This is a genomic window from Gordonia sp. X0973, assembly GCF_013348785.1.
GTDB lineage: Bacteria > Actinomycetota > Actinomycetes > Mycobacteriales > Mycobacteriaceae > Gordonia.
Genome location: NZ_CP054691.1, coordinates 509425 through 964065 on the forward strand (window position 1 = coordinate 509425; position 454641 = coordinate 964065).

Annotated in this window: 435 protein-coding genes, 8 tRNA genes, 6 pseudogenes and 1 riboswitch (2 of these 450 cut by a window edge); of the genes and pseudogenes, 263 read left to right on the top strand and 186 right to left on the bottom strand. The window is 68.7% G+C overall.

The genetic code is table 11. The features are described from left to right. The 6 genes from HUN08_RS02505 to HUN08_RS02530 all read left to right on the top strand — a co-directional run. Positions 1-536: the 3' end of a DUF445 domain-containing protein gene (locus HUN08_RS02505; protein ID WP_124245712.1), read on the top strand. 799 nt of this gene lie to the left of the window's left edge; 536 of the gene's 1335 nt are visible here — the last part of the coding sequence; its start codon lies off the left edge, out of view; it ends in the stop codon at positions 534-536. Between the two features lie 153 nt (positions 537-689). Continuing rightward, positions 690-1121, top strand: a complete 432-nt coding sequence (locus HUN08_RS02510; RefSeq protein WP_124245711.1) for a helix-turn-helix domain-containing protein — start codon at positions 690-692, stop codon at positions 1119-1121. Between the two features lie 47 nt (positions 1122-1168). Beyond that, positions 1169-1846 carry a heparin-binding hemagglutinin gene (locus tag HUN08_RS02515; RefSeq protein WP_124245710.1) on the top strand — a complete coding sequence of 226 codons (678 nt, stop codon included), beginning with the start codon at positions 1169-1171 and terminating at the stop codon, positions 1844-1846. A 60-nt stretch (positions 1847-1906) separates the two neighbouring features. Next, entirely contained in the window at positions 1907-2254 is a 348-nt protein-coding gene (locus HUN08_RS02520; RefSeq protein ID WP_124245709.1) for a DUF2516 family protein, read from the top strand. Positions 2255-2256: 2 nt separating this feature from the next. Next, positions 2257-3015: a MerR family transcriptional regulator gene (locus HUN08_RS02525; protein ID WP_124245708.1), complete on the top strand. Its 759-nt coding sequence runs from the start codon at positions 2257-2259 to the stop codon at positions 3013-3015. A gap of 4 nt (positions 3016-3019) precedes the next feature. Beyond that, a complete protein-coding gene (locus HUN08_RS02530) occupies positions 3020-4285 on the top strand; it encodes an alpha/beta fold hydrolase (RefSeq protein ID WP_124245707.1) in 1266 nt (421 codons plus the stop codon). Here HUN08_RS02530 and HUN08_RS02535 read toward each other — a convergent pair. Next, positions 4269-5324, bottom strand: coding sequence for a UDP-N-acetylmuramate dehydrogenase (locus HUN08_RS02535; RefSeq protein WP_124245706.1), 1056 nt, complete (start codon positions 5322-5324; stop codon positions 4269-4271). The genes HUN08_RS02530 and HUN08_RS02535 overlap by 17 nt on opposite strands. 89 nt (positions 5325-5413) lie before the next feature. Between HUN08_RS02535 and HUN08_RS02540 the strand changes: the two genes are divergently transcribed. Genes HUN08_RS02540 through HUN08_RS02555 form a run of 4 tightly spaced genes read left to right on the top strand, consistent with a single transcriptional unit; the run spans position 5414 to position 8259 of the window. Next, on the top strand, positions 5414-5908 hold the full coding sequence (locus HUN08_RS02540; RefSeq protein ID WP_124245705.1) for a DUF2505 domain-containing protein: 495 nt from the start codon (positions 5414-5416) through the stop codon (positions 5906-5908). Positions 5909-5924: 16 nt separating this feature from the next. Continuing rightward, complete coding sequence (locus tag HUN08_RS02545; protein WP_124245704.1) at positions 5925-6440, top strand: DUF2505 domain-containing protein; 516 nt, start codon at positions 5925-5927, stop codon at positions 6438-6440. Between the two features lie 27 nt (positions 6441-6467). After that, positions 6468-7319 carry a carbon-nitrogen hydrolase family protein gene (locus HUN08_RS02550; RefSeq protein WP_124245703.1) on the top strand — a complete coding sequence of 284 codons (852 nt, stop codon included), beginning with the start codon at positions 6468-6470 and terminating at the stop codon, positions 7317-7319. A 13-nt stretch (positions 7320-7332) separates the two neighbouring features. Beyond that, positions 7333-8259 carry a DUF2993 domain-containing protein gene (locus HUN08_RS02555; RefSeq protein WP_165353348.1) on the top strand — a complete coding sequence of 309 codons (927 nt, stop codon included), beginning with the start codon at positions 7333-7335 and terminating at the stop codon, positions 8257-8259. Positions 8260-8342: 83 nt separating this feature from the next. Here the strand turns inward: HUN08_RS02555 and purU are convergent, their stop codons facing one another. Continuing rightward, positions 8343-9233 carry a formyltetrahydrofolate deformylase gene (gene purU, locus HUN08_RS02560; RefSeq protein ID WP_124245701.1) on the bottom strand — a complete coding sequence of 297 codons (891 nt, stop codon included), beginning with the start codon at positions 9231-9233 and terminating at the stop codon, positions 8343-8345. Between the two features lie 26 nt (positions 9234-9259). Here purU and deoC point away from each other — a divergent pair, with 26 nt between their 5' ends. The 3 genes from deoC (at position 9260) to HUN08_RS02575 (ending at position 11816) form a co-directional block, all read left to right on the top strand. Further along, entirely contained in the window at positions 9260-9952 is a 693-nt protein-coding gene (deoC, locus tag HUN08_RS02565) for a deoxyribose-phosphate aldolase (RefSeq protein WP_124245700.1), read from the top strand. A 50-nt stretch (positions 9953-10002) separates the two neighbouring features. Then, positions 10003-11277, top strand: a complete 1275-nt coding sequence (locus HUN08_RS02570) for an Ig-like domain-containing protein (RefSeq protein ID WP_124245699.1) — start codon at positions 10003-10005, stop codon at positions 11275-11277. A gap of 62 nt (positions 11278-11339) precedes the next feature. Continuing rightward, complete coding sequence (locus HUN08_RS02575; protein ID WP_124245698.1) at positions 11340-11816, top strand: SRPBCC domain-containing protein; 477 nt, start codon at positions 11340-11342, stop codon at positions 11814-11816. On the opposite strand, the gene HUN08_RS02580 is transcribed toward HUN08_RS02575, so the two are convergent. After that, positions 11813-12574: an SDR family NAD(P)-dependent oxidoreductase gene (locus HUN08_RS02580; protein ID WP_124245697.1), complete on the bottom strand. Its 762-nt coding sequence runs from the start codon at positions 12572-12574 to the stop codon at positions 11813-11815. The genes HUN08_RS02575 and HUN08_RS02580 overlap by 4 nt on opposite strands. A gap of 127 nt (positions 12575-12701) precedes the next feature. Here HUN08_RS02580 and HUN08_RS02585 point away from each other — a divergent pair, with 127 nt between their 5' ends. Then, complete coding sequence (locus tag HUN08_RS02585; RefSeq protein WP_174900860.1) at positions 12702-13904, top strand: ROK family transcriptional regulator; 1203 nt, start codon at positions 12702-12704, stop codon at positions 13902-13904. On the opposite strand, the gene otsB is transcribed toward HUN08_RS02585, so the two are convergent. The 4 genes from otsB to HUN08_RS02605 all read right to left on the bottom strand — a co-directional run bounded on the left by otsB (position 13823) and on the right by HUN08_RS02605 (position 16420). Beyond that, positions 13823-14617, bottom strand: a complete 795-nt coding sequence (gene otsB, locus HUN08_RS02590) for a trehalose-phosphatase (protein ID WP_124245696.1) — start codon at positions 14615-14617, stop codon at positions 13823-13825. The genes HUN08_RS02585 and otsB overlap by 82 nt on opposite strands. Then, entirely contained in the window at positions 14617-16044 is a 1428-nt protein-coding gene (locus HUN08_RS02595; RefSeq protein ID WP_124245695.1) for a trehalose-6-phosphate synthase, read from the bottom strand. Before HUN08_RS02595 ends, otsB begins: the two co-directional genes overlap by 1 nt. Before the next feature lie 7 nt (positions 16045-16051). Beyond that, complete coding sequence (locus HUN08_RS02600; protein ID WP_165353347.1) at positions 16052-16213, bottom strand: hypothetical protein; 162 nt, start codon at positions 16211-16213, stop codon at positions 16052-16054. Positions 16214-16346: 133 nt separating this feature from the next. Further along, positions 16347-16420: transfer RNA gene (locus HUN08_RS02605), tRNA-Thr, on the bottom strand. A gap of 138 nt (positions 16421-16558) precedes the next feature. On the opposite strand from HUN08_RS02605, the gene HUN08_RS02610 reads away from it, so the two are divergent. Further along, entirely contained in the window at positions 16559-17446 is an 888-nt protein-coding gene (locus HUN08_RS02610) for a formylglycine-generating enzyme family protein (RefSeq protein ID WP_124245694.1), read from the top strand. Positions 17447-17530: 84 nt separating this feature from the next. Further along, complete coding sequence (locus HUN08_RS02615) at positions 17531-19192, top strand: SulP family inorganic anion transporter (RefSeq protein ID WP_124245693.1); 1662 nt, start codon at positions 17531-17533, stop codon at positions 19190-19192. A 3-nt stretch (positions 19193-19195) separates the two neighbouring features. Here the strand turns inward: HUN08_RS02615 and HUN08_RS02620 are convergent, their stop codons facing one another. Both HUN08_RS02620 and HUN08_RS02625 read right to left on the bottom strand, forming a co-directional pair. Beyond that, positions 19196-21793 (bottom strand): LuxR C-terminal-related transcriptional regulator, encoded by a 2598-nt coding sequence (locus HUN08_RS02620; protein ID WP_124245692.1) that lies wholly within the window; start codon positions 21791-21793, stop codon positions 19196-19198. A 61-nt stretch (positions 21794-21854) separates the two neighbouring features. Next, positions 21855-24179 (bottom strand): arylsulfatase, encoded by a 2325-nt coding sequence (locus HUN08_RS02625; RefSeq protein WP_124245691.1) that lies wholly within the window; start codon positions 24177-24179, stop codon positions 21855-21857. A gap of 144 nt (positions 24180-24323) precedes the next feature. Here HUN08_RS02625 and HUN08_RS02630 point away from each other — a divergent pair, with 144 nt between their 5' ends. The 7 genes from HUN08_RS02630 to HUN08_RS02660 all read left to right on the top strand — a co-directional run bounded on the left by HUN08_RS02630 (position 24324) and on the right by HUN08_RS02660 (position 31842). Next, positions 24324-24722: a RidA family protein gene (locus HUN08_RS02630; RefSeq protein ID WP_124245690.1), complete on the top strand. Its 399-nt coding sequence runs from the start codon at positions 24324-24326 to the stop codon at positions 24720-24722. A gap of 173 nt (positions 24723-24895) precedes the next feature. After that, the gene (locus HUN08_RS02635; protein WP_124245689.1) at positions 24896-26140 is read left to right on the top strand and encodes a hypothetical protein; all 1245 of its coding nucleotides are present in this window, start codon (positions 24896-24898) and stop codon (positions 26138-26140) included. A 5-nt stretch (positions 26141-26145) separates the two neighbouring features. Then, the gene (locus tag HUN08_RS02640; RefSeq protein ID WP_301546849.1) at positions 26146-27477 is read left to right on the top strand and encodes a lipase family protein; all 1332 of its coding nucleotides are present in this window, start codon (positions 26146-26148) and stop codon (positions 27475-27477) included. Positions 27478-27550: 73 nt separating this feature from the next. Then, positions 27551-28753 (top strand): winged helix DNA-binding domain-containing protein, encoded by a 1203-nt coding sequence (locus HUN08_RS02645; protein WP_124245687.1) that lies wholly within the window; start codon positions 27551-27553, stop codon positions 28751-28753. Between the two features lie 59 nt (positions 28754-28812). Then, the gene (locus HUN08_RS02650) at positions 28813-29637 is read left to right on the top strand and encodes an alpha/beta fold hydrolase (protein ID WP_124245686.1); all 825 of its coding nucleotides are present in this window, start codon (positions 28813-28815) and stop codon (positions 29635-29637) included. A 47-nt stretch (positions 29638-29684) separates the two neighbouring features. Next, positions 29685-30389: a response regulator transcription factor gene (locus HUN08_RS02655; RefSeq protein ID WP_124245685.1), complete on the top strand. Its 705-nt coding sequence runs from the start codon at positions 29685-29687 to the stop codon at positions 30387-30389. 7 nt (positions 30390-30396) lie between these two features. Continuing rightward, a complete protein-coding gene (locus HUN08_RS02660; protein WP_124245684.1) occupies positions 30397-31842 on the top strand; it encodes a cell wall metabolism sensor histidine kinase WalK in 1446 nt (481 codons plus the stop codon). Here HUN08_RS02660 and HUN08_RS02665 read toward each other — a convergent pair. Beyond that, on the bottom strand, positions 31821-32945 hold the full coding sequence (locus HUN08_RS02665) for an NDMA-dependent alcohol dehydrogenase (protein WP_124245683.1): 1125 nt from the start codon (positions 32943-32945) through the stop codon (positions 31821-31823). The genes HUN08_RS02660 and HUN08_RS02665 overlap by 22 nt on opposite strands. A 117-nt stretch (positions 32946-33062) precedes the next feature. Here HUN08_RS02665 and HUN08_RS02670 point away from each other — a divergent pair, with 117 nt between their 5' ends. Then, entirely contained in the window at positions 33063-33488 is a 426-nt protein-coding gene (locus HUN08_RS02670; protein ID WP_124245682.1) for an HIT family protein, read from the top strand. 85 nt (positions 33489-33573) lie between these two features. On the opposite strand, the gene HUN08_RS02675 is transcribed toward HUN08_RS02670, so the two are convergent. Next, positions 33574-35715: an ATP-dependent DNA helicase RecQ gene (locus HUN08_RS02675; protein WP_124245681.1), complete on the bottom strand. Its 2142-nt coding sequence runs from the start codon at positions 35713-35715 to the stop codon at positions 33574-33576. Between the two features lie 110 nt (positions 35716-35825). Here HUN08_RS02675 and HUN08_RS02680 point away from each other — a divergent pair, with 110 nt between their 5' ends. After that, on the top strand, positions 35826-37019 hold the full coding sequence (locus HUN08_RS02680; protein ID WP_301546850.1) for a low temperature requirement protein A: 1194 nt from the start codon (positions 35826-35828) through the stop codon (positions 37017-37019). 9 nt (positions 37020-37028) lie between these two features. Continuing rightward, on the top strand, positions 37029-38282 hold the full coding sequence (gene purD / locus HUN08_RS02685) for a phosphoribosylamine--glycine ligase (protein WP_174900861.1): 1254 nt from the start codon (positions 37029-37031) through the stop codon (positions 38280-38282). 17 nt (positions 38283-38299) lie between these two features. Here the strand turns inward: purD and HUN08_RS02690 are convergent, their stop codons facing one another. Beyond that, positions 38300-40150: an HNH endonuclease signature motif containing protein gene (locus tag HUN08_RS02690; protein WP_129624286.1), complete on the bottom strand. Its 1851-nt coding sequence runs from the start codon at positions 40148-40150 to the stop codon at positions 38300-38302. Between the two features lie 348 nt (positions 40151-40498). Between HUN08_RS02690 and HUN08_RS02695 the strand changes: the two genes are divergently transcribed. Then, positions 40499-41284, top strand: a complete 786-nt coding sequence (locus tag HUN08_RS02695; RefSeq protein ID WP_124248264.1) for a hypothetical protein — start codon at positions 40499-40501, stop codon at positions 41282-41284. Next, the gene (locus HUN08_RS02700) at positions 41281-41685 is read left to right on the top strand and encodes a GntR family transcriptional regulator (RefSeq protein WP_124248265.1); all 405 of its coding nucleotides are present in this window, start codon (positions 41281-41283) and stop codon (positions 41683-41685) included. Before HUN08_RS02695 ends, HUN08_RS02700 begins: the two co-directional genes overlap by 4 nt. Positions 41686-41743: 58 nt before the next feature. On the opposite strand, the gene HUN08_RS02705 is transcribed toward HUN08_RS02700, so the two are convergent. Further along, positions 41744-42715 (bottom strand): esterase family protein, encoded by a 972-nt coding sequence (locus tag HUN08_RS02705; protein WP_124248266.1) that lies wholly within the window; start codon positions 42713-42715, stop codon positions 41744-41746. Positions 42716-42849: 134 nt separating this feature from the next. Here HUN08_RS02705 and HUN08_RS02710 point away from each other — a divergent pair, with 134 nt between their 5' ends. From HUN08_RS02710 to purB, 4 genes are all read left to right on the top strand, one after another. Then, positions 42850-44481 (top strand): acyl-CoA dehydrogenase family protein, encoded by a 1632-nt coding sequence (locus HUN08_RS02710; RefSeq protein ID WP_124248267.1) that lies wholly within the window; start codon positions 42850-42852, stop codon positions 44479-44481. Positions 44482-44534: 53 nt separating this feature from the next. After that, positions 44535-44945, top strand: coding sequence for a hypothetical protein (locus HUN08_RS02715; protein ID WP_301546851.1), 411 nt, complete (start codon positions 44535-44537; stop codon positions 44943-44945). Positions 44946-45059: 114 nt separating this feature from the next. After that, on the top strand, positions 45060-45698 hold the full coding sequence (locus tag HUN08_RS02720) for a TetR/AcrR family transcriptional regulator (RefSeq protein WP_301546852.1): 639 nt from the start codon (positions 45060-45062) through the stop codon (positions 45696-45698). 10 nt (positions 45699-45708) lie between these two features. After that, the gene (purB, locus tag HUN08_RS02725) at positions 45709-47136 is read left to right on the top strand and encodes an adenylosuccinate lyase (RefSeq protein ID WP_124248269.1); all 1428 of its coding nucleotides are present in this window, start codon (positions 45709-45711) and stop codon (positions 47134-47136) included. Positions 47137-47151: 15 nt separating this feature from the next. On the opposite strand, the gene HUN08_RS02730 is transcribed toward purB, so the two are convergent. After that, entirely contained in the window at positions 47152-48012 is an 861-nt protein-coding gene (locus tag HUN08_RS02730; protein ID WP_165353346.1) for a CHAD domain-containing protein, read from the bottom strand. A 73-nt stretch (positions 48013-48085) separates the two neighbouring features. On the opposite strand from HUN08_RS02730, the gene HUN08_RS02735 reads away from it, so the two are divergent. Genes HUN08_RS02735 through HUN08_RS02745 form a run of 3 tightly spaced genes read left to right on the top strand, consistent with a single transcriptional unit; the run spans position 48086 to position 52148 of the window. Next, on the top strand, positions 48086-48988 hold the full coding sequence (locus HUN08_RS02735; protein WP_124248271.1) for a phosphoribosylaminoimidazolesuccinocarboxamide synthase: 903 nt from the start codon (positions 48086-48088) through the stop codon (positions 48986-48988). Beyond that, positions 48985-51153, top strand: coding sequence for a S9 family peptidase (locus tag HUN08_RS02740; protein ID WP_174900862.1), 2169 nt, complete (start codon positions 48985-48987; stop codon positions 51151-51153). Before HUN08_RS02735 ends, HUN08_RS02740 begins: the two co-directional genes overlap by 4 nt. A 17-nt stretch (positions 51154-51170) precedes the next feature. Continuing rightward, positions 51171-52148 carry a nitronate monooxygenase family protein gene (locus HUN08_RS02745; protein WP_124248272.1) on the top strand — a complete coding sequence of 326 codons (978 nt, stop codon included), beginning with the start codon at positions 51171-51173 and terminating at the stop codon, positions 52146-52148. A 3-nt stretch (positions 52149-52151) separates the two neighbouring features. Here the strand turns inward: HUN08_RS02745 and HUN08_RS02750 are convergent, their stop codons facing one another. Further along, positions 52152-53015, bottom strand: a complete 864-nt coding sequence (locus HUN08_RS02750; protein WP_124248273.1) for an alpha/beta fold hydrolase — start codon at positions 53013-53015, stop codon at positions 52152-52154. 73 nt (positions 53016-53088) lie between these two features. On the opposite strand from HUN08_RS02750, the gene HUN08_RS02755 reads away from it, so the two are divergent. Then, positions 53089-53661: a TetR/AcrR family transcriptional regulator gene (locus HUN08_RS02755; protein WP_124248274.1), complete on the top strand. Its 573-nt coding sequence runs from the start codon at positions 53089-53091 to the stop codon at positions 53659-53661. A 4-nt stretch (positions 53662-53665) separates the two neighbouring features. Here the strand turns inward: HUN08_RS02755 and HUN08_RS02760 are convergent, their stop codons facing one another. From HUN08_RS02760 to HUN08_RS02770, 3 genes are read right to left on the bottom strand one after another with little or no spacing between them, the layout of a single operon-like run. Beyond that, entirely contained in the window at positions 53666-54700 is a 1035-nt protein-coding gene (locus HUN08_RS02760; protein WP_124248275.1) for a fused (3R)-hydroxyacyl-ACP dehydratase subunits HadA/HadB, read from the bottom strand. A 40-nt stretch (positions 54701-54740) separates the two neighbouring features. Continuing rightward, positions 54741-56276: a DHA2 family efflux MFS transporter permease subunit gene (locus HUN08_RS02765; protein WP_124248276.1), complete on the bottom strand. Its 1536-nt coding sequence runs from the start codon at positions 56274-56276 to the stop codon at positions 54741-54743. 4 nt (positions 56277-56280) lie between these two features. Beyond that, the gene (locus HUN08_RS02770) at positions 56281-56775 is read right to left on the bottom strand and encodes a MarR family winged helix-turn-helix transcriptional regulator (protein ID WP_301546853.1); all 495 of its coding nucleotides are present in this window, start codon (positions 56773-56775) and stop codon (positions 56281-56283) included. Between the two features lie 82 nt (positions 56776-56857). Between HUN08_RS02770 and HUN08_RS02775 the strand changes: the two genes are divergently transcribed. The 4 genes from HUN08_RS02775 (at position 56858) to HUN08_RS02790 (ending at position 59668) form a co-directional block, all read left to right on the top strand. Beyond that, positions 56858-57340, top strand: a complete 483-nt coding sequence (locus HUN08_RS02775; protein ID WP_124248277.1) for a glutathione peroxidase — start codon at positions 56858-56860, stop codon at positions 57338-57340. Between the two features lie 63 nt (positions 57341-57403). Then, complete coding sequence (purS, locus tag HUN08_RS02780; RefSeq protein ID WP_124248278.1) at positions 57404-57649, top strand: phosphoribosylformylglycinamidine synthase subunit PurS; 246 nt, start codon at positions 57404-57406, stop codon at positions 57647-57649. Then, on the top strand, positions 57649-58344 hold the full coding sequence (gene purQ, locus HUN08_RS02785; RefSeq protein WP_124248279.1) for a phosphoribosylformylglycinamidine synthase subunit PurQ: 696 nt from the start codon (positions 57649-57651) through the stop codon (positions 58342-58344). Before purS ends, purQ begins: the two co-directional genes overlap by 1 nt. A gap of 1 nt (position 58345) precedes the next feature. After that, entirely contained in the window at positions 58346-59668 is a 1323-nt protein-coding gene (locus HUN08_RS02790; RefSeq protein WP_124248280.1) for a M18 family aminopeptidase, read from the top strand. Positions 59669-59678: 10 nt separating this feature from the next. On the opposite strand, the gene HUN08_RS02795 is transcribed toward HUN08_RS02790, so the two are convergent. Next, a complete protein-coding gene (locus HUN08_RS02795; RefSeq protein WP_124248281.1) occupies positions 59679-60617 on the bottom strand; it encodes an AraC family transcriptional regulator in 939 nt (312 codons plus the stop codon). A gap of 169 nt (positions 60618-60786) precedes the next feature. Between HUN08_RS02795 and HUN08_RS02800 the strand changes: the two genes are divergently transcribed. Further along, a complete protein-coding gene (locus tag HUN08_RS02800) occupies positions 60787-61263 on the top strand; it encodes a DUF1772 domain-containing protein (protein ID WP_165353345.1) in 477 nt (158 codons plus the stop codon). A gap of 14 nt (positions 61264-61277) precedes the next feature. Here the strand turns inward: HUN08_RS02800 and HUN08_RS02805 are convergent, their stop codons facing one another. After that, positions 61278-62576, bottom strand: coding sequence for a hypothetical protein (locus tag HUN08_RS02805; RefSeq protein ID WP_124248282.1), 1299 nt, complete (start codon positions 62574-62576; stop codon positions 61278-61280). A 109-nt stretch (positions 62577-62685) separates the two neighbouring features. On the opposite strand from HUN08_RS02805, the gene HUN08_RS02810 reads away from it, so the two are divergent. Continuing rightward, on the top strand, positions 62686-63279 hold the full coding sequence (locus HUN08_RS02810; protein ID WP_124248283.1) for a hypothetical protein: 594 nt from the start codon (positions 62686-62688) through the stop codon (positions 63277-63279). Here the strand turns inward: HUN08_RS02810 and HUN08_RS02815 are convergent, their stop codons facing one another. Continuing rightward, on the bottom strand, positions 63280-64185 hold the full coding sequence (locus tag HUN08_RS02815) for a DUF1266 domain-containing protein (RefSeq protein WP_124248284.1): 906 nt from the start codon (positions 64183-64185) through the stop codon (positions 63280-63282). Positions 64186-64444: 259 nt separating this feature from the next. On the opposite strand from HUN08_RS02815, the gene HUN08_RS02820 reads away from it, so the two are divergent. Continuing rightward, complete coding sequence (locus tag HUN08_RS02820) at positions 64445-66991, top strand: ATP-dependent Clp protease ATP-binding subunit (RefSeq protein WP_124248285.1); 2547 nt, start codon at positions 64445-64447, stop codon at positions 66989-66991. A gap of 166 nt (positions 66992-67157) precedes the next feature. After that, positions 67158-68213 (top strand): alpha/beta hydrolase family protein, encoded by a 1056-nt coding sequence (locus HUN08_RS02825; protein WP_124248286.1) that lies wholly within the window; start codon positions 67158-67160, stop codon positions 68211-68213. Positions 68214-68277: 64 nt separating this feature from the next. Here HUN08_RS02825 and kstR read toward each other — a convergent pair whose 3' ends face one another. Beyond that, entirely contained in the window at positions 68278-68943 is a 666-nt protein-coding gene (gene kstR, locus HUN08_RS02830; protein WP_124248287.1) for a cholesterol catabolism transcriptional regulator KstR, read from the bottom strand. 105 nt (positions 68944-69048) lie between these two features. Between kstR and HUN08_RS02835 the strand changes: the two genes are divergently transcribed. Continuing rightward, complete coding sequence (locus tag HUN08_RS02835; RefSeq protein ID WP_165353344.1) at positions 69049-71256, top strand: acyl-CoA dehydrogenase; 2208 nt, start codon at positions 69049-69051, stop codon at positions 71254-71256. Positions 71257-71358: 102 nt separating this feature from the next. On the opposite strand, the gene HUN08_RS02840 is transcribed toward HUN08_RS02835, so the two are convergent. Then, complete coding sequence (locus HUN08_RS02840; protein WP_124248289.1) at positions 71359-72246, bottom strand: alpha/beta fold hydrolase; 888 nt, start codon at positions 72244-72246, stop codon at positions 71359-71361. Between the two features lie 179 nt (positions 72247-72425). Here HUN08_RS02840 and HUN08_RS18500 point away from each other — a divergent pair. The 7 genes and pseudogenes from HUN08_RS18500 to HUN08_RS02870 form a co-directional block, all read left to right on the top strand. Further along, positions 72426-73364 (top strand): annotated as a pseudogene (locus HUN08_RS18500) (acyl-CoA dehydrogenase family protein); the annotation flags it as partial. A gap of 120 nt (positions 73365-73484) precedes the next feature. Continuing rightward, complete coding sequence (locus tag HUN08_RS18295; protein WP_301546958.1) at positions 73485-74651, top strand: acyl-CoA dehydrogenase family protein; 1167 nt, start codon at positions 73485-73487, stop codon at positions 74649-74651. Between the two features lie 35 nt (positions 74652-74686). After that, a pseudogene (locus tag HUN08_RS18300) lies at positions 74687-75610 on the top strand (bifunctional MaoC family dehydratase N-terminal/OB-fold nucleic acid binding domain-containing protein); the annotation flags it as partial. A gap of 581 nt (positions 75611-76191) precedes the next feature. Further along, complete coding sequence (locus tag HUN08_RS02855) at positions 76192-77364, top strand: lipid-transfer protein (protein ID WP_124248291.1); 1173 nt, start codon at positions 76192-76194, stop codon at positions 77362-77364. A 51-nt stretch (positions 77365-77415) separates the two neighbouring features. Then, a complete protein-coding gene (locus HUN08_RS02860) occupies positions 77416-79038 on the top strand; it encodes an AMP-binding protein (protein ID WP_124248292.1) in 1623 nt (540 codons plus the stop codon). A 4-nt stretch (positions 79039-79042) separates the two neighbouring features. Continuing rightward, entirely contained in the window at positions 79043-79435 is a 393-nt protein-coding gene (locus HUN08_RS02865; protein ID WP_124248293.1) for a hypothetical protein, read from the top strand. Between the two features lie 134 nt (positions 79436-79569). Then, positions 79570-79893 (top strand): hypothetical protein, encoded by a 324-nt coding sequence (locus tag HUN08_RS02870; RefSeq protein ID WP_301546854.1) that lies wholly within the window; start codon positions 79570-79572, stop codon positions 79891-79893. Positions 79894-79978: 85 nt separating this feature from the next. Here the strand turns inward: HUN08_RS02870 and HUN08_RS02875 are convergent, their stop codons facing one another. Continuing rightward, positions 79979-81550, bottom strand: a complete 1572-nt coding sequence (locus HUN08_RS02875) for an MFS transporter (RefSeq protein WP_301546960.1) — start codon at positions 81548-81550, stop codon at positions 79979-79981. A 281-nt stretch (positions 81551-81831) separates the two neighbouring features. Between HUN08_RS02875 and HUN08_RS18310 the strand changes: the two are divergent. Together HUN08_RS18310 and HUN08_RS18315 are read left to right on the top strand one after the other, a co-directional pair. After that, a pseudogene (locus HUN08_RS18310) lies at positions 81832-81966 on the top strand (TetR/AcrR family transcriptional regulator); the annotation flags it as partial. 580 nt (positions 81967-82546) lie between these two features. Further along, positions 82547-82672: a hypothetical protein gene (locus tag HUN08_RS18315; RefSeq protein WP_301546855.1), complete on the top strand. Its 126-nt coding sequence runs from the start codon at positions 82547-82549 to the stop codon at positions 82670-82672. Between the two features lie 9 nt (positions 82673-82681). Here HUN08_RS18315 and HUN08_RS02885 read toward each other — a convergent pair whose 3' ends face one another. From HUN08_RS02885 to kstD, 3 genes are all read right to left on the bottom strand, one after another. Beyond that, positions 82682-83110, bottom strand: a complete 429-nt coding sequence (locus HUN08_RS02885; protein ID WP_124248297.1) for a hypothetical protein — start codon at positions 83108-83110, stop codon at positions 82682-82684. A 90-nt stretch (positions 83111-83200) separates the two neighbouring features. Further along, the gene (locus HUN08_RS02890; RefSeq protein ID WP_124248298.1) at positions 83201-84061 is read right to left on the bottom strand and encodes a MaoC/PaaZ C-terminal domain-containing protein; all 861 of its coding nucleotides are present in this window, start codon (positions 84059-84061) and stop codon (positions 83201-83203) included. An 11-nt stretch (positions 84062-84072) separates the two neighbouring features. Then, on the bottom strand, positions 84073-85821 hold the full coding sequence (gene kstD / locus HUN08_RS02895; protein ID WP_124248299.1) for a 3-oxosteroid 1-dehydrogenase: 1749 nt from the start codon (positions 85819-85821) through the stop codon (positions 84073-84075). Positions 85822-86002: 181 nt separating this feature from the next. Between kstD and HUN08_RS02900 the strand changes: the two genes are divergently transcribed. From HUN08_RS02900 to HUN08_RS02960, 13 genes are all read left to right on the top strand, one after another. Then, positions 86003-86791, top strand: a complete 789-nt coding sequence (locus HUN08_RS02900) for a 2-keto-4-pentenoate hydratase (protein ID WP_124248300.1) — start codon at positions 86003-86005, stop codon at positions 86789-86791. Between the two features lie 60 nt (positions 86792-86851). Then, positions 86852-87769, top strand: coding sequence for an acetaldehyde dehydrogenase (acetylating) (locus HUN08_RS02905; protein ID WP_124248301.1), 918 nt, complete (start codon positions 86852-86854; stop codon positions 87767-87769). A gap of 8 nt (positions 87770-87777) precedes the next feature. Beyond that, the gene (dmpG, locus tag HUN08_RS02910) at positions 87778-88842 is read left to right on the top strand and encodes a 4-hydroxy-2-oxovalerate aldolase (protein ID WP_124248302.1); all 1065 of its coding nucleotides are present in this window, start codon (positions 87778-87780) and stop codon (positions 88840-88842) included. A gap of 85 nt (positions 88843-88927) precedes the next feature. Further along, positions 88928-89236, top strand: coding sequence for a type VII secretion target (locus HUN08_RS02915; protein ID WP_165353343.1), 309 nt, complete (start codon positions 88928-88930; stop codon positions 89234-89236). 24 nt (positions 89237-89260) lie between these two features. Then, complete coding sequence (locus HUN08_RS02920; RefSeq protein ID WP_124248304.1) at positions 89261-91552, top strand: WXG100 family type VII secretion target; 2292 nt, start codon at positions 89261-89263, stop codon at positions 91550-91552. Positions 91553-93049: 1497 nt separating this feature from the next. Further along, complete coding sequence (locus tag HUN08_RS02925) at positions 93050-93334, top strand: hypothetical protein (RefSeq protein WP_124248305.1); 285 nt, start codon at positions 93050-93052, stop codon at positions 93332-93334. A gap of 114 nt (positions 93335-93448) precedes the next feature. Further along, positions 93449-93814, top strand: coding sequence for a DUF6188 family protein (locus HUN08_RS02930; RefSeq protein ID WP_124248306.1), 366 nt, complete (start codon positions 93449-93451; stop codon positions 93812-93814). Positions 93815-94094: 280 nt separating this feature from the next. Then, positions 94095-94457, top strand: a complete 363-nt coding sequence (locus tag HUN08_RS02935) for a DUF6188 family protein (RefSeq protein WP_124248307.1) — start codon at positions 94095-94097, stop codon at positions 94455-94457. Between the two features lie 210 nt (positions 94458-94667). Next, positions 94668-95111: a DUF6188 family protein gene (locus tag HUN08_RS02940; protein ID WP_165353341.1), complete on the top strand. Its 444-nt coding sequence runs from the start codon at positions 94668-94670 to the stop codon at positions 95109-95111. A 20-nt stretch (positions 95112-95131) separates the two neighbouring features. Further along, complete coding sequence (locus HUN08_RS02945; RefSeq protein WP_124248309.1) at positions 95132-95419, top strand: hypothetical protein; 288 nt, start codon at positions 95132-95134, stop codon at positions 95417-95419. A 136-nt stretch (positions 95420-95555) separates the two neighbouring features. Continuing rightward, positions 95556-96590, top strand: coding sequence for a hypothetical protein (locus HUN08_RS02950; protein ID WP_124248310.1), 1035 nt, complete (start codon positions 95556-95558; stop codon positions 96588-96590). A gap of 6 nt (positions 96591-96596) precedes the next feature. Further along, a complete protein-coding gene (locus tag HUN08_RS02955) occupies positions 96597-96959 on the top strand; it encodes a DUF6188 family protein (RefSeq protein WP_124248311.1) in 363 nt (120 codons plus the stop codon). 9 nt (positions 96960-96968) lie between these two features. Continuing rightward, positions 96969-97220 (top strand): hypothetical protein, encoded by a 252-nt coding sequence (locus tag HUN08_RS02960; RefSeq protein ID WP_124248312.1) that lies wholly within the window; start codon positions 96969-96971, stop codon positions 97218-97220. A 26-nt stretch (positions 97221-97246) separates the two neighbouring features. Here the strand turns inward: HUN08_RS02960 and HUN08_RS02965 are convergent, their stop codons facing one another. Next, positions 97247-98152, bottom strand: coding sequence for a cytochrome c oxidase assembly protein (locus HUN08_RS02965; RefSeq protein WP_129624282.1), 906 nt, complete (start codon positions 98150-98152; stop codon positions 97247-97249). A gap of 183 nt (positions 98153-98335) precedes the next feature. Here HUN08_RS02965 and HUN08_RS02970 point away from each other — a divergent pair, with 183 nt between their 5' ends. Beyond that, a complete protein-coding gene (locus HUN08_RS02970; protein ID WP_124248314.1) occupies positions 98336-98896 on the top strand; it encodes a C40 family peptidase in 561 nt (186 codons plus the stop codon). Here the strand turns inward: HUN08_RS02970 and HUN08_RS02975 are convergent. The 4 genes from HUN08_RS02975 to HUN08_RS02990 all read right to left on the bottom strand — a co-directional run bounded on the left by HUN08_RS02975 (position 98893) and on the right by HUN08_RS02990 (position 102217). Further along, complete coding sequence (locus tag HUN08_RS02975) at positions 98893-99441, bottom strand: hypothetical protein (protein WP_124248315.1); 549 nt, start codon at positions 99439-99441, stop codon at positions 98893-98895. The two genes, HUN08_RS02970 and HUN08_RS02975, sit on opposite strands and share 4 nt — an antisense overlap. Positions 99442-99451: 10 nt before the next feature. Continuing rightward, a complete protein-coding gene (locus HUN08_RS02980; RefSeq protein WP_129624280.1) occupies positions 99452-100324 on the bottom strand; it encodes a DNA/RNA non-specific endonuclease in 873 nt (290 codons plus the stop codon). 336 nt (positions 100325-100660) lie between these two features. Further along, a complete protein-coding gene (locus HUN08_RS02985) occupies positions 100661-101047 on the bottom strand; it encodes a hypothetical protein (protein ID WP_124248317.1) in 387 nt (128 codons plus the stop codon). Then, on the bottom strand, positions 101048-102217 hold the full coding sequence (locus HUN08_RS02990) for a Rieske 2Fe-2S domain-containing protein (RefSeq protein WP_124248318.1): 1170 nt from the start codon (positions 102215-102217) through the stop codon (positions 101048-101050). A 225-nt stretch (positions 102218-102442) separates the two neighbouring features. Here HUN08_RS02990 and hsaA point away from each other — a divergent pair, with 225 nt between their 5' ends. The 6 genes from hsaA (at position 102443) to HUN08_RS03020 (ending at position 108433) form a co-directional block, all read left to right on the top strand. Continuing rightward, the gene (gene hsaA / locus HUN08_RS02995) at positions 102443-103636 is read left to right on the top strand and encodes a 3-hydroxy-9,10-secoandrosta-1,3,5(10)-triene-9,17-dione monooxygenase oxygenase subunit (protein WP_124248319.1); all 1194 of its coding nucleotides are present in this window, start codon (positions 102443-102445) and stop codon (positions 103634-103636) included. Between the two features lie 53 nt (positions 103637-103689). Continuing rightward, a complete protein-coding gene (gene hsaC / locus HUN08_RS03000; RefSeq protein WP_124248320.1) occupies positions 103690-104607 on the top strand; it encodes an iron-dependent extradiol dioxygenase HsaC in 918 nt (305 codons plus the stop codon). Positions 104608-104614: 7 nt separating this feature from the next. After that, on the top strand, positions 104615-105184 hold the full coding sequence (gene hsaB, locus HUN08_RS03005; RefSeq protein WP_124248321.1) for a 3-hydroxy-9,10-secoandrosta-1,3,5(10)-triene-9,17-dione monooxygenase reductase subunit: 570 nt from the start codon (positions 104615-104617) through the stop codon (positions 105182-105184). Continuing rightward, entirely contained in the window at positions 105175-106422 is a 1248-nt protein-coding gene (locus HUN08_RS03010) for a hypothetical protein (RefSeq protein ID WP_124248322.1), read from the top strand. Before hsaB ends, HUN08_RS03010 begins: the two co-directional genes overlap by 10 nt. After that, positions 106419-107222 carry an SDR family oxidoreductase gene (locus HUN08_RS03015; RefSeq protein WP_124248323.1) on the top strand — a complete coding sequence of 268 codons (804 nt, stop codon included), beginning with the start codon at positions 106419-106421 and terminating at the stop codon, positions 107220-107222. The genes HUN08_RS03010 and HUN08_RS03015 overlap by 4 nt, the downstream gene beginning before the upstream one ends. A 65-nt stretch (positions 107223-107287) precedes the next feature. Next, on the top strand, positions 107288-108433 hold the full coding sequence (locus HUN08_RS03020) for a sulfotransferase (protein WP_124248324.1): 1146 nt from the start codon (positions 107288-107290) through the stop codon (positions 108431-108433). Between the two features lie 188 nt (positions 108434-108621). Here HUN08_RS03020 and HUN08_RS03025 read toward each other — a convergent pair whose 3' ends face one another. From HUN08_RS03025 to HUN08_RS03040, 4 genes are read right to left on the bottom strand one after another with little or no spacing between them, the layout of a single operon-like run. Continuing rightward, entirely contained in the window at positions 108622-109701 is a 1080-nt protein-coding gene (locus tag HUN08_RS03025) for an acyl-CoA dehydrogenase family protein (protein ID WP_124248325.1), read from the bottom strand. Further along, positions 109698-110669, bottom strand: a complete 972-nt coding sequence (locus HUN08_RS03030; protein WP_124248326.1) for an acyl-CoA dehydrogenase — start codon at positions 110667-110669, stop codon at positions 109698-109700. The genes HUN08_RS03025 and HUN08_RS03030 overlap by 4 nt, the downstream gene beginning before the upstream one ends. 1 nt (position 110670) lies before the next feature. Further along, a complete protein-coding gene (locus HUN08_RS03035; RefSeq protein WP_124248327.1) occupies positions 110671-111837 on the bottom strand; it encodes an acyl-CoA dehydrogenase family protein in 1167 nt (388 codons plus the stop codon). 4 nt (positions 111838-111841) lie between these two features. After that, a complete protein-coding gene (locus tag HUN08_RS03040) occupies positions 111842-112765 on the bottom strand; it encodes an enoyl-CoA hydratase (RefSeq protein WP_124248328.1) in 924 nt (307 codons plus the stop codon). A 102-nt stretch (positions 112766-112867) separates the two neighbouring features. Here HUN08_RS03040 and HUN08_RS03045 point away from each other — a divergent pair, with 102 nt between their 5' ends. Both HUN08_RS03045 and HUN08_RS03050 read left to right on the top strand, forming a co-directional pair. Next, positions 112868-113020, top strand: coding sequence for a hypothetical protein (locus HUN08_RS03045; RefSeq protein WP_165353340.1), 153 nt, complete (start codon positions 112868-112870; stop codon positions 113018-113020). A 10-nt stretch (positions 113021-113030) separates the two neighbouring features. Further along, positions 113031-113624 carry a hypothetical protein gene (locus HUN08_RS03050; RefSeq protein ID WP_124248329.1) on the top strand — a complete coding sequence of 198 codons (594 nt, stop codon included), beginning with the start codon at positions 113031-113033 and terminating at the stop codon, positions 113622-113624. Positions 113625-113631: 7 nt separating this feature from the next. Here HUN08_RS03050 and fdxA read toward each other — a convergent pair whose 3' ends face one another. The 3 genes from fdxA to HUN08_RS03065 all read right to left on the bottom strand — a co-directional run bounded on the left by fdxA (position 113632) and on the right by HUN08_RS03065 (position 115639). Next, positions 113632-113985, bottom strand: coding sequence for a ferredoxin (gene fdxA / locus HUN08_RS03055; protein WP_124248330.1), 354 nt, complete (start codon positions 113983-113985; stop codon positions 113632-113634). Further along, the gene (locus tag HUN08_RS03060; protein WP_124248331.1) at positions 113982-114602 is read right to left on the bottom strand and encodes a DUF2249 domain-containing protein; all 621 of its coding nucleotides are present in this window, start codon (positions 114600-114602) and stop codon (positions 113982-113984) included. Before HUN08_RS03060 ends, fdxA begins: the two co-directional genes overlap by 4 nt. Before the next feature lie 128 nt (positions 114603-114730). Continuing rightward, positions 114731-115639, bottom strand: coding sequence for an IclR family transcriptional regulator (locus HUN08_RS03065; RefSeq protein ID WP_124248332.1), 909 nt, complete (start codon positions 115637-115639; stop codon positions 114731-114733). A gap of 30 nt (positions 115640-115669) precedes the next feature. On the opposite strand from HUN08_RS03065, the gene cysD reads away from it, so the two are divergent. From cysD to HUN08_RS03080, 3 genes are read left to right on the top strand one after another with little or no spacing between them, the layout of a single operon-like run. Continuing rightward, positions 115670-116605: a sulfate adenylyltransferase subunit CysD gene (gene cysD / locus HUN08_RS03070; protein WP_124248333.1), complete on the top strand. Its 936-nt coding sequence runs from the start codon at positions 115670-115672 to the stop codon at positions 116603-116605. Then, positions 116605-118482 carry an adenylyl-sulfate kinase gene (gene cysC / locus HUN08_RS03075; protein WP_124248334.1) on the top strand — a complete coding sequence of 626 codons (1878 nt, stop codon included), beginning with the start codon at positions 116605-116607 and terminating at the stop codon, positions 118480-118482. The genes cysD and cysC overlap by 1 nt, the downstream gene beginning before the upstream one ends. A 31-nt stretch (positions 118483-118513) precedes the next feature. Then, complete coding sequence (locus HUN08_RS03080; protein ID WP_124248346.1) at positions 118514-119290, top strand: 3'(2'),5'-bisphosphate nucleotidase CysQ; 777 nt, start codon at positions 118514-118516, stop codon at positions 119288-119290. 80 nt (positions 119291-119370) lie between these two features. Here the strand turns inward: HUN08_RS03080 and HUN08_RS03085 are convergent, their stop codons facing one another. The 6 genes from HUN08_RS03085 to HUN08_RS03110 all read right to left on the bottom strand — a co-directional run bounded on the left by HUN08_RS03085 (position 119371) and on the right by HUN08_RS03110 (position 124802). Next, positions 119371-119934, bottom strand: coding sequence for a hypothetical protein (locus HUN08_RS03085; protein ID WP_124248335.1), 564 nt, complete (start codon positions 119932-119934; stop codon positions 119371-119373). Continuing rightward, positions 119931-120716 carry a hypothetical protein gene (locus tag HUN08_RS03090; RefSeq protein ID WP_129624278.1) on the bottom strand — a complete coding sequence of 262 codons (786 nt, stop codon included), beginning with the start codon at positions 120714-120716 and terminating at the stop codon, positions 119931-119933. The genes HUN08_RS03085 and HUN08_RS03090 overlap by 4 nt, the downstream gene beginning before the upstream one ends. A gap of 7 nt (positions 120717-120723) precedes the next feature. Further along, on the bottom strand, positions 120724-121488 hold the full coding sequence (locus tag HUN08_RS03095) for a hypothetical protein (protein ID WP_124248337.1): 765 nt from the start codon (positions 121486-121488) through the stop codon (positions 120724-120726). 58 nt (positions 121489-121546) lie between these two features. Next, positions 121547-123148 carry a hypothetical protein gene (locus HUN08_RS03100; protein ID WP_165353339.1) on the bottom strand — a complete coding sequence of 534 codons (1602 nt, stop codon included), beginning with the start codon at positions 123146-123148 and terminating at the stop codon, positions 121547-121549. 707 nt (positions 123149-123855) lie between these two features. Continuing rightward, positions 123856-124137, bottom strand: a complete 282-nt coding sequence (locus HUN08_RS03105) for a hypothetical protein (RefSeq protein WP_124248340.1) — start codon at positions 124135-124137, stop codon at positions 123856-123858. Positions 124138-124187: 50 nt separating this feature from the next. Then, positions 124188-124802, bottom strand: coding sequence for an MspA family porin (locus HUN08_RS03110; protein ID WP_301546856.1), 615 nt, complete (start codon positions 124800-124802; stop codon positions 124188-124190). A gap of 293 nt (positions 124803-125095) precedes the next feature. Here HUN08_RS03110 and HUN08_RS03115 point away from each other — a divergent pair. After that, positions 125096-125347: pseudogene (locus tag HUN08_RS03115) on the top strand (inositol monophosphatase family protein); the annotation flags it as partial. Positions 125348-125687: 340 nt separating this feature from the next. Here HUN08_RS03115 and HUN08_RS03120 read toward each other — a convergent pair. From HUN08_RS03120 to HUN08_RS03145, 6 genes are read right to left on the bottom strand one after another with little or no spacing between them, the layout of a single operon-like run. Further along, the gene (locus tag HUN08_RS03120; protein ID WP_124249039.1) at positions 125688-128414 is read right to left on the bottom strand and encodes a fumarate reductase/succinate dehydrogenase flavoprotein subunit; all 2727 of its coding nucleotides are present in this window, start codon (positions 128412-128414) and stop codon (positions 125688-125690) included. Continuing rightward, positions 128411-129145, bottom strand: coding sequence for an ABC transporter ATP-binding protein (locus HUN08_RS03125; protein WP_124249038.1), 735 nt, complete (start codon positions 129143-129145; stop codon positions 128411-128413). Before HUN08_RS03125 ends, HUN08_RS03120 begins: the two co-directional genes overlap by 4 nt. Next, the gene (locus tag HUN08_RS03130; protein WP_124249037.1) at positions 129142-130011 is read right to left on the bottom strand and encodes an ABC transporter permease; all 870 of its coding nucleotides are present in this window, start codon (positions 130009-130011) and stop codon (positions 129142-129144) included. Before HUN08_RS03130 ends, HUN08_RS03125 begins: the two co-directional genes overlap by 4 nt. Next, on the bottom strand, positions 130008-131378 hold the full coding sequence (locus HUN08_RS03135; RefSeq protein ID WP_124249036.1) for an ABC transporter substrate-binding protein: 1371 nt from the start codon (positions 131376-131378) through the stop codon (positions 130008-130010). The genes HUN08_RS03130 and HUN08_RS03135 overlap by 4 nt, the downstream gene beginning before the upstream one ends. A gap of 48 nt (positions 131379-131426) precedes the next feature. Next, complete coding sequence (locus tag HUN08_RS03140) at positions 131427-131654, bottom strand: ferredoxin family protein (RefSeq protein WP_124249035.1); 228 nt, start codon at positions 131652-131654, stop codon at positions 131427-131429. After that, entirely contained in the window at positions 131651-132427 is a 777-nt protein-coding gene (locus HUN08_RS03145) for a GntR family transcriptional regulator (protein WP_124249034.1), read from the bottom strand. The genes HUN08_RS03140 and HUN08_RS03145 overlap by 4 nt, the downstream gene beginning before the upstream one ends. Positions 132428-132715: 288 nt before the next feature. On the opposite strand from HUN08_RS03145, the gene purL reads away from it, so the two are divergent. From purL to purM, 10 genes are all read left to right on the top strand, one after another. Beyond that, positions 132716-135019, top strand: a complete 2304-nt coding sequence (gene purL, locus HUN08_RS03150; protein ID WP_124249033.1) for a phosphoribosylformylglycinamidine synthase subunit PurL — start codon at positions 132716-132718, stop codon at positions 135017-135019. 205 nt (positions 135020-135224) lie between these two features. Beyond that, on the top strand, positions 135225-135551 hold the full coding sequence (locus tag HUN08_RS03155) for a CD225/dispanin family protein (RefSeq protein ID WP_124249042.1): 327 nt from the start codon (positions 135225-135227) through the stop codon (positions 135549-135551). A gap of 81 nt (positions 135552-135632) precedes the next feature. Further along, positions 135633-136046 carry a CD225/dispanin family protein gene (locus HUN08_RS03160; RefSeq protein ID WP_124249032.1) on the top strand — a complete coding sequence of 138 codons (414 nt, stop codon included), beginning with the start codon at positions 135633-135635 and terminating at the stop codon, positions 136044-136046. After that, complete coding sequence (locus HUN08_RS03165) at positions 136043-136567, top strand: DUF2752 domain-containing protein (protein ID WP_367649935.1); 525 nt, start codon at positions 136043-136045, stop codon at positions 136565-136567. Before HUN08_RS03160 ends, HUN08_RS03165 begins: the two co-directional genes overlap by 4 nt. A gap of 37 nt (positions 136568-136604) precedes the next feature. Next, positions 136605-137225: a hypothetical protein gene (locus HUN08_RS03170; RefSeq protein ID WP_124249031.1), complete on the top strand. Its 621-nt coding sequence runs from the start codon at positions 136605-136607 to the stop codon at positions 137223-137225. 122 nt (positions 137226-137347) lie between these two features. Then, the gene (locus tag HUN08_RS03175; protein WP_124249030.1) at positions 137348-138439 is read left to right on the top strand and encodes a diacylglycerol kinase; all 1092 of its coding nucleotides are present in this window, start codon (positions 137348-137350) and stop codon (positions 138437-138439) included. 144 nt (positions 138440-138583) lie between these two features. Then, the gene (locus HUN08_RS03180; protein ID WP_124249029.1) at positions 138584-139153 is read left to right on the top strand and encodes a hypothetical protein; all 570 of its coding nucleotides are present in this window, start codon (positions 138584-138586) and stop codon (positions 139151-139153) included. Next, entirely contained in the window at positions 139150-139539 is a 390-nt protein-coding gene (locus tag HUN08_RS03185; RefSeq protein WP_124249028.1) for a sterol carrier family protein, read from the top strand. The genes HUN08_RS03180 and HUN08_RS03185 overlap by 4 nt, the downstream gene beginning before the upstream one ends. Before the next feature lie 29 nt (positions 139540-139568). After that, the gene (gene purF / locus HUN08_RS03190) at positions 139569-141092 is read left to right on the top strand and encodes an amidophosphoribosyltransferase (RefSeq protein WP_124249027.1); all 1524 of its coding nucleotides are present in this window, start codon (positions 139569-139571) and stop codon (positions 141090-141092) included. Between the two features lie 55 nt (positions 141093-141147). Beyond that, positions 141148-142245 (top strand): phosphoribosylformylglycinamidine cyclo-ligase, encoded by a 1098-nt coding sequence (purM, locus tag HUN08_RS03195; RefSeq protein ID WP_124249026.1) that lies wholly within the window; start codon positions 141148-141150, stop codon positions 142243-142245. 433 nt (positions 142246-142678) lie between these two features. Here the strand turns inward: purM and HUN08_RS03200 are convergent, their stop codons facing one another. The 3 genes from HUN08_RS03200 to HUN08_RS03210 form a co-directional block, all read right to left on the bottom strand. Then, positions 142679-142852 carry a DUF3073 domain-containing protein gene (locus HUN08_RS03200; protein ID WP_124249025.1) on the bottom strand — a complete coding sequence of 58 codons (174 nt, stop codon included), beginning with the start codon at positions 142850-142852 and terminating at the stop codon, positions 142679-142681. A gap of 140 nt (positions 142853-142992) precedes the next feature. Beyond that, entirely contained in the window at positions 142993-144192 is a 1200-nt protein-coding gene (locus HUN08_RS03205) for a folate-binding protein YgfZ (RefSeq protein ID WP_124249024.1), read from the bottom strand. A 10-nt stretch (positions 144193-144202) separates the two neighbouring features. Next, positions 144203-145429, bottom strand: a complete 1227-nt coding sequence (locus HUN08_RS03210) for a lipase family protein (protein ID WP_124249023.1) — start codon at positions 145427-145429, stop codon at positions 144203-144205. A gap of 57 nt (positions 145430-145486) precedes the next feature. On the opposite strand from HUN08_RS03210, the gene HUN08_RS03215 reads away from it, so the two are divergent. The 5 genes from HUN08_RS03215 to cydC all read left to right on the top strand — a co-directional run bounded on the left by HUN08_RS03215 (position 145487) and on the right by cydC (position 152601). Continuing rightward, positions 145487-146380 (top strand): aminodeoxychorismate lyase, encoded by an 894-nt coding sequence (locus tag HUN08_RS03215; protein WP_124249022.1) that lies wholly within the window; start codon positions 145487-145489, stop codon positions 146378-146380. A 203-nt stretch (positions 146381-146583) separates the two neighbouring features. Further along, positions 146584-148146: a cytochrome ubiquinol oxidase subunit I gene (locus HUN08_RS03220; RefSeq protein WP_124249021.1), complete on the top strand. Its 1563-nt coding sequence runs from the start codon at positions 146584-146586 to the stop codon at positions 148144-148146. Positions 148147-148169: 23 nt separating this feature from the next. After that, positions 148170-149195 carry a cytochrome d ubiquinol oxidase subunit II gene (gene cydB, locus HUN08_RS03225; protein ID WP_124249020.1) on the top strand — a complete coding sequence of 342 codons (1026 nt, stop codon included), beginning with the start codon at positions 148170-148172 and terminating at the stop codon, positions 149193-149195. Between the two features lie 11 nt (positions 149196-149206). Continuing rightward, the gene (gene cydD / locus HUN08_RS03230; RefSeq protein ID WP_124249019.1) at positions 149207-150910 is read left to right on the top strand and encodes a thiol reductant ABC exporter subunit CydD; all 1704 of its coding nucleotides are present in this window, start codon (positions 149207-149209) and stop codon (positions 150908-150910) included. Next, positions 150907-152601 (top strand): thiol reductant ABC exporter subunit CydC, encoded by a 1695-nt coding sequence (cydC, locus tag HUN08_RS03235; RefSeq protein WP_301546857.1) that lies wholly within the window; start codon positions 150907-150909, stop codon positions 152599-152601. Before cydD ends, cydC begins: the two co-directional genes overlap by 4 nt. Before the next feature lie 63 nt (positions 152602-152664). Here the strand turns inward: cydC and HUN08_RS03240 are convergent, their stop codons facing one another. From HUN08_RS03240 to zapE, 3 genes are all read right to left on the bottom strand, one after another. After that, positions 152665-153243 carry an endonuclease domain-containing protein gene (locus HUN08_RS03240; RefSeq protein ID WP_301546858.1) on the bottom strand — a complete coding sequence of 193 codons (579 nt, stop codon included), beginning with the start codon at positions 153241-153243 and terminating at the stop codon, positions 152665-152667. A 463-nt stretch (positions 153244-153706) separates the two neighbouring features. Then, a complete protein-coding gene (locus tag HUN08_RS03245; protein ID WP_124249017.1) occupies positions 153707-154324 on the bottom strand; it encodes an FABP family protein in 618 nt (205 codons plus the stop codon). 105 nt (positions 154325-154429) lie between these two features. Then, entirely contained in the window at positions 154430-155404 is a 975-nt protein-coding gene (gene zapE, locus HUN08_RS03250) for a cell division protein ZapE (RefSeq protein ID WP_124249016.1), read from the bottom strand. A 44-nt stretch (positions 155405-155448) separates the two neighbouring features. Between zapE and HUN08_RS03255 the strand changes: the two genes are divergently transcribed. Next, positions 155449-155991, top strand: a complete 543-nt coding sequence (locus HUN08_RS03255; protein ID WP_124249015.1) for a TetR/AcrR family transcriptional regulator — start codon at positions 155449-155451, stop codon at positions 155989-155991. A 24-nt stretch (positions 155992-156015) separates the two neighbouring features. On the opposite strand, the gene HUN08_RS03260 is transcribed toward HUN08_RS03255, so the two are convergent. From HUN08_RS03260 to HUN08_RS03280, 5 genes are all read right to left on the bottom strand, one after another. Further along, positions 156016-156528: a hypothetical protein gene (locus HUN08_RS03260; protein ID WP_124249014.1), complete on the bottom strand. Its 513-nt coding sequence runs from the start codon at positions 156526-156528 to the stop codon at positions 156016-156018. Positions 156529-156572: 44 nt separating this feature from the next. Then, positions 156573-157340 (bottom strand): crotonase/enoyl-CoA hydratase family protein, encoded by a 768-nt coding sequence (locus tag HUN08_RS03265; protein WP_124249013.1) that lies wholly within the window; start codon positions 157338-157340, stop codon positions 156573-156575. A 315-nt stretch (positions 157341-157655) separates the two neighbouring features. Further along, positions 157656-157961, bottom strand: coding sequence for a DUF1416 domain-containing protein (locus tag HUN08_RS03270; RefSeq protein WP_124249012.1), 306 nt, complete (start codon positions 157959-157961; stop codon positions 157656-157658). A gap of 2 nt (positions 157962-157963) precedes the next feature. Next, positions 157964-158803 (bottom strand): sulfurtransferase, encoded by an 840-nt coding sequence (locus HUN08_RS03275; RefSeq protein ID WP_124249011.1) that lies wholly within the window; start codon positions 158801-158803, stop codon positions 157964-157966. Between the two features lie 287 nt (positions 158804-159090). Continuing rightward, positions 159091-160011 carry a DUF2993 domain-containing protein gene (locus HUN08_RS03280; protein ID WP_124249010.1) on the bottom strand — a complete coding sequence of 307 codons (921 nt, stop codon included), beginning with the start codon at positions 160009-160011 and terminating at the stop codon, positions 159091-159093. A gap of 117 nt (positions 160012-160128) precedes the next feature. Between HUN08_RS03280 and HUN08_RS03285 the strand changes: the two genes are divergently transcribed. The 3 genes from HUN08_RS03285 (at position 160129) to HUN08_RS03295 (ending at position 163421) form a co-directional block, all read left to right on the top strand. After that, positions 160129-160839, top strand: coding sequence for a response regulator transcription factor (locus HUN08_RS03285; RefSeq protein ID WP_124249009.1), 711 nt, complete (start codon positions 160129-160131; stop codon positions 160837-160839). After that, positions 160836-161732 carry a mycothiol synthase gene (mshD, locus tag HUN08_RS03290; protein WP_124249008.1) on the top strand — a complete coding sequence of 299 codons (897 nt, stop codon included), beginning with the start codon at positions 160836-160838 and terminating at the stop codon, positions 161730-161732. Before HUN08_RS03285 ends, mshD begins: the two co-directional genes overlap by 4 nt. Before the next feature lie 111 nt (positions 161733-161843). Then, the gene (locus HUN08_RS03295) at positions 161844-163421 is read left to right on the top strand and encodes an HNH endonuclease signature motif containing protein (protein ID WP_174900864.1); all 1578 of its coding nucleotides are present in this window, start codon (positions 161844-161846) and stop codon (positions 163419-163421) included. Here the strand turns inward: HUN08_RS03295 and phoU are convergent. From phoU to HUN08_RS03320, 5 genes are all read right to left on the bottom strand, one after another. Beyond that, a complete protein-coding gene (gene phoU, locus HUN08_RS03300) occupies positions 163405-164085 on the bottom strand; it encodes a phosphate signaling complex protein PhoU (RefSeq protein WP_124248629.1) in 681 nt (226 codons plus the stop codon). The genes HUN08_RS03295 and phoU overlap by 17 nt on opposite strands. 66 nt (positions 164086-164151) lie before the next feature. After that, positions 164152-166104, bottom strand: a complete 1953-nt coding sequence (locus HUN08_RS03305; protein ID WP_174900964.1) for an LCP family protein — start codon at positions 166102-166104, stop codon at positions 164152-164154. A gap of 169 nt (positions 166105-166273) precedes the next feature. Continuing rightward, positions 166274-167422 (bottom strand): tRNA dihydrouridine synthase DusB, encoded by a 1149-nt coding sequence (gene dusB / locus HUN08_RS03310; RefSeq protein ID WP_124248628.1) that lies wholly within the window; start codon positions 167420-167422, stop codon positions 166274-166276. Continuing rightward, positions 167419-168420, bottom strand: a complete 1002-nt coding sequence (locus HUN08_RS03315) for an acyl-ACP desaturase (protein WP_124248627.1) — start codon at positions 168418-168420, stop codon at positions 167419-167421. Before HUN08_RS03315 ends, dusB begins: the two co-directional genes overlap by 4 nt. Before the next feature lie 135 nt (positions 168421-168555). Beyond that, complete coding sequence (locus tag HUN08_RS03320; RefSeq protein WP_124248626.1) at positions 168556-169086, bottom strand: nuclear transport factor 2 family protein; 531 nt, start codon at positions 169084-169086, stop codon at positions 168556-168558. A 68-nt stretch (positions 169087-169154) separates the two neighbouring features. Between HUN08_RS03320 and HUN08_RS03325 the strand changes: the two genes are divergently transcribed. Then, positions 169155-170906, top strand: a complete 1752-nt coding sequence (locus tag HUN08_RS03325) for a serine/threonine-protein kinase (RefSeq protein ID WP_124248625.1) — start codon at positions 169155-169157, stop codon at positions 170904-170906. Further along, positions 170903-171691 carry a hypothetical protein gene (locus tag HUN08_RS03330; RefSeq protein WP_124248624.1) on the top strand — a complete coding sequence of 263 codons (789 nt, stop codon included), beginning with the start codon at positions 170903-170905 and terminating at the stop codon, positions 171689-171691. The genes HUN08_RS03325 and HUN08_RS03330 overlap by 4 nt, the downstream gene beginning before the upstream one ends. On the opposite strand, the gene HUN08_RS03335 is transcribed toward HUN08_RS03330, so the two are convergent. Then, on the bottom strand, positions 171692-173689 hold the full coding sequence (locus HUN08_RS03335; protein WP_124248623.1) for an NAD(+) synthase: 1998 nt from the start codon (positions 173687-173689) through the stop codon (positions 171692-171694). Positions 173690-173739: 50 nt separating this feature from the next. Between HUN08_RS03335 and HUN08_RS03340 the strand changes: the two genes are divergently transcribed. From HUN08_RS03340 to HUN08_RS03355, 4 genes are all read left to right on the top strand, one after another. Next, on the top strand, positions 173740-174273 hold the full coding sequence (locus HUN08_RS03340) for a hypothetical protein (RefSeq protein WP_124248622.1): 534 nt from the start codon (positions 173740-173742) through the stop codon (positions 174271-174273). An 86-nt stretch (positions 174274-174359) separates the two neighbouring features. Then, positions 174360-174995, top strand: a complete 636-nt coding sequence (locus HUN08_RS03345) for a DUF1775 domain-containing protein (protein ID WP_124248621.1) — start codon at positions 174360-174362, stop codon at positions 174993-174995. Further along, positions 174988-175503: a copper resistance CopC family protein gene (locus tag HUN08_RS03350; RefSeq protein ID WP_124248620.1), complete on the top strand. Its 516-nt coding sequence runs from the start codon at positions 174988-174990 to the stop codon at positions 175501-175503. Before HUN08_RS03345 ends, HUN08_RS03350 begins: the two co-directional genes overlap by 8 nt. Continuing rightward, entirely contained in the window at positions 175481-176425 is a 945-nt protein-coding gene (locus HUN08_RS03355; protein ID WP_124248619.1) for a CopD family protein, read from the top strand. Before HUN08_RS03350 ends, HUN08_RS03355 begins: the two co-directional genes overlap by 23 nt. Before the next feature lies 1 nt (position 176426). On the opposite strand, the gene HUN08_RS03360 is transcribed toward HUN08_RS03355, so the two are convergent. After that, positions 176427-177332: an alpha/beta fold hydrolase gene (locus HUN08_RS03360; RefSeq protein WP_124248618.1), complete on the bottom strand. Its 906-nt coding sequence runs from the start codon at positions 177330-177332 to the stop codon at positions 176427-176429. A 387-nt stretch (positions 177333-177719) separates the two neighbouring features. Here HUN08_RS03360 and HUN08_RS18505 point away from each other — a divergent pair. After that, positions 177720-178001: pseudogene (locus tag HUN08_RS18505) on the top strand (hypothetical protein); the annotation flags it as partial. Between the two features lie 59 nt (positions 178002-178060). On the opposite strand, the gene HUN08_RS18320 reads toward HUN08_RS18505, so the two are convergent. The 3 genes from HUN08_RS18320 to HUN08_RS03375 all read right to left on the bottom strand — a co-directional run bounded on the left by HUN08_RS18320 (position 178061) and on the right by HUN08_RS03375 (position 179629). Then, positions 178061-178690 carry a hypothetical protein gene (locus HUN08_RS18320; RefSeq protein ID WP_301546859.1) on the bottom strand — a complete coding sequence of 210 codons (630 nt, stop codon included), beginning with the start codon at positions 178688-178690 and terminating at the stop codon, positions 178061-178063. A 14-nt stretch (positions 178691-178704) separates the two neighbouring features. Further along, a complete protein-coding gene (locus HUN08_RS03370) occupies positions 178705-179433 on the bottom strand; it encodes a DUF4145 domain-containing protein (protein WP_301546860.1) in 729 nt (242 codons plus the stop codon). Positions 179434-179556: 123 nt separating this feature from the next. Further along, a tRNA-Lys gene (locus HUN08_RS03375) sits at positions 179557-179629 on the bottom strand. Positions 179630-179761: 132 nt separating this feature from the next. Between HUN08_RS03375 and HUN08_RS03380 the strand changes: the two genes are divergently transcribed. The 3 genes from HUN08_RS03380 to HUN08_RS03390 all read left to right on the top strand — a co-directional run bounded on the left by HUN08_RS03380 (position 179762) and on the right by HUN08_RS03390 (position 181240). Beyond that, entirely contained in the window at positions 179762-180337 is a 576-nt protein-coding gene (locus HUN08_RS03380) for a hypothetical protein (RefSeq protein WP_301546861.1), read from the top strand. A 32-nt stretch (positions 180338-180369) separates the two neighbouring features. After that, on the top strand, positions 180370-180642 hold the full coding sequence (locus tag HUN08_RS03385; RefSeq protein ID WP_301546862.1) for a hypothetical protein: 273 nt from the start codon (positions 180370-180372) through the stop codon (positions 180640-180642). A 79-nt stretch (positions 180643-180721) separates the two neighbouring features. Next, entirely contained in the window at positions 180722-181240 is a 519-nt protein-coding gene (locus HUN08_RS03390) for a hypothetical protein (protein WP_124248615.1), read from the top strand. 18 nt (positions 181241-181258) lie between these two features. Here HUN08_RS03390 and HUN08_RS03395 read toward each other — a convergent pair whose 3' ends face one another. Continuing rightward, the gene (locus tag HUN08_RS03395; RefSeq protein WP_124248614.1) at positions 181259-182422 is read right to left on the bottom strand and encodes a pyridoxal phosphate-dependent aminotransferase; all 1164 of its coding nucleotides are present in this window, start codon (positions 182420-182422) and stop codon (positions 181259-181261) included. A gap of 106 nt (positions 182423-182528) precedes the next feature. On the opposite strand from HUN08_RS03395, the gene HUN08_RS03400 reads away from it, so the two are divergent. From HUN08_RS03400 to HUN08_RS03410, 3 genes are all read left to right on the top strand, one after another. Continuing rightward, positions 182529-182601 (top strand) — tRNA-Glu (locus HUN08_RS03400). Between the two features lie 27 nt (positions 182602-182628). Then, positions 182629-182702, top strand: a tRNA-Asp gene (locus HUN08_RS03405). Between the two features lie 31 nt (positions 182703-182733). Continuing rightward, positions 182734-182807, top strand: a tRNA-Phe gene (locus HUN08_RS03410). A 78-nt stretch (positions 182808-182885) separates the two neighbouring features. Here the strand turns inward: HUN08_RS03410 and HUN08_RS03415 are convergent. Then, complete coding sequence (locus HUN08_RS03415; RefSeq protein ID WP_124248613.1) at positions 182886-184022, bottom strand: YeiH family protein; 1137 nt, start codon at positions 184020-184022, stop codon at positions 182886-182888. Between the two features lie 290 nt (positions 184023-184312). Here HUN08_RS03415 and HUN08_RS03420 point away from each other — a divergent pair, with 290 nt between their 5' ends. Then, positions 184313-185083, top strand: coding sequence for a 3-oxoacyl-ACP reductase (locus tag HUN08_RS03420; protein WP_124248612.1), 771 nt, complete (start codon positions 184313-184315; stop codon positions 185081-185083). Here the strand turns inward: HUN08_RS03420 and HUN08_RS03425 are convergent. The 3 genes from HUN08_RS03425 to HUN08_RS03435 form a co-directional block, all read right to left on the bottom strand. Next, a complete protein-coding gene (locus tag HUN08_RS03425) occupies positions 185073-186812 on the bottom strand; it encodes a DUF3556 domain-containing protein (RefSeq protein ID WP_124248611.1) in 1740 nt (579 codons plus the stop codon). The two genes, HUN08_RS03420 and HUN08_RS03425, sit on opposite strands and share 11 nt — an antisense overlap. 71 nt (positions 186813-186883) lie before the next feature. Beyond that, positions 186884-187510, bottom strand: a complete 627-nt coding sequence (locus HUN08_RS03430; protein WP_124248610.1) for an MBL fold metallo-hydrolase — start codon at positions 187508-187510, stop codon at positions 186884-186886. Beyond that, on the bottom strand, positions 187510-188598 hold the full coding sequence (locus HUN08_RS03435) for an S-(hydroxymethyl)mycothiol dehydrogenase (protein ID WP_124248609.1): 1089 nt from the start codon (positions 188596-188598) through the stop codon (positions 187510-187512). Before HUN08_RS03435 ends, HUN08_RS03430 begins: the two co-directional genes overlap by 1 nt. Positions 188599-188640: 42 nt before the next feature. Between HUN08_RS03435 and HUN08_RS03440 the strand changes: the two genes are divergently transcribed. The 4 genes from HUN08_RS03440 to HUN08_RS03455 all read left to right on the top strand — a co-directional run bounded on the left by HUN08_RS03440 (position 188641) and on the right by HUN08_RS03455 (position 192074). Beyond that, complete coding sequence (locus HUN08_RS03440; RefSeq protein WP_124248608.1) at positions 188641-189246, top strand: CoA pyrophosphatase; 606 nt, start codon at positions 188641-188643, stop codon at positions 189244-189246. Between the two features lie 88 nt (positions 189247-189334). After that, the gene (locus HUN08_RS03445; RefSeq protein ID WP_124248607.1) at positions 189335-189886 is read left to right on the top strand and encodes a YceI family protein; all 552 of its coding nucleotides are present in this window, start codon (positions 189335-189337) and stop codon (positions 189884-189886) included. A gap of 114 nt (positions 189887-190000) precedes the next feature. Continuing rightward, positions 190001-191728 carry an adenylate/guanylate cyclase domain-containing protein gene (locus tag HUN08_RS03450; RefSeq protein ID WP_301546863.1) on the top strand — a complete coding sequence of 576 codons (1728 nt, stop codon included), beginning with the start codon at positions 190001-190003 and terminating at the stop codon, positions 191726-191728. A 4-nt stretch (positions 191729-191732) separates the two neighbouring features. Continuing rightward, complete coding sequence (locus HUN08_RS03455; RefSeq protein WP_124248606.1) at positions 191733-192074, top strand: TfoX/Sxy family protein; 342 nt, start codon at positions 191733-191735, stop codon at positions 192072-192074. A gap of 34 nt (positions 192075-192108) precedes the next feature. Here HUN08_RS03455 and HUN08_RS03460 read toward each other — a convergent pair whose 3' ends face one another. Then, entirely contained in the window at positions 192109-192480 is a 372-nt protein-coding gene (locus tag HUN08_RS03460; protein WP_124248605.1) for a hypothetical protein, read from the bottom strand. A 514-nt stretch (positions 192481-192994) separates the two neighbouring features. Here HUN08_RS03460 and HUN08_RS18325 point away from each other — a divergent pair. Beyond that, positions 192995-194584 carry an HNH endonuclease signature motif containing protein gene (locus HUN08_RS18325; RefSeq protein ID WP_301546864.1) on the top strand — a complete coding sequence of 530 codons (1590 nt, stop codon included), beginning with the start codon at positions 192995-192997 and terminating at the stop codon, positions 194582-194584. A 271-nt stretch (positions 194585-194855) separates the two neighbouring features. On the opposite strand, the gene HUN08_RS03475 is transcribed toward HUN08_RS18325, so the two are convergent. After that, entirely contained in the window at positions 194856-195785 is a 930-nt protein-coding gene (locus tag HUN08_RS03475; protein ID WP_124248604.1) for a patatin-like phospholipase family protein, read from the bottom strand. Between the two features lie 232 nt (positions 195786-196017). On the opposite strand from HUN08_RS03475, the gene HUN08_RS03480 reads away from it, so the two are divergent. Next, positions 196018-196872, top strand: coding sequence for an oxidoreductase (locus tag HUN08_RS03480; protein WP_124248603.1), 855 nt, complete (start codon positions 196018-196020; stop codon positions 196870-196872). Between the two features lie 4 nt (positions 196873-196876). Here HUN08_RS03480 and HUN08_RS03485 read toward each other — a convergent pair whose 3' ends face one another. The 4 genes from HUN08_RS03485 to HUN08_RS03500 all read right to left on the bottom strand — a co-directional run bounded on the left by HUN08_RS03485 (position 196877) and on the right by HUN08_RS03500 (position 201800). Next, positions 196877-197356 carry a hypothetical protein gene (locus HUN08_RS03485; protein ID WP_124248602.1) on the bottom strand — a complete coding sequence of 160 codons (480 nt, stop codon included), beginning with the start codon at positions 197354-197356 and terminating at the stop codon, positions 196877-196879. Between the two features lie 102 nt (positions 197357-197458). After that, a complete protein-coding gene (locus tag HUN08_RS03490; RefSeq protein ID WP_124248601.1) occupies positions 197459-197812 on the bottom strand; it encodes a DUF2200 domain-containing protein in 354 nt (117 codons plus the stop codon). After that, positions 197809-199482, bottom strand: coding sequence for a DNA repair helicase XPB (locus tag HUN08_RS03495; protein ID WP_124248600.1), 1674 nt, complete (start codon positions 199480-199482; stop codon positions 197809-197811). Before HUN08_RS03495 ends, HUN08_RS03490 begins: the two co-directional genes overlap by 4 nt. 17 nt (positions 199483-199499) lie before the next feature. Then, positions 199500-201800: a helicase-associated domain-containing protein gene (locus HUN08_RS03500; protein ID WP_124248599.1), complete on the bottom strand. Its 2301-nt coding sequence runs from the start codon at positions 201798-201800 to the stop codon at positions 199500-199502. 72 nt (positions 201801-201872) lie between these two features. Between HUN08_RS03500 and HUN08_RS03505 the strand changes: the two genes are divergently transcribed. Further along, a complete protein-coding gene (locus HUN08_RS03505; protein WP_301546865.1) occupies positions 201873-202091 on the top strand; it encodes a hypothetical protein in 219 nt (72 codons plus the stop codon). A 74-nt stretch (positions 202092-202165) separates the two neighbouring features. Here the strand turns inward: HUN08_RS03505 and HUN08_RS03510 are convergent, their stop codons facing one another. From HUN08_RS03510 to HUN08_RS03520, 3 genes are all read right to left on the bottom strand, one after another. After that, a complete protein-coding gene (locus HUN08_RS03510; RefSeq protein ID WP_124248597.1) occupies positions 202166-202804 on the bottom strand; it encodes a transglycosylase family protein in 639 nt (212 codons plus the stop codon). A 6-nt stretch (positions 202805-202810) separates the two neighbouring features. Beyond that, positions 202811-203000, bottom strand: a riboswitch (cyclic di-AMP (ydaO/yuaA leader). Between the two features lie 250 nt (positions 203001-203250). Continuing rightward, entirely contained in the window at positions 203251-203763 is a 513-nt protein-coding gene (locus HUN08_RS03515; protein WP_124248637.1) for a flavin reductase family protein, read from the bottom strand. An 11-nt stretch (positions 203764-203774) separates the two neighbouring features. Next, complete coding sequence (locus tag HUN08_RS03520; protein ID WP_124248596.1) at positions 203775-203993, bottom strand: hypothetical protein; 219 nt, start codon at positions 203991-203993, stop codon at positions 203775-203777. A 108-nt stretch (positions 203994-204101) separates the two neighbouring features. On the opposite strand from HUN08_RS03520, the gene HUN08_RS03525 reads away from it, so the two are divergent. After that, positions 204102-204524, top strand: coding sequence for a cold-shock protein (locus tag HUN08_RS03525; protein ID WP_124248636.1), 423 nt, complete (start codon positions 204102-204104; stop codon positions 204522-204524). A 16-nt stretch (positions 204525-204540) separates the two neighbouring features. Here HUN08_RS03525 and HUN08_RS03530 read toward each other — a convergent pair whose 3' ends face one another. Together HUN08_RS03530 and HUN08_RS03535 are read right to left on the bottom strand one after the other, a co-directional pair. Then, positions 204541-205170: a DUF2771 family protein gene (locus HUN08_RS03530; RefSeq protein WP_124248595.1), complete on the bottom strand. Its 630-nt coding sequence runs from the start codon at positions 205168-205170 to the stop codon at positions 204541-204543. Further along, the gene (locus tag HUN08_RS03535) at positions 205167-206942 is read right to left on the bottom strand and encodes an MFS transporter (RefSeq protein WP_124248594.1); all 1776 of its coding nucleotides are present in this window, start codon (positions 206940-206942) and stop codon (positions 205167-205169) included. Before HUN08_RS03535 ends, HUN08_RS03530 begins: the two co-directional genes overlap by 4 nt. Positions 206943-207017: 75 nt before the next feature. Between HUN08_RS03535 and HUN08_RS03540 the strand changes: the two genes are divergently transcribed. From HUN08_RS03540 to HUN08_RS03555, 4 genes are read left to right on the top strand one after another with little or no spacing between them, the layout of a single operon-like run. Further along, positions 207018-207755, top strand: coding sequence for a DUF3027 domain-containing protein (locus tag HUN08_RS03540; protein WP_124248593.1), 738 nt, complete (start codon positions 207018-207020; stop codon positions 207753-207755). Continuing rightward, the gene (locus tag HUN08_RS03545) at positions 207755-210454 is read left to right on the top strand and encodes a hypothetical protein (RefSeq protein ID WP_124248592.1); all 2700 of its coding nucleotides are present in this window, start codon (positions 207755-207757) and stop codon (positions 210452-210454) included. The genes HUN08_RS03540 and HUN08_RS03545 overlap by 1 nt, the downstream gene beginning before the upstream one ends. Before the next feature lie 15 nt (positions 210455-210469). Continuing rightward, positions 210470-211036 (top strand): phosphatase PAP2 family protein, encoded by a 567-nt coding sequence (locus tag HUN08_RS03550; protein WP_301546866.1) that lies wholly within the window; start codon positions 210470-210472, stop codon positions 211034-211036. Positions 211037-211060: 24 nt separating this feature from the next. Continuing rightward, positions 211061-211978 carry a triacylglycerol lipase gene (locus HUN08_RS03555; RefSeq protein ID WP_124248591.1) on the top strand — a complete coding sequence of 306 codons (918 nt, stop codon included), beginning with the start codon at positions 211061-211063 and terminating at the stop codon, positions 211976-211978. Between the two features lie 3 nt (positions 211979-211981). Here HUN08_RS03555 and HUN08_RS03560 read toward each other — a convergent pair whose 3' ends face one another. Then, a complete protein-coding gene (locus tag HUN08_RS03560) occupies positions 211982-212233 on the bottom strand; it encodes a DUF2530 domain-containing protein (RefSeq protein ID WP_124248590.1) in 252 nt (83 codons plus the stop codon). A 101-nt stretch (positions 212234-212334) separates the two neighbouring features. On the opposite strand from HUN08_RS03560, the gene HUN08_RS03565 reads away from it, so the two are divergent. Beyond that, positions 212335-213711, top strand: a complete 1377-nt coding sequence (locus tag HUN08_RS03565; RefSeq protein ID WP_301546962.1) for an NCS2 family permease — start codon at positions 212335-212337, stop codon at positions 213709-213711. Position 213712: 1 nt separating this feature from the next. Here HUN08_RS03565 and HUN08_RS03570 read toward each other — a convergent pair whose 3' ends face one another. After that, positions 213713-214954 carry a GNAT family N-acetyltransferase gene (locus HUN08_RS03570; RefSeq protein WP_124248588.1) on the bottom strand — a complete coding sequence of 414 codons (1242 nt, stop codon included), beginning with the start codon at positions 214952-214954 and terminating at the stop codon, positions 213713-213715. Positions 214955-214996: 42 nt separating this feature from the next. On the opposite strand from HUN08_RS03570, the gene HUN08_RS03575 reads away from it, so the two are divergent. Next, positions 214997-215857 carry an RNA methyltransferase gene (locus HUN08_RS03575; RefSeq protein ID WP_124248634.1) on the top strand — a complete coding sequence of 287 codons (861 nt, stop codon included), beginning with the start codon at positions 214997-214999 and terminating at the stop codon, positions 215855-215857. On the opposite strand, the gene HUN08_RS03580 is transcribed toward HUN08_RS03575, so the two are convergent. Next, a complete protein-coding gene (locus tag HUN08_RS03580) occupies positions 215835-216035 on the bottom strand; it encodes a hypothetical protein (protein ID WP_124248587.1) in 201 nt (66 codons plus the stop codon). The two genes, HUN08_RS03575 and HUN08_RS03580, sit on opposite strands and share 23 nt — an antisense overlap. Beyond that, complete coding sequence (locus tag HUN08_RS03585) at positions 216032-217240, bottom strand: PspC domain-containing protein (RefSeq protein ID WP_124248586.1); 1209 nt, start codon at positions 217238-217240, stop codon at positions 216032-216034. Before HUN08_RS03585 ends, HUN08_RS03580 begins: the two co-directional genes overlap by 4 nt. A 99-nt stretch (positions 217241-217339) precedes the next feature. Here HUN08_RS03585 and HUN08_RS03590 point away from each other — a divergent pair, with 99 nt between their 5' ends. From HUN08_RS03590 to HUN08_RS03600, 3 genes are all read left to right on the top strand, one after another. Then, positions 217340-218593, top strand: a complete 1254-nt coding sequence (locus HUN08_RS03590) for an ATP-binding protein (RefSeq protein WP_301546867.1) — start codon at positions 217340-217342, stop codon at positions 218591-218593. Then, positions 218590-219246 (top strand): response regulator transcription factor, encoded by a 657-nt coding sequence (locus HUN08_RS03595; protein ID WP_124248585.1) that lies wholly within the window; start codon positions 218590-218592, stop codon positions 219244-219246. Before HUN08_RS03590 ends, HUN08_RS03595 begins: the two co-directional genes overlap by 4 nt. 197 nt (positions 219247-219443) lie before the next feature. Continuing rightward, the gene (locus tag HUN08_RS03600; RefSeq protein WP_301546868.1) at positions 219444-220772 is read left to right on the top strand and encodes a lipase family protein; all 1329 of its coding nucleotides are present in this window, start codon (positions 219444-219446) and stop codon (positions 220770-220772) included. Positions 220773-220783: 11 nt separating this feature from the next. Here HUN08_RS03600 and HUN08_RS18330 read toward each other — a convergent pair whose 3' ends face one another. The 3 genes from HUN08_RS18330 to serC form a co-directional block, all read right to left on the bottom strand. Beyond that, positions 220784-221395, bottom strand: a complete 612-nt coding sequence (locus HUN08_RS18330) for a hypothetical protein (RefSeq protein ID WP_301546869.1) — start codon at positions 221393-221395, stop codon at positions 220784-220786. Positions 221396-221449: 54 nt separating this feature from the next. Next, entirely contained in the window at positions 221450-222307 is an 858-nt protein-coding gene (gene sepH / locus HUN08_RS03610; protein WP_124248584.1) for a septation protein SepH, read from the bottom strand. A gap of 83 nt (positions 222308-222390) precedes the next feature. Next, entirely contained in the window at positions 222391-223527 is a 1137-nt protein-coding gene (gene serC, locus HUN08_RS03615) for a phosphoserine transaminase (RefSeq protein WP_124248583.1), read from the bottom strand. Between the two features lie 85 nt (positions 223528-223612). Here serC and HUN08_RS03620 point away from each other — a divergent pair, with 85 nt between their 5' ends. Genes HUN08_RS03620 through HUN08_RS03630 form a run of 3 tightly spaced genes read left to right on the top strand, consistent with a single transcriptional unit; the run spans position 223613 to position 226859 of the window. Next, on the top strand, positions 223613-224284 hold the full coding sequence (locus HUN08_RS03620) for a TetR/AcrR family transcriptional regulator (RefSeq protein WP_124248582.1): 672 nt from the start codon (positions 223613-223615) through the stop codon (positions 224282-224284). Then, positions 224284-225216, top strand: a complete 933-nt coding sequence (locus HUN08_RS03625) for an ABC transporter ATP-binding protein (RefSeq protein ID WP_124248581.1) — start codon at positions 224284-224286, stop codon at positions 225214-225216. The genes HUN08_RS03620 and HUN08_RS03625 overlap by 1 nt, the downstream gene beginning before the upstream one ends. Beyond that, the gene (locus tag HUN08_RS03630; protein WP_301546870.1) at positions 225213-226859 is read left to right on the top strand and encodes an ABC transporter permease; all 1647 of its coding nucleotides are present in this window, start codon (positions 225213-225215) and stop codon (positions 226857-226859) included. The genes HUN08_RS03625 and HUN08_RS03630 overlap by 4 nt, the downstream gene beginning before the upstream one ends. A gap of 4 nt (positions 226860-226863) precedes the next feature. On the opposite strand, the gene nhaA is transcribed toward HUN08_RS03630, so the two are convergent. From nhaA to HUN08_RS03645, 3 genes are all read right to left on the bottom strand, one after another. Further along, positions 226864-228117 carry a Na+/H+ antiporter NhaA gene (gene nhaA, locus HUN08_RS03635; protein ID WP_124248580.1) on the bottom strand — a complete coding sequence of 418 codons (1254 nt, stop codon included), beginning with the start codon at positions 228115-228117 and terminating at the stop codon, positions 226864-226866. Between the two features lie 96 nt (positions 228118-228213). Next, complete coding sequence (locus tag HUN08_RS03640) at positions 228214-228675, bottom strand: hypothetical protein (RefSeq protein ID WP_124248579.1); 462 nt, start codon at positions 228673-228675, stop codon at positions 228214-228216. A 3-nt stretch (positions 228676-228678) separates the two neighbouring features. After that, entirely contained in the window at positions 228679-229815 is a 1137-nt protein-coding gene (locus tag HUN08_RS03645) for a citrate synthase 2 (RefSeq protein ID WP_124248578.1), read from the bottom strand. A gap of 107 nt (positions 229816-229922) precedes the next feature. Here HUN08_RS03645 and pdxH point away from each other — a divergent pair, with 107 nt between their 5' ends. Genes pdxH through HUN08_RS03660 form a run of 3 tightly spaced genes read left to right on the top strand, consistent with a single transcriptional unit; the run spans position 229923 to position 232319 of the window. Next, positions 229923-230654: a pyridoxamine 5'-phosphate oxidase gene (gene pdxH, locus HUN08_RS03650; protein ID WP_124248577.1), complete on the top strand. Its 732-nt coding sequence runs from the start codon at positions 229923-229925 to the stop codon at positions 230652-230654. 8 nt (positions 230655-230662) lie between these two features. Further along, on the top strand, positions 230663-231958 hold the full coding sequence (locus HUN08_RS03655) for an MFS transporter (RefSeq protein WP_124248576.1): 1296 nt from the start codon (positions 230663-230665) through the stop codon (positions 231956-231958). 31 nt (positions 231959-231989) lie between these two features. After that, positions 231990-232319, top strand: coding sequence for a hypothetical protein (locus HUN08_RS03660; RefSeq protein WP_124248575.1), 330 nt, complete (start codon positions 231990-231992; stop codon positions 232317-232319). A 14-nt stretch (positions 232320-232333) separates the two neighbouring features. On the opposite strand, the gene HUN08_RS03665 is transcribed toward HUN08_RS03660, so the two are convergent. The 4 genes from HUN08_RS03665 to HUN08_RS03680 all read right to left on the bottom strand — a co-directional run bounded on the left by HUN08_RS03665 (position 232334) and on the right by HUN08_RS03680 (position 237011). Further along, on the bottom strand, positions 232334-234046 hold the full coding sequence (locus HUN08_RS03665; RefSeq protein WP_174900865.1) for a DUF222 domain-containing protein: 1713 nt from the start codon (positions 234044-234046) through the stop codon (positions 232334-232336). A 280-nt stretch (positions 234047-234326) separates the two neighbouring features. Further along, complete coding sequence (locus HUN08_RS03670) at positions 234327-235361, bottom strand: oxygenase MpaB family protein (protein WP_124249130.1); 1035 nt, start codon at positions 235359-235361, stop codon at positions 234327-234329. 67 nt (positions 235362-235428) lie between these two features. Beyond that, a complete protein-coding gene (locus tag HUN08_RS03675; RefSeq protein WP_367649937.1) occupies positions 235429-236349 on the bottom strand; it encodes a biotin-dependent carboxyltransferase family protein in 921 nt (306 codons plus the stop codon). Further along, on the bottom strand, positions 236346-237011 hold the full coding sequence (locus HUN08_RS03680; RefSeq protein WP_124249129.1) for an allophanate hydrolase subunit 1: 666 nt from the start codon (positions 237009-237011) through the stop codon (positions 236346-236348). Before HUN08_RS03680 ends, HUN08_RS03675 begins: the two co-directional genes overlap by 4 nt. A 119-nt stretch (positions 237012-237130) precedes the next feature. On the opposite strand from HUN08_RS03680, the gene HUN08_RS03685 reads away from it, so the two are divergent. Further along, on the top strand, positions 237131-238444 hold the full coding sequence (locus tag HUN08_RS03685; RefSeq protein ID WP_124249128.1) for a citrate synthase: 1314 nt from the start codon (positions 237131-237133) through the stop codon (positions 238442-238444). Positions 238445-238446: 2 nt separating this feature from the next. Then, a complete protein-coding gene (locus tag HUN08_RS03690; protein ID WP_124249127.1) occupies positions 238447-238815 on the top strand; it encodes an FKBP-type peptidyl-prolyl cis-trans isomerase in 369 nt (122 codons plus the stop codon). Between the two features lie 89 nt (positions 238816-238904). Here HUN08_RS03690 and HUN08_RS03695 read toward each other — a convergent pair whose 3' ends face one another. Beyond that, positions 238905-239348 carry a hypothetical protein gene (locus HUN08_RS03695; RefSeq protein WP_124249126.1) on the bottom strand — a complete coding sequence of 148 codons (444 nt, stop codon included), beginning with the start codon at positions 239346-239348 and terminating at the stop codon, positions 238905-238907. 58 nt (positions 239349-239406) lie between these two features. On the opposite strand from HUN08_RS03695, the gene HUN08_RS03700 reads away from it, so the two are divergent. Then, positions 239407-240138: an enoyl-CoA hydratase gene (locus HUN08_RS03700; protein ID WP_124249125.1), complete on the top strand. Its 732-nt coding sequence runs from the start codon at positions 239407-239409 to the stop codon at positions 240136-240138. 36 nt (positions 240139-240174) lie between these two features. Here the strand turns inward: HUN08_RS03700 and HUN08_RS03705 are convergent, their stop codons facing one another. Both HUN08_RS03705 and HUN08_RS03710 read right to left on the bottom strand, forming a co-directional pair. Further along, a complete protein-coding gene (locus tag HUN08_RS03705) occupies positions 240175-241413 on the bottom strand; it encodes an alanine racemase (RefSeq protein WP_124249124.1) in 1239 nt (412 codons plus the stop codon). Beyond that, positions 241410-242045: a TetR/AcrR family transcriptional regulator gene (locus HUN08_RS03710; RefSeq protein ID WP_124249123.1), complete on the bottom strand. Its 636-nt coding sequence runs from the start codon at positions 242043-242045 to the stop codon at positions 241410-241412. The genes HUN08_RS03705 and HUN08_RS03710 overlap by 4 nt, the downstream gene beginning before the upstream one ends. A gap of 90 nt (positions 242046-242135) precedes the next feature. On the opposite strand from HUN08_RS03710, the gene HUN08_RS03715 reads away from it, so the two are divergent. Together HUN08_RS03715 and HUN08_RS03720 are read left to right on the top strand one after the other, a co-directional pair. Beyond that, on the top strand, positions 242136-243302 hold the full coding sequence (locus HUN08_RS03715) for an MBL fold metallo-hydrolase (RefSeq protein WP_124249122.1): 1167 nt from the start codon (positions 242136-242138) through the stop codon (positions 243300-243302). After that, positions 243299-245869, top strand: coding sequence for an HAD-IC family P-type ATPase (locus tag HUN08_RS03720; RefSeq protein WP_124249121.1), 2571 nt, complete (start codon positions 243299-243301; stop codon positions 245867-245869). Before HUN08_RS03715 ends, HUN08_RS03720 begins: the two co-directional genes overlap by 4 nt. Here HUN08_RS03720 and HUN08_RS03725 read toward each other — a convergent pair. Further along, positions 245866-246471: a DNA-3-methyladenine glycosylase gene (locus HUN08_RS03725; RefSeq protein ID WP_124249120.1), complete on the bottom strand. Its 606-nt coding sequence runs from the start codon at positions 246469-246471 to the stop codon at positions 245866-245868. The two genes, HUN08_RS03720 and HUN08_RS03725, sit on opposite strands and share 4 nt — an antisense overlap. On the opposite strand from HUN08_RS03725, the gene HUN08_RS03730 reads away from it, so the two are divergent. The 4 genes from HUN08_RS03730 (at position 246437) to cobF (ending at position 249762) form a co-directional block, all read left to right on the top strand. Further along, positions 246437-246874 (top strand): SRPBCC family protein, encoded by a 438-nt coding sequence (locus HUN08_RS03730; RefSeq protein WP_124249119.1) that lies wholly within the window; start codon positions 246437-246439, stop codon positions 246872-246874. The two genes, HUN08_RS03725 and HUN08_RS03730, sit on opposite strands and share 35 nt — an antisense overlap. 13 nt (positions 246875-246887) lie before the next feature. Further along, a tRNA-Arg gene (locus HUN08_RS03735) sits at positions 246888-246963 on the top strand. A gap of 395 nt (positions 246964-247358) precedes the next feature. After that, positions 247359-248864, top strand: a complete 1506-nt coding sequence (locus tag HUN08_RS03740; protein ID WP_124249118.1) for an LGFP repeat-containing protein — start codon at positions 247359-247361, stop codon at positions 248862-248864. A 103-nt stretch (positions 248865-248967) separates the two neighbouring features. Beyond that, complete coding sequence (cobF, locus tag HUN08_RS03745; protein WP_301546871.1) at positions 248968-249762, top strand: precorrin-6A synthase (deacetylating); 795 nt, start codon at positions 248968-248970, stop codon at positions 249760-249762. 20 nt (positions 249763-249782) lie between these two features. Here cobF and HUN08_RS03750 read toward each other — a convergent pair whose 3' ends face one another. Continuing rightward, complete coding sequence (locus HUN08_RS03750; protein WP_124249117.1) at positions 249783-250541, bottom strand: 3'(2'),5'-bisphosphate nucleotidase CysQ; 759 nt, start codon at positions 250539-250541, stop codon at positions 249783-249785. Positions 250542-250588: 47 nt separating this feature from the next. On the opposite strand from HUN08_RS03750, the gene HUN08_RS03755 reads away from it, so the two are divergent. Further along, positions 250589-251476 carry an Fpg/Nei family DNA glycosylase gene (locus tag HUN08_RS03755; protein WP_124249116.1) on the top strand — a complete coding sequence of 296 codons (888 nt, stop codon included), beginning with the start codon at positions 250589-250591 and terminating at the stop codon, positions 251474-251476. Between the two features lie 9 nt (positions 251477-251485). Then, on the top strand, positions 251486-252229 hold the full coding sequence (locus HUN08_RS03760) for an SDR family oxidoreductase (RefSeq protein WP_124249115.1): 744 nt from the start codon (positions 251486-251488) through the stop codon (positions 252227-252229). Positions 252230-252257: 28 nt separating this feature from the next. Here the strand turns inward: HUN08_RS03760 and HUN08_RS03765 are convergent, their stop codons facing one another. The 3 genes from HUN08_RS03765 to HUN08_RS03775 all read right to left on the bottom strand — a co-directional run bounded on the left by HUN08_RS03765 (position 252258) and on the right by HUN08_RS03775 (position 254866). Continuing rightward, the gene (locus HUN08_RS03765) at positions 252258-252896 is read right to left on the bottom strand and encodes a hypothetical protein (RefSeq protein WP_301546872.1); all 639 of its coding nucleotides are present in this window, start codon (positions 252894-252896) and stop codon (positions 252258-252260) included. Beyond that, positions 252893-254542 carry a glucose-6-phosphate isomerase gene (pgi, locus tag HUN08_RS03770; protein WP_124249114.1) on the bottom strand — a complete coding sequence of 550 codons (1650 nt, stop codon included), beginning with the start codon at positions 254540-254542 and terminating at the stop codon, positions 252893-252895. Before pgi ends, HUN08_RS03765 begins: the two co-directional genes overlap by 4 nt. Before the next feature lie 69 nt (positions 254543-254611). Continuing rightward, positions 254612-254866, bottom strand: coding sequence for a chorismate mutase (locus tag HUN08_RS03775; RefSeq protein ID WP_301546963.1), 255 nt, complete (start codon positions 254864-254866; stop codon positions 254612-254614). 382 nt (positions 254867-255248) lie between these two features. Here HUN08_RS03775 and HUN08_RS03780 point away from each other — a divergent pair, with 382 nt between their 5' ends. Genes HUN08_RS03780 through HUN08_RS03805 form a run of 6 tightly spaced genes read left to right on the top strand, consistent with a single transcriptional unit; the run spans position 255249 to position 263256 of the window. Next, the gene (locus HUN08_RS03780; protein WP_174900867.1) at positions 255249-256985 is read left to right on the top strand and encodes an HNH endonuclease signature motif containing protein; all 1737 of its coding nucleotides are present in this window, start codon (positions 255249-255251) and stop codon (positions 256983-256985) included. Then, positions 256975-257421: a MerR family transcriptional regulator gene (locus tag HUN08_RS03785; RefSeq protein WP_124248770.1), complete on the top strand. Its 447-nt coding sequence runs from the start codon at positions 256975-256977 to the stop codon at positions 257419-257421. Before HUN08_RS03780 ends, HUN08_RS03785 begins: the two co-directional genes overlap by 11 nt. Before the next feature lie 26 nt (positions 257422-257447). After that, positions 257448-258488 carry an aldo/keto reductase gene (locus HUN08_RS03790; protein WP_124248769.1) on the top strand — a complete coding sequence of 347 codons (1041 nt, stop codon included), beginning with the start codon at positions 257448-257450 and terminating at the stop codon, positions 258486-258488. Positions 258489-258517: 29 nt separating this feature from the next. Continuing rightward, entirely contained in the window at positions 258518-258907 is a 390-nt protein-coding gene (locus HUN08_RS03795) for a PPOX class F420-dependent oxidoreductase (RefSeq protein WP_124248768.1), read from the top strand. 41 nt (positions 258908-258948) lie between these two features. Then, complete coding sequence (locus HUN08_RS03800) at positions 258949-260787, top strand: hypothetical protein (protein ID WP_165353461.1); 1839 nt, start codon at positions 258949-258951, stop codon at positions 260785-260787. 36 nt (positions 260788-260823) lie between these two features. Continuing rightward, a complete protein-coding gene (locus HUN08_RS03805; RefSeq protein ID WP_124248767.1) occupies positions 260824-263256 on the top strand; it encodes a UvrD-helicase domain-containing protein in 2433 nt (810 codons plus the stop codon). Positions 263257-263343: 87 nt separating this feature from the next. Here HUN08_RS03805 and HUN08_RS03810 read toward each other — a convergent pair whose 3' ends face one another. Further along, positions 263344-264405, bottom strand: coding sequence for a M23 family metallopeptidase (locus HUN08_RS03810; RefSeq protein ID WP_301546873.1), 1062 nt, complete (start codon positions 264403-264405; stop codon positions 263344-263346). Between the two features lie 332 nt (positions 264406-264737). On the opposite strand from HUN08_RS03810, the gene sucC reads away from it, so the two are divergent. The 10 genes from sucC to HUN08_RS03860 all read left to right on the top strand — a co-directional run bounded on the left by sucC (position 264738) and on the right by HUN08_RS03860 (position 274543). Beyond that, positions 264738-265901 carry an ADP-forming succinate--CoA ligase subunit beta gene (gene sucC, locus HUN08_RS03815; RefSeq protein WP_124248765.1) on the top strand — a complete coding sequence of 388 codons (1164 nt, stop codon included), beginning with the start codon at positions 264738-264740 and terminating at the stop codon, positions 265899-265901. Positions 265902-265913: 12 nt separating this feature from the next. Beyond that, positions 265914-266816 (top strand): succinate--CoA ligase subunit alpha, encoded by a 903-nt coding sequence (gene sucD / locus HUN08_RS03820; protein WP_124248764.1) that lies wholly within the window; start codon positions 265914-265916, stop codon positions 266814-266816. A 111-nt stretch (positions 266817-266927) separates the two neighbouring features. Beyond that, the gene (locus HUN08_RS03825; RefSeq protein WP_301546874.1) at positions 266928-267440 is read left to right on the top strand and encodes a hypothetical protein; all 513 of its coding nucleotides are present in this window, start codon (positions 266928-266930) and stop codon (positions 267438-267440) included. Further along, a complete protein-coding gene (locus tag HUN08_RS03830; RefSeq protein WP_124248763.1) occupies positions 267437-267880 on the top strand; it encodes an RDD family protein in 444 nt (147 codons plus the stop codon). The genes HUN08_RS03825 and HUN08_RS03830 overlap by 4 nt, the downstream gene beginning before the upstream one ends. A 14-nt stretch (positions 267881-267894) precedes the next feature. Continuing rightward, positions 267895-268524, top strand: a complete 630-nt coding sequence (locus HUN08_RS03835) for a nitroreductase family protein (RefSeq protein WP_124248762.1) — start codon at positions 267895-267897, stop codon at positions 268522-268524. 41 nt (positions 268525-268565) lie between these two features. Further along, a complete protein-coding gene (locus tag HUN08_RS03840; RefSeq protein ID WP_301546875.1) occupies positions 268566-269189 on the top strand; it encodes a TetR/AcrR family transcriptional regulator in 624 nt (207 codons plus the stop codon). Positions 269190-269275: 86 nt separating this feature from the next. Further along, positions 269276-270844, top strand: a complete 1569-nt coding sequence (locus HUN08_RS03845; RefSeq protein ID WP_124248760.1) for a carboxyl transferase domain-containing protein — start codon at positions 269276-269278, stop codon at positions 270842-270844. A gap of 17 nt (positions 270845-270861) precedes the next feature. Further along, positions 270862-272892, top strand: coding sequence for a biotin carboxylase N-terminal domain-containing protein (locus HUN08_RS03850; RefSeq protein WP_124248759.1), 2031 nt, complete (start codon positions 270862-270864; stop codon positions 272890-272892). Continuing rightward, a complete protein-coding gene (locus HUN08_RS03855; RefSeq protein ID WP_124248758.1) occupies positions 272892-274040 on the top strand; it encodes an acyl-CoA dehydrogenase family protein in 1149 nt (382 codons plus the stop codon). Before HUN08_RS03850 ends, HUN08_RS03855 begins: the two co-directional genes overlap by 1 nt. After that, positions 274037-274543, top strand: coding sequence for a MaoC family dehydratase (locus HUN08_RS03860; RefSeq protein WP_124248757.1), 507 nt, complete (start codon positions 274037-274039; stop codon positions 274541-274543). Before HUN08_RS03855 ends, HUN08_RS03860 begins: the two co-directional genes overlap by 4 nt. A 15-nt stretch (positions 274544-274558) precedes the next feature. Here the strand turns inward: HUN08_RS03860 and HUN08_RS03865 are convergent, their stop codons facing one another. Then, positions 274559-274957 carry a RidA family protein gene (locus tag HUN08_RS03865; RefSeq protein WP_124248756.1) on the bottom strand — a complete coding sequence of 133 codons (399 nt, stop codon included), beginning with the start codon at positions 274955-274957 and terminating at the stop codon, positions 274559-274561. Next, a complete protein-coding gene (locus tag HUN08_RS03870; protein ID WP_124248755.1) occupies positions 274954-275538 on the bottom strand; it encodes an ABATE domain-containing protein in 585 nt (194 codons plus the stop codon). The genes HUN08_RS03865 and HUN08_RS03870 overlap by 4 nt, the downstream gene beginning before the upstream one ends. A gap of 21 nt (positions 275539-275559) precedes the next feature. Here HUN08_RS03870 and HUN08_RS03875 point away from each other — a divergent pair, with 21 nt between their 5' ends. Next, positions 275560-275967: an SRPBCC domain-containing protein gene (locus tag HUN08_RS03875; RefSeq protein WP_124248754.1), complete on the top strand. Its 408-nt coding sequence runs from the start codon at positions 275560-275562 to the stop codon at positions 275965-275967. On the opposite strand, the gene HUN08_RS03880 is transcribed toward HUN08_RS03875, so the two are convergent. The 6 genes from HUN08_RS03880 to HUN08_RS03910 are packed head-to-tail and all read right to left on the bottom strand — an operon-like array spanning position 275968 to position 284604. Beyond that, entirely contained in the window at positions 275968-277608 is a 1641-nt protein-coding gene (locus HUN08_RS03880) for an AMP-binding protein (protein ID WP_124248753.1), read from the bottom strand. 60 nt (positions 277609-277668) lie between these two features. Beyond that, a complete protein-coding gene (locus HUN08_RS03890; RefSeq protein ID WP_301546876.1) occupies positions 277669-279465 on the bottom strand; it encodes an allophanate hydrolase in 1797 nt (598 codons plus the stop codon). Then, entirely contained in the window at positions 279462-281462 is a 2001-nt protein-coding gene (locus HUN08_RS03895) for a 5-oxoprolinase/urea amidolyase family protein (protein WP_124248752.1), read from the bottom strand. The genes HUN08_RS03890 and HUN08_RS03895 overlap by 4 nt, the downstream gene beginning before the upstream one ends. Next, positions 281459-282151: an urea amidolyase associated protein UAAP2 gene (locus HUN08_RS03900; protein ID WP_124248751.1), complete on the bottom strand. Its 693-nt coding sequence runs from the start codon at positions 282149-282151 to the stop codon at positions 281459-281461. Before HUN08_RS03900 ends, HUN08_RS03895 begins: the two co-directional genes overlap by 4 nt. 43 nt (positions 282152-282194) lie before the next feature. After that, positions 282195-283040: an urea amidolyase associated protein UAAP1 gene (locus tag HUN08_RS03905; RefSeq protein WP_124248750.1), complete on the bottom strand. Its 846-nt coding sequence runs from the start codon at positions 283038-283040 to the stop codon at positions 282195-282197. A 31-nt stretch (positions 283041-283071) separates the two neighbouring features. Next, positions 283072-284604: an amino acid permease gene (locus HUN08_RS03910; RefSeq protein WP_124248749.1), complete on the bottom strand. Its 1533-nt coding sequence runs from the start codon at positions 284602-284604 to the stop codon at positions 283072-283074. Positions 284605-284785: 181 nt separating this feature from the next. On the opposite strand from HUN08_RS03910, the gene HUN08_RS03915 reads away from it, so the two are divergent. The 8 genes from HUN08_RS03915 (at position 284786) to HUN08_RS03950 (ending at position 294683) form a co-directional block, all read left to right on the top strand. Then, complete coding sequence (locus HUN08_RS03915; protein ID WP_124248748.1) at positions 284786-285442, top strand: TetR/AcrR family transcriptional regulator; 657 nt, start codon at positions 284786-284788, stop codon at positions 285440-285442. A 12-nt stretch (positions 285443-285454) separates the two neighbouring features. Beyond that, complete coding sequence (locus tag HUN08_RS03920; protein ID WP_124248747.1) at positions 285455-286297, top strand: CoA ester lyase; 843 nt, start codon at positions 285455-285457, stop codon at positions 286295-286297. Between the two features lie 149 nt (positions 286298-286446). Then, positions 286447-287397 (top strand): hypothetical protein, encoded by a 951-nt coding sequence (locus HUN08_RS03925; protein ID WP_174900868.1) that lies wholly within the window; start codon positions 286447-286449, stop codon positions 287395-287397. A gap of 125 nt (positions 287398-287522) precedes the next feature. Then, positions 287523-288974 carry a DUF6350 family protein gene (locus HUN08_RS03930; RefSeq protein ID WP_124248746.1) on the top strand — a complete coding sequence of 484 codons (1452 nt, stop codon included), beginning with the start codon at positions 287523-287525 and terminating at the stop codon, positions 288972-288974. A gap of 43 nt (positions 288975-289017) precedes the next feature. Beyond that, complete coding sequence (gene purN / locus HUN08_RS03935; RefSeq protein ID WP_301546877.1) at positions 289018-289620, top strand: phosphoribosylglycinamide formyltransferase; 603 nt, start codon at positions 289018-289020, stop codon at positions 289618-289620. Further along, a complete protein-coding gene (gene purH / locus HUN08_RS03940) occupies positions 289617-291176 on the top strand; it encodes a bifunctional phosphoribosylaminoimidazolecarboxamide formyltransferase/IMP cyclohydrolase (RefSeq protein WP_124248744.1) in 1560 nt (519 codons plus the stop codon). Before purN ends, purH begins: the two co-directional genes overlap by 4 nt. A 55-nt stretch (positions 291177-291231) precedes the next feature. After that, positions 291232-292671, top strand: coding sequence for a sigma 54-interacting transcriptional regulator (locus tag HUN08_RS03945; protein WP_301546878.1), 1440 nt, complete (start codon positions 291232-291234; stop codon positions 292669-292671). Between the two features lie 11 nt (positions 292672-292682). Beyond that, on the top strand, positions 292683-294683 hold the full coding sequence (locus HUN08_RS03950) for a VWA domain-containing protein (protein WP_124248742.1): 2001 nt from the start codon (positions 292683-292685) through the stop codon (positions 294681-294683). A gap of 179 nt (positions 294684-294862) precedes the next feature. On the opposite strand, the gene HUN08_RS03955 is transcribed toward HUN08_RS03950, so the two are convergent. Then, on the bottom strand, positions 294863-295819 hold the full coding sequence (locus HUN08_RS03955; RefSeq protein WP_124248741.1) for an AEC family transporter: 957 nt from the start codon (positions 295817-295819) through the stop codon (positions 294863-294865). A gap of 102 nt (positions 295820-295921) precedes the next feature. Between HUN08_RS03955 and HUN08_RS03960 the strand changes: the two genes are divergently transcribed. Together HUN08_RS03960 and rpmF are read left to right on the top strand one after the other, a co-directional pair. Further along, complete coding sequence (locus HUN08_RS03960; RefSeq protein WP_124248740.1) at positions 295922-296485, top strand: DUF4190 domain-containing protein; 564 nt, start codon at positions 295922-295924, stop codon at positions 296483-296485. Between the two features lie 137 nt (positions 296486-296622). Further along, on the top strand, positions 296623-296796 hold the full coding sequence (gene rpmF, locus HUN08_RS03965) for a 50S ribosomal protein L32 (protein WP_124248739.1): 174 nt from the start codon (positions 296623-296625) through the stop codon (positions 296794-296796). A 77-nt stretch (positions 296797-296873) separates the two neighbouring features. On the opposite strand, the gene HUN08_RS03970 is transcribed toward rpmF, so the two are convergent. Further along, complete coding sequence (locus tag HUN08_RS03970; protein ID WP_124248738.1) at positions 296874-297647, bottom strand: SDR family oxidoreductase; 774 nt, start codon at positions 297645-297647, stop codon at positions 296874-296876. 175 nt (positions 297648-297822) lie between these two features. On the opposite strand from HUN08_RS03970, the gene HUN08_RS03975 reads away from it, so the two are divergent. The 9 genes from HUN08_RS03975 (at position 297823) to HUN08_RS04015 (ending at position 306979) form a co-directional block, all read left to right on the top strand. Beyond that, positions 297823-298671, top strand: a complete 849-nt coding sequence (locus HUN08_RS03975) for a hypothetical protein (protein WP_124248737.1) — start codon at positions 297823-297825, stop codon at positions 298669-298671. A gap of 296 nt (positions 298672-298967) precedes the next feature. Beyond that, a complete protein-coding gene (locus tag HUN08_RS03980; RefSeq protein WP_124248736.1) occupies positions 298968-299651 on the top strand; it encodes a response regulator transcription factor in 684 nt (227 codons plus the stop codon). A 62-nt stretch (positions 299652-299713) separates the two neighbouring features. Next, positions 299714-301132 carry a HAMP domain-containing sensor histidine kinase gene (locus tag HUN08_RS03985; RefSeq protein WP_124248735.1) on the top strand — a complete coding sequence of 473 codons (1419 nt, stop codon included), beginning with the start codon at positions 299714-299716 and terminating at the stop codon, positions 301130-301132. A gap of 49 nt (positions 301133-301181) precedes the next feature. Continuing rightward, positions 301182-302675, top strand: coding sequence for a trypsin-like peptidase domain-containing protein (locus tag HUN08_RS03990; protein WP_301546879.1), 1494 nt, complete (start codon positions 301182-301184; stop codon positions 302673-302675). A 41-nt stretch (positions 302676-302716) separates the two neighbouring features. Then, positions 302717-303277, top strand: a complete 561-nt coding sequence (locus tag HUN08_RS03995; protein WP_124248733.1) for a molybdenum cofactor biosynthesis protein B — start codon at positions 302717-302719, stop codon at positions 303275-303277. 13 nt (positions 303278-303290) lie between these two features. After that, positions 303291-303461, top strand: coding sequence for a hypothetical protein (locus HUN08_RS04000; RefSeq protein ID WP_165353460.1), 171 nt, complete (start codon positions 303291-303293; stop codon positions 303459-303461). Between the two features lie 131 nt (positions 303462-303592). Next, a complete protein-coding gene (locus tag HUN08_RS04005) occupies positions 303593-304273 on the top strand; it encodes an MspA family porin (RefSeq protein ID WP_301546880.1) in 681 nt (226 codons plus the stop codon). A 28-nt stretch (positions 304274-304301) separates the two neighbouring features. Continuing rightward, positions 304302-304961 (top strand): MspA family porin, encoded by a 660-nt coding sequence (locus tag HUN08_RS04010; protein WP_124248772.1) that lies wholly within the window; start codon positions 304302-304304, stop codon positions 304959-304961. A gap of 167 nt (positions 304962-305128) precedes the next feature. Further along, positions 305129-306979: an ABC transporter ATP-binding protein gene (locus HUN08_RS04015; RefSeq protein ID WP_124248732.1), complete on the top strand. Its 1851-nt coding sequence runs from the start codon at positions 305129-305131 to the stop codon at positions 306977-306979. A 70-nt stretch (positions 306980-307049) separates the two neighbouring features. Here the strand turns inward: HUN08_RS04015 and mscL are convergent, their stop codons facing one another. Both mscL and HUN08_RS04025 read right to left on the bottom strand, forming a co-directional pair. Further along, complete coding sequence (gene mscL, locus HUN08_RS04020; protein WP_124248771.1) at positions 307050-307784, bottom strand: large conductance mechanosensitive channel protein MscL; 735 nt, start codon at positions 307782-307784, stop codon at positions 307050-307052. A 141-nt stretch (positions 307785-307925) separates the two neighbouring features. After that, positions 307926-308594: an SAF domain-containing protein gene (locus HUN08_RS04025; RefSeq protein ID WP_174900869.1), complete on the bottom strand. Its 669-nt coding sequence runs from the start codon at positions 308592-308594 to the stop codon at positions 307926-307928. A 183-nt stretch (positions 308595-308777) separates the two neighbouring features. Between HUN08_RS04025 and HUN08_RS04030 the strand changes: the two genes are divergently transcribed. Beyond that, positions 308778-309101 (top strand): FmdB family zinc ribbon protein, encoded by a 324-nt coding sequence (locus tag HUN08_RS04030; RefSeq protein ID WP_174900870.1) that lies wholly within the window; start codon positions 308778-308780, stop codon positions 309099-309101. 39 nt (positions 309102-309140) lie between these two features. Here the strand turns inward: HUN08_RS04030 and HUN08_RS04035 are convergent, their stop codons facing one another. Further along, positions 309141-309716: a 5-formyltetrahydrofolate cyclo-ligase gene (locus HUN08_RS04035; protein WP_124248729.1), complete on the bottom strand. Its 576-nt coding sequence runs from the start codon at positions 309714-309716 to the stop codon at positions 309141-309143. Between the two features lie 18 nt (positions 309717-309734). Here HUN08_RS04035 and HUN08_RS04040 point away from each other — a divergent pair, with 18 nt between their 5' ends. The 4 genes from HUN08_RS04040 to HUN08_RS04055 all read left to right on the top strand — a co-directional run bounded on the left by HUN08_RS04040 (position 309735) and on the right by HUN08_RS04055 (position 313477). Next, the gene (locus HUN08_RS04040) at positions 309735-310667 is read left to right on the top strand and encodes a UTP--glucose-1-phosphate uridylyltransferase (RefSeq protein ID WP_124248728.1); all 933 of its coding nucleotides are present in this window, start codon (positions 309735-309737) and stop codon (positions 310665-310667) included. Between the two features lie 122 nt (positions 310668-310789). After that, the gene (glp, locus tag HUN08_RS04045; protein ID WP_124248727.1) at positions 310790-312094 is read left to right on the top strand and encodes a gephyrin-like molybdotransferase Glp; all 1305 of its coding nucleotides are present in this window, start codon (positions 310790-310792) and stop codon (positions 312092-312094) included. Between the two features lie 52 nt (positions 312095-312146). Beyond that, positions 312147-312803 carry a GNAT family N-acetyltransferase gene (locus HUN08_RS04050; RefSeq protein ID WP_124248726.1) on the top strand — a complete coding sequence of 219 codons (657 nt, stop codon included), beginning with the start codon at positions 312147-312149 and terminating at the stop codon, positions 312801-312803. Beyond that, positions 312800-313477 (top strand): SIMPL domain-containing protein, encoded by a 678-nt coding sequence (locus HUN08_RS04055; protein ID WP_165353459.1) that lies wholly within the window; start codon positions 312800-312802, stop codon positions 313475-313477. Before HUN08_RS04050 ends, HUN08_RS04055 begins: the two co-directional genes overlap by 4 nt. Positions 313478-313496: 19 nt before the next feature. Here the strand turns inward: HUN08_RS04055 and HUN08_RS04060 are convergent, their stop codons facing one another. Both HUN08_RS04060 and HUN08_RS04065 read right to left on the bottom strand, forming a co-directional pair. After that, entirely contained in the window at positions 313497-314252 is a 756-nt protein-coding gene (locus HUN08_RS04060) for an ABC transporter permease (protein WP_124248724.1), read from the bottom strand. Beyond that, positions 314249-314968 (bottom strand): ABC transporter ATP-binding protein, encoded by a 720-nt coding sequence (locus HUN08_RS04065; protein ID WP_124248723.1) that lies wholly within the window; start codon positions 314966-314968, stop codon positions 314249-314251. The genes HUN08_RS04060 and HUN08_RS04065 overlap by 4 nt, the downstream gene beginning before the upstream one ends. A 629-nt stretch (positions 314969-315597) precedes the next feature. Here HUN08_RS04065 and glpR point away from each other — a divergent pair. Beyond that, positions 315598-316929: a gephyrin-like molybdotransferase receptor GlpR gene (glpR, locus tag HUN08_RS04070; RefSeq protein WP_367649947.1), complete on the top strand. Its 1332-nt coding sequence runs from the start codon at positions 315598-315600 to the stop codon at positions 316927-316929. Positions 316930-316941: 12 nt separating this feature from the next. Here the strand turns inward: glpR and HUN08_RS04075 are convergent, their stop codons facing one another. Further along, the gene (locus HUN08_RS04075; RefSeq protein WP_124248721.1) at positions 316942-317724 is read right to left on the bottom strand and encodes a hypothetical protein; all 783 of its coding nucleotides are present in this window, start codon (positions 317722-317724) and stop codon (positions 316942-316944) included. An 84-nt stretch (positions 317725-317808) separates the two neighbouring features. Here HUN08_RS04075 and HUN08_RS04080 point away from each other — a divergent pair. Both HUN08_RS04080 and HUN08_RS04085 read left to right on the top strand, forming a co-directional pair. Continuing rightward, positions 317809-317884: transfer RNA gene (locus tag HUN08_RS04080), tRNA-Ala, on the top strand. A 152-nt stretch (positions 317885-318036) separates the two neighbouring features. Beyond that, positions 318037-318181 (top strand): annotated as a pseudogene (locus tag HUN08_RS04085) (site-specific integrase); the annotation flags it as partial. Positions 318182-318324: 143 nt separating this feature from the next. On the opposite strand, the gene HUN08_RS04090 reads toward HUN08_RS04085, so the two are convergent. Genes HUN08_RS04090 through HUN08_RS04105 form a run of 4 tightly spaced genes read right to left on the bottom strand, consistent with a single transcriptional unit; the run spans position 318325 to position 320377 of the window. Continuing rightward, positions 318325-318780: a hypothetical protein gene (locus HUN08_RS04090; protein WP_124248720.1), complete on the bottom strand. Its 456-nt coding sequence runs from the start codon at positions 318778-318780 to the stop codon at positions 318325-318327. Continuing rightward, the gene (locus HUN08_RS04095; RefSeq protein WP_124248719.1) at positions 318764-319231 is read right to left on the bottom strand and encodes a helix-turn-helix domain-containing protein; all 468 of its coding nucleotides are present in this window, start codon (positions 319229-319231) and stop codon (positions 318764-318766) included. Before HUN08_RS04095 ends, HUN08_RS04090 begins: the two co-directional genes overlap by 17 nt. Before the next feature lie 16 nt (positions 319232-319247). Next, positions 319248-319814: a hypothetical protein gene (locus HUN08_RS04100; RefSeq protein WP_124248718.1), complete on the bottom strand. Its 567-nt coding sequence runs from the start codon at positions 319812-319814 to the stop codon at positions 319248-319250. Further along, entirely contained in the window at positions 319811-320377 is a 567-nt protein-coding gene (locus HUN08_RS04105) for a hypothetical protein (protein WP_124248717.1), read from the bottom strand. Before HUN08_RS04105 ends, HUN08_RS04100 begins: the two co-directional genes overlap by 4 nt. A gap of 201 nt (positions 320378-320578) precedes the next feature. Here HUN08_RS04105 and HUN08_RS04110 point away from each other — a divergent pair, with 201 nt between their 5' ends. Next, positions 320579-321436 (top strand): HNH endonuclease signature motif containing protein, encoded by an 858-nt coding sequence (locus HUN08_RS04110; protein WP_129624341.1) that lies wholly within the window; start codon positions 320579-320581, stop codon positions 321434-321436. Between the two features lie 503 nt (positions 321437-321939). Here HUN08_RS04110 and HUN08_RS04115 read toward each other — a convergent pair. Together HUN08_RS04115 and HUN08_RS04120 are read right to left on the bottom strand one after the other, a co-directional pair. Then, positions 321940-324051 (bottom strand): glycosyltransferase family 39 protein, encoded by a 2112-nt coding sequence (locus tag HUN08_RS04115; protein WP_124249141.1) that lies wholly within the window; start codon positions 324049-324051, stop codon positions 321940-321942. Beyond that, positions 324048-325403 carry a bifunctional glycosyltransferase family 2/GtrA family protein gene (locus tag HUN08_RS04120; RefSeq protein WP_174900871.1) on the bottom strand — a complete coding sequence of 452 codons (1356 nt, stop codon included), beginning with the start codon at positions 325401-325403 and terminating at the stop codon, positions 324048-324050. Before HUN08_RS04120 ends, HUN08_RS04115 begins: the two co-directional genes overlap by 4 nt. A 143-nt stretch (positions 325404-325546) precedes the next feature. Between HUN08_RS04120 and HUN08_RS04125 the strand changes: the two genes are divergently transcribed. Both HUN08_RS04125 and lysX read left to right on the top strand, forming a co-directional pair. After that, the gene (locus tag HUN08_RS04125; RefSeq protein ID WP_124249139.1) at positions 325547-326899 is read left to right on the top strand and encodes an alpha/beta hydrolase family protein; all 1353 of its coding nucleotides are present in this window, start codon (positions 325547-325549) and stop codon (positions 326897-326899) included. Next, a complete protein-coding gene (lysX, locus tag HUN08_RS04130; RefSeq protein WP_124249138.1) occupies positions 326899-330207 on the top strand; it encodes a bifunctional lysylphosphatidylglycerol synthetase/lysine--tRNA ligase LysX in 3309 nt (1102 codons plus the stop codon). The genes HUN08_RS04125 and lysX overlap by 1 nt, the downstream gene beginning before the upstream one ends. A gap of 24 nt (positions 330208-330231) precedes the next feature. Here the strand turns inward: lysX and HUN08_RS04135 are convergent, their stop codons facing one another. Both HUN08_RS04135 and HUN08_RS04140 read right to left on the bottom strand, forming a co-directional pair. After that, a complete protein-coding gene (locus tag HUN08_RS04135) occupies positions 330232-331755 on the bottom strand; it encodes a HAMP domain-containing sensor histidine kinase (RefSeq protein ID WP_124249137.1) in 1524 nt (507 codons plus the stop codon). A gap of 12 nt (positions 331756-331767) precedes the next feature. After that, positions 331768-332472 carry a response regulator transcription factor gene (locus tag HUN08_RS04140; protein ID WP_124249142.1) on the bottom strand — a complete coding sequence of 235 codons (705 nt, stop codon included), beginning with the start codon at positions 332470-332472 and terminating at the stop codon, positions 331768-331770. A gap of 389 nt (positions 332473-332861) precedes the next feature. Between HUN08_RS04140 and HUN08_RS04145 the strand changes: the two genes are divergently transcribed. Both HUN08_RS04145 and HUN08_RS04150 read left to right on the top strand, forming a co-directional pair. After that, positions 332862-334304, top strand: a complete 1443-nt coding sequence (locus HUN08_RS04145) for a DEAD/DEAH box helicase (RefSeq protein WP_129624339.1) — start codon at positions 332862-332864, stop codon at positions 334302-334304. A gap of 100 nt (positions 334305-334404) precedes the next feature. Further along, complete coding sequence (locus HUN08_RS04150) at positions 334405-335835, top strand: carboxylesterase/lipase family protein (protein ID WP_124248957.1); 1431 nt, start codon at positions 334405-334407, stop codon at positions 335833-335835. Between the two features lie 10 nt (positions 335836-335845). Here HUN08_RS04150 and HUN08_RS04155 read toward each other — a convergent pair whose 3' ends face one another. The 3 genes from HUN08_RS04155 to HUN08_RS04165 form a co-directional block, all read right to left on the bottom strand. After that, complete coding sequence (locus tag HUN08_RS04155) at positions 335846-337354, bottom strand: FAD-dependent oxidoreductase (RefSeq protein ID WP_124248956.1); 1509 nt, start codon at positions 337352-337354, stop codon at positions 335846-335848. Positions 337355-337422: 68 nt separating this feature from the next. After that, complete coding sequence (locus HUN08_RS04160) at positions 337423-338430, bottom strand: diiron oxygenase (protein WP_124248955.1); 1008 nt, start codon at positions 338428-338430, stop codon at positions 337423-337425. A gap of 189 nt (positions 338431-338619) precedes the next feature. Further along, positions 338620-338919: a hypothetical protein gene (locus HUN08_RS04165; RefSeq protein ID WP_124248954.1), complete on the bottom strand. Its 300-nt coding sequence runs from the start codon at positions 338917-338919 to the stop codon at positions 338620-338622. A 194-nt stretch (positions 338920-339113) separates the two neighbouring features. Between HUN08_RS04165 and HUN08_RS04170 the strand changes: the two genes are divergently transcribed. Both HUN08_RS04170 and HUN08_RS04175 read left to right on the top strand, forming a co-directional pair. Next, positions 339114-339977 (top strand): universal stress protein, encoded by an 864-nt coding sequence (locus tag HUN08_RS04170; RefSeq protein ID WP_124248953.1) that lies wholly within the window; start codon positions 339114-339116, stop codon positions 339975-339977. Between the two features lie 76 nt (positions 339978-340053). Then, positions 340054-341649: a BCCT family transporter gene (locus HUN08_RS04175; protein WP_301546964.1), complete on the top strand. Its 1596-nt coding sequence runs from the start codon at positions 340054-340056 to the stop codon at positions 341647-341649. Positions 341650-341686: 37 nt separating this feature from the next. On the opposite strand, the gene HUN08_RS04180 is transcribed toward HUN08_RS04175, so the two are convergent. Continuing rightward, entirely contained in the window at positions 341687-343291 is a 1605-nt protein-coding gene (locus tag HUN08_RS04180) for a dolichyl-phosphate-mannose--protein mannosyltransferase (RefSeq protein ID WP_301546881.1), read from the bottom strand. A gap of 34 nt (positions 343292-343325) precedes the next feature. Here HUN08_RS04180 and rsmI point away from each other — a divergent pair, with 34 nt between their 5' ends. Further along, positions 343326-344162, top strand: a complete 837-nt coding sequence (gene rsmI / locus HUN08_RS04185) for a 16S rRNA (cytidine(1402)-2'-O)-methyltransferase (protein WP_124248950.1) — start codon at positions 343326-343328, stop codon at positions 344160-344162. On the opposite strand, the gene HUN08_RS04190 is transcribed toward rsmI, so the two are convergent. The 5 genes from HUN08_RS04190 to HUN08_RS04210 form a co-directional block, all read right to left on the bottom strand. Then, positions 344159-345133 (bottom strand): hypothetical protein, encoded by a 975-nt coding sequence (locus HUN08_RS04190; protein WP_124248949.1) that lies wholly within the window; start codon positions 345131-345133, stop codon positions 344159-344161. The genes rsmI and HUN08_RS04190 overlap by 4 nt on opposite strands. A gap of 72 nt (positions 345134-345205) precedes the next feature. After that, positions 345206-346540, bottom strand: coding sequence for an aminodeoxychorismate synthase component I (locus HUN08_RS04195; RefSeq protein WP_124248948.1), 1335 nt, complete (start codon positions 346538-346540; stop codon positions 345206-345208). A gap of 7 nt (positions 346541-346547) precedes the next feature. Next, positions 346548-348113, bottom strand: coding sequence for a methionine--tRNA ligase (gene metG / locus HUN08_RS04200; RefSeq protein WP_124248947.1), 1566 nt, complete (start codon positions 348111-348113; stop codon positions 346548-346550). A 26-nt stretch (positions 348114-348139) separates the two neighbouring features. Further along, positions 348140-350512 (bottom strand): glycoside hydrolase family 65 protein, encoded by a 2373-nt coding sequence (locus HUN08_RS04205; protein ID WP_301546882.1) that lies wholly within the window; start codon positions 350510-350512, stop codon positions 348140-348142. Next, positions 350509-351294: a beta-phosphoglucomutase family hydrolase gene (locus HUN08_RS04210; RefSeq protein ID WP_124248946.1), complete on the bottom strand. Its 786-nt coding sequence runs from the start codon at positions 351292-351294 to the stop codon at positions 350509-350511. Before HUN08_RS04210 ends, HUN08_RS04205 begins: the two co-directional genes overlap by 4 nt. Positions 351295-351420: 126 nt before the next feature. On the opposite strand from HUN08_RS04210, the gene HUN08_RS04215 reads away from it, so the two are divergent. From HUN08_RS04215 to HUN08_RS04260, 10 genes are all read left to right on the top strand, one after another. Continuing rightward, positions 351421-351894, top strand: a complete 474-nt coding sequence (locus tag HUN08_RS04215) for a hypothetical protein (RefSeq protein ID WP_124248945.1) — start codon at positions 351421-351423, stop codon at positions 351892-351894. Continuing rightward, positions 351891-352625, top strand: a complete 735-nt coding sequence (locus HUN08_RS04220; RefSeq protein WP_124248944.1) for an ABC transporter ATP-binding protein — start codon at positions 351891-351893, stop codon at positions 352623-352625. Before HUN08_RS04215 ends, HUN08_RS04220 begins: the two co-directional genes overlap by 4 nt. After that, on the top strand, positions 352622-353404 hold the full coding sequence (locus HUN08_RS04225; RefSeq protein ID WP_124248943.1) for an ABC transporter permease: 783 nt from the start codon (positions 352622-352624) through the stop codon (positions 353402-353404). The genes HUN08_RS04220 and HUN08_RS04225 overlap by 4 nt, the downstream gene beginning before the upstream one ends. A gap of 26 nt (positions 353405-353430) precedes the next feature. Then, a complete protein-coding gene (locus tag HUN08_RS04230; protein WP_124248942.1) occupies positions 353431-354267 on the top strand; it encodes a PhzF family phenazine biosynthesis protein in 837 nt (278 codons plus the stop codon). Then, on the top strand, positions 354216-355100 hold the full coding sequence (locus tag HUN08_RS04235) for a TatD family hydrolase (RefSeq protein ID WP_124248962.1): 885 nt from the start codon (positions 354216-354218) through the stop codon (positions 355098-355100). Before HUN08_RS04230 ends, HUN08_RS04235 begins: the two co-directional genes overlap by 52 nt. Positions 355101-355211: 111 nt before the next feature. Continuing rightward, positions 355212-356366: a resuscitation-promoting factor gene (locus HUN08_RS04240; RefSeq protein WP_124248941.1), complete on the top strand. Its 1155-nt coding sequence runs from the start codon at positions 355212-355214 to the stop codon at positions 356364-356366. Beyond that, positions 356330-357223, top strand: a complete 894-nt coding sequence (gene rsmA / locus HUN08_RS04245) for a 16S rRNA (adenine(1518)-N(6)/adenine(1519)-N(6))-dimethyltransferase RsmA (protein WP_124248961.1) — start codon at positions 356330-356332, stop codon at positions 357221-357223. Before HUN08_RS04240 ends, rsmA begins: the two co-directional genes overlap by 37 nt. A 6-nt stretch (positions 357224-357229) precedes the next feature. After that, a complete protein-coding gene (locus HUN08_RS04250; protein ID WP_124248940.1) occupies positions 357230-358141 on the top strand; it encodes a 4-(cytidine 5'-diphospho)-2-C-methyl-D-erythritol kinase in 912 nt (303 codons plus the stop codon). 65 nt (positions 358142-358206) lie between these two features. Beyond that, entirely contained in the window at positions 358207-359349 is a 1143-nt protein-coding gene (locus HUN08_RS04255) for a lipase family protein (RefSeq protein ID WP_124248939.1), read from the top strand. Positions 359350-359391: 42 nt separating this feature from the next. Next, positions 359392-361218, top strand: a complete 1827-nt coding sequence (locus HUN08_RS04260) for an ABC-F family ATP-binding cassette domain-containing protein (protein ID WP_124248938.1) — start codon at positions 359392-359394, stop codon at positions 361216-361218. 232 nt (positions 361219-361450) lie between these two features. Here HUN08_RS04260 and HUN08_RS04265 read toward each other — a convergent pair whose 3' ends face one another. Further along, positions 361451-362683 (bottom strand): zinc-binding dehydrogenase, encoded by a 1233-nt coding sequence (locus HUN08_RS04265; RefSeq protein WP_124248937.1) that lies wholly within the window; start codon positions 362681-362683, stop codon positions 361451-361453. Between the two features lie 82 nt (positions 362684-362765). On the opposite strand from HUN08_RS04265, the gene HUN08_RS04270 reads away from it, so the two are divergent. Further along, the gene (locus HUN08_RS04270; RefSeq protein WP_124248936.1) at positions 362766-363422 is read left to right on the top strand and encodes a TetR/AcrR family transcriptional regulator; all 657 of its coding nucleotides are present in this window, start codon (positions 362766-362768) and stop codon (positions 363420-363422) included. Here the strand turns inward: HUN08_RS04270 and HUN08_RS04275 are convergent. Both HUN08_RS04275 and HUN08_RS04280 read right to left on the bottom strand, forming a co-directional pair. Next, a complete protein-coding gene (locus tag HUN08_RS04275) occupies positions 363419-364258 on the bottom strand; it encodes an aldo/keto reductase (RefSeq protein ID WP_124248935.1) in 840 nt (279 codons plus the stop codon). The two genes, HUN08_RS04270 and HUN08_RS04275, sit on opposite strands and share 4 nt — an antisense overlap. Before the next feature lie 52 nt (positions 364259-364310). Beyond that, positions 364311-365876 carry an ATP-binding cassette domain-containing protein gene (locus HUN08_RS04280; RefSeq protein WP_124248934.1) on the bottom strand — a complete coding sequence of 522 codons (1566 nt, stop codon included), beginning with the start codon at positions 365874-365876 and terminating at the stop codon, positions 364311-364313. A gap of 72 nt (positions 365877-365948) precedes the next feature. Here HUN08_RS04280 and HUN08_RS04285 point away from each other — a divergent pair, with 72 nt between their 5' ends. Next, a complete protein-coding gene (locus tag HUN08_RS04285) occupies positions 365949-367205 on the top strand; it encodes a triacylglycerol lipase (protein ID WP_124248933.1) in 1257 nt (418 codons plus the stop codon). Here HUN08_RS04285 and HUN08_RS04290 read toward each other — a convergent pair. The 3 genes from HUN08_RS04290 to HUN08_RS04300 are packed head-to-tail and all read right to left on the bottom strand — an operon-like array spanning position 367166 to position 370508. Beyond that, positions 367166-368431: a hypothetical protein gene (locus tag HUN08_RS04290; protein ID WP_124248960.1), complete on the bottom strand. Its 1266-nt coding sequence runs from the start codon at positions 368429-368431 to the stop codon at positions 367166-367168. The genes HUN08_RS04285 and HUN08_RS04290 overlap by 40 nt on opposite strands. 11 nt (positions 368432-368442) lie before the next feature. Beyond that, the gene (locus tag HUN08_RS04295) at positions 368443-368622 is read right to left on the bottom strand and encodes a hypothetical protein (protein WP_124248932.1); all 180 of its coding nucleotides are present in this window, start codon (positions 368620-368622) and stop codon (positions 368443-368445) included. Further along, the gene (locus HUN08_RS04300; RefSeq protein WP_301546965.1) at positions 368619-370508 is read right to left on the bottom strand and encodes a hypothetical protein; all 1890 of its coding nucleotides are present in this window, start codon (positions 370506-370508) and stop codon (positions 368619-368621) included. The genes HUN08_RS04295 and HUN08_RS04300 overlap by 4 nt, the downstream gene beginning before the upstream one ends. Positions 370509-370687: 179 nt before the next feature. On the opposite strand from HUN08_RS04300, the gene HUN08_RS04305 reads away from it, so the two are divergent. Beyond that, the gene (locus HUN08_RS04305) at positions 370688-371689 is read left to right on the top strand and encodes an enoyl-CoA hydratase/isomerase family protein (protein WP_124248931.1); all 1002 of its coding nucleotides are present in this window, start codon (positions 370688-370690) and stop codon (positions 371687-371689) included. 30 nt (positions 371690-371719) lie between these two features. Here HUN08_RS04305 and HUN08_RS04310 read toward each other — a convergent pair whose 3' ends face one another. Genes HUN08_RS04310 through HUN08_RS04320 form a run of 3 tightly spaced genes read right to left on the bottom strand, consistent with a single transcriptional unit; the run spans position 371720 to position 375445 of the window. After that, positions 371720-372766, bottom strand: coding sequence for a hypothetical protein (locus tag HUN08_RS04310; RefSeq protein WP_174900845.1), 1047 nt, complete (start codon positions 372764-372766; stop codon positions 371720-371722). Beyond that, a complete protein-coding gene (locus HUN08_RS04315; RefSeq protein ID WP_174900874.1) occupies positions 372766-374397 on the bottom strand; it encodes a peptide chain release factor 3 in 1632 nt (543 codons plus the stop codon). The genes HUN08_RS04310 and HUN08_RS04315 overlap by 1 nt, the downstream gene beginning before the upstream one ends. Before the next feature lie 28 nt (positions 374398-374425). Next, positions 374426-375445 (bottom strand): beta-ketoacyl-ACP synthase III, encoded by a 1020-nt coding sequence (locus tag HUN08_RS04320; protein WP_124248930.1) that lies wholly within the window; start codon positions 375443-375445, stop codon positions 374426-374428. Positions 375446-375668: 223 nt separating this feature from the next. On the opposite strand from HUN08_RS04320, the gene HUN08_RS04325 reads away from it, so the two are divergent. Genes HUN08_RS04325 through HUN08_RS04340 form a run of 4 tightly spaced genes read left to right on the top strand, consistent with a single transcriptional unit; the run spans position 375669 to position 377901 of the window. Next, positions 375669-376007, top strand: a complete 339-nt coding sequence (locus tag HUN08_RS04325; protein WP_124248929.1) for a PadR family transcriptional regulator — start codon at positions 375669-375671, stop codon at positions 376005-376007. Next, positions 376000-376374 carry a DUF1048 domain-containing protein gene (locus HUN08_RS04330; protein ID WP_124248928.1) on the top strand — a complete coding sequence of 125 codons (375 nt, stop codon included), beginning with the start codon at positions 376000-376002 and terminating at the stop codon, positions 376372-376374. The genes HUN08_RS04325 and HUN08_RS04330 overlap by 8 nt, the downstream gene beginning before the upstream one ends. Then, a complete protein-coding gene (locus HUN08_RS04335) occupies positions 376371-377141 on the top strand; it encodes an ABC transporter ATP-binding protein (RefSeq protein ID WP_124248927.1) in 771 nt (256 codons plus the stop codon). Before HUN08_RS04330 ends, HUN08_RS04335 begins: the two co-directional genes overlap by 4 nt. After that, positions 377134-377901 (top strand): ABC transporter permease, encoded by a 768-nt coding sequence (locus HUN08_RS04340; RefSeq protein ID WP_124248926.1) that lies wholly within the window; start codon positions 377134-377136, stop codon positions 377899-377901. The genes HUN08_RS04335 and HUN08_RS04340 overlap by 8 nt, the downstream gene beginning before the upstream one ends. Before the next feature lie 9 nt (positions 377902-377910). Here HUN08_RS04340 and HUN08_RS04345 read toward each other — a convergent pair whose 3' ends face one another. From HUN08_RS04345 to HUN08_RS04355, 3 genes are read right to left on the bottom strand one after another with little or no spacing between them, the layout of a single operon-like run. Continuing rightward, positions 377911-378657 carry an SDR family NAD(P)-dependent oxidoreductase gene (locus HUN08_RS04345; RefSeq protein WP_124248925.1) on the bottom strand — a complete coding sequence of 249 codons (747 nt, stop codon included), beginning with the start codon at positions 378655-378657 and terminating at the stop codon, positions 377911-377913. After that, positions 378657-380591, bottom strand: coding sequence for an NAD(P)/FAD-dependent oxidoreductase (locus tag HUN08_RS04350; RefSeq protein WP_301546883.1), 1935 nt, complete (start codon positions 380589-380591; stop codon positions 378657-378659). The genes HUN08_RS04345 and HUN08_RS04350 overlap by 1 nt, the downstream gene beginning before the upstream one ends. Before the next feature lie 8 nt (positions 380592-380599). Beyond that, the gene (locus HUN08_RS04355; protein ID WP_165353457.1) at positions 380600-382177 is read right to left on the bottom strand and encodes a class I adenylate-forming enzyme family protein; all 1578 of its coding nucleotides are present in this window, start codon (positions 382175-382177) and stop codon (positions 380600-380602) included. Between the two features lie 196 nt (positions 382178-382373). On the opposite strand from HUN08_RS04355, the gene HUN08_RS04360 reads away from it, so the two are divergent. From HUN08_RS04360 to HUN08_RS04375, 4 genes are all read left to right on the top strand, one after another. Further along, on the top strand, positions 382374-383042 hold the full coding sequence (locus HUN08_RS04360) for a GntR family transcriptional regulator (protein ID WP_165353456.1): 669 nt from the start codon (positions 382374-382376) through the stop codon (positions 383040-383042). Positions 383043-383189: 147 nt separating this feature from the next. Then, positions 383190-383981 (top strand): SDR family NAD(P)-dependent oxidoreductase, encoded by a 792-nt coding sequence (locus HUN08_RS04365; protein ID WP_124248922.1) that lies wholly within the window; start codon positions 383190-383192, stop codon positions 383979-383981. An 8-nt stretch (positions 383982-383989) separates the two neighbouring features. Continuing rightward, positions 383990-384532 carry a nuclear transport factor 2 family protein gene (locus tag HUN08_RS04370; protein WP_124248921.1) on the top strand — a complete coding sequence of 181 codons (543 nt, stop codon included), beginning with the start codon at positions 383990-383992 and terminating at the stop codon, positions 384530-384532. Between the two features lie 15 nt (positions 384533-384547). After that, the gene (locus tag HUN08_RS04375) at positions 384548-385657 is read left to right on the top strand and encodes a zinc-binding dehydrogenase (protein ID WP_124248920.1); all 1110 of its coding nucleotides are present in this window, start codon (positions 384548-384550) and stop codon (positions 385655-385657) included. 11 nt (positions 385658-385668) lie between these two features. Here HUN08_RS04375 and HUN08_RS04380 read toward each other — a convergent pair whose 3' ends face one another. The 3 genes from HUN08_RS04380 to HUN08_RS04390 all read right to left on the bottom strand — a co-directional run bounded on the left by HUN08_RS04380 (position 385669) and on the right by HUN08_RS04390 (position 388098). Continuing rightward, positions 385669-386739, bottom strand: coding sequence for a beta-ketoacyl-ACP synthase 3 (locus HUN08_RS04380; RefSeq protein ID WP_124248919.1), 1071 nt, complete (start codon positions 386737-386739; stop codon positions 385669-385671). 110 nt (positions 386740-386849) lie between these two features. Further along, positions 386850-387416: an aminoacyl-tRNA hydrolase gene (pth, locus tag HUN08_RS04385; protein ID WP_124248918.1), complete on the bottom strand. Its 567-nt coding sequence runs from the start codon at positions 387414-387416 to the stop codon at positions 386850-386852. A gap of 34 nt (positions 387417-387450) precedes the next feature. Continuing rightward, positions 387451-388098 (bottom strand): 50S ribosomal protein L25/general stress protein Ctc, encoded by a 648-nt coding sequence (locus tag HUN08_RS04390; RefSeq protein ID WP_124248917.1) that lies wholly within the window; start codon positions 388096-388098, stop codon positions 387451-387453. Positions 388099-388375: 277 nt separating this feature from the next. Between HUN08_RS04390 and HUN08_RS04395 the strand changes: the two genes are divergently transcribed. Genes HUN08_RS04395 through HUN08_RS04435 form a run of 9 tightly spaced genes read left to right on the top strand, consistent with a single transcriptional unit; the run spans position 388376 to position 394735 of the window. Then, positions 388376-389164, top strand: coding sequence for a hypothetical protein (locus HUN08_RS04395; RefSeq protein WP_174900875.1), 789 nt, complete (start codon positions 388376-388378; stop codon positions 389162-389164). Then, positions 389161-389490, top strand: coding sequence for a hypothetical protein (locus HUN08_RS04400; RefSeq protein WP_174900876.1), 330 nt, complete (start codon positions 389161-389163; stop codon positions 389488-389490). The genes HUN08_RS04395 and HUN08_RS04400 overlap by 4 nt, the downstream gene beginning before the upstream one ends. Further along, positions 389483-390505: a hypothetical protein gene (locus HUN08_RS04405; protein ID WP_124248495.1), complete on the top strand. Its 1023-nt coding sequence runs from the start codon at positions 389483-389485 to the stop codon at positions 390503-390505. Before HUN08_RS04400 ends, HUN08_RS04405 begins: the two co-directional genes overlap by 8 nt. Then, positions 390502-391320: a hypothetical protein gene (locus tag HUN08_RS04410; RefSeq protein ID WP_124248494.1), complete on the top strand. Its 819-nt coding sequence runs from the start codon at positions 390502-390504 to the stop codon at positions 391318-391320. The genes HUN08_RS04405 and HUN08_RS04410 overlap by 4 nt, the downstream gene beginning before the upstream one ends. Further along, positions 391317-392195, top strand: a complete 879-nt coding sequence (locus HUN08_RS04415; protein WP_124248493.1) for a hypothetical protein — start codon at positions 391317-391319, stop codon at positions 392193-392195. Before HUN08_RS04410 ends, HUN08_RS04415 begins: the two co-directional genes overlap by 4 nt. Then, positions 392185-392982 (top strand): ABC transporter ATP-binding protein, encoded by a 798-nt coding sequence (locus HUN08_RS04420; RefSeq protein ID WP_301546884.1) that lies wholly within the window; start codon positions 392185-392187, stop codon positions 392980-392982. Before HUN08_RS04415 ends, HUN08_RS04420 begins: the two co-directional genes overlap by 11 nt. Then, entirely contained in the window at positions 392976-393713 is a 738-nt protein-coding gene (locus tag HUN08_RS04425) for a hypothetical protein (protein ID WP_165353455.1), read from the top strand. The genes HUN08_RS04420 and HUN08_RS04425 overlap by 7 nt, the downstream gene beginning before the upstream one ends. Positions 393714-393772: 59 nt before the next feature. Next, positions 393773-394243, top strand: a complete 471-nt coding sequence (locus HUN08_RS04430; protein WP_124248491.1) for a limonene-1,2-epoxide hydrolase family protein — start codon at positions 393773-393775, stop codon at positions 394241-394243. 24 nt (positions 394244-394267) lie between these two features. After that, the gene (locus tag HUN08_RS04435; protein WP_124248490.1) at positions 394268-394735 is read left to right on the top strand and encodes an SRPBCC family protein; all 468 of its coding nucleotides are present in this window, start codon (positions 394268-394270) and stop codon (positions 394733-394735) included. Between the two features lie 10 nt (positions 394736-394745). On the opposite strand, the gene arsC is transcribed toward HUN08_RS04435, so the two are convergent. From arsC to glmU, 3 genes are read right to left on the bottom strand one after another with little or no spacing between them, the layout of a single operon-like run. Then, positions 394746-395096: an arsenate reductase (glutaredoxin) gene (gene arsC, locus HUN08_RS04440; protein WP_124248489.1), complete on the bottom strand. Its 351-nt coding sequence runs from the start codon at positions 395094-395096 to the stop codon at positions 394746-394748. 11 nt (positions 395097-395107) lie between these two features. Then, positions 395108-396085 carry a ribose-phosphate diphosphokinase gene (locus HUN08_RS04445; protein ID WP_124248488.1) on the bottom strand — a complete coding sequence of 326 codons (978 nt, stop codon included), beginning with the start codon at positions 396083-396085 and terminating at the stop codon, positions 395108-395110. Between the two features lie 52 nt (positions 396086-396137). Further along, positions 396138-397616: a bifunctional UDP-N-acetylglucosamine diphosphorylase/glucosamine-1-phosphate N-acetyltransferase GlmU gene (gene glmU / locus HUN08_RS04450; RefSeq protein ID WP_124248487.1), complete on the bottom strand. Its 1479-nt coding sequence runs from the start codon at positions 397614-397616 to the stop codon at positions 396138-396140. A gap of 125 nt (positions 397617-397741) precedes the next feature. Between glmU and HUN08_RS04455 the strand changes: the two genes are divergently transcribed. The 8 genes from HUN08_RS04455 (at position 397742) to HUN08_RS04490 (ending at position 403980) form a co-directional block, all read left to right on the top strand. Further along, positions 397742-398497 carry an SDR family oxidoreductase gene (locus HUN08_RS04455; protein WP_124248486.1) on the top strand — a complete coding sequence of 252 codons (756 nt, stop codon included), beginning with the start codon at positions 397742-397744 and terminating at the stop codon, positions 398495-398497. Positions 398498-398565: 68 nt separating this feature from the next. After that, positions 398566-398637 (top strand) — tRNA-Gln (locus HUN08_RS04460). Positions 398638-398660: 23 nt separating this feature from the next. Beyond that, entirely contained in the window at positions 398661-398993 is a 333-nt protein-coding gene (locus tag HUN08_RS04465) for a WXG100 family type VII secretion target (RefSeq protein WP_124248485.1), read from the top strand. A 2-nt stretch (positions 398994-398995) separates the two neighbouring features. Further along, positions 398996-400105, top strand: coding sequence for a hypothetical protein (locus tag HUN08_RS04470; protein WP_124248484.1), 1110 nt, complete (start codon positions 398996-398998; stop codon positions 400103-400105). Positions 400106-400250: 145 nt separating this feature from the next. Beyond that, complete coding sequence (locus tag HUN08_RS04475) at positions 400251-400829, top strand: hypothetical protein (protein ID WP_124248483.1); 579 nt, start codon at positions 400251-400253, stop codon at positions 400827-400829. 2 nt (positions 400830-400831) lie between these two features. Continuing rightward, positions 400832-401671 carry a hypothetical protein gene (locus tag HUN08_RS04480; protein ID WP_124248482.1) on the top strand — a complete coding sequence of 280 codons (840 nt, stop codon included), beginning with the start codon at positions 400832-400834 and terminating at the stop codon, positions 401669-401671. A 96-nt stretch (positions 401672-401767) separates the two neighbouring features. Beyond that, positions 401768-402439 carry a TetR/AcrR family transcriptional regulator gene (locus HUN08_RS04485; protein ID WP_124248481.1) on the top strand — a complete coding sequence of 224 codons (672 nt, stop codon included), beginning with the start codon at positions 401768-401770 and terminating at the stop codon, positions 402437-402439. Then, positions 402436-403980 (top strand): acetyl-CoA acetyltransferase, encoded by a 1545-nt coding sequence (locus HUN08_RS04490; RefSeq protein WP_124248480.1) that lies wholly within the window; start codon positions 402436-402438, stop codon positions 403978-403980. The genes HUN08_RS04485 and HUN08_RS04490 overlap by 4 nt, the downstream gene beginning before the upstream one ends. A 16-nt stretch (positions 403981-403996) precedes the next feature. Here HUN08_RS04490 and HUN08_RS04495 read toward each other — a convergent pair whose 3' ends face one another. From HUN08_RS04495 to HUN08_RS04505, 3 genes are read right to left on the bottom strand one after another with little or no spacing between them, the layout of a single operon-like run. Next, positions 403997-404560, bottom strand: coding sequence for a TIGR03086 family metal-binding protein (locus HUN08_RS04495; RefSeq protein ID WP_124248479.1), 564 nt, complete (start codon positions 404558-404560; stop codon positions 403997-403999). Further along, a complete protein-coding gene (locus tag HUN08_RS04500) occupies positions 404560-405060 on the bottom strand; it encodes an SRPBCC family protein (protein WP_124248478.1) in 501 nt (166 codons plus the stop codon). Before HUN08_RS04500 ends, HUN08_RS04495 begins: the two co-directional genes overlap by 1 nt. Continuing rightward, on the bottom strand, positions 405057-405410 hold the full coding sequence (locus HUN08_RS04505; protein WP_124248477.1) for a helix-turn-helix transcriptional regulator: 354 nt from the start codon (positions 405408-405410) through the stop codon (positions 405057-405059). Before HUN08_RS04505 ends, HUN08_RS04500 begins: the two co-directional genes overlap by 4 nt. 86 nt (positions 405411-405496) lie before the next feature. Between HUN08_RS04505 and HUN08_RS04510 the strand changes: the two genes are divergently transcribed. The 4 genes from HUN08_RS04510 to HUN08_RS18335 all read left to right on the top strand — a co-directional run bounded on the left by HUN08_RS04510 (position 405497) and on the right by HUN08_RS18335 (position 411950). Beyond that, positions 405497-406060 (top strand): GNAT family N-acetyltransferase, encoded by a 564-nt coding sequence (locus HUN08_RS04510; RefSeq protein ID WP_301546885.1) that lies wholly within the window; start codon positions 405497-405499, stop codon positions 406058-406060. A gap of 113 nt (positions 406061-406173) precedes the next feature. Beyond that, the gene (locus HUN08_RS04515; RefSeq protein ID WP_124248476.1) at positions 406174-406623 is read left to right on the top strand and encodes a hypothetical protein; all 450 of its coding nucleotides are present in this window, start codon (positions 406174-406176) and stop codon (positions 406621-406623) included. A 77-nt stretch (positions 406624-406700) separates the two neighbouring features. Further along, a complete protein-coding gene (gene mfd / locus HUN08_RS04520) occupies positions 406701-410285 on the top strand; it encodes a transcription-repair coupling factor (RefSeq protein ID WP_124248475.1) in 3585 nt (1194 codons plus the stop codon). Between the two features lie 66 nt (positions 410286-410351). Continuing rightward, positions 410352-411950 (top strand): MazG family protein, encoded by a 1599-nt coding sequence (locus tag HUN08_RS18335; RefSeq protein WP_301546886.1) that lies wholly within the window; start codon positions 410352-410354, stop codon positions 411948-411950. A 24-nt stretch (positions 411951-411974) separates the two neighbouring features. Here HUN08_RS18335 and efeB read toward each other — a convergent pair whose 3' ends face one another. The 3 genes from efeB to efeU form a co-directional block, all read right to left on the bottom strand. Next, on the bottom strand, positions 411975-413252 hold the full coding sequence (gene efeB / locus HUN08_RS04530; RefSeq protein ID WP_124248474.1) for an iron uptake transporter deferrochelatase/peroxidase subunit: 1278 nt from the start codon (positions 413250-413252) through the stop codon (positions 411975-411977). 100 nt (positions 413253-413352) lie between these two features. Further along, positions 413353-414573, bottom strand: coding sequence for an iron uptake system protein EfeO (gene efeO, locus HUN08_RS04535; RefSeq protein ID WP_124248473.1), 1221 nt, complete (start codon positions 414571-414573; stop codon positions 413353-413355). Then, entirely contained in the window at positions 414566-415495 is a 930-nt protein-coding gene (gene efeU, locus HUN08_RS04540; RefSeq protein WP_124248472.1) for an iron uptake transporter permease EfeU, read from the bottom strand. Before efeU ends, efeO begins: the two co-directional genes overlap by 8 nt. Positions 415496-415660: 165 nt before the next feature. On the opposite strand from efeU, the gene HUN08_RS04545 reads away from it, so the two are divergent. The 5 genes from HUN08_RS04545 (at position 415661) to HUN08_RS04565 (ending at position 420131) form a co-directional block, all read left to right on the top strand. Further along, positions 415661-416416, top strand: coding sequence for a lytic transglycosylase domain-containing protein (locus HUN08_RS04545; protein WP_124248471.1), 756 nt, complete (start codon positions 415661-415663; stop codon positions 416414-416416). Between the two features lie 99 nt (positions 416417-416515). After that, entirely contained in the window at positions 416516-417802 is a 1287-nt protein-coding gene (eno, locus tag HUN08_RS04550; protein WP_124248470.1) for a phosphopyruvate hydratase, read from the top strand. Between the two features lie 13 nt (positions 417803-417815). Further along, entirely contained in the window at positions 417816-418619 is an 804-nt protein-coding gene (locus tag HUN08_RS04555; protein ID WP_301546887.1) for a septum formation initiator family protein, read from the top strand. Between the two features lie 7 nt (positions 418620-418626). Further along, positions 418627-419142 (top strand): DUF501 domain-containing protein, encoded by a 516-nt coding sequence (locus tag HUN08_RS04560; protein WP_124248469.1) that lies wholly within the window; start codon positions 418627-418629, stop codon positions 419140-419142. Next, on the top strand, positions 419139-420131 hold the full coding sequence (locus HUN08_RS04565; protein ID WP_124248468.1) for a Ppx/GppA phosphatase family protein: 993 nt from the start codon (positions 419139-419141) through the stop codon (positions 420129-420131). Before HUN08_RS04560 ends, HUN08_RS04565 begins: the two co-directional genes overlap by 4 nt. Before the next feature lie 101 nt (positions 420132-420232). On the opposite strand, the gene HUN08_RS04570 is transcribed toward HUN08_RS04565, so the two are convergent. The 6 genes from HUN08_RS04570 to HUN08_RS04595 form a co-directional block, all read right to left on the bottom strand. Next, positions 420233-420745, bottom strand: a complete 513-nt coding sequence (locus tag HUN08_RS04570; RefSeq protein WP_124248467.1) for a DUF4395 domain-containing protein — start codon at positions 420743-420745, stop codon at positions 420233-420235. A 65-nt stretch (positions 420746-420810) separates the two neighbouring features. Next, complete coding sequence (locus HUN08_RS04575) at positions 420811-421272, bottom strand: hypothetical protein (RefSeq protein WP_124248466.1); 462 nt, start codon at positions 421270-421272, stop codon at positions 420811-420813. Between the two features lie 71 nt (positions 421273-421343). Next, complete coding sequence (locus tag HUN08_RS04580; protein WP_124248465.1) at positions 421344-421697, bottom strand: hypothetical protein; 354 nt, start codon at positions 421695-421697, stop codon at positions 421344-421346. A gap of 31 nt (positions 421698-421728) precedes the next feature. Beyond that, the gene (locus HUN08_RS04585; RefSeq protein WP_124248464.1) at positions 421729-422106 is read right to left on the bottom strand and encodes a hypothetical protein; all 378 of its coding nucleotides are present in this window, start codon (positions 422104-422106) and stop codon (positions 421729-421731) included. Positions 422107-422259: 153 nt separating this feature from the next. After that, entirely contained in the window at positions 422260-423447 is a 1188-nt protein-coding gene (locus HUN08_RS04590) for an acyl-CoA desaturase (RefSeq protein WP_124248463.1), read from the bottom strand. 2 nt (positions 423448-423449) lie between these two features. After that, complete coding sequence (locus tag HUN08_RS04595; RefSeq protein WP_124248462.1) at positions 423450-424523, bottom strand: ferredoxin reductase; 1074 nt, start codon at positions 424521-424523, stop codon at positions 423450-423452. A 137-nt stretch (positions 424524-424660) separates the two neighbouring features. On the opposite strand from HUN08_RS04595, the gene HUN08_RS04600 reads away from it, so the two are divergent. The 8 genes from HUN08_RS04600 (at position 424661) to HUN08_RS04635 (ending at position 433169) form a co-directional block, all read left to right on the top strand. After that, positions 424661-425365, top strand: coding sequence for a TetR family transcriptional regulator (locus HUN08_RS04600; protein WP_301546888.1), 705 nt, complete (start codon positions 424661-424663; stop codon positions 425363-425365). Between the two features lie 61 nt (positions 425366-425426). Continuing rightward, the gene (locus tag HUN08_RS04605; protein ID WP_124248461.1) at positions 425427-426863 is read left to right on the top strand and encodes a serine/threonine-protein kinase; all 1437 of its coding nucleotides are present in this window, start codon (positions 425427-425429) and stop codon (positions 426861-426863) included. A gap of 4 nt (positions 426864-426867) precedes the next feature. Continuing rightward, positions 426868-427797: a serine hydrolase gene (locus tag HUN08_RS04610; protein ID WP_124248460.1), complete on the top strand. Its 930-nt coding sequence runs from the start codon at positions 426868-426870 to the stop codon at positions 427795-427797. A 161-nt stretch (positions 427798-427958) separates the two neighbouring features. Continuing rightward, a complete protein-coding gene (locus HUN08_RS04615) occupies positions 427959-428645 on the top strand; it encodes an MspA family porin (RefSeq protein ID WP_124248459.1) in 687 nt (228 codons plus the stop codon). 43 nt (positions 428646-428688) lie between these two features. Then, positions 428689-429354 carry an MspA family porin gene (locus tag HUN08_RS04620; RefSeq protein ID WP_124248458.1) on the top strand — a complete coding sequence of 222 codons (666 nt, stop codon included), beginning with the start codon at positions 428689-428691 and terminating at the stop codon, positions 429352-429354. Positions 429355-429702: 348 nt separating this feature from the next. Next, a complete protein-coding gene (locus HUN08_RS04625; RefSeq protein ID WP_124248457.1) occupies positions 429703-430389 on the top strand; it encodes an MspA family porin in 687 nt (228 codons plus the stop codon). Positions 430390-430438: 49 nt separating this feature from the next. Further along, positions 430439-431077, top strand: coding sequence for an MspA family porin (locus tag HUN08_RS04630; protein ID WP_301546889.1), 639 nt, complete (start codon positions 430439-430441; stop codon positions 431075-431077). Between the two features lie 439 nt (positions 431078-431516). Next, complete coding sequence (locus HUN08_RS04635) at positions 431517-433169, top strand: HNH endonuclease signature motif containing protein (protein WP_124248455.1); 1653 nt, start codon at positions 431517-431519, stop codon at positions 433167-433169. A gap of 200 nt (positions 433170-433369) precedes the next feature. On the opposite strand, the gene HUN08_RS04640 is transcribed toward HUN08_RS04635, so the two are convergent. After that, entirely contained in the window at positions 433370-434224 is an 855-nt protein-coding gene (locus HUN08_RS04640; protein WP_165353453.1) for a S9 family peptidase, read from the bottom strand. Positions 434225-434377: 153 nt separating this feature from the next. Here HUN08_RS04640 and HUN08_RS04645 point away from each other — a divergent pair, with 153 nt between their 5' ends. Next, positions 434378-434611 carry a hypothetical protein gene (locus tag HUN08_RS04645; RefSeq protein WP_124248453.1) on the top strand — a complete coding sequence of 78 codons (234 nt, stop codon included), beginning with the start codon at positions 434378-434380 and terminating at the stop codon, positions 434609-434611. 106 nt (positions 434612-434717) lie between these two features. Then, positions 434718-435392: a response regulator transcription factor gene (locus tag HUN08_RS04650; RefSeq protein ID WP_124248452.1), complete on the top strand. Its 675-nt coding sequence runs from the start codon at positions 434718-434720 to the stop codon at positions 435390-435392. Here the strand turns inward: HUN08_RS04650 and HUN08_RS04655 are convergent. From HUN08_RS04655 to HUN08_RS04670, 4 genes are read right to left on the bottom strand one after another with little or no spacing between them, the layout of a single operon-like run. Continuing rightward, positions 435331-436818 carry a cell wall metabolism sensor histidine kinase WalK gene (locus tag HUN08_RS04655; RefSeq protein WP_174900878.1) on the bottom strand — a complete coding sequence of 496 codons (1488 nt, stop codon included), beginning with the start codon at positions 436816-436818 and terminating at the stop codon, positions 435331-435333. The two genes, HUN08_RS04650 and HUN08_RS04655, sit on opposite strands and share 62 nt — an antisense overlap. A 2-nt stretch (positions 436819-436820) precedes the next feature. Continuing rightward, on the bottom strand, positions 436821-437612 hold the full coding sequence (locus HUN08_RS04660) for a hypothetical protein (protein WP_174900968.1): 792 nt from the start codon (positions 437610-437612) through the stop codon (positions 436821-436823). Positions 437613-437647: 35 nt separating this feature from the next. Then, positions 437648-438352, bottom strand: coding sequence for a phosphatase PAP2 family protein (locus HUN08_RS04665; RefSeq protein WP_301546890.1), 705 nt, complete (start codon positions 438350-438352; stop codon positions 437648-437650). Next, the gene (locus tag HUN08_RS04670; protein WP_124248451.1) at positions 438349-439200 is read right to left on the bottom strand and encodes a hypothetical protein; all 852 of its coding nucleotides are present in this window, start codon (positions 439198-439200) and stop codon (positions 438349-438351) included. The genes HUN08_RS04665 and HUN08_RS04670 overlap by 4 nt, the downstream gene beginning before the upstream one ends. 151 nt (positions 439201-439351) lie before the next feature. On the opposite strand from HUN08_RS04670, the gene HUN08_RS04675 reads away from it, so the two are divergent. After that, complete coding sequence (locus HUN08_RS04675) at positions 439352-440359, top strand: acryloyl-CoA reductase (protein WP_124248450.1); 1008 nt, start codon at positions 439352-439354, stop codon at positions 440357-440359. Positions 440360-440422: 63 nt separating this feature from the next. Here the strand turns inward: HUN08_RS04675 and HUN08_RS04680 are convergent, their stop codons facing one another. The 4 genes from HUN08_RS04680 to HUN08_RS04695 form a co-directional block, all read right to left on the bottom strand. After that, complete coding sequence (locus HUN08_RS04680; protein WP_124248449.1) at positions 440423-441961, bottom strand: alkaline phosphatase family protein; 1539 nt, start codon at positions 441959-441961, stop codon at positions 440423-440425. A 132-nt stretch (positions 441962-442093) separates the two neighbouring features. Continuing rightward, entirely contained in the window at positions 442094-442282 is a 189-nt protein-coding gene (locus HUN08_RS04685) for a hypothetical protein (RefSeq protein WP_124248448.1), read from the bottom strand. Positions 442283-442387: 105 nt separating this feature from the next. Continuing rightward, positions 442388-443149, bottom strand: coding sequence for an SDR family NAD(P)-dependent oxidoreductase (locus HUN08_RS04690; protein WP_124248447.1), 762 nt, complete (start codon positions 443147-443149; stop codon positions 442388-442390). Positions 443150-443272: 123 nt separating this feature from the next. Beyond that, on the bottom strand, positions 443273-445048 hold the full coding sequence (locus tag HUN08_RS04695) for an acyl-CoA dehydrogenase (RefSeq protein WP_124248446.1): 1776 nt from the start codon (positions 445046-445048) through the stop codon (positions 443273-443275). An 83-nt stretch (positions 445049-445131) separates the two neighbouring features. Between HUN08_RS04695 and HUN08_RS04700 the strand changes: the two genes are divergently transcribed. After that, positions 445132-445767, top strand: a complete 636-nt coding sequence (locus HUN08_RS04700) for a DsbA family oxidoreductase (RefSeq protein ID WP_124248445.1) — start codon at positions 445132-445134, stop codon at positions 445765-445767. Positions 445768-445771: 4 nt separating this feature from the next. On the opposite strand, the gene HUN08_RS04705 is transcribed toward HUN08_RS04700, so the two are convergent. Together HUN08_RS04705 and HUN08_RS04710 are read right to left on the bottom strand one after the other, a co-directional pair. Next, positions 445772-446395 carry a hypothetical protein gene (locus tag HUN08_RS04705; protein WP_124248444.1) on the bottom strand — a complete coding sequence of 208 codons (624 nt, stop codon included), beginning with the start codon at positions 446393-446395 and terminating at the stop codon, positions 445772-445774. Between the two features lie 4 nt (positions 446396-446399). Then, positions 446400-447008 carry a phosphoribosylanthranilate isomerase gene (locus tag HUN08_RS04710; RefSeq protein WP_124248443.1) on the bottom strand — a complete coding sequence of 203 codons (609 nt, stop codon included), beginning with the start codon at positions 447006-447008 and terminating at the stop codon, positions 446400-446402. Between the two features lie 54 nt (positions 447009-447062). Between HUN08_RS04710 and HUN08_RS04715 the strand changes: the two genes are divergently transcribed. From HUN08_RS04715 to HUN08_RS04730, 4 genes are all read left to right on the top strand, one after another. Next, positions 447063-447464 (top strand): hypothetical protein, encoded by a 402-nt coding sequence (locus HUN08_RS04715; RefSeq protein ID WP_124248442.1) that lies wholly within the window; start codon positions 447063-447065, stop codon positions 447462-447464. Then, complete coding sequence (locus tag HUN08_RS04720) at positions 447464-448270, top strand: N-acetylmuramoyl-L-alanine amidase (RefSeq protein ID WP_301546891.1); 807 nt, start codon at positions 447464-447466, stop codon at positions 448268-448270. Before HUN08_RS04715 ends, HUN08_RS04720 begins: the two co-directional genes overlap by 1 nt. 219 nt (positions 448271-448489) lie before the next feature. After that, positions 448490-449524, top strand: a complete 1035-nt coding sequence (locus HUN08_RS04725) for an ATP-binding cassette domain-containing protein (RefSeq protein ID WP_124248440.1) — start codon at positions 448490-448492, stop codon at positions 449522-449524. A gap of 11 nt (positions 449525-449535) precedes the next feature. Next, entirely contained in the window at positions 449536-450366 is an 831-nt protein-coding gene (locus HUN08_RS04730; RefSeq protein ID WP_124248439.1) for an ABC transporter permease, read from the top strand. A 10-nt stretch (positions 450367-450376) separates the two neighbouring features. Here HUN08_RS04730 and HUN08_RS04735 read toward each other — a convergent pair whose 3' ends face one another. Further along, positions 450377-453580 carry a BTAD domain-containing putative transcriptional regulator gene (locus HUN08_RS04735; protein ID WP_124248438.1) on the bottom strand — a complete coding sequence of 1068 codons (3204 nt, stop codon included), beginning with the start codon at positions 453578-453580 and terminating at the stop codon, positions 450377-450379. 198 nt (positions 453581-453778) lie between these two features. Between HUN08_RS04735 and pstS the strand changes: the two genes are divergently transcribed. After that, positions 453779-454641, top strand: the 5' portion of a protein-coding gene (gene pstS, locus HUN08_RS04740) for a phosphate ABC transporter substrate-binding protein PstS (RefSeq protein WP_124248437.1). Its footprint extends 211 nt past the window's final position; the window shows 863 of its 1074 coding nt (coding positions 1-863); its start codon is at positions 453779-453781; the stop codon falls past the right edge of the window.

The window sequence follows — 454641 nt, forward strand, 5'->3', positions numbered from 1 at the left end:
AGTTCACCGGCAAGGTCGCCGGCGACCCGGACCACGAGTTGCGCCGGGCGGTGATCGGGGCGATCACGCAGTTCGCCGACGACCTGCAGAACGATCCGGAGACGATCGCCAAGTTCGAGGCGCTCAAGACGGAGTTGGTGGGCCGCGACGAGGTGACGGGTGCGGCGTCGACGGCGTGGAAGGCCGGCAAGGCGGTTATCGAGAAGATGCTCGACGACCCCAACAACACGTTGCGGAACACCATCTCCTCGTCGGTCATCCAGGTGGCCGAGCGCATCCGCGACGACGAGGCGCTGCAACAGAAGATGAACGGTTGGGTCGCGCGCGGGGCGCACCACGTCGCGTCGAACTATGCGAGCGAGATCATCTCGGTCATCACCGAAACGGTTCGCGGCTGGGACGCGCAGGAGACGAGCGACAAGATCGAATTGCAGGTCGGACGCGATTTGCAGTTCATCCGGATCAACGGCACGGTCGTCGGAGCGCTCGCCGGTCTGGCGATCTACACGATTGCCCAGCTGATCTTCCACCACTGATCCCGCCGGTTCGGACCACTCGCGTTCGCTTGTCGAAAATATAAGGTTTACCCCCGCTGAACTGGGAAATGTGGCCTTGCTAACAAGCTGCTTGCATTTGCTAGCGGTAGTGGTGATACTGGGACGGTCGACCGGAAACGAGGTGGATCGCCAATGACAAGCGATACGGCGCAAACGCCGTCGGCCGCGCCCGAGGGCACGGCCACGACAATCGACGCGGTGACCAATGCCGCATCGGACATCGGTGGATTCATCCGTTCGCAGCGGGTCGCCGCCCAGGTGTCGCTGCGCCAGCTCGCCGAGCGGGCCGGAGTGAGCAACCCCTATCTCAGCCAGATCGAGCGCGGGTTGCGCAAACCGTCGGCCGACGTGCTCGCACAGATCGCCAAGGGACTGCGCGTCTCCGCGGAGGTTCTCTACGTGCGGGCCGGAATTCTGGAAGAGCGACCGGCCTCGCCGGTGCGCGACGCGTTGATCGCCGACGAGTCGATCAACGAACGGCAGCGCCAGATGCTGCTGGAGATCTACGAATCCTTCCGCAACGAGAACCAGGCGAACCGTCCCGAAACCGGGCAAGCCGAGTAAGAGTACGACCCCGACCAGAGCACGACCTCATCAATCAGGGAGAAACAATGACCGAGAACCCGTTCAACAACGCCGTCGCCCAGGCGACCGCCGTCCTCAACCAGCTCCGCGAGCGCAGCGAGGCCACCATCGAGCAGGCGCAGAGCCGCTTCGAGGCCACCTCGACCACCGCGCAGACCCGCTTCGACGAGACCTGGGAGCAGGCCGTCGCCCGCTTCAACGAGGCCAAGGAGCGCCTGTCGGCGCTGCCCGTCGAACTCCCCACCGATCTGGACGAGCTGCGCGCCAAGTTCAGCCCCGAGGAGCTGCGCAAGGTGGCCGAGAGCTACCTGGCCGTCGCCGCCGGTGTGCTCAACTCGCTGAGCGCCCGCGGTGAAGAGGTCGTCGGCAAGCTCAAGGAGTACCCGCTCGTCGAGGAGAACCTGCCCAAGCTGGAGAAGGTCTACAACGACGCCCGCGGCCTGACCGAAGAGGCGCTGGGCACCATCTCCGACCAGTCGCTCTCGGTCGGCGAGCGCGCCGCCGCGCTGGTCAACCTGCCGGGCGATGCCGCCAAGAAGGCTCCGGCGAAGAAGGCTCCGGCCAAGAAGGCCGCCGCGAAGAAGGCTCCGGCCAAGAAGGCCCCCGCCAAGAAGGCTCCGGCCAAGACCGCGGCCAAGACGACCGCCGCCAAGAAGGCTCCGGCCAAGAAGGCCCCCGCCAAGAAGGCCGCGCCCAAGAAGTAATCTCGGGCCGCGCCGACCGCCTCTGCCAAAGTCCACGCCTCACTCGCATAGAGTTGGGGCGTGGACTTTGTCTCTGCCAACCTCGCCTCCGTCCTCGGTACGACGCAGCAGTACCTGGTGTGGGCGCTCGACCTGCTGGCAGTCGTGGGCGCCGTCGTCGCGTTGGTACACGCCGCGGTGCAGCGCCCAGACGCCTTCACCGCCGTCGACCGCCAGACCAAACCGATCTGGATCGCCATCCTCACCGCGTCGACGGTGTTTTTGGTCGTCTTCGGCGTGACCGGCGGCACGGTGCCGGTCATCGGGATCATCTGCCTGGTCGCGGTCGTCGCCGTCATCGTCTACCTCGTCGACGTTCGGCCCAAAGTGGATGAGATCCAGGGCCGGCACTGGTTCCGGAAACGCTGATCGTGGCCGACTATCGAATCAACGATCTCGCCCAGGTCTCGGGCGTCTCGGTCCGCGACATCCGCGTCTACCAGGACCGCGGCCTGCTGCCGCCGCCGACCATCAAGGGGCGGACGGGCTGGTACCACGACGAGCACCTGCTCCGGTTGAACCTGGTCTCCCGCATGCTCGAACGCGGCTACACGTTCGCGACGATCAGCGAGCTGCTCAACGCCGCCCACCACGGCATGACCGTCGAGCACGTGTTGCGCGGGAGCACCCGCCGCGGCCGCTTCCAATCGTTTCGACGCGCCGCCACGATCACCATCGCCGAGCTGCGCAAGTCGCTGGGAGCCAGCGACCGCACCATCGCGTTGACCGAGAAGATCGGCCTGCTGGTGAAGGACGGCGCCGGATTCGCCGTGAAGAATCCGGAGCTGCTCGAGGGCGCCGAGGTACTGGTGAAGGGGGGCGTTGACGTCGACGTGCTGCTGGACCGGTGGGTGCGCGTGCAGAGCGATCTCGAGGACGTCGCGCACAGCTTCGTCTCGATCATCACCGAGCGCTTCGTCAACGAATCCCTCCTGGGAATGGACGACTCCCAGGTCGACAAGATCTCCGAGTTGATCCGACAGGTCCGCCCGCTGGCCCACGAGATCGTCGACAGCACCTTCGCGCAGGCGCTGGACCGCGAAATCTCCAATGCGCTGGGCGAAGTCATCAAGATCTTGGAGACCGATACCCCCGACGGTGCCGGACCCAACGGCCCAGAGCAGGATTGAGGACATGAAACTCTCCCGAATCGCTCTCGGCGGCGCGACGCTCGCCGCCGGCGGTGTCGGCGCCGGCGTGCTGCGGCTCCTCGGTGGGACGGTTGCCGCCGGACTGCGCGGCGCCCCCGTCGCCGACGACGCGGCCGACCCGGCCTTGGTCACCCCGACCGCCGCCCCGCTGCGCACCCACGTCCACACCGCCGACGGCGCCGAGCTCAACGTGCTCACGTACCCGGCCGACGATCCCGCCGAGTCCGGCGACATCGTCGTCCTGGTGCACGGCTGGACGTGCAACACGGCCTACTGGAACCCCCAGATCAACCACCTGCTGGGCAAGACGACGGTCGTCGCCTACGACCAGCGCGGCCACGGCCAGTCCCGGTTGGGGCGGGCGCGACCGTCGCCGGAGATCCTCGGCGAGGACCTCGAGACGGTGCTCGCCGCGGTGGTTCCGCCCGGGCGCAAAGCGGTGCTCGTCGGGCACAGCCTCGGCGGCATGACGATCCAGGCCTGGGCCGACCGGCACGCGGGCGAGGTGAACGAGCGCATCGCCGCCGTCGTCCTGCAGTCGACGGCGGCCTTCGACATCCTCGGCAGGCACAAGCTGTTCGTCGAGCCCGTGCCGGCGTACGCGAAACCCTTCGAGCACCTCACCGGGGTGCTGTTCGCGAGCACCCCCCTCCCGTTGCCGACGACGAAGGCCGGGGCCAAGGTGGTCCGCTACATCACGATGACCGAGCGCGCCCGCGGCGCCCACGTCGCCTTCGTTGACGAGATGGTCAGTGCGTGCCCGCCGGTGGCCCGCGGCCTGCTGGGCAACGGCATGGTCGGCATGGACCTGCGCACCGGGACCGCGGCGCTCACCGTCCCGACGACGGTCATCAACGGCACCGACGACCGGCTGCTCCCGCCGGTCCACTCCGACGAGATCGCCGACATCCTCGCGCGCGTCGGAGCGCTGCACCGCCACGTCGTCCTCGACGACATCGGGCACATGTTGAGCATCGAGGCATCCGACGCGTTCAACGCGGTTCTCGACGAGGTGCTGGACCTCCCGGGCAAGTCGTCGCAGGCGACCCCGCAGAAGAAGACTGCCGCGAAGAAGGCAGCGCCCGCCAAGAAGACGGCCGCCAAGAAGACGGCCCCGGCCAAGAAGGCGGCGCCCGCCAAGAAGACGGCCCCGGCCAAGAAGGCGGCGCCCGCCAAGAAGACGGCGGCGAAGAAGGCCGCTCCGGCGAAGAAGGCCGCACCGACCGACGGTCCTACAGCCGACAGTTGACGAACACCGGTTCCGGCGTGAGGGTTACGCCGAACCGGGCGCTGACCCCGTCGCGCACCTCGCGGGCGAGGGCGAGCAGGTCCGCGGTCGTCGCCGATCCGCGGTTGGTCAAAGCCAGTGTGTGCTTCGTCGACAGCCGGACCGGCGCGTCGGCACCGGGGTAGCCCTTGGTGAACCCGGCGCGCTCGATGAGCCAGCCCGCCGAGAGTTTCGTGTCGGTCCCCGAGGGGAACTGCGGAATGGGGACGTCGGGGCCGACGACCACGGCGATCTGCGCGAGCACCGCGGCGGCCTCGCGCTGCGAGACGATCGGGTTGGTGAAGAAGGAACCGGCGCTGTAGGTGTCCGGGTCGGCGGCGTCGAGCACCATGCCCTTGCCGCGTCGCAGATCCAGCACGGCCGCGCGAACCTGCGCGGCCGACGCGGTCTCGCCCTCGGCGCGGTCCAACGCCCGGGCCAGCTCGCGGTATCGCAACGGTGCGCTGACGCCGTCGGGGCGCAGCCAGAAGGAGACCCGGGTGACGATTCGGTCGTCGCGGTGTTTGAGGTTCGAGTGGCGATAGGTCAGTGCCAATTCCGCCGGCGGCACCCAGGCCGTCTTCCGACTCGCCCGGTCGTAGACCTCGACCGCGCGCAGCATGTCGGCGATCTCCACCCCGTACGCCCCCACGTTCTGCACCGGCGTCGCCCCGGTCGATCCGGGGATGCCCGAAAGGCACTCCAACCCGCCGAATCCCGCGTCGACGCTGCGGGCCACCAACCCGTCCCATTCGACGCCGGCATCGGCGGTGACGAAGGGGCGGTCGTCGACGTCGCCGAACTCCACCGTCGACGACTTGACGTGGACCACGGTTCCGTCGAATCCCTGGTCGGCCACGACGAGGTTGGAGCCGCCGCCGATGACGAGAACCGGGGTGCCGGCGTCGTCGGCGCTCGCGAGGGCATCGGTGAGCTGGGCCGTGTCGGGGGTCTCGACGAGTTCGCGCGCGGGACCGCCGAGGCGCAGCGTGGTCAGCGCGGCGATGGTGGGGGAGTTCACGACTAGTGACGCTAGCGCACCGCCGCGGCCGATTCCGCGCCGACGGCCGGTCGCGGCGCGCGGCGCCCGACTGTGATGGGATGGGATTCATGGCAACGAATCTGGAGCACACCGTCTCCTTCCCGTTCAGCACCGACCGTCTCTGGCAGCTCGTGACCGACGAGCGGTATTGGCGTGATCTGCTGGCCGCGATCAACGGCGACAAAGGTGTCCTGGAATCGTTCGAGCACAACGGCGACACGGTCACCGTCGTGTGCAAACAAGTGGTTCCCGAGGACAAACTGCCCTCGATCGTCACCAAGGTCCGCAGCGGCGACCTCGTTATCCCGCGCCGCAGCGTGCTGCGCCGCGACGGTGCCGACATCACCGGCGACCTCGCGGCATCCGTCGAGGGGGCGCCGGCGAAGATCAACGGAACCCAGGTCAGCAGCGGTGATCCGGCGTCGACGAAGTACAACGCGGCGGTCGAGGTGGGTATCCCATTCGTCGGCGGGAAGATCGAGAAGGCCATCGCCGAGCAACTCGGCGCACTGCTCGACGCGGAGCGCGACGCGACGATCGATTGGGAGGCGGGCAACCGATAGCGGTAGCCTCACCTGCATGGCACGACGTCTCAGCTATTCGGCCCGCTACCCCCAGCCCGCCGAAAAGCTCTACAAAGCGCAGATGCAGCGCGCGTATTGGGATGACATGATGGCGGGCTTCCAGATGCTCTCGCCGCACTGCGAGGTCGCCGATTTCACCGCCGACCCGTCGGTGGGGATGCGCGTGGTGCTCAAGCAGACCATCGGTCGCGACCAACTCCCGCCGCTCGCGCAGACCGTGTTGATGAAGGACATGATCATCACGCGCGAGGAGTCCTTCGGCGTCTTCCACCCCGAGGACGTCACCTCGGGCACCTACAACGCCTCGATCCCGGCCGGCCCGGGCAGCCTCACCGGTGTGCAGGAGCTGTTCAACACCGACACCGGCTGCACCATCCGCAAGACCACCGAGGTCAAGGTCTTCGTCCCGTTCGTCAACCAGAAGCTCGAGCAGATGATGCTGGTCAACCTGGTGGACCTGTTCCGCGCCGAGGCCGAGTACGCCAAGGACTGGGTCGACAAGAACCTGTGACCCGGCCCGGTCAGTAGGCTGGGCGATATGCGCGTCGCCATCGCCCAGATCAGCGCCGGGACCGATCCCGCCGCCAACCTCGGTCTGGTCGCCGACCAGATCGCGACGGCCGCCGACGGCGGCGCCGACCTGGTGGTCTTCCCCGAGGCGTCGATGTGCCGGTTCGGCGTGCCCTTGCGCGACCGTGCAGAACCCGTCGACGGTCCGTGGGCGACCGGGGTGCGCGCCGCGGCCCGGGCGCACGGTATCGCCGTCGTCGTCGGCATGTTCACGCCGGGAGCCGACGGTCGGGTGCGCAATACCGCCTTGGTCGTCGATCGCACCGGTGCGGTGCGCACCTACGACAAGATGCACTGCTACGACGCCTTCGGCTACACCGAATCCGACACCGTCGAGCCCGGGACGCATCCGGTGCTCCTCGACCTCCCGCTCGCCGACGGCACGACGGCTCGGCTGGGCGTGGCCATCTGCTACGACATCCGGTTCCCCGAGTTGTTCGGGGCGTTGGCCGACGCCGGGGCGCAGGTGATCGCCGTCCCCACGTCGTGGGGGGTGGGGCCGGGCAAGGCGGAGCAGTGGCGCATCCTGACCTCGGCCCGGGCGCTGGATTCGGGTGCCTTCCTCGTCGCCGCCGATCAAGCCGCACCGGCCGATCCCGCCGCGCGGAAGGGGCCGGCCGGGATCGGGATCAGCCGCCTGATCGATCCGTTCGGTAGCGTGGTGGACGACGAATACACCGAATCCCCGCAGTTGCGGGTACACCGGATCGATCTTGCCGACGTGACCCGGGCGCGGGATACCCTCGGCATGCGGTCGAATCGACGGCCGATCGGGGCCGTCGACCTCGGGGGCGACCGGCGTACCCCTGCGGAGGGCTGATAGGAGACACCCTGTGACGACCGAGGACGAATGGACCGCGGCCGACGGCCCGTCGCTGGAGAAATCCCCGCCCCGAACGCCCGAACCGGCCACCGAGCCGCTGCGGCCCGCGGTCACGAAATCCGCGCCGCGCAAGTCGGCGGGAACCAAGCGCAACCGCAAGCGCTGGATCGGCGCGGGAATCGTCGCCGCCCTCGTCGTGGCACTCGTCGGCCTCGGCGCCGGCGAGCTCTACCTGCGGCACGAGGTGAAGGCGTGCATGGCCAAGGCCTTCGGCTCCCTCACCGGCGAGAAGACCGACGTCTCGTTGAGCGCCAAGCCGATGCTGCTGCAGGCGTTGACCAAGAAGATCCCGTTCGTCGAGGTCAACTCGTCGGGATCGGGCGACGGGCGGCTGCACCTGCGCGTCGACGACATCGCCGCCGCCGGGAACCAGTCGACGATCAGCAAGGTCGACGGCGACGGGATCATGCCCTTCACCCAGCTCCTGGCCACCGCGCGGGCCGGTAACGGCTTCGGCGCCGGCCAATCCGACGACCCGTCCGCGGACCCGCTGGGACAACTGGCCGGCAATGCGCAGCTGGAGTCGATCCGTTCCAACGGGGACGGTTCCTTCGACGTGACGGCCACCGTGCAGGCCGTCATCATCCCGCTGCCCGTCACCGTCACACTCAAGCCCGACGTCGCGAATGGCAAGCCGCACCTCACCGTGGTGAAGGCGAACATGCTGGCGTTCGGGATTCCGCCGAACTTCGCGCAGACCGTCGTCGACAACCTCACCCAGGCGATCAGCGGGCCGATGCTCAAGGGCATGACCCTGACCAAGTTCGAGGTTCAGGGCGAGGGGTTGGCCTTCGCCCTGCACGGCCAGAACGTCACCGTCGACGAGAATCTGGCCCGGCCGCGCAGCAACTGCGGCGATTTCACCGTCGCTGCGTAGGCGCGTTCACATCAGCTCCCGAATTTCACAGCTTCTACCGTCGCTTCGGTAGCTTCCGTGGATTTCGGTAGCCGTTGTGCCGGCTAGTCGAAGACGACGGTCTTCCCGCCGTGCACCAGCACCCGGTCCTCCAGGTGCCACCGCACACCGCGGGCGAGGACGAGGGTCTCGATGTCGCGCCCCTGCCGGACCATGTCGGCGACGCTGTCGGAATGGTCGACGCGGATCACGTCCTGCTCGATGATCGGACCGGCGTCGAGTTCGGCCGTGACGTAGTGGCAGGTCGCGCCGATCAGCTTCACCCCGCGTGCATAGGCCTGGTGGTAGGGCCGGGCGCCGACGAAGCTCGGCAGGAAGCTGTGGTGGATGTTGATGGCTCGCGACGACCACCGCTCGCATAGGTCGGCGGGCAGGATCTGCATGAAGCGCGCCAGCACGATGGCATCCGGCTCGTGCTCGTCGACGATCGCCGAGACCTTCTCGAATGCCTGCGCCTTGCCGCCGGAGGCCTCGTCGAAGCCGACCAGGTGGAAGGGCACGTCGAACCGCTCGACGAGTTCGCCGAGTGCGGCGTGGTTGCCGATCACCGCGCTGATCTCGCCGGGGAACTCGCCGCGCCGGGCCCGGCCGAGCAGGTCGATCAGGCAATGGTTGTCCTTGCTCACCAGCACGACGACCTTCTTGGGTGCAGCGGAATCGGTGAGCCGCCACTCGGTGTCCGGGTGGAACTGCTCGGCGGCCAGCGCGCCGAACCGATCGCGCAATTCGTCGATCCCGCAGTCCAGCGAGTCGGCCCGCACCGCCTGCCGGGTGAAGAACCAGTTGGTGTCGACGTCGGAGTGGTAGGCGGCCTCGGTGATCCAGGCGCCGGCGTCGGCGAGGAACCCGGCGATCCGGGCGACGATGCCGGTCTCGTCGGGGCACCCGAGGGTGAGGGTGAACCGACGGTCGGCGGTGGTGGCGGGGGTAGTCACCTTCCCAGTGTGCCAAGCTGGCTCCCATGAGCGAACACGACCTCACCCGTGAGCAGGTGGCGGCCATGATCGACCACACGCTGCTGGCGCCGGAGGCGACGCGGGATCAGGCGCGTGCCACCGCCGCCGAAGCCGCCGAACTCGGCGTCTACGCCGTCTGCCTCTCGCCGTCGATGCTGCCGATCGACACCGGCGGGCAACGGCTCGCCGTCGTGGCCGGCTTCCCGTCGGGCCAGCACCACTCGTTGGTGAAGGCGGCCGAGGCGCGGATGGCCGTCGACCAGGGGGCCAACGAGATCGACATGGTGATCGACATCGGCGCCGCCGTCGACGGGCGCTACGACGAGGTGTTCGCCGACGTGCTCACCGTCGCACAGGCCATCGCCGACGACGGGGCGCTGCTGAAGGTCATCGTCGAATCCGCGGTCCTGCTGCGCGACGCCGGCCCCGACGCCCTGCAGCGGGTCTGCGAACGCGCGGTGGCCGCCGGAGCCGGCATGGTCAAGACCTCGACGGGCTTTCACCCGGCCGGAGGGGCGAGCATAGAGGCGGTGCGGCTCATGGCCGATACCGTCGGAAAAGATGCCGGGGTCAAGGCCAGCGGCGGGATCCGTGACGCGGGATTCGCCGCGCAGTTGATCGCGGCGGGTGCGACGCGGCTCGGGCTCTCGCAGTCGGCCGCCGTGCTCGACGGGTTTCCCGCCGCGGCGGGAAACTGACAACGCGGTCACACCAGGCACCCCACAGGATCCGCCGTTACCCTTGCGCTATGCGCGCAATCCGTCCGAATCGACGCACCGTGCTGGCAGCCGCCGGCGTGGGCGCGCTGGGCATGGCGACGGCCGCGTGCGGCAGCGGCGACGACAACGGCAGGGCGGGACCGGCCACGCCGACCGTCCGCGTCGACTACTCGGCCGGAAAGAACCCGATCAATCCCACCGAGAAGGTGACGGTCACCGCCACGGGCGGTCTGCTCAACCCAGACGTGCGCCTGCTGCGCCCCGACGGCACCGTCGTGCCCGGCACGATGTCCGACGACCGGAGCACCTTCACCGTCGACGCGCCGCTCGGCTACGGCAAGACCTACCGGTGGTCGGGCTCGGCGACCGGATACGACCGCCTCACCGCGCCGCTGACCGGCACCGTGGTCACCGTCGCACCCAAGGCGATCGCCGAGATGAACGTCAACATCGGCGACGGCCAGGAGGTGGGCATCGCGGCGCCGGTCATCCTCAAGTTCGACCGCACCATCGATAACAAGGAAGCCGTCGAGAAGGCGTTGACGGTGACCACGCACCCGCACACCGAGGGGTCGTGGGGATGGCTCGGCGAGGACAACGGATCGCGCGTGCACTGGCGGCCCAAGGAGTACTACCGGCCCGGCACCAAGGTGCACGTCGCGGCCAAGCTCTACGGCCTAGACATGGGCGGCGGCACCTACGGCGACAGCGACATCACCGTCGACTTCACGATCGGCCGGTCGCAGATCGTGAAGGCCGACGCCAATTCCCACCAGATCGTCGTGGTGCGCGACGGCGCGCCCGTCATGACGCTGCCGTGCAGCTACGGCGGCGGCGACCTCGACCGCAACGTCACCCGCTCGGGTACCCACGTCGTCACCGAGAAGTGGGCCGATTTCTACATGACCAACCCGGCCGCCGGATACTTCCGGATCCGGGAGCGGTGGGCCGTGCGCATCTCCAACAACGGCGAGTTCATCCACGCGAACCCGCAGACCGTCGGGGTGCAGGGCGCCGCGAACGTCACCAACGGATGCATCAACCTCTCGCTGCCGAACGCGGAGCGTTACTTCCAGACCGCGCTCTACGGCGACCCGGTGGAGGTCACCGGAACCCGGATCGCGCTCTCGGAATCCGACGGCGACATCTTCGACTGGGCCTACAGCTGGCCGCAGTGGAAGGGGCTCTCGGCGATCCGGCACAAGGTCCCCAAGCGCTCGGCGCCGGCCACCCCGCGCGGCGCCCCCGTCGTGCCGTCGGCGCACCCGGCCGCACCCCCGCAGCCTGCCGCACCCCACCGCTGATCGCACGGGTCTCGATCGCCGCGCCTCTGGTTCGACGGCGGTCGCGGCGCTACCCTGGAACGGTGAGCCTGGTCATCGAGCATTCGGTGAAGATCGCCGCCCCGGCGGCGACGGTCTGGGCCGTACTCACCGACTTCGACTCCTACGGCCAGTGGAACCCGTTCGTGCCGCGCGCGGCATGCGTGTTGGAGCCGGGGCGGCCGATCGTCATGGACGTGCGCCTGCGCGGCGAGAAGCTGCGCCGCCAGCGCGAATTCATCTCCGCGGTCGAGCCGGGCCGCTCCTTCCGCTACTCGATGAAGCCGGTGCCGCTGGGATTGCTGAGCAGCATGCGGGAGCAGATCGTCACGCCGTCGGGCGCCGGGATCTGCCATTACACGTCGCACTTCCAGATCGACGGGATACTCGCACCGCTCGTCGAGATGCTGCTCGGCTCCTCGCTGCGCCGCGGGTTCGACGACATGGCCGACGGCCTCAAGGAACGGGCCGAGTTGATGGCCGGCGGCGCCAGGCACACCCCGGCCATCGAACGCCGCTAGCCGGTCTTGATGTTGCGCCGCGCCGACGCTTGGTCGCGCGGTTTGATGACGATCTGATCCAGGTTGACGTGCGGCGGCCGGGACGCCGTGAACGCGATCACCTCGGCGACGTCGTCGGCGGTCAGCGGCGTCAGCCCCTCGTACACCGCATCGGCCCGGTCCTGATCGCCGTCGAATCGCACGACGGAGAACTCGGTCTCCACCATCCCGGGGGCGATCTCGGTGAGCCGGACGGGTTTGCCGAGCAGTTCGGTGCGCAGGGTGCGGTGCACCACGGCCTGGGCGTGCTTGGCGCTGGTGTAGCCGGCTCCGTTGTCATAGGGCTCGAGCGCGGCGACCGAGGTCACCGTGACGATCAGCCCGTCGCCGGACGCGATGAGGGCGGGCAGCAGCGCCTTGGTCATCCGCATGGTGCCGATCACGTTGGTCTCCCACATCCACCGCCAGTCTTCCTCGACCGCGTCGGCGACCGGCGCCCACCCCTTGGCTCCGCCGGCGTTGTTCACCAGCAGGTTGACGCGGTCCAGACCGTCGACGAAGGCCGCGATCGATTCGGGATCGGTGACGTCGAGTTCGCGCCCGATGCCACCGATCTCCGCGGCCAGCGCGCTGATTCGGTCCAGGCGCCTGGCTCCGACGACGACGAGCCAGCCGTCGGCGGCCAGGGCTCGGGCGGTGGCCGCCCCGATCCCGGAGCTGGCTCCGGTGACGACGGCGACGCGACGGTTCTCGGTGGCGGTTTCGGTGGATGCGCTCATGGTCTCGGTCTATGCCATCGCGGGCCCCGGTGGCAAGTCGGAGCGGCTGCCGCAGCGATTCGCGCACTTCGGATCGTCCTGCGCGCTACCGCCGTGACCAGGCGGTGGTGCTGCTAAGTTCGGGCGCATGAGTCGCAACGCCGGGCCGATCGCCGGAGTCGTCCCGGCCGCCCTGCGGGTCGGCACGTCGCCCGCGGCCGTCGTCTTCGCCCGCGTGCGCAACGGGTCGCCGGTGACCAGGGATAGGCTCGCCGAGAGCTCTGACCTGTCGACCGCGACGGTGAACCGCCAGGTCCACGCCCTGCTGGAGGCGGGTCTCGTCGTGGAGCGCCCCGACCTCGTCGACGGCGGCGGGATCGGCCGGCCCAAGGTGCCGTTGACGCTCAACCACGACGGGCTGGCGGTCGCGGCGATGCACATCGGTGCCCGGCGCACACTGCTCGCCATCGCGGACCTCTCCGGCCGCACGCTCTACAGTCACGCCGTGCTGACCCCTGCGGGTGACGCGGAGGCGGCGGTGGGCGAACTCGCCGCCGCGTTGGCCGAACTCGTCGCCCGGTTCTCCGGTCGGCGGTTCCTCTGGGCCGGGGTGGCCGTCGGCGGCGACGTGGACGGGACCACCGGGACCGTCGACCACCCGGTGCGCGGGTGGCGGGGAGCGCCGGTCGGAGCGATCGTCGGCGCCGCGCTGCGGATGCCGGTCTCGGTGTGTGAGCACGTCCAGGCGATGGCCGCGGCCGAATTGGTGCTGGCGCCGACGGCGACCGTCGCCGCGAAGGGCCGCTCGTCGCTCTACTGGTATGCGCGCGAGACCGTCGGCATGGCGCTGACGGTCGACGGGCAGGTGCAGGTTCCCACCTCCGGCGCGGGCACCGTCGCACACGTTCCGGTCTGTGCGCCGCATTTCGCCGTCGAGGGTGGGCGCGTGACCGGACTCCAGGACGTCATCGGTAGCGCCGCGCTGGCGCGCGCAGCGCGGACGACCGGCGTCGCCCTCGATTCCTCGGTACTGCGCGACGAACGGGCGCGCGCCCTCGGCGAGGCCATCGCGACGATCAGCGACGTCCTCAACCCCGACGCCGTCATCGTCGCCGGGGACGCCTTCGCCGATCATCCGCGCGGGCTGGCACCGGTGCAGGCCGCCTTCGACGCGGCGCGGCACCTGCCGCACCGACTGGAGCTGACGCCGACGCAGTTCGGTCTCGGTGTCCAGGAGGCCGCCGCCGTGGTCGTGGCACTGTCGGTGATCTACGCCGACCCGATCGACTCCCTGGCGGCCAGCAGCGTGGCCAGCACGTCGCCGACCAGTTCGGGCCCGGCGACCCGGTAGCGGGCGACCGTCTCACCGTCGCCCACCTTGATGCCGATGTCGGCGGCGGCGTCCAAGTGGCGGAAGGCGTTCTCGTCGGTCACGTCGTCGCCGAGGTAGCACACCGCGTCGGCGCGACATTGCGCGCGCAGGGCGTCGAGGGCGTGCCCCTTGCCGGTCTCGATGACCGCCAGTTCCAGCACGGCTTTGCCCTCGGTGGCGTGGACGCCGGGCAGTGCGGCCGGACCCCGGCGCGCCTCATCGAGAGCGGCGTCGGCACCGGCCGGATCGGTCGCGTTGCGCACGTGCAGCACCGCACTGGCCGGTTTGGTCTCCACCATCGTCCCGGGGAAGCGGGAAGCGATCTCGTCGAGAGCGGATTCGACCCGGGCGAGCAGCGCCCGCTGTTCGACGGTGATCGGGGTGGTGAATCCGTCGTCGAATTCGGAGCCGTGGCTGCCGATGAGCGTCACCGACCCGATGCCCGGGATCGCGGCGGCCTCGACCAGCCCGGCCAGGTCGGCGCGCGCCCGGCCGGAGACGATCGCCGTCGTCGTCGACGGCAGTGCGGCGAGGCGCACGAGGTGGGCCACTGCCGCCGGATCGGGCCGCGCGTCGGCCGGGTGGCTCACGATGGGGGCCAGGCATCCGTCGAAATCCGACGCGACGACGATTCTGGGCGCCGACGCGAAGACGCGCAGCGCCGTGACGAGATCGGCGGGCAGGCCCGACATCAGCTGTTCGTGTCCCGCAGGGTGTCCAGGAAACTCTTCGCCCACTTCTCCACGTCGTGGGCGAGCACCTGGCGGCGCATCGCGCGCATCCGGTCGCGCCGGTCTTCGGCCGGGTCCGTCACGGCGGCCTCGATCGCATCCTTGACGCCGTCCAGGTCGTAGGGGTTCGCCTGATAGGCCTGTTTGAGTTCGGCCGCAGCGCCGGTGAACTCGGAGAGCACCAGCGCGCCGCCGAGATCGCTGCGGCAGGCGACGTACTCCTTGGCGACGAGGTTCATGCCGTCGCGCAGCGGGGTGACGAGCATGACGTCGGCGGCCACGAAGAAGGCCACCAGCTCATCACGCGGGATGGGCCGGTTCAGGTACTGGACGACCGGCTGGCCCACCTCGGCGAAGTTGCCGTTGATGTTGCCGACGAGTTGTTCGATCTCCGCCCGCATCGCCACATAGGATTCGACGCGTTCGCGGCTGGGCGTGGCCAGCTGGACCATCACCGTCTCCTGCGGTTCGAGGCGCCCCTCTTCGAGTAGCTCGGATATGGCTTTGAGCCGGACGTCGATTCCCTTGGTGTAGTCGAGGCGGTCGACGCCGAGCAGGACGGTCTTCGGGTTTCCCAGCTCCTTGCGGATCTCCCGTGCGCGGCTGCGGATGGCGCGGGATTTCGACGCGGAGTCGATCTCGCCCGACGCGATGGAGATGGGGAAGGCGCCGACCTTCACCGTCCGGTCGCCGACGGCCACCGAACCGAACCGCGACCGCACGCCGACCGAGCGCCGTGATGCCTCGTGGCCGCCGAGTCGGTTGGCGAGGTAGAGGAAGTTCTCGGCCCCGTCGGGCAGGTGGAAACCGATCAGGTCGGAGCCGAGCAGGCCGTCGACGATCTCGGCGCGCCACGGGAGTTGCATGAACAACTCGACGGGGGGGAACGGGATGTGGAGGAAGAAACCGATCTTGAGGTCGGGCCGCAGTTCGCGCAACATCTTGGGGACGAGTTGCAGCTGGTAGTCCTGCACCCAGACGAGCGCACCCGGACCGGCCACCTCGGCGGTGGCCTTCGCGAACCGTTCGTTGATCGCGACGTAGGAGTTCCACCACTCGCGGTGATACTCGGGTTTGACGATGACGTCGTGGTAGAGCGGCCACAGCGTGCCGTTGGAGAAGCCCTCGTAGTAGTCGGCGATCTCGGCCGCGCTGAGCGGGACGGCACGGACGTCGAGGCCCTCGATTTCCGGGTTGTCGTCGGAGTCGGGTACCCCGGACCAGCCCACCCAGGCGCCGGTGTGGTTGCGCAGGATCGGTTCGAGTGCGGTGACCAGCCCGCCGGGGCTGCGTTTCCACTGCACGGTGCCGTCGGCCAGGACCGTCTTGTCGACGGGGAGTCGGTTGGCGACTACCACGAACTCGGCCCGCTCGGTCGGCGTGGTCACGGTTGGGTCAGGCCGTCTCGCCCGGAGCGATACCCAACATCGCCAGCAGCATGCGGCATTCGTCGGCGTCGGTCGCGTAAGCGGCCACGACGCGGCGCGCGGAGTTGGCCATCTCGTCGGCCACCGGCTCCAATTCGTCGTCGGTCAGATCAGCGGTCTTCGGGGGCATGAGCGTCCTTAGCCTTGTCAGCCGTGTCTCGGACTGTTTCGCCAGTCCACGGGATCGATTCCGGTTCCGATTCTACTCAGTGTCACCGGACGGCGCCTTACGTCCCGGTGTCCGGGTGGAAACGGTTCGTGAGAGCCCCCTGTCGGGATCGAACCGACGACGTTCCGCTTACAAGGCGGACCCTCTAGCCAACTGAGGTAAGGGGGCATGCGGGCGGTGACCCGCGACGACGATCGTATCGTGCCGTTCGACTCGTACGAAACACCCACACTTCACCCTCGACCACTCACCCGCGACCGATGAGCGGCCCGCGCAAGAGCGCCCGACACCACTAGCCTTGGCCCGGTGAACCTCACCGAACTCGTCGAGATCCCCGGCGGCACCTTCCAGATGGGCTCCGACGGCAACTATCCCGAAGAGCGCCCGGCCCATACGCGCGCCGTCGCGGCCTTCGCCCTCGAGAAGCATCCGGTGACCAATGCGCGGTTCGCCGAGTTCGTCGACGCCACCGGCTACGTCACCGTCGCGGAGGAGGAGATGGATCCGGCCCAGTTCCCGGGGGCCGACCCCGCCGATCTGGTCCCCGGCGCGTTGGTGTTCACGAGGACCGAGGGGCCGGTGAACCTGGGGGATTGGCGGCAGTGGTGGCGCTGGGAGCCGGGCGCCAGCTGGCGACACCCGCAGGGCCCGGACTCCTCGATCGACGAGCGCGACGACCATCCCGTCGTCCAGGTCGCCTACCGGGACGCCGTCGCCTACGCCGAGTGGGCCGGGCGTCGGCTCGCGACCGAGGCGGAGTGGGAGTTCGCCGCGCGCGGGGGGCTCGACGGTTGCGAATACGCCTGGGGCGACGAGTTGCATCCCGACGGCGAAGTGCTCGCCAACACCTGGTTGGGGCGTTTCCCCTACGAGTCGACGGGATGGGGGAGCACCTCGCCGGTGGGGGAGTACCCACCGAACGGATACGGGTTGCTCGACATGATCGGCAACGTCTGGGAGCGGACGAGTGATGTCTACGCCCCGCGCCACACGGTGCCCGGCCAGCGACACGTCGACGCCGACGGCCGGCCCGATCTGCTCGCGCCCACCACCGATCCGACGGTGATGCGCGTGACCAAGGGCGGCTCGTTCATCTGCGCCCCGGAGTATTGCCGCCGCTACCGGCCGGCCGCCCGTTCGGCGCAGTCGGACGACTCGGCGACGTCGCACCTCGGTTTCCGCTGCGCGAGGTAGGCGAGAGGGTCGACCTGAGGGGGTTCACCCAGCCGGGGTGACGAAGCCGACCCGCGCGGGCCCCACCGGTCCTACAGTTCGCCCATGCGCCTGCTCCCCGGTCTGACCCCCGCGAACCTCGGTCGCGAACTGTTGGGCGGGATCACCCTGGTCGCCATCGCGGTTCCGTTGAACATCGGCTACGCGAATATCGCCGGTCTGCCCGCGGTGAACGGGCTCTACGCCCTGATCGTCCCGGCGATCCTGTACGCGTTCATCGTCTCGTCGCGACAGGTGGTGGTGTCTCCCGACGCGGCGGCGGCGGCGTTGGTGGCGTCCTCGGTGGGTGGTCTGGTCGCGGCCGGGGACCAGGAGAAATATCTGATGATGGCCTTCGCGCAGGCCGTCATCTGCGGTGTCATCCTGCTGATCCTCGGCGTCTTCCACCTGGGGTTCATCGCGAACTTCCTCTCCGAGCCGATCCTGCTCGGGTTCGTCGCCGGTCTGGCGGTCGACATCCTGCTCTCGCAGGTCGCGAAGATGCTCGGCATCAAGCTCGAGGGTGGGGAATTCCTGGGCAAACTGTGGGATCTGCTCACCCGGCTGGGCGACGTCAAGTGGTGGTCGGTGGCCATCTCGGTCGCCGCGCTGGTCCTGCTGGTGGTGCCTCGCAGGTTCTTCCCGCAGGTGCCGTGGCCGCTGCTCGTGTTGATCGGCGCGACGGTCTGGGTGGTGCTCGCCAACTTCACGTCGGCACAGGTCGACGTCCTGGGCAAGGTGGAGGCCGGGCTGCCCTCGTTGACCATTCCGCATCTGAGCTGGTCGGAGTGGTTGGCGCTGGTGCCCTCCGCGTTGGCCTTGGCGGCGGTGACGACGGCCGAGGGGCTGCTCGTCGCCCGTTCCTACGCGGAGAAGAACGGCTACCCCGACGTTCCCGACCGCGACCTACTCGCCTTCGGCACCGCCAACATCGCCTCGGGCCTGACCGGGAGCTTCTCCACCGGCTCGTCGACCTCGCGCACCGCCGCGATGGATGCCGCCGGGTCGCGCACCCAGCTGCCGTCGGTGGTGGTGGCCGTGGCGACGATTCTCCTGCTGCTGTTCGGCACCGGGCTGCTCGAAGACATCCCGAAGCCGGCGATCGGCGCCATCGTGGCGGTGGCCGTCGTACCGCTGCTCAAGCCGACGGAGTTCGCGAAGCTGTTCCGCCTCGACAAGTACGAGTTCTGCGTCGCGGCCGTCTGCTTCCTGGTCACCCTGCTCGTCGGATCCATCCCGGGCATCCTCGTCGCCGCGGTGTTGGCGATGATCAACGTGATCCGGCGCGCGGCCAACCCGGCGATCGACATCCTCGGAATGCCCGGTGCGGATGCCGAGGCGGACGACGGGGACGGGAACGCCCGGGCGCGACTCGGCTCGGGCGGGGTGACCGCGCCCGGCGTCATCGTGATCCGACCCGCCGCGCCGCTCTTCTTCGCCAACGCGAACGTGGTCAGCGGGGCCGTCAAAGACGCGGTGGAGAACGCGGGGGAGCCGGTCCGCCATGTCGTCATCGACGCCGAGGCGGTCACCGACGTCGACGTCACCGCCGCCGAGGCATTGGAGCGGATGAGGGATTGGCTGACCGAGCGGGGGATCACCCTGGGCTTCAGCCGGATGCGCGAGCGGCAGCTGGAACGGGCGCGCCACTACGGCCTGGTGCGCGACGCCGACCGGGTCTTCACCAGCAACCGCGAGGCGATCGCCGAACTCGCCGGGTCGAATTAGGCGTCACCGCTTGCGAGCCGCGGAGGCGACGGCGTCTCGCCGGTTCTGCACCCCCAGCTTGCGGTAGAGCGAACGCGTGTGGGTCTTGATCGTGTTGACCGAGAGCGAGAGCTCCGCGGCGATTTCGGTCATCGTCATCGCCGTGCGCAGGTAGCCGAGGATCTGCTGCTCGCGGTCGGTGAGGTTGTCGATGGCCCGCGGCGGGACGCGCAGGTCGGCGAGGAAGGCCATATGGTTCGATCCCCACCGGCCGTGCTCGCCGAGTAGATCGACGAGAGCCGGATCGGGTTCGAGGAACGGCCGTCTGATCCGTTCCGGCGCCGCGGCGTCGAGTGCGCGCTCCAAGACCTCGTGTGCCGCCCGGTAGTCGCCGTCCGCGCGCTGGATCAGAGCCGAGGTGACCAGCAGCGACGCGCGAACGTAGTTCGAGAGCGTCATCGGCGCCATCTGCTTGACGGCGGCGGCCGCGGCGTGTTTGCCGACGTGGCGTCGGATCAGGTCGATGGCGACCACCGCGGCGGCGGGGGCCTCGCGCAGGTCGTTGCGAATCCCGCGGACCAGGGCGCCGGCGCGGTCGAAGTCCCCTTCGGCCTCGGCGAGCTTCGCGAAGGCCACGGTTCGGTAGAGCTCGAACGGCGCGCCGCGCACCTGGGTGTTGGGGATCTGCCTGACGAGCGCGAGCGCATCCCGTCGTTCGCGGTCATCGCCGTCTATCGCCGCGATGATGGCGAGGTATTGGCCGGCGATGCTGCGGTAGCTCGCGGCCTCGCTCCGCGAATCCAAGCATCTCCCGAACGCCCGCCGCGCGGTATCGAAGTCGCCCCGCCAGTAGGCGGTCCACCCCACCGCGCTGAGTTCGGGAACCCCGATCTGGGTGGACCAGTCGTCGGAATACCCGTCGACGTCGTGGATACGGGCGAGCACCGCCTCCGCCTGCGTGAAGTCACCGATCCAGCTGTAGCTGAAAGCCAGGAAGCCGGCGGCGCGGCGGGCCAACACCTTCTCGCCGGTCTCGGTGGCGTGCCACTCGGCGCTCTTGAGTAACGAGATTCCCTCCGGCACGTCGTGGCGCAGGATCATGTGGGAGCGGCCGAGGAGGAGTTGGTATGCCGCGTAGCGCGCCGGTCCGAGGGTGCGGGCGTGCGCGAGGTTCTCGTGGGCGACGCCGAGGGCCTCGATGAGTTCGGCCCGCTCGTCGCTGAGGAAGAGGCGTGCGCAGGCATCGGTCAGTTCGGCGCGCCACTGGTCGGCGGGGTCCGACGGCCGGTTGGCCGCGCTGTCGCCTTCGGCCGAGGCCAGCAGCGCCTGCCCCTCCGAGCGCCGCCCGGCCATGTCGATCGCGCAGGCCGTGATGGCGAGGATCTCCGGGCGGGTCGCATACGGCTCGGGCAGCCGGGCCAGGACGCGGTCGGGCGACTCGTCGGCCCGGCCCGCCAGCAGCAGGGTCCAGGAGTCGACGAGGATCCGGCAGGCCAGATCCGGGTCGCCGCCGACCAACGCCTCTTCGATCGCGCGGATCGGGTTGTGTTCGGCGAGGAGTTCGGCGGCGCGCCGGTGCAGTTCCCGCGAGTGCGCGGCGTCGCGCAAGGCGACCAACTGGCGGCATCGGCTGGCAAAGACGTTGTGCCAGCGGTACTGCGGCAGGTCGCCGTCCCCGAAGCGCTCCAGGAACAGGCCGCGACGACGGCACTGTTCCAGCAACTCCAGGGCATTGGGGCGTCCGCTGAGTCCGACGGCGAGATGTTCGTCGAGGTCGGACACCGTCGTGGTGTCGAGGACGAATCCGGCGAGATCGGGCGGCAGGGTGTCCAGCACGTCGTCGGCGATGATCGACAGCAGCAGGTCGTCGGTGCGCGCCGATGGTTTGCGTCGGGTATCCGAGCGGCCACCGGTGAAGACCAGCATGGCCAGCCGTACGGCCGCGGCCCAGCCGCCCGTCTTCGCGACGAGTGCGTCGAGGTCGACGTCGGCCCAGTCGAAGTCGGCGGCCACCGCGGCGATCTCCTCGGGGGTGAACAGGAGGGTTTCGCTGGTGATGTGGACGGTGTCCCCGCCGAGGATCCGCTTGGCCAACGGCACCTGGTCGGGGTCGCGGCCCACGAGGACCAGACGCAGATTCGGCGGTCCCTGCTCGACCAGCGCGCACACGACACTCTCGGTCAGGCGGGTGCCGGCGAAGTGCAGATCGTCGAGGACCACGACGATCGGGGTGTCCGCAACCCGTGCGGCAGAGCAGACGGCGGCATGCAGGGCGCCGATAGCCGCGCCGTTGACGACGTCCAGCTCGGCGAGCATGTCGGCGTCGTCCATCGTCCGGGCCGTGCGTCGCAGGGTGGCGAGCAGCCCCGACGACAGTGCGAGGGGATCGGCGTCGTATCGATTCAACGAGAGCCAGGCGATCGGTCTGCCGTATCCCCGGACCCACTCGGCCACGGCCACCGTCTTCCCGTAGCCGCTCGGTGCGCTGAGCATCGTCACCCGATGCTCGTCGACGGCCTGGGTCAACCGCTGGTCGATGCGGCTGCGACGGAGCAGATCGGTGAATTCGGGAACGGCGAATCGTACGTCCCGGCCGCTCGAATCCCGGTCGATACCAAGCACCCGTTCAGTGTAGGCAGGGGGACGGAACGGGGGTTGCGAAGAAGAAACCGGGGGTGTCCGCTCAGTCGAGCGCAAAGGCCACCGCGGCTTCCTTCTCCAGATCGAGATACTGCTCCTCCGAGACATCGATGCCGACGCCGAGCAACTCCCCACCGGTGAACGGGTAGTTGCCCTTGTCCTTGTAGAGGGCGCTCACCGGGTCGGCGCTGTCGAAGCCGACGCAGAGGCCGTCGCCGGAGAGGGTGAACTTACCGACCTGGACCCGGAAGGGCTTGGAGTCGACGGCCTCGTCGCCGACGTACAGCGTCATGGTGCCGAGGGATTCGCCGTGTTCGCCGGCCTTCTCGCGGGTGAACTCCACGCCGAGCGTCAGGTCGCCTTCAGGCAGCTCCTTCGACTCGAGAACCTGCTCTTCGATGCCCAGGAAGTTGTACGCGTAGTACAGCTTGTGGTCCTTGATGAACAGCGAGTGGCCGCCGAACCGCGAGCCGTGCGCGAACAGCACTCCTTCGGAGTCCTTGGTGACCCGCACGTCGGCGAGGATCTTGTAGTCTCGGCCGCGGATGTTGACCGCCACGCCCTCGGGTACCGGAGAGGTGTCGGGGTAGTAGACGTAGCGGGTGCGCGGCGGCTCCGACTGCGGACGCTCGACGGTGAGCATTTCGACGGCCGGGCGGTCGTCGAGCGGCAGTACGTTGTTCTTCTCCGCCTCGTCGAACCACACCTTGACCAGCTCTTCGACCTTCTCCGGGTGCTGGTCGGCGAGGTTCGTCGACTCCGATCGGTCCTCGTCGATGTGGTACAGCTCCCAGCGGTCCTTGTCGAAGTTGCCCTTGTCGGTCAGCGGAGCGTGTACCGCCGCGGCCTTCCAGCCGTCCTGCCAGATGCCGCGGGTGCCGAGCATCGCGTAGTACTGAGTCTTCTTCTTCGTCGGCTCGTCGGCCTTGTCGAAGCTGTAGCGCATCGACACACCGGCCAAGGGGATCTGCTTGACGCCGCGGTAGGTGTCGGGCATCTCCAAACCGACCACGTCGAGGATGGTCGGGACGATGTCCGTGGCGTGGTGGTACTGGTGCCGGATCTCGCCCTTGGCCTTAATGCCCTTGGGCCAGCTGATGACCAGCGGGTCGCACGTGCCGCCCGAGTATTGCGAGTAGCGCTTGAACATCTGGAACGGCGTGGAGAACGCCACCGCCCACCCCGTCGGGTAGTGGTTGTAGGTAGCGGTGCTGCCCAGATCGCCCAGGTGCTTCATGTTCTCTTCGAGCGCGTCGGGGTACCCGTTGAAGAACTTGTTCTCGTTGACCGATCCGTTGGGGGATCCCTCACCCGATGCGCCGTTGTCGGCGGCGTAGACGACCAGCGTGTTGTCGAGCTGACCCGACTTCTCCAAGTAGTCGATGATCCGACCGGCCTGGGCGTCGGTGTACTCGGAGAACCCGGCGTACACCTCGGCCATGCGGGCGAACAACTTCTTCTCGTCGTCGTTGAGCGAATCCCACGGACGGACCTCGTCGGCCGGGTTGGCCTGGTCCTGCGGCATCGGGTTGATCGGGGTCAACTTGGTGCCCTCGGGGACGATGCCCTTGGAGATCATGTTGTCCAGCGCCCACTCCCGGTAGGCCTCGTAGCCGTCGTCGAACTGGCCCTTGTACTTCTCGATGTACTCCTCGGGGGAGTGGTGCGGAGCATGGTTGGCACCCGGGCACCACCACATGTACCAGGGCTTGGACGGGTTGGACGAATTCTGGTCGCGCAACATGCGGATCGCCTGGTCGGCAAGGTCTTTCGACAGGTGGTAGCCCTCTTCTGGCATGTACGGTTGCTCGATGAAGCGGTTGTCCTCCACCAGGTCGGGGTACCACTGGTTGGTCTCACCGCCGATGAAGCCGTAGAAGCGGTCGAATCCCTTGCTCAGCGGCCACTCACTCTTCGAACCACCCGAACAGACGTCCTCTTCGGGCACGTTGTGGTTCTTGCCCACCCAGAACGTGCTGTAGCCGTTGTCCTGCAAGACCTGACCGATCGTCGCGCACTCGGCAGGCAGCCGTCCGGCGGCGCCGGGGAAGCCATTGGTGCCCTCGGTGATCGAGGCGCAGCGGTTCTGGTGGTGATTGCGCCCGGTGAGGAACATCGAGCGGGTGGGCGAACACAGTGCGGCGGTGTGCCACTGCGTATAGGTCAACCCGTTGTCGGCCAGCTTCTGCATGGTCGGCATCTCGATCCGGCCACCGTAGGGCGACCAGGCCGCCAATCCCGTGTCGTCGTAGAGGATCACCAGGACGTTCGGCGCGCCCTCGGGAGCCTCCTTGAGCTTGTACGGTTCCCAGTCGGCGACCGAATCGCGGACGTCGAGCCGGATGACTCCGTTGAACGGCTTGGTCACTGGATGACTCCTTTGACGTCGGTGAGGTCGAGTGCGTGGTGTCCTCACGCTGCCACTGCTCGTCTCCGCTCGGGGCGCCGTTCACCCGCGCGGGGTGATGATGATCGGGCGACGGGGGAGACCGGCCCGACTAGACTTCGTCGCATGTCGGTACGTCGAGATCAGTCCTCCGCCCTGCCCCATCAGGGCTTCCCGCACAGCGCCACGGTGAGTGCCGGTCCGCTGCTGTTCACGGCCGGGATCGCACCCATCGACGCCGACGGCGCGGTCACCCCGGAGAACGACGTGGTGGGCCAGACGAAGCAGTGCCTGGCGAACCTCGAGTCGGTCCTCGCCGAGCGTGGCGCGGGATTCACCGACGTCGCGAAGCTGACGGTCCACGTCGCGGAGCGGATGCAGGTCGACCTCGACGTCGCCTGGGGTGCGGTCGTCGAGGTCTTCGGCGACGGCGTGCCGCCGACCAGTGTGCTCGGCGTGACGGTGCTGCCGTTGGACGGCCAACTGGTGGAGATCGAGGCGGTGGCGGCGCTCGCCGCTGAGTGACCTCGCCGCAGGCTCCTCACTTGAGACGGTTATCGTGATGCGTCTCACTTTCCGGTGTTCTGGCTTGTTTGCGATCGCAACAACCCTTTAGGTTCTTGAATGCCGCATGCCCCGATCGGGGTATGTCTACCGGCATGCCCCGATCGGGTCTGCCCACCGGAGATGGAGTATTCGTGCGCCCACTACTGCGCAAACTAGCCGTCGGTCTGCTCGTCGCAACGGCGACGGCGACCACTGCGACCGCAACTGCTTCGGCAGCACCGATTGATCGGTACCTCGACCTTCCGCTGATCAACCGGGACGCCGGCCACGGCCCCGGTGGGGTCAACCCGGTCCTGCCGACCGATCCGGTCAAGCTCCGGGCGCTGCTCGGGCAGGCGCGGGCGTCGGGAGTGGCGCCGACGCGCTACCAGGCGCTGTTGTGGCAGTACTGGCTCGCCGACACGACGACCGCGGCCGGGATCAACTTGGCCAGCTGGAACCCGCGTGACGGCGTCAGCGCCAACCGCGCGAACCTGGTCAAGTCGTACCGCTTCTACGAGAACCTGCAGCTGTCCCATCGCGAACTGCAGTGGGCCGGGATGGGCGGGCTCGTCGGCGCCGACTTCGGCGGTGGACTCCTCGACTTCGAATTGGCGACCAACGTCTACGACTTCACCCGGCTCGCCCCGGTCGCCAACGCGATCGTGGCGCAGACCAACCAGGTGCTCGGACCGGTCTTCGTCGACAAGCTGCCCCGTGGCCTGCGCGCCCTGGCCCGCGTCGGCGCGAAGATCACCCCCGCGGACCTGCGCAAGATCCAGGGCGACATCCTCATCATGCAGAAGAACATCTTCTCCGACCTGATGCCGATGCACCGCGCCTACGTCGTCGGCGGACTCCCCGCGCTGGCCGAGATGAACCGCGCCGGCCTCTTCTCCGACGAGATCATGGCGGCCTGGACCGCCATCGCCAGCAAGAGCCCCGACGGCATCGCCGCGGGCAACGCGCGACTGCTGCGCCGCGAGCAGGGCGAGGTCATCAAGAAGCAGTGGGATGCCACCCGGGCCTACAAGGGCGACGTCGGTTACGCGATGACCTACGCCTCCACGGCGGCGGGCTCGCCGTCGGTGGCCGGTGTCGTCGCCCCGCGTTCGTTCCGCCCGATCACCATCAGCGGTATCGCCCCCAACGGGCGCCCGGCCGAACTGGCCGTTCCGCTGCCCAGCTGGAACTGGTCTGTCTACCCTGACCGGTGGGCCTACATCACCGATCAGTTGCTGCCCAAATACCGCGATCAGGTCGAGCACCGCTGGCCGCAGCTGCGCGCCACCCTGTTGATCCCCTACGACCAGCAGATCGAATCCCACCGCCCGATGTGGAACCTCCTGCCGATGATGCAGTCGGCCCTCCAGACGTTGAAGGTGACTTACAAGTGAACCGTTTGACCAGCATCGCAGCGGTCGTCGCCGCCGCGGCCATCGGCCTGGGCGCCGTCGCCGCGCCGGCCACCGCCGCCCCGCACTCGCCGCCCAACCGGACCCCGCAAGTCGGCGAGGTGTTCAACGGCTACGTCGTCGGCACCTTCACCAACGGCCGCATCGGCAGCCCGCAGGAGATCTTCTCGCCGCTGTTGCCGAACGACCCGTTCTACCGGGAGCCCAAGCTCACCGGCGCCGAGAAGCCGGGCCAGTTGCTCAAGGCGAAGAAGGTCGGGGTGCAGTTCACCGGCTTCCGCCCGGGCAACATCGATGCGTACAAACTGATGTACGTCACGACCGGCCTGCACGGCGAGTCCACCATCAGCACCGGCATCGTCATGATCCCGCGCGACGGCAAGCGCAACGACCAGCGCAAGGTCGTCGGCTACCAGATGGCCAACGACAGCGTCGGCGCCTACTGCCACCCGTCGACGATGTGGACCGGCGGCGACCCGATGGACGGCTCGTCATGGTCGGCCCTCGGCCCGCTCGCGCAGATGTTCAACCGTGGCTACGCGGTGACCATCAGCGACGTCGGCAACGACGGTGATCCGCGTCCGCACGGCGTCTTCGCCGGTAAGTACGCGGGCAACGCGATGTCGGACATGCTGCGCGCCTCGCTGAACTTCAAGCGCGCCGGACTCAACCCGAAGGCGCCGATCAGCCTGTTCGGCATCGCCGGCGGCGGCGTCGGGGCGGGGTTCGCGGCGGAGAACGCGGCCGACTACGCACCCGAACTGGACATTCGTTCGACGGTGCTCGAAGGCATGGTTATCAACCAGCGCAACTTCATCCGCACCTCCAGCGGATCGGTCGGCTCCGGCTTCGCCTTCGCGACGCTGCTCGGCCTCGAACCGCGCTACCCGCAGATGCGGATCGACGACCACCTCACCCCGGCGGGCAAGGCCCTCGCCGACGTCTACCGCACCCAGTGCCAGACGCCGGCCTACTTCACCCTGCCGTTCGTGCCGCTGCAGACCCTGTTCAAGGGCAACCAGCACCCGGCCGACATCAAGGCCTTCCGGAAGGTCTACGACGACAACCTCTTGGGCCGCAAGGCGCCCAAGTCGCGGGTGCTGATCGCCTCCTGCGTCGCCGACGATTCGCCGATGTCGCTGGTTCCGGCCGAGGACGCCCGTCGCCTCGCGCGCGGCTATCGCAAGGGCGGCACGAAGGTCGCCTACCACCCGACCGACTGCAGCATGGTCAAGGCGCTCACCGACATGTACGGCTGGGGCACCGACCTGTTCGGTATGCAGACCATCGACTGGATGGACTGGTCGCTGCGCCACTGAGTGGCACGGTAAGTCGTGCACGGTGAGTCGCGCATGCGCGAACGGTGTCGGTACCCGGCCATAGACTGGCCTCGTGCCAGCCCGACCCCGGATCACCGATGCGCAGCGCCGTGCCAGGCAGTGGCACCGTCAACACCTGGGTGACACCCGCGCGGATGTGCCGGGCGGGGTCGCCGAGGTGGCCGATGCGGTGCTCGCCCTGCACGCGACCACCGCGTCGACGGTCTATCTGTCGACGTGGGCGCGGGCCCCGCAGCTGACGATCGCCGATGTCGACGCCGCGCTGTACGAGCAGCGCAGCGTCGTCAAACACCTCGGTATGCGGCGCACGCTGTTCGTGACCAGCCACCCCGTACTCGACGAGGTGTTGGGCGCGGTCAGCGAGCGCGTCGCCGCGTCGGAGCGCACCAATATGCTGCGCGACCTGCGGCGCAGCCCCGACATCGCCGACCCGGACGCCTGGCTGGACGAGGCCTGCGCGGCGGCGCTCGCCGAGATCGAAAGGCATGGCCCGCAGTCCACGGCGCAGGTGCGCGCCGCGGTGCCGATCCTCGACCGGGCCGTCATGGTCGCCCCGGACAGCTCGTGGGGTGGGCCGGTGCAGATGGGCTCGCGCGTCCTCAACCACCTCGCCGCCGCCGGTCGGATCGTCCGGGGCCCCGACGACGGGCCCTGGTACACCTCGCGCATCGCCTGGGAGCCGATGGCACGGTGGTTGGGGCGCGAGCCCGAACCGATGTCCGTCGACGATGGGCATGCCGCGCTCGTCGAGCGCTGGCTCCGGGCCTACGGTCCCGGTACCGAGACCGACATCGTGTGGTGGCTCGGGTCGACCAAGAGCGCGGTGCGCCGGGCTCTGGCGCGGATCGGCGCGGTCGAGGTGGACCTGGACGACGGGACCGTGGGCTATCTGCTGCCCGACGACGTCGAGGCCGACGATCCCGAGCCCGACGATTCGGTGGCGCTGCTGCCCGAACTCGACCCCACCACGATGGGGCACAAGCAGCGCGGCTTCTATCTCGGCGACAATGAACGCCTGCTGTTCGACCGCAACGGCAACGGTGGGACCACCGCGTGGTGGGCCGGGCGCGTCGTCGGCGGCTGGCGGCCGGGACCCGACGGCATCGAACTGGTGCTGTGCGAGACCGTGCCGGCCCGCGTCGAGCGCGCGTTGGTCGAGCGGGGCGAGCAACTGACCGACTGGTGCGCACCGGGCGGGGTGCCGCGCGGCCTCTATCTCGGGCCGCTGCAGAAGGACGCCGATCGCGCCGGATAGCGACCCGAAATCGATTGCGGCCGTGTGGGATTGGGTGTCGGGCGGGATAGCATGGCCCGATGACTCTCGTGGTTCCCACCGCGCTCGGCGACGTCGCGGTCCACCTGCACGGCCGCGATCCGTCTACCGCGCCGGGGCTGTTGCTGCTGCACGCCAACCCCGGCGACGCCCGCGACTTCGACCAGGTGGTGCCGGACCTGTCCCGCGACCACGCGGTGGCCGTGCTCGACTGGCCCGGATTCGGCGAGTCGACGGTCGGCGATCCGCATGCCGTGACCGCGGTCGGCCTGGTCGACGTGGCGGAACAGGTCCTCGACGAGCTGGCGTCGCGGGGATTCGACCGGCTCGCCGTCATCGGCAACAGCGTCGGCGGATTCGTCGCGATGCGTCTGGCGGAGCGTCGTCGCGAGGTCGCCGCGGTCGTGCTGGTGAATCCGGCGGGATTCGCGCCGCCGAACCCGCCGATGCGCGCCTTCTGCTCGGTGATGGCGAAGCCGTCCTTCGCTCGCCGTGCCGTGCGGCCCCTCGCCCGTCTCTACCTGGGAAAACGCTCGGCCGACGGCGTGCGGGCGGCCTATCTGCGCGTCCGCGAACTGCGCGCCGACCAGCGCCGGCTGGCGGTGTACTGCTCGCTCTGGCAGAGCTTCGCCGATCCGCGGGTGTATCTGGGTTCGGCCCGCGTCGCCACCGATGTGCCGGTCCAGGTCCTCTGGGGGATGCGCGACGTGATCAATCCGTACCCGCTCAACAAACGGGCGTTGTCGGTGGCGCTCCCCGACGCGGCAGTGGTCCGGCTCCCGGCGGCGCACGAGGTGTTCGCCGAGCGGCCGGAGCTGTTTCTCGCCCGAGTCCGCCCGTTCCTGGCCGCGCTCACAGGTGTCTGACAGCTAATCGTCAGGTGTGGTGGTCCCCGGCGCGGCACACTGGTGCCATGACAGCTGCAGCCAAGGACGCCCGAGTGCTCGTCGTCGACGACGAGGAGAACATCCGCGAACTGCTCAGCGTCTCGCTGAAGTTCCAGGGCTACGACGTGACGACCGCCGCCAACGGCCCCGAGGCGCTCGACATCTGTCGGACGCACCGCCCCGATCTCCTCGTACTCGACGTGATGATGCCGGGGATGGACGGCTTCGGCCTGCTCAAACGGCTTCGCGACGACGGGATCGACGCGCCGGCGCTCTTCCTCTCCGCGCGCGACTCCGTCGCCGACAAGGTGAACGGTCTGACGATCGGCGGCGACGACTACGTCACCAAACCGTTCAGCCTCGAGGAGGTCGTGGCCCGCCTCGAAGTCATGCTGCGGCGCTCCGGCTTCACCGACTCGGCGGAACGCTCGACGCGGATCGTGTTCTCCGACATCGAACTCGACGACGAGACGCACGAGGTTTGGAAGGACGGCGAGTTGGTGGCGCTCTCGCCGACCGAGTTCACCCTGCTGCGCTACTTCATGGTCAACGCCGGCACGGTGCTGTCCAAGCCGCGCATCCTCGACCACGTCTGGAACTACGACTTCGGCGGCGACGTCAACGTCGTCGAGTCCTACGTCTCCTACCTGCGTCGCAAGGTCGACACCGGCGAGAAGCGCCTGATCCATACGCTGCGCGGCGTCGGGTACGTCATGCGCGAACCGCGCTGAGCCGATCGTGGCTCGCATTCCGCTTCGAATCTCCCTGGTGGTGCTGGCCGCACTGCTGGTCGTCGCCGGCCTGACGGTGTCCGGGATCCTGGTCAGCCGGGCGATGCGCGAAGACCTGTTCCGCCGCGTCGACTCGCAGTTGAGCGCCGCCGTCCAGACCTGGGCGCGGCCGCGCGACCCTAAGCTGGCCAATCAGCGCGGCCCGGCCAGCGCGCGGCGCCCACCGTCGAACTTCTACGTCCGGGTCGCCCTCGGCGAGGGGGTGATGGTCCGCAGCAACGATTCGGGCTTCAACCCCGACGTGCGGTCGGTGGAGGACAACCCGGCCGAACACGTTGGCCCGGTGACGGTGCCGTCGGTGGAGGCCGGCGGACCCGAGTGGCGGGTCATCAAGTCGAGTAACCCGCACGGCGAATCCATCGTGGCGATGCCGCTGACGCTGGTCGACGAGACGGCGTCGCGATTGGTCCGCCTGCAACTCACCGTCGGGATCGTCGTCATCTCGCTGATGTCGTTGCTCAGCTATCTCCTGGTGCAGCGCAGCCTGCGGCCCCTCCGCCGGGTGGAGGAGACGGCGCACGCCATCGCCGAGGGCGATCTGGACGAACGCGTGCCCGAGTCGTCGCCGCATACCGAGGTCGGCAGCCTCGCCAACTCGTTCAACCTGATGTTGGCCCGCATCCAGGAGGCCTTCGCCGCCGTCGAGGCATCTGAGCGGCAGGCCCGGGCGTCGGAGGAGAAGATGCGCCGGTTCGTCGCCGACGCGGGCCACGAGCTGCGCACCCCGTTGACGTCTATCAAGGGATTCGCCGAGCTGTACCAGCAGGGTGCGGTCACCGATGCCGACGACGCCTTCCGCCGCGTCAACGACGAGGCGACGCGGATGTCCCTGCTGGTGTCCGACCTCATGATGCTCGCCCACCTCGACGCCGATCGCCCGATCGAGCGCGCCCCGGTCAAAGTTTCCGAACTCGCACTCGAGGCGGTGCATTCGGCGCTGGCCGCCGCCCCGGACCGGATCGTCGAGTTGGAGGCCCCCGATCCGTCGCCGGTCGTCCTGGGCGATCACCCGCGACTGATGCAGGTGTTGCGCAATCTGATCAACAACGCCGTCGCGCACACCCCGCCGTCGGCGTCGATCATGGTCTCCGTCATCGAGAACCCGGCCTCCCACACGGTGCGGATGCAGGTGGCCGACGACGGTCCGGGCCTCACCGAGGAGGACAAGAAACGGGTCTTCGACCGCTTCTTCCGCGGCGACAGCTCCCGCTCGCGCGGTGCCAACGGAGCCGGGAACGGTCTGGGTCTGTCGATCGTCTCCGCCCTGGTCGCCGCCCACGGCGGCCAGGTCGGCGTGGATTCCGAGCCGGGACACGGGGCGACGTTCTGGGTGGACCTCCCGGCTGCATCGGCAGCCGTGGGAAAGGCCGCCTACCAGTCGGTCTCGTCGTAGACGATCATTCCGCGGATGTTGACGCCGGCGAGCATGTCGTCGTAGCCCTTGTTGATGTCTTCCAGACGGTAGGTCCGCGTGACCAGGTCGGTGAGGTTCAGCGCGCCCGCACGGTACTCGTCGAGGAGGGTCGGCACCTGGGTGCGCGGTCCGGCGCCGCCGAAGATCGCGCCCTGTAGCCGTTTCTGCATCAGCGTGAGGTCGAAGAGGTTGAGGGAGACGTCCATCGCGGCGAAGTCGCCCATCCCGACGACGAGGGTCTGACCACCCTTTCCGGTCAGCGCCAATCCGGGGGCGATGTGCTCGCCCTTGATCTCGCCGATGGTGAGGATGACGGTGTCGGCCATCCGGCCCCAGGTCATCTCTTCGACGGCGGGCAGGGCGGCTTCCATGCTCTCGAAGACGTGTGTGGCGCCGAGCCTTTCGGCCATGTCGCGCTTGAACCCCACCGGGTCGACGGCCACCACGTGACGCGCACCGGCGGCCTTGGCGCCCTGGACCGAATTGATGCCGACGCCACCGATGCCGACGACGACGACCGTGTCACCGGGGCGGGTGCCGCCGATTTGGGTCGCCGAGCCCCAGCCGGTCGCGATCCCACAGCCGAGCAGTGCCGCTTCGCGCAACGGGATGTCGTCCTCGATCTTCACCAGCGACGCCTGGTTCACGGTGATGTAGGGCGAGAAGGTCCCGAGCAGGCACATCGGCGTGAGTCCGACGCCGTTGTGGGTGACCCGGTTCGTCTGGTCGGCAATCGCGCGCCCCTTGACCAGGCCGGCCCCCTCGTCGCACAGGTTCTGCGCGCCCCGGGAACAGGGGCCGCAGACGCCGCAGGCGGGGATGAAGGCGGTGACCACGTGGTCGCCCTCGGCGAAACGGCTGACGCCGGGCCCGACCTTGACGACCGTGCCGGCGCCCTCGTGGCCGCCGATGACCGGCATCCGCGCCGGACTCTGACCGGTGCGCAGATGATGGTCGGAGTGGCATAGTCCGGAACTCGTCAGCCGGACCTGGACCTCGCCCTCGACCGGGTCGCCCAACTCGACTTCTTCGACTTTCCAATCCTCGCCGACGTCGAACAAGATGGCAGCCTTCGTCTTCATCCTTCGTAGTGTGCTCCGGCGCGCCCCGGCACATCGCTCGTTCGGCGCGAGTCGTCGAGGGTTGCGCGGCGAGCGCCGCGATTGACAACGTGGGCGTTGTCGGTTGGCATGGGAACCATGTCTTCCGTGTTCTCGATGATCATCAGCGGCCAACTCCCGGGCCGGTTCGTGTGGCGCGACGACCGAACCGTCGTCTTCCTCACCATCAACCCGGTGACCCCCGGGCACGTGCTCGTGGTTCCCGTCGAGGAGGTCGACCATTGGGAGGCCGTGGACTCCGGCCTCTTCGACCACTTGACCGACGTGGCCCGCACCCTGGGGCAGGCGGTCAAGAAGGGCTTCGACGCGCCGCGCGCCGGCCTGATGATCGCTGGGCTGGAAGTGCCCCATTTGCATCTGCACGTCTTCCCCGCGTGGAAGCTGGAGGACTTCTCCTTCGCCGCGGCCGACCCCGACCCCGACCCCGCCGAACTGGACCGGGCCGCCGAGACGATTCGCGCCACCCTGCGCGAGATGGGTCACGGCGAGTTCGTGCCCGCCTAGCCGGGCCAACAGCTACCGAATCCCACAGAAGCTGCCGAAGCAACGGTAGAAACCGGGAAATTCGGTAGCGGATGTGAGCCCCTCGCTAGACGCTGCGGTGGATGACCAGGGGGAGTACCGCGGTTGCACCTGCTTCGCGGAGTTTCGCCGCGGCGACCGTCACGGGCCACCCGGAGCGGGTGTCGTCGACCACGAGCAGTACCGCGCCCGACGGTGCGGAGTCGGCGGGAACGTCGATGGCGTCTCGCCAATGCGCGGCCTCGGCGGCGGAGTTCGCGTCGTCGGACGGGCCGCCCGGACGCACCGTCAGTGCGGCGCCCGTCCGCTGGCCGATCGCCCGCAGCCGCTCGGCCAGCTGGGCGGCGAGGTCGTGACCGGTGAGGCGCAGCGACCAGATCTGATCGGGACGGACACCGGACTCTTGACCCCACGGGCGCAGGGTGGCGACGGCGGCGCCGGCCATCTCGTCCAGGGCCTGCTCCTCGCCGTGCTGGGCGGCGAGCAGCACGTCCTGCCATTCCGGCGCATCGGCGTGGGCGAGGACGCGTCCCGGTTCGGCCGCCAACTCGGCGGGGATGCGGCCACGCGCGCCGAAGGCTCCGCCCGGCCACATCTTGCGCGGCTCGAAGACAGTCGCCCGGCCCCGCAGCGACGCGGTGATCGCGCGCACCGAGTCCGCGCCGACAGCGGCCGTCGCCTCCGGTACGCCGCCCCGACAGAAGCTGCACCGACCGCACGGCTCGGTGAGCGGATCGTCGAGCGCCGCGGTGAGCAGTTGCATCAGGCAGCGCTCGCCGCGGACATAGGAGCGCATGATGTCGGCCTCGCGTCGGCGGACCGAGAGGATGTCGGCGTAGTGCTGCTCGTCGTAGCGCCAGGGGGTTCCGGTGGCGAACCAGCCGTCGGTGCTCCGCTCGGCCGCTCCGTCGACGGCGAGCTGCTTGAGCATCAGGTCGATCTTGGTGCGACGCAGCCCGGTCTGTGCCTCGAGCGCGACGACCGAAAGCGGTGAGGACTCGTCGGGCAGCGCCTCGAGCAGGGTCGTCATCTGCCGCGGGTCCGGGATCGAGGCGGTGGCGAAGTACTCCCAGATCCGATCGTCGGTGCCGGAGGAGAGGAGCATGACGACGGCCTCGTCGAGTGCGCGCCCGGCACGGCCGACCTGTTGGTAGTAGGAGACCGGCGACGGTGGCGACCCGATGTGGATGACGAATCCGAGGTCCGGTTTGTCATAGCCCATGCCCAGTGCGGAGGTGGCGACCAGCGCCTTGATCTCGTTGCGCGCCAACGCATCCTCGAGGCGTTGGCGCGCACCGGCGTCGAGCTGCCCGGAATACGCGGCCACCGGATAGTCCGCCCCCTGCACCGCCTTGATCGCGGTGACCAGGCGGTCCGTATCGGCGACGGTGAGCGCGTAGACGATGCCGGAGCCGGGCAGCGAGTCGATGTGCTCGGCCACCCAGGCATACCGCTGAATCGGCGACAACCCGTCGATCACGTTGAGCTGCAACGACTTTCGTGCCAGCGGACCGCGCAACACGGTGGTGTCCGAACCGAGCTGGCGGGCGACGTCGGCGGTGACCCGTTCATTCGCCGTCGCGGTCGTCGCGAGAACCGGTGAGCCGGGGTGCAATTCGCGCAGAACGTCGGCGACGCGTCGGTAGTCGGGGCGGAAGTCGTGGCCCCAATCGGAGATCGCGTGCGCCTCGTCGATCACCAGCAGTCCGAGGCCGGGGGAGTCGGGACCTGCCAGGGCGGAGAGGACGCGCCGCCCGAATCCGGGGTTGGCCAGGCGCTCGGGTGACACGAGCAGAACGTCGATGCTCTCGGCGCGCACCGACTCCTCGATGGCGCCCCAATCGTCGAAGTTCGACGAATTGATGGTCGCGGCCGTCAGTCCGGCGCGGGCGGCGGCCTCGACCTGATCGCGCATCAGCGCCAGCAACGGGGAGACGACGAGTGTTGGTCCGGCTCCGGCGGCGCGGCGCAGTGCCGTCGCCACCCAGTACACGGCCGACTTGCCCCACCCGGTGGCCTGGACGACGAGCACTCGTGGTGCCCTGGATCCACTTGGCTCCGCCCCCGATGTCGTACTCGCGGCCGGACTGACCGGCTGCACGAGGCGCTCGACCGCGGTGAGCTGGTCGTCGCGCAGCTTCGCGTCGGGACCGGCGAGCGCGGTGATCACGCCGGCGGCGGTCTGCTGCTGTGCTGCGTCGAGTGCCATGCGTCGAGCCTAGAGGTCGTCTCCGACGCCCCACGCGGGCCGCGGCCCCGCCCCACGGGTTGTCCACAGCTCGCGCTGAATGTGGACGACAGCCGGTTTACCGTAGTCGGATGCCACTGCAATCACGACTGCGACGGATGATCGGCCGCGACCCCGCCGAGGAGGGCCGGGCCGGCAGCAATCTCGAGATCTTCTACGACCTGGTCTTCGTCGTCGCCTTCTCCGTGGCATCGGCGCAACTGGCGCACTACCTGGCCGAGGGCCACTACTGGACCGCGATCACCGGCTACGTCCTGATGACCTTCGCCGCGATCTGGGCGTGGATCAATTTCGCGTGGTTCGCCTCCGCCTTCGACACCGACGACTGGCTGTTCCGACTGCTGGTCCTGGTCCAGATGATCGGCGTCGCCATCCTGGCCATCGGCATCCCCGAGGTGTTCTCGTCGATCGACGCTGGTCATCACCCGGCCATGACGATGCCGGTCGTCGGATACATCGTCATGCGCGTCGGCATGGTCGCCCAGTGGCTGCGCGCGGGCGCTCAGTCGCCGGAATACCGCCGCACCTGCTACACCTACGCTCTCGTCACGCTGGTCGCGCAAGTGGGCTGGATCGTCATCGCCGTCGCGCCGCTGAACCTGCGCGCCACCTTGGCAGCGGCCGTGGTGTGCGTCGCGATCGAGTGCACCGGTCCGTGGGTCGCCGAGACCCGGGTCAAGGCGACGCCGTGGAATCCCTCGCACATCGCCGAGCGCTACGCGACGCTGACCGTCATCACCCTCGGCGAGGGGGTGGTCGGGACCGTGGCGCTGCTGCAGGCCCTCATCGAACGGACCGGGTGGAGTGTGCAGACCGCGATCCTCGGACTGGCCGCGATGGGGGTCACCTTCGCCATGTGGTGGCTGTACTTCCTCATGCCCAACGGCGAGACCCTGCGCGAACATCCGGAGCGGTGCTTCCCGTTCGGCTACGGCAACATGCCGCTGCTGATGGCTTGTGCGGGTGTCGGCGCCGGGCTGCACGTCGTCGCGCTGTGGATCGAGAGCAAGGCGCACATCTCCAACGTGGCGATCGTGCTCTGCCTGGCGGTGCCGGTGGCCGTCTTCTGCCTCGGCGTGATCGCCATGAACGAGTATCTGGTCCGGTCGAAGTCGAATGCGGCGCCGGCGATGGTGGCGGCCCTGGTCCCGCTGGCGGCGGGCGTGATCCTGGCGGCGCTCGGAGCCCCGTTGCTGCTCTGCGTCGTCGTCATCTGTCTGATCCCCGTGATCCCGGTGATCGTCGTCGAGATCATCTGCGATTAGGCTGTGCGCGTGCGCGTACTCGTCATCGGCTCGGGCGGCCGGGAACACGCCCTCCTCCTCGGATTGGCGGCCGACCCGTCGGTCACCGACCTCTTCGCCGCACCCGGCAACGCCGGGACGGAGGGGATCGCGACGAACCGCTCGGTCGACGTCGCGTCCGCCGACGCGGTGGTCGCCCTGGCCAAAGAACTCGCCGCCGACCTGGTGGTCATCGGGCCCGAGGTGCCGCTGGTCCTCGGGGTCGCCGACGCGCTGCGCGCGGCCGGCATCGCCGTCTTCGGCCCGAACAAGGCCGCCGCGCAGATCGAGGGCTCGAAGGCCTTCGCCAAGGACGTGATGGCAGCGGCCGGGGTACGGACCGCGCACGCCGAGGTCGTCGACAGCCCGGCCGATCTCGACGCCGCGCTCGACCGCTTCGGTCCGACCTGGGTCGTCAAGGACGACGGATTGGCCGCGGGCAAGGGTGTCGTCGTGACCACCGATCGGGCCAAAGCCCGCGATCACGCCGTCGAATGCCTCGAATCGGGTCACCCGGTGCTGCTGGAGTCATTCCTCGACGGGCCGGAGGTCTCGTTGTTCTGCCTGGTCGACGGGCAGACGGTGGTCCCGCTGATCCCGGCGCAGGACCACAAACGCGTGGGCAACGGCGACACCGGGCCCAACACCGGCGGTATGGGCGCCTACACCCCGCTGCCGTGGCTGCCCGACGAGACGGTCACCCAGATCGTCGACGAGATCGTCAAACCCGTTGCCGCCGAACTCGTCTCGCGCGGGACTCCGTTCAACGGGCTGCTGTACGCCGGGCTCGCCATCGGGGCCGACGGGCCGGCCGTCGTCGAGTTCAACGCCCGGTTCGGCGATCCGGAGACACAGGCCGTCCTCGCGCTGCTCCGCTCCCCGCTCGGGCAGGCGCTGCACGCGACGGCCACCGGGACGCTCGCCGAGCTGCCGCCGCTGCAGTGGGACGACGGCGCCGCGGTCGTCGTCGTGCTGGCCGCCGAGAACTACCCGGGCACGCCGCGCATCGGCGACGTCGTCGTCGGGGCCGACGGGGAGGGCGTCCGTCACGCGGGCACGGCCCGTGACGCCGACGGCAAGACGGTGTCGGCGGGCGGACGGGTCCTGGCCGTCGTCGGGACCGGCGCCGACCTCGCCGCCGCGCGGGAGCAGGCCTACGCGCGCCTCGCCGAGATCAAGCTGCCCGGCTCGCATTTCCGCAACGACATCGGATTGGCCGCACTCGAGGGACGCATCAGCGTCTAGTCTCGCCGCCTCCTTCGTCAGTAGGGCGGGTCGCCGTCGGTTTCGCGGGGGTGTTCGCGTCGGCGTCGGGTTTCACGGTCGGCGGCGATTTTCTCCTCGGCGAGGCGTTGTTGGCGATTGGCCTCGCGTTCGGCTCGTCGGCGGGCGTGCTTGGCTTTGGTGCGGTCTCGGGGTTTGGGGTCATCGGGTGCCGGCGACGTCGGAGCGGCGGGCTTCGGGGCGTGCCATGTGATGGTGTCGAGGCTGGGGAATAGCGCGGAATTGGTTTCCGTGGGCCCTGGGAATCGAATTCCTTCGGGGGAGACGACCTGGGAGAGTAGGCGGCCGGTGCTGTCGCGGTATTGGTCGTCGACCCAGCCGCTGCCGAATGTTTTGAGGTTGTGGTGCATGCGGCACTTGGTGGCCAGTCCGTCTGGGGTGGTTTGACCGCCGGCGGCGGGGTCGTCGTGGTCGTATTCGGCGACGTGGTCGATATCGCACTGCCATGCGGGCTTGTCGCAGCCGGGTATCGTGCAGTATCCGTCGCGGGTGCGCACGAAGGTAGCCAGCGCCGTCGATGGGCGGTACGGATCCGACGGCAGGTGCGTCGGTAGGGACGTCTCATCGAGGTCGTTGCCGCTGCTATCTCCGCTGTTGCCCCGAGTGGTGATTCCACTGTCGTCGTTGTTGTCGTTGCCGACGGTGATTCCACTGTTGTCGTTGCTATCGGCCGGGTTGAGGGGGCGGAGGCGGACGTCGTCGCGGGTGAGTAGGTCGCGCAGGTGTGCGGCGGAGATGACGCCGTGTCCGTCCATGAACGCGGGTTCGTCGTCGCGACCGTCGACGGTGGCCCGGTCGGCGATCACGTGCACGAGCACCCGGCCCTTGGCCACTTCCTGATCTCGGTGGTCGGCGATCCATTGCGCCAACGCGCCGGGTTCGGGGATGTCGGATGCGCAGTCGTCGGTGCCGCAGTCGCATTCGAAGCGCAATCCGCTGAGCAGTGAGAACAGCGCATCGCAGCGTCGGGCCGATTCGCTGCGCGGATCCTTCTTGCAGACTTTTCCGGCGAGGAGGAACACGTTGCGCAGCGCGATGTTGGCGTCTTGAGCGGTCATCGTCGCACCGAGGGTGGCCATGCCGTCGGCATCGGGCAGGACCCACACCGACCGGGAGGCCTTGGCCTTCTCGTGGCGACGACGGACTGCGTCGGGGTCGTGCCGGGAGATGATGCGGTCGATGAGGTCGATCAACCGCTTGTTGGACCAGGTGCCGGTGCGGGAGCGCAGTCGGGCGGCGACATCGAGGTCGATCGTCTTCGACCAGTCCTGGCCGTCGATCAATTCGGTTCGGGACACCGCTAACCGGAATTGGCGGGGGCTGATGATGCCGTCGCGCAGGCAAAGCCCGATGGACGGGATGCGGTCGCGCATCGCGATCGCCTCGGCCAGCCACCTATCGCCCTGACTTTGACTGATGCCGCGGCTCATGGCGATCCGGGCAGCGGCTTGGGTTTCAAGATCGAGCATCCGGACCCCGCGCGCCGAGGCCTCCGGTCTACCGGTGGCGACCAACCCCGAATGCATGGCCCCGATCTCGCGATACTCGATCCAGGCCAGCATCGCGTTGGCCTTGCCGGTGTGCGCGAGAACATCGACGGTCCACTCCGGATCGCCCAGCGCCAGCGACGCCGCCGCCCCGACCGCCTGGGCGCGCCGACACCAGAACGCCTCGTCATCCCAAGCATCGGGTTCGTCCCACGGTGCGGGGTGATCCCAGATGGCGCCGTGGCAGTTGTCTGATTCGGTATCGAGCCCGCCGTTGTCCCCACCCGACGGGATATCGCCGACGGATGCCCCGTCATCCGCTGCCGCCGTCTCGGTCTCCATACCTCGACTATATGGGAACACACATTCGAATACAAGGGCAAAAGTGCAGATCAGATACTGTTGTGACACCGGCTCACTGGTGAATACCACTGCTGTCGTTGGGCCCGCCCGCCCCCGCCGGCGGGTCTGCGAGCCCACGACTCTCTTGTGCTAGTTGATTGACACAATACCGCGGCTCGTGTCAGGATGTATCAACTCAATGGTACAAGCGGAGGAACAATGAATCTACTGGTACTCGCACTCACGGCGCTGGTCATCGGCTCGGTGGTGGTCCGGGGGTCGTCGCGACCCGGGCAGGCCCCGGACTCGCCTTCTTACCTCGCCTATCGGAATCACCTTCGACGCAACATGTTGATCGCCGCGGGGTTGACGGTTGGTGCGGTGATACTCACGATCATCGATCAAGCCGGCGCAACCAGCACTGGCGATAGCCTGCTCAACCTGCCCGACGTCGTCGACAGAATTCTGGTCGCGCTGATTGTGCCGGGGGCCTATTTGTTGCCGCTCGCCGCACTGTGCTTGACGGAGTACACGACCCGTCCGCCGGATCGTCGGGTCGCCACCCTCACCGCCCGGACCGCCCGGTCGTTTGCTCCCATGTGGCTGTTCGTCCTGGCCGGGGTACTGACCGTCGTCGGGCTCGCCGGTCCGCTCCTCCTGCTGTCGCCGCAGATCAGGACCGCACGCGAATTCCGGGCACCGCGCATCGACGTTTCCTATGGGGGTGCGGCCGACCTCTGGATGTATGCCGGAATCATGCTGGTGGCCGCCTTGCTGACAGTGGCGACCATTCGGCAGGCAGTCCGTCGCGGCGATCTCGACCCCGACTCGGCCAGCGACAAGTGGTCGCGCAGCGGCGTCATCACTCGCGCGCTGTGCTTGCTAGTCGTCGCCGGGATCGTCGTGGTGTCGGGCGTCGCCGACGAACTCAGCACCGCGGCGTGGGCCTATGGCAGCTACCTCGACGGCGGCGGTGCGGCGATCGACGGATACAACTGGCTCGTGAACGTACCGGTCAAGACGATAGCCAACTGGGCGGCCTTTGGTGCCATCCCAGCTGTCTTCGTGGCGTTGTTGCTGTTCGCCTTTCCGCCCCGGCCGAAAGTCGGATCGCCCGTCGGCGCATCGGCATGAGCCCGGCGATTGCCGACGATCCGCGCATCAGCGTCGACCCCACCGATCCGACGCCGGCATTCGAGCAGATTCGACGGCAGATCGTCGGACACATCGCGGCCGGACGCCTGCCAATCGGCGCGAGGCTACCACCGCTGCGTCAACTGGCCAGGGACCTGGGCATCGCGGTGGGCACGGCGGCGCACGCGTACCGATTGCTCGAGCAAGCCGGAGTCATCACGACGCGGCGGGGAGCCGGAACGCGAGTTACCGCGGTGCCCGACTGCACCGACACGCCGTCGAGCGAGCTGGCGCAGAGCGTTCGCCGGCTTGCCGATGACTACCTCGCGGCGGCCGCGGCGATCGGCGCGACGTCGGCGCAAGCGCTCGACGCGGTGATTAGGGCAGCGCAAACGGAATGAATCGTGATGCGGCTCCAGAAGTCGCACCCGGTGCCGTGAGTGCGCTCGATCGAGATGGCTACTGCCGCGCGAGGTTACGGCCCAGGAACATCACGTGGTCGGGCAGCACGCTGTGCCAATACCGGTTGGTGTGCCCGCCTGGGGCCGAGCCGAAGGCCGCCGGCGGGTGCAGATCGGCGGCCCACTGGCGGGTGTAGGTGAAGAACTGGTCGCTGGAGCCGATGGTGATCAGCACCGGAATCTTGGCGAAGGCCTTCTGCTGGCCGAACAGTGAATTCGCCTGGTAGTCCTCGAAAGAGTCGAAGGCGCGCGGCGGGAACATCTGCGGATTCGCCCACAGCGCGGGGGAGCTCACCGAGACCGCCGCGACGCGGGGGGCACCGACCAGCGACGCCAGCCGCAGGGCGCCGTAGCCGCCCATCGACCAGCCGTAGAAGCCGATCCGCTCGGTCGACAGGTCGAGCTTCGGGTCGTCGGCGAGCATGGGGAGGAATTCGTCGAGAACCATCGCACCGGCGTCGGCGCCGTTGGAGCGCTTGTGCCAATAGTTCGTGGAACCGTCGACGGCGGCCAGCGCGAACGGCGGGTTCCCCTCGTCGACGTAGGCCTGCAACACGTTCTGCATCTGCAGCTTGCGGCCGAAGATCGTGCGCTCGTTGGTGTTGAGCGCATGGGTGACGACGACGACGGGCAGCTTGCCGGTGACGCCGCTGGGCCGGGCCACGGCCCATTTGGTGGGGCGGCCGAGCATCTTGTTCGAGATGAAGGTGCCGGTGATGAGCGGTGGGCCGGGAACGGGCCGGTTGTCCTGCTTCTCGGTGGGCAGGACGTCGTCGGCCTGGGCCTGCTCGTTCTCCTCTTCCTCGTTGACCGTCGGTTTGGTCGCCTCCGACGGGGAGCAGGCGGTGATGCCGGCGAGCGCGGCCGCGCCGAGTCCGGCGATCAGGGCGGAGCGTCGCGAGAGCAGACCGGAGCCGTGTTCGGCGGCGGTCGAATCCGACGGTTCGGGGGAGGGGGGCGTTGCAGTCATCGAGTGGAAATATACGTGTGGATGCTTAAGGACCGTTGAGCACTCGCCCACACGGGGTACCTCGACGCGAGACGGCCTCGTAAACTGTGATGCAGACCGCAATCCCACCGTGTCCAGGAAGTCAGGTTCGTCCCGTGTTGGCCAATCACATCGTCACCAACCAGGTTCCCCCGCTCGAGGGCTACGACGTCGCGAACTATCCGGTGATGACCGAGTACCTCGACAGTGTCGGCGCGGCGGAAGCGCTGCCCGAACTACACGAACTGGGCCAGATGGCCGGCTCGGCGGAGTGGATTACCGTCGGCGACCTCGCCGAGGAGCATCCGCCGATCCTGGAGACCCACGACCGCTACGGCAACCGCATCGACCTGGTGCGCTACGACCCGTCCTATCACCGTCTGATGGACACCGCCGTCGCGCACGGGCTCGCCGGCCACCCGTGGTCGCGGTCGTCGGACCCGCATGCGCATCTGGCCCGTTCGGCCAAGTTCAGCGTGTGGGCGTCGGTCGACGCCGGGCACGGCTGCCCGATCTCGATGACCTACGCGGTCATCCCCGCCCTGCGCCACAACCCGGAGTTGGCCGCGCAGTACGAGGCGGGCCTGACGTCGCTGGTGTACCAGCCCGAGTTGAGCGTCCCGGCGCAGAAGGCGGGGCTCATCGCGGGGATGTCGATGACCGAGAAGCAGGGCGGATCGGATGTGCGCGCCAACACCACGTCGGCCGTCGCGCAGCCCGACGGGACCTACCTGATCACCGGCCACAAGTGGTTCACCTCGGCGCCCAACTCCGACCTGCTGCTGGTCCTCGCGCAGACGCCGGAGGGGGTGTCCTGCTTCTTCGTGCCGCGCATCCTGCCCGACGGGTCGCGTAACAACATCTTCCTGCAGCGGCTCAAGAACAAGCTCGGCAACCATTCGAACGCCAGCAGCGAGGTGGAGTACTACGACGCGGTCGGGTGGATGGTCGGCGAACCCGGTCGGGGCGTGCGCACCATCATCGAGATGGTCAACATGACCCGGCTCGACTGCGCCACCGCGTCGGCGGCCGTCATGCGCAACGGCGCTACCGCCGCGGCGCACCACGCCGCCTACCGCAGCGCATTCGGCGCGAAGCTCGTCGACCAGCCGCTCATGCGCAACGTCTTGGCCGATCTGCACGTCGAGGCCGAGTCGGCGACGCTGACCTCGCTCTGGCTCGCCGACCTCACCGACCGGGCGATCACCGACGAGCGGGCCGCACAGCTGCGCCGCATCAGCCTGGCCGTCAGCAAGTACTTCATCTGCAAGCGGGCCCCGATGCATGCGGCCGAAGCGCTGGAATGCCTCGGCGGCAACGGCTACATCGAGGACTCGCGAATGCCGCGGCTCTTCCGGGAGTCGCCGCTCATGTCGATCTGGGAGGGGTCGGGCAACGTCGCCGCCCTCGACACGCTGCGCGCCATCGGCCGGGAGCCGCAGACGCTGGCGGTCTTCTTCGACGAGCTGGGTGCCGCGAGCGGCGCCGACCGTGCCTACGACGACGCGCTCGCCGGGTTGAAGGACCAGTTCACTGATCCGGCGGGGATGGAGTACCGCGCGCGGCACATCGTCGGGCAGATGGCCACGATGCTCTCGGCGTCGCTGCTCATCCGGCACGGGCATCCGGCGGTTGCCGACGCCTACGTCGGCAGCCGTCTCGACGGGAGTTGGGGATCGGTCTACGGGACGCTGGGCGAGGGCGTCGACACCACCACCCTGATCGCTCGCGCCACCCCCAAGCTGTGACGAGGTGCGTTAGCCTTACCCGCGGGTCAGGAGCACGAAGGAAAGGGTCTCCAGTGCGAACCAACAGATTGACGACGAGGATCGCGGCGGGAGCCGCGACCGTGTTTCTCGCGGGCGGCCTCAGCGCCGTCGGCGCATCCGGTGCTGCCGCGGTGCCATCGGGTCGGGTCGACGCCGGCGTCGGCTTCTCGTCGAACGCCTACGGCACCGGCTGCAGCTACTCGATGACGGTGCCGGTGAATGCTTCGGGCAAGGTCACCTTCTGGGAGAAGAAGCCGGGCATCAGCCCGCCGATCTACATCGACTCGGCACGCGCGGTCGGCGGCACGGCCGCGGTCACCTGGGTTCCGTCACGCGAGGGCTACCGACAGCTCTACGCCGTGCAGGGCGGCAAGCGCTCCAACTACACGACCGTCCTCGTCCACCGGGGCTACGGCACCCTGGGGTTCTGCTTCGCGCTGTAGCGCCCAGACGGCTCGGTAGCGCCGGGCCAGCGGCCTAGCGGCCCGGTCGGGTCCGCCCGGCGGATGCCGCCAAACCCATGCCGACGTGGGCATCGCTTTGGCACGATGTTCCGCATGGCTGCCGCGACCCCCAAAGGATTGGCACGCCGCCAACTCCTCGCGGAAGCGGCCGGCGCGCTGCTCATGGCGCACGGTCACGAGGCCGTCCGGCACCGCGCGGTCGCGGAACGGGCCGGGCTGCCGCTGGCCTCGACGACCTACTACTTCAACTCCCTCGACGAATTGCTGGCGGCCGCGGTGGAGTACACCTGCGAGGTCGACGCCCGGGAGATGGACGACCGGTGCGCGGCGCTGTCCGAGCAATCCCGCGGCGCCCGGGCCACCGCCGCCGCGCTGGCCGAGGTGTTCGTCGGCGACGGCTCGTCGTCGCGCCTGGCGACGCGCTACGAGTTGTTCGTTCTCGCCGCGCGCCACCCGGAGTTGGCCGCGATGGTGACGCAACGACAGGGCCGCGTGGAACAGATCGCCGCGCAGGTCCTGGCGAAATCGCAGCGCCGCAGCGCCCCCGAAGAAGTGCACAAACTCATCGCCTTCGAGCACGGCGCCCTGCTCGAATCCATCTCCGCGTCCACGGGTCACCGACCCGATCCCGTCGGCATCGTGACCGACGCGCTCGCCGACGTCGTCGACGTGCTGGCCCCCGCGGTCGCGGTGACGGCCGGGGCGGCGGGGGCCTCCGCGCACGCCGACTAAACTGTCCGACGTGCCCAAACCCGAAATCGCCAACGTTCTCGCCAGCCGCTACGCGTCGGAGCAGCTCGCCGACATCTGGTCGCCGCGCACCAAGATCGCCGCCGAGCGGCAGCTGTGGATCGCGGTGATGTCCGCGCAGCGCGCACTGGGCATCGACATTCCCGACGGGGTGATCGAGGACTACGAGAAGGTCGTCGACAAAATCGATCTCGAGTCGATCGCCGCGCGGGAGAAGGTGACGCGCCACGACGTGAAGGCGCGCATCGAGGAATTCAACGCGCTGGCCGGGCACGAGCACATCCACAAGGGCATGACCAGCCGTGATCTCACCGAGAACGTCGAGCAGCTGCAGATCCTGCAATCGCTGCGGCACGTCCACGACCACGGAGTCGCGATGCTCGCCCGCATCACCGACCGGGCCGCGCAATACGCCGACCTGGTGATGGCCGGGCGCAGCCACAACGTCGCCGCCCAGGCGACGACGCTCGGCAAGCGCTTCGCCTCGGCCGCCGACGAGCTGATGATCGCGCTCGAGCGGCTCGAGAACCTGATCGCCCGCTACCCGCTGCGCGGCATCAAGGGGCCGATGGGCACCTCCCAGGACATGTTGGACCTGCTCGACGGCGATGCCGAGAACCTGGCGATGCTGGAGGGCCTCGTCGCCAAGCACCTCGGCTTCGCGTCGTCGCTGACGTCGGTGGGCCAGGTCTACCCGCGCTCGCTCGACCACGACGTGGTGTCCGCGTTGGTGCAGATGGCCGCGGCGCCGTCGTCACTCGCCACGACCATCCGGCTCATGGCCGGGCACGAGCTGGTCACCGAGGGCTTCCAGCCCGGCCAGGTCGGCTCGTCGGCGATGCCGCACAAGATGAACACCCGCAGCTGTGAACGGGTCAACGGTCTCACCGTCGTGCTGCGCGGCTACGGCTCGATGGCCGCCGAGTTGGCCGGGGCGCAGTGGAACGAGGGCGACGTTTTCTGCTCAGTGGTGCGCCGCGTCGCCCTGCCCGACGCCTTCTTCGCCATCGACGGTCTGATGGAGACCTTCCTGACGGTGCTCGCCGAATTCGGCGCCTACCCGGCGGTGATCAACAACGAACTCGACCGCTACCTGCCGTTCCTCGCGACGACGAAGGTGCTGATGGCCGCGGTGCGCGCCGGCGTCGGTCGCGAGACCGCGCACGAGGCGATCAAGGAGAACGCCGTCGCCGTCGCCCTGGCCATGCGGGAGAAGGGCGCCGCGCCGGATCTGCTGGACCGCCTCGCCGCCGACGACCGGATTCCGCTCGACCGTGCCGAACTCGACGCCGCGCTGGCCGACAAGACCGCCTTCATCGGTGCCGCCCAGGCGCAGGTGGCCGACGTCGTCGCCGCGGTGGAGAAGATCGTCGCGCGCTACCCCGACGCGGCGAAGTACGTCCCCGCGCCGATCCTCTAGTCGGGCTGCAGACCCTCAGATCGGGGCGTTGACCGCCGCGGCCAGTACGTGCGCGGCCTCGGCCAAGATCGCGCGCTCGTGGCGGCGCAGCTCCTCGATCGCCGGCATGGCCGCATCGTCGGCGGTCTCGGCCAGGTCGGCGAGGAAGTCCAGGGCGGTGGCCGCGTCCTGCTGTTCACCCAGGGCGTTCTGCAGCCGACGACCGCGCTTGATGAGTTCCTTGCCCGTCTCGCCGACTACCGGTAAGGCCAACTCGGCCGCGTACCGATAGCGCTTTCCGGCCTTGCGTGCCGAATGTGCCCGATCCATCGCATCGGGGTCGTCGGCGGCAATCGCCTCGGCCGCTTGGTTCAGGCGCTTGGTCAGCTTCCCGGCCGCGGCGTCGAGGTAGTCGACGACCGCTGCGGCCGGGCGCTGCGAGCGTCCGCGCAGCGGGGGAGCAGCCGTCCACCGCCGCAGCGTCGCGGCCAGTTCGTCGTAGCGTGACGATCCCAGCGCGGCGTGGATACCCGCCCATCCGCGGCGTATCCGGGCGTCGGCCTCGACGCGCAGCGCGGCGCGGGCGTCGTCGGCAGCGGCACGGTCGTCGGTCCCGTCGAGCGCGTTGTCGAGTCGGCGCCACACCACGTCGACGTCACGCACGTCGCCGAGCAGGGTGGCGAACCACGCCAATTCGTCGTTGAGGGCGGTGGCCGCGCTTGCCCGGTAGACGTCGAAGGTCCGCAGCGTCGAGCGCAACCGTCGAATCGCCACCCGCGTGGGATGGATGGCGGCGAGGTCGCCGTCGAGCAACCGTTCTCGTGCCGCGAGGATGACTGCGATCTGATCGTCGACATAGGTGCTGACGACGGCGCCCAGCGTCCGGGGGTGGCCCACGGAACGACGATACGACGGCCGGTGCGGGCGGGCCACTCGAAGCCGGCTCGCGCGCTGCCCCTAATCTGGGCGTATGCGCCCCGAACTGGATTCCTACGCGCACGTCGCGTCGGGAAAAGTCCGCGATATCTATCGAATCGACGAGCAGACGCTGCTCATGGTCACCTCTGACCGGATCAGCGCCTACGACTTCGTGCTCTCGACGCCGATCCCGGACAAGGGGCGCGTCCTCACGGCGATGAGCTTCTTCTGGTTCGACACGCTGGGCCTGCCGAACCATCTCGCCGGCGGGCCCGACGACGAGCGGATCCCCGCCTCGGTACTCGGCCGGTCGATGGTGGTGCGGAACCTGCCGATGGTCGAGGTCGAGTGCGTCGCGCGCGGCTATCTGACCGGCTCCGGGTTGCTGGACTACGACGCCACCGGCCGCGTCTGCGGCATCGAACTGCCCGCCGGGCTGGGTGAGGCGAGCAAGCTGCCCGAACCGATCTTCACCCCTGCCTCGAAGGCACAGATCGGCGACCACGACGAGAACATCACCTATGAGCAGGTGGTTGGAGCCGTCGGCGCCGAACTAGCCGCGGATCTCAAGTCCGCGACCCTCGACATCTACCGTCGCGGCTCGGAACTCGCGGCCTCGCGGGGCATCATCCTCGCCGATACGAAGTTCGAGTTCGGGCGGGCCGGCGATGGCTCCCTCGTCCTCGCCGACGAAGTGCTGACCCCTGATTCGTCGCGCTATTGGGACGCCTCGACCTATGTGTCCGGGCAGGTACAGCCCTCCTTCGACAAGCAGATCGTGCGCAACTGGCTGACCGGGCCGGAGTCCGGCTGGGACCGGAAGTCGGAGTCCCCGCCCCCGCCGCTGCCCGACGATGTGGTGCGGCGGACCCGCGCCCGCTACATCGAGGCGTACGAGCGGATCGCGCAGCTGCGCTTCGCCGACTGGCCGGGGGCAGCGGAGGCGTCGGCGTGAGCAGGGAGTCCAACGAGCAGGTCACACCGCCGGTCGCGAAGAAGGTCCCGGTCGAGCGCACCCACCACGGCGACACCGTCGTCGACGAATACACCTGGATGGCCGACAAGACCGACCCCGAGCTCATTGCCTACCTGGAGGGGCAGAACGCCTTCGTCGACGCTCAGACGGCACATCTGAAACCGCTGCAGGACACCATCTTCGGCGAGATCAAAGCGCGGGTGCAGGAGACCGACATGTCGGTGCCGACCCGCCGCGGCCAGTATTGGTACTTCGCCCGTACCGAGGAGGGCAAGGCGTACGGGATCTCGGCGCGCTGCCCGGTGCGCGGTCCCGACGACTGGGATCCGCCCACGATCAGCCCGGATGAGAAGCTCCCGGGCGAGCAGGTCTTCCTCGACGCCAACGTCGAGGCCGAGGGTCACGACTTCTTCAGCCTCGGCGGAGCCTCGATCACCGAAGACGGTCGCTGGATGGCCTACGGCACCGACGTCGTCGGCAACGAGCGCTACACGCTGCGGTTCCGCGACCTAGAGACCGGCGAGGACCTCGACGAGACCGTGGCCGACACCACCGGCGGCGCGCTGTGGTCGCGCGACGGCCGCTACGTCTTCTACCAAACGGTCGACGACGCCTGGCGTCCCGACACGGTGTGGCGCTACGAACTCGGTTCCGGCGAACCGGCCGTGCGGGTCTTCCACGAACCCGACGAGGGGTTCTGGGTCGGCATGGGTGCCACCCGCAGCCGCGAATACCTGTTCATCGCCGCCGGGTCCAAGACGACCGCGGAGGTCTACGCGATTCCGACGGCCGATCCCACCGCCGAGCCGGTCAGCCTCGGTGCGCGCGTCCCCGGCGTCGAATACGAGGTCGACCACGCCGTGATCGACGGGCGGGACTACTTCCTGTTCACCCACAACGGTCCCGGCCCCGACGGCGAGAAGTGTGAGAACTATGCCGTCGACATCGCCCCGGTCGACGATCCGGCGAACCGGTCGACGTTCATCGCGCACGACCCGGCCCGGCGCCTCGAAGACGTCGAGGCATTCGCGGACTACCTCGTGCTCAGCTACCGCGCCGAGGCGTTGCCGAAGGTGGCGATCGCGGATCTGCGCCGTATCGAGGGCATGCCCACCGTCGACGACTTCGCCGAGGTCACCTTCGACCAGGAGATCTGTGCGGCCGGCGCTGCCGGGAACTCCGAGTGGACGACGCCGCGCCTGCGCCTGGCCTACACCAGCTTCATCGAGCCGGCCGAGCTCATCGACCTCGACGTCGCCACCGGGCGGCGAACCTTGCTCAAGCGGCAGGTCGTCCTCGGCGGGTATTCGCCCGACGACTACGAGCAGTCGCGGGAGTGGGCCACCGCCGCCGACGGCACGAAGATCCCGGTCTCGATCGTGCGCCGCAAGGGGGCCGCACCTCGCCCCGCCCCCACCCTGCTCTACGGCTACGGCTCGTACGAGGCCAGCATGGATCCCTCGTTCTCGGTGTCGCGGCTCTCGATGCTGGACCGCGGCGTCGTCTACGCCGTCGCCCACATCCGCGGCGGCGGCGAGATGGGTCGGCACTGGTACGAGGACGGCAAGACGCTGCGCAAGCGCAACACCTTCACCGACTTCATCGCCGTTGCCCGTCACCTCATCGACACCGGCGTGACCACGCCCGAACACCTCGTCGCCGAGGGTGGTTCGGCCGGCGGGCTGCTGATGGGCGCGGTGGTGAACGAGGCCCCCGAGTTGTTCCACGGGATCGTCGCCGCGGTGCCCTTCGTCGACGCCCTCAACTCGATCCTCGATCCGAGCCTGCCGCTGACCGTCATCGAATGGGAGGAGTGGGGCAACCCGCTCGACGATCCCGAGGTCTATGCGTACATGAAGTCGTATTCGCCGTACGAGAACGTGTGCGCGGTCGCGTACCCGGCCATCCTGGCGCTCAACTCGCTCAACGACACCCGCGTCCTGCACACCGAGGCGGCCAAGTGGGCGGCGAAGCTGCAGGACCAGACGACCGGCGATGCCCCGATCCTGTTGAAGACGGAGATGAAGGCCGGACACGGCGGCGTCAGCGGTCGGTACAAGCAGTGGGAGCAGACCGCGTTCGAACTCGCCTGGATCCTGGAGCAGACGGGCGCGGTCGACGGTGGGAATGCCGACGTCGGGTAGCGGAAGGGCTGATCGGAATGGGTGAGCGGACGGTGGACCTGCGCACGATCTTGGACGGGCTGCGCGTGCCCGTCGTCGGCGCGCCGATGGCGGGCGCGGCAGGCGGGCGGCTCGCCGCGGCCATCACCGCCGCCGGTGGCCTTGGCCTCATCGGCGTGGGCAACGTGGCCACCGTCGAGCAGGTGCGCGAGCAGTGCGGGCTGGCGCGTGCCGCCGGACAGCGCGTCGGGATCGGCCTGATGTGCTGGTCGTTGCCGCAGAACCCGGCGCTGCTCGACGCCGCGCTGGAGGCCGAGCCGGTCGTCGTGAGCCTCAGCTTCGGCGATCCCCGCCCGTACCTGGAGAAGGTCCACGACGCCGGTGCCGCCGTCGTCGCCCAGGTGGGGACGCGCACCGAAGCGCTGGACGCACTCGACGCCGGTGTCGACGGCCTCGTCGTGCGCGGCTCGGAGGGCGGTGGCCACGGCCGGGGCGTGGTTTCGACGCTGCCGCTGCTGCAGCAGGTCCTCGACCTGACTGACCGGCCGGTGCTCGTCGGCGGGGGAGTGGCGACCGCCCGCGGGCTGGCCGCGGTCCTGGCCGCCGGCGCGTCGGCCGCCTGGGTCGGCACGCCGTTCGCGGCGTCGGCGGAGAGCATCTTCCGCCCGGAACTCAAGGAAGCGGTGATCGCCGCCGACACCGATCAAACCGTGTACACCCGCGCCTTCGACATCGCCCAGCGCTTCGATTGGCCGGAGATCTACGGCGGTCGGGCACTGGCCAACGCCTTCAGCGACCGGTGGGCGCAGCGCACCGATGCGTTGGCGGAGGCCGTCACCGACGAGATGACCGAGACGATCAAGCAGGCCCGCGTCGACGCGGACCTCTCGATGGCCCCGGTCTACGCGGGTGAGTCGGCCGGACTGGTCGACCGGGCGCGCACCGCCGCGGAGGTGCTGGCCGACTTCGAGCCGTTCCGCGAGCATCTGCGGGCCGCGCAGCGCTGGCTCGACTGACGCTCAGTGCGGCGCATCCGTGCGCGGGAGCTCCGAGACGAAGCGGCGCAGGGCGGTGGCAAACGCCTCGGGTTGATCCTCGCTGATCAACGTCCGCGAGTCGTCGACCATGACCAGCCGGGAGTCGGGAAAACGGTCCGCCAGGCGGTGGGCGTGCTCGACCGGCATCATCACGTCGTCGGCGCCCCAGACGATCAGGACCGGCCGGGTAAACGCCGCGAGTTCTTTCGACCATGCCAGCAGCGTCGCCCTGGGAGGTGTGCCCAAGGTGAATTTGCGCAGGTCGCGGCGGATGGCCGCGCTGCGGTTGGCCGGAGCGAACCAATCGTCGAACACCTCGTCCGGGATCGGTCGCTTGGTCAGCCCTCCGTAGCCGCGTTCGCCGTGGCGGAAGGTGGCGGTGCCCGTCAGCCAGGTGAAGACGCGCGTCCCGCCCGGAAGCCGGCATAGCACCACGGCCGGGCGCGCCGGCTTGGGCGGGAAGTTGTCGAAGGCCTCGCAGGACGCCAGCACCAGGCGTCCGACGCGCTCGTCGCGGCCCTCGCTGATGATGAACTGGCCGCCGCCCCAATCGTTGAGCACGAGGGTGACATCGGTCAGGCCGAGTGCGTCGAGGAAATCGGCGACGATGGTGGCGACACCGTTCTGGGTGAGGTCGGCGTCGCGGTTCATCGGCGATCGGTGTGCGCCCAGCGGCCAGGTGGGAGCGATGCACCGAAACTCGTCGAGCAGCGGGATCACCTTGCGCCACTGGGTCTCGTTCATCAGCAGGCCGTGACCGAACACGACGACCGGTCGATCGTCGGCCTCGCCGATACCCGTGTCGAGGTAGTCGATCGGACCCGCGGGCAACTCGACACGCTGCATTCCGACTCCCTAGATAGATCGTTCTAGTTAGGAAGGACGGTACGCTTGGCGACAACGGGACGCAAGGAGTGACATGGCGACGGACACGCGTGAGCGCATTCTCGATTCGACAGCCGGGCTGTATCGGCGGCAGGGGATGAGCGCGACCGGGCTCAAGCAGATCGCCGCCGCGTCAAACGCGCCCTTCGGGTCGATCTATCACCACTTCCCCGGGGGAAAGACGCAGATCAGCGAAGAGGTCATCTACGCCGAAGGTGCCCGCTACAGCGCCTTGGTCGGACCACAGTTGGCGGCCGTCGACGACGTCGTCAGCGGGATCCCCGAACTCTTCGCGTCGGCCGGAGCGCTCCTGGAAGAGATGGACTACAGCGAGGCCTGCTCGATCGAGACCATCGCGTTGGAGGTGGCGAGCACCAACGAACGCCTTCGGAAGGCGACGGCGGCGGTCTTCACCGGGTGGACCACCGAACTGACCCGATGGTTCTCCCAGACCGGTCTTCCCGAGGCCGCCTGCCGTCGGCTGGCCCTGGGATTCCTCGCCGGCCTGGAGGGCGGGTTCGTGCTGTGCCGCAGTCTCCGATCGGTCGAGCCGATGACTGCGGCGGGGGCCGCGGTTGCGGCGATGGCCCGTGCCGAGTTGGAGTAGGGGCTCAGCTGAAGCGGACGTTCAGCGTCGCCATGCCGAAGATCTTCTTCCCCGCCGACTTGGCGGTGAGGATGACGACGCCGGTGCGGGTCTCCGGGTCCAGCGACTTGATGCGGCCGCCGAACTCGATGTCGCCCTTGCCGTCGGCCGGGACGATCGCCGGTGCGGACAGGCGGACCTGGTACTTGGTCACCGCACCCGGGTCGCCGGTCCACTCGGAGACGAATCCGATGCCCAGGCCCATCGTCAACATGCCGTGGGCGATGACGTCGGGCAGGCCGGCCAGCTTGGCGATGTCCTCGTCCCAGTGGATGGGGTTGGCGTCGCCGGCGACACCCGCGTAGTTCACCAGGTCACCCCGCGAGAGGTGCGTGTGGTGCTCGGGCAGGACGTCGCCGACGGACAGATCGTCGAAGTTCCGGCTGACCGGGGTCCGGGTCTCGCCGTATTGGGCGATGACGCGCGGGCCGTCCTCGCGGACGGTCTTCACGTAGTCCTGCGCCGACTGCTCGACGGAGAGGATGTCGACGTCGTGCATCATCACCTTGGCCACCGCCTCGGTGATGCCCGGGTCCACTTCCTCGGCCGTGACCCCGACGACGGTGGTGTGCATCGTGTGCACGGTCTCGCCGGTCTTCACGTCGAGGAAGGTGTTGGTGATCGTGATCATGTCCTTGCCGGCGATGCGCCGCACCGACGACAGTTCGACGTCGGTGTGGAGCTCGTCGCCGACCGTGATCGGCCGGTGCTGCTCGAAGACCTGCTCGGTCTGCACGTAGGTGTCATAACCCACGACGACCTCTTCGAGCAGCTTCCGGTTGGCCGCCATGGCCCCGATCGCGGTGAACGTCATCGGCGCGATGAGATGGTCGTATCCCATCTTCCGGGCAGCCTCGGGATCCCAGTGCGCAGGGTGGTAGTCCTGCACGGCCCGCGCGTATTCGCGGACCTTCTCGCGACCCACCTCGTAGGTGTGGTCGGCCTTGTAATAGTGGCCGACCCTGGCCTGCAAAGCGGTTTCTTCGGCTGCCGTCGTCATCACATCTCCAACTCTTGGTCCCAGGCGATCCTAGTCGCCGTCAGTGGACCGCCACGTGATGGGTCTGCTCCATGTCTTCCTCGACCAGCGGCGACTCGATCTTCTTCCGCGGGAGGAAGAAGGCCGGGATCAGGGTCAGGCAGACGAGAACAGCGGCGACGGTGAACGGCGTGTGGAACGCTTGCGCCGCGTCGGCGAACCAGGAGGCCGGCGGCTTCTCCCCGACCGGGTGCCGGCTGTAGCCGATCGCTCCCATACCCGTGTGGGTCTTCGCCAGCGCGGTGAACAGGAGCACCGAGATGATCGCGGTGCCGATCGAGGTCGACGACTGCTGGACGACGTTCATCAGGGTGGAGCCGTCCGGCACCTCCTTGTTGCGCAGGGAGGCCAGCGCCGACGACATGATCGGCATCATCGTCATACCCATACCCATGCCCTGGACGAGCAGCGCGCAGGCGATCATCCAGTACGGGGTCGTGGAGTCGATCTGGGTCCACGACGCGACGCCGAGGATGATCAGCACGAGGCCGGGCAGGACGATCTTGCCCGGGCCGAGCTTGTCGGTGAGCCGACCGGCGACGGGCATGGTGAGCATGGCGCCCAAACCCTGCGGTGCCAGCATGAGGCCGGCCATCAGGGTGGTCTCGCCGCGCACGCCGATGAAGAACTGCGGGTAGAGCAGGGAGCTGCCGAAGAAGGCGATCAGGAAGATGACCATCGTCATGACCGCGACGGCCAGCGTCCGGTTGCGGAACAGGCGCAGGTCGAGCAGCGGCTTGCGCCTGGTGGTCAGCGCGTGGACGACGAAGGCGATCATCATGCCCAGGCCGATCAGCGCCGGGATCAGCACCTTGCCGGTGAGGAAGGTGCCGTGCTTCATCTGCTCTTCACCGGCGCTGGAGACGCCGTACAGGAACAGGGCCAGGCCGGGGGAGAGCAGCAGCAGGCCGAGGAAGTCGATCGTCGGCTTCTCGCCGGTCGCGTCGTCCTTGAGGACGAACCAGGCGTAGACGAGGGCGATGAGGCCGACCGGGACGTTGATCAGGAACACCCAGTGCCACGAGGCGATCTGGATCAGCCAGCCACCGAGGATCGGGCCGCAGATCGGGCCCAGCAGCATCGGGATGCCGAGGACGGCCATGACCGAGCCGACGCGTTCGGGTCCGGCCGCCTTGGTGAGGATCATCATGCCGACCGGCATGAGCAGGCCGCCGCCGAGGCCCTGGACGGCGCGGAAGGCGACGAGTTCGCCGATGCTGGTCGCGGTGGCACACAGCACCGAACCGATCAGGAACAGCACGATCGAGGTCAGGTAGACCTTCTTGGTGCCGAATCGGGTGGCCGCCCACGAGGCGAGCGGGATGACCGTGGCCAGCGCGAGGGTGTAGGCGGTCATCGACCAGGCCGCACCGGCCTGGTCGGTGTGGAGCTTGTCTTGGAAAGTGTCCTGGGCCACCGAGACGACGGTGATGTCCAGGATGGACATGATGGAGCCGAGGACCACGACACCGGCGACAGTCAAAACCTTTTTGTCGAGTTTGGTGTCCGGCGCCTTGGCGGCAGCGGGGGCGGTCATAACGTCAGCTTTCTGTGGGGAGTTCGAGGTGGGCGAAGTAGTCGGTCTCGCCGTTGAGAACCGGGTCGAGTGCGTCGGTCAGCCCGTCTGCGACATCGGCGGGCAGACGCTGGCAGACGCTCCGAAGGACGTCTTCGCGACCGTTGATGGCGGTTGTCACGAACTGGTGTCCGCGATCGGTGAGTGAAATCCGCTTCACCCGACGGTCGGCGGGGTCTTCCCGCCGGTCGGTGAAGCCCATGCTGACCAGTCGGTCCACGGCCCGCCCGGTGGCGGCCACCGAGAGATGTACCGCGTCGGCCAATTCGTTGACCGACATGGCGCACGAGCGGGTTCCCAGCTCCATCATGGTTCGGAACTGGGAGAATGTCAGGTCGATTTCCGCGACCTCGGACATCGACTCCGATTTCGCCGCGCACATGAGCCGCTCGAACAGCGACGACAGGGCCGTGAAGACCCGATCAGCGCTGGTGGTGTTCGAAGCAGGTTTGGAGTGCACTCAAAAACAATAACGCAGACGCAACTATTGTTGCTACGCAAATAGATGTGACCTCGGTCATGGCATGGGTAGGCTTGTGATCATGGCCGATGTAAAGAGCATTCCCGTCACCGCCCTCGATGGATCCGCGCTGGACCTGAAGTCCTTCGACGGTCCGCTTCTGGTCGTCAACGTCGCCAGCAAATGCGGCCTGACCCCGCAATACGCGAAGCTCGAGGAACTCGCCAAGACCTACGGTCCGCGCGGGCTGACGGTCGTCGGGATGCCGTGCAACCAGTTCATGGGACAGGAGCCGGGCACCGCCGACGAGATCGCCACTTTCTGCTCCACCACCTACGGCGTCACGTTCCCGCTGCTGGAGAAGGCCGACGTCAACGGCGACGACCGCCACCCGCTCTACACCGCGCTCACCGCGGCGGCCGACGCCGACGGCGAGGCCGGCGACATCCAATGGAACTTCGAGAAGTTCCTTGTCGGATCCGACGGCGACGTCGTTGCCCGGTTCCGCCCGCGCACCGAGCCCGACGCACCCGAGGTGATCAGCGCCATCGAGGCGGCGCTGTAGTCCGCCACCACTGCCGATAGACTCACCGGGTAAGCGGTAGCCCGGCGAAGGAGCGCAACAGCAATGGCACGTGTGGTGGTTGACGTGATGCCCAAAACGGAGATCCTCGATCCGCAGGGGCAGGCCATCGTCGGTGCCCTCGCCCGACTGGGCTTCGAGGGGATCTCCGACGTCCGGCAGGGCAAGCGATTCGAACTCGAGGTCGGCGACGCCGTCGACGACGCGGCGCTGGAGAAGATCGCCGCCGACGTCCTGGCCAACACCGTCATCGAGGACTACACCGTCACGCGCGTCCAGGTGAAGGCCTGATGGCCGCAACGGGTAGCGGCGCGCGGATCGGCGTCATCACCTTCCCCGGCACCCTCGACGACGTCGACGCGGCGCGTGCGGTTCGTCGGGCGGGTGCCGAGGCCGTCTCGCTGTGGCATGCCGACGCCGACCTCAAGGATGTCGACGCGGTCGTCGTCCCGGGCGGCTTCTCCTACGGCGACTACATGCGCGCCGGTGCCATCGCGAGCCTCGCGCCGGTGATGCGGTCGGTCGTCGACGCGGCCCGCTCGGGCACCCCGGTGCTGGGCATCTGCAACGGCTTCCAGATCCTCTGCGAGGCGGGTCTGCTCCCCGGTGCGCTCACCCGCAACCAGGGCCTGCACTTCGTCTGCCGCGACCAGTGGCTCAAGGTGGAGAACACCTCCTCGGCGTGGACCTCGCGTTTCGAGCAGGGGGCGGAGATCCTCGTCCCGCTCAAGTCGGGGGAGGGGCGCTACGTCGCCAGCGAGGCCGTGCTCGACGAACTCGAGGGCGAGGGACGGGTCGCCTTCACCTACGCCGGCGACAACGTGAACGGCTCGATGCGCTCGATCGCGGGCGTGACCAGCGCCGACGGGCGCGTCGTCGGGCTGATGCCGCATCCCGAGCACGCCACCGAGGCGCTCACCGGGCCCAGCGACGATGGACTCGGCCTGTTCTACTCGGTGCTCGACGCGGTGCTGGCCAAGGCCTGACATGGCAGCGCCCGCCGTCTCCACCAGCGCGTCGGCGGAAGGCCTCGGTGCCTTCATCGACGCATCCCCGTCGCCGTTCCACGTGTGTGCGACGGTGGCCGCCGAACTCGGCGACGCCGGTTTCGTCGAGCTGTTCGAGACGGCGCAGTGGCCCGCCGAGCGCGGTCGGTACTTCGTGCGCCGCGGCGGTTCGATCATCGCTTGGCAGTCCGGCGCCGGGAGCGCAGCGAGCGGGCCGAATCATGCCGGTGCCGGGAGTGCGGCGTTCCGCATCGTCGGCGGACACACCGATAGCCCCAACCTGCGGGTGAAGCAGCATTTCGACCGCACCGCCGTCGGCCTTGCGACGGTGGCGCTGGAACCCTACGGCGGCGCCTGGCTCAACTCGTGGCTCGACCGCGATCTCGGCCTGTCCGGTCGGGTGTCGGTGCTCGGCGACGGCGGACCCGTCGAGCGGTTGGTGAAATTCGACGAGCCGCTGCTGCGCGTCCCGCAATTGGCGATTCACCTGTCCGAGGACCGCAAAGGGGTGACCCTCGACCCGCAGCGCCACGTCGACGCCCTCTGGTCGACCGATGCCGAAGGTGCCGGGCTGCGCGAATATCTCGCCGCCGAACTCGGCGTCTCGGGCGGGGATCTGCTCGGCTGGGAACTGATGGCCCACGACGTGGAGCCCAGCCGCATCGTCGGCTCGCAGCGGGATCTGTTCAGCGCCCCGCGGCTGGACAACCAGGTCACCTGCTACACGGGTCTGCGCGCACTGCTCGACGCGGGTGAGACCACCGCGCCCGTGCCGTCGACGCTGATGCTGGCCTTGTTCGACCACGAGGAGGTCGGCAGCGCGTCGCATCGCGGCGCCGCGTCGGATTTTCTGGCGACCGTGTGCGAGCGGATCGTGCTGTCCGGCGGCGGCGACCGCGAACACTATCTGCGCGCGATGGCCGGCAGCATCTGCGCGTCGGGCGACATGGCACACGCGACGCATCCCAACTACCCCGACCGCCACGAGCCCGGCCACCACATCGTGCTCGGCGGCGGCCCGGTGCTGAAGGTGAACCAGAACCTGCGCTACGCCTCCGACGCCGTCGGCGCCGGTGCGTTCGAGCAGGCCTGTCGCCTGGCGGGAGTGCCGTTGCAGCGCTACGTCCATCGCGCCGATCTGCCCTGTGGCTCGACGATCGGCCCGATCACCGCGACCCGCACTGGTCTGGTCACCGTCGACGTGGGCGCCCCGCAGCTGGCCATGCACAGCGCGCGGGAGCTGATGGCGGTCGCCGACGTGCCGCTCTACTCCGCCGCCCTTGCGGCCTTCTTCCGCACTTGATCGTGACCGGCTACTGGGCCGACCTCCAGTGCGACGGGCTGACGCCGTATTCACGCTTGAACGCGGTGCTCAGCGCGAACGGACTGGTGTAGCCGGTCCGGTCCGCGATGACGGCGAGAGTGTCGGGCTTGTCCTCGGCCAGAAGGTCGGCGGCCAGCGCCAGCCGCCACGACGTGAGGTGCTTCATCGGCGGCTCCCCGACCAATTCGGTGAACCGCCGGGCCAGCGTCGCACGTGACAGGCCGACCTCCCTGGCGAGGGAGTCGACCGTCCACGGCTCCTCGACGTTGTTGTGCAGCAGCCGCAGCGCGCGACCGACTTCCCTGTCGCGGTAGGCGCGGACCCACGCGGCTCCGCCGGAGATGGTGGCGTCGCTGTCGAAAGTGCGGCGCAACGCGGTGATCAGTAGCAGGTCGAGGTAGCGATTGAGGATCGCGTCCTGACCGGGGGCCGCGCGGATGACCTCGGCTTCCATCAGTGCGCGCAGCGGATCGTCGCTCATCGGCACGACCGTCAGCTGCGGCAATGCCTCCAGCAATGCGCGACTGACCTCGCCGGCGCGGTAGACGCCGACGATCATTGCCGTGTCGGCGTCCTCCGGCGCGCAGTTGCCCCATGACCGCACACCGACGGACATCTGCTGGGCGACGCTGTGGTGGTCACCGAGATCGACGCAGTCGCCGTTCTCGTCGATTCGTGCGATTGGTTCGCGATGCACACCATCGGACAGGAGGTAGGGCTCGGTTCCGCGGAACAGCGCGACCTCACCCGTGGCGATGATCGAACGGGCGCCGTCGTGATCCACCGCCATCGACCCTCGAGTGACTACGAGAACGGTGAGCGGCGATCTGTCGTCAACCTGGAGCGCCCACGGAGACGCGAACACCATGCGCAACACGAGGGGATCGCGGGCCCGTGGTCCGTTGAGCAGGCTCCCCAGGGCATCCATGTCTAGGAACACTTTCGATCGAGACGATTGAGTATGAATTCAAGTGCTCTGACCATGTTAACGCTCACCATGAGGCGATTTGATTGAAGTCATGGAACAACAAACAGTGGGTACGGACGTCAACAGTCTTCTCGGTGCGACCGAACAGTGCGCTGCGGGAGGGACACCGATGAGCGCCGTGCGGACGGTCGCGGTCGTCGCCGCGATCCTCTCGTCCGGACTGGTGGCCGGCCTGTTCGCCGCGTTCGCCTACTCGGTGATGCCGGGGATGAACCGGGCACAGTCGGCGGCGGCCGTCGATGTCATGCAGCGGATCAACACGGCGATACTCAACCCGGTCTTCGGTGTGCTGTTCGGCGGCGGGCTAATCGTCGCGATCATTGCCGCAGCGGTGAGCTGGAATGACGGGCTTCGATGGTGGACCCTCGGCGCGCTGGTCTGCTATGTGGTCGGCGTCCTGATCACCGTGATGCTCAACGTGCCGCTGAACGATCTGCTTGCGCGCGCCGGCACCCCGACAACCGCGTCCGAGGCCAATCGGGTGTGGTCGGCCTTCGCCGGCGAGTGGGCGCGGTGGAACGTTGCGCGGCTCGTCGCCCATCTCACCGGGTTCGCACTGCTCGTTGTCGGCTTGGCCTCCCGCTGATCGTGGCGCGGCGATCAGCCCAGCAGGGACAGGCTGGACCCCTGGCGCAGCACGATGTAGCCGTTGACATTCGTGGCGGTGCCGTTGATCGGCAGTGCCCAGCGAATCTTGCCCGCCTTCGCGTCGAAAGCGGTCAGCTGGTTGTCGTTGGCCGCGACGAGGGTGTCGCCGAAGGAGCCGATGCACTTCAGCTCCGCGAGGCTGGTGTCGGGATGCTGCAGGTCCGGGGCGGGTAGCCGGCCGACGGTGGTTCCCGACGCGTCGAGCCGCATCACCTCGCGGGTCAGGTCTTTGCGGCCGAAGGCGACGAGGGTGCCGCATGCCATCGGGGCGGCCTTGGAGAGCTCGTCGGAGTTGACCTGCCACAGGGCGTCCGCCTTCGCCGGATCGCGGACCTCGAAGCGTCCGTGGGTCTCGCCCACCGTCGCCGAGCCGATCCCGCCGAGCACCGGGAGGGCGGCCGGGCCGCGGGATACCTGCATGCTGCGGGCGACGTGGGTCGGTTTCAGGACGAGGCGACCGTGCCGGTCGATGCGGTAGAAATCGATGGTGTCGTCGTCGCGGCGGGCGACGACCAGCCCGGTCGGGTAGGCGGTGACGGTGCACGAGCTGCAGGTCAGTCGTGGTTCACCGGTCGCCGGGTCGAGCAGCACGTGGCTGGCGTCGGCCAGCGAGACGTCGATGAGATCGGGTCCGGCCAGGTAGCTGGGCGTCGCGGAGTCGGCGAAGGTGCGGCTCCACTTCGTGGCGCCGTCGGGGCTGGTCGCGCTGACCCGGTAGCCGACCTGGTTGACCCGGATGAAGTCTCTCCCGACGCCGATGACGCTGCCGGTGTCCTGCAGCGGCTGCATCGGGCCGAGTTCACCCGAACCCGAGTCGACGGGGTAGAAGCCGTCCGGGGCGCTGCCCAGTTTGATCGCGCAGCCGGTCTTGCCCCGACCGTCGAAAGCGCAGCCGCCCAGGCCCGCGACGACCGGATGGTCCCATCGCGACGACCCGTCGAACTGGTTGACCGCGAGGAAGGCGCGGCCGATTCCCGACGGGTAGGCGAGCAGCCACATGTCGCCGTAGGTGTCGGCGACGGTGACCGGGCCGTTGCCGGTGAACCCGGGCAGATCGTCGCTGCTGCGGGTCCACACGGTCTTCGGCTGGTCGTCGAGGGTGCGCAGTCGACCGAATTCGTGACTCGTCATCCGATGCGGGACATCGGCGCCCTGGGCGAGGGTGAACGCCGCGACCGCGACCATCGCGGCGATCAGGACCATGACGATCGTCCCGATTCCGAACGGTAAGCGGCGGGGCCTGGAAGACATGGATAACAGTGAACCACGGCGACCTGAGCACAACCGTGCAGGCACGTGGGGGTGGCGCGACGAACCCGATCGAACGAAGTCGCGTCTGGCCTGCGTTAGATTGGGAGGCGTGAGCGCCGCGCGACAGCAGTCCTACGGAACCCCGACCCCGCAGCGACCCGACATCGCGGCGGCGATGTTCTGGGTGGAGGAGGGGTCGGCCAACGCCCAGGTCCTCGTCGGCGCCCTGCGTCCCGACGAACTGGTCCTCAACGTCACGTCGGGATGGTTCAAGGGCGAGTGGGGTCTGTTCGCCGTCACCAGTGAACGGGTGCTGTTGGCCAGTGCGGGCAACGCCGAGAAGAACACCCCCGGCTTCGTCTACGAGATGCCGCTGCAGGCGGTGACCGGTGTCGCCGACGGCGAGGTGGAGGACGGGTACCGGATCGCCCAACTGCAGGATTACGAGTCGTGGACCAAGATCTTCGTCAACGGGATCACCTCGGTCTACGCGAGTGACCAGCGCGTCTACTGGGTGGTCGCCGACCTGATGAACCAGAACGCGGATCAGCGCGAGAAGGCCTCCGACGGCGGGGTGGTGGACGAATTCACCCGCTACCGGGCCATCCGGGAGGCGCAGCGCGCGGGCGGGCTCGACGACCAGACCGCCTCGGCCGCGGTGGCGCGGATGTTCGGGGTCGAACCGGAGGGGCCGGGCTACTAGCTACATGCCCAATTCGCCCGGTTGCGGTCCGCTGGGCGCGCTCGGTTGTTCGCCGGTGGTCGTGTCCCCGGTGGTCTCCGGCTCGGGCTGTTCCTTCACCATCGAGACGCCGCCCTCGCCCTGACCCAGCGCGTAGCGCCGCCACGGGCTGTCCGGCCGCATCAGCAGGCCGTGTACGCGTTCGCCGGCCGCCTTGGCCGCCGCCGACGCGTTGTTCATCTCGTGCAGGGCCATCCAATACGTCCGGCCGATGACCAGGCCGTGCGCGAATTGGCGCCAGTTGGCGTAGTAGCTGCGGGCCGACTCGGCCGCCGAGAGCAGCATCGGCCAGCACTCGTCGGTGCTGAGGTAGCCCGAGGCCCGGGACATGCGCACGACGTAGCCGACCCGACCCAGGTCCCAGGACCGGATATGCGTCGGGAAATAGGAATCGGCGATCACCGGCCGCAGCACGTTCATGGTGCGTAGGTTCAGCAGCGCGTCGTAGTCGTCGATCGTCACCGACGGTCCGCGGAACTGCGCGCGGGCGGCCAGGAACTCGCGGTGGGCGTCGGGATCGTGGCCGGCCGTCTTGTTGACGATGGCCGCGACGAGGGGGGCGACGACCTCGAACGCGCTGCTGTGCATGCCGTCGAGGAGTCGTCCGACGGTCATCCGCGCGCTGACGGCGTCGGTGACCCCCCACGACTGGGCGATCGCGTCGCGCGCCTGGGTTTGGGCGATGTCGACGTCGAGGCTGTCGCACCACATCTCATTGACACCCCACAGGAATGCGCCGACGTTGAGGGCCTCCTGCTGCCCGGCGGTGAGGCCGCCGTCGCCGCGCCAACGGAAGGCGCGGGCCGACTCGGAAGAACCCCCGACGGGAAAGGGCTGCGTCGGCGGGATGACCAGGGGGGACGACATGGTTCCCCAGAGTAGCGCCCCGTCTGGGTCGATGTTCGCTGCTGGCGTACTCCACGAGTGGATGCGGGGGAACACCGTGCGTAACGGCCGCGTTGAACACCGGTAAGCGCCCGTGATCGTCACCGACCGCATAACGATTGCGGGTGCGGGTCCAAACACCACTAGAGTGGAACCAAGCAGGTCGTACACGTGCGGTGCCAGCCACACGGCCGCGCAGCGGGGCGCGGTACGACCGAGTGGAGCCACGTAAGGGAGAACGATGTTCGAACGGTTCACCGACCGCGCACGCCGGGTTGTCGTCCTGGCGCAAGAAGAGGCGCGGATGCTCAATCACAACTACATCGGCACCGAGCACATCCTGCTCGGCCTCATCCACGAGGGTGAGGGCGTCGCCGCCAAGGCACTCGAGTCCCTCGGGATCTCGCTGGAGGCCGTGCGCACGCAGGTCGAGGAGATCATCGGCCAGGGCCAGCAGGCACCGGCGGGGCACATCCCGTTCACGCCGCGGGCCAAGAAGGTGCTGGAGCTCTCGCTGCGCGAGGCCCTGCAGCTCGGCCACAACTACATCGGCACCGAGCACATCCTGCTCGGCCTCATCCGCGAGGGTGAGGGCGTCGCCGCCCAGGTGCTGGTCAAGCTCGGCGCCGACCTGAACAAGGTCCGCCAGCAGGTCATCCAGCTGCTCTCCGGCTACCAGGGCAAGGAGCCGCAGGAGGCGGGCACCGGCGGTCGCAGCAGCGAGGCGGGCACCCCGTCGACCTCGCTGGTCCTCGACCAGTTCGGCCGCAACCTGACCGCAGCAGCCGGGGAGGGCAAGCTCGACCCGGTCATCGGCCGCGAGAAGGAAATCGAGCGGGTCATGCAGGTGCTGAGCCGCCGCACCAAGAACAACCCGGTGCTGATCGGCGAGCCCGGCGTCGGCAAGACCGCCGTCGTCGAAGGGCTGGCGCAGGCCATCGTCAACGGCGACGTGCCAGAGACGCTCAAGGACAAGCAGCTCTACACGCTCGACCTCGGGTCGCTGGTCGCGGGCAGCCGCTACCGCGGTGACTTCGAAGAGCGCCTGAAGAAGGTGCTCAAGGAGATCAACACCCGCGGCGACATCATCCTGTTCATCGACGAACTGCACACGCTCGTCGGGGCGGGTGCCGCCGAGGGCGCGATCGACGCCGCGTCGATCCTGAAGCCGAAGCTGGCCCGCGGCGAGCTGCAGACCATCGGCGCCACCACGCTCGACGAGTACCGCAAGTACATCGAGAAGGACGCCGCCCTGGAGCGCCGCTTCCAGCCGGTTCAGGTCGGCGAGCCCTCGGTGGAGCACACCATCGAGATCCTCAAGGGTTTGCGCGACCGCTACGAGGCGCACCACCGGGTGTCCATCACCGACGGTGCGCTGGCCGCGGCCGCGTCGCTGGCCGACCGCTACATCAACGACCGGTTCCTGCCGGACAAGGCGATCGACCTCATCGACGAGGCGGGAGCGCGCATGCGCATCCGCCGGATGACCGCACCGCCAGACCTGCGCGAGTTCGACGAGAAGATCGCCGACGCGCGCAAGGAGAAGGAATCGGCGATCGACGCCCAGGACTTCGAGAAGGCGGCCAGCCTGCGCGACAAGGAGAAGCAGCTCGTCGCGCAGCGCGCCGAGCGCGAGAAGCAGTGGCGCAGCGGCGACATGGATGTCGTGGCCGAGGTCGACGACGAGCAGATCGCCGAGGTCCTCGGCAACTGGACCGGCATCCCGGTGTTCAAGCTCACCGAGGAGGAGACCACGCGTCTGCTCCGCATGGAGGACGAGCTGCACAAGCGGATCATCGGCCAGGAGGACGCGGTCAAGGCCGTCTCCAAGGCGATCCGCCGTACGCGTGCCGGCCTGAAGGATCCGAAGCGCCCGTCGGGCTCGTTCATCTTCGCCGGTCCGTCCGGTGTCGGTAAGACCGAGCTGTCCAAGGCGCTGGCGAACTTCCTGTTCGGCGAGGACGACGCGCTCATCCAGATCGACATGGGCGAGTTCCACGACCGCTTCACCGCGTCGCGGCTGTTCGGTGCCCCTCCCGGGTACGTCGGCTACGAAGAGGGCGGCCAGCTCACCGAGAAGGTGCGCCGCAAGCCGTTCTCGGTCGTGCTGTTCGACGAGATCGAGAAGGCCCACCCGGAGATCTACAACTCGCTGTTGCAGGTCCTCGAGGACGGTCGTCTCACCGACGGTCAGGGTCGCACGGTCGACTTCAAGAACACCGTGCTGATCTTCACGTCGAACCTGGGCACCTCCGACATCTCGAAGGCCGTCGGCATGGGCTTCTCGAAGTCCAACGACAACGATTCGCAGTACGAGCGGATGAAGCAGAAGGTCAACGACGAGCTGAAGAAGCACTTCCGCCCGGAGTTCCTGAACCGCATCGACGACGTGATCGTGTTCCACCAGCTGACGAGCGACCAGATCATCGAGATGGTCGACCTGATGATCGGCCGTGTCGAGACGCAGCTCAAGGCCAAGGACATCGAGCTGGAGCTGACCGAGAAGGCCAAGCAGCTGCTGGCCAAGCGCGGCTTCGACCCGGTGCTGGGCGCCCGCCCGCTGCGTCGCACGATTCAGCGCGAGATCGAGGACCAGCTCTCGGAGAAGATCCTGTTCAACGAGGTCACCCCCGGTCAGATCGTCGTGGTGGACGTCGACGGCTGGGACGGCGAGGACGACGGCGACGGTGCGACGTTCACCTTCACCGGTTCGGAGAAGCCCCGTGCTGTTCCCGACGCCCCGGCCGAGCTGACCGAGGTCGGCGACGCCACCGGCGAAGCGAGCTAGTCCGAGACAACTGATCGCGGCCCGGCATCCGAGAGGGTGCCGGGCCGTTGTCGTCACAAACCGGTTGCGAACCGGCAACGACAACCGGCTCGGGTGGAATCGGGCGGCACGCACTCCTAGCCTTGGGCTTGTTACGTATGTGACTGATGTGATCAAAGGGGTTGGGATGGGATTCCGAAAGGGCCCTGGCCGCAGCGCGGTCTCGAAGGCGGCGGTCGGTGCCGCGGCGGTTGCCGCGCTCGCCGTCGGCGGTGCCCTGGCCCTGCCGTACGTCGGGTCCGGCGGGTCGTCGATCCTGCCCGTCGCCAAGAAGTCCAAGATCGAGGCGGTGACCCACGGTGTGGGCCGCACGACGACGGTGGTCGTCTACTCGGCGTCGATGAACCGACAGATCCCGCTGACCGTCCTGCTCCCGCGCGACGAGAAGAAGCCGAGTCCGGTGCTCTACCTGCTCAACGGTGCGGGCGGCGGCGAGGATGCGGCGACCTGGGCGGCCAAGACCGATTACGCGCAGTTCTTCGCGTCGAAGAATGTCTACGTCGTCACGCCGATCGGCGGGGCGTTCTCGTACTACACCGACTGGCAGCGCGACGACCCGGTGCTCGGGCGCAACAAATGGCAGACCTTCCTGACCAAGGAACTTCCGCCGCTGATCGACAAGCAGTTCAAGACCACCAAGACCAACGGTCTGGCCGGCATCTCGATGGCCGGGACGTCGGTGCTCAACCTCGCGATCTCCGCGCCGCGGCTCTACCGGTCGGTCGCCGGCTACAGCGGGTGTGCGCGGACGTCGGACCCGATCGGGCAATCGTACATCAAGATGGTCGTCGGCGACCGTGGCGGCGGCAACGTCGTCAACATGTGGGGACCGGTCGGCGGTCCCGGCTGGATCGCCAATGACCCGTACATCAACGCCGCCCGCCTGCGCGGCACGAAGGTCTACCTGACCGCGGGCAGTGGATTGCCCGGCCGCAACGACACCATGGGCGCGAAGCTCGTCAACAACGACCCGTTGGCGCTGGCCAACCAGGTCGTCGTCGGCGGTCTCATCGAGGGAGGCGTGAACCTCTGCACCCAGCAGATGGCGCAGCGGCTGGCACAGTTGCGGATTCCGGCGAAGGTCATGCTCCGTCCGACCGGCACGCACTCGTGGGGTTATTGGCAGGACGACCTCGAGCGCACCTGGCCGATGATCGCTCGCGACCTGCGCGTACGCCCCTAGAAGCGACTCAGCGCAACGGATCGTGGTTCCTCTGTGGACCAGATCCGCTGCGCTGTCGCGGCGATCAGCCCTCGCGGCCCTTCAGCAGCAGTCGGACGGTCAGTTCCATCCGGTTGGTGACGTCGGTGGCCGACGCGCGGCGGGTCAGCCACTGGACGAGGTTCGACATCCACACGTCGGCGATGACGCGCGCGATGGCGAAGTCCTCTTCGTCGGGCTCGCGTTCGACGCCGACGATCGCCCCGGCGAATAGCCGGTCGATGGTGTTGGCCACGTTGTCGACCTCCGCGGTCGCCGAGGCGTCGGCGAACATAAAGGCGCGGGTCATAGCCTCGGTGAGCAGTGGGTCGCGCTGCATCGCGACGGTGATCATGTCCAGCACGGTGCGCAGGCGCTCGACGCCGTTCTTGCCGGGGAGCTGTGACCGGTCGACGCGGGCTTCGACGCGCTCGAACTCGCGGGAGAGCGCCGTGACCAGCAGGTGGACCTTCGACGGAAAGTAGCGGTACAGGGTGCCGACGGCGACGTCGGCCTTCTCGGCCACCGTGCGCATCTGGACGGCGTCGTAGCCGCCCTTGGAGGCGAGGGCGAGCGTCGCGTCGAGGATGCGGCGCCGGCGTTCGCGCTGGGCTGACGACCCGCCGGTGGCACCGCTGGCGGGGGTCTCGTCGACGATGGGCGCGTCGATGCGCTCATCGGCGTCGACCTTGGCGGTTGCGGTTCGTGCCATCGTCTCGGGGTTCCTTTCGCCTGCGGCTATCAGTAGATGAGGGCCACATGGCATATTAGAACAGGTTCTAGTTGCTCGTTTCAATTCGACATGCAGGGGAATTCCGTGACAATCGCCACGTCAGCCGAGCAAATCGCCGTGTGTGCGGCGCTGGCCGATTGGGCTCGCGCGCGCGACACGACGGGACTCGTGCGCGCCGAACTCGACGCCCCGTCCGACGGATGGCGAAACCTGTGGCCGGAGTTGGCCGAACTCGGCATCTTCGCCGCCACGGCGGATGAGGAGCGCGGCGGGCTGGGCGCGCCGTTCGCCGATGCGGCCGCGATGGTCGCCGAGTGCGGTCGCTGGCTCGTGCCCGGTCCGATCGTGGCGACGATGGCCGCCGGGGTCGCGCTCTCGCGGACCGACGGGGAGCGGGCCCGGGAGCTGACCGAGGCCGTCCTCGCCGGGGAACTCCCCGTCGTCGTGCCCGCCGACCACTACGGCTACGGCCGCGACCCGTTGCCGGTGAACCCGGCCGGGCGGATCGACCTCGGGCTCGTCCCCGGTTGGGTGCCCGAGGCTGCGCTGCTGGTCAACCTCGTGTTCCCCCAACGCGGAACCCGCTGGTACCTCGTGCCGCCGGGCGGAGCGACGGTCGACGCGCAGCGCTGCGACGCGCTCGACGGCACGATGTCGTGCTCGCGGGTCGCGATCTCCGGGCTCGATCTGGACGTCGCCGTGGAACTGCCGCGGGCATCGCGGGTGTCGGCCGTACTCGGTGCCGGGTTCACGGCCTTCCACTCCGGAGTGGCGCGCTGGTGTCTGGATACCGCCGCCGACTACGCCAAGGTCCGCACCCAGTTCGGCGCTCCGATCGGTTCCTTCCAGGCGATCAAGCACCTCCTCGCCGACATGTTGTGCCGCAGCGAGCAGCTATCCGCGGCGGCCTGGGATCAGGCCGGTGCCGTGGACGACCTGCTCGTCGCGCCGGAGGACGATTTCGAGGCGGGCGCCCAACACGGTCTCGCTGCGATGGCGGCCAACATCCTGGTCGCCGAACTGCCGCTGGCCAATGCGAAGGATTGCGTCCAGGTGCTCGGCGGCATCGGCTTCACCTTCGAGCACGACGCGCATCTCTACCTGCGGTCGGCGTTGGCGATGCGCGCCGCGCTCGCCGACTCGTCGGCGCAACGCGTCCAGCTGGGTCGAGCGGCCGTGGCCGGGGAGCGGCGACGATTCTCCGTCGACCTCACCGCAGTCGAGGAGCAGCGTGCCGGGGTGCGCGCCACCGTCGAGCAGATCGCGGCGACCCCCGTCGACGAGCGTCGCGGTGAACTCGCCCGAACCGGTTACCTCGCGCCGCATTGGCCGAAGCCGCAGGGCCTCGGTGCCAGCCCGGCGCTGCAATTGCTGATCGACGACGAGCTCGATCGCGCGGGCGTCGAGCGACCCGACCTGGTGATCGCCGGGTGGGCCATCCCGACGATTCTCGAGCACGGCACCGACGAGCAGCGGGAACGCTTCGTCGCGCCGACCCTGGCCGGCGACATCATCTGGTGCCAGCTCTTCTCCGAGCCGGAAGCCGGCTCCGACCTCGCCTCGCTGCGCACCAAAGCCGTGCGCGGGACCGGGCCCGACGGGGAGCCCGGGTGGCGGCTGACGGGCCAGAAGATCTGGACGAGCCAGGCGCACAACGCCCAGTGGGCGGTCTGTTTGGCGCGGACCGACGCGGATGCCCCGAAGCACAAGGGGATCACCTACTTCCTCGTCGACATGGCGTCGGCCGGGATCGACATCCGGCCGCTGCGCGAGCTGACCGGGCGGGCGATGTTCAACGAGGTATTCCTCGACGATGTGTTCGTACCCGACGAGCTGGTCGTCGGGGAGGTCAACGGCGGGTGGCGGTTGGCCCGCACGACGCTGGCCAACGAGCGGGTGGCGATGGGCGGCTCGAGCCTCGGCAAGGAGATGGACGCGCTGTTGCGGCAGATCGAGGCGAAGAAGACGCCCCTGTCCGACGGGGAGCTGGCCGAGCTGGGGTCGCTGGTCGCCGAGGCCCACAACGGACGCGCCTTGGATGCGCGGTCGGTGTCGCAGAGGCTGGCCGGTCACGATCCGGGTGCCGCGTCGAGCGTGCGCAAGCTGATCGGCGTGATCCACCGGCAGGCGGTGCCCGACTTCGCGCTGCGCCTGCTCGGCGTCGACGGAATGACGGATTCCGAGGCGTCGGAGCTGTTCCTGCTGAACCGCTGCCTCTCGATTGCCGGCGGAACGACGCAGATCCTCAAGACCGCCGCCGCCGAGCGAATCCTCGGGATGCCGCGCGGCTGAACCGGTCGGCGAGGCGGCTCGAGGGCGTTTCCAACACCGCGACACGGTTTCCAACAGCAATCGGTGTTGGAAAGTGCATGGCCGTGTTGGAAACGACCCAGCTCAGTCGGCGACAGCGGCGAAGAGGTCGAGTCGTGAGCGGACGCGTCGGTCCAGGAAGTCGGCGAGGACGTCTTCGAAGACGGCATTGTCGTCGCCGGCGACCATGTGGTGCGCACCGCCGACCGACGCGAACTCGGCATGCGGCACGACGTGCAGGAAGCGCGCGGAGTCCTCGGCGCTGATGACGTCGGATTCGCCGCCGCGGATCAGCAGGGTGGGGACGCGCAGCGAGGCGGCGGCCGCGCCGAGGTGTACCGGGTCGAGGATGCGGTCGCGCTGCACCGCGTCGCTCCCGAGCCCGGTGATGAACGCGGGGTCCCAATGCCAATACCAGCGCCCGTCGCGTTCGCGAAGGTTCTTGCGCAGCCCGTCGAGGTTCTTCGGGCGCTTGCGATGTGGCTGATACTCGGCGACGGCATCGCCGGCCTCCTCCAGTGACGCGAAGCCGGTTTCCGCATTCGCCGCCATGAACGCGCGGACGCGGTCGCGCCCCGACGACTGGATGAAGGGGGAGACGTCGACCAGGACGAGGGCGCGGGCCAGCTCGGCGTTGTCGCCCAAGGCGGAGAGTGCGGCGTTGCCGCCCAGGGAGGCGCCGACGAGGACCGGCGGTTCGGGCAGCCATTGGGCGACCGCGGTGATGTCGGCGGCGAATCGGTTCAGGCCGTATTCGCCGCCGCGCGACCACCCGCTCTCCCCGTGACCGCGCAGGTCGACGGTGAGCGTCGACCAGCCGGCCTCGGCCAGTCGACGGGCCGAGTTGGCCCACGAGTGCCGGGTCTGACCGCCGCCGTGGAGGAAGAGGATCGGCGGATCGGCCGGGTCGCCGAACCGGTCGCCGATGATCGTGACGTCGCCGGAGGGAACGCTGACCCGAGTGCTGCTCATCTTTCGATTGAACCATTCGATTGCCGTGGTTCACGCGGGACCGGGTATCGCGACGAAGAAGTAGAACCTGTTCTAGTATTCCAGGCAGCTACCCACTACATTGATTTAGAACAGGTTCTATTCCAGGAGAGGCGACGGTGGACTTCACACTCGACGCGGCCGCGTCCGCGGTCGCAGACGTGGCGCAGGACGTATTCACGAGGAATCCCGTGGATCCCGCGGATCGCTTCACCGGCCCGGACGGTTTCGACCGGCACATCTGGCAGGCGATCGTCGACGCAGGTCTGATGGCCCTCCCGCTCCCGGAGTCATTGGGCGGCGATGCGTTGGATGCGACGGCCATCCTGCCGTTGCTGCGCCGGGCCGGAAAGGCCTCGGCGGTCACCCCCGCGCCGGCGACCTTGGCGGCGGCCCTCGCACTCGCCCCGCACGCGCAGGCGGCGAAGCGCCTCGCCGCGATCACGGAGGGGGCGTGGATCGCCATCGCCGCCCGCGAATCGGGGGCGGGTCTGCTTGCCGAACCGGCGGCCCTCCTCGACGGCAACACGCTGACTGCGACGAAGTCCGGAGTCCTGTGCGCCGACGGCGCCCATGCCTTCCTGGTCACTGCGCGCCGCCCCGACGGCCGCGGCGTCGTCGTATGGGTGCCCGCCGATGCACCCGGTGTCGACGTCACGCGCACCCCGTCGTCGAGCGGGTGGAGCGAGTCGACGGTGAGATTCGCCGGCGTGACGGTGGCCGACGACGACGTCATGCCGATCGACGTGTCCGAACTGCTCGACCACTACCGGTTCGCGCTCAACGCCTACGCCGACGGCCTCGTCGACGGCGCGACGGCGATGACCGCCACCCACGTGAGCACGCGCCATCAGTTCGGCAAGCCGATCGCGCTGTTCCAGGCCGTCGGGCAGCAGCTCGCCGACATCTATGTGATCGGCCGTTCCCTGAACCTCACGACGACCGCCGCCGCCTGGCGCCTCGCCAACGGCCTGGACGCCGGGCAGGACATCGCCATCGGCGCCTACTGGGTTGCCGCCGAGGTGCCCGCGACGATGCGGACCATGACGCATCTGCACGGCGGGATCGGCGTGGATGTCACCTATCCGCTGCACCGCTACTTCTCGCTGGCCAAGGACCTCGCCCGACTCGTCGGCGGTCTGGGCACGCTCGACGAACTCGCCGACGCCCAGCGGCGAGCGGCGGACCTTCCGGCGAGCGGGCTGCTGCCCGGCGACGGCATGTTCATCGACCTCACGCCCGAGCAGCGTGAACTGCGCGACGACGCCCGCGCCTACTTCCGCGACCTGGTGGGCCCCGACGACCAGGAGACCCTGCTCACCGAGCGGCACGGCGCGACACTGCGCAAGGTCGTCAAACAGATGGGGTCCGACGACCGGCTCGGCGTCGGCTGGCCGAAAAAGTTCGGCGGCAAGGGGTTCGGCGACCTGGAACAGCAGATCTTCACCAACGAGGCGGTGCGCGCCGACGTGCCGCTGCCGGCGGTGACGCTGCAGACCGTCGGGCCGACGCTGCAGGTCCACGGCACCGAGGAGCAGAAGGCGAAGTTCCTGCCCGCCATCCTGGCCGGCGACGTCCACTTCGCCATCGGGTACACCGAGCCGGAGGCCGGTACCGACCTCGCCTCGCTCACGACGACCGCGGTCCGCGACGGCGACCACTACATCGTCAACGGGCAGAAGATCTTCACCACCGGCGGTCACGACGCCGATTACGTCTGGCTCGCCGTGCGCACCGACCCCGACGCCCCGAAGCACAAGGGCATCACGATCCTCATCGTCGACACCTCCGACCCCGGCTATACCTGGACGCCGATCATCACCGCCGACGGCGCGCACCACGTCAACGCGACCTACTACACCGACGTGAAGGTGCCCGTCTCAATGCGGGTCGGCGACGAGGGCGGCGGCTGGAAGCTCATCACCACCCAGCTCAACCACGAGCGCGTGATGCTCGGCCCCGCCGGACGGATCGAGGGCGTCGCCGACAAGCTGCGCGCTTGGGCGGCCCGACCCGGACCCGACGGCACCCCGCCCGCGGACGACCGCGACGTCCGGCGCGCCCTCGCGCAGATCGATGCGTATGCGCGGATCAACGAGCTGCTCAACTGGCAGGTCGCGTCGACGGGCGAAGCCATCTCGATGGCCGACGCGGCGGCGACCAAGGTGTTCTCCACCGAGCGCATCCAGGTGATCATGCGGATCGCCGACGACCTGCTCGGCCGCTACGGCGACTTCACCGATCCCGACACCGCAGACCTCGTGAACTGGTTGGACGTGCAGGAGAAGCGCAACGTCGTCATCACCTTCGGCGGCGGCGTCAACGAGGTCATGCGCGACATGATCGCCACCGCCGGCTTGGGATTGCCGCGCGCGCCGCGGCAGTAGGGGGACCAGTGGACACCACGACGCTCGAGGAGACGATGAACGCCGACGACATCCGCGCCGCGGCACAGCAGCTGCAGGCGGCGGGAGCCAGCGCCCCCAAGGCCGGTCGCGACCCGGTGAACCGGCCCATGATCCACAACTGGGTCGAGGCGATGGGGGATACCAACCCGATCTACGTCGACGAGGAGGCCGCCCGTGCGGCCGGGCACGACGGGATCGTCGCGCCGCCGGCGATGGCACAGGTGTGGACGATGCGCGGGCTGCACGGCACCCGCACCGACGACGATCCGCTGGGCCGCGCGACCGAACTCTTCGACGAGGCCGGGTACACGTCGGTCGTGGCGACCAACTGTGACTCGGTGTACCACCGGTACCTGCGCCCGGGCGAGGAGGTGTCGCTGTCCGCCGAACTGGTCGACGTGGTCGGGCCGAAGCAGACCGCACTGGGCGAGGGATGGTTCTTCACCACCCACAACACCTGGCGCGTAGGCGACGAGGTCGTCGCCGAGATGGACTTCCGCATCCTCAAGTTCCGACCGGGGACCGCGAAGGCGGTTGCTCCGGCTCCCGGCACCCTCGACCCGGCCAGGCTGATCCGCCCTCAGGCGTCGCCGGACACGGCCTTCTTCTGGGACGGGGTCGCCGCGCACGAGCTGCGCATCCAGAAGCTGCCCACCTCGGAACTGCAGCACCCCCCGATCCCGGCGACGTGGACGACGCGTGGTGCGGACGGCGTCTACGGCACCACCGACTACGTCGTCGCCTCCGGCACGGGCACGGTGTACAGCTACGTCGTCCACCACGCGCCTCGGGTGCCGGGGCGGACGCTGCCGTTCGTCGTCGCACTCGTCGAGCTCGACGAGGGGGTGCGGATGCTCGGCGAACTGCGCGACGTCGACCCCGACGACGTGGAGATCGGCATGCCCGTCGTCGTCGAGTTCCTCGATTTTCCGGCCGACGACCGTAGCCCGGACGGCTGGTCGAACTACGCGTTCGTGCCGGTCGCGGTGCACTCGTCTGACGGTGGGTCTCGATACACCGACTCGGCTAGCGCCTCGCCGGCACTCGACCACCGTAGCGATCGATCGAACTCATCTGACGGTGGTCGAGTGGATCCGAGCCGCAAGGCGAGGAACCGTATCGAGACCTCGTTCGCCGAATTGCCACCCCTGACCATCGAGGCGACCCCGACGTTCGTCGTCGCGACCGCGTTGGCCACCCGCGACTTTCAGGACGTCCACCACGACCGCGACCTGGCCCAGCAGCGCGGGTCGAAGGACATCTTCGTCAACATCCTCACCGACACCGGGCTGGTGGAGCGCTTCGTGACCGATTGGGCCGGTCCGGGCGCGCGGGTCAAATCGATCGCGCTGAAGCTCGGCGTCCCCTGGTATGCGTATGACACGCTGAATCTCACCGGTGAGGTAATCGGACAAAACGGACGAGAGGCGACGGTTGCGGTGACCGGCACCAACAGCCTCGGCAAGCACGTCATCTCGACCGTCGAGGTCACCCTGGCACCCGGAGAAGGAGCGCGACGATGAGCCTGTCCGGTTCGGCCGCGATCGTCGGCATCGGCGCCACCGACTTCTCGAAGGACTCCGGTCGCAGCGAGCTGCGCCTGGCCGCGGAGGCGGTCAACGCCGCCATCGCCGACGCGGGGTTGACCCCCGCCGACGTCGACGGCCTGGTCACCTTCACGATGGACACCAACATGGAGGTCGCGGTCGCGCGGGCCACCGGGATCGGCGAACTGACCTATTTCTCGCGCATCCACTACGGCGGCGGCGCCGCCTGCTCGACCGTGCAGCAGGCCGCGATGGCCGTCGCGACCGGGGTGTGCGACGTCGTCGTTGCCTATCGCGCCTTCAACGAGCGCTCGGGCAACCGATTCGGCCAGGTCAGCACCGACGTCGCGACGCAGGCCACCTCGTCGGGCACCGACAACGCCTTCTCCTACCCGCACGGTCTCTCGACCCCGGCCGCATTCGTCGCGATGGTCGCCCAGCGCTATATGCACGAGACGGGTGCGACGAGCGAGGATTTCGGGCGGGTCGCCGTCGTCGACCGCAAACACGCGGCGAACAATCCCAACGCCTTCTTCTACGGCAAGCCGATCACGCTGGAGGTGCACCAGAACTCGCGCTACATCGCCGAGCCGCTGCACCTGCTCGACTGCTGTCAGGAATCCGACGGCGGCGTCGCACTGGTCATCGTGTCCGCCGAGCGCGCCAAGGATCTCCCGCACCCGCCGGCCGTCATCGCCGGAGCAGCGTCGGGCAGTGGGACCGACCAGTACATCATGACCAGCTACTACCGTGACGAGCTCGCCGGATTGCCCGAGATGGGGCTCGTCGGGCGCCAGCTCTGGGGCCAGTCCGGCCTCCGTCCCGACGACATGGACGCCGCGATCCTCTACGACCACTTCACGCCGTACACCCTGATGCAGCTCGAGGAGCTCGGCTTCTGTGCGCGCGGGCAGGCCAAGGAGTTCGTCGCCGAACCGGGCGCCCTGGAAGTCGGCGGGCGGCTGCCACTCAACACCCACGGCGGGCAGTTGGGCGAGGCCTACATCCACGGGATGAACGGCATCGCCGAAGGCGTCCGCCAACTCCGGGGGACATCGGTCAACCAGGTACCCGAGGCCCATCGCGTCGTCGTCACCGCCGGCACCGGGGTCCCGACCAGCGGCCTCGTCCTCACCGCCGGCTAGCCCACACCACCGACATCACCAGCCACCAGCTTCGACAAGGGAGTCACCGCAATGAAATTCAACCTCGCCGACGTCTTCGAAACGGTCGCCGACTCGGTCCCCGAACGCATCGTCCTGTCCTACGAGGGCAACCAGACGACCTACGCCGAGATGGACCGGCAGGCCAACCAGGTCGCGCACTTCTTCGCGTCGAAGGGGATCGGCGCCGACGACAAGGTCGCGCTGTTCCTCAAGAACTGCCCGGAGCATGTGCAGGCCCTGCTCGCGACGATCAAGTTGCGCGCCGTCCCGGTGAACGTCAACTACCGCTACACCGACGCCGAGCTGGAGTACATCTTCGAGAACTCCGATTCCGCGGCCATCGTCGTGGAACTGCCGGAGCACCAGTCGGCCGTCGCCCGACTGCTGGGCCGACTGCCGCTCGTGCGCGCGATCTTCGTCGTCGGCGAGATCACCGACGAGCTGCGCGACGCGGTGGCCGCACTCGACGGGCGTGAGGTCGCGCTGGCGTCCTTCGGCGAGGTCGACCAGTACCCGACCGAGCGCGATTTCGAGCCGCGCACCGGCGAAGAGCTGTACCTGCTCTACACCGGCGGCACCACCGGGTACCCGAAGGGCGTCATGTGGCAGCACGACGACTTCTTCCGCAAGCCCATCTCCGGCGGCAATCCGTACGGTGACCCGCGCAAGGACTACGACGAGATCGCGAGCGCGGTCAAGGACTTCCCGTCGATCGCCTTCCTGCTCGCCGCGCCGCTGATGCACGGCGCCGCGTCGTACTCGCTGTTCACCTTCCTCTCGCTGGGCGGGCGGCTCATCCTGGAACGCGACTTCAACGCCGAGCAGATCGTGCGCAACATCGAGCGCGACCAGACGCAGATCATCCTGATCGTCGGCGACGCGATGGGTCTGCCGCTCGTCGAGCAGATGGAGAAGCTCAAGGACGAGGTCGACATGTCGTCGTTGTTCTCCATCGCCTCGGGCGGTGCGATCTGGAGCCAGCACGTCCGCGACCGGCTCGTGGCCGTGAAGGAGGGGTTGCTGCTGCGCGACAACTTCGGCGCGTCGGAATCGGGCAACGACGGTGAGATCTCCCTCGACGAGAACGGCAACCTCAAGGTGCCGCCGACCGAGAAGATGATGATCGTCGACGAGCGGTTCGAGAAGATCACCACGCCCGGCGAGGTCGGCTACATCGCTCGCATCGGGAACATCCCCCTCGGTTACTACAAGGACGAGGAGAAGACCGCCCGCACCTTCCCGACGTTGGCCGACGGCACGCGGATCTCGGTGCTCGGCGACATGGGCTACGTCGAGGAGGACGGGTCGATCGTCTTCCTGGGCCGCGGCAGCCAGTGCATCAACACCGGTGGCGAGAAGGTCTACGCGGAGGAGGTCGAAGCGGTGCTGCACGCGCATCCGGCGATCGCCGACGCCCTGGTGGTGCCCGTTCCCGACGCGAAGTACGGCCAGCGGGTGGCCGCCGTGGCGAAGGTCGCAGACGGCTTCGACGAGCCCTCGCTCGAGGACGTGCAGGAGCACTGCCGCACGGAGCTGGCCGGCTACAAGGTGCCGCGCACCGTCGTCTTCGTCGACGAGGTGAAGCGCACCCCGGCGGGCAAGGCCGACTACAAGTGGGCGAAGGCGGCGGCCGACCAGACTGCTACGGTCTGAGGTCGTGAGCAAAGCGAAGAACACGATTGTCCTGGGCCTCGCCGGCCTGACCGCAGCCGCATCCGTGCTGGTGGGCACCACGGCCGGTGCGCCGGAGGCGGCCGCACAGGTCGCCGCCGGCGACTACACGTACACGACCTTCACGCAGACCCAGGTCGGATCCGTCCCGTCGTCCTCTCGGGCCGTCGTCCGCGGCAACACGCTGCTGTCCTACCCGACGATTCCGTTCGGCAAGCCGATTCCGATGCACATCTACCCGACCGCGCAAGGCGGGTACATCGAGATGCACGGGACCCGCTTCGTCCTCAACCGTCAGGGCCACGGCCGCTACGCCGGCCCGGCCTACATGGACGGCAAGCTCATCGGCCGCAACACCCTGGTTCCGCGCCACCGCTGAGGCCAACCATCATGTCTGATCTTGGGGACCCGGCAGACGGGTGCGGGCCGCCTTGGGCTGGACGTGGGCTGCGCCTTCAGCATCCCCCGACGCCGGAGAATGGCAGCGCACACGCGCAGACCTTTGTCGACGCGGTGAGCAATATCGACGGCGTGAATCTCGACTACTCGGATGCTTCGCTCGAATGGGTCGACGGCAAGCTCGACCATTGGCGTCCCGAAGGCTCAGACGTGATGGCCGAGACCGTCTTCGTCGCCGGGTGTTATATCGGCGAGGTGTTCGTGCGTAACCACGGCTACAGGTGGGTGCTGACCGATGTCTACGGTGCCATGCCTGTCGTCGAGGGGCCGAACGGCAACTTCGCCAACCCGATCGGCAAGGCGTTCAAGCGCGTCGACAACGGCGAGGGTGACGACCTGCCGTACTTCCTTTCGGTGATCCTCGCGAACGAACGCTGACGCTCCCCGTCGATAAACCCCGCACTTCCGGACATTCCCCACACCTCTTCGGTGCGGGGAATGTCCATTTGTGCGGGGTTTGGGTCTAGTCGGCCTTCGCCAACGGGACCATCCGACGCGGGGAGATCCACGCGAGGACTGCCGATCCGACGATGAGAATGGCGCCCAGGATGATGAACGACGTGTGCATCGGGTTGGTGAAGGCGGCGTGCGCGCCGTCGAGGATCTGCTGGGCAAGCGGATGAGCCTGTGCCGGCAGCTTGCCCGCCACATGAGTCGCACCTGCCAGTGAATTGCGGATACCTTCGGCCGCCGCGGCACCGGTCGCCGGGTCGCCGCCAGTCGCCGGATTGCTGAGCGCGCGTTGCGCGGCCTCCGCGGTGGGGCCGATCCGATTCGCGTAGCCGGCGGCGAGGATCGAGCCGGCGAGTGCGATGCCGACGGCCGCGCCCAGTTCGCGCGCCGTGTCGTTGACCGCCGATCCGACGCCCTGGTCGTCGAGCGGGGTGTTCTGCATGATCGCCGTCGTCGACGGGGCGGTCGCCAAACCGATGCCGACCGCGGCGATGGAGAGGAACACCGCCAGCTGCCAATACTGCGTGTAGTGGATGACGCCCATGAGCAGGATGCCCAGGCCGCAGAGGAAGACGCCGATGGCGAGGACGAACCGAAGCGAGTGGTAGCGCACGGCCACCCAGTTGCCGATCAACGAGAACACACCGACACCGATGATCAGCGGGAACAGGGCGACCGCCGACGCGAGCGGGGTGTAACCGAAGATCAGCTGCAGTTGCTGGAGTACCAGGAAGAACACCGCGAACGACGCGAAGAACTGCAGCATCACCGCGAGTGAGCCGGCGCTGAACGCGCGGTTGGTGAAGAGCTGTACGTCCAGCAACGGGAACCGGATACGGAATTCGATGACGCAGAACACCACCGCGAGGACCACCCCGCCGATCAGCGACCCCAGGACCAGGGGATTGGTCCAGCCCCGCTGCGGCACCTCCAGCAATCCGAAGACGAAGAGGAACACGGCGAGCACCGAGGCCACCGATCCGGCCCAGTCGAAGGGGTCTGGATCGGAGTCCTTCGACGTCCCGACGGTGAGACATAGCAGGGCGGTCAGCGCCGCCGACACCGCGAAGGTGATCATGATGGCCCGCCAGTTGTCCTGGCCGAAGAATTTGAGCAGCAGCCCGGTGACGAAGAATCCGGCGATCGCTCCGACGCCCGCGACGCCGGCCCAGATGCTGATGGCCAGCGGGCGCCGCGACACGGGCACGTTCGACGTGATCAGCGAGAGCGTGGTCGGCATGATGAACGCGGCCGCCGCGCCGGCGAGGGCCCGGGTCGCGATGAGTTCGGTGGCACTGCCGGCGAACACCCCGAGCAGCGACGCGATGCCGAACACGACGAGCCCGCCGATCATCACCCCGCGTCGGCCCAGCCGGTCGCCGATCGCCCCGGCGGGCAGCAGCAGCGCGGCGAGCATCAACGTGTAGCCGTCGATGATCCAGGTCTGCTCCGCCGCGCTGGCCGCGATCTTGGGGTCTTCGGCGATCGCCTGCAGTGCGGTGTTCAGCGCCGCCATGGCCGCGACGACCATGCTGACGGCGGCACACACCATGGTGACGAGCCAGATCGCCGACCATCCCATCGGCTCGTTCTGCGCGGCCTCGATCCCGATGCCGGACTCGGCGTCGTCGTCGAGGTCGGCGGTGACGGTCTCGTGTTTCATGTGATCAGCGTCGAGGAATGTTCCCGGCCCCGCAAGGCGAGGGTCGAAGTCGAAACTTGTACCCCGGCGCGGGCACCACGAAATATCTCACACATAGTGGCCTACGGGGCATATTGTGCCCGTTGGGCAGATCCGTCATCTCATACTAAGAATCAGACCTCTTGCTGCACAGGGACTCTTGGCGTCGCACAATAGGCGTTATGCCGAAGGACTGGTTGGTCGGCGACGACCGAGAGGCGCGCGCCCGGGCGCGCCTGTACGAGGCCGCGTCAGACCTCATCGCCAAGCATGGCGTGGATGCGCTGGACATCGACGAACTCGCCCGCCGGGCGCATTGCTCCCGCGCCACGGTGTATCGCCACGTCGGCGGCAAGCAGGCCATCGTCGAGGCGGTCCTGGTGCAGCGGTCCGGTGCGATCGTGCAAGCCGTCGAGACCGAGGTGGCCGGCATCTCGGGGAATCGGCGCGCGGCCGCCGCCATCCGGGAGGCGCTCGCGCAGATCCGCGCGGACAAGGTCGCCCGACAGTTCGTGACCGCCGATCATGCGGCGCGCAGCATGACGACGGTCATCGAATCGCCCACGGTCTTGACCATTGCCGGCGGGCTCCTCGGTCTGGCGCCCGACGACACCGCTGCGGCCGGCTACGCGGCTCGCTCGGTCTTCGCGATGCTGCTCTGGCCGGCCGTCGACGCCGACGCGGAATCGGGTCTGATCGAGCGCATCGTGCGCGGCCTGGGCTGAGTCGGCTCCGGCCGCCGACGTTGATGTCCTCGGTAACGATTCGGGCAATTCGCGACACGGGCACCACGATCGAGAACACGGCGTCTATTTATGTCACATTAGTCACTGGAGCAACAAGTTCCTGGTGAGCGCTCCGACCGTATGACACCGGGACAAACGAAAGTGGGAGATCATGGCTACCTCGCAGGTATCTGACTCCGATGCGGTTCGAGTACGGATGTGGCGCGTGCTCTCCATGCTGACGGCGTTGGTCGCCGTCATCGTGGGGCTCGTCGTCATCGCCATCTCCGCGGTCTGACCGCCCGTCTCAGACGTTCTGCTCGATCGCGTCGCCGACGCGGGGCAGAGCGGCGACGACGTATCCCTTTGCCTTGCCGCGCAGGGAGTTGTAAGCCTTCGCCAGGGCGGGCTTCGCCTCGCCGGCCTGTCCATCCGTGACGGCGAGCAGTGCCTCGGCCGCGGCGTCGCCGTTGGCCGCCAGGTGGGCGCCGAAACCGGTGTCGGCGGGCTTCGAATCCCACAGCGGGGCCAAGGCGCCAAGGAAATCGTCGAGCATCGCGTTCGTCGCATTCGTCACCACGCCCGGCTTCACCTTCTGGGCGGCGGCATAGGCCGCCTTCACCGCGGTGCCCGAGATGCCGGACTGGTCGCGGACCTCGGCGTCGATGACGTCGACGAGTGAGGCGACGGTGGCGTCACGGTTGGTGGTGGCGGCGGACTGCAGCGAGTTGCTCATGGTCTCTCCCAGATGTGGTGCGCGTGCGAATGACCGAAAACGGTCTCGACGGCGGTTTGCGGACAGTCGAGCTTAACGTGGGTGTCCGAATCACCGGTTAACGAGGCATACGACGTTTCCCAATGCGGGCGCTTCGCGTTCGACGACCGATGCGGTGAGCAACAGTCGCTCGCGCTCATCCCACACGTCGAGCTGCAGGGTCTCCCCGGGGAACACGATGCCGGCGAAGGAGGCCGAGTAGTCGGCCAATTTGGTGACGTCGCCGTCGAGCACCTCGTCGACGACGGCCCGCGCGACACTGCCGTAGCTGCACAACCCGTGCAGGATCGGGCGGTCGAATCCGGCTCCCTTGGCGAAGGCGGGATCCGAATGCAGCGGGTTGCGGTCGCCGCACAGCCGGTAGAGCAGGGCCTGGTTGGGGCGCGTCGGGACCGTGATCCGGTGGTCGGCCACCCGGTCGGGGAAAGGCACTTTCGACGAGGAGCCGCGCTCACCGCCGAACCCGCCCTCGCCTTTCGCGAAGATCGACGAGCGCGCGGTCCACAGGGTCTCACCGCTCTCGTCGGTCGTGACGGACTCCTGGACGATCACGGCCGCCGATCCCTTGTCCTGCAACTCGGCGATCCGGGTGCGGGTCGTGGCCGTTCCCGACGGGGGGAGCGGCCGGTGCGCGGTGACCTGTTGACTGCCGTGGACGACCTTCGCCAGGTCGATGTCGACGCCGGGGAAGACGACCTTCGGCGGCTCGGTCGCATGGAAGGAGGCCGCGACGGTCGCGAAGGTCGGGAGGACCTTGGGACTGGCGTCGTCGACGTACTTGAGGCCCTCGGTGTCCATCGGGTCGGCCGCCGCACCCACCGCGAGGTGGTAGAGCGCGACGTCGGAGGCGGTCCAGGAGAAGGTGACCTCGGGCAGCTCGGCGCCGAGCGCCACGGACTGATCGATAGGCATCGCTCGTACTCCTACTTGCTGCTGGCGGCGGCTGCGGAACTCTCGGCGTCGGCGTGCGCCTTCGCGTCGAGTGCGGCGAGGTACCCGAACACCATGGCGGGGCCGATGGTCGCGCCGGGGCCGGCGTAGGTGTGGCCCATCACCGGGGCACTGGTGTTGCCCGCTGCGTAGAGGCCGGGGATCACGCTGCCGTCCGCGCGCAGGGCGCGGCCGTTCTCGTCGGTGACGATGCCGCCCTTGGTGCCGAGGTCGCCGGGGACCATCTTGACCGCGTAGAACGGCGGCTTGTCGACCGGGCCGAGGCTCGGGTTCGGCTTGTTGGTGATGTCGCCGTAGTAGTGGTCGTAGCCGCTCTTGCCGCGGTGGAAGTCCTCGTCGACGCCGGTCTTGGCGAAACCGTTGAACCGCTCGGTGGTCTCCTTGAGCTTGTCGACGGGCAGGCCCGTCTTCTCGGCGAGTTCCTCCAGGGTCGCGGCCTTCACCACCGCGCCGGACTTCTGCCAGCTCTTCGGCAGCGGCTGGCGGGCCGGGATGCCGGCGAACAGGTAGCGGTTGCGGCAGCGGGTGTCCATGATCATCCACGCCGGGACGTTCTCGCCCGGGCCGTCGCCCTGGCCGAATTCGCCGCCGAACATCTGGTGCGCGGCCTCGACGTAGGGCAGCGACTCGTTCATGAAGCGTTCACCGCGCTCGTTGACGATGAAGGTGCCCGGCACCGAGCGCTCCGACAGGGCGAACCACGGGCCCTTGGGCAGCGGGATCGTCGGGCCCCACCAGGCGTCGTCCATCAGGGCGACATCCGCACCGGCCTCGATGCCGGCGCGGATGCCGTCACCGGTGTTGAACTCCGAGCCGGTCGTCCACTCGGTACCCACCGGGGCGCGCTGGTAGCGCTTGCGCATCTCCTCGTTCCGCTCGAAGCCTCCGGAACCGAGGATCACGCCGTAGCGAGCGCGGATCTCGCCCGTTTTGCCGTCGGACTCGGTCTTGACGCCGACCACGGCGCCCTTCTTGTCGGTGACCAGGTCGGTGAGGGCGGTGTTGAACAGGATCGGCACGCCGGCCTCGCGCAGGCCGAGGAGCAGTTCGGCGGCCAGCGCGGCGCCCATGGCGATGAGCTTCTTGTTGCGCGACTTGGACCAGCTGAAGCGCCCGGCGACCTTGGCCATGCGGGCGATGCCCTTGGGGTGGCGCATGCCGATGTTCATCCAGCGGTAGTCGCTCTGCAGCACCACCATGTTCAGCGGTGCCTTGGTGTACTGCGGGTGCAGGGTGTCCAGGTCCTTGCCGAGACGGCGCGCGTCGAACGGCTTGGGCTCGCAGGAGCGCCCGCCCAGGCGTCCGCCGGGGGCCTCCGGGTAGTAGTCGGAGTAGTCCTTGACCCACTCGAGTTCGAGCGGGGAGTGCGCCATCAGGTAGTCGAGGGCTTCCGGCCCGCGATCGATGTAGGCGTCGATCTTCGCCTCCGGGGCGTGCTCGCCGATGATCGCGTGGACGTATTCGCGGGCCTTCTCGACGGTGTCGTCGACCCCGTCGCGCTTGAGCACCGAGTTGTTGGGGATCCACACCCCGCCGCCCGAGCGCGACGTCGAGCCGCCCCAATACGGCGACTTCTCGATCAGGACGGTTTTCAGGCCCTGGGTGGCGGCGGTCAGGGCGGCGCTCATCCCCGCCGCTCCGGCGCCGACGACGACAACATCGAAAACGTCCTGCTCGCTCGCGTTCCCGGCGACGGAGTCGTATTCGGGCTCGTCGGTCATGGCTGATCCTCTCGTCGACCCCGATCAGGCCGGGGCGGCTGGTCCACACTCGAACTATCCAATAATTAGAACACGTTATAGTATTGGTGCGACACCCCGCCATAGCAGCTAGAGGCCCATGCCAGCCGTGGCGTCGGTGGGAAAACAGTAACGAGTTCGCTTCTCGAGTCAGGGAGAGTCGATGGCAGTCAGCGAGGACCTGCGGGCACAGATCGCCGCAGAGTTGGCCCGCGCCGAGGAGACTGCCGTCGCGATCGATCCGCCGACCGCCGCGCACCCCGACCTCGACGTCATCGACGCCTACGAAATCCAGCTCATCAACATCCGTCGTCGCCTCGACGCGGGTGCCTCGGTCGCCGGGCACAAGGTCGGCCTCGCGTCCGAAGCGATGCAGAAGATGATGGGCGTCGACGAACCCGACTACGGGCACCTGCTGGACGTCATGGAGTACCGAGAGGGCACGTCGATCGACTTCTCCGCGTTGTGCATCCCGCGCGTCGAGGTGGAGGTCGGATTCATCCTCGGCGCCGACCTCCCCGGTCAGGGCTGCACCAACGAGGACGTGATCGAAGCGATCGAGTGGGTCGTCCCGTCGATCGAACTCATCGACTCGCGGATCAAGGACTGGAAGATTACGCTCCCGGACACCATCGCCGACAACGCGTCGTCGTGCGGCTGGATCCTCGGGGAGCAGCGCGTGAAGATCGCCGACATCGACACCGGCGACATCGACGCGACGCTGACGCGCAACGGCGAGGTCATCGCGAAGGGCAACTCGTCTGCGGTGCTCGGTCACCCGCTCAACGCGGTGTCGTGGCTGGCCAACAAGGTCTCCTCCTTCGGGGTGCGACTGCGCAAGGGTGACGTCATCCTGCCCGGCACCGCGACGCGCGCCATCGACATCGCCAGCGGCGACCACTTCGTCGCCGAGTTCGCCGGACTCGGCAGCGTGACACTGGACTTCACCTAGCGGATTTCACCCAACGACTTTGTGCAACAACGACTTTCACACGACGAGAAGGAGGCGCAGGTGAGCGCGAAACTGACTGCGGCGATCATCGGCTCGGGCAACATCGGCACCGACCTGATGTACAAGCTGGAACGATCCGAGGTGATCGAGCCCCGCTGGATGGTCGGGATCGACGCGGATTCCGAGGGGATGCGCCGCGCCGCCGACCACGGCCTGATCACCATGAGTGGCGGCGCCGACGAGCTGCTGGCTTCCGCCGAGCGCCCGGACCTCATCTTCGAGGCGACCAGCGCCTACGTGCACCGCGAGTACGCGCCGAAATACGAGGCCGCCGGGATCACCGCGATCGACCTCACCCCGGCCGCCGTCGGGCCGGCCGTCGTGCCGCCGGCGAATCTGCGCGAGCACCTGGACGCCCCGAACACGAACATGATCACCTGCGGTGGTCAGGCCACCATCCCGATGGTGCACGCGGTGTCCTCGGTGGTGCCGGTGCCGTACGCGGAGATCGTCGCCTCGGTCTCGTCGGAATCAGCCGGCCCGGGTACGCGCGCCAACATCGACGAATTCACCAAGACCACGTCGCGGGGGATCGAGACCATCGGCGGTGCCGACCGGGGCAAGGCGATCATCATCCTGAATCCGGCCGATCCGCCGATGATCATGCGCGACACCATCTTCTGCGCGATCCCGGCCGACGCCGATACGGACGCGATCGCCGAGGCGATCCACCGTCGGGAGAAGGACATCCAGGAGTACGTGCCCGGCTACCGTCTGCTGCAGGACCCGCAGTTCGACGCCCCGAGCGTCATCAACGGCGGTCACGCGCGGGTTTCCATCTTCGTCGAGGTGGAAGGCGCGGGCGACTTCCTGCCGCCGTATGCCGGCAACCTCGACATCATGACCGCCGCGGCCACCAAGGTGGGCGAGGAGATCGCCAAGTCCAAGCTGGCCGCTCCTGCCGCGGCCGGGAAGTGAGGATTCCGATGACTGACTTGATGGCCAATGCGCGGCCCTACTCCGACACCCTCGACATCCGCATCACCGATTCGTCGCTGCGCGACGGCAGCCACCACAAGCGCCACCAGTTCACCGAAGAGGAGGTGCGCAGCATCGTCGCCGCCCTCGACGGTGCCGGTGTGCCGGTCATCGAGGTGACCCACGGCGACGGGCTCGGCGGGTCGTCGTTCAACTACGGCTTCTCCAAGACGCCGGAGCAGCAGCTGATCAAGGCCGCGGCGGAGACGGCGAAACAGGCGAAGATCGCCTTCCTCATGCTGCCGGGCCTGGGGATCAAGGACGACATCATCGAGGCCCGCGACAACGGCGGACAGATCTGCCGCATCGCGACTCACTGCACCGAGGCCGACGTCTCCATCCAGCATTTCGGGCTGGCGCGCGAACTCGGGCTGGAGACCGTCGGCTTCCTCATGATGAGCCACAGCCAGCCGCCGGAGGTCCTCGCCAAGCAGGCTCGGATCATGGCCGACGCCGGTTGCCAGTGCGTCTATGTCGTCGACTCCGCGGGCGCGATGGTCCTGGAGCAGGTCGGCGACCGGGTGTCGGCGCTGGTCGCCGAACTGGGCGACGACGCGATGGTCGGCTTCCACGGCCATGAGAACCTCGACGTCGCCGTCGCCAACTCGGTTCTCGCCGTGCGCGCCGGTGCGCAGCAGATCGACGGCTCGGTCCGACGCTTCGGCGCCGGGGCCGGCAACACGCCGACCGAGGCCTTCGTCGGCGTCTGCGACAAGCTTGGCATCAAGACCGGCGTCGACTTCCTCAAGATCGCCGACGCTGCTCAGGACGTCGTCCGCCCGGCCATGCCCACCGAGTGCCTGGTCGACCGTCCGGCGATGATGATGGGCTACGCCGGCTGCTACAGCTCCTTCCTCAAGCACGCCGAGGGACATGCCGAGAAGTACGGCGTCTCCGCCGCCGACATCCTCATCGAGGCGGGCAACCGCAAACTCGTCGGCGGTCAGGAAGATCAGCTCATCGACATTGCCCTGGAACTCAAGAAGAAGCAGGACGCCAACGCAGGGGTGTGACCTGGCAGCGCTTCCGTCGGCTCGGCTACCTGGGCTGTAAGCTCTGCCCATCACCTTGTGTGTCTGCGATGTATGGGAGGGCGACGTGCGAGTTGAACCGAAGGACCTGCGCGAGGCGGCGACGAAGATCGACGGCGGCTGGAAGCCGCCGTCGAATCCGGCGAACGCCTTCACCTTGGCGGGGATCGCGGTCTCGCCCACGGACACGTCCCACGCGTTGCGGGCCGCAGGTGCTGCAGTAGCGTCGGCGCTGTCGGTGCTGGACTCCAGGCGAGACGAGATCGTGCACGTGCTCAGGGTGTCGGCCGACCGCTACCAGGGGACCGACGAGTACGCGGCTAGACGAATCGCCGCGCTAGGCAGCCTAAACGACGCGCCGCACGTCAAGGGGTAACGAGTGCGTCCAACGAGGCCCATCGTGGAGAAGCTCACCTTCGATGGGATGGAGTCGGCGAGTCGCGCAGCAAACGGGTTCGATGAGTCCGTACGCAGTGATGCCGATCAGATCCTGCGGGCGATTACCGGCCTCAATTGGTCGGGCAACGCGAAACGGGCTGCTGATGACCGGGCGATCGACGAGGCGTCGGACCGGAAGAATGTGGCCAAGGCCCTTGATCGGATGGCAACGAGCATCGCCGATGGTAAGGCGGCCATGTCGTCTATCGCCGATACGCTGAAACGCGACGCCAAGGGTTTGGAGGATGACGGCTACGACGTAGGTGACGATTGGAGCGTCGCGGACCGTCTCAACTATGAACTCGCGCGTGAACAGGCCGAGGGGAACGATCCTGAACTGCGGCGGATCGACGCCCTGCAGGCGCAGCGCGCGAACGAAGCCGCGAACGCGTCCATCAGTCTGAAGCGTAAGGCCGCCGAATTCGATGCGGCGGACCATCGGTGCGCTGCGGCCCTGAACTCTGCCGCGGAGGCTCTAGGTTCACTGGCTCCGGTCAAGGCTGGGCTGAGCCTCGGGGAGGGCAAGACGATCGCGGACGCACTCAAGTCTGGAAAGCCGCTCACGCCGGAACAACTCGCGCAGTACAACGCGGCTACGAATCTCACCGACGATCAGATTTGGAAGCTGCAGCACGGTGAGCAGGTAGACATTCCGCAGGGTCAGTTCAGCTTCCTGCAAGGGCTAATGCGAGGGCTCGACGGGATGTCGGTTACCGATATTCGTCGACTCGGCGTTGGAAACCAACGCGACGCTGTCCAACGCGGCTTGGGAAATAGTATCCAACTGTCGAGTTCCCCGAATGTTGGAACGGCGTCCGGTGACCGCGGGGGGATGTCAAATCTACCATCCAATGTCCGGTCTTTGCTCGTCGACAAGCTAACTGAATCGATGCCGAAGCAACGATTTCCCTTTGATCCATTTCCCACTCCGGGAACCAAGATAGAGCGCTTCAGGGAGTTGACGGCGCTGACAGGGCTCCTTGGAAGTGGGGATGAGAGTTACCGTATGGGTACGGATGCTGATCGTGGTTTGACCAAGCAGTTGGCCGAGATATCAGGAGCCACCGCAGCGCCAGGGAGTCCGATATTCATCGGGGATTCATGGATATCTCACGGTGAATTGGAGAGAACTATGGGTGCCGGACTATCGATTGTGTCGGCAGATGCTGCTGCGCAACATGACTTCATGACTGGCCAAAACATGGGTATTACATGTGGTGATGGTATCTACAATCCGGAATCACACATTCAGGGCCTCCTCGCGTATCATTGGGGGGACGGTCATAGTGGCGCGGACGACTTCTTTGCGAAGCTTGAACCAGGTGTACACCCCGGGAACCCGTTCATAGTGTCACAAAATCAAGGCGCGGCGAATGCGTTTGGGCACTATCTGGGGTCGGCCGAATCAGTTCTGAGTAATTCAGACCTCGGTATTAGAAGTCCGCATCTAACCCGTACTATTGCGGAGGCCATGGGTGGGTATTTGGGTGGATTCAGCGGAGCTCATGGTGGACCTACAGGTATCGATCTTCATGGGTCGACGAGGATGACGGGCGATGAGCTAGGGAATCTATTCCACGTTCTCGATTCAGATCCGCAAGCGGCATATCACATCAACAAGGCGGCCCACGACTGGCAGATTCATATGGCAGAACAGGCTGGGCGGTATCCTTCCAACACGTCCCTAGGACACGCTTCTGGCTTGCTCGATCAGGGGATGCGCGCGGGCAAAGACGCGCAGATCGAGACGTTGCAAGCGCATGCGCACGGTGATCTCGATGCGACATACAAGGCGCGAGTAGACTTCTTGAATCGGGTTACATCCGCTATTGGATTGATTCCGGGCGCTGACTCCCTTACATCGAACGCGGTCTCGCCCGAGGATATTTTTGGTGCCGAACCTAAGCCATGGGATCAGGTGGATAGTGCTCGTACGCAGGCATTTCGAGGGGTGGACATCGGGGCGCTTTCGAATCGCGAAGTGGTTCAATTTTCGTATCTCAAGTCCTATTACGACTCCCATCCAAACGAGACTGGTCTTCGGGCCGAATGGTTGACTAATGGCAAGCTAGATTTCAAGAAGGTCTTCTTGCAGGGAAACCTAGATGACTGGAGGTCCTTCGTGGGTGATCACCATCAGGACCTAGAAGGCTGGAAGATCAACTTTGACAACGGAGTGGCCGATGCTGGTGGGCAACCGTCGGATCCTCACGAGAATGAGGGTGTTCCAGGTGGCAACAATCCGGGAGGGTAGATGGAGTGGAGTTCTCGCCGCCGCGGTGATACTGGTGGTGATTGCCGGATGTGCGCCCGATACTCGCTCTCCGGCAGCCTCTACCCCTCGCGCTCCAGCGGTGACTGACTATCCGATTCGATGGCTGCCAACCGCAAATTTGGATCTGATGTCACCGGACGGTACGTTTGTACGTGCGGTGGCGGAGTCGCACTACTTGTCGAACTGGTTCTTAGGAAAAGCCGGATTCGCGCCGGGTTACCGCAAGGCAGCAAGAAGTATCTATTGGGAAGACTGGTTTTCGCCGATTGATCCCAGCTTGGCGCCTCAAGTAGTGTATCTGTGGGCGGTCAAGTTTTCCGACGATTATCTCGCGGGCCCGTCCGCATCTGATATCAAACGGGATCCGCGTGGATTTGGTCGCGGCGCGGTTTGTCTCTGGTACTGGAACAAGAACCGTTGGCCCAGCAGTGCACCGCCTTCGCCTGGGGTTGGTTCGCTTGTTTGGTTCACCTATCGGCGGTCCGGGACGCCCCCCCCATCGGGCCAGTCTGGAACCCGCAATTCTCCGTCAAGGAATGTCTTCGGTGGCTGGACGGTGACTAAGCAGATCGATCAGTCGAGGCTTCCGAAGGATGTCTGCACACCTGTGCCTAGTGGTCTCGGCCGTCGGTTTCCACTGCTGCCGCCAAATCCAGGCTGGCCAGCGAGAGGTTCGGAGTAGCGATGCCAGAGGTCCGGAGGTTAGTCGCCGATCATGGCCCGGCTTCTTCGGGGGCTTTGATGAGGCTATTCGGCCGGTATATGTGGAACGCGGTGGTCGATCCATTGAGCACCCCAGCGCGAGAACGCCGAGCGACTCACTGGATGACGATTCTGGCCGTTTCAGTGGTGTTTCGGGTTGTGGGGCTCATCCGTTGAGCTCGAGGCAGTCCGATGAGCGTCTGTCTCCTCTCAACTATCCGGTGCGTTGGATATCGACTCCGTCAATCGATCTTGATACGCCAAGTGGGACTTTCGTTAGAGCAGTGGCCGAGTCATATTTTGTATCAGATTTTCATCTGGGGCGGGAAGGATTCTTCCCAGGGTTCGCGCGAGCGACAGGGGAGGTGATGCCTTGGCAGGATCTCTCGCCGCTTGTGAGAGATCATGCGCCTCAAGTGGTATACATGTGGGTGGAGTCTCCGCGGCTCCCTCTTCGGGACGATGAGGACCAGCCACTGAGTCTGAGTCCGGGCGACACCGCCGTTGTGGTATGCCTCAGTACATCTTGGGTGGGTCCATGGGGGCGCTTCTTACGTTCATCTATCGCAAAGAGGGCAAACCCCCGCCTCCGCGTCAAGCAGGTCGTCTTGTTAGGCCGATTGGGGATGTCTATGGAGATTGGAAGGTTGTTTACCGATTGCCGAGGTTGATAGATGAACCGAATTGTACTCGAGTTCCAGGGAGTACCTCCAGGAGTTTCTCGGTCTCCCTCGGTCCAAGTCCCGGATGGCCGGCAACAGGTTCGGAGTAGCGATGTCTAGCGAGTTCGAAGGTCTTTCGCCGATTGTCATTGCGGCGTTGAAGTCACCGAAGAGCACGACGCTGGAAGAGCTGCGTGCGCGGTTTCCGGATGTGGCGACGTCCCGTTCCTCGGCGTCCAATCCGTCATTTGATGCAGAGCTTCGTTCTCGTATGGATGAGGCGTTGTTCGAGTGGCGCCGCCGGAATACCTTGAGTGTTCCAGATGATGTGATAAAGAAGCTTCGCGAGGAGGTTCTCTGGGAGATGGAATGCGATGGGTGGAAGCGTGTCGTGTGAGCGAATATCGTGACGCACATAGCATACTTTGACCAAGCGAAGAAGGTAGCTTCGTGCGCCTATTCCAAATAGGCCCGAAGGTGGTCTGGTGGGTATACCGAAAGGATGGCCACAATGAAGCCTCTTCCCCTAACTGGCACGATCACCAAAGTGACGCCTGATTTCGCGACCTACATATTCACGGATGGGGGTGGTGATATATGCATTGAGGCACCCATGTATGTGCAAGAGGGTGATCGTGAGTACATCATCGACCCTGTCGAAGGCCATCCAGATGTGGAACTCTTGAATGGTCTAATCGGCAGAACTATCGTGAAGATGGAGTACAGCTTCAAGGATGGTTTGAAGTTTGTTACGAGCGACGGCGCACGCTATCATGTACCGCCGATCGACTACGAGTCGTGGCAAGTTATGGGCGACGGCTACTACTATGTCGGTCTACCATCAACCGTTTTAGATCCTCCGAAGGAGGATGACTAGCCTCGACGGAGCGAAGATGTCAAGCCAGTTTGAGGGTCTTTCGCCGATTGTGGTTGCGGCGTCAAAGTCGCCCCAAGGTACGACCCTGGAGGAACTGCGCGCAAAATTCGCTAAACCCGAGGACCGGTTGACGCCCGTTCGTGGCGGAGTTCCGTGCACGTCTGAGTGATGCGCACTACGAGTGGAGTAGGGTGAACGGAAAGTGGTCGATTCCGGATGGCGTCGCCGATCGGTTACGCGGCGACGTGCTCTGGGAGATGGAACGCGACGGTTGGAAGCGATGAAGCCGCTACCGCTGGTCGGCACGATAACCAAAGTGAGACCCGACTTCGCTACGTACATCTGGGTCGATGGCCCGTATGACCTAGGTATCGAGGCGCCCATGTATGTGCAGGAAAAGGATCGTGAATATGTGATCGATCCAGTCGAAGGACATCCCGATGTTGCGCTTCTTGAAGGGCTAGTTGGCAGAACCATCGTGAATGCGGAGTACAGCTACAAGGATGGTTTGAAGTTCGCTACTGATGACGGCACACTGTATCGCGTGCCGCCGGTGGAAGACTTCGAGTCGTGGCAGGTCATGGGAGAGGACTTCTATATCGGACTACCTTCAAACCTGCTGGATCCACCAGAGGACGACTAGCTAGTTGGCTTCGATGGAGTCGTGATGTCAATCCATTTTGAGGGTTTTTCGCCGATTGTGGTTGCGGCGTCAAAGTCGCCCCAAGGTACGACCCTGGAGGAACTGCGCGCGAAATTCGCTAAACCCGAGGACCGGTTGACGCCCGTTCGTGGCGGAGTTCCGTGCACGTCTGAGTGATGCGCGCTACGAGTGGAGTAGGGTGAACGGAAAGTGGTCGATTCCGGATGGCGTCGCCGATCGGTTGCGCGGCGACGTGCTCTGGGAGATGAAACGCGACGGTTGGAAGCGATGAAGCCGCTACCGCTGATCGGCACGATAACCAAAGTGAGACCCGACTTCGCTACTTGCATCTGGGTAGACGGCGGGTACGACCTAGTCATCGAGGCGCCCATGTATGTGCAAGAAAAGGATCGCGAATATGTCATCGATCCAGTCGAAGGTCATCCCGATGTAGAGCTTCTAAATCGGCTGATCGGTAGGATGATCGTGAACGCAGAGTACAGCTATAAAGACGGTTTGAGATTTTCCACTGACGACGGAACGCTGTATCACGTGCCGCCGACAAAAAGTTTTGAGTCGTGGCACGTGGCGGGTCCCGACCACTGCTATATCGGACATCCTTCAGACCTTCTGAATCCTCCCGAGGACGACTAATTGGCCTAGTGGGAGTAGTGATGTCAAGCCAGTTTGAGGGTCTTTCGCCGATTGTGGTTGCGGCCCTGAAGTCGCCGAAGGGCACGACGTTGGAGGAGTTACGTGCCCGGTTCCCGGAGGCTGCATCGGCGAGATCTTTGGCTGCGAAGGGCTCGGCTGAGGTGTTCAAAGCGGAGTTCCGCTGCCGGATGGACGAGGCGCTCTTCGAGTGGAGCAAGCGCAACAGTTGGAAGGTTCCGGATGATGTGGTGCACGAGCTTCGAGAAGAGGTCTTGTGGCAAATGGAGCGTGATGGCTGGAAGCGGTGAGACACGCGCCAGCACCTGAGGATGATCTCGACGCCCCCAGACGCGCGGTGGCGCCCTCCGCGGTAGTTTGTGACCATATACCGGTCACAAACTTCCGCACTGGTCCGTCAATGGTCTGGACTTTGTGAGATGGAGTATGGGAAAGGGCGGCAACGTGGTTCCGGAGCTTCCGGAGTGGGCTGATCCGCGTCTGGTGGTCAGACTCCGCGGCGAGGGCAGCGAACTCTTCGTCGTCGACGGAAACCCACATACTTTCAAGGGCCTGGTCGGACTCTACAGTCTTACAGACCGAGAATATCGGAGCCTATCTGTCCGGCCGCACGAGATTGTGGCTGATTCCGAGTACATCCAGGGCTGGTTGAGCGGGTATCTGGCGGGCAGTGAGCCGGACGTGCCGCAGGTGTTGTGCCGTACTCGGCGCGACCGCGAACTGGGGTTCTTCCATCGAAATCAGCGCCCTCTGCCTGTTGATCGAGCTGGAGCTCGCGTTGTTCGGATGCTGCGGACGAGTATCTCGACCTTGGATGCCGAGTACTCGAGGCTGGCCAGCCTGGTCAATGGTTTGTCCGAGGTCAGCGGGTTCTGGGGCGATGTCGGTTGGATTGCTGTCGAGCCTTGGAATGACCCGGTCCGGCTGGGGCGGACGGGCAACGAGATCGAGCAGCTCTTCGGGTGGCTGAACGGTGGGTTCGAGTTGGCCGAAGATCGGCCGTGGGACCCGACGTTCCGTCTCGCCTGCGAAGGGAGCGACTGGGCGCCCCAAGGAACCGTCGAGATAGGCGGGACGCTCGGCTGGAGTTCGAGCGTGTTCATCAACGTCGAGGAGTCGGCGTATCGGGCCGTCGGGCTCGAGAACAACCCCGCGGCCCTCGTGCAGGCGGTCGTAGCGTCCTACGAACCCGACCTGTTTTCGGTATCGCCCTGCGAGGACGGTGAGCATCCGACCCTCGTCAGTGTGAGGTACGACGGCGACCTCTTCTCCATCCCCATGGGCCAGGTGACCTACCTCTCGGAGCGTGTCGGCGGCGACCAGGGCGCACGACTCGACCCGGCGTTGTTCGGGTGTCGCCCCTTCGAAGAAGGCGTCCTGATCGAGTTCACCGGCTCACCAGACGCCTTCACTCCTGCGGTCGCCGAGGCTGCCGCGCGGGCGCTGTCGTCGGAGGAGTGACGCGCGATGAAGCCACTGCCGCTGGCAGGCACGATCACGAAAGTCAGGCCCGACTTCGCGACCTACATCTACACCGACGGTGGTCACGATCTCTGTGTCGAAGCGCCCATGCATGTGCGGGAAGAAGGTCGCGAGTACATCATCGACCCAACTAAGGGCCGACCTGATGTTGATCTGCTCTGCAGGCTCATCGGCAAGACGATCGTCGAGGCAGAGTATTCCTTCAAGGAAGGCCTGATTTTTACCACGGACGACGGCACCCGGTGTCACGTGCCGCCGATCAAGCACTACGAGTCGTGGCAATGCATGGGTGAGGCTGGCTACTGGATCGGGCTGCCCTCGACAGTCCTGAACCCTCCGGTCGATTAGGCTGTGCCGATGTTCCTCAGCATTGTGATCGCTTTCGGGCTGGTCCTCGTGCCGGCAGCGGCGCTCGCCGGAATCATGGTGTTGATCCGCCGCAAGCAGCGCCGGGACTCGATTCCGGGGATGGAGTGGAACGAGGCGTTCCTGGGCCGGGCGCAAGAAGCGGCGTATGCGGAAAACTTCGAGCACCGCGACGATCCTCGGCTGCCGCCGGATGTGGGCGAAGTGCAGCTACCGCGGCGCCGTCAGCGCGGACGTTTGTGACCGCGGGCTGGTAACAGACGTCCGCACTAATCGTCGCGCCGGAAGCGTTGGGCCAACCGGGGGTCGTCGAGCCACCAGGGTTGCCCGGGATCGGCGTCGTCTTCGGCAGCCGCTCTAGGGGCAGCCGCGTCCTCCCGTACCGCGGTGCGCCTATCGTCGTCGCGGAGTCGGTTGAACAGGTAGATCAAGAACGGCAGGCCGAGGACGTCGCCGAGGATCCAGAGCACCCCGGCGCCGTAGGTCTGATCGGTGCGGGGATCGGGACCCCAGCCTCGATGCAGCGCCTCGTAATACGACGCGGCGACCAACGGTCCCTGCCAGAGGACCACGCCCAGCACCCCGTCGCCCAACGCCTCGCCAACGCTGATGAGCAGGGCGAGGCTGGCGTGGCGTCGGTGCGGTACCGGGTCGATCTGCAACCTCGCGATGAAGTAGCAGACGCCCACCACGACGAGCACCAACCGGGTCGCCGCGTCGACGCCGCTGTGGTGCAGCACCGCCGGATACCACCCGGTCAGATAGAGCAGCCACGGCGTGGCGAGCATCGCGGCCGACGTCGTCCACGGCGCGAGCAGGAACCCGACGACGGGCGACCGGCCAACGCGTGGCAACCGATTGCGGACGAGGCGCAAAGATGCGGCGACGGTGATCGGCCGGCCCGCAGCGAGCAGGAACGGCACGAGCATCAAGAGCACCACGACTTGCAGCGCTCGCGCCCAGAACAGCAGGTTTCCGTAGACGCCGGGAAACCCGCTGCCGGCCCACAGCCACAGCGCGCACCCGAGCAGGAATGCGGTCAGGGGACCGCGCCCCAGCGCAGAACGTCGCCACGCCCAGAGATATGAGGCTCCGACGGCGACGACCACGACGGTGCCGGCCACGTCGACCCGCCACGCGGTGATCAGGTCGAGCGGGGCGGGTGGCGGCGGCACACCGCCATCGTCGCAGCGCGGCGGCCCTCCGTCGAACGTCGTGAAATACGCAAATTGGCATTCTCGCCCAAACCGTGTCGGCGTCGCAGACCCCTTGGGCACCAGATTTCACACCAGTCACAAAGCTGTTTCACCTCGACAACCGATGGATGCAATCGGTCAAACCTGTCGCACGCTGGACTAATGACTCCCAAACACCCGTTTGCGCGCCAGCCTCGCCTGCGCCTGCCGACCTCGGTCGGGCGCTGGGTGGCGGCACCCGTACTCGTCTCCGCACTGACCGCCGGTGCCATCGTCGGACCACACCTGACCGCTGGGTCGTGGGGATCCTCCAACGGTGGCTCGTCGGGGTCGTCGGGCTCGGTCGACATCTTCCTGCCCGTCTCCACACCGTCCGGGATGGCGGCGCTTAACCTGGCGATGACCCAAGTCGGCAAGCCCTATCGGTGGGGCGGCACCGGCCCCAACAACTGGGATTGCTCGGGCCTGGTCCAGTGGGCGTTCCGCTCCGTCGGCATCAACCTGCCCCGCGTCAGCCAGCAGCAGGCCAGGGTGGGTAAGGCCATCCCGATCTCGGCGTTGGCTCCGGGCGACGTGATCGTCTTCTACCGCAACGCTTCGCATATCGGCATCTACGCGGGCTTCGGCCAGGTGTTCAACGCCGCCGGACCCAACGGCGTCCCGATCGGATTCAACGCCCTGAACCGGATGCCGCCGATCAAGACGATCCGTCGTTACGGCTAGGGCAGGGGGTCGAAGGTCGGGGCTTCTCCGCCGAGTTCGACCAGTTCAGTCTGGTACTTCTCGCTGAGCAGGTCCACGAGGAACGCGGCGATACCGCCGTCGTGGTAAAGCCACAGGCTGCTCAGATCGGTGTAGAGCACCGGCCACTTGTTGGGATCATCGCCGATCCGATGCCAGTAGCCGTACGACCCGCTCGATCCGCCTCCCCACGCCGCGTAGGGCAGCGGGTCTCCGGCGATCTCGACCGGATGATTCGCGCCATCCGGTCCGAGGCAGGCGACGTTGTTGTCCCGTACCCAGTCGCGCGAGTCGGCGAGCTCTGCCATCGCGTCCGGGGCGACTTCGTAGAGATCCTCGCCGCCCGACCCACCGGGAATCCACACGGCGACTTCGCCGGCAAAGAGTCCCGGACCGTAGGTCTCCACAATCTGCTTGAAGTCATCGGGAGGCGTGAATCGCAGGTGCGCGGCGACAGCCGCCCAGTCTGGCCGCGTCCCAGTTGCCGGTGGGACGACGAGTTCTCGCAGCTTTGCGAATGCGGTCATCGAAGGCTCCTCAGTTCCGGATCGTGCGGCTGATGTTGAGGCCGCAGCCACGGGCGATCACGGCGATCGAGACCGGATATGGCGAGGGTCCCATCGCGCCGAAGATTCCGCCCCCGTACATGGGAACCACAATGTAGTCGACCTTGCAACCGCGGCCGTTCTTCACCGCGTTGTAGACCTGCCGCTCGATGGTCCGCATCTTTGCGTTCGCGCTGCGCGTCAGCGGGACGATATTCCGGGCGTCGCCACCCTTGCCCCCGAGGATTTTGGCCAACAGATGGCCGCGCACCTGGCGCGACCCGCCGAACCCACGAGGGGTGACTGCGCCGGGGCCTCGCGAGCGCGACAGGCTACCGGTGTCGAGCATGTCTCTCGACACCTTTGCGTTCATGGTCGACGCGCGGCCCGCCCGCAGTCCGCCGAAGTCGGCGTTGCCGCCGTCGTTGAACTTCACGTTCCGACCGTTTCCGGGCGTCGTGCGATCGCTCCGAACGTTCTGGCCGGGGCCGTACTTCTCGGGGCGAGGAAAGCCCGGGGTCGGGTTTGTCGGAGGTCGCATCCGCCCCGGGGGCGGACCGCTTCTACGGCCACCGGGTTGGACCGGTGGTTTGATGCCACGCAATTGGCCCTGGCTTTGGCATTGCGACAGCTCAGCGGCCAGCGCGTTGCCCCGGGCGATTCCGCGGGCGCGCCACGAGTTGTAGAACGCGACTTGACCAGGGTTGCCGCCTCCGCGGGCGTTGATGGCACTGACCTGCGAGTTGTAGTTCTGCGCGTCGGCGTTGTGGCTGGCGATCCGGGCCGGAAGCGTGGCGCAATTGGCTGCTTGGGCCGGGGCGATGGCAGCCGGGATGGCCTCGATGCCGCCGAGAAGTGACGCCACCAGTGCGCCGGAGAGGAGTAGTACGCGTAGTCGTTTCACGATTTCCCCGTTCGATATGCGCCAGCTACGAGTCTCGACGCGTTGATGCGATGCGCGTGTGAGGTTACAACTGGCGGGTCTCGGCCGGGGGTTGCCGTCGTGCCTGCGGATGACGTCGAGCGAAACGTTCCGTACGGATGCTCAGGCGGTGTCTGTCCCTCGAGTCCGTAGCGGTGTCGCGGAACTGGCATGACAGCATGCGAGGTCTCGATACGGTTCCTCGGCTTGCGCCTCGGATCCACTCGACCACCCCGGATCGAGGTGCCGCGAGTGCGGGTGGAATGCGCTCGACTGCCGTCACCAATAGCCGTCGGGATCGACCTCGGGTCCCTCCCTGGCGATGATGCCCTCGGCGACACCGTGGTCGATCGAGGCCGTCAGGCGCGGGCAGCCGGGCAGCATGGCCGGGTTACCGCCGTCGGCGCGCACCTCGTCGAACGCGGGACAGGTCTCGCGGGCCGCAGCGGTCCACTGCACACTCGTCTGGTGCGGGCTGGTCTTCTTGACGAAGACGCAGGCGTGGCAGGCGCGGCACTCGATCTCGGTGAGCCCGTTGCGCAGGTAATGCTGCCGGTCGCGGGCGGTGGCGGCCTCGATGGCGGCGCGGCGCTCCGGGTCGCCGTGGTAGTCGGGGGCTTTCGCCCATCCGCTCCGGGCGTCGGGTCGGTGCGCCGCGCGAGTCATCTAGACGCTCGCTTCACTCTCGGCGCGCGCTTCCTCGGCCTTCGCCTCTTCGGCCTGGCGCTTGAGGTTCTCCTGGACTTCGATGTTCCAGTTCTCGACGGCTTTGCTCGTGTCGATCTCGTACTCGAAGCGCTGCGTCATCTCGTCGGTGACGTCGTCGACATCGACGTAGAACTGCTCGTACCACCGTCGCAGCTGGTACACCGGCCCGTCCTCTTCGACGAGGAGCGGGTTGTCGATGCGGGTCTTGTGCTTCCAGATCTCGACGTCCTGCAGGAACCCGACCTCGATACCGGAGCTGATCTTCGCCGCCATCTTGGTGGCCTGCTCCTTGCTCAGCCCCTCGGGGATCTTCGCGATCACGCCGTACATCAGGACGAAGGAGTTCTCGTCGATCGGGTAGTGGCAGTTCGTCAGGATCGTCTCGATGGCGTAGCCGCCGTAGTACTGGACCATCGGGTTCAGCATGTAGGAGGGGCCGTAGTACGCGGCGATCGACTCCAGGCGGGTATCGCCGTAGGCGGTGGCGATCGCGACGTCCGGCCGGCCGTGGCTGTTCATATACTGCGCGGCGGTCTGCCCCTCGAAGACGTTCTTGAAGTAGTCCGGCAGCGCGTAGTGCACGTAGAAGAAGTGCGCCATGTCGACGACGTTGTCGATGATCTCGCGGCAGTTGGAGCCCTCGATCACGATGCGGTTCCAGGTCCAGCCGGTCCACTCGTCGGAGCCGAACTCGTCGAGCTCGGGGATGTAGCACTCCTCCGGCGGCGGGTTGCCCTCCGGGTCGTTGTAGACGAAGACCTGGCCGTTGCGGACCATTGTCGGCCAGGTGCGGGTCTTGGCCAGCTTCGGGTTGCGCTTCGCGTACGGCACCGTCGCGCAGCGCCCCTTGCCGTTCCACTGCCAGCCGTGGAAGGGACACGCGACGTTGTCGCCGCGCAGCACGCCCTGGGACAGGTCGCCGCCCATGTGGCGGCAGTAGGCGTCGAGCACCTTGAACTCGCCCTGCGTGTCGGTCCAGGCGACGAGCTTGGTGCCGAAGACCTCGACGGAGTGCGGCTTGCCGTCGTTGAACTCGTCGATGAGTCCCAGGCAGTGCCAGCCGCGAGCGAACCGCGTGGGCACCTCGCCGGTATCGATTTCGCGTACCGCCAAGTCTTGTGCGGACATAGCTACTCCTTCAGTGGGCTGCCGATAGCTCTTCGGTCTCGTCTCAATACTAGAACACGTTACAAAAGTGTGCCGTATTCTGCTGCTCGTAGGCAACGATTACACCAGTAAACAGGACGTACGACCCTGGTCTCGACAGAAATAAGAACGTGTTCTAGTCTTAGGCCGTACGCTTCGTGACGGTTCGTCATCGACGGCCCGCCACATCACAGGCAGGAGAGGCAGATGGCAGCCAGCAAGACCCAGCGCAGCGCAGAAGCGCAGAAGGTTCTCGACAACATCGACGCGTTGTTGCCGGACTTCGCCCAGCGCGCCCAGGCGACCGAGGACGCCCGTCGGATCTCCGACGAGAGCGCCCAGGCCCTTCAGGACGCGGGATTCTTCAAGCTGCTGCAGCCCGAGCAGTGGGGCGGCTACCAGGCCGATCCGGTGAGCTTCTACGAAGCCGTCCGTCGTATCTCGACCGCCTGCGGCTCCACCGGCTGGGTCGCCGGCATCATCGGCATCCACAACTGGCACCTCGGCCTGTTCGACCAGCAGGCCCAGGAAGACGTGTGGGGCTCCGACACCGACGTGCGGATCTCGTCGTCGTACGCGCCGATGGGCTTCGGCGAGGTCGTCGACGGCGGCTACAAGGTCAATGGCAATTGGGCCTTCTCGTCCGGCTGCCAGCTTGCCGACTGGACCTTCGTCGGCGGCCCGGTCATCAAGGATGGGCGCCCCGTCGACTTCGTCAGCTACCTGCTGCCGCGCTCGGACTACACCATCAAAGACGTGTGGCACGTCGTCGGCCTCAAGGGCACCGGCTCCAACACCCTCGAGGTCAAGGACGTCTTCGTGCCGCGTCACCGCGTGCTCTCCATGGGCACGATGAGCAAGGGGGAGAGCCCGGGGTTGGAGCGCAACACCGCGCCGGTCTACAAGATGCCGTGGGGCACCATCCACCCCAGCACCATCTCCACGCCGATCGTCGGCATGGCCTACGGCGCGTACGAGGCACATGTCGAGTACCAGGGCAAGCGCGTGCGCGCCGCCTACGCCGGAGAGAAGAGCAAGGACGATCCGTTCGCCAAGGTCCGCATCGCGCAGGCCGCCAGCGAGATCGACGCCGCGTGGCGTCAGCTCTCGGGCAACCTGCAGGCCGAGTACGACCTGATCCTCGACGGTGAGCAGGTTCCGATGGAACTGCGTCTGGCCGCTCGTCGCGACCAGGTGCGCGCCACCGGACGCGCCATCGAGGCCATCAACCTGCTGTTCGAGAACTCGGGTGCCGGCGCGCTCAACGTCGACTCGCCGCTCCAGCGCTTCTGGCGCGATGCCCACGGCGGTCGCGGGCATGCCGCGAACGATCCCGAGCGTGCCTACGTCGCCTTCGGGAACGGGGAGTTCGGCATCCCCATCGGCGACACGATGGTCTAGGTCTCGACACATTCGCTCCTTCGTCGCGAACACTCGACCACCGTGAGGAACACATGACAACCGATCTCTGCCCCATCCGATCGCTGGGCTACATGCGCATCGACGCGACCGATATCGATGCGTGGCGTGAATACGGACTCAAGGTGCTCGGCATGGTGGAGGGCAAGGGCAGCACGCCCGGTGCCCTCTACCTGCGGATGGACGACTTCCCGGCCCGGCTGGTGATCGTCCCCTCCGATCGTGACCACCTGGCGTGCTCCGGCTGGGAGTGCGCGACGGCCGAAGGGCTGCAGGAGGTGCGCGACCGGTTGACCGCCGCGGGCGTCGAGTTCCGCGAGGGCACCAAGGAGGAGAAGGCCGAGCGCGCCGTCGACGGCCTGATCGTCTTCGCCGATCCCGACGGCAACGTCCTGGAGGCCTTCCACGGCATCGCGCTGCAGCACCGCCGCGTTGTGCCGCCCTACGGCCAGACCTTCGTGACCGGCGAGCAGGGGCTGGGCCATGTCGTGCTCTCCAGTGAGGACGACGCCAAGGCGCTGACCTTCTACCGCGACGTGCTCGGCTTCCGGCTGCGCGACTCGATGCAGTTGCCGCCGCAGGTCGTCGGACGCGGCGAGGGCGACGACCCGGCGTGGCTCCGGTTCCTCGGGGTCAATTCGCGGCACCACTCGATCGCGTTCTCGCCCTTCTCCAACGGGACGGGCATCGTGCACCTCATGGTCGAGGTTGACGACGTCGACGACGTCGGGCTGGCACATGACCGGGCGCTGCGGAAGAAGGTGCGGCAGTCGGCGACCATCGGCCGCCACGTCAACGACCTCATGCTGTCCTTCTATATGAAGACGCCGGGCGGCTTCGACGTCGAATTCGGTTGCGAGGGAAGGCAGGTCGACGACGAGGAGTGGATCGCCCGCGAGTCGACGGCGGTCAGCCTCTGGGGTCACGACTTCTCCATCGGTTTCAAGAACTGAGGCGGCGATGGCCAACCAGCCGTACGGGTCCAGTGACTTCGACTCTCGCCAGTTCCGCACGGCGATGGGGCAGTTCTGCACCGGCGTCACCGTGATCACGACGATCGCCGACGAGAAGCCGGTCGGATTCGCCTGCCAGTCCTTTGCCGCGCTGTCACTCGATCCGCCGTTGGTGTTGTTCTGCCCGATGAAGACCTCGCGCAGCTGGCCGGTGATCGAGCAGGCGGGGAAGTTCGTCGTCAACGTGCTCGCGCACCGACAGCAGGAGGTCAGCGCGACCTTCGGCGCACCCGGCGACGACAAGTTCCGCACCGTTCCGTGGGACGCCTCGCCGCAGGGTTTGCCGGTGATCCGGCACAGTCTGACCTGGGTGGAGTGCGAGATCGACCGGGTCGTCGACGGCGGCGACCACCACATCGTGATCGGCCGGGCGACGACACTGGGCGAGGTGCTGCAGGACAAGCCGCTGCTGTTCTACCGCGGCGGCTACCTCTCCACCGAGCACCCGCGCGTCACACCGGCGCAGGAAGCGCTCGACGACTTCCTCACCTGGACCGGAGGAGATACATGGCTGTGACCGACGAGCCGTCGGTGGTATCGGCGGGACACACGACGGAGCACGTCAGCCCGTCGCAGGAGCTTGCGACCGCACCCTTCAGCGCGGCGATCGCCGATGCCGAGAGGCTGATCGCGGGCGCCGAGTTCGCGGAGACCGATGCCGATCTGGCCGAGGGGTACGACTACCTGGCCGGGTCGATCTCGGCGATCCTGCAGCTCGTCCGTGCGCACAACAAGGCGCACCCGTACTTCGTCACGTCGACGGGGCCGTACTCGAAGATGGGTTTGGACAACCCGGACACGATCTACTATCACGCCGTCGTCGAGCCGGAGGCAACCTACGTGGTGCGCGGGAAACGCGGCAGCACAACGGATCTGAGTTTCCAGGTGCTGTGCGGGGAGTACAACGCCGAGTCGGTGCCCGGTGGCGACGACGCCTTCGACGACCGCCGGCTGGCCATCGCCGAGGACGGGACGTTCGAGCTGACCTTCGGGCCGTCGGCCGACGAAAGGGCGGGGGATCCGTCGTATTTCGTCCTGCCCGACGGTGCGACGACGTTGGCGGTGCGCGAGGTGTACTCCGCGTGGGACACCGAGGAGCGCGGTCGCGTCGACATCGAGCGGATCGACACCGTCGGGACAGCACCGGAGGAGCCGAGTCTCGAGCGCATGAAGCGCCGCTACTCGACGGCGGCCAAGATGCTGACCTCGCGCATCAACACGTGGTTCAACTTCCCGAAGTGGTTCTACCTCGACGAGCCGGTGAACACCTTCACCGCGCCGCGGCAGACGCCGGGCGGCCTGGCGACGCAGTTCTCGTCGGTGGGGCATTTCGACCTGCCCGCCGACAAGGCGATGATCGTCACCGTGCCGCGCAGCGCAGCCCCCTACCAGGGCTTTCAGCTCGGTAGCCTCTGGTACATCTCGCTGGACTACGTCAACCGCCAGACCAGCCTCAACTCCGCGCAGGCCCAGACCGATTCCGACGGGATGATCCGCATGGTGATCTCCGCCCGCGACCCGCACGTCGCGAACTGGGTCGAGACGACCGGGCGTCGACGCGGAATCCTGCAATTCCGCTGGCAGCGCACCGACGCGCCGATCGGACCGGAACTCGGCCCGGTCGCGGAGGTCGTCGACTTCGACGACGTGCCGTCGAAACTGCCCTATTACCAACAGAACGTGATCGACGAACAGGGTTGGGCGGCTCGCATCGCGGCCCGTCAGCGTGCGTTCGGCAGGAGGATGCTCGGGTGACGAAATCGACTGGCCCCGGTGCCGGGTTGCTCGACGGCAAGACGGTCGTCGTCTCCGGGGTGGGCCCCGGACTCGGCAAGGCGTTGTGCCTGCAGGCGGCGGCGCAGGGGGCGAATGTCGTCCTCGCCGCGCGCACCGAATCGCGGTTGACGCAGATCCGCGACGAGATCGTCGCCGCCGGCGGTACCGCACTCGTGGTGCCGACCGACATCACCGTCGACGAGCAGGTCGATGCGCTCGTGGCCGCCGCGGTCGCCGAGTACGGCACGGTGGACGTGCTGATCAACAACGCCTTCGCGATGCCGTCGATGAAACCCTTGGCGCGCACCGACTTCGAGCAGATCGCCTCGAGCGTTGACCTCACCGTGCTCGGCACCCTGCGCGTCATCAAGGCGTTCACCGAGGCGCTCACCGCGTCGAAGGGCGCGATCGTCAACATCAACTCGATGGTGATCCGCCACTCCGAGCCGCGTTACGGCAGCTACAAGCTGACCAAGTCGGCGCTGCTTGCCATGTCGCAGACCCTGGCAACGGAGTTGGGGGACAAGGGGATTAGGGTCAACAGCGTCGCCCCCGGCTACATCTGGGACGACCAGCTCAAGTGGTATTTCGGCGAGGTCGCCAAGAAGTACGGGATCACCCCGGAGCAGGTCTACGAGCAGACCGCGTCGAAGAGCGATCTGAAGCGCCTTCCCGAGCCGGATGAGATCGCCCGTGCCGCACTGTTCCTCGCGTCGGATATGGCCAGCGCCATCACCGGGCACACCCTCGACGTGAACTGCGGGGAATACCATGACTGACTCCCGAGTGGGCACCTCAACCCCGCCGAGTGGGCAGTCGATCACTGTCGAGTGGGCAGCACATCATGACTGAGGCAGCGACGCAGACCAACGTCGGCACCGTCGACGATCTTCACGAATCGGCTACGCGCGCAACCGGACTCACTGATTTCGGTACCGACGACGGGTATCGCGAAGCCATGCGGGTCTTGCTGGATTCGTACCGAAACGAGGCCGGCCTCACGCCGCTCGGCTCCAAGATGTTCCGCTTCTTCCTCAAAGGGGCGCTGGTCGCCCGGCTGTTGTCTGAGGCATCGTGGAAGAACAACCCGGGCTATGCCGACGTCGAGATCACCCGCCCGATCTTCGTCACGGGCCTACCGCGCACCGGGACGACCGCGCTGCACCGGCTACTCTCTGCCGACCCGGCGCACCAGGGGCTCGAGATGTGGCTGGCCGAATTCCCGCAGCCGCGCCCGCCGCGCGAGACGTGGGCCGACAACCCGGTCTACCAGCAGATCGATGCCGGTCTGGCCAAGCACCACGTCGAGAACCCCGAGTTCATGGGTCTGCACTACATGGATGCGGCCGAGGTCGAGGAGTGCTGGCAACTGCTGCGGCAGGACGTCATGTCGATCTCCTACGAGTCGTTGGCGCACGTGCCGAGCTACTCGTCGTGGCTGGCGAATCAGGACTGGACGCCCGCCTACCGGCGGCACCGGCGCAATCTGCAGTTGATCGGCAGCACCTCGCCGGAGCGACGGTGGGTGCTGAAGAACCCGAGCCACCTGTTCGCCCTCGACGCGCTGATGGCCGCCTACCCCGATGCGTTGGTCGTGCAGACCCATCGAGCGCCGGAGACGATCATCGCCTCGATGTGCAGCCTGGCAGAACACGCGACGCCGGGATGGTCGACGACCTTCGTCGGCGACACCATCGGTCGCGACCAGCTGGAGCTGTGGTCGCGCGGGCTGCGCGATTTCACCCAGGCGCGCAAGCGCTACGACCCGGCGCAATTCGTCGACGTCGATTTCGCCGAGCTGCGCAACGATCCGCTGGGCACCGTCGATCGCGTGTATGCGGCCTTGGGTACCGAGCCGTCGGAGCAGGCCCGGGCCGCGATGGTCGCGCTCGACGAGGAGAGCCAGTCCGGGGATCGGAAGCCGCAGCACCGCTACGACCTCGCCGATTACGGGCTGACGGTCGAGCAGGTACGCGAAGCCTTCGCCTGACGCCGAGCGCGGTCTCGATACGCCACCTCGGCTGGCGCCTCGGCGGCACTCGACGTACTTGGGGTGCCCACTCGACGCACTTGGGGTGCCCACTCGACGTACTTGGGGTGCCCACTCGGCAGGGTTGAGGTGCCCACTCGGCGGGATCAGGGTGCCCAGGTCTCGATACAACCGCTCCTTCCTCGCGGTCACTCGACCCGGCGCCCGGCGAGGACGTCGACCGGCTGACCGAAGAACTGCGCCGAGGAATGTGCGCGCTTGAAGTACAGCTGGATGTCGTGCTCCCAGGTGATGCCGATACCGCCGTGGAGTTGGATCGCCTCGGCGGTGACGCGGTTGAAGGCCTCGGAGCAGTAGACATGTGCGGCCGCCGCCAGTTCGGCGCCGTCCGACGTGCCGACCGCGTCTACCGCGGCATAGGCGATGGAGCGGGCCGTCTCGACGTCCGCGTACATGTCGGCCATCCGGTGCTTGAGCGCCTGGAAGGAGCCGATCGCCCTGCCGAACTGCTCGCGGTCCTTGGTGTAGTCGACGGTCATCCGCAGCGCTGCGCCCGCTGCGCCCACCTGCTCGACGGCGAGCATCGACCACGCGAGGTCGCGCACCCGCGGCAGCAGATCGTCGGGTGCGGGTAGAGCCGTGGCGGATACATCGGTGAACGACACCTGCGAGAGCGGACGCGTCGGGTCCATCGTCGCGACCGACCGGATCTCGACGCCGGGAGCCGTCGCCTCGACCGTGTGCAGGGTGATGTGACTGCCGCCGCCCGCCAGGACGACGAGATCGGTGACCGTCTCGGCGTCGGACACATAGTGCGCGGTGCCATTGAGGATTCCGCCGTCGGCGTTGATTCCCGTTGTTTCCCAACCTGATTCACCGGCCACACACAGGGTTGCGACCCGCTCGCCGGCGGCCAGGCCCTCGACGAGTTCGGGTGCGGCATCCGCGGCCAGCAACGTCCCCGTCGCCAGCACCGCAGATGAGAAGAGTGGAACCGGTGACAGCGCGCCGCCCGTCTCCTCGATCACGGCGGCGAGCGCCGACCACCCGCCGCCGACGCCGCCGCGATTGTCGGGCACGGCCAACGCCGGTGCGCCGATCTCGACGAGTCCGGTCCAGAGCTGGGCATCGGTGCGCGTCGGCGAGGCGATCGCCGTGCGGACGGCCGCACTGCCGCCGCGCCGGGCGATCAGGTCGCGAACCGAATCCCGAAGGGCGGCAAGATCATCGGCCGAGATCGCCGTCTCGTCGGTGGCGTTGCCGGTCATCGCAGGGTCTCCAGGATCCGCTGCCGATGCGCGGCGGCGGTACCCCACGCGCTCTGCAGCGCCTGGACCTTGGTCAGGAACACCGAGAGGTCGTGTTCGGCGGTATAGCCGATGGCACCGAGGACCTGCAGCGACTTGCGCGCGGCGAGATAGGCCGCGTCGCCGGCGGCGACCTTCGCGGCCGAGACCTCGCGATGGACGTCGACGTCGTCGGGGACTCGGCCGTCGAGGGCCAGCGCCGCGCCGTGGACCAGCGGGCGGGCCATCTCCAACGCGATCACCACGTCGGCGAGATGGTGCTTGACTGCCTGGAACGACCCGATCGGCCGGCCGAACTGCTGGCGCGCTTTCGCATACTCGCTCGCGAGATCCAGCATCGCCGTGCCGAGGCCCAGAAGCTGCGCCGCCGTGGCCAGGGCGCCGTAGTCGAGCACCTCGTCGGCGTCGACGCCGCTGCCCAGCTCGTCGTCGGCGACGAGGCGCGCGACGGTGCGCGACGGATCCACGGTGGCGATCGGTTCGTCGGCGGTAGCGGTGCTGAGCCGCCCGTCGACGAGCACATGGGCGGTGGCCCCGACGGTGTCGGCGGCCCGCGGCTGCCACGGCGGCACCGCGATGGTGGCGGGTTCGCCGGAGGCCACCGCGCCGAGTTCGGTTTCGCGCCCGGCGGAGCGCAGCGCGACCGGGACGGCGGCCAGCGTCTCCGCGACGGGCCCGGGAACCGCATGACGGCCGAGGGCTTCAGCGGCGACGACCATCTCGATAGCGCCCGCACCGGAACCGCCGTGTGCCTCGTCGACGAGGAGACCGGGGATGCCGAGCTCTGCCAGACCCGCCCACAGTGTGAATCCGGGTTCGGAGTCCCCATCCGCCCAGGCGCGATTGGTCGCGACCGAGTCGCCGCGCTTACACAGGCCGTCGATGGCGTCGGCGAGACCGGCGTGCTCGTCGTCGAGAAGGAACTCCATATCAGCGATCCCCTCGGGGCAGGCCGAGCAGCCGCTCGGCGATGACGTTGCGCTGGATCTCGTTGGTGCCCGCGTAGATCGGGCCGGACAACGAGAAGAGGTAGCCGCCGGTCCACCCGTCGACCAGCTCCGCGTCGGCGCCCTGCAAGGCCAGCGCGGTCTCGTGCGTCGCGATGTCCCACTGCGACCAGAAGACCTTGTTGATAGACGACTCCATGCCGAGCTGTCCCCCGGCGGCCAGGCGGCTGACCGTCGCATAGGTGGACAACTCGTAGGCGCGGGCGCCGATCCACGCGTCGACGACGCCCTGATCGGTCGACGCGGTGGTGGGCACGTCGTCGTGAGTCTCGCGCCAGAGTCGTATCAGGCGATCCGTGGTGGCGAGGAACCGGCCGGGGGAGCGCAGCGAGAGGCCGCGCTCGTTGGCGGCGGTGCTCATGGCGACTTTCCAGCCGTTGTTGACCTCACCGATGACGCCCGACTCGGCGGGGTTGGCCGGGTCGTCGGGGACGAACACGTCCTCCAGGAAGAGTTCGGCGAAGCCGGGCTCGCCGTCGAGCTGGGCGATCGGGCGCACGGTGACGCCGGGGCTGCGCAGGTCGAACATGAAGTAGGTCAGGCCCTTGTGGCGCTGCGCCTCCTTGTCCGAGCGGAACAACCCGAAGCCCCAGTCGGCGAAACTCGAGCGCGAACTCCAGGTCTTCTGCCCGTTCAGCAGCCAGCCGCCCTCGGTGCGTGTGGCGGTCGAGCGCAGCGAGGCGAGGTCGCTGCCGGCCTCCGGCTCGCTCCAGGCCTGGCCCCAGATGTCGTCGGCGCGTGCCATACGCGGCATGATCCGGTCCAGCTGCTCCTTCGACGCGTGCTCGAACAGTGTCGGAGCCAGCAGGAAGATGCCGTTCTGGCTCACGCGGCCCGGGGCGCCGGAGCGGTAGTACTCCTCCTCGAAGATCACCCAGTGCAGCAGCGGCACGTCGCGACCGCCGTATTCCTTCGGCCAGCTCACCACCGACATGGCGTCGGCGGCCATCTCCGCCTCCCACGCCCGGTGCGCCTCGAAGCCCTCGGCGGTGTCCATCGAGGGTAGGGGCTGCGCGGGCACGTGTGCTTTGAGCCAGGAGCGGACTTCGTCGCGGAACGCGATCGCGTCGTCGTCGAAAAGCAGGTCCACCGCGCTAGGCCTTCTTCTCCGGCGACGTGGCCGCGGAGTCCGCGGAGGACTTCATGGACTTGGCGTCCATCCCGCCCAACGAGTCTCCGCCGCCCTCGGCGTTGGCGCTGTGCGCGTAGTGGTGCCAGCCGAAGACCGAGTCCATGGCGTTGCGCATGCCCATCTGGTCCTCGCAGATGTTGACGGCCTTCTTCGAGAGGAACAGTCCCTGCATCGGCATCGCGACGATCTGTTCGGCGATCGACGTCACCTTCGCGTCGAGATCCGCGCGCGGTACGACGTGGTTGACCATCCCCCAGTCGAGGGCCTGCGCCGCGGTGAAGCGCTCCCCGGTGAAGAGGATCTCCTTGGCGCGGCGCGGGCCCAGCACGTAGGCGTGGGCGAAGTATTCGACCCCGGGGATGCCCATGCGGGCGACGGGGTCGGAGAAGAACGCGTCGTCGGAGGCGACGATGAAGTCGCAGATCCAGGCGAGCATGAGCCCGCCGGCGATGCACGCGCCGTGGACCTGGGCGATCACCGGTTTGGGGATGTCGCGCCAGCGCCGGCACATCCCGAGGTAGACCTCCGTCTCGCGGGCCAGTCGCTGGTCGGCGCCGGTCCGCTCGGTGTGGTCCCAGTGCAGGGCGGCGACGTTGTCGTAGTAGGTGTCGAAGTCGCGCTCGGGTGTACCGATGTCGTGGCCGGCGGAGAAGTGCTTGCCGTTGGCCCGTAGCACGATGACCTTGACCGCCGGGTCGTCGACGGCCTTGCGGAACGCCGAGTCGAGGGAATAGGTCATCACCGAGTTCTGCGCGTTGCGGTACTCGGGCCGGTTGAGCGTCACGTAGGCCAGCGAGCCGTCCAGGGCGGTCTCGTAGGCGACGGGGGCGGTGTCGGGGCCGAGGTCGTCTGGGCGCAACGGAGGTGGGATGACGGCGTCAGTCATACCGTCCAGCCTAACCTAGCAAGTGCTTGGTTGGTAGCCCGGGAGGGCAGGCTGGGGTGCCTCGCAGGTGAAATCGGACAGTGAAACCGGCACCATGGAGAGATGTGGAAAGCCCTCGCGATCATCGCCATCGGCCTCATCGCGCTGACGTTGTTGTACCCGCTCGTCAAGAGCCTGATCTGGCTGGGCGTCATCGCGCTGGCGCTCTACGGCGCCTTCGCCCTGTTCGTCGACTCCAAGACCAGTTCCAAATAGCATCTTCCCTATGTTGCGGCGCAGATCGGCGTGGATCGGCGCGGTAGTCGTCGTCCTCGTTGCCGCCGGGGGAGGGATCGGCTGGTGGGTGACCCGGCCGGAGTTCCCGTCGGTCCCGAAGTGTCAGGAGGCATTGGCCGATCCGGCGGTGGCGAATGCGGCACGCGGTGCGTTGCCCGAGGACTGGGACCTGCGCGACGTGAGATCTCAGGAGTCCCAGGGCTTCGGGTCCTGCCAGCTGCTGACGTCGGGCAGTCGGCTGTGGTTCTCGTGGGGCCATGTATTCGACGGACAGTTCGATCTTGCGAAGCAGGGCTTCTGCGCACACGTGCCGGTGCGCGCAGAGGTGGGTCTTGGGCAAGAGGCGTTCAGCTGTGCTCCCGTCGTCTATCGCGGCGCCTACCGCACCGACCCCGATCCGGTGCGGGTAGAGGCGGTCTTCGGAGTGCGGAGCGATGCACAGGACGTCCTCGTCGACCTCGTGATCGCCGGACGCGGCGACGAGGCGCGCGATCGTGCCCGTTGCCTCGGCGCGGCGCTGGCGCAGCTGCGCCACATGCGGGTCAGCGGCCACCCGTGCGGGTCGCCGGCGGGCCGAGTCTGATTGCCGGCTACCCGGCCGTGTTCACCTCGGCGGGCAGCGACGCGACGAGTGGCGCGTCGGCCGGCACCACGCCGGTCTTGGCGGCACCGCCGGGTGAGCCCAACGGCTGGCCCTGGCCGGGGAGCACCTTCTCGAAGAAGTCGGCGTTGTCGCTCTGGTAGTCGGTCCACTCGTCGGGCAGGTCGTCCTCGTAGAAGATCGCCTCCACCGGGCACACGGGTTCGCACGCGCCGCAGTCGACGCACTCGTCCGGGTGGATGTAGAGGCTGCGCGAGCCCTCGTAGATGCAGTCGACGGGGCATTCCTCGACGCAGGCGCGGTCCTTGACGTCGACGCAGGGCAGGGCGATGACGTAGGTCATCGCCCTGCTCGATCGGCGTCGAACGGCTCGATCGTCAACGACGGTTCGCGATGGGTGTGCACCGTCAGGTAGCTCAACCCGTCGGGACCGGCCGTGAACGACCGGGTGGAGTAGCGGGGCAGCCACAGCAGATCGCCCGCGGTGACCTCGACGGCCTCACCCTCGGTGCCGACCGTGCCGGAACCGGCCAGCACGTGCAGGAGCACGTCGACTTCGCCGCCCCGGTGCTGCCCGATCGATCCGCCGGGTGCCAGGCGGATGAGGTTGGAATCGAGTTGGCGGTCGCGGAACCCGAGCTTCCAGGCGACGTCGGCGGCATCGGTGGGGGCCTGCGTCAATTCGGCGGTGTTTCCGAGTCGGCGCGGCAATGCGGCGGTCGTCGTCTTGCCGATCCGGATGCGGTAGTCGCGCTTCTCTCGGGTCAGGTAGTCCCAGGAGTAGCTGCCGGGCCGTTCGACTTCGAATTCGTCGTGCAGGTGCCGCGGATCGTGGTCGTTGACGAGGATCAGGGCCTGGCCGGCGTCGAGGCTGTCGAACAGCGCGAAGATCTTGGGATGCCGCTGCGGCTTGGGGATCTCGCGGACATCGATCACCGGGGACTCTGATTCGGCCGTCATCGGATGCCCTTTCGTATTGTTTATGCAGGTAGATAATTTACTCAGTATTTGTAGTGAAAATACTACCGATGGCGCCGCCTGCCTCACAGGGGACCTTGGGCCTAGGTGCTCCGGGCGGCCCATGCGCCTCAACCCGGCGCAGTGCTCAGCTGCCCGGCGGCCGCGACCGTCGCCGCGCCGATGCGGGCCAGCTCGTCGGCCGGCATCGTGGCGTTCGGGCAGGCGACGATCGACGCGCTCACGCGCCCGCCCTCGAATACCGGGGCTCCGACGGTCACCGCGCCGACTTCGCCGGACAACTCGTCGGGCAGGTAGTCGACCGCCGTGAGTTCGGAGACCAGTGCCCCGACGCGACGGCGCAGTGGCTCCGGGACGCTGGACATCGTGGCAAGCGCGTCGATCACGGCACGGTGCTCGTCGGTGACGCGTTCGACGGAGAAGCCCCGGGCCGCGACGGCATCCAGTGCGTCCCGCAATCGGGGCCGGTCTTCGGCGACGGCCCGATCCAGCCACCGGCGCCGCACCTCGTCCCCCTCCCAGGCGATGAACTCGCGGCAGATGGGGGGGCGCAGCGCAATCCTGGAACCGGTCGGCAGGTCGACGGTTTGCTCCGTCGGTGCGCCTCGTCGGCTCGACGGCCAGCCGTACTCCACCACGGTGATGGCCTGCTCGTCGATCCGGCGCGCCAGGAAGACCGGCATGCCCAGCTCGTCGGCGAGTCGCGCCAGGATGGGCCGGGCGGCGAGGGTCAGCCGGTCCGATCCGAGGGCGCGGGTGGCGGTGGCGAGAAACCCGCCACCCAGCGTGACGGTGCCGGAGTCGTCGCGCTGCAGCCAGCCGAGATCGACGAGTTCGGCGACGATAGCGTGCGTCGTGGCCCGGGACAGTCCGGTGTCGCGCACAATGTCAGCCAGCGACGTGCGGCGCTGCGGCTGATGGATCGAGGCGTCGACGACGGCGTCGACGACCGCCACGGCGCGCCTCGTCGGCGGGGAGGGTTGACGGTCGTCCGGGTTGTCGCCTACGGTCGCTGACATATTGTCAACACATAGTGTCGAATACTCGACATGTCAAGAGGAAGCGTCACGGTGAGCGAAACCCGCTACGAGCTGAGCCACCTACAGGCCCTCGAGGCCGAGTCGGTACACATCTTCCGCGAGGTCGCGGCCACCTTCGACAACCCCGGAATGCTCTTCTCCGGCGGCAAGGACTCGGTCGTCATGTACGCGCTGGCCCGCAAGGCCTTCTGGCCCGCGCCGCCGCCGTTCACCTTGATGCACGTGGATACCGGGCACAATTTCGACGAGGTCATCGAGTTCCGCGACCGCCTCGTCGCGGACACCGGCGCGCGCCTGGTCGTGAGCTATGTACAGGACGACATCGACGCCGGGCGGGTCGTCGAGCAGACCGGACCGGGCACCAGCCGCAACCGCTTGCAGACCGCGGCGCTGCTGCGCGGCATCGCCGAGAATCGCTTCGACGCCGTGTTCGGCGGCGCCCGGCGCGACGAGGAGAAGGCCCGCGCCAAAGAGCGCGTCTTCAGTTTCCGCGACCGCGAGGGCGGGTGGGATCCGCGTGCGCAGCGCCCCGAGCTGTGGCACCTCTACAACGGCAGGCACCATCCCGGCGAGCACATCCGGGTGTTCCCGCTCTCCAACTGGACCGAACTCGACATCTGGCAGTACATCGCGGCCGAGGAGATCGAGCTGCCCTCCATCTACTACGCGCATGAGCGTGAGGTCGTCCCGCGCGACGGCATGCTGCTGGCCCAGACGCGCTTCCTCGAGACCTACGACGGGGAGACCGCCCACGTCGAGCGGGTGCGGTTCCGCACCGTCGGCGACGCGACCTGCACCGGGTGCGTCGAGTCGGGTGCCGACACCGTCGAGAAGGTCATCGATGAGATCTCGGCGACACGGCTGACCGAGCGCGGCGCCACGCGCGCCGACGACCGGATCTCCGAGGCGGGCATGGAAGACCGGAAGAAGGAGGGGTACTTCTGATGGCGAAGGACACGCAACCGGCGGCCAAGCCCGAGCGCGACCGCAGCGAACTGCTGCGCCTGGCGACCGCGGGATCGGTCGACGACGGGAAGTCGACGCTGATCGGGCGGCTGCTCTTCGACTCCAAGGCCATCTTCACCGACCAGTTGGAGGCCATCGAGCGCACCAGCGCCCAGCGCGGCACCGAGTTCACCGACCTCGCGCTGCTCACCGACGGGTTGCGGGCCGAGCGCGAGCAGGGCATCACCATCGATGTCGCCTACCGGTACTTCTCGACGCCGCGGCGCAAGTTCATCATCGCCGACACCCCCGGCCACGTGCAGTACACGCGCAACATGGTCACCGGGGCGTCGACGGCCGATCTGGCGATCATCCTGATCGACGCGCGCAAGGGCGTGTTGGAGCAGACCCGCCGCCACGCTTTCCTCTCGTCGCTGCTGGGCATCCCGCACCTGACGATCTGCGTCAACAAGATGGACCTCGTCGAGTGGTCGCAGGAGCGGTTCGAGGAGATCCGTGAGGAGTTCGTCGAATTCGCGGCCAAACTCAACGTCTCGGATCTGACGTTCATCCCGATCTCGGCGCTGGCCGGCGACAACGTCGTCACCAAGTCCGACAACATGCCGTGGTACTCCGGGCGTGCCCTGCTGAGCCACCTCGAGGAGGTGTACATCGCCAGCGACCGCAATCTGATCGACGCGCGGCTGCCCGTGCAGTACGTGGTGCGGCCGCAGGACCGGGTGGGGTCGGATCACCGCGCATACGCGGGAACCGTTGCGGGCGGGCACTTTTGCGTCGGCGACGCGGTGGTCGTCCTGCCCAGCGGCTTCACGTCGACGGTCACGAATCTCTGGGCACCGGGCGGACGGAAGCTCGACGAGGCGGTCGCCGGCATGGCGGTCACCGCCGAACTCGCCGACGAGATAGACATCGTGCGTGGGGACATGCTGGCCCGGCCCAACAACCGGCCTCACGTTGGGCGCGACCTCGACGCCCTGGTGTGTTGGTTCGCCGAGGACGTCGACCTCGAGCCGGGCAAGAGATACGTGCTGCAGGGCGCGACGTCGGCGACGCGCGCCGAGGTCTCCGAACTCGTCTACCGGCTCGACGTGAACACCCTGCACCGGGACGCGCAGGCGGATCAGTTGTCGCTCAACGAGATCGGCCGGCTGTGGCTGCATTTGCGCGAGCCGATGATGTTCGACGCCTACACCCGCAACCGGGAGACCGGGAGCTTCATCCTCGTCGACGAGGGGACCAACCGGACCGTCGCGGCCGGGATGATCACCGGGCCGCACGCGCACAACGCGAACATCGTGTGGCAGAGCACGAAGGTCTCGCGCGACCAGCGCGCCCAGTTGGGGGCGACGCTGTGGATGACAGGGCTTTCGGGGTCGGGCAAGTCGACGCTGGCCGTCGAGTTGGAGCGGCGGCTCATCGCGCAGGGGAGGCCGGCATACATCCTCGACGGCGACAACCTGCGCCACGGATTGAACGCCGACCTCGGCTTCTCCGCCGAGGACCGGCAGGAGAACATGCGGCGCACCGCCCAGGTCGCGGCCTTGTTCGCCGACGCGGGCACCGTCGTGATCGTCTCGATGATCAGCCCGTTTGCCGCGGATCGCGCCGCCGCGCGCGAGATCCACCTCGATCAGGCGCTGGAGTTCCACGAGATCTTCGTCGACACCCCGCTGACCGATTGCGAGCAGCGTGATCCCAAGGGCCTCTACGCCAGGGCCCGCGCCGGGGAGATCGCCGATTTCACCGGCATCAGCTCGCCCTATGAGCGACCGCAGAACGCCGATATCGTCGTGACGCCCGGCGACGGGACGGCCGGCGACGTCGCCGAGGCGATTCTGCGCGACCTAGGGTTGTGAGGTGGCCGTGCGCGTGGAGTTGACCGCTGACCTGCCCGACGTCGAGCTGGCCGCCGCGCTGGCGACCGCGGCCGGGGAATTGCTGAACTCGATCCGCGCCGAATCAGGTTTGGCCGGCAGGGAATTGGGCGACGCCGGCGATCGGCAATCCGACGACTTCCTACAGGAGCAGCTGGCCCGGTTGCGGCCCGGCGACGCGGTGCTCAGCGAGGAGTCGGCCGACGATCTGGCGCGGCTGGACGCATCTCGGGTGTGGATCGTCGACCCGGTCGACGGGACGCGCGAATACGGGACGGTCGACGGCGACGGCGGCGGTCGTCCGGATTGGGCCGTCCACGTCGCCCTCTGGGGCAGGGGCGAGGACGGCGTCGGTTCCCTCGTGGCCGGTGCGGTCGCACTGCCGGCTCTCGGTGTCACCTACTCGTCGGATGCGACGACGGTCGCGCCGACGGCCGGGCTCGCACCGACCCGCGCCGACCGGCGTCGAGTCGTGGTCAGTGGCTCGCGTCCGCCCGAGTTCGCCGACGCGGTGGCGGCGGCGCTCGACGCCGAGCTGGTTCCGGTCGGGTCGGCCGGGGCGAAGGCAATGGCCGTCGTCCGGGGTGAGGCCGACGCCTATGTCCACGGTGGCGGGCAGTACGAGTGGGACTCGGCGGCGCCGGTGGCGGTCGCCCAGGCAAAGGGGCTGTGGTGCAGCCGGATCGACGGTTCGCCGCTGATCTACAACCAGCGCGACACCTACCTCCCGGACCTCATCGTGTGCCGGCCGGAGTTGGCCGAGAAAATCGTCGCGGCGATCGCAGGCTGATCTGGCGCTGGTCCCCGACTTCTTCGGATCCATAACCCACCCCGCGTCGCTCATCGACCGGTGGATCCAAGACGGATGGGCTATTCGCGGCTGTCGGGCCAGGCGAGGCCGAGGGCGTCGAGCCAGGGGCTGAAGGGATCGCCGATGGTGCCGAGGTTGTCCGCGACGGGGGTGGGGTCGTTTTCGATGTCGAGGATGGCTTGGGGGTCGGCGTCGTAGAGGGCTGCGGCCTCTGTGGCCGCTTGGGCTCCCTGTCGGAGGTTGTCGGGCACGAGTTCGGGATTGCTGTCCCCGGTGACATGGGTTCGGTAGACCTGTTGGGGATCGCCGGTGGTGAGTTTCCAGACGGAGAATACGACGCCGTATTCGTCAGCGTCTTCGGCGACGACCGCGCGGCCCGGACCGACTGCGTGGAACGCCTGGTGGGCCAAGTCGTCGACGGCGGCGGTGGGCAGGTACACACTCATCCGCACCTGGTTGCCGTGAGTGGAGATCGCGGGTTCGGCTTCGGCTGCGGGGTTGGGCACGATGCTGCTGATGTCGGCATAGAGGGGCTCAAGTGCCGCTTCCAGTTGGGGCAGAATCCGGCGTGCGGCGGCCTCGTCGGCGACGTCGGCGATGATTGCGGTGCCGTAGGTACTCACGATGTTTGTCCTTCTTGTTGTTCGTCCCACCAGGGGGCGAGGGGTTCGGGGAAGTCGACTGGGCCGATCAGGTTGTCGGGGACGCCGACGCCCAGCAGTTCGTCGTGGCGGTTGGCCAGGACGACTTGTTCGAAGCCGGTTCGATCGCCGGCGGCTACGGTGTCGCGGATCGCTTGCAGGTAGGCGATTGGGTCCCGATCGGTCAACCGCCACTGTGGTTCGGGGCGGACGTGGGCGATTGCCCAGTCCAGTGCTGCTATGAGTTCGGCGCGGGTCTTCGTGCCGCACATCGCTTGAATCACCGCGTACCGGACGGCATATTGCTCATCGGTCGGCGCATCGGGGTCGGGGCGGGCAGCCCAGCGCTGCTCCTCGCGATCAGCGTCGGCCAGCTCGGCGGCCCATTTGTCGGTGACCGCGGCGCCTTGGTACGGGGCGAAGACCTTCTCGTCTACTTCGCTGGCCCATTCGGTCGTCGTTTGTGCATCGACCCGGAGAATCACTGGATTGTCTGGTCGGGTGCGATCACGAATGAAGATGTTGTAGGTTTCGTCGCCGTGGTCACCGTACGCGTGGCCGGTCAGTTGCTGCCCGAGGAACTGAGTGCACGCGGAGAGGTGTCCTACGCTGGTGTTTTCGTAGTAGATGTATTGGTACCACCAGCCGATCGGGGCCGGCACTAGATACAGGTTGCGTCCCTTGCCGACAAGGTGCCAGTCATCTCCGAGTAGTTCGACGGCGCCTTCGGCAACGGTTTTCCATTCTTTCGCGCTCATGCCCATCGGGTGCCTACTCGTTCCACCAGGGGGTGAGGGGTTCGGGGAAGTCGACTGGGCCGATCAGGTTTTCGGGGACGCCGACGCCCAGCAGTTCGTCGTGGCGGTTGGTCAGGACGACTTGTTCGAAGCCGGTTCGATCGCCGGCGGCTACGGTGTCGCGGATCGCTTGCAGGTAGGCGATTGGGTCCCGATCGGTCAACCGCCACTGTGGTTCGGGGCGGACGTGGGCGATTGCCCAGTCTATTGCCGCGACGAGTTCGTCGCGGGGTTTTGCCCCGCACATTGCTTGGATCACCCCATATCGGACGGCATATTGCTCATCGGTCGGCGCATCGGGGTCGGGGCGGGCAGCCCAGCGTTGCTCCTCGCGATCAGCGTCGGCGAGTTCGGCGGCCCATTTGTCGGTGACCGCGGCGCCTTGGTACGGGGCGAAGACCTTCTCGTCTACTTCACTCGCCCACTCGGCCGTCGTTTGTGCATCAACCCGGAGAATCACTGGATTGTCGGGACGGGTGCGATCCCGAATGAAGATGTTCCGAGCCTGAGTTCCATGGTCACCGTAGGCTGTGCGAGTCAATTGCTGCCCTAGGAACTCGGTATATGCCTTTAGCTGTCCGGTACTGGTGTTTTCGTAGTAGACGTATTGATACCACCAGCCGATCGGAGCCGGCACCAGATACAGGCGACGCCCTTTGCCGACCAAGTGCCAGTTATCTCCAAGTAGTTCGACCGTGCCCTCGGCAACAGTCTTCCACTCTCTCGCGCTCATTCCCATCAGGTTGGCCCCTTTCTCATCGAGAGCATGACCCGCCCCGGTGTCGCCGCCATGATTGTCATTGGCGGCTACCGAGCGGAAGTGGATTGACCGGTTTGATTAACTTGCCGATCTCACCTTCGGCGATGCCGAGGGCCGCGGCGACCGCTCGCTCCCAAGCCTTATTGATCTTGGCGTCACCGGTCTTCAGATCCAACACGGCGAGCACGTCCTCGACACCACCCTCAAGGATTCGCGTCAGAATCACGTCTGGTCGCTTGCTGCCTGACTCCCCGCGTTTCGCCCAGCTGATCGGTTTACCGTCCTCGCGAACTTTACCGCCATCGATGGACTCCTCTAGGTACAACTTGATGTCGGGACCGAGCCACGCCTCCACATGTGGCAGCACGTGGGTTTTCAACAGCGCTTCGAGTAGCGAGTGGGAATGGGTGCCGCGGATAGCTGCCTGTAGCCACGCTCTGAAGTGGGGATTGATCGCGGCCTGCAACGCGAGGTACCAAGCGTAGTCCGCTGCTTGATTCACGAGGTCACGCGCCCGTTCCCTAACGGTATCGTCGTCGAAACCCTCCGCTGGTAGGTCACCGGCCGGCGGATTGAGCTTGTCACCGAACTCTTCCAGTTCCTTGGCGAAATCATCGATCGCTTTGGCGATGATGTCGCGGAGGAACTGGTCGGCTTCGGGCGTGCCCGGCCTCATCGGCGGCGGTACCGCCTCGGGAGCCTGCGGTGGAGGTGGATTCTCCACCGACGGTGCCTCGGGTGGGGTCACCGACGGCGGTTTGGGTGGATTCAGCGACGGTGCCTTCGGGCGCCGATGCTTGGCCGCGTCGTCGTTCTCATCCTTCGGCTCGGGGTTGCGGCGCTTCTCGAACTCTGGCGGACGCTGCTCGACACCCGGCGGGTATCGAGGTGTTTGCTCTTGATCGCCGTCAGGGTCATCGGGGACATCCTGTGTCGGGGGGTCACCGATCGGCGGTACGGGCTCGCCGCCAGGAGTAGGTGGTGCCGGTTCTTCTTGAGGTATGGGAGTTGGGTCGTCGCCAGGGGTAGATGGTGCGGGTTCTTCTTGGGGTGCGGGAGTTGGGTCGTCTCCAGGGGGCTGCGGCGATTCACGCTCCCGATCACGTCGGTTCTTTTCGTTCTGCTTCCTGATCCGGTACTCGTCTTTGAACAGCTGTCGAAGTTCATCGATGTATTTCTGGATCTCTTCGCGAAGCTTGCGGTCGGGGATTTCGTGGAGCCGTCGCTCCAACTCGGTGATCCATTCGTCCTCGATGTAATCCCAGTGATCTTTGAGTTCCTGTGCTGACCAGGTGTCCCCGTAGAAGGGATTGCGGCCGCGAAAGGCCCGATATTCCCGGTAGCGTTCAACCAGCCACTGCATGGCATCGGGCACTTTCGGGCGCGCCCAGGGCAGCCACGGTGACTCCCAATTCCAGGGCCATGGCGACGGTCGGGCCGGCTTCGGCTTTGGCTTGGTGTTTGGCTTCGGCTTGGGCTGCGGACCGGGTGCCTTCTGCGGCTTGGGGTTTGGTTTGGGCCTCAGACCGGTGCCGCCGCCTCCCCGCCACCTTCTGATGGGTGTGTTCTCCGGTTCTACCGGCTGCTCTGGCGCGGGGCTTGCTTCGCCCGGACTGTCGGACGGCGGCGGATTGATCATGTGAAGCTGCTGATCCGGCGGCGAATCGTCAGGAGCCCGGTCAGGCACCACGGCCCCGGCTCGACGCCGGGCACTTGGCGCCCGACGGGCGGCTCCCACCATTGCGGCCGCACCGGCTATCAGCCACACCCACGTGGGTATTGATGGCGTACGGGAGTGTTCGGCGGGCGGGACGCGCGGTGTGGGCACAACAGTCGGGCCGGGCGTCGGTAGCGGTGTCGGTGGTGCCGGGGTGCGCGCCGCGGGTCGTTTTGTTGTCGGTGGAGGTGTGGGTCGCCAGGGTGCTGCCGGTGGTGCGGGTTGTTGCCCGGTCGGGTGTGGTGGTGGGGGTGGTTGTTGTCCGGGGAGTCGGGGTGCGCGGTAGCCGGGGACGGGGATGATGGGTGTGCCGTTGCCGTTGCCGGTTCCGGGGCCTGGTCCGGGGTCGGCGCCGGCGTTGGGGCCGGTTCCGGGGCTGCCGGGAGCGGTGGTGGTGGGTGGTGGGGTGTTTTGTGTGGGTTGCGGGGTGTAGGTGGGGACGTTGATACAGGGCCAGTAGGGGCCGTGTTCGCGGCGCATTTGGTCACAGAGTGCGTCGGCGTGGGCGGGTGCTGGCGGGTTGGTGGTGAGCAGGATTGCGGCGAGCACGATCCCGACGGCGGTGGTGGCCAGGGCCAGTAGTGCGGCAAGGGCGACGGTGAGGCGGCGTGATGCCGGTTGGTTGGTGGTCATCGGTTGCCTGTGATGGCGGCGTGGATGGCGTCGATGCCGGTCCAGAACCAGCGGCCGGCCAGGGACATGAGCAGGAAGAAGCCGAGGAAGACGGGGATGTTGCCGTATTGGTCGGACCAGTGTGTGAGGTGGGGCAGGGCGGCGGCGCAGGCGATGAGCAGCAGGGTGCCGATCGCGAGGAAGAGCAGGGTGGTCGTGGGTACGGCCGTCCCCGATGGTGTCGTCGCGTCGGGGTGTTCGTTGTTGCCGGTGTGGTGCCCGTTGTTGGTGCTGTTCATGGCGGGTGTCCTTGGCGTGAGAGCGGCCGGGCGGTCGGGGGGGGGGGGGGTTAGAGGTAGTGGGGTTGGCCGTAGAGGTGGTAGGTGTCGTCGTTGGTGGGGGTGGACAGGGCGATGCGGGTGTAGGCGCGCAGGGAGACCGGGCCTAGGCAGCCGGCGACTTTGATGTGGACGCCTTCGAGGCCGAGGCCGGCTTTGGGGCCGGTGAGGGGTTTGGTGCCGAAGGGGATGTCGTAGACGGCGCCGGGGCGCAGGGTGGTGGAGATGTTGCCGAGTGCTTGGACGCCGATGATGGCCGCGGGTGGGTAGGAGATCGACATTTGGGCGGTGGGGCCGGCCAGGACGCCCAGGGAGACGCCGGAGGAGATGTCGGTGTTGCAGGCGATGTGGAACCCGGAGCTGAGGGTGCCGGCGTTGACGGGGATGTGGCTGGTGCCGGTGATGGAGATGCTGCCGCGCAGGGTGAGGAATCCTTCACGGGTCCACGGGGATTGATCCAACGGCGGCACACTGTGCACGCGTTCGTGTTTCTTGGCCAGGGTGATGCGCCATCCGTCGTCGGTGACCCGCACGATCGACCGATCAGCAAACGAATTCGCCGCATCGGCGTCGGTCACGCCGCAGACCATCGTGACGGTGGTGGCGACACCGATGAGTGTTGCCACGAGCTTCCCCCGCTGCACAGTTCTTCCCCTCGTAGAACGAATCAGTGGATGACACCATCACACATGGTTATTGATCATGCACGATATGTGTGATCCAAAATGACCGATTTCGTTCATCGTTTCCGCAGTTCAGCGGACATGTTGGGTCGAGCTGCGGGACGTTAGTCCCTCTGCGGGGCCAGGCCCTTCATTTTGGGTGTGAGGCCGAGGACCCCGGGGGTCGCGTCGAAGCAGGTATAGACCCGCCCGGCGGCGTAATCAGATGACTTCGGCGACCTCCGGCCGGTCGGCTGGGGGCGAAGGCGATGGCCGTCGTCCGGGGTGAGGCCGACGCCTATGTTCACGGTGGCGGGCAGTACGAGTGGGACTCGGCGGCGCCGGTGGCGGTCGCGCAGGCAAAGGGGCTGTGGTGCAGCCGGATCGACGGTTCGTCGCTGATCTACAGCCGGCGCGACACCTACCTCCCGAACCTCATCATGTGCCGGCCGGAGTTGGCCGAGAAGATCGTCGGGGCCATCGCGGAGAGTGCGGACGTCACTGACTGATGACGCCGTTGATGCAAGTTGTTTCTAGTCAGGCCGGCGTCCAGGGAGGCAGGATGCTTGTGAGACCGACCTCATTGAGGAGATCCAGATAGGCCGTGACCGACGTCGCCGGCAGCGACACATCCTGGGCGAGCCTGCTCTTACACAGATCGTAGATTCGCTGCCACGTTCATCGTAGGTTCGCTGCGACGCTCACCGTAGATCCGCCGCAACGCCAAACCTGGCAAAACGCGAGACTGGTCGGTCGTCCGAAAGCCCTTGTAGCGAGGTCTCGATACGGATTCTCGCCTTGCGGCTCGAACCCACTCGACCACCGGTTCCGACCACCGGTTCTAGGTACTCACAACCGGGCGGCGGCGCGGACGTCGGCGTCCTCGTCATCGCGGGCGGCGACCATGACTTCGGCGACCTCCGGCCGGTCGGCGTACGGGCGCAGGGTTTGCACCGCGGCCTTGCGCACGTCTCCGTGCGGATCGGCGGCCGCCTTTGTCAACGCCTCCACTCCGGCGTCGTCGACGGCGACTGCGAGCCCGGTCGCGGCCCCCTTCCGCACCTGCCAGGCACTGTCGCGCAACGCCTTGCGGAGGAGGGCGCCGTCGGCGTCGTTCCCGACGACGGCCAATGCCGCCAACGCGGCGGCCCGCACCAGCGGATCGGGGTCGACGGCGAGTTCCCGAATCGTCTCCGACTCGGCGCCGACGGTCGCGAGTCCGCCGGCCACGACGACGCGCACCTCGCGGTTGGCGTCGCGGGCAGCGCGCGTGATCAGGGACCCCGCGTCGAGCGACACCAGTCCGCGAACCGCCTCGATCCGGACGCGGTGGTGCTCGTCGTCGAGGAAGTCGGAGAACAGCTCGGCGTCGCCGGCATGCAGCGCGCGCAGCACGTCGAGCACCCCGGCGCGCACCTGCGGGTCGGTTGACTCCAGCGAATCGCGCAGTGCGGCGACGAATTCCGGCTTGTCGGCGAGGATCTCCACCAATTCGCGCAACGACTCGACCGCGACCCGGCGAACCCCGGAGTCGGCATCTCCCAACGACGCCGCGAGTGCGTTCTCGAATCCGTCCGGAGCCACCTCGGTGAGGGTGGCGATGGCGGTGCGGCGGACCGTCGGGTCCGCGTCGTCCAGGTAGGAGGCCAGCTCCTCGAGGCCGGGGGAGTCCAGCGCGATGAGTTCGACGATGCGCGGGGAGAGCGGTTCGCGCGTCGAGTCGTCGGCGGCGACGTCGGCCCGCGGTGCGACCGCCGCACCCGAGGCCGGTCCCGTCCGGGCCACCGGCTCGTCGATCGCGATCACCGAACGGTCATGCGGCGGAATGTGATTCAGCTCGTCGACCGGAACCAGGTACGGCGCCACCGGGCGGCCGAGGAAGACCATCTCCCCGTCGTCCCCCTTGCGCACGTTGAGGTGGTAGCCCCAGGCCTCGTCGTCGCGCTGGGGGATGTCGTCGCGCTGGTGGTACAGCCCCCACCGACTCTCGGTGCGGGTGAGCGAGCTGCGTGAGGCGAGTTCGGCGCAATCCCGGATGAAGTGGACCTCGGCGCACCGCATCAGCTCGTGCGGCGTGCGCGCACCCATCTGCTCGATCTCGGTGCGCATCCGCTCGAAGGTCTCCACCGCGATGCCCAGTTTCGTCGAGGTCTTCGGCGGTGCGACGTAGTCGTTGACGAAGCGGCGCAACTTGTACTCGACCTGCGGCTGCGGCGGACCGTCCGGATGGCGCAACGGCCGGTAGATCAGCTCGTGGACGGCCGCGATCTGATCGGATGGGAGTTCGCCCGGCGCCTCGACATCCCGAGCCCGGTCACTCGCATGCTGACCGGTCAGCTCGCCGTAGACGAACGCGCCGATCATGTAGTTGTGCGGCACGCATGCCAGATCGCCCGCGGCGTACAGCCCGTCGACGGTGGTGGCGCCGTTCTCGTCGACCCACACCCCGGACGCGGAGTGGCCGCTGCACAACCCGATTTCGGAGATGTGCATCTCGATGTCGTGGCTGCGGTAGTCGTGGCCGCGGTTGGCGTGGAAGGTGCCGCGCGTCGGCCGCTCGGTGGTGTGCAGGATCGATTCGAGGGTGTCGAGAGTCTCCGTCGGCAGATGCGAGACCTTGAGGTAAACCGGTCCGCGCGCGGATTCGATCTCCTTGCGCACCTCGCTCATCATGTCCCCCGACCAGTAGTCGGAGTCCACGAAGCGGTCGCCCTCGGCGTTGACTTGATAGCCGCCGAATGGGTTGGCGACGTAGGCGCAGGCCGGACCGTTGTAGTCCTTGATCAGCGGATTGATCTGGAAGCACTCGATTCCGCTGAGCTCGGCCCCCGCGTGATAGGCCATCGAGTAGCCGTCGCCGGCGTTCGTGGGGTTCTCGTAGGTCCCGTAGAGGTAGCCCGACGCGGGCAGTCCCAACCGTCCGCACGGGCCGGTCGCCAGGATCACCGACTTCGCGCCGATGACGTAGAACTCGCCGGTCCGGGTGTGCAGGGCGGCCGCCCCGACCGCGCGACCGTTTTCGGTGAGCACACGCACGGGCATCAGCCGGTTCTCAATGGTGATCTTCTCGCGCATGTCCTTGCGCCGCAGCACGCGGTAGAGGACCTTCTTGACGTCCTTGCCCTCCGGCATCGGGAGCACGTAGGAGCCGGATCGATGCACGCGGCGCACCGCGTACTCACCGTATTCGTCCTTCTCGAACTTCACGCCGTAGCGCTCCAGCCGCGAGATCATCGCGAAGCCGCGCGTCGCCGTCTGGTAGACGGTCTTCTGGTTGACGATGCCGTCGTTGGCGCGGGTGATCTCGGCGACGTAGTCCTCCGGCGACGCCTTCCCCGGGATGACGGCGTTGTTGACGCCGTCCATGCCCATCGCCAGCGCACCGGAGTGCCGCACGTGCGCCTTGTCGAGCAGGAGGACGTCGGCGCCGTTCTCCGCTGCGGTCAATGCGGCCATCGATCCGGCGGTCCCGCCGCCGATGACCAGCACGTCACAGTCGAGTCGGTGTGCGTCGGCGAGGTCGGGGGCGATGAAGGCTCCCGTCTCGGTTGTCGCTGTCTCGGTCGTCTCGGTCATGCGATCGCCCGCCGCTCGGTCGCAGCCGGGTGGAGTGCGTCGGCGATGATCGCGCGAGCAGAACCGTCGCCGCCTTTGACGTCGACCACGGCGCGCACCGGCTCACCCGCGCGGCCGAGGACGACGACGCGGTCGCCGAGGAGCACGGCCTCGTCGACGTCGTGGGTGACGAAGACGACGGTCGCCGGGTGCGCCGCCAAGGTGCGCAGCAGCAGTGCCTGCATCGAGGAGCGGGTCTGCGCGTCCAGTGCGCCGAACGGCTCGTCCATCAGGACGGCGCGCGGCGCGCCGGCCAGCCCGCGCGCCAACTGCACGCGTTGGCGCATCCCGCCCGACAGGGTCTTGGGCAGATGATCGGCGAAGCCGTCGAGCCCGATCTCGCGGATCCAGGTCAGCGCCTGCTCCCGCCGCTGCGAGCGCGGAACGCCGCGCAGGCCCAGGGCCAGCTCGATGTTGCGGCGCACCGATCGCCACGGGTGCAGCGCGTCGTCCTGGAAGACCATCGCCCGGTCGCGCGACGTGCCGACGACGGGCACGCCGTCGACGAGGATCCGGCCGCCGTCGAGCGGTCGCAGACCGGCGAGGGCCCGCAGCAGCGTCGACTTGCCGCATCCGGACGGTCCGGTAACGACGACGATCTCTCCTGCGTCGATACTCAGGGCGAGGTCGTCGATGATGGTGCGCGCGCCGTGGCGCAGCGTGAGCCCCTCGATTTCCAGTGCGGTACTCATCGGTTTTCCTCTCCGCGGGGCAGCCACCGCGTGACGCGGCGCCCGGCGAGTTCGATGGCGCCCGACGTGAGCACGCCGAGGGCCGCGATGGTCAACATGCCGACGACGACGCCGGGATAGTCGACGACGGTGTACGACTGCCAGGTGCGATACCCGACGCCGAGGTGACCCGAGATCATCTCCGCCGAGATGAGGCAGATCCAGGCGACGCCGATGCCGACGGACAGTCCGCTGAAGACACCCGGGGTGATGCCCGGCAGGATCACGCGCAGCACGACGTCGCGCCGGGTGCCGCCCATCGTCCGCACGGAGTCCTCCCAGATGGTCGGCAAGGCGCGGACCGCGTGCCGCGTCGACACGACGATCGGGAAGAAGGCCGCGACGAAGGTGATGAACACGATCCCGGCCTCGTCACTGGGGAAGACCAGGATCGCGATGGGCACCAGCGCGATGGCCGGGATGGGGCGGACCAGCTCGGTCAGCGTGCCCAGCGTGTTCGCGGCGACCGAGGATCGACCCAGCGCGATACCGGTCGGTACCCCGACCAGCGTCGCCAGGCCGAACCCGATGCCGATGCGCAGCAGGGACTGTCCCAGGTCTTGGTAGTACAGCGCGGTGTGCAGCCGCTCCCACCACGCCGAGGCGACCTCGGTGGGCGCCGGGATGGTGTCGAACTTCAGCCACGCGACGATGTCGTTGCTCGCCAGCCACTGCCAGAGTGCGAGGGCGACGAGGATCGTCGCCGCACGCAGCAGCCAGGTCGTCCAGGTGCGCCGGGTCGACGACGAGGGGCGGGGCGCCTCGTCGTGGGATACCGACTCGACGACGGTGGCCCGGCTCGGCGTGCCGAGCACGGTCGAGGTCATGGCCGGACCTCCCGCACCGCGGTGTCGTAGTCGACGCGCACCGCGCCCGGGTGGCCGCGCCGGTAGGAGTCGAGGTCGTCGACGGTGGTGAAGGCCTGATACTCGTCGCCGTCGCGCAACCAGATCGTGTGGTCGGCGAACCAGCGCGTCCCGGTCACCGGGTCGGTGACGTAGGCGGCGGTCACCGGCCGATTCGCGGCGCGGGCCGCTTTGACCAGGCGCAGCAGTGCGGTGGCCGAATCGGCCTCGGCGGTGGCGGTGCCCGAGTACCAGACCTCGGCGTCGGCCCTTGTCGCGTTGCCCTGCCGGTGCAGCAGTGCCTGGTAGTCGCCGCCGGTCGCCGTCACCGCGGCTTTGAGTGGTCTGTCGTTGATGAAGGTGGACAGGTCAACCGGGTTGGGGAAGGAGCCGATCGACGTCAGATAGGGCCGGTCGCCGCCCAGCGCGTCGACGAGGGACGGCTTGATGGCTGGGTTGAAGTCGGTGCCTCCCGGTCCGTTGTAGAGGTAGACGACCTCGGCGGGCAGCCCGGCGCTCGTGGCGACGAGCCGTGCGGCGGCCAGCGGATCGTCGGCCAACGCCTTGGTCGCGTCGAGCTGCGCCTTCAGGAAGGCCTCGGCGACCTCCGGGTGGTCCTTCACGTAGGTGTTGCGCGCGATGACCCCGTGCAGCGTCGGGTAGCCGAGGTTGGCGCCGTCGTAGACGAGCTTGGCTTTGCGCTGGAACACCAGCAACCCCGGCCACGCCACGAACTGCGCGAGGGCGTCGACGCTGCCCGATTCCAGCGCCGACGAGCCGACCTGCGGCTGCTGGTTGCTGATCTCGACGGCGGTCGCCGGGATGCCCGCCTGCTTCAGGCCGGCCAGCAGCGTCCCGTGACCGGCCGAGCCGACGCTGGCGGAGACCTTCTTGCCGCGCAGGTCGCGCAGGCTGTTGATCGGCGAATCCGGTTTGGCGACGACGCTGTTGAGCGATCCCTTCGGCGACGACCCGGTGATCGAGAGGATCGAGGTAGCGGTCGCCGGGTTCGTGTTGGCCCGGGAGCCGTTGATCAACATCGGGTAGTCGCCCATCGAGCCGATGTCGATCTTGCCGGCGATCATGCCGGTGGTGATCGGTGCGCCGGTGTCGTAGTCCTGCCATTCCACGCGGTAACGCTTGCCGTTCTTCTCACCCGCTTGCGCGAGACGCTTCTCGAAATCCCCGCGGGCGCGCAGAAGGGTGCCGGCGGTGACGGTGTTGATCGTCTTCGACTGATAGCCGACGACGACCTTCTCGGCGTCGGAGTCCTTCGACGAGCAGCCGACGGTCGCGGCGGCGACCGACGCGACGAGGATGGCGGCGACGACGGTGGGGCATATGCGCATGGGAGGAGTCCTCTGCTTGGGCTGGTTGATGTGGGCTGGTCGGGAGGGCTAACGCAGCAGGTAGGGCATGTTGATGGTCACGGCGCCGGTGGGGCAGCGGATCGCGCACGGGCCGCAGTACCAGCACTCGTCGACGTGCATGTAGGCCTTGCCGGTCTCCGGCTTGATGGCCAGCGAGTCGAGGGGGCAGACCTCGACACAGAGCGTGCAGCCGTCGATGCACAGGGATTCGTCGATCGTGACCGGCACGTCGACGCGGTTGTTGACGAGGCTCATCGGTGGTCTCCCGGGGTCTGCGCGACCGGCTGGTCGCGGGTGGCGGTGGCGTGCAGCGAGATCCGGTCGCCGCGCAGGCGGATGTATTCCAGGTCGACGGGCCGGGCCTCCGGGCCGAGGGAGGTCAGGCGTTCCACCAGGAGTGCGGGTGATCCGGCGGCGACCTCCAACGTGGCCGCCGAGTGGGGGTCGAGTGCCGCGGCGTTCACGGTGTGGTCGGCCGAGTGCAGGCGTTTCCCGGAGACCTCCTCGAGCAACGCGAATACGTCGGTGTTCTCCAGGTCGTGGCCCAGGATCGGGATGCCGAGATCGGCGACGAGGTAGGTCAGGTCGAGGCTGACCGGTTCGTCGTCGAGCAGCCGCAGCCGCTCGATGTAGACGACCTCGGCCCCGTCCGCGAGGCGCAGGCGCCGGGCGACCGCTCCGGGGGCGCGCACCAGGGTCGCGACCCGGACTTCGTTGCGGACCTGCCCGTGGCCGGACAGGGTTTCCTTCAGTCCGCGCAGCGCGTCCAGTCCGTGCGGGGCCTTGCGGTTCACGACGTGGGTTCCCGCCCGCGGGGTGCGCTCGATGAGGCCCTCGGCCCGCAGGTTGGCCAGTGCGTCCCGCACGGCGTTGCGGGACGCCCCGAACTCGCCGACGAGTTCCCGCTCGTCGAGTTGGCCGGTGGTCTCGCCGGCATCGATGGCACGCCGGAGTACGTCGCCGATGACGCGGGCGTCCTCGGCGCGGCGGCGCTTCTCCGACGGGGTGACGCGTGGGCTGGATGACATGAAACGGCAGCGTAATGACGGTTTCGCTCGCCGTGGAGAGGGAAAAATCGCCTCCGGTGACGCCCCGTCGAATACGCCATCTCGGCGTCGCGACGAAGCACGGTGACCAGCGGTTTCGGGGACCTTCCGCGCTATTGCGCCACCTGTCAATCCCCGTCGGGATTGGACTCAGCCCGCACGAAACCCCGCGCGTCGACAGGTACGCCGCACGGAGCCGTCGGGTGGCCCCTCGAACGGGGAGGTATCGGCGGAATCAAGCGGTATTCGTCCTCGCTTAGACTTGTCACCGTGACTTCCCATCTCGACACCGTGTCGAATGCCGCGCAGACCCCCGATCAGCCCCAGCCCTTCACCGAACTCGGTTTGAAGGACGACGAGTACGCGCGGATCCGTGAGATCCTGCACCGCCGCCCCACCGACGCCGAGCTGGCGATGTACTCGGTGATGTGGTCGGAGCACTGCAGCTACAAGTCGTCCAAGGTGCACCTGCGCTACTTCGGCGAGACGACCACCGAGGAGATGCGGTCCAAGATGCTCGCGGGCATCGGGGAGAACGCCGGCGTCGTCGACATCGGCGACGGCTGGGCGGTCACCTTCAAGGTCGAGTCGCACAACCACCCGAGCTATGTCGAGCCGTACCAGGGTGCGGCCACCGGCGTCGGCGGCATCGTCCGCGACATCATGGCGATGGGCGCCCGGCCGATCGCGGTGATGGACCAGCTGCGCTTCGGCGCGGCCGATGCCCCCGACACCCGACGCGTCGTCGACGGGGTGGTGCGCGGCGTCGGCGGCTACGGCAACTCGCTGGGTCTGCCCAACATCGGCGGCGAGACCGTCTTCGACGAGAGCTACGCGGGCAACCCGCTCGTCAACGCGCTCTGTGCGGGTGTGCTGCGCACCGAGGACCTCAAGCTGGCCTTCGCGTCGGGGGCAGGCAACCGCATCATCCTGTTCGGTGCGCGCACCGGCCTCGACGGGATCGGCGGCGTCTCGGTGCTCGCGTCGGAGACCTTCGACGAGACCGGCGAGGACGGACCCAGCCGCAAGAAGCTCCCGTCGGTGCAGGTGGGCGACCCGTTCACCGAGAAGGTCCTCATCGAGTGCTGCCTCGACCTCTACCGTGAGGACCTCGTCGTCGGTATCCAGGACCTCGGTGGTGCGGGATTGTCCTGTGCCACGTCGGAATTGGCCGCGGCCGGCGACGGCGGCATGCACATCGACCTGGACAAGGTGCCGATGCGCGCCGAGGGCATGACCCCGGCCGAGGTGCTCTCCAGCGAGTCGCAGGAGCGCATGTGCGCGGTGGTGAAGCCGGAGAACGTCGAGAAGTTCATGGACGTCTGCCGCCGCTGGGACGTGCTCGCCACCGACATCGGCGAGGTCACCGACGGCGATCACCTCGTCATAGACTGGCACGGCGAGACCGTCGTCGACGTCCCGCCGCGCACCGTCGCCCACCAGGGCCCGGTCTACGAGCGCCCGGTACAGCGGCCGGAATGGCAGGACGCGGTCATCGCCGACACCAGCGCTTCGCTGCCGCGGCCGAAGTCCGGCGACGAGCTGCGTGCGACCACGCTGACGATGATCGCCTCCCCGGCGCTGTGCAGTCGTGCGTTCATCACCGAGCAGTACGACCGCTACGTCCGCGGCAACACCGTGCTGGCCGAGCACGCCGACTCCGGCATGATCCGCATCGACGAGGAGACCGGCCGCGGCATCGCGCTCGCGACCGACGCGTCGGGTCGCTACACCTACCTCGACCCCTACCGCGGCGCGCAACTCGCCCTGGCCGAGGCCTACCGCAACGTGGTGGTGTCGGGTGCGTCGCCGGTTGCCGTGACCAACTGTCTCAACTTCGGTTCGCCCGAGGACCCGGCGGTCATGTGGCAGTTCAGCCAGGCCGTGCGCGGCCTGGCCGACGGATGCGCCCAGCTGGGCATCCCGGTGACGGGCGGCAACGTCAGCTTCTACAACCAGACCGGTGCGACCCCGATCCTGCCGACGCCGGTCGTCGGCGTGCTCGGCGTCATCGACGACGTCGCCCGCCGCATCCCGACCGGGTTCGGCACCGAGCCGGGGGAGACGCTGATCCTGCTCGGCGAGACCCGTGACGAATTCGACGGCTCGATCTGGGCGCAGGTCACCGGAGACCATCTCGGCGGTGTCCCGCCGCAGGTGGATCTGGAGGCCGAGCGGCTCCTGGGTGAGATCCTCGTCGCGGCATCGCGCGACGGTCTGGTGTCCGCGGCGCACGACCTGTCCGAGGGCGGGCTGATCCAGGCCGTCATCGAGTCGGCGCTCGCCGGTGAAACGGGTTGCCGAATCATCCTGCCCGAAGACGCCGACCCGTTCGTGTGGCTGTTCAGCGAATCGGCCGGGCGTGTCCTCGTCGCCGTGCCGCGCACCGAGGAGTCGCGCTTCTGCTCGATGCTCGACGCGCGGTCGATGCCGTGGACGCGCATCGGCGTCGTCGATCAGGGAGCCGACGATGTGAGCGTGCAGGACCAGTTCTCGATTCCGCTCGCCGAACTGCGCGACGTCCACGGTGCGACACTCCCGCGCCTGTTCGGTGAGGGATTGCACTCGGTCTGAGACCCGGCCGACGATCGGGTACGCTCGCTGCGTTCCGGCTTCGACCAGTTGCAGAGGTACTCACTCCATGTCCTATCCCCAGGATCCGAATTCTCCGTACGGCGGCGACCAATCCGCGTACGGCCAGGCCTATGGGCAGCCCTACGGCCAGCCGGTGCCCGGCCAGCCCTATGGGCAGCCCTACGGCCAGCCCGGCTATGGCTCGATGCCCGGCTATCCCGCTGCTCCGATGGCGGGAAAGCCCGACAACAACCTGGTCTGGGCGATTCTGGCGACGGTGGTGTGCTGCCTGCCCCTGGGCATCGTGTCGATCGTCAAGTCCACATCGGTGGACAAGCTGTGGGCGCTGGGCGATTTCGCCGGTGCTCAGCGCGCCGCCGACGAGGCCAAGAAGTGGGCGATGTGGTCGGCGATTATCGGCGCCCTGTGGATCGTCGCGGTGTTCGCCTTCTGGATCATCATGGTGATCACGTCGGCCGCTTCGATCAACCACAGCTACACGCCGACGTACACCACCTACTCGACGTACTGATACCGAATCGGACAAACCCCGCTAGTGTTGGGGCCGCAAAACCCTAGACCGCTCACGCCGTGAGTTTGATGGAGGAGAACCATGACTAACCCCTACGACCCGCAGGGCGCCAACCCGGGTGACCCGTACCAGGGCCAGCCGGCTCCGGGACAGCCCGCGCCGGGCCAGCCCGTTCCGGGACAGCCGTACCCCGGTCAGCCCTACCCGGGCCAGCCGTACGCCGCCGGTCCCGCGATGGGCCCCGAGCCGGACAACAACCTGGTTTGGGCGATCCTCTCGACCATCCTGTGCTGCCTGCCGCTCGGCATCGTCGCGATCATCAAGTCGACCTCGGTCGGCAAGCTCTGGGCGCAGGGCGACGTCGTCGGTGCGCAGAAGGCCGCCGACGATGCGAAGAAGTTCGCGATGTGGGGTGCGATCGCCGCCGTCGTGCTGTGGGTGCTGTACATCATCTTCTTCGTCGTCGTCGGGATTGCTGGTTCAGCCTCTTCATGACGATTGACCGACCCGTCCCGGGCGCGTCCGCGATGGACGCGCCCGGTGGCGTGGTCGGGGCAAGTCCGGCTGCTCCGGGCCTGACCGATCGGGCGCTGGCCCTGATCGGGCGGGTGAGCAGCCATCCCGTCGCCGGACCGGCCGTCGTCGTCGCCGGGACCACGGTGGCCTGCACGGCCATCTGGTTGGGGGATCCGACCACCCCCGGCGGCCATCTTCCGGTCTGTCCGACCAAATCGCTGTTCCACGTCGACTGCCCTGGCTGCGGCTCGCTGCGGATGATCTATTCGCTGATGCACGGCGACTTCGGTGCCGCGGTGCGCTACAACGCCGTCGGAGTCCTCGCCGTCGTCCTGCTCATCTGGAGCTTCGTCGCCTACTGTCTGCGGCTCTGGACCGGGCGCCGCATCAAGACGTGGCAGCACTTCCGGTACTCCGCGGTCGCCGTGCTCGTCGTCGTCGGGGTGTGGTTCCTCATCCGGAACCTTCCGTTCGCCCCCTTCACCGGTCTGCGGGTATAGCGGCCGACCTACGTCGCTCGAGAATGAAGGGTCGACCATGACCAACCAATGGACGGGTGCTGGCGCGCCCATGCACCCGGGCTCGCCGTATCAGCCGGCGCCGCATCCGGGTTCGCCGTATCAACCCGTGCCGCCGTACCAACCGGCGCCGCCGTACCAACAATTCGTCGGTCAACCCCGGCCGCCTTCGCCGTCGGGCGCCACGGCGATCACCGCGGCGGTGCTGAGCCTCTTCGGCGCCTTCGTCCTTGTCGGGATCGCGGTGCCGCTGCTCGTGACGGCGGTCGGCGCGCCGATCTTCATGTGGGCAATCGATGAGCCGGCCAGTTCGGGGATCACTCCGATGACGTTCGGGATGCTGGTGGTCGGCATCCTGCTGGCGGTCGCGACGTTGCTGCTGGCACTCGGCGGCATCAAGATCATTCAGCGCAAGCGTGCCGGACAGCCGCAAGTTGTCACGGGCAGCGTGATTGCTGCCGGATTCATTGTCGTCCAACTCGTCTTCGTCGGCTTCGGCGTCAGATCGGTTGAGGGCTTCCGCGGCTTCGGCGTCTTCGGGATCGTCGTCGGGGTCCTCGAACTCATCCTCGCGATCGCCACCATCGTGTTGGCCGTGGTCCCGTCGACAGGTCGCTGGATCGACTCGCCGCGTTCGTGACCCGGGCGCAAACGTCGGTGCCTGAGACGCCCGGCGTGGACAAGTGACCGCGCCCGTGGTGAGCCGCGACAAAATTTGCACGGGCCGCCCACAAGACTGAAACCTGTTCTAGTCTCGTGGATGTGACTCTTCGCGTCGTCGAATGGTCGACCGGAACCGTCGGTCGGCACGCAATCGCCGGAATCGATGCCCATCCGGACTTGGAACTGGTCGGTGTCTGGGTATCCGATCCGGCGAAGGTGGGCAAGGACGCCGGCCGCCTGGCCGGGATGGATCGCGACCTGGGGATCGCGGCCACCAATGACAAGCAGGCGCTGCTCGACCTGAAGCCGGACGCGATCGTGCACACCGCGATGACCGATGACCGGATCTTCGACGCGATCACCGATCTCACCGAATTCGTCCGCGCCGGGGTCAACGTCGTGTCGTCGGGGCCGGTACTGCTGCAATACCCGTTCGGCGTCGTCCCGGATTCGGTGACCGATCCGATCATCGCCGCGGCGAAGGCGGGAGGCGCCAGCCTGCACGTCAACGGCATCGACCCGGGATTCGCCAACGACGTCCTGCCGCTGGCCATGACGAGCCTCTCGCGCCGGATCGACGAGGTGCGGTGCATGGAGATCGCCGACTACTCGACCTACTACCAGCCGGTGGTCAACAGCCAGATCTTCGGTTTCGGCCAGCCGATGGACGTCGTGCCGATCCTGCTCACCCCGGGCGTGCTCTCCATGGGGTGGGGCTCGGTGGTCCGCCAGATCGCGGCCGGTCTGAACCTGACCCTCGATGAGCCGCTCGTCGAACGCATCGAGGAGGTTGCCGCCGAGGCCGACCTCGAGACCGTTTCGGGCAGGATCCCCAAGGGCACACGTGCGGCCCTGCACTTCGAGGTCGTGGGTCAGGTCGACGGCGTCGACCGCGTGGTGCTGGAGCACTACACGCGCAACCACCCCGACCAGTGTCCGGAGTGGCCGAAGCCCACCAAGGGCGACGGCTGCTACCGCGTCGACATCACCGGCGACCCGGTGCTGAACGTCGAGTTCGGCCACCACGGCGAGGACGGCGACCACAACGTCTCCGGCATGGTCGTCACCGCGATGCGCCTGGTCAACGCCGTTCCGGCGGTGGTCGCGGCGGAACCCGGCCTCATCACCGCCCTCGACCTGCCGCTGATCACCGGGCGGGGCCTGGTCGCGAATCAGCGCATCGACGGATAGTTCGTCAATCAGACAAACGAGGCGAAGCGACCGCGATGACCGGCGACGCTACGATGCTCGGGTGTCTGTGCAATACGGCTTTATCGTCCTCCCGTGCTCCGGTAGCGCGGCGGTGTGCCGCAAGCGCAACGAAGGGCGTGCGTGATGGCCTACCCCCAGTACCAGAACGGCCCCGTGCCTCAGGGCTATCAACCGCCCGCCTATGGGCCGACGGGCTATCCACCGCAGCAACTCCGGCCGCCCTCGGCCGGGACGGCGGTAACGGCGATTATCCTGGCCTATTGCGGTGCCGCAGTAGCGGCGTTCGCCCTCGTTGAGACGGCACTCGGAGCTGTCAGCGACGAGCCCCTCACTCTGTGGGGGTGGTACGGCGTAGTCGGGTTGGTGGTGCCGGGCGTCATCGCTGTGTTCCTCGGGCTTGGCGCGACACTCATGGTGGCCAAGAAGGCGGTCGGCCGGTGGCTTGTCGCCCTCGGCTGTGCAGTGGCGCTGCTCTACGGCGCTCTGCTCATCCTGGCCGGCCTGGGATTCGGAATTCTGGTGGCAGGCGTCGGGGGTGCCGATTCCGACGACATGACACGGGTGATTGCCGTGCTTGGTGGTTTGGTGGTGCTGGTCGTCGTGGTGGTCGTCGTCATTCCGGCCGTGCTCACCGCGGTGTTGGCGCTGGTTCCCTCGACGCGGCGCTGGCTGGATCAGCCTCGGAATCGATGACCGCGCCCCTCGATCCGACGCAGACCCGGGCCGCCGTCGAGGCCGTTGCCACGTGGGTACTCGACGACGATGCCCCCGCACCATCGCGACCGGCCATCGCCGCAGCCGTGCGCCTGACCGCGCGCACCCTGCCGCAGATCGCACCCGGTTCGTCGGTCGAGGTCCGTGTCCCGCCATTCGTCGCCGTGCAGTGCATCGAAGGGCCGCGGCACACGCGCGGCACGCCGCCCAACGTCGTCGAAACCGATCCGCGCACCTGGCTGCGGCTGGCGGCCGGAACGCTGACCTTCGCCGACGCCGTGGCCGACGGGAAGATCGATGCGTCCGGGTCGCGGGCCGCCGAGGTGGCGGAGTTGTTGCCGATCACACCCCTCAAGATTCGTTGATCCCGGTATTCGGCCCGTAGACTGGGGACGTGGATCCGGCCCAGATCGACCAGCCAGACAACGAGCCCCGCGAAGAATGTGGCGTCTTCGGCGTCTGGGCTCCCGGCGAGGACGTCGCCAAACTCAGCTATTACGGCCTCTACGCCCTGCAGCACCGCGGCCAGGAAGCGGCCGGAATCGCCGTCGGCGACGGCGCGCAGGTCATCGTCTTCAAGGATTTGGGCCTGGTCAGCCAGGTCTTCGACGAGCAGACCATGGCGTCGATGGTCGGCCACGTCGCCATCGGGCACTGTCGCTACTCGACGACGGGCTCGACCACCTGGGAGAACTCCCAACCGATCTTCCGCACCACCGCAGCGGGCAGCGGTGTCGCCCTCGGCCACAACGGCAACCTGGTGAACACCGCGGAACTCGCCGCCCGTGCCCATGAACTCGGACTCGACAGCAGCGGCGGCGGGACGTCGGACTCCGACGTCGTCGGTGCGCTCCTCGCACACGGTGCCGCCGACAAGACTCTCGAACAAGCCGCTCTCGATCTCCTTCCGGAACTCGAGGGCGCTTTTTGTCTCACCTTTATGGACGAGAACACGCTGTACGCGGCGCGCGACCCGCACGGCATCCGGCCGCTCTCGCTGGGCCGCCTCGACCGCGGGTGGGTCGTCGCGTCGGAGACCGCAGCGTTCGACATCGTCGGCGCCTCCTTCGTCCGCGACATCGAGCCGGGCGAGATGCTGGCCATCGACGCCGACGGTGTGCGCTCCACCCACTTCGCCAAGCCGACGCCCAAGGGCTGCATCTTCGAGTACGTCTACCTGGCCCGCCCCGACAGCGTCATCAACGGCCGCACCGTCCACTCGGCGCGCGTCGAGATCGGCCGCCGGTTGGCCCGCGAGCACCCCGTCGACGGTGATCTGGTCATCCCGGTCCCGGAATCGGGCACCCCGGCCGCCGTCGGCTACGCGCAGGAATCGGGTATCCCCTACGGCCAGGGCCTGATGAAGAACGCCTACGTCGGCCGCACCTTCATCCAGCCGTCGCAGACCATCCGGCAGCTCGGCATCCGACTCAAGCTGAACCCGTTGCGCGAGGTCATCCGCGGCAAGCGGCTCGTCGTCGTCGACGACTCGATCGTTCGCGGCAACACCCAGCGCGCACTGATCCGGATGCTCCGCGAAGCCGGGGCCGCCGAGGTCCACGTGCGCATCGCGTCGTCGCCGGTCCGCTGGCCCTGCTTCTACGGCATCGACTTCGCGTCGCCGGCCGAACTGATCGCCAACGGCATGGACGCCGACGAGCCGGGCGCGATGGTCGAAGGCGTGCGCCAGGCGATCGGCGCCGACAGTCTCGGGTACATCTCCGTCGACGAGATGATCGAGGCCACCGAGCAGCCCGCCTCTCAGCTGTGTACCGCCTGCTTCACCGGTGAGTACCCGATCGCGCTGCCCACCGAGACCGCGATGGGCAAAGCCGTTCTCGAGTCGCTGCGCGGCGCGCCCGGCGTCGACCCCCTCACCACCGCGAATGACAACGTCAGCGCCGTGATGCGGCCCTGAGCCGGTCCGGTAGCGTATACCCCGTTCCCCGCTTTCCCCCTCCAGGAGTTCCGCCATGTCCAAACGCGACTCGGCCCCGTTGATCCCGCAGAACGCGTCCTACGCCGCGGCCGGAGTCGACATCGACGCCGGGGAGCAGGCGGTGGAACTCATCAAGCCGCACGCCAAGCGCGCGAGCCGCCCCGAGGTACTCGGCGGCATCGGCGGATTCGCCGGACTGTTCGCCCTCAAGGGTGGCTACCGCGAACCTCTGCTCGCCGCCTCGAGCGACGGGGTCGGGACCAAGCTCGCCGTCGCGCAGGCGCTGGGCCGCCACGACACCATCGGACGCGATCTCGTCGCGATGGTCGTCGACGACCTGGTGGTCTGCGGAGCAGAACCGCTGTTCCTGCAGGATTACATCGCGATCGGCAAGGTCGTGCCGGAGACCGTCGAGCAGATCGTCAAGGGCATCGCCGACGGCTGCGTCGACGCCGGGTGTGCGCTGCTGGGCGGGGAGACCGCCGAACACCCCGGCCTCATGGAGGACGGCCACTACGACATCTCCGCGACCGGCGTCGGCGTCGTCGAGGCCGACCAGGTGCTCTCCGCCGACCGCGTCCGCCCCGGCGACGTCGTGATCGCGATGGGATCGTCGGGACTGCACTCCAACGGCTACTCGCTGGCCCGCAAGGTCCTGCTGGAGTGGGGTCACATGGACCTTGAGGGGCATGTCGAGGAACTGGACCGCACCCTGGGCGAGGAATTGCTCGAACCCACCCGGATCTATGCGCGCGACTGCCTCGCGCTGGCCGCCGAGACCGACGTGCGCACCTTCGCCCACATCACCGGCGGCGGATTGGCCGACAACCTCTCGCGCGTGCTGCCCGTCGGCGTCGTTGCCGAGCTCGACCGCTCGACGTGGTCGCCCGCCCCGATCTTCGCGCTCATCGCCCAGCGCGGCCGCGTGGCCCGCGAGGAGATGGAGCGCACCTTCAACATGGGCGTCGGCATGGTCGCGATCGTCGCACCGGAGGACACCGACCGCGCACAGGCCGTGCTCACCGCGCGTCACGTCGACAACTGGGTGCTGGGCACCATCAAGGCCGGCGAGCGCGACGCATCCGCCACAACGGGTGTCGCCCGTCTGGCCGGGGAACATCCGCGCTTCTAGTGCTGGCACACCAGCGCGGTCTCGATACACCTGGGTCTCGATACACCTGGGTCTCGATACACCTGGGTCTCGATACACCGACTCGGCTAGCGCCTCGTCGGCACTCGACCAACGCGTCTAGCGCCTCGTCGGCACTCGACCACCGTCTACGGCAGGTGACCAACGCGGCTAGCGCGGTCTCGATACACCTTCTCGGCTAGCGCCTCGAAGGCACTCGACCACCATCTCTACGGCACGACCATCGGTGGTCGAGTGGATCCGAGCCGCTAGGCGAGGAACCGTATCGAGACCGCCGCTAGGCGAGGAACCGTATCGAGACCGCCGTCAGCCGAGCTACCAAGACCGCCGACGGGCGAGGGAACGCACGACTGATCGCGGGCCGTGGGGCCCGGGGAATCAGGGTGGGGATCAGAGCAAACCTGGCGCCGTAGCGTCAGGCGTGCCGCCATTCCTCTTCATCGGCCCAGTTGTCAACCGGATCCGCCTGGGGGGAGTCGTCACTGCCCGCGAGTTCGCGCTGCAGCCTCTCCAGGTCGGTCTGGGGCGACGAGTACTTGAGTTGACGTGCAACTTTAGTCTGCTTGGCTTTTGCCCGGCCGCGGCCCATGTGGGACCCCCTCGCACACTGCCGGGGCGGCCACAATCCGATGATGGTGGCGGCCCCGTGCTTCAGTAGGAAATGTCTGTCGTGGCACCCAGTCTAGCGCGAACTCTCACAGAATGCGGGCGTGGGGCACGTGCCGCGATTCAGTGCACGTCGGAGCCGGTGCCGCGCAGCTTGGCGACCGCCTCGCGACCGGCCTGCGGACGGTCGTCGGCGACGATGGAATCCGGGTCGACACGCACGGCGACGGGGGAGTCGTCGACCGTCACGGCGAGTTCGGTGGATGCGTCGACCCCCCGCTTGACCAGCGCCAGCGCGATCGGTCCGTACTCGAAGTGATCGACGACGCTGCCGATGCGGCCGACCGTCCGTCCGGCCGCGGTGACCGGCGTTCCCGGCTCGGGTCGGGCGTCGGTGCTCCCGTCGAGGTGTAGCAGCACCAGATGGCGGGGAGGCTTCCCCAGGTTGTGGACCCGTGCGACGGTCTCCTGGCCGCGGTAGCACCCCTTGTCGAGATGGACCGCGCCCTGCTCGTCGCGCGAACCGATCCAGTGGACCTCGTGCGGGATGGTGCGCTCGTCGGTGTCGACGTAGACGAGCGGTCGGCGGCCGGCGATGCGGTGCGCGTGGTAGGCCCAGCTGCCGGCCGTCGTGGCCCCGGCGTCGACCAGGGCCTGCCAGCGCTGCTGCGCCTCGGATTCCGGCACGACGAGGTCGACGACGGGCAGATCGCGATCCACGCCGACCGGCGGCATGATCCGCCAGAACCCGAGCGGCTCGTCGTCGTGGTGGAGTTCCGGCAGATCGCCCGCGTCGTACACTCCGGCGTCGGTGGGGATGTCGAGGAGTTCGGCGATGGGACCGGACCGGGCGGCGGGCCCGACGAGGGACAGGACGCACATGTCCGGCCGGTCGACCGGCTGCGCCTTGGCCCAGAACACCATCGACGTGAGGAAGGTGAGCAACTCGGGACCGCGCGGACCCGGGGTGTCGATCCACGTGACCCCGTCGACGTCGGTGAGCACGAAGTGTTCGACGATGCGCCCGTTGAGGTCCAGCGAGAGGTTCTCCGCGCTGTGCCGGTCGGGAAGGTCGGTGACGAATTGGCTGGAGATGGTGTGCAACCAGGACAGCCGCTCGTCGCCGGAGATCTCCAGCACGGCGCGGTCGGATCGGTCGACGAGGATTGCGCCGGTCGTCGCTGCGCGCTGCTCGCCGAGCGGATCCCCGTAGTGCCAGGCGACCGTGCGCGTCTGCGGCCCGTGGCCGTATGCGCCGGCCGGTTCGGCGACGGCGCCCGTCGTGGCGTCGAGGTTGGCCGAGAGGATGACCGAGTGGTTCACGCCCTCCAGCCTACGTGGCGCACCGCGACGCGGGTTCCCCCGCGAAGCGGGCGGCGAGGAACGCGGCCGCATCCTGTTCGAACGGCAGGAAGGCCTCGCCGTGCGTCTTGCCGGCATAGCGGAAGAACCGCGTCGGGATTCCCTCGGCGCAATAGCGACGGGCGAGCGCCGCGACGTCCGCGGTGACCATCACCCCGTCGCCGATCGGATCCGACGCGCCGACGCCCAGCAGTAGGGGAATCCGGGGCCGCCCGGCCGTGCCCATCACGTTGCGGGCTATCGAATTGCGCACCGCCGCGACGCCGAGTAAGCCGCGGTAGGGCGGACGGACCATGTCGGCACTGGTGAGGCCGGGGAACTTGGCGGCGAACGCGGCGATGCACCCGGAGCGGACCTGCCGGATCAGGGCCATACCGCGCGGGGAGAGGAATGAGTCGACGTCGAGGCCGTAGGTGCGGCGGTACACCTCGGTCAGCGCGGGGATCACCCCGGCCCACTTCTTGCTGCCGCTGATGTAGGGCAGGTTGTGGGCGAGGTTCACCGGTAGCCCGCCGGCGGCCGCGCCCAGTATCCGCAGCTCCGAGGCGTAGCGCGGGGCCAATTCCGCACCGAACTCGGTGGGCACCGATCCGCCCGAATAGCCGAGCATGCCGACCGGTGTGCGGATGGGCCAGTGCAAGACGTGCAGTGCGGCGCGGATGCCGTCGAGGGCGATCTGCCCGGACTGGTGGCCGATGGTCCACTCCTGTCGTAGGCCCTCGTAGTCGGGAACGGCGACTGCGAATCCGCGAGCCAGATAGCCCGCGAGCACGGCCTCCTCGACGCGCCCGGCGGTGCTGGGCCGGTTGCCCCGCAGGGTGTACGAGGGGTCGCACTGCGCGCCGAGGGCGTCGTAGGCCATGTGGAAGGAGATCAGACGGCGGGCGGCATTCGGCGGGCTCAGCACCGTCGTGACCGCGGCAATCGCCTGGCCGCCCTCGCCGGTGCTGCGATAGCGCACCTGCGTCGAGCGGACCGGTGCGGGTACGCCGGCCAGGACGATGTTCACCGGCCGGGTGGCGAGCACCGCGCCCGGGCGATACGCCGCCAGGTCGGGACCCGGCGCGTAGAACGGATCGGCCGACGGGGGCGGACCGTCGGCCCGGGCGATCGTCGGCGCGGACACGGTCGCCGCCAGCGAGGTCAGAAGAGCGCAGATCAGAGCCAGGGCCGCACTCGGGGTTCGTCGTCTGGCCATGCCGGCCTCCCGTCGTGATGGCGGGCGACCCGCCACTGGTCACGATAGCCTTTCGCCATGGTGACTCCAGTGCTCTTCGACGTCCATCGCGGACGCTGCGATCCGGATCGGCCGGGCATCTTCCACGACGACCTGTCGGTGGTGCGAGGCGACGGCATCTTCGAAACCCTGCTGGTTCGCGACGGAAAGGTGTGCAACTTGGCACGGCACCTGACCCGGTTCGCGACGGGCGCCGAACGCATGGAGCTGCCTCCGCCGTCGTTGGCGAAGTGGGATGCCACCGTCAATGCCGCGCTGGCGGCGTGGGTGCTCGCCAACGGCGAGGCCGAGGGGCTGATGCGCCTGGTCTACACCCGCGGGCGTGAGTCCGCGCCGGCCGACTCAGCTCATCCCGAGGCGACCACCGCCCTGGTGATGATCCTCGACGTCGGCCCGCATGCGGCCGCGGCGCGCGCCGAGGGGGTGGCGGTCTGCCTGCTCGACCGGGGCTACTCCGTCGACTTCGCGGCCCGCGCGCCGTGGCAGCTCATCGGCGTGAAGACGTTGAGCTACGCGGCGAACATGGCCGCGCTGCGCCACGCCCGGGCCGCCGGCTTCGACGACGTCGTCTACGTCTCGTCGGACGGCGAAGTCCTCGAGGGGCCGCGCTCGAGCGTCGTCGTCGTCCGTGGGCGCGAACTCGTCACCGTGCCCGCCGAGGCGGGAATCCTGCCCGGAACGACCGTGGCCGCGATCTTCGCGCTGGCCCAGCAGCAGGGGTGGGAGTGCCGTACGGCGTCGCTCACCCCCGACGACCTGTGGGAGGCGGATTCGGTGTGGCTGTGCTCATCGGTGACGATCGCCGCCCGGGTCACCCGGATCGACGAGCGGGAATTGTCGTTGAGCACCGTGGCGGCGGAGTCCGCGGCACAGTTCGCCGAACTGGCCGCGCGGGCGATCACGGTGGCTTAACGTCGGCGGTGTCCGGTTGTCGTGACCGGAAACACTCCAGATGAGGGACTGCGGTCCCTTGTTTCAACTTCATAGTGCGACGTACCTTGAAGACATCTACTATCTACTGTAGTAGAAGCCAGACGGTGTCGAGCGGATCCGCGGCGCATGCCGGGGAACCGATCGGGGCCAGCTCCAGCCCAGCGAGCGAATGAGGCATACGCATGGATGTCGTCGATATCTCCCGATGGCAATTCGGGATCACGACCGTTTACCACTTCATCCTCGTCCCGTTGACGATCGGCTTGGCGCCGATGCTCGCGGTGATGCAGACCGTTTGGTACGTCACCGGAAACGAGGCCTGGCTGCGGGCCACCAAGTTCTTCGGGAAGCTCTTCCTGATCAACTTCGCCCTCGGCGTCGCGACCGGCATCGTGCAGGAATTCCAGTTCGGGATGAACTGGAGCGAGTACAGCCGCTTTGTCGCCGACGTCTTCGGCGCCCCCCTCGCCTTGGAGGGGCTCGTCGCCTTCTTCGCCGAGTCCACGTTCATCGGACTGTGGATCTTCGGCTGGGGGCGGCTGAACCGGCGGGTCCACCTCTTCTGCATCTGGATGGTGGCGTTCGGCGTGAACGCGTCGGCCTACTTCATCATCGCCGCGAACTCGTGGATGCAGCACCCGGTGGGCGTGAAATGGGATCCGACGCGCAACCGTCCGGCGATGAACAACATCGTCGCGCTGCTGACCAACAACACCACCCTGGCCGCCTTCCCGCACGTCATCGCGGGCGCCCTGCTGACCGCCGCGACCTTCGTCGCCGCCATCGGGATCTGGTGGATGGCCCGCGCATCGTGGCGCGCCCGCCAACTCCGCCTGCAGGCGGAGGGGAAGCCCGCGACGATTGAGGAGACCACCGCCCCGAGCCTCGTCGACGCGTCGCCGGAGCAACTCGATTCCGATGCCGCGACCATGTGGCGGCCGGTGACGAGATTCGCCCTGTGGTTGACCATCCTCTCGGGTATCGCGCTGATCTTCACCGGGGACATCCAGGCGCAGATCATGTTCAAGCAGCAGCCGATGAAGATGGCCGCCGCCGAGTCGCTCTGCAAGACCGAGACGCGGGCCAGCTTCTCGGTGCTGTCCATCGGGCGGCAGAACAACTGCGACCACATCGAGCACGTCATCGCGATCCCCGGCATGCTCTCCTTCCTCGCCGACCACCGCTTCGACACGACGGTGCAGGGCGTCCAAGACCTGCAGAAGGAATACGAGCAGCGCTTCCGCGACGACCCGAAGCACAAGTCGCAGAACTACGCCCCCAACCTGTTCGTCACCTACTGGTCCTTCCGCGCGATGATCACCTGGGCGCTCGGTTCGGTGGTCGTGGCGCTGGGCGGGCTGTGGTTCACGCGCCGCAAACGGGTCATCACGTCGCGCAGATTCGGCTTCCTGGCGTTGCTGATGATTCCGACGCCCTTCCTCGCCAATTCCTCGGGTTGGATCTTCACCGAGATGGGCCGCCAGCCGTGGATCGTCGCGCCCAACTGGGTCGACGACCTCGATCCGCTGCGGATCTCGATGCTCGTGCAGCACGGCGTCTCCAACAACTCGGCCGGCGTCGTCCTGACATCGCTGATCGTGTTCACGCTGCTCTACGGTGCGCTGGGCGTCGTCTGGTTCGCGCTGCAGCGCCGATACATCCGGGAGGGCCCGGCGGCCCCGGGCTATGAGGAAGCGGCCCTCGAGAAATCCGACGACGACAAGCAATTGTCGTTCGCCTACTGACCCGACGCTGGAAAGAGACGATCATGGGATTGCCCGAATTCTGGTTCATTCTTATCGCCGTGCTGTTCACCGGGTACTTCGTGCTCGAAGGGTTCGACTTCGGCGTCGGCATGCTGATGGGATTGATGGGTCGTGGCGACGACGACAAGCGTCGCGCCATCCTCAACACCATCGGACCGGTGTGGGACGGCAACGAGGTGTGGCTGCTGACCGCCGGCGGCGCGATGTTCGCGGCCTTCGGCGGCTGGTACGCGACGATGTTCACCGCCTTCTACCTACCGCTGCTGCTGATCCTGGTCGCGCTCATCGTGCGCGTCTGCGCCATCGAGTGGCGCGGCAAGATCAACGACCCGCAGTGGCGGCGTGTGTGGGACTGGTGCATCGCGATCGGCTCGTGGGTTCCCGCCCTGCTGTGGGGCGTGGCCTTCGCCAACGTCGTGCGCGGGCTCCCGATCGACGAGAAGGCCCAGTTCACCGGCACCTTCTTCGGCCTGCTCAATCCGTACGCGCTGCTCGGCGGGCTGACCACCGTCCTCGCGTTCCTCGCCCACGGCGCGGTCTTCCTTTCGCTCAAGACCGCCGGGGAACTGCGCGAGGAGGCGACCGTGTGGGCCGCCCGCCTGTCGGTCGCCATGACCGTGGTCGCCGCCGCCTTCCTGCTGTGGACGCAGTTCGCCCACGGCAAGACCTGGACCTGGGTGCCGGTGCTGATCGCCGCCGTCGCGGCCGTCGCGACGATCTTCCTGACGCGTGCCCGCAAGGAAGGGCTGGCCTTCGCCGCGACCTCGGTGGCGATCATCATGACCGTCGTGACGCTGTTCGGCTGCCTGTACCCGAACGTCCTGCCGTCGACGACGGACCCGGCGAACAGCCTGACCATCGCGAACACCTCGTCGAGCCACTACACGCTGGTCATCATGACCTGGGCGGCGTTGTTCATCACGCCGATCGTGCTGCTCTACCAGGGCTGGTCGTACTGGGTGTTCCGCAAGCGGATCTCCGCAGAGGCGATCCCGCCGTCGGTGGGCCTGCCGTCGTTGCGGGGGTGAGCATCCAGGAGGTGAGTGGTTCGGCACGGGTCGCGTCCGCGCGCCCCCGACGCGGTCCGATCGATCCGCGGTTGCTGCGCGGATCGCGCGCGGCGCGGCGCTATCTGGTGGTGACCGTCGTCGCCGGACTCCTCACCACGCTGGCGGTCATCGTGATCGCCGTCGCCACCGCGTCGATCCTGGCCGAACTGGTCACCGATCCGGCGCGGCGCTCGCTTGGCGCGCAGCGGATGCACCTGGTGGTGTTGGCGGTCGGCGTCGTCCTGCACTCGGCGACCACTTACGCCGCCCAGCGATATGCGCAGCGGGCCGCGCAGACGGTCGTCGGCCAGGTTCGCCGCGAGGTGCTCGACGGGCTGACCGATCCGGCCCACACCGACGCGCGGACAGTCGGGGTGGGGCGGGCCCGAGCGTCGACGGTGCTGCTCTCGGGAATCGACGCCCTCGGCCCCTACCTGTCCGGGTACGTGCCGTCGCTGGTCCTGGCGGCGACGCTCACCCCGATCGTCGTCGCCGTCATCGCCTCGGTCGACCTCGTCTCCGCCGGGCTGATCCTGCTCACTATCCCGCTGATACCGATCTTCGGCATCCTCATCGGACTGATGACGCGCGACCGCACCCAGGCCAAACTTGACGCCACCGCGCGGCAGCAGTCGATGCTGCTCGACCTCATCGCGGGCATCCCCACGCTGCGCGCGCTCCATCGCGCGCAGGGGGCCGCGCAGCAGGTCGACGACCTCGGCCGCTCGTGGCGGCGCTCGACGATGAGCACGCTGCGCGTCGCTTTCCTCTCCGGGGCGTGGCTGGAACTGATGGCCACCCTGTCGGTCGCCCTGGTGGCCGTGAGTATCGGACTGCGCCTGGTCTACGGCGAGATGTCGCTCTTCGCCGGGGTGCTGGCACTGGTCTTGGCGCCGGAGGCCTACCGGCCGTTGCGGCAGGTGGGGGCGGCCTTCCACGACTCGGCCGACGGGGTCGCCGCCACCGACGAGGCATTCGGATTGCTCGCGGGGATGTCCGACGACGAGCCGGTGCCCGGAGACGTCGACGCTCCGTCGCTGGCCGGAGCGGCGATCCGCTTCGACGGCGTCGGCGTCGTCTCCCGTGACGGATGGGCGCCCCGGGGGCTCTCCGCAGTCTGCGAGCCGGGCGCTCTGACGGTGCTGACCGGACCCAACGGCTCCGGCAAGTCGACGGCGCTGGCGGCGTTGCTCGGGGTCGTCGCACTCGACGAAGGCGCGATCATCGTCGACGATCATGCGCTCTCCCGCGCCGAGCTGGTGGCGTGCCAAGACCAGGTCGGTTGGCTGCCGCAGCATCCCGCGATCGTGCCGGGCACCGTCGCGGAGAACCTCGCGTTGTACGGGCCGCTCGACGGTGCCGCCCTCGGCTCGGCGGCGATCGCCACCGGTTGGGCCTCGGTGGCGCGGGAGGCCGGACTCGCCGATCGCTCATCCGTGCTCGGTGCCGGCGGAGCCGGGCTGTCGGCGGGGCAGCGCCAACGGCTGGCGCTGACCCGCACGCTGGCCCGTGACGTACCGGTGCTGGTCCTCGACGAGCCGACCGCGCATCTCGACGTGCAGGCGCGGCAGCGGGTGATCGATGCCGTGGTCGCACGGGCCCGTGCCGGCGCGACGGTGATCGTCGCCGCCCACCGTGCCGAGTGGTTCGACGCGGCCGATCTCGTCGTCGACGTGTCGGCGGTGACCGCGTGAGCCGGGAGGTGTCGCGGCGGCCGGAGGCGTCGCGGCGGCCGGACCCGGTGTGGCGGGTCCTGGGTGCCCTCGACGTGCGGCGGCGCGGTGTGGCGTTGTCGCTGGCCTACGGGGTCGGGGGAGCGTTGAGCGCGCTCGGTCTGGCCGCGCTCTCGGCCTGGTTGATCACCCGCGCGTGGCAGCAGCCGCCGATCCTCGCGCTATCGGTGGCGATCACCGCCGTCCGCGCGCTCGGCATCGGCCGCGGACTCTTCCGCTACCTTGAGCGCCTCGCCAGTCACGACGTCGCTCTGCGAGCCATGTCCACCGCGCGCGAGAAGGTTTACCGGGCGCTGGCCGGTGGCGACGCCGCGACTACGGTTTCGATTCGACGCGGAGACCTGCTCGCCCGTACCGGTGCCGACATCGACGAGGTCGGGAACGCCGTCGTCCGCGCGATCCTGCCCGCCGCCGTCGCGGCCGTGACCGGTCTCGCGGCGGTGGTCATCATGGCGTTCGTCTCGGTGGCGGCCGCTCTCGTGTTGGGCGTGGCGCTGGTCGTCGCTGGCGTGGCGGCCCCGGTGTTGTCGGCGCGAGGTTCGGAGCAGGCGGCTCGGGCCGCGGTGCGCGGGAGATCCGAGGTGGCGTCGTCGACGATGCTGTTGCTGGACCACTCCGCCGAATTGACCGTGGCGGGCCGGCGCGAAGAGATCCTCGACGAGATGTCCGCCGCCCAGCGGGATGTCGAGCGCGCCGTCGACCAGGGCACGCGGTTGCAAGCGATGGCCGCCGCGGTGACCCCGCTGTCGATGGGCGTAACCGTTCTGGCTGCCGCGCTGATCGGGATCTCGTTGGCCGAGAGCGGTTCGCCGACCCCCATGCGCTTGGGTGTCCTGCTCCTACTCGGCCTCTCGGCATTCGACGCGATCACCCCGCTCGCCGCCGCGGGGGTGGCCTGGCAGCACAGTCGTGCCGCTGCGCAACGGGTGCTCGATCTGGTCGGCGACCCGGCGGAATGGGAATCGCAGACCGCGTCGGACGTGCCGCGCCACGACGGGCCGGTGACGTTGAGTGCCGACTCATTGGTCTGGGGATGGCCCGGTGGTCCGGCGCTGGGCGGACCGCTCGACTCGGCGGTCGAGCCCGGCGGGAGACTGCTCGTCGTCGGTCGCAGCGGGACGGGGAAGTCGACGCTGCTGCTGACGCTGGCCGGGCTGCTCGCGCCGCAGTCGGGTGTGGTGACCGCGACCGGTGTCGACGGTGAGCCGGTCGATGTCGCGGCCGCCACGCTGTACTGCGCCGAGGATGCGCACCTGTTCTCGGTGTCCGTCCGGGAGAACCTGCTCGTCGCGCGCGGTGATGCTACGGAGGATGAGATGTCGGCGGCGCTGGACCGGGTGGGGCTGTCGGAGTGGTTCGCCCACCTGCCCGACGGCTGGGACACCGTGTTGCACGGCGGGAGTGAGGCGGTGTCGGGCGGTCAGCGCCGGCGACTGCTGTTGGCGCGCGCGTTGCTCAACGAGTCGCCCGTCGTGCTGCTCGACGAGCCGACCGAGCACCTAGATCAAGCAGATTCCGACGATCTGCTCCGCGCCGCACTGGGCGATCTCTTCGGCCCCGATCGCACTGTCGTGGTGGTGACCCATCACGCGCCGTCCGATCTGTCCGCCGATATCGACCTGGATCGCGACCCCCGCCGAGTGGGCACCTGATCCCCGCCGAGTGGGCACCTGAACCCCGCCGAGTGGGCACCCCAACCCCGCCGAGTGGGCATCTCAGTACGCACCCCGGGCGTGTAGTGCCTTTTCGATTTCGACGAGGATGCCGCACGGATCATCGAAGTATCGCCTCGCGTCGACTCTGATCACCTTCCAGCCGAGGTTCCGTAACTTCGTATCGCGCCATTCGTCGTGGGCACGCTGCGCTTCAGTGGAGTGGTATTCGTCGCCGTCGTATTCGATGCCGATCTTCTGCTCTCGGTAGCCTAGGTCGGCGCGAGCGAATTCATACCCTTTGTCATCGGGGATGACGATTTGGGTTTCGGGCGCTGGCAGATCACCGCGAATCATCAACAGGCGTAGCCAACTTTCGGGCGGGGATTCCGCCTTCCCGTCGATCAATGGCGCGATCGCTCTTAGCTGGCGGATGTGTCGCCACCCAGGATGAGCCTCGACGTAGCGGACTAGAGCCGGGATCGAGAACGCAGTCGCGCGGTGTAGTGCGTCCAGGTAGCCGAGCCCCCGCCATTCGGGTGTGACTCGACCGATGTCGAATGCCGTGCGGATCGGCGTCGTCACCAGCAGGCCGTCCAGTTCCATGTACTCCGACGACGCCAGTTGATAGCGGTGCGTCATCCGGCCTATTCCGTGTCGGCTGGACCCTTTCAGATCGTGGAGTAGTTCTATCCGGAACTCGGGGTCGAACCACAGGCTGCCGTGCAACACAGAGGCAGCGATTCCCGCGACGACTGGGCGCCCGGGTGAACTTGATGCGGTCGCGACGACTCGTTCACGAGCAGTGAGTACCTGGGCGCGCCGTACCTCGGTGTTCCCGTCGAGACAGCGAGTGTCCTGTGGTTCTCGATCAATCTCGATTCGGCCGACTGCTCGTCGAAATCGCTCCAGCTTTGCTTCGTCCTGAAAGGTGTCCATGTGACTTAGACGCACCAACCGCCGAAACGGATCCATAGTCGGCTGTCACCGTCAGATCGGCGGTGCCCAGTCGGTACGGTTCAGGTGCCCACTCGGCGGGGTTGGGGTGCCCACTCGGCGGGGTTGGGGTGCCCACTCGGCGGGGACGGGGTGCCCAGTCGGGGGATCAGCCGGCGTAGCGGTCGAGCTTTGCCGAAAGTCGGGGAGCGAGTTCGCCGTCGACGAGACGTTCTTCGACGTAGGCGAGCGAACCGTCCTCGGCGATGCCGAGGAGGCGCTTGGCGCCGTGGAGCTTGGGGGCGGTCGCCGAGCACACGAGGGCGTCGGTGGCGACCTCCCAGGCGGTCTGTGAGAGCGGCTTGCCGTAGAAGAGTTCGACGGCGCCCTCGGCGTGGGCGAGGACGAGTTCGATCGAGTCGTCCTCGCTGATCCGCCAGAATCCCGACTCGCGGAATAGCGGGGCGACGAATCCGCCGCGGTTGTCGACCGACCAGGAACGCGACTGCCAGTTGAGGAAATTCTGCCCGTCGTGGCTCACGATGATCTGCTCGGCAAAGGCGAGGTCGGCCCCGTCGTCACCGAGTCCGTGTGCCACGCCCTCGCCGCGCCAGACGCCGACCATCGGGAGCAGGGCCAGCAGTCCGGAATGGAGATCCGCGCCATCGCGGAGGTTCGCGGTGTCCGCGGGCAGCGGCAGATCACCCCACGACGGTAGGTTGCGCGAGCCGGTCGTCTCGGCGATCGACGCGGCCTGGTCGATTGCCTCGTTGCCCGAGCGGGTCACGACTCGTCGTTGATGAGGCGGTAGATGGCGTACAGGCCGAACCACGTGATGAGGATCGTGCAGAGGACCAGCAGCGCGGTGAAGAAGTGTTCCACGAAGCCGATTCTATCCGGTCGTCAGATCGTCGTCGCGCAGAGCCGCCAATCGGCTGCGCATGCGCGGCGCACCGGCCGGAAGCCGTCCGGTGCGGGCGAACCGATCTCGGGGGACCGCGCTGGTGATCGTCGTCGGCACGTCGCGGTCGTAGAGGACGTCGACGAGGTGCACGAGCCGTTGAGCTGCTTCTCGGTCGGTGTCGACGAGATCGGGAACGTCGCTGATCGTCCACCTCCGAAATCTGCGCGCCAAATCGAGGTAGTCGGTTGCACCAAGCGGACGTCCGCAGATCTCGTCGAAGGCGACCCCCAGGTGCTCCCCGGCGGCGTCCCACGCCGTGAACTGGCGGCCGGCGACGGCGACCGGGCGCGCAGAGCCGTCGGGCACGGGTGCCGGCGGTCGCCAACTGCCCGTCGAGAATCCGGTGCAGTGATCGGCGCGGGTGCGGTAGTCGATGCCGGAATCGAGGTCGATCACCGTGCAAGTCGTCTTGATGAGGTCGATGGTCGGGAGGAAGGAGTCGTGGAAGAGGGGGTTGGGCATCAGGTCGTCGGGACGGTCGTTGGACGTCACGACAAGTCGGACGCCGCGCTTTGCGAGGTGATCGATCAGGCCGTGCAAGAAGATCCCGTCGGCGGGGTCATCGACGTGCAGTTCGTCGAAGGCGAGGATGCCGGCCGATCCGAGGAAGAGTTCGAGCGCCGGAGCGAGCCCGCCCGACGAGCGGATGAGAACGTGAAGGTCGCGCAAGAAGTCGTGCCAGTGGGTGCGAACGACGCTGCGCGCGGGTGAGCAGGTCACGAAGGCGTTGAGGATTGCCGTCTTGCCGCGGCCCGCGGGGCCGACGAGGTAGACGGAGTCGGCGCCGACGAGGGTGTCGCATGCCGCACGTTGCGCGTCGTCGGGGGCTATGCCGCAGCGTTCGAGGGCGGCGATCAACTCGGCGGACGTCATGGCGGGTGCCGTCGCAGTCCTCTTCCACATCTCAATGACTCTATCATCGTAGAGGATTGCGATAGGATAGCCGCATGCCTCGCCTCGACCGTCGTGCACTCATCGCCGATGCCGCACTGGGACTCGCCGCGACCGGAGGAAACCATGCGGTGACGCATCAGGGAGTCGATCGGAGCCTCGACTTGCCCAAAGGGTCCACCTCGTACTATTTCCGCAGCCGTGAGGCGCTGGTCGACGCGGCCGCACAGCGTCTTGTGTGGCGTTCACGGAAGTCCTTCGACGAGGCGATCGTCGATGGCAGTGTTCCCGTCGACGTCATGGCTGCGTACGTGGCGGATCTGGTCGAGCGGCGACGGACCGACGTGCTCGCACGACAGGCGCTGCTGCTCGATCCCACCCTGGCCGAGGACACGCGTGATCGCCTGAGGGGGTGCTTGTTCTCGGCCGAATCTGCTCGTCGGCTGCTGGTCGAGCATGGCTCGTCCGCACCTGACGACGATGCGCGTCGGCTGCTCGCGATTCTCGAAGGCGTCGTCTTCGTCGCAGTCCACTCGGATGCCGACGCCAGGCGGGACATCGAGGCGTTGGTGGCGGCCGCCTTCCCTTCTCTCGCCTGAACATCGGTCCGAGACGCCGGGCGGTCAGACTCCGTAGAGCTGGGCTTTCAGCAGCGTGAAGTGTGCGCGGGGGAGTTCTTTGTCGGGGATCTCGGTGATGGCGGAGTAGGGCGGCTCCTGCTTTCGGTCGAAGAACCGGAGCACACGCGTCTCGCCGGATCGCAGGGCTACGTCCTTGTCGTCGAAGTCGTATTTGCCGTCGAGCTTGGCCGTGACGTGGACTTCGAACTTCCAGTCGTCCCGATGCTTGTTGTGGACGGTGACCGGCAGGTGGCCGAGGCCCGTCGTCGGATCGTCGACGACGAAGCCGCCGATCTCGACGTCGAGATAGTCCTTCTGGACCTTCTCACTGCTCACCGACTTGGGCGACATGTGGGCGCCGACGTCCTGCAGGCTCCGGTAGACCAAGAATCCGCCGCCCATGAGACCCAGGGCGCAGACCACGGCGACGACGAGTAGGCCGATGACGAGGAGCCTCGGCCCACTCTTCTTCGGCGACGACGGCGACGACGGCGGCGGCGGTGCGACGGTGGACATGGCTGCCGATGGTAGCCATCGTCCCTGTCGGGTTTGCCGGAATCTCAGAAAGCTCCGTGGCGCCCGGTGCCGTCCCGGAACTTCTGCGCGCCCGCGACGGTCTCACCGCTCGCGACGACGCGCAGACCGCCGTCGAACTCGGTGCGCAGCGCCTCGTCGAAGGGGAGGTCCCACTGGGCGTAGACGCTCGCCCGGTCGGCCAGCATGCAACGCTGGGGGAATCCGGCGATCTCGCGGGCCAGGTCTTGGGCGGCTCGCAGCGACGTCCCCGGTTCGACGATGCGATTGGCCAAGCCGATGGCGAAGGCCTCGTCGGCGTCGACGGCCCGCCCGGTGAGGATCAAGTCGAGCGCGCGGCCCTGTCCGACGATGCGCGGGAGTCGGACGGTCCCGCCGTCGATCAGGGGCACGCCGAAGCGGCGGCAGAAGACGCCGAGGACGGCGTCGGTCGCCATCACCCGCAGGTCGGCGAGCAGCGCCAACTCGAGACCACCGGCAACGGCATAGCCCTCGATCGCGGCGATCAGCGGCTTGGTCAACCGCATGCGGCTCGGTCCCATCGGGCCGTCGCCGTCCGTCGACAATCGGTTGGCGCGCTCACCACCTTCGGCGACCGCGCCCAGGTCGGCGCCCGCACAGAACGTGCCACCCGACCCGGTCAACACGGCGACGCACGCCTCGTCGTCGGACTCGAACGTCCGCAGCGCGTCGGCCAATGCCTGCGCCGTCGGACCGTCGACGGCGTTGCGGACCTCCGGCCGATCGATCGTGATGGTCGTGACGGGTCCGTCGTGCTCGGTGATGACTCCCATGTTCGCGCAGCCTAGCGACGAGTGGCTCGGTCGACGCTGATTTGGGTGTGAAGCCGGCGGTTGGTCTCGATACGCCTTCTCGGCTGGCGCGGTCTCGATACGCCTTCTCGGCTGGCGCGGTCTCGATACACCTTCTCGGCTAGTGCCTCGAAGGCACTCGACCACCGTCTACGGCACTCGACCACCGTCTACGGCACTCGACCACCGGGGGGAGTGCCCACTCGGCGTGGGTTGGGTGCCCAGTCGGCGGAGACAGGTCAGCCCCGCACCGAAGACTTCTCGGTGCGGGGCTGACCCGTTCTGGCTATTCAGCGCCTACTTGGCGACCGTGATGGTGTGGGCGTGGACGCCCGGGCCCTCCGGCGTGGTGGTCACGTCGCCGTTGCCGACCGAGCTGAGCGCGCGGAGCGTCCAGGTGCCGGGGGCGGCGAAGAACCGGAAGTCGCCGGTTCCGCTGGTGACGACCTCGGCGGTGAACTCACCGGTCGAGTCGAGCAGACGGACGAACGCGCCCGGGACCGGGGCGCCGCTGGCATCGGTGACCTGCCCGGTGAGGACGGTCTCCTTCTCCACGTCGACGCCGGCAGGCAGTGCCTGCCCCTGCTTGGGTGCTGCGCACATGATTACTTGCCCTCTCCCAGTTCAACCGGCACGCCGACCAGCGAGCCGTACTCGGTCCAGCTGCCGTCGTAGTTCTTGACGTTCTCGTGGCCCAGCAGCTCCTGCAGAACGAACCAGGTGTGGCTGGAACGCTCGCCGATGCGGCAGTACGCGATGGTCTCCTTCTGACCGTCGAGGCCCGCCTCCTTGTAGAGCTCGGTGAGCTCGTCGTCGCTCTTGAAGGTGCCGTCCTCGTTGGCCGCCTTGCTCCACGGCACGTTGATCGCGCTGGGGATGTGGCCGGGGCGCTGGCTCTGCTCCTGCGGGAGGTGGGCCGGCGCGAGGATCTTGCCGCTGAACTCGTCGGGGCTGCGCACGTCGACGAGGTTCTTGGTGCCGATGGCTTCCACGACCTCGTCGCGGAAGGCGCGGATCGCGTTGTTCGCGGCCTTGGCGGTGTAGGTGGTGGCCGGGCGGCTGACCGCGTCGGCGCTCAGCTCACGACCGTCGAGCTCCCACTTCTTGCGGCCGCCGTCGAGCAGCTTCACGTCGTCGTGGCCGTACAGCTTGAAGTACCAGTACGCGTAGGCCGCGAACCAGTTGTTGTTGCCGCCGTACAGCACGACGGTGTCGTCGTTGGCGATGCCGCGCTCGGAGAGCAGCTTGCCGAACTGCTCGGCGTCGACGAAGTCGCGGCGGACCGGGTCCTGCAGGTCGGTCTTCCAGTCGAGCTTCACGGCGCCGGGGATGTGCCCGCCGTCGTAGGCGCTGGTGTCCTCGTCGACCTCGACGAAGACGACCTTGTCGGTGTTGAGGTTCTGCTCAGCCCAGTCGGCGCTGACCAGGACGTCGTTGCGTGCCATGGTTGTCCCTTTCACATGCGGAAATCATTGGGGGGGGTGAGCCGGACGGCTCAGGGGGGTGATGACGGCCCTGTACTCGCAACCCGAATGCGGGTCTGCGAGTGGGAGCACGGGAAGCCTCAAGGGAGAATCCGCTGCCGCCATCGTCAAGTGGTGGCGCGGGGGCGACCACCGTCTAGCGACAGCAACAGGCCGCGAAACGACAGAAGTCGATCGCGTAGCGGCGAGTGAGCATGAGCTCTCGGCCTGATTGCATGCCACGACGATACAACAAGTGCGTCGCGACGTCAGAACCGGTCCGGCGCGACCGTCAGGTAGGGAGCCGTTCCGCTGATCAGAATGTCGCTCCCGGCGCTGTTGGCCTTGGTCGGCGACACTCCCCATGGCAGACGCGGATAGGGCACCCGGCCGCTGAACCGGGCGAGCACCGCCGCGCGGAACTGCGCGGGCACCCGGCCGTCGGCGTGTTCCTCGGGGCCGCCGTAGAAGTCGGTGGCGGTGATGACGAGGTCGTTTCCGTCGACGGCCAGATCGACGAGGACGCTCACGCGCACCCGCTGCCCGGTGAACCGTTGGGACGACGGGGGATAGCGCACCTGCGTGCGCGGGCTCGGGCGGCTCGGCGGCAGTGAAACGGTACCGGTGAGCAGGACGCCGGTGGTGCGCTCGAGCAGACCGTCGCCGGGACCGCCGCCGCCGGCCCGATTCGCCGGGGCCGGGGTGTTCACGGCGAGGTCGGTGATGTCGAGCATGCGGCCCAGGTTGACCGAGTCCAGCTTCGCCGACGCGGTGACGGCGGTCAGCATGATCGGACGGGTGGCCGACCACCGGCCGGTGTCCATACCCTTCACCTCGTCGGCCCGCACGCCCAACTCGGCGCGGCACGGCGTGCTCGCGCAGGTCTGCGGCACCCCGGCAAGCTCTGCCGGGCCGGCGGCGGCGACCCCCCGCGCGGTGATGGTCAGCCCGGGGAACTCGCCGCGTCGCGCATGGCTCCAGTACGGAAAACCGCCGAGGGTCACCTCGGGCTCGAAATCGACGCGGGGGGAGGCCATCAGCGCTTCGGCCAGCCGGTGCTCGCTGCGACCGGCCCGGAAGGTGTCGATGGTCACCAGGGCCCCGATAACAGCGATGACCAGTGCAAATGCGATGACGGCCGCACGCAGCCGCGGGCGCGGGGAGTCGTCGATGTGAACTGGGAGTGTCATCAGCGTTATTCTTACATCTATCCCGCTGCCGCTGATGTCAGTGTGGCGCCACCCTGGCGCCCCGAATCCCGCGTCGCCGATTACCGTCGAGCGACTCGACGCAGAAGCGGAGCCGAGATGGACCTGTTGATCCTGACCTCTCACCCCGACCCGGGCACGGTGTTGCCCTCGCTCGCGCTTCTGGCCCATTCCGTCCGCAGCGCCCCCGCCGATGTCTCCGCGCTTCTGACCACCGAGTCGGCACAGGCCGTCCTCGTCGACGCCCGGACCGATCTGGCCGCCGCCCGCAATCTGTGTCGGCTGTTGGCGAGCACCGCGACGGTTCCCGTCGTCGCCGTGCTGACCGAGGGCGGGCTGATCGCCATCAACGCGGAGTGGAGCCTGGACGACTTCCTGGTCGCCGACATCGGCCCGGCCGAACTCGACGCGCGGCTGCGGATGCTGACGGCGCGACGGGTGGCCCCGCGCCAAGAAGAGGAATCCGCGACGCTGAGCCTGGGCGCCGTCACCATCGACGAGGAGACCTACACGGCACGCCTGCGGGGGCGGCCGATGGACCTCACCTACAAGGAATTCGAACTCCTCAAATACCTCGTCGCGCATGTCGGCCGGGTCTTCACCCGCGCCCAACTCCTCCACGAGGTGTGGGGCTACGACTACTTCGGCGGCACCCGCACGGTCGACGTCCACGTGCGGCGGCTGCGCGCCAAGCTCGGTCCTGACCACGAGGCGCTCATCGGCACGGTGCGCAACGTCGGGTACAAGGCCGTCGCACCGTCGCGACGGGCCGCCGACGCCGAGTCCGACGGTGAGATACTCGAAGTGTGACCTCGATAGCGCGCGCAGAGCAGTTGTCCGACGAGCAGCAGCGCGCGGTGCGAGCCGTGCTGGTCCAGTCCCATTCCGCCGACGGGGTACAGGCACTGGGGGAGGCCCCGGTGAACGCCCTGGGTGCGACGAGTCCCGCGGTCGAACACCTGCTCGCCACCGCCGACGACGGCACCGTGATCGGCTACGCCTCGGTGCTCCCCGGGCGCGACGGTGAGCCGTCGACGGCCGAACTCGTCGTCGCACCCGCGGCGCGCGGGAACGGCGTCGGAAGATCCCTGGCGCAGCGGGTGCTGGCCACTGCACCGACCGCCGGGGTACGGCTGTGGGCGCACGGCGATCTGCCCGCGGCGCGGGCGCTGGCGGGGCAGCTGGGACTGTCCGTGCGGCGTGAGCTGCGCCAACTCAACCTCGGCGTCGGTGCCGACGACGAGCCACTGCCGCCGCTGCCGCAGCGCGACGACGTGGTGCTGCGTACCTACGCGGGTCCGGCCGATGACCGCGAAATCCTGCGCGTCAACAACGCCGCCTTCGACTGGCACCCGGAACAGGGCGGGTGGACGCAGGAGCAGATCGTAGAGCGCACCGGCGCTGACTGGTTCGATCCGCGCGGTCTGTTCCTCGCCTTCGACCGCGACGACGCACAGCGCCTCCTGGGCTTCCACTGGACCAAGGTCGCGAGCCCGGAACTGGGCGAGGTGTACGTCGTCGGGGTGGATCCGGCGGCACAGGGACGGGGCCTGGGCCGGCTGCTCACGCTGGCCGGCCTGCACTACCTGGCGGGGCGCGTCCCCGAGGTCACGCTGTACGTGGAGGGCGACAACACCGCCGCCCTGCACACCTACGAGAACCTGGGGTTCGAGCCCTTCCGGGTCGACGTCGCTTACGGGTAGGCGCTGCGCTGTCAGCCCGGACGCTGTGCACTTTCGAACATGTGTTGCAGTACGCACACCGTATTGGTATGGTGAACATGTATTCGAAGGGTGATCGGGGAGGGGGGTCTGATGGCCGAGGTTGACGCCGCCGGGCCGGGCATCGCCGGGCGGTTGCCCGATTCCCCGCTCGAGTTGGCGGAGCTGATCGATGTTGCGGTGGCGAAGCTCGCCGGGTCGTCGTTGGGCGTGCTGTCCGAGCAGCAGGTGATTTCCTGTGTGGAGACCCTGGAGACGGCGTGGCGTCGCGCTGCCGGAGTGAATGCGGCGCTGTATGTGGAGATTGCCGGCCGGGCGGCGTACACCTTGGTGGGTCACCGGTCGGTGAAGACCTTCTATGCCCAGTATTTGCGGTTGGGAACCGTGGAGGCGAAGCGACGACGGGAGGTGGCCGAGGCGATCGGGCCGTTGAGCGCGGTGACCGGGGAAGCGTTGCCGCCCAAGCGTGGGTCGGTCGCGCAGGCCGTCGGTGCGGGCGCGGTTTCGGCTGATCATGTTTGCGAGATCGAGACGGTGCTGGGGCGGGTTCCGTGCGCGACGTCGTCAGAAGAGGTGGATACCGCGGTCGAGATCTTGGTGGGGGCGGCACGCGAGGTCGCCCCGTCGGATTTGCGGCCGCTGGGGCAACGATTGTTGGCGCATCTGGATCCGGATGGAAAGCTGACCGACGACCGGGATCGCCGGCGGATGCGGGGAATCGTCATCGGCCGGCAGGATAAGCGGCTGATGAGCAAGATCTCCGGGTATCTCACGCCGTCGTTGCGTGCGAAGCTCGAGGTCGTGCTGGACAACTGGGCCAAGCCCGGGATGAACAACCCGGCCGACCCGGATTCGCTTCGCGGTTCGTTCTCCGAGTTGGGTGAGGCGGACCGGGAGGCGTGGGCCGATGCCCAGTGCCGTGACGGGCGGTCGGCGGCCCAGCGTCAGCACGATGGGTTGGAACACGGTCTCGACTGGATCCTGGGTCATCAAGCCTTGGGGCGCCCCACCCGGATCCCGGCGCAACTGGTGATCACCGTCGAGGAAGGGGATCTGGCCCGGCGGGCCGGGGTCGCGACGACGGCGACGGGATCGATGATTCCGGTGGGTGATCTGATCGCGGTGGCCGCCGATGCGGTGCCGTGGCTTTGCGTGTTCACGTCCTGCACGCGTGAAGTCCTGGCCTTCGGCCGCGGTAAGCGCCTGGCCACCATGGCGCAGCGCCTGGCCCTGTTCGGCGCCTATCTGGGATGCACCCGGCCCGGCTGCACGCGGCCGTTCTCCCATACCGAGGCCCATCACGGCCTGCTCGACTTCGCCAAGGGCGGTGAGACCAACCTCGACGAACTCGTCCCCGCCTGCGGACCGGACAACCGCAACGTCGGCGACCGTCCCGGACAATGGGAAACCGGACCCATCACCAGCGGCCCCGACACCGGCCGGATCGGTTGGCGGCTCGCGGGCAGCGGCACCGCATACCGTGTCAACCGGGTCCACGACCCCGGTCCTATCTTCGCGAGACCGCCGCCCATGACCTACCGGGCAATCACGAAGTCCCAGCGACCGGCCACCGCCTATCGCGACATCATCGCAGGTAGAAGACGTGCTGCAGCGGGTCGTGAACGCGGCGTAGAGGCCCGGGACGACCCGGGCGCTACGTGGTCTCGATGAGCTGCTGTGGGGTCTTACCCGTCGTCTGGAACACGACCCGGCGTCCGATGAGTACGGCGTGGTCGGCGAACCGCTCGTAGTACCGGCCGAGGAGCGTGACGTCGACGGCCGCCGCGACGCCGTGGCGCCATTCTCGGTCCATCAGGACCGAGAACAGGTGGCGGTGCAGGTCGTCCATCGCGTCGTCGTCGTCCTCGAGTTGGAGCGCGTCCTGCGGGTCCTGGGAGTCCAGGACCTCCCGCGCGGCATGCGCGAGTTTGACGGCCAGCCGGCCCATCTCCGCGAAGTAGCCGTCGACCTCCTCGGGGAGGGTCTTGTTCGGGTGCCGCCGCCGCGCGACCTTCGCGACGTGGAGCGCGAGCGCCCCCATCCGGTCCACGTCGGCGACGATCTGGAAGCCGGTGACGGTGGCGCGCAGATCGGCGGGTTGGGGCGCCTGCTGCGCGAGGAGGGCGAAGGCCTGTTTCTCGGCCTCGGCCGACATCTCGGTCATCCGGTCGTGATCGGTGATCACCTGTTCGGCGATCGGCAGATCGGCCTGCAGCAGTGCCCTCGTCGCAAGATTCATGGCCCCCCCGGCGAGTTCACACATCTCGCCGAGGATTCCGTTCAGCGCGGCAACCTGTTCCTGGTACGCGCTGGTCTTCGAGGACCGCTTACGCATGACTCCACCCTACTGGTGTCCGGATCGTCCGAGTCGTGCGCAATGCCGAATCGACCGCGATCGGGCTTATTCGCAGCGCGCGTCGCCGGCGTTGGTGACGGCCAGGTCGCTGGGCAGATCGGCGTCGACGACCCGCGCGGGCAACTGGTCGACGGTGATGTGCGTGCCCGGCTTCGCGTAGGACTTCAGCTGCGTCGACGTCGTGTAGTCGTTGCCGAGGATCACCTCGACGCCGGATTTCACCGAGCGGTCGGCCTGGATCTTGGCGCCGGGGAACATACGGGCAAGGGTGCCGGCGGCGTCGCGCTGGTCGGGGCCGTAGCGGACCACGGTGTGGTCCACCTTCGTGTTCGAGTCGGCGATGCCGCGCACCTCGAAGCCCCGCGCGGACAGCTGCTCTTGGGCGTGCTGGGCCAGGCCGGACGTATCGGTGCCGTTGAGGATGCGCACACCGACATTCGACGGGGTCATCGCCACGACGTTCGTCGTCGGCGACACCGGCGGCGCGCCGGGGGTCGACGGCTGACCGCTCTTGTCGTCCTTCGTCTTCGTCGGCTTGGGCTTGGGCTTCTCGCCGGGCAGCGGCTGATCGGTGATGATCGCGTCGAAGAGGGCGTTGATGTCCTCGGTGCGCGGGATCTCGTTGTTCTGGCCGTCGGTGCTGGTGCCCGAGGTCGGGATCGTGATGAAGGTGACGCGGCCGGCCTCGATGCCGCGCATCGAATCGGCGAGGTTGAGCAGCGACTCGGTGTCGACGTTGTCGACGTAGCTGTTCTGGGTGAAGGTACGTGCCACCCGCTGCAGCTTCGCGGGGTTCGACAGCACGTTGGAGGAGAGGGTGGAGCGCAGCAGCGAGGACATGAACAGCTGCTGACGGTGGATGCGGCCGTAGTCGCCGTTGCCCTCGGTGGAGACCATCCGGGCGCGCACGTACTTGAGCGCCTTGCGGCCGTTGAGCTTCTGGCGGCCGGCCTTGGGCAGCACGGTGCCGATCTCGTAGTCGTAGAGCGGGGTGGTGGAGCAGACGTACACGCCGCCGACGGTGTCGACGATCTTGCGGAAGGCGACGAAGTCCATCCCGATGAAGTGGTTGATGTTGAGGCCGCTGATCTTCGTGATCGTCTTGACCAGGCACTTCGGTCCGCCGACCGCGTAGACCGAGTTCAGCTTGACGTCTGTTTCGCCGGTCACCTGCTCCCCGGTGTACTTGCCGCTGTCGTCGTTGAAGCCCTCGCAGTCGGGCCGGTCGACGGCCAGGTCGCGCGGGAAGGAGACGGCGACGACGCGGCTGCGGTTCGCCGGGATGTTGATCAGGATGATGGTGTCCGAACGGGCACCCTCGGTCTCGGTGGCGTCACCGGCGCCGAACTTCGCGTTCTTACCCGCACGCGTATCGGTGCCGACGATCAGATAGTTTTCGTCGCCGTACTGCTGGTCCTTGCGCGAGATGTTCTTGTCCTCGCCGTCGATCGCCTTGACGTTGCGCCACGAGCTGTTGACCGACCCGTTGACCGCCCAGGCGACGCCGGTGCCGACCAGCGCCAACGTGCAGGCCACCGCGGTGATGACCCGACCGGCGATCCGCGCGTCGCGGCGGATCAGCTCCCGGCGGCCCCGCTCGGTCAGCCGGCCCTTGGTGGCCAGTTCGACGGGGTCGGGGGTGCGCTGCAGCACCTGGTGGCGCGATTCGGAGCGGACCCGGCGGTGGGTGGCGGTCGACGACAGGTCGACGGGCTGGTCCTGCGCGCGTCGGCGGACGACGGGGATCGGCTGCGTGACATCGTTGTTCCAGGGGCCGCCGTCGTCGATGCGCCGGTACACCGGCTGGCTCTGATCCATCCACTGCGAGGTGGTCGGCCGATCCTGCTGGGGCTCGCGCGGCGTCGCGTCCAGCTGCTCCATGAGCTCGCGGACGGTGAGCCGGGAGCGCGCGCGAACGATCCGGTCGCGGCTGGCCGGCTCCCGGAGCACGTTGGGGTCCGGGGCGCCGGACTGCGGGTTGCCGGAAGAGGGAGTCACCCGGGTGCCCGGAGGCGTGTCGGGTCCCTGGGCGCGCCGGCGTCGGCGTCCGCCCGGGAACTCATCACCCGGTGGCTGGTGGCTCACGGTCTTCCTTCGTGTCGGGGAGCGCGTTTTGGGCGCACGTCAGTGGTAGATGGTACCGGCGTTACCTGAGAGACGTCGGTGCTTAGCCGCCCGAGTGCATCACATCGGCGGCGCGCGGGACGGCGGTGTCCTCCGGGTCGTCGAGCCAGCCGTAGGGCAGCGACACCTTTCCCGGTGAGCCCTGTCGGCCGCGCGGACCGCCTGCATCGGCCGGGAATGGCACGTCGGGATCGAGCTGGGCGACGAGGGCGTCGACCTCGGCCACGGTGGAGACGGCGGCGAAGCTGCGCCGCAGGTCTCCGCCCACCGGGAATCCCATCAGGTACCAGGCCATGTGTTTGCGCAGGTCACGCAGGCCGCGATCCTCGCCGTGGTGCTCGGCGAGCAGGACTGCGTGGCGCCGCATGATCTCGCCCACCTCGCCGAGCGTCGGCGGCGTCGGGATTTCTTCGCCCCGCAGCGCGGCGGACAGCTCGGCGAACAGCCACGGTCGGCCGAGACAACCTCGACCGACGACGACGCCGTCGCACCCGGTCTGCGCCATCATGGCCACCGCGTCGTCCGCGCTGAAAATGTCGCCGTTCCCGAGTACTGGGATCTGCGTCACAGCCTCTTTCAGCTCGGCGATCGCGTCCCAATCGGCCTGTCCGGAATAGCGCTGCGACGCGGTGCGGGCGTGGAGTGCGACTGCCGCGCACCCCGCCTCCTGCGCGATGCGGCCGGTGTCGAGGAAGGTCAGGTGGTCGTCGTCGATGCCCTTGCGGAACTTGACGGTGACCGGCACGCCGTACGGCTGCGCGGCGTCGACCATCTCGGTGACGATGCTGCGCAGCAGGCCGCGCTTATAGGGCAACGCCGCCCCGCCGCCGAGTTTGGTCACCTTCGGCACCGGGCAGCCGAGGTTCAGATCGATGTGGTCGGCCCAGCCCTCGCCGGCGACGATCCGGACGGCCTCGCCGAGGTTCTTCGGATCCACGCCGTAGAGCTGCATGGACCGCGGCGACTCGTCGTCGTCGAAGGCCATCATGGCCATCGTCTTCTCGTTGCGCTCGACGATCGCGCGGGCGGTGATCATCTCGCAGACGTAGATGGCCGACGAACTGCCGAATTCGCGGCACAGCCGCCGGTACGCCCGGTTGGTGACGCCGGCCATCGGGGCCAAAACCACCGGCGGATCGACCCGGTATGGGCCGATCCGCAGGAGGGTGTTCTGGGTCGTGCTGGCGGTCAGGACGCCTGCTTCTCGCGCTTGGCGGCCTCGCGGGCCAGGGAGCGGTCGCGCATCTCCTCGAAGCGGGTCGCGTCCTTGTCCAACTGATCGAGGAAGGCGGCCAGCTCGTCACGGGTCTTCTCGCCCTCGGGACCGAAATCGGTGCGGCCGAAGACGTCCCACTTGCGCAGCACCGGCATGACGACCTCGTCCAGGTGCTGGCGCAGGTCGTAGATGCCGTGCTTGGCCATCAGCACGCCGTGGCGGCGGAAGTTGGGCATACCGGCGCCGGGCATCTGGAAGTTGGTGACGATGTCGGTGACCGCGCGCAGCGTCTGGTCCGGCGAGAGGTCCATGCCGGCGCCGCAGATGTTGCGGTAGAAGACCATGTGCAGGTTCTCGTCGGCGGCGATGCGCTGGAGCATGCGGTCGGCGATCGGGTCGTTGCAGGCCTTACCGGTGTTGCGGTGGCTGACGCGGGTGGCCAGCTCCTGGAAGGTCACGTACGCGACGGAGTGCAGCAGGCCGACCTCGTCGAGGTCGCCGTACTCGTTCTGCAGATCCTCCATGCGGTCGGCGGCGACGAGCACCGGGTCGTAACCGTTGGTCATGTGGATCATGCGCGCCTCTTCGAGGGCGACCGGGTCCACGCCGCGGGTGACGACGAGGTAGTCGCGCATCACGATGCCGTGGCGGTTCTCCTCGGCCGTCCAGCGACCGACCCAGTGGCCCCACGCCGAGTCCATCGAGAAGTTGTCGGCGATGACGCGGTGGTACGAGGGCAGGTTGTCCTCGGTGAGGAGGTTGGTGATCATCGCGGCCTTGGCGACCTCGTCGAGCTGCGACTGCTCGGGGTCGTAGTCGGTGCCGCCGAGCGCCGCGTAGTTCTGGCCCTCATCCCACGGGACGTAGTCGTGGGGGTTCCAGTCACGGGCCTGCTTGAGGTGGCGGTTGACGTTGTCCTCGGCGACCGGGGCCAGTTCGGTGAGGAGCTCGAGCTGCGTGAGTGCGCGTGCCATGTTCTGGGACCTCCGAATGGATGTGGGGTACAGCCGAGCAGCGGGGCCCGGACAAGGTATTCAGCTTCCAGCCTACGGCACTACCCCCGACGACCCAAGTCGCTGCGACGCGCGCGGTCCGGGGTCCCCGCCGCGTCAGGGGCGCTCGAACATCTTCCCGACGGTGTCCATCCATTGCTGGGCGGCATCGTCGATGGTGCCCAGTTCAGCGGCCTTGCGGCACCACTTCGCGGCGGCTTGGACGAACAGCATCGGGTTGTACACGTCCTCCTCGCGGCTCCACAGGCCGTCCCCCGCGTAGGTGAGGATCGTGATGTTGGTGGCGGTGATGATCGTGCCGTCGCCGGGATCGCGCATCGGGTTGTCGACCTCGCAGATCACCCGCGACGTCGCCGGGTCGATGACATGCCAGAGCGACGGGTAGCCGGTCATGTGGCTGCCGGGGAAGGAGTGCATGGTCTTGTTGATCCAGACGCGGATCTCCTCGCGCCCCTTCATCGTCCCCATCGCGTGCTCGACGTAGTCGGCGTCGACGGTGAACTGGTCGGCCCACTTGTCCCAGTCGTGGGTCTGTGCGACCTCGGCGACGGTGGCCTGGAAGCCCGCGAAGGCGCGGTCGAGTTCGTCGGCGGTGAATCGTGCTGGGTCGGGGGTGATCGGTGACATCGATGAATCCTAACGAGACCAACTAGACTTCCGGGGATAAATTCCGACGGGGGGATTCCGTGTTCAAGGTGGGCGACGACATCGCGGGATACCGCGTGGTCGGCATCCTGGGCGTCGGTGGAATGGGCGAGGTGTACCGGGCCCAGCATCCGCGGCTGCCGCGGACCGACGCCGTGAAAGTGCTGCGCCCCGATCACCTCGCCGACGACACGGTGCGCCTCCGTTTCGAGCGCGAGGCCGACCTCATCGCGCCGCTGACCCACCCCAACATCGTGCGCGTCTACGACCGCGGTGCCATCGACGACGCGTTGTGGATCGCCATGGAATGGGTGCCGGGCACCGATCTCGCCAAGATCCTCGCCGAACGGCCCGGCGGCCTGACATTCGACGAGGTGGCCGCGGTCGTCAGCGGGGTGGCCGCGGGTCTCGACGAGGCCCACCGGCACGGGCTGACCCACCGCGACGTGAAGCCGGCGAACATCCTGATCACCCGCCAGGACACCGGGACACCCGGAGCGGGTGGGCCGAATTCGATCGGCGCGGTCAAGCTCGGCGACTTCGGCATCGCCCGTGCCGTGGAGGACGGCGTCGGCCTCACCGGGACCGGGCTGACCGTCGGGACGATGCGGTACGCCTCGCCGGAGCAGATCAACGGCGCGCGCGTCGACGCCCGCAGCGACGTCTATTCGCTCGCCGCGACGACCTTCGAGTTGCTGACCGGCACCCCGCCCTACCCGGCGGACAGCCTCAGCGGCGTCATGGCGGCCCACCTGTTCGCCGAGGTGCCCTCGGCGTCGGCGGGGAACCCCGCGGTGCCCGCCGCGGTCGACGCGGTGATCGCGACCGGGATGGCGAAGGACCCGGCGCGACGATTCGCCGGTGCCGGACAGTTCGCGCAGGCCTTGCTCGCGGCCCTGCGCACGGATTCCGGCGCGGCAACGCTGCTGCCGATCGCGTCGCCTCCGGTTGCGTTGCCGCCGGCCGGATCGCCGTCGGCGCTTCTCGGTCCGCGAGCGGGAGCTTCGCCGATCGGCAACGGACGGCGGGGGGTCGCGGTGGTCGCCGCCTTGGTGTGCGCGGTGCTGCTCGGCGCGTCGGTCGGGGCTCTTCGGACCTCGGCGCAGACGCTGGCGGCACCGGATCGGCCCGACGCCACCGTGACGCCCTACGACGTCGAGGTCGCCTGGCAACCCGTCGCAGGGGCGACCGAGTATGTCGTCAAACGCGACGACGTCGAGGTCTACGCGGGCCCGGCGACCAGCATCAAGGACCCGCTGCCGCTGCCCGGGGTGTACCAGTACTCGGTCTCCGCCCGCAGCGCGGATGCCTCGCCCTCGCGGTTCTCGCTGAAGTCGACGCCGACCACCGTCCGCGCCGGTTGGCGGCAGGTGCAGTGGATCGCCGATCTCTACCCCGACCTCGTGCCGGCGTCGCCGTTGAGCACCAACGGGTACGACGGGGTGGGCTGCTATGCCAACGCGTCGGTCTACTTCGACAGCTCGTCGCAGCAGACCCTGACCTGTGCGAAGGAGGACGGCAAGCGCAAGGTGCAATTCTCCTTCGCCATCGCCGGCTATCCCAACGACCCGAAAGAGCGGGCCGCGGCACAGCAGGTGGCCTTCGGATTCCACACCGTCGGCCGGCCGTTCGTCTCCGCGCAGGGCAACAAGGGCACCGTCTACCGGCACACCGTGAACGACACGCAGTGCGCGGGCATCGACTTCGGGCCGGGCAAGCGGGCGTTGACGTTCGTCGACGTCTGCCTGGACCGGGGAACCTCCGACGAAGCGGTGCGGTTGGCGAAACGGATGCCGATGTGAAGCGCACGGCGGCGGTGCGCTGGGGAGCGCTGGCGGTCGCGGTCGTGGTGGCGGCCGCGATCGGGTTCGTCGTCGTGCGGATGATCTCGCCGACGGGCAGGGCGCCGAAAGCTCCGACCGGGCTGAGTGCCTCGGTCAAGGTCGGCCACGTCGACGTGGCGTGGCAGCCGGTGCCGGGGTCGGACCGGTACCTACTGCTTCGGGACGACCAGGTCGTCTACGCCGGAGCCGAGCCGCGCGGCACCGATGCCACCGTGACCAAGGGCAAGCACGTCTACCGGGTGCAGGCGCAGGACCACGGGGTGCCGTCGACGATGAGTCAGCCGATCACCGTCGAGGCGGGCGAGGGGTGGGGCGAGGGCGCGCCGCTGGTCAACCTGCTTCCGAAGCTGCTGCCGGCCGCGCCGCGTACCGACGGTCCCTGGGAGAAACTGCACTGCAATTGGCAGATCCGGCCCGGGCGCAACGAGTTGGGGCCGTCGGAGGCCGGGGCCGGCGCGGTGGGTATGCGCTACCGCCTGATCTGCGGATCGCAGATGAAGTGGGGACTGCATTCGATGTGGTTCTACTCGAAGGACGCGGTCGACGGATACCTCAGCGACGTCATCTCCAACGCCGAGGCATTCCGGTGGAACCACGGTTCCGGGTTCTACCTCGCCAGTCGCGGCGAGGGTTATCTCAAATTCGACGATCCCAAACTCTCGCTGATCGTCGTGGGCATCACCCGGCAGGACTCGAAGACGAAGGCCGGATTGATCGAGATGGCGAACCAGCTGCCGGTCTAGCTATCGCAGGTCGTCGAGCCAGGGTGTCGCCGACGCATCCGACGGGGAGCGCCAGTCGCCGCGGGGTGACAGCGAGCCGCCGGACCCGACCTTCGGCCCGTTGGGCATGGCGGTGCGCTTGAACTGGTTGGCCATGAACCGCTTGAGGAAGACGCGCAGCCAGTGGTTGATCGTCTCGTCGTCGTAATTCTCCGACCACGCCTGCCGGGCCAGATAGGCGACCTTGCGGGGCCGGAAGCCGTACCGGGTCACGTAGTAGAGGAAGAAGTCGTGCAGCTCGTAGGGGCCGACGGCGTCTTCGGTGCTCTGGATCGCGCCGTCCTCGCCGGGGGGGACGAGTTCGGGGGAGATGACGTCGGCCAGGACCTCGTGCAGCACCGCGACCGTCTTTTCGTCGTGCTGCTCGGTCTCGGCGGCCCACCCGATCAGGTGCCGGACCAGGGTCTTCGGCACCGATCCGTTGACGTTGTAGTGCGACATCTGGTCGCCGACGCCGTAGGTGCACCAGCCGAGCGCCAGCTCGGAGAGGTCGCCGGTGCCCAGGACGAGGGCGTTGTGCTCGTTGGCGAGGCGGAACAGCAGTGAGGTGCGCTGACCGGCCTGCACGTTCTCGAAGGTGACGTCGTAGTGCTCCTCGCCGCGCGCCACCGGGTGGTCGAGGTCGGACAGCATCTGCTTGCAGGCCGGGCGGATGTCGATCTCGGCACCGGAGACCCCCAGCGACGCCATGAGTTCGTGCGCCCGGTTGAGCGTCGCGTCGCCGGTGGCGAAGCCGGGCATGGTGTAAGCGAGGATGTCGCTGCGCGGCAGGCCCAGCCGGTCGAATGCGTCGACCGCCACCAGCAGGGCCAACGTCGAGTCCAGACCGCCGGAGATGCCGATGACGACCCGGTTGATGCCGGTCGACCGGAGTCGCTGGGTGAGCCCCTGCACCTGGATGTGGCCGACTTCGCGACAACGCTCGTCGAGATCGGGGCCGGGTGGCGGGACGAACGGGAAGGGCGGGACGAGGCGGCGCAACCGGCCCTCGTCCGAGCGCCGGCCAAGGGTGACCGGAATCCGGCGCAGATCGCGCAGCAGCTCCGCGTAGTCGCCGACCTGGTCGCGCAGACTGATCATCCGGGCCCGCTCCTGGCGAAGCCGGTCGAGGTCGATGTCGGCGGTGATGGTCTGCGCGACCGTCTCGAACGGTGTGGTGCGCGCCAGCAGCGTGCCGTTCTCGGTGATGAGCGCATCCCCGTCCCAGGCGAGGTCGGTGGTCGACTCGCCGAAACCCGAGGCGACGTAGACGTGTGCGGCGACGTTGCGCGCCGAATGCGAGGTCGAGAGCTCGCGGCGGTAGGCCTCCTTGCCGACGGTGACCGGCGAGCCGGACAGGTTGACCAGCACGGTCGCACCGCCGAGGGCGGCCCAGGTCGACGGTGGGATCGGCACCCACCCGTCCTCGCACACCTCGACGTGGAGCACCAGGCCGGGGAGGTCGGCGGCCTCGAAGAGGAGGTCCGGGCCGAAGGGCACGGTCTGTCCGAGCACCGTCGCCTCGTCGAGGGGGGCGTCGCGCGCCGCGGCGAAGAGGCGCTGTTCATAGAACTCGCGGTAGTTCGGCAGATACGACTTGGGGACGACGCCCACGATGGCGCCGTCGTGCAGGACCGCGGCCGTGTTGTAGAGCCCGTCGCCGATGCGCAACGGTACGCCGACGCAGACGAGGGCGGACAGGCCCGCGGTGGCGGCGCGGACGGCGTCCAGGGCGGTCAGGGCCGCGTCGAGTAGCGCATCCTGCTGGACGAGGTCGTCGACGCTGTACCCGGTCAGGCCGAGTTCGGGGAAGGCGATCACCGCGGCGCCGTCGTGGGCGGCGGCGGTCATCAACTCGATGGTGCGCGCGGCGTTGGTCGCGGGGTCGGCCAGGGCGACGACGGGCACCGCGGCGCTGACCCGGGCATAGCCGTAGTCGGACACCGATTCCCTGGTCTTCGCAGTGCGTTTGGAGGCCACGGGCCAAGCGTAGTCGGGCGGCCGGACACCCGTGTGCGATGCTGGTTCGCATGTCCGCCGCGCATCCCGGTCTGCCCGCGTTGCGGATCGGCGTCGGCGTGGCGGTGCCGGTCCTGGCACTGTCCGCGCACGGTATCGCCCACGGCGAGCTGCCCGGCGCGGCGGGAATCCTGATCTGTGTCGCACTCGGCGCCGTGCTGGCCGGGATGCTCGGCGCGCAGGCCGGGACGCGACAGCGCGACCGTCGGCCCTCGGTGGCCTCGGTCGCCGCACTCCTGGTCGTCGGACAGGTCCTCGGCCACTTCGCCGCTTCCGTCGGTGATACCGGGCACGGCGTCGCGGATCTCGGCGCAGTCGGCCCGATGGCGGCGTGGCACAGTGCCGCCATCCCGCTCAGCGCCGTTCTGTTGGTGCTCGTCGCGCATCTGTACGCACTGGTCAGCTCGGTCGTCGAGTCGTTGACCACCGCGCCGGTGCTCCCGGTCGGCGGTCGTCGCGCCGCCGTCACGACCGCGTGGCGTCCGCGCGCGGTCACCCTCCGGGCCGGTGGCGGATCCCGCGCACCCCCGTTCTCCACGACGTAGTCACCACACCGCCCGTCGCAGCCGCGGCAGGTGGATTCCTCGGCGCCCCACTCGGGTGGCGCCGCTACCTCGTTTGGAGAACAACAATGAAGACCATTTCTGCACGCGCATTGGCCGCCACCGCGGCACTCGGCCTGGTGCTGGGCCCGATCGTCGGGGCCGGTGCCGCCGAGGCCCACGTCACCGCCCGCACCTCCGGCATGGGGTCGGAGGGCTTCGGCGTCGTCACCTTCGTCGTGCCCAACGAATCCGACACCGCCGCGACCACCGCGCTCACGGTGAGCTTCCCCGCGGTCAAACACCTCTTCCCGGAGGGCAAGTCGGGGTGGACGACACATGTGACCAAGAATCCGCAGGGTGAGGTCACCGCGATCGGGTGGACCGCCGACCCGGGCACGCCGGGCATCCCGGTCGGCCAGTTCTCGGAGTTCAACGTCGCCGGCGGTCCGTTCACCGGCACGGTCGCGCTTCCGGCCACCCAGGTCTACGGCGACGGGAAGGTCGTCAAGTGGGACCAGAACCAGGCGCCGGGAGCCGATGAGCCCGAACACCCGTCGCCGACGATCAGCCCGGCCCCGGTCGCGGCCGCCCCGTCGGACACGACGGCCCGCTGGCTCGGCGGCCTCGGGTTGCTGGCCGGAGCGGTCGGAATCGTCGTCGGTGCCGCGGGTCTGCGCGGGCGCCGCGATAATGGCACCGTGAAAAAGGAATCCGATGCGTAAGCTCCTCGTCCTGCTCGCGGCGGTCGCGGCCCTCGTCCTGGGGGCCGGACCGGCGTCGGCGCATTCGCGCGTCGTCTCGTCGAACCCGGCCGACGGTGCGGCGATCGATCATTCGCAGCCGTCCGTCTCGATCACCTTCAACGAGCCGATTCAGGACAAGTTCGCCTCGGCGAGTGTCGTCGGGCCCGACCAGCATTTCTGGCAGGCGGGCGATCCCTTCGTCGAGGGGCCCGTGCTGCGCATCCCGCTGCGCGAACTCGGGCCGGTCGGGGTATACGAGGTCAACTATCGGGTGACCTCGGCCGACGGGCATCCGGTCAGCGGCAAGCGGACGTTCCGGCTCACCGTCGCCGGGCACGGTACCCCCGGCGCGGCGGCCGGCGAGTCCTCCGGCGGGATCCCGGTGTGGCCCTTCCTGGTGGGCGTCGGGGTGATCCTGCTGGCCGCGGTCGGTGCCCTGGCGTGGTTCACGCGAGGCGGGGCCGGTGGCGCCAAGCGTCGACGCTAGCCGCGCCGGGCTGATCGCCGGGGTGTGCGCGACGGCGGGGCTGCTCCTCGGGGTGGGCCTCGCCGTCGTCGTCGCGGGTTCGGCCGGTCCGTTGTCGTCGGTGTGGCCCGACGGGGTCGCGCTGGGGGCCGGGGTCCTGCTCGTCGGATTCGGTTCCCTGCCCTTCCTCGGCGTCGAGCCGTCGGCGCGGTTGATCGGGGGAATCGCCGCCGTGTGGCTGGTGGCCGGCGTCGCCGGTGTGTGGTTGTCGGCCGGGGAGCAGGCGGGGAGATCGCCGCTGCGCATCTCGGTGCACGAGTTCGCCGACGCGTGGTCGGGACGGCCGAGTCAGCTCATCGCGACGGCGTGCGCGCTGGCCGTCGCGGCGTGGGCGATCGGCGAGGTGACCGGCCGGTTGTCGATCCATCCGGGGGTCGTCGCCGGGATGGCCGGGATCGGCGTCGTCGCCGTGGCCGTTGCCGGGCATTCCGGGCAGCATGAGCTCGGTCCGGTCGTCGTCGGCGTCCATGCGGTCGCGGCCGCGTGGTGGTGCGGCGCGCTGGCCGCGCTGGCCCTGACCGTTCGCGGCCGTGCCGGATGGGCGCAGGCCCTGCCGCGCTTCTCGTCATGGGCGTTGTGGGCGGTGGTGGCATTGGCGGCCAGCGGGGTGATCGCTGCAGTGATGAATATGGATCTGTTTGGCGCCCAAGGGTTCTCGGCGGTGTGGCGCAGCGGCTACGGGCGAGTCGTACTCGCCAAGACGGTCGTGTTGCTCGCGCTTCTCTTCGTGGCCGCGGTTCATCGTCGACGATGGGTGCCGCGCGCGGCCGGGCACCGCTCCACCGTCGACGAGTCGTTGCGGCGAGCGGCCCTCGAGATCGCGCTGATGGCGGTGGCCGTCGGGTTGGCCGCCGGGCTCGCCGGAACCGCGCCGCAGGGCTGAGTTACTTCTGCTCGTCCCAGGCGGCGTTGAGGACTTCGAGGATCTGTTGGGCGAAGCCGAGGCCGCCGAGGTGCGACTCCTCGGGCATTTCGAACAGCTCGGCGTCGGGCAGCAGGGAGACCATGTGCTGGCCGTGTGCGTACGGGATGATGTGGTCCTTGTCGCCGTGCCACCAGCGGACCGGTGTGGTGATGTCGGCGACGCGGAAACCCCAGTCCTTGGCGAAGACGATCGCATCGGCGAAGGGTGCGTCCATGCGACGCGAACCGCCGTGCAGCAGGTCGTCGAGGAACATGGCGCGGAACTCCGGGCGGGCGAGGAGTTCGCGGTCGCCCTTGGGGGACAGGCGGCCGTAGAGGTCGATCGCGGGCTCGGCCACCGGGCGGGCGATGGACAGGAGTGAACTCAGCACCTTGCCGATCGGTGCGCCCGCCACCTTCAGGAGTGGAGCGGTCAGTTTCGCGATCTCCACCGCGCCGCCGCCGATCGCCTCGGGGCCGACCGTCGGGGCGACGCCGCCCATCACTCCGACGACTTTGACCCGGTCGGGTGCGGCGTAGGCGGTGGCGAGGCTGTACGGGCCGCCGCCGGAGAGGCCGATCACGCCGAACTCGTCGATGTCCAAGGAATCGGCGACGGTCAGCAGGTCGCCGGTGAATTCGAGGACGTTCTCGTAGCGGTACGCCGTCGATGAGCCGACGCCAGGGCGGTCGAGTCCGATGATGCACAGGCCGTGGTCGACGGCGATCTCGCGCGCCTCGGGTGGGATCTGACGCCGCGCGCCGGGGGTGCCGTGCAGCCAGAAGTAGGGGCGCGCGGTCAGCTTGCCGAACTGGGCGAATCCCAACCGGCGGCCGTCGCCCACGGCGACGGAGCCCTCAAGCTTCGGGCGGTCGATCTCGAACACGTTCTAGAGCATGGCACAGCTCACCCCGGTCGAGGTGCAAGACGGTTCTGCGGCTCGGTTCCCGGTGAGGAGCACAGATCGCGGCGGTAGCCGAGTACATCGCTGAGGTGCAGCGTCACCCGATCTACGCCCTGGCCGTGACGTTCAGTGCGTACACCGGTCTGAGAGCGGGCGAGCTGCGCGGCCTCCAGATCGGCGATGTGATGATTCCCAAGTCGTGCGGCGCAATGGGCGCGGTGTCGGCGGTAAGTGGAGACGGGCACGCCTAAGTCAGTGCGCTCGACGCGCACGGTACCGATGGACGGATGGCTCACCGACGACCTGCGTACGTACCTGGCTGCGCACCCGCGCCGCATGGACCCCACAGCGCCGCTATTCCCTGGCAGGATGACGCGGACCGAGGCGAAGGCCGCAGGCGTCACCATCAGCAACAAGGACGCCAAACTCTCTGACGAAGAGATCGCCGCGACCTACAAGTGGGCCGACCCGATCAACACAGACAACGTGGCTGACACATACCTCCAACCCGCCTTGGCTGCGCTCGGTCTACCGGCTTCGCGGTGGCACGATCTTCGCCACTCGTTTGCGGTGAATAGCCTGACTGCGGGCGAGCATTACATGGCGGTCAGCAAGATGCTCGGGCACGGCTCATTCGTCACGACGCTCAACGTCTACGCCGACTACATCTCTGAGAACGAAGGCGGCAAGGCCGCGCCGCTTACTCGACCTCAGGTGTCTTCAGGCTCCGGCCCAGAAGGTCGTGAGTCTTCGGTAGCAGGGTCGGAGGACTCCATCAGAGCGCGCCCAGCGGTCGACAGAGCATTCATCGCCCGCACAACATCACTGGTGGCTAGCTGCATCCGATGGAAGCCCTCCCGTTCGTCATATCTGTCAAGCTGCCCGCCTGAGCGGAACTGGCGTTCTGAAACCGCCGCCTGAAGCGCGTAGGACAGGGAATCTTGGACGCTCTGCACATAGTCGTCCAAGGCATCGCCCACGACGATCCTCAGGTTGGATCGCGCCCTCGGAATCTGCGCCATGTGGCCGCTCACTTCCCAGAACGACCGATGGAATGGCTCGGCTTCCACCGACCATACGTGTGCCGAGTTGAGCTGCGACGAAGCCTCAAATCCGCTCGTCAGGATTTGCTCGCAGTATTCGGCGATCTTGGTGCGCTTCCAGTGGATCCATTCGCGCTGGTCTGCCTTTTCCAACGTCTCGGCGTGCTGCTCAGCTGCTAGACGAAGTGACTTGTTGCTCTGGCGCACAGTGAAGTACAGCGTGGCCAGGGTGGCCAGCGCGATTACGGTGCTACCGATCAGGGGAGCCCACGCCGCCAATTCGGTTCCTGCTGCCATCCGCTGATCCTCGCTCAAGGCGATGAAGGTGCAGGCTGAGTGGAGCGCTTCTTGGGCGGAATCGCACGGTCAAGCCGCCCTGGCTGAACGTAGAGGGTATCGATTAGATGCTTGACGAACTCGCGGAGTTCTTGTGCCTGCTCAATCGGTACCTCTGCCCACGTTTCCTGATGTGCACCAGCATTGCCGACAGTCCGTACATGGTCCGCGAACTTCTTGAATCCGTCGTGCAGAGTTCTGTCGACCACCATTTGCTTGACCGCATCGTTGAGGGTCTTCGCCTTCTTGGCGTCTTCGCTTCCCTTGTCCTGGACGATCTGCGCGAGCGCGTTTCGAAACATCGCCACGGCGGCGTTGGATGCCTCCACGCTTATGCATCGCGCTCCCTCATCAAAGGCGCCAGCAATGGCATCTGGCACGTCCGTCGTGTCGCTCAGGTGGCCGGGCTTCGGGAACCACAGGAGCGGTGACCACCCGTCACCTGAGCGATACTGCTCGATGACGACCGTTTCATTCCCACATCCGTGGCAGCGCAACCGTACACATTGCTGGACGGCCTGCTTGCGACCGAAGTCAGTGCGCCACTCGATATCGTCCGTTGCCATCACGCCAAAGTTGCTGACGCGCTCGCACCGAGGACACTGCCCGCTCGGGTCGTAAGAGGAGGGCAACGTGTCTGGATTCAAGGTCTCGTCATCCTCGTCTGTCGGATCGGTCGAGCCCGCAAGCACCTGTTCTGCCATAACCCAGCAGTCTATGGACAGGGACCGACAACCACGGCGCACCGCGCCGGGGTAATGCTGGGGTGACAGCGCCTTGACCTGGGACGATACGCAAGAAACCGCCCGTTACCAGGCGGTTTAGCGTGCCCCCTCTCGGGCTCGAACCGAGGACCTGCGGATTAAAAGTCCGTAGCTCTACCAACTGAGCTAAAGGGGCGGGCGTCGTCTCGGCCCGGCCGAGGACAACAGGATCGTAGTGTACCCAAACGCTGCGACGCGGTTCTGATGCCGGGCCGCTCGCCGGCCGTTTCCTGGGCAACGGGGCTGTGAGCTGGTTTCATTGAGCGCCGTGCAGACCATTTACGACCGCCTCGCTTTGATGGCCGTGACGCAGTCGCGGGTGGTCGACCCGCGCACCGTCACGGGCCAGATCCTCGTCGACATCGACGCCGATCGGTGGCCGGAGGATCCGACGGCGGGTTCGCTCGGCTACTTCGGGCTCTACGTGGCCAAGAACCCGGCGACGGAGTTCCGCGACAACGTTCTGCTCGTGTTGACCAGATTCATCGTCGACACGGATATAGATGTCAGCTTCCTGTTCTACGACATCGAGCGCGAGGCCCGCGCACTACTGGAGTGGATGGAGCAAGACACGCAGTTCGTCGAGGCCGAAATGGATCCCACACCTACCCTGTACGCCGAGGCCGGCAGGCGCGAGTCGGGTTGCTATGAGGGGGCTGCGTTGCAGTCGGGTTGTTACCGGGACCCTGACGCGGGGTGGCTGTTCACCGCCACGAAGTACGTTGCGTACCAGCGTGCGAATGTAGTCTACCTGCTGCAGTGCACGGCGACTTCCGCGTCGCAGGAGCGCGAGACGTGGCGCGAATTGACCGCCGTCGTGCGGTCGGCTCGGTTCGAGGGTTAGGGGAGGTCGTCATGGTGAGTAGAGACGTGCGCGTGGACGATCTGGAGGCGGCATTGTCGGCGACGGTGAGCTTCACCGCCGACCCCAAAGACGAGGGCTGGTATCGCGGCCAATGGGCCGGTGCGGATCTGTATGCGCGGCTTGGGAACTTTCCCGACGAGCACTTGTACTCGCTTTACCTCGGAAACGGGCGGTGGATGGATTTCACGACGAAACCCGCCGGTTGGTCCTTCGCCTCCACTGCGGATTGGCCGCCGGGCGCGCGACCCCGCTTGCCCAAGGGCTATTTCTACCCGGAGTCTTAGGTCTGGTGGCTGATCAGCCCTCCCCATGTCAGATTTGCGTGAGTTTGGCGAGCCGAGCCCGTTGGGTACAGTCCACGACATGAAACGTCGATCACCGGCCACCGTGCTGTCCGTCGCCGCCGGTGCCGTCGTGACGGTCGGACTCATCCCCGCGACGATCGGCCCAGCGGCGGCGGACGACATGGGCAGTTCGTCGGGCGCCCCGGGCGACAACGCGCCCACCAGCGTCCAGGTCGATTCCAGCCGATACGCGACTCCCGGCGGACACGGCAATTTCCGGTGGCGGTACTCGGCGTCGAAGAAGAGTCTCTGCGGCATCTATCCGACCGGCTTCTCCTACACCGTTCGCTGCGCCGCGAAGTTCCGCGCTCCCGAAGGTGCCGACTCGACGTCGAAGTACGACGCCGTCGAGCTGGGGCGCCGCGGTGTCCGGCGGACGACCACCGACGGCGACACCTATCCGGGCGCGAAGCGGCTCTTCCCGGGCCACACTATCTCCGTCGTCGGAATCGAGTGCACGGCATTCGAGCACGCGACGATCACCTGCAAGACCCGCCGGGGTGCGTTCCGCATCGTCGGCGGAGTCGTGCAGCGCTGATCCGACGCCGAGTCCGGGTTAGTCGCCCGGGCGTAGCCCGCGCAGTCGTCCCGCCGCCTCGCGCAGCACCTCGTCGTGCTTGGCGAACGCGAAGCGGACCAGATGGCGCCAGGGCTGCTCGTCGTCGACGAAAGCACTGACCGGCACGGCGGCCACCCCGATCCGCTCGGGGAGTTCGCGACAGAAGCGCGCACCGTCGTCGAAGCCGAGCGGGCGCGGGTCGGCGCAGACGAAGTAGGTGGCCTCGCTGCGGTGGACGACGAATCCGGCGTCGTGCAGCGCCGACGACAGGATGTCGCGCTTGTCCGCCAAGGCCTCGGCCGAGCGTGCGACCCACGCCATCTCGGTGTCGAGGGCTTGTGCCACCGCTGGCTGGAACGGCCCGCTGCCGACGTAGGACATGAACTGCTTGGCCGCCCGCACCCCGGCGACCAGCTCCGCCGGCCCCGACGCCCAGCCCACCTTCCAGCCGGTGCAGTTGAAGGTCTTCGCGGCGCTGGAGATTCGCACCGTCCGTTCGCGCATTCCGGGGAACGTCGCGATGGAGCGGTGGGTGCGGCCGTCGAAGAGGAGGTGTTCGTACACCTCGTCGGAGATGGCGATGGCGTCATGTGCGCGACAGAGGTCGGCGATCGCGGCCAGATCGTCGTCGGAGAGCACGGTGCCAGTGGGGTTGTGTGGCGAGTTGACGATGATCGCGGCCGTCTGGGGGCCGAAGGCACTGGAGAGCGCGGTCCGGTCGAGCCGGAAGCCGTCGCCGTCGGGAATCATCGGGACTATTCGCCTGGTGGCACCGGCCATGGCGACCGTGGCGGCATACGAGTCGTAGTAGGGCTCGATCAGGACGACCTCGGCGCCCGGTTCCACCAGCCCGACGACGGCACCCGCGATCGCCTCGGTGGCCCCGACCGTGACGAGCACTTCGGTGTCCGGGTCGTAGTCCAGGCCGTAGTGGCGGCGCTGGTGATCGGCGACGGCGCGGCGCAGCTCCGGCACGCCGATGCCAGGCGGGTACTGGTTGCGGCCGTCGGCGATCGCGCGCTGTGCCGCTGCGAGCATGCTCGCGGGGCCGTCGGCATCGGGGAATCCCTGGCCCAGGTTGATCGCATCGTGCCTGGTGGCAAGGGCAGACATCTCGGCGAAAACGGTCTCGCCGAATGGGCGGAGGCGGGCGACGGTCATCGCTCAACGGTGGCACAATGGTGATCGTTGGCACCACGCCACCGACCGATTTGTGTTTGCGCGTTGCCGTGTCATAAGCTGATCCGGCTCCCCACGGAGAACACCGGCCCCCTTCGTCTAGCGGCCTAGGACGCCGCCCTTTCAAGGCGGTAGCGCGGGTTCGAATCCCGTAGGGGGTACGCATGAGGTGAAAGCTTCAAGCACCAGGCCCTGTGGCGCAGTTGGTTAGCGCGCCGCCCTGTCACGGCGGAGGTCGCGGGTTCAAGTCCCGTCAGGGTCGCTCAAGGTTTCGGTATCAACCGGCACCGCCTGGCCAGGTAGCTCAGTTGGTACGAGCGTCCGCCTGAAAAGCGGAAGGTCGTCGGTTCGATCCCGACTCTGGCCACGTTGAGAAAAGCCCGCCGGCGATGCCGGCGGGCTTTCCTCATTCCGTCCCATTCCCCTCACGAGGGCCTATGCGGTGTCACAACTGGAGGTTGAGAACCCGCGAGGTGAACAGCACCAGCCCGAGGGAGATCGTCGCGACCGCGACCAGACCGGCAACCGCGACCGCGAGCGGTCGCCATCCCGCCCGAGTGAGCGCCTTGATGTCCAGCGACAGGCCCACCCCGGCGAAGGTGAGTAAGAACGCCCATTTCGACAGATTGCCGAGATTGGCTATCTGTCCCTTGTTCAGGACGTGCACGGTGGCGAGGAGCGATACCGCCAGGAAGCCGAGCACGAACTTCGGGAACTTGGCCCAGACGAACCGTGCCTTGGCGCCCACACCGGGTGCGAGTTTGTCGGCCTCCCCGCGTGCTGCCCAGAACAGGGCGAATCCCAGGACGACGAAGCCGATCAACGCATTCCGCACGGACTTCACCAAGACCGCGTGCTTGCCGGCTTCCTCGGAAAAGGCGTAGCCGGTGGCGGTGGTCTCGGCGGTGTTGTCCACCGAGAGTCCGGCCCAGAGCCCGAACTCGTGATCGGTGAGCCCGATGGCGTGCCCGAGGGGCGGCAGGACGAACAGTCCGACAGCGCCGAGCGCGAGGATCGCCGCGATCGCATAGCCGACCTCGGAGTTCCTCGCCCGGATCGCGCCGCGCGCGGCGATGATCGCCGAGACCCCACAGATCGAGGTGCCGATCGCGAGTAGGGAGCCGAGTTTTCCGGACAGTCCGAGCCAGTTGGCGACCAGGAGGATGACCGCACCGGCGAGCGTCATATCAACGAGGATCTGCACGAGACTGACGCCGCCGAGCTTCGCGATGTCCCCGAGCACGAATCGCGCGCCGAGCAGCACGATGCCGACCTTGAGCCAGAACTCGAATGTCGCGACGCCGGGTCGGAAGATGCGGGGCAGACCGATCACGTTGGTTATCAGCAACCCGATGACGATTGCCCACAGCACGTATTCGATGTCGGGAGCGCGCCAGTGCTCATGCTTGGCCAGCGCATTCCACCAGATCTGGGCATATTTCCCGAGTAGTCCGACCGCTACGAGTAGGAGTACGCCGGGAATGTAGTCCAGAATGTTGCGGCTGGCGAATATCTCGGATTCGTCGACGAATTCCTCGTCGTCGAAAGCGATACTCTTCTTCGTGGTCTCGTTGGTAGTCATCGGTCGATCACCAGCCGATATGCGGTAGTACGTCGAACGCTGCCAAGACGACGAATATCCCGGCCACGATCACCGCCAACCAGTCCACCCCGAGTCGTGGTGTTCTCGGTTCCTGTCCTGCGTACCCGTCACCGGGAGTCGAAGTCATAGTTGTCATACCTCCGTTCGCGTGAATGCCCTATCAGCTAAGTCGTGACCTGGGCCGGAACCGAAGGTTTATCGTCGTGAGATTGTAAGGATTGTCCAACTCGAGCAGATCCGATAGAACTCGTTGCTCTACCTTTGACTGCATGACCACCCTTCCTTTCGACGAGCAGATCGTCGTCGTCACCGGCGGCGCTCGCGGACTCGGCGCCGCGATCACCAGGGCCTTCCTGCGCGAGGGCGCCCGCGTCGTCGTGAACTATCACTCGTCCAGGGAAGCCGCCGACGCGTTGGGCGCGGAATTCCCCGACAGCGTCGCGCCCATCGAGGCGGATGTCCGCGACCGCGCCGCCGTCGAATCCCTCTTCGCCGCCGCGGGGAAGCACTTCGGCTCCCCGGTCACCACCGTGGTCAACAACGCGCTGGTCGACTTCGCCTTCAACGGCGACGCCCGTTCGAAGGCCGACGAGATCACCTACGACGAACTCGCCGCGCAATTCTCCGGATCGGTCCAGGGGGCGCTCAACACGATTCAGGCCGCGCGACCCGCGATGGCCGAGGCCGGTTTCGGGCGGATCATCAACATCGGCACCAACCTCTTCCAGAACCCCGTCGTGCCGTACCACGACTACACCGCGGCCAAGGCGGCGCTGCTCTCGCTCACGCGCACCTTCGCCGACGACCTCGGTCCGTCCGGGATCACCGTGAACATGGTGTCCGGCGGTCTGCTGCGCACCACCGACGCGTCGGCGGCCACGCCCAAGGAGGTCTTCGACGCGATCGGGGCGGCCACCCCGTTGCGCGCGGTCACCACGCCCGAGCAGCTGGCCGACGCGACGCTCTTCTTCGCGTCGCCGTGGGGGCGCGGCGTGACCGGTCAGAACCTCATCGTCGACGGCGGTCTGGTCAAGGGCTGACGCCGGGCCGCTCGTCGACGTGCACCGGGATGGTGTCGTCCCACGGCTGGGCGTTCACCATGTCGGCGACGTTGACGTAGCCGCTCTCGAACTCGCCGGTTGCCGCGTCGACCAGGCGGTAGCGCTGGGATTGGTGCTGGATCGGCTGTCCGTCGATCAGCACCACGCGGACCTCGCCCGGCTCGAATCCACACCGCTCCTGCAACGCCTCGATGAGTTGCTCGTTGCACATGTGACCGTCGCCGAAGTTCCAGCCGATCGCGGTGCTGGTGATCCGCTCCCCGTCGGTGAGGACGTAGTCGGCCTCGTCCCGCCCGGCCATCGCGCGGTGCGCGAGGGTGAACATCGCGCGCCCGTGGGTGTTGAACGCGCGGAACGCATACCCCATGTACATGTACAGCTGGGCGTTCTCCGGGCTGCCGTAGTACCGCTCCATCTGTGCGGCCGGCATGGCGGCGATCGCGACGACGTGCTCACCGATCTTCGCCGACGCCGACGGCTTGACGCACCACAGCGAGGTGTCCCAGTTGCCCGCGTAGTAGCGCATCCCGGGTAGGAAGGACACTCTCCGCGGCGAGAGGTTGCCCAGCACGACGACGGCGGCGAGGACGGCGAACAGGAGGATCGGCCACGGACTCGCCAAGTCGGTGAGCCCCACGCCGGCATGCCCGACGAAGAGGAACAGCACGCCGAAGACCATGAAGACGTTCCACTCCAGCGGCACGCCCATCGGGATCGACGCCAGGATGCCGAAGTGGAAGGCGATCATCACCGCCGCCGCGACGGCCGTCGGCCAGCCGCCCGAGCTGAAGAACAGCACCAGCGGGACCAACAGCTCGATCGCCGTCGCCACGTGCGCGACCAGTCGGGACAGCCCGCTGGGCCGCAGGTCGTCGGGGACGCGGGTGAAGAACTTCCGCTTGAGCCAGCGTGGCCGCAGGACCGGGTTGTTCGACATCATCGTCGAGATCACGAACGGGAAGTGGCGGTTGAGCTTGGAGACGGCGGCGCCCATCCAGATCATCAGGAACACGAGCTTCGCGGCGATGACGATGTCGACGCCGGTGAAGAGGAAGGCGACGGCGAGTGAGCCGTACACCTCGCCGCGGGCGCCGAGGAAGATCGACTTGTCACGCAGCCCGCACAACGCCAGGAGGCCGACGACCGCGGCGATCTGCCACACCGGCAGCACGCCGATGCTCGAGTCCAGCGCGGGAATCGGGCCGGTACCGCCGGAACACAGTGCGACGACGAGCATCACCAGCAGCGCTGCGTAGAGGCCGACGTCGACATAGGTGCGCGTCGTCCCGCGCGTCAGTGGCACGCGGCCCGGCCACGGCGGCAGCCGGATGGTCTTCGGCCGCAGCCAATACAGCACCGATCCCATCGGCGGGAAGAAGCGGTTATTGAGCGGACCGAAACCGCAGCCCAGCCCGAGCACCTCGAACAGCATCGTGAACAGCACGACCTTCTGGAAGACGATCGGCTCGGTCCACCACGCGTCGATCTGTCCCAGACCGCTGATCCCCGGGGTGAACAGCACGATGAGGAGGGCCACGACGACGTAGGCGAGGATCTTGACGACGTAGAAGAGGTGCAGCACGACCGGCGTGCCGAAGCCGACCTCGGCCCAGTGTCGGGCCATCGGGACGATCTTCTCGGCGCGCGTACCCGCGCTCCACGCGGCGAAGTCCTCGACGTGCGGCGCGTCCTGTTTCAGGAATCCCATGTCGGCGACGCTAACACCGCCATCTAGAACGTGTTCTAGATTTGGCGGCACGATGCCGGGGGCGGACGCGGCTAGTGTCCGCGCCTGATCCATTCCTCGCGCTGCGGCGCCTCCGCGCCGATGGTGGTCGAGTCGCCGTGCCCGGTGTGTACGACCGTCTCCGGCGGCAGTGACAGCAGCTTCTCGGTGATCGAGACGATAATGTCGTCGAAGCTGGAGAAGCTGCGTCCGGTCGCACCCGGTCCGCCGTGGAAGAGCGTGTCGCCGGAGAACAGCACACCCAGTTCGGGGGCGTAGAGGACCGTCGAACCGGGGGAGTGGCCGGGTGTGTTGATCGCGCGCAGCATCGTGCCGCCGACGGCGATCTCGTGCCCGTCGGCGAGGTCGTCGTGGGTGACACCGGGATGGGTCTGCTCCCACAGCATGTCGTCGCCGGGGTGCAGCAGGATCGGCGCGCCGGTTGCCGCGGCCAGCTCCGGCGCGACGGTGACGTGGTCGTTGTGGCCGTGGGTCAGGATGATCGCCGCGACCTTCCGCCCGTCGACCGCGGCCAGGATCGGTGCAGCGGTGTGGGCGGCGTCGATGATGACGCACTCCTCGTCGTCGCCGACGACCCAGACGTTGTTGTCGACCTCCCACGTGCCTCCGTCGAGGCTGAAGGTGCCCGATGTGACGACGCGGTCGACGCGGGCGGTCATCAGATCATCACCACCGAGCGTAGCACCTTGCCCTGTTCCATCGCGGTGAAGGCCGACTCCACGTCGTCGATCGAGATGCGTTCGGAGACAAAGCGTTCCAGCGGCAGACGGCCTTGCTCGTAGAGGTCGACGAGCATCGGGAAGTCCCGCTCGGGCAGGCAGTCGCCGTACCAGGAGGACTTGAGCGCGCCGCCGCGGGAGAAGAAGTCGACCAGCGGCATCTCCAGGCGCATCTGCGGCGTCGGGACGCCGACGAGGACGACGGTGCCGGCGAGGTCGCGCGCATAGAAGGCCTGTTCGTAGGTCTCGGGGCGGCCGACGGCGTCGATGACCACGTCGGCGCCGAAGCCGTCGGTGAGGTCCTGCACGGCGGTGACCACATCGTCGACCTGCGACCCGTCGATCGTGTGCGTGGCGCCGAGCTCGCGTGCCCACTCGAGTTTGGCGGGGTCGCGGTCGATCGCGATGACCGTCGTCGCGCCGGCCAGCTTCGCGCCGGCGATGGCCGCGTCGCCGACGCCGCCGCATCCGATGACCGCGACCGAGTCCCCCCGTCCGACGCCACCGGTGTTCATGGCGGCGCCGAGGCCGGCCATGACGCCGCAGCCGAGCAGGCCCGCGACGGCCGGGTCGGTGTCGGGATTGACCTTGGTGCACTGCAGTTCGTGGACCAGGGTCTTGTCGGCGAAGGCCCCGATGCCGAGTGCCGGGGTCAGCTGTGTGCCGTCGGCGAGGGTCATGGGCCGGCTCGCGTTGAAGGTGTCGAAGCAGTACCACGGGCGGCCGCGTTTGCACGCGCGACAGTCGCCGCAGACCGCGCGCCAGTTGAGGACGACGAAGTCGCCGACCTCGACGTGGCCGACGTCGGAGCCGACCTCCTCGACGATCCCGGCGGCCTCGTGTCCGAGGAGGAACGGGTATTCGTCGTTGATCCCGCCCTCGCGGTAGGCGAGGTCGGTGTGGCAGACGCCGCAGGCCTTGATCGTGACGACGACGTCGCGCGGGCCGGGGTCGGGGATGACGACGTCGACGACTTCGGTGGGTGCGTTCTTGGCGCGGGCGATGACGCCCCTGACGGTTTGCGACATGGCCCCACCCTAGGCAGCACATCGGGTGCTACACCTGAGTACGTGGATGTTTCGCGCGAGGTGGCGGTGCGACGGTTGGCGCGGTGGTCGCGGCAGACCGTCGAGAATCCCGACGGTGAGCTGCGTGAATCGGCCGTCGCGGTGACCGTCGTGCGTCGGGCGGGCACGCATGGGATCTGGATTCTCCGGCGGCCCGCGACGATGCGCAACCATCCCAACCAGTTCGCGCTGCCCGGCGGCCGACTCGACGAGGGGGAGACCGCGGTCGACGCCGCTCGTCGGGAGTTGTTCGAGGAAACCGGCATCGAGACGTCGGGCGACGACGTGATCGGAACCCTTGACGACTACGTGACGCGCTCGGGATACGTCATCACCCCGGTGGTCTGCTGGCTCGATGACGATCCGCCGTTGGTGCCCAACCCGGCCGAGGTGGCGCAGAGCTTCTTCGTGCCCTTCGGCGAGTTGGTGCGCAGCCCGCGGTTCCTGCGGATCCCGCAGTCGCCGCGACCGGTGATCCAGCTGCCGATCATCGACCGGCTGATCCACGCGCCGACGGCGGCGGTGATCTACCAGTTCGCCGAGGTGGTGCTGAAGGATCGTCCGACCCGCGTCGACGGCCTCGAGCAGCCGGTGTTCGCCTGGCGGTGAGAAATTTCGCTACTCTGGGAATGAACCGGACCGTAGTCCGGTTGCATACCCCGGACAAGAATAACTCTCTTACTCGAAGGAGTCCACCATGAGCGCAACTTCAGTCGTCTCGCCGATCCAGGCCGGCACCTGGGCCATCGACCCCGCCCACTCCACCGTCGGCTTCTCCGTGAAGCATCTGATGGTCAGCAAGGTGCGCGGCAAGTTCGACACCTTCTCCGGCACCATCACCGTCGCGCAGGACGGCACGCCGTCGGTGGCCGCCGAGATCGACGTCACCTCGATCAACACCGGCAACGACCAGCGCGACGGTCATATCCGCAGCGCCGACTTCTTCGACGCGGAGAAGTACCCCAAGGCCACCTTCGTCAGCACCGGCGTCCGCCCGGACGGCGACGACTACGTGCTCACCGGCGACTTCACCCTCAAGGGAGTGACCAAGCCGGTCGAACTCGAGCTGGAGTTCAACGGCGTGAACCCCGGTATGGGCCACGGCCCGGTCGCGGGCTTCGAGGCCAAGACCGTGATCAATCGCAAGGACTTCGGCATCGACATCGAGATGCCGCTCGAGGGTGGCGGGGTCGTCGTCGGCGACAAGATCACCATCACCCTGGAGATCGAAGCCGGGCTGCAGGCCTGAGCCACAGCCATTCGTCTACCTGAATATGTTCTTGCCCACACTGAACTGAACATGTTCTAGGGCACCGGCCGCGCGTCCACTAAAGTCAGGAGAACACCTGACGGAGGAGGACGCGTGGCCGGACGTGATTCCGCCGCTGGCGTCCAGCGACTTCATTTCGCCGAGAAGGTGCGGATGCTGCACCAGGCGGACATGGTCGGCTTCGATCACCGTTCGTGGTCGGGGCTGACCGACGAGCAGCGCAAGCGAATCGGTACGCGGGCGCTGACCGCATCCGGGCTGGGGCTGGTCGGTGGCAACGCGCTGATCGGCATCGAGACCTTTCTCATGGTCCAGCTGGCCCTCAACGGCGGCCAGTTCAGCAGGATGCTCGCGCTCGACACCCCGGTACTGACGGCGATGGTGCTGGCCCTGCTCGTCGGCGCCGTCCTGAACGTGGTGTTCGGCCTGGTGGCACTGCGTCCCCACGTCAATTGGTTCCTCTCCGGTGCCCCGCCCGAGCCGGGCCGCGTCGCGGCGATCCAGAAGATCCCCATCCGCCAGGTCTCCGGCACCATGCTGGCCTGGGCGATCTCGCTGGGCCTCTACCTCGTCTTCGCCCTCGCCCTCGGCCGCGGCGTGCGTGAATTCGTCGTCGTCGCCGGGGCGTTCTCGCTGGCCGCGGTGGCCAGCGGCTGTATGACCTACCTCTTCGCCGAGCGGGCCGCGCGCCCGCTCTCGGTGATGGCGCTCAGCGATCAGGCGACCGTCGACGTCAAGTACAGCGTCCGGGCAAGACTGCTCGCCGTGTGGCTGGTCTCGTCGGCCGTCCCGATGGCCGGTCTGCTCGGCGTCAACATCGGTCGCTGGATCGAGTTGCTGCCGCCGACGGTGGGCAAGGTCGACTGGGTCAGCGTCGTCGTCGCGCTGATCGGCCTGGCCGGCGGCACCCGGATCGTGCTCCTCGTCGGCGGAACCCTCGTCGACCCGCTCGACGAGCTCTCCGACGCGATGACCGACGTCCACCACGGCGACCTCGACGTGCGCGTCCCTGTGTACGACAACTCCGAACTCGGGGTGCTGCAGCACGGGTTCAACCAGATGGTCGCCGGATTGGCCGAGCGGGAGCGCGTGCGCGACCTGTTCGCGCGCCACGTCGGGTCGACGGTCGCCGAGCACGCCCTGGCCCGCGGCGACGAGATGTCCGGCGGCACGACACCGTCGGTGGGCGTGCTCTTCGTCGACATCACCGGGTCGACGATGATCGGCGCCACCCTCGACCCGGAGGCGGTTGCCGGGCTCCTCAATAGGTTCTTCACGATCGTCGCCGAGGTCGTCGACGCCCACTCGGGATTCATCAACAAGTTCGAGGGCGACGCGGCGCTGGCCATCTTCGGCGCGCCCGTCGCACTCGACGATGCCGCCGCGGCCGCGCTGGCCGCCTCTCGAGACCTGGCCGACCGGTTGCGGGAGGAACTGCCGATCTCGTGGGGGATCGGCGTCTCGCACGGGACCGTGTTCGCCGGCGATATCGGGGCGCAGACCCGATACGAGTACACCGTCATCGGTGATCCGGTCAACGAGAGCGCCCGGCTATCCGAGTTGGCGAAGGATGCGAAGGTGCCGGTCGTCGCGAGCGGTGATGCGGTGCAGGTGGCCGGCGACGAGGCGCAGAACTGGGTCCGACGCGGTGCCTATCGGCTGCGCGGGCGGCCCGATGAGACCGAGTTGTACCTGCCCGCCTCGGTTGTCGCCGAGATCGACGAGCGGCCCGCGACCTCGCTCACCGTCGGCGAATTGGTCCGTGGATTCACCCGGCTGCCCTTCCAGCGGGCCGCCGCGCGTCGTCGGGTGCGGGGCTGATCGCATGGCGAGTCGCGAGGAGTTGGCCGGCCGGTTGCGTGAGATGCTGCGCGAGGAGCCGGTGACGCGCGAGATCTCGATGTTCGGCGGGCGCGCATTCATGGTCGACGAGAAGATGGCCTGTTGTGCGATGAAGAACGGCGACCTGTTGTTGCGCGTCGCGGCCGATGAGCATGCCGAGTTGGTGACGCGCGCCGGTGCCGAGCAGGCGCAGATGGGTGCCGGGCGGGAGATGGGACCCGGGTGGATCATCGTCTCCGCGACGGTCCTCGGTGACGATTCCGAACTCGAACCCTGGGTGGAGAAGGCGCTCGAATACAACCGCGAGGCGACCGGCCGGGGCTGATTCCCGACCGGTCGTCCGCGGTCGCTGGTCGGTCCTATTCGACGGGCATTTCCGGGCCGACGTACTCCTGCACCTTGACCGCTTTGCCGTCCTTGACGTCGACGATCTGGATCACATGCAGGCGCATGGGGTTACCCGCCAGGGCGATGCTGATGAAGCACTGGTTGATGAAGCCGTTCTCGGTGAAGGTGAGGCCGCGGGCTTCGAAATGCGGGCCGTCGCCGCCGGCGCGACGACGAGCATCCTCGACGGCCTGCTGCACGGTGACCCACTTGTCGTCGGTGCTGTGCCAGACCTGGCAGTCCTCGGTGCACATGTCGGCGAACTGGTCGAGGTCGTTGAGCGCCACGGCCCAGCGCTCACCCAATGCGCGGGTGGCCTCGTCGGTGGTGATGGTTGCGGTCATGGTCGGTCCGTCCTGTTCGTGAGCGTGGTCACCGCGATCGAGTGACCGGTGTCACTCATAGTGGGGCGCATCACACCGGCCGAGTGTCTAAGTTTCGCGACAGTTCCCGGCGGCGTATCGGGACGGCCGATGGTCGGGGCGGTCCGGTGGGGTGGTCGAGTAGGTCGATGGTGGTCAGGCCGATCCGATGGGTGGTCGAGTGGATCCGAGCCGCTAGGCGAGGAACCGTATCGAGACCCGGCGGTCTGATGGTGGTCGGGTCGGTCTGATGGGTGGTCGTGTCGGGCCCAGTGGGTGGTCGAGTGGATCCGAGGCGCTAGCCGAGGAACCGTATCGAGACCCGGCGAGACGACCTCGCCAACCCGCCACGCCACGTGATCACCGCAGGCCAACACGATATTCAAGGCTTGTCAGACCCCGGTTGTAGGGTGAAACCAGATCAATCAACACACACGAATTAGTACGTACACACATACGACAAACAGACCACAACACGTTGATCGGGGGGGATCAGATGGACACCACAGAACTCGACCAGTTCGTGGCGATGCTGGCCGATGACCTGACACCGACCGCGGCCGAAACCGGCAGCGGGGTGGGGTTCGTGTTGGCCTCAGCCGAGGCGGTCGTCGACGACGACAAGTTGGCGGCGATCATGACCGCCGGATTCCGCATGGTGGCGATCGGGAACTATCTGATGGCCGCCGCCGCGGATCGGGCCCACGCCATCGGAGTCCCGGCCCGACAAAACCTCAAGACCGGCCGCGACCTGTTGGGCCAACTCCCGCTGGCACCAGCAGCAGTCGCGCGGTTGGGCCGGCTGGCCGACAACCTTGCCGCGTTACCCGACCTGGCCCGCGAAGTCCGCGACGGCGACCTCTCCCTCGAGCACGCCGACGCGGTCATCCGCGGCCTCGGCCACGTGTCGAGCAGGTTGGATGTGAACGGTTTCGCGGAGAACAAGAACCAGATCAGTTCCGCCTTGTTGCAGGAAGCCCGTTGGGGCACCCCCGCCCAAGTAGCAGACAAGGCCCGCGCCCTTGCTCACGGGTTGGCTCCGGATCATCCACCGGTGATCGCGCCGGCGGAGAACCCGTTGCTCAACACCGCCACGGTGTCGCGTACTGATGAGGGTCGGGTGATGGTGGAGGCTGATCTGGACCAGCTGTCCGGGGAGAAACTGATCACCGCCCTCGACGCCCTGTCGGCACCCAACAAGGATTTGCCCGACGGTGATCCGCGTACCCGGGGGCAACGTTTGGCCGACGGCCTGGTCGACATCGTTGACACCTATCTGGCCAACCCCGACCGACCAGTCTCGGGCGGGGTGGTGCCACACGTGACCCTCACCGTGCCCCTACCCACCCTCCTACCATCCGGTGGTGGTCGAGTCCCGTCGTCAGCGGCACCGTCGGTGTTGGGTGGGGGTCTCGATACACCGTGTTCGGCTAGCGCCTCACCCGGCACTCGACCACCCACCGGACGTCCGACTGTGATGGTGGTCGATGCCTCGACAGCGGCCGCACCCGACGGGCGGAAGACGGCGGCCCAGGGCTGCGACGATGATCGAACATCACAGGTGGTCGGTGAGTCCCCGCCACGGTGGTCGAGTGGCTTCGAGGCGCTAGCCGAGAAGTCGTATCGAGACCCCCACACCACGATCGCGCACCTCGGGTTCACCGGGGCGGTATCGACCTCCCAGGCTCGTGCACTGTGCTGCGGCAACCCAGAGTTGACCGCGATCGTGATGGCCGATGGGATACCGATCGATGTGAAACCCACCGCCCGTTTCGCCACCGGTGCCCTGCGCAAAGCCCTGATCGCCCGCGATCGTGGGTGTCAGTTCCCCGGCTGCGGCACACCCCCGGCGTGGACCCAAGCCCACCACATCCAGCACTGGGCCGATGGCGGCCCAACGATCTTGTCGAACCTGGTGCTGCTGTGCTCGCGCCATCACCACACCTCCATCCACACCCAAGGCTGGGAAGTCACCATCGGCGCCGACGGACACCCCTGGTTCCGCCCACCCCACACAACCACCGAACGGAAGGACTGGATGCCCTGCCACCAACGACGCAGCCACACACTCACCCTCGCCGCCTAAACAGCCAGCCCAGCCCCAGTACCCGATCCGGCTCGCTGGGTCTCGATACAAATTCTCGGCTAGCGCCTCGAATCCACTCGACCACCCAGCGGGACGCACGACCACCCGCCAGACCGACACGACCACCATCACTCGACCACCCATAAGCGACCCGCCGCCTCGACGGGCCCGCACACGTCCTTTGAGAACTTCACAACGAAAATGCCAGGCACCCAGGTCGGGGCCGGTCCACTGCGCATGACGCATGAACGGCCCCGACCCAGCCGGACGGCTATCCCGCTATCGCCCATGACTCGGCGAGACCCTTGGCCAACTCGCGGCCTTGGTCCCAGCCGACTCGTGCGGCCGGGGCGCGGAGCGACAGGTTGGTGGCGTTGGTGCCGAAGTATCGCTCGGCATCGGCCGGGGGCACCACCGTCTCGACCGTGCTGCCGCTCGCGCGGAGATCCTCGACCTGGTAGGCGAGTCGCACCTTCCACTCCTCGGGGAGCAGCGACCGTCCGCCGAGAGGGGAGAGCACCAGGACGTGGCCGTAGCCGCGCGCCAAGTCGGCGTTCTCCGCATTCGAGCGGTACCCGCCGTCGAGGTAGTGACGATCATCGATTCGATACGCGGCACCACCCGAGCAACTCGCGGCAACGGCGTCAACGAGGTCGACGCCGCTGCTGCCGTCGAATACGACGGGTTCGCCGGTACCCGCGTCGACCGCGGTGATGAGCGTCCGGCGCTTCGGCCAATCGTGCGGGGCGAAGCGGCTGGCGACGGTTCGGCGCCACCAGTCTCGCCGCTCGTCGTCGTGCGACGCCGGGTCGTCGAGGGCCGCGGCACCGATGCGACGACGGAAGTCGGCGAAGTCGGCGGAGGCCTCGGCCGTCGAGATGAGCCGGTTGAGGTGATCCGGCGTGAGTGCCCGGCGTCGATTGGGGTTGGTCATGGCCGACTCGATCTGGCGGATGGTCTCCGGATCGATGATGTCGGAATAGAGTTCGGCCGGATCCTTGGCACCGATCTGAGCCGCGGCGGTGGAACCGGCCGACGTCCCGACGACGAGGTCGGCGTCGCGTACGTCGATGCCCGCGCCGCGCAGCCCGGCCATGACGCCGATGAGCCAGGCATTGCCCGTCGCCGCGCCGCCGCCGAGCACAAGCGCCCGCCGGTGGTCGGTCGAAGGATGGTCGGTTGAAGAGAGTGATGAGTTCATTGAGTCGCCCTTTGCGATATTGCGTGACGGGCGCTCCCAAGCGCTAGCTGCGCTGCACGATCGTGGACTGCACGGGAGCACCCGATGTCGGCACTGCGTTCATGGGTCTCACCTCCCTGTGGTCGGAACACGATCACGGCCATGTCTACCGGAAGCAAACGTCGAAGTCCACAGGTTTCCGCTTTGTGCCAGACTCGGTGCGGAGTCATGCGGCACGAGCAAGGATGGACCAATGACATTCGACGTGGGCGATCAGTCCGGGCGGACCGCCATCATCACCGGCGCCAACAGCGGGCTGGGTAAGCAGACCGCGATCGCGTTGGCCAAAGCCGGCGCCGACGTGGTGATGGCCTGTCGGAACCTGGACAAGGCGAACGCCGCCGCCGCCGAGGTCGGACCGGGGGCGCGAGTCGAGCAGCTGGACTTGGCGAGCCTCGACTCGGTGCGCGACTTCGCCAACCGGGTCGACCGCGCCGACCTGTTGATCAACAACGCCGGCGTGATGGCGGTCCCGCTGCGGCGAACCGCCGAGGGATTCGAGATGCAGTTCGGCACCAACCACCTGGGGCACTTCGCGCTGACCACGCTCCTGTTGGCGCAGGAGAAGGTGGCTGATCGGGTCGTCACGCTGTCGTCCTTCATGCACCGCCTGGGCAACCTCAAGTTCGACGACCTGAACTGGGAGCACCGTCGCTACGACCGGTGGCGGGCCTACGGCGACTCCAAACTGGCCAACCTGCTGTTCGGAAAGGAGCTGGCCAAGCGACTGGCCGATTCCGGGTCGTCGGTGATCTCGACCATCGCCCACCCGGGCTACGCCGACACCGACCTGCAGTCGCACACCGAGTCCGTCCAAGACAAGGTGATGGTCCTGGGCAACAGGCTGCTCGCGCAGTCGGCGGCGGATGGCGCATTGCCGACGCTCTACGCGGCGACCAGCGGGAAGGCGCGCAACGGCGGCTTCTACGGGCCGACGAAGCTCTTCGGAATGCACGGCGCGCCGGGGCCGTCGCCGTATCGCAAGATCGCCGACGACGAGTCGGTGCGCGAACGCCTCTGGGAGGCGTCGCAGGCGCTGACCACCTAGTCGACTACTTGACGGTGAAACGCACCGCGTTCGAGGCCCCGGAGATCGAGTCGGTGACTCGGGCGATGTAGGTACCGGGGACGTTGAGCTTCCATGCGTACTTGAGTGTGCACTGCTTGGTCTTGTACGGACCGGGGGTCTTCGGACCCGAGATGCGGACCGTCATCTTGCACTCCGGGCCGCTGATCTGGTCGCCGGCGTCGATCACCGAGTTCCACCGGACGCCGACCTTCGATCCGACGCGGTAGGCGCCGTTGGCCGCCCGGCTCGGCGAGTAGACCCACGTGTTGATCGATCGGACCCCGTTGGGGGCGTCCTTTCGGCCGAGTTTGCCGTAGTGCTTCGGGGTGTTGTCCGACGAGCCGCTGCCGGTGTCGAGGCCGCCGATGCTGCCGTCGGCGTGCACGGGCGCCACTCCCAGCGCGATGGTCGCGGCGGCGGCCACGGGCAGGGCCAGGGATACGGAAAGAGCGGTGGGACGCATGGTGTCTACCTCTGATTTCGTCGGCGAGCCCCCGGTTTACGATGGCAAGGACTCGATTTCGTTACGAAATGCTAACAGTCGTTGCTGTGAGGTCGCTGGCGATCACGAGCGCAGGATCTTCTCCATCGCCTTGCCCTTGGCCAGTTCGTCGACGAGCTTGTCGAGGTAACGGATCTTGCGCATGAGCGGGTCCTCGATCTCCTGGACCTTGTAGCCGCAGATACTGCCGGTGATCAGCGAGGAGTCGGGGTTGAACGCCGGCGCATCGGCAAAGAAGTCGGCGAAGCTGACCTCGTCGTCGAGGACTTTGCGCAACCCGGTCTCGTCGTAGCCGGTCAGCCAGAAGATGATCTCGTCGACCTCGGCCGCGGTGCGGCCCTTCTTCTCGGCCTTCGCCACGTAGTGCGGGTACACGCTGGCCACCGGGATACGGAAGACGCGTTCGTTCGATTTCACGGTGAGTCCAATCCGCCGTCGCCGATGGCCGGCCCCACGATGTCGTCGGCGTCGACGATCCGGTAGGCATAGCCCTGCTCGGCGAGAAAGCGCTGGCGGTGCGCGGCGTAGTCGGCGTCGAGGGTGTCGCGCGAGACCACCGAGTAGAAGTGCGCCTGCCCGCCGTCGCTCTTGGGCCGCAGGAGCCGGCCGAGGCGCTGCGCCTCCTCCTGGCGCGAACCGAACGTCCCCGACACCTGCACCGCCACGGACGCCTCGGGTAGATCGATGGAGAAGTTCGCGACCTTCGACACGACCAGCCGCCCGATCTCGCCGCGGCGGAAGGCGTCGAACAGGGCCTCGCGCTCCTTGGTCTTCGTCGACCCCTGGATGACGGGCGCGTCGAGTGCCTCCCCGAGTTCCTCCAGCTGGTCGAGGTAGGCGCCGATGATCAGCGTCGGCGCGCCCGGATGCCGGTCGAGAATCGATTTCACGACGTTGACCTTGGTGTGCGCGGTGGAGCACAGCTTGTACTTCTCGTCGTTGTCGGCGACGGCGTAGGTGAGCCGCTCGGAATCGGTGAGCGTGACGCGCACCTCGACGCATTCGGCCGGCGCGATCCACCCCTGCGCCTCGATGTCCTTCCACGGCGAGTCGAACCGCTTCGGCCCGATGAGGCTGAACACGTCGCCCTCCCGGCCGTCCTCGCGGACGAGCGTGGCGGTCAGGCCCAGACGGCGGCGGGACTGCAAGTCGGCGGTCATACGGAAGACCGGCGCGGGCAGCAGATGCACCTCGTCGTAGATGATGAGTCCCCAGTCGCGGGAGTCGAACAGGTCGAGGTTGCGGTATTCGCCCTTCGACTTGCGCGTCATCACCTGGTAGGTGGCGATGGTCACCGGCCGGATCTCCTTGCGCTCGCCGGAGTATTCGCCGATCTCCTCCTCGGTCAGCGAGGTGCGCGCGATCAGTTCGCGCTTCCACTGCCGCCCGGCGACGGTGTTGGTGACCAGGATCAGGGTGGTCGCCCCGGCCTTCGCCATCGCGGCGGCGCCGACCATCGTCTTGCCCGCGCCACACGGCAGGACGACGACCCCCGAGCCGCCGGCCCAGAACGACTCTGCCGCCAACGCCTGGTAGTCGCGCAACTCCCAGTCGGTTTGGTCCAACTCGATCGGGTGCGCCTCGCCGTCGACGTATCCGGCCAGGTCCTCGGCCGGCCACCCGATCTTCAACAGGATCTGCTTGAGCCGCCCCCGCTCGGACGGGTGCACGATGACGGTGTCGTCGTCGAGGCGCGCGCCGAGCATCGGGGAGACCTTCTTGTTCCGCAGCACCTCTTCGAGGACCGCGCGATCCAGGCTGACCAGCGTCAAGCCGTGCGCCGGGTGCTTGACCAGCTGAAGCCGGCCGAAGCGACCCATCGTGTCGACGATGTCCATCAACAGGGGTTGGGGTACCGCGTAGCGCGAGTGCGTGACCAGCGCGTCGACGACCTGCTCGGCGTCATGCCCGGCGGCGCGGGCGTTCCACAGCGCCAGCGGGGTCACCCGGTAGGTGTGCACGTGCTCCGGGGCGCGCTCCAACTCGGCGAACGGCGCGATGGCCGCACGAGCCGCGGGGGCACCCGGATGGTCGACCTCCAAGAGGAGGGTCTTGTCCGATTGCACGATCAATGGTCCGTCGGTCACCCGACCATTGTCCACGATCAGTCGAGGAGTTCCACGGTGGTGATGCGATGCACCGACAGCTCGACCTCGTTGCCCGACGGCAGCTCCGATGCGATGAGCCGGCCGGCGCGCAGGAGTCGGGCCTTCACGACGTGGCGCGTGGCCTTGCCGTGCGAGTCGACATAGTCGACGCGCAGCTGTCGGCCGGTGCGCATCGCCAGCCCGATGAGGGCCGACACCGATTCGCCGCCGCTGGCGCCGCCGGTCGCGCGTACCGCGGTGCCGCCGCGCAGTGGCTTCCCGGCCGCGTCGGCCGTGCGCATGCGGGCGACCACCCCCTCGAGCTGGTCGTCGGGCACTCGCGCCCCATTGTGGGTACCGGCACCGCCGCGGCGACGGGAGTTGATCCGGCTGCCCGTCGAGCGCAGGTCGACCAGGGCGCCCGACGAGTCCTCGGCCGCTGGGGCGAACCCGGCGCCGCGCAGCGCCTCGAGGACGTCGCGCAGCGGTGCCGGTGAGATCAGCACGGTCGGTGCGAGTGGGCGCAGGGCCAGCGCGTCGGCCTCTTTGGTGCGCAGGACGGCGGTCATCGTGGCCGGGTCGTCGCAGCGGACGAACGACGAGGCGACGCCGACGCGCAACGTGCCGTGCCGACGCGCGACGTCGTCGATCAGGTAGGTGAGGGCCTGCGGAACCGGCGTCGACGAATGACTGGTGAACAGCGCGTTCAATTCGGCCCCGGTGCGCCCGGCGTCCAGCGCCCGCCGCACGCTGTTCTCGGTGACGCGGTACACCGAGGCGGCCCCGGCCGACTCCAGCTCGGCGACCAGCGCCACCTCGGCCGCGAGCTCGGGGGTCATCGGACCGGGAACCATCAGGGTGAGGTCGGCCTGGGCCAGGAAGTGGTCGACCGGCTCGGGCAGAGCGGCGTCCATCGCGGCGGTGAGTTCCTCGCGCGGCACGTCGGACAGGAGCAACCGGCCGACGTCGGTAAGCGCCCCGTGGGCTACCAGGCCCACCTCGGTGGCCTCGCGCAGCGTCTGAGCGACGGTGTGCCGGGTCAGGCGCCGGCGCAGGCGGGGGCGCAGCCACAACAGGTGGGACACGAGGGCGTCGACGTCGGGGGCGACGCCGTGGCCGGCGGCGTCGAGGGCGGTCAATATCAGGAGGCGTTCCCGTCGGGCGGCGGGATCGGGGGAGGCGCGGGTCAGCGCCCCGATCACGGTGCCCTCCGAGTCGCGTTCGCCGATCAGCCACGCACGGTTGGGCAGGCCCAGCCACGCGGATGCCAGCGACGCCCACTTGCGCGCGGGCGACTGGTGGGACCAGGAATCGGCGGCGATCGTCGGCGCCCACACGTTCCCCCCGTCGTATCCGGCCGGCTCGGGGTCCGGCACGCCGACGTCGAGCAGCTGTTCGCGCGCGCAGAGTTCGACGATCAGCCCGACGCGGCGCGCGTCGAGTCCGGCGTCCTTGGCGACGCGGCGCAACTCGCGGATCCCGATGCCGCCCGCGCTCAACTCCGGTGCCGGTGCGCGCCCCAAACCGGTCAGCACGTCGCCGGTCTCGCGCAGCAGCTCCAGCGCCGCCCCGGCGGCGGTCGCGGAGAGCGCTTTCGCGCCGCCGGGCAGTCCCGGCCGATCCGACGCGGAGAGGGGAGGGGGGTTCAGGTCGTCGACGCGCAGCAGCGGCTCGCCGCGCACCAGCTGCGCGACGGTGGGCTCGATCTCCACCAGCTGGTGGTCGACCGGGGAGATGAGGCCGGCGGCGAGCAGGATCGGGACCGGGCGGGTCGGATCGGCGTCGGGCCCGGCGTCGCGAGTCATCCCGACGCTCGGCCCGGTGGCCAGGGCGGTCAGCACCTCGCGCGGTCCGTCGGCGAGCCCGTCGAGCAGTTCGCGCCACTGCTCGGGGGTGCGGGTGGCGGCCTCGGTCGTGAGGTGGCGCGCCCGCCACGGCAGGGCCGCGGGCGTGTGCCCGGCGACGTGGAGCCCGTCGTCGGCCTCCCACACCACCGCCCAGGCCACCAGATCGGCGATCCGCGCGTCGACGTCGGCCCGGGCGGCCCGCCCCTTCAACGCGCGCCGGACGTCGGCGGTGCGGAGAGGGTGGTCCGCGTCGACGAGGGTCTCGAGCACGGCCGCGTGCAGGAGGTCGAGGTTCTCGCCGATCAGGTTCATCGACCCGGCCGACATGGCGCGCTGCGCGAGGACCCCGGTGCCGTTCGGGGGCGGGGAGGCGAGATCGGGGCGGGCGCGCAGCAGGTCGACCAGTTCGTCGTCGGGGCGCGCGGCCAGCACGCGGTCCAGGCGGCTCGTCGGCTGGTCGGGGGCACTCACGCCACGAGTTTACGGGCAGGGGTTGCGCGGGTTCATCGACCGCCGGTTGGGCCGCATGGCACAATGAGCGGCGTGAGCCAGAACGAAATCGTCGCCGACGTCGAGCAGATCGTCGAAGAGTCCAAAGTGCGCTATGTCGACAACGGGTGGCCCTACCCGGACGGCGAGCACGCCGTGTCCGAGTTCGCCTCCGGCTTGGCTGGTGCACTGTCGCCGTTCGGCAGCACCGAACTGCCCCTGTCGGCCGACGACCTGCTCTACACGAACCCGCGGACCGTCATCAACACCTGATCGGACCGGAGAACAAGAACAGCGGCCCCGCACCATGTGCGGGGCCGCTGTTTTCGGCTGGTTGCCCAGACGTCTCAGTTGACGCCGGGCAGCTGGCCCTTGTGCTTGTTGTAGAGGTCGACCTGACCCTGGTCCAACTTGTAGCCGCTCGCCTTGGCGGCATTCCAGATGTTGGCGACGGTCGGGTCGATCTGGCCCTTCTTCTCGCGGGCCTTCACGACGCCGTCGACCTGGTCGCGAACGTCCTTGTCGCTCTTGGCCTTGGGGGTCTGCTTCAGCGCGGTGGCCTCTTTTTGCTTCTTCTTCAGCTTCAGCGGCGAGGTGCCGGGGTCGCGAGGAGTCGCACTGGAGAGCCCGGTGCCGCAGACCGGCCAGGCGCCACGGCCCTGGGTCGCGAGCACGTGCTCGGCGATCGCGATCTGCTGCTCCTTGGTGGCCTGATCGGCGGTGGGGGCGTAGCGGGTGCCGCCGTGGGCCGCCCAGGTGCTCGGCGAGAACTGCAGGCCGCCCTGGTAGCCGTTGCCGGTGTTGATGGCCCAGTTGCCGCCCGACTCACAGGCCGCGACGTGGTCCCACTCGGCGTCGGTGGCCGCGTTGGCCGTCGCACCGTTGATGAGGGCAGCGCCGCCGCCGATGACGGCAGAGGTGAGAGCCACCTTGGCGATGGTCTTGGAGGTCGAAGAGGTCGTCTGCTTGCGATGACGTCCGGACATAGTGATGTTTCCTCTCTCCACGCGCCTACGAAGTCAGCTGTCGGGTTCGAGCGAGAGGTTGCCCGGCCGCCGCGACGCGAGCGTCGTGCGGCTACACCCCAAGGAATCCGGTGGCGGATGCCGGTCGGAAACCGTTCCTAACGGAGGTGGGTCCCCCGTCCTCGTTCCTGAATATCTGTTTTGGTACGGGACGACGCGGCCGGTGGAACGAGGCTCGGCGCGATCGGCTGCGTCGGTACTGCAGGCCCCCTAGTGGCGGCCAACGACGAGATTACGGGCTCGCGCCGCCGCTTCCTACTCGAACGCGGAGACTCGTTGACATGGTCAGAAGCGGTGAAACGGGCTCGATTGGGAGTTCTCCCAGTTCAGGGACTGAATCCCGGTTCGTGTCCTTCTTGTTATCGATTCGTGATGTGATGAAGGTCACAGTCGGGCAGTGGTGCGGGTCACCTGGTGTGAGTGGTGGCTATCGGCGGCGCCTCGAACGCCCGGAAGGTACTGGCGTGGAACACCAGCGGGTCCACCTCGGGATTGGCGGCCAGCGAGCGGATGCGCAGCAGTACCACCGTGTGGTCGCCCGCCGGATACTCCGCGTGCAGCTCGCACGCCAGGTGTGCCGCGGCGCCGTCGACGAAGAGGGCACCGTCGTCGGAGGCCAGCAGTTCGACGTCGGCGAAGCGCTGCGCGGCGGGACCGGCGAGCTGTCGGCACAACTGTGCCTGGTCGTGGGCGAAGACGCTCACCCCGACCGTGGAACGGTCCCGCAGGAGCGGCCAGGTGCGCGACGAGTTCTGCACGCACACCGACACCAACGGGGGAGTGAGCGACACCGTCGAGAAGGAGCTGGCCGCCATCCCGACGAACTCGGTGCCGTCGCGATGCGCGCAGACGGCGACGACGCCGGTCGGGAAACAGCTGAACGCCCGACGCAGCGCGTCGGCGGAATCGGCCGGCTCCATCGACGGCGATCTCACTGTCTGCGCCCCTGGGCGACCGCGCCGGCGATCGCTAGCAGCAGTCCGACCGGGGTACACATCGCGATCAGATACACCGAGGTCGGAGCGGTGTGTCCCGACCACACGGCGGGCACCAGGTAGAGCGCGCCGACCGCGAGCAGGCCGAGGAGAAAAAGCCCGACGCCGAATCCGAATACCGCCTTCGACGTCCGCTTGCCGGTGTCCGTGCCCATGCTCCCCACGCTAGTCCACACGCGGTACCATGACCGATAAGGCCGCGTCTTGCCCGCGAGGATCGGGTAGGGCGCCTTTTTCGTGGTGTGAAGGTAAAGGTGAGCACTGTGCCGACCGGCAAGGTGAAGTGGTACGACCCCGAGAAGGGATTCGGATTCCTCTCGCAGCCCGACGGGGAGGACGTCTACGTCCGCTCGTCGGCGCTGCCGGACGGGGTGGAGTCGCTCAAGCCGGGGCAGCGCGTCGAGTTCGGCATGGCCGCCGGCCGCCGCGGCCCGCAGGCGTTGAGCGTCACCGTGCTCGAACCCGCGCCCAGCGTCGCGAAGAACACCCGCGAGGCGGCGCGCGAGCGCGACGACGTCAAGCGGCACTCTCCCGACGAGTTGCACGGCATGGTCGCCGACCTCATCACCCTGCTCGAGGGCAAGGTGCAACCGGCGCTGCGGCAGGGCCGCTACCCCGACCGCAAGACCTCGCAGCGCATCGCCGAGGTCGTCCGCGCCGTGGCGCGCGAACTCGACCACCACTGAGTCCGGCGCCGCCGGGTCAGCGCAACGTCGTGAATTCGGTGACGTCGTCCACCTGCCGCTGCTTGGGCTCCTTGCCGGTCGCCGCCTTGTCATAGGCGTCCAACAGCGCCTTCTCCCCCTCGGGGATGGTGTTCACGGCGATGAGTCCGCGGGTGGCCAACTCGTAGTCGGAGTCGCGGACCAGCAGCTTGGCCGGCAGGTTGATCTGCACGTTGATCAACACGTGGGTGCGCGTCGACGCCAGGCGCAGAATCTGCGTCCCGGTCTTGGGCGCGAAGTTCTTGAGTAGCAGCTGCGATCCGTTCGGCGTGACGTACTGCGCGATGATCGACCAGGGGTCGCCGGAGACCTCGTCGGACAACCGGATGGACAGGGTCTGCCCGATCGGGACCGGGAACCGGGTCACACGGTTCGGGTCGACCCGCAGGAAGTCGCCGTCGCAGTGCTTCTTCTCGTAGTCGCACAGCACGGTCGGGTAAGCCCGGGCGAACTGCTTTCCGCTCGTCGACAGCTCGGCGAAGGGCCGTTCGTCGACGGTGGTGCGCGACGCCCACAGGGCGGCCGCGCCGACGATGAGCGCGCCGTAGAGGAGCACGGCGGCGCCGATCAGCGCGATGGTCTTCTTTTCCGACGAGGTGAGGTTCACGGGGCTCCTGGTCCGAACCGGCGGGTGGGCGCGTTCGTGGGCCCGGGCGGCTGCGGGTGACGTTCCGGCGGGGTGTGCGGGCGACTCCGCGGCGCGGGGTCGCGGTGCATGACCTCGGTCGCCATCGTCGGCGGTGCCACCTCGGGACGGTGGCCGCCGCCGAATCCGGGGATCAGGGTGCGCCCGCGGCTGGTCAGGAAGGTCTGTGCGAGGCCGAGGGCCAGCAGGGCGGATACGGCGCCGAAGCCGATCTGCATCGTCGTCTTGGCGATCAGCACACCGAGGGTCGCGCCGAACACCCACCCGAGCTGCAGCACCGTCTCCGAGCGGCCGAACGCCGAGGCGCGCGAGGCCTCGGGCAGATCGGACTGGATGGAGGAGTCGACGCAGACCTTGCCGATCGCCGATCCGCCCGAGGCGATGAAGGCGGTGATCGTGGCGGTGATGAGCGACGGCAGGATCACCGTCACCACCGAGGAGACCAGGCAGGCCGCGACCACCCACACGGTGATCTGCGGCGGATTGGTCAGCCGCAACCGGGTGCCCGCACCGTTTCCGACGACGTTGCCGACGCCCGCGGCCGCACCGACGGCGCCGAGCATGGCCATCTGCTTCCACCCGTCGAGATCGTGCTGGTTGCGGGCGTAGAACGCGACGAACAGGGTGAGGAAGCCCGTGAGGATGCGGATCGTCGCATTGCCCCACAGCCCGGTGACGACGTTGCGCCCGAGGGGCTGACGGATCGTCTTGGAGATGAGCGCACCCGCGCGCCGCGCCCGTTCCCGCGCGCTGATCTCGGGCTTGGGCTGCTCGCGATAGGTGAGCGTGGTCGGGATCTCGCCCGCGGTGACCTCGACCCACGACGGGATCTTCATGCAGAAGTAGGCGCCGGCGCAGGCGATGACGATGAGCAGGATCATCCCGCCCGGCCAGTGCATCGGCAGCCAGGTGCCCAGCAGCATCTCGAAGGCGGCGGCGAGGGCGCCGCCGACCATCGTCCCGCCGATCAGGGCGAAGGTGGTGAGGCGGGAGTTGACGCGCACCAGGTCGATGCTGGGCGGGACCACGCGCGGGGTGACGGCGGATTTGAGCACCCCGAACGACTTGGACATCACCAGCAGGCCGAGGGCACACGGGTACAGGATCCACGGGTCGTATTCGAGCTGCTGGGTGGCCGTGTTCCACTCGTAGTTCGTGATGATGAGGACCGCGAGGACGGCCCGGGCGACGAAGGTGCCGGCCATCGCGATGCGGCGGCCGTGCTGCAACTTGTCCAGGAGCGGCCCGATCAGCGGCGCGATCAGGGCGAACGGCGCGATCGTGAGCAGCAGGTAGAGCCCGACCTTGCCCTCCGACCCGCTGGCCGCGGCGAAGAACAGGGTGTTGGCCAGGGCGACGGCCATGGCGGCGTCCACCGCAGCGTTGGCGACGACGGGAATGGTCAGCGCGGTGAGCCCGGAGCGATCGGCACCGTCGGCGGTGGCCGCCCGGGCGATGGTGTTGATGCCCCGACTCGTCAGGCGCTTGCCGCCGCGGGCCGCCCGTCGGGTGAGACCGGGCTTGACCTGCTCGTCGGGGTACGTCGGCCTGTCGAAGGGCTCGGTCGACGGTGTCGGCGTCGGGCCCAGCGGCGGGAGGTGCGGATTCTGCGTCGCATGCGCGTCGTTCAGGTAGGCGGTCTCGACGTCGGGGGTCGCCGGATCGCCGGGCGTCGGATAGTTCCGCGCGCCGGGATGGGTACGACCCGACCTCGGGCGCCTGCCTAGACTCACGCCCCCAATTCTTCCCTATCGCCCGACGCGAGGGTGGGCGTGCCACGCCCAGCAGTGGTGAGGCACACTGGAGGGGTGAGTCTCACAGCCCAGATTGACTTGCTCCGCGCGGCCGTTGACCTGGCCCGGGCCGCCATCGTGACCGATGGCGGTGAGCCCGGCGACCACATCGAGGCCGTCGTGGAGGACGACAACTCCGTCGCGCACTACTTCACCGCGGACGTGCCCGGCTACCGCGGGTGGCGCTGGTGCGCCGTCGTGGCGGCGGCGTCGGATGACGACGGCCCGGACGGGGTGACGGTCAGCGAAGTGGTGTTGCTACCCGGCGACGGCGCCCTGCTGGCCCCCGCCTGGGTGCCGTGGTCGGAACGACTCGCCGCGGGCGACCTGGGTCCCGGCGACCAGCTGGCCGCGGAGACCGACGACCCGCGCCTGGTGCCCAACCAGGTCGACGGCGGTGACGCCGAGGCCCTCGACGGCGAGATCGGCCTGGGCCGCAAGCGGGTGCTGAGCCGGGAGGGTCGCGACGACGCCGCCCAGCGCTGGTACGACGGCGAATACGGCCCGGCGTCGGCGATGGCGCAGGCCGCGCGGCACAACTGCGCCGACTGCGGCTTCTACCTGCCGTTGGCCGGTGCCCTGCGGCAGGCCTTCGGCGTCTGCGCCAACGAGTATTCCGCCGACGGCCACGTGGTCTCGGCCGAGTACGGCTGTGGTGCGCACTCGGACGTGGTGGCCCGCCCCTCCGTCTCGACGCCGCTATTCGATCCGTATGACGACGGCGTCCTCGAGGTGTTCGCCGCGGCGGAGTGATGCGCCACGTCCTCGCCGCCGACGTCGACCGGCTGCGCACCGCGGTCCTCGACGCATGGCGGGCCTCGCCGACGCGCCTGGTCGAGGACGCCCGCGCCGAGGCCGACCTCGCCGCCGTCGGGTACCGCGACCGGCTCTTCGTCGAACTCGCCGCGAATGCCGCCGACGCCGCCGCCGCGGCGGGCGTCGCGGGGAAGCTGGCCGTGTGGCGCGACGACGAGGGCGCCCTGCACCTGGCCAACACCGGTGAGCCGCTGACCGCGGCCGGGGTGGAGTCCTTGCTGGCCCTGCGCGTCTCCCCGAAGGATGCCGCCGCCGAGACCGTCGGGCGTTTCGGTGTCGGGTTCGCCGCCGTGGTCCCGGTCGCCCGCCGCGTCGAAGTCCGTTCCCGCACCGGCACCGTGGTTTTCGACCGCACCGAGACGGCCCGTGAGATCGAGTCGTGGGCGGGCTTGCCCGACGGGCTGGACGCCCCACTGCTGCGGCTGGCGTGGGCGGGTGACGCTGCACCGGCCGAGGGGTTCGACACCGAGATCGTCGTCCTGCCGCGCACCGGGGTGGACGTCGACGCGCTGCTCGCCGAGATGGCCGCCCAAGCCCGCGACCGGCTGCTGGAACTGCCCGCGCTCGCCGAGATCACCGTCGGCGAGGCCACCGTGACCGCCGGGGAAGCCGCGGCGGAGTGGTTCGAGGTGGCGACCGGAGACATCCGCTGGCTCGCCCCGATCGCGAAGCGGCCGGCGGCGCCCGAGGTGCTGCGCACCCCGACGCCCACCGACATCGACATCTCCGTCCCGGCGCGGGTCATCGCGACGCTGCCGGTGACACCGGACCGCAGGCACCTCATGCCCGGCGTCGACGTCGGCGTCCTCGCCCCCGGCTACGCAGCGCTGGTCGCCGCGCTCCCGCCTGCGCGTCGCCCGGGATTCGTGCCGCGGGCGCTGGGGGCCAACCCGGTCGACGCACGGCTGCTGGAGACGGTGCTCGACGCACTGGGGAAGACGGCATGGGTGCCCGCCGCGGATGGCGAAGCCGCCCTGGTGCCGCGGCGCACGCTGATCGTCGCCGATCTGTCCGACGAGCTGGCCGCCTGCCTCGGGCCGGTGCTGGCCGACCTCGCCCACCCCGACGTCTCCGGCCCGGCGCAGCGTGCCGCCTTGGTCGCCGTCGGGGCGCGCGAGATCGGGTTGGCCGACATCGCGAACGCGCTGGCCGACGTCGACCGGCCCACGCAGTGGTGGGCGCAGTGCTATGACGCGCTGGCCCCGCTGGTCCTCACCGCCCAGGACGCGGAGGAACTCGGTGCCCTGCCGGTGCCGCGTGCCGACGGTCGCCGCAACCTCGGGGCCCGCGGCCTAATCTTCGCGGCGGCCGGGGTCGCGGCGCCGTGGGCCAAGGCCGTCGCACCCGACGCCGTCCACCCGTTGCTGGAGCGGCTGGGCGCGCAACCGGTCGGTCCCGGTGAGCTGCTGGCCGCACCCGAACTCGTGGTCGCCCTGGCCGAGGCGGCCGAGCACGGCACCGACGACGAGGTACTCGACCTCGCGCATGCGGTGCTCGGTCTGCTGGTCGCCGACCCGGATGCTGAGCTGCCCGCCGCGGCGTCGGCCGAACTGCTGCTACCCGATGACGAGGGGGAACTCGTCCACGTCGACGAACTGTCGATGCCCCGGTCGCCCCTGGTCGAACTACTCGGCGAGGACTGCCCGTTCGCACTCGTCGATGATCCGCTGATCCAGCGGTACGGGGAATCGGCGTTGCGCCGGGCCGGGGTTGGCTGGGGATTCCTCACCGTCTCCGAGCAATGGCCCACCGAGCCCAACCACGACCTCGACGACGAAGGGCGGTGGTGGTCGGGACTCGGGGAGCCGCCGTCGACCATGACGGCGGCGCGCGACCTGGACCTCGTGCCCGACGACCGGTGGCGGGCGGCCCTGCACATCCTGGCCGACGATCCGGCCACGGCCCCGCTGCTCGTCGAGCGGGAGGGCTACACCGCGTGGTGGCTGCGCGAGCACGCGCAGATCGACGGTCGGCCGGTGCGCGAGTACCGCAGCCCGGACGCCGACGGGTTCGCCGGGATCGTCGACCCGCTCGACCACCCGGACGCCGCGCGACTCTCCGGTGTGCTGCTCGGCGACGCCGTGCGCGACTCCCCGTCGGCCGCGATGATCCTCGCGGGCCTGGGCGACGCGCAGCGAGACGTCGCGCCGGGGGTCGCGGTGCGGGCATACGGGGAGGTGCTCACCGCACTAGCGCGCGGTGACGCCGACACCGAGGCCGTGATGACCGCGCTCGGCGAACCGCCCGCCGCCAGAACACTCGACGGATCGGTCTGCGACACCGGGGTGGTCGTCGACGCGGCCCAGTACCTCGCCGTCGTCGACCCGGCGCGCGCGGTGGTGCCCGGCCTGCCGGTGGCCGCGGATTCCGCCGCCGACCTCGCCGCACTCCTCGACCTCCCGCTCTCCTCCGAGGCGGTACCGGTCCGCGTGATCAGCACCGGTCGGGTGACGACGTGGGAGGCCGATCCCGACGCGATCGCCGTCGCCGCGCAGTATTCCGCGACCCTCCCACGGGGGCGGGTGGTCGTACACGACGACCTCGTCGTCGCGACCGAGCGGGGCGAGCACCGCGTCGCGCGGTGGGTCGACGAGGACGGGACCGCCCATCTGCGCCGGATGGCGTCGGGGAGATGACCTAGCCTGAGAGCCATGATCCTCGCCGAACCCCCGATCGACCGCGGGATGCTCGACCTCGCCGTCGACATCCGCTCCGGATTCTGGACCTCGGTCGCCGAGGCACTGAGCTGGCTCGGCTCCATCTCGGTGCTGACCGTGATCGTGATCGCGGCCAGTGCGGTGTTCGCCGCCTTCGGCCGCTGGCGGTCGGCGGCGGCCGTCCTGTTCGGATCGTGGTCGGCTTATTGGCTGATGATCGGGCTCAAGGCCCTGTTCGACCGGGACCGCCCGCCGGTATCGGCCCGTCTGATCCACGCCTCCCACCAGTCGATGCCGTCGGGCCACGCGATGATGAGCCTGGTGGTGTTCGGGTTGATCGCCGCCTGTCTCTACCGGTCGTCGGGCTGGATCCGCCAGCATCCCGACGTCCTGATGCTCGCACCCGTGCTGAGCCTCGCGATCGGCGTGAGCCGGGTCTATCTGGGCGTGCATTGGTTCACCGACGTGGTGATCGGCTGGGTGCTCGGCGCGGCCTGGGTGGCCCTGGTCGTCTGGGTGGCGCACCTCGGTCAGCCGGACACCCGGGTAAAGTTTGCCTAACCTTCCTATGGTGCAATGTCGGCTATGGGATTTTTCCGACGCCTAGCCGTCCTCGCCGCGGCGGCGGCCACCGTGGCCGTGGCGGCACCGACCGGAGCGACGCAGGCCGCGCCCGGCGAGCGACTGCCGATCATCTACCTGGCCAGCGCGATCGAGAACGAGACGCTGACCCAGGCGTTCACCGCGCCGATGCGGGCGCGCGGCTACGAGGTCTACACCTTCCAGACCAACGATCCGAAGGATCCGCGCAACAACCCCTTCGTGCGGATCAAGGGCAACTCGGCAAAGCTCGGGCGCTGGGCCGACGACCTGTCCAAGCGCACCGGCCACAAGAAATTCGACCTGGTCACCATTTCGCAGACCGGGATCGTCGGGCGCTACTGGTTGAAGGATTTCGGCGGGGCGCGCCTCGTCCGCAAGGCGGTGATCCTCTCCGGGATGATCCTCGGCTCGCCGTATCAGGCCCAGTGGCTGCGCCAGGGCAAGTGCCCGCCGCGTGACCGCCTCCAATACCTGCCGCCGCAGTACCGCGGGATGAACCCGACGCCGGCATGCCGAGAGCAGGCGATGGGCGGCACGGACATCGCCGCGCTCAACTCGCCAGCGCAGGCGCTGCCCGGCGTCACCTACTACAACGTGACGACGCTGCGCGAAGAGGAGGCGGCCCCGTTCTGGATCAACCTGATGACCGGTCCGGGCCGCTACCGCAACATCGTCACCCAGGATCTGTGCCCGAACGATCCGATCGTGCACATGACGCTCAACGTCGCGCCGTCGATGCAGTCGCTGATCGACTCGCTGCTGCGCACCGGGCACCCGGCGATGGCGTGCATGGCTCCCGCGGCGCCCGCGATGAAGGTGCGCCCCCTGCGGACTCCGCCGGGGATCACGCTCCCGGCCGGCTCGGTGATGCCGCCGCAGTTCGCGCGCTACTACCGGTAGGCGCTACTCCAGCCCCTGCTGGGCGGTCTTGGAGCCGCGGCGCACCGCGGCGAGCTGCACGCCGACGATGAGCGTGCCCAGCACGCCGACGCCCAGTCCCCAGAGGCATACCTGCAGCGTCAGGCCGCCGACGCCGGTCACGAGCGCGACGATCGTCGCGACCAGCCAGGCGGCCATGCCGACCACAATGACCGGGCCCGGTTCGCGCAGAATCTTGGGCAACTCGGGAACGGGGGTCTGGGCGGCGTCGGACATGGGTTCAGGTTAACGTTCTGGGCGTGAGCGCAGCGCCGGTACCGTCCCGAGTCGATCGGTTCTTCCGTATCAGCGAGCGCGGCTCGACGCCGCTGCGCGAGATGCGGGGCGGGATCGTCACCTTCTTCACGATGGCCTACATCGTCGTGTTGAACCCGATCATCCTCGGCGGTCACCCCGGCAAGCCGATCAACGCGGACATCCACGGCGACGTGCTGCCGATGGCGGCGGTCGCCGCGGTCACCGCACTCGTCGCCGGGGTGATGTGCGTGGTCTTCGGCGTGGTGGCGAACTATCCGTTCGCCTTCGCCGCCGGACTGGGCGTCAACAGCCTCCTCGCGGTGAGCGTGACCACCCAGGTCACCTGGCCGGAGGCGATGGGCCTGGTGGTCCTCAACGGCGTCATCATCGTCGCGCTCGCGGTGACGGGCTTCCGCACCGCGGTGTTCAACGCCGTGCCCGCCGAACTCAAGGCCGCGATCACCGCCGGCATCGGCGTGTTCATCGCGTTCATCGGATTCGTCAACGCCGGGTTCGTGCAACGGGTCCCCGACGCCGCCCACACGACGGTGCCGGTCCGCCTCGGCGAATCCGGATCGATCTCGACCTGGCCGGTCTTCGTCTTCGCGGTCGGACTCCTGTTGATGGGGGTGCTGACCGTGCGCAAGGTGCCCGGCGGCCTGCTGATCGGCATCGTCCTCACCACGGTGTTGGCGATCGTCGTCCAAGCGGTCCGCCCGAGCCGCTGGGCCCTCAACGCCCCGGAACTGCCGCATTCGGTCGGCGGCCTGCCCGACCTCTCCCTGATCGGCAAGGTGGACCTGTTCGGCGCGTTCACCGAGCACGGCTCCGCGTCGCACGTCATCGCGGCACCGGCCATCGGCGCGTCGATCCTGCTGTTCAGCATCGTGCTCGCCAACTTCTTCGACGCGATGGGCACCATGACCGGGCTCGGCGAGGAGGCCGGACTCGCCGACGAGAACGGGACGCTGCCCGGGATCGGGAAGGCACTGGTCGTGGAGGGCACCGGCGCCATCGCCGGCGGCCTGGGCTCGGCGTCGTCGAACACCGTGTTCGTCGAGTCGGCGTCGGGGATCGCCGAAGGCGCGCGGACCGGATTCGCGAACCTGGTGACCGGAGCATTGTTCCTCGCGGCGATGTTCTTCACGCCGCTCTACCAGGTGGTGCCACTCGAGGCCGTCGCCCCGGCGCTGGTGATCGTCGGCGCGCTGATGATCGGGCAGATCCGGACCATCGACCTGACCCGCTTCGAATACGCCCTGCCCGCCTTCCTGACCATCGTGGCCATGCCGTTCACCTACTCCATCGCCAACGGCATCGGCCTGGGCTTCATCAGCTGGGTGGTGCTGGCGACCGCGCGGGGCAAAGCGCGCGAAGTCCACCCGATCCTGTGGGCGGTGGCCGTGGTGTTCGTCGTCTACTTCGCCCGCGCCCCGATCCAGGAGCTGTTGACCTGACCTAGAAGTCGGTGCCGGTGGCCGGGTGGGTATCGGTGCGCCAGATATTCGCGAAGGCGGTCAACAGCTCGGGTGACGACGCGTCGAGCCGGCCGGCGCTCGCGAGCGCACGGGCGTCCACCGAGCCGAAGTAGAGCGATCCCACTACGGTGATGCCGCAACGGATCTCGCCGTCCGTGCCCTCCCCGCCGCGTTGTACCGACGCCGTGCCGTCGACGATCCGCAGCCGGTACCGGTCCCCGGCGTCGCCCACCGGGTCGTCGACGATCAGCGTCGCATCGAGGTCGGCGGCGTACCGGCGGGCGGTGAGCGCCTTGTCGACGTCGAGGATCGCCACCCAGAGGGTGTCGTAGCGCGAGGTCGTCTTCACCCCGCGCAGATCGGCGAGCTTGACCGGCAGGGGATCGCCGACCGAGAGGGTCGCCGTGGTCGCGGCGACCAGGTCGAGGGAGGAGAGGACGCGCCACAGCTCGGTGTGCGCCTCGTCGGTGACGGCGACAACCTCCTCGATCCGCGCGTCGGGCAGGTCGTCGGCATCGGGGTGGGCCGCGTCGAGCCGGTAGGTCGCGTAGCCGTCGGCGTGCAGCAGGTACTGCCGCTCGCCGGTGGTGAAGGGCCGCAGCACGGGCCGGTCATCGAGGAGGTAGGCCCACCAGCGGTCGTCGCGCAGCATGACGCCGGGATGGACGTCGGCCCAGCGGCCGTAGATGCCCGGGGCCGCGGCGGCGAACTCCGCGGCGGAGGCGAACCGCACACCGGCACGCTCGGGTGGCGCGACGCGCAGCGTCTGCCGCTCGTCGATCCGCACGTCCTCGGCGAAGATCGCCGGGCCGAACCCGAACCGCTCGTAGATCGTGGCCTCCGAGGCCCACAGCGCGGCCATGCCGAATCCCTGCGCCACCCATTCCGCGCGCAGGCGGGTGAGGAGTTCGCGCAGGATCCCGCGCCGACGGTGGGTCGGTGCGACCGACACCCAGGTCAACCCGGGGAAGTCCACCCGGGCGCCGCCGGGCACCGACATCCGCAGGCGGTAATACATGGCCTGGCCGACCAGGGGCGCGCCGGGCAGGGCGGGGTCGCGGGCGATCATCGTGTCCGCGTTGTCGATCATCGCCCGCTCGATGGCGCGGTGCGTCTCGTCGATCGGTGCGGTGATGCCGAAGGCCCGTGCGTCGGCGGCGAAGATCTCCGGCCAGTCGTCGTCGACGGCGGGACGGAACTGCAGATCGGGACGTGAAGCCATGCGACTACCGTAACGGTGGTGTCCGGTTCCCCCACGCAGCACGTGCGAGTCGTCGACGTCGACGACCCCGACGATCCGCGCGTCGACGACTTCCGCGACCTGAACTCGGTGGATCGGCGCCCCGATCTGCCGGTCCTGCCCGGCGGCCGCGTCGGCAAAGGGCTCGTCATCGCCGAAGGGGTACTCGTCGTCGAGCGCATGGTCGCGTCCCGCTTCGCCCCGCATGCCTTCCTCGGCGTCGACCGCCGGCTCGGCGAACTCGCGGCCACCCTGCCGGTCACCGACGATCCCGGGGCGGTGCCGTTCTTCCGGGCGAGCGCCGAGGTCATGGCGCAGATCGTCGGCTTCCACCTCAACCGCGGGGTGCTCGGCGTCGCCGCACGCGCACCGGAGCTCGACGTGGAGCGGGCCGTGGCCGACGCGTGCGTCGTCGCCGTCTTGGAAGGGGTCAACGACCACGAGAACATCGGGTCGATCTTCCGCAACGCCGCCGGATTGGGCGTCGACGCGGTGCTCTTCGGCGCCGGGTGTGCCGATCCGCTGTACCGGCGCTGCGTGCGCGTGTCGATGGGCCATGCCCTACTCGTCCCGTTCGCGAAGCTGCCGGAGTGGCCCGCCGAACTCGACCTGCTCGCCGACCGCGGCTTTCAGACGGTGTCGCTGACGCCCGACCCGGCGTCGCCGATGCTGGCCGACGCGGTCGCCGACGCGCGGCGCGTCGCCTTCCTCGTCGGCGCGGAGGGGCCCGGGCTGACCGCCGCGGCCATGCGGGCAAGTCACGTGCGCGCCCGGATCCCGATGAGTCGGGGAACCGATTCGCTCAACGTCGCGACGGCCGCGGCGATCGCCTTCTACGAGTTGGCGCGCCGCGGCGAGACGATCAGCCCCGGCGCAGGCCGCTGAGGATCAGCACGACGCCGACGAGCACTCCGCCGATGACCAGCAGCCACGGCACCAGGTCGAGGTTCGGGAGGTGGAATCCACCGGTCATCCCCCAGGCGGCGACCAGCAGGGTGAGGATGCCTGCCACCGCGAGGAATACGGAGCGGCGCACCGGCGCGTCGTCGTCGGTCTTGGTCATTTCTTCATCTCCACATCTCCCATGCCGTTGTGGGCACGGATGGTCAGGATCGGGCCGGCTTCGTCGCCGACGATGCCCTGCGGGCACCGGATGGATCCGATTCCAGTGCTGCAGTCGGCGCGGACGCGCACCTTCTGCGGCAGGAGGACGACGAGGTCGCCGACCCCCTGTTCGACGTTGATCGTCCGGTCGTGGCTGATCGACTCGAGTTCGCGAAGGTCCAGGGTCGAGGATCCGACGCCGAGTCGGTAGTGCTCCAGCAGCGCCGATTCGGTGCGGGGCTGCCATTCGCGGTCCCCGACGCCGCCCCGTGTGACCGACCAGTCGTGCTGGTGCGCCAGCGTCGCGATCACCGCGACCGCCGCGGTGAGCAATGCCAGGCCGACGAGGCCGTCGGCGTGGCCGCCGGCGGGACGGCGCTGCAGCGCGGCGACGAGCATCCCGACGCCGAGGACCGCGAGGGCGAGGGAGGCGATCCGGCCGACGGTGAACCATTCGATCCCCACCAGGTTGCCGATGGTGCCGGCCACCGCGGCGAGCACGGCCACACCGGCGACGATCGCGGTCAGCGGGTTCTTCGGCTGCTCGGCCGCGGCGAACGGCGGCTCGGGCGCCGCGGGGGGTTCGGGTAGATCCCAGGCGAAGGCGGCCGTGCCCATCGGATCCCACGGCGGCGGTGTGCCGCCCTCTTCGGCGACCCCGTCCGGGGTCACGCGCTGTTCGGCGGTCTCCGCGTCGGGGCCGGTGGTCGCGGCCGACGCCCGCGCGAGCTGGTCGGCGGCCGTTCCCCGCGGGGCGATGGGTGTGCGCTGGTAGAGCAGCCACCAGCCGATCAGCATGAGGACCGTGCCGGCGATGCCGCCGGACCCCCAGGCCCGCCCGCCGCTCACCGCCGAGACGAAGACGATGGCCACCACGATCCACACGACGAGGGGCGACAGGGCCCACGGCTGGCGGGTGCTGCGCCGCTCGATCCGCAGCGGGGCGCCCTCGCCCGGCAGCGCGGGCAGCGCGACCACGGCGACGATGTACAGCAGGATGCCGCTGCCGCCGAAGATCGTGGCCACCACGAACGCGACCCGGACCAATGTCGGGTCGATGTCGTAGCGGGCGCCGAAGCCGGAGCAGACGCCGGCGATCTTGCGGCCCGGGCGCTGCCGGATCGGGCGGGTCGCCCAGAGATCGGTGAGAGTCGAGGTGTTCATACTTGACGATCCTGGCGTGTCATCGCGTCGAGGGGATCGGGGAGAACCCTGAGATAGTCCCTGAACTCCGCGGCGGGCCGGGGTGGAGAGGTCATGGGCATGCCAGTATCGAAGGTGATGAATCCGCAGACCACCCGTGACGGCGAATCCCGGGCGCCTCGACTGGTACGGCGCAACGGCGGCAGCATCATTGCCGGCGTCTGCGGGGGTGTCGCCGATCATCTGGGGATAGACGTGCTGCGGGTGCGCGTCGTCTTCGTCGTCCTGGCCGCCCTCGGCGGCGCGGGCGCGGTTGCCTACGCCATTCTGTGGTACTTCTGCCCGCAGGGCGACGACACCGTACCGCCGCGGCGCGCCGAGCGCCGCCAGGCGTGGGGTCTGGTGGTGATCGGGGCGGCGGCACTGGTCGCGAATGCCATGCTCGCCGCGAATGCCCCGGCGCAGCAGACCCTCGCCGTCGTCTTCGTGCTGGTCGGAGTCGCGCTGGTGTGGCGCGAGGCCGACGTGATCGGGATCGGCGCGCGGCGGTCGGCCAGCACCTGGCTGCGGGTCGTCGCCGGTGCGGCCCTGGTCGTCGGCGGTCTCGTGGCGATGGTGGCGGCATCCGACTCGGTGTTCGGCGGCGTCAACTCCACGGTCCTGGCGGTGGTGGCGACGCTGGTCGGCGTCGTACTGCTCACCGTGCCGATGTGGATGCGCCTGCTGCGGGCGCTCGACGCCGAGCGCGCCGCGCGGATCCGCACCGACGAGCGGGAGCGGATCGCCTCGCACCTGCACGATTCGGTCCTGCAAACCCTCGCGCTGATCCAAAAGCAATCGCACGACCCCGACGCCGTCGCCCGGCTGGCCCGTCGGCAGGAGCGCGACCTCCGGGCCTGGCTGTTCGGCGACCCGGCCGCGCGACGGGAGTCCTTCGCGGCGGCGGTGGCGGCACTGGCCGTCGAGGTCGAGGACGCCTACGGCATCGAGGTCGAGGCGGTGACCGTCGGCGACACCGCGCCGCGGGAGATGCGCGACGAGCAGTGGGCCCCGGCCGCCTCGGCGCTGCTCGGTGCGACTCGGGAGGCCCTGGTCAATGCGGCCAAGCACTCCGGCGCCGCGAAGGCGGACCTCTACGCCGAGGTGCTCGCCGACCGCGTCGAGGTATTCGTCCGCGACCGCGGAGCCGGATTCGACCCGGATCGGGTGGACGGGGACCGGCAGGGGCTGGCGTTGTCGATCCGGGCCCGGATGGAGCGGGCCGGCGGTACCGCCCAGATCACCTCGACCGTGGGACGCGGGACCAACGTATTCCTGTCGGTGCCGCGTTCACCCGCCGAAACGGCGCACGTCGACGTGTCGGAGGCGTCATGACCTACCGGGTGTTCCTCGTCGACGACCACGCGGTGTTCCGCTCCGGCGTGCGCGCCGAGTTGGCCTCCGAGGACGGCATCGAGGTGATCGGCGAGGCCGGTGCCGTGCGCCCGGCGATCGTCGAGATCGAGCGTTCACGGCCGGATGTCGTGCTGCTCGACGTACACCTGCCCGACGGCGGCGGCGTCGCGGTGCTGCGCGGCGTGATCGCCGAACTCGGCTCCGACGCGCCGGTGTTCCTCGCGCTGTCGGTATCCGATGCCGCTGCCGATGTCATCGCCACGATCCGGGCGGGGGCGCGCGGATATGTCACGAAGACCATCAGCGGCGCGGAGCTGGCCGACGCGGTGCGCCGCGTGGCCCAGGGCGATGCCGTGTTCAGCCCTCGACTGGCCGGTTTCGTGCTCGACTCGTTCACCGGCCGATCACCCGTCCCGGAGCCGGTGCTCGACCCCGAACTGGACTCGCTGACCCGTCGCGAGATGGAGGTGCTGCGCCTGCTGGCCCGCGGCTACACCTACCGCGAGATCGGCGAGGAACTCTTCATCTCGACCAAGACCGTCGAGACGCACACGTCGAACGTCTTGCGCAAGACCCAGCAGTCCAACCGCAACGCGCTGACCCGATGGGCCGTCGACCGTCGGATCGAGTGAGCCGTCCGTTACCGCTGATCGTCGGCGGAATCAGTTGTCGGAACCGTCCCACCAATCGGCACGGTGGGCGCTAGCGTCGGAGATGACTGCAGGGGGGATCCATGAGCACTCGACGGCTTGTCATCGGAATCATCGCAATGGCGCTGGGGGGATCTTTGCTCAGCGCTCCGGCAGAAGCGGCTCCCCCGGGTCGGCCGATGCCCAACGAGCCCTTCACCATGGGGCCCATTCCCAAAGCGATACCCGACACGATCAACGCGATCGTGCCGCCGCCGCCGTTTCCGCACCTGCGCTCCATACCGCAACGGGCGCAAACCCCGGGATTCAGCCGCCGCATGCAGGAATTGCGCGAGGCGGTCCTGCCGGACCCGACCGGCGATCCGTTCTTCGACCGATGGTCACCGGACCTACCGAAACGTCAGCCGGGCGACTTGCTCGCGCACCGCGACGTCACGTGGCCGGCCGGACTACTCGTCACCGCACCGATTTCGCGTGCGACCCAGGTGAAGTTCGCGACCCGCGACGCCGTGGGTCGACCGTCGTTCGGGACGGCGACGATCCTGGTGCCGCGCGCGCCCTGGCGCGGACCCGGGCATCGCCCGATACTGGTGAACAATCTGCCGATCGATTCGCTCGGGGCGGCGTGTACGCCGGGGATGACGCTGGCGCACGGCGTGAGCATTGCGACCGGCTTCACCGACTTCATGCCGCCGACCACCCAACTCGCGTTGGCCCGTGGCTACAGCGTCGTCGTCCCCGACCACCAGGGACCGCGGCAGTCCTATGCCGAGCCGGTCGTGGCCGGACACATCGTGCTCGACTCGCTGCGAGCGGCGTCGCACCTGGACCGGAAGGCTTTCGGCGCGAGCCGGATCGCCATGACGGGATACTCCGGAGGCGCGATCGCGACCAACGGTGCGGCGAAACTACTCGGCTCCTACGCCCCGGAATTGGTGCCGCGGATGGTGGGGGCAGCGCTCGGTGGGGTACCCGCGGATTTCCAGATCCTCGTCGGGTCGATGAACGCGAATCTGGCGACCGGCATGTTCCACGCGGCGACCTTCGGCATCGCTCGCGAACGGCCCGAGATCCTGACCATGGCCAACCACGCCGCGCAGTGGTTTGCGACCTCGCCGCTGAAGAACGTGTGCGTGATTCCCGAGGGCTACGCCGGGCAGACGTTCATGCCGATGCAGGTGTTCTCCAACGATCCGGACCCGTTTCACTCGCCCATCGCCTACAAGATCTATCGCATCACGAAGATGGCAGATAAGCGCTCTGACGTGCCGCTGTACATCTACAACGGGAGTCAGGAGTTCTGGATCCCGGCGACCGGGGCCCGCAACCTGTACCGCAGCCAATGTCGCCTCGGCGCGACCGCGGCCTACCGAGAGGTCTTCGGCGAGCACGTGATCGCCGCTCTCGCCGGCTATCCAGAAGCGTTGGGATGGCTCGACGCCCGACTTCGCGGTGTGCCCGCCCCCAACGAGTGTCCGCGCGACCTCAGGCCGCGCGGGACCCGCTGATCGGCCGACGGTCAGGCGGTGGCGACGATGAGGATCATCAGGAGCAGGAACAGGACGATCGGGACGAGGATCATGCCGAGCGTGATGCCGACCCCGTTGTAGGACTGCGGCGCCGGGCCGATCGAGCCCTCGCTGAAGGCCCAGACCGGTGCGCGGTACTCCACCGGCACCACCTGCTGCTGCCCCACGTTGACCACCGTCGTCGCGGGCCCCACCTTGGGCGGCAGGAAATAGGGCACGTGGACGTGTACCTGGTGTTGTCCGGGCGGCAGCGGGATTTCGTTGATGCCCCACTGGGCGTTCACCGGGTAGCCGTCGACCTCGATCTTCGGCTTGATGAAGTAGAAGAACCAGTTGATCGGGATGAACTTGGTGTCGATCTGGACGCCCTGCTGGATGGCGCTGTGGACCGGCTGGCCGTATGCCGGTTGGGGGTGGCCCGGCTGTGCGTAGGCGGGTTGGGCGTACCCCGGCTGGGCGTACCCCTGCTGGGGGTATCCGGGCTGGGCGTAGCCCGGTGCCTGCTGGGCGGGGCCGTATCCGGGCTGGGCGGGCGGATAGGCGGCGGGTGCACCCGGCGGGGTGAACGGCTGGCCGGGCTGCGGGGGCTGGGGTGCGCTCATGGATGCCAAGCATTCCATGCAATCGGCCGTCGTCGGCCATCGGGGGGACGCCGGCTACTGGTTGGGGGTGCTGCGAACGCCGAGGAGGACTTCCTCCCAGCCCGGCACCTCGGGCTTGCGCTGCTTGGCGCGGCTGCGCTTCGGCGGCTCCGGCTCGGCCTCGGCTTCGACCTCCGGCGCCGGAACGGGGGTGGGCGGCTCGGGAGCCGGCTTGCGCGGTCGGCGGCGCACGGGTGCCGGTTCGGTGGTGCGCTGCGCCGCGACGACCGTGGCGGCGTCGACGGTGACCGCCTCCACCGGATCGGCGACCGGTTGCAGCGGATGGCGGGCACCGGATTCGGGATGCACGAGGTCGTCGGCGCCGTTGTCCAGCGGCTCGGCGGTGCCGCCCTGCGAACCGGGGGAGAAGCGCCAGTGGGCGTGGTTCTCCGTGTGCCCGACGGTCCACGTGAGCTGTCCGACCCAGTTCCCGTCGTCGGCCTTCCACGCGTCCCAGTCGGCGACGTCGGGATTGATCCCGCGTGCCCGGAGCGCCGCGGTGACGACCTCGTCGAGGGTGGCCAGCGCGGGACCGTCCTCGCGCATCGGGTGGGCGGCGCGGATCAGTTCCGCGGCCCGGGCCCGTTCCAGGAGGACGGGGTGGGCGAAGCGCTGTACGCGGTCGACGGTGGTGCCGGCGGCCGACGCGACCTCTTCGACGGTGGCCCCGGACCGGATGCGCGACTGGATCTCGCGCGGGCGCAGGGCGGATTCCATCTCGATCTGGATCTGCCCGAGGCGGGTGACATCGCCGCGCGCGGCGGCGCGCAGACGGTCGTCGGCGGGGATGCGGAACTTCTCGCCGGTCTCGTCGTCGATACAGATCACAAAGCTGGCATCAGCGTCGACGCTGGTGACGCGCAGCTTCCGCATCTGCTCCTCCTCGACGACGGCGTGTGGACCAGACTAATGCAAACCGCGCTTGCCCGAGGGGGGACACGCAGGCCGACCGCAGGTCAGAGGCGCTCGACGACGTACTCGATCGACGCGGTGAGCGCCGAGACGTCGTCGGGATCGATCGCCGGGAACATGCCGATGCGGAGCTGGTTGCGGCCCAGCTTGCGGTAGGGCTCGGTGTCGACGACGCCGTTGGCGCGCAGCACCTTGGCGACGGCGGCCGCGTCGACCGAGTCGTCGAAGTCGATCGTGCCGACCACCTGGCTGCGGTGCGGCTCGTCGGCGAACGGCGTTGTGTACGAGGTCTTCTCGGCCCACGAGTAGAGCCGCGAGCTCGAGTCGGCGGTGCGCGAGACACACCAGTCGAGGCCGCCGTTGCCGTTCATCCACTCGATCTGGTTCCGGAACAGCAACAGCGATCCGACGGCCGGCGTGTTGTACGTCTGGTCCTTCGGGCTGTTCTCCACGGCGGTGGCCAGCGAGAGGAATTCCGGGATGTAGCGGTCGGTCGCGGCGATCTCGGCGACCCGCTCCAGTGCGGCGGGGCTCATGATCGCGATCCACAGGCCGCCGTCGGAGGCGAAGCACTTCTGCGGGGCGAAGTAGTAGACGTCGGTCGCGGAGATGTCGACGGGTAGGCCACCCGCACCCGACGTGGCGTCGATCGCGACGAGGGCGTCACCGGCGGCGGCCGGGCGCAGCACCGGGACGGCCACACCGGTCGAGGTCTCGTTGTGCGCCCACCCGACGAGGTCGACACCGGCGGCGTCGTCGGCGGTGATGGCGGCCGGATCGGGCGCGGTACCCGGATCGGTGGAGATGACCTTCGGGTCGTCGAGCCACGGCGCCTTCTTGGTGACGGTCGCGAACTTCGACGAGAACTCGCCGTAGGTGAGGTTCAGGGCCTGCTTGCGCACCAGGCCGAAGGCGGCGGCATCCCAGAAGGCGGTGGTGCCGCCGTTGGACAGCACCACCTGGTAGCCGTCGGGCAGTGAGAACAGCTCGGTCAGTCCGGCGCGGATGTCGCCGACGACGTTCTTGACCGGGGCCTGCCGGTGGCTGGTGCCGAAGACCGAGGCGCCGGTGTCCACCAGGGATTGCAACTGCTCGGGGCGCACTTTGGACGGCCCGCAGCCGAAGCGGCCGTCTTTGGGGAGCAGGTCGGCGGGGATGGTGATCTGCGCAGCGTCGGTCATGCGGACAATCCTAGAGGGCTGGTCGGAGGGTTCCCGGCGCGGGTGGATTGACCAGCTGGCTAAACAAGCGTTCAATGAATTGAACATGAGTTCAACGGCGGCTTCGAACGAGGATCGGACCACGCGGGCGCGAGTGCGCGACGCGGCGATCGACCTGTTCGCGCGCCAGGGATTCGACGCCACCGTGCGGGCGATCGCCGACGCCGCCGGTGTCAGCCCGGGGCTGGTCATCCACCACTTCGGCTCCAAGGCGGAACTGCGCGCTGAATGCGATGCCGCGGTCCTCGACGCGATCATCGGCGACAAGCGCGAGTTGATCGCCCCCAACGCCGATTTCGAGGCGTATCTGGAGAGCCTGGACAGCGACGAGACCCGACAGACGCAGGTCGTCTACCTGCTGCGCGCAGTGGCCGACGGCGGACCGGCGGCACAGCGGTTCATGCAGCGGGTCATCGCGCAGACGGAGGAGAGTCTGCGGCTCGGCGTCGAATCCGGTCTGCTCCGGCCGTCGGTCGATGAGGAGGGCCGGGCCCGCTACCTCGCCTACATCTCGATCGGCGCCCTGCTGATCGACACGGTCCTGCATCCGCCGGCGGACTGGTCCGATCCGGTGACCATCCTGCGCGGCTACATCGACCGCGTCGCGGTCCCCGGCGTCGAATTCGCCGTGTACGGCGTCGGCACCGACCCCGCCGCGCTCGATTCGGTACTCGCGGCACGAGACAACCACAACCGAACCAGGACGGGAGAACACTGATGGGCAATGTGATCGAGGTCGAGGGCCTCGTCAAGAAATTCGGCAAGTTCGCGGCGCTCGACGGGCTCGACCTGACCGTCGCGCAGGGCGAGGTCGCCGGATTCCTCGGGCCGAACGGCGCGGGTAAATCGACGACGATCCGGGTGCTGCTCGGCCTGTACCGCCGCAGCGGCGGGACGGCCCGCGTCTTCGGGGCGGACCCGTACACCGACGCCGTCGCCATCCATTCCCGTCTGGCCTACGTCCCCGGCGACGTCAGCCTGTGGCCGCAGCTGACCGGCGGGCAGTGCATCGACGTGCTGCTGCGGATGCGCGGCGTCGACCCGGACGGCAGCGCGAAGAGCGAGCTGATCGAGCGCTTCGAGCTCGACCCCACCAAGCGCAGCGGCACCTACTCCAAGGGGAACCGCCAGAAGGTCGCGCTGATCGCGGCGCTGGCCGCCCCGGCCGAACTGTTGATCTTCGACGAGCCCACCTCGGGACTGGACCCGCTGATGGCGCGACGCTTCGAGGACTGCACGCGCGAGGCGGCGGAGCGCGGGTCGGCCGTCCTCATGTCCAGCCACATCCTCGGCGAGGTCGAGGCGCTGTGCGAGTCGGTCACGATCATCCGCGCGGGCAAGACGGTGCAGGCCGGCACCCTCGACGAGCTCCGGCACCTGCGGCGCTCGCGCGTGCGGGCCACGGTCTCCGGTGCCGACGCGGCCGGTGTGCTGCGGGGGATCGACGGGGTGCACGACTTCGACGAGGAGACCTCGGCCGAGGGCACCGACGTCTCCTTCACCGTCTCCGAGGCCGACCTCGAAGCGGTGACCCGGGCCTTGGGCTCGCTCTCGGTCAGCCGTCTGCTCGTCGAACCGCCCAGCCTGGAGGAACTGTTCCTCCACGTCTACGACGGCGGAGCGGCCGCGGTGGCGGGGGGCGCGAAGTGACGGCAATCGCAGAAGTCCCAACGGCGGCGTCGGCCCGGCGCTCACCGAGCGAGTTGTTCGCCTCCACCGGGTTGCTCACCCGGCTGGATCTGCGTCGGGAACGGATCATCGCCCCGGTCACCGCGGTGCTGCTCGTGCTGACGAACTTCGCGACCATCTCGTCGATCGTCAAGCTCTACGGCACCCAGCAGGAGCGGGCCACCCTCGCCGCCGGGGCCGCGACGAACTCGGCGTTCAAACTGCTACTCGGCCCGTTGGAGCACCTGCAGTCCAACGCGGCGATCGCCTCCTGGCGCGCCGGCCTGTTCATGATCGCCGCGGCGGCGGCCTGCGCCGCCCTCATGGTGACGCGGCTGACCCGCAAGGAGGAGGAACTCGGTCGGTTGGAACTGGTGCGTGCCGGGCGTACCGGTCGTCTGGCCCCGATGGTGGCGGCCCTGGTCGTGTCCATCGGTTTCGCGGTGGTCGTCGGGGCCGGCATGGCCGCGGCAATGTCCTCGGCGGGCGCCACACCCGGGCAGGCCGCGCTGGTCGGCGGGCAGTACACCGGCACCGCGTTGGCGGCGATCGGGTTGGCGGCACTCACCGCGCAGGTCGCGACCACTGCCCGGCTGGCGAACATGATGGCGGTGTCGACGGTGATCGGCGGCTACGTGCTGCGCGGGGTCGGCGACGCCACCGGTGCGACGTGGCTGCGGTGGACCAACCCGGTCGGCTGGGCGCAGCAGATGGACCCGTTCGGCGCGGGCCGCTGGTGGCCGATGCTGCTGAGCGTCGCGGTATTCGTCCTCGCGGTCGCCGCCGGTGCCTGGGTGAGCGGGCATCGTGATCTCGACGCGGGCCTCGTCGCGCCGCGGCCGGGACCGGCGTCCTCGTCGATCGCCTCGCTCGAGCACCTCACCGTGCGGCTCAACCGCGGCGGATTCCTCGGCTGGCTGATCGGCATCGGCATCGGGTCGCTGACCATCGGCGTGCTCGTCACCGCTGCCGAGTCGCTGGCCTCGGGGAACTCGGGGATGCTCGACTACCTGCACCGCGTCGGCGGGCCGGGAGCCCTCACCAAGGTCTTCCTCGCCGTGATCATGACCTACCTCGGGTTCACCGCCGCGGCCTGGGCCGTGACCGCGGTGATCCGGGTGCGCGCCGACGAATCCGCCGGGCGTACCGAGGTGCTGCTGGCCACGCCGGCCTCCCGGTCGCGCTACCTGCTCAACCAGCTGGCGTTGGTCATCGGCGGGATCGTCATCCTGCTGGTGGTCGCCGGGCTGGTCGTCGGCCTCGGCGCCGGCGGGGTCACCGGTGACTGGTCGACGATGCTGTGGGATGCGCTGCGCAGCGCGTTGGTGCAGATCCCGGCCGCGCTGATCATCGGCGTCGGCCTCGTCACGATCTACGCCGTGGCGCCGCGCGTGGTCGCCGGGGCGGGGTGGGGGCTGATCACGGCGGCCTTCCTGCTCGGGCCGATGGGCGAACTGTTCGGACTGCCGCAGTGGATCCGCGACCTCTCCCCGTTCACCCACCTGCCGTTGGTGCCGTCCCAGCCGATGCGCTGGGCCCCGGTGCTGGTCCTCCTGCTGATCGCCGCCGTGCTCGCGGCGGTGGCCTGGTGGCGGTTCACCCGGCGCGACGTCGAGGGGGCCTGAGCGCTCAGTGCCTGCGGTTGCGCAGCGCCAGCAGGACACCGGCGAGGACGGCTGCCGTCGTCGACGCCAGGAGGATGGCGATCTTGGCGTGGTCGAGCGACGCCGGATCGGCGTCGAAGGTCAGCTCGGCGACCAGTAGTGACACCGTGAACCCGATCCCGGCGAGTACCGACACCCCGAAGACGTCGATCCAGCGGACGTCGGAGCCCAGTTTGGTCTTCGACAGGCGCAGGGTCAGCCAGGTCGTCCCGAAGATCCCGATCGGCTTGCCGAGCAGCAGTCCGGCCATGATGCCGACCGCGATCGGATCGGTCAGGGCGCCGGCCGGCGACCCACTGCCGCCGAGGCTGACGCCGGCCGAGAAGAAGGCGAATACCGGCACGGCGAAGCCGGCGGACAGCGGGCGGAAGCGGTGCTCGAACTGCGCGGCCAGACCGTCGTCGTCCGGGTGGTTGGCGGAGCCACGCAGGACCGGCACGGCGAAACCGAGCAGCACCCCGGCGATGGTCGAGTGGATTCCGGAGGCGTGGACGAACCCCCAGGTGAGGACACCCAGCGGCAGCAGCACCAGCCACGCCGCCCGCTGGTTCTCGGCGAACCAGTCGGCGTATCTGTGGGCGGCGAAGGCGAACGCGGCCAGCGGGATCAGCGCGAACAGGAGTGGGGGCAGGTCGAGTTTGTCGGTGTAGACGACGGCGATGATGACGATGGCGATGAGGTCGTCGACGACCGCCAGGGTCAGCAGGAACAGTCGCAGCGACGACGGGAGCCGCGAGCCGACGACGGCCAGCACCGCGACGGCGAAGGCGATGTCGGTGGCGGTCGGAATCGCCCAGCCGTGCGCGCCGGGGCCGCCGCGGTTGATCGCGAAGTAGATGAGCGCGGGCACGATGACGCCGCCGATCGCCGCGATCACCGGGACCAGCGCCGTGCGCGGGGAACGCAGCTCGCCGTCGACGATCTCGCGTTTGAGCTCCAGCCCGACGAGGAAGAAGAAGATGGCGAGCAGCCCGTCGGCGGCCCAATGCTCCATCGACAGGTCCAGGTGCCAGGGTGCGTATCCGACGACGGTGCCGCGGATCTTCTCGTAGGCGTCGGCCAGCGGGCTATTCGCGACGATCAGGGCGACGACGGCGGCGCCGACCAGCAGGAATCCGCCCACCGTCTCCTTGCGGAGGATTTCGGCGATGCGCAGGGTCTCCCTCGTCGACGAGGAGGGGGGAAAGGATTGCGGCTCGGGGCCGTCGGCGGTGCTCATCGGAGGATTCCTCGGGGTCGGCGAATGGACGCCGACCAGACTTCCCGGCACACCGGGTCCAACCCTATCGTGCGGAGTCTTCGTCGGCCGGCCATGTCAGATCGCTATCTCGGTGACCAACTCTTCGCGGGCCACGAGGGTCAGGGTGACGCCATCGCTCAGATGGAAGACCAAGCGGTCCCCGGCAAGCGGGTCCTGTAACGCGTCGACCGAATCGATGCGCGTGCCCATGACCGCGGCGAGTGGATCGTCGTCGCCAACGGGAAAGTCCGACCACTTCCCGTGGTCGGCGACCCACTGCGCGTTCTCGGCTGACAGCGGCGCGGTGAACGGATCGGTCCACGGGCCGGGGTAGACCCACATCGTCGTCCAGTCGCTATCAGTGTCCATCCAGACGACGGCTCCGTCGGACAACGTGAACTCGATCGGTCCCCGGGTCTCGTCGACGTGGTCGCGGTAGACGAAGAAGACGCGGCGGAGGCCGACGATCCGCCGGCCGTCGAACAGCTCCGAGGCATGATCGACGCCGAGGCGGCGAACAGCACCCGAGCCGGGCACTCGCTATACGGCGGGATCGGGGACGACGGTATTCCAGCCGGGCACGTCCTCGGGGCGGCGCGGCGGCGGGCCGGTGTAGATCGCGGCCGGGCGCACGAGGCGGCCGAGTTTCTTCTGCTCCAGGATGTGGGCACACCAGCCGGCCGAACGGCCACAGGTGAACATGGCCGGCATCATCGGCGCCGGGACCTCGGCGAAGTCGAGGATGACCGCGGCCCAGAACTCGACGTTGGTCTCGATCGCCCGGTCGGGGCGGCGCTCGCGCAGCTCGGTGAGCGCGGCCTGCTCCAGCGCGGCCGCGACCTCGAAGCGCGGGACGTTCAGCCGTCGCGCGGTCTCGCGCAGCACCCGGGCGCGGGGGTCCTCGGCGCGGTACACGCGGTGGCCGAAGCCCATCAGCTTCTCTTTACGGTCCAGGATGCCCTTGACCAGGGCCCGGGGATCGCCGGACTTCTCGACCTCGGCGATCATCGGCAGCACGCGCGCCGGGGCGCCGCCGTGCAGCGGGCCCGACATCGCGCCGATGGCGCCGGACAGCGCCGCGGCCACGTCGGCACCGGTCGACGCGATGACGCGGGCGGTGAACGTCGACGCGTTCATGCCGTGTTCGGCCGCGCTCACCCAGTAGGCGTCGATGGCCTCGGTGTGCTTCGGGTCGGGCTCGCCGCGCCAGCGGGTCATGAAGCGCTCGGTGACGGTGGCGCACTCGTCGATGCGGCTCTGCGGGACAGCGGGCTGATCACCGCGTGCGGACTGTGCCACGTACGAGAGCGTCATGACCGACGCCTTGGCCAGATCCGCGCGCGCCTGCTCGTCGTCGATGTCGAGGAGTGGCTCGAAACCCCACAGCGGTGCGAGCGTCGGGAGCGCGGCTTGGACGTCGACGCGCACGTCGCCGGACCTGGTCACCAGATCGAGCGGGGGAGCGGGGGCCAGCGACTTGCCGAACTCGCCGTCGACGAGGAGCGACCACACGTCGCCGAAGGTGACGCGGTTCTCCACCAGGTCTTCGATGTCGACGCCGCGGTAGCGGAGGTTGCCGCCGTCCTTGTCCGGCTCGGCGATCTCGGTGGTGAAGGCGACGACGCCCTCGAGGCCGGGGGTGAAACCTTCTGGCACGGCCGGACCGGTTGCGGTCATGGAGAACTCCCTGGTGGTTCGCTGCGGAACGTGTGCGGGCTGTGACGACGCTGGGCGCCGTGGACCTGATTCAGATCCTAAGCTTCCTGAGAGTAGCTTGGGCTGCTATGGAACCGCGCACCGAGCACCCGATCGATGTGGCCGGGATGCGCGTCGGATACGGCAGTCTCGCCGGGGTCGGCACCGGCGATGCGGCGACATCCGGTGCGGATGGCGTTGCCGAACATCTCGATTCGACGTGGCTCACCGGCGACCCGCCGTGGCTGGGCCTGTTCGAGCGGTGGCTGGGCGAGGCGATCGCCGCGCGGATCCCCGAACCGAACGCGATGGTCGTCGGGACGGTGGGCGCCGACGGGCGACCCGCGACGCGGACCGTGCTGTGCAAAGGCTTCAGCGCCGCCGGGATCACCTTCTTCACCGGCTACTCCTCCGCGAAGGGAGAGGCCCTCGCCGCACATCCCTTCGCGGCGCTGACCTTCCCGTGGATCGCGTTGGAGCGGCAGGTGCATCTGCGCGGTGCAGTGACCAAGGCCGACGCCCAGACCACGCGCGCTTACTGGGAGTCGCGTCCGCGCGGATCGCAGATCTCGGCCTACGCGTCGGCGCAGTCGCGGCCCATTGCCGGGCGGGCGGAGTTGGAGGAGTTGGCGGCACGGACCGCGCAGCGCTTCGGCGGCCTGGACGGCGACGAACCGATCCCGGTGCCCCCGGAGTGGGGCGGCTACCTCGTCGACGTCGACTACGCCGAGTTCTGGCAGGGGCGCGCCGACCGCCTGCACAACCGGGTGCGGGCGGTGCGCACCGACGACGGTTGGGACGTCGACCGGCTGCAGCCGTAGGCCCGCGAGTGAGACGACTACTCGCCGATACCCGGCCGCTCGCCACACCCGATTTCCGCCATCTGTGGGTCGCCAACATCGTCACGGTGATCGGCGCGCAACTCACCGTCGTCGCGGTGCCCATGCAGATCTACGCGCTGACGAAGAGTTCCGGATACGTCGGGTTGACGGGGTTGTTCGGCCTGGTGCCGCTGATCGCCTTCGGCCTGTGGGGTGGTGCGCTCGCCGACGTCTTCGACCGGCGCAAGATCCTGCTGGTCACCACGGTCGGCCTCATCGTCACGGCCTTCCTGTTCTTCGCGCAGGCGGCGTTGGGGCTGAACAACGTCTGGGTGCTGCTCGGGCTGTTCTCCCTGCAGCAGGCCTTCTTCGCGGTGAACCAGCCGACGCGCAGCGCGGTGCTGCCGCGCATCCTGCCGTTGGCGCAGCTACCCGCGGCCAACTCGCTGAACATGACCGTCATGCAGGCCGGCGCGATCGTCGGCCCGATGCTCGGCGGAATCCTGGTGCCCGTGCTGGGCTTTTCGCTGATGTACCTGCTCGACGGGTTGTCGCTGCTCACCACGCTGTGGGCGGTGTGGCGGCTGCCCGCGCTCGTGCCCGAGCGCGTCGACGGCGACGAGAAGCCGACGGTCGGGCTGCGCTCCATCGTCGACGGCCTGTCCTACCTGCGCGGGCACAAGGTGCTCCTGATGTCCTTCGTGGTCGATCTCATCGCGATGATCTTCGGAATGCCGCGGATCCTGTTTCCGCAGATCGCCCACGAGAGCTTCGGCGGACGCGTCGACGGCGGCTGGCAGGTGGCGTTGCTGTTCGCGTCGATCCCGTTGGGTGCGGTGCTCGGCGGGGTGTTCTCCGGTTGGGTCTCGCGGGTGAACCGGCAGGGGTTGGCCGTCGTCATCTGCATCGTCGTCTGGGGTGCGGCCGTGGCGGTCGCGGGATTCGCGCTGTTCGGCGCACACGGCACGTGGTTCCCGATCCTGCCGGTGGTCGTCGCCGCGCTGGTCGTCGGCGGTGCCGCCGACATGGTGTCCTCGGCATTCCGCATGACGATGCTCCAGTCCGCGGGAGACGACTCGGTGCGCGGCCGGTTGCAGGGCGTCTTCACCGTCGTCGTCGCGGGCGGGCCACGGTTGGCCGACGTGAGTCACGGCTGGGTGGCGGCGGCAGCGGGCACCGCCGTCGCCACGGCGGGCGGAGGTGTGGCGGTCGTGGTCCTGACGATCGTCGCGGCCCTCGCGGTGCCGGTGTTCGTGCGCTATCGAGTGTCGCCTCGGATCGAGGACACGACGCGTCTGCCCTGAGCGCGTTGCGGCTCGTGCCACTATGGCCGATGTGGATGTCATCGACCACGAGCCGCACTGGTGGTTCCTGCTGCGTGACGGCGATGACCTGCTGCTCGACGTCAATTGCAGCCACGGTCCGGTGGGGTACGCCTGGCTGATGGTGCTGAACGAGTCGGAACGCCGCGAATTCGAGGCGGACGGCCGTGCGGCATTGGGCCGGTTGGCCGATGCGATTCAGAACTCGGCTCCGGTGCTTGAGGATTCGACCTCGGTCTACCGGGGCCGGGACGTCTCCCACACCAGAAATCCAGCGGTGACCGATGCCGTTGCCCGTTGGCGTGCTCGCCATGCGGGGTCTGCGGAGAACCCAGCCGGATGACTCACCGCCTCCCGTCAGATCTCGGTGTAGCCGAGTCTGTTGCGGAGTCGGTGTTCGGTGGGTGATCGGGGTGGGTCTGGGTCGTTGTGGTCGCCGTGTGTGTTCGCGCTGTTGGTGTCGCCTCGGGATGCGGTGTGGAGGTAGCGGGTGGTGCCTTTGCCGCCGATGGCGCGGATGTTGTTGATTGCGACGCGGGCGAGGTCGTCGGGGTGGTGGCCGAGGTTGACGCGTGGTTGACCGGCGGTGCCGTTGTGGCATCGCAGTCGCCAGGCGACTCGTCCGGCGAATGGTCCGGTGCGTTGGTAGACCGTTTCCCATTGCCGTGGGCCCGGTCCCACGCGGCGGTTGTTGGGTCCGCTGGTGGCGGTGAGTTTGTCGATGTCGGTGAGTCCGCCCAATGCCCAGTCGGGTAGGTGGTGGGCTTCGGTGGTGATGAACGGTGTTTCCGAGTCGGGGTTGCTGTCGCCGCGGTCGCGGGCGAACAGGGCGCACCGTTGCGCCAGCGTCGCGCCGCGGCGGGCCCGCCCGTAGTACAGGACTTCGCGGGTGTGGTCGGCGAATACCACCAGCGACGGATCCAACTGGGCGGCGACGTCGATCAACTCGCCGATCGGGATCAACGTGCCCGTGGTGGTCAACCCGAACCCGCAACCGGCCTTCAAATCCGCGATCGACGCGGTGACGATGAATTGGCCGCGCACCGTGCGCCCCCGGCCCGCTGCCGCCCGATCCGCCGCCGGGTTCTGCGCGGTGTCGTCGCCGGTACGGGTGGTCTTCGCGGTGGGGTCGTCGGCCAGGACGTAGTCGAGGAGGGCTTCGAAGGCGTCGAGGTTGCGTTGCTCGGGGTTGCGGTCGTCCCGGGCCCGCGCCTGGGCCACGGTGTCCTTGACCGCGTCGTCGGACAGGTCCCGATCCGCCAACGCCCCTTCGACGCGGCAATCGGGGCCGTCGGCGGGATTGTTCATCCCCGGCGCGGCCCAATTGGTCAGAAACAATTCGAGCTTGGCCCGCACGATCGGCGGCAGATCCCCGGTCAGCTTCGACATCAGATCGGGGCCTTGTGGGCCCAGCGACAACCGGCGCCGCCGGGTGCGGTCGCGCTCGTCGGACAGGGTGCCATCCGGGTCGAGATAGGCCAGCAACGCGCTGCCCGCCGCACGCAACTGGAACGGCGTCAACTCGGTGGCCATCTCCGCCAAATCGGCTTCGGCCCGGGCACGGACTTCCGGCGGCAGCCGCCACGGAATCTTGCCCATGATGATGCCGATCTCGTCGACGTGTGCCCCGCCGATCAGGCCCGCGGCCACCGCCGCGGCGGTCGCCGGGAACTCCGGTTCCATCGTCTGCCCCGTCGGTGAGGTCAACCGCGCGATCTTGGCTGCGCGACGATAACGGCGGCGCGCCTCGAACCGGCCCAGCCGCAACCCCGTCGACAACCACCGCAAAGGATGGGTGAACCCCTCGCGGGTAAACGCACACCGATCGTTGATCTCGGTGAACAACTGCGCGTCGACACCCTCGATACGCCACCGCGACCGCTGCAACAACCGCGCCGTCGACACCAACTCGTCCTCAGTCAACCCAGCCCACACCGCCGACCCCAGCTTCACCGCCACCGCATCAGCCAACGCCACCAACTCCACCGGCGAATCCGGCAACCCCGACCCGTTCGCCTGGTCGACAGCCGACTCTCCGTCGACCAATCCGACACGACCCGTCGTAGTCACCCGATTCACCCCCTCACCAGTATGAACACCCGTTCACTCGAACTAATGTTCACACTACCCGCGACGTCTGACAACCGCGCTGGCTAGGTTTGGCTGGCGGGGTCTCGATACACCTTCTCGGCTAGCGCCTCGAAGGCACTCGACCACCGTGGGGACGACCACCGTAGGTGCACGTTCTCGGCTGGCCTCGAAGGCGCTCGACCCCTCGTGACCGACCACCGTGCCCGACCCCTCGTGACCGAGCACCGCGCCGGCTTGGACTCCAGGTCGGCGGGTTGCGCTAGTCGTCGACCTCGTTGGTCTGCCAGGGCAGGTTGGCGCGGCGTTGAGCATGGACCGGGCAGTAGTGGATCGGGTTGTCGCGCTCGGCGCCTGACGGCAGATTGCGCTTGGGGGTCTGCAGGATCGGCGCGTCGGCGGGCACGCGGCCGGCATGCCGGTCGTCGGCGTCGCGGGCGCGCGGATGCCTGCGATAGCGGGTCGGCACCAGCTTCATGCCAGTGGCGACGGCCGCCCCGAACAGGCGGAAGAGCTTCTCGTCGCGGTTGCTCCAGCTCAGCCCCATCATCTCGCGGACCGGTTCGTCGTAGAGGCCGGTCGTGATCCACAGGAAAGTGCGATTGGTCTGCACGGCCATCGGCTTCCACAGCCATCGGGGCGTCCACGACGGCATGAACGGGGGCGGGGGCAGCTGGGTGATGTCCAGGACGGTGCGCACCGCGGCGTGGTCGCGCAGCACGTGGCGGCACATGTGGTCCCAGTACTCGAGGAATTCCTCGTAGGTGTCGGGCACCGGCCGCATCGAGACTCCGTAATGCGAGTACCAGGTGCGCGATTCCTCGAACAGTCGGCGTTTGTCGGCTTCGGTGATCTTCGGTCCGAAGGCCTCCGCGCAGCGGACGTTGCCGTACCAGAAGGTGGCGTGCGCCCAGTAGAAGACGTCCGGGTCCAGCGCGTGGTAGCGGCCGCCGTCGTCCATCTGGCCCTTGATGGTCAGGTGGTAGTCGCGGACCTCGCGTCCGGTCGCGGCGGGATCGGGGTCGAAGACCACCCCGCCGATCGGGTAGATGGACCGCAACAGGCGTTCCCAGCGTTCGCCGAAGAAGTCCGAATGCTCCCACACGCCGGCCGCCAGTTTCGGGTGCATGTTCTGCATGGAGCCGGACCACAGCCCCATGAGCAGCCCGCGCCAATCGCCGAAGAACCGGTAGGTCGCCGAGCCGGGGCCGAGGTCGGGCAGGTTCGCGTCGTCGGGCTCGACGCGGCGGTGCTCGTCGGCGGGGTCGATCTGGGTGGGCTCGAGAACCTCGGTCATGAGACGAAAGTCTAAATCCGTCTCATCGGGTAGTCAATGGGCCGTCGTCAATGGCCCGGACGACGGGTCAGTCCGGCAGTTGGCGGATGTGGACCACCATCCCCGGCGTCAACTGTCCCGCGACGTCCATCGAGGCGGCGGTCAACACTGCCGCCACCGGGTAGCCGCCGGTGACCGGGTGGTCGGGGCCGAACAGGACGGGTTGGCCGCTCGGCGGGATCTGCACCGAGCCGTGCGCGATCCCCTCCGACGCGAGTTCGGGCAGGTCGGGAAGGTGTTCGACGGCGGGACCGTCACGTCGGTCGAGTCGGACCCCGACCCGGTTGCTCGCCGGGTTGACCGTCCAGGTGCCGGTGAACAGAGCCGCCGGATCGGTCAGTCGGTCGGCGCGTGGGCCCAGGGAGGCGGTCAGGAGGACCGGCGACCCCGAAACGGTCGGTTCGACCGGCGCCCACTGCGTGGCCGGCCACGGATCGGTCGGATCGCCGATGTGCAATTCGTCCCCGACGGCGAGTGCGGCCGGACCCAGCCCGGAGAGGGTGTCGGTGGCGAGCGACCCGAGGACGGCGCCGACGGGGGGTCCGCCGACGGCCGGTTGGCCGCCGACGATTCCGCCGCGGACCGCGACGTAGATGCGGCATCCGTGCACGGGGGCGCCCAGGCGCAGTACCTGCCCGTCGCGCAGCAGGAGGGTGGCGTTGTGGCCGACGGACCGATCGTCGACGAGTAGATCCGCGGGGGCGCCGGTCGCCGCGAGCACGGTGTCGCCGATCGCCCGGAGCGCCAGACCGCCGTAGGCGGCTTCGATACCGGCGCAATCGTCGTGATTGCCGACGAGCCGATTCGCCAGGCGCAGCGCCTCCCGGTCGGCCGCGCCCGACCGCGCCACGCCCAGGTGTGCGTTCCCGCCGCGTCCCAAGTCTTCGATGAGCGCCATCGGTCCGGTGGCCACCACGGCCAACCCCCGTCGCGCGCCGGGCCCGCTCACCGACCGGGCTCCGCGTCGAGATCGGCGAAGCGCACGATCGTGCCCGCGCGCAGCGGCGTGGGGGGATCGGCCGTGCTGTCCCAGAGCCGGATGTCGGTGTGGCCCAACAGGTTCCAGCCGCCCGGGCTGACCCCGGGATAGACCGCGGAGTAGCCGGCCGCCACCGCGACCGAACCGGCCGGCACCCGTGGGCGCGACTGGGCGCGCCGGGGCATCTCGCACGGCGGACAACTCTCGTCGGGATCGGCGGGGACGAGGTAGCCGAAGCCGGGGGCGAAACCCATGAACTCCACCCGCCAGCGCGTGCCCGTGTGGCTCGCGACGACCGCGCCGGTGGTCCAGCCGAGGTGCAGCGCGACGTCGTGCAGATCGGGCCCGTCGTAGCGCACCCCGATCACGATCTCGTCGTCGACGGCCTCCTCGACCGCGTCGGCGCCGCTGCGCAACGCGCGGCGCACGGCGAGGTGATCCAGACCCCGCGCCGGGGATCCCTGGACGAGGATCGTCGTCGCGGCGGGGACCAGGTCGACGACGCCGGGCAGCTCCCCCGCACCCAGCGCGCGGCGCAATGCCGCTGTGGCGTCGGCGGTTTCCTTCCGCGGTGCCGGGGTGGACCCGAAGTCGAGCAGCACCGCACCTCGGCCCGCTGGTCGCTCGCGCATGAGTCCAACCTATCCGCTGCGGTGTTGCGGGCATGTTGCGAACCAGACCCAGCTGCAACGAGGTGTGGGTGCAGGCGCTAGTTTGTAGTTGAAACTCTCACCTGAGTAAAGGGGTTCTCGTGTCTGCTGAAAACAGCGCAGCGACCGATTCGGCCTCGGCTACGTTCACCTACCCCGGTGGCCAGCTCGAGCTTCCTATCCTTGACGCCACCGACGGCAGTGATTCGGTGGCGCTGGGCAACTTCCTGTCGCAGACGGGGATGACGACCTACGACGGCGGTTTCGTGAACACCGCGTCGTGCAAGTCGGCCATCACCTACATCGACGGCGACCAGGGCATTCTGCGGTACCGCGGCATCCCCATCGACCAGCTCGCGGAGCGCTCGACCTTCATCGAGGTCAGCTACCTGCTGATCTACGGCGAACTCCCGACGCCGACGCAGCTGGCCGACTTCACCGAGCAGATCCAGCGGCACACCCTGTTGCACGAGGACCTCAAGCGCTTCTTCGACGGTTTCCCGCGCAACGCGCACCCGATGCCGGTGCTGTCGAGCGCCGTCAACGCGCTGTCGGCCTACTACCAGGATTCGCTGGACCCGAAGGATCCCGAGCAGGTCGACCTCTCGACCATCCGCCTGTTGGCGAAGCTGCCGACGATCGCGGCGTACGCGTACAAGAAGTCGGTCGGCCAGCCGTTCCTCTACCCGGACAACTCGCTCAACCTGGTGGAGAACTTCCTGCGCATGACCTTCGGCTTCCCGGCCGAGCCCTACGAGGTGGACCCCGAGGTCGCCAAGGCCCTCGACATGCTGTTCATCCTGCACGCCGACCACGAGCAGAACTGTTCGACGTCGACGGTCCGCCTCGTCGGATCGAGCCAGGCCAACCTGTTCACCTCGATCTCCGGCGGGATCAACGCGCTGTGGGGCCCGCTGCACGGCGGCGCCAACCAGGCGGTCCTGGAGATGCTCGACGAGATCCGCGCCGACGGCGGCGACACCAAGAAGTTCATGACGCGCGTCAAGAACAAGGAAGACGGCGTGAAGCTCATGGGCTTCGGGCACCGCGTCTACAAGAACTACGACCCGCGCGCGGCGATCGTGAAGAAGACCGCCGACCAGATCCTGGCGACCCTCGGCGTGAGCGACGACCTGCTCGACATCGCGAAGGGCCTCGAAGAGGTCGCGTTGCACGACGACTACTTCGTCGAGCGCAAGCTCTACCCGAACGTCGACTTCTACACCGGCGTCATCTACCGGGCGATGGGCTTCCCGACCCGCATGTTCACCGTGCTGTTCGCCCTCGGCCGACTGCCCGGCTGGATCGCCCACTGGCGCGAGATGCACAACGATCCGACCACCAAGATCGGCCGACCGCGCCAGCTCTACATCGGCCACACCGAGCGCGACTACATCGAGATGGGGAAGCGGTAATCATGGCGAATCTGGAGAAGCCCGAAGTCGAGTTCCCGGACGGCCCCGCGCCGACCGAGCTGGAGATCACCGACATCGTCGTCGGCGACGGCGACGAGGCGCTGCCCGGCTCGACCGTCGACGTCCACTACGTCGGCGTCGAATACGACAGCGGCGAGGAGTTCGACTCGTCGTGGAGCCGCGGCGAGTCCGTCGATTTCCCGCTCAACCGGCTGATCCCCGGTTGGCAGGAGGGCATCCCGGGCATGAAGGTGGGCGGCCGTCGTCGTCTCGTCGTGCCCCCGGCCCTCGCCTACGGGCCGGCCGGTGCCGGTCACCGGCTCTCGGGCAAGACCCTCGTCTTCGTGATCGACCTGCTCGGCGTCAGCTAGCGGTCACCCGCACGTCAGACGAAGAACGCCCCGGCAGCTGCCGGGGCGTTCTTTTTGGCTTCTCAGCCGGCGCTTCGCAACCAGCGCGCTCAGCTGAGCGGGGGCGGCGGCGGATCGTTGCGCATCGCGCACAACGCCCTTGCCCGGTCGCCGTGGCCGGTCCGTGTGATCTTCAGCTTGCGGTTGACGCTGAGCTTGCAGGTCGCCGACTGGCCCTCCTGCTGGATCTTCACCGCGAGGATCTGCACCGGCACCTTGCTGATGAAACTGATCCGACGGTGGTATTGCCCGGTGGGCAGTTTCTCGTCCTGGCGGAAGTCGAAGTGCTGCTGGCGCAGGATATTGACCCCGTTGTAGTACGAGACCGTCGTCCACGTGGTGTCGGAGTAGACGTCGAAGGTGATGAGGTCGCCGTTGCCCGGGTAACGCCAGCTCGCGTCGGCGTGACCGGCGGTGGCGGCGCCCACGCCGATGGCGGCGGCGACGGTGGCGAGGGCGGCAGCGGCGGAGATCCGCAGAGTCGGGGTGCGCATGGGGTGAAAGTCTAGCCAGCCGGCGCGCGGACGGGGGCGGGACGGTAGGTTGGCGGCCATGATCTACAGCTCAACACAGGATTTGGTAACCACAATCGAGCTCGGGCGGGAAGACAAGCGCAACGCTCTCGACGAGGAGATGGTCGCCCAGCTGTCCGACGCCTTCGCCGCCGCCGTCGACGGGGGATCGCGCACCATCGTGCTGACCGGGCGCGGCCCGGTCTTCTGCGCCGGCGCCGACCTGTCCGGCCCGGTGTACGACCCGGCCTTCCTGGACAAGCTGGTCGCGACGTTGCGCGAGATCGAGGCGGTCCCGGTCCCGGTGATCGCCGCCCTCAACGGTGCCGCGCTGGGTGCGGGGCTGCAGCTCGCGATGGCCGCGGACCTGCGCGTGATGGTCCCCGGCGCCCTGGCCGGAATCCCGGCGGCGAAGATCGGCGTCGCCGTCGACGAGTGGACCATCCGACGGCTGGTCTCGCTGGTCGGGGCGGGCCATGCGCGCGGCATGCTCATCGGCTGCGAGCCCCTCACCGCCGACCGCGCGCTCTCGGTCGGGTTCGCCAACCGGGTCGGCGACCTCGCCGACGCGCAGCACTGGGCCGCCACTCTCGCGACGCTGGCCCCCCTGACGCTGCAGCACTACAAGCTGGTCCTCAACGGCGACGGCGCCCGCGACGAGGCGCCCGCCGAGCGGGCCGAGGCGATGATGCGCGCATGGACGAGCGAGGATCTCGCGGAGGGTCGCGCGGCGCGCGTCGAACGCCGGACACCGGTGTTCCAGGGGCGCTGAGGTCTCAGTCGCCCGAGAACCGGATCTCCCCGCTGCTCACAGGAAGCACTTCCCCTCGCCGCGGTAGGTCGGCACGACGTCGATGACGCGCGGGCCGCCGTCGGCGCCGCGGTCGATGATGGCCGCCTCGGTGGCGTGCTCGGCCGGTTCGCCGGACTTGGTGTGGCGGAACCAGACGCGGTCGCCGATGTCGAGGCGCCGGGCGCCGTGCCCGCGCAGCGGTGTCTGCACCTCACCGGCTGCCTCGGCGGGAACATAGGAGAGGTCCGCGGGCCACACCGGCCGCGGTAGCCGGTCGAGTCCGGGTGGACCAGAGGCGATCCAGCCGCCGCCCAGTGTCGTGACGATGTCGCGGGCCGGGCGTCGCACGACGTCCAGGCCGAAGGACATGGCCGGTGCCGGCCGGAAATGCGCGTAGCCGTCGAAGAGGTGGCCGCCGAAGAATCCACTGCCCGCGGCGATGTCGGTCACCGACGGATCGGCCGCGGTTGCCTCGATCGAGCCGGTGCCACCGGCGTTGACGAATTCGAGGTCGGCCACGTCGCGGATCGCCGCGATCGCCTTGCCGCGTCGACGGATCAGTTCGCGCATCGAGCGCGATTGGACGACACCGATCGCCTGGTTGCGGATCGCACCGTCGACATCGTTGGCCACCCCGGCGACCTGCGCCTCGTAGGACATGACGCCGACGAGGGCCAATCCCGGACGGGCGGCGATCGTGCGGGCCAAGGTCTTCGCGTCGCCGACCGTGTGCACCGGCGAACGGCGCACGCCGAGGTGGACGAGGCCGCGCGCATAGCGCAGCGAGGCGTCGAGGTCGATCGCGACGCGGACGACCCCCCGCGTCGACGGCGGGGCGGCGACGTCGACGGCGTCGAGGTGTTCGACCGAGTCCACCAGGAGGGTGACCCGGGCGCGGGCCTCGTCGTCGGCGATCAGCGCGGCGAGCGCGGCCGTCGACACCGACGGGTAGCCGAGCAGCACGTCGGGGATCTCGGCGACGGTGGCCAGCCAGCGCGCCTCGTCGACGGTGTAGGCGAGCACACCGGCGAAGCCGTCACGGCGCAGGATGTCGCTGATCACCGAGCGGATGCGCAGCGATTTGCTCGCGACCCGGATCGGCACCCCACCCGCTCGACGGCGCAGGTCGGCGATGTTGTGTTCGAGGGCCAGCGCGTCGATGGCCAGCACCGGGGCCGACAGGCGGGCGGCGCGAACGGCGGCGTCGATCGCGGCCCAGTACGCATCCGGGTCGGTCCGCCACTCCTCGGTCATGGCCGTTTGGCCAGGTCGTCCTCGGCCGCGTAGGAGAGCATCCAGCGCACCGTCCCGTCGACCACGCGGCGGGTGATCGTCTTGTCCGCGGTGGTCAACCACGTCATCGTGATGGCGTTGGTGGACGCGATCATCAAGGTGCCCAACTCCTCGGCGTCGATGGTCCACCTCGTCCCGTTCATCTCGGCCACCGAGCGCAGGGTGTTCGCGGCGAGCGCGTAGAGGCGGTCCCACATCTGCCGTCCCACGGCCTGTAGCTCGGGATGGTTGTGCGCGTAGATGGCCAGGGACACGGTCGCCTGCAGCCGGCCGGGATCGACGAGCATCAGCTCGTACAGGTTGTGCAGCGACTCCGACATCTCCCGTTCGACGCCGGCGAGGCCGCGGAGACCGTCGGCGGGTTCCCGGACCTCGTCGACGAGGGAGGTCAGGTCGCGCGGCACGGCCTGGTCGATCACCGCGGCCAGCAACGCCATGCGGGATTCGAAGGCGTAGTGGAAACTCGCCAGCGGCATCTGGGCCTGCGCGCAGATCTTGCGGGTCGTCGCCCCTTCCACCCCGTGGTCGGCGATAACCCGGTAGGCCGCGTCGATCAGAGCCTCCCGACGCTGCTCAACCGTCATGCGCGCCATGAACATCCTTACTCGCCCCGGACCCCGGTCCGGATGGTGGGTATGTGAGTGAACCGATACTAACCCTGCGGGGTCGCTACATTGGATCCGATGACCAGACAAGACAGCAGTCTGCGTGCCCGTGCATCCAGCACGGTACGCGCGGCCGTGGTGAGCGGCACCAATAAATTGGCCGACGCGGGGTTACCCGGGGCGCAGGCGATCGGCGCGAGCCCGGCGGAGATCGCGGCAGAGGTCGCGGCCTCCCCCTTCCTTCGCGACGGGCGGTTCGTCAACGCCGACCCGCCGTCGCCCATCGGTGGGCCGCCGGTCGGGGCATTGGTCGACATGGTGCGACGGCCCGGGCGTCCCACCGGGACGATCATGGTCACCACACCCGACTTCGCGCCCAGTGCCCGCGATCTCGCGGTCACCTGGCTCGGTCATGCGACCGCCCTCGTCGAGATCGACGGGGTGCGCGTCCTGACCGACCCGGTCTTCTCCCGGCGCTGTTCGCCGTCGCAGCTCGTCGGTCCGGCGCGACTACACGCGCTGCCCTGCGACATCGCGGACCTGCCGCCGCTCGACGTCGTGCTGATCAGCCACGATCACTACGACCACCTCGACACCGCGTCGGTCGTCGAACTCGCCCGCACCCAGCCCGCGGCGGTCTTCGTCTGCCCGATCGGCGTCGGCGCGCACCTGCGGGCCTGGGGGATCGGTGCCGAGCGGATCCGCACCGCGCAGTGGCACGACGAGGTCGCCGTCACCGGGGGCAACGGGACCGCGATCCGCTTCGCCGCGGTCCCCGCACGGCACTTCTCCGGCCGCGGCCTCGACCGCGATCTCACGATGTGGGCGAGCTGGGCGATCATCGGGCCGCGGCATAGGGCCTTCTTCTCCGGTGACACCGGATTCAGCGAGGCCTACGAGGATGCGGGCGCGGCGTTCGGGCCGTTCCAACTGAACCTGATCGCGATCGGCGCCTACGACCCGCTATGGCCCGACATCCACGTCAACCCGGAGGAAGCGGTCACCATCCACCGGATGCTGGCGCGCGGCACCGATGCGCTGCTCGTCCCGATCCATTGGGGTACCTTCAACCTCGCGCGACACACGTGGGGCGAGCCCGCCGCGCGGCTGACCCATGCCGCGCAGCCCTCGCCCGGCCGGGCGCCGGTCGACATCGTCATCCCCCAACCCGGGGGCGAGGTGGACGTCGTCGACCGGACCGGCACCGCCACCGTCGTGCCGGACTGGTGGAAGGAGTCGGCGTGACCGTCGAAGCACCCGAGAAGACCGAACCGGTGGATCCCGCGCGCGGATTGACCGCCGCCCAGGTGGCGCAGCGCGTCGCCGCCGGGCAGGCCAACGTCTCGACCGACAAGACCGGTCGCACCGTCGGGCAGATCGTCCGCGCCAACGTCTTCACCCGGATCAACGCGATGCTGGGCGTGCTGTTCATCCTGGTGATGCTCACCGGATCGTGGAAGAACGGGCTGTTCGGGCTGATCATCATCGCCAACAGCGGCATCGGCATCATCCAGGAGGTCCGCGCCAAGCGGACCCTCGACCGGCTCTCGATCGTCGGGCAGGCCAAGCCGACGGTGCGCCGCGACGGGCAGCCGGTCGCGGTGACGCCCGAGGAGATCGTGCTCGACGACATCATCGAGCTCGGTCCGGGCGACCAGATCGTCGTCGACGGCGAGACCGTCGAATCCGCGGCGCTCGACGTCGACGAGTCGCTGCTCACCGGCGAGGCGGATCCGGTGGACAAGGCCGTCGGCGACGAGATCCTCTCCGGCAGCTTCGTCGTCGCCGGTTCCGGCACCTACCGCGCGACGAAGGTCGGCTCCGAAGCCTACGCCGCGAAGCTGGCCGCCGAGGCCTCCAAGTTCACCCTCGTCGACTCCGAGCTGCGCACCGGGATCAACCGGATCCTGCAGGTCATCACCTGGCTGCTGATCCCGGCCGGCATCCTGACCATCGTCAACCAGCTGTTCATCGCCGGCGACGGTTCGCTCGCGTGGGACTCGATCAAGCCCGGCATCCTCGGCATGGTCGCCGCGCTGGTCCCGATGGTCCCCGAGGGATTGGTCCTGATGACCTCGATCGCCTTCGCCGTCGGCGTCGTCCGCCTGGGCCGACGACAATGCCTGGTCAACGAGCTGCCGGCCATCGAGGGTCTCGCGCGCGTCAACATCGTCTGCGCCGACAAGACCGGAACGCTCACCGAGAACGGCATGCGGCTCTCCGAGGTCAAGGCGATCGGGGCGGATGAATCGGAGCGGACCACGGCCGTGCTGGCCGCGATGGCCGCCAACGACCCGCACCCCAACGCCAGCATGGAGGCGATCGCCGAGGCCTACCCGGACGCGCCGAACTGGAAGCTGACGGCGGTCCAGCCGTTCTCCTCGGCGCTCAAGTGGAGCGGCATGTCGTTTGCCGACGCGTCGGGAGCCGATGCGGGCAACTGGCTGATCGGCGCCCCGGACATCCTGCTCGACCCGAACAGCGACGACGCGAAGCGGGCATCGCAGATCAGCGACACCGGCCTGCGGGTCCTGCTGCTGGCGAAGGCCGACGTGGCCGTCGATCAGCCCGACGCCACCAAGTCGATGACCCCGGTCGCGCTGGTGGTGCTCGAGCAGCGGGTGCGACCAGACGCACGCGGCACCCTGGAGTACTTCGGGCACCAGGACGTACAGGTCAAGGTCATTTCCGGGGATAACGCCCGGTCGGTCGGCGCGGTCGCCTCGTCGCTGGGATTGGGGTCGGTCGACGGCGCCGTCGACGGCCGCCAACTGCCCAAGGGTGGCGAGGAATTGGCCGAGGCGGTCTCCGACGGCACGATCTTCGGACGCATCCGCCCCGACCAGAAGCGCGCGATGGTCAAGGCCTTGCAGTCGCGGCACAACACCGTCGCCATGACCGGCGACGGGGTGAACGACGTACTGGCCCTCAAGGACGCCGACATCGGCGTGGCGATGGGATCGGGCAGCTCGGCGGCGCGCTCGGTCGCGCAGATCGTGCTGCTCGACAACAAGTTCGCGACCCTGCCCTACGTCGTCGGCGAGGGTCGGCGCGTCATCGGCAACATCGAGCGCGTCGCCAACCTGTTCCTCACCAAGACCGTGTACGCGGTGCTGTTGGCACTGCTCATCGGGCTGGCGGGCATCGCGGGCAAGCTCTTCGGCTTCACCTCGCTGGCGTATCCCTTCCAGCCGATCCACGTCACCATCTCGGCGTGGTTCACCATCGGCGTCCCCGCCTTCGTGCTGTCGCTGGCGCCGAACAACGAGCGCGCCCGCCCCGGTTTCGTCAAGCGGGTGCTGACGCACGCGGTGCCCAACGGGATCATCGTCGGGCTGGTCGCCTTCATCACCTTCGTGATCGTCAACCCGGGCGGCGCCCGTGGGCCGAAGCTGGGGGAGAAGATCGACCAGCTGCCGCCCGAGGTGGTGCAGGCGTCGACCGCGACGCTGATCGCCCTGGTCGCGACCGCGTTCTATGTACTCGTCGTCGTCGCCCGCCCGTTGAACTGGTGGAAGGCCGTCCTGCTGGTGCTGTCCGCGCTGGCCTACGTGGCGATCTTCGCCTGGCCGATGAACTCCGGTCCGCAGGTACACCTCTTCGGCAAGGACCGGTACGTGTTCAACCCGCAGCACTGGTTCAACCTGGACTCGTCGAACACCGGCATGGTCGTGGTGGCCTTGTGCGCGGCCGCGGTCGGCATCATCGCCATCGAGGTGGTCAACCGGGTTCTCCCGCGCTTCATCCCCGAGGACGCGGTGGAGCCCGAGCACGCGGTGCAGGCCGAGGGCGCGGAGGCCGTCGGCCGCTAGGCCCTCGGGTGGCGGCGGTAGGCCGAGACCGACGGCTCGCCGTCGATCCAGAACCGCCACGGCGCCTCGGCGGCCAGCCGCACGCCGACGCGGGGACCGCTGCGGATGCTGCTCGGGTCGACGGGCCGACCTTCGGGCCGGATCAGCGTCACCGGCTGCGGCGTCAGCAAGTCGGTGCCGAGGTCGTCGATCGTGATGCCCAGCGCACGGGTGAGGTTGCCCGGCCCGCGGGCCAGTGCGTCGTCGTCGCGCGCGGTGGCCCGGCGGCTGCGGGCGGTCTCGATCCCGTCGACGACCCGCCCGGCCCGGATCAACACCGCCGAGGCGTGTTCGGTCGGCCCGGTCACGACGTTCGCGCAGTGGTGGCCGTGGATCCGGTACACGTAGAGCCGCCACGGCGGCCCGTACATGATCTCGGAGCGGGGAGTTCGCGTATAGGCGTGCGACGCCGGGTCGTTGACGCCGTCATAGGCCTCGACCTCGGAGATCATGACGGTCACGCCGTGGCCGACGAGATGGGCGCCCAGCAGCGCTTGCGCGTGGCGCGTAACAGTAGGATCGGGTGCCGTGGCCAAAACGAAAGACTCCGTGAACGTCGACATGTCGGTCGAGGAAGCCTGGGCGCATGCCTCCGACCTGTCGCGCTATGGCGACTGGCTCACCCTGCACGACGGTTGGCGCAGCCCGATCCCGACGGCCGATGAACTCGGCGTCGGGACGAAGGTCGCCTCGGTGATCAAGCTTAAGGGCGCGCGGGTGCGGTTCAACTGGAGCGTCGAGAAATACGACCCGCCCACCCGTGTCCGACTCAAGGGCGACGGCAAGGGCGGGGTGAAGGCCAAGCTCGACCTGTCGATCACGCCGAACGGGGACGGCTCGACGGTGACCTTCGAAGTCGACCTGGGCGGGTTGCCGCTCATCGGTCCCGCAGGCAAGGCGGCGGCGATGGCGACCAAGAAGGATCTGCACGCATCGCTCGAGCGGTTCCGCGAGGTCTTCGGGTAGCGCCGCCCACCCCGCTCCCGTAGCTCAGGGGATAGAGCACGGCTCTCCTAAAGCCGGTGTCGTAGGTTCGAATCCTACCGGGAGCACCATGACATTCCTGCCGGCCTCCGGCCGGTGTGCGCCTACTGTGTTTGAAAGAGTTTCATGCAGGCGCACCATCACATCCCCGCCGTCCGTCGGTCGGTAGGCGCCCACGGTGTCGAAACGATCCGGGCGGGTGCGCGGCGGCCCCCACCTCCCGCAGGTGATGTCCATCACCCCGCTGGGCTGGTGGTTTAGCCCAGCCTTAGTAAGAATTGCGGTCCGTCTGACCCCAGACGTGGGCACACCGTCGCTGAGGCGGTAGGCTGCGTATCAGCAATTCGATCTACGATTTAGCAAAGTTCGTGGACGCGGTTGCGATTGCGCTGCAAAATAAGCGCGCGTGTAGCAAGCTAGGGACAGGCACGACGAAGTCGCGCCCAGGACACAAGGAGTGCACGGAGTGAAACCCGTACAGAAGAAGTCAGGGCTCGTCGCTCTGCGCCGCGCTGCCGTCGGCATCGCGGCTGCGGCCGGCTCGATGATGCTGGTCGCCCCTCACGCGGCCGCTGCACCTGTCGATGATGCGACTGCCGCGATCACGAAGGCTGCCGAGCAGGTTGCCAACGGCGGTGCCGACACCGGATTCCTGAAGAAGGGCCTCGGCGACAAGGACGGCGACGTCACCTCGGTCGGCGACGGCTACGAGCAGAAGTACAGCGGCGGCACGATCTACTGGTCCGAGAAGGACGGCGCGCAGGTCCTGTTTGGCGCTATCAACGACAAGTTCGGCCAGGTCGGCGGACCTGCCGGTGGTGAGAACCTCGGCTTCCCGAAGACCAGCGAGGCTCCGGCGGATGCTCCTGCCGGTTCCCGTTACGCCGAGTTCGCCGCTGCTGACAGCCCGCGGATCTACTGGACCCCGCAGGACGGCGCCTGGGTCGTTCGCGGCCCGTTCGCGGCTGCTCTGGCCGACCCGGCTATCGCCGGCGCGCTGGGCATGCCGGTCGGCGATGCCGTCGTGAACGGTGACACCATCACCCAGAAGTTCGCCAACGGCGAGCTGACCTTCGACGCCAAGACCGGCAAGTGGATCAACCTCCCGTCGCTGCCGGGTCTGTCGCTGCCGGACCTGACCGCGAAGCTCGACGGCCTCAAGTGGCCCGCGTTCACCCTGCCCGGTTGGCCGAAGATCAACCTCCCGGGTATGCCGAACATCAACGTGCCCGACGTGAGCATGCCGAACATCAACGCCCCCAAGATCGACACCAAGGGCTTCAACTGGTGGTGGCTGCTGCTGCCGCTGCTGATCATCGGCGCGCTGCTGCTGCTCGGCTGGCTGTGGCGTCTGCTCACCGGCCGTGGTCGTAAGAGCCACAACGTGAACCCGCACCTCGGTGTCGGTGGCGCTGTTGACGGCATCAAGGGTGCGGGCGGCAAGGTTGCCGCCGGTGCTGCCGGGGCCGCTGGTGCGGCCGGCGCTGCTGCTGCCGCCGCTGGTGGTCGTCTGAAGGGCGCCGCTGGCGACGCCGTCGACGCCGCCGAGCGTGCCGGTGACCGCCTCAAGGGTGACGTCGAGGGTGCCTTCGACAAGGCCAAGGGCGGCGTCGAAGGTGCTGCCGGCAAGGTCGGCGATGCGGCTCACGCCGCCGGCGACAAGGTCTCCGGCCTCGTTGGCGACGCCACCGGCAAGGGCAAGGCCGCTGCGGCCGGTGCCGCTGCTGCCGCTGGTGCGGCTGCCGGTGCTGCCGGCACCTGGGTGCGCGACGGCAAGTCCGTCCCGCTGCCCAAGGGTGCTCACCTCCCGCTGCCCGGCGACGCGGAGCCCAAGGGCTTCCCGATCAAGGGCAACGCCGACTCGGGTCTGTTCCACACCCCCGCCTCGCGCGCCTACAAGGCGACCGTCGCGGAGATCTGGTTCGCGACCGAGGCCGATGCGGAAGCTGCCGGTTTCAAGAAGTTCGAGTGAGCAAGATAATCGAGTGAGCTAACCGCTCATCGTTTCGGCCGCGGCCCGGTACCCGAGAGGGTGCCGGGCCGCGGTTCGTTTCGACGTGGCTTACCGTTGGCGGGTGAGTTCCGACCGTGAAGTCTCCGACCGTGAGATCGACGCCTGGGTGATCGGCGTGGGCCCGGGCAACCCCAAGCAGATCACCGTCGAGGCCGTCGACGCGATCCGACGGCTGGACGGCGTGATACTGCTCGACAAGGGCGAGTCGACGGCCTCGATGCGGCGACTGCGCACCGATCTGCTCGACGAGTACGCGCCCGATACGACGGTGCTCGTCGTCGCTGACCCGCCGCGCGACCGCCGGCCGGAGGACTATGCGGCCGAGGTCCGGCGCTGGCACGCCGCCCGGGTCGACGCGATCGCCGAGGCCGTCGACCGATTCCCCCGGCCCGCCGGTCGTGCACCGGTCGTCGGCTTCCTCGTGTGGGGGGACCCCTCGCTCTACGACAGCACGCTGCGCCTCGTCGACGCCCTCGCCGCGCGTCCCGGCTGGGCGGTGACGGTCCACGTGGTCCCCGGCGTCACCAGTGCGTCGGCGCTGGCCGCCGCGCACGCGATCACCGCGAACCGCATCGGCCGACCGGTCCACATCACCACCGGTCGTCGTCTGTCCGAGACCGCGGCGACGGGTGAGGACCAGATCGTCATGCTCGACGGTGCGGAGGCCTTTCGCGGCGCCGCGCGCCCCGACGACACGATCTATTGGGGGGCGAACCTCGGCACCCCCGACGAGGTGCTCATCTCCGGTCCGGTGGCGCGGGTGGCCGACGACATCAGTGCCGCCCGCGCCGACCTGAAGTCGCGGGTGGGCTGGGTGATGGACATCTACCTGTTGAGGCGGCCGGACGCGGACTGAACCGCTCCCGAGCCGGATGTTCACCAGACGTTGGACAGGGCCTCGAGCGCCTCGTCGGCGATCTCGGTGCGGCAGATGAGGAAGTCGGGCATATACGGGATCCGCTGGTTGTAGACGATCTCCGAGCCGTCGAGTCGGCTGCAGTGCAGTCCGGCCGCCGCGCACACCCCGACCGGCGCGCAGTTGTCCCATTCGTATTGGCCACCGGCGTGGACGTAGGCGTCGACGTCGCCGCGGACCACGGCCATCGCCTTGGCCCCGGCGGAACCGATCGACACCCGCGCCAACCCGAGGGCGTTGGCGACGTGGGCGGCCTCGTAGCTGCCGCCGAAGCGGGAGACGGCGATCCGCCCGGTCAGCTCACCGCCGACCGGCTCGATCCGGTCGGAACGGAACAGCTCGCCGCGGCCCGGGATCGAGACCGCCGCGACGTCGGGCCGGCCGTCGACGGTCAACGCGACGTGAACGGCCCAGTCGTCGGTTCCGTGGGAGAACTCGGTGGTCCCGTCGAGCGGGTCGACGATCCAGACGCGGCTGCTGCTCGCCCGGTCCCCGACGTCCTCGGCCTCCTCCGACAGCACCGCGTCATGCGGACGCCGTCGCCGCAGCACCGCGCCGATCCACGCCTGGGCGATCTGGTCGCCGGCATCGCCGACGAGTCGACCGTCGAGCAGCCCGTCGTGGCGCACGCCCAACAGGATCTGGCCGGCACCGTGGGCGATCTGCGCGGCCAACTCGGCGTCGTCGGGTGTCGATCTCACCCTCCCACTAGAGCACATGAGGCGAAGAGTCGAGCGGAGCGTCGGAAATGTGTAGCGTCGGGCGCATGCCAGAGTTGCCCGAGGTCACCGCTATCGCGCAGTTCCTCGACGAGCGCACCGCCGGATTGCCGATCCGGCGGGTGGACGTGGCATCGCTGGCAGTGCTCAAGACGGCCGATCCGCCCTACACCGCCTTGGTCGGGCGGACCGTCTCGTCGGTCGGTCGGATCGGCAAATACCTCGTCCTCACGACCGTGCCCGGCGACGCGGCCGATCAGGAGCCCCTGCATCTGGTGATCCACCTGTCGCGGGCCGGGTGGGTGCGGTGGAGTGAGAACCTGTCACCCAAACCGCCGCGGCCCGGCGGCAAGGGGCCGATCGCGCTGCGCGTGCACTGCGGGCTGCCCGGCGAAGGGTTCGACGTCACCGAGGCCGGCACCCAGAAACGACTGGCGGTGTGGATCGTCGCCGACCCGCTCGACGTGGAGCGGATCGCCGGGCTGGGACCGGACGCCCTAACCCTCGGCGCCGGCGAGCTCGGCGAGATCCTGGCCGGGCACTCCGGGCGGATCAAGAACGTCCTCACCGATCAACGGATCATCAGCGGGATCGGTAACGCGTACTCCGACGAGATTCTGCATCGGGCACGGCTGTCGCCGTTCGCGCCGGCGAAGAATCTGTCCGCCGAACAGGTGGAGGTGCTGCACGATGCCATCGTCGGAATCCTGCGCGACGCGATCGGGCGGCTCGAGGGGCCGGGCGGGGTGGCGACGATGAAGGCGGAGAAGCGATCGGGCCTCAAGGTCCACGCCCGGACCGGATTGCCCTGCCCCGACTGCGGCGACACCGTCGCCGAGGTGTCCTTCGCCGACCGCTCCTTCCAGTACTGTCCGTCATGTCAGACCGGCGGCAAGAAGCTGGCCGACCGGCGGATGTCACGACTTCTGAAATAGGGTGGCGGGGTGAGTACACGCGAGAAGATTCTGATCACCGGTGCCAGCTCGGGACTCGGCGAGGGGATGGCCCGCGCCTTCGCCAAGCAGGGACGATCGCTCGCACTGTGCGCGCGCCGCGTCGACCGACTCGAGGCGCTGGCGCAAGAGCTGCGGGCTGAGGCCGGAACCGTGGTCACCGCCGCGCTCGACGTCACCGATTTCGATTCGGTGCCCGTGGTGTTCCGACAGCTGCGCGACGAGCTCGGCGGGCTCGACCGGGTCATCGTCAACGCCGGGCTGGGTAAGGGAGCGCCGATCGGGACAGGCAAGGCGCACGCCAACCTGGAGACGGTGCAGACCAATCTGACCGGGGCACTGGCACAGGCCGAGGCGGCGCTGGAGATCTTCCGCGAGCAGGGCGCCGGGCATCTGGTGCTGATCAGCTCGGTCTCCGCGACGCGCGGGCTGCCCAAGGCACAGGCGGCGTACTCCGCGTCGAAAGCGGGTGTGACCGCCCTCGGGCAAGGCTTGCAGGCGGAGTTCGCCGGCAAACCCATCACGATCACGATCATCGAGCCGGGCTATATCGAGACCGACATCAATCGGGGCGTGAAGACCCGGTTGATGGCCAAGACCGACGACGGGGTCGCGGCGATGGTCGCGGCCATCGAGGCGGAGAAGGCCCACGCCGCCGTGCCGCGCTGGCCGTGGGAGCCGCTGGCCGCCGCGTTGCGCCATCTGCCGGAGCCGGTGTCGCGCCGACTGGTCTGAGGCGCGCCGCGGCTTGCGGCCCGGGCCGCTACTTCGGTGCGGCGCTCGGTAGGGGCTTGCCGTCGGCGGTCCACACCACCGGCTTGGCCTGGTAGTCCAGCTCCGGGTTGGTGGTGGTGTTGGCCCAGTAGATGCCCGAGCGGATCTCCTGGCCGCTGCCGACCAGGCCGACGAGACAGGTCGAATAGCTTTCACCGCGCTTCATCAGCTTCGGCGGGGTGTGGGTGACGCACTCGGGAGTCTCAGAGTTCGACCGAACGGTGAGCGCCGCCTGCTTGCCGTCGACGCTCCCGGCGACGCCGAGGACGTCGGGGGCGGGCATCGGCTGCGCGTCGAGCGAGAGCACCGTCAGGTAGACGAAGTAGCCGGTGCCGCCCTTGCCCTTGGCGATGGAGTCGGGCAACTTGCCGGCCCGCCGCACCCCGGTCACGGTGTAAGCGGCCAGCCGATCCGGATGGAAGGTCGAGGCGGGCAGCAGCGCGGTAGAGCCGAAGCTCAACACGGTGCCGGGGGCCGTCTTCGCCGCGTTGCCGGCGGGGACGGTCAGCGATGCCGACGTCGGCACCGAGGGGCCGGGGGTGTCGGGATTGTCGGTGGCACATCCGGCGGTGCCGACGAGCAGCGCCGCGGCCGCTCCGACTCCGTATGCGGTCCGCGCCGCGCTCATGCCTGCTTCCCGGCGCGGTGCGCGCGGTACCACTGGGCCAGTGCGTCGGTCGAGGAGTCGCCGAGCGGGCCGGGGGGCTGGGGGGAGTCGATCGCGCCCAGGAGTTCGAGTGCCTGCTTCTTGCCGAGCTCGACCCCCCACTGGTCGAAGGAGTCGATATTCCAGATGCAGCCCTCGACGAAGACCTGGTGCTCGTAGAGGGCGATCAACTGGCCGAGTGAATTGGGGGTGAGCTGCGGGGCGAAGATCGTCGTCGACGGGCGGTTGCCCGGCATCACCTTGTGCGGCACGACCTTGGGGTCGGTGCCCTCGGCGGTAAGATCCTCGGCGGTCTTGCCGAAGGCCAGCACCTTGGTCTGCGCCAGGAAGTTGCTGATGAGCAGGTCGTGCATCGACGTGCCGTCCTCGGTCGTCACGTCGCGGAAGGGGCGCGCGAAGGCGATGAAGTCGGCGGGGATCATCCGAGTCCCCTGGTGGAGCAGTTGGAAGAAGGCGTGTTGGCCGTTGGTGCCCGGCTCGCCCCACCACACCTGACCGGTGTCGCAGCGCACCGGGGAGCCGTTGCGCGTCACCGACTTCCCGTTGGACTCCATCGACAGCTGCTGCAGGTATGCGGTGAAGCGGGCGAGGTCGTTGGAGTAGGGGAGGACGGCCTTGTTCCCGGCGTCGAAGAAGTTGTCGTACCAAACGCCCAGCAGGCCCATGATGACCGGCGCGTTGCGTTCCAGCGGTGCGGTCGCGAAGTGTTCGTCGACGGTGTGGAAGCCGGCCAGGAAGTCGCTGAAGCCCTCGCGGCCGATCGCCAGCATCACCGACAATCCGATCGCGGAGTCCACCGAGTAGCGCCCGCCGACCCAGTCCCAGAACCCGAACATGTTGGCGGTGTCGATGCCGAAGGCGTGTACCGCGTCGGCATTGGTGCTGACCGCGACGAAATGCTTCGCCACCGCGTCGGGGGAGCCGAGTGCGGCGACGAGCCAGTCGCGCGCGGCCCGCGCGTTCGAGAGCGTCTCCAGGGTGGTGAAGGTCTTGGACGAGATGATGAACAGCGTCGTCTCCGGCTCGACGGCGTCGAGGGTCGAGAGGATGTCGGCCGGGTCGACGTTGGAAACGAAGTGGGTCCGCGGCCCGTCGTGGAAGTCGCGCATCGCGCCGCACACCATCTCCGGGCCCAGATCCGAGCCGCCGATGCCGATGTTGACGACGTCGGTGATCTGTTTGCCGGTGTATCCGGTCCAGGCGCCGGAGCGGACGTCGTCGGTGAAGCGGCCCATCGCGTCGAGGACGCGGTGCACGTCGGCGACGACGTCCTGGCCGTCGACCTGCAGCGAGGCGGAGGCGGGCAGTCGCAGTGCGGTGTGCAGCGCGGCCCGGTTCTCCGAGGAGTTGATGTGGCGGCCGGCGAGCATGTCGTCGCGGCGCTGCTCGAGCCGGACCTCACGGGCGAGTGCGAGCAGCAGGTCCAGCGTCTCGCGCGTGGCCCGATGCTTCGAATAGTCGATATGCAGATCGGCGGCGTCGATGACCAGGTCGGTGCCCCGGCCGGGGTCGGCGGTGAAGATTTCGCGCAGCGTCAGGGCGGACATCTGCCGCTGGTGGCCGGCGAGGGCGTGCCACGACTCGGTGGACGTCACATCGTCGCTCATGGGTCCACCCTAAGTGGTTTGCGCGTGCTTCGCCCGGCCGCCTGTCCGACTGGTCCCCGATGCGCGGTTTCAGCGCCCGAGCGGTCCCCGGCCCAGGCGCAGCAACAGCATCGCGAGGGTGTGGCCCTCTTGGCCGAGGTCGGAGAAGCGGTCGAGGACCTTCACCTCGCGGCTGTGCACCAGTCGCGGACCGCCCGACGCCATCCGCGCCGCGCCGATCTTCTTCGACACCGCCGAGCGCCGCTTGATCGCCGCGAGGATCATCGCGTCCATCCGGTCGATTTCCAGCCGCAGCACGTCGATGTCGTCGGGTAGGGCGGACACGTCTTCGCCGAGATCGTATTGTGCCGGGTCGAAAGGCTGTGTCGCGTCACTCACGGGGATTGATTTTGCCACGGCCGGTTCATCGGCTCCGACATACCAGTCCCGACGGACGGGTGTCACCCGCTGTGACTGTATGGCGACGGCAGTCGTGTCGGCGACGGTGATGGTCCGCTGGGAACGGTCGCGGTGCCAGCCGCGGTGGTCGGGTGGATGCTGTGGGTGGTCGAGTGGATCCGAGGCGCTAGCCGAGGAACCGTATCGAGACCCCGGTGAGTCGACGTCGGATCGTGTGCCACGGCCATCGAACGAGGTGTTGCGCACCTCACACCAGGTTGGTAGAATAGAACGTATATTCGAACCGGGGTTGAGGGGGTGGATCCAATTGACCGACGCGGCGGTGGCTGATGTGATGCCGGTGGTGTTGCCGGATTCGCCGCGGGAGTTGGCGGGGTTGATTGATGCCGCGATCACGAAACTCGGGTCTGTGTCGTTGGGGTTGGCCTCGGATACCGAGGTGACCGCGACGGTCGAGACATTGGAGCGGGCGTGGCGGCGCGCGGACGGGGTGAATGCGGCGTTGCTGGTGCAAGTGTCCGACCGCAATTTGTGGTTGGGGTATGCCACACCGCGGGCCTGGTACAGCGAATACCTGCGGCTGGGGCCAGGCGAGGCCAGGCGTCGGGAGGTGGTGGCCGAGGCGATCGGGGTGTGCACCGCGCTGACCGGACAACCGTTGCCGCCCAAACGGGAACCGTTGGCGGTGGCGGTCGCAGCCGGGACGGTGTCGGGCGAGCATGTGCGGGTGATCGAACAAGTCCTGGACAAAATCCCGCACCAAGCCGACCCGCGGGAGGTGGCAGCGGCGGTGACGGTGTTGACCGAGGCCGCGAAAGCAGCCACCCCGAAAGACATGAACCGTCTTGGGCAACGGATCCTGGCCCACCTGGACCCCGATGGCACCCTGACCGACGACACCGACCGGCACCGCCGCCGCAGCCTGCACCTAGGAGCCCAAGGCGCGGATTTGATGTCCAAACTCTGCGGGTATGTGACACCCCAGGTCCGGGCCAAACTCGAAGTACTGCTCGACAACTGGGGCAAACCCGGCATGAACAACCCCGACGATGACGACGAACACCGCATCACCGGCCCACTCGCCCTCATGACTCTCGACGACACCGGCCCTAACCACACCACCGGCCCTGACGGCACCGCCACCGGTCACGACACCACCGTGGCTGACGCGCGTCACCAGGCGTTGATACAGGCGCGGGGCCGGGATACCTGGACGTCGGCGCAACGCGACCACGACGCCCTGGAAGCCGGCCTGGATTGGCTGCTGGGCCACCAGGCGTTGGGGAAACCGGATCGGATCCCGGCCGAAGTGGTGATCACCATCGACGAACACGACTTGGCCCGCCGCGCCGGAATCGGAGTGACCGCGACCGGCACCATGGTGCCCGTCGGTGACTTGATCCATCTGGCCGCCGATGCGACCCCGTGGCTGGCGGTCTTTCACCACCACACCCGCAGCGTGCTCGATTTCGGGCGGGGCCGGCGGTTGGCGACCAAAACCCAACGCCTGGCCCTGTTCGCCGCCGAACCCGGCTGCAGCAAACCCGGATGCGGGCAACCGTTCTCCCGCACCCAAGCCCACCACGCCACCCGCGACTACGCCCGCGGCGGATCAACCGATGTGACCGACATGACCGGGGCCTGCGGCCGACACAACCGGGCCGTCGGTACCAAACCCGGCCAATGGGAAACCCACGTCTTCAGTGATGGACCCCACACCGGACGCACCGGCTGGCGACGCACCGGAACCGACCAACCCTTCCGGGTCAACCACACCCACGACCCCCGCACCTACCTACACGGAACCGTATTCGACCCCAACCAGCACGACCACGACCAGGCCGCGGGCGACGACTCGGGACCACCGCCAGGTTTGGCAGATCCACCACCAGACGAGCCAGTCATGAGGCGGGTCAATCCCCAGTTCGGTCGTCGGGGGGGACTCTCTCGTCGAATCAGTACTGACGCTCCTCGTCGCCGCCTGAGAGGTCACGGCTTGCGTTGGAGTGCGCTCCAAGTCCTACCGTGGCCCTATGCCCGATGACAGCACCCTTTCCATCGCCGAGGTCTCCGCCCGCACCGGCCTGTCCCGCGACACCCTGCGCTGGTACGAGTCGGAGGGATTGATCCCGTCCGTGCCGCGCAACACCGCCGGGGTGCGGCAATACGACGACGCGACGGTCCGCATGATCGACCTGCTGGTCCGGTTGCGGCGCACCGGGATGCCGGTGGCGCAGATGCGCGACTTCGTGACGATGGTCGAGCAGGGGGCGCGCACCCACGGGCGGCGCATGCGCCTGCTGGAGAACCACCGCGAGGAGATCGAGTCCCGCATCCGCGAACTGGCCGACGACCTCGACGCCGTCGACGGCAAGATCGCGCACTACCGCCAACTCATCGACGCGGGCCTCGACTGCGCCGAGCAGCCCATCACCGACGCGGACGAACGCGCGCAGCAGCGCCGCACCGACGACGACTGAACCACCGAACCGAGAGGAAACCCTTCATGCACACGACGGCACTGGGCGACGGCCTGCGAACCTCCGCGATGGGATTCGGCGCGATGGCGCTCACGCCCGTGTACGGCGGCACCGACGACGCGACCGCGCTGGCGGTCCTGAACGCGGCGATCGACGACGGCATCACCCTCATCGACACCGCCGACGTCTACGGGCAACCCGAACCCGGAGCCGACGGTCCGGCCGGCACCAACGAGACGCTTGTCGCCCGACTGCTGGCCGACCGTCGCGACGAGGTGGTCCTCGCCACCAAGTTCGGCATCACCGGGCGCATCGGTGCCGCCGCCCGCGACGACTCGGTCGCCGGGGTCAAGCGGACCCGCGGCGACGCGCGGTACGTGCGGGAGGCCTGCGACGCCTCGCTGCGGCGGCTGGGCGCCGACGTCATCGACCTCTACTACCTGCACCGCCGCGACCCCGACGTCCCGATCGAGGAGACGGTGGGGGCGATGGCCGAACTCGTCGCCGCCGGCAAGGTCCGCCATCTCGGACTGTCGGAGGTGACGGCGGCGGAGTTGCGCGCCGCGCATGCCGTCGCGCCGATCGCCGCCGTGCAGAGCGAGTGGAGCCTGTGGTCGCGCGACGTGGAGGCCAACGTCGTGCCGGCCTGCGCCGAACTCGGCGTCGGCTTCGTCCCGTATTCGCCGCTCGGCCGCGGTTTCCTGACCGGCACGCTGACCCGTGACCAGGTCGCCGGTGATCTGCGCGGCTCGACGTCGCGCACCGGCGACAACTGGGCGGCCAACCAGCGCGTCGTCGAGGTGGTGGCCGCGGTCGCAGCTCGGCTCGGCGCGACCAACGCCCAGGTGGCCCTCGCGTGGCTGTACGCGGCGGGCCGTCGTGCGGGGCTGCCCGTCGTACCGATTCCCGGCACCCGATCGGCCGCCCGCGTCGCCGAGAACGCCGCGGCCGCCGACCTGGTCCTCGACGAGGAGGCGCTCACCACCCTGGACGACGTGGCCGACCTGGTGGTCGGCTCCCGCAACATCGCCGCGGACCCGACCTGGATCTCCGCCGGCCGCGAATGACCCCGACACGAGAAGTGAGGACCGAATAGATGTCCGTGATCCCGGATTCGCACCGCGACCTGCTGACCCGCCCGCTCTACGCCCACCTCGCCACGATCCGTCCCGACGGATCGCCGCAGGTCAATCCCATGTGGTTCTCGTGGGACGGGGAGTTCGTCTACTTCACCAACACGACGAACCGGCAGAAATACAAGAACGTCAGCGCCAACCCGCACGTGGCGTTCTCGGTCAACGACCCCGAGCAGCCCTACCGCTACCTCGAGGTGCGCGGCGTCGTCGAACGGATCGACGAAGATTCGACGGGCGCACTGTTCGCCGCGCTGGCCGACCGGTACGGGCTCGCGATGGACGGCCCGCCCGGCGACGTGGAGCACCGCGTCGTCTACGTCGTCCGCCCGACCGCGACGAGTAGCCAATAGGTTGCTGCGGTAAGCCGTGCGCACTCCGTACGATTCGAGACGTGGATCGTGACTCTGGTGCCAACCGATCGAGGGCCGGGCTCGTCGCCGTGGCGCTCGTCGCCGTATACGTGGTGGTGCGCATCGTCTTGGCGGCGACCGGCGGCTTCTACTGGGATGACCTGATCCTGATCGGACGGGCGTCGACGCACAACGTCCTGTCCTGGGACTATCTGACGCACAACCACGACGGCCACTTCATGCCCGGCGCGTTCTTCGCCGCGGGCGTCGCGACGTTGATCGCGCCGACGCAGTGGTGGCCGGCGGCGGTCACGCTGGTGGTACTCGCGACGGCGGTGGCGTTCGCCGTGTGGCGGATGATCCGGCTGATCGTCGGGCGGGAGTCGTGGGCCGCGGTGGTGGTCCTGGCCTTCTTCCTGTTCACCCCGATGACCGTCCCGGCCTATGTGTGGTGGGCCGCTGCGCTCAACTCACTGCCGATGCTGTTCGCGATGGCCTGGCTGGTCGGCGACGCGGTGCTCCTGTGCCGGGGAACCGACGCGGACGGCGTCGTGCTGGCGCAGCACCGTCGTCGGGTGGTCGTGTGGCGCAGCGTCGTGATCTACCTGGTCGCGCTGGCCTGCTTCGAGAAATCGCTCTACATCCTGCCCGTCGTCTTCGTCGCGGCCGTGTTGTGGACGTGGACGCAGGGTCCGACGCGTACGCGCAAGCCGTTGGTGGTGGCGTCCTCCCGGGCCAAGGATCTCTGGTTGCCGCTGGTCGGGGTGACCGTCGTGTGGTTGGTGGTGTTCCTCTCGTTCACCGGCGGCCAGGGCGCCGCCGGGAACCACGGCTTCGTGCAGACGGTCCACCTGGTGTGGCGCACGATCAACAACGCCGTCGTCCCGTCGCTCGCCGGGGGGCCGTGGAACTGGGATCGCTGGCTGCCGAGCCCGCCGATGGGTTTCGCCCCGGTGTGGCAGATCGTCGTCGGCTGGTTGGTGCTCGCCGTGGTGATCGGGGCGATCGCGGTGTACCGCCGTCGCGCGCTGCCCATCGTGGCGGCCGCCGCGGCCTATGTCGTGCTGGCCCAGGTGCCGGTCATGTGGAACCGGTCCAGCGCCAACACCGCGCTGGAGTTGGCGCAGACCATGCGATACCTGCCCGACGCGGCGCTGGTGATGACCGTGGCGCTCGCGCTGGTGGTCGCGGTGCCGCGGGCGAGCGAGCGGCATGCGCGCTGGGCCGACCGGCCGGCGTTGCGCAGTGCCGCCGTCGCGACGGTACTCCTCGTCGTCGCCTCCGGCGTGGGGGTGTGGAACTTCGCGCAGTCGTGGCGGAACAATCCGACGCCGGACTATCTGCGGGTCGCGCGGGCATCGCTGCGCGCCGAGCAGGGCCGGGTGGTGTTCGACCAGGCGCTGCCCCTGGAGGTGCTGACGCCCGTCGCGTTCCCGGAGAACCAGATCAGCCACACCTTCGGCCGGCTGCGGCCCGCGGTGCGGTTCGGGACCGTGACCGACGACCTGAAGGTCCTCGACACGCACGGGCGACTCGTGGCCGGGGGTGTGACACCGGCGCGGACCTTCGCCGCGGGCGACGGCGACTGTGGCCGCCCGGAGGTAAGGCGCCCGTCGCGGATTGGGCTGTCCGGTCCGCTGCTCAACTGGACCTGGACGATCGCGCTGCCCTACTGCGCCAACCGCGACGGCCAGCTGAGCGTGCAGTTGGCGGGCGGGCAGCCGGTGGTGGTGGACGTGCGGGCCGGGCTCCACGTCGTCTACGTCCAGACCACCGGGCGCGGCACCTCGATCCTGCTCCGGCCGACGACCCCCGGCTTGGCCGTGCACACCGGCGAGGGCCGGGTCGGCGAGGTCGCGGAGGCGGCACTGCTCAAGTAGGGACTGTCAGTCCGTCCCGGTAACCTGGACGACGAGATGAGTGCTGAGGAACTGCTTCGCGGATTGAACCCACAGCAACGCGAGGCGGTGGTCCACACCGGTTCTCCGTTGCTGATCGTCGCGGGCGCCGGATCGGGTAAGACCTCGGTGCTGACGCGGCGCATCGCCTACCTGCTCGGCGAGCGCGGGGTGAACCCGGGCCAGATCCTCGCCATCACGTTCACCAACAAGGCGGCCGCCGAGATGCGCGAGCGGGTCGTCGACCTCGTCGGCGGCGCGGGCCGCGCGATGTGGGTGTCGACCTTCCACTCGATGTGTGTGCGGATCCTGCGGGCCCAGTCGAACCTGCTGGGCGAGACGCTGAACTCCAACTTCTCCATCTACGACGCCGACGACTCGCGCCGCCTGCTGGGGATGATCATCCGCGACCTGGAGCTGGACCCGAAGAAATACTCCGCGCGCGGGCTGGCGGTGGAGATCTCCAATTTCAAGAACGAGCTGGTCGGCCCGGAGGACGCCAAGCCGGAGAACGCGGAGGAGGGGTCGGCCGAAGCGGTCCTTGCCCGCGTCTACGACCTGTACCAGCGGCGGCTGCGCGCCGCCAACGCCTTCGACTTCGACGATCTGATCGGCGAGACGGTCGCGCTGTTGCAGCGCCACCCCAACGTCGCGCAGTACTACCGCCGCCGGTTCCGCCACATCCTCGTCGACGAGTACCAGGACACCAACCACGCGCAGTACGTCCTCATCCGCGAACTGACGGGAGCCGGGAGCGCCGGCGACCTGCCCCCCGCCGAGCTGTGCGTCGTCGGTGACGCCGATCAGTCGATCTACGCGTTCCGCGGGGCGACCATCCGCAACATCGAGGAGTTCGAGCGGGATTTCCCGGACGCCGAGGCGATCCTGCTGGAGCAGAACTACCGCTCGACGCAGACGATCCTGTCCGCCGCGAACGCGGTGATCGCGCAGAACCCGAACCGCCGTCCCAAGCGGCTGTGGACCGACTCCGGCGACGGCGATCCGATCGTCGGGTACGTCGCCGATTCCGATCGCGATGAGGCGACCTTCATCGCCGGCGAGATCGACGCGCTGTCGGACTATTCGATCGGCGGGTCGTCGAGCCGGGCGTACTCGGACATCGCGGTGTTCTACCGGACCAACACCGGCTCACGCGCGCTGGAGGAAGTGTTCGTCCGCCACGGCATCCCCTACAAGGTGGTCGGCGGCACCAAGTTCTACGAGCGCAAGGAGGTGCGCGACGTCATCGCGTACCTGCGCACCGTCGCCAACCCCGATGACACGGTGAGCCTGCGCCGCATCCTCAATACCCCGCGCCGCGGTATCGGCGACCGGGCGGAGGCCTGCGTCGCCGTTCATGCCGAGAACCGGGGGATCAGTTTCTACCAGGCGCTGCTCGAGGGCGCGCAGGGGTCGGTGCCGCTGCTCAACACCCGCGCGGTCAATCAGATCGGCGGGTTCGTCGAGCTGATCGAGGAGCTGCGCCGCGAGTTCCTCTCCGCCTTCGGCGAGGGGGAGGACGCCGACGACCTGCGCATCGACGCGACGGCCGAGGGCGGCGACATCGGCGAACTGGTCGAGGCCATCGTCGACCGCACCGGCTATCGGGCCGAACTGGAGGCCAGCCGCGACCCGCAGGACGGCGCCCGCCTGGACAACCTGAACGAACTCGTCGCCGTCGCCCGTGAGTTCAGCGCCACCGCCGCGGAGGAGGCGCAGGCCGCCGACGACGACGCCGGCGAGATCGTCGGCGACGACGGCGAGGGGGAACCGGAACCCGGATCGCTCGCCGCCTTCCTGGAGCGGGTGTCGTTGGTCGCCGACGCCGATCAGGTCCCGGATTCCGAGGCCGGCGTCGTCACGATGATGACACTGCACACGGCCAAGGGCCTCGAGTTCCCCGTCGTCTTCGTCACCGGCTGGGAGGACGGGCACTTCCCGCATATGCGCTCCCTCGGCGATCCCGCCGAGCTCAGCGAGGAACGGCGCCTGGCCTACGTCGGGATCACCCGCGCCAAGGAGAAGCTGTACCTGACCCGGGCGCTGATGCGCGCGTCCTGGGGGCAGCCCGTCTCCAACCCGGAGTCGCGGTTCCTCACCGAGATCCCCGCCCACCTGATCGATTGGCGCCGCACCGAACCGAAGCGCTCGGCCTCGCGCCACCACTCGTCGGGGGCCTTCGGCTTCGGCTCCGGCTCGGGCGGCTTCGGGTCCGGCAACGACGGGCAGCGCGCGCGTGGTCGCGAGTCCTACGGTGCCCCGACGCGCGGTCGCAACCGTCAGGAGCACTACGACATCGGCGACCGCATGAACCATCCCAAGTACGGACTGGGCAAGGCGGTCGCCAAGGAGGGCAGCGGCCCCACGGAGCGGATCACCTTCGACTTCGGCGGCGGCACCGGGCGCATGACGTTCATGACCCTCGGCGGACTGCCGGGGGAGAAGCTCTAACCCGCGGACAAACCCCGCAGATACGGACATACCCAGCACCGATCGGGTGCTGGGTATGTCGTGAAGTGCTGGGTTTGGCTGTGCGAATTAGCCGGTGTAGTTCGACATCCGCACGCCGTGCTGGGCGAGCCACGGCATCGGGTCGATCTTCGTCCGGCCGTCCTTCCACACCTCGAAGTGCACGTGCGGGCCGAAGGAGAAGCCCTCGTTGCCGACCAGGGCGATGACGTCGCCCGCGGTGACGTGCTGACCCTTCTGCACGAGCACGCCCGACGAGGACATGTGGCCGTACATGGTGACGGTGCCGTCGTCGGCGCGGACCTGGATCCAGTTGCCGTAGCCCGACGCGGGACCGGCGGCGATCACGGTGCCGTCGGTCGCGGCGTGGATCGGGGTGCCCAGCGGTGCGGCCATGTCGATGCCGCCGTGGAAGGTGCCCCACCGGCTGCAGAAGCAGGACGTGAAGGTGTAGGTGCCCAGCGGGATGGGCGAGGTGAAGAGCGGGCGGCGCTTGAGGTTCTCGCGGGCGGCCTCGGCGGCGGCGAGGTTCTTGCCCTGGTCGAGGCCGCGGGTGAACGCGCTCATGTCGGAGTCGGTGGTGCCTGCGACGACGCCGGGGCCCAGATCGGGGGCGCCGTCCGCGGTGGTCGCAGTCGTCGACGACGTGCTGCTCGAGGCGGCCTGGGCGACGGCGGCTACTGCTGCGCCCGCGGCCAGGGCGACGAGCGCGGCGCGACCGCCTTTGAGGCTGGTCGGCGGGGCGGCGATGCGGTGGTGACCGGACTTGCCGGGCTTGCGCGCGGCGCGGCGGACGGCTGGGGCGGTGTCTTCGTCGGCCTCGGGCTCGACGGCCGGGGATTCGACGACGGAAGCGGTGGAGCGGCCCTCGCGGCGGAACTCGCTCTCCGGGATCGCGATGTCCTGGGTGATCTCCGAGGAGGTCGCGGCGTCGGCGTCGAGGCTGCGGGCCCGGCTGACCGTGGCATTCCAGCTGGTGGTGGAGTTGGTCCAGCCGTCGCCGTCGAACACGAAGGCGTCGAAGTCGTCGGTCTCGAAGTCATTGGCCGGCGCGGTCGTGGAGGTGCGCGCAGCGACTACGGCGGAAGCATCGAGGGGGGCGACAAAGCGACGCCCGGCGTGCTCGACCACTCCGTTTCGTTCTTGGGCCACAATCCTGCCTAACTACCTGTTTCACACGGGCTTCGTAACCAATTCGTGACTTGGCACCCCAACGAAGGTATCCGAGTCGACTCCTCAAGTCCACCAAACCGGCAGAATCAAGGGGTCAGCAGTGACAATTTCCACACGGTGGTAGTGACCTTCTGCACAGTTGGCGCCGAGTGCAAGCCAGCACACTGCGACTGCCCCTACGGTACTCAACGGAGCCGGGCGAACCCCCGTTCCAGACGGGGTTTACAGTCCGATGTATCGCCTGCCCACTATCCGATCGGCGGGCGCCAACCGAAGAAATGGTGAATCGAATGGATCTCTTCGAATACCAGGCGAAAGAGTTGTTCGCCAAGCACGGGGTACCCACCTCACCGGGCCGGGTCACCGACAGTGCTGCCGACGCGCGCAAGATCGCCGAGGAAATCGGCAAGCCCGTCATGGTGAAGGCCCAGGTCAAGGTCGGCGGCCGCGGCAAGGCCGGCGGCGTCAAGTACGCGGCGACGCCCGACGACGCGGAGCGCTACGCCAACGACATCCTCGGCCTGGACATCAAGGGCCACATCGTCAAGAAGCTGCTGGTCGCCGAGGCGAGTGACATCGCCGAGGAGTACTACATCTCCTTCCTGCTCGACCGCGCCAACCGCACCTACCTCGCGATGTGTTCGGTCGAGGGCGGCATGGAGATCGAAGAGGTCGCCGCGACCAAGCCCGATCGCCTAGCCCGCGTCGCCGTCGACGCGGTGAAGGGTGTCGACCTCGCCACCGCGCGCTCGATCGCCGAGCAGGGCCATCTGCCCGCCGAGGTCCTCGACGCCGCCGCGGTCACCATCGCCAAGCTGTGGGAGGTCTTCGTCAAGGAGGACGCGCTGCTGGTCGAGGTGAACCCGCTGGTGCGCACCCCCGACGACCAGATCCTCGCCCTCGACGGCAAGGTGACGCTCGACGGCAACGCCGACTTCCGCCAGCCCGGTCACGCCGAGTTCGAGGATCGCGACGCAACCGATCCGCTCGAGCTCAAGGCCAAGGAGAACGACCTCAACTACGTCAAGCTCGACGGCCAGGTCGGCATCATCGGAAACGGTGCCGGACTGGTCATGTCGACCCTCGACGTCGTCGCCTACGCCGGTGAGAACCACGGCGGCGTGAAGCCGGCGAACTTCCTCGACATCGGCGGTGGCGCCTCGGCCGAGGTCATGGCCGCCGGCCTCGACGTCATCCTGGGCGACGCACAGGTCAAGAGCGTGTTCGTCAACGTCTTCGGCGGTATCACCGCCTGCGACGCGGTCGCCAACGGCATCGTCGGCGCGCTGGACAAGCTGGGCGCCACGGCGAGCAAGCCGCTGGTCGTCCGCCTCGACGGCAACAAGGTCGACGAGGGACGCAAGATCCTGGCCGATGCGAACCACCCGCTGGTCACGCTCGCCGAAACCATGGACGAAGGCGCCGACAAGGCTGCCGAACTGGCGAGCAAGTGAGGGTTTGAAGACATGTCGATCTTTCTGAACAAGGACAACAAGGTCATCGTCCAGGGCATCACCGGCGGCGAGGGCACCAAGCACACCGCGCTGATGCTCAAGGCCGGCACCAACGTCGTCGGCGGCGTCAACGCGCGCAAGGCCGGGACGACGGTCAGCCACGTCGACGCCGACGGCAACCCCGTCGAGCTCCCGGTGTTCGCCACGGTCGCCGAGGCGATGGAGAAGACCGGCGCCGACACGTCGATCGCCTTCGTGCCGCCGGCGTTCTCCAAGGACGCCATCATCGAGGCCATCGACGCGCAGATCCCGCTGTTGGTGGTCATCACCGAGGGCATCCCGGTGCAGGACTCGGCATACGCCTGGGCCTACAACCTGGACAAGGGCGGCAAGACCCGCATCATCGGCCCGAACTGCCCCGGCATCATCACCCCCGGCGAGTCGCTGGTGGGCATCACGCCCAACAACATCACCGGTAAGGGCCCGATCGGCCTGGTGTCCAAGTCGGGCACGTTGACCTACCAGATGATGTACGAGCTGCGCGACCTCGGTTTCTCGACCGCGATCGGCATCGGCGGCGACCCCGTCATCGGGACCACCCACATCGACGCCATCGAGGCGTTCGAGAAGGACCCGGAGACCAAGCTGATCGTGATGATCGGCGAGATCGGCGGCGACGCCGAGGAGCGCGCGGCCGACTACATCAAGGCCAACGTGACCAAGCCGGTCGTCGGCTACGTCGCCGGCTTCACCGCGCCCGAGGGCAAGACGATGGGCCACGCCGGCGCCATCGTCTCCGGCAGCTCCGGCACCGCCCAGGCGAAGAAGGAAGCCCTCGAGGCGGCCGGGGTCAAGGTCGGCAAGACGCCGAGCGAGACCGCCAAGCTGGCCCGCGAGCTGTACGAGAACGCCTGACGCATCCGCTATTCACCGCGGCCCCGCACCTGCACGGTGCGGGGCCGCGGCGCGTTCGGCCGGTGTCCGCGGGTACCGGGCAACGGGCCGAACCTCGGGCATACTGACCCGATGACACGGATACCGCTCGTCGGCGGACTCGTCGACGCGGCGACGGCCGCCGCCGGCTCCGCCGTATCGGCCGCGGTCGCCGTGCCGCGCTCGGTGGTCCACGCGGTCCTCGACGACGTATTCGACTACCTGTCCTCGACCGATTTGACCGGCGTGATCCTCTCCTCGGTGGATCTGAACCGCGTCTTGGCGACGGTGGACCTCGACGAGCTGCTGGCGCGGGTCGATCTCAACGCGGTGCTCTCGCGGGTCGACGTGAACGAAGTCCTCGCCGGGGTGGACCTCAACGCCCTGCTCGCCCGGGTCGACGTCGACGCGGTGCTGGCCCGCACCGACCTGGTGGGGGTGGCGGAGAAGGTGGTCGACGGCGTCGACGTGACGGCGATCGTCCGCGAGGCCTCGGCGACGGTCTCGACCGAGGTGATCAGCGACGTCCGCATCGAGGCCGAGCGCGCCGACGACGGCGTCGAGCAGTTCGTGAACCGGATGCTCCGGCGGAAGGGGCGGCGATGACCGCGGTGGTGCCGCCGCGCACCGCGGGTATCGTCAGCCGCGCCATCGCCGGGGTGATCGACGTGTTGGTCGCGGCGGCGATCATCGTCGGAGCCGTCCTCGCGCTGAACTTCTTCCTCTTCGTCGTGGACATCCGGCGGATCGAGGTCGACGGGCTGCGGTGGTGGTTCACGACGAGTGGCTACGTCGCCGTGTTGGCCCTGTACCTGTTCGCCTGCTGGGCGACGTCGGGGCGGACCATCGGGTGCGTCGCGATGGGGCTGCGCGTGACCGGTGCGGGCGGGGACCGGTTGAACGCGGTGTCGGCCGCGATCCGGGCCGTGTTGTGCGCCCTATTCCCGATCGGGCTGGCGTGGGTGGTGCTCTCCCCGTCGCGCCGATCGGTGCAGGACATCCTGGTGCGCAGCGCGGTGGTCTACACCCACGCCGCCGCTGTGTGAGGCACAGTGGTCTGATGACCGATCTGTTGCCGCTCGACCCCGACCAACTCCTCACCACGACCCGCTCGGTGCGCAAGCGGCTCGACCTGGAGAGGCCGGTGCCCCTCGACGTCATCCGCGAGGCGCTCGAGGTCGCGTTGCAGGCGCCGAGCGGCAGCAACAGCCAGGGGTGGCACTGGATCGTCATCGACGACGCCGAGAAGAAGCGGCAGATCGCCGACCTGTACCGCAAATCCTTCGCGCCCTACATCGCCGCCAAGCGCGAGCAGCGGACCGACCCGACCGGGGAGCGCGTCACGTCCAGCGCCAGCTACCTCGCCGAGGTCCTCGAGCAGGTCCCGGTCTTCGTCATCGCGGCGATCCACGTCGGCAGGGCGGGATTGCCCGACGGCAATCAGGCCGGGGTGTGGGGATCGCTGCTGCCCGCGGCGTGGAGCCTGCAATTGGCGCTGCGCGCCCGCGGTCTCGGCTCGGCCTGGACGACGCTGCATCTGGCGTATGAGCGCGAGGTCGCCGAGATCCTGGGCATTCCCGACGGGATCGCACAGGGCGTGCTCCTGCCGGTGGCCTACTACACCGGCGACGGGTTCAAGCCGGCCCCGCGGCGCCCGCTCGACGAGGTGCTCCACCTCAACGAATGGTGACCTCGCGCGCCGGTGGCGGACCAGTACCTACGATGGCCTCCATGTCCGAGTCGGAATCCGCGCCCGCGTCGTCGTCCGACTCGGTCGCCCCCGCCACGCCGCGCAGTCAGGCGAAGGCCGCCCGACGGGCGGAGATCCTCGCCGCCGCGGCCCGGCTCATGGCGAGCAGCGGCTTCACCGGGGTGCGCCTGGAGGACATCGGTGCCGCCGTCGGGATCAGCGGACCGGCGATGTATCGGCACTTCTCGTCGAAATCCGATCTCCTCGACCAGATGCTCGTCGACATCAGCGAGCGGCTGCACGACGGCGGCGAGGAGGCGATCGCCGCCGGCGGGACCGACGAGCAGGTGCTGCGCCGGCTCATCGATTTCCACATCGACGTCCTCGTCGGCAAGCCGGATCTGATCACCGTGCAGGATCGCGATCTGCATTCGGTGTCGGAGCAGGCGCGGCACCGGGTTCGATCCCTGCAGCGCCGATATGTGGAGCGCTGGGTCGACGTGCTCGTCGCGGAGGACCCGCAGCCCCGCGTGCAGGCGCGGGTGCGGGTCCACGCGGTGTTCGGGTTGCTCAACTCGTCACCGCGGCTGCCCGACTATCCCGACGAGGCGACCCGCGAACTCCTGACCGCGATGGCGTGGGCCGCGTTGCACGCCGACCGATAGGGCGATCGCCGTTTTCTGGACAGGGTGACTGCGGTCACGTACACTCTGATTTCAGTTAATCGTCGATAACCGAAAGGCTGCCGATCATGGCGGAGTCGTCCGTGCAGCAGCACCGGGCCAATGTGGCGGTCCTGCGCGAGCGGCTGCTCGCCGCGGCCGCGGGGGGCGGGGGAAAGGCTCGCGAACGGCACCTGTCCCGCGGCAAGCTGCTCGCCCGTGACCGCATCGACGCGCTGCTCGATCCGGGATCGCCCTTCCTCGAGGTGGCACCGCTGGCCGCCCACGGCATGTACGACGACAAGGCCCCCTGCGCCGGCGTCGTCGCCGGCATCGGCCGCATCCACGGGCGCGAATGCATGATCGTCGCGAACGACGCCACCGTCTCGGGCGGCACCTACTACCCGGTGACGGTGAAGAAACACCTGCGCGCCCAGGAGATCGCCGCGGCCAACCGGCTGCCCTGCCTCTACCTGGTCGACTCCGGCGGCGCCATGTTGTTGCAGCAGGACGAGGTGTTCCCCGACCGCGACCACTTCGGGCGCATCTTCTTCAACCAGGCGACGATGAGCGCGGCGGGGATCCCGCAGCTGGCGGCCGTGCTCGGGTCGTCGACCGCAGGCGGCGCCTACGTCCCGGCGATGAGCGACGAGAACGTGATCGTCCGCAATCAGGGAACGATCTTCCTCGCGGGGCCGCCGCTGGTGAAGGCGGCCACCGGCGAGGACGTGAGTGCGGAGGACCTCGGCGGCGGCGACATGCACTCCACGGTCTCCGGCGTGACCGACCACCTCGTCGACAACGACGAGCAGGCGCTGATCAAGCTCCGCGAGATCGTCGCGACCCTCGGCCCGCGCGAGCCGGCCCAGTGGGAGACGGTGCCGACGCTGCCCCCCGCACGTCCGCAGACCGACCTCTACGACGTGGTGCAGACCGATCCGCGCATCCCCTACGACGTCCACGAGGTCATCGAGATCCTTGCCGACGCGGGTGAGTACACCGAGTTCAAGGCGGGCTACGGGACCTCTTTGGTCACGGCCTTCGCCCGGGTACACGGGCATCCCGTCGGATTCGTCGCCAACAACGGTGTCCTGTTCAGCGAGTCGGCGCTCAAGGGGGCCCACTTCATCGAACTCTGCGACCGCCGGCGCATCCCGTTGGTGTTCCTGCAGAACATCAGCGGCTTCATGGTCGGGCGCGAGTACGAGCAGGGCGGTATCGCGAAGAACGGGGCGAAGATGGTGACCGCCGTCGCATGCGCGCGGGTGCCCAAGCTGACGGTGATGATCGGCGGCTCCTTCGGGGCGGGCAACTACTCGATGTGCGGGCGCGCCTATTCACCACGATTCCTGTGGTGCTGGCCCAACGCGCGCATCTCGGTGATGGGTGGCCCGCAGGCCGCCGACACCCTGGCGACCGTGCGACAGGCGCAGGTGGAGCGCTCCGGCGGGCAGTGGCCCGCCGAGGAACAAGAGGCGTTCAAGGAACCGATCCGGGCCCAGTTCGCCGAGCAGTCCGACTCCTACTATTCGACGGCCCGCCTGTGGGACGACGGGATCATCGACCCCGCCGACACCCGCACGGTGCTCGGCCTGGCGCTGGAGGCCTGTCGGTACGCCCCGCTGGCCGATGTCGACAACGGCGTCTTCCGGATGTGAGAGCGGTGACCACAGCTATGAGCAATGATTCCGCCGCGACCCGCGAGATCCACAGCGTCCTCGTCGCCAACCGCGGTGAGATCGCCTGCCGCGTCATCGAGTCGGTGCACGCGATGGGGTTGCGCGCCGTCGCCGTCTACTCCGACGCCGACGCGCACGCCCCGCACGTCGCGGCCGCGGATACCGCGGTACGGCTCGGACCCGCGCAGGCCGCGCAGAGCTATCTCGACATCGAGAAGGTCGTCGCGGCGGCCGTCGCGACCGGCGCCGACGCGGTCCACCCGGGTTACGGGTTCCTCTCGGAGAACCAGCAGTTCGCGGCGGCATTGGCCGCCGCCGGGATCGTGTTCATCGGCCCGCCCGCCAGCGCCATCGCGACGATGGGCGACAAGATCGCCGCCCGCGAGGCGGTCTCGGCGCGCGGCGTTCCGGTCGTCCCCGGGCTTTCACGGCCCGGCCTCTCCGACGAGGAGTTGATCGCCGCCGCCCCCGAGATCGGGTTCCCCGTCCTCATCAAGCCGAGCGCGGGCGGCGGCGGCAAGGGCATGCACCGCGTCGAGGAGGCGGCCGACCTACCCGCGGCGCTGGTCACCGCGCGACGCGAAGCCGCGGCGGCCTTCGGCGACGACACCCTGTTCCTCGAGCACTTCGTCGACACGCCGCGCCACATCGAGGTGCAGGTGCTCGCCGACGAGCACGGCAACGTCATCCACCTCGGCGAGCGCGAGTGCTCGCTGCAGCGCCGCCACCAGAAGGTGATCGAGGAAGCCCCGTCGGCGCTGCTCGACGCCGAGACGCGGGAGCGGATCGGCGCGGCCGCCTGCGATGCCGCCCGCAGCGTCGGCTACACCGGCGCCGGGACGGTCGAGTTCATCGTCTCGGCCCACCGGCCCGACGAGTTCTTCTTCATGGAGATGAACACCCGTCTGCAGGTGGAGCACCCGGTGACCGAGATGGTCACCGGCATCGACCTGGTGGAGCAGCAGATCCGGGTGGCGCGCGGCGAAGAGCTCGCCATCGCCCAGGAGGACGTGGTGCTCACCGGGCACGCCGTCGAGGCCCGGGTCTACGCCGAGGACCCCGCCCACGGATTCCTGCCCACCGGGGGCACGGTCGAGGCGCTCGTGTGGCCGCCGGGGTGGACCGCCGGTGTCCGCGTCGACTCGGGCATCGAGACGGGATCGGTCGTCGGCAGCGACTACGACCCGATGCTGGCGAAAGTCATCTGCCACGGCCGCGACCGGACCGAGGCGATCGACCGTCTCGACGAGGCGTTGGCCCGTACGTCGCTGCTCGGCGTCGGCACCAATATCGACTTCTGCCGATTCGTCCTCGCGCGGCCGGAGGTGCGCGCCGGCGTCCTCGACACCGAACTGCTGGACCGCCTCGTCGTCGACTATTCGTCGCCGCCGCCGACGCCGGCGGCCCTGGTCGCCGCGGCACTGGGCGCCCTCGACCTCGGCAGCCCCGACGACGTGTGGGGCAGCGCGGTCGGGTTCCGGATCGGCGTCCCGTCGCCGATCGTGGTCCGCCTGGACTGCGCCGGACAGCGCCACACGGTGTCGGCGCTGGTCGATCGGCGCGAAAGCGTATCCGCCCGTCGCCTCGTCGCGCAGGTGTCCATCACCGGCGAGGAGGAGGACGGCGACCGGTGGGACGGGCATGTCGTCGTCGAGCCGACCGGCGGCCACGCGGTGACCCTCGTCGTCGACGGCACCGTCGGCGCCTGGGTCGTCGGGGAGGTCGACGGAGCGCGCTGGGTGGCCGGTGAGCCGGGCACCTGGGTGATGACGACGGCCCGCGCGCTCGCCGACGGCGATGACGCGGCGGCGGCGGGCGAGGTCCACAGCCCGATGCCGGGCAGTGTCGTCGCGGTGCCCGGGACCGACGGGGACGTGGTCGCGCAAGGCGATCCCCTCGTCGTGGTCGAGGCGATGAAGATGGAACACACCCTGCGCGCGCCACGGGCGGGCACCGTGACGATCACCGTCGCGGCGGGGGACAAGGTGACCGCGCAGCAGGTGCTGGCCCGGGTAACGGAGGACTGATGGAACTGACCCAGGAATATGCCGACTTGGTCGCCAGCGTGCGCGACTTCACGCGCCAGGTGGTCGCGCCGGTGTCGTATCAACACGACAAGGACAAGACCTTCCCCTACGAGGTCGTCGCGCAGATGGGGGAGATGGGGCTGTTCGGGCTCCCGTTCCCGGAGGAGTACGGCGGCATGGGCGGGGACTACTTCGCCCTCGCCCTCGCCTTGGAGGAACTCGCTAAGGCCGACCAGTCGGTGGCCATCACCCTGGAGGCCGGTGTCGGGCTGGGTGCGATGCCGATTTTCAAGTTCGGCACCGACGAGCAGAAGAACACCTGGCTGCCCGACCTCGTCGCGGGCAAGCGCCTGGCCGGTTTCGGTCTCACCGAGCCCGGCGCCGGTTCCGACGCGGGGGCGACCGCGACGACGGCCGTCGAGGACGGCGGCGAGTGGGTGATCAACGGCGCCAAGCAGTTCATCACCAACTCCGGCTCCGACATCACCTCGCTGGTCACGGTGACCGCGGTGACCGGCACCGGGGACAACGGCAAGAAGGAGATCTCCACGATCATCGTCCCGTCGGGCACACCTGGCTTCGTCGCCGAGCCGGCCTACGACAAGGTCGGCTGGCACGCCAGCGACACCCATCCGCTGAGCTTCACCGATGTGCGGGTGCCGCGGGAGAACCTGCTCGGCGTGCGGGGCCGCGGCTACGCCAACTTCCTCTCCATCCTCGACGAGGGGCGCATCGCGATCGCCGGCCTGGCGACCGGCGTCGCCCAGGGCTGCGTCGACGAATGCATCAAGTACGCCGCCGAGCGCAAATCCTTCGGCAAGCCGATCAACTCCTACCAGTCGATCTCGTTCGCGATCGCCCGGATGGAGGCCCGTGCCCACGTGGCCCGCACGGCCTACTACGACGCGGCGGCGCTGATGTTGGCGGGCAAGCCGTTCAAGAAGGAGGCGGCGATCGCGAAGATGGTGTCCAGCGAGGCGGCCATGGACAACGCCCGGATGGCGACGCAGATCCACGGCGGCTACGGCTTCATGAACGAGTACCCGGTCTCCCGGCACTACCGCGATTCGAAGATCCTGGAGATCGGCGAGGGCACCACCGAGGTGCAGCTCATGCTGATCGCCCGGGCGTTGGGCCTGCCGGCATGACCGGCGATGGGAGCGGTTCCGACGAAGTCCCCCGCGTCACGCAGCGCGGTCTGTGGTTCGAGGAGTTCGAGATCGGCACGGTCTACGAGCACCGCCCGGGCCGGACGGTGACCGAGGCCGACAACGTCTTCTTCACGACGCTCACGATGAACACGCAGGCATTGCACCTCGACGCGGCGTGGTCGGCGACCCAGCCCGGGTTCGACGGGCAGCGCCTCATCAACTCGATGTTCACGCTCTCGACGATCGTCGGGCTCTCGGTGGCGCAGCTGACCCAGGGCACCTTGGTCGCCAACCTCGGCTTCTCCGACATCGCCTTCCCCGCGCCCATGTTCGCCGGGGACACGCTCTACGCGGAGACCGAGTGCACCGGCAAACGGGAGTCCAAGTCGCGACCGGGCGAGGGCGTGGTCAACCTGACCCACGTCGGGCGCAACCAGGACGGCGTCGTCGTCGCGAAGGCGTCGCGCTCGACGCTGGTCCGGCTGCGCCCGGACGGCTGATTTCGGGGTTCGCCGTCAGGCCGATTCTGGTGGCAGGGCAGCGACGGCGTCTATTTCGACGAGCGCATCCGGCCGCGCGAACCCGACGACGCGGAGCACGGTGATCGCCGTCGGGTAGGGACCCCATACCTCGGGGGTGGCTCCGAATGCCTCGCGGACGTCGGCGCCTTCGGCGAGGTGGATGGTGAGTTTGGCGACGTGCTCCGGGCCGGCTCCGGCCTCGCCGAGCACACTGCGCACGTTGCGGAGTGCCTGCGCCGTCTGCGCCGCGGTCCCGTCGGCGAGGGTCCCGTCTCGCGTGGTCCCGTTCTGTCCCCCGACGTAGAGGGTGCGCCCGGCCGGGGTGACGGTCCCTTGGGAGAACGCGGGGGAAGAGGGCAGTTCGGTCGGGTTGAGGTGGTCGATGGTGGTCATGTTGGGTTCTCCTTCTTGGTGCGATTCCGGTGGGTGCGAACTTTCGCCCGGTTGCCACAACGCTGCATGGAGCACCAGCGACGGGCATTCGGTCGTGATCCGTCATAGAAGACCAGGCCGCAGTCCTTCGCGGAGCATCGCCGGATGCGGTCGGGTTCTCGGGAGAACACGGCGACGGCATCGCGGGCGATCGTGGCCAATGCTTGATTCGCGGTCGCGTGCGCGGACGCTTCGGTGCCTCCGGCGAGGGTGGGGGCGACATCGGGGCGCGCGGCCCAGGAGTTGAGGACGTCGATCTGTTCGGGTTCCGGTGCGAGGTCGTCGGCATGTGCTCGGGCGAGCCGGGTGATGGCGGTGCGCAGTTCTTTCGCGGCGGACAGCGTGGCGGCGTCGGCGTCGGTGCGAAGGGGGCCGAAACGTTCGACGAGCCAGGACTGCAGGTCGGACGGGGTGTGCAGCCGCTCCCACTGGGGGTTGTCGTAGCCGAAGTCGCCGGTGTAGGCGAAGTCGAGGCAGGGTGCGCCGGCCTCGAAGTGCCAGCGCGCGCCGCTGCTGTCGACAAACCATTGACCCGTGAGCATGTAACTACTATAACTAGTTACATGAACGAGTCAACCGGGTACACGAAGAGCGCAGGATGGCAGATGGGTGTCCGCCGTACGTTTCCGCTTCCGCCGGAAGTCGTCTGGGAGTTCCTGCTGGGCGAGGGGTTGCCGCTATGGCTTGGGCGCACGAGTCTGGGGCACGAGGTCGGCGAGCGATATGTCACCGATGCCGGTGTCCAGGGTGAAGTGCGCAGCCGGAACGAGGGCCGGCGGCTGCGGGTGACCTGGCAGCCGCCGGGCTGGTCGCACGACGCGACTCTTCAGCTAACCGTGCTGCCCGCGGCAACGGGGGCGACCATCGCCATTCACCAGGAGCGTCTCGCAAGCGCGGCGGAACGCGAGGAAATGCTCGCGCACTGGACGGCAGTCCTCGACGATATCCGCGCCGACCTCGTCCCGACGTGACTAGGCGAGGCCGAGTAGTTCGACGGCCTCGGCGCGCATGTCGACCTTGCGGACCTTGCCGGTGACGGTCATCGGGAACTCGTCGACCACGTGGACGTACTTCGGGATCTTGTGCCGGGCGATCTTGCCGTCGGCGAAAGCGCGGAGATCCTCGACGGTGAAGTCCGCGACCCCGTCGCGCAGGCGCACCCAGGCCATCAGTTCTTCGCCGTACTTCTGGTCGGGGACGCCGATCACCTGGGCGTCGAGGATGTCGGGGTGGGTGTAGAGGAACTCCTCGATCTCGCGCGGGTAGATGTTCTCCCCGCCGCGGATCACCATGTCTTTGATGCGGCCGGTGATCTGCACGTATCCGTTCTCGGCCATGACCGCGATGTCGCCGGTGTGCATCCAGCCGTCGCCGTCGATCGCCTCGGCCGTCTTGTCCGGCTGGTTCCAGTAGCCGATCATCACGCTGTAGCCGCGCGTGCAGAACTCGCCCGCCTCACCGCGGGGGACGGTCTCGCCGGTCACCGGATCGACGACCTTGATCTCCAAGTGCGGCCCGACCCGGCCGACGGTCCCGACCCGCAGCGCCAATTCGTCGTCGACCCGGGTCTGGGTGGAGACCGGAGACGTCTCGGTCATGCCGTAACAGATCGACACCTCGTCCATATGCATCCGGTCGACGACCTCGCGCATGACCTGCTCCGGGCACGGCGAGCCGGCCATGATGCCGGTGCGCAGACTCGAGAGGTCGTAGTCGGCGAACCCCGGCAGCGCGAGTTCGGCGATGAACATCGTCGGCACGCCGTAGAGGCTGGTGCAGCGGTATTCGCTCACCGCGGCGAGCGTGGCCGCCGGGTCGAAGGCCGGCGCGGGGATGACCATCGCGGCGCCGTGGGTGGTCGCGGCGAGATTGCCCATCACCATGCCGAAGCAGTGGTAGAAGGGCACCGGGATGCAGATGCGGTCGGCGTCGGTGTAGCCGACCAGTTCGCCGACGAGGTAGCCGTTGTTGACGATGTTGCGGTGGGTCAGCGTCGCTCCCTTGGGGGCGCCGGTGGTGCCCGATGTGAACTGGATGTTGATCGGGTCGTCGGGAGCGCACGCCGCGGCGGCCTGCGCGACGGCGTCGAGTTCGGCCTCGGTCGGCTCGGCCAGCAGCGCGGTCCACTCCGGGCTGCCGAAGACGACCAGTCCGACCGGCTCGTCCAGCGAATCGGCCGAGCGCCCGACCATCGTCGGGTAGTCCGAGTCCTTGAAGGCCGGTGATGAGAGGACGAGCGAGATGCCGACGTGTCGCAGCGCGAAGTCGAGCTCGTTCTGGCGGTACGACGGGTTGATGTTGACCAGGACCACCCCGAGCGCCGCCGTCGCATATTGCGCGAGCACCCATTCGGCACGGTTCGGCGACCACACGCCCACCCGGTCACCGCGTTTCACCCCGCGGCGCAGGAGTCCGGCGGCCAGCGCGTGCACGTCGTGCAGCATCTCGCGATAGGTCCACTCGCGACCCGCGGCCGCGTCGGCGATCGCCAGATTGTCACCGTATTTCTCGGCAGTCTCGACGAAGTTGTCGTAGATCGTCGCGTCCAGCAGCGGCGGCTCCGCTTCGCCTCGGGCGTAGGACGGCTGGGTGGTGGCTGATGCGGTGTCCATCTATCCAGTCTCGCCGATTCGACGTGGCGCGCGGAGGGGTTCTGCAGGACCGGTTGGAGCTCACCAGCGGTCCCGGTCGAGTTCCGACCCGGCGGCTCCCGCGTCGGCGGCGCAGCCGAATCCGGTCGCCCACGTCCCGTCGGACAACTCGACCTTGCCCAGCATCATCGGTTCGGGCAGGGCGGCGAGGAATGACCCGAGCGCGGCGGGCGACAGCGTCCACCTCTCACCGTGGATCGCGCGGCCACCGGCGGGATCGCGGATCAGGCCGGGCTTGGGCGGGACGGTGTCCAGGGCGACGAGCCGGTACGACGAGGAGGTGGTGACTTCGCCGTTCCATCGTGCTCCGCGATTGGCCAGCTCGTGGGCCAGAACGCCGCCGCGCATGTGCGCGCCGAAGACCGCCAGCTCGACCGTCGGCGCGACTGCCTCCACCCAGCTGGGCGCAGGGGTACCCGCCCCGCTGATGCGACGGGCGAGATCGATGAGCACGCCGTCGTGAAGAGCCCGGCCGACAAGGGTGACGCCGAACTGTGCACTGTTGTCGGGCACGAGGTCTCGATACACCGACTCGCCTAGCGGCTCGTCGGCACTCGACCACCGCGGCGGAGAACTGGGCGCGGGGTCTGGATATGCCGACTCGACCACCGCGTCGGCAGTCGACCACCGCGGCGGAACCCTGCCGGCCGGGATCGCGAGTCCGCACAGGTCGAGCAGGTTACAGAAGTTGGTGTAGGTGCCCATCCGGGAGTTCACGCCGACCGGATCGGCCCGCACCGCGGCGATGGTCGGATGGAACGGTGCGGTCGGCACCAGCAGGGCCGTCGCATCACCCCAATTCGCCATCGCCTCGTCGCGCAAGGCTGCCAATCGTCGACGGGCGCGCAGCAAGTCGACGGCGGAGAACCGATCGGCAGCGGAGACGATCGCCGTGACGGTCGGATCCAGACCCGCGCCGCTGGCGTCGTCAGCGTGGGATGCGATGAAGTCGCCGACGGCGTCGTACCGCTGCGCGACCAGGGCGTCGTCGTAGAGGAGTTTCGCGGCGGCGAGGAATGGCGTGAGGTCGATGCGGCGAACGGTCATCCCGGCCGCCTCGACCCGTGCCACGGCCTCGGCGAAGGCCGCCCGCCATGCCTCGTCGAGTTCGGGGAGGTCGGCGGGGACGGCGATCACCGGGTTCTCCGGTGCGGCCAGCGGGGTGTCCGCCGCAAACAGAGACGGTCCCGCCGCGGCGGCCATTGCGGTCATCGCGGCATCGGCCGAGTCGAGGGTGCGGGCGAAGATCGTCACGGTGTCGTAGTCGGCGCAGGCGGGCACCACCCCGACCGTGCTGATTGCCCCGACGGTCGGCTTGATGCCGACGATGCCCTGCAGGGCGGCGGGGATCCGACCCGATCCGGCGGTGTCGGTGCCGATCGCCAGGTCGGCGAATCCCAGGGCGACGGCCACCGCGGATCCGGAACTCGACCCGCCGGAGATGTGGTCGGGGCGGCGGGAATCGCGGACGGCGCCGTAGGGGGAGCGGGTGCCGACGAGGCCGGTCGCGAACTGGTCGAGGTTGGTCTTGCCGATCACGACGGCACCGGCGGCGCGCAGGGCGGCGACCGCGGGCGCATCGGCGTCGGGGGTGTAGGCGTATCCCGGGCAGGCCGCCGTCGTCGGCAATCCCGCCACGTCGACGTTGTCCTTCACCGCGAGGATCATCCCGGAGAGCGGACCGCCCTGTGCGAGGGAGCGAGCATGGTCGGCGGCAACCTCCGCTCGGGGCCGCAGCGTCACGAACACCTCCGGCCGGTCGGCGGCGGCGATGGCGTCGAACACCTCGTCGACCCGCGTCGAAACCGTCGTCGTCATGCGACCACCGCCTTGGCGGCGAACTCACCGTGATCGGCCCAGCGCTGCCGCTCCTGCGCGCGGGCGGATTCCATCGCGACGCGGCGAGCGGCGATGTCGTCGGCGTTGGCGTCGAGGAAGCTCTGGTGTTCGGCCAGCGAGAAGGTGCCGTCGGCGATGCGGGTGCTCGCGCCACGACCGGCGGCGACGTCGGCGCGCATGTCGAGCAGTTCCTCGGCGCTCACCGGATACCAGCGGATCCGGTCGAAGAAGCGCAACAGCCACGGGCGTTGCTCCTCGAAGCCGGGGGCGCCGAGCGGATGGCGGTGGTTCCACACCTGCGTCGTGCGCCCGACGAACTGGTATCCGCCCGGCCCCTCCATCCCGTAGATGCAGAGATAGGCGCCACCGATCCCGACCGCGTTCTCCGGCGTCCAGGTGCGGGCCGGGTTGTATTTCGTGGTGACCAGGCGGTGGCGCGGGTCCAGCGGGACCGCGACCGGTGCGCCGAGGTAGACGTCGCCCAGTCCGAGCACCAGATACTCCGCGTCGAACACGGTGCGGTACACCTCGTCGACCGAGCCCAGCCCGTTCATCCGCCGGATGAACTCGATATTCCACGGGCACCACGGCGCATCGGATCGCACGCCGAGCATGTACCGCTCGATCGCCTCGCGCGTCGACGGGTCATCCCAGGACAGCGGCAGTTCGACGGTGCGACTGGGTACGACGAGGTCTTCGGCGGCGGGCAGTTCGCTCTCGCATTCGATGAGCCAGTCCAGCATCGTGGCCTGCGACCACACGTCGGGGTCGGCCTTGACCTGCAACGACCGGATGCCCGGCGTGAGGTCGAGCAGGCCGCGCGGGCGGTCGGCCTCGATGCGCTCGCCCAGCGCGTGCACCCGGGCGCGCAGTGCCAGGTCCAAGGTCAGGTCGCCGTATTCGACGAGGATGTTGTCGTCGCCGCTGCGGCGGTAGGTGACCGCGGTGGTGCCGTCGGCCGTCCTCGACCTCGCGAGGATGCCGTTGTCGTCGTCGCCTCCGGTGGACAGGACATGCGGCACGGTGGCGCGCCGGCCGAGGCCGACCTGTGCCGGCGAGGCGGTCTCGCCGCTGCGCACCGCGACGAAGCGCACGGTGTCACCCGGTTTGAGCTGGCCGAGTTTCCAGCGCTGCGCGGTGACGACGGTGACCGGGCAGACGAAGCCACCGAGGCTGGGACCGTCCGGTCCCAGCAGGATCGGGGTGTCGCCGGTGAAGTCGAGAGCGCCGATCGAGTAGGCGTTGTCGTGGATATTCGACGGGTGCAGACCCGCCTCGCCGCCGTCGGCACGGGCCCAGCGCGGCTGCGGGCCGACCAGGCGGACGCCGGTGCGGTCGGAGTTGAAGTGCACCTCGTAGTCGGCGTCGAACAGGTCGGCGATGTCCTCGGCGGTGAAGAACTCCGGCGCGCCGTGCGGGCCGACGGTCACCGCGAGCTGCCACGCGTTGGTGAAGGCCGGCTGCTCGTCGAGCAGGATCCGGCGGGGACGGCGACCGACGTCCGGGCTGTGCAGGGCCAGCTCGTCCCCCTCGCGCAGCGGCCGTCCCTCGTGGCCGCCGAAGCGCCCGAGGGTGAAGGTCGAGGCGCTGCCCAGATAATCCGGCACCTCGATGCCGCCGGCGACGGCGAGGTAGACCCGCATACCCACCGAGCCGACCGGCCCGATGTCCAGGACGTCACCCGCCGCGCAGGTCACCGGCACCCACTGCGGCACCGTCACGCCGTTGCGGGTGACGCGCACCGGTGCGCCGGTCACCGCGACGACGGTCGGGGCGTCGAACCGCAGCGACGGCCCGGCCAGCACGGCCTCCAATCCGGGGGCGGACTCGGCGTTTCCCACGGCCCGGTTGGCCAGCCGGAAGGAGAGGTCGTCCATCGGTCCCGACGGCGGCACCCCGACCTTCCAGTAGCCGACGCGACCAGGCCAATCCTGCACGGTGGTCTGCGGTCCGGCCCGCAGCACGGTGACGGTCATCGGCCCCGGCCCTTCCGGCTCACGATGACGCGCACGGCCGTCGGGTCGAAACCGTTGCACGGATTGTTGATCTGCGGGCAGTTGGAGACCAGGACCAGCGTGTCCACCTCCGCGCGCAGCGCCAGCCGTTTGCCCGGTGCGGAGAGGCCGTCGACGATGCCGAGCGAGCCGTCGGCGTCCACCGGCACATTCATGAAGAAGTTGATGTTGCCGACGAGATCGGCCTTGCCCAACCCGTGGCGGGAGCCTTCGGCGAGGAAGTTCTCCACGCAGGCGTGCTGGTGCTTGGTGTGATGGCCGTAGCGCAGCGTGTTCGACTCCTGGCTGCAGGCGCCGCCGAGGGTGTCGTGATTGCCGACCTCGTCGGCGACGATCGTCATCAGCGGCCGCGATTCCTGGTCGCGCAGCACGCTTCCGGTCGTCAGGAAGATGTTTCCCTGGGCCGCGACGGTGGCCTGCGCGCTGTAGCGCGCCGACGGCAGGACGGCGCCGGTGGCGTCGACGCCGTAGAGCAGGGTGTCGACGGCCTGGTTGCCGTACAGGTCGACGATGGTCAGCACATCGCCGGCGGCGACGATCCCCGACCAGGGGCCGCGGTCGCCGACCTCGGCGTCGAGGACGACGGTGCCGGGTGTCAGCTTCAGCTCCGACGCGGGCGCGTGCACCGGGTCGGTCGTGGTGGTGGTCATGGGCGGACCTCTTTCTCCGTTGCGTTCGGGTGGGATGGCGGGGTCAGGGCTGCGCGGCGGCCCAGACGTCCTCGGAGTTCGCGACGGCCCGCCGGTACTCGGGCTCCAAGCCGGGGTCGGTGCCCGCCGCCGCGGCGACCAGGTCGGCGAGGTCGGCCGGCGCCCGCCAGGCGAGCACCTCCAGCGGGCCGGTGTCGAAGGTCGGCGCGGCGTCGAGGGGATGGGCGGTGTTGGCGACGGCCACCACGCAGGGCAGGTGCAGCACCAGGTCGACCGCCTTGTCCGGTCCGGCCGAGCCGGTGGACTCCAGCGTTCCGTCGGCGGCGACCCGCACCCCGTGGAAGAAGGAGAGCGACGGTGCGACGTCGGCCGCGCCCAGGCCCTGCTTGGCGGCGGCCAGGATCAGCAGTTCGCGACCGGCCGGAGCGGGGCCGTGGGCCGACCCGTCGCCGTAGCGGGCGGTGTTGGCGCGCAGCGTGGTCGTGCCGCAGAGCGCGTCGTGGTGGCCGGACTCGTCGGAGGCGATGGTCGCCAAGACCCGGCCCTGATCCGACAGCAGCGGGTGGCCGGCGTCGAGATAGGCCTGCCACGGCACCTTCACCGTGTCCGCGACGTTCAGCCGCTCCCAGGGCGCGTCCGCGCGCCACAGCAGCACATGCGCGCAGGCGGTGCCGGCGACGTCGCGCAGCCGCAGCCGCGTGCCGCGGGCCAGCACCTTGACGGTGTAGCGGCCGCCGGGCACGGTCTCGGCCCAGACGAGGTCCGCCGCGGCCACGTCGGCGGGTGGGTTCGGCCAGGCCGACGCCGGGACGACCGGCATGGAATCGGTGACGGTACCGGCTTGGGACCGGGCGTGCGCCCGGGCGCCGGCGGTGGTCGTGGTGCTCATTCGAACTCCTAATGAATAGGTCAGCGGTTGACTACTGGCCGACGGTGACGGGCTTCGGGTGGACCTTGCCGCGCGGGAAGCAGGCGATGCCGACGAGGACGGTCGCGGCGATGCAGATCGGGCCGGCCCAACGCAGGACCGGCATGGTCCCCGCCGGGTCGAAGACCTCGGCGCGCGGCCAGGAGAGGTTCACGACCATCAGTGCGCCGTAGACGACGGCCAGCAGGTTCACGACGATCCCGAAGCGGCCGAGGGAGAACAGCTTGCGACCGTCCGCGTCGACGAGGGTGCCGCCGTGCGGCCAGCCCTGGAAGCGCCGGTAGAGCATGGGGACGGTGACCGCGAGGTAGGCGAGGTAGATCAGGATGATGCAGACGCTGGCCAGGGTCGCGAAGATCGCCGAGTTGCCGACGTTGACCACCAGGATCGCGATGCACAGCAGCCCGATCAGGATCGACGGCGCGATCGGGGTGCCGGTGCGCTTGTTGACGTAGGAGAGTGCGCGCGAGAACGGCAGGCGGCCGTCGCGGGCCATCGAGAACATCAGGCGCGAGCAGGCCGTCTGGATGGCGAGGGTGCAGATGAAGATCGCCACGGCCACGTCGCAGAGCAGGACCTTGCCCCAGAAGCCGCCGAGGATCGAATCGAGCACATACGGCAGGCCGCCGGTGGCCAGCTTGTCGTCGAGGGTCGGGGCGGCCATCAGGGCGCCGAGCAGCATCAAGCCGCCGCCGATCGCGGAGACCGTCAGCGCCATGCGAATGGTGCGCGGCGCGACCCGGCGCGGGTTGCGGGTCTCCTCGGCGAGTTCACCCGCGGAGCCGAAGCCGACCATGACGTAGGCGGCCATCAGGCCGGACACGATGAAGGCCCAGATGTAGCCGGGCTGGTGGCCGGGCAGGCCGGTGTCGAAGACGACGCCGGGCCCGCGCTTGGCGTGGGTGAACAGGGCGAGCACGACGGCGACGACGCCGACGAGTTCACAGGTGACACCGATGCTGTTGACCCGGCTCATCCAGGTGACGCCGATGCAGTTGATCGCGGTGACGACGACGAGCAGCACCGAGCCGAGCAGGACGGCGTTCGCCGCGCCGCTGGTGCTGGTGAGCGAGGGGTCTGTCCCGATGATCTGGAAGCCGCTCCACACCGTCGGCAGGACCACCTGCAGGGCGATCGCCGCGGCCGAGGCGGTGACGATCTGGGCGATGATCATGAACCAGCCGCCGAACCAGCCGACGACCTCGCCGCCCATCCGCCGCGACCACTGGTAGATCGCCCCGGAGATCGGGTAGCGCGCGGCGATCTCGGCGAAACACAGCGCCACCAGGAATTGGCCGCCGTAGACGATCGGCCAGGTCCAGAAGAAGGCCGGGCCGCCGAAACCGAAGCCCAGGCCGAAGAGCTGGAAGATCGTCGTCAGGATGGAGACGAAGGAGAAGCCGGCCGCGAAGGAGGCGAACTTCCCGAGGGAGCGGTGCAGCTGCTGGTCGTAGCCGAACTCGGAGAGATCGTCGGCGTCGTGGCCGGTGGTGGCCGAGTTCGCCGACGGGGCGGTGGTCGTCATGGCACGGTTCCTTCTGCGGGAGACGGTGGTCGCCGCTCGCCGTTGAGCCGCTTATCTGTCTGCTGATAGATAAGCGGAGAGGATTTTCTGTCTTGTGACAGATTTGTTTCGTCCGGGGAAACCGCTGAAACGAATGTGTTAACCGCGGGCGATGCCGGGGCGATCACTAGACTTGGGCGCCATGACAGCGCGGGGGCCGAGCATTGCGGGCAAGCCGGGACGTGCGGCCGGCCCGGGACGGCCGCGCCTCGTCGAACCCCGGCGCGACGCCGCGTCGGCCCGGGACGAGATCCTCGACGCCGCCGCCGAACTGTTCACCGGTCGGGGATTCACCGCGACCTCGACCCGGATGATCGCCGAGGCGGTCGGCATCCGGCAGGCCTCGATGTACCACTACTTCTCGACCAAGGCCGACATCCTCGCGGCGCTGCTGCAGACCACCGTCGCGGCGCCGCTACAGCGCGCCAGGGAGCTGCTCGATTCCGACGGTCCGCCGCTGGACCGATTGCTCCAGCTGGCCCGCGACGACGCGGACGGACTGGCCCGGTCGCGGTGGAATCTCGGTGCCCTCTACCTGCTACCGGAACTGGGCGACGAGGAGTTCGCCGGATTCCGCGCCGACCGTCGCGAATTGGCGCAGGCCTACCAGGAATTGGCCGCGCAGGTGGTGGGCGATCCGGCCGACAAGCGGAGCCTGTTGCCGTTCCGGCTGGTGGAATCGCTGATCATGATGCGCGGCGACGAGCCGCGCGGCTACCTCGGCGACGACACCGCCGCCGAGATGGTCGACACCGTCGTCGCCGCCATTGGAACCCTCCTGGGGGCCAGGCCGGTCTAGTAGCGTCGGAATATGGCCGGAAACATATACGAGTCGCGATGGAGTCCGCCCGGGCCGGCGTTGCTGTTCTGTCCAGCCGATCGCCCGGACCGCTACGAGAAGGCCGCCCAGCGCGCCGACGTGGTGATCCTCGACCTGGAGGATGCGGTCGCCCCGGACAAGCGGGAAGACGCCCGGGAGGCGCTGATCGCCCACCAACTCGACCCCGATCGGACGATCGTGCGCATCAACCCGGCCTCGACCGGGGAGGCGCGGCGCGACCTCGCCGCCATCGCGGAGACGACCTACCGCGTGGTGCTGGTGGCGAAGGCCCAGACGGCCGAGGAGGTGGCCCGCACCGAGATGCAGGCGATCGCGCTCATCGAGTCACCGGCCGGCGCGGTCAACGTCAACGAGATCGCCGCCGCCCCCAATGTGATCGGCCTGATGTGGGGTGCCGAGGACCTGGTCGCCGGGCTGGGCGGCACCTCGTCGCGATTCGGCCCACAGGAGTCGGAACCCGGCACCTATCGCGACGTCGCGCGCCACGTGCGCGCGAGCGTCCGGCTGGCCGCGGCGGCCAACGGACTGTTCGCCGTCGACGCCGTGCACCTGGACATCGCCGACCTCGACGGCTTGCGGGCCGAAGTGCTCGATGCCGTCGCGCTCGGCTATCAGGCGACCGCGTGCATCCATCCCTCGCAGGTCGAGACGATTCGCGCCGCTTACCGGCCGTCCGACGAGCAGGTGGCGTGGGCGCGGGACGTGCTCGCCGCGGCACAGGAGCATTCGGGTGTGTTCAGCTTCGACGGGCTGATGGTCGACGGCCCGGTGCTCAGTCAGGCGCACGCGATAATGACGCGTTCGGGGGAGTGACCCGTTCTCCAGACCGATGCCGACGGCGTCCCGTCCCCGGTGATCTGCGCCGAACGGCTGACGCCGCCGCCTGATGTATTACCGTTGAGCACTGGCACGCACCCGTTGTTCGCCGATGCCGAGAACCCGATCAAGGAGTCAGTACCCACATGAGTTACCAAGGACCTGGCTACGGCCAGCAGCCCAACCCGCAGGATCCGTCCGCTTACGGTCAGCAGCAGGCCTACGGCCAGCAGGGTCAGCAGGCCCAGCAGGGCTACGGCCAGCCGGAATACGGCCAGCAGCAGGGTTACGGCCAGCAAGGTTACGGCCAACAGGGGTACGGGCAGCAGCAGGGTTACGGCCAGCAGGGCTACGGCCAACAGGGTTACGGCCAGCAGCAGGCCTACGGTCAGCAGGCCTACGGTCAGCAGGCCTACTACGGCCAGCAGGCGTACACCGCCCCGAAGCCGCCGAGCCAGGGCCTGCCGTCGAACATCGCCCAGATCCTCGCCTTCGTCACCCTCGGACTCGGGGTCCTGCACGTGCTCGTCGGCTTCTTCTCGACCGGCGTCGCCGTGAACGGCAGCGGCTGGTCGGTCGTCGTCATCGTCCTTGGCGCCGTCGCCGGTGCTGCCGGGCTCGCGAAGGAGAAGACGCTGGCCACGGTCGCCGTCGCCGCCGCGGCCGCCCTCTTCGTCACCGACCTCGTGCTCGCGATCAAGATCGCCTACTTCGGCGTCTTCGGTGTGACCGGCTGGGTCAGCGCCTTCTTCGCGCTGGTCGCGGTCGCCGTGACCATCTTCTGGCTGCTGGTGACCCTCGGAAAGGTGAAGGTCGCACCGGAGCCCGGCTCCGCGGAGGCGACCGCCGCCGAGACCGCCGCAGCCGGTGCCGCCGAGACCGCCGCTGCCGCACAGGCCGCCGCCGCTCAGGCCGCCCCGGCCGTCCCCGCGACCGCCCAGGCCTACGGCTACCCCGCGGCCACGGCTCCCGCCGAAGCCGCGCAGGTCGCCGCCGGCCAGACCGCCGACGCCGTCGCCGATGCCGCGCCGTCCGCCGTCGCGGAGAACGCCACCTCGGTCATCGACACCGCCGAGGGGCAGCAGCAACAGCAGTAAGAATCATCGCCACGACGCCCCGACCGCATCCGGTCGGGGCGTCGTCGGCATTCGGGGGGAGATTTCGGCGGGGTCCGGCGCGCCTGCGCGACGCCGTCGGCTCCCCCTGCGACGCTGAAGGCGCTATGGCAGTACGAGACGGATCATTGGCGCAGCGCCTGAGACAGGTGCGCCGCGCCCAGCGCGCGCATTCGGAGTCGACGGCGGGTACCGCGCGGGAATTGGTGATCGTCGCATTCGCGGTCCCCCTCGCCACGTTGTTGCTGCTCGCGGTCATCGTCGCCGTCACCCTGCTCGCCTCGGGCGGCGGATTCGGCACCTTCGGCACCGCCCTCGGATCGGCCTGGCTGTCCGTGCACCAGGTGCCGTTGAGCATCGGCGGCGTGTCCATCGGTGCGCTGCCGCTGCTGCCGACCATCGCCCTGGTGGTCGCCGTCTTCGTCTACACCGGCCCCTCGGCCCGCCTGCGCGTCACCCCGGCCGACCTCGCCGCCCTGGTCGGTGCCGCGATCGGCGGCCCGCTCCTCGTCACCGCGCTGGCCCTGGCGTTGGTCCTCGACGGGAGTTCGGTCCTCCCGGTGAACCCGCCGAACGCCCTGGTGGCCTTCGGGACCACGGCCTTGATCTACGGCGGCGGCACCCTGGCCGGCATCGCCCGGCGGGATTGGCGGGATTGGTGCGCGGCGATCGGTCTCGACGGCGATCGCCTCGACGACGTGCTCGCCGGGGTGCGCACCGGGTGGATCGCCGTGCTCATGCTGGTGGGTGCGGGCGCGGTCGCGGTGTGCGCTCTGCTCGTCGTGCGGTGGCCGGCGGTCAGTTCGGTCGTCGCCGGCGGCAACCGGCTCGACGGCTACCTCGGCCTCGTCCTCGTGTCCGTGCTGTACCTGCCCAACGTCTTCGTCGACGCCGCCGCCGCACTGCTCGGCGCGCCGGTCCAGATGGGCGGCGCGCTCGTCGACGTGTTCAACCCGCGGCCGGGCACGGTGCCGGGGCTGCCGGTGCTCGCGATCGCCCCGGGTGCGCCGCCGATCCGCTTCCTGTGGGCGCTGGTGCTGGCCGTGCCGCTCGTCGTCGCGATCTGGGCCGGGCTGCGGATGCGCCACGTCGACCCGTTGCGCAACCTGCGCCGCGTCGCGATCAGTGCGGCGACCGCCGCCGCGGTGTTGGCGCTCGCCGCGTTCTTCGCCGGCGGCGCCGTCGGCGAATTGGGCCGCGCCGGGGCGGATGCCCCGCTGGTGGCACTCTTCGCCTTCGGCTGGCTGGCCGTCGTCGGCGCGATCGTCGCGCTGTTGCACGCGGCCAGCGACGAGACGAAGGCGCAGCGACGTGCCGCGGCCGCCGAGCAGGTGCCCGTAGTGCCGGACGACGATGCCCCCGTCGTCGACTCCCTCGACACCGAGGCACCCGATGCGTCGGACCCGGTCGACGGCGGACCACCCGCGACGCGGGGCAACCCGGCGGTCGGTTCCGCGCCCCCGCCGCCGACACCGGTGTTTTTCCGTCCCGACGACGATGCGCCCGTCGTCGTCGATCTCGAGGACCTCATGTACGTCGAGGATGTCGGGCCCGACTAGAATCGTCGCTCGTGGACAGGGTGCGTGCGAGCAGGTCGAGCAGGTGAGCGTTCCCGTCGTCGTCCTGGCCTCCGGCACCGGCTCGTTGCTGTCCGCTTTGCTCGACGCGGCCGCCACCGCTGATTCGCCCTTCGAGGTCGTCGCCGTGGCCGTGGATCGGGACTGTCGCGCCGCGCAGCTGGCCGCGGAGCGCGGGATCGCCGTCATCACCGCGCGGGTCGCGGACTATCCGGACCGGGAATCCTGGGATCGCGCGCTGGCCGAGCAGGTCGCCGCGTTCGCGCCCGAATGGGTGGTGACCGCGGGCTTCATGAAGATCCTCGGCCCGGCCGTCCTCGGCCGCTTCCCCGGGCGCATCGTCAACTCCCACCCCGCCCTGCTGCCGGCCTTCCCAGGGGCGCACGGCGTCGCGGACGCCCTGGCCCACGGCGTCAAGGTCACCGGCACCACCGTGCACCTGGTCGACAGCGGAGTCGACACCGGCCCGATCCTCGCGCAGGCCGCGGTCGCCGTCGAGCCCGACGACACCGAGGAAGCGCTGCACGAACGCATCAAGACCGTCGAGCGGACCCTGCTCGCCGACGTACTCACAGCCCTCACCACCCGCGGGGTGGTCATCGACGGACGAAAGGCCCGAATCCCGTGACCGAATCCAAGCGCCCCCTCAAGCGGGCACTCGTCAGCGTCTACGACAAGACCGGCCTGGCCGAGCTCGCCACCGCGCTGCACGGCGCCGGCGTCGAGATCGTCTCCACCGGATCGACCGCCAAGACCATCGCGGCCGCCGGCGTACCCGTCGTCGAGGTCTCCGAGCTGACCGATTTCCCCGAATGCCTCGAGGGCCGCGTGAAGACGCTGCACCCGCGCGTCCACGCCGGCATCCTCGCCGACACCCGCAAGGCCGATCATCTGGCACAGCTCGACGAACTCGGCGTTGCGCCGTTCGAGCTGGTCGTCGTGAACCTGTATCCGTTCACGCAGACCGTCGCCTCCGGCGCCACCCCCGACGAGTGCATCGAGCAGATCGACATCGGCGGACCGTCGATGGTGCGGGCCGCGGCGAAGAACCACCCGTCGGTGGCCGTCGTCGTCGACCCCGCCGACTACGCCGACGTCGCGGCTGCCGCGGCCGGCGGCGGCTTCGGCCTGGACCAGCGGCGGGCGCTGGCCGCCAAGGCCTTCCGCCACACCGCCGACTACGACGTGGCCGTCGCGTCGTGGATGACCAGCGTTGTCGCACCCGAGGCCGACTCCGTGTTCCCGACCTGGGCCGGTGCGACGTGGAACCGCGAGGCGGTGCTGCGCTACGGGGAGAATCCGCACCAGGCGGCGGCGCTCTACGCCAACACCTTCGGCGCTCCCGGGCTGGCGCAGGCGCAGCAGCTGCACGGCAAGGAGATGTCCTTCAACAACTACACCGACGGTGACGCGGCCTGGCGGGCCGCACACGACTTCTCCGCCCCCGCGGTGGCGGTGGTCAAGCACGCCAACCCGTGTGGCATCGCCGTGGGCGAGGACATCGCGCAGGCGCACCGCAAGGCGCACGAATGCGACCCGGTCAGCGCCTACGGCGGCGTCATCGCGGCCAACCGCGAGGTCAGTGTCGAGATGGCGAAGACGGTGGCCGACATCTTCACCGAGGTGATCATCGCGCCCGGATACGCCGAGGGCGCGCTCGAACTCCTCACCAAGAAGAAGAACCTCCGCATCCTGATCGCCGCGCCGCCCGCGGCGACCGGGACCGAGATCCGTCCCATCTCGGGCGGGATCCTGATGCAGCAGCGCGACGTGATCGACGCCGAGGGCGACGATCCGGCCAACTGGCGCCTCGTCGCCGGCGAGGCCGCCGACGCCGCCACCCTCGCCGATCTCGAATTCGCCTGGCGGGCCTGCCGCGCGGTGAAGAGCAACGCGATCCTGCTGGCCACCGACGGCGCCTCCGTCGGCGTCGGCATGGGTCAGGTCAACCGCGTCGACTCGGCCCATCTCGCGGTGCAGCGGGCCGGCGCCCGTGCGCACGGTTCGGTCGGTGCCTCGGACGCGTTCTTCCCGTTCGCCGACGGCCTGCAGGTCCTGATCGACGGGGGCGTGCGCGCCGTCGTGCAGCCGGGCGGGTCGATTCGCGACGAGGAGGTCATCGCGGCGGCCGAGAAGGCCGGCGTCACGATGTACCTGACCGGCGCGCGCCACTTCGCGCACTGAGGTTCGCTCGACGGGGATTGCGCCTCTCCCGGCGAAACCTGAGTAGCGTGGAGTGGTGGCATCCGACTCTGCGAAGACCAACCCTCCCACCATCTCGACCGTCGGCGAACTCCGCGCCTCCGACCACGTCCAACGCAGCATCCGCGACGAGATCCGCAACAACCTGCTGACCGCCCTGCGCGCCGGCGACGACCCGTGGGTCGGGATCGTCGGCCTCGAGTCGACGGTCATCCCGCAGTTGGAGCGGTCGCTGCTCGCCGGGCACGACGTGGTCCTGCTGGGCGAGCGCGGTCAGGGCAAGACCCGCATCCTGCGCACCATCGCGGGCCTGCTCGACGAGTGGACGCCGGTGATCGCCGGTGCCGAACTGGGCGAGCACCCGTTCGAGCCGATCACCCCGGCGTCGATCCGACGCGCCGCCGAACTCGGCGACGAGTTGCCGATCGAGTGGCGCCACCGCAGCGAGCGCTACAGCGAGAAGCTGGCGACGCCGGACACCTCGGTCGCCGACCTCGTCGGCGATATCGACCCGATGAAGGTCGCGGAGGGTCGCAGCCTCGGTGATCCGGAGACCATTCACTTCGGCCTCATCCCACGGGCGCATCGCGGGATCGTCGCCATCAACGAGCTGCCCGACCTGGCCGAGCGCATCCAGGTCGCCATGCTCAATGTGATGGAGGAGCGCGACATCCAGGTGCGCGGCTACTCGCTGCGGCTGCCGCTCGACGTGCTCGTGCTGGCCAGCGCCAACCCGGAGGACTACACCAACCGCGGCCGGATCATCACCCCGCTCAAGGACCGCTTCGGTGCCGAGATCCGCACGCACTACCCGCTCGAACTCGACGACGAGATCGGCGTCATCGAGCAGGAGGCCGACCTGCTGGCCACCGTGCCCGACTATCTGCTGGAGATCCTCGCCCGCTTCACCCGCTACACCCGGGAGAACCCGGCCATCGACCAGCGCTCGGGTGTCTCGGCGCGCTTCGCGATCGCCGGTGCGGAGACGGTGGCCGCCGCCGCCCTGCACCGCAGCGCGGTCCTCGGCGCCGGGAGCGGGCGGGTCGAATCAGATGCCGAGTCGCCGGTGGCGCGCGTGGTCGATCTGGAATCGGTCATCGAGGTGCTGCGCGGCAAGATCGAATTCGAATCCGGCGAGGAGGGGCGCGAGCTGGAGATCCTTTCGCACCTGCTGCGCAAGTCGGTCGCCGACACCGTGCGCGAGCATCTGGGCGGCATCGACCTGGCCACCTTCGTCGACGCGCTGGAGAACGGCGAACCCGTCGTCACCGGTGACCGGGTCGGCGCCGCCGACCTGTTGAATTCGCTGCCCGACGACGAGGCCGTCGCCTCGACCGTCGCGGCCCTCACCGAGCGCTTCGACGCGCAGTCCGACGGAGAGAAGGCGGCAGCGGTGGAACTCGCGCTCGAGGGACTGTTCCTCGCCCGTCGCATCGGCAAGACGGCCGACGACGCGGGACAGACCGTCTACGGATAGGGGCGATGGCGATGGCCGATTCCTTCGACGCCGATCCGGCACAGCACCGGCGCAGCTTCCACCGGTCGCGCTACGAGCGCTACCGCGGCGGACCCGATCCGCTGGCCCCGCCATTGGATTTGCGCGAGGCGCTGGACGAGATCGGCGCCGACGTCATGGCCGGCTACTCGCCGCAGCGCGCACTGCGGGAGATGCTGCGCCGCGGCACCCCTGGGATGACCGGCCTCGACGAGTTGCGCGAGCGGGTCAACCGCCGCCGCAACGAACTGCTCGAGCAGCGCAACCTCGACGGGACCTTCGCCGAGATCAAGGAACTCCTCGACAGCGCCGTGCTGGCGGAGCGCAAACAGCTGGCGCGCGACCTCGACGACGATGCTCGGTTCGCCGAGATGCAGATCGGGAACCTGCCGCCGTCCACCGCGGCCGCCGTCAACGAACTCGCCGACTACCGGTGGCGCAGCCCCCAGGCCCGGGCCGACTTCGAGAAGATCCGCGACCTGCTCGGTCGGGAACTGCTCGAACAGCGCTTCGCGGGGATGAAGGATGCCCTGGAGAACGCCGACGAGACCGACCGGCAGGCGATCACCGACATGCTCGCCGACCTGAACGACCTGCTCGCCAAGCACAACCGCGGCGAGGACACCTCCGCGGACTTCGCCGAGTTCATGGAAAAACACGGCCAGTTCTTCCCGGAGAACCCGCGCAACACCGAGGAATTGGTCGAGTCGCTGGCCCGTCGCAGCGCGGCCGCGCAGCAGTTCTACAACTCGCTCTCACCCGAGCAGCGGGCCGAACTCGACCAGCTCGCGCAGCAGGCCTTCGGCTCGCCGGAGCTGATGGCCGCGTTGGCCAATGTCGACTCCCAACTGCAGATGGCGCGCCCCGATCTCGACTGGGACGGATCGCAGGGGTTCTCCGGCGACCAGCCGATGGGGCTGGGGGAGGGGGCCGCGGCGATGGCCGACCTCGCCGAGTTGGATGCGCTGAGCGAGGCGTTGAGCCAGCAGTACGCCGGCGCCGACCTCGCCGACATCGACCTGGACGCCCTGGCCCGGCAGCTGGGCGACGACGCCGCCGTCGACGCCCGCACCCTGGCCCGTCTGGAACAGGCGCTGCGCGAGCAGGGATTCTTCGAGCGCGGCGACGACGGCCAGCTCCGGCTGAGCCCCAAGGCGATGCGACAGCTCGGGCAAGCGGTGCTGTCCGACGTCGCCGAGCGGCTGTCGGCCCGCGGCGAACGGTCCACCCGGCTCGCCGGACGCCTCGGGGAGCCGACCGGAGCGACCCGCGAGTGGGCCTTCGGCGACACCGAGCCGTGGGACGTGCCCAGGACCATCACCAACGCGGTGCTGCGCGAGGCCGGTGCGGGAGCCTACGATCCCGGTCGGCCGGTGCGCCTGGACATCGCCGACGTGGAGGTCACCGACACCGAGGCGCGCACGCAGGCGGCCGTCGTGCTCCTCGTCGACACCTCCTTCTCGATGGAGATGGAGGGCCGCTGGCTGCCGATGAAGCGCACGGCGATCGCGCTCAACCATCTCGTCTCCACGCGTTTCCGCACCGACGAACTGGAGATCATCGCGTTCGGCCGTGAGGCGCGCACGATCGATGTCGGCGAATTGGCGGGATTGTCGCCGCGGATGGAGCAGGGCACCAACCTGCACCACGCGCTGCTGTTGGCCCAACGCCACCTGCGGCGGCATCCGCATGCGATGCCGGTGGTGCTGATCGTCACCGACGGCGAGCCGACGGCGCATCTCGAGCCCTCGGGCGAGCCCTTCTTCTTCTACCCGCCGCATCCGCAGACCATCGGCCTGACCGTCGCCGAACTCGACCACGTGGCCCGGATGGGCGCCCAGGTGACCATCTTCCGGCTCGGCGACGACCCGGGGTTGGCCATGTTCATCGACAACGTGGCGCGCCGCATCGGCGGCCGGGTCGTAGCCCCCGACGTTGACGGCCTCGGTGCCGCCGTCGTCGGCGATTACCTGCGCTCGCGCCGCGCGCGTTAGCACCCGACCCCGCCGAGTCTCGATACACCGACTCGGCTAGCGCGGTCTCGATACACCGACTCGGCTAGCGCCTCGCCGGCACTCGACCACCGTCTTACGGCACTCGACCACCGTCAGTCCCGCCGAGTGGGCACTCCAATCCCGCCGAGTGGGCACCTCAACGCTCCCGAGTGGGCACCTCAGCCCAGGGTGACCGCTATGAAGGCGATGACCGGGATCGACGCGAGGGTGGTGACTAGCGCGCTATCGCGTGCCAACGCCTGACCGCGCTGATACCGCACGGCGTACACGAGCACGTTCTGCGCGGTCGGTAGCGCGGCGATGACCACCTGGGCGAACAGATGATGCCCGGACAGGCCGAATCCCCAGCGCGACAGGGCGTAGGCGAGCGCGGGCATGGCGAGCATCTTCAGCACGGCGGCGAGGGCGACATCCCGCTTCGACGTGGTGTCGCCGTCCTCGGTCGACGACGCGCGGCGCGCGGCCAGGGAGAGGCCGAAGACCAGCAGGGCGAGCGGCACCGACGCGTCCCCGAGCATGCGGAACGGGTCCATCACCGCCTTCGGCGGATGCCAGTGCAACCCCGCGACCACCAGTCCGGCCACACCGCCGAGCAGGATCGGATTGGAGAGCGGGGTGAGCACGGCGTCGCGCCACACCCGACGGCCGCCCAGTCCGCCCGCCGCGCTGCGCAAGGCGGAGAGGTCCAGTGCCACCAGGGCGATGGGCGAGTAGACGACGATCTGGAACAGCAGCAGCGGCGCGATGAACGAGCGGTCGTCGAGCACGTACATCGCGATGGGAACACCGAGGTTGACGCTGTTGACATACGACGAGGAGAGCGCCCCGATCACCAACTCGGGAACCGCGCGTCGCCACCACAGCCTGGCCGCCAACGCGTAGACGAGGCCGATGGTCAACGCGGTGCCGGCGGCGATGACCAGCGTCGACGAGAAGACTTGCCGCAGATCGGCGGCGACGAGCGCGCTGAACAGCAGCGCCGGGGTGCACACGAAGAACACCAGGCGGGAGAGGACTTCGGTCGCGGCCGGGCCGAGGGTTCCGCTCCGGCCGAGCAGATAGCCGATCCCGACCACCAAGAAGATGACCGTGAAACCCGCGACGACGCCTGACACCGCAGGAATCCTAATCGGCGGGGATCGCGGCGGTCGTGTCAGCCGGTTGACGGAGGTGCTCCTGGGGCGCAATGCCCGATTGCTGGCAGAATGGGTCGGACTATGACAAATCTGCCCCATCCGTCGGAACCCGGCGCCGACGACGAGTGGTCGCCGGTCAACCTCAACAAGGATCAGGCGTCCGCCGCCCCGTATCCCGAGCCCACCGGGCCGTCGCCGATCTCCGGCCCGCCCGTCGTCGGTCCGCCGGTCGTCGGTCCGCCGGTTGGAGGGCCGCCCGTCGTCGGCCCCCCGATGGTAGGCCCGCCGCCGGTCGGGGGCCCGCCGGTCGCCGGCTATCCCGTCCCCGGCTACCCGCCCGTCCCGGGGACCCCCGATCCGTACTCGGCGGCATACGGCTATGCCGCCTACCCGGTGAGTTCGCCGAAGTCCAACGGCATGGCCATCGGCGCCCTGGTGAGCGGTCTCGCCGGTTTCCTGTGCTGCCCGGCCGGGATCGTGGCGCTGGTCCTGGGCATTGTGGCGCTGCGGCAGATCAACGAGACCCCGGAACCGGCTTCCGGCGACCGCGGGATGGCGATCGCCGGCATCGTTCTCGGTGCCGTGTTCACCCTGATCGCGGTCGTCTACTTGGTCATCATCATCGCTGGCGCCGTCAGCAGCTGATCACGGCCGTTTTGGACCGATCGTCGGTCCGGATGTATCCTGGTCGGGTTGCGCGCCGCCCTGTGCGATCCCCCGAGTTGCTCGACGGGCCGCGCGGCGCAATCAAGACTTGTACTCAGTAGGAGAAGGACAGACTCATGGCCGTACCGAAGCGCCGCATGTCGCGGGCCAATACCCACAGCCGTCGTTCGCAGTGGAAGGCGGAGAACCCCGCGCTGCAGGAAGTCAAGGTCAACGGCGTGCCGCAGCGCCTGCCGCGTCGCCTGGTGAAGGCCGCCGAGCTCGGCCTCATCGACATCGACCGCCGCTAGCGGTCGACACCGTCTCAAACGTCGGCGCCCACACTCGCATGGAGTGTGGGCGCCGACGTTTGTGCGCTCGGAGGCGCTCAGTTCTGGGCGATCGCCTTGTTCACCAGGCGTGAGACGAAGTTCGGCACGACCTTGCTCGCATTGTTGAGGACGGTCGTCTGCACGCCCACCGAGTAATGCGTCCGGTGGATCAGCTTGTCCGCCGCATTCGGGTGTACCGAGGTCCAGACGCGCTCGGCGACCTCTTCCGGGGTGATCCGGATCCCGAGCGTCTGCGCCGACTTGGACTCGGCGTCGGCCAGTGCCGTCTTGGCCCAGAGCGGCCAGATGGCGACGACGCGGATGTCGTCCTTCTGCCACTCCAACTCCAGTGCCTCGGTGAGCCCGGCGACGTAGAACTTGGCGGCCGAGTAGGTGGCGATGTCGGGCTGGCCGTAGATGGCCGACGCCGAGGCGATATTCACCAGGTGGGAGCCGGGGGTCGCCTTGAGATACGGGTAGGCGGCCTGGGCGCCCAGGGTGACGCCGAGGACGTCGATGTCGATCTGTGCCTGGACCGCTTCGGCGGAGATGGTGTCGAGGCGGCCGCCGACGAGGATCCCGGCGTTGTTGTCCAGGACGTCGAGCTTTCCGTCGGTGTGCTTGGTGAAGTCGGCGAGCGCCTTGGCCCACTGCGCCGGCTTGCGCACGTCCAGGCGGCCGGTGACGAATTCGGGGTGCTCCGCCTTGACGGCCTTGAGTGCCTCGGCGTCGACGTCGAAGACGCCGACTGTCCACCCTTTCCCTGCGAAGTGTTTGGCGGTGGCCAGGCCGATGCCGGCGGCACCGCCGGAGATGAAGATGGAGGGCACGGTGGTTGAAGCCTTTCCGGGTGGGACGGTGTGTGTCAATGAACATTGGCATAGTTACCGCCCGGTAGTAAAGGCTCTGGTCACGATTGCGCCTCAAACTGCACGCGAATTACATGCGATTGGTAGCTTTTCCGGGGTCAGCACATCCATTTCGTCTAGACCAACGGGAGCCGCAATGACCCAGCCGCCGATTGACCCCGGCCAGCAACCGCCGCAGGTGCCGGGCCAGCAGCCCGGCGCGTACCCACCCCCTCCCGGAGCACCCGGGGCACCGGGCGGATTCCAGCCGCAGCCGGGCGCCTACCCTCCCGGACCCGCGGGTCCGGCCGCTCCGGCGTTCAGCGTCGGCGAAGGCTTCAGCTGGGCCTTCAACAAGTTCGGCAAGAACGCCGGACCGCTGATCCTCGCCACCCTCGTCTTCGGTCTGATCAGCGCCGTCGTCAGCGGGATCTTCCAGTTCATCGCCGGCGCGATGGGCAATACGACGACGGTGAGCACCGACGACTCGTTCGCCTTCACGTCGAGCTACACCGTCGGCAGTTGGATCGTCCTGATCATCGGCTACATCGTGTCGCTGATCGTGGGCGGCTACATCGCCGCGTCCTACTGGAACGGGATCCTCAAGATCGCCAACGGTGAGAAGGTGACCTTCGGATCGTTCTTCCAGCCGCGCAACGTCGGCGCCGTGATCATCGGATCGATCCTGGTCGGCATCATCACCGGCATCGGATTGGCCCTGTGCGTCCTGCCGGGCCTGATCGCCGCGATCTTCCTGTACTTCACGTCCGTGGCCATCGTGGACCACAACCTCAGCGGTCCGGACGGGCTGGTGGCGAGCTTCAACACCGTCAAGGCGAACTTCGGCCCGGCGCTGCTGACCTGGCTCCTCGCCGTCATCACCGCCGTCGTCGGCGCGCTGCTCTGCGGTGTCGGCCTCCTGGTCGCCGTGCCGGTCGCCGCGCTGCTGGTCGCCTACGCGTGGCGCCGCCTGACCGGGGGCTACACCGCTCCGGCCACCGCCTAGCGAGAATCTCGACCACTCGGGCCCCTGCCGTCGCGGCAGGGGCCCGAGTGCTTGCCGCGCGATGGCCGTGGTGCACGATCCGACTTCGACTCACGAGGTCTCGATACGGTTCCTCGGCTAGCGCCTCGGATCCACTCGACCACCCAGGTACGGTTCCTCGGCTAGCGCCTCGGATCCACCGCCGGATCGAGTGATCGCGACGAAGGAGCGATCGTATCGAGATCTCGACCACCCATAAGTCCCGCGCCGATCGCGTCCTGCGGGAATTCTCAGGCCCGCTGCGCTAAGAATTAACCATGCGGATTCTTGTGGTGGACGACGACCGCGCCGTGCGCGAGTCGTTGCGGAGGTCGTTGACCTTCAACGGCTACACCGTCGATACCGCCGGCGACGGTCTCGAGGCGCTGGAGAAGGTGGTGGCCGCCCGCCCCGACCTCCTGCTGCTCGACGTCATGATGCCGCGCATGGACGGGCTCGAGGTATGCCGCCGCCTCCGGTCGGCGGGCGACGATCTGCCGATCCTGGTACTCACCGCCCGCGACTCGGTCTCCGAGCGCGTGGCCGGTCTCGACGCCGGTGCCGACGACTACCTGGCCAAGCCCTTCGCCCTGGAAGAACTGCTGGCCCGGCTGCGGGCCCTGCTGCGCCGCGCCACCCCCGACGAGGAGGATTCCGAGGCGCTCGAGTTCGAGGATCTGCGCCTGGACCCGGTGACCCGCGACGTCACGCGCGGCGAGCGCGCGATCAGCCTCACCCGCACCGAGTTCGCCCTGCTGGAAATGCTGATGGCCAATCCGCGGCGGGTGCTCTCGCGCAGCCGGATCCTCGAAGAGGTGTGGGGATACGACTTCCCGACCTCGGGCAACGCGCTCGAGGTCTACGTCGGCTATCTGCGGCGCAAGACCGAGGCCGACGGCGAGTCCCGCCTGATCCACACCGTCCGCGGGGTCGGCTACGTGTTGCGGGAGACGCCGCCCTGAGCGTCTGGTCCGACATTCGACGGTGGTCGCAGCGCCACCGCGAGGAAGTCGCGCATCGGGAGATGCGCGAGCCGTTTGCCCTGACCCGCTCGGCGTCGCTGACGACGCGCGTGGCGCTGCTCTCGGCGACGGTCGTGGCCGTCTCGGTCTCGCTGATGGCGGCCGCCGCCTATTTCGTCGTCTACCGCGCCATGTACAACGACGTCGACCGGCAGCTGGAAAGCCGTGCCGACGGGATGACCGCCCTCTCCCGCACCGGGGCGCTGTCGGGGAATCCGCAGCGGGTCGTCTCCGGCGCGGTGTTCTCGACGAATATCTCGGTGGCGCTCATCCGCCCCGACGGCCAGACTTTCCTGGTGGGTTCGGTGCCCTTCGATTCGGTCGAGCGCGCTGTCGTGCGCAGCCCGGGCGGCCCGGGGGGCAATCTGCAGAGTCTGCGCACCGTCGGCGACCAGCGCGTATTGGCCCGCAAGCTCGACAACGGATACAGCCTCATCATGTCGCAGAGCCTGATCCACACCGAACGCGTCCTCAAACGCCTGGCCTGGGTGCTGCTCGTCGTGGGCGGCGGGGGAGTGGCGCTGGCCGCGCTCGCCGGCACGACGGTGGCGCGCACCGGCCTGCGCCCGGTGTCACGGCTCACGCGCGCAGCCGAGCGGGTCGCGCGGACCGAGGTGCTGGATCCGATCCCGGTCACCGGAAACGACGAGTTGGCGCGCCTGACCGAGGCCTTCAACACGATGCTCGCCGCGTTGCGCAACTCGCGCGAGAAGCAGGCCAGGCTCGTGGCCGACGCCGGTCACGAGCTCAAGACCCCGCTGACCTCGCTGCGGACCAACGTCGAACTCCTCATCGCCTCCGCCGAGCCCGGAGCCCCGGCGGTGCCGCTCGCAGACATGATCGAGCTGCGCAGCGACATCGTCGCCCAGATCGAGGAACTGTCCACCCTCGTCGGCGACCTTGTCGACCTCTCCCGCGACGAGGTCACCCACGTCGTCCACGAAGAGGTGGACATGGTCGACATCGTCGACCGCAGTCTCGAACGGGCCAGGCGCCGCCGCAACGACGTCGACTTCGTCGTCGACGCGGAGAACTGGTACGTCTTCGGGGAATCGGCCGGACTCTCGCGCGCGGTACTCAACGTGCTCGACAACGCGGCGAAATGGTCGCCGGGCGGGCACCGGGTGGAGGTCGCGCTGCGGCAGCAGACGGTGAACACGGCCGTACTCACCGTCGCCGACGCCGGGCCGGGTATCCCGCCGGAGGATCGGGAGCTGGTGTTCGAGCGCTTCTATCGCGCCGCGGACTCCCGATCGATGCCCGGTTCCGGGCTGGGCCTGGCGATCGTGCGCCAGGTCGTCGAACGCCTCGGCGGGACGGTCACCGCCGGGCAGTCGAGGATGGGGGGAGCGTTGATCACCATGACGCTGCCCGGTCATCCGATACCGGTGGAACCCACGCCCGTCGTCGTTCGTCAGTAATGTGTACGGCACCGACCCGGTGCTCGAATCAGACAAGCGAGGCAGCCACGTGAGCCAACCACCCTCCAGCGACAACCCGACGCCTGACACGTCGGGCACGGGCAGCGCCGCCGGTCAGCCGGCACCGTGGCAGTCGAGCACCTCCGCCACGCCCGCCGGCTACGGCGCGCAGGCGCCGGCCGAGGGTATCCCGGCAGTTCCGCAGGCACCGCGCACCGAGCAGTACACCACCGCCTTCCCGACCACCCCGGGGGCGGCGGCGGGAACAGAACCGCAGGCCACCGCGCCGACCCAGTCGCCGTACCCGAGCGCCTTCCCGTCGGGCTATCCCGCCGGTGCCTCCGCCGCCGGCCAGCCGAACTACGCGGGCCCGCACACCGGGCAGCTGCCTGTCGTGCCGACCGATGCCTCCCAGCGCAGCGGTTCCGGTCGCAAGGTCGCGATCGCCAGCGGTGCCGTGGTGCTCGCGCTGGCCTCCGGCGGTATCGGCGGCGTCGTCGGCGCGCACGTCGACCGGGCGGATTCACCCCCGGCCATCGGCGGCGACCTCCACGGTGGCGACAACGGGTCGCCGCAGGCGCCCCCGGCCCCCGCCGGCAGCGTCCAGGCGGTCGCGGCCAAGACGCTGCCCTCGGTGGTGTCCATCGCGGTGCGGTCGGGCAACGAGGAGATGGAGGGCTCCGGTGTCGTACTCGACGCCGACGGCACCATCATGACCAACAACCATGTCGTCGGGGGCGGGAGCACCCGGTCGGCCACGCGGCCGACGATCACCGTCATCTTCCACGACGGCTCGCGCGCGCAGGCCGACCTGCGCGGCGCCGACTCGATCTCGGACATCGCGGTGATCAAGGTGAAGAACCACCCCGGCCTGCAGCCGATCAACGTCGGCACGTCGAAGAACCTCGCGGTGGGCCAGGACGTGATCGCGATCGGCTCGCCGCTCGGCCTCGCCGGCACGGTCACCACCGGCATCATCTCGGCGCTCAACCGGCCGGTCTCGACGCAGCGCGTCGGCAAGCAGATCGACTCGGTGATCGACGCCATCCAGACCGATGCGGCGATCAACCCGGGCAACTCCGGCGGCGCGCTGGTCAACGCCCGCGGCGCCCTCATCGGGGTCAACACCGCGATCGCGACCCTCGGCGGTCAGGACGCCAACGGGCAGCAGCGCGCCACCGGCAGCATCGGCCTCGGCTTCGCGATCCCGATCGACCAGGCGATGCGTATCGCCAACCAGCTCATCAAGGACGGCAAGGCCGAGCATCCGAGCCTCGGCGTCACCGCCATGCCGGTACCGATGGACCAGGACACCTCGGGCGCCCGCGTGGCGACGGTGGTACCCGGCGGCGCGGCCGCCGACGCCGGCATCCCGAAGGGGGCGGTGATCACCCGTTTGGGCGGCCGTCCGATCACGGGCTCGGAGGATCTGGTGGCCGCGGTCCGGTCCTTCGCGCCGGGTGACGTCGTCGAGGTCGAATACGTCGCCGGCGGCAAGACGACCACGACGAAGGTCACGCTCAAGACGCTCCCGGCCAACTGAGTGCCGTCCGCCAACCGACCCGCAATCCGACAGGAGTGGTGATGACCGGATCGATTTTCGAAGAGACCGTCCGCGACGACTCGGTGGCCGACGCCGCCGCGCGCGAGCTATCCGCGGCAGCGGGCCCGGACGACGCGATGACCGCGCGGGCGCTGGTGGTCGTCGTAGCTGACGACCACGTCGACTCCGGCGGACTGGGCGCCCTGGTCGGCGAGTTGCTCGAGGAGGCCGGCTTCCACGTGGACGCCACCGTCGTCGTGTCCGGTGACGAGGTGGAGATCCGCAACGCGCTCAACACGGCCGTCATCGGCGGAGTCGACGTCGTCATCTCCGTCGGCGGGGTCGGGGTCCGCGCCCGCGACGTGGCGCCCGAGGCCACCGAGCCGCTGCTCGACCGCCGCCTGCCCGGCATCGAGGAGGCGGTCCGCTCCTCCGGGCTGGCCGCCGGTGCGACCGACGCGGGACTCTCCCGCGGGTTGGCCGGTATCTCCGGGCAGACCCTCGTGGTCAACCTCGCCGATTCGCGGGCCGCGGTGCGCGACGGGATGGCGACGATCACGATGCTCGCGCACCACGTGATCGCCGACATCACCGAGTTCTAGGCGGTTCGGCGCGGTGGCGGAGAAAGCGCAGTCCGACGAACAACGATGGCGGCGACGGCAACGCCTCGACGCGGTCTTCGGCGACGACCTGCCCGACACCACCGGCGACGAGCGGGGCGACGGGGAGGGATCCGGCCGCGGCCGCGAGTGGTACGAACGCAACCGGCCGCCGCATCACGGCTGAGGCCGCCACCGCGGTCCGTCGACCCGGCCTGACCAATACAGTTTGCGAACGTGTACCGAAATCGTGATTCATCGCACTCCGGTGGTACCGTACTGACGAGTTTTCTGCTTTCTGTACCAAAAGGGGATCGCATGAATGCGGTACACACCGCCGTGGGCCGCCGCATGGCTTCACCTGCCGTTCGTCGTCGGCTGGCTTCGGGCGCCGCGGTCGTCACCGCGGCCGCCGTCGCGTTGTCGGTCACGGCCGGCGGGGCGTCGGCCGAGAAACTGCCCGGCGGCCACAAGCGCACGACCGGCATCGACGGCCAGGTCGTCACCCTCAAGCGCTCCGGCGAGTACGCCTTCCAGCAGCAGAGCCAGGCCAACAACAGCTTCGGCCGCTCGACGCGCATCTCCGGGATCTACACCGCGCGGATCAACCGCGGCGGCGGCAACGTCCAGGTCGGCTACCTCGTCGGCTGCCAGGTCAACGTCGGCGGACTCGACGTGGGCATCTCGGGCGGCCTGTATGCGCCACTGACCAGCCCCACCAGCATCCTGCCGACCGTCGGCGGCACCCTCTCGCTGCCGGTGGCCCCCGGTCAGATCCAGGCCGTCTACGTGCTGGACAAGAACTTCTACAAGAAGGTCGTGAGCATCCAGCTCTCCGGCGTCGAGTTGAGCGTGCAGGGCTGCGCCGGCTACGCCCAGGCCCGTTCGTTCGTCAAGGTCCTCGCGGCCGATCAGTACAACGCCGCCAACGGCACGATCGGCGGCAGCGGCGGCGCCATCCAGACCACCCTCTACGGCAAGCCCTTCAGCCTCGGCTGAGCGGACCGGATCAAAGGACCACCACGTGATGACTCGGCTCCGCCCAGCCACTCTGCGGCGTCTCGGTGCGGCCACCGCCGTGGCCGTGGCCGCCGCCACCGCGACGACCGTCGCCCTTCCCGCCGCCCAGGCCGGACATCTGCCCGGCGGCCGCATCAGCAAGAAGCTCGTCGACGGCACCAAGGTCAAGGCGCGTCTCTACGACGAGTACGTGCGCTACCACCAGGGCAACGTCGCCAACATCCAGACGTCGCGCGAAGTCTGGTTGTCCGGCAAGATCGTCGCCGAGATCGCCGGTGAGGCCCAGGGTGCGACGATCTACGGCGGATACGTCGTCGGCTGCCAGGTCTCGGTGACCGGTGCGAGCAACGGGAACAACACCGGTAACGACGGCTACGGCAACTACGCGCAGACCATCGGCACCACGCTGCACCTCGGCCCCGGCCAGGCGGGCTGGGTGCCGATCATCCAGCGGACCCAGGGCACCAACCCCAGCGACACCAGCTACAACGTCAACCGCTTCACCTTCCGCGGCAACCGCGGCGGCGTCGCGTTCAGCGACGAGAGCTTCCGGCTGAACGGCTGCGGCGGGTTCGCACAGGCGCGTGCGCGGTTCACCGTCGAGGTGGAGACCGCGACCGTGCGCAGCCAGATCGTCCTGTGGGGCAAGCCGTTCACGCTGGGCTAGTCTGAGTCTGGCAACCCGCTGTGGGTTGTCACCCGGGTCACTGGGGGACCTTTCGGTGCTCTGACCCGGCCGCCTACGGTGGAGACAACGGTCGCCGTCGGCGTTGCCCTGCTCGCGCGGCGGCGCGCCCGGCCGAGCCCACCCCGCCCCCGAACGCCGAGGACTACATGGCCAGCTCCCGCTTGAGGTTTTTCCCGACGAAGGCCGGTGAGCCCGCAGACCCCACCGAACCGCTGCCCGAGGCCATCGTCGACGAAGCACTCGAGCGCGGCGGCGTCGCGCCGATGGACGACGCGATGCTCGCCCCGCCGGCGTCGCCGCTGCACGTGCTGGCCGCGATGCGCCGGTTCCGCCCCTACATGCACGGCCTGTACGGACGACTCGTCCTGGGCATCATCCTGCAGGTCGTCGACCTGCTCGCCAACGTCGTCACCATCGCGCTGTTCGCCAAGATCGTCGATCAGGTGCTGGTCAAGGGCGACATGGCGGCACTGCCCACCCCGATGATCCAGTGGGTGACGGTGACCATCATCGGCGCCATCTGCTCGTACTACGGCGAGGTCACCACCGGCATCGTCGCCGAACGGATGGTCACCCGGGTCCGCGACGATCTCTACGAGCACACCCAGCAGCTGGCGCCGCATGTGCGCCGCCAATACCCGTCCGGCGACCTGATCGCCCGGCACAGCGGCGACGTGGAGGCCACCGAGCACCTCGTCTCGTCGGCCATCGTCGCGGCCAGCCTCGCCATCATGTCGGTGATCGCCTACGCGGCCGCGGCGCTCTACACGGAGTGGAAACTGGCGCTCATCGCCTTCGCCCTCGCCCCGATCCTGGGGTTGGTGGCGCGCTGGTTCGGCCGCGTCCTCAAGGGGGTGTCGCGCCGCGAGCGGGTCGCCAACGGCGTGATCAGCGCGATGGTTGCCGAGGGGATCGACAACTCGCTCGCGATCCAGGCCGACAACCAGGGGCCGGCCGACCGTCGCCGCGTCCGCGCGCAGTCGCAGTCGTGGATGCGCGCCCGGATCACCGAGTTGAAGGCGGGCGAACTGTACGGCCAGGCCGTCGGCCTCGTCGAGCTGTTCGTCATGCTGGGCGTGCTCGTCCTGGGCGCCTGGATGATCTCCTCCGGTCAGACCACCCTGGGGTCCTTGATCGCCCTGACCGGCTACCTGGGCCAGCTGTACCCGCAGATCCAGTCGCTGAGCGGGTTGGCGGTGTCCATCACGACGGCGACCGCCAGCGCGGAGCGCGTGGCGCAGGTCCTCGACGAGCCGGTCGCCATCGCCGACGACGACATCGACACCGACCCGAATTCGCCGCTCCCGGTCGCGGTGCCGCTGCCGGTGCGGACCAAGGGCGGGGTGCCCGTGGCTTTCGACCACGTCGACTTCACCTATCCGGATTCGCGCCAGCCGGTGTTCGCCGATTTCTCCCTCGACATCGGAGCAGGCGAATTCGTCTCCCTCGTCGGGCCGAGCGGATCGGGCAAGACGACCGTGACGAACCTGCTGCTGCGGTTCTACGACCCCGATTCCGGGTGCGTCCTGATCGACGGCATGGACTTGGCGGCCGAGTCGCCGACCGAGGTGCGCAACCACATCACGTTGCTGCCGCAGCGGATCGCCGTCTACCGGGGCACCGTCGCCGACAACATCCGGTTCTCCTGTCCCGATGCGACCCGCGACCAGATCGTCGAGGCCGCACGGGCCGCCGACGCCCACGAATTCATCACCGGGCTGCCCGACGGATACGACACCGAACTGCTCGATTCGGGAGCCAACCTGTCCGGCGGCCAGCGCCAGCGGATCGCGCTCGCCCGCGCCTTCCTGCGCGATACCCCGGTCCTGATCCTCGACGAGCCCACCACCGGCCTCGACCAGGCCACCACCGACCGCGTGATGGAGCCGATGCTGCGCCTGGCGCGCTCGCGCACGACCATCCTCATCACGCACGACGAGGAGTTGGCCGCCCAGGCGCCGCGCACCGTCGAGTTGGGTGCACCCGGCCCGGCGTGAGGTCGGTCAGACCCGACGAAAAGGCCCGCCCCACCGGATGACCGGTGGGGCGGGCCTGTTGCTGATGCGGCTAGCGCGAGTGGCGGCCGGGGTGATCGGGCGGGTAGTCGCCCGGGTAGTTGGTCTCGCCCGGGTAGCCGCCGGGCGCGTTCGTCGGGTACGACTGCGGCGGCGGGTTGTAGCCGACCGGCGGCTGGGAGCCGGTGGGGTAGCCACCGCCGACCGGCGGCTGCGAGCCGGTGGGGTATCCGCCTGCCGGGCGGATCATCGGTTCGCCGGCCGGCGGGATGGCACCGGGGCCGGGGCCGACGCCGATGGGCGGCGGCGGGATCTCGCGGTTCGAGTAGGCCATGGTCGCGGGCTCCGGTTCCGCCTCGGCCTTCTTGGCGGCCTCGGGGTCCATCAGGTTGCGGATCTCGGTGAGCAGGCTGATCTCGGTGTCCTCGGCCTTGCTGCCGACCATCATCGCCGACAGCTTGTTGTAGGGCAGGACGATGATGAAGTACACGACGGCGGCCACGATCAGGAAATTGATCGCGGCGGTGATGACCGCGGTGAGGTCGATGTAGTTGAGTGCCTTGGTCGTGTCGGTGGAACCCTTGGCCAAGTGGCATTCGCCGACGCAGAACCCGAGGCCCTTGATGGCGTCGGGGTTGGTCCCGCCCGGGATCGCGTTGATCAGCGGTTGGATGACCTTGTCGGTGAACGCGGTGACGATTGCGGTGAAGGCAGCGCCGATGATGACCGCGGTGGCCAATTCGACGACGTTCCCCCGCAAGATGAATTCTTTGAAGCCTTTGAGCACGGTGAACACTTCCTTAGTTTTCGGCGTGCAATTCGCCTGGAATCGTAAACCAGAACTTGAGGCTCGGCGAGACACAAGAGTAACTCACGTAACAGATGACGTTGTTTCGTTGGCATTTTGAGACATTTCAGAATCAAGCGATCAATGGATCACGACGGTCAGCGCGGTCGTCAGGCTCGCGGCGGCGACCCGGTGCGCGGCCGCGGCGCTCATCGCCAGCAGTACCGGGGCCGCGGATTCACCGCCACGCCGATTCGCGGCGGTGCCCGCCGCCAGCGCGACCACGGCGTTGGTCGCGACGACCGCGGGCGGCTCGGCCGTACCGCCCTTGGTCAGCACGTCGACGACGTCGCCGGATTCGAGCAGGGCGGCGGTGCCTGCGTCGGCGAGATGGACCGGCACCAATCGGGCGCCCGGGTCACCGGTGAGCCGACGGGGGAGGCGGGGGCCGAGCAGTCGGGTGTCGGTGACGATTTCACCCCGTCGCACCGCGCCGGTGACGGTACGGCCGCGCACATCGGCGGTCAGCCGCAGCGCACCGTCGGGGAGCAGCGCGGGCCGGATCCGCACGAGGAGCACGTCGTCGGGGCGCAGCGGCATCCCCGGACGCAGGTCGCGGGCTGCGGCGACCACCGCGGTCCCGGGCGCCTGGCGCCGGTCGGCGGCGAAGGAGATGACCGCGGCGAGGACCAACAACGCCGCGCAACTCCGCCGCACCACCATCGATCGCGCCCATCCCGGCCGCAGCGCCCACCGCAGCCGGTCGCGCCAGCGTGCGGAGAGGGGGTGACCGCGGAGCCCGGAGAACATGTCCACAAGCTAATGCGACACCGCGGCTCGGCGGGTCCGGCGGCGGCCCGACTGGTGCCTGGCCTGTGGACGGCGCGGAACTGTGGAAAGCCGGCCGATCCCGCCTCGTTGGCACTCGGAATGAACGAGTGCCAGCGTCGGTTAGAATTGACAGGTTCACGACGATTCCGTGGAGGTTCCACCGTGCCCACTTACTCCTATGCCTGTACGGAGTGCGACAACAAGTTCGACATCGTGCAGTCGTTCTCCGACGATGCGCTGACGCAGTGCCCGCAGTGCGGGGGCAAGCTGCGCAAGCTGTTCAACAGCGTCGGCATCGTCTTCAAGGGCAGTGGCTTCTACCGAACCGATTCGCGCTCCGGCTCGGTCTCGGCCGGAAACGGCTCCGGCTCCTCGAGCGACAGCGGCTCGTCGAGCGACTCCGGTTCCAGCTCCTCGTCGAAATCCACCGGCGACTCCTCGTCGAGCAGTTCCTCGACCAGCTCGTCGACCTCCGCGGCTTCCTGACCCTCCCGCGAGAGCAGCGGGCCTGCCGGTCCCGTCGGGTCAGCCGTCCAGCCGGGTGAAGCCCGCTTGCGGGGTCAACGCCCAGGTCATCGGGATGTCGGTGGGCTCCACCGGTAGTTCGTCGACCAATTCGGCGTCGTAGACGACGGCGATCAGCACCGCGGTGCTCCCCGGCAGACTCCGGTCGTAGTAGCCACCGCCCCGACCCAACCGCGCCCCGTCGCGCGCCACCGCGAGCGCCGGCACGAAAACGGCCTTCGCCTCGCGCAGCGCCTCGGGGCCCAGTGCCGGCGACGCCGGCGCGGAGATCCCCCACCGACCGGTCACCAACGGCCCACTCGTGTCGTAGACGGCCCAGTGCAGCGGCTGCGGCGGACCCTCGGGGACGACGGGCACGAGCACGCGGTAGCCCTGATCGGTCAGGGCGTCGAGCATGGCATCGGAACCCGGCTCGGCGTCCAGCGGCAGGTAGCAGGCGACGGTCGCCCCCTCGTCCAGCTGGATCGGGAGGCGGTACATCCATTCGGCCAGGTTCGCCGCGGCCCCCTCGACGTCGAAGACCGACATGGCCCCACGGCCCGCGCGCAAGCGCGCCCGAACCGACTTCTTGGTCACCGAATAGAGTGTAGATCCATGAGTGCCCCCGAACCGGACACCGCGGCCCTGCCGACCGCACCCCCGATCCCGCGGACCGCCGTCGTGCCGGCCGCCGGACTCGGGACGCGTTTCCTGCCGGCGACGAAGACTGTGCCGAAGGAACTGCTCCCCGTCGTCGACACCCCCGGCATCGAATTGGTCGCCGAAGAAGCCAAATCCGCCGGTGCCGAGCGCCTGCTGATCGTCACCTCGCCGGGCAAAGACGGGGTCGTCGCGCATTTCGTCGAAGACCTCGTGCTGGAGAACACCCTGGCCAAGCGTGGCAAGGCCGCGATGCTCGCCAAGGTCCGCAAGGCCCCCAACCTCCTCGAGGTGGCCTCGGTGGTGCAGGAGAAGCCGCTGGGCCTGGGCCACGCCATCGGATGCGTGGAGGAGTACCTCGCCGACGACGAGGACGCCATCGCCGTCCTCCTGCCCGACGACCTGGTGTTGCCCGGCGGCGTACTCGAGACGATGGCCCGCGTGCGGCGCCGCCGCGGCGGGTCCGTGCTCTGCGCCATCGAGGTCCCCGACGACCAGCTGTCGGCCTACGGCATCTTCGACGTCGAGCCGGTGCCCGACGCTGCCAACCCCGACGTGCTGCGGGTGTGCGGGATGGTGGAGAAGCCGCAGCCCGACGACGCGCCGTCGAACTTCGCCGCCGCCGGGCGCTACATCCTGGACCGGAAGATTTTCGACGCGCTGCGCCGGATCAACCCGGGTGCGGGTGGCGAGCTCCAGATCACCGACGCCATCGCGCTGCTCATCGCCGACGGGGAGCCCGTCCACGTCGTCGTCCACCGGGGTACCCGGCATGATCTGGGCAACCCCGGCGGCTATTTGAAGGCCGCCGTCGACTTCGCCCTCGACCGCGACGACTACGGGCCGGAGCTGCGCGCGTGGCTCGTCGAACGCCTGGAAAACAGCTGAGAACACCTGGTTGTGGGCCTGGTTACGCCGTTGTCGTTTCCGGCGTGGCGTCGTTGGCCCCCCGAGCGGCGGCGTTAGAGTCGGACTAATGTCCAGGTTTGACATGAGCAGGGGGAGGCGAGATGCGTTCGGTCGATGAACACTTGGCACGGATCACCGCATCCGCGGTTGTCCCGCGCCCGGTGAAGATAGCCATTTCCGAGGCGCAGGGATTGATGTGTGCCGAGGAGGTGCTGACCGAGCGCCCGTTGCCCGGCTTCGACCAGGCCGCCGTGGACGGTTACGCCGTGCGCGCCGTCGACGTGGCACTCGCCGGTGTGGTGGCCCCGGCCGCCGACGACGAGTTCGACGCCGGCGAGGCCGATCTCGACACCCTCGTCGAGGGGGAGCCGATCGCGGTCTTCCTGCCCGTCGTCGGCGACGTGGAACCCGGCTCGCGCACGCCGATCCGACTGCAACCCCGTCAGGCGGTGCGCGTCGAGACCGGTGCGCCCATGCCGACGCTCGCCGACTCGGTGGTCCCGTTGCGCTGGACCGACGGCGCACAGCAGAAAGTCCGCGTCGCCCACGGGGTGGACAGCGGCGCCTACGTCCGCCGGGTCGGCGACGACGTCCAGCCCGGCGACGTCGCGGTGCGGGCGGGCGAGATCATCGGTCCCGCCCAGGTCGGACTGCTGGCCGCCGTCGGGCGCGCCCGCGTGCTCGTGCATCCGCGGCCGCGGTTGTCGGTGATCGCCGTCGGATCCGAACTCGTCGACATCGATCGGGTGCCCGGTCAGGGCCAGGTCTACGACGTCAACAGCTACGCCCTCGCCGCCGCCGCCCGCGACGCCGGTGCCGACGTCAACCGGGTGGGCATCGCCGAGCGCGACGCCGGTCGGCTGCGCGAGATCGTGGAGGCCCAGCTCATCCGCTCCGAGATCGTGGTGATCTGCGGTGCCGTCGGCGGCTCCGCGTCGAAGGGCATCGCGGCCGCCCTCGGCGAACTCGGCGACCTGGAGATCGCGCGCGTCGCCATGCATCCCGGGTCGGTGCAGGGATTCGGCCGCCTCGGGCGCGACGAGGTGCCCACCTTCCTGCTGCCCGCCAACCCGGTCTCGGCGCTGGTGACCTTCGAGGTGATGGTCCGCCCGCTGATTCGGATCGCGTTGGGCAAGCGCGAACCGCTGCGCCGCATCATCGCCGCCCGCACCATCGGGCCCATCGCCTCGGTGGAGGGCCGCACCGGATATCTGCGCGGCCAACTCATGCGCGAAGAGCGCACCGGGGCCTACATGGTCCAGGTCATCGGCTCCTCGCCGACCGGCTCGTCGCATCTGCTCGCGGAACTGGCCGAGGCGAACTGCCTCGTCGTCGTGCCCGCGGAGGCCGCCAAACTCGACCCGGGTGACGACGTCGAGGTCATGTTCCTCGCGCAGCGCGGATAGACCCCAGCGAGTCCACCCTTCCGGCGGGCATCCGCGCACTAAAGTTGTCGCTGTGTTCAGCTGGGGTTCGGCATCGCGAGCGCATCCGGGATGGCCGGCGCGCGTCGGACCGCTGCGCGTCGCCGCCGGCGCGGTTACCCTGCGGCCGGTCAAGATGCGCGACGCCGGGGACTGGAGTCGGCTGCGCATCCGGAATCGGGATCTGCTGATCCCCTGGGAGCCCACCGGCGACGGGAATTGGGTTGCGCGCCACCAGCGCAGCAACTGGGCGCCGATGTATTCGATCCTGCGCAGCGAGGCCAAGCGCGGGGTGGTCCTGCCCTTCGTGATCGAGGTCGACGGTCGCTACATCGGCCAGCTGACCATCGGCAACCTGCAGCGCGGGGCGGTGCGCAGCGCCTGGATCGGCTACTGGGTGGACCAGGAGTGGACCGGCATGGGCATCGCGACGGCGGCGGTGGCGCTCGGCGTCGACCATGCCTTCGGACCGGTCGGACTGCACCGGTTGGAGGCGACCGTGCAACCGGCCAACGGGGCGTCGCGGGCCGTGTTGACCAAGGTGGGGTTCCGGCACGAGGGCGTGCTGATGCGGTACATGGATGTCAACGGCCGCTGGCGCGACCACGACCTGTTCGCTTTGACGACGGAGGAGATCATGAGCAGCGCGGTGGACACCCTGGTCCAGTCCGGACGGGCGCAGTTCCGGTGAGCGGGCTGGAGATCACCGTCCGCGGGCGGGCCGAACGGCAGTACCGGCCGGAGCAGGGGACGGCGATCCTCTCGGCCGAGTTCACCGAGTCGACGAGCGAGGAAGCGCACGCGAAGGCTTTGGAATTGCAGAGCGAGGTCGTCGCCGAGCTCACCCGCCTGGACGAGACGAATGCGCTGAATGCCTGGCACGCCAACGACATCCACGTCTTCGGTCATCGCCCGTGGATCGACGGGAAGGAATCGACCGAGGTCGTCTACACGACGCGGATCGCCATGACCGCCGAGTTCCTCGACTTCGAGGCGCTGGCCGCCTTCCTCGTCGAGTGGGCCGGTCGTGACGGCTTGACCGTCAGCCGGATCGTGTGGGACGTCCTCGACGAGAACCGGCCCCGGTACGAGGCGAAGGTCCGCCGCGACGCGGTGCGCGACGCCGTCGCCAAGGCGCAGGCCTACGCCGACGCGGTCGGTCGCGGGTCGGTGACGGCGGTCGCGCTCGCCGATCCCTCGATGCTCGGCTCCGGTGGCGACGGCGGCGGTCCGGTCGCTCCGGCCGGGGCGATGTATGCCCGTGCGATGGCGGCCCCGCCCGATTCCGGGCCGACGCTGGAGTTGCGACCCGACGACGTGGTCATCGCCGTCTCGGTCGACGCCCGGTTCACCGTCGGGGAGTAGGAATCGGCGTCTCCCGGGCCTACGGCGTGCGTCGGCGCAGCGTGGCCGCGGCGAGGGCGAGCGCGACCAGCGTGATCGCCCAGATGATCACCAGGTCGCGGATCATCAGCGCCGTCGCCGACGGTTGCGCGGCCACCTCTTGCAGCGCCTGCACGGCGTAGGTGAGTGGCATGACGTCGGACAGGCCCTGCATCCATCCGGGGAGTTGCCCGCGCGGCACGAACAGGCCGCAGAGGAACAACTGGGGGATCACGACCGCGGGCAGGAATTGGACGGCCTGGAACTCGGTCTTCGCGAACGCGCTGCACAGCAGGCCGAGCGCGACTCCGAGTAGGGCGACGCTGAGCGCGATCACGACGATCCACCAGCGCGGACCCGCCGTCTTGAGGTGCAGTGCCCAGAAGGCGAATCCGCAGGTGATCGCCGCCTGGAGGACGGAAAGGATGCCGAAGGCGCTGCCGTAGCCGCCGAGGAGGTCGAGCCGGGACAGCGGCGTGGTCATCAGGCGTTCCAACGTGCCCGCGCGGCGCTCGCGCAGCATCGCCACCGAGGTCAGCACGAACATCACGATGAACGGCAGGATGCCGAGCATGATGATCCCGAAGCGGTCGAAGGGAGTCGGAGCGCCGGGAAACCGCGGGACGTTGTCGAACATGAAGTAGAGCAGCGTCAGGAGGAGCAGCGGCAGCACGAGCACCAGGGCCAACGACCGGTGGTCGGTGCGGATCTGGCGCAGGACGCGGAGAGCGGTGGCGCCCAACAGCTGCGGATTCATTGGTCCCCACCCTGCTCGATCAGGGCCAGGAAGGCGTCGTCGATCGACGTCTTGCGTGTCCGTGACTTCAACTCGGCGGGGGTGCACTGGCTGAGGACCTTTCCGTCGCGCATCAGGATCATCTCGTCGCAGTGTTCGGCCTCGTCCATCACGTGGCTCGAGACCAGGAGCGTGGTCCCGGCGGCGGCGAGGGTCGCGAAGTACTGCCACAGCTCCGCGCGGAGTACCGGGTCGAGGCCGACGGTCGGTTCGTCGAGGATCAGCAGTTCCGGTTTGGCCACGAGCGCGCAGGCGATCGAGACCCGGTTGATCTGGCCGCCGGACAGGTCGGCGGCCCGGCGTTTCGCGTAGGGCGCGAGGCCCACCGCGTCGAGCGTCTGCGCGACGTTGGCGCCCGAGCCCGTCAGCGCCGCGAAGTAGGCGACGTTCTCGATCACGGTGAGATCGGAGTAGGTGGAGGCGGCCTGGGTGGCGTAGCCGACGCGGCGGCGCAGGGCAGCGGCGCCGGCCGGCTGGCCCAACACCTCGATCGTGCCTTTGACGCCCGCCTGGGTTCCGACGATCGAGCGCATCAGCGTCGTCTTGCCGCATCCCGACGGGCCGAAGAGACCGGTGATCGACCCGGATCCGATGTGCAGTGTCACGTCGTCGCAGGCCACCGTCGAACCCCGACGCACCGTGACGGATTCGCAGCGCACCGCGACTGGAGCAGTCATGGCGCCAGACTAGCCCCACCGGGACGAACTTGGCGGCCCTCGGCGCGTCGGCGCGATCTGAGGACTCGGCGCACCTAGATTGAAGTCGGGTACGTGTGACCAGAGTGAAAAGACGGGAGAGTCGCATGCCGAACTCAGTACTTTGGGTCTGCCTCGTTGCGATCTGGCTCTTCGTCCTGGTCCCGATGGTGATCCAGGGGCGTCCGGGGCTGCGCAAGTCGACACCGGTCGCCGCTGCGACCCGCGTTCTCAAGCGGGGCGGCGAGGCGGTGCGCAACACCCGCGTCGGCGCCGGTGCGCATCCGCACGACCCGACGTGGAAGCGCAAGGACGACGACGAGAAGGCTCCCGGCGGTGGGCGGAAGTCCTTCGCGCGCGCCGATCACCCGACCGAAGAACTCGAGGAACTGCCCCTGACCAAGGCCAAGCCGGCTACGAAGGCCGAAGCCGCGTTGGCCGCCAAGGCCGAACTCGCGGCGAAGGTCGCGGCCAAGTCCGGTGCGAAGGCCGATGCGGAGGTCGCCGACGAGGGTGATGCCGGTGATTCGGCGCGGGAGCAGGACCCCTCGCGCGTGCCGGGGAAGGTGCCGCCGCGCAAGCGGGTCACCGCCCGCACGGTCGCGGCGCGGATGCGTCGGGTGGTCAGCATCTCCACTCCGGGTCCGAGTATCGATGACGATCCCACCGAGGTGCTCGTGCCCGTCGGTGCCGACGACCCCACCGAAGTCATCGCCAAGGTCGTCGACGAGAAGCCGTCGTCGAAGCCGACCGGCCGGGCGACCGGGAAGGTCGCCGCGACGACTGCGGAGTCTGCCGAGGTCGGGGAGTCCGTGAAGGCCACTGAGTCTGCGGAGGCGACGGAGGCCGGGGAGGCGCCGGTACTCGACGGCGAGCTTCTCCAGGAGAAGGCGGACGGCGAGGACGGTCACGGCAAGCACAGTCGCGGTACGTCCGTCCGCGAGATCGTCGAAGTCGATGAGATCGATGTCATCGACGTCGAGGTGACCGAGATCGAGATCGAGTCGGTGGAGTCCGGGTTGACGGAGGGCGAGCGAGAGTCTTCCGACGTCGTGGCCGCGGATGATTCGCCGACCGAGCGTATCGACAAGGTCGACGACGTGACTGATGACGTCGAGAAGGTCGACGCCGAGCGTGGTGACGTCGAGCGCGGTGACACCGAGAAGGAAGACGTCGTGGCCGGCGATAAGGCAGCCGCGGCAACGCTGTTCGACCTCGAGGCTCCCGAGAGGGACGAGGTCGAGAAGGTCGCGGACCCCGAGGCGCAGGAGCCTGTGGCCGAGGAAGTCGACGGCGAGGCGGCGCAGGCCGACGGTCTGACGGATGATGACGCCCCCGTCGTCGACGAGGTTGATGCCGACGACGTCGAGCCGGAGGTGGCGCAGGCCGTCGAGGCGGAGGCCGAGCTGGTGGCGCCGTGGGACGACGTCGATCCGAACGAGTTGACGCAGGTGCTCATGACCCGTCCGGGGCGTGGTGGATACGACCCCGAGGTCGACAAGGAGCGCCTCGACCTCAAGTACAAGGAGCGGCAGCGGGTGCTGCTGACGCTGGTCGTGTTGACCCTGATCACGGTCGGGGCCGGTGTGTTGTTCTCGACGCCGGGATGGATCGCCGCCGGTGTCATGGGCTTCTTCCTGCTCGCCTACCTCGTGTTCTTGCGGCGCGCGGTGAAGACCGAGTCGCAGATCCGCCGTCGTCGGATGGAGCGGCTCGAGCGGTCCCGTCGTGAAGAGGTGTCCCGTCGCCGCCGCGATTTCGTCGCCCCCGAGGAGAACGACGAGGTGGTCGTCGCCAAGCCGCGGCCGCGCGTGCTGCGCCCGCGGGGAATGGATCCGGTCGCGATCGACGACGAGGATCCGATCTTCGATCATCTGCCGACCTACACGCCGCCGCGGATGATGCGGTCCGAGGACGAATACCGGGCCGCGGCCGCGGGCTGAGGCTTCTGTGTTCTAGACCTTCTTGTCGGTCTTGGTGGCGCTTTCGGGCGTCGGGGCCTTGCTGGCGTGCTCGATCGAATCGGGATGGTCGACGATCCATCGACGGCCCTTGTTGACGGCATGCTTGAGCGCGAAGTGCTCGCCGACGTAGTTGATCGGGGCGCCGATGACGGGGATGTTCGAGAGCCAGCGCAGCGGGGTCGCCGGCTGGGGTCGCTTGTCCATCTCCGAGACGCCGCCCTGCAGGGTGCGCGCGATGTCCCACGTGGCCTTGATCAGCGACTTCTTCTTCGCCTCGGGCGCGGGTGCGTCGGGCACCTCGTCGACGTCGGTGAGGGAGAGCGTGCGCTCGCCGAGCACACTGGCCAGCATCTCGATCTGCCGCGCGCGATCGGTGACTCGGTACTCGCGTCCGACGGCGATGAGCACCATCGCCTGGTTGACGAAGCCGAGCACAGTCGTCAGTGGCAGCCGTCGGGCCCACAGTCCGAAGATGTTGGGGAACGCGACACCGATCGTGTTCAAGTTGCCGATGCGGTTGACCCACCAGCCGGCGCGCTCGTCCATCGACAGTGCGCTCCACCGCTTGGTGCCGGGCAGGGCCGACAGGTCGACGGCCTTGGCGGCGAAGTGTTCCGCTTTGCGGAGGATGCCGGCGTTGTCGGGGAGGTCCTGAAAGGTCTTGCCCCGCAGGCCCGTCACGTCGGTCTGCGAGAGCACGTCGATGATCGGGTTGATCGCGGCGATCATGCCGTTCAGGGCGTTGACGACTTGGTCTTCGGTCAGTTCGGCCACGTAAGGAGCCTAGTGGTAGCCGTTTCGCGGCGCAGGCCGGCGGGGTGATAAAGTTGCGGACGGTCGACCGGAGACGGTCGCCGCGGGGCTATGGCGCAGTTGGTAGCGCGACTCGTTCGCATCGAGTAGGTCGGGAGTTCGATTCTCCCTAGCTCCACCAGTTCATGCAGGTCAAGGGCATGAAAATGCGGCAATCGGTTGTTAGGCAATATTCCAAGGCAACATGGAATGTCAGTCCCCGCAGGTAAAATGTGGCGCGCGGAAAGTCCTCCTCGACGAGGAGGGGACGGAAATGCCCTGGGCGCACGACCTCGGCACACCTGCGCGTCGTGGATGGTTCGTCGTCGGCGTCCCGATCGTCGTCGTGTCGCGGCACCTCGGCAACGAAGACATCACGACCACTTTGAACTGCCTCGGCTACATAGATCGCGCTTCGGGCGAGAGACCGCTGCCGTGATTGGGGCCGAATCGGCGACGATGGTTAGGCGCCGAGATGCGCGCGGGCGACCCGGCCGTATGCGCTGCCGGCGCCGCACCAGCGTAGGCGCGTACGCCAACTTTTCCGGGAGTCCAGGAGCGCGTTGATGCAACGGTGCGAATTCAGTCTTCCTGAGACTCGGTGCTGAGCACTCTCTCCCCGAAAACGAAGAACGGGAACGCTGGCATCTTCACGCCGGCATCGGCGCATAGTCGCCGCAAGCCCATCTCGGTGTACGGCATGAGAAAAGTCAACGCATGGTCCTGTCCAAACAGTTGGACCGCGCCTTCACTGAGCGGCAGGGGCGGGTCGAGGGCGAATCGGACGCACTCCTGAAATTCGAGGATGTACTCACCGGTGCAGAGACGGGCGGAGAGACCGACGACGAAGAAGTCGTCCTCGACCGAGCCCATAATGGGGACCAGGTGGATCTTGTCGAGAGCGCCGCCGCTCGCAGCTAGCTCGTCGCGCGTGGGCCCCTCCGCGCGGAACTGCAAGCGCGCAATTATCGTCCGGTGGTCGATGTTCGTGACGTGAGTCCAGATCTCATCGGCGTCTACCTCACCCGTGGTCGCCACGGCGAATCACCTTCTTCTCGCTGTGGCGGAAGAGGTGATCAACCCATGCATCGACCTCAACCGGTCCCGGCGAGGAACATTCAACGGGGGCTGGCGTCGAAGGAAATGTGACCCAACTCGTCAGTATGTCGCCCGGGCGAACCACGACACGCCGATGGAATCGGACATCCAGCTCAGCGTGATGGAAGTATCTGATTCCCACCGACGCTGCGTACCGACGGATGGTTGAGAGTTTCGGGTCCGATCCCGGGCGCTCAAACTGGCTGACCGCGGTCTTGTGTCGACCCCATACTCGGCCGAGATCCTCCTGGGTGAGGCCTGATAGGTGACGCAGCACGACTAGGCGCTCGATGAACGTCCTGTCCTCCTCGGCCAAGTCGGCAGCCATCCGGGCCTCATCCGACTCGTCGGAGATCCCGTACTCCCTGGATAGCTCCTCAAGTATGCCCATGTGTAGAGGGTAACCTCTACTTGTCAAGCGTAGGCTGAGTGTCGGCATTCTCACCCTCCAGCCACGCTTCGAACTCGGCCTTGGCGTCGGCAATATGGCCGTTCTGGATCGTCTTCCAATCATCCGCCTTGCTTGCCGAGGGTTTCCTTGCGCAAATCAGCCAGAGGAGTATCTCCGGGGCAACGCGGGGTGCCGCGAAGTACATTCTGAACTGCCAACCGAAGATGTCAGTTCGATCACCCGGCTCGACCTCGACGGGGTGGCGCATCTCGCCGAGCTGGTCTTCACCGCCAACTGGCCAACACCACTCCGACGCACGGTCGGTCGAGAGGCCTTGTCCACGAATCGAGCCTGCGGTCGCTCTCTTCTTGAGGTCAATGAGGTCGCGAATAAGGGCGGCGACGAGGCGTTTGCGGGCCGCCGTCTGGCGTGGTGTGAGCGGCTCTCCGCCGTCATCGGTGGTGAACTCGTCGCTCACCTCGCGGAAAAGGTCACGCATCTGCTGACGAAACCGCTCTACTTCAATCTCGCGGTGTCGATTCGGGAATGCGGATTGCCAGGCGTGGCAGTCGAGTTCGCTCACGCTGGTACTTCCGGGCGAGGTGGATCCCCAGCCGCGTCGCCATGGTCACCTCGGTCCTCGCTACCGGGAAAAGTCGTGAATGGCTCAATATGTTCGGCACGGAACCGCTCGATCTCGGTCACAAGCGGTGATCGGGCCGGAAGGCGCCGCCCGCCCGGCCAGTAACCCGAGGCGAACACCCAACCCCCGTAGCCAGCAACCATCGTGCCGGCGAAGGCGGCGGCAATCCCGGCTATCGGTCCTACCAGCGAATACGGCAAGGTGAAATGAGGAGCCGACAGAAGCATCACACCCCCGGCGCCGATGCTCACAGTCCCGAACAGGATGAGCATGAAACCCAGCAGCGGCTGACGCTGCTTGCGTGTCAGCCGATCAGCTTCAGAGAGCGCCTCGATGCGGCACCACTCCTGTCGCATCGCCGAGTCCTCGGGCAATAGCGACACAGCCCGATCGAAGTCCTTCGCATACTGATCGAACCCAGCCACCGCACGCGATGCTGCCGCCGTCGCTCCAGCGGTGCCGAGAATTGTTATCCAGACCGCCGGATCACCCCAACCGCTCATGACGGATCCTCCGGTGCCGGAGGATCCGCCTCTGCGATCTGTCGATTCGGCAGGACTCTATCTCGGGCGGCGTCCCGAAGCATGCTCTGCAGGTCGCTCACAGATACGCACTCTCCGCGCTCGTCGTGGGTAAGGCAAGGACAACTGTATCTGTCGCCGTATCTGTTGCGAATCGAAATCACACATCTGTAATTCCCCGACGTGCAGGCCCGGGGCCGCGACACCCGAACCTCGGCGCAACGCGACCACGACGCCCTGGAAGCCGGCCTGGATTGGCTGCTGGGCCACCAGGCGTTGGGGAAACCGGATCGGATCCCGGCCGAAGTGGTGATCACCATCGACGAACACGACTTGGCCCGCCGCGCCGGAATCGGAGTGACCGCGACCGGCACCATGGTGCCCGTCGGTGACTTGATCCATCTGGCCGCCGATGCGACCCCGTGGCTGGCGGTCTTTCACCACCACACCCGCAGCGTGCTCGATTTCGGGCGGGGCCGGCGGTTGGCGACCAAAACCCAACGCCTGGCCCTGTTCGCCGCCGAACCCGGCTGCAGCAAACCCGGATGCGGGCAACCGTTCTCCCGCACCCAAGCCCACCACGCCACCCGCGACTACGCCCACGGCGGATCAACCAACGTGACCGACATGACCGGGGCCTGCGGCCGACACAACCGGGCCGTCGGTACCAAACCCGGCCAATGGGAAACCCACGTCTTCACCAACGGACCCCACACCGGACGCACCGGCTGGCGACGCACCGGAACCGACCAACCCTTCCAGGTCAACCACACCCACGACCCCCGCACCTACCTACACAACACCCCCTTCGACCCCAACCGACGAGCCGACACCACCAATCACACTCAGACCAGGCCACCGGCCAACACCACCCCACCCGGCGACGAACCACCGCCACCCCGATCAACAACGAAGCCAACCATCAAACGCATCCGACCCCACGAACACTGGCGACCACCGTCCGGAACATCGATAGATGTGCCCGGCGAGGACTGGAACTCACCGGTCGAGAAGTCACTCGCTGCCGTGGTTGCCGCATAGCCCCGTGACGTCGACTGCGGCCACTCCGGGACCGTCAGTTCACCCGATAGCGTCCGATGACGACGGTCAGTGAACTCACAGGTTTCACTACAGCGGGCGCCAAGGTGGCATTCCTATCGTTGAGAGCATCAAGGAAAAGCCTTGACCTTCCGACAGAGGAGAAGCGCATGCCGTACAACCACGGTCCCCGTCCCGGCGGCCCTTACCGTCCCGGCCCCCGTCCGCCCTACGGCCGTCCGTACGGCCCGGGTCGTCCGCCTTACCGCGACCGCTACCCCTACGGCTACGGTCACCGGCCCTACCGCCACAACCCGTACGGGTACTGGGGTTCCTGAGCCCAAGCTTCAAAATCCAAGATCGGCCCCGCCACCACGGCGGGGCCGATCTTGTCTGATCCCTCATACGAATACGAACAACCGAGACCCGATACACCGACACCGGCGCCGCGGCACGATGGCCGTCGAGCACCGGTGTCGGTGTATCTGATGTGGGACGTAGCGGGCTCAGCCGTGCCGCAGGTCGTAGACCTTCGCTCCGTCGATCATCGTCGGTGTGTGGTTCTTCTCCACCCACGCCTTGATCTGTTTGACCGACTCCGACTGACGACGTCCCCAGCCGCCCGGACCGCCGTTGCCCTCGTTCCGCGCCCCCTTGCCCTGGTCGTCGTGGTGATCCGGCTCCTCGATGAAGTACCCGATCTGACCATCGCGGACGTACCCCTGGAATGCCGCGAACGTGGGCGATTCGTCGCGACCGGAGAATCCGCCGACGGCCATGATCGGCATACCGCTACCCAATTGGAGCGGGGCAGAGGCATGTGAGCCGACGGTCGCCGCGGCCCACCGGCCGTCGGTGGCGCGCAGCAGCGCGACCATCTGCGCCGACGGCGGCTTCTGCGGCTCGCGATGCCAGCCGCCACCCTCGCCCTCGTTCTCGTTGTCGTCGTGACGTTCCGGACCGGATGCGCGCATCCCGCCCTGGTGGGAATTGCCGATCGTCGCCACGGTGAACGCCGCCGGCCCGACGAGGCCGACCACGACCGCGGCGATCGCAACCGCGGTCGCCGAACGTGCCGACATCGCACGCCTCGATGTCGTACTCGTCGACGTCGAGAGCAACGCCAGGCCGACGAGGATCGACGCGACGAGAAGCACCCACCGCAGCCACGGCAGCCATCCGTCGGTGCGGCCCAGGAGGAAGAAGCTCCAGACGCCGGTCGCGATCAGCATCGCGGCGAGCGTGAGCCGCGCGGGCAGCTTCTCGCGTCGTGACCATAGCTCGACCGCACCGATTGCCAGGGTCGCGGCCATCGCCGGAGCCATCGCCACCGTGTAGTAGGGATGCATGATCCCCTTCATGAAGCTGAAGACGAGGCCGGAGATCAGCATGATCCCACCCCATAGCAGCAGCGCCGAACGCGACGGATCGGTGCGCGGGGCACGACGGGTGCACCAGAACCCGGCGATCAGCGCGATCAGCGCGGCCGGAAGAACCCAGGTGATTTCGCCGCCGATGGAGTCGGTGAACAGCCGCCCGATGCCGGGGTCGCCGCCGAACATCATGTGGCCGCCCGGACCCCCACCGGAACCCGGGCCGCCACCCGATCCCAGACCGGCTCCCGGTCCGCCACCGGATCCCGGACCGAACCCGGGTCCGCCCGGCCCGGGACCGAATCCCGAGCCGTTCTGACCGGATCCGCGCGTCGGATTCCCGTCGCCGCCGAAGACGCGACCCGCTCCGTTGTAGCCCAGGGCGAGCTCCATGAGGCTGTTACTCGTCGATCCGCCGATGTAGGGACGGGAGCCCGCGGGCCACAGGCTGACCAGAGCCACGTACCACCCGGCGGAGACGACCAGCGACGCGATGCCGACAAGGCTGGTGCGCAGGCGCGTCCAGAAGCCGCCGGGCAGCGCGACCAGCAGCACCAGCGCGATGGCCGGCAGAACGATCAACGCCTGCATCAACTTGGTCAGGAACGCGAATCCGAGCGCGACACCGGCGAGGGCCACCCAGGTCGTCGCCGTCCGCGTCGTCGCTTCCGAGTCCAGCGCGCGCACCACGCAGTAGCAGGCGACCACCAGCAGCAGGACCAGCAGGGCGTCGGGGTTGTTATACCGGAACATCAATGCCGCGACGGGGGTCACCGCGAGGACGATGCCGGCGAGCAGTCCGGCCGACGGTCCGTTGGTGCGTCGCACCGCGAAGTAGAGCAGGGCGACGGCCGCGACGCCCATCAGGGCCTGCGGCACCAACATGCTCCACGCGTTGAACCCGAAGATCCGCCCGGACAGCGCCATCACCCAGATCGACGCCGGTGGTTTGTCGACGGTGATGGCGTTACCGGCGTCGAGCGAGCCGAACAGCAGCGCCTTCCAGCTGCGCGTCCCCGCCTGCACCGACGCCGCGTAGAACTCGTTGCCCCAGCCGATCGCGCCCAGATTCCAGAGGTACCCGACGGCGGTGACCACGAGAAGGCTCAGCAGCGCCGGGCGCTCCCACGGGGTGTGACCGTCGCGCAACCACCGTCGCACAACGCCGGCACTGCGGCCGGGGGCGTCGGAAACAGCGTGGGTGGCCGACGGCGTGCGGTCGACTTCGAGGCTCGTCGCGGTCATGCGACCACCTCCGCGTCGGCGCGGAAATCCTCGTCGCGACGGGCCGCGTCGATGTCATCGGCTACTGCGCCATCGACCGTCGTCTCGTCGGAGCGACGTGGCAACAGGTGCCGGGGATGGAACACCCACCACCGCAACAGCAGGAATCGGACGGCCGTCGCGACGAGGTTGGCGGCGATGACGACGAGCAGCTCGACGATCCGCGGAGGATCGGTCAACCAATGCAGCAGCGCGAGCGAGCCGGAGGTGATCGCCAGGCCGATCCCGAACACGAGCAACCCCTGACCGTGGTGACGGGCCGCCCGGCGCCGCCCGCGGACGCCGAAGGTGAACCGGCGGTTGGCGGCGGTGTTGGCGATCGCGGTCAGCAGCAGGGCGAGGAAGTTGGCCGGCTGCGGACCCATCCCGGTGCGGAAGGCCATGAACAGCAGCAGATAGGCCAGGGTGCTCACCACGCCGATGGCGACGAAGCTCGTCACCTGGCGCAGGAACGACGTCGGCGGCATCGGATCGGCCTGCGGGCCGAACTGCTCGGCGACCGCGCTGATCGGGATCACGCCGGTGGCGAAGCCGCGCAGCAGTCGGGCGACCCCCTTCAAGTCGGCGACCGCGGTCGCGACGACGTCGACGCGGCTGTCGGGGTCGTCGACCCAGTCGACCGGCACCTCGTGGATGCGCAGCCCGCAGCGCTGGGCGAGGACCAACAGCTCGGTGTCGAAGAACCACCCGGTGTCCTGCACGAGGGGGAGCAGGGCATGAGCCGCCTCGGAGCGGATCGCCTTGAAACCGCACTGGGCGTCGGAGAACCGGGCGGCCAACGTGCTGCGCAGGATGAGGTTGTAGCAGCGGGAGATGATTTCCCGCTTCGGGCCGCGGACCACCCGCGAGCCCCGCGAGAGCCGCGACCCGATCGCGATGTCGGAGTGGCCGGAGACCAACGGTGCGACGAGCGGCAGCAGCGCGTGCAGATCGGTCGAGAGGTCGACGTCCATGTAGGCGAGGACCGGTGCGTCGGAGGAAAGCCAGACGTCGTGCAGCGCCCGACCCCGCCCTTTCAGCTCGAGGCGCAGCGTCCGCACGTCGTCGAATTCCGACGCCAAGTCCGCGGCGATCGCCGGGGTGGCGTCGGTGCTCGCGTTGTCGGCGATGGTGATGCGGAAGCTGTAGGGGAACTCCTCGTCGAGGAAATCGTGCAGGCGCCGGATCGAATCGGCGAGCGCGGACTGCTCGTTGTAGACCGGGACGACGATGTCGAGTACCGGCGCACTGCGCTGCCGGGCGACCTGCGCGGCGTTGCGGCGGGCGCCGAAGACGTTGTCGGGTTCTCCGGTTCGGGTTGCATCGAGGGTCATGTCTCTCATCGTGGCCGGACGGGGTGGGCCGCATATGGGCCGTCGCTATGAGTTTCCTGTGCGCGCGGGGACAAACCGGACCAATCGCCCGAACCGCCGCGCGCGCTAAGCGTGCTCATAGGGAGGGTGGCGATACTCACGCCATGGGCTACGGACAACACGGGGTTTCCCTCCTCGACGGATGGTTGCCGGTCACCGTGCAGATCATCGCCGTCGTGCTGTTGCTGGCGGCGCTCGCGCGTCGGGATCGTCGCTGGTGGATCATCTGGGTCCCGGCCGCGGTCGTCGTCGGCGTGATCGCGGTGCTCCTCGCATCGTGGTACGAGCGGGCGCAAGGCCTGGCGTCGGACCCGCCGCCCGCGATGCTGTGGTGGTGGATCGGGATCCTCGGATTCGCCCTGGGGATCTTCGTCTTCGGCGTCATACGCACGCGGTGGTGGCGCCGCGTCGTCGCCCTGCTCGCCGTCGTCGCCGCGCTGGCCTCGGCGGGACTCGTGCTGAACCAGTGGGTGGGCTACTACACGACGGTCCCCGAGGCCTGGGGCGCGCTCACGCAGGGGCCGCTGCCCAACGAGGTCGACGCCTCGCAGTTGGCGTCCTTGCGCGGTAAGCCGACGACGACCGGCAAGATCGTTGCGCTCGACACGCCCAAGGGGCCGAGCGGCTTCAGCCATCGGACCGAGCACGTGTATCTCCCGCCGCAGTGGTTCGCTGGAGCCAGCGCGCCGCAGCTGCCCGCCGTGTTGATGATCGCCGGCGAGTTCAACACCCCGGAGGACTGGCTGCGGATCGGCAATGCAGCCGGGATCGCCGACCACTACGCGGCGCAGCACGGCGGCAAGGCCCCGATCCTGGTGTTCCCCGACGTCGGCGGCAGTTTCAACAACGACACCGAATGCGTGAACGGACCGCGCGGCAACGTCGCGAGCCACTTGACCGACGAGGTGCGGCCGGCCGTCATCGACCAATTCCACGCCGCACCCGCCGGTAAGAACTGGGGTGTCGTCGGATGGTCGATGGGCGGCACCTGCGCGCTCGACCTGGTGGTGATGCATCCCGACAAGTTCTCCGCCTTCGACGACATCGCCGGCGACGCGGCCCCCGACGCGGGCGACAAGCAGCAGTCCGTCGCCCGGCTCTTCGGCGGCAGCACCGCCGAGTACGACCGCTTCGATCCGACGAAAGTGATGGCCGCCCACGGGCCGTATTCAGGGGTCGTGGGATGGTTCGACGATGCGAACCCCGGAACCGACAAGCGCGCACACCACTGGCACGGCCATCGCCCGTCGGGGGGCACCGGTCTCGGCGGCCGCGACAACCAGGGCTTCACGCAGCCCGGGGCCGAACTCGCGGCCGCGCGGCAGCTGTGCGTCCAGGCCCAGACCGTGGGCATCGAGTGCACCGTCCGCACCCGCGACGGCGGCCACACCTGGCAGTTCGCCCAGGCCGCCTTCACCGAGGTGCTGGGTCCGATGAGTCAGCGAATCGGGTTGTGATGCCAGGACTTTCACGACGATCGGCGGAGATCGTCGCCACCGCGGTCAGCCGGATCCTGATGCTCGCGGGCATCGTCTCGGTGGTCGAGATCGTGACCCGCGGCTGGCGCCCGGTCGACTACGTGGCCGACGCCATCGGCGTCCTCGGTTTCCCCGCCGACCGCAGCCTCTACGTCGCCTGTCTGGTGTTCGTGCTGGCCGGAGCGGTCCGCCGCCGGTTCCGGCTGGCCTACGGGGTCGTCGTCGCGCTGATGGCGGTGAACCTTGTCGGTCTCGTCGCACTCGTCATCCGCGCGCATCGGCGTCACGCACACGAGTACCGCGTCTACGAGAGCTGGCACGAGTCCCCGGCCTTCGCCTGGACCGCGCTGGTCGTCGGCGGCACCGCCTTCTTGATCGTGCTGGCCTCGCACCGGGCGTTCACCGCGCGATTGGCCCGCCGATCGATCCCGACCGCGCTGGGCGTCTTCGTCGCCGGGATGGCGCTGTCCTTCCTGCTCACCGTCGTGCTCACCTTCGCCTTCCCCAACACGCTGACCGGGGCCCACGAGAAGTTCCGGTGGGCGGCCCTGGCCACCGTCGGCGACCACGTGTCCCCGCGGACCCCGTATTTCGAGGGACACATCGGCCACCACTGGATTTTCGACGTGGCCGGAGTCGTGTCCGCGCTCGCCCTGGTGCTGGCCCTACTCGTGCTCTCGCGCGCCAACCACGCCCACCAATTCCTCAGTCGCGACGAGGAATTGGCCGTCCGGCGGCTGCTGGTGACCTACGGCGAGGACGACTCGCTCGGCTATTTCGCCACCCGTCGGGACAAGTCGGTGGTCTTCGCGCCCGACGGCCGAGCGGCCGTGCTGTTCCGGGTGGTCGGCAGCGTCAGCGTGGCGAGCGCCGATCCGATCGGCGCGCGTGAGTCGTGGCCGGCCGCGGTCGGAGCCTGGCTGCAGAACTGCCGCGAGCACAGCGTGCACGCCGCGGTGCTGGCGGCCGGTGCCGACGGGGCGCGCGTCTACCGCGACGCCGGATTGCGCACGCTGGACATGGGCGACGAGGCGATCATCGACGTCGAGCAGTTCACCCTGCGCGGCCCGGAGATGAAACCGGTCCGGCAGGCGGTGAACCGCGTCTGCGCGGCCGGCTACACGATGCGGGTGCGCCGCCATTCCGAGTTGAGCGCGCAGGAGTTGGCCCAGGTCGCCGAGCTGGCCGAGCAGTGGCGCGGCGAGGATGTCGAGCGCGGCTTCTCGATGGCGCTCAACCGACTCGGCGATCCCGTCGACGGCAACTGCGTGCTCGCGACCGCCCACGACTCGACGGGGGCGATCCGCGGGCTGCTCTCCTTCGTCCCGTGGGGTCGGCGCGGCATCTCCCTGGACCTGATGCGACGTGACCGCGTCGGTGAGAACGGCATCGTCGAATTCATGGTGGCCGGTGTGGTCGACAGGTGCCGCGAGACCGGGATCCGCCGGATCTCGCTGAACTTCGCGATGTTCCGTTCGGTCTACGCCAATGCCGACCGCGTGGGTGCCGGACCCGTCACCCGGGGTGTCGACGGTCTGCTCGGCTTCGCGTCGCGCTTCTACCAACTGGAGCAGCTGTACCGGTCCAACCAGAAATACCGTCCGACGTGGATTCCGCGCGTCCTCTGCTATCAGCCGCCGCTCAGCGTGCTGCGGGCATCGGTCGCCACTGGGATCGCCGAGGGCTTCCTGCCGAAACTCGGCCCGGCCTTCCTCACCGGACCCGGCGTCCCCGCCGACCAGGAGGTGCGCGACGACCCCGAATTCCTCGCGGCGGTGGCCCAGATCGAGCGCGACGCGAGGTGCACCGAGATCGTCGAGCCGTGCCCCAGTGACCAGCAGCGCGCCCGGCTGGCCAAGCGCGCCGCACTCGAGCGGATCGGCATGTCGGCGAACCCGGTCACCGTCGCCCGCGACGCCGAGATCGCCGCGCTGTGCGCCGAATTCTCCGGTCTGCCAACCGATTCGACGACCGGCCGGGTCGTGTCGGTGGTCGGGCGGGTGCGCGCGGTGCGCGACTTCGGCGGACTCGTCTTCGTCGACCTCGACGAGGGCGGCGCGGCCATCCAGGTGATGTCCGACGACCGCGCCGCGGCCGCGCACCGGTCGCTGCGCGCCGGAATCGACCCCGGCGATCTGATCGGCGTCACCGGCGAGGTGGTCACCACCCGCACCGGCGAGCTGACCCTGCGGATGCGGCAGTGGGAGATGGCGGCGAAGTGCCTGCGCCCGGTGCCGCCGGTCGGCACCCGGCTCTCCGACGAGGTGCGCACGCGGGATCGGACGCTGGACCTGTTGACGACAGCGGGGGCGACCGAACTGCTCGTCAAACGCTCGCTCGGGGTCGCCGCGGTGCGAAGGGCGTTGCAGGACAAGGGGTTTCTCGAGGTCGAGACGCCGATGCTGCAGACCGTCCACGGCGGTGCGGCGGCGCGCCCCTTCGTCACCCACATCAACGCCTACGACATGCGGCTGACGATGCGCATCGCACCGGAGCTGTTCCTCAAACGGCTGGCCGTCGCCGGGATGCCGAAGATTTTCGAGCTGGGCCGCAACTTCCGCAACGAGGGCGTCGACGCCACGCACAACCCCGAGTTCACCTCGCTGGAGGTGTACGAGGCCTACGGCGACTACCGGTCGATGGCGGCGCTGGTGCGCGAACTCGTCGTCGCGGCGGCGGTCGCGGTCAACGGTGCCCCGGTGGCGCGACGCGAGGAAGGCGATGTCGACCTCTCCGGCGAGTGGACGGAGATCACCGTCCACCGCGCCGTGTCGGCGGCGACCGGCGTCGAACTGACCTCGGCGTCCTCCGCGGCGGAGGTCGCCGCGGTGTGTGCCGCCCACGGCGTCGAATGCGGCGACGGGGCGGCGGCCGGGCAACTGGTCATGCGGCTGTACGAGGCGCTGGTGGAGAAGCAGACCGTCGCGCCGACCTTCTACTACGATTTCCCGATCGAGGTGTCGCCGCTGGCGCGGCCGCATCGCGACGATCCGCTCCTCACCGAGCAGTGGGACCTCGTCGCCTTCGGCGCCGAACTCGGTACCGCCTATTCGGAGCTGACCGACCCCCTCGACCAGCGTCGACGACTGGTCGATCAGTCCCTCGCCGCGGCCGGCGGCGACCCGGAGGCCATGCAGCTGGACGAGGATTTCGTGCGCGCACTCGGCTACGGGATGCCGCCGACGGGTGGGCTGGGGCTCGGCGTCGACCGGTTGCTGATGCTGCTGCTCGACGTGCCGATCCGGTCGACCCTGACCTTCCCGTTCGTGAAGCCGGTATCGCGCTGACGGCCGACCGCTCTTGTGCTGCGGCTACCGCGTCGTGGCCAGCGGCAACCGCACGGTGAACACCGTCGATCCCGGTTCGCTCTGCAGACCGATGGTGCCGTGATGGGCCTTGACGACCGCGTCGACGATCGAGAGGCCGAGTCCGGTGCTGCCGGCTTTGCGCGAGCGCGAGGTGTCGCCGCGGGTGAATCGGGTGAACACCTCCGGCGCCAAAGCGGGGTCGATCCCCGGGCCGTTGTCGGCGACGCGCATGATCGCCTCGCCGTCGGATTCGGCGACGTCGACGCTGATGACGGTGCCGGGACCGGTGTGCACGCGGGCGTTGGCGAGCAGATTGGCCAGCACCTGGTGCAGGCGGGCGGAGTCGCCGGTGACGACGACCGGGTCGTCGGGAAGGGTGAGCAGCCACTGCCGGTCCGGCCCGGCCACGTGGGCATCGCTGACGGCATCGGCGGCCAGCTCCGAGAGGTCGACATCCTCCTGCTCGAGCGGCCGGCCGGAATCGAGCCGCGCCAGCAGCAGCAGGTCCTCGACGAGGTGGGTCATCCGCGCCGACTCGGAGCCGACGCGGGTCATCGCGTGGGCCACCTCGTCGGGCACCTCGTCGCGTCGCCGTGCCGCCAACTCGGTGTATCCGCGGATCGCGGCCAACGGGGTGCGCAATTCGTGGCTGGCGTCGGCGACGAATTGACGGGCCCGCATCTCGCTGTCCTGCCGGGTGTTCAGGGCGGTACCGATGTGGTCGAGCATGCGGTTGAGGGCCGCCCCCATCTGGCCGACCTCGGTCCCCGGGTCGGCGTTGGTCTCGGGAACCCGCATCGGCAGGGCCACCGCGCCGCGGTCGAGGGGCAGGCTCGCGACCTGCCGTGCGGTGGCCGACATGCGGTCCAGCGGGGCGAGCGCCCGCCGCGTGATCCAGGCGCCGAGGGCGGCGGCGGCCAGGAGCGCGACCAGCGCGACGACGGTCATGATCAGCAGCACCGTCCACATGGTCTCGTTGACGTCGCTGAGCGGAAGGCCGGTGACCACGGCGTCACCGGCGGGCGTGGTCGTCGCCATGATGCGGAAGGTGCCGCGGTCGCCGACCTGCTTCGTCTGGGGCGGGGCGCCCGGGACGATGCCGAGCAGGGTGTTGACCTCGTCGTCGGAGAGCGCGTTGCGGTTGCCGTCGTGGCCGAGCGCGCCGGCGCTGACACTGTCGTCGACGTGGTGGACGAGCGCCACCAGCCCGGCGGGCTGGCTCGGCGCGTCGAGGAATTCCGGTCCGGGGCCGACGCGTTGGCGCTGCCATCGGCGGGGCGGTGCCGGTGACGGGGTGGGCAACGGAAAGGCGTGTTCCGGCGGCGGATGCGACGTGATCACCATCGACCGGTGCGACACCTCGTGGAGGGAGTCGTCGAGTTGGGCGACGAGATAGTGGCGCAGTGCCAATTCGGTGGCGGCGCCGATGGCGACGCAGACCAGGGCGAGGAGTAGCACCTGGCCCACGATCAGACGGGTTTGCAGCGACCACCGCGACGGTGCCCACCGGCTCGATTCGGACGCCATCGGGATCGGCGCTCAGTCGGCGGGTTTGAGGACGTATCCGGCGCCGCGCAACGTGTGGATCATCGGTTTGCGACCGTTGTCGATCTTCTTGCGCAGGTAGGAGATGTACAGCTCGACGATGTTGGACCGTCCGCCGAAGTCGTAGTCCCACACGCGGTCGAGGATCTGCGCCTTGGACAGCACGCGCTTGGGGTTGTGCATCATGAACCGCAGCAACTCGAACTCCGTCGAGGTGAGCGTCACCGGCTCGCCGTCGCGCGTCACCTCGTGACTGTCCTCGTCGAGCACCAGGTCGCCGACGACGATCTGCGCGTCGCCCTCGTCGGCGGTGATGCCCGCGCGGCGCAGCAGCGCGCGCAGTCGCAGCACGACCTCTTCGATGCTGAACGGCTTCGTCACGTAATCATCGCCGCCCGCGGCCAGACCGGCGATCCGGTCCTCGACGGCATCCTTGGCGGTGAGCATCAGGACGGGCAGCGTCGGCGACATCTCGCGCAGCCGGAGCAGGACGTCGAGGCCGCTCATGTCGGGCAGCATCACGTCGAGGATGACCACGTCGGGCTTCTCGGTCCGGGCCGCGGTGATCGCCGAGGCTCCGTCGCCCGCGGTGGTCACCGTCCAGCCCTCGTAGCGCAGGGCCATCGAGACCATTTCGGCGAGCACGGCCTCGTCGTCGACGACGAGCGCGCTGATGGGGGAGCCGTCGGCGCGGCTCATCACGAGCCGTTGGGGGGATGTCGCAACCACGGCTCCATTGTTCTCCTCGCGGGTGGGCGGTGCCTATGCCAAAGCTATGCGCTCCCTGTGAAAGCTGGCCGACTGTGAGCAACGTCGCCCTGGGCGATTGCGGGGAATGTCGGGGTTGTCGCGTAGGATGATGGATAACTGACAGGCGTTCACGCACTGTCATGCGTCGTTAGAACGCTTCTTCTCCGCCAGATCTCGCAGACATGATCGAGTTCCGGCTGGTCGACTTCACAACGGCGAACGAATGCGCCCGACCGGGCGTCTTCGCCATCTGCGATTCACTGCCTCACTTCTGCTGGTCAGCGGCTTACCGCTGATCGACATGCGCCGTGCGATCGCCCATGCCGGAAAGGCATCCCATGACCACGACTGATACCACCGCCACCGCCCCGACGGAGACCTTCGCCTCCCTCGGCGTGCCCGCCCCCCTCGTCAAGGTGCTGGCCGCGCAGGGCAAGACCCAGCCCTTCCCGATCCAGGCCGCGACCCTGGGCAACACGCTCGACGGGGATGACGTCCTCGGCCGCGGCAAGACCGGCTCGGGCAAGACCCTGGCCTTCTCCATCCCGCTGGTCGCCGGATTGAAGGAAATCGGCGTCACCACCCGCCCCGGTCGCCCGACCGGCCTGGTCCTGGCCCCGACCCGCGAACTCGCGACGCAGATCGCCGAGACCGTCACCCCGCTCGCCCAGGCCGTCGGCCTGTCGGTGACCACCGTGTTCGGCGGGGTCAAGCAGGCGCGTCAGGAGCAGGCCTTCCGCCGCGGCGTCGACATCGTCGTCGCCTGCCCGGGCCGCCTCGACGACCTGATGAAGCAGGGCATCGTCAAGCTCGACGACGTCGAGATCACCGTCCTCGACGAGGCCGATCACATGGCCGACCTCGGCTTCCTGCCCGTCGTCACCCGAATCCTCTCGGCCACCCCGCACGACGGGCAGCGGATGCTGTTCTCGGCGACCCTGGACAACGGCGTCGACAAGCTGGTGCGGAAGTTCCTGCACGAGCCGGTCACCCACTCGGTCGACGAGGCGAACTCGCCGGTCGCCAAGATGACCCACCACGTGTTCGAGGCCGCCAACGCCACCGACAAGCACGAGCTGGTCCGGGAGCTCGCCTCCGGCACCGGCCGTCGCATCCTGTTCACGCGCACCAAGCACCAGGCCAAGAAGCTGGCGCGCAAGCTGACCGCCGAGGGCATCCCCGCCGTCGACCTGCACGGCAACCTGTCGCAGGCCCAGCGCGACCGCAACCTCGCGGCCTTCGGCGGCGACGGGGCGCGGGTCCTGGTCGCCACCGATGTCGCCGCCCGCGGCGTCCACGTCGACGGGGTGGAACTCGTCGTCCACGTCGACCCGCCGGCCGAGCACAAGGCCTACCTGCACCGTTCGGGCCGCACCGCGCGCGCCGGGGAGACCGGCGACGTCGTGACCGTGTGTCTGCCCGAGCAGCGCGGCGACCTGCGCAAGTTGCTGCGCAACGCGAAGATCGACGTCAAGGCGCAGCAGGTCACCGCGAAGTCGGACTCGGTGGACCAGCTCGTCGGCGCCCGTGCCGAGCACGTGGAGCCCGCTCCCGCACCGGCACCCCAGCAGTCGAACGGCGGCGGCCGTCGGGGCGGCAACGGCGGCGGTGCCCGTCGTGGTGGACGCGGCTCCGGCAACGGCGGCTCGGCCCAGGGTCGCGGCGGCAACGGCCAGCGTTCCGGTGGCGGTCAGCGTACCGGCGCCGGCGGTCGTGGTCGCAGCGGTGGCGCCCGTCGCGGCGGGGCGGGCAACCGCCAGGCCGCGGCAGCGCGCGGCTGATTTCACAGCGACTACCGAATTCCACAGGAGCTACCGTTTCGACGGTAGCTTCTGTGCGTTTTGGTAGCCGCTATTGGTTTCGGCTGAGTACGTTGGCCCTATGGCCGACACTGCGGAAACCAGCACCGAACCCATCGTCTCCACCACCTGCGGCGCGGTACGAGGCACCGTCCGCGACGGCGTGGCCGCCTTCCTCGGCGTGCCCTTCGCGGCACCGCCGGTCGGAGCCGCGGCCTTCGCCGCCCCGGCCCCGCACGAACCGTGGGAGGGGGTCCGCGACGCCACCGCCTACGGGCCGACGGCCCCGCAGATCGGCTACCCGGCGCCGATAGCCGCGCTGCTCGACAACGACATCGAGCTCGGCGACGACTACCTGAACGTCAACGTGTGGACCCCGGATCCGTCGGCCTCGGGCCTGCCGGTCATGGTGTGGATCCACGGCGGTGCCTTCGCGCGCGGCTCGAACCGCCTGGCGATCTACGCCGGGGACACCTTCGCCCGCGACGGCGTCGTATTCGTCGGCATCAACTACCGCCTCGGCATCCCGGGTTTCGCGTCGATCGAGGGCGCCCCGGAGAACCGCGGTCTACTCGATCAGATCGCGGCGCTGAACTGGGTGCGCGACAACGTCGCGGCCTTCGGCGGCGACCCGGCGAAGGTGACTATCGTCGGCGAGTCCGCCGGCGCGATGAGCGTCGCATCACTGCTCTCGTCGCCGCGGGCCACCGGGCTGTTCCACGGTGCGGTCATGGAGAGCGGGAACGGTTCGGCAGCCGTCGCCGTCGAGGACGCGCGCATGGTCACCGCGCGGCTGGCGGGTCTGCTCGAGATCACGCCCGATGCCGCCGGATTCAGCTCGGTTTCCACCGAACTCCTGCTCAAGGCGCAGACCGATCTCGCCCTCGAAGCACAGATGAACCCGGACCCGGCCCTCTTCGGGCGCACGGTGATCGAGGTCGGGATGGGCATCATGACCCTCATGCCCGTCGTCGACGGCGAGGTGCTGCCCAATCTTCCGGAGGCCTCGATCGCCGCCGGTGCCGGTGCCGGGGTTCCGCTGATGGCCGGGTGGAACGCCGACGAATTCCGGTTCTTCCTGGTCCCCACCGGCGTCGCGGCCATCGCCACCGAGGAGATGGCCCGCACCATGATCGGCGGCTACCCCGGCGCGGTTGCCGAGCTCGACGAGCATCTGGCCGCCGGGACGGCCGTCGGCGACGCGCTCTGCATGGTGCTCACCGGCATCGCCTTCCGCAACGGCACCGTCAAATTGGCGCAGCTGCGGCCCGACGAGCAGACCTACCTGTACGAGTTCGGGGTGCCCAACGACGTGGCCGGGATCGGTGCCGGGCACGCCGTCGAAATACCGTACGTGTTCGACCATCTCGAGGCGGCGCAGCGGCTCACCGGGCCCGACGCCCCGCAGGCCGTCGCCGACGCGATGCATTCGGCGTGGGTCGATTTCGTGAAGACCGGCGCACCCGGTTGGGATCGCTACCTAACCGACCAAACCGTTCGCCGCTTCGACTGAAGCGCCCGGGCTACCTCGCGAGCGCGGCGGCCTCCACGTCGGCCCGCCAGGAGGCGACGGTCTGCACCGAGTCGGTCTTGTTGGTGCCGATGAATCCGGTGGGTCCGCGCTTGATCCACCCCGTCACGTACATCCCGGGAACCGGGCTGTCGCCGTCCATGACGCGGCCCGCGTCGTTCGGGATCACGCCGCGCGCCTCGTCGAAGGGCAGCCCCGGTACGGCCACGCCGTGATAGCCGATGGCCGAGAGCACGAGGCCGGCGTCGATGTCGACCGTCTCACCGGTGGGGGAGGCGCTGCCGTCGGCGGCGACGGTGGTGCGCTCGAAGCGGACGCCGCTCACCCGGTGCGACGCGGCGTCGGCCAGGACCTCCACCGGGGCCAGGCCGAACGCGAAGCGGATCACCGGTCGGCCGGACGCCTCGTCATGCGGGCGCGCAGCGATCTCGCGCAGCAGCGCCAACTTCTCGCGATCGGTGACCTCGGCCGGGTCGGCGTCGATGCCGGCCAAATCGGCGGGGTCGACGACGAGGTCGACCGTGGACTTCGCGGCCAGGCCGATGAGTTCGGGAAGGGTGAACGCCGCCTGCAGCGGGCCGCGCCGGGCGACGAGGACGACCTCTCGGATCTTGCTGTGCCGCAAGGATTCCAGTGCCGCGGGGGCGATCGTCGTCGACGCCAGCTCGTCCGGGTCGGAGGTGAGGATGCGGGCCACGTCGAGGGCGACGTTGCCGTTGCCGATGATGACCGCGCGGCGGCTCGACAGGTCGAATACGCGATCGGCGAAGTCGGGATGGCCGTTGTACCAGCCGACGACCGAGGTCGCCGAGGAGAAGCCCGCCGCGTCGACCCCGGGGATCCGCAACGGTCGATCGGTCGGTGCGCCGCCCGCCCAGAACACCGCGTCGTGCTGCGCGCGCAGCTCGTCGAGGGTGAGGTCGCGCCCGATCTCGGAGTTCACCAGGATCCGCAGGCGCGGGTGGCGCGCGATGTCGTCGAAGAGCCGCATCACGGTGCGCGTCGCCGTGTGATCGGGGGCGACCCCGTAGCGGGCCAGCCCGAAAGGCGCCGACAGCCGCTCGTACATGGTGACGGTGACCTTGGGCAGGCGCAGGAGTTCGTCGGCGGCATACATCGCCGCCGGGCCGGACCCGACGATCGCGACATCCTGCGGGCCGGCGCGCAGCGGGGCCGGCGTCACGACCGGTGCCAGCGGCAGGCGCTTGGTCATGTCGACCGGGAAGCGGACGTCCGTGGCGAACTGGTCGACGTCGTAATGCGCGGCGTTGACCTGGGCGAAGCGCTCCTGCCCGGCCGTGATGCGGTGACCGGGCACGATGGCGCCGACCGGGCAGGCCGTGACGCACGCACCGCAATCGACGCAGGTCGACGGGTCGATGTACAACATTTCGGCGGTGCCGAAATCCGGCTCTTCTGGCGTCGGGTGGATGCAGTTCACCGGGCATGCGAAGACACACGACGCGTCTCCACAGCACGCCTGGGTGACGACGTGGGGCATGAAAGGGGCTGCTTTCTACCGGAGGATCGCGGGCGCGGGGCCCGCGCAATCTGGTGGGTCGCGGCGGCTCAGGCCGCGGCGGTGTAGGTCGGCTCGCTGCGGTAGCGCGACGGACGCCCGGCGATGCGCATCAACCGCCAGATCCGCGAGGACACCGGGTTGATGAGTCCGCACTGCTCGGCGAGCATCCGGACGTCGCCGAAGACGTTGATCAGGAACTGCCGCGACTCGGGAGAGCGCCAGAACAGGTCCTTCCACACCGAGCGCGGGATGTCGAAGGTCTGGCGGAACTGGCGCGGCGGCTTGGAGATCACGTCGCACAGCAGGCGCATGACGATCGGCATCACCAGCGAGAGGATGAATCGCTGGATCGGGCCCTTCTTGGGGATCGACTCGCGCAGCAGGTGGTGCGCGAAGGAGATGTGGCGCGCCTCTTCGGCGACGTGGAGCTGCATGATGGCCTGCATCGTGGGGTGCAGGTTCTGGTCCTTGCGGAGGAAGTCCTTCTGGATGTGGTCGATCGGTTCCTCGCCGGCGAGCACGCCGAAGTAGAAGACGCTCGGGAAGATCGTCGAGAACAGCGGGATGATCGGGGAGAGGCGGCGGAACCAGCGGGGGCCACCGGGCACGTCGACGCCGGTGCGGTTCACGAACTCCTGGAACATCAGGGTGTGGTTGCACTCCTCCTTCGCCTCATGCGTGGTGTAGCGGAACTCCTTGGCGCCGTTGGGGAGCCGGTCGGAGTACTGCATGAGGCCGCGGATCAGGATGGACTCGAACTGCAGGCCGACCTTGGCGACGTTGGCCTGGCGCCACATGCCCATCGCGATCTGCTTCTCGACCGGCTGGGTAGCGAACCACGGGTGGCGCCCGATCGGGTCGTGGGGCGACATGATCCAGCGGGTGTCGTTCGGGACGACGGCCATATGCGGCGAATCCCAGTCGATGTCGATGTACGGATCGAAGTTGCGATGCACCGAGGCGTCGGACAGATCGTCGAGGACCTGCCCGTAATCTTCGACCTCGTCGGTCTTTGCGACTGGCAGGTACTCGTGGGAGCGCAGAGTGCTGGTCATCGTTGGCCTCCTCGGCGGATCCGGTGAAGCGGGTCTTCATCGGACGACTGAACCGAACTATATATCAACATTCATTGTAACGGTTCTTGGTGTCATCGGGAATGGGGTGCCACCACCAATTTCGATCTGCGCATATCGGGCAGGGGGAGAGCTGTTCCCCTGGTCAGGCACCCGGCCGGCTGGTTGCCCTCAGTTGGCGGTGAGCCCGAAGAGTTCCGGGCCGACGCTCATGAAGGTCAGCAAGGCCATCGTGAGTAGGAACCAGAGGAGGGCCTGCCACACCGGCCACCGGTCGTCGGCCTGGTACGCCCGATAGGTCCGCACACCCGCGACGACCGCCCCGGCCAGCATGATCAGCGGGCAGGCGGCGAGCAGCACCGTCCGGGCGCTGCCGTGCGCGCCGACCCCGGCCACGACGGCGGCCAGCGCGAGGGCGACGGTGATACAGCCGTGGATGAAGGCTCGTCGCACGACCGGATCGGTGGTCACGGGCGGGATGCTCCTCGGGAATTGTGAACGGGGGACATGTGCGGGATGAACGGTCGATCCGCGCTCAGAGGCAATTCGTCCCGATTCACCCTACGCCAGTCCCGATTGATTGACGGTCGCCGTGTATCGCGACGACGATGGAGTCAGGGCGCATCGTCGATGTGCCGATCGCTGCCGAGCCGAGGAGAGCCACCATGCCCACAGTCGTCGTCGGAGTCGACAAGACCGAGACCTCGTTGCACGCCGCCCGGTGGGCGGCTTCGCTCGCCGCGCGCGAGGAGTCGGAGCTGCATATCGTGGGTGCCTACGACGCGAGCACGAGCAACTACGCGCCCGGGTTGGTGATCCCGCAGGACGTGGTGGAGGCGATCGCCAACGAGGCGAAGACCGCGGTTCAGGCGGCGGCCGCCGCGGCGCTCGAAGCAGCGCCCGACGTGCGGGTGCGGACCAGCGTCGGTGAGGGCGACGCGGCGCGCACGCTGCTCGAGGTGGGCAAGGATGCGACCGCCATCGTGATCGGCACGCGCCGACTCGGCAGCGTCAAGGGCCTGCTGCTCGGATCGGTGGGCGTCACCATCGCCGCGCACTATCACGGGCGGGTCGTCGTCATCGGCGACGAGGTGAAGCCCGGGCCCGTCGTCGTCGGTGTCGGTGATACCCCGAGCAGCGACCCGGCAGTGCAGGAGGCTTACCACCAGGCCGATTCGCTCGGCGTGGGCCTCGTGGCGGTGCATACCTGGGCGCAACTGGACGCCGACGCGCTGCACGGCTTCGGGATCGAGCCCGACGCGGTGGAACGGATGAGCGCCGAGGCCACCGAGGCCGTCGCCGAGCGGCTCGCCGGCTACTCGCAGGACTATCCCGACGTGCAGGTCGAGCGGGTCGTCGTGCCCGACGACCCGGGTAAGGCGATCATCGACGTCGCGACCGATCGCGGCGCCTCGCTGATCGTCGTCGGCAGCCGTGGTCGCGGCGGATTCAAGGGCCTGCTGCTCGGTTCGACCAGCCAGAAAGTGCTACAGCACTCCGAGGTGCCGGTCATGATCGTGCGCCGATAGCCGTTCCGGTCGGACACCGAATCGCGCCTGCGACGGCGGGTTCTGTGCTTATCGTTGGGCCGTGGAAACCGACCATTTGCAGAACTCAGGAGAACTAGCAGACCCCGTCGGCGACGATGCCGAACCCGCCCCGCGGATCGATCGGGCGATCCTGGGGGCGACCGCGGCGGTCGTCGCCGCCTTCGTCGTATGGGGCATCGCCGCACCGCATTCGATGCGCGTCGCCACCTCGTCGGCGATGACGTGGGTGACCGACAACATGGGGTGGCTGTACCTCACCTCCGCAAGCGGATTCGTCATCTTCGTGGTGGTCATCGCCTGCACCCGGTACGGCCGGATCCCGCTCGGGCGCGACGGGGAGAAGCCGGAGTACCGCACCGTCAGCTGGATCGCGATGATGTTCTCCGCCGGCATGGGGATCGGCCTGATGTTCTTCGGCGCCTACGAACCGCTCTTGCACTACCTGCAGGAACCGCCCGGCGCGCTGCTCAAGTCGCCGCCGGGAACCCCGGCGAACCATCTGCCGACGGCGATGGCCACCACGATGTTCCACTGGGGATTCCACCCGTGGGCCATGTATGCCGTCGTCGGGATGGCACTGGGCTATTCGACCTATCGGATGGGGCGCGGCCAGCTGCTCTCGGCCGCGTTCGCCCCGCTGCTCGGCACGCGACGCGCCAACGGCGCGGCGGGCAAGGTGATCGACGGGCTGGCGATCTTCGCGACGCTGTTCGGCACCGTCGCGTCGCTGGGGCTCGGCGCGCTGCAAATCGGGTCCGGTCTGCAAGCCGTCAAATGGGTCGACAGCCCGTCGAAGATGCTGGTGGTCGGGATCGTCGCGGTGTTGACCGCCTGTTTCGTCGCGTCGGCCGTTTCCGGGGTGGCCAAGGGCATCCAGTGGTTGTCGAATATCAACATGGTGCTGGCCCTGGTGTTGGCGGTCTTCGTCTTCGTCGTCGGTCCCACCGTCTTCCTGCTCAACGTCATGCCGACCGCCCTCGGTTCCTACTTCGACCAGATCACCGCGCTGGCCGCGCGGTCGTCGGCCACGGTCGACGCGGCGGGGGAGCAATGGCTGGCGAGCCAGACCATCTTCTACTGGGCGTGGTGGGTCTCCTGGACGCCGTTCGTCGGGATGTTCCTGGCGAAGATCAGCCGCGGCCGCACCATCCGGGAGTTCGTGATCGGCGTGATGGTGGTCCCGACGGCCGTCTCGCTGGTGTGGTTCTCCGTCTTCGGCGGCACCGCCATCCGGCAGCAGAACGAGGGGGCCGGCTACAAGGTGGGAAACTCCGGCGACGAGGAGGATCTGCTGTTCCACGTCCTCGATCACCTGCCGCTGACCGGCATAGCGTCGCTACTGGTCATGCTGCTCGTCGCGATCTTCTTCGTCTCCGGTGCCGACTCCGCGTCGCTGGTGATGGGCACGCTGAGCCAGCGCGGCGCCCACGAGCCCCGGCGTGCGCTCACCGTCTTCTGGGGCGTGTTGACCGGCGGCGTCGCGATCCTGCTGCTGACCGTCGGGGGAGGCGACGACGGGAGTGCCGACGGGCTGACCGCGGTCAAACAGATGGCGATTCTGGCCGCGCTCCCGTTCGTCGTCGTGATGATCGCCCTGTGCGTGTCCTTCGTCCGCGACATCCGCCGTGATCCGTTGATGCAGCGGCCGTAGCGCGATCAGGCCCCAGCGCGATCAGGCCCGAGCGCGATCAGGCCCAGCTGGGTAGCCAGATCTCGGCGTGCCAATGCTCCCTGGTGATCGGGACGCCGGTCAGCACCGGCCACAACCACGCGAAGTTGACGATCACCAGCGCCAGGTACACGGCGACGAAGCCGACGACGAGGAACTGTCGGTCGGGCGGCGAGCCGTCCGCGCGGCGGGGGAAGTGGCCCGCGCGGTGCAGGATGTCGCCGAGGCACAGCGCCGTGAGGATCATCAGGAAGGGCGCCATCGTCGTCGCGTAGAAGTAGTACATCTGGCGGTCGATGTTGGCGAACCACGGGGCGAACGCCGCGCCGTAGCCGACGAGGGCGGCGCCGTAGCGCCAGTCGCGGCGGCCGACGAAGGACCACAACGACCAGGCCAGTACCGGCAGGGCGAACCACCAGATGGCCGGTGTCCCGATCAGCATCTGCACCCGGGAGCACTCGCCGTCGCCGCAGCGATCCGGCCCGGTCTGGATCGCGTACAGCATCGGGCGCAGCCCCATCGGCCACGTCCACGGTTTCGACTCCCACGGATGATGGTTGCCTGCCGAATTGGTCAACCCTTCGTGGAACTTGAGGATCCCCGACTGGTAGTGCCACAGCGAGCGCCACGCCGGCGGGATCCAGCCCAGCACGCCCGTCGTGGACGCCTGCGCCTGGTAGCGGTAGACCGAGGTCTCCGAGGCGAACCAGGGGATGAAGGTCGCGAGATAGATCGCCACCGGCATGACCGCGAGACTCAGCGTCGACGGAAGGACGTCGCGCACCGCGACTCCGCGCCAGGGGCGGGTGATGCCGTATGCGCGGCGCGCGGCGACGTCGAACGCGAGCGACATCAGGGTGAACGCGATGACGAAGTAGATGCCCGACCACTTCGTCCCGCAGGCCAATCCGAGCATCACGCCGGCCGTGAAGCGGTACCAGCGGAAGCCGAACCGGGGACCGTAGGGGGACAGGTGTGCGATGCCGTCGGAGTACGCGGTATCGAGGCGTCGGCGCATCTGGTCGCGGTCGCAGATCAACGCGGTGAAGGCCGCGACGACGAAGAAGGTCTGGACGATGTCGAGCATCCCCAGGCGGGATTGGACGAACAGCACGCCGTCGCAGATGGCGAGCAGACCGGCGACGGCCCCGACCAAGGTCGAGCGGGCCATCCGTCGGGCGACGCAGTAGACCATCACGACGATGCCGATACCGCACAGCGCCGGCATGATCCGCCAGCCCAGCGGGCCGTAGCCGAAGACCGCCTCGCCCAGGGCTAGGACCCACTTGCCGACGGGCGGGTGGACGACGAGACCGTAGGCGGGGTTGTCCTCGATCCAGTTCCCACCGGTCAGAACCTGCCATGCCTGCGGCACGTAGTGCTTCTCGTCGAAGACGGGCGTGCCCTTGTCGGTGGGTTGGGTGAGGTCCCAGAACCGGGTGATCGCCGCCAGCAGGGTGATGACGAGCCCGACGAGAAGGCCGAAGCGTCGGTCGTCGGCGCCGAATACCGCGTCGGGAATCGCCTTGCCCGGCCGACGGCCGAGATCCTCGGCGGCCGCGGAGGTGAGTGGATGATCGACGACGAGCCAGCTGCTGGTGGCACTGGGGTCGGCGGTCGTCACCCGCCCGATAGTAGTGCCCCTAAGCTGGTCAACCATGAGTGACCATCTCGGCAAGCTGGTGCTGGCGGCGACGCCGATGGGGCAATACGACGACGCATCACCGCGCCTGCGGGCCGCGCTGGGCAGCGCCGACATCGTTGCGGCCGAGGACACCAGGCGCACCCGCGCGCTGGCCGCCGGGCTCGGCGTGGGCATCGCGGGCAAGCTGATCAGCTACTACGACCAGGTGGAGGCCGCGCGCACCCCCGGTCTGGTCGAGGCGATCGAGACGGGCCAGACCGTCCTGGTCGTCACCGACGCCGGGATGCCGTCGGTGAGCGATCCGGGATTCCGGCTGGTCGCGGCGTGTGCCGAGAAGGATCTGCCGATCACCTGCCTGCCCGGGCCGTCGGCGGTGACGACGGCACTGGCGGTTTCCGGGCTGCCGTGCGAGCGCTTCTGCTTCGACGGCTTCGCCCCGCGCAAATCCGGTGCCCGCCGCACGTGGCTGGCGCAGCTGGTGGCCGAGCCGCGGACCGTCGTCTTCTTCGACTCGCCGCACCGGCTCGCCGACACCCTCGCCGACGCGGCGGAGGTGCTCGGTCCCGATCGTCGCGTCGCGGTGTGCCGCGAGCTGACCAAGACCTACGAGGAGGTGCGGCGCGGCGGCCTCGCGGAGGTGGCGCGCTGGGCGGCCGACGGGGTGAAGGGCGAGATCACTGTCGTCCTCGCGCCGGGGGATGTGGTGGCGCCCCAGGCCGAAGACCTCGTCGGGCGGGTGCAATCCCTCGTCGACGAGGGGATGCGCCTCAAAGATGCATGTGCGCAGGTCGCGACCGAGACTGGGACGTCCAAGCGGGAGCTCTACGAGGCCGCGCTCGACGCCCGCTAATTATTGTCCCGTTGGTTCTCGTCATCGTCGTCCCGTTGGTTCTCGTCATCGTCGTCTCGTTGGAGCGCGTCAATTGATACCGCCCAATTGGCTTTCGCTTGCTGTGTTTCAGACTCTGCGAGAGCTAGCAGATCGGTCGGGGTCAATGACGTGAACTCGGAATCGAGATTAAGATAGTCGAGAATATCTGAGACCGTGCGAGTGTCGGTTGGATCAGTGAAGTGCAGCGCTGTTCGTGAAGCTAGAAAGGCGCAATCTAAGGCATAGAACACCCTGCTGACTGAGTTGGCAGCCACGTATCGCCTCAATGCCAGGAGGCGTCCGTTGTTCGTGGCCTGATGGATCGCCAGAATTGCGGCCCCATTGCCGTGGGTGTAGTCGCTGATCAATCGATACATGTTCGACTGGTATACCTTGCCGAGGGTCTTGGCAAAGGTCTCCTCCGATGGGTCGAATTGTCGGCCACCCTGGAGACGAGGATTCGTTGTCGCATACCAATCATAAAATTCCTCTGCCGTCGTTCGCATGTTGTCGGGCGATCGGGGATTCCGGCCTCCTGCACTATCGAACCCGCTATATAGCATCGACCCCATGCGGCCGAGCCGTACTTCCAGTGGCTGTTCGTGATCGGCGACGTATAGGATTCTCGACGAGTACTCACATACTGAGCGTGTCAGTGCGGCCGTGGTAACTAGCAGTGGCAGGCTGCCGATCTGGAGTGCTGGCCGCAAACCGATCATGAGATCGCCGATTCCTTGCAGTAGGGCGCGGTACGTCTCGTGGTACACCGTCACTGGATTCGGAATGCTTTCCGTGCGCCACTCGCGATTGAGTTCGGCGATGTCACCATCCGGCTCATAGCCTTGCTGAAACGAGATCGCTTGCGCAATTAGGGCGCTGGCCTCGGTGGCGAGGGCAGTCCAATTGGTTGCCGTGATATAGGCGTCGAGAAATTCATCAGATTCGTTCATGTTTTAAGCTTCCTTACGGTGGAAGTACGATGCTGCTTGATCCCTGCCCACTTGGTCAAGAGAATTCTTTGTCTATCGGAGCGCTGACAAGATCGCGGCGGCCTTGTCCAGGCATTCCTGCCATTCGCGGTCGGGATCGGAGTCCATGGTGATGCCGCCCCCGACACCGAGGCGCATGGTGCCGTCGGGATCGATCTCCACGGTGCGGATGGCCACCGAGAGGTCCAGCGCGTGATCGGGCCCGGCGACGCCGATGGCTCCGCAGTAGACGCCGCGCGGCAGGGACTCCCACTGCCCGATGAGTTCGGCGGCCCGGATCTTCGGGGTACCGGTGACCGAGGCGGGCGGGAAGGTCGCGGCCAGCAGCGCGTCGTTGCCGACGGTGTCGTCGAGTTCGGCGCGCACCGTCGAGACCAGATGCCAGACGCCCGGTGCGCCGACGACGGTCAACAGCTCCGGCACGGTCACCGAGCCGACCGTCGCCACCCGGCCCAGGTCGTTGCGCACGAGGTCGACGATCATCACGTTCTCGGCGACGTCCTTGGTCGACATGGCGAGGTCGCGCGGGTCGCCGTGCGCCGGCAGGGTGCCCTTGATCGGCGACGAGGTGACCTCCTCGCCGCGGCGGCGCAGGAAGGATTCCGGTGAGAAGCTCGCGATGGTGCCCCAGTCCCCTTGCAGGAAGGCCGCTTTCGCCGGGGCGGTGGCGGCGGCAACGGTGCTGAAGAAGGCCAGCGGGTCGCCGTCGAGCTTCCCGTCGAGCCGCGTGCAGACGCACACCTGGTAGATCTCGCCCGCCGCGATCGCGTCGAGGGCGTCGAGGACCGCCCGACGGTGGTCGGCCCGGCGAATCGGCGTGGGTGTTTGCCAGCGTGCTGAAACGGGTGCGGGGTCTCGATACACCGACTCGGCTAGCGCCTCGTCGGCACTCGACCACCGTGCTTCGTCGGCAGTTGACCACCGTGTTTCGTCGGCACTCGACCACCGTGCTTCGTCGGCACTCGACCGTCCTGCTTTGTCGGCACTCGACTGGCGTGCTTTGTCGGCACCCGACTGTCGTGCGTCGTCGGCTCGTGGCCGGGCCAACGCATCCGTGACCCAGTCGGGGCAGGGGGAACCGGTCACGTCGAGGTAGGTCCATTTCCCGTCGCGCAGGAGCAGCACGGCGTCGGTGAGACCGCCGGCGACCGTTGGGAACGAGCCCGCGCCGACGGGAAAACTCATCTGCCCCAACCAGAATCGATCCGGCCGGTCGGGGGGCGCGCAACCGTCGACCACTTCGAGGGACGGCGCGATGACGGCATCCGCGTCGAGCCAGGAGCCGATGAGCGCCGCCGGCGGCGCGATCCCCGCCGCGCTGGTGTGCCGGTGCAACGACGCCAGCACGTCGAGCGCGCTGGGGCTCATCGTCGGATCAGTCCTGCGCGGGCGCCTCGAGGCGCGGGAAGACGGGCGTCGGCTTGGGCAGTGCGGTCCCGGGGACCAGCCGTAGCCCGGCGGCGGTGAAGTCGCGGGCCTGCGCCGGGACGGCGAGCTGGTCGAGGATGGTGCCGCAGGAGGTCGGCATCACCGGCTGGGCGAGCAGCGCCACGATGCGGACCACCTCCGCGCAGACGTAGAGGACGGTGACGGTGCGCTCGAGGTCGGTCTTGGCGAGCTTCCACGGTTCCTGCGCGGAGATGTAGCGGTTCGCCTCGGCGAGCGTCTGCCACAGCGCCTCGAGTCCCAGGTGCAGGGCCTGGGCGTCGAAGTGTTCGCGCACCTTGGGCAGCAGGCCGTCGGCCCGTTCCAGGAGGGCGCGGTCGGTCTCCGTGTAGTCGCCGGGGGCGGGCAGCACCCCGTCGAAGTACTTGCCGATCATCGACGCGGTGCGCTGGGCGAGGTTGCCGAATTCGTTGGCCAGGTCGGCGTTGATCCGCGCGACCATCGACTCCGCCGTGTACGACCCGTCCTGGCCGTAGGACACCTCGCGGAGGAAGAAGTAGCGCACCGGGTCGAGGCCGAAGGCCTCGATCAACTCGACCGGGTCGACGACGTTGCCCACCGACTTGCTCATCTTCTCCCCGTTGTTGAACAGGAAGCCGTGCGCGAACACCCGCTTGGGCAACTCGATCCCGGCGCTCATCAGGAAGGCGGGCCAGTAGATGCAGTGGAACCGGATGATGTCCTTGCCGATGACGTGCAGGTCGGCCGGCCAGTAACGGTCGAAGAGGGCCGCGTCGTCGGGGAAGCCGACGCCGGTCAGATAGTTCGTCAGGGCGTCGACCCACACGTACATGACGTGGTCGGGATGGTCGGGGACCGGCACGCCCCAGTCAAAGGTGGTGCGCGAGATGGACAGGTCGGTCAGCCCGCCGCGCAGGAAGCTGACGATCTCGTTGCGCCGGGTGTCCGGGCCGAGGAAGTCCGGATCCTTCTCGTAGAGGGCCAGCAGCTTCTCGGTGTAGGCGGAGAGCCGGAAGAAGTAGGTCTCCTCCTCGGTCCACGTGACGACGTGCCCGGAATCGGTCGCGACCCGCTGCCCGTCGTCGCCGACGGTGGTGTCGGCCTCGGCGTAGAAGGTCTCGTCGCGCACGTCGTACCAGCCCGAGTATTTGTCGAGGTAGATGTCGCCGTTGCGGGCCATTCGCTTCCAGATCTCCTGGGACGCGCGGAAATGGTCGTCGTCGGAGGTGCGGATGAACCGGTCGAAACTCGAGCCCAGGCGCTCCTGCAGATCCTGGAACCGGTCGGAGTTGCGGGTGGCCAACTCGGCGGTAGCGATGCCCTCGGCCTGCGCGGTCTGCTGCATCTTCTGCCCGTGGACGTCGGTGCCGGTGAGGAACCGGACGTCGAAGCCGTCGAGTCGCTTGAAGCGCGCGAGCGCGTCGGCGGAGATGTACTCGTAGGCGTGCCCGATGTGCGGGGCACCGTTGGGGTAGGCGATCGCCGTGGTGAGGTAGAACGGACGGTTGTCGCCGTGGCTGGGGTGACTGGCCATAGTGCCCGTCAGATTACCCGTGGAAACTACTCGGGCCGACTGTAGGGCGCGCAGTGCGGCGGTGCGTGCGGCGCGACGAGCGAGGGGCGCTCCGGGATCGCCATCGTCACCGGCGCGCCGTCGAGGACGAATTCCTCGCCGTGGTGGGCCAGGGTGATCGGCGGCCCCGACAGGATGCGGTAGGTGGCGTTGTCGCGGCCGACGGCGACGACGATCGACGAGCCGCGGATGATCATGCGGAAGGACATGTAGTCCAGGCGCTGCGGCAGCCGCGGGGCGAAGGTGATCTTGCCGTCGAAGTCGCGCATCCCGCCGAATCCGGCGACGCAGTCGGTCCACGCCCCGGCCAGCGCCGCGATGTGCAGTCCGGAGCCGACGTTGGCGTGCAGGTCGTGCAGATCGGTGAACACCGACTCGCACATGAGGTCGTAGGCCAGGTCGAGGTAGCCGACCTCGGCCGCGACGACGGCCTCGCAGCACGCCGACAGCGACGAGTCGCGCACGGTCAGCGGGTAGTAGTAGTCGAAGTTGCGCTTCTTCGCGTCGGCGTCGAAGGCGTCGCCGCGGGTGTACATGGCGAAGACGAGGTCGGCCTGCTTGACGACCTGCTTGCGGTACAGGTCGTAGTAGGGGTAGTTCAGCAGCAGCGGGTATTTGTCCTTCGAGGCCTCGAAGTCCCATTGGCCCAGATGGGTGAACGACTCGCACTGCTGGTGCACGTTCAGCTGATGGTCGTACGGGATGGTCATGGCCTCGGCGCAGGACTCCCAGCGGGCCGTCTCCTCGTCGGTGACCCCCAGTTCGCGGGCGACGTCGGGCTGGCGGTGGACGGCGGCCACCGCGTCGCGCAGGTTCTGCTGCACGGCGAGGTTGGTGAACACGTTGTTGTTGACGATGGCGGTGTACTCGTCGGGGCCGGTCACACCGTCGATCCGGAATTTGCCGCTCATGTCGAAGTGGCCCATGTCGGCGAAGAGCCGCGCGGTCTCGACCAGTAGCTCGACGCCGCATTCCACGTCGAACTGCTCGTCGTTCGTCGCGTTCAGGTAGCGGGCGACGGCGTTGGCGATGTCGGCGCTGACGTGGACCCCGGCGGTTCCGGCGGGCCAATAGCCCGAACACTCGTCGCCGTTGATCGAGCGCCACGGGAACATCGCGCCGTGCTGGGCGAGTTCGGCGGCGCGGGCCTTGGCCTTGTCGATCGTCGAGTGCCGCCAGCGCAGTTCCTCGCCGGCCGCGGCGGGCAGCGTGTAGGTCAGCATCGGCAGGACGAAGCTCTCCGTGTCCCAGAAGGCGTGCCCGTCGTAACCGGGACCGGTCAGCCCCTTCGCCGGGATGGCCCTCGATTCCCCGCGGGCACCGGCCTGCAGGACGTGGAAGAGCGCGAAGCGCACGGCCTGCTGCAGCTCCGGGTCGCCGACGAGCTCGATGTCGGCGTCATGCCAGAAGTCGTCGAGGTAGGCGGCCTGTTCGGCGGCCAATTTGTCCCACCCGGTGTCGACGGCGAGCGCGAGCGCCGCCTCGACCTGGGCGCGCAGCGCCGGCACCGACCGGCGGGCCGACCAGCCGTAGCCGATGTACTTGGTCAGGCTCAGCTTGTGCCCGCGTTTGACGTCGGTGGAGATGGTCAGGCGGGCCAGGTCGCCGTCGGCGCGGATGGAGGTCTGCGCGTCGTCGGGCAGGTCGAGGGTGTGGTCCATCCCGGCGGCCATGTGCAGCTCGGAACGCCGGGTGTGGTGGGCCAGAACCGCGGAGTAGCCACGACAGTCGGCCATGTCGGCGACCAGCGGCGAGTCGAGTGCCGCCGCGAGGCGCGGGTCGTTGCCCGGCACCGGGATCGGTTCGTTGGCCAGCAGGTCGGATTGCAGGACCAGGGTCATGTCCTCGCTCAACGGCTCCACCTCGTAGTGGATGGCGGCGATGGCGCGCTTGGTGAAGGAGACGAGGCGCTCGGAGCGGATGCGCACGCTGCGCCCGGTGGGCGAGGTCCACACGGTGTTGCGGCGCAGGGTGCCGGTGCGGAAGTCGAGTGTCCGCGAATGCTCCTCGGTGGTGCCGTAGCGCAGATCCATCGGCTCGTCCTCGACGAGCAGCCGGATGATCTTCCCGTCGGTCACGTTCACGACCGTCTGCCCGGATTCGGGATAGCCGTAGCCGGATTCGGCATAGGGGAGTTCGCGCAGTTCGTAGAAGCCGTTGAGGTAGGAGCCGGGCAGTTCGGTCGGCTCGCCCTCCTCGAACGTGCCGCGCAGGCCGATATGCCCGTTGGACAGGGCGAACAGGCTCTCGGTACGGGGCAGGATGTCCATCTGCAGCCCGTTCCACCGCAGCTTCCACGGGTCGACTTCGAATCCCAGTGCGCGCAGCTTGCCCTGAGGGTCCGGGTGCGGGTGCGTCACTGGTCTGCTCCTGTCTCCGGGGGTGCCGTCCTCAACTGGTCGAGGCTGGTCACGACGATGGTCGCGCCCGCGCCGGCCAGGGCCTTCGCATGGGCGCTGGGCTGCGCGCCCGATTCAATCGAATGCGGCCCGCTCTCGGCGCCAGTCGTCCGGTCGACGCCGACGACGGCGGCGAAGTCGCCGGCCGCCCCCGCGGCCACCCCGGACACGGCGTCCTCGAATACGGCGGCCGCGGCCGGGCCGACCCCCATCAGCTGCGCGCCCAGGAGGAAGGAGTCCGGGGCCGGTTTGCCCGCCAACCCGCGCTCGACGATGTCGTTGCCGTCGACGCGTCTGGTCACGAACTCGCTGAGCCCGGCGGCCGTCAGCACCGGTCCGCCGTTGCGCGACGACGTGACGACGGCGATGCCCAGCCCGGCATCGCGCGCGGCGTGCAGGTAGGCGACGGCATCGGGGTAGGCGCGCACCCCGTCGCGGTCCAGGATGGCGAGGAACTTCGCGTTCTTCTCCGCCGCGATCTTCTCGACGGTGTCCCGGTCGACGGTGATGTGGCGCGCGGCGAGGAAGGCGTTGATGCCGTCCTCGCGGGGGCGTCCGTCGACGTGGGCGAGGTAATCGGCCGGCGTGAACGGCGCGGGGGCGTGCCCCTCGTCATCGACGGCGTGCGCCAGGAAATCGTTGAAGGTCTCGGTCCACGCGGCCATGTGCACCGACGCGGTGTCGGTCAACACTCCGTCGAGGTCGAAGAGTGCGACGGTGATGGAATCCGGCAGCCCCAACATTGGATTCACGCTACGCGAAACCCTGGTGGGACGTGCGGTGAGAAAGGTGTGATCTCGACCGGCGCCAGCGCCCGAGAGCATTTACTTAGGTTTGACTAACCAAACTACCAAATTTACGATGTGGCCATGACCACTGCGATCCGCGCCGCTCTGGGCGCCCTTCTCGTCCTCCTCATGTCTCTCGCCCTCGGCGCCCCCGCCGCGCAGGCCGAGCCCAGCATCCGCAGCGCGACCGTCGCCGACCTCTACCTGCGCGCCGACAAGCCGTCGAAGGACGCGGTGAAGCGCTCCTTCGCCGCCTTCATGAACCCGAGCCTGCCGATGGGGCCCAAGCTTGAGGTCTCGGTCAACGGCGCGGCCAACCGCGGCGAGTTGCAGCGGATGATGGACCAGTCCCGCCAGCACGACTTCTTCTCGATGAAGGGCGACGTGGTCGCGGTGAACGTCAGCGGCAACGCGATGAACGCGCGCTTCCAGGGCTCCATGGCGGGCTTCCCGGTGCAGAGCTTCACCTACTACTACGTCCGGCAGGGCGGCCTCTGGAAGTACGACTGGAAGCACAACGCCGCGGCCAACGGCATGCCGGCCAAGTTCGTTTGATCGAGATAGCGGGGGTCTCCAAGTCCTTCGGCGACAAGACCGCCGTCGACGACGTCACCTTCACCGCGGCTCCGGGCGGGGTGACCTACCTCCTCGGGCCGAACGGCGCCGGTAAGACGACGCTGATGCGGATGATCGCGGGCTTGGCGTCGCCCGACGCCGGCACCATCACCGTCAACGGCCGGCGCCTGCACGAACTCGACGACGTGAAGCGCGAGGTCGGGTTCTCCCTCGACGCACGCGCCGGGCACCCCAGGCATACCGCGCTGCAGCATCTGCGCTGGCAGGCGCGGCTGGCGGGGATCGACCAGGACCGGGTGCACCCCGCGCTGGATGCCGTCGGGCTGCGGGCCGCGGCGCATCGCCTCGTGGGCGGGTTCTCCCTCGGGATGCAGCAGCGGCTCGGCATCGCCTCGGCACTGCTCGGCGACCCCGCGACGCTGGTCCTGGACGAGCCGGCGAACGGGCTCGACGTGGAGGGGGTGCTGTGGCTGCGCGACCTCTTCGGCCGGCTGACCGCGCAGGGGCGGACGCTGCTCGTCGCCTCGCACAGCCTCACCGAGGTGGAGATCACCGCGTCGTGGATCGTGATCATGGGCCAGGGGCGGGTGCTGTCGAGCACCCCGCGCGACGAGGTGCTGGCCCGCGGCGAGGGCCCGCGCCGCCTCGAGTCGGCCTACCTGGACATCACCCGGGGCAGCGTCGAATACGCCACCGGGGCGGACCGGTGACCGGGTTGCGCCGCTCGGTGCGCGCGGAGTTGGCCAAGCTCTCCTGGCGCAGCCCGGTGCTGTACGCCCTCGTGCCGCTGGCCGTCGTCATCCCGGTGCTGATCAACGGGGCGATCGCCGCCGCCGCGGAGCGCGACGTCATCAACGGGCGCGGCGGGATGGACACCGACAACGCGGCCTACTGGGTCATCGTCTTCTCGACCTTCATCCTGATGGCCGGCGCGGTCACCTCCTACTGCGGCGAGTTCGGCGACCACACCGCGCCGATGGTGTTCCAGATCGCCCCGGCGCGGTGGCGACTGCCCGTCGCCAAACTGATCGTGTTCGGCGGGCTCGCCGGCCTCACCGTCTTCGCGACAACGCTGATCAACCTCGCGGTGCTGCCCAAGGTGTTCCCGGAGGTCTGGGATCGGGTCGACCCGCTCGATTCCGACGGCATCCACCTGCTCGTCGGCACGCCCGTGCTGGCCGTCCTCATCGTCGTGTTGGCCCTCGGCATCGCCATGCTGATCCCGCGTCCCGGGGTCGTGATCATGGTCCTGCTGTTGTGGCGGTGGGGGGTCGAGGTGTGCGTCGGGTTCATCCGCGGCGACTTCGGCACCGCGCTGCAGCGGTACTCGCTGTTCAAGAACGGCGAGATCGGGGCCGGTCAGTCGCCGACCTTCGACAGCCCGTTCGGCGGCCCGGTCGGTGCGATGGCGTATTTCGGTTGCGTCGCGCTCATCGTGTTCGCCGTGGGGCTCTATCGCCTGCACGCGACCGATGTCCGTGACGACTGAGGTCTGCGCCGTGCCAGGATGGGGACATGCAGCGTCCCTTCGCACAGGTCGACGTGTTCACGGACCGGCCGACCGCGGGTAACCCGGTCGCGGTGGTGTGCGACGGCGACGGGCTCGACGACGCCACGATGGCGGCCTTCGCGCGCTGGACCAACCTCTCCGAGACGACCTTCGTCCAAACGCCGATCGAGCCAGCCGCCGACTATCGCCTGCGCATCTTCACCCCGACCGGGGAACTGCCCTTCGCCGGCCACCCGACCCTCGGCTCGGCCCATGCCTGGTTGGAGCGCTCCGGGACGACGCGACGCCAGATTGTGCAGGAATGCGGGATCGGGCTCGTCGAGATCCGCCGCGACGGCGAGCGCCTCGCCTTCGCCGCCCCCGATCTGCGGCGCGGCGGTCCGGTGGAGGATCACGTCCTCGATCGGGTCGTCGCGGCGCTGCGCCTGTCTCCCGAGCAGGTGATCGGCGCCGACTGGGTGGACAACGGCCCGCCCTGGATCGGGGTGCGCCTGGCGTCGGCGCAGGACGTGCTCGACCTGCGGCCCGACAACGAGTCGCTCGGCGCGCTGATGGTCGGGGTCGTTGGCGCCTACCCGGACGGCGGCGGCCCGGACGGGGCCGCGGTCGAGGTGCGCGCCTTCGCCCCCGGGGTCGGCGTGCCGGAGGACCCGGTCACCGGCAGCCTCAACGCCGGATTGGCCAAGTGGTTGCGCGCAGCCGGACACGTGCCGAGCCGGTACGTCGCGTCGCAGGGCACCGCGTTGGGGCGGGCCGGGCGCGTCTTCGTCCACGACGACGACACCGACATCTGGATCGGCGGCCAATCGGTGACGGTGGTGTCCGGGACGGTCGAGCTGTGAGCAAGAAGTCGCGGCGCGAGCCGCCGCCGGATCCCGCGCCGCTGCCGGGACTCGTCGACGCCCACACCCACCTCGCGGCCTGCGGCGGCCGGGACGCGGATGCGGTGACGGCGATCCTCGACCGAGCGGCCGCGGTCGGCATCGACCAGGTGGTGACCGTCGCCGACGACATGGTCGACGCCCGGTGGGCCGTGGCCGCGGCCGAGTGGGACGGCCGCTGCTACGCGGCGGTCGCGTTGCACCCGATGCACGCCGGCGACCTCGACGACGAATCGGCGGCCGAGCTGGAACAGATGGCGACCCATCCCCGCGTCGTGGCCGTCGGCGAGACCGGCCTGGACTACTACTGGCCGTCGCGATCGGAGGACTGTGCCCCGCCGCAGGTGCAGGAGCGGGCGTTCCGGTGGCATATCGACCTGGCCAAGCGGGTCGGCAAGCCGCTGATGATCCACAACCGCGAGGCCGACCGCGACCTGCTGGACATCCTCGCCGACGCCGGCGCCCCGGAGACGGTGATCATGCACTGCTTCTCCGGCGACGCGGCGATCGCCCGGGAATGCGTCGACGCGGGGTATTTCCTGAGCTTCTCCGGGACCGTCACCTTCACCAATGCCGCGTCCTTGCAGGAGGCCGCCCTGCTCGTCCCCGACGAGCAGATCCTCGTCGAGACCGATGCACCCTTCCTGACGCCGCACCCGTATCGTGGAGCCCGCAACGAGTCCTACTGCCTGCCGTACACGGCGCGATTCCTGGCCGGGCTGCGCGGCGTATCCGACGAGGAGATGGCGGCCCTGCTCGGCGACAACGCTCGTCGGATTTATCACATCGGCTAGCTGAAAAGTCGCCCATTCGATACCATTCTGTGACATGCCCAGCTCGAATGGGCGGTCCGTCGGCGTGTCGGCGGGCGCAATCCGGAGTCGACCAGCAGGAAACAGCCCCCGATGACACACAACGTGAGCCGCCACCAGGACGACGCACGGTCCTCGACCGTGCTCAGCACACTGAACCGGTCGCGGTCGATGCGGCCGCGCCTCGCGGTGGGAGCCGTGTTGGCGACGCTGGCCGCGGGCGGCATCGTCGGCCTCGCCTCGCACAAGACCGTCACGCTCGACGTCGACGGCCAGTCGCGGCAGGTGTCGACGATGGCCTACTCGGTGGACACCGTGCTGCGGTCGCAGGGCTACCACCCGGTCAACGAGGACGTCGTGTCGCCGGCCGGGGGATCGAAGCTCCACGACGGCCAGACCATCACCTACAAGCGCCACAAGACGGTCACCCTCGACGTCGGCGGCGAGAAGCGCACGATCATCACGACGGCCTCGACCGTCGACGAGCTGCTCGCCGAGCAGAACATGGCCAATGCCTCGACGCCCTCCACCCTCACCACCCTGCCGCTGACCGGCGCGGTGGTGGCGGTGACGCCGCCGGTGCCGGTCAACCTGACCGACGGCACGGTGTCGTGGCGCCCGGTCATGGGTGCGCAGACCGTCGGCGAGCTGCTCGCCCGCACCGGCAAGCCGCTGGCGCCGACCGACAAGGTCGTGCCCGCCGCGAACACGCCGGTGACCAAGGACATGAAGATCACGGTGACCCGGATCCGCACCGCGGAGTCGACTCGCGTCGAGAACGTCGCCGCGCCGGAGATCGCGAAGAAGGATCCGAATCTGATTTCCGGTCGCAAGGTCGTCGAGAAGCCGGGCAAGCCCGGTCAGGCGCGGATCACCTACGCGGTCACCGTCGTCAACGGTAAAGAGATCAAGCGGACCAAGCTGACCGAGCAGGACCTGGTCAAGCCGGTTCCCGCCACGGTGCGCGTCGGCTCGAAGCCCGGTGCCCCCTACGTCCCGCCGGGGTCGGTCTGGGATCAGCTCGCGCAGTGCGAGGCGACCGGGAACTGGGCCATCAACACCGGCAACGGTTTCTACGGCGGCGTGCAGTTCGACGCCGGTACCTGGCTGCGCTGGGGCGGCGGCAAGTACGCGCCGCGCGCCGACCTCGCCACCCGCGAGGAGCAGATCGACATCGCCAAGAAGACCTTGGCCGCGCAGGGCTGGGGAGCCTGGCCCGCCTGCTCGTCGCGTCTGGGCCTGCGCTGAGCGATCAGCCGCGACTTCTGGGTCCCGCCCAGATTCGCGGGCTCGCCGCCGAATTGGGCGTGCGGCCGACCAAGACGCTCGGACAGAACTTCGTCCACGACGCCAACACGGTGCGGCGCATCGTCGCGACGGCCGGCGTCGGCCCCGACGACCACGTCCTCGAGGTGGGGCCGGGCCTGGGGTCGCTGACCCTCGCGCTCCTGGGGGCCGCGGGCTCGGTCGAGGCCGTCGAGATCGATCCCGTCCTCGCCGCCCGGCTGCCCGAGACGATCGCCGAATACGCACCGGCGCAACGGGATTCGTTTCAGGTCCACCTGGCCGACGCCCTGCGTATCACCGCCGACGAGTTGAGCGGCGAGCCCACCGCGCTGGTCGCGAACCTGCCCTACAACGTCGCCGTCCCCGTTCTGCTGCACCTGATGTCGGAGGTGCCATCGTTGCGCACCGCGCTGGTCATGGTGCAGGCGGAGGTGGCCGACCGCCTCGCCGCCGGACCGGGCGGCCGCGTCTACGGGGTGCCCAGCGTCAAAGCCCGCTACTTCGGCGACGTGTCGCGCGCCGGATCGGTGGGCCGCAATGTGTTCTGGCCCGAGCCGAAGGTCGAGTCCGGACTGGTCCGCATCGATCGGACCGACGCCTATCCGCGCGACACGGCGACCCGCGAGCAGGTCTTCGCCGTGATCGACGCCGCCTTCGCGCAGCGTCGCAAGACGCTGCGGGCCGCATTGGCGGGGTGGGCGGGCTCCCCGGCGCAGGCCGAGGTGCGATTGCGGGCGGCGGGGATCGACCCGTCGGCCCGCGGTGAGCGTCTCGACGTCGCGGACTTCGTCGCGCTCGCCGCCACTGCACTACCCTGACTTTTCGTGACCGCTTCCCCCGGCTCGATCACCGCACGCGCGGCGGCGAAGATCAACCTGCACCTGGGCGTCGGCGGATTGCGCGACGACGGGTACCACGAGCTGGCCACCGTATTCCAGGCCGTTTCCCTTTTCGACGACGTGACCGTGCGGCACGCGGCTGAGCTGTCGGTGCGGACCGTCGGCGAGGGTGCCGACCAGGTGCCCGCCGATCCGCGCGACAACCTGGCCGCCCGTGCGGCACTGTCGGTCGACCCGCAGGCGCGGGTGTCCATCGAGATCGAGAAGTCGATCCCGGTGGCGGGGGGGATGGCAGGCGGAAGCGCCGACGCGGCGGCGGCACTGGTCGCCTGCGCCCGACTGTTCGGCGCCGGTTGGGACCGCGCCGAGACAATGGCGGCGGCCGCGGCCTTGGGCTCCGACGTGCCGTTCTCGGTGCGCGGCGGTACCGCACTGGGGACCGGGCGCGGGGAAGACCTCTCGCCGGTCCTGTCCCGGGGGGAGTTCCACTGGGTGCTGGCGATCGCCAAGACCGGCCTGTCCACCCCGGCCGTCTTCGCCGAGTTGGATCGGCTCCGCGCCAAGGGGGGAGCCGAGCCCGACGATGGCGTGCCGTCGAGCCCGGATGCGTTGCTGCGCGCCCTGGCCGCCGGCGACGTCGAGGAGGTCGCCGGATTGCTGCACAACGACCTGCAGCCCGCGGCCCTGTCGTTGCAGCCGGTGCTGCGCCGCACGCTGCGGGCCGGAACGGACGCGGGGGCGTTGGCGGGCATCGTCTCGGGATCGGGTCCGACCTGCGCCTTCCTGTGCGCCGACGAGGAGTCGACCGTTCGGGTGGCCGCGGAGTTGGCCGGTGCCGGGGTGGCCAAGTCGGTCCGCACCGCCCACGGTCCCGTCGCCGGCGCGCGTTTGCGTTGACGTGAGGCGCCCGCTCGACGGGGGAAAACCGACTGTTCGCTCGGTGCGTTCTCTAGTCTGGTGTGATGCGTTCACACAGCCTCGTCCTCGGCGCCGCATTGACGGCGTCCGCGCTCACCCTCACGACCGCGGTGTCGGCCTCCCCCGCCACGGCGGCACCGGCCACCGGCGCGGTGCTCGGGCAGTCCGCCGTCGCCGCGGCCAATCTGCCGTCGGGGGCCGCGCGCGGTGTCAAGCTGCTCTACACGACCCGCGACCAGAACGGCCGGGCGGCGCAGACGACCGGTGTCGTCTACTACCCGCGTGCGCCCAAGCCGGCCGGCGGGTGGAAGGTCGTGTCGTGGGCCCACGGCACCAGCGGCATCGCCCCGCAGTGCGCGCCCAGCCGGGCCACCCGCGCGGTGCAGGACCAGTCCCAGCCGAATATCAGTGCCGCCCTGCGCCGCGGCTACGTGGTCACCGCCTCCGACTACATCGGCCTCGGCGGTGGTGGGACCACCGAATACCTCGGCGGACGCTCCGCCGCCTACAACGTGATCGACATGGTGCGCGCGGCGCGCAACCTCGATCCGACGATCGGCAAGCGCTGGGCTTCGCTGGGTCACTCGCAGGGCGGGCACGCCGCGCTGTGGGCGGCCCGTATGGCGCCGCGATACGCCCCCGACCTGCCGATGGTCGGTGCCGTTGCGCTGGCCCCGGCCAGCCAGATCCCGGCGACCATGTCGCTGCTCCAACGTCCCGAGCTGCCCAGCCTGGGCCAATTGAACATGACCTCGCTCTTCGGGCTCTACGTGATGGCCGGGATGGACCGGGTGTACCCGAACCTGGGTGTGAAGAACTACCTGACCCCGGCCGGGCGGTATTGGCTGGCGCGGGTCAGCAAGGTCTGTGCCCAGGCGGGGGCGGCCGCGCTGAGCAACGTCGCGCCCGGAACCCTCTACGCGAAGGCGACGGGTGCTTCGCCGCGGTTCATGGCGGCGCTGCGCGCGTATTCGGATATCCCGGCTTCCGGCTTCCGGAGTCCGGTCCGCCTGCAGCAGGGCCTCACCGACACCATCGTGTTTCCGGTGAACACCTCGGAGTTGCAGGGCCAGTTGCGCGTGGGTGGCGTCGACGTCACGACCGGTTGGTATCCCGGTGGCCACATGGCTGTGGCGCGGGAGTCGATGGAAAACACGATGGCCACGGTGGACGGGTACTTCCGCTGAGCTGATTCGGCCCGTCGCCGGGGCTGCCGATACAGTGGCCCGGTGACCGCCCCGGCCAACCCGGTATTGATCAATGCCGAGAAGATCAGCAAGAGCTTCGGTATCAAACCGCTGCTCACCGATGTGAGCGTCGGCGTGCACGCCGGGCAGCGGATCGGTGTCGTCGGCCTCAACGGCGGCGGCAAGACCACGTTGCTGGAGATCCTCGCGGGTATCACCGAGCCGGACGGCGGGCGCGTGTCGGTGGCCGGTGGCGCCCGGATCGCGACCGTCACCCAGCGCGGCGAGCTACCCGACGACGCGACGGTGGCCGACGTCGTCGTCGGCTCCCTCGGCGTCGCCGAACACGAATGGGCCGGGGATCCCCGGATCCGCGACGTGCTGGCGGGGATCGGGGTGGCCGAACTGCTGGAGCGGCGCACCACCGAGCTGTCCGGCGGCCAGCGCCGCCGGGTCGGCCTGGCCGCGGCACTGGTGTCCGACGCGAACGTGCTGCTGCTCGACGAGCCCACGAACCACCTCGACATCGAGGGGGTGCAGTGGCTCGCGAACCACCTCGTCTCCCGCGGTGACGCGGTCGTCGTCGTCACCCACGACCGCTGGTTCCTCGACACGGTCGCCCAACGCACCTGGGAGGTGCACTCGGGTCGGGTCGACGAGTACGAGGGCGGCTACAACGACTGGGTATTCGCCCGCGCCGAGCGCTCGCGCCTCGCCGACGCGGCCGAGGAGCGCCGCCGCAACCTGGCCCGCAAGGAGCTGGCGTGGTTGCGCCGCGGCCCGCCCGCCCGGACGTCGAAGCCCAAGTACCGGATCGAGGCGGCCGAGAAGCTGATCGCCGACGTGCCGCCGCCGCGCGACACCGTGACCCTCTCCGCGTTCGCGAAGCGACGGCTCGGCCGCGTCGTGGTCGAACTCGAGGATGCGCACCTGGAGACGCCGGTCGGCGACGACGGGGTGTCGCAGGTACTGCTCGACGGCCTGACCTGGCGGTTGACGCCGGGGGAGCGGATCGGTCTCGTCGGTGTGAACGGTTCGGGAAAGACGACGCTGCTGCGGGCGCTGGCCGGCGAGGTCCCCGTCGACCCCGGTCGGCGCATCGAGGGCAAGACCGTGTCGATCGGCTGGTTGCGCCAGGAACTCGACGACCTCGACCCCGATCAGCGGGTGCTCGACGCGGTGGAGGCCGTGGCGACGCGGATGATGGTCGGCGACAAAGAGTTGTCGGCGTCGCAGCTGGCCGAGCGACTGGGTTTCTCCCCGGCCCGCCAGCGGACACCGGTCGGCGACCTCTCCGGCGGTGAGCGACGTCGGCTGCAGCTGACGCGGGTGTTGATGGCCGAGCCGAACGTGCTGCTGCTTGACGAGCCGACCAACGATCTCGACATCGACACCCTGCAGCAGGTCGAGGACCTGCTCGACGGTTGGGCCGGCACGCTCGTCGTCATCAGCCACGACCGCTATCTGATCGAGCGGATCTGCGATACGACCTGGGCGCTCTTCGGCGACGGGAAGCTGACCAACCTCCCGCGCGGGATCGAACAATATCTGGAGCGCCGGGAAGAGTTGGCGCGCAACCGGACCCGTTCCGGGTCGATCGGTGCTGCGTCGACCCCCTCCGCTGCGCCCGCGCCGCGGGTGGCGGGCTCGTCGGCCGCCGAACACCGCGAGGCCCGCAAGGCGATGGGCCGTCTCGAGCGGCAGATCGAGAAGCTGTCGGCGCGCGAGGAGAAGCTGCACACCGATCTCGTCGAGGCCGCCACCGACCAGCAGCGGCTCGTCGAGCTCGACGCCGAACTCAAGCGCGTCGTCGCCGAGAAGGAGCAGGCCGAGGCGCAGTGGCTCGAAGCCGCCGAGCTGGCCGAATAGGTCTCGATACACCGACTCGACCACCGTCTTACGGCACTCGACCACCGTCTTACGGCACTCGACCACCGTCTTACGGCACTCGACCACCGTCTTACGGCACTCGACCACCGTCTTACGGCACTCGACCACCGTCTTACGGCACTCGACCACCGTCTTACGGCACTCGACCACCGTCGGATCAACTCGGTCCGCGCTAGCCGAGTCGGTGTATCGAGACCCCGACAGGTATCCGTCAGGCGAGCAGGACGGTCTTCAGTGCGTCGCTGTGGCAGTGCTCGCGCAGGGCGGCTGGAGCGTCGTCGAAGGAGGCGGTGTTCGTGGTGGCCAGCTCCGGCCGGAGGTCGCCCTCGACCATGAGGTCCAGGACGTCGGGGATCTGGGTTCGAATATGTGCGCGCCCGACGTGCACGGTGACGTTGCGCTGGTAGGAGGCCATCAGCGGGAATCCGGCGCGCCGGTGGAAGGACCACGCGCAGGTGCACACCCCGTCGGGGGCCGTGTGGGCGAGTACCTTCCGCAGACCGGACGGCGTGCCGGTCGCGTCGACGGTGAGGGCCGCCGTCGGCCATTCCCGCGGTCGCTTCGGGTCGAGGGCGCGGAAACCCAGTTGCTCGGCGCGGTCGGCGAGGGCCGGCTTCCCGTCGACGACGCTGATGTTCTTCGCACCCATCGCCCGGGCGATCATGGCCGTGATCAACAGTGTGCTGGAGGTGAAGGCGTCGCGCGGATCGAGACGGCCGACTACGAGCACCTCGGCGTCGGGGTCGGCGGCGAGCAGGCCCGGCAGATGCGGCGCGACCTGCCGGTAGGCGTCGCTGTAGTTGTCGGCGACGCCGGCCGCCGCGGCCGGGTCGATGCCGTCGGGGAGTCCGACGAGCATCGCGTCGGCGAACGGCACGGCCATGAAGTCGGCCAGGGCCCCACCCCAGAGGCCGCCGACGAGTCCGAAGCCGTACATCGATGCCGGCGGCACGGAGAGGCAGTTGGCGGTGTTCCCGGACAGGCAGGGGCGGCAGGTGCCGCAACTGAGTTGAAACGGGACGATGACCCGATCGCCGACCCGGATGTCGGCGACTTCTGCCCCGACTTCGACCACCTCGGCCACCGCCTCGTGTCCGAGGTGGATGGGCAGGGGGAAATAGGTCTTGCCCAGCATGATCGGCCGATCCGCGTCGCAGGTCGCCACCGCGATCGGCCGCACTACCGCGCCCAGCGGCCCGGGCAGGCCGGGGCGAGCGACCTGCTTCCACTTCACCCGCCCGCCGCCGGTGGCGACGAGGCCGCGCATGCGCTCGGTGCCGCGCGTACGCGAGTTCCGGGCGACCTCGATGATTCGATCGAACCGGGGGCGTATGTCGCGCTCGAATCCGAATCGGGTCATCGCGACGGCGTCGGGGGTCAGGAAGCTCGCGTAGTGGGCCGCGCGGTTCCGCGCGTGGATGGGGTGCGTGTTTCGACCGGCCATGATCGTCCGCCTTCGGATGCGCCATCTAGAACTGAACAGTTCTAGTTAACCATCGGGAACTGCCGCGTGTCAAAATAGCGATGTGACTGACAACCAACCCGCGCGCCGGACCTATCGGGGGGAGACCGCCGCACAGCGTGCGCAGGACCGTCGCCGTCGGCTCATCGACGCGGCTGTCGAGGTCTTCGGCACCCGCGGCTATCGGGTCGCGACCGTCGACGAGGTGTGTACCCAGGCCGGGCTCTCGAAACGGTACTTCTACGAATCCTTCACCGACGCCGAGGCGCTCCTGCTGGCCTGCTATGAGAAGTGCGCCCAGGACATCCACACCGACATGGTCGCCGCCGTCGTCGACGCCCCGCCGTCGATGGACGAGCAACTGCGCGCGGCGCTAACCGGCTACTTCTGCGCCATCGAGGCCGACCAGCGCCGTGCGCGGATAACCCTGCTCGAGATCTTGGGCGTCAGCCCGGCGGTCGACGCCGCGTACACGGCGCAGACCCACCTGTTCGCCGCTTCCGTCCAGGCGTTGGCGCCCGCCGCATTCGGGTCGGCCGACGATTCCGACGGCCGACTCCACTTGATCGCCCAGGGCATCATCGGCGCCGTCACCACGTTGGCGCGTATCTGGCTCCTCGACGAGGTGGCCAGGCCCCGCGCGGAACTCGTCGATGCCGCATACGCGCTGGTCAATGCCGTGCTCGACGACCTGTCCGGGCACACCGCAGGGGCAGGCTAGACCTCTTCGGCGGGCACCCAGTTGAAGGTCGACGGGTCCGGGCCGATGCGGCGATCGGCGTCGAGGGCGTCGATCTTCGCGATGTCGGCGGCGTCGAGTTCCAGATCCTGCGATGCGAGGTTCTCCCGGATCCGCGCCGCGCTCGACGCCTTAGGGAACACGATGTCGCCGCGCTGCCGGTGCCAGGCCAGGACGACGGCGGACACCGGTCGGCCGACGCGCGAGGCGATCTCGGCCAGCACGGGGTCGTCGAACACCTGCCCCTGCGCCAGCGGCGACCACGCCTCGGTGGCGATGCCCAGCTCCTTGTTGACCGCCCGCAACGCATCCTGGGCGAAGTACGGGTGGACCTCGATCTGGTTGACGACCGGCACCAGCGATCCGCTGTCGGCGATGCGGCGCAGCTGGTCGGCGGTGAAGTTGGAGACGCCGATGGAGCGGGCCTTGCCCGTGCCGCGGATCTCCTCCATCGCATGCCAGGTGTCGAGGTAGTCGATGTCGATGCCCGGGAGCGGCCAGTGGATGAGGAATAGGTCGACGTAGTCGAGGCCGAGGCGGTTGAGCGAGTCGTCGATCGACGCGATCGCCCGGTCGGGGTCGTGATTGTTGTTGTTGAGCTTGGTGGTGACGTAGAGGTCGTCGCGGGCGACGCCGCTGCCCGCGATCGCCTTGCCGACGCCGTTCTCATTGCCGTACATCTGCGCGGTGTCGATGTGGCGGTAACCGGCCTCGAGTGCCTCGGCGACCCGAGGGGTCGCCTCGGCGTCGGGGATCTGCCAGGTGCCGAATCCGAATTGGGGGATGGAATGGCCGTCGTTGAGGGTGATCGCAGTCATGATCTCCAGCCTAGGCCGACGTCGCCGCCGCCGCGTTCGTCACCGATCCGGTTCAGGTCAACTCGACGCGACGGTCCACCCCGACGCGGGTGACGAACCCCTCGTCGTGGGAGACGAGGATGAGCGCGCCGGTCCATGCTGCCAGGGCGTCGGCGAGGACGTCGACCGTGTCGATGTCGAGATTGTTCGTCGGCTCGTCGAGGATCAGCACCTCGGGTGGCGGATCGGCGGCGAGACCGATGGCCAGGGCGGCGCGCAGGCGCTGGCCGCCCGACAGCGTGCCGATCGGCTGTTGGGAGATGCTGCCGCGCAGCCCGAGTCGGGCCAACGACGCGTGCAGCGTCTCCGACGGGACATCCGGAAGCGCGGCGTGTGCCGCATCCGCGACGGTGACGGTCTCGTCGTCGAACGAGATCTTCTGCGGCACAAAGCAATAGGGGACGACAACCGAGCCGTCGTCGAGCACCCGGTGCAGCAGGGTGGTCTTGCCCGCACCGTTGGGGCCGCACAGGGCGACGCGTTCCGGGCCGTCCAGGCGCAGCCGGTCGTCGACGACGATCTGACGCCGCGGCGGCACGTCGACCTCCGGAAGCGTGAGGACGGCGCCGCGATCCTTCCGCAATCCCTCGGATGCCTCGGCGAGGCGGTCCCTGGCCGCCGCCACGTCGTCGCGATGCGCATTGGCCAGCTTGCCGGCGGAAACCTCCGCGGCATTGGCCCGTAGTCCGGCGACGATCTTGGGAACCCGCTTCTCCTGCTGGGCTTTGCGCGCGGTCCGGGCGCGGTGGGCGAGCTTGGTCTGTGCTTGGTCGAGCTCGCGCTGCTGCCTGGCGACGTCGCCGGCGGCGTTCGCGATCGCGGCCGCGGCGGCCTCCTGCTCGGCCTCGATGGCCTCCCGATAGTGCGAATACGGACCGCCGAAGGAACGCAGCTCGACGGCGGCGCCGGGCCGCGGGCGGTGCAGTTCCAGCGTCGTGTCGACGCGTTCGAGGAGTTCGAGGTCGTGGCTCACGACGATCGCCGCCCGCGCGGCGCCGCCGCCGGTGAATCGGTCCAGGGCGTCGAACAGGAGGGTGCGCGCCCGACGGTCGAGGTTGTTGGTCGGCTCGTCGAGCAGCAGGATGGCCGGCCGACGCCAGAGGCAGCCGGCTAATGCGGCGAGCGTGCCCTCCCCGCCGGAGAGTTCGGCGAGGGGTCGGTCCAGCGGGATTCCGGTGAGCCCGACGGCGTCGAGTTCGGCACGGGCGCGCTCGGCGACCGCCCAGTCGTCGCCGACGAGGTCGAAATCGACCGGATCGACCGAGCCCCGTTCGATGCGGTCCACGGCGGCGAGTATCTGCTCGACGCCGAGTGCGGAAGCGACGGTGGCGCTCGGATCGACCGCCGGATTCTGGTCGAGCATCGCCACCGTGCCGATCGTGGTGATCGAACCGGAGGTCGGCGCGAGGTCGCCGGTGATCAGGCGCAGCAGCGTCGTCTTACCGACGCCGTTGCTGCCGACCAGCGAGGCGATTCCCGGCGGCGTGGTCGCGGACAGGTCGTCGAAGACGGGGGTGCCGTCCGGCCAAGAGAAGTCGACGCCGGCGAGGGTGACGGCGGGAGTCGGGGTGAGGGACATCGCCGCCCAGCGTAGAAGCCGCCGTCGGCGCAGGGAATCGAATTGTTCGGTGAACATATGTACACTGAATCCATGACCGTAGCTGAACGTCGCACGGAGGTGCGCGCCTTGTCCGAACTCGGGCTCACCGAACTCGGCAAGGCGTCCACCGGTATCCACGAGACGCACCGCGCCATCTCCGACCGCATCTTCGCCGGATTGGGCTGGGGACTGGGGCCGCTCGTGGCGCCGGTGAAGGCGGTGCACGACGCCGTCACCGACGGGGTGTACCTGGTGGTCGGGCAGTCGATGGAGACCGCGGGCAAGGTGAGCGGCATCGCGGCCGATCTGCCGCTCGCGCAGGCGCCGTCGTCGACGAAGGCGGGTGCCGCGATCATCGCCGCGGTGAACGGGCTGATCGGCGACGAGCTCGACGCGCATCAATCCCCGCTGGCCGATCCCATGTCCATCCGGGTCGACGGCCGGTCGGTGCCGCTGACCTCCGACGGCCTCCGCGCCGCCTTCCCCGACGCGACCGGCCGGATCGTCGTCGCCCTGCACGGCCTGGTGGAGACCGAGCACTCGTGGGCGGTGCGCTCGGACGTGTCGATCCCCTATGCGCAGCGGCTCGCGGCCGACGGCATCACCACCGTCTTCCTCCGCTACAACACGGGGCGACACATCTCCACCAACGGTCGGGATGCGGCCGAACTCGTCGACGAACTCGTCCGCCGCTGGCCCGTCCCGGTGACGACGATCGGATTGCTCGGCCACTCGATGGGCGGCCTCGTCGCCCGCAGTGCCGCGCATTACGGTCGCGAGGCCGGGCACGCATGGGTGGGGGTCACCACGGCGACCGTCACGCTCGGGACCCCGCATCTCGGCGCCCCGCTGGAGAGCCTGGCCCACCACGGCAGCGCCGGCCTGGTCCGCCTGCCCGAGACGCGTGCGCTGGGACGCCTGCTGCGCCGCCGCAGCGGTGGGATCCGCGACCTGCGCGACGGGTCGATCGTCGACGAGAACTGGGTCGGGCGCGACCCCGACGACCTGGCGCGTCGCGCGGCCGGCGAGATCGAGTTGCTGCCCGGTGCCGACCACTACTTCGTCTCCGCCACCGTCACCGCCAACCCGCGCAATCCGCTTGCCCGCGTCATCGGCGACGGCTTGGTCCTGCACCGCAGCGCCACCGGGGCCAACTCGACGCGGCGGATCGGCTTCGACCCGCGCAACGGCGTACACCTGGGCCGCGCGAACCACTTCACGTTGCTCAACGACGACCGCGTCGGCACGCAGTTGCGGTGCTGGTTCGGTCAGCCGCCGAAGAGCAGGTACAACCCGCCGAAGGTGTAGCCCACCATCAGCAGCATGAGCGCCAACTGACCGGTCAGGTGGTGTCGGCGCGGCAGGATGCGCAGCGATGCGTCGTGTGCCGACACGACCGCCAAGAGGTGGCCGACGACGATCGACGCGACGGCCAGCACCGACAGCAGCGTCGGATGGTCGGTGAACGGCGCCCACTTGTCCGGCTCGCCGAACCCGAAGGCGTGCAGCCAGGAATGGGCCGTCTCCTGGCCGTCCTCGACGAGGTATTTCGCATAGTGGGCGACGAGGTAGCCGACGGCGATCGGGATCAGGGTGTGGGCCATCCGCCCGGGGATCGCCCGGCGCTGCTTGCCGGTCACGCCGCCGGTGGCCATCGTCGCCAGGCAGAACGAGACGCCCACGACGGCGATGAAGACCAGCAGGATCGCGGTGCGCCCGAGGGTCTCGTGACCCTTGTGTACCGCCGACCACGCGTCGAAGGCCGTCGAACCGAGCAGTACCGCGATGACCGCCACCGCACCCGGACCGGTGCGATAGGTGGGCAATCCGTTCAGCGGATTGCGCAGCACGAGTTCCCGCGACTGCCGATCGCGCCCCAACGGGCTCATCGACGCGATCGTCGAGCTGTACACCTCGAAGGGCTCGGCCTTGGAGAACCAGCGCGAGCCGAAGAGGATCCCCCCGGCGACGGTGATCGCCAGATAGACGATGCACCACCAGAACACGGCGGTGAAGCCCTTCTCGACCACCGCGAGTTCCAGCCAGACGAAGGCGAACAATCCGAGGGCGGCGGGCCAACGGCCGAGTCGCGCCGGATAGGCGCGCAGTCCGTCCTCGGGGTCGCGCCCGAGGGCGCGAGACACCCATCGGTGCAGCGTGCGGACCGGCGACACCACCCGCCCGATCGGTCCGAACACCAGCGACGCGGCGATCAGGCCGACCCACAACCAGATGAAGAAGGTGCCGATCAGCGGGTTGTCATGAGTGTCGCGCTTGAGGAAGCCGATGATCAGGGCCGCCGCCGTGAGCGCGACGCCGAGGGCGCCGAGCGTCTCGCGCAGTGCGCGCGAATCGGCGAACCGGGTGAGCCGTCGGAGCACTGCGACATGCTTATCCGGACTCAGTCGCGGGGTCTTCCACGCGAACGCCAGCACCAGGAAGGAGATCGCCAACGCCCACGAGCCACCGATCAGCGCATAGGTGATGTCGACGGGGAAGGCGGCTGCCTCGCCGGTGCCGTGGGCGACGACCATGCTCGATTCGGTCACTCTTGGTCATCCTCGTCGTCGAAGTCCGCGTCGTACTCGTCGTCGTATTCGTCGTCGTCCTCGCGCCGCCGGTCGCGCACGACCAAGCCGACGATGACGGCCACGACGATGAACGCCGGGACGAATGCCGGGATCGCGGTCAGGATCGAGTGGTCGGCGAGGACGACCGTCGTCATGCGGCCACGGTCGGCTCGGGCTTCCGGCCCGCCTTGGGCCCACCCCGCTTGGCTCCGGCGACCAGCGGCCGCTGGTCCGGACGCGGGAAGTAGGCCGCGTTGATGCGGGCCGCACCCCAGCTGAGCACCCAGATGACCAGGATGGTCAGCGCCGCGACGATCCAGGTGGCGGTGGAGAAGAGCCACGCCGGATGGTCGAACTTCCGCTCGCGCTGCAGCACGTTGATCTCGCGGTCGAACGGACGGGTGAACTCGGGGAGGGCACTCGTCTCGTGTGCGCCGATGGCCGGGTCGGCGGCCAGATAGATCGGCACCGCCGTCATGGTCCTGCCGTCCTGGACGCGGAGCACCGTCTTCCAGTGGCCGGAGACCGGGAACGCCTTGGTGGACCGGTAGTGGCCGGGGCCGACCTTCTCGAGACGGTCGACGACCAGTCCGTGCAGATCCTTGCCGCCGCCCTGCCAGGCGAGGATGGTCACCCAGTCCGGGTTGTCCGACACGAGCGTCGGGGGCTGCATCTCGACGTCGGCCGTGACCATCCGGAACCCGTCGACCTGCGGCGCCTCGGTGAGACGGACCGTGGCCTTCGAGTCCTTGGGCACGCTGATGTCGAGCAGGTAGAGGGTCGAGCCGGCGATCACGAGGATCATCGCGACGACGATCGAGCGTCGAACGGCCGGGCGCGGCAGCGGACGCGATTCCAGCGCGCGGCAGAACAAACCGGCGGTCAGGCCGACCGTCAGACCAACGGGCAGCCCGATGGCGAGGATCGTCGGCCAGAGGCTCGTCGGCCACGGGATCAAGTGCATCTGCCGCACCCACAGCGATTCGCCGTAGACGCCGACGGTCGCGCCGAGGAGCCCGGCCACGGCGCCGAAAGCGATCGCGTTGGCCCGCAGGCGGGGGATCAGCGCCAGCAACTCGACGACCACGGCGATCGCCAGGTACAGCGGGAAGACGTTGCGCGGCTCACCGAGGATCGGGCTAACCAGGACCGCCACGATGACGCGGATGAGTGCGGCGAAGGCGACCGCGATGAAGGTCGCCCCGGCGCCCGCCCACAGGCGCGCGACGACGCAGCCGAACACCCCGGCCGCGATGATCAGCATCGGCTGGAAGGCGAGGCGGAACTGCTCGACGCCGAAGTCGAACTCGACCTGGAACACCGAAAGGCCGATGAGCAGGCCGCCGCAGGCGATGGACTGGGCCAGCTTGGTCATGAATGGACCGGACACCCACTCGGGGATGGTCCAGCCGAACAGCGAGGAGGTGCCCTCCTCGGGGACCTGACTCTTCTTGCCGCCCAGCGTGGCCGCGAGATAGCCCTCGTGCAGGAGCAGGATGACGGCGATCAAGGAGAAGCCGGCACCGCCGATCAGCATCAGGTGGGTAGGGCCCCACAGCGTGACGTCCTGGCCGAAGATCCGGTGCCAGATGTCGTCGAGCGGGAAACCGATGAGCGCGTAGAGGCCGCAGGTGGCCACCAGGATGCCCGCGGTCGGGGCGTACCAGGTACGGGTGATGCGCACCGCGGCCCGCCCGGGGATGGCGACCGACCGGTCGTCGTTGCGGGGCAGGATCATCGCGAGCGCACCGGCGATGAAGAGGAAGAACAGGCCGACGAGGATGAAATAGTGCGCCGGGTTGGCCAGCGGGCCGCTGTCGCGGCCGCGGCCGATGTGCAGGCTGACATCCCAGATGAAGCCGAAGAAGGCGGTGAGGATCGTGGTGACGAACAACAGCGTCGGGATGACCGACCAGGTGGGGCGGTCGCCGATGCGGCCGAGCCAATTCGCCCAGTCCTGCAGCCAGTCCGACCGGTAGGTCCGGTGCCGGTAGGCGATCCACAGCAGTGCGACGGACACGATCGCGGCGGCGACGGTCATCCCGAGGACCTGGTCGAGCGCGGCCCCGCCTCCGGCGTCGGCGGCCAAGACGGCGGTATGGGCAGAATCGGCCAATTCGGCTCGGGGGCTAAACATCGTCAGAGTATCGGTTGTGACAATGATTATTGTCAAGATTGACAGTGCGGGCCCGCGCGGCCGGGGTGGGTAGGGTGTTCGTCATGTCCTCGATTCTTTCCTCTGTGGGGAACCGTGTGGGCGAAATCGTGCTGAATCGCCCCAATGCGCTCAATGCCCTGGACCAACAAATGGTCGACGAGATGTACCGGGCGTTGGTGGAAATGGCCGACGATCCGGCGGTCGAGACGGTCCTGGTCACCTCCGGCAGCGACCGCGCCTTCTGCGCCGGCGGCGACATCCGCGCCATCCGTGACGCGGCCCTGGCCGGCGATTCCGCCTCGATCACCCGCTACTTCAGTTCGGAATACCGACTCGACCAGCTGGTCGCGAACTATCCGAAGCCCTATGTCGCGCTGATCGACGGCGCGGCGATGGGCGGCGGACTGGGCATCAGCGTGCACGGGGAGATCCGCGTGGTCACCGAGAAGGCGCTGATCGCGATGCCGGAGACGGCGATCGGCTTCTTCCCCGACATCGGGTCCACCTACTTCCTCCCGCGGTTGCCCGCCGGGGTCGGCCGGTGGCTCGGGCTGACGGGTGCGCGCATCACCGGCACGCAGGCGCTCGAGGTCGGGATGGCCACGCATTCGGTGGCCTCCGCCTCGGTCGGGGCGCTGGCCGACGCGATCCGCTCCGGCATGCCGTTGGCGACCGCCCTCTCGACCTTCGACGCGGCGCCGGCCGCCGACCCGCTGCCGTTGCGCTCGGTCGCCGACTACTTCGGCGGTGCCGACCCGGTGCCCGCGGTCATCGGCGGACTGCGCGGCGGCGACGAGTGGGCGCGCGAGACCGCCGGGCTGATGGACAAATGCTCGCCGACGAGCCTGCTGGTCACCGCCGCGATGCTCGAGCGCGGCGAGGCCAGCTCGCTCGACGAGTGCTTCGACCGCGAACTGCATGCCGCGGAACGGATCACCGCAACACCGGACTTCGCCGAAGGGGTGCGGGCCGTCCTCGTCGACAAGGACCGCAAGCCCGCATTCGAGCCGGCCGCGATCGACGACGTCGACCCGGCGGTCGTGGCGCGCATCGTCGGGGACTAGCGCCGTCGGCTTCGGTCGGCGCTGGACCGGTTAGGGCTTGGCCTCGAACCAGCCGGAGATCCGGATTCCCGCGGCTGCCGCGGGAGCGGGGGGAGCAGGCGGTGCCGGGCGGCCCGGGGGCGGCGGCTCCCAGTCGTCGTCGCGCCGATCGCGCTGATTGTCGCTGGGGGCCAGTGGATTCTCCTCGGAGGGCACCGCGCTCGGGCAGACGAAGTGCCCGGTGACCCCGTGCGAACTCAACGTATCGATCTTGAGCGGACAGCCGTTCGCCGCGAAGTATTTGCCGTCGACCGAGACGCCGATGTCGGCGGGGATGGTGGTGACCAGCGGGCCCACCCGGGGATGCTCGGCACCGATGGGCGGCAGGACTCCGCCGGTCATCGAGACGGCGAGGAAGCCGACCTGGGCGCCGTCGCCGTTCTTCCCGCGGAAGGTGAAGAGTAGACCGTCCGGCGGGACCTCGGGGCTGGCGTTGCCCCATTTCCGGAACGACAGGCACTCGGCAGCGGCCGGGGCCGGGCCGGTGGGCGTCGACGCGCCGGGGGCCGGGGGTGCGTTGGTGACCGGAGCCGCGGTCCCGGGACCGGACCGGTGATAGGTCGCCGGCGGGTAGTAGGGGTTGTAGGGCGGCGCGGGCGGCAGGTTGGGGTCGTACGGCTGCTGCGGGTATTGGGGCTGCGGGTACTGGGGTTGTTGGGGGTATTGCGGGTACTGCGGTGCGGGCTCCGGTGCTGGCAGCGGATTGGGTGCGGGCGCGGGTGCCGGCTCGGGTGCTGGAGCCGGCAGCGGATTGGGCGCCGGCAGCGGGTTGGGCGCGGGCGCCGGCGGGAGGTCGCGGTTCTTCGGCACGGCGACGAACATCGAGCCCTTGGTGAACACCAGGCCCATCCCGGCGCGCAGCACCCGGCCCTCACCGGGGGTCTTCTCGCATTCGCTCATCGCGACGCGCTCGGTGACCGCCTTCGGCGCCTTAGGCGCGGGGCGGTGCGGTCGGTCGGCGCTCGAGCAGCCGACCGCGGCGACGAGCAAGGTCGCGAGGGCGGCGGCGCCGACGGTCCTCCGGTGTGGCGTGCGCATCAGTCGGCCGCCGCGACGAGTGGTTCGAGGGTCAAGTCGGGGTGCTCCTTCTCGATGAACTGCAGGCGCCACTTGTCGCTGAACAGCGCCAGGCGCGCGCCGTCTGTGCGGGTGAACACTTCGACGCCGCGCTGGCGGTCCAATTCGGGGGAACTGGCGTCGTCGGTGCGCCGCGCCAGCGAATAGCCGAGGGGCTCCAATTCCGTCTCCACGGTGAACTCGGCGAGCATCCGGGCGGTGACGACCTCGAACTGCATGGGCCCGACGGCGGCGAGAACCGGGGAGGCGTCGCCGCGGGTGTCGTTGCGCAGCACCTGGACCACCCCCTCGGATTCGAGCTGGTCCATCGCCTTGCGGAACTGCTTGTACTTACCCGCGGAGCGGGCGCGCAGCGTCGCGAAGTGTTCCGGTGCGAAGGAGCCGATCGGCGGGAACTCGACGGCGGGGTCGTCGTAGAGGGTGTCGCCGGGGGCGAGCGCGGTCGCGTTGACCAGACCGACGACATCCCCCGGATATGCGGTGTCGACGGTGGAGCGATCGCGTCCGAACACCGCCTGCGCGTACTTGGTCGCGAACGGGCGGCCGGTCTGCGCATGTGTCACGACCATCCCGCGCTCGAACTCGCCGGAGACGATGCGCATGTAGGCCAGGCGGTCGCGGTGGCTGGCGTCCATCCCGGCCTGCACCTTGAAGACGACGGCGGAGAACGGGTCGGTCACCTCGCGCGGCTTGCCGTCCACGTCGTCGCGCGGGGCGGGGGCCGGGGCGAGTTCGACGAGGGCCTCGAGAAGCTGGCGTACCCCGAAGTTCAGCATCGCCGAGGTGAAGATCATCGGCGAGGTCGCGCCGGCCAGGAACAGCTCCTCGTCGTGGTCCTGGCCCATCTCCGAGAGCAGTTCGCTCTCCTCGACGGCCGCCGTCCAGGCGTCGCCCTCGATCTGCGCGGCCTGCTGTGCGTCGAGCAATTCCTCCGGGGCGATCTTCGCGCCGCCCGCGGTCCGGGAGAATTTGACGTAGGAGCCGCTGCGCCGGTCGTAGAGGCCGCGGAAGTCGCCGGCGATGCCCACCGGGACGTACAGCGGTGTCGGGGTGAGTCCGATGCGCTCGGAGATCTCGTCGATCAGCTCCAGCGGCGTCTGCCCGGGGCGGTCCCATTTGTTGACGACGGTGATCACCGGGATGCCGCGGTGCCGACAGACCTGGAACAGCTTCAGCGTCTGCGGTTCCAGGCCCTTGGCCGCGTCGATCAGCATCACCGCCGCGTCGACGGCCGTCAGGACGCGGTAGGTGTCCTCGGAGAAGTCGGCGTGGCCGGGGGTGTCGACGAGGTTGATGACATTCGGTTCGACCTCATCCCCGGGGTCCTCGTTGGCCAGACCGGTCGGCGTGTAGTTGAACTGCAGCGCCGTCGAACTCACCGAGATGCCGCGGGCCTTCTCCATCTCCATCCAGTCCGAGACGGTGGCCTTGCGGCCGGATTTGCCGTGGACGGCCCCGGCCTCGCTGATCATCCGCGCGTGCAGCGCCAGGGCCTCGGTCATCGTCGACTTACCCGCGTCGGGGTGGGAGATGATCGCGAAGGTGCGCCGCCGACGGACCTCGCGCGCAATGGTGTCGGGGCTGGAACTCACCTTGTGAGGATAGCCGTGGCGCGGGCCGTCACTCGAACGGGACCGGCGGCATCTTCACCACTTGCGCCGCGTAGCTCAGCCCGGCGCCGTAGCCCAGGAGTAGCGCGGTGTCGCCGGGCTTGGCGGCACCGGTGGAGAGTAAATCCTCCATCGCCAGCGGGATCGACGCGGCCGAGGTGTTGCCGGTGTGCTCGATGTCGTTGGCCACGACCGCCGCCTCGGGCAGCTTCAGGCTTCTGGCGAGGAGTTCGTTGATCCGCGAATTCGCCTGGTGCGGCACGAAGACGTCGAGATCGTTGACGTCGACCTTGGCGACGTCGAGCGCGCGCTGGGCGGCCTTGCCCATCTCGAAGGCGGCCCAGCGGAACACGCTGGTGCCCTCCATACGCAGGTACGGCCGCTTCTGGTGGTCGTCGCCGTCGAGGAAGGTGATCCAGTCGATGTCCTGCCGGATCGCGTCGAACTGGGTGCCGTCGCTGCCCCAGACGACCGGGCCCAGTTGCTGGTCCTCGGTCGGGCCGACGACGACCGCCCCGGCGCCGTCGCCGAAGATGAAGCAGTTGCCGCGGTCGTGCATGTCCATCGTGACCGAGAGTTGTTCGGCGCCGATGACCAGGACATGGGTCGCGCTGCCACCGCGGATCATGTCCGACGCCAGGGCCATCGCGTATCCGAACCCGGCGCAGCCGACGGTGACGTCGAATGCGGGCACGCCGTTGGCGCCGAGCTCGGCGGCGACCTTCACCGCCGCCGCCGGGGTCAGCAGCAGATGGGTGTTGGTCGCGACGATGACGGCGTCGATGTCGGCGCTGGAGAGGAGCGCATTGGCGATCGCGGTGCGGCCGGCGTCGATGGACATGTCCATGACGGTCTCGTCGCGGCGGGCGAATCGCCGGGTCTTGATGCCGGTGCGGGTGAAGATCCACTCGTCGGAGGAGTCGATGTTCTCGCAGATCTCGTCGTTGGTGACGACTCGCTCGGGGCGATAGGCGCCGATTCCGAGGATGCCGATGTTGCGGGTGCCGGTGACTTCGGCGATTTCGACCATGGTTGTGGTTGCCTTCCTGAGTCCCCCGGCTGCCTGACTACCGTTCCACGGTCTCACAGTCGGGGTGCTACTCGAAAGTAGCCCCCGCCGGTCGCGAATCCGTTAGGCGTTTGGTGCGGATTCCGGACCAAACACCTAACCGGACGGTAGTAAGTCTTGCTAACTACCGGTACTTAGCGCTACTGTCTAGTGGTAATCAGTTCTACTAGGTAGTGGAGGCGCCGTGGGCCGGCAGATGACCGAGATGCTCAAGGGCACGTTGGAGGGGATCGTTCTCGCGGTGCTCGCCGAACGTCCGGCATACGGCTACGAGATCACCGCGTGGCTGCGGGAGCAGGGCTTCACCGACATCGCCGAGGGCACGGTGTACGCACTGCTCGTGCGCATCGAGCAGCGTGGTCTCGTCGACGTGGAGAAGGTCCCTTCGGAGAAGGGGCCGCCCCGCAAGGTCTATTCGCTCAACGCCGACGGCCGCGGCTACCTGGAGGAGTTCTGGACGACCTGGGGCTTTCTGTCCCGACGACTAGATCAGCTTCGTGAAGGAGGCAGTCGACATGAGTGATCAGCGGAAGAAATGGATCGAAGTGGTCACCGGCCCACTCGACCAGAAGAAGGCGTACCGGCAGGCCAAGAAACGGATCGATTCGTTGCCGCAGCCGTACCGCTCCGCCGCGCAGGCGTTCAACCGTTATATCGCCTACGGCGGCGGCGTCACCGACGGCGACACGATCGTGGCGATGTGGGCCGACCTCGCCGACATGTGGGAACGTGCCGCCCTCGACGCCACCCCCGTGCGCGAGGTGGTCACCGACGACCCGGTCGGATTCGCCGAGAGCTACGTCGATGCCTACGGGGGCAAGCGATGGATCGACAAGGAGCGCGAACGCTTCACGGCTGCGATCGACGACGCCGAACGGGAGCAGTCATGACCGCCGCACACGCACCGGCCATCGAGGTCCGCGATCTGCGGAAATCCTTCGGCGACAACGAGGTCCTGCGCGGCGTCGACTTCGCCGTGGCGCGGGGCGCCGTCACCGCGCTCCTCGGGTCCAACGGCGCCGGGAAGACGACGATCGTGAAGATCCTCGCCACCCTCCTGCCCGCCGACGGCGGGACGGCCAGCGTCGACGGGCACGACGTCGGCACCGCGGCCCGGCGCGTGCGCGAGTCGATCAGCCTGACCGGTCAGTTCGCCGCCGTCGACGAGATCCTCACTGGCCGCGAAAACCTGGTGCTGATCGCCCGACTCCGCCACCTGGACGACCCCGGTGCCGTCGCCGACGAACTGCTCGAGCGGTTCGACCTCGTCGGCGCGGGCTCGCGGGCGGTGTCCACCCACTCCGGCGGTATGCGCCGCCGACTCGACATCGCGATGAGCCTCGTCGGCGATCCGTCGGTGATCTTCCTCGACGAGCCGACCACCGGACTCGACCCGCAGGCCCGCCAGGCGGTCTGGGAGACGATCACCGCCCTCGCCGAGGGCGGCACCACGGTCCTGCTCACCACCCAGTACCTCGACGAGGCCGAGCAGCTCGCCGACCGCATCGTCATCCTGCACGGCGGAAAGATCATCGCCGACGGGACCTTCACCGAACTCAAGCGCGTGCTCCCGCCGGTCAAGGTCGAGTACGTGGAGAAGCAACCCACCCTGGAAGAAGTGTTCTTCGCGATCATCGGAGGTGACGCAGATGTCTGACAACCATTTCGCCGGCGATACCGCCGTCCTCACCGGGCGGTCGGTGCGGCACATCCTGCGCAGCCCGGACACCATCATCACGACCGCGATCATGCCGATCGCGATGCTCCTGCTGTTCGTCTACGTCTTCGGCGGCGTGGTCAAGACCACCTCGCCCCACTACGTGGACTACCTGCTGCCCGGGATCCTCGTCATCACCATCGCCTCCGGTATCTCCTACACGGCCTTCCGCCTGTTCCTCGACGTGAAGAGCGGCTTCGTCGAGCGCCTCGGGTCCATGCCGATCGGACGGTCGTCGGTGCTGTGGGCGCATGTGCTGACCTCGATCGTGGCCAACACCGTCGCGGTGGCCATCGTGGTCGCGGTGGCCGTCGCGATCGGCTTCCGGTCCGGCGCCGGCGTCGGCGCCTGGCTGGCGATCATCGGGATCCTGCTGTTGCTCACCTTCGCGCTGACCTGGCTCGCGGTGATCCCGGGGTTGCTGGCGAAATCACCCGACGGTGCGAGCGCTTTCGCCTATCCGCTGATCTTCCTGCCCTTCGTCAGCTCGGCCTTCGTGCCGACCGCGTCCATGCCCGGACCGCTGCGGGCATTCGCCGAGCACCAACCGGTGACCGGCATCGTCAACTCGATTCGCGCGCTGTTGGCACAGCAGCCCGTCGATTCCGGCGACCTGTGGACCGCGCTCGGCTGGAGCGCCGCGATCCTCGTCGTCGCGATGGGGGTGGCGACGTGGCTGTTCCAGCGCAAGGCCCTGTAGCGGCCGGGATCAGGCCCCGACGGTGACCTCTTGTCCGGTGACGTTGCGGCTGTCGGAGGAGGCGAGGAACAGGATCACGTCGGCGACTTCGCCCGGCTCGCCGTCGCGGTCGAACATGCGCTTGGACCGGTAGGAGTCGACATACTCCGGGTCGACGCCGGCGGTCAGCCGCTCGTTCCAGATGAGCCCGGGCAGCACGGCGTTGCACCGGATGCCGACCGCCGTCCCCTCGTAGGCGAGGGCGTGGGTGAGTCCGAGGACTCCGCCCTTGGCGGCCGCGTAGGAGACCTCGCCGAACGGGGACGGCCGACGCGCGGCCAGCGACGACACGTTGACGATGGCGGCAACCGACGACTCTGTCAGCAGCGGCCATGCGGCCCGCGCGTGCAGGAAGTGCGACGTGAGGGAGGCGCCCAGCACCCCTTGCCACACGTCGAGCGGGGTGTCGGGGAACGGTGCCAATCGGTTCAGCCCGACGCTGTTGACCAGCACGTCGAGCCGCCCGAAGCGCTCGGCGACATCGGCGAACAGCGCCGCGACATGCTCCTCGTCGCCGGCATCCCCGGCGACGGCCAGCAACCTCTCGGCCGGGTGGTGCTCGCGCAGATCGTCGAGGAACACCTCCAACCGGCGCGCGCTGACGTCGGAGAAGGCGACGCTGGCGCCCTCGTCGAGCAGTCGCCGGACCGTCTCGCCGCCGATCCCGGCGCCCGCCGCCGCGTTGACCACGGCGACCATGCCGTCGAACCTTCCCATCAGAGCACCTCCGCCACTCGTGCCGGCGTGAACGAGTACTCAGTCGGATCGGCCTCTCGGGTCATCCGCCACCAGTCGACGACCCGCCACGGATTGGCGACCAGCACCCGCCCGCGCGAATTGCGGTAGTAGGTGTCGAACCCGGGGTGGCTCCAGATCATGTGCGAGTGCGCCTCGTCCACGTCGTCGTTGTACTTCTGCGCGACGTCGCGGCGGACCTCCACCGAGCCGGCGCCGGCGGTGAACATCTGCGTCAGCAGGCTCATCGTGTAGCGCATCTGGCATTCGAGGTAGTAGATGAGGCTGCCGCCGTGACCGGCCTGGGTGTTCGGGCCGTAGAGGCAGAACAGGTTGGGGAAGTCCGGGACGGTGGTGCCCAGGTAGGCGTTGGCATCGTCGTCGCCCCACTGCTCGCGCAGCGTCCTGCCCGAGCGGCCGGTGAGTTCGAGTGAGGAGAGGAAGTTGACCACGTCGAAGCCGGTGGCGTAGACGATCACGTCGACCTCGTACTCCTTGCCCGAGGCCGTGCGCACCCCGGTGGGGGTGATCGACGTGATGGCGTCGGTGACCAATTCGACGTTGTCGCGGCGCAACGTGCGGTACCAGCCGTTGTCCAGCAGGATCCGTTTGCCGAACGGGGGATAGGTCGGCACCACCTTCTCGACGAGGTCGTCGCGGCCGTCCAACTCCGTCTCGATGTAGCGGGTGAAGAACCGTCGGTGCCCCTCGTTGGCGGCGTTGATCGACCGGTCCTGGTGCGGCCACGTCGGATCGACCTGTAGCGCCTCGTAGAGGGTGTCGTTGAGGACCCAGGCCAGGCGCTGGCGGTACCACGCGCGGTAGAGTGGCACCTCGCGCAACAGGAAGCGGACAGGGTCGGGGACCTCGACGCGGAACTTCTCGAACGGCGCGACCCAATGGGCGGAGCGCTGGAAGACGGTCAGCGAGGAGACCGACGGCGCGATCGCCGGGACGATCTGCATCGCGCTCGCGCCGTTGCCGATGACGGCGACCCGCTTGCCGGCGACGTCGAAATCCGCCGACCACAGCGCGGTGTGCACCGTCTCGCCGGTGAAGGAGTCCATGCCGGGGATCGTCGGCAGCTTGGGTTTGCCGAAGGCCCCGACCGCGCTGATCACGATATTCGACGTGAGTTCCTCGGCGCTTCCGTCGGGGCCGACGATGCTCACCCGCCACCTCTGCGCGTCCTCGTCCCAACTCGCCGCTGTCACCTCGGTGCGCAGGCGGGTCACCGACGCCATGTCCCACGTCTTCCCGACCTGCTGCAGGTAGACCTGCAGTTCGTCGCGAGTCGCGTAGTAATACGGCCAATCGGAGTTCGCCGCCGCGAACGAGTACAGGTGACTGGGCACGTCGACGCCGCAGCCGGGGTAGCGGTTGTGCCACCAGGTGCCGCCGATCTGTTCGCCGCGCTCGATCACGGTGACGTCGATGCCGGCGTTGCGCAGCTCGTGCGCGGCGAGCATGCCGGAGATACCGGCGCCGATCACGATTGCCGAGAATCCCGGCGGTGCCGCCGGAATGTCGTGCAGCCATTGCGGGTCGCCGCCGAGTGCGGCCATGTCGTCGGCGATCATCGGACCGTATTCGGTCGGCACGGGTTCGCCGATCGCGACGGCGAGCATCCGGGTGTAGAGCGCCTCGTCGGGTTCGGCGATGGCGACCGGGGCCCCGGCTCGCCAGGCGCTGATCGCGTCGGCCGCGGCGGAGCGGATCTCGTCCTGGATCTCGACGGGCAGCCCGCCGCTGTCGTTCTCGCTCAGGCCCCGACCGCGCTCGGGTCGGTACGGGGCGTCGAGCCACCCGAGGTCGCCGGTGAGCTGTACCAGCACCATCAGCAGGGTTGGCACGTTCGCGTCGCGCACAGCGGCGCGCACGATCGAATCGAAGTCGTCGCTTCCGGTAGTCGTCATTTCCCGGCTCATCCGTTCACCATGCGGTCGCGTCCGGCCCAGAACTTCTCCTTGACCTCGCGACGGAGGATCTTGCCGGTTCCGGTCTTCGGCAGGTCGTCGACGAATTCGATGCTGCGCGGCCGCTTGTAGGCGGCGATGTGGGCGAGGCAGGCCTGCTCGACCTCCGCGGCGGTGACCTCGGCGCCCGGGCGCACCGACACCACGGCGTGGACGGTTTCACCCCACTGCTCCGACGGGATGCCGACGACCGCGACCTCGGCGACGCCCGACACCGTGTAGATGGCGTTCTCCACCTCGGTCGGATAGACGTTGAACCCGCCGGACACGATCATGTCTTTCTTCCGGTCCACGACGTGGAGGTAGCCGTCGCGCAGCTGCCCGACGTCGCCGGTGGCGATCCAGCCGCCCGGCAGGACGGTTTTGGCGGTCTCCTCCGGCAGATTCCAGTAGCCGAGCATCCCGGCGTCGCCGCGCACCTGGATTTCGCCGGGTTCCCCGACGGGTACCGGCTCGTCGTTCGCGTCGGTCAGGCGGTACTCGACGAAGGGGCTGACGTGGCCGGCGGATGCCAGCCGGTCGGGCACCTCGCCGTCGGGGTCGAAGACGTGGTCCTGCTTGCTCAGGTAGGTGTTGAACGGCATCTCGGTGAGGCCGTAGGACTGTAGGAACACGGCTCCCAACAGGCGGAAGGCGCGCGCGAGGCGGTCCGGCGCGATGGGGGAGCCGCCGTAGACGACGGTGTGCACACTCGACAGGTCCGCGTCGGTCTTCTCCAGCACCGGGAGGATCATGTTGATCATCGTCGGCACCAGCGGCAACACCGTGGCCCGGTGTTTCGCGACGATCGACACGTATTCCTCCGCGTCGAATGATGCCACCGCCACGTGGCTGGCCCCGCGCAGGAAGTAGGCCATCATCGCGTACCCGGACAGGTGCGTCACCGGTGCGACGTGGACCAGCACATCCGCCGACGAGGCGCCCGGCGTCTCGACGAGCATGTTGCGCAGGATCGCCAGCAGGCTGCGGTGGGTATGCATGACCCCTTTGGGGCGTCCGCTGGTGCCGGAGGTGTACGGCATCCAGGAGAGGTCGTCGGGGGAGATGTCGATGTCGGGCGCCGGCTGTGCGTCGAGGAGATCGGCGAAGGGGACGACCTTCTCGTCGTGGCTCGTGTCGAAGCCGATGATCGGGCCGGGGAAGTCGCGCAGCACGGGCAGGAGGGCGTCGAGTCGTTCGCCGTCGGCGATGACCGCCCGTGCGCCGCAGTCGTCGATGATCTCGGCCAGCTCGTGGGCGTGGAGGCGATAGCTCAGCGCGACGCGGACGAAGCCGCCGATCGCCAAGGCGTGGTCGACGGTGAAGCACTCGTCGCGGTTCGTCGTGACGACGGCGACGCGGTCACCCTTCTCGATCCCCCGTGCGCGCAGGCCGCCGACCAGGCGTCGTGCGGCATCGCCGAGTTCGGCATAGGTCGTGACGCTGCCATCGGCGTGGCGGACAGCGGGGCGATCGGCGTATTCGACGTAGTTGCGGCGGAAGACGCTGGCGATCGTCGGTGCCGCCGCGGGGTCGTATTCGGGCACGAACTTCCTCCTCGGACTGGTTTGTATATCGTATACTATCACTCGGAAGTGGTGTGCACCACATGATTCCGGGGTGACCCAAAGGGTGGATGGCGGCGAGTGGCCGACGGTAGCTCCGGCCTCGGGGTTACTGTATGCGGTATCCCCCCGGGGCCTCTCGAGGGGCGTGGTCCCCGCCGTCGCGAAGGAGCAACTTGTGAAGCCCGCCGTTGCATTGCCGCAGAGTCTGAAGCAAGTGGCGGTCGAGGAGATCCGCCGCCGGATCTTCGCCCGGGAACTCGCGGCCGGCAGCCGGATAGAGCAGGAGGCCCTTGCCGAGCAGATCGGGATGAGCAAGATTCCCGTCCGGGAGGCGATCTCGGCGCTGGTCGCCGAGGGGCTCGTCGAGGTGTTCCCGCGGCGCGGGGCCTTCGTCGTCAGTCTTTCGCGGCAGGACATCGAGGACCACTACTGGATGCTGGCCCGAATCTCCGGGCATGCGGCCGCACGCGCCGCGGCCGTCGTCTCCGACGCGACGCTGGCCCAGCTCGAGACCACCCTGGACGCACTGCAGGCGACCGACGACGACGATGAGCGCGCCCGGCTCGCCGCCTCCTTTCACGCGATCATCAACCAGGCCGCCGGATCGCGTCGGATGAACAGCGTCCTGCGCACCCTGGGGAGCCCGATCCCGCTGGACTTCTACGACTCCAACCCCGACGCCCACGCGCATGACGAGCACCGGGCACTACTCGACGCCCTGATCGCCCACGACCCCGACCGGGCCAGGGCCGCGATGGACGCGCACTTCGAGAACGGGGCCGCCGAGGCGATCGCGGCATTGGAGCGCTCCGGTTTCTGGGCCGACGGCGACGAGGCCTCCTAGCCGTACGCGCCTCCGCCTTGGCTCGGGTGGTCTCGATGATCTCATCGGTGTTCGCGCAATCGGCCGCAGATTGAATAATGATCGTATACAGTATCTGCCAGACGAAGGATGGGCCGCTCGGGTGGCGACAGATAGGAGGCCGTGGAGATGACGACTGATCTGACCGGGAAATCGGTGCTGGTCACCGGCGCGGCCGGAGCGATCGGCGGTGAAATCTGCCGCTCGGCGCTAGCCGCCGGCGCGAAGGTCGCGATGACCGACATCGATGCGGATGCCTTGGAACGCCGAGCGACGGAGCTCGGCGGGGAGGACCGCGTGGCGACCTTCACCGCCGATCTGACCGACGACGAGCAGGCCACCGCGCTGCCGGCGCGGGTGGCGCAGCGATTCGGCGCCCTCGACGTCCTGGTCAACAACGCCGGAGCACGTGGCGTCAAACCCCTGCTCGACATCGAACCCGACGAGTGGCGGCGCACCCTCGACATCGACCTCACTGCTCCCTTCGTCCTGTCGAAGGCGGCGATCCCGCTGATGGCCGAGCAGGGCCGCGGCAAGATCGTCAACGTCGCGTCGATGGCCGGCCTCGCCGCCTTCCGCGACCGCGCCGCCTACAGCGCGGCCAAGGCCGGTGTCATCATGCTGACCAAGGTGATCGCCGTCGAATACGGCGAGCAGGGCATCTGGTGCAACGCGGTGGCGCCCGGCGTGGTGGAGACGCCCATGACCGCCGGCTACTTCGCCGACGACGACTCCACCGCGTCGATCCGCGCGAATACGCCCATGCGGCGTTGGTGTCAGCCCGACGAGATCGTCGGACCCGTCCTCTATCTGGCCGGCTCCGGCTCCGACTTCGTCAACGGGATCGTGATCCCCATCGACGGCGGGTGGACCGCCGGATACGTGGGCGCCGAGCTGTCGCCGCGCCCGAAGCAGAAGTGAGGAAAGCCATGGACGAGAAGCGATTGCGGGAACTCTCCGACAAGCAGGAGATCGCCGACCTATTGCTCGTGTACTGCCGCGGGATCGACCGGTGCGAACCCGAGCTGGTGAAGTCGACGTTCTGGGAGGACGCCTTCGACAACCACGGCAGCTCCGCGGCGCCGGCCCACGAGTTCGCCGATGCGATCGTCCAATCGAAGTTGGACACCACCGAGACCGTCACGCACATGGTGACCAACCACCTCGTCGAAGTCGACGGCGACGTCGCGTTCTCCGAGGCCATCGTCCTGTCCTTCCAGAAGCAGATCGGCGCCGAGGAGACCAGCATCTTCTGCGGGCGCTACGTCGACCGGGTCGAGCGCCGCGGCGGGGTGTGGAAATTCGCCTACCGGCAGATGATCCGCGATTGGAGCGGGTCGACGGTCCTCGCGCCCTGGGCGCTGTCCAGCGTCAAGGCCGGCGGCTTCTTGGAGGGCGGTCGCGGTGCCGACGACTTCGTCACCGGCGAGGGGCGCGGGCGCCTCCTGCGCGACGAGATGCCCCGCGGCTGATCGAGGAGGACACGGATGGTCCCGAAGACGTCGCGCGCGGCCGTGCAGGTCGCCGACCGCACCTACGAGATGCAAGAGTTCGCGATCCCCGAGATCGGTCCCGACGAGGCGATTCTGCGCGTCGAGGCCTGTGGCATGTGTGGCAGCGACGTCGAGCAGTACGACGGCGGGTTTCGTGCCATCGGCATCGAGTACCCGCTGATCCCGGGCCACGAGCCGCTCGGGCGGATCGCCGCGATCGGCGAGGACGCCGCCAAGCGCTGGGGTGTGACCGAGGGCGACCGGGTCGCCATCGAGCCGCTGCTCGGTTGCGGGACCTGTGAATCCTGCCTCCTGGGCAACTACCGTCGCTGCACGGCGGGCGCGGCGATCGAGGCCTACGGCTACCTGCCCACCGATCGCGCGCCCAGCCTGTGGGGCGGGTACTCGGAGTACATGTACCTGGCGCCGCGGACCATCGCGATGAAACTCGATCCCGATCTGCCGCTGGAGCTGGCCGCGATCTACCAGCCGATGGCCGCCGGGGTGCGCTGGGCCGCACAGGATTCCGGCCTGAGCCTGGGCGACACCATCCTCATCATGGGCTGCGGCCAGCGCGGACTGTGCGGCGTGGTCGCGGCGCGCGAGGCCGGTGCCGGGAAGATCATCGTCACCGGGCTCGCCAAGGACCGTCACAAATTGGCGCTGGCCCGCGAATTCGGCGCCGACCTCACGATCGCCGTCGACGAGGAGGACACCGTCGAAGCGGTCCGCGAGTTCACCAAGGGGCGCGGAGTCGACATCGCCGTCGACGTCTCCGCCGTCGCGACCCAGCCCATCGTCGACGCCGTCGAACTCGTCCGTCCGGGTGGCACCATCGTCCTCGCGGGCGTCAAGGGCTCCGGACACGAGGTGAGCCTGGTGCCGGACAAGATCACCAAGAAGGAACTCACCGTCAAGGGCATGTGGTCGCAGGACATCCGCGCGTTCGAACCCGCGCTGCGGCTCATCGAGTCCCGCAAGTACCCGCTGGAGAAGATGCACACCCACTCGTTCGGACTCGACGAGGTGCCGCTGGCCGTCGAGACCCTGGCCGGCCGCGTGCCGGGCGAAGAGGCCGTGCACGTCATGGTCGTGCCGGACTGAGCGGGGTCTGCTCAGTCCAGGTCGTCGAAGCTGGTGATCTTCGGCGCGGGGGGAAGCGTCACGACGGCACCCGCGTAGCTCAGGCCGGCGCCGAAGCCCAGCAGCAACGCGGTCTGGCCGCCCTTCGCCTTCCCGGTCGCGAGCATCTCCTCCATGGCCAGCGGGATCGAGGCGGCCGAGGTGTTGCCGGTGTTCTCGATGTCGTTCGCCATCGGCAGGTCGTCGGGGAAGCCGAGGTTCTTCTTCATCAGCTCGCTGATCCGGGCATTCGCCTGGTGGGGGATGAACACCTCGATGTCGGCGGTGCTGACGCCGGCCAACTCCATCGTCGAGGTCAGCGCCTTCGGGAGCGTGATGGCGGCCCAGCGGAACACCCGCGGCCCCTCCATCGTGACGACCATCCGACCGACCGGATCGGTCTGCGGGTCCTTGTCCTGGTACTCCTGCGCCCGGTCCATGTACTCGGGGATGTCGTAGTTCTGCGAGATCGCCTCGGCGTTCTCGCCGTCGGAGCCCCACACCGTCGGCGAGATCCCGTTCTCGTCGCTCGGCCCGACGACGACGGCACCCGCGCCGTCACCGAAGATGAAGGCGGTGTTGCGGTCGGTGGGCTCCATGACGACCGACATCGTCTCCACACCGATGACCAGGACGTATTCCGCGGTGCCGGCGCGCACCGTATCGGCGGCGATGCCCAGGGCGTAGCCGAAGCCGCCGCAGCCCGCGGCCACGTCGAATGCGGGGATGCCGTTGAGGCCGATGTCGTGGGCGACGATGGGGCCGCCGTGCGGGATCTTCGTCTTCCAACTGCCGGTGGCGAGGATCAGGGCGCCGATCTTCTCCTTGGCCACACCGGAGTTCGCGATGGCGCGTTCCGCCGCGGTGGCGGCCAGGGTCCTGGCCGATTCGTCGCCCGAGATCCAACGGCGGTTGCGCACCCCGCTGCGCTCGTAGATCCACTCGTCGGAGGAGTCGAGGACCTGGCAGACCTCGTCATTGCTGACCAGCCGTTTCGGGCGACAGGCGCCGATGCCGAGCATCGCCACATTCGTCCGACCGGGATTGGCTGCCAGATTTGCCACGTTGCACTCCTCGATGGTCACGCCGCGCGGACACGCCGATGCGGCAGAAACAGTCTACTTTTGTGCGGCCCGAAGGCCGTATACCCGCGGGCCCAAGGGCCCGCGGCGGGTTACCACGCGTGAACGGTGTTCTGCGCGGATTCCAGGCCGTCTGCGACGAACAGCGCGGTCGCATCGGCACCGTTGGTGATCAGCAGTTCGACGGTGTCGCGGTCGCGAGCGGCGAACGGCTTGAGTACGAAATCGGCCGGGTCCTGCCGACCGGGCGGGCGGCCGATGCCCAACCGGACACGGCCGTAGTCGCGGGTGCCCAATACCGAGGTCAGCGAGCGCAGGCCGTTGTGACCGCCCTCGCCGCCCCCGACCTTGAGGCGGACCAGTCCGAAGTCGATGTCGAGCTCGTCGTGGAGCGCGATCACATCGGTGGGGGCCACCGAATAGAACTTCGCCAGCGGTCCCAGGTTTCGTCCGCACTCGTTCATGTACGTGCGTGCCTTCGCCAGTAGGACTTGTTCGCCGGCCAGTGTGATCGACGCCGTTTCGGCCCCGGACTTCTTGTGCGTCGACCACCTCGCCCCGTTGTCGGAGGCGAGGCGGTCGACGACCATGAAACCGATGTTGTGGCGCGTCTTCTCGTAGCGGGGCCCGGGATTGCCCAGCCCCACGACGAGTTTCATGTCTGACGCTCCACCGGCGTTATCGGACGAGGAATTACTCGCCGGCTTCCTCGGCGGGTGCCTCGGCAGCGGCGTCGCCCTCGGCGGCGTCACCCTCGGCAGCCTCGTCATCGGTGGGCTCGGCGGCGGCCTTGGCCTCGTGGACGGCGACGATGAGGGTTTCCGGCGCGGCGATCAGGGTGGTGCCGGCGGGCAACTCCAGATCGGAGGCGTGGATCGAGGTGCCCGGAGTCGCGCCCTCGACCGAGACGGTGATCTGCTCGGGGATCGACAGGGCGTCGGCCTCGACCTGCAGGGTGTTCGCGTCCTGGGTGACGACGGTGCCGCTCTGGGCGTCGCCCTCGACGACGATGACGACGTCGACGGTGACCTTCTCGCCGCGGCGGACGATCAGGAAGTCGGCGTGCTCGATGTAGCTCTTGATCGGGTGGACGTCGATCTGCTTGGTCAGGGCGAGCTGGCTCTTGCCGTCGATGTCGAGGTCGATGACGACGTTGGTGCCGTTGTTGCGCAGGATCGCGGCGAAGTCGCGGGCCGGCACGGTCAGGTGGCGGGGGGCCTCGCCGTGGCCGTAGATGACGGCGGGGACGTTGCCGTCGCGACGGATGCGGCGGGCGGCGCCCTTGCCCTTCTCCTCGCGCAGGTTGGCGGTGAGCTTCGGTGCGGACGACGATGCGGCCATGATTGTTCTCCTCGGTGAACGGTGGTGGTTCGGGCGGGCCACGACGGGCACCACCGAGGAGCTTCTGCGACGACGCGCAGGGAACCGACTCAGTCGCGCCGATAACGGTGAATCCGCTTCACCCTCGCCGTGACAACCCCCACACAGTAGCCGGTCGATTAGCTTCTTGGCGAATCTAACCTTGTCGGCCCACCCGCGCGATCACCAGACTGGCCTCCATTCGACAACGGTCGATGGCAGTTCCCGCCGTCGGCCGCACCAAGGAGTGTTTTCGCTGATGGTAGATCTCAAACGCGCTTTCGCGGTCGTCCTCGCGGCAGGTTCCGTCGCGGTCTGTGCCGTGTGGCCGGCGCCCGCGTCTGCGGCTCCGACGCGCATTGACGGTCTGTTCGGCATCGCCGCCGGATCGTGTGCCGGTGGATCGGTCACCGGTTCCTATTTCCGGATGATCCTGCCGGCCGGCACCACCGCGGGCCCCTTCCTCGCGAATGGTGATTCCGAGTGCTCGGACAAGACGATCACGCCGCTCGCGCCGGGGACGTCCGGGGGACTCCGCAGCGGCGGCTATCAGCCGCAACCGGCGGCCGCCTTCGACGCCGCCGGAAACGCCCTGTCGGGCAGCGTCACCCGGCCGGTGAAGTTCTACGGGGTCGGATTCGCGACGGCGACCAACCAGGTGGATCCGCAGACGCGGCAGCCCGCCGGGGTGCCGGCGCTCTACTCGGACAACGGTGCGATCAGCGGCGACCTGAGTGCCTTCGGCGTCACCTGGAACAAGCAGGTGTTCAATCAGGGGGCGCCGAAGCCAGGAGGGGGACTGCCGGGCAAGACCGCGCCGGTACACGGCCAGTACAACCCCCAGACCGGCGACTACGCCATCGAGTGGACCAGCCAGATCGTCGGCGGGCCGTTCAACAACTTCACCGGGCTGTGGCGGCTGGTGGTGGGTGCCACCGCCGCGGAGCCGCCGCCGGACCCGGAACGCGCGGCGCCCCGGGGGCGCAGGCGGCTCCCGGCGCCCCGGCCGCCCCGGGGGCGGCACTGCCCGGCGCGCCGATCACGGTGACCGCGTCGCCGCCGGTGGTGAACAACTCCATCACCGTCGCGCCGGCCAACCGGGGCTTCTGGCAGAGCACCGCGGGCATCGCCACGCTGCTCGGCATCGTCGCCTTGGCCACCGCGGTCCTGACCAATGCCGACCGACTCTTCCACCGGAAGGGCAAGTCCGACCCGGACGCGGATGCCCAGCCGACGCAGGACTATGCAGACGCGGACTACGCCGACCAGCAGTACGCGGGCCAGGACTACGCCGACCAGGACTACGGCGGCGGCTACCCGGGGCAGAACGTCGCGCCGAGTGCCGATCGGTGGGAGCCGGGCACACATGGCTGAGGTGCTGACCCGACCGCCGGAGCCGACCGGGCTCGGGAAACTCGACCTGCCGGACGCCCCGGTCGTCGCGGGCATCCGGGGCGCGGGGGCGGGCGGTCGGCGACGGTGGCCCGCCGTGGCGCTGATCATCCTCGGCGGGATCCTGGTGATCGCCCCGTTCGGCTTGGGCCTGTTCCCCAAAGTTGCGGCCGGACAGCAGATGCTCGACCGGTTCTCCCCGCTGATCACCCAGGACAGTCTGGCGCGCTACGACGCGGATCTGTGCTTCCTGCGGGAGGCCGCGGGGACGGTCGGCCGGATCGACGCGAAGTATCCGGTACCGAGCGGCCGATACCCGGGCGTCGAGGCCTACCGCGCCTCGGCGGCGGGCATCGATCGGCGGGGTACCGCACTGATCGGATCGGTGCGGGAGGGGGTCGGCGATTTCGACCGGCTGTCCTCGGTGGGCGGCTTCGACCGGCTGCCGCTGCTGCTCGTCGCCGCCGGGATCGCGATCGGCGGCGGCGGGATCGCCCTGTTGCGCGCCGACGACCGGGGAGCGCGCATCGGCGCCGCCGTCGCCGCGCTCGCCGGTGCGGGCCTCATCGGTTTCGTCGCGACCAGCGGCGTCCTCGGGATCGCCGGCCCGGCTCAACAGTTGACCGCGAGATTCGCCCCGATCATGAACGAATCCCAGGTCCGCACGCTGCAGACGGACTTCGTCGCCGTCGTCGGCGCGGTGGGCGAGATCGACACCGGGTATCCGGGGACGGCGGTTTCGCCGGGTGACCGCGCCGAATTGGCCCGCCTCAGAGCGCAATGGCCGCCGGCATCGCGCGATCTGGCGGACCTCGTCGGCCAGATCAACGACAACATCCCGAACTATCGGGCCCTCGTCTCGCTCGGGAACATCTCGCCGATCCCCGGGGTGTCGGGGTGGCGGCTGCTGCCCGCCGCCTGCCTGGTGGCGGGCGGCGCGGCGATCGTTCTCGCAATTCTCGGGCTGCGCCCGAATCGGAAGGAAGACATCGAATGACCACCCTGATCAAATCGGCGGCGACCGTCGTCGCGGCGATTCTCGTGGGCGCCGTGACGTCCTGCGCCTCGGGCGGCGGCGCATCCGACGGCGAGCTCGTCGGGCTGTTCCGGTTCTCGCCCGGGGTCGCCCACGGTGCCGAACTCACCGGGACCTGGTTCCGGATGCTGCAACCCGGCGGGACCGTCGCCGACGGCCCGTACATGGCGAACCACAACTCCTCGGCCGACGAGGGGCGCGCGACCCTCCTGCAACCGGGGACCTCCGGCGGTCTGCGGACCGGTGCCTACCAGAGCGAGCCGAGCCCGTCCTTCGGGGCGAACGGGGACTCCTTCGCCGACGCCGTCATCGCGCCGACCAAGTTCTTCGCGGTCCGGTTCGGCGTCTCCACCAACCAATCCGATCCGCAGACGCGGACGGCGGTGGCACCGCCCAAGGTCTCCGCGCACAACGGGAAGCTGACCGCGGACCTCTCGGCCTGGGCGGTGTCGTGGAATGGGCAGGAGTTCAACCAGGGTGCTCCCAAACCGGTGAGCAGCACCGGCGCGGTCGCGCCCGGTCAGCAGGCCGCGGGCCGGGCGTGGGACTGGGTGGCCAACAAATGGCTCGACGTCCCGCCCCAGGCCAAGGTCACCGGAACCGGCGCGACCGGGACCATCGACGGGAACAGGCACTTCGTCCTGACCTGGACGAGTCACATCGACGGCGGGCCGTTCAACGGGTTCACCGGGATCTGGCACCTGGAAGGCGTATTCGAGCCGACCGCCGCCCAGCCGTCGGCGGCGGCGGAGCAGCCCGGGCAGGGGAGCCGATGAGCTCCCGCGCGGTGGTCGCCACGCGCGCGGTGGCGGCGGCCGTGACGTTGACGGCGGCGGCCTCGGCCCTGCAGCACTCGGCGAGCAACAGCGACGCCCGGTACTCCATCACCTCGGCGTCGGTGGCGGCGGTGACCCGCGCGCCGGTCAAGCCGGGCGGGCCGCTCAAGACCCCGCCGCTATCCCTCCCGCCGGGCGGGGGCGGCGGTACCTTGGCCAGTCCGCCGCTGGGCGCGAGCCCCGGGGGGTCCGCGCCGCTCGGCGGTCCGCCACCGGGTGCGCCGGGATCCCCGACCACACCACCGGCCGGGGCCGGCGGAGTTCCCGGGACCGTGCCCGGGGCCCCGGTACTCGACGGAGCCGCCGGTCAGGACTGGCATGCGGACACCAAATGCCCGGACTGGCCCGAACCGCTCCCGCAGCAAAAGGGCGGCCTCTCGTCGATGATCAACCTCGCGCCGATGGCCGGGCCGTTCATGTCCGAGGCCTTCGCGCTCGGCTCGGTGTACCAGCCGGTGCTGTCCGTCGCCGGCCCGCTGCTGGCCGAAATCGAGCCCGTCATCACCGCCAACCTGCCCTGGATCAACCCGCTGATCCAGCAGGTGCAGGCGGTCGAAGCGGTGGTGTTGGAGGCGATCCTGCCCTACTACGGTCCCTACCGGCAGCAACTGCTGCGGATCGAGGGCGACATCGCCCGGGATCTCGCCCCGGTCCTGCAGCGCCTGGCGTCGACGCGTCCGGCCGTTTGCTTCGTCGCCTGGCAGGCCAAGGCCATCCGGGACGCAAAGGGGGGTCGGCTGACCGTTGCCTCGCTGGCGCACCCGGGCGAGCGGGTGCGGCTCTCGCCGGACGGCAAGGCCGAACGTGTCCGCTGACGTCGTCGCCCCCGTCCCCCGACTGGGCACCCCGAACGCGCCGACTGGGCACCCCGAACGCGCCGACTGGGCACCCCGCGCAGGCCGAGCGGTGACGGTCGAAGCCGCCGTCAAAGTGAAGGCCGGGTCCACCGTCTTACACGGCGTGACTTTCAGCGCCCGGCCGGGGCAGGTCACCGCCCTACTCGGGCCCAACGGCGCCGGGAAGACCACCGTTCTGCGGTCGATAGTCGGGCTGGAGCGGCTGACCGGCGGAGCCGTCGGCATCGGTGGCACCCGACTCGCCGACCACCCGTTCCCCGCCCGGGTGGTCGGTGCGGTACTCGACGTCGACGCCTATTCGCCGGTGCGCAGCGCCGCCGATCAGCTCGCGCTGACCGCGACCGCCAGCGGGCTACCGCCGGGGGCTGTCGACCGTGCGTTGCGACTGGTCGGCCTGTCCGAGCACGGTTCGGACCGGATCGGGCGCATGTCCCTCGGAATGCGCCAGCGCCTCGCCCTGGCCGCCGCGTTGATCGGCGAACCCGACGTCCTCGTGCTCGACGAGCCGCACAACGGGCTCGACGCCGGGGCGATCCGCTGGCTGCGCGAGGTGCTGCTGCGCTACGCGCGCAGCGGCCGCACCGTGCTCCTGTCGACCCATCTGCTGTCCGAGGTGGCCGCGCTGGCCGACCGGATCGTCGTGCTCGTCGACGGCGGGGTCGCGGTCGATGCGCCCGCCCACGAGTGGGCGGCGGACCGGCACGACCTCGAGGCGCGGTATCTCGCCACGGTGGGGGAATGGTGAGTGCGACGAGGACGGCGGCCCGGACGTGGGTCGTCGAGTGGCGAAAGCTGGTGAGCACACCGGCCCTCGTACTCGGCTACGCCATCGGCATCGCAGCCGCGCCGCTGACGACGCTGATAGTGCTCAATCACGGTGCGTCGTCGGGGCAGACCACGGTGATGCACCTGGCGATGTCCACCGCGGCGATCCCCGTGCTCGTCTTCGCGCTGTGCGGGGCATATGCGACGACCGTCGAGTACGAGAGCGGCGCGATCGTGTCGAGTCTGCTGGTCGTACCGCACCGGGCCGCGTTCTATACGGCCAAGGTCGGCGCGGTCGCTCTGCTCGCCGCCGTTGCCGCAGCCATCTCCTGGGCGGCGACGATCGCGGTCGTGCTGCTGGCCACCCCGGCGCCCGGTCCGGCGGTGGGGCCGTTGTGGGCGCTGCCGGTCGGCGCCCTCGTCGTCGGCGGGGTGGCGGCGGTGGGCGCCGCGGCCGGGTTCGTCCTGCGGGGAGCGCTCACGACGGCGGTCGCGCTGGTCGTCGCACTACTCGGCCCGCCGGCCCTCGGCCCCGCGCTGGGCGGCGCCCGTCGATGGGTGATCGGCTCCGGACCCGCCGGTGTCATCGCGCAGGCCGTCGGCGCGGACCAGTCGACCGTCGGATGGTCGGTCGGCGCGGCGGTCTTCTCGGTGACCGTCGCCGTGGTGGTGCTGATCGGCTGGCGGGCGTTCGCGACGGCCGACCACTGATCCCCGTAGTACCCGCTGCTCCCGTTGCCTCCGGTGGCGATGCGTAGTTAGGTGGATCCATGACGGACACCGAGCCCGATCCGATCGAGCTGACCAGTGGCTTCCTGCGCAGTCTCGCGTTGTTCCACATCGACGAGGCGCTCGCCGTCGTCGGCGAGGACATCCTGTACGAGAACGTGGGCTTGCCCGCGGTGCGGGGCAAGAAGCAGTTCCGCCGGGCGATGCGGGCCTTCAATAGCGGACCGGTCCGCTTCGACGCGGAGATCCTGCACGCCGCCGTACGCGACGGGATCGTGCTCAACGAGCGCATCGACGTGCTGAGTATCGGCCCGCTGCGCCTGCGGTTCTGGGTGTGCGGACGGTTCGAGGTCCGCGACGGCCAGATCGTCGTCTGGCGCGATTACTTCGACTTCTTCGATTGCACCAAGGCGGTGGTGCGGGGCCTGATCGGCCTGGTGATCCCGTCGGCGGTGAAACCGATTAATTCGTTGACCCGGGGCAGTGTCGTCGCCCTGCCCGGGACGAACTGACCACCGTCGAGTTTGGAGGAAAATATGGCCGACACGTACACGATCTCCCGATCGACCGTCATCGACGCACCCGCGCCGCAGATCTACGCGCGCATCGTCGACCTGCACCGATGGCGGGAATGGTCGCCGTGGGAGGGGCTCGACGCCGATCTGAAGCGGAAGTATTCCGGGGCCGACGAGGGAGTCGGCGCCGCCTACGCGTGGGAGGGCAACCGGAAGGCGGGTCGGGGCAGCATGGAGATCGTCTCCGCCGAGCCGGCGCAGGCCGTCGACGTGGCGGTCGTCTTCGAGAAGCCGATGAAATCCACCAGCACCAGCATGTTCCGGCTCGAACCCGAGGGGTCGTCGACGCGCGTCACGTGGACGATGGTCGGTCCGCATTCGCTGTTCAGCCGGGTCACCGGTCCGATCGGCTTGTTCGACAGGATGCTCGGCAAGGACTTCGAGAAGGGCTTGGCGATGCTCAAAGGCGTCAGCGAGGCGACTGCTTAACGCGATTCAGTCAGAGGATCTCGTCGACGTCCTGGATCGGACGGGCCAGGCGGGCGCCCTTCGCGGTGACCACGAACGGGCGCTCCACGAGCACCGGGTGCGCCACCATCGCGTTGAGGATCTCGTCGTCGGAAGCCTCGGCGAGGTTCAGCTCCTTGTACAGGGGCTCACGCTTGCGGGCGGCCTGCGCCGGGGTGAGCCCCGCTTCGGCGAACAACTCGCCGAGCTGTTCGCGGGTCCACCCCTCGTCGAGGTATTTCACCACCGTCGGCTCGATCCCGGCGTCGCGCAGCTTGTCCAGCGTCTTGCGCGACGTCGAGCAGCGCGGATTGTGATAGATGGTGGCTTCGGTCTCGCTCATCCGACGGTGTCCTAGGCGCTGCCGTTGAACAGGCTGGTGACCGAGCCGTTCTCGAAGACCTCGCGGATCGTCTGCGCCAGCAGCGGCGCGATCGAGAGCACGGTCAGGTTCGCGAAGCGCTTCTCCGGCGGGATCGGCAGCGTGTCGGTCGCGATGACCTCCTTGGCGCCGCAGTTGGCCAGGCGCTCGGCGGCCGGGTCGGAGAACACCCCGTGGGTGGTCGCGATGATGACGTCACCGGCACCGGCGTCCTTGAGGACCTTCACCGCACCGGCGATGGTGCCGCCGGTGTCGATCATGTCGTCGATCAGCACGCAGGTGCGGCCCTCGACGTCGCCGACGACGCGGTTGGCCTTGACCTGGTTGGGGACCAGCGGGTCGCGGGTCTTGTGGATGAAGGCCAGCGGGGCGCCGTTGAGGGCGTCGGCCCACTTCTCGGCGACGCGGACGCGGCCCGAGTCGGGGGAGACGACGCAGATGTTGTCGGTGCCGTACTGCTCGCGGACGTATTCGGCGAGCTGGCCCTGGGCGTGCATGTGGTCGACCGGGCCGTCGAAGAAGCCCTGGATCTGGTCGGTGTGCAAGTCGACGGTGATGATGCGGTCGGCACCGGCGGTCTTGAGCAGGTCGGCGATCAGGCGCGCGGAGATCGGCTCGCGGCCGCGGTGCTTCTTGTCCTGGCGGGCGTAGGGGTAGAACGGCAGGATCACGCTGATCCGCTTGGCCGAGCCGCGCTTGAGGGCGTCGATCATGATCAGCGCCTCCATCACCCACTCGTTGAGCGGGGCGGGGCAGCTCTGCAGGACGAACGCGTCCGAGCCGCGCACCGACTCCTCGAACCGCACGAAGATCTCGCCGTTGGCGAAGTTGCGCGCCGTCTGCGGGGTGACCTTCACACCGAGCTCGGTGGCCACGGCCTCGGCGAGCTCCGGGTGCGCGCGCCCCGAGAACAGCATCAGGTTCTTGCGGTTGTCGACAGTCCAGGTCATGACATTCTCAATCTGCACTCGGTGCGTTCTGGTGGGGCGTGTTCGGGCGGGCTTATTCGGTTTTATCTGTGCTGGCTTGGGCTTGCGCGGCGGCGCGGGCCGCAGCCGAGTCCGGGCGCTTGCGGACCACCCATCCCTCGATGGTGCGCTGCTGCACGGCCGAGACCGCGAGCGCCCCCGGTGGAACATTTTGCCGCACCACGGTCCCGGCGCCGGTGTAGGCCCCGTCGCCGACCGTCACCGGCGCCACGAACATGTTGTCCGAGCCCGTGCGGCAGTGCGATCCGATGGTGGTGCGGTGCTTGTTCTCACCGTCGTAGTTGACGAAGACGCTGGACGCGCCGATGTTGCTCTTCTCGCCGATGGTGGCGTCGCCGACGTAGGTGAGGTGGGGGACCTTGGAACCGGCGCCGATCTGCGCGTTCTTGGTCTCGACGAAGGTGCCGATCTTGCCGTCGGCCCCCAATTCGGTGCCCGGACGGAGGTAGGCGAAGGGGCCGACGGTCGCGCCGGCGCCGATCCGGGCCTGCGATCCGTGGGTGCGGATGACCTGGGCTCCCGCGCCGATGACGACGTCGGTCAGGGTGGAGTCCGGGCCGATCAGCGCGTCGGATTCGATCGACGTTGTGCCGCGCAACTGGACGCCGGGCTCGATGGTCACGTCGGGGGCGATAGTCACGTCGACGTCGATCCACGTGGTGGCCGGGTCGACGACGGTGACGCCGGCGAGTTGGTGGCGGCGCAGGATTCGCCGGTTCAGTTCGGCGCCGAGTTCGGCCAGCTGGGCGCGGTCGTTGCACCCGGCGACGACGGCGGGATCGTCGACGATGTGCGCGCGCACCGGCCGGCCGGCCGCGTTGGCGATCTCGACGACGTCGGTCAGGTAGAACTCGCCCTGCGCGTTGTCGGTGGACAGCGAACTCAGGGCCTCGCGCAGGGTCTGCGCGTCGAAGGCGTAGATCCCGGCGTTGACCTCGGTGATGGCGAGCTGTGCGTCGTCGGCGTCCTTGTGCTCGACGATGGCGGTGACGTTGCCGTCCGCGTCGCGCACGATCCGCCCGTAACCGGTCGGGTCGTCGGCGATGAAGCTGGTGAGGGTGACGGCGGCGGGCCGACCCGGCCCGCCCGCGTCGCTCCCGCGATGCGTGGCGAGGAGCGCGCGCAGCGTGTCCCCGTCGAGCAGCGGCGCGTCGGCGACGGTGACCAGCACGGTGCCGGTGAAGTCGGCGGGGAGCGCGGTCAACCCGGCGCGGGCGGCGTCGCCGGTGCCCAGCGGCTCCTCCTGTTCGGCGATGAGGACCTCGCGGTCCAGGCCCGTCGCGACCTCGCCGATGGCTGCGGTGACGCGCACGCGCTCATGGCTCACGACGGCGATCAGATAGTCGGGCTCGAGGTCGGCGGCGCCGGTGAGCGCGTGCCCGACGAGGGTGCGGCCGCCGATGCTGTGCAGGATCTTCGGCGTCTTCGACTTCATCCGGGTGCCCGCGCCCGCGGCAAGCACGATGACCGCGCGTTGGCCGGTTTCCGACATCAGCGTCCTCAAAGTAGGGAATCGACGACGAACAAATCCTACGCAACCCGATAACGTGATGGTCGGAAGGTTCGCACGAACCCCGAAACACCTCGCGATTCCCCAACCAGATGGAGCGACTGAAGATGAGTGGACAGAAGGTAGCGATCGTCACCGGTGCCGCGCGCGGCATCGGCGCCGGGGTGGCCAAGCGGTTGGCCGCAGACGGGCTCGCCGTGGCCGTGCTCGACCTCGACGCGGAGGCCTGCCAGGCGACCGTCGACGCGATCACCTCGGCCGGCGGGAAGGCCATCGCCGTCGGTGCCGACGTCTCGAACGAGGAGTCGGTTGCGGCAGCCGTGGAGAAGGTCGTCGAGGAACTCGGCCCGCCCGTCGTCGTCATCAACAACGCCGGCATCATCCGCGACAACATGCTGTTCAAGATGAGCGTCGAAGACTGGGACGCCGTCATGGCCGTGCACCTGCGCGGCGCGTTCCTGATGAGCCGCGCCTGCCAGAAGCACATGGTCGACGCCGGCTGGGGCCGCATCGTGAACCTGTCGAGCACCTCGGCGCTGGGCAACCGCGGCCAGGCGAACTACTCGGCCGCCAAGGCCGGTATGCAGGGCTTCACCAAGACGCTGGCCATCGAGCTGGGCAAGTTCGGCATCACCGCCAACGCCATCGCCCCCGGGTTCATCGAGACCGAGATGACGCAGGCGACCGCCGCGCGCATGGGCGTCGACTTCGAGGAGTTCAAGAAGTTCAGCGCCGCGCAGATCCCCGTCGCGCGCGTCGGTGTGCCCGAGGACATCGCGCACACCGCGTCCTTCTTCGCCAGTGAGGGCGCCGGCTTCGTCTCCGGCCAGGTGATCTACGTGGCGGGCGGCCCCAAGGACTAGTAACCCAGGCGACCGGTCGGGGTGCGCTGTGGCAGAATTTGCCCGGCGGCACCACCGGTCCGCCGCAATCCGCCGTGGTGTAATTGGCAACACTCCTGATTTTGGTTCAGGCATTTCAGGTTCGAGTCCTGGCGGCGGAGCAACGAGGCAGTAGGCGACGGTGATGACGAACGAGGAACTCAGGGTCGACCCGGACGATCTATTCGGCTATGCGCGACGGTTGCAGGGGCATGTCGAAGAGGCACGTGGGCAGTTCAGTTCTCACCACGCCAAGATGGAGAGTGCAAGCGAGACGTGGGGTCCAGCCAGCCGGGCGGCGATGGGAAACACGGTGTCGGCGTGGCGCGAGGCCACCAAGGCGATCGCCGGAAACATCGACGACCACGCCTATGCGATGCGGGACGCTGGCGGACGCTATCTCGCGCGCGATCAGCAGAACTCCGCGGGCATCGTGGCTGCGGCCGACAAGACTGCGCGGCTGAATCTGGATACGTAGTCGTGCTGCCGAGTGAGATCCGCAAGTGGGATACCGACGAGGTCGAGCGCGTTTTCGGCCTCTGTGACGCGAGTGCGCGAACCTGCCAATGGTTCGGCCAGCCGCTGGATAACCCTCAGGTATTTGAGTCGTGGTCTGGCAACGCGGCCGGGGCCGCAAGTCGTGCCGGCCGGGGGCACCGGAAGGATCTGGACGACCACGGAAACGAGCTCGCAAGGGTAGGTGCGGTAGCGAAGCGGGCCGCTACCGAGATCGCCGACCTCAAGGCGCGTCTCGACCGGTTGCAACGGTCGATTGACGGCGATGGGATGGTTCTCGACGAGAGTTCCGGAACTGTGACCGATCCGCGGGCCAACTCCCTCGGGGACGAGTTGGGGTCGACGGATGCGGGTCTCAACGCTTCGAATCGGGCTGCGATCCGCGACAACTATCAGCGTGAGGTCAACACGTTGATGCAAGATGCAGACCAAGCAGACCGTGACTTGGCAGTGGCCATCGAAGGTGCGACCGGCCAGATTCCGGTGGACAGCGTCAAGCCATCTGTTGGCGGAACCCCGGCAGAGAACCGACTACCGGGGTTTCCCGGAAGCGCCTTCGAGAGCAGCAAGCTGTACCCGACGTCAAGCCCATCCGAGACGGGGGTCAGGTATGTTCCAATGACGTTGCCTAAAGGCTGGCACGACGACGCCTCAAACCCACAGACCGACCTGGGTCGGAAGTACTCCAAGACCGTCAACTTCAGCCGCACCGACAAGGGGATATACGGCCGATGGGTTGATGTGTTTGCGCAGAACCAGGGCGAATTCTCCGACCAGCATTTTTCGGTCTTCAACCCAAAGGATCCGAAGAGTAACACGATCGACTTCTCAGTCAACCGATATGCCAGATTCCGCGTGGACAGCGCGACCCCCACCAAAATGGAATCGGTGACCATGTACGGACAGCAATACATGCGTGTCGAGTACAAATACAACTACTCGCTCGAACAGTCGACGGTCGCAGAGGTGAACGGGATCAAGTTCCCGATACAGGCGGAGCACCATATGGACCCCGACCAGACGGCTTTCTTCAAAGCTCGTTACGGTGCTGGAACGCCTCTGCCGGGGGCGTGAGCGGGTGGTGACGCCAACAGTGAATACGCCCGGTGCCTTTCGCCGGTGGGCCGTGGTGATCGTCGGTCTGTGTGCGGGACTCCTAGTTGGTTGCACGTCGAGTCCTCCGCCGCCCCCGCCGAACACGATCGATAGCGACCGCGCGATGATTCTGACGGCGTCCGACTTCCCATCGGGATATCGGGCGGCCGCCGTCGTTGACCCGTTCCTCTCGCTCCGGCAACGATTGACGGCGGAGACAACCGATCCGTCCGCACCGCAGGAATGTCACGACGCGGTGGTCCGTGGGACGCAGACGATGCTGACTTTTCCGCAGTCCGCCATGGTGTTCTACCGGCCAGAGGTGGACACCCTGGAGAGGTACAACCAGCGGGTGTTCCACGATCCGGAGAGTCTGGCGACCTTCAAGTCCATCGTGGGGTTCTGTCAGGGTGTGCGCACGTGGACCACGGGGCCGATGGCCGGGACGGCAGAATGGCCAGTCGACGAGGGCAGTATTAAACCCGCAGGTCTGCCCGCAGACATTCCCGTGACGATCACCTCGTGGATCAACCGCTCAAGCAGTGGATCGATGGGGTATCGGATTGTGGGATTCGCGCAGGTCGGAGAGGTTGGGGTGCAGCTGGAGGTCACCAGTGCAACGACGCTGCAGAGAATTGACCCGAACCTCTTCTCTCGCCTGTTCGTCGAAGCGGTGAATAAGGTGGAGAGGGGATCGCGATAGCAATGATGATCAACAAGGTGTGTCTCGCCGTCGCGGGACTGTTGGCGGCCACCGCGTTCCTGATTGGGTGCGACGCCAAGCCGGCCGTCCAGGTCGAGTTCGCCGCTTCCTCGCTGACCACTCCCGACGGGAAGTTCGCCACGCCAACCGAGCGCGACGACAAGCTTGCGCGGGCCGCGCAGATCCTGACCAAGCGCCTGGCGGGTAGCGGTCTGGAGAAGCCGAAGGTCAAGGTCTCCGGCGATGATCTGGTGGTCAGCGCGGCCAGTGGGTCGCGCGCGGAGATCGTCGATCTCGCGAATGGTGGGCAACTCGAGTTCCGTCCGGTGCTGTCGACATCGCCGGTGAATGCGACGGCGTCTGGTCTGGACGCCGGTCTGCGACAAGCCACCCCGGATACGACGCCCGAGGAGATGGCCAAGCGGGCGCGCCAACTCAAGTGCGATGACACGGCAACTCACGTGCGCGACAACCCGAACGAGCTTCTGGTCGCCTGCGCGCAAGATGGCCAATGGGTCTATTCCCTCGGCGTGGCGATCATCGATGGTTCACACGTCAGCCGTGCCTATGCCCAGCAAGGCGAGCGGACCTGGACGGTCACCGTGGGATTCGAAGATGAGGCGCAGGCTAGGTGGTCCGACTACACCGCGAGTCATGTCGGAAGCAGGGTGGGGATCGTCCTCGACTCCGTGGTGATCAGTGCCCCGGTTCTCCGCGGCCCCATCCACTCCGACACGGAGATCGACGGCGGAGCCGGAGGATTCACGCAGGCGCAGGCGCGCAAGTTGGCGGCAGATCTCACCAGCGGAGCGCTGCCGGTACGTCTGATCGCCAAGGGCTGAGGTACCGGAGTCCACGCTTGTGCCGAGTTCTGCTGCGCTATGGCGACAGTGGATCTCGGCGTAGTCGGAAGGCCGCACCGGGTTAGGGTGCTTGATATGGCAACACCGCGTACCCGGATGTCGGGCACACAGCGTCGTGCCCAACTCATCGAGGTGGCGCGCGGACTGTTCGCCGAGCGCGGATTCGACGCGACGTCGATCGAGGAGATCGCCCAGCGCGCCAACGTCTCCAAACCCGTCGTGTACGAGCACTTCGGCGGGAAGGAAGGGCTGTACGCGGTCGTCGTCGACCGGGAGATGGAAGCGCTGCTGGAGATGATCACGTCGTCGCTGTCGACGACTCGTTCGCGCTACCGGGTGCAGCAGGTCGCGCTCGCGCTCCTGACCTACATGGAGGAGCGGCCCGACGGGTTCCGCATCCTCGTTCGCGGGGGCGGTGCCGCCGACGGGGAGAGCACCACCTACTCGAGTCTGCTCAACGACGCGGTGACGCAGGTCGAGCACATCCTGGGCGAGGATTTCGAGCGGCGCGGATTCGACCGCAAACTTGCCGCGCTCTACGCCCAGGCCCTCGTCGGGATGGTGTCGATGACTGCCCAGTGGTGGCTCGACGTGCGCGAACCGCCGAAGGAGGTCGTGGCCGCCCACCTGGTGAACCTGTGCTGGAACGGTCTGACCCGCCTCGACCCCGACCCGCAGCTGGTGACCGCCGACTACGTCGAACCCGTCCAGCGCACCGTCAACCCGAAACGAGCAAAGCGGAAATGACCCATATCGATGACGCGGCGTTGGATCCCACGACGCCGGTCCTGGTGGGCGTCGGGCAGTTCTCCGAGCGCCTCGACGATCCCGGCTATCGCGCGCTCTCCGCTGTCGACCTCGGAGCGCAAGCCGCGTTGGCCGCCATCGCCGACGCGGGGCTCGCGCCGACGGCCGTCGCCGACCTCGACGTGATCGTCGGGGTGCGGCAGTTCGAGGTGTCGCACGCCCGGGCGGTCGCGCCGCTCGGCCGATCCGACAACTATCCGCGCTCGGTGGCCGACCGGGTGGGGGTGGATCCCGCGCGCGCCGTGTACGACGTGGTCGGCGGCGACAGCCCGCAACGGCTCGTCGCCGAGTTCGGCGCGTTGATCGCGGCGGGTGAGATCGAGACGGCGCTGCTCGTCGGGTCGGAGGCGATGTCGACGACGCGGCACTTCGCCGGTCGGGACGACGCCCCCGATTTCACCGAGGCCCGCGGCGGACAGCTCGAGGACCGCGGCTACGAGATCGAGGACATGATCACGCCCAGCCAGGTCCGCTACGGCATCATCGGCCCGCCCTCGCAGTACGCACTGTTGGAACATGCCCGCCGGGCCCGCGTCGAATTGTCGCGCGAAGAGTATGCCGCGACGATGGGCGAGCTGTTCGCGCCACTCACCGAGGTCGCGGCGTCGAACCCGCATTCCGCCGCACCGGTGCGACGATCGGCGGCCGAACTCGTCGAGGTGACCGCCAAGAACCGGATGGTCGCCGATCCGCTGCCACGTTTCCTCGTCGCGCGCGACCAGGTGAACCAGGGTGCCGCGGTGCTGCTCATGTCGCTGGGGCGGGCGCGGGAACTGGGCGTCGATCCGCGACGGTGGGTCTTCCTGCACGGCTACGCCAAGGCGCGTGCGCCGCGCATGATCGAGCGCCCGGAGATGGGGGAGTCGCCGACGGCGGCCGCGGCCCTCAACGGTGCGCTGGAGTCGGCGGGCGTCGGCATCGACGCGATCGACTTCCTCGACATCTACAGCTGCTTCCCCGTCGCGGTGTTCGCCGCGACTGACGCGCTGGGCCTCGCCTCCGACGATCCGCGCGGACTGACGCTGACCGGCGGCCTGCCGTACTTCGGCGGCGCGGGCAACAACTATTCGATGCATGCGATCGCCGAGGCCGTCGATCGCGTGCGCACCAGGCCGGGCAGCCGCGCATTGGTCGCTGCGAACGGCGGGATCATCTCCAAGTACGCCGTCGGGATCTATTCGACGACGCCCCGGGCATGGCAGCCCGGCGTCGATCCGCAACCCGCGCTCGACGCGGTGCCGTGCGTCGAGACGGTCGACGAATACGACGGGGAATCCGTTGTGGAGACGTTCACCATCGTCCCGTTCGGCGGTGCCGAAATGGGAGTCCTGGTGTGCCGCAACGCTTCCGGTACACGCTTCTTCGCCCAAGCCGATCCCGACGACGAGAAGCTCGCCGAGATCCTCGCCACCGGGGAACCGCTCGGACAACGCGTGCGCACACGCGTCGTCGACGGAAAGAACCTCGCCGCGCTCTACTAGCTGTCGGCGTCCGCGCTCAGGGGCGCCAGTCCGGGTCGCGGCCGATGAAGCCCATCAGCTGATCCGTGGCGGGGGCGTCGTCGGGGACGGCGACCGCCGGGCCGTACTGCCCGGATGAGCGCAGCATGTCCTCCATCGGCTTCATGCCGGTCACCATCATGGCGCAGGTGTCCTCGTCGAGACGGTCGTCCTGACCGGTCGCGCGGGCCAGGTCCCACGTGTGCATGAACACGTCCGAGGTGTAGAACCGGTCGATCGCATCGCGCAGCGGCATCGTGCCCAGGTGCGGGTGGGTGAAGTCCTCGGCCGCCGACGGTCCGTCGAGCAGGGCCTGCACCCTCTCGGTCTGATGGCGCCACGCGCCCGCCGGGTCGTCGGCGACGCTCGGTCCCTGCGGCAGCTGCATACCGCCGGCGGCCAGGAACTCCGGGAACCAGGTGACGAGGTGGCCGACGACGTCGCGGGCGGTCCAGTCCGGGACCGGCGCCGGGGCGGACCAATCGGCCACTCCGGCCACCCGGTCGGCGAAGGTATTGGCCACCGAGCGGTGACGGTCGGAGGGTTTGGCGGGCAGTGCCATCAGAGGGCTCCTTCGACGAGCAGGTCGTCGAGCTTGGCGTAGCCGTCGTTCACGCCGGTCTCCATTCCGCTGCGCAACCAGGCGTCGCGCGACTCGATGCTCTCGACGAGGGACTGCGCGGTCAGCCGCGTGCGACCGTTGCCGAGATCCTCGACCGTCAGGGTCTCCAGGGAGACGCCGTCCGGGTCGTCCTCCCAGGTGAAGGTCTGGACGATCTTGTTCTCGGTGATGTCGTGGAAGGAACCGTAGAAGTGGTACTCCTGCTCGCCGCTGCCCTCGGCGACGACGTTGGAGAAGCGCCAGCTGCCGCCGCGGCGCGCATCCCAGTGGTCGATCCGGGTGGTGATGCCGTTGGGGCCGACCCACTGTGCGTACAGGTCGGGGTCGGTATGCGCCTTCAGGACCTGCGCCGGGGTGGCCGCGAACTCGCGGGTGATCGTGATGATCGGCAGGGTCGGGTGGGCCTCGATGGTGGCTTCGGGGTGCGTCGTCGTGCTCATGATGCTGCTCCTTCGTTGGGTTCTTGCTGGTCGTCGTTCATGGCGGCGAGCACGGCGTCGAGGCGCTGGTAGCGCTCCTCTGCCTGCTGCCGATACCTTTCGATCCACGCGGTCATGAGATCGAAGACCTCCGCTTCCAGGTGGACGGGTCGGGTTTGGGCTGCGCGGCCCCGGGAGACCAGCCCGGCGTCGCCGAGCACCTTGAGGTGCTTGGAGATCGCCTGCATGCTCACGTCGTAGGGTTCGGCGATCTCGCCGACCGTGGCGTCACCCTCGGTGAGTCGGGCGACGATGTCGCGTCGCGTCGGGTCGGCGAGTGCCGAGAAGACGAGGGATAGTTGGTCGGCCATGTCCATCCTTTCTCAACTTGATGGTTGAATAACCATCTCACCGCGCGAGCGTGTTGTCAACCGTTTGGTTGAATAAAATTCTGCGAGTGCGCCCGGATTCCCTCGAAGCACGTCTGGGTGAGATCGTGATGGCTATGCCGACCTCGCCGCAGCCCGCCGTCCGTCCGGCCGCGGAGCAGGACTGCGCGGCCATTGCCACCATTTACGAGCACTACGTCGCGAACTCGGTGGCGACGTTCGACACCGTCGCGCCGACGGAAGCGGAGTGGGTCGAGAAGCGGCGGGCGATCATCGAGGCTGGTCGGCCGTTCGTCGTCGCGCTCGATGAATCCGACGACGTGATCGGCTTCTCGTATCTCGCGGAGTTCCGGCCGCGCGCCGCCTATGCGCACACGTGCGAGCACACCGTCTACGTGACGCCCGGCATGGAGGGCCGCGGGGTGGGTCGTGCGTTGCTGACGGCGATGCTCGACGCCGCGCGCGACACCGACGTCCGCGAGATAATCGCGCTGATCGCTCTACCCGGCGACGGTTCGATGGCACTGCACCGGCGGTTCGGCTTCATCGAGGCCGGGGTCCTTCGTCGCGTCGGATTCAAGATGGATCGCTGGGTCGACGTGGCGTTGATGCAACTCAGCCTGGCTGGCTAGTGCCCACTCGGCGTCAATGTGGTGCCCACTGGGCATGATCTGGGTGCCCACTCGGCACGAATGTGGTGCCCACTCGGCACTATTTGGGTGCCCACTCGGCGTAGGTTTGTCCGATGCGCACCAATTTTGCTTCCGTGCCAGTAGTCGCCGCGGCCGCCGTCGCCGTCCCGACGATCCTCGCGGGAGCCGCACATGCCGCTCCGATCCCCGTGCAACAGACCGCCGCAAACGGCATCGTCGCCAACGGGATCACCGACTTCGGGATCTACTCGGCCACCATCCGGATCGACACCGCCTCGCGGGGCGTCGTGTGGTTCAGCGCTCCCGCGGGCAACAGGTGCGGCAACCCGGCCATCGACGACTCCTTCGTCCGCTTCGACTACCGCAATGCCAACACCGGCCGGGCCGGGTCGGCGATGGTGCGCCCGTGTCTCGGACCGTGGTCGGGTTCGCGGCGGGTGAAACTGCATACCGGCACGGGCGCGATCAGCGGCAGCATCAACATCGTCAACCGCGGCGGACCGTGGCAGTTGCCCGGCTGGGCGTCGTTCTCCGTGCGCTGAGCTGATCGGAGGGCACCGGGTCCGGACCCTGGCAGCCGCCGCGCCGGTGGTCGCCTCCGGTCCCTAAACTGTCACAAGTGGCATCCACCCCTGATCCAGCCGTCCCCGTCCTGCGCGGCTTGGCCGCAGCCGTGTGCGCCGACGACACCTTCGCCGGCCTGACGTCGCGCCTGGATTCCCCCCGCCTGCAGATCACCGCGCCCGACGCGGCGCGCCCATTCGCCGTGGCCGCGCTGGCGCGCTCCAGCACCGAGCCGGTCCTCGTCGTCTCGGCGAACGGCCGTGAGGCCCAAGACCTCACCGCCGAACTCGCCGAACTCCTCGACTCGCCCGACGCGGTGGCCCTCTTCCCGTCGTGGGAGACCCTGCCGCACGAGAAACTGTCGCCCAGCGCCGACACCGTGGGCCAGCGGCTCTCGGTTCTGCACCGCCTCGCCGACCCCGACGACCAGACGCTACGGGTGGTCGTCACGACCGTCCGATCGGTGGTCCAGCCGATGGCCCCGGGCCTCGGGAAACTGCGCGCGATCACGTTGCGCGAGGGCGAGGAGGTCGACTTCGACGGACTGCTCGCCGACCTCGTCGAAATGGCCTACGAACGCGTCGACCTGGTCGGCCGCCGCGGCGAGTTCGCGGTCCGCGGCGGAATCCTCGACGTCTTCCCGACGACGGCCGAGCACGGTGTGCGCGTCGAGTTCTTCGGCGACGAGATCACCGACGTCCGCGCCTTCTCCGTCGCCGACCAGCGCACCCACCCGGAGATCGATCCCGGACCGGTCCTCATCCATGCCGGCCGCGAACTGCTGCTGACCGCGAAGGTCCGCGAGCGCGCCGCCGAACTCCTCGCCGAACAGGGCGAGGGCAGCGACCTGTCGTCGATGCTCACCAAGCTCGCCGAGGGCATCCCCGTCGAGGGCATGGAGGCGCTGATCCCGCTCCTCGTCGACGGCGAGATGGAACTGCTGACCGACGCCCTGCCGGGCAATCCGCTGGTCCTGCTGCTCGACCCGGAGAAGATCCGGACCCGTGCCCGCGACCTCGCGGCCACCGGCAAGGAATTCCTGGAAGCGGCATGGACCGCCGCCGGGATGGGGGCCGACGCACCTCTCTCTGCGGGCAACGCCCTGGCCGACGACTTCGCGGCCAGTGCCTATCGGCCCATCGACGACGTGGCGACCGCTGCGATGGCCGCCGGACGTCGCTGGTGGACGCTGAGCCCGCTGAGCACCGGCGAGCAGGACGAGGTCGCGCTCACCCTCGCCCCCGGTCCCGCACCCCGCGGCCACGACGACGAGATCGTCGCGACATTCGCGCAGCTGCGCGCCCACGTCGTCGGCGGCGGGCGGGCGGCGATCGTCGTCGCGGGCAAGGGGACCGCGGCCCGGGTCGCCGAACGGTTGGCCGACGCCGAGGTCCCGTCGGTGATGGCCGACGACGGCGCGGAACCCAGCACCGACGCGGTGACGATCTACCACGGCACGCTGCGGCACGGGATCATCGCGAACGGGGCGAGGATGGTCGTCGTCACCGAGGCCGAACTGTCCGGCTCGCGGGTGGTGGGGACGCGCGACGGCCGCAAGCTCGGCGCCAAGCGACGCAACCAGGTGGACCCGCTCGCGCTGACCGCGGGCGACATGGTGGTCCACGACCAGCACGGCATCGGCCGCTTCGTCGAGATGATCGAGCGCACGGTCTCCGGGGCGCGTCGCGAATATCTCGTCATCGAGTACGCGCCGGGCAAGCGGGGCCAGCCCGGCGACCGGCTCTACGTGCCGATGGATTCGCTGGACCAGCTCTCGCGCTACGTCGGCGGCGAGCAGCCCGCCCTGTCGAAGCTGGGCGGCTCGGATTGGCAGAACACGAAACGTAAGGCGCGCAAGGCGGTTCGCGAGATCGCCGGGGAACTCGTACAGCTCTACGCCGCCCGCCATGCCGCGCCCGGTCACGCCTTCGCCGCCGACACCCCGTGGCAGCGGGAGATGGAGGACGCCTTCGACTTCACCGAGACGCAGGACCAGTTGACGGTCATCGCCGAGGTGAAGTCCGACATGGAGCGGCCGGTTCCGATGGACCGCGTCATCGTCGGCGACGTCGGCTACGGCAAGACCGAGATCGCGGTGCGCGCCGCGTTCAAGGCCGTGCAGGACGGCAAACAGGTCGCGGTACTCGTGCCGACGACGATCCTCGCGCAGCAGCATTTGCAGACCTTTGCCGAGCGGATGTCCGGCTTCCCGGTCACCGTGCGCGGGCTGAGCCGCTTCACCGACCCGGCGCAGGCGCGCGAGACCATCGAGCAGATGGCCGACGGGACCGTCGACGTGGTGATCGGCACCCACCGGCTGTTGCAGACCGGCGTGCGCTGGAAGGACCTCGGGCTCGTCGTCGTCGACGAGGAGCAGCGCTTCGGCGTCGAGCACAAGGAACACATCAAATCGTTGCGCACCCACGTCGACGTGCTGACCATGTCGGCGACGCCCATCCCGCGCACCCTGGAGATGTCGATGGCCGGGATCCGGGAGATGTCGACGATCCTCACCCCGCCCGAGGAGCGCCACCCGGTGCTCACCTATGTCGGGGCCTTCTCCAGCAAGCAGGTCGCCGCCGCGATCCGCCGCGAGCTGTTGCGCGACGGGCAGGTCTTCTACGTCCACAACCGGGTGTCCTCGATCGACAAGACGGCTCGCGAGATCGCGCAGCTCGTCCCCGAGGCGCGCATCGCGGTCGCCCACGGCCAGATGAACGAGGATCAGCTCGAGTCGACGGTCACCGGCTTCTGGAACCGCGAATACGACATCCTGGTCTGCACCACGATCATCGAGACCGGGCTGGACATCGCCAACGCCAACACGCTGATCGTCGACCGCGCCGAGAACTTCGGCCTCTCGCAGCTGCACCAGCTGCGCGGTCGCGTCGGCCGCAGCCGCGAGCGCGGCTACGCCTACCTCTTCTACAGCCCCGACCGCCCGCTGACCGAGACGGCCTACGACCGGCTGGCGACGATCGCGCAGAACAACGAGCTCGGCGCCGGGATGGCCGTCGCGCTCAAGGACCTCGAGCTGCGCGGCGCCGGAAACGTCCTGGGCGCCGAGCAGTCCGGCCATGTCGCCGGCGTCGGATTCGACCTGTACGTGCGCCTGGTCGGGGAGGCGGTGCAGGCCTACCGCGCCGCCGCCGACGGGCAGCCCGTCATCGCCGAGGAGTCCACCGAGGTGCGCATCGACCTCCCCGTCGACGCGCATATCCCGACCGAATACGTCGACGCCGACCGGCTGCGGCTGGAGGCCTATCGCAAGCTCGCGGCGGCGGCCAGCGACGACGAGGTGGCCGCGGTTCTCACCGAGCTGACCGACCGATACGGCACCCCGCCGGTGGAGACCCAGCGCCTCGCCGCCATCGCGCGGTTGCGGATAGCGGCCCGCGCGCTGGGCGTCACCGAGATCGCGGCGGCCGGTTCCCAGGTGCGGATCTCGCCGCTGACGCTGCCCGACAGCCGTCAGGTGCGGCTCAAACGGCTCTACCCGTCGGCGACCTACCGGCCGACGACCTCGACCGTCGCGGTGCCGCTGCCGAAGTCCGGGGGCATGGGGTCGGCACCGTTGCGCGACGAGCCGCTCATCGATCATCTGGGCACCGTGCTGCGCCAACTCGGCGGTAACGAATAGGCGCCGGACAAGACGAATCGCCCCCGCGTGGTGTGGAATGTTCATAATCGATGAATTGGGGAGGCCATGACCGTCGTCCTGTTGGACCCGCAGAACCAGGATCTGCTGCCGTTCGCCGCTGCCAAATTGGTCAACGGTCCCGTGCAGGTGACCGAGGACGTGGCGGCGTCGGTGCTGTGGGCGCTGCCGCACGCGTCGGTCGCCGAGGGTGACGACGGCGATCCGGTGACGGTGCTCATCAGCACCGACGGCGACCACCCGTTCGTGCGGGCGCGGGTCGATCGGGGCGAGGTCGTCCTGTCCACGCCGGTCCCCACACCGCCCGTGCCCGAGGCGCCCGAGCGCCGCACCGGTGAGACGCTGCTCGACGCGGTCGACCTGATGGATCATCTGCGCACCACCGGGCCGTGGGAGAGCAGGCAGACCCACGACTCGCTGCGCCGCTTCGTGCTCGAAGAGGTCTACGAACTGCTCGACGCCATCGACGTCGGCACGCACACCGACGTCCGCGACGAGCTGGGCGACCTGCTCCTGCAGGTCCTGTTCCACGCCCGGATCGCCGCCGACGACACGGAGAACCCGTTCGACATCGACGACGTCGCGCAGGCCTTCATCGACAAGGTCACCCGGCGCACCCCCGGCGTGCTGTCGGGGGAGCACAGCGATCTGCAGCGGCAGATCGAGGACTGGGAGACGGCCAAGGCCGCCGAGCGCGCGAGCGGATCGGTCCTCGACGGGATCGTGACGACGGCCCCGGCGTTGTTGCTGGTCCAGAAGATTCTGGAACGGCTGTCCGACGTCGGATTCCCGCTCTCGCAGGTCGATCCGGCCCTCGTCCGGATCACCGTCGCGGCGGGTGGGGACTCGACGGAGGACGCGACACGGCAACGCGCGCTGGACCTCATCGATCTCGTCCACGAGGCGGAGCGCGGCGCCGCGCGCGACGGGGTCGCCCTCAACACCCCCGAGCTCTGGCTCCACTACCTCGGCGTGATGGAGCCGAATGTCGGCGCCCCGGTCGAGGAGCCCGCCACCGATTCCTGGGAAGCCGACGACTCCGGCTCCGTGCACACCGAGGGGATCGAGGACGCCCCGGCGGCCTACGTCCAGGCCGAGGAGTTCCCGCCGGCGCCGGATGCGCCGACCGTGCCGTCCGTGCTGCAGGCGCAGCCGCCCACCCCGGTGCCCGCGCCCGAGCCCCAGCCGCCTACGCCTCAGCCGCCGGCGCCCGCACCTGCTCCCGCGTCGGCCTACTACCCGCCGGAACCCGAGTACGTCGAACCCGGATCGGGTCCGCTGGTCATCGACTTCGACCCGTCGGCGGACCTGGACCCGCCGATCACGCAGTTCCCCACGGTGATCCAGCCCGACCGGATCGCCCAGATCGTGGACTCCGACGACGTCCGGGCGGCCGCCGCGGCCGCCGCCACCGCGCAAGCCGCCGCGGAGGAGGCCGAGCGCGCGGCGGAAGCCAAGGCGCCCTACCGGATTCGGGAATCGGAGGAGGAGGTGACGACGACGGTTCCGCGTCCGACGAACGCCGACGACCTCACCGGTCGACGGTCGGCGCCCCCCGTCGAACGCGACCCGGCCGGCACCGTTCTCTTCACCACCGAGGAGGGGCGTACCCGGTCGACCCCGCGGACCGAGGGGCCGAGCCTCTAGACCCGACGGAGGTCAGCGGCGGGATCAGCCTTCGAAGAGCCGTTGGCCCCACCACTGGCCGTCGCCGAGGCCGGGTGGGCAGGCGAATACCGCCGAACCGTTGGGGATCAGGTATTCGGTGAGCGCGTCGTCGAGCATGAGCTTGCGCTGCATCGGCACGAACTGTTTGCCCGGGTCGCGGCAGAACGCGATGAAGAACAGCCCCGCGTCGAGGTGTCCGAATCCGTCGGAGCCGTCGGTGAAGTTGTAGCCGCGGCGCAGCAGCCGCACCCCGTTGTTGAAGTCGGGGTGGGCCAGGCGCACGTGGGCGTCCATCGGGATCATCGGCGAACCGTTCGCCGTGATCTGGAAATCGGGGTCGTCGAACTCGACATCCTGCCCGAGGGGGGCGCCCGATCCCTTCTCGCGGCCGATGATCTGCTCCTGTTCGAGCAGGCTGGACCGGTCCCACGGCTCGATGTCCATCCGGATCCGGCGGGTCACCAGATAGGTGCCGCCGGTCATCCAGTCGGCGCCGCCCGGATTGTCCTTGCCGTCGGTCCACACCCAGTCGGTCAGCAGTTTCTCGTCCTCGGCGCGCACGTTCGCCGTGCCGTCCTTGAACCCGAAGAGGTTGCGCGGGGTGTCCTGTGCGCGGGTCGTCGCCGAGGTGCGGCCGAACCCGAGCTGCGACCAGCGCACCGCGACGATGCCGAAACCCATCCGGGCCAGGTTGCGCACCGCGTGGACGGCGACCTGCGGGTCGTCGGCGCAGGCTTGGATGCAGATGTCGCCGTAGGACCGATTCGGGTCCAGGCGCTCCTTGGGGAAGGCGGGCAGGTCGACCAACGCGGCGGGTCGTCGGGCGGCGAGCCCGAAGCGGTCACGCCGGTCGGGTTTGGCGGCGCTGGGGCCGAACAGGCCGGGGCCGAAGCCGATGGTCAGGGTGAGGTTGGCCGGGGCCAATCCGAGGGCCTCGCCGGTGTCGGCGGGCGGCGCGTACTCGTCGCCGCCGACGGCGCCGTTGTGCTCGGTCTCCTCGCCGCGCGTCATCCGCTCGGCCGCGGCGGTCCACCGTTTGAGCAGGTCGACGAGCTTGGCCTTGTCCTCGGTCACGACGTCGAAGGCGACGAAATGCAACCGGTCCTGGGCCGGGGTGACGATTCCGGCCTGGCGCGCGCCGCGGAACCCGACGATGCCCGAGCGATCCGCGGCAGTCGGGGCGGTGGCCCGTCCGACCGCCCCGCCGGCCACCGCGACCCCGCCGATGGCGGCCGCCGCGGCGGCACCGGCGCCCAGCGCCCGTCGACGCGAAATATCCATTAGCACAGCCTACCCAATCCTGCGCTTAGGGAACGCTGAGAACCGCCCTCGGGGACGTAGGCCCCGTAGGCGGTTCTCAGCGGCGGTTACCGCGTCCGGGTCAGTGCCCCAGGACGACGGCCGGCACCTTGGAGAGGGTGGCCGAGAGCGCGTCGATCTTCGTCGAGAGATCCTTGCGGGTGGCCTCGTCGACCTTGTCGTAGGAGAGGTAGCCCGATCCGTCGCGCAGCTTGTCGATGGCGGCGTTGATGGTGTCGAACTGTGCGGTGATCTCCTTCATCAGGTTCGCGTCGCGCTTCTCGATGATCGGCTGGAGTTCGCCGATCAGGCGCTGGCTGCCCTCGACGTTGGCCGCGAAGTCCCAGAGGTCGGTGTGGGAGTAGCGGTCCTCTTCGCCGTGGACCTTCGTCTTGGCGATCTCGTCGATCAGGGCCTTGGGGCCGTTGACGAAGAGCTGGGTGTCGAACTTGAAGTCCGGCTTGTCGACCTCGGCCTTCAGTGCGCGCACGTCGGCGAGCAGCTTGTCGGCGATGGCGGAGATGGCGGCCGGGGTGTCGGCCTTCTTGGCGTCCTCCGCGTCGGCCGGTGCGACCTTGCCCTCGGCGTCGCCGATCTCGTCGGGCGTCGGCTTCCAGAGGAAGCGCTCGATGCGGTGGAAGCCGGTGAAGTCCTCCTGGCCGTCGCCGGTGTCGTCCCAGCGCATGTCGATCTTGGGGTCGAGGTCGCTGAAGGATTCGGCCACCGGCTCGATGCGCTCGTAGAAGGAGCGGGTGGGACCGAACTTGGCGCGGGCCGCTTCGAGGTCGCCGCGCTTGAGCGCGTCGACGAAGTCGGCGGTGGCGCTCTCCAGGTTGCCGACCTCGATGCGCACCGAGTCGAGGTAGCGCTTCTTGGCCTGCTCGACGTCGGCCGGCGCCTCGCTGCCCTTCTTCTCCTCGCCGGTGACCGTGATGTCCTTGCGGATACCGGTGCCGACCATGCCGGGCTTGCAGGCGACCGCGTAGGTGCCCGGCTTCACCAGGTCGACGGTCAGTTTGCCGCTCAGGCCGGGGGCGATGTTCTCGACCTCGCCGAGCACGCGCGAACCGTCGTAGACGTAGAACTCGGTCACCTTGGAACCGGTGTTCTTGATCTTGAACGCCACGGTGCCGGTCTGCGCCGTCGTCGTGTCGAAGTCGCATGCCGAGTCGCTCGACGTGACGTTCAGCGTCGCGGCACCGGAGTCCTTGGCGACGCAGGCGCCCAGGGCGAGCGGCGCGACCGCGGCGGCGGCGCCGAGCGCCAGGACGCGGGTGGTGCCGCGGTGGTGTCGGTCAGTCATTGTTGTTCCCTTCGGTGGTGAGTGCCTCGCTGGCGGTGGTGTGGTCTGTCGCTGCCGGCTTCTTGGCGCCGCGCAGCTGGCGGCGCAGGAAGATGGGCAGCACGATGGCGATGTAGGCCGCCCACGCCACGACCTGCAGCCAGGTGGGGTCGGGGCGGAAGTTGAAGACGCCGGCGAGGATGGATCCGTACCAGGTGTCCTTGTGGAAGCCGGTGAGCTGGAAGGCGAAGTGGCCGTGCCCGGGGATCGCGTCGAGCCAGCCGTAGCTTTCCAGCGCTCCGACGCCGTAGGCGAGGATGCCCGCCGCGACGAAGACCAGGAAGGTGCCGGTGAGGGTGAAGAACACCTTGAAGTTGATCCGCACGGCGCCGTAGTAGAGGCCGACGGTGATGGCGACGGCCACGGCGATGCCCAGCAGCAGGCCGAGGAGCGGGATCGTGCCGCCGGCCACGCTCTCGGCATACCCCGCCATGAGCAGCGCGGTTTCGAGTCCCTCGCGGCCGACGGCGAGGAAGGCCAACACGAAGACGGCCAGCGGTCCGGCCACCAGGGCGTCGGCCATCCCGGCCTTGAGGTCGCCGGATAGGTGTGCCGAGGCCTTGCTCATCCACAGCAGCATGTACGTGACGATCACGACCGCGAACAACGAGGCGATACCGGCGACGAGCTCGGCGTACTTCGAGTCGATCGTCGACGTGCCGAATTGGATGCCGAGGAAGACCGCGACCAGCAGTGTCAGGGCTGCGCCGACGCCGAGCCATACGTACTTCAGGGAATCGCGACGATCCGATTTCACCAGGAAGGCCACGAGGATCATGACGACGATCCCGGTCTCCAGACCCTCGCGCAGGCCGATCACCCCACTGCCGGTGAGTTGGGTGACGACCGACGTCGCCGGCTCGGCCAGAACGAGCGAATGCATCGGTGATTCTCCTTGGGCGCGACGACCGGATCGTTGATCAGGTGAGGCTAACCGAAGGAATGTATCGCAGATCGCTTGTGGCGGCCACCTGTGACGGGTGGCGCGACTGCCTCGGATTGTCCGAATATGTGGAACAATCGACCGAAACTTTTCTTTAGGGGATTCATGGGCAGGACCGCGCGCGCCGTGCGCTTGGTGACGCTCGTGCTCGCATTGACCGCGATCGCGGCGATGGGCGCGGGCTGTATCAGCCTGCCCTCGAGCAATCGGGCGGGGATCCCGCAGGGCGTGCCACCCGGTGTGGGCGCGCCGGTGCCCTACATCGACATCCACGCACCGGGCCGTACCGCGGACACCCTCGCGAACTGGGCCCGACCCATCTCCAACGCGACCGGCATCGGGGTCTACGCCCTCGAGGCCTACGGCAACGCCGCGGAGATCCAGCGCCAGCAGCACCCCGAGTGCGGCATCGGCTGGACCACCTTGGCGGGCATCGCCGGCACGGAGAGCAAGCACGGTCGCCACGACGGTGCGAGCGTGGCACCCAACGGGGACACCAGCCCGCCCATCCGCGGCCCCGAACTCAACGGCAAGAACGGCAACATGCGGATGGTCGATCAGGAGCATCCCACCCGTGCCGACGGCAGCCCGAACTATGTGCGCGCCGAGGGGCCCTTCCAATTCCTGCCGGAGACCTGGCAGCGTTTCGGCGTCGACGCCAACGGTGACGGCCGGGCCGACCCGGACAATATGGACGACGCGGCGCTGTCGGCGGCCCGCTACCTCTGCGTCGCCTCCGGTGGCGACATGACCACGGCCAAGGGGTGGCTGAAGGCGCTCATGGTCTACAACCAGTCGCGGCCATACGCGCAGCGGGTCGCCGACCGGGCCAACGCGTATTCGGTCAACCGCCGCTACTGAGCGGTACTGGCCTCACGGGCCGCGGGGGTCGGTATTACCCTGGGTTTGATCGCCGTATCGGCGGGAAGACGCATCAGCGACCTAAAAGGGGTAGACACCGTGGCAATGATCGAGCAGGTGGGCGCGCGCGAGATTCTCGACTCGCGGGGCAATCCGACCGTCGAGGTGGAAGTGGCCCTGGAGGACGGCACGCTGGCCCGGGCCGCGGTGCCCTCGGGCGCGTCGACCGGCGAGCACGAGGCGGTCGAGCTGCGCGACGGCGGCTCCCGCTACGGCGGCAAGGGTGTCGAGAAGGCGGTCAAGGCCGTGCTCACCGACATCGCCGAGGAGATCATCGGCTACGAGGCCGACGACCAGCGCCTCGTCGACCAGGCCCTGCTCGACCTCGACGGCACCCCGGACAAGTCCCGCCTCGGCGCCAACGCGCTGCTCGGTGTCTCGCTCGCCGTCGCCAAGGCCGCGGCCGAATCGGCCGGCCTCCCGCTCTACCGCTACATCGGCGGCCCCAACGCGCATATCCTGCCGGTGCCGATGATGAACATCATCAACGGCGGCGCGCACGCGGATTCCGGCGTCGACGTGCAGGAATTCATGATCGCGCCGATCGGTGCCCCCACCTTCGCCGAGTCACTGCGCTGGGGTGCCGAGGTGTACCACTCGCTCAAGTCGGTGCTCAAGGGCAAGGGGCTGTCCACCGGTCTCGGGGACGAGGGCGGCTTCGCCCCCAACGTCGCCGGCACGCAGGAAGCCCTGGGCATCATCGAGGAGGCCATCACCGGCGCCGGCCTGAAGTTCGGCTCCGACGTCGTGCTGGCGCTCGACGTCGCCGCGACCGAGTTCTACTCGACCGGCTCGGGCTATGCCTTCGAGGGCGCCAACCGCACCGCCGAGCAGATGGCCGAGTTCTACGCCAAGCTCGTCGACGAGTTCCCGCTGGTGTCCATCGAGGACCCGCTGTCCGAGGACGACTGGGCGGGCTGGGTCGCGCTGACCGAGGCCATCGGAGACAAGGTGCAGCTGGTCGGCGACGACCTGTTCGTCACCAACCCGGAACGCCTCGAGCGCGGCATCGTCGAGGGCGCCGCCAACGCGCTGCTGGTGAAGGTCAACCAGATCGGCACGTTGACCGAGACGCTCGACGCCGTGGCCTTGGCCCACAACAATGGCTACAAGACGATGATGAGCCACCGATCCGGCGAGACCGAGGACACCACCATCGCCGACCTCGCCGTCGCGTGCAGCTGCGGCCAGATCAAGACCGGTGCGCCGGCGCGCAGCGAGCGCGTCGCCAAGTACAACCAGCTGCTGCGCATCGAGGAGGGGCTGGGGGATGCGGCACGGTATGCCGGCGACCTCGCCTTCCCGCGTTTCGCGCCGCCGGCGTGATTAGCTAGAAGGTATGGCAGAGCGCAGGCACGAGCGTGCGGGGCGAGCGCGGCAGGCGCGGTCGTCGCGCGACCGCCGGCCCGGTGCCTCGCGGCCCGCTTCGCGCAGCCGTGGACGCAATCCGGCGCCGCAGCGCTCGACCGGACCGATCACCGGTGCGAACAGCCTCGACATCCCGCACGATCGCCGGGGGGACGAGGATTCGGTCCTCGTCGATCCGGTCGAGTTCGACGGTGAGTCGACCGATGTGATGGCCGCGCTGGACGCCCCGACGGTCCAGCTGGGCATCGTCGCCGACGATTCCGACCGCGATGATGCCGACGGCAGCGATCCCGACGTCGCGGAAGACGGGGCAGTCGCGCCGGGTGTCGGTGCGCGTCTGCGACGGCGTGCGGCACCCCGTCGTCGACGGGTTCCCGCCGCCCGGGCGCTCGCCGCACGGTGGGACAAGCTCAACCCCCGGCGCGCGATCGTGCTGGCCGTCGTCATCGGCTTCGTGGCGCTGACCCTGGCGATGCCGTTGCGCACGTTCTTCTCGCAGCGGGCGGAGGCGGAACAGATGCGGGCGTCCAATGCCGCGCTCGAACGCGAGATCGCCGAACTCACCCGGAAGGTGAACGAGCAGGGCGATCCGGCCTACACCGAGGCGCAGGCCCGCGCCCGGTTGCAGTACGTGCGCTCGGGGGAGACCCCGTTCGTGTTGGAGATCCCCGGCCGGGAGGCCGCCGCGCAGGAGCGCAAGCGCGCCGCGCAACGAGCGGCCAACCCGTGGTACGCGAATCTGTGGGACTCGGTGGCGACGCCGCCGACGAAGTGACGAGGGTATGACTGTTTCGCAGGCCGATCTGGCCGCTGTCGCCGAACAACTCGGCCGTGAGCCCCGCGGTGTGCTCGAAGTCAGCTACCGCACCCCGGACGGGCGGCCCGCCGTGGTGAAGACCGCGCCGCGGCTGCCCGACGGCACGCCGTTCCCGACGCTGTACTACCTGACCGATCCGCGGTTGACCTCGGCGGCGAGCCGACTCGAATCGTCGGGGGTGATGAAGACGATGAGCGAACGCCTCCTCGTCGACGAGGAGTTGGCCGCGGCCTATCGTCGGGCCCACGAGGACTACTTGGCCGAGCGCGACGCCATCGAATCCCTCGGCACCGACTTCAGCGGCGGCGGCATGCCCGACCGCGTCAAATGTCTGCACGTGCTGATCGCGCACTCGCTGGCCAAGGGGCCCGGACTCAACCCGCTCGGCGACGAGGCGGTTGCCTTGGCCTGCGCCGACGGTCTGCGCGGTTCGGCGCTGCCCGCCGACTGGCCGGAACTGGGCGACGAGGGGGATTCGTGACCCGAGTGGCGGCCGTCGACTGCGGTACCAACTCGATCAGGCTGCTCGTCGCCGATCCCTTAGGTGTTTCGTCCGGAAACCGGACCGAACACCAAACGGATTCACCGGCGAAGCTCGTCGACCTGCACCGCGAGATGCGGGTGGTGCGGCTCGGGCAGGGTGTCGACGCCACCGGGCGTTTCGCCGACGAGGCGATCGAGCGGACCCGCGCCGCCCTGGCCGACTACGCGTCGACGATGCGCGAACTGGGGGTGCAGCGCGTCGACATGGTCGCCACCTCCGCGACCCGCGACGCCGCCAATCGCGACGAGTTCTTCGCCATGACCGCCGAACTGCTCGGCGCGGTGGTCCCGGGTGCCGTCGCTCGGGTGATCACCGGCGACGAGGAGGCGCGGCTGTCGTTCCGCGGGGCGGTCGGCGATCTCGATCCGACTCAGGGGCCGTTCGCGGTCACCGACCTGGGCGGTGGGTCGACCGAACTCGTCGTCGGCGATGGTTCCGGCGTGCGCGCGGCGTATTCGGCCGACGTCGGGTGTGTGCGGACCACCGAGCGCTGCCTGCGCGGCGATCCGCCGTCGGAGCAGGAGATCGCCGCGGCGCAGGAGTTCATCGGCGAGCGCCTGGCGCCGGCGTTCGCCGCGGTGGACGCGTCGGAGGTGAAGACCTGGGTGGGTGTTGCCGGGACGATGACGACGCTGGCCGCGATCGCCGCGGGACTCGAGGCCTATGACCCCGAACGCATCCATCTGTCCCGGGTATCGCTGACCCAGCTGGACCGGGTCTGCTGGGATCTCGTCGCGATGCCGCGGGCGCAGCGCGCGGAAATGGGCGTGATGCATCCGGGACGGGTCGACGTCATCGGTGCCGGAGCACTGGTCACCGATGCGCTGGCGAAGCTCATGGCGGCGAAGGCCGGGGTCACCGAGCTGGTGGTCTCCGAGCACGACATCCTCGACGGGATCGCGCTCAACCTCCTCGACCAGCCCTAGTCTGTCGCGCTGGTCGAGTGCCGGCGAAACACGCTGGTCGAGTGCCTTCGAGGCGCTAGCCGAGAAGGTGTATCGAGACCAGGTGTATCGAGACCCGGACCCTAGGCGTCGACCTTCAGCGATGCGGCACCGCGGTCGAGATTGATGTTGTTGCAGGCCTCGCAGACGGTCTCCGGGATGATCCCGGTGCGCTGCAGATAGCCGAAGGTGATGCAGCCCAGGCAGATGCCGAAGGCGAATTCGAGGAATGCGGCGACGATCAGCAGGCCGATGGTGATCTGGGCGGCCAGGCCGTAGCCGAGCAGCGAGAGCACGGTCGCGACGATGCCGAACGCGAGGCCGACGGTCTGCGCGAAGCGCTTGGGCGGTCCGGGGACCAGCTTCTCGCGCTTCCACACCTTCGGCACGATGACGTGGACGGCGAGGCGGCCGAACGGCGAATACTTGGGGCCGCCGGCGACGCGCAGCGCGAAACCGATGGCCAGGATCGCGTACAGCCACCACTGGTTGACGACGATCGACGCGATCGCGAGCAGGATCACCAGTCCCGCGGTCGCGCGGGCCGCGTAGTCGTTGACCGGGTTGGGGAAGGCGAAAGCCTCGCGCACCGACATGGATAACCTCCGTTGAAAGACAACGACAAGGTTAATCGCTGGTCAGCGATGGTGCCCAATTGCGATCAGGCTGAACGAAACCGGGTTTGCGCGGACTTTTCGCGGAAGTAGCCCCAGCCGAATCCGTAGGACACGATGACGGCGACCCCGAAGATGGCCAGCAACGCCGGGACGAACCAGGCGACGAAGTAGAGGGCGTGGCTGGCGTGGAACTTGTCGGCCATCGCGAGATAGGCGATGACGAGTGCGATCAACCCGATTTCGAGTATGACGGCGGTGGCCGCGGCGACTCCCCGCGCCACCGCGCTGAGGCCGGACAGACCGGCGGTGACCACGAGGAACAGCGAGAGCAGGATCCCGATGATCCCCATCCACGTCAGCGTCCACCCGAGGGCGTTCAGGCGGTAGTCGGGCTTCACGCCGTCGATCCAGACCATGACCAGCACGACGAGCAGGTACACCAGCGTGATGCCGCCGAGCACGGCCGACGCGGCGATGGAGGCAGTCAGGGATGTCGGCCGCTTCACCGTCGCACCTGTCGGTCCGAATGGGCCGGCCGGGCCGGGAAGATAGCCGGGGGCCGGGGGCACCGGGTGAGTCACCGCGACTGCTCGTCGGGCAACGATTCGCCCTCGATCTCGGCGTCGAGGATCTCGACGGTCGATGCCGGCGGTGCCAACGCCTCCGGCTCGTCGTCGGCCAGGCGGTCGGCGGCCATCTGGTCGAGTCGCTCGGAGTCCGCCTTGGCCCGCTTGGCCGCCTCGCGCATCTCGAAGCCGTCGGTGACGAGTTCACCGATCTCCCGGGCGACGTCGGCGACGGCGGTCGTGATGATCGTGGCTATCCGGCCGACGCGTGTCGCGGTCCCCTCCACGGCCTGCTGGGCAAGGTCCTTGTTGCGCTCGAGTGCGGCGGCGTCGAGCTTCCGCCGCGGCTGGATGTCGTCGCTCATGTCCGTAATCCTAGTGCCCCGTGGCAGAACACTAGAAGCCCTGCATCCGCCGACGGTAGGCGCCGTAACGGAACCGGTCGCCGTAGTAGTACCAGCCGATGCAGCTGAGGCCGAGAACGACGAGGACGAGGGCGGCCAGCAGGATGGGAACCAGCCACCCGAAGGTCCAGGTGGTGGTGCTCGAAAAGTATCGGCCGTTGCGCGCGGACCACACCGCCAGAGCGACGAGGAGGGGTTCCAGCAGAAGCAGGAACCCGATGGCGTTGCCGCGGCTCAGACCGCTGACGAGCGATCCGAGCGACGTGAGCAGGATGAACATCGCGAGGACGACCGCGGTGAACGGCGCGAACCCGATCAGGTAGTCCCCCACGTCGACGTGGCGCATATCCGGCGGGTTGGCCCTGCGCACAACCGCCGGGCACGGGTTGCGTGCCCGGCGGTTGCGCGGGTGAGACGACGACCGGCACGCGGAGCGCGAGTTTGTCGTAGTCGATCCGGGATTCCTTCCCGCTGAGACTCATGACGGTGAGCGTACCGTCGGGTCGTCGGCGGAGTCGGTCCCTCAACTGGCCTTCGCGGCGGCCTGACGCTCGATGTTGACGACGAGGTCGTCGTCGTCGCGGGTCCACGAGTTCGGCAGGCTCAGCTTGGCGATCTTCTTCCACGTGGAGCCGAGCTGGGAGCGCAGGTTGCCGGTGTTGTACGGCAGGCCGTGGCGCTCGCAGATCTCCTGGACCTCCGCCGCCATCTCCGGGTATCGGTTGGCCGGGACGTCGGGGAACAGGTGGTGCTCGATCTGGTGGGACAGGTTGCCACTCATGATGTGGAAGAGTTCGCCGCCCTCGATGTTGGCCGACCCGAGCATCTGGCGGATGTACCACTCGCCGCGCGTCTCGTTCTCGGTCTCCTCCTTGGTGAAGGTCTGCGCACCGGTGGGGAAGTGGCCGCAGAAGATGATCGAGAAGGTCCACAGGTTGCGGACCAGGTTGGCCGCGGCGTTGCCCGCCAGCGTCGAGACGAACATCGGTCCGCTCAGCGCCGGGAAGATGACGTAGTCCTTGAGGACCTGCTTGCTGGCCTTACGCCACATGCCCTTGACGAGGCCCTTGACGTCGGACCACTTGCGCTCGCCGGACATGACGCGCTCCACCTCGAGGTCGTGCAGCATGACGCCCCACTCGAACAGCAGCATCAGTGCGGCCGCGTAGCCCAGATTGCCCAGGTAGTAGGGGTTCCACTTCTGGTCGCGGGCCATGCGCAGGATGCCGTAGCCCACGTCGCGGTCCTCGCCGACGATGTTGGTGTAGGTGTGGTGCATGTAGTTGTGGCTGTGCTTCCACTGGTCGGCCGGGCACACGGTGTCCCACTCGAATTCGCGGGAGTTGTAGGTGTCCTCGCGCATCCAGTCGTATTGACCGTGCATGACGTTGTGGCCGATCTCCATGTTGTCGAGGATCTTCGACGCGCCGAGCATGCCGACGGCGGCGATCCACGCGGGCGGGAACCAGCCGGCGTACATCAGGGCGCGGCCGCCGATTTCCAGGCCGCGCTGCCAGCGGATGATCTTGTAGATGTATTCGCGGTCGGAGTCGCCGACGTCGGCCATGATGCGGGCGCGCAGCTCCTCGAGCTCACGGCCGATCTGCTCGACCTGCTCGTGGGTCAGGTCGACCGTCTTGATGGGCTCGGCCTCGGTCTTGGTCTTGGTGGACTTCGCGGCCTCGAAGTAGTCGCTGATCTGAATAGCCATGGTTAAACCTCGATTTCGACGTCGCCAACGGGGGTGTTGACGCAGAGCTGGATGTGGGTGTCGGCCTCGGTATCCGTTTCCCCGGTGAGGATGTTGCGGGTGCAACCGGACTTCTTGACCTTGGTGCAGGAGAAGCAGATGCCCATGCGGCAGCCGCTCTCGGGACTCAGACCGGCCGCCTCGGCCTGGTCGAGGATGGTGCGACCGTCGTTCTCGGCGGTGACCCCGGACGAGATGAAACTCAGCTGTCCGGTGACGGGCGTGTTCGGGTCGACGGTGGGGACGGTCAGTGTGAACGCCTCGGTGTGCAGGCGGTCGGTGATGCCGGCCTGCTCGCAGTGGTCGCGGACGGCGTCCATGAGCGACGCCGGGCCGCAGAGGAAGACGTCGGCGCCGTCGAGGGCGACATCGGTCAGGTGCTTGCCGGTGAAGTGGTCCGGCGAGGCGCCCCGCGTGTAATGCAGGCGCAGGTCGACGTTCGGGTTGAGCGCCGCGATGGTGTGCAGCTCGGCGCGGTAGGCGACGTCGTCGGCCGATCGGGCGTAGTGGATGAAGGTCATCGTGCCGCGGTAGTTCCGGTCGATGAGTGTTCTCATCATTGAGAGAACGGGTGTAACACCGGATCCGCCGCTGATGAAGACGACGGAGTCGCCGAGTTCCTCGGGCAGCGTGAAGTCGCCTGCAGCCTGTTCGAGGCCGACGACCATGCCGAGGTGCGCCCGCTCGCGCAGGTGGCGCGAGACGAGCCCGCCGTCGTGGGCGGTGATCGTCAGCTCGATGTCCTGGTGGCGGTCGCCGGCGGTGTTGGCCGGGGAGAAGCAGCGGGACTGCCTGACACCGTCGATAACGGTGCTGAGCTGGACATACTGTCCGGCCCTGTGTCCCTTCCACTGTCGCGTCGGGCGCAGGGTGAGGGTGACCGTCCGATCCGTGGACCGGCGGATGCCGACGACCTCGGCGCGCAGATCGCGCCAGGTGAGCATCGGGTCGACGAGTTCGAGGTAGCGGTCTACCGGGTGGGGGGTGAGGGCGGCCTGGACGACCGATCCCACAAGTGTGGAGAGTCGGGTGCTCATGAGTGATAGCCTCCTGGGTGGGCCGATTGGGTCCTTCTACAGTGAACGACCGTACACTGAAAAGTGTGCCACATGTAGCCAATGGTTCGTCAAGGGAGATTCTTGTGACGGCCGTCACCGCCGTACACTCGTCGCTTGTGAACAAGGCTGACCCTCCACGTGACCGGCAGCGCGCCGGCCGATCGAAGGGGGCCGAGCGTGCGCGCGAGCCCGAGTCCCGGGCCGAGAAGAAGAACCGCACCCGCCAGGCGCTGTTGGACACGACGATGGAGTTGGTCGCCGACCGCAGCTTCTCGGGGCTGAGCCTGCGCGAGGTCGCGCGCGGCGCGGGGATCGTGCCCACGGCCTTCTATCGCCACTTCACGTCGATGGAGGATCTCGGCGTCACCCTGGTCGAGGATTCGATGCGGGTGCTGCGCCGGACCCTGCGCGAGGGTCGTCGAGACCTGGCGGCCCGCAACGCCTTGCCGACGGCGACGAACTCGTTGGAGATCCTTCTCGACCACATGCGCGACAACGAGGCGCAATTCCGCTTCCTCGTCCGCGAACAGCACGGCGGGGTCCCGGAGATCCGCCGTGCCATCGACACCGAGCTGCGCCTCTTCGCCAAGGAGCTGGCGATCGACCTGGCCCGGGTCCCCGACCTCGCGAAGTGGGGGGCCGGCGATTTGGAGCTGGCCGCCGACCTCATCGTGACGATCATGCTGACTGCCGTCGCCGACCTGCTCGACGGCGAATACCGCGGTGCCGCGGTGGAGTCGGAGGTGCTCGACCGGGCCAAGCGACAGCTCGTCCTGGTATTCCTCGGGATGAACGACTGGGACGCGACGCGCAACGTCTGACCGGCGGTGGCCTGATTCGATCGCGGGGCGAATCGGACAGCGTGGGCGTTAGTCTGCTCGCATGGCAGACGGAGACCGCACCGGCTCGACCTTTGGTCGCTACGAGCTGGGCGAGCTATTGGGGCGCGGCGGGATGGGCGAGGTGTACCGCGCGGTCGACACGGAGAAGGATCGCACCGTAGCGCTCAAGTTGCTGCCCGCGGCGCTCGCCGCCGACGACTCCTACGTCGAGCGGTTTCGGCGCGAGTCGCGGGCGGTCGCCCGGCTCGATGAACCGCACATCATCCCCATCCACGACTTCGGCGAGATCGACGGGACGCTCTATCTGGACATGCGCATCGTCGACGGCGCCGATCTACGGTCGACGATCCGCGGCACCGGAAAGCTGGCGCCGCCGCGGGTGGTCGCGATCATCGAGCAGGTCGGCGCCGCCCTCGGCGCCGCGCATGCCGCGGGAATCGTCCACCGCGACGTCAAGCCGGAGAACATTCTCCTGACGCCCAGTGACTTCGCCTACCTCGTCGACTTCGGCATCGCCCAGGACGCCGACACCGCGCAACCGCAGCTGACACAAGTCGGCACCACCGTCGGATCGGTCGCCTATATCGCACCGGAACTCTTCGACGACGAGGAGGCGACATCGGCGAGCGATGTCTACGGTCTTGCCGTCGTCGCATACGAGGCGCTGACCGGGCGTGGACCTCACCCCGCCGCGACGAAGGCGGCGGCGATCAAATCGGCACTGCTGGATACCCCGGTCTTGCCGAGCACGCTCGACCCGAGCCTGCCCGTCGGATTCGACGACGTCCTGCTGCGGGGTCTCGCTCGAGATCCGGCGCAGCGATATGCTGGTGCCGGCGAGTTCGCCGCCGCGGCGCGCGCGGCCCTGGACACCGGCACCGGGTGGAGTGAGACCGAGACCGTGGCGTATCCGGTACCGGATGCTCCGCCGCCGGATGCGCCCACGTGGGACATGACCAAAGCGATGCCGGCGCCGGTGCGGCACACGGGAGCGCAGGTCGGCTCCACGGCCTCGCCACCGCCGACCGGATTGGCGTACGGGGCCTATCCGTCCGGATCGGCGTATGCCGTGACGCCGAAGAGTCGCGGCGGCAACCAGGTTCTCATCGGGGTGCTGGCGGCGCTCGTCGTCGTCGCGTTGGGTGTTGGCGGATACTTTGCGTGGAGTTCGCTGCGCGGGGACTCGGCAGCGTCGCCGCCGGTGACGGTCACCGAGACGACATCGGCCGGACCGGCGATCCCGCCACCGGATTCGGTTCCGTGCGATACGACGGTCGGCGTCGGTACCAGTGTGACGTCCTGTCCGTTCGCCGCTGCGGTGCGTGACGCCTACCTTGCTGCGGGGGCCAAGGGGCAGGCCCGGACGGTGACTGCGTACAGTCCCGTCACCGGTCAGAGTTACAGCATGAGTTGTCTGCCCGAGCAGGGGATCGTGGTGTGTCGCGGCGGCAACGATGCGGTCGTCCATATCTACTAGAGGTATGAGTAGTCGTCGCGCCGTCCCGGCGATCGCCCTGACTGTCGTCGGTCTCTCGGCTGGGTTGCTGTCCTCCGGCTGTGCCTCCGACGGCGAGTCCGATTCGAGCGGCACGTCGTCGAGCGCGTACGCGACCTCGTCGTCGGCACCGGTGTCGACGACGAGGCGTCCGGCACCCGGGCCGTCGCGGGCGAAGGCCTTGGCAGCGCTCGGTGCCGGCGCATTGGGGTTGAACAAGAGCCTCGAGCCGTTGGGGCTGAACCAGAAGGTCGTGGTCGCCATCGCCCCGGTCGGGCGGGTCGACGAGCCCATCGTCATCGGCGACAACAAGCCGGCACAGGTCGCGTGGTCGACGATCAAGGTGCCGTTGGCCATCGCCGCGGAGCGCAAACACCGCGGGCCGATGCCGCAGACGGTCGCCGCCATCGTCGCGTCGGATAACGAGGCAGCGCAGGCGCTGTGGGCTTCGTTGGGCGACGGCCAACAGGCTTCGGCAGCCGTGACGGCGGTGCTCCGCGAGGCCGGCGACCGTCGCACGGTGGTCCCGGCGACCCCGAAGCGCCCGCCGTACACGGTCTTCGGACAGACGACCTGGAGTGCCGAGAACGCCGCCCGCTTCACGGCGGGCATGGCCTGCCTGCCCGACAGCGCCCGGGTGCGACAGCTGATGGGGAAGGTCGACGCCGAGCAACGGTGGGGTGCGGCGACTTTGGGCGCGCGCGCCGGAGTCAAGGGTGGTTGGGGTCCGGGCACGGGCGGCGGCTATGTGGTGCGCCAACTCGCCTTGATCACCCATCGGGACGGATCGCAGACCGCCGCGGCGATCGTCACCTTCGGTTCCGGGACGTCGATGGCGAGCGGGACCTCGGCGTTGAACCACGTCGGCGCCTGGCTGGCGAAGCAGGAAAAGAACCTGCCGCGCGGATACTGCTAGCACCCCACAGCCCGTTCACCGTCTATTCATAGCTTTGGCGCCATTGATTCACCGCAAACCTCGCTGGGGTAACCAAACGGACATTTCGTCTCCGTAACGTTCGGCGCGTTGTCGGGCTCGCAGAGCCCCAAAGCACGCCCTCACGAGGAGAAGAAACGAGAATGAGCGCATTCACCGGTGCCGCAAAGCGCCTGGTCGTCGGTGTGGCTGTGGTTCCCGCCGCGATCGCCGCACTTGCCGTCAGCGGGACGACGACGGCCACTGCCGACACTTTCGTCCGTCTGCCGAACGGCACCGCCAAGTCGGGCGGAATCACCATCATCAAGACCGGCGAAACCGCACGAGTCGCCCCGTCGATTGCCGCCAACGGCGCCGGTCGCTCGGCCTGGCTGTCGGGCAAGGCCAAGGTGCTGGCCCCGCATATCGAGAAGAAGGAAGCCGGCCCCAACAACGGCCCGCGCGGCGAGGATGCGATGCCAGGTTCGAACGGCGCCTCGACGACCGGTGCCGCGGCTTCGCTGACCGTCGGATACGTAGTCGGCTGCCAGGTCAACCTCGGCAACCTCGACGCGGGGATCACCGGTTCGATCCCGAGCCTCGCGAACCCGGAACCCGGCCTAGGCGGAGCCCTCAGCCTTCCGCTGTCGCCGGGCAAGGTGCAGTACGTCACGATCGAGAAGAAGCAGCTCGAAGAGCCGGGCGACTATTTCTTCAACTGGGATCGCGCCCAGCTGGAGATCGCCGGTTGCGCCGGGCACGCCCAGGCCCGGTCTTTCGTGATCGTCGAGACCACCGGTGACAACCACCAGAAGGTCAGCCTCTTCGGCAAGCGCTTCTCCGTCGGCTGATCCCCGCCCACAGACATTTCAGACTCGGAAATAGAGGAACACCATGAATTCGCGTATCACCATGCTGGCCGCGGCCTGCGGCGCCGCTGCCGTCGCGGTCGCTTCGACGCTGATCGCGGCGTCGCCCGCCGACGCCGACACCCGCGTCGTGCTGCCCGCGCAGACCGATACCAAGAAGATGGGCGACGGCACCCTGGTGTCCATGTCGCGCAGCCAGGAGCGGGCCATCGTGAACGCTTCGGTCGGCGGAACCCCGGTGCACCGCAACGCCGCGGTCTCCGGCCAGTACCGCATCCACATCTCCAAGCCGGCGTCGAAAATCCAGCTGCGCGCCGGGTACGTGGTCGGTTGCCAGGTCAACTTCGGCGGTGTGAAGGGCCAGAGCGGCTTCGGCACCCTGGACACCACACCGGCGCCGACGGAGATCAAGCCGACCGTCGGTTCGACGTTCACCCTCGGTCCCGGCCAGGCGACGAATTACTACATCGTCGATACCGAGAAGGCCGACGACTTCGGCAATGAGAAGCACGAGCCGAAGGTGACCTGGAAGAAGAAGGACGACGTGAAGTTCGGGTACTACAACACCCAGCTGACGCTCAACGGCTGCGCCGGCTTCGCCCAGGCGCGGTCGATCGCCAACGTGCTCGTCGAGACCAAGCACGCCACCGAGTACCTCGTCTTCTACGGGCGTCCGTTCTCACTGGGCTGATCTGCTCGCAGGGGAGTTCGACCGGCTCGGGCCGTCACCGGAAGGTGGCGGCCCGAACTGCTATCGCCGTGAAATCCGACATCTATTCCCAATCGGAAAAGTAGTCTCTGTCGGAAAAGTCGACCTAACGAGCCTGTAACAAGCGCTGAGTACGTTTCGGGCACAGCGACTGATTTGTACGGTTCGTGTCAGTGCGGTCAGGGGTTGCGGAAACTGAATTCGATGGATGATATGCGCAGGTGAACATAGGTTTGCCTTACTAGAATCCTCGTGTTTCAATTGGCCGGAACCCCGTCGTCTTCACAGGCTCCGCACGGGAATTTTTCATGTTCACCAAAGGAGAGTGAATTGAGTAAGTATCTGACCCCTGCCCGACGCGTCGCGGTCGGAACCGCGGCAGCCGGTGTCGCGGTGATTGCGGCGACCGCCCTGGTGGCCCCGTCGGCGACCGCCGACGCCCGTTTCAACCTGCCGAACGGTCGGGCTCATGGTGAAGGATTCACCATCTTCCGCACCGGCGAGAAGGTTGTCGTCGGGCCGTCGCTGGCGGCCAACGGTGCCGGCCGCTCGGCCTGGGTCTCTGGCAAGGTGCGCGTAGCGGCCCCGGGGATCGAGACCCGCGAAGCCGGCCCGAACAACGGCCCGCGCGGCGAGGATGAGCTGCCGGGCTCGAACGGTACGTCGACGACCGATGCCGCCGCGACGCTCTCGATCGGCTACGTCGTCGGATGCCAGGTGGATATCGGCACGATGGGGGCTGGTCTGAGCGGATTCGGTACGGATCCCGGTCAGGAGATCACGTCGCTGGGTGGGTCGTTTTCGTTGCCGCTAGCCCCAGGCAAGATCGTCTACGCGCAGATCGAGAAGAAGCAGCTGCAGAAGCCGGGGACTTACTACTTCTACTGGCAGCGCTCGCAGATGGAGATCCAGGGCTGCGGCGGCTATGCGCAGGCCCGCTCCATGGTGACGGTGGAGCGCACCGGTATCGACCACGACAAGGTTTCCCTCTGGGGTAAGCCCTTCTCCATCGGCTGACCGCGGCCCCGACTCACATAGACCAGAAGGAATGAACATGATCAAGAATGTGAAACGTGCTGCGGTGGCAGCGGCGGCCGTCGGTGCTTCCGTGGCCGTGGGCATGACTCTGCTGACCCCGGTCGCGCAGGCCGACACCCGGATTGTGCTTCCCAAGGAGACGCAGACCGCTCGAATGGGTGATGGCACCGTGGTGACCTTCACCCGTCTGCGCGAGCGTGCCACCATCAACCCGTCGATGGGTGGAACGCCACTGCACCGCAACGCCTGGATCTCGGGCAAGTTCTCGGTGCGCACCTCGCAGAAGGTGGACAACATCGAGATCAATCCCGGCTACATCGTCGCTTGCCAGGTCAATCTGGGCGGCGCAACCGGAAACCTCGGTGATGACGCGCTACTCAACGGAATCCCCGGCACTGGTGGCCAGGTCGAGCTCGGCCCCGGCCAGGCTCGGGCCTACTACCTGACCGACTGGGAGCACGCCGACGACTTCGCTGCCGAGAAGCACGACACGAAGACGTCGACCAAGGACACCAACCGCGCGAACTTCGGCTACACCAACCAGCAGCTGAGCCTGGCCGGTTGCGGCGGCTATGCGCAGGCCCGTTCGTTCGCGACGATCCTCGTCGAGACCGAGATGGCCTCGCAGCAGATGAGCTTCTACGGACGCCCCTTCTCGTTGGGCTGATGTAGCAGCACCTCACGCTGACCAGCGCCCCGGCAACCACAAGGTTGCCGGGGCGCTGTCCTATGCGGCGGTAGTACGGCCGACGGTGGTCGTGCGGATCCGGGTACCGACACGGTGGTCGAGTGGATCCGAGGCGCGAGCCAGATGGGTGGTCGAGTGGATCCGAGGCGCGAGCCAGATGGGTGGTCGAGTGGATCCGAGGCGCGAGCCAGATGGGTGGTCGAGTGGATCCGAGGACCGACACGGTGGTCGAGTGGATCCGAGGCGCGAGCCAGTTGGGTGGTCGAGTGGATCCGAGGCGCTAGCCGAGGAGCCGTATCGAGACCTCGTGAGTCGAAGTCGGATCGTGGACCACGGCCATCGAACGGGGTGTTGCGCGTCTCACACCTCATTGGTAGTATAGAACATACATTCGAACCAGCGATGCGAGGGGGCAGCGATGACCGGGACAGCAGCGGTCGTGTTGCCGGACTCGCCTCGCGAGCTGGCCGAGCTGCTGGACGCGGTCGTGGTGAAACTCGCCTCGGCCCCGTTGGCACTGGCGTCAGATGCCGAGGTGGTGTCGACGGTCGAAGCGTTGGAGCGGGTGTGGCGGCGGGCCGATGCGGTGAATGCCGGCGTATTCGTCGAGATCAGTGATCGCGCCCTGTGGGAGCCGCTGGGTTACAAGAAGGTCCGCGACTTCTACAGCGTCCACCTGCGCCTGGGGACGACGGAGGCCGCGCGTCGCGAAGCCGTCGCCGCAGCGATCGGTCGGTTGAACTCGATGACCGGCGAGCGGCTGCCACCCAAACGCGAACCGTTGGCCGACGCAGTCGCCGCGGGTGAGGTGTCGGCCAGCCATGTCCGCGAAGTCGAGGCGATCCTCGCGAAGATCCCGCATGCGGCCTCGGCCGCCGATGTGGATGTCGCGGTGACGGTATTGACCGAGACCGCCAAAGCCACCACCCCGGAGGATCTGCGCAAACCCGGACAGCACATCCTGGCCCATCTGGACCCCGACGGCTCGCTGACCGACGACACCGACCGGCAACGTCGCCGTGGGTTGACCCTGGGCCGGCAAGGCACCGATCTGATGAGCAAGATTTCCGGCTACGTGACCCCCGAGGTGCGGGCCAAGTTGGAGGTGTTGCTCGACAACTGGGCCGCCCCCGGCATGAACAACCCCGACGACGATCCCGAACTGCGCCTCCGCGGACCGGCACCACACCGACCAGCACCAGACGGATCGTCGGCCGGTGGTGGTGCAGCCGACGATGCCGGCAGGCAGGTGCTGATCGAGGCCCGCCGCCGTGACAACCGGTCGGCGGCCCAACGCAACCACGACGCCCTCGACGCCGGCCTGGACTGGATCCTGGGACACCAAGCGCTGGGCAAGCCGGATCGGATTCCGGCCGAGCTGGTGATCACCGTCGACGAGAACGACCTCGCGCGTCGTGCCGGAGTGGCGGTCACGGCGACCGGCGCGATGATCCCGGTCAACAACCTGATCACACTCGCAGCTGATTCGACGCCCTGGCTGGCGGTGTTCAAACACCACACCCGTAGCGTGATCGACTTCGGACGCGGTCGACGATTGGCGACCAAGACCCAACGATTGGCGTTGTTCGCCTCCGAACCGGGCTGCACCATGCCCGGTTGCACCGAACCCTTCTCCCGCACCCAAGCCCACCACGCCACACTGGACTACGCCCGCGGCGGATCGACCGATGTCGCCGACATGACCGGGGCATGCGGCCCGCACAACCGGGCCGTCGGAGCCAAGCCCGGCCAATGGGAAACCACGGTGCTCACCGACGGACCCGACGAAGGACGAACCGGCTGGCGACGCACCGGCTCCGACGAACCATTCCGGGTCAACCATGTCCACGACCCGCGCGCTTACCTACGCGCAACCGTATTCGACCCCGACCAGACCACACGCCCAGACCAGACAACCGGCGCCGACGGTGACACAGCGCCACCGACCACGCCGGTCATGAAACGCATCCGACCCGACGAACGCTGGGGGCCACCGCGAGTAGGGAGCGCCGACACTGTCGACCGATCTTCGCCGGTCGAAGCAGCCTTGGCACTGCTCGTCGCCGCTTGATGGTTGGTGCCAACTCTCTTGCGCGCGTTGGCATTTCGTCTTGCGAGGTCTCGATACACCTTCTCGGCTAGCGCCTCGAAGGCACTCGACCAGCGTGTCTAGCCTCGGTGTCTAGCGCCTCGAAGGCATTCGACCAACGCGTCTAGCGCCACGGATCCACTTGACCACCGGGGAAGCACCCCGGACTGCTGTGGCCGGGGTCAGCGCCAGCGTCGGGTGGTCGTCTCGATGACGTTCAGCGTCGTCGAAAATGCCGGGGAGCGTGGAGAGATGAGCGCGATGTGGTTTGCGCCCGGTACCTCGACCAAGCGGACGCGGGCACCGGGGCAGCGCACCCGGGACATGAATGCGCGCACGTTGCTGATGGGAACGGTGCGGTCGGCTGTGCCGTGTACGGCCACGATCGGCACCCGGGGGCACCCGATCGCCGCGGGATCGGCCGAGCTGTAGCGCTGCGGCTGCTGATCGGGGGATCCGCCCAGGAAGGCGGCGACGTTGCGGTCGCCGTTGCGCGCGGCCACGGTGAGCGCCAGCGGAGCGGAAATCGCGATCACCGCGGCCGGCCGCAGACGCATGTGCTGAGCGGCCCACACCGCGAGCTGCCCGCCCGAGCTGTGCCCGACGAGGAACACCGAACGACTCACCTGCGGGTACAGCACGGAGAGCGCGGTCGCGAAATCGGCTGCCGCGGCGGCGTCGTCCAACGTCTTGCGCCAGCTGCCGCCGGCACCGATCCGCCGGTACTCCACGTTGTAGACGGCAAAGCCGTGCTCGGTCAGGGTGCGTGCCAGACGCGACGTGCTCGACCGGGCGATGTGGCTGCGCCAGGCGCCGCCGTGGAACAACACGATCAGCGGCGCCTGACCCTGCACATGTGACGGCAGATAGAGGTCCCCGACGTTCTGCGTGGACTCCCCGTCGAGGGTCGGATAGGGCAGCCGGATCGACTGTGACGGGGGAGCGCCGAGCGCGGTCGACTGGTTCCACCCGACGGGCAGCGCGCACGCGGCGGCGAGCAGGCAGGCACCGATCAGCAGGACGAGGATTCTTTGCACACCGAAGATACTGCTGCATGCCCGCTGAGACCTCGCTGAGACCCCTCCGTTATCGGTTCTCAGCCTGCTTCAGACTCCTCCAAGGCCGTCGCTCGCACCCTGGGATCAGATCGTCGCCAACGACGGTCCGCGCCCGACAATCAAGGAGTTGACATGCGCAAACTCATCACCGTTCGACCGATGTGGTTCGTCGCCGCCGCGGCGACAGTGGTCCTCGGCACCGGAGCCGGTCTGGGGATCGCCCACGCGGTGACCGGGGGATCGGCCCCGTCGATCACGAATCACCACCACCATCACGACAAGGCCACCAAGGGCAAGGACACACAGAACCGTCCGGACATCCCCGGGGTGCCCGACCGTCCCGAACCGGGCGACGTCCCCGACTGAGGCGATGGTCGACTACCAGCCGCCGGGGACGGTCTTCGCCGTCCCCGGCCTCGCGTCAAACCCGAACTCAGCGTCTCCACAGCCCCGCACGGGCATGGTGGAGGACATGCGCATTCTCCTCGTCGAGGACGATGTCAACGTCGCCGAGACCGTCCGCCGCATGATGGTGGCGGAGGGGTGGGTCGTCGACGTCGTCCACGATGGCACCGCGGGCCTGGAAAAGATCCTCTCCGAGCGATTCGACATCGTCGTCCTCGACATCATGATGCCCGGCCGCAACGGCTACGAGGTCGTCCGCGAGGCGCGGGCCGCCGGTGTCTGGACGCCGGTCCTCATGCTCACGGCGAAGGACGGCGAGTACGACCAGGCCGATGCCTTCGACTTCGGCGCCGACGACTACCTGACGAAACCGTTCTCCTCGGTCGTGCTCACCGCCCGCCTTCGCGCACTCGCCCGTCGCACCGCGCCGGAGCGCCCCGCGATCCTCACCGCCGGCGACCTCACCCTCGACCCGGCGGCGCATATCGTCAGGCGCGGCGACCAAGAACTCACCCTCACCCCGCGCGAATTCTCACTCCTCGCATTCCTCATGCGGAACAAGGGCGCCGTGGTGACGAAGACGGAGATCCTCGACGCCGTGTGGGATGTCAACTACCACGGCGACGAGAACGTCGTCGAGGTCTACGTCAGCTACCTGCGCCGCCGCATCGACACCCCGTTCAATCGCAAGGCGATCGAGACGGTGCGCGGCGTCGGCTACCGGCTCTCACCCGCCGGCTGAGATCCCCGATCACCAGGGGCAGGCGGAACCCGACGGCCGCACCGTGCCCGGAACCGCCGGCACCGTCGGAGCCGCCGGACGCATCGCCGACGATCACCTCCCCGTCGTGGGCGGTCACGATCTCGCTGACGATGGCCAACCCCAGACCGGAGCCACCGGTGCGCCGTCCGCGCGCCTGATCCAGGCGCACGAACCGCTCCAGCACCCGTGCCTTGTCCGCGTCGGGGATGCCGGGCCCGTCGTCGGCAACGGTCACCGTCACCGACTCGTCGTCGACGGCCATCTCGACGGCGATGCGGGTCACCGCGTGGCGCACCGCGTTGTCGACGATGTTGCGCAGCGCGCGGGCGACCTTCTCCCCGTCGACGCTGACCCGCGCCGGACGCAGGTGCGCATCGACGACGAGATCGGTCAGCGCCGTCACCCGCGCGACCTCGGCGCCCACGATGTCGTCGAGGTCGGTCTCGGCGACGTGCAGCGCGAGGCCGCTCTCGTCGGCGCGGGCGAGCAGGAGCAGGTCGGCAACCATCTGCTGCAGGCGCAGCGCGTCGGGGAGCATGACCGATCCGACGGTGTCGGCGTCGATCGGCTGGCCCTTCTCGTTGGCCAGATCGAGGAGTCCGACGATCGTCGTCAACGGGCTGTTGAGTTCGTGTGAGGCGTCGTTGACGAAACGGACCTGCCGCGTGCGCGCGTCTTCGATACGCGTCAGCATGCGGTTCATCGTCACCGCCAGCGTGGAGATCTCGTCACCGGTCGCCGGCACCGGGACGCGCCGGCTCAGGTCGCCGCCGGAAATCTCGTCGACGCGGCGGCGCAGCTCGTCGACGGGGGCCAGTGCCCGTCCGACGAAGTAGTGGGTCAGCACCGCCATGCCGATCACGATCAGCGGGAAGAGGATGCAGCACAGCACGGCCACCAGCACGACGAGGTGGTTGATCGGCTCCTCGGCGGCCCCCACAGCGATGGTGAGGTGCCCGTGGCGCCCGTCGATTCCCTTGGCGCTGGTGCGGAACTCCACGTCGTCGGCGCTCGCGTGGGCGCCGTGGATGACTCGGACCTGCCCGGCCGGGACCGGGGTGCTCAGCGGCCGGGAGAACTCCGGATTGTTGACCCGCAGGACCCGCCCGTGGGAGTCGAGGATTTGGATCACGTCCACGTTGCGCGTCGGCGTCAGCAAGGCGTGGTCGATCCCGTCGATCCCCTCCGACGGGAGCGCAGTGGCGATCTGCTCGGCGCGCGACTGGGTGGCCGAATCGGCGTTGCGCAGCAGGATGTGGCGCAGCGTGAACACCATCGCGACGGCGGCGACCGCCAGCGCCACGGTCACCAGCGCGGTCGCGAGCAGCGTCAGACGTGCGCGCACCGGCCGCAGCCGGTTCAGCACCGGCCGCGACCGCACGCGGATCCGCTCGCCGCTCGCCATTCTCACGACGGTAGTGCGCGCGCGTCGTTCTCGATGCGATCCACCCTCGTCACGGTCAGGAAACCGACCAGCGCGACGATCACCAGCAGGAACACGATGTTGACGATCGACGAGTTCCAGCCCAGACCGCCGTTGGCCCTCGGCTGGGTCAGTAGGTCGCCCATCGAGGCGCCGAGCGGGCGGGTGACGATGTAGGCCGCCCAGAACGCGAACACCGAGTTCAGCTTGAATCCGAGATGGGCGACGGTGATGACGGCGATGATCACCGCGAACATGAGGAGCGACTTCGGGTAACCCAAGGCCATCTTCTCGCCGATGAGGTCGCCGGCAGCGGTGCCGAGCGCGAAGGTCACCAGCACGGCGAGCCAATAGAACATTTCACGGCGAGGGGTGCGGATCGAGTGGATCGACAGGGTTCCCTCGACCCGGTACCAGGCGGCGAACACCACCACGAGTGCCACGGCGAACACGGCCGTCGACACCTCGAGCGGGATGTGCAGCGCGTCGGTCATGTTGTCGGTGATCAACGTGCCGGTCACGCTGATCACCAGGACGGCGGCCCAGTACACCGCCGGGACATAGCGGTCGACGCGGAACTGGACGGCGAGGATCACCGCCAGCAGGATGACTGTCACGACCGTCGTCCACTGCAGGCCGAAGCCCAGGTTCATGTTCAGGTAGTCCGCCGCGGTTTCGCCGACGGTCGTCGCGAGGATCTTGATGATCCAGAAATAGATCGTGACCTCGGGAACCTTGCTCAGCAGATACTTCGTCGGCGACTGGCTCCCTCGCATCCGGGGTGTCAGCTTGTCGTTCATGGGCCTGTCGTTCATGGGCGGAGTCCTTTCACGGGGAAACGGTTGGCGATGCGGTTCAGGAGGTAGGTCGCGATCGGTGGGATCAGCAGGGCGGCCGAGGTGCCCAGCAATGCGCCGCCGACGACGTCGCTGGACCAGTGCACGCCCAGATACAGCCGGGTCCAGGCGCAGACGACGATCACGGCGGCCGCGACAAGGGCGGCCAGCCCGTGCCAGAGGCGCGGGAGTCCGGCGCCCGCCACCAGCAGCAGGGCCACGACGAGCGCGGTGGTGCCGCCGACGTGGCCGGACGGGAAGGAGTAGGTCGCCTCCGGGGTGCCCACCTGCAGGACCTCGGGCGGTCGCGGCCGCGACACGGCGACCTTGACGACGGTGCCCGCGGCGGCCGCCGCCGCGGCGGCTGCCAGCACCGGCAGTGCGCGCCCGAGGTGGCGGTCACGCATAACGAGCGCGACGACGATCAGCGCGGTCCACCCGCACATCGCCGCGGGACTGAACAGTCGGCTCAGACCGTCGACGACGGTGGTCAGCCCCGGGGTGCGGGTGGCGATCAGCTCGCGCAGGATCACCGCGTCGACGCCCAGCGGCCCGGGATGGACCAGGAATACTGCGGCACCGATCAGGACCAGGCCGAACAGGACGAGGCCCAGTGCCAGGTGGCCGGTCGCGGGCCGGCCGACGACGAGGGAGCCGGGGGATGGGCGGTCCGGCGTCACCGTGCTGCCCGCTCGTCGCGGCGGATGGTGTCGGGGTCGTCGGGATCATCGGGGACGGGAGGCGGCGCGGGGAAGGGCGAGTCGATCCGCGGGCGGCGATAGCCGACGAGGATGCCGACGACGAGGATCGCCAGCAGCGCGGCCGAGGTTCCCCACGTCCCCAGGCCCAGGCCGCCCTTGGCCACCGGCTTGGAGAGCAGGTCGCCGACCGTGGCGCCGAGCGGCCGGGTCAGGATGAACGCCAGCCAGAAGAGCAGCACCCCGGAGATGTTGGTGAAGTAATGCGCGGCGAGCAGCGCGGCCATCGTAGCGGCGATGATCGCGGCGCTGCCGCCGTAGCCGAGGCCGGAACTGTCCGACAGGTAGTCGCCGAATGAGGTGCCCAGCGTGTTGGACAGCAGGATCGCCGCCCAGTACAGCGCCTCGCCGCGCAGCGTCGTGATGTTGGAGACGTCGAAGGTCTCCCCGCTGAACCGCCAGATCACGAACACGACGACCAGCAGCGACACGAGCAGCGCCGCTCCCGCCCCGTAGCCGAGCCCGCCGTCGGTGGAGGTACCCGATCCGGGCCCGCGGTTGATGAGGTCGGAGATGGTGGTGCCCGCGGTGCTGGTCGCGGCGATGACCGTCCAGTACAGCGCCGGGTGGAAGCTCTTGGCCTTCAACTGCACGGCGAGGCTGACGACGAAAATGCCGAGGAAGAGCAGCGATGCCGCGGCGTACCCCAGCTTCAGCGTCTGTGCGAGTAGATCGCCGCCGGTTTCACCCAGCGTGGTGGCGGCGATCTTGAGCACCCAGAACAGCACCGTGACCTGGGGCAGTTTGTAGCGCGACGCGCTGTGGCGCATGACTCTCCTCTTGCGTTCTCCGACTGACGCGTCGACGGTAGGAGTGGAGCGCTTAAGGACCGCTGAGTCTGATTCGGCGGCGCCCTATAGTCGAAGAATTGCCAGAGTCGACGGGAGCCGACCGAAGCCGTCGACCGAAACGAGGAGTCCCATGTCGAAGCCGCTGCCAGCCGAATTCCCCGCCCTCGTCGCCACCGATGTCGACGGTGAGATCAGGCTCAACAGCCAGACCCTCACGCCGGCCGATCTGCCTGCCGGGGAGGTGACCATCGCCGTCGAATACTCCGGCGTCAACTACAAGGACGCGCTGGCGGTGACCCCGCGCGGCGGTGTGGTCCGCAACTATCCGATCGTCCCGGGCATCGATCTCGCCGGCACGGTCGTCTCCTCCGACGACGACGCCTTCGCCCCCGGTGACGCGGTCGTCGCCCACGGCGGGCCGATCGGCACCGACGCCCACGGCGGCTACGCGGCATTCGCGCGGGTACCCGCGACGCAGGTCGTGAAGCTCGTCGGGCTGTCCACCCGGGAGGCCGCCGGAATCGGCACCGCCGGGTTCACGTCGGCGGAAAGCGTTGCTGCGCTGCTGGACCACGGGGTGACGGCCGCCGACGGGCCGGTCGTCGTGACGGGTGCGTCGGGCGGCGTGGGCAGCGTCGCCGTCGATCTGCTGGCCGCACTCGGATTCGACGTCGTCGCCTCCACCGGCAAGGCCGACGCCGCCGACCTGCTGCGCGAGCTCGGGGCGTCCGACGTCATCGGCCGTCTGCCCGCCGACCCCGACGCCAAACCGCGGCCACTGGGCAAGTCGCGCTGGGCCGCCGCCGTCGACTGCGTCGGCGGCGCCACCCTCGCCGATGTCATCAGCACCCTGGAATACGGCGGGGCGGTGGCGGCGAGCGGCCTGACCGGCGGGCCGCAGCTCTCGACGACGGTGCTGCCGTTCATCCTCCGCGGCGTGACGCTGTTGGGCATCGACTCGGTGTCGATCACCCCGGAGAAGCGCCGTGCCATCTGGGGACGGCTGGAGACCGAGCTGCGCCCGGTTCACCTGGAGAAGGTGATCACCGAGATCGGCTTGGACGAACTCCCCGACTCCCTGGCCTCGATCCGCAACGGGGCCAGCACCGGTCGGACCGTGGTGCGGATCGCGGAGTAGGCGTCGCGGGTCTCGATACACCCGTCTCGCTGCGCGCGTGCGGGCACTCGACCACCGTTGGGGCTAGACCGGGCCGCTCGGCGCGCGCCGGGTCCCCGGGGCCTGAGCGGGCATGGAGTTGGGCGGCACCGGGTAGGGCGTGCCGACGGTGGCGGTACCGAGGGCGATGTTGGGGCCGCACTGGGCGAGCGCGGCTTGGACCTTGGGCTGCGGGTCGGGCAGATTGACCCGACCCGACCGGCGACCGCCGGCGAAGTCGAAGGCCGAGGTCATGTCGCCGGTTGTCTCGCGCCGCCACTTGGTGAGGTTCGGTACCTCGACGCCGAAACGCGTCTCGAGGAGTCGCAGTTGCGAGGTGTGGTCGAAGACCTCCGAAGCGACGAGACCGCCGCGGCTGTACGGCGAGATCACCAGCCCGGGGACCCGGTAGCCGAGGCCGATCGGCCCGCGCATCCCGCTCGCCGCCTTCACCTTCGAGAGATCGGGCACGCTCACGTACTCGCCCGGCGTGCCGGGTGGCGCGGTGGGCGGCGTGACGTGGTCGAAGAAGCCGCCGTTCTCGTCGTAGCTGATGACGAGTGCGGTGCGCTCCCACACCGACCGGTTGGAGGTGAGGATGCGCAGCAGGTCGATGATGCCCGCGGCGCCGAGCGCCGCCGGCAGCGCCGGGTGCTCGCACTGCATCAGCGGCGGGATCACCCAGGACACCTTGGGCAGGCGGCCGGAGCGGACGTCGGCGGCGAAGTCCTGCGGGTAGGTCGGGGCGATGCCGCGTCGGGCGAGTTCGGAATCCGGGTCGGCCGACTGCTTGAAGCAGCTGATCATCCCGTCGAGCAGCGCGGTGGACAGCGGACCGGCGTCGCGGTTGTTGTAGACCTTCCAGGAAACCCCGGCTTCGGAGAGGTTCTCCGGCATGGTGCGCCAGCTGTACACGTGCTGCGGCAGGATCGTCGGCGTTTCCAGCAGCGGTCCGCCGTGCCTTCCCTCGGGGTCGAGGGTGGCGCTCATCCAATACAGCCGGTTGGGGCTGGTGGGGCCGAGGACCGAGCAATGGTAGTTGTCGCAGACGGTGAAGGCCTCCGCCAGCGCGCGGTGGATCGGGATGTCCTTCTCCGTGTAGTAGCCCATGAGCGCGGGGGCGTTCGCCGCGCCGACCGACGCGATCGACATCGGCAGCCACCGGTCGTTGCGGCCGTGGTTCCAGGCGCGGTGCATACCGGCCCACGAGTGGTCCGGGTCGTTGACGCATTCACCGTCGAGGGACGGTCCGCGCGTGGTGTCGAGGCGGAACGGCATCGTGTACCCGCGTCGTGTGGGGCCGACGCCGGGCGCCCAGCCGCGCTGCTTCCAGGCGGGCGACTTCTCGTCGAAGCCGCGCACCCCGGACATGGTGCCGAAGTAGTGGTCGAAGGAGCGGTTCTCCTGCATGAAGAAGACGAAGTGGTCGATGTCGTTGAGGGAGCCGGTGCCGGCGGGGTCGGCGGCGTGGGCCTCCTCGATGACCGGTCCGGCCAGGGAGGCCAGTGCGGCCAGGCTCCCGGTCGCGCCGGCGGCGGCGAGGAGTTCCCGGCGGGTCATTCCGGCGAAGGGGCCATTAGCCATGCGCTCTGGTCTATCACACGGACGTTAATGTCCGGGAAAACCCGGGAATGCCTCGGAAAACGCACAGTGCCCGTCGCCGAGAACGGCGACGAGCACTGTGATCGAGCTGTCAGGCGCTGGGAAGGCGACCGATCACGGGAAGCAGAAGTTGAAGCTCATCGATCCGATGGGCGGACCGTAGATGCACACGCGCCAACCAGAGGCCGTCTGGTGTTCGGCCGCCTGCTGCGGCGTGGCCGCAGACGCGGGCGCGATGGCAATGGCGCCGAGGCTGAGGCCGGCGGCGGCACTGACCACCGCGAGCGAAAGACGTCGTTTCATCGGGGATCTCCTAGCTAGGCAACAACATGTGTCACAAATGTATATCGCTGCGCATCTCGGGTTCGCGTTTAGGTGGACTTTGATAACCCATCGCGGGTGAGGGCCCTAGGTGACCGTCAAACCGCCGTCGACGGCGATCGTTTGACCGGTGACGTAACCCGCCGCGGCCGAGGCGAGCCAGATCGCCGACGCGGTGAGTTCGGCCGGGTCGCCGGTGCGACCGGCGAGCATGCGCGGACCCTGCTGCTCCAGGTATTCCGGCGGGTATTGGTCGGTCATCTCCGACTTGAAGAACCCGGGCGCCAACGAGTTGACCCGGATGCCCCGTCGCCCGGTCCACTGCTGGGCGAGGTCGCGGGTCATGCCGATGACCCCGGCCTTGCTGGCGGCATAGGCGGCCTGCGGCAACCCGGCCGTCGTGATGCCGAGGATCGAGGAGATGTTGATGATCGAGCTGCCCGGCTTCATCACCCGGGCGCAGGCCTGCGCCATCCAATACGACCCGTTCAGATTGATGTCGATGACCTGCCGGAACTGCTCCGGGGTCTCGCGGGTGGCCGGGACGGCGGTGCCGACACCCGCGTTGTTGACCAGGACGTCGACCCGGCCGAACTTCGCCATCGCCTCGTCGACGACGTGCTGGCAGGCATCGGGGTCGGCCACGTCGCAGGCGACGGACAGGCTGGTGCGGCCGGTCGGCTCGATGGCCTTGGCGGTCTCGGCGAGCCGGTCGATGCGGCGCGCGGCGAGGACGACGTCGGCACCGGCTTCGGCGAACCCGGTCGCGAAGGAGACGCCCAGACCCGACGAGGCGCCGGTCACGATGACGACTTTGTCTTCGACGGAGAAGAGGTCGGTGATGGCCATGGACGATGCCTTTCGCGGGAGGGTGGGGGTGCGGCTCACTCTACGCCGGACCGAGCGGGCGCTCGGTCCGTTTGGGTGCTTCGCCGTCGGCGCTGCTGCGCACGACGACGTCGCCGCTGGAGTTCAGTCGGTGAACCAGGCCGGATCGGTCTGCGCGGTGGTCTGGTCCAGGGATGCGAGCAATGCCAGCTGCGGACCGGTGCTCGGGAGTTCGAACCGGAAGAAGTATCGGGCCGCCGCGCGCTTCCCGTCGTAGAAATCGCCCGTCGCGTCGCCGACCGTCAGCAACTGCTCCAGCCACATCCACGCGACGACGATATGCCCGGCCGCCTGCAGGTACACCGAGGAATTCGTCAGCGCGACCGCCGGATTCCGCTCCGACCACAGGGTTGCGGTCGTCGCGACCATGTCGTTCACCGCGACGCGCAGGGCGTCGGCGAACTCGGCGGCCTCACCGTCGGCGGGTGCGCGGTCGATGGTGGCGGTGACGGTCTCGTGCAGCAGCGCCAGCCCGACACCGCCGTTCATGGTGACCTTGCGCCCGAGCAGGTCGAGCCCCTGGATGCCGTTGGTGCCCTCGTGGATCGGGTTGAGGCGGTTGTCGCGATAGCACTGCTCCACGTCGAACTCGGTGGTGTAGCCGTAGCCGCCGTGTACCTGGATGGCCAGGTTGTTGGCCTCGGTACACCACTGCGACGGCCAGGCCTTCGCAATCGGGGTGAGTACCTCCAGGAGCGTGTGCGCGCGGTCGCGTTCGTCGCCGTCGGAGGTGGCCTCCACGTCGACGAGCCGTGAACAGTAGAGCCCGAGCGCCAACGCGCCCTCGACGTAGGCCTTCTGGGCGAGCAGCATCCGCTTGACGTCGGCGTGCTCGATGATGGGCACCGGCTCGCCGCCCGACGTCGCCGACCGGCCCTGCGTGCGGACCTTCGCGTAGTCGACGGCGGCGAGGTATCCGGCATAGCCGATGGCCGTGGCAAGGAATCCGACGCCGATCCGTGCCTCGTTCATCATGTGGAACATGTAGGCCAGACCCTTGTGCTCCTCGCCGACGAGGTAGCCGATCGCACCCGGTTCGGCGGCATCCGGCCGATGCGTGCCGTCCCCGAAATTCAGCAGTGTGTTCGTGGTCCCGCGGTTGCCCATCTTGTGGTTGAGGCCGACGAGGGCCACGTCGTTGCGCGTCCCGTCGGGCAGGAACTTCGGTACGACGAACAGCGAGATCCCCTTGACGCCGGACCCGCCGCCCGGGGCCTTCGCGAGTACCAGGTGCACGATGTTCTCGGTCAGCTCGTGCTCACCCGCGGAGATCCACATCTTGGTGCCGGTGATCCGATAGCTGCCGTCGGCGACCGGCCGCGCCTTGGTAGTGATGTCGGCGAGCGACGAACCGGCCTGGGGCTCGGACAGGCACATGGTGCCCGAGTACCGGCCGGTCAGCATCGGCCGCACCCACGTGTCGATCTGCTCGGCGCTGCCGTGCGCGACGAGCAGGTTGGCGTTCGCGGTGGTGAGCAGCGCATACGACGACGTGCCCGGGTTGGCCGCCTGGAACCACGCCATCGAGGCGCGGCTGATCGTCATCGGCAGGTCGAGGCCGTCGAGTTCGGCGGGGAAGGGGGCGGCGATGAGATCGGCCCCGGCATAGGCGTCGAGCGCGGGCTTCACCTCGTCGATCAGCACGACCTTGCCGTCGTCGCCGATGTAGGGCGGGTGCTGGTCACCGGCCTTGTTGTGCGGGGCGAAGAGCTTCGCCGCCAGGTCCTGCGAGAGGTCGAGGATTCCGTCGAAGGTGTCCCTGGAATGCGCGCCGAACTTTTCCCGAGTCGTCAGCGACGTGATGTCGAGCCACTCGTAGAGCAGGAAATCGAGGTCCCGACGGGACAGCAGGTGAGCCATGCTGCCACCCTAACCACCACCCGCGGCCCGGCGTCACAGACTGTTGTGGGAACAACGACGCCTCTGGTGCGGTTGATCCGGGCATGCGCGTGGAAATCTGGTCCGACATCAACTGCCCCTTCTGCTACCTCGGCAAGAAGCGATTCGAGCAGGCGTTGGCGCAGTTCGACGGCGCCGACGACGTCGAGGTCGTGCATCGCAGCTTCGAACTCGACCCCACGCTTCCCGCCGACGCGTCGCAGCCGGTGCTCGGCGCGCTGGCCGCCAAGTACGGGATGTCGCCGGAGCAGGCCGCGGCGGGGGAGGCGCGTCTGGCCGCGCAGGCGCACGACGCCGGGCTGGACTACGTCACCCAGGGCCGCGACATGGGCAATTCCTTCGACATGCACCGCCTGGTCCACTTCGCCGCCGAGCAGGGGCGGGCCGAGGCGATGCTCGACGCGTTCTACGCGGCCAACTTCGCCGAGGATGGGGCGGCGTTCGGCGATCGGCAGCGGCTGATCGACGTCGCCGTCGGGGCCGGATTCGACGAGGAGGCCGTGCGGGCGGTCGTCGACGACCCGCAGGCCTACGCCGACGCCGTTCGCGAGGACGAGAGCCAGGCCGCGCAGCTGGGCGTCACCGGCGTCCCGTTCTTCGTCTTCGACCGCGCGCTCGCCGTGTCCGGGGCGCAGCCGGTCGAGACCTTTGCCGCGGCGCTGCAACGCGCGGCGGGATAGGTCGCTAACTTCGCGGGGTGATCATCGCGCTCGGTTTCAGCCCGCAGTCGCGCAGTTCGACCGCGGCCAGCGCGCGGATGACCGGTGGATTTCCGGCCCGCCAGTCACCGGCCGGATCGGCCGAGATGGCGCTGAGCACCTTCAACGGCTGGCCGGTGATGGCCCGCAGCGCCAGTAGGTCGACCCCGGCCTCGGTGTTGCGCAGCCGTACGTGGGTGCTCGCGCGCCGGATGAAGCGCCAGCGCATCGGCAGGTATACCGAGAGCAGCATCGCGATCGGCACGATGGCCACCGCGATCGCCAACCACCACGCGAAGGTGTGGACCGCTTCGGCCTGGGCGCGTCCGGCGTGGGCGATGGAATCGGCCGCACCACCGGCACCGTCGAAGGGCTTGCTGAGCTTGTCGCCGACCACCGGGACCTTGTCGGCGCTCTTACCCGCGTCGCGCAGCTTGTCGGCCATGGTGGCCCCGGCCGATTCCATCGTCCGACCGGGTGCGGCCAGCGCCATCGTCACATCGAAGACCTTGACGGCCAGCCAGACGCAGAAGGCGGTCCAGGCCAAAGCCCACAGGTCGCCGACGATCTGACGCGTGCGACGGGCCGGGGTATCCGCGTAGAGCTTCATGGCGTCATGATGCCCGGACCGACCGCGCCGCGCCGACAAAGGCGCGGATCGCGTCGTGGTCCTTGACCCCCGGTGCGGATTCCACGCCGCTGGAGACGTCGACGCCCCACGGCCGCGCGGCCTCGACGGCCGCGACGACGTTCGCCGGGGTCAACCCGCCGGCCAGGATCCACCGCCCGGACGGACCGCGCTCCAACGCGCCGGTGTCCCAGCGCTCGCCGGAGCCGGGGGTCGCGGCATCCAGTAGCAGCGCCTCCTCGCCGTAGGCCCCGACGGTGAGATCGGGGGATTCGCGCAGCGAGGTCGCCCGCCACACCCGCGGGATCAGGCCGAGTGCCGTCGTGAAGTCGTCGGGCGCATACCGGCCGTGCAACTGCAGGATGTCGACGCCGAGGTCGACGGCGAGTGCCGCCGCCCGCGCGGCCGTCTTGTCGTTGACGACGAGGACGGTGTCGGCATCCTCGCCGACCGCCTCGACGATCCGCCGGGCGAGATCGGCCTCGATCGCCCGCGACGACGTCTCGTTCATCACGACGCCGATCGCGTCGGCGCCCGCCTCGACGGCCACGCGCGCCGCGTCGACGGTGGTCAGGCCGCACACCTTCACATACACGCTGAACCAGGGTAATCGCTGACACCGGCCGGTGCCGCGACGATAATGGTCGGCATGGCAGATCGGGGAAACCGCGGCGACGGTGCGCCGCGCACCGGCCGGGAACGGCTGCGCAAACTCACCCAGGCGGCGCTCACCGCCGACGAGACCGTCGACCAGGTGCAGGAGATCCTCGGCGACATGGGGGAGGCGCTGGACGCGCTGACCGTGACGATGGGGTCGATGGACACCACCATCGGTTCGCTCGACGGCTCGCTGGCCCGGGTGAGCACCACGATGGACCGGATCGACGGGATGTCCGACCGCGTCGACGACCTGATGCGTCGCATGGAGGGGATCGTCTCGCGGGTCGAGAAGATCGTCGGCGTCGCCGAGACCGCGCTGGTGCCGGTGGCCGCCGTCGAGTCGGTGGGTCGCGGGGTCGCCGGCATATTCGGGCTGGGCGGGAAGAAATAGTGGCTCGGATTCGAGTCGCCCTCGTCGTGGTCGGGGCATTGGCGGCGACCGGATGCGCCACCGGCCCGGTCGGCGTCGCGTCGAGCAGTGCCGCACCGGATGCCGGTTCGACGGGCAGCGGCTCGTCGAGTCTCGCCCCGTGCGGGCAGCGGGTCGTCGCGATCGATCCCGGGCACAACCCGGTGCGCATCGAATCCTTCGACCCGGTCACCGGCGCCGCGCAGATCGACTATCCGAACGGCGCCGAGGACCGCAACGTGTTCTCGGTGGCACAGCAGGTGCAGCGCACGCTCACCGCCCGCGGCTATCGCGTCGTGCTGCTCAAGCGCTCGCCGGGGGAGAGTGTCAGCTACCGGGAACGGGTGACCCGGGCCGAGCGCGCCGGTGCGGCCCTGGCGGTCAGCATCCACACCAGTCCGGGCGTCAACGCGGTGTTCCCGCAGCGGGTCGGGCTCTACCGCAGCGGTGCGGGTCGCGGCGGCAAGCCGGTGCGGATCGTCTTCACCAACGCGGCGACGGCCGCGGCGAGCCAGCGCTATTCGGCGGCGATCGCGGCGGCCCGCTCCAAAGCCGAGGGGCATCGGGTTTCGGTGCGCGACAACAACTTCGGCGGCCGTGCCCCGTTGTGGGCGGGCAACATCCCGATCATCTCGCTGATCGCGACGAACACGCCGTGGGTCTACAACGAGTTCGGCCCGGCCGGCGGTACCGGCGGTTCCATCCCGGTCCCGGCGACCGCGTTGAGCAAGTATGCGCGCGGGATCGCGACCGGTATCGAGGCGGCACTGCCCACTCGGTGCATGTGAACCAGAGGTCTCGATACGGTTCCTCGGCTTGCGCCTCGGATCCACCGCCGGATCGAGTGATCGCGACGAAGGAGCGATCGTATCGAGATCTCGACCACCCATTGCCGGTGGTCGAGTGCCGGCGAGCCGCTAGGCGAGTCGGCGTATCGAGACCTCGTGAGTAAGCGCGTGTAAGCCGACGTAAGCGCCGTGTCAGCGGCGTTCTGCATCGTTGTCGGCATGACTACAACCATTGATGCGGCCACGGCCGCCACTGCCGGGGCCGGCGACCACGTCGCATTCGGCTCCGAACTCGCCATCGACGCCCAGGGCCTGGTCAAGCACTTCGGCAACACCAAGGCCGTCAACGGCGTCGACCTGGCCGTACCCGTCGGATCGGTGTACGGCGTGCTCGGGCCGAACGGCGCGGGCAAGACGACGACGGTCAGCATGCTGGCCACCCTGCTGCGCCCCGACGCCGGTCAGGCGAAGGTCTTCCGCTACGACGTCGTGCGCGACGCCGTCGCCGTGCGCTCGCTGGTCGGGGTCACCGGCCAATACGCGTCGGTCGACGAAGACCTCACCGCCACCCAGAACCTCGTGCTGTTCGGGCGGCTACTGGGGATGTCGCGGCCCAAGTCGCGGTCCCGCGCGGAGGAGTTGCTGGAGAGCTTCGGCCTCCAGGAGGCGGCCAACCGGCCGCTGAAGGAGTTCTCCGGCGGCATGCGGCGGCGCCTCGACCTGGCCGCGAGCCTGATCGACACCCCGCCGCTGCTGTTCCTCGACGAGCCGACCACCGGCCTCGACCCGCGCACCCGCGCCCAGATGTGGGACACCATCCGTGACCTGGTCGCCGGCGGTTCCACCGTGCTGCTCACCACGCAGTACCTCGACGAGGCCGATCAGCTCGCCGACCGGATCGCGGTCGTCGACCACGGCGTCGTCATCGCCGACGGCACCGCCGACGAGCTCAAGCAGTCCGTCGGATCGTCGACCCTGCAGCTCACCCCGGCCGACCGCGCCGATGCGGCGCGCACCGCCGAGATCGCCGAGCGCGTCGTCGGCGAACCGGCCGTGCTCAGCCCGGAGGCCGCGCGCGTCACCGTCAGCCTGCACCGCACCAACGTGGTGCCCGACGTGCTGATCGCGCTGCGTGAGCAGGGGATCGACGTCGAGGAGATCTCGGTGCAGAAACCGAGCCTCGACGAGGTCTTCCTGACCCTGACCGGCAAGCCCGAACCCGGCGCCGACGAATCCGACAGCAACGAGAAGTAGGAGCTTCCACCATGACGACCACACTTGCCCCCAGGCGGAGAATTTCCACCGCCGCGGTCCGCTCCGAGGCCAAGACCTCGGTCACCCTCGCCGAGACCGTCAAACAATCCTTCACGATGGGTTACCGCGGTCTGCTCAAGATCCGGCACAACCCCGAACAGCTCTTCGACGTGGTGTTCCAGCCCGTCATCTTTACGTTGATGTTCACCTACATCTTCGGTGGCGCCATCGCAGGCAACGTGCACAACTACCTGCCGCTGATCATCCCGGGCATCCTCGTCCAGACCGTCATCACGACCTCCGTCGTGACCGGCACCCAGTTGCGCGAGGATATGGACAAGGGCGTCTTCGACCGGTTCCGGTCGTTGCCGATCGCCCGGATCTCACCGTTGGCCGGCGCCCTGTTGGCCGATGTCATCCGCTACCTGATCGCCACCGTCATCACCTTCGGCGTCGGAATCGCGATGGGCTGGCGGCCCGACCCCCTCGGCGTCGTCGGCTCGATCCTGCTGGTGATGGTCTGCGCCTTCGCCCTCTCCTGGATCTTCGCCCTCATGGGCTGCCTGATGAAGAAGGCCTCCGCGGTGCAGGGCGTCTCGATGCTGATCCTGTTCCCGCTGACCTTCATGTCCAACGCCTTCGTGCCGACCGACAAGATGCCCGGCTGGCTGCAGGCCTTCGTCAAGGTGAACCCGGTCAGTCACCTGGTGACCGCGGTGCGCGAGATGTGCAACAACGGCCACATCGGCACCCACGTCGTGTGGAGCCTCATCGGCGCGGCGGTGATCATCGTGATCTTCGCGCCGCTGGCGGTGCGCGCCTACATCCGCAACGCGAAGTAGGCGGTAGCCGCTACCGCGCGACGACCAGCCGGTAGAACTCGTCGACCGCGTCCCGTCGAGACATCGATGCGACGCGGTCGGCGAGTTCTTGCCAGTGGGCGTCGGGCAGCGGGGAGTATTCGCGCATGTGCTTCCGCACGTCGTTAAGGCTGCGGTAGTCGCGGCGGGCGCCCAGGCGCTCGCTCAACAGCATGAGCGTGGCCCCGTCGGCGCGGGCGGCCGTATCCGTCTCCGCCGGGTCGGTGGACACCATGAGACCGGTGGCCAGGGCCATGGTGGCGGCCTGCGGGATGTCGTGCCAGCCGCGCGGGGTGAACATCTCGCGCATCCCGTCGCGGACGACGTCGACGACCGCGCGCGCACGCGGCCAGGCGCCCTCCAGGGAGAGTCCGGCGATGATCACCGAGAGCACCATGAGCGCCCCCGGGTCGCGGACGACCATCGGATGGTCGCCGATCAGCAGGTCGCTCGCCTGCTGGTACAGGTCGACCGAGCCTTCTCCCCGGACCCGGGCCACCTCGGCGTAGCCGAGGATCATCCCGGCGACGGCCTCCGGGTTGCCCTGCGGCGCGGGGTCGCCGGGTCGCCACCCGTCGGCGAGGATCGCCAATTCCGTCTCCGCCTCGTCGACTTGGCCCATGGCGATCAACGACGCGACGAGGAATCCGCGCGCCTGCTGCTCGTCGTCGTCGGCGCCGATCGACGCCAGGGTGTGCGCCCCGGCCCGGTAGTAGCCGACGGCCTCCTCCCACCGCCCCTGCTGCGAATAGACGCTCGCGGTGCTGACGTTGATCATGGAGGCCGCGAACGGGTCGCTGGGGTTCATGTGGTCGCGCAGACGGTCGGCGTCGGCCAATGCCCCGGCGAGGTTGCCCGCGTTCTCCCGCAGATTGTGGCGCAGACCGAGGGCGATCTGGCGCACCTCGGGATTCGCCGACGCGGTGGCGCGCACGACGGATCGCACCCCATCGGTGACTCGGTGCGTCAGCACCAGAGAACCCAACAGTTCGGTCGGCAGTTCGAACCGGAGATCGGGTCGGTGCAGCGGCCGGAGCGCCGCGCGGCCGCGTGCGACCCCGCGCAGGTTCCGCACGGCCAGCAATTGGCCGATGACCGTGAGTAGCGTCGCCTGCCAGAGTTCGCGCAGGCGGTCGTCGAGGTCCGGGGGCGCCGCGGGCAGGGCGTCGATGATCCGCTGCGCCCACGAATGGATCTCGGAGTGCATGCCGCGCATCCCCCAGAAGGAGGCCACCAGCGGAAAGACCGTCACGATGGTGACGGCGGTGTCACCCGTCTCGCCGGCTTCCCGGCCGGTGAGCGCGCGGCGCAGCACCCAGATCAGGTTCTCCATCTCGGTGGCGACGTCGGTGATCAGCGCGCGGTCCACCCCCGATTCGCCGGTGCGCCGGACGGCGGTGGCGTAGTCGCATGCCCACCGGGCCATCGCCGCATCGACCTGGGCGCCCGTCTCGTCGTCGAGCTGTTCCTCGCCGAACTCGCGGACCATCTCCAACATCCGGTAGCGGGTGCGTCCGGCCACCTCGGTGACGCCGAGCAGTGACTGGTTGACCAGGGCGTCGAGGGCGTCGTCCACCTCCGGTCCCTGGCCGAGCACCGTCGCCGCCGCGGCGGGGGAGAAGCCGGCCGGGAAGCGGCAGAGCCGTGCCAACGCGTTGCGTGCGTCGTTGTCGAGCAGGTCCCAACTCCATTCGATGACCGCGCGCAGCGTCCGGTGCCGGTCCGGCGCCGTCCGGTCGGCGGAGCGCAGCAGGTCGAAGCGTGCGGCGAGACGGCGGGCGACCTCCTCGACGCTCATCGTCCGGGTGCGCGCGGCCGCCAGCTCGATCGCGAGTGGCAGTCCGTCCAAGTGGCGGCACAGGTCGTTGACGGTGTCGGCGGGCAGCTCGATGCCGGGCCGGATGGCGCGGGCGCGCACGGTGAACAGCTCGACGGCCGACGGGTGCTCCCCCTCCACCTCCAGGACCGGCAGCGGGTAGATCTGCTCGGCGGCGATCTGCAGCGGGGAACGGCTCGTGGTGAGGACGCGCAGGCCGGGTTCGACGGCGATCAGGTCGTCGACGATGCGGGCGCAGGCCTCGATGACCTGCTCGCAGTTGTCCAGGATGAGCAGCGATTCACGGCCGCGGACGGCATCGGCGAGCCGGTCGGCCAGATCGCCGACGGCCAGCCGCGGCCGACCGGGGGTGCTCATGTCGACCTCGCCGACGTCGAGGGCCTGGGCCAACGCGGCCACCACGTCGTCGTTGTCGCGGACCGACGCCAGCGGGACGAAGAACACCGGCAGGTTCCGCCTGGTGCTGACCGCGTTGCCGACGGCGTTGGCCATGCGGGTCTTCCCGACGCCGCCGGGGCCCAGGATCGTGACGACGCGGTGTCGGCCGACGGCGGTCACCAGGGCGGCGAGATCGGCATCGCGCCCGACCAGCGGTGTCGGCTCGGCGCGCAGTCCGACGGTCTTGGCGCGCCTGGTCGGGGGAGCGGCCACGGTCGGTGGGTTCTCCGCGAGGAGTTCGGCGTGCAGCGCGGTGGCCTCCCCGCCCGGATCGACGCCCAGATCGGTCGCCAAGGCCCGGCGCAGGCGGGCGAACACGGCGAGGGCGTCGGCACGTCGGCCCTGCCCGACCAGCGCGCGCATCAGCAGGACGTGGGCCGGCTCGTCGAGCGGATCGACGGCACAGCGCTGCTCGGCGATCTCACGCGCGCAGGCGTAGTCGCCGTCGTTCAGGGCCGCGGCGGCCCGCGCCTCGTCGAGTCGGCGTCGGGCGGCGCCGGCGAGGCGGGCCACGTCGCCCGCCAACGCGGAATCGTCGCCCAGGTCGTCGCCGGGTTCACCGCGCCAGAGTTGCGTCGCCTCGTCGATCGCCTCGGACTCGCCCTCGGCGAGCAGTCGCTGCGCGATCGCGATGTCGGTGTCGACGCCGGTGAGGCGGTAGGCGGTGCCGACCCCCTCGATGAGGGCGCCGCCCAGCAAGGGGCGCAGCCGCGAGATCTGCGTCTGCAGCGCGGGTTGCGGCGAGCGCGGCGGATCGTCCTCCCACACGTCGTCGATGAGGCGCTGCGCGGCCCGCGGCCGGCCGTCGGCGAGGACGAGGGACACCAGCAGACGGCGGGCGCGCAGGCCCGCGACCGGCTCGCCGGCCACGGTCACCGGTCCGAGTAGGCCGACGATGGGTCGGTCGGGTCGCTGCGGCACCCTGCCAGCTTAGGCGTCCGCGTCCACCGGTCCCCGCCGTGCCATTTCTCGGTCTCGTCCGGTCTGCCCCACCGAACTTCCCGAATCGGACAGGCCGGGTTGGGTCGCCGTTCACCCGGGCGTCCCGCCATGTCCACCCCGGACCCCTAGCGTCCATCGCGACGGGCCCCGACGGTGGGCCGCCAGAACGAAAGGTCCATGGTGAATTTCCAGCGCAAAGGTTTCGGTCGCGCGAGCGCGGCAGTGGCAGGCGTCGCCGCCGCGATGACGGTGGCGGCATGTGGTGGCGGGTCGGGCTCGAGCACGACCATCACCGGTGAGGGCTCGACGGCGCAGCAGAAGGCCATGGAGCACTTCAGCAAGGTGCTGACCGACAAGGGCGGTGCGGTCCTCGACTACACCGGCAGCGGCTCGGGCGACGGCATCAAGAAATTCCTCGCCGGCGACGTCGACTTCGCCGGTTCGGACTCGCCGCTCAAGGACGACGAGGCGGTCAAGGCGAAGGCGCGTTGCGGCGGCAACGAGGCGTGGCACATCCCGCTCGTCGCCGGGCCGGTGGCGATCGCCTACCACCTCGACGGCGTCGAGGACCTGAAGCTGAACCCGACGGTGCTCGCGAAGATCTTCGACTCGAAGATCACCAAGTGGGACGACAAGGAGATCGCCGCGCTCAACCCGGGCGCCAAGCTCCCGTCGACCGCGATCGTCCCGGTCCACCGCAGCGACAGCTCCGGCACCACCGACAACTTCCAGAAGTTCCTCTCCGCCGCTGCCCCGGCCGCGTGGACCCACGGGCACTCCAAGGAGTTCAAGGGCACCGGCGGCTCGGCCGCGTCGAAGTCCACCGGGGTCGGTGACACCGTGAAGAAGACCGCGGGCGCCGTCACCTACGTCGAGTGGGGCTTCGCCACCGAGAACAACCTCGGGGTCGCCGCCATCGACTTCGGCTCCGGCGCGGTGAAGCTCACCGCCGAGTCGGCCGGCAAGGCCCTCGACAGCGTGAAGTTCAAGCAGCCCGGTGACAAGAACCTCGTCGTCGACGCCGACGCGCTCTTCGCGTC

Bases quoted from the DNA above. Each gene is read 5' to 3' on its own strand.
- HUN08_RS02510 (WP_124245711.1), top strand. From the start codon at position 690: ATGACAAGCGATACGGCGCAAACGCCGTCGGCCGCGCCCGAGGGCACG.
- HUN08_RS02515 (WP_124245710.1), top strand. From the start codon at position 1,169: ATGACCGAGAACCCGTTCAACAACGCCGTCGCCCAGGCGACCGCCGTC.
- HUN08_RS02530 (WP_124245707.1), top strand. From the start codon at position 3,020: ATGAAACTCTCCCGAATCGCTCTCGGCGGCGCGACGCTCGCCGCCGGC.
- HUN08_RS02540 (WP_124245705.1), top strand. From the start codon at position 5,414: ATGGCAACGAATCTGGAGCACACCGTCTCCTTCCCGTTCAGCACCGAC.
- HUN08_RS02545 (WP_124245704.1), top strand. From the start codon at position 5,925: ATGGCACGACGTCTCAGCTATTCGGCCCGCTACCCCCAGCCCGCCGAA.
- HUN08_RS02550 (WP_124245703.1), top strand. From the start codon at position 6,468: ATGCGCGTCGCCATCGCCCAGATCAGCGCCGGGACCGATCCCGCCGCC.
- deoC (WP_124245700.1), top strand. From the start codon at position 9,260: ATGAGCGAACACGACCTCACCCGTGAGCAGGTGGCGGCCATGATCGAC.
- HUN08_RS02570 (WP_124245699.1), top strand. From the start codon at position 10,003: ATGCGCGCAATCCGTCCGAATCGACGCACCGTGCTGGCAGCCGCCGGC.
- HUN08_RS02580 (WP_124245697.1), bottom strand. From the start codon at position 12,574: ATGAGCGCATCCACCGAAACCGCCACCGAGAACCGTCGCGTCGCCGTC.
- HUN08_RS02585 (WP_174900860.1), top strand. From the start codon at position 12,702: ATGAGTCGCAACGCCGGGCCGATCGCCGGAGTCGTCCCGGCCGCCCTG.
- otsB (WP_124245696.1), bottom strand. From the start codon at position 14,617: ATGTCGGGCCTGCCCGCCGATCTCGTCACGGCGCTGCGCGTCTTCGCG.
- HUN08_RS02600 (WP_165353347.1), bottom strand. From the start codon at position 16,213: ATGCCCCCGAAGACCGCTGATCTGACCGACGACGAATTGGAGCCGGTG.
- HUN08_RS02615 (WP_124245693.1), top strand. From the start codon at position 17,531: ATGCGCCTGCTCCCCGGTCTGACCCCCGCGAACCTCGGTCGCGAACTG.
- HUN08_RS02630 (WP_124245690.1), top strand. From the start codon at position 24,324: ATGTCGGTACGTCGAGATCAGTCCTCCGCCCTGCCCCATCAGGGCTTC.
- HUN08_RS02650 (WP_124245686.1), top strand. From the start codon at position 28,813: ATGACTCTCGTGGTTCCCACCGCGCTCGGCGACGTCGCGGTCCACCTG.
- HUN08_RS02655 (WP_124245685.1), top strand. From the start codon at position 29,685: ATGACAGCTGCAGCCAAGGACGCCCGAGTGCTCGTCGTCGACGACGAG.
- HUN08_RS02665 (WP_124245683.1), bottom strand. From the start codon at position 32,945: ATGAAGACGAAGGCTGCCATCTTGTTCGACGTCGGCGAGGATTGGAAA.
- HUN08_RS02670 (WP_124245682.1), top strand. From the start codon at position 33,063: ATGTCTTCCGTGTTCTCGATGATCATCAGCGGCCAACTCCCGGGCCGG.
- HUN08_RS02675 (WP_124245681.1), bottom strand. From the start codon at position 35,715: ATGGCACTCGACGCAGCACAGCAGCAGACCGCCGCCGGCGTGATCACC.
- HUN08_RS02680 (WP_301546850.1), top strand. From the start codon at position 35,826: ATGCCACTGCAATCACGACTGCGACGGATGATCGGCCGCGACCCCGCC.
- HUN08_RS02690 (WP_129624286.1), bottom strand. From the start codon at position 40,150: ATGGAGACCGAGACGGCGGCAGCGGATGACGGGGCATCCGTCGGCGAT.
- HUN08_RS02695 (WP_124248264.1), top strand. From the start codon at position 40,499: ATGTTGATCGCCGCGGGGTTGACGGTTGGTGCGGTGATACTCACGATC.
- HUN08_RS02700 (WP_124248265.1), top strand. From the start codon at position 41,281: ATGAGCCCGGCGATTGCCGACGATCCGCGCATCAGCGTCGACCCCACC.
- HUN08_RS02705 (WP_124248266.1), bottom strand. From the start codon at position 42,715: ATGACTGCAACGCCCCCCTCCCCCGAACCGTCGGATTCGACCGCCGCC.
- HUN08_RS02720 (WP_301546852.1), top strand. From the start codon at position 45,060: ATGGCTGCCGCGACCCCCAAAGGATTGGCACGCCGCCAACTCCTCGCG.
- HUN08_RS02735 (WP_124248271.1), top strand. From the start codon at position 48,086: ATGCGCCCCGAACTGGATTCCTACGCGCACGTCGCGTCGGGAAAAGTC.
- HUN08_RS02745 (WP_124248272.1), top strand. From the start codon at position 51,171: ATGGGTGAGCGGACGGTGGACCTGCGCACGATCTTGGACGGGCTGCGC.
- HUN08_RS02750 (WP_124248273.1), bottom strand. From the start codon at position 53,015: ATGCAGCGTGTCGAGTTGCCCGCGGGTCCGATCGACTACCTCGACACG.
- HUN08_RS02755 (WP_124248274.1), top strand. From the start codon at position 53,089: ATGGCGACGGACACGCGTGAGCGCATTCTCGATTCGACAGCCGGGCTG.
- HUN08_RS02760 (WP_124248275.1), bottom strand. From the start codon at position 54,700: ATGACGACGGCAGCCGAAGAAACCGCTTTGCAGGCCAGGGTCGGCCAC.
- HUN08_RS02765 (WP_124248276.1), bottom strand. From the start codon at position 56,276: ATGACCGCCCCCGCTGCCGCCAAGGCGCCGGACACCAAACTCGACAAA.
- HUN08_RS02775 (WP_124248277.1), top strand. From the start codon at position 56,858: ATGGCCGATGTAAAGAGCATTCCCGTCACCGCCCTCGATGGATCCGCG.
- purS (WP_124248278.1), top strand. From the start codon at position 57,404: ATGGCACGTGTGGTGGTTGACGTGATGCCCAAAACGGAGATCCTCGAT.
- purQ (WP_124248279.1), top strand. From the start codon at position 57,649: ATGGCCGCAACGGGTAGCGGCGCGCGGATCGGCGTCATCACCTTCCCC.
- HUN08_RS02790 (WP_124248280.1), top strand. From the start codon at position 58,346: ATGGCAGCGCCCGCCGTCTCCACCAGCGCGTCGGCGGAAGGCCTCGGT.
- HUN08_RS02795 (WP_124248281.1), bottom strand. From the start codon at position 60,617: ATGGATGCCCTGGGGAGCCTGCTCAACGGACCACGGGCCCGCGATCCC.
- HUN08_RS02800 (WP_165353345.1), top strand. From the start codon at position 60,787: ATGAGCGCCGTGCGGACGGTCGCGGTCGTCGCCGCGATCCTCTCGTCC.
- HUN08_RS02805 (WP_124248282.1), bottom strand. From the start codon at position 62,576: ATGTCTTCCAGGCCCCGCCGCTTACCGTTCGGAATCGGGACGATCGTC.
- HUN08_RS02815 (WP_124248284.1), bottom strand. From the start codon at position 64,185: ATGTCGTCCCCCCTGGTCATCCCGCCGACGCAGCCCTTTCCCGTCGGG.
- HUN08_RS02820 (WP_124248285.1), top strand. From the start codon at position 64,445: ATGTTCGAACGGTTCACCGACCGCGCACGCCGGGTTGTCGTCCTGGCG.
- HUN08_RS02825 (WP_124248286.1), top strand. From the start codon at position 67,158: ATGGGATTCCGAAAGGGCCCTGGCCGCAGCGCGGTCTCGAAGGCGGCG.
- kstR (WP_124248287.1), bottom strand. From the start codon at position 68,943: ATGGCACGAACCGCAACCGCCAAGGTCGACGCCGATGAGCGCATCGAC.
- HUN08_RS02840 (WP_124248289.1), bottom strand. From the start codon at position 72,246: ATGAGCAGCACTCGGGTCAGCGTTCCCTCCGGCGACGTCACGATCATC.
- HUN08_RS18295 (WP_301546958.1), top strand. From the start codon at position 73,485: ATGTTCATCGACCTCACGCCCGAGCAGCGTGAACTGCGCGACGACGCC.
- HUN08_RS02855 (WP_124248291.1), top strand. From the start codon at position 76,192: ATGAGCCTGTCCGGTTCGGCCGCGATCGTCGGCATCGGCGCCACCGAC.
- HUN08_RS02860 (WP_124248292.1), top strand. From the start codon at position 77,416: ATGAAATTCAACCTCGCCGACGTCTTCGAAACGGTCGCCGACTCGGTC.
- HUN08_RS02875 (WP_301546960.1), bottom strand. From the start codon at position 81,550: ATGGGATGGTCGGCGATCTGGCTCGTCACCATGGTGTGTGCCGCCGTC.
- HUN08_RS18315 (WP_301546855.1), top strand. From the start codon at position 82,547: ATGGCTACCTCGCAGGTATCTGACTCCGATGCGGTTCGAGTACGGATG.
- HUN08_RS02885 (WP_124248297.1), bottom strand. From the start codon at position 83,110: ATGAGCAACTCGCTGCAGTCCGCCGCCACCACCAACCGTGACGCCACC.
- HUN08_RS02890 (WP_124248298.1), bottom strand. From the start codon at position 84,061: ATGCCTATCGATCAGTCCGTGGCGCTCGGCGCCGAGCTGCCCGAGGTC.
- kstD (WP_124248299.1), bottom strand. From the start codon at position 85,821: ATGACCGACGAGCCCGAATACGACTCCGTCGCCGGGAACGCGAGCGAG.
- HUN08_RS02900 (WP_124248300.1), top strand. From the start codon at position 86,003: ATGGCAGTCAGCGAGGACCTGCGGGCACAGATCGCCGCAGAGTTGGCC.
- dmpG (WP_124248302.1), top strand. From the start codon at position 87,778: ATGACTGACTTGATGGCCAATGCGCGGCCCTACTCCGACACCCTCGAC.
- HUN08_RS02925 (WP_124248305.1), top strand. From the start codon at position 93,050: ATGTCTAGCGAGTTCGAAGGTCTTTCGCCGATTGTCATTGCGGCGTTG.
- HUN08_RS02930 (WP_124248306.1), top strand. From the start codon at position 93,449: ATGAAGCCTCTTCCCCTAACTGGCACGATCACCAAAGTGACGCCTGAT.
- HUN08_RS02935 (WP_124248307.1), top strand. From the start codon at position 94,095: ATGAAGCCGCTACCGCTGGTCGGCACGATAACCAAAGTGAGACCCGAC.
- HUN08_RS02945 (WP_124248309.1), top strand. From the start codon at position 95,132: ATGTCAAGCCAGTTTGAGGGTCTTTCGCCGATTGTGGTTGCGGCCCTG.
- HUN08_RS02950 (WP_124248310.1), top strand. From the start codon at position 95,556: ATGGGAAAGGGCGGCAACGTGGTTCCGGAGCTTCCGGAGTGGGCTGAT.
- HUN08_RS02955 (WP_124248311.1), top strand. From the start codon at position 96,597: ATGAAGCCACTGCCGCTGGCAGGCACGATCACGAAAGTCAGGCCCGAC.
- HUN08_RS02960 (WP_124248312.1), top strand. From the start codon at position 96,969: ATGTTCCTCAGCATTGTGATCGCTTTCGGGCTGGTCCTCGTGCCGGCA.
- HUN08_RS02970 (WP_124248314.1), top strand. From the start codon at position 98,336: ATGACTCCCAAACACCCGTTTGCGCGCCAGCCTCGCCTGCGCCTGCCG.
- HUN08_RS02975 (WP_124248315.1), bottom strand. From the start codon at position 99,441: ATGACCGCATTCGCAAAGCTGCGAGAACTCGTCGTCCCACCGGCAACT.
- HUN08_RS02985 (WP_124248317.1), bottom strand. From the start codon at position 101,047: ATGACTCGCGCGGCGCACCGACCCGACGCCCGGAGCGGATGGGCGAAA.
- HUN08_RS02990 (WP_124248318.1), bottom strand. From the start codon at position 102,217: ATGTCCGCACAAGACTTGGCGGTACGCGAAATCGATACCGGCGAGGTG.
- hsaA (WP_124248319.1), top strand. From the start codon at position 102,443: ATGGCAGCCAGCAAGACCCAGCGCAGCGCAGAAGCGCAGAAGGTTCTC.
- hsaC (WP_124248320.1), top strand. From the start codon at position 103,690: ATGACAACCGATCTCTGCCCCATCCGATCGCTGGGCTACATGCGCATC.
- hsaB (WP_124248321.1), top strand. From the start codon at position 104,615: ATGGCCAACCAGCCGTACGGGTCCAGTGACTTCGACTCTCGCCAGTTC.
- HUN08_RS03010 (WP_124248322.1), top strand. From the start codon at position 105,175: ATGGCTGTGACCGACGAGCCGTCGGTGGTATCGGCGGGACACACGACG.
- HUN08_RS03020 (WP_124248324.1), top strand. From the start codon at position 107,288: ATGACTGAGGCAGCGACGCAGACCAACGTCGGCACCGTCGACGATCTT.
- HUN08_RS03025 (WP_124248325.1), bottom strand. From the start codon at position 109,701: ATGACCGGCAACGCCACCGACGAGACGGCGATCTCGGCCGATGATCTT.
- HUN08_RS03030 (WP_124248326.1), bottom strand. From the start codon at position 110,669: ATGGAGTTCCTTCTCGACGACGAGCACGCCGGTCTCGCCGACGCCATC.
- HUN08_RS03040 (WP_124248328.1), bottom strand. From the start codon at position 112,765: ATGACTGACGCCGTCATCCCACCTCCGTTGCGCCCAGACGACCTCGGC.
- HUN08_RS03045 (WP_165353340.1), top strand. From the start codon at position 112,868: ATGTGGAAAGCCCTCGCGATCATCGCCATCGGCCTCATCGCGCTGACG.
- HUN08_RS03050 (WP_124248329.1), top strand. From the start codon at position 113,031: ATGTTGCGGCGCAGATCGGCGTGGATCGGCGCGGTAGTCGTCGTCCTC.
- fdxA (WP_124248330.1), bottom strand. From the start codon at position 113,985: ATGACCTACGTCATCGCCCTGCCCTGCGTCGACGTCAAGGACCGCGCC.
- HUN08_RS03060 (WP_124248331.1), bottom strand. From the start codon at position 114,602: ATGACGGCCGAATCAGAGTCCCCGGTGATCGATGTCCGCGAGATCCCC.
- HUN08_RS03065 (WP_124248332.1), bottom strand. From the start codon at position 115,639: ATGTCAGCGACCGTAGGCGACAACCCGGACGACCGTCAACCCTCCCCG.
- cysD (WP_124248333.1), top strand. From the start codon at position 115,670: ATGTCAAGAGGAAGCGTCACGGTGAGCGAAACCCGCTACGAGCTGAGC.
- cysC (WP_124248334.1), top strand. From the start codon at position 116,605: ATGGCGAAGGACACGCAACCGGCGGCCAAGCCCGAGCGCGACCGCAGC.
- HUN08_RS03090 (WP_129624278.1), bottom strand. From the start codon at position 120,716: ATGGGCATGAGCGCGAAAGAATGGAAAACCGTTGCCGAAGGCGCCGTC.
- HUN08_RS03095 (WP_124248337.1), bottom strand. From the start codon at position 121,488: ATGGGAATGAGCGCGAGAGAGTGGAAGACTGTTGCCGAGGGCACGGTC.
- HUN08_RS03100 (WP_165353339.1), bottom strand. From the start codon at position 123,148: ATGATCAATCCGCCGCCGTCCGACAGTCCGGGCGAAGCAAGCCCCGCG.
- HUN08_RS03105 (WP_124248340.1), bottom strand. From the start codon at position 124,137: ATGAACAGCACCAACAACGGGCACCACACCGGCAACAACGAACACCCC.
- HUN08_RS03120 (WP_124249039.1), bottom strand. From the start codon at position 128,414: ATGACCGAGACGACCGAGACAGCGACAACCGAGACGGGAGCCTTCATC.
- HUN08_RS03125 (WP_124249038.1), bottom strand. From the start codon at position 129,145: ATGAGTACCGCACTGGAAATCGAGGGGCTCACGCTGCGCCACGGCGCG.
- HUN08_RS03130 (WP_124249037.1), bottom strand. From the start codon at position 130,011: ATGACCTCGACCGTGCTCGGCACGCCGAGCCGGGCCACCGTCGTCGAG.
- HUN08_RS03135 (WP_124249036.1), bottom strand. From the start codon at position 131,378: ATGCGCATATGCCCCACCGTCGTCGCCGCCATCCTCGTCGCGTCGGTC.
- HUN08_RS03140 (WP_124249035.1), bottom strand. From the start codon at position 131,654: ATGAGCCTCGTCAACAACCGCGTCGACGTGCCGGTCACGATCGACGAA.
- HUN08_RS03145 (WP_124249034.1), bottom strand. From the start codon at position 132,427: ATGTCATCCAGCCCACGCGTCACCCCGTCGGAGAAGCGCCGCCGCGCC.
- HUN08_RS03155 (WP_124249042.1), top strand. From the start codon at position 135,225: ATGCCCGGCTATCCCGCTGCTCCGATGGCGGGAAAGCCCGACAACAAC.
- HUN08_RS03160 (WP_124249032.1), top strand. From the start codon at position 135,633: ATGACTAACCCCTACGACCCGCAGGGCGCCAACCCGGGTGACCCGTAC.
- HUN08_RS03165 (WP_367649935.1), top strand. From the start codon at position 136,043: ATGACGATTGACCGACCCGTCCCGGGCGCGTCCGCGATGGACGCGCCC.
- HUN08_RS03170 (WP_124249031.1), top strand. From the start codon at position 136,605: ATGACCAACCAATGGACGGGTGCTGGCGCGCCCATGCACCCGGGCTCG.
- HUN08_RS03180 (WP_124249029.1), top strand. From the start codon at position 138,584: ATGGCCTACCCCCAGTACCAGAACGGCCCCGTGCCTCAGGGCTATCAA.
- HUN08_RS03185 (WP_124249028.1), top strand. From the start codon at position 139,150: ATGACCGCGCCCCTCGATCCGACGCAGACCCGGGCCGCCGTCGAGGCC.
- purM (WP_124249026.1), top strand. From the start codon at position 141,148: ATGTCCAAACGCGACTCGGCCCCGTTGATCCCGCAGAACGCGTCCTAC.
- HUN08_RS03200 (WP_124249025.1), bottom strand. From the start codon at position 142,852: ATGGGCCGCGGCCGGGCAAAAGCCAAGCAGACTAAAGTTGCACGTCAA.
- HUN08_RS03210 (WP_124249023.1), bottom strand. From the start codon at position 145,429: ATGGCCAGACGACGAACCCCGAGTGCGGCCCTGGCTCTGATCTGCGCT.
- HUN08_RS03215 (WP_124249022.1), top strand. From the start codon at position 145,487: ATGGTGACTCCAGTGCTCTTCGACGTCCATCGCGGACGCTGCGATCCG.
- HUN08_RS03220 (WP_124249021.1), top strand. From the start codon at position 146,584: ATGGATGTCGTCGATATCTCCCGATGGCAATTCGGGATCACGACCGTT.
- cydB (WP_124249020.1), top strand. From the start codon at position 148,170: ATGGGATTGCCCGAATTCTGGTTCATTCTTATCGCCGTGCTGTTCACC.
- HUN08_RS03240 (WP_301546858.1), bottom strand. From the start codon at position 153,243: ATGACGCACCGCTATCAACTGGCGTCGTCGGAGTACATGGAACTGGAC.
- zapE (WP_124249016.1), bottom strand. From the start codon at position 155,404: ATGTGGAAGAGGACTGCGACGGCACCCGCCATGACGTCCGCCGAGTTG.
- HUN08_RS03255 (WP_124249015.1), top strand. From the start codon at position 155,449: ATGCCTCGCCTCGACCGTCGTGCACTCATCGCCGATGCCGCACTGGGA.
- HUN08_RS03260 (WP_124249014.1), bottom strand. From the start codon at position 156,528: ATGTCCACCGTCGCACCGCCGCCGCCGTCGTCGCCGTCGTCGCCGAAG.
- HUN08_RS03265 (WP_124249013.1), bottom strand. From the start codon at position 157,340: ATGGGAGTCATCACCGAGCACGACGGACCCGTCACGACCATCACGATC.
- HUN08_RS03270 (WP_124249012.1), bottom strand. From the start codon at position 157,961: ATGTGCGCAGCACCCAAGCAGGGGCAGGCACTGCCTGCCGGCGTCGAC.
- HUN08_RS03275 (WP_124249011.1), bottom strand. From the start codon at position 158,803: ATGGCACGCAACGACGTCCTGGTCAGCGCCGACTGGGCTGAGCAGAAC.
- HUN08_RS03280 (WP_124249010.1), bottom strand. From the start codon at position 160,011: ATGACACTCCCAGTTCACATCGACGACTCCCCGCGCCCGCGGCTGCGT.
- HUN08_RS03285 (WP_124249009.1), top strand. From the start codon at position 160,129: ATGGACCTGTTGATCCTGACCTCTCACCCCGACCCGGGCACGGTGTTG.
- HUN08_RS03295 (WP_174900864.1), top strand. From the start codon at position 161,844: ATGGCCGAGGTTGACGCCGCCGGGCCGGGCATCGCCGGGCGGTTGCCC.
- phoU (WP_124248629.1), bottom strand. From the start codon at position 164,085: ATGCGTAAGCGGTCCTCGAAGACCAGCGCGTACCAGGAACAGGTTGCC.
- HUN08_RS03315 (WP_124248627.1), bottom strand. From the start codon at position 168,420: ATGGCACGCGCACTCACGCAGCTCGAGCTCCTCACCGAACTGGCCCCG.
- HUN08_RS03320 (WP_124248626.1), bottom strand. From the start codon at position 169,086: ATGTCACCGATCACCCCCGACCCAGCACGATTCACCGCCGACGAACTC.
- HUN08_RS03340 (WP_124248622.1), top strand. From the start codon at position 173,740: ATGTCCGCCGCGCATCCCGGTCTGCCCGCGTTGCGGATCGGCGTCGGC.
- HUN08_RS03345 (WP_124248621.1), top strand. From the start codon at position 174,360: ATGAAGACCATTTCTGCACGCGCATTGGCCGCCACCGCGGCACTCGGC.
- HUN08_RS03350 (WP_124248620.1), top strand. From the start codon at position 174,988: ATGCGTAAGCTCCTCGTCCTGCTCGCGGCGGTCGCGGCCCTCGTCCTG.
- HUN08_RS18320 (WP_301546859.1), bottom strand. From the start codon at position 178,690: ATGGCAGCAGGAACCGAATTGGCGGCGTGGGCTCCCCTGATCGGTAGC.
- HUN08_RS03370 (WP_301546860.1), bottom strand. From the start codon at position 179,433: ATGGCAGAACAGGTGCTTGCGGGCTCGACCGATCCGACAGACGAGGAT.
- HUN08_RS03390 (WP_124248615.1), top strand. From the start codon at position 180,722: ATGAAACGTCGATCACCGGCCACCGTGCTGTCCGTCGCCGCCGGTGCC.
- HUN08_RS03395 (WP_124248614.1), bottom strand. From the start codon at position 182,422: ATGACCGTCGCCCGCCTCCGCCCATTCGGCGAGACCGTTTTCGCCGAG.
- HUN08_RS03415 (WP_124248613.1), bottom strand. From the start codon at position 184,022: ATGACTACCAACGAGACCACGAAGAAGAGTATCGCTTTCGACGACGAG.
- HUN08_RS03420 (WP_124248612.1), top strand. From the start codon at position 184,313: ATGACCACCCTTCCTTTCGACGAGCAGATCGTCGTCGTCACCGGCGGC.
- HUN08_RS03425 (WP_124248611.1), bottom strand. From the start codon at position 186,812: ATGGGATTCCTGAAACAGGACGCGCCGCACGTCGAGGACTTCGCCGCG.
- HUN08_RS03430 (WP_124248610.1), bottom strand. From the start codon at position 187,510: ATGACCGCCCGCGTCGACCGCGTCGTCACATCGGGCACCTTCAGCCTC.
- HUN08_RS03435 (WP_124248609.1), bottom strand. From the start codon at position 188,598: ATGTCGCAAACCGTCAGGGGCGTCATCGCCCGCGCCAAGAACGCACCC.
- HUN08_RS03445 (WP_124248607.1), top strand. From the start codon at position 189,335: ATGAGCGCAACTTCAGTCGTCTCGCCGATCCAGGCCGGCACCTGGGCC.
- HUN08_RS03455 (WP_124248606.1), top strand. From the start codon at position 191,733: ATGGCGAGTCGCGAGGAGTTGGCCGGCCGGTTGCGTGAGATGCTGCGC.
- HUN08_RS03460 (WP_124248605.1), bottom strand. From the start codon at position 192,480: ATGACCGCAACCATCACCACCGACGAGGCCACCCGCGCATTGGGTGAG.
- HUN08_RS18325 (WP_301546864.1), top strand. From the start codon at position 192,995: ATGGACACCACAGAACTCGACCAGTTCGTGGCGATGCTGGCCGATGAC.
- HUN08_RS03475 (WP_124248604.1), bottom strand. From the start codon at position 195,785: ATGAACTCATCACTCTCTTCAACCGACCATCCTTCGACCGACCACCGG.
- HUN08_RS03480 (WP_124248603.1), top strand. From the start codon at position 196,018: ATGACATTCGACGTGGGCGATCAGTCCGGGCGGACCGCCATCATCACC.
- HUN08_RS03485 (WP_124248602.1), bottom strand. From the start codon at position 197,356: ATGCGTCCCACCGCTCTTTCCGTATCCCTGGCCCTGCCCGTGGCCGCC.
- HUN08_RS03510 (WP_124248597.1), bottom strand. From the start codon at position 202,804: ATGTCCGGACGTCATCGCAAGCAGACGACCTCTTCGACCTCCAAGACC.
- HUN08_RS03515 (WP_124248637.1), bottom strand. From the start codon at position 203,763: ATGGAGCCGGCCGATTCCGCCGACGCGCTGCGTCGGGCGTTCAGCTGT.
- HUN08_RS03520 (WP_124248596.1), bottom strand. From the start codon at position 203,993: ATGGGCACGGACACCGGCAAGCGGACGTCGAAGGCGGTATTCGGATTC.
- HUN08_RS03545 (WP_124248592.1), top strand. From the start codon at position 207,755: ATGCGCCACGTCCTCGCCGCCGACGTCGACCGGCTGCGCACCGCGGTC.
- HUN08_RS03550 (WP_301546866.1), top strand. From the start codon at position 210,470: ATGATCCTCGCCGAACCCCCGATCGACCGCGGGATGCTCGACCTCGCC.
- HUN08_RS03555 (WP_124248591.1), top strand. From the start codon at position 211,061: ATGGGATTTTTCCGACGCCTAGCCGTCCTCGCCGCGGCGGCGGCCACC.
- HUN08_RS03560 (WP_124248590.1), bottom strand. From the start codon at position 212,233: ATGTCCGACGCCGCCCAGACCCCCGTTCCCGAGTTGCCCAAGATTCTG.
- HUN08_RS03565 (WP_301546962.1), top strand. From the start codon at position 212,335: ATGCGGGGCGGGATCGTCACCTTCTTCACGATGGCCTACATCGTCGTG.
- HUN08_RS03570 (WP_124248588.1), bottom strand. From the start codon at position 214,954: ATGGCTTCACGTCCCGATCTGCAGTTCCGTCCCGCCGTCGACGACGAC.
- HUN08_RS03580 (WP_124248587.1), bottom strand. From the start codon at position 216,035: ATGACCAAGACCGACGACGACGCGCCGGTGCGCCGCTCCGTATTCCTC.
- HUN08_RS03585 (WP_124248586.1), bottom strand. From the start codon at position 217,240: ATGAACACCTCGACTCTCACCGATCTCTGGGCGACCCGCCCGATCCGG.
- HUN08_RS03590 (WP_301546867.1), top strand. From the start codon at position 217,340: ATGCCAGTATCGAAGGTGATGAATCCGCAGACCACCCGTGACGGCGAA.
- HUN08_RS03595 (WP_124248585.1), top strand. From the start codon at position 218,590: ATGACCTACCGGGTGTTCCTCGTCGACGACCACGCGGTGTTCCGCTCC.
- HUN08_RS03600 (WP_301546868.1), top strand. From the start codon at position 219,444: ATGCCCAACGAGCCCTTCACCATGGGGCCCATTCCCAAAGCGATACCC.
- HUN08_RS18330 (WP_301546869.1), bottom strand. From the start codon at position 221,395: ATGAGCGCACCCCAGCCCCCGCAGCCCGGCCAGCCGTTCACCCCGCCG.
- sepH (WP_124248584.1), bottom strand. From the start codon at position 222,307: ATGCGGAAGCTGCGCGTCACCAGCGTCGACGCTGATGCCAGCTTTGTG.
- serC (WP_124248583.1), bottom strand. From the start codon at position 223,527: ATGACCGACGCTGCGCAGATCACCATCCCCGCCGACCTGCTCCCCAAA.
- HUN08_RS03620 (WP_124248582.1), top strand. From the start codon at position 223,613: ATGAGTTCAACGGCGGCTTCGAACGAGGATCGGACCACGCGGGCGCGA.
- HUN08_RS03625 (WP_124248581.1), top strand. From the start codon at position 224,284: ATGGGCAATGTGATCGAGGTCGAGGGCCTCGTCAAGAAATTCGGCAAG.
- nhaA (WP_124248580.1), bottom strand. From the start codon at position 228,117: ATGAGCACCGCCGACGGCCCCGAGCCGCAATCCTTTCCCCCCTCCTCG.
- HUN08_RS03645 (WP_124248578.1), bottom strand. From the start codon at position 229,815: ATGACCGCAACCGGTCCGGCCGTGCCAGAAGGTTTCACCCCCGGCCTC.
- pdxH (WP_124248577.1), top strand. From the start codon at position 229,923: ATGGAACCGCGCACCGAGCACCCGATCGATGTGGCCGGGATGCGCGTC.
- HUN08_RS03670 (WP_124249130.1), bottom strand. From the start codon at position 235,361: ATGACCGAGGTTCTCGAGCCCACCCAGATCGACCCCGCCGACGAGCAC.
- HUN08_RS03680 (WP_124249129.1), bottom strand. From the start codon at position 237,011: ATGCGCGAGCGACCAGCGGGCCGAGGTGCGGTGCTGCTCGACTTCGGG.
- HUN08_RS03690 (WP_124249127.1), top strand. From the start codon at position 238,447: ATGGCGAATCTGGAGAAGCCCGAAGTCGAGTTCCCGGACGGCCCCGCG.
- HUN08_RS03695 (WP_124249126.1), bottom strand. From the start codon at position 239,348: ATGCGCACCCCGACTCTGCGGATCTCCGCCGCTGCCGCCCTCGCCACC.
- HUN08_RS03700 (WP_124249125.1), top strand. From the start codon at position 239,407: ATGATCTACAGCTCAACACAGGATTTGGTAACCACAATCGAGCTCGGG.
- HUN08_RS03705 (WP_124249124.1), bottom strand. From the start codon at position 241,413: ATGACCGAGGAGTGGCGGACCGACCCGGATGCGTACTGGGCCGCGATC.
- HUN08_RS03710 (WP_124249123.1), bottom strand. From the start codon at position 242,045: ATGGCGCGCATGACGGTTGAGCAGCGTCGGGAGGCTCTGATCGACGCG.
- HUN08_RS03715 (WP_124249122.1), top strand. From the start codon at position 242,136: ATGACCAGACAAGACAGCAGTCTGCGTGCCCGTGCATCCAGCACGGTA.
- HUN08_RS03725 (WP_124249120.1), bottom strand. From the start codon at position 246,471: ATGTCGACGTTCACGGAGTCTTTCGTTTTGGCCACGGCACCCGATCCT.
- HUN08_RS03750 (WP_124249117.1), bottom strand. From the start codon at position 250,541: ATGTGCTCTAGTGGGAGGGTGAGATCGACACCCGACGACGCCGAGTTG.
- HUN08_RS03755 (WP_124249116.1), top strand. From the start codon at position 250,589: ATGCCAGAGTTGCCCGAGGTCACCGCTATCGCGCAGTTCCTCGACGAG.
- HUN08_RS03765 (WP_301546872.1), bottom strand. From the start codon at position 252,896: ATGAGCGCGGCGCGGACCGCATACGGAGTCGGAGCGGCCGCGGCGCTG.
- pgi (WP_124249114.1), bottom strand. From the start codon at position 254,542: ATGAGCGACGATGTGACGTCCACCGAGTCGTGGCACGCCCTCGCCGGC.
- HUN08_RS03785 (WP_124248770.1), top strand. From the start codon at position 256,975: ATGCCCGATGACAGCACCCTTTCCATCGCCGAGGTCTCCGCCCGCACC.
- HUN08_RS03790 (WP_124248769.1), top strand. From the start codon at position 257,448: ATGCACACGACGGCACTGGGCGACGGCCTGCGAACCTCCGCGATGGGA.
- HUN08_RS03795 (WP_124248768.1), top strand. From the start codon at position 258,518: ATGTCCGTGATCCCGGATTCGCACCGCGACCTGCTGACCCGCCCGCTC.
- HUN08_RS03805 (WP_124248767.1), top strand. From the start codon at position 260,824: ATGAGTGCTGAGGAACTGCTTCGCGGATTGAACCCACAGCAACGCGAG.
- sucC (WP_124248765.1), top strand. From the start codon at position 264,738: ATGGATCTCTTCGAATACCAGGCGAAAGAGTTGTTCGCCAAGCACGGG.
- sucD (WP_124248764.1), top strand. From the start codon at position 265,914: ATGTCGATCTTTCTGAACAAGGACAACAAGGTCATCGTCCAGGGCATC.
- HUN08_RS03825 (WP_301546874.1), top strand. From the start codon at position 266,928: ATGACACGGATACCGCTCGTCGGCGGACTCGTCGACGCGGCGACGGCC.
- HUN08_RS03830 (WP_124248763.1), top strand. From the start codon at position 267,437: ATGACCGCGGTGGTGCCGCCGCGCACCGCGGGTATCGTCAGCCGCGCC.
- HUN08_RS03835 (WP_124248762.1), top strand. From the start codon at position 267,895: ATGACCGATCTGTTGCCGCTCGACCCCGACCAACTCCTCACCACGACC.
- HUN08_RS03840 (WP_301546875.1), top strand. From the start codon at position 268,566: ATGTCCGAGTCGGAATCCGCGCCCGCGTCGTCGTCCGACTCGGTCGCC.
- HUN08_RS03845 (WP_124248760.1), top strand. From the start codon at position 269,276: ATGGCGGAGTCGTCCGTGCAGCAGCACCGGGCCAATGTGGCGGTCCTG.
- HUN08_RS03850 (WP_124248759.1), top strand. From the start codon at position 270,862: ATGAGCAATGATTCCGCCGCGACCCGCGAGATCCACAGCGTCCTCGTC.
- HUN08_RS03855 (WP_124248758.1), top strand. From the start codon at position 272,892: ATGGAACTGACCCAGGAATATGCCGACTTGGTCGCCAGCGTGCGCGAC.
- HUN08_RS03860 (WP_124248757.1), top strand. From the start codon at position 274,037: ATGACCGGCGATGGGAGCGGTTCCGACGAAGTCCCCCGCGTCACGCAG.
- HUN08_RS03865 (WP_124248756.1), bottom strand. From the start codon at position 274,957: ATGACCACCATCGACCACCTCAACCCGACCGAACTGCCCTCTTCCCCC.
- HUN08_RS03870 (WP_124248755.1), bottom strand. From the start codon at position 275,538: ATGCTCACGGGTCAATGGTTTGTCGACAGCAGCGGCGCGCGCTGGCAC.
- HUN08_RS03875 (WP_124248754.1), top strand. From the start codon at position 275,560: ATGAACGAGTCAACCGGGTACACGAAGAGCGCAGGATGGCAGATGGGT.
- HUN08_RS03880 (WP_124248753.1), bottom strand. From the start codon at position 277,608: ATGGACACCGCATCAGCCACCACCCAGCCGTCCTACGCCCGAGGCGAA.
- HUN08_RS03890 (WP_301546876.1), bottom strand. From the start codon at position 279,465: ATGACGACGACGGTTTCGACGCGGGTCGACGAGGTGTTCGACGCCATC.
- HUN08_RS03895 (WP_124248752.1), bottom strand. From the start codon at position 281,462: ATGACCGTCACCGTGCTGCGGGCCGGACCGCAGACCACCGTGCAGGAT.
- HUN08_RS03900 (WP_124248751.1), bottom strand. From the start codon at position 282,151: ATGACCACCACCACGACCGACCCGGTGCACGCGCCCGCGTCGGAGCTG.
- HUN08_RS03905 (WP_124248750.1), bottom strand. From the start codon at position 283,040: ATGAGCACCACGACCACCGCCGGCGCCCGGGCGCACGCCCGGTCCCAA.
- HUN08_RS03910 (WP_124248749.1), bottom strand. From the start codon at position 284,604: ATGACGACCACCGCCCCGTCGGCGAACTCGGCCACCACCGGCCACGAC.
- HUN08_RS03915 (WP_124248748.1), top strand. From the start codon at position 284,786: ATGACAGCGCGGGGGCCGAGCATTGCGGGCAAGCCGGGACGTGCGGCC.
- HUN08_RS03920 (WP_124248747.1), top strand. From the start codon at position 285,455: ATGGCCGGAAACATATACGAGTCGCGATGGAGTCCGCCCGGGCCGGCG.
- HUN08_RS03925 (WP_174900868.1), top strand. From the start codon at position 286,447: ATGAGTTACCAAGGACCTGGCTACGGCCAGCAGCCCAACCCGCAGGAT.
- HUN08_RS03930 (WP_124248746.1), top strand. From the start codon at position 287,523: ATGGCAGTACGAGACGGATCATTGGCGCAGCGCCTGAGACAGGTGCGC.
- HUN08_RS03950 (WP_124248742.1), top strand. From the start codon at position 292,683: ATGGCCGATTCCTTCGACGCCGATCCGGCACAGCACCGGCGCAGCTTC.
- HUN08_RS03960 (WP_124248740.1), top strand. From the start codon at position 295,922: ATGACAAATCTGCCCCATCCGTCGGAACCCGGCGCCGACGACGAGTGG.
- rpmF (WP_124248739.1), top strand. From the start codon at position 296,623: ATGGCCGTACCGAAGCGCCGCATGTCGCGGGCCAATACCCACAGCCGT.
- HUN08_RS03975 (WP_124248737.1), top strand. From the start codon at position 297,823: ATGACCCAGCCGCCGATTGACCCCGGCCAGCAACCGCCGCAGGTGCCG.
- HUN08_RS03980 (WP_124248736.1), top strand. From the start codon at position 298,968: ATGCGGATTCTTGTGGTGGACGACGACCGCGCCGTGCGCGAGTCGTTG.
- HUN08_RS03985 (WP_124248735.1), top strand. From the start codon at position 299,714: ATGCGCGAGCCGTTTGCCCTGACCCGCTCGGCGTCGCTGACGACGCGC.
- HUN08_RS03995 (WP_124248733.1), top strand. From the start codon at position 302,717: ATGACCGGATCGATTTTCGAAGAGACCGTCCGCGACGACTCGGTGGCC.
- HUN08_RS04005 (WP_301546880.1), top strand. From the start codon at position 303,593: ATGAATGCGGTACACACCGCCGTGGGCCGCCGCATGGCTTCACCTGCC.
- HUN08_RS04010 (WP_124248772.1), top strand. From the start codon at position 304,302: ATGACTCGGCTCCGCCCAGCCACTCTGCGGCGTCTCGGTGCGGCCACC.
- HUN08_RS04015 (WP_124248732.1), top strand. From the start codon at position 305,129: ATGGCCAGCTCCCGCTTGAGGTTTTTCCCGACGAAGGCCGGTGAGCCC.
- HUN08_RS04025 (WP_174900869.1), bottom strand. From the start codon at position 308,594: ATGTTCTCCGGGCTCCGCGGTCACCCCCTCTCCGCACGCTGGCGCGAC.
- HUN08_RS04040 (WP_124248728.1), top strand. From the start codon at position 309,735: ATGAGTGCCCCCGAACCGGACACCGCGGCCCTGCCGACCGCACCCCCG.
- glp (WP_124248727.1), top strand. From the start codon at position 310,790: ATGCGTTCGGTCGATGAACACTTGGCACGGATCACCGCATCCGCGGTT.
- HUN08_RS04060 (WP_124248724.1), bottom strand. From the start codon at position 314,252: ATGAATCCGCAGCTGTTGGGCGCCACCGCTCTCCGCGTCCTGCGCCAG.
- HUN08_RS04065 (WP_124248723.1), bottom strand. From the start codon at position 314,968: ATGACTGCTCCAGTCGCGGTGCGCTGCGAATCCGTCACGGTGCGTCGG.
- glpR (WP_367649947.1), top strand. From the start codon at position 315,598: ATGCGTCGGGTGGTCAGCATCTCCACTCCGGGTCCGAGTATCGATGAC.
- HUN08_RS04095 (WP_124248719.1), bottom strand. From the start codon at position 319,231: ATGGGCATACTTGAGGAGCTATCCAGGGAGTACGGGATCTCCGACGAG.
- HUN08_RS04105 (WP_124248717.1), bottom strand. From the start codon at position 320,377: ATGAGCGGTTGGGGTGATCCGGCGGTCTGGATAACAATTCTCGGCACC.
- HUN08_RS04115 (WP_124249141.1), bottom strand. From the start codon at position 324,051: ATGACCGCGACGAGCCTCGAAGTCGACCGCACGCCGTCGGCCACCCAC.
- HUN08_RS04120 (WP_174900871.1), bottom strand. From the start codon at position 325,403: ATGACCCTCGATGCAACCCGAACCGGAGAACCCGACAACGTCTTCGGC.
- HUN08_RS04125 (WP_124249139.1), top strand. From the start codon at position 325,547: ATGGGCTACGGACAACACGGGGTTTCCCTCCTCGACGGATGGTTGCCG.
- lysX (WP_124249138.1), top strand. From the start codon at position 326,899: ATGCCAGGACTTTCACGACGATCGGCGGAGATCGTCGCCACCGCGGTC.
- HUN08_RS04135 (WP_124249137.1), bottom strand. From the start codon at position 331,755: ATGGCGTCCGAATCGAGCCGGTGGGCACCGTCGCGGTGGTCGCTGCAA.
- HUN08_RS04140 (WP_124249142.1), bottom strand. From the start codon at position 332,472: ATGAGCCGCGCCGACGGCTCCCCCATCAGCGCGCTCGTCGTCGACGAC.
- HUN08_RS04145 (WP_129624339.1), top strand. From the start codon at position 332,862: ATGACCACGACTGATACCACCGCCACCGCCCCGACGGAGACCTTCGCC.
- HUN08_RS04150 (WP_124248957.1), top strand. From the start codon at position 334,405: ATGGCCGACACTGCGGAAACCAGCACCGAACCCATCGTCTCCACCACC.
- HUN08_RS04155 (WP_124248956.1), bottom strand. From the start codon at position 337,354: ATGCCCCACGTCGTCACCCAGGCGTGCTGTGGAGACGCGTCGTGTGTC.
- HUN08_RS04160 (WP_124248955.1), bottom strand. From the start codon at position 338,430: ATGACCAGCACTCTGCGCTCCCACGAGTACCTGCCAGTCGCAAAGACC.
- HUN08_RS04170 (WP_124248953.1), top strand. From the start codon at position 339,114: ATGCCCACAGTCGTCGTCGGAGTCGACAAGACCGAGACCTCGTTGCAC.
- rsmI (WP_124248950.1), top strand. From the start codon at position 343,326: ATGAGTGACCATCTCGGCAAGCTGGTGCTGGCGGCGACGCCGATGGGG.
- HUN08_RS04190 (WP_124248949.1), bottom strand. From the start codon at position 345,133: ATGAACGAATCTGATGAATTTCTCGACGCCTATATCACGGCAACCAAT.
- HUN08_RS04195 (WP_124248948.1), bottom strand. From the start codon at position 346,540: ATGAGCCCCAGCGCGCTCGACGTGCTGGCGTCGTTGCACCGGCACACC.
- metG (WP_124248947.1), bottom strand. From the start codon at position 348,113: ATGGCCAGTCACCCCAGCCACGGCGACAACCGTCCGTTCTACCTCACC.
- HUN08_RS04210 (WP_124248946.1), bottom strand. From the start codon at position 351,294: ATGTTGGGGCTGCCGGATTCCATCACCGTCGCACTCTTCGACCTCGAC.
- HUN08_RS04215 (WP_124248945.1), top strand. From the start codon at position 351,421: ATGACCACTGCGATCCGCGCCGCTCTGGGCGCCCTTCTCGTCCTCCTC.
- HUN08_RS04230 (WP_124248942.1), top strand. From the start codon at position 353,431: ATGCAGCGTCCCTTCGCACAGGTCGACGTGTTCACGGACCGGCCGACC.
- HUN08_RS04240 (WP_124248941.1), top strand. From the start codon at position 355,212: ATGACACACAACGTGAGCCGCCACCAGGACGACGCACGGTCCTCGACC.
- HUN08_RS04255 (WP_124248939.1), top strand. From the start codon at position 358,207: ATGCGTTCACACAGCCTCGTCCTCGGCGCCGCATTGACGGCGTCCGCG.
- HUN08_RS04265 (WP_124248937.1), bottom strand. From the start codon at position 362,683: ATGGCCGGTCGAAACACGCACCCCATCCACGCGCGGAACCGCGCGGCC.
- HUN08_RS04275 (WP_124248935.1), bottom strand. From the start codon at position 364,258: ATGACTGCGATCACCCTCAACGACGGCCATTCCATCCCCCAATTCGGA.
- HUN08_RS04280 (WP_124248934.1), bottom strand. From the start codon at position 365,876: ATGTCCCTCACCCCGACTCCCGCCGTCACCCTCGCCGGCGTCGACTTC.
- HUN08_RS04285 (WP_124248933.1), top strand. From the start codon at position 365,949: ATGACCGTAGCTGAACGTCGCACGGAGGTGCGCGCCTTGTCCGAACTC.
- HUN08_RS04290 (WP_124248960.1), bottom strand. From the start codon at position 368,431: ATGGTCGTCGCCCACGGCACCGGCGAGGCAGCCGCCTTCCCCGTCGAC.
- HUN08_RS04295 (WP_124248932.1), bottom strand. From the start codon at position 368,622: ATGACGACGGTCGTCCTCGCCGACCACTCGATCCTGACCGCGATCCCG.
- HUN08_RS04300 (WP_301546965.1), bottom strand. From the start codon at position 370,508: ATGACCGTCGCCGCCGCGATCGTGTCCGTCGCACTGCTGTGGATCGCC.
- HUN08_RS04305 (WP_124248931.1), top strand. From the start codon at position 370,688: ATGTCCTCGATTCTTTCCTCTGTGGGGAACCGTGTGGGCGAAATCGTG.
- HUN08_RS04310 (WP_174900845.1), bottom strand. From the start codon at position 372,766: ATGCGCACGCCACACCGGAGGACCGTCGGCGCCGCCGCCCTCGCGACC.
- HUN08_RS04320 (WP_124248930.1), bottom strand. From the start codon at position 375,445: ATGGTCGAAATCGCCGAAGTCACCGGCACCCGCAACATCGGCATCCTC.
- HUN08_RS04330 (WP_124248928.1), top strand. From the start codon at position 376,000: ATGAGTGATCAGCGGAAGAAATGGATCGAAGTGGTCACCGGCCCACTC.
- HUN08_RS04335 (WP_124248927.1), top strand. From the start codon at position 376,371: ATGACCGCCGCACACGCACCGGCCATCGAGGTCCGCGATCTGCGGAAA.
- HUN08_RS04340 (WP_124248926.1), top strand. From the start codon at position 377,134: ATGTCTGACAACCATTTCGCCGGCGATACCGCCGTCCTCACCGGGCGG.
- HUN08_RS04345 (WP_124248925.1), bottom strand. From the start codon at position 378,657: ATGGGAAGGTTCGACGGCATGGTCGCCGTGGTCAACGCGGCGGCGGGC.
- HUN08_RS04350 (WP_301546883.1), bottom strand. From the start codon at position 380,591: ATGACGACTACCGGAAGCGACGACTTCGATTCGATCGTGCGCGCCGCT.
- HUN08_RS04365 (WP_124248922.1), top strand. From the start codon at position 383,190: ATGACGACTGATCTGACCGGGAAATCGGTGCTGGTCACCGGCGCGGCC.
- HUN08_RS04370 (WP_124248921.1), top strand. From the start codon at position 383,990: ATGGACGAGAAGCGATTGCGGGAACTCTCCGACAAGCAGGAGATCGCC.
- HUN08_RS04375 (WP_124248920.1), top strand. From the start codon at position 384,548: ATGGTCCCGAAGACGTCGCGCGCGGCCGTGCAGGTCGCCGACCGCACC.
- pth (WP_124248918.1), bottom strand. From the start codon at position 387,416: ATGAAACTCGTCGTGGGGCTGGGCAATCCCGGGCCCCGCTACGAGAAG.
- HUN08_RS04390 (WP_124248917.1), bottom strand. From the start codon at position 388,098: ATGGCCGCATCGTCGTCCGCACCGAAGCTCACCGCCAACCTGCGCGAG.
- HUN08_RS04395 (WP_174900875.1), top strand. From the start codon at position 388,376: ATGGTAGATCTCAAACGCGCTTTCGCGGTCGTCCTCGCGGCAGGTTCC.
- HUN08_RS04405 (WP_124248495.1), top strand. From the start codon at position 389,483: ATGGCTGAGGTGCTGACCCGACCGCCGGAGCCGACCGGGCTCGGGAAA.
- HUN08_RS04410 (WP_124248494.1), top strand. From the start codon at position 390,502: ATGACCACCCTGATCAAATCGGCGGCGACCGTCGTCGCGGCGATTCTC.
- HUN08_RS04415 (WP_124248493.1), top strand. From the start codon at position 391,317: ATGAGCTCCCGCGCGGTGGTCGCCACGCGCGCGGTGGCGGCGGCCGTG.
- HUN08_RS04425 (WP_165353455.1), top strand. From the start codon at position 392,976: ATGGTGAGTGCGACGAGGACGGCGGCCCGGACGTGGGTCGTCGAGTGG.
- HUN08_RS04430 (WP_124248491.1), top strand. From the start codon at position 393,773: ATGACGGACACCGAGCCCGATCCGATCGAGCTGACCAGTGGCTTCCTG.
- HUN08_RS04435 (WP_124248490.1), top strand. From the start codon at position 394,268: ATGGCCGACACGTACACGATCTCCCGATCGACCGTCATCGACGCACCC.
- arsC (WP_124248489.1), bottom strand. From the start codon at position 395,096: ATGAGCGAGACCGAAGCCACCATCTATCACAATCCGCGCTGCTCGACG.
- HUN08_RS04445 (WP_124248488.1), bottom strand. From the start codon at position 396,085: ATGACCTGGACTGTCGACAACCGCAAGAACCTGATGCTGTTCTCGGGG.
- glmU (WP_124248487.1), bottom strand. From the start codon at position 397,616: ATGTCGGAAACCGGCCAACGCGCGGTCATCGTGCTTGCCGCGGGCGCG.
- HUN08_RS04455 (WP_124248486.1), top strand. From the start codon at position 397,742: ATGAGTGGACAGAAGGTAGCGATCGTCACCGGTGCCGCGCGCGGCATC.
- HUN08_RS04465 (WP_124248485.1), top strand. From the start codon at position 398,661: ATGACGAACGAGGAACTCAGGGTCGACCCGGACGATCTATTCGGCTAT.
- HUN08_RS04475 (WP_124248483.1), top strand. From the start codon at position 400,251: ATGATTCTGACGGCGTCCGACTTCCCATCGGGATATCGGGCGGCCGCC.
- HUN08_RS04480 (WP_124248482.1), top strand. From the start codon at position 400,832: ATGATGATCAACAAGGTGTGTCTCGCCGTCGCGGGACTGTTGGCGGCC.
- HUN08_RS04485 (WP_124248481.1), top strand. From the start codon at position 401,768: ATGGCAACACCGCGTACCCGGATGTCGGGCACACAGCGTCGTGCCCAA.
- HUN08_RS04490 (WP_124248480.1), top strand. From the start codon at position 402,436: ATGACCCATATCGATGACGCGGCGTTGGATCCCACGACGCCGGTCCTG.
- HUN08_RS04495 (WP_124248479.1), bottom strand. From the start codon at position 404,560: ATGGCACTGCCCGCCAAACCCTCCGACCGTCACCGCTCGGTGGCCAAT.
- HUN08_RS04500 (WP_124248478.1), bottom strand. From the start codon at position 405,060: ATGAGCACGACGACGCACCCCGAAGCCACCATCGAGGCCCACCCGACC.
- HUN08_RS04505 (WP_124248477.1), bottom strand. From the start codon at position 405,410: ATGGCCGACCAACTATCCCTCGTCTTCTCGGCACTCGCCGACCCGACG.
- HUN08_RS04515 (WP_124248476.1), top strand. From the start codon at position 406,174: ATGCGCACCAATTTTGCTTCCGTGCCAGTAGTCGCCGCGGCCGCCGTC.
- HUN08_RS18335 (WP_301546886.1), top strand. From the start codon at position 410,352: ATGACCGTCGTCCTGTTGGACCCGCAGAACCAGGATCTGCTGCCGTTC.
- efeB (WP_124248474.1), bottom strand. From the start codon at position 413,252: ATGGATATTTCGCGTCGACGGGCGCTGGGCGCCGGTGCCGCCGCGGCG.
- efeO (WP_124248473.1), bottom strand. From the start codon at position 414,573: ATGACTGACCGACACCACCGCGGCACCACCCGCGTCCTGGCGCTCGGC.
- efeU (WP_124248472.1), bottom strand. From the start codon at position 415,495: ATGCATTCGCTCGTTCTGGCCGAGCCGGCGACGTCGGTCGTCACCCAA.
- HUN08_RS04545 (WP_124248471.1), top strand. From the start codon at position 415,661: ATGGGCAGGACCGCGCGCGCCGTGCGCTTGGTGACGCTCGTGCTCGCA.
- HUN08_RS04555 (WP_301546887.1), top strand. From the start codon at position 417,816: ATGGCAGAGCGCAGGCACGAGCGTGCGGGGCGAGCGCGGCAGGCGCGG.
- HUN08_RS04560 (WP_124248469.1), top strand. From the start codon at position 418,627: ATGACTGTTTCGCAGGCCGATCTGGCCGCTGTCGCCGAACAACTCGGC.
- HUN08_RS04570 (WP_124248467.1), bottom strand. From the start codon at position 420,745: ATGTCGGTGCGCGAGGCTTTCGCCTTCCCCAACCCGGTCAACGACTAC.
- HUN08_RS04580 (WP_124248465.1), bottom strand. From the start codon at position 421,697: ATGAGCGACGACATCCAGCCGCGGCGGAAGCTCGACGCCGCCGCACTC.
- HUN08_RS04590 (WP_124248463.1), bottom strand. From the start codon at position 423,447: ATGGCTATTCAGATCAGCGACTACTTCGAGGCCGCGAAGTCCACCAAG.
- HUN08_RS04595 (WP_124248462.1), bottom strand. From the start codon at position 424,523: ATGAGCACCCGACTCTCCACACTTGTGGGATCGGTCGTCCAGGCCGCC.
- HUN08_RS04605 (WP_124248461.1), top strand. From the start codon at position 425,427: ATGGCAGACGGAGACCGCACCGGCTCGACCTTTGGTCGCTACGAGCTG.
- HUN08_RS04610 (WP_124248460.1), top strand. From the start codon at position 426,868: ATGAGTAGTCGTCGCGCCGTCCCGGCGATCGCCCTGACTGTCGTCGGT.
- HUN08_RS04615 (WP_124248459.1), top strand. From the start codon at position 427,959: ATGAGCGCATTCACCGGTGCCGCAAAGCGCCTGGTCGTCGGTGTGGCT.
- HUN08_RS04620 (WP_124248458.1), top strand. From the start codon at position 428,689: ATGAATTCGCGTATCACCATGCTGGCCGCGGCCTGCGGCGCCGCTGCC.
- HUN08_RS04635 (WP_124248455.1), top strand. From the start codon at position 431,517: ATGACCGGGACAGCAGCGGTCGTGTTGCCGGACTCGCCTCGCGAGCTG.
- HUN08_RS04645 (WP_124248453.1), top strand. From the start codon at position 434,378: ATGCGCAAACTCATCACCGTTCGACCGATGTGGTTCGTCGCCGCCGCG.
- HUN08_RS04650 (WP_124248452.1), top strand. From the start codon at position 434,718: ATGCGCATTCTCCTCGTCGAGGACGATGTCAACGTCGCCGAGACCGTC.
- HUN08_RS04655 (WP_174900878.1), bottom strand. From the start codon at position 436,818: ATGGCGAGCGGCGAGCGGATCCGCGTGCGGTCGCGGCCGGTGCTGAAC.
- HUN08_RS04660 (WP_174900968.1), bottom strand. From the start codon at position 437,612: ATGCGAGGGAGCCAGTCGCCGACGAAGTATCTGCTGAGCAAGGTTCCC.
- HUN08_RS04670 (WP_124248451.1), bottom strand. From the start codon at position 439,200: ATGCGCCACAGCGCGTCGCGCTACAAACTGCCCCAGGTCACGGTGCTG.
- HUN08_RS04675 (WP_124248450.1), top strand. From the start codon at position 439,352: ATGTCGAAGCCGCTGCCAGCCGAATTCCCCGCCCTCGTCGCCACCGAT.
- HUN08_RS04680 (WP_124248449.1), bottom strand. From the start codon at position 441,961: ATGGCTAATGGCCCCTTCGCCGGAATGACCCGCCGGGAACTCCTCGCC.
- HUN08_RS04685 (WP_124248448.1), bottom strand. From the start codon at position 442,282: ATGAAACGACGTCTTTCGCTCGCGGTGGTCAGTGCCGCCGCCGGCCTC.
- HUN08_RS04690 (WP_124248447.1), bottom strand. From the start codon at position 443,149: ATGGCCATCACCGACCTCTTCTCCGTCGAAGACAAAGTCGTCATCGTG.
- HUN08_RS04695 (WP_124248446.1), bottom strand. From the start codon at position 445,048: ATGGCTCACCTGCTGTCCCGTCGGGACCTCGATTTCCTGCTCTACGAG.
- HUN08_RS04700 (WP_124248445.1), top strand. From the start codon at position 445,132: ATGCGCGTGGAAATCTGGTCCGACATCAACTGCCCCTTCTGCTACCTC.
- HUN08_RS04705 (WP_124248444.1), bottom strand. From the start codon at position 446,395: ATGAAGCTCTACGCGGATACCCCGGCCCGTCGCACGCGTCAGATCGTC.
- HUN08_RS04715 (WP_124248442.1), top strand. From the start codon at position 447,063: ATGGCAGATCGGGGAAACCGCGGCGACGGTGCGCCGCGCACCGGCCGG.
- HUN08_RS04725 (WP_124248440.1), top strand. From the start codon at position 448,490: ATGACTACAACCATTGATGCGGCCACGGCCGCCACTGCCGGGGCCGGC.
- HUN08_RS04730 (WP_124248439.1), top strand. From the start codon at position 449,536: ATGACGACCACACTTGCCCCCAGGCGGAGAATTTCCACCGCCGCGGTC.